General features: G+C 65.6%; 394 protein-coding genes, 7 tRNA genes, 6 rRNA genes, 5 pseudogenes and 4 riboswitches (2 of these 416 running past the window's edge). Of the genes and pseudogenes, 163 read left to right on the top strand and 249 right to left on the bottom strand.

Annotated elements, in window-relative coordinates:
• Window positions 1-1179 carry the 3' portion of an alkaline phosphatase D family protein gene (locus tag ACP3TD_RS06335; protein ID WP_426766195.1) on the top strand. Its footprint begins 411 nt before the window's first position, so 1179 of the gene's 1590 nt are visible here — the last part of the coding sequence; its start codon lies off the left edge, out of view; it ends in the stop codon at window positions 1177-1179.
• A gap of 87 nt (window positions 1180-1266) precedes the next feature.
• On the opposite strand, the gene ACP3TD_RS06330 is transcribed toward ACP3TD_RS06335, so the two are convergent.
• A complete protein-coding gene (locus ACP3TD_RS06330; RefSeq protein ID WP_426766193.1) occupies window positions 1267-2292 on the bottom strand; it encodes a bile acid:sodium symporter family protein in 1026 nt (341 codons plus the stop codon).
• Between the two features lie 135 nt (window positions 2293-2427).
• Here ACP3TD_RS06330 and ACP3TD_RS06325 point away from each other — a divergent pair, with 135 nt between their 5' ends.
• From ACP3TD_RS06325 to ACP3TD_RS06295, 7 genes are all read left to right on the top strand, one after another.
• Window positions 2428-3099 carry a GntR family transcriptional regulator gene (locus ACP3TD_RS06325; RefSeq protein WP_426766192.1) on the top strand — a complete coding sequence of 224 codons (672 nt, stop codon included), beginning with the start codon at window positions 2428-2430 and terminating at the stop codon, window positions 3097-3099.
• Window positions 3096-4514: an amidase gene (locus ACP3TD_RS06320; RefSeq protein ID WP_426766190.1), complete on the top strand. Its 1419-nt coding sequence runs from the start codon at window positions 3096-3098 to the stop codon at window positions 4512-4514. The genes ACP3TD_RS06325 and ACP3TD_RS06320 overlap by 4 nt, the downstream gene beginning before the upstream one ends.
• Before the next feature lie 170 nt (window positions 4515-4684).
• Window positions 4685-5485 (top strand): transporter substrate-binding domain-containing protein, encoded by an 801-nt coding sequence (locus ACP3TD_RS06315; RefSeq protein ID WP_426766189.1) that lies wholly within the window; start codon window positions 4685-4687, stop codon window positions 5483-5485.
• Between the two features lie 6 nt (window positions 5486-5491).
• Window positions 5492-6193: an amino acid ABC transporter permease gene (locus ACP3TD_RS06310; RefSeq protein ID WP_426766187.1), complete on the top strand. Its 702-nt coding sequence runs from the start codon at window positions 5492-5494 to the stop codon at window positions 6191-6193.
• Window positions 6190-6939, top strand: coding sequence for an amino acid ABC transporter ATP-binding protein (locus tag ACP3TD_RS06305; RefSeq protein WP_175318648.1), 750 nt, complete (start codon window positions 6190-6192; stop codon window positions 6937-6939). The genes ACP3TD_RS06310 and ACP3TD_RS06305 overlap by 4 nt, the downstream gene beginning before the upstream one ends.
• Window positions 6940-7713 (top strand): fumarylacetoacetate hydrolase family protein, encoded by a 774-nt coding sequence (locus ACP3TD_RS06300; protein WP_426766185.1) that lies wholly within the window; start codon window positions 6940-6942, stop codon window positions 7711-7713.
• Window positions 7710-8696 carry a DUF4862 family protein gene (locus ACP3TD_RS06295; RefSeq protein ID WP_426766183.1) on the top strand — a complete coding sequence of 329 codons (987 nt, stop codon included), beginning with the start codon at window positions 7710-7712 and terminating at the stop codon, window positions 8694-8696. The genes ACP3TD_RS06300 and ACP3TD_RS06295 overlap by 4 nt, the downstream gene beginning before the upstream one ends.
• An 81-nt stretch (window positions 8697-8777) precedes the next feature.
• Here ACP3TD_RS06295 and ACP3TD_RS06290 read toward each other — a convergent pair whose 3' ends face one another.
• The gene (locus ACP3TD_RS06290) at window positions 8778-9656 is read right to left on the bottom strand and encodes a hypothetical protein (protein WP_426766182.1); all 879 of its coding nucleotides are present in this window, start codon (window positions 9654-9656) and stop codon (window positions 8778-8780) included.
• Between the two features lie 229 nt (window positions 9657-9885).
• Between ACP3TD_RS06290 and ACP3TD_RS06285 the strand changes: the two genes are divergently transcribed.
• Complete coding sequence (locus tag ACP3TD_RS06285) at window positions 9886-10611, top strand: hemerythrin domain-containing protein (RefSeq protein ID WP_426766180.1); 726 nt, start codon at window positions 9886-9888, stop codon at window positions 10609-10611.
• A 92-nt stretch (window positions 10612-10703) separates the two neighbouring features.
• The gene (locus ACP3TD_RS06280; protein ID WP_426766179.1) at window positions 10704-11507 is read left to right on the top strand and encodes an alpha/beta fold hydrolase; all 804 of its coding nucleotides are present in this window, start codon (window positions 10704-10706) and stop codon (window positions 11505-11507) included.
• 111 nt (window positions 11508-11618) lie between these two features.
• Here the strand turns inward: ACP3TD_RS06280 and ACP3TD_RS06275 are convergent, their stop codons facing one another.
• From ACP3TD_RS06275 to ACP3TD_RS06230, 10 genes are all read right to left on the bottom strand, one after another.
• Complete coding sequence (locus ACP3TD_RS06275; RefSeq protein WP_426766178.1) at window positions 11619-12461, bottom strand: esterase/lipase family protein; 843 nt, start codon at window positions 12459-12461, stop codon at window positions 11619-11621.
• Window positions 12462-12769: 308 nt separating this feature from the next.
• Window positions 12770-13450, bottom strand: a complete 681-nt coding sequence (locus ACP3TD_RS06270) for an SDR family NAD(P)-dependent oxidoreductase (protein WP_426766176.1) — start codon at window positions 13448-13450, stop codon at window positions 12770-12772.
• On the bottom strand, window positions 13447-14691 hold the full coding sequence (locus tag ACP3TD_RS06265; protein ID WP_426766175.1) for a sialidase family protein: 1245 nt from the start codon (window positions 14689-14691) through the stop codon (window positions 13447-13449). The genes ACP3TD_RS06270 and ACP3TD_RS06265 overlap by 4 nt, the downstream gene beginning before the upstream one ends.
• Before the next feature lie 4 nt (window positions 14692-14695).
• On the bottom strand, window positions 14696-15472 hold the full coding sequence (locus ACP3TD_RS06260; RefSeq protein ID WP_426766173.1) for an HpcH/HpaI aldolase family protein: 777 nt from the start codon (window positions 15470-15472) through the stop codon (window positions 14696-14698).
• Window positions 15473-15525: 53 nt separating this feature from the next.
• A complete protein-coding gene (locus tag ACP3TD_RS06255; protein ID WP_426766171.1) occupies window positions 15526-16515 on the bottom strand; it encodes an aldo/keto reductase in 990 nt (329 codons plus the stop codon).
• A gap of 44 nt (window positions 16516-16559) precedes the next feature.
• Complete coding sequence (locus tag ACP3TD_RS06250; protein WP_426766169.1) at window positions 16560-17387, bottom strand: ATP-binding cassette domain-containing protein; 828 nt, start codon at window positions 17385-17387, stop codon at window positions 16560-16562.
• A complete protein-coding gene (locus tag ACP3TD_RS06245) occupies window positions 17380-18321 on the bottom strand; it encodes an ABC transporter ATP-binding protein (protein WP_426766167.1) in 942 nt (313 codons plus the stop codon). Before ACP3TD_RS06245 ends, ACP3TD_RS06250 begins: the two co-directional genes overlap by 8 nt.
• 1 nt (window position 18322) lies before the next feature.
• Entirely contained in the window at window positions 18323-19273 is a 951-nt protein-coding gene (locus tag ACP3TD_RS06240) for an ABC transporter permease (protein WP_426766165.1), read from the bottom strand.
• Window positions 19270-20205: an ABC transporter permease gene (locus ACP3TD_RS06235; protein ID WP_426766163.1), complete on the bottom strand. Its 936-nt coding sequence runs from the start codon at window positions 20203-20205 to the stop codon at window positions 19270-19272. The genes ACP3TD_RS06240 and ACP3TD_RS06235 overlap by 4 nt, the downstream gene beginning before the upstream one ends.
• Window positions 20206-20208: 3 nt before the next feature.
• Window positions 20209-21783 (bottom strand): ABC transporter substrate-binding protein, encoded by a 1575-nt coding sequence (locus ACP3TD_RS06230; protein ID WP_426766162.1) that lies wholly within the window; start codon window positions 21781-21783, stop codon window positions 20209-20211.
• A gap of 191 nt (window positions 21784-21974) precedes the next feature.
• On the opposite strand from ACP3TD_RS06230, the gene pdxA reads away from it, so the two are divergent.
• From pdxA to ACP3TD_RS06210, 4 genes and pseudogenes are all read left to right on the top strand, one after another.
• A complete protein-coding gene (pdxA, locus tag ACP3TD_RS06225) occupies window positions 21975-24344 on the top strand; it encodes a 4-hydroxythreonine-4-phosphate dehydrogenase PdxA (protein ID WP_426766161.1) in 2370 nt (789 codons plus the stop codon).
• 76 nt (window positions 24345-24420) lie between these two features.
• Window positions 24421-25194 carry a DeoR/GlpR family DNA-binding transcription regulator gene (locus tag ACP3TD_RS06220; RefSeq protein WP_426766160.1) on the top strand — a complete coding sequence of 258 codons (774 nt, stop codon included), beginning with the start codon at window positions 24421-24423 and terminating at the stop codon, window positions 25192-25194.
• A 45-nt stretch (window positions 25195-25239) separates the two neighbouring features.
• A pseudogene (locus ACP3TD_RS06215) lies at window positions 25240-25416 on the top strand (YciI-like protein); the annotation flags it as partial.
• A 353-nt stretch (window positions 25417-25769) separates the two neighbouring features.
• Window positions 25770-26144, top strand: coding sequence for a hypothetical protein (locus tag ACP3TD_RS06210; protein ID WP_426766159.1), 375 nt, complete (start codon window positions 25770-25772; stop codon window positions 26142-26144).
• 87 nt (window positions 26145-26231) lie between these two features.
• On the opposite strand, the gene ACP3TD_RS06205 is transcribed toward ACP3TD_RS06210, so the two are convergent.
• The 4 genes from ACP3TD_RS06205 to ACP3TD_RS06190 form a co-directional block, all read right to left on the bottom strand.
• A complete protein-coding gene (locus tag ACP3TD_RS06205) occupies window positions 26232-26711 on the bottom strand; it encodes a nucleoside deaminase (protein WP_426766158.1) in 480 nt (159 codons plus the stop codon).
• An 83-nt stretch (window positions 26712-26794) separates the two neighbouring features.
• Window positions 26795-27295 (bottom strand): SRPBCC family protein, encoded by a 501-nt coding sequence (locus ACP3TD_RS06200; protein ID WP_426766156.1) that lies wholly within the window; start codon window positions 27293-27295, stop codon window positions 26795-26797.
• A gap of 20 nt (window positions 27296-27315) precedes the next feature.
• Window positions 27316-28053: a hypothetical protein gene (locus tag ACP3TD_RS06195; RefSeq protein ID WP_426766154.1), complete on the bottom strand. Its 738-nt coding sequence runs from the start codon at window positions 28051-28053 to the stop codon at window positions 27316-27318.
• 184 nt (window positions 28054-28237) lie between these two features.
• Window positions 28238-29077 carry a class I SAM-dependent methyltransferase gene (locus ACP3TD_RS06190; protein ID WP_426766152.1) on the bottom strand — a complete coding sequence of 280 codons (840 nt, stop codon included), beginning with the start codon at window positions 29075-29077 and terminating at the stop codon, window positions 28238-28240.
• A gap of 333 nt (window positions 29078-29410) precedes the next feature.
• Here ACP3TD_RS06190 and ACP3TD_RS06185 point away from each other — a divergent pair, with 333 nt between their 5' ends.
• Complete coding sequence (locus tag ACP3TD_RS06185) at window positions 29411-29998, top strand: GntR family transcriptional regulator (protein WP_426767322.1); 588 nt, start codon at window positions 29411-29413, stop codon at window positions 29996-29998.
• A 667-nt stretch (window positions 29999-30665) separates the two neighbouring features.
• Window positions 30666-31919 (top strand): AAA family ATPase, encoded by a 1254-nt coding sequence (locus ACP3TD_RS06180; RefSeq protein WP_426766150.1) that lies wholly within the window; start codon window positions 30666-30668, stop codon window positions 31917-31919.
• 75 nt (window positions 31920-31994) lie between these two features.
• Here ACP3TD_RS06180 and ACP3TD_RS06175 read toward each other — a convergent pair whose 3' ends face one another.
• From ACP3TD_RS06175 to ACP3TD_RS06160, 4 genes and pseudogenes are all read right to left on the bottom strand, one after another.
• Window positions 31995-32990 carry a nucleoside hydrolase gene (locus tag ACP3TD_RS06175; RefSeq protein ID WP_426766149.1) on the bottom strand — a complete coding sequence of 332 codons (996 nt, stop codon included), beginning with the start codon at window positions 32988-32990 and terminating at the stop codon, window positions 31995-31997.
• A 26-nt stretch (window positions 32991-33016) separates the two neighbouring features.
• A pseudogene (locus tag ACP3TD_RS06170) lies at window positions 33017-33670 on the bottom strand (MFS transporter); the annotation flags it as partial.
• Between the two features lie 90 nt (window positions 33671-33760).
• A complete protein-coding gene (locus ACP3TD_RS06165; RefSeq protein ID WP_426766147.1) occupies window positions 33761-35233 on the bottom strand; it encodes a hypothetical protein in 1473 nt (490 codons plus the stop codon).
• Window positions 35234-37393, bottom strand: a complete 2160-nt coding sequence (locus ACP3TD_RS06160; protein ID WP_426766145.1) for an ATP-binding protein — start codon at window positions 37391-37393, stop codon at window positions 35234-35236.
• Between the two features lie 561 nt (window positions 37394-37954).
• On the opposite strand from ACP3TD_RS06160, the gene ACP3TD_RS06155 reads away from it, so the two are divergent.
• On the top strand, window positions 37955-39433 hold the full coding sequence (locus ACP3TD_RS06155; protein ID WP_426766144.1) for a DNA cytosine methyltransferase: 1479 nt from the start codon (window positions 37955-37957) through the stop codon (window positions 39431-39433).
• Here ACP3TD_RS06155 and ACP3TD_RS06150 read toward each other — a convergent pair.
• The 7 genes from ACP3TD_RS06150 to hisC form a co-directional block, all read right to left on the bottom strand.
• A complete protein-coding gene (locus ACP3TD_RS06150; RefSeq protein WP_426766142.1) occupies window positions 39423-40142 on the bottom strand; it encodes a hypothetical protein in 720 nt (239 codons plus the stop codon). The two genes, ACP3TD_RS06155 and ACP3TD_RS06150, sit on opposite strands and share 11 nt — an antisense overlap.
• Window positions 40143-40192: 50 nt before the next feature.
• Window positions 40193-41080 (bottom strand): hypothetical protein, encoded by an 888-nt coding sequence (locus ACP3TD_RS06145; protein WP_426766141.1) that lies wholly within the window; start codon window positions 41078-41080, stop codon window positions 40193-40195.
• Window positions 41077-42840 (bottom strand): hypothetical protein, encoded by a 1764-nt coding sequence (locus ACP3TD_RS06140; protein WP_426766140.1) that lies wholly within the window; start codon window positions 42838-42840, stop codon window positions 41077-41079. The genes ACP3TD_RS06145 and ACP3TD_RS06140 overlap by 4 nt, the downstream gene beginning before the upstream one ends.
• Before the next feature lie 74 nt (window positions 42841-42914).
• Window positions 42915-43910 carry a PD-(D/E)XK motif protein gene (locus tag ACP3TD_RS06135; protein ID WP_426766138.1) on the bottom strand — a complete coding sequence of 332 codons (996 nt, stop codon included), beginning with the start codon at window positions 43908-43910 and terminating at the stop codon, window positions 42915-42917.
• On the bottom strand, window positions 43907-46675 hold the full coding sequence (locus ACP3TD_RS06130; RefSeq protein ID WP_426766137.1) for a Z1 domain-containing protein: 2769 nt from the start codon (window positions 46673-46675) through the stop codon (window positions 43907-43909). Before ACP3TD_RS06130 ends, ACP3TD_RS06135 begins: the two co-directional genes overlap by 4 nt.
• Window positions 46676-47006: 331 nt before the next feature.
• Window positions 47007-48419 (bottom strand): amino acid permease, encoded by a 1413-nt coding sequence (locus tag ACP3TD_RS06125; RefSeq protein WP_426766135.1) that lies wholly within the window; start codon window positions 48417-48419, stop codon window positions 47007-47009.
• Between the two features lie 45 nt (window positions 48420-48464).
• Window positions 48465-49568: a histidinol-phosphate transaminase gene (hisC, locus tag ACP3TD_RS06120; RefSeq protein ID WP_426766134.1), complete on the bottom strand. Its 1104-nt coding sequence runs from the start codon at window positions 49566-49568 to the stop codon at window positions 48465-48467.
• Window positions 49569-49661: 93 nt separating this feature from the next.
• Between hisC and ACP3TD_RS06115 the strand changes: the two genes are divergently transcribed.
• From ACP3TD_RS06115 to ACP3TD_RS06105, 3 genes and pseudogenes are all read left to right on the top strand, one after another.
• Window positions 49662-50165 (top strand): Lrp/AsnC family transcriptional regulator, encoded by a 504-nt coding sequence (locus ACP3TD_RS06115; protein ID WP_426766132.1) that lies wholly within the window; start codon window positions 49662-49664, stop codon window positions 50163-50165.
• Between the two features lie 120 nt (window positions 50166-50285).
• Window positions 50286-51940: pseudogene (locus ACP3TD_RS06110) on the top strand (thiamine pyrophosphate-binding protein).
• Window positions 51941-51982: 42 nt separating this feature from the next.
• On the top strand, window positions 51983-52165 hold the full coding sequence (locus ACP3TD_RS06105) for a hypothetical protein (RefSeq protein ID WP_426766131.1): 183 nt from the start codon (window positions 51983-51985) through the stop codon (window positions 52163-52165).
• Between the two features lie 81 nt (window positions 52166-52246).
• On the opposite strand, the gene ACP3TD_RS06100 is transcribed toward ACP3TD_RS06105, so the two are convergent.
• The 3 genes from ACP3TD_RS06100 to ACP3TD_RS06090 all read right to left on the bottom strand — a co-directional run bounded on the left by ACP3TD_RS06100 (window position 52247) and on the right by ACP3TD_RS06090 (window position 53452).
• On the bottom strand, window positions 52247-52648 hold the full coding sequence (locus ACP3TD_RS06100; protein WP_426766130.1) for a hypothetical protein: 402 nt from the start codon (window positions 52646-52648) through the stop codon (window positions 52247-52249).
• The gene (locus ACP3TD_RS06095; protein WP_426766128.1) at window positions 52645-52989 is read right to left on the bottom strand and encodes a hypothetical protein; all 345 of its coding nucleotides are present in this window, start codon (window positions 52987-52989) and stop codon (window positions 52645-52647) included. The genes ACP3TD_RS06100 and ACP3TD_RS06095 overlap by 4 nt, the downstream gene beginning before the upstream one ends.
• A gap of 106 nt (window positions 52990-53095) precedes the next feature.
• Window positions 53096-53452: a hypothetical protein gene (locus ACP3TD_RS06090; RefSeq protein WP_426766127.1), complete on the bottom strand. Its 357-nt coding sequence runs from the start codon at window positions 53450-53452 to the stop codon at window positions 53096-53098.
• A gap of 889 nt (window positions 53453-54341) precedes the next feature.
• Between ACP3TD_RS06090 and ACP3TD_RS06085 the strand changes: the two genes are divergently transcribed.
• A complete protein-coding gene (locus ACP3TD_RS06085) occupies window positions 54342-54944 on the top strand; it encodes a hypothetical protein (RefSeq protein ID WP_426766125.1) in 603 nt (200 codons plus the stop codon).
• Between the two features lie 130 nt (window positions 54945-55074).
• Here ACP3TD_RS06085 and ACP3TD_RS06080 read toward each other — a convergent pair whose 3' ends face one another.
• A complete protein-coding gene (locus tag ACP3TD_RS06080) occupies window positions 55075-55218 on the bottom strand; it encodes a hypothetical protein (protein ID WP_426766124.1) in 144 nt (47 codons plus the stop codon).
• Between the two features lie 272 nt (window positions 55219-55490).
• On the opposite strand from ACP3TD_RS06080, the gene ACP3TD_RS06075 reads away from it, so the two are divergent.
• The gene (locus ACP3TD_RS06075; RefSeq protein WP_426766122.1) at window positions 55491-57077 is read left to right on the top strand and encodes a PHP domain-containing protein; all 1587 of its coding nucleotides are present in this window, start codon (window positions 55491-55493) and stop codon (window positions 57075-57077) included.
• Window positions 57078-57201: 124 nt separating this feature from the next.
• Window positions 57202-58008 (top strand): alpha/beta fold hydrolase, encoded by an 807-nt coding sequence (locus ACP3TD_RS06070; protein ID WP_426766121.1) that lies wholly within the window; start codon window positions 57202-57204, stop codon window positions 58006-58008.
• Window positions 58009-58093: 85 nt separating this feature from the next.
• On the opposite strand, the gene ACP3TD_RS06065 is transcribed toward ACP3TD_RS06070, so the two are convergent.
• The 4 genes and pseudogenes from ACP3TD_RS06065 to ACP3TD_RS06050 all read right to left on the bottom strand — a co-directional run bounded on the left by ACP3TD_RS06065 (window position 58094) and on the right by ACP3TD_RS06050 (window position 59584).
• The gene (locus ACP3TD_RS06065) at window positions 58094-58573 is read right to left on the bottom strand and encodes a DUF664 domain-containing protein (RefSeq protein WP_426766119.1); all 480 of its coding nucleotides are present in this window, start codon (window positions 58571-58573) and stop codon (window positions 58094-58096) included.
• Window positions 58570-58749, bottom strand: a pseudogene (locus tag ACP3TD_RS06060) (VOC family protein); the annotation flags it as partial. The pseudogene ACP3TD_RS06060 and the gene ACP3TD_RS06065, both read right to left, overlap by 4 nt.
• Window positions 58746-59234, bottom strand: a complete 489-nt coding sequence (locus ACP3TD_RS06055) for an SRPBCC family protein (RefSeq protein WP_426766118.1) — start codon at window positions 59232-59234, stop codon at window positions 58746-58748. The pseudogene ACP3TD_RS06060 and the gene ACP3TD_RS06055, both read right to left, overlap by 4 nt.
• Complete coding sequence (locus ACP3TD_RS06050; RefSeq protein ID WP_426766116.1) at window positions 59234-59584, bottom strand: ArsR/SmtB family transcription factor; 351 nt, start codon at window positions 59582-59584, stop codon at window positions 59234-59236. Before ACP3TD_RS06050 ends, ACP3TD_RS06055 begins: the two co-directional genes overlap by 1 nt.
• 136 nt (window positions 59585-59720) lie before the next feature.
• Here ACP3TD_RS06050 and ACP3TD_RS06045 point away from each other — a divergent pair, with 136 nt between their 5' ends.
• Window positions 59721-60650, top strand: a complete 930-nt coding sequence (locus ACP3TD_RS06045) for an NADP-dependent oxidoreductase (RefSeq protein ID WP_426766114.1) — start codon at window positions 59721-59723, stop codon at window positions 60648-60650.
• Window positions 60651-60713: 63 nt separating this feature from the next.
• Window positions 60714-62408 carry a SulP family inorganic anion transporter gene (locus ACP3TD_RS06040; RefSeq protein WP_426766112.1) on the top strand — a complete coding sequence of 565 codons (1695 nt, stop codon included), beginning with the start codon at window positions 60714-60716 and terminating at the stop codon, window positions 62406-62408.
• 41 nt (window positions 62409-62449) lie between these two features.
• Here ACP3TD_RS06040 and ACP3TD_RS06035 read toward each other — a convergent pair whose 3' ends face one another.
• Window positions 62450-63958, bottom strand: coding sequence for an MFS transporter (locus tag ACP3TD_RS06035; RefSeq protein WP_426766111.1), 1509 nt, complete (start codon window positions 63956-63958; stop codon window positions 62450-62452).
• Between the two features lie 321 nt (window positions 63959-64279).
• On the opposite strand from ACP3TD_RS06035, the gene ACP3TD_RS06030 reads away from it, so the two are divergent.
• Window positions 64280-65056, top strand: coding sequence for a DUF2306 domain-containing protein (locus ACP3TD_RS06030; protein WP_426766109.1), 777 nt, complete (start codon window positions 64280-64282; stop codon window positions 65054-65056).
• 7 nt (window positions 65057-65063) lie between these two features.
• Complete coding sequence (locus ACP3TD_RS06025) at window positions 65064-65531, top strand: hypothetical protein (RefSeq protein ID WP_426766107.1); 468 nt, start codon at window positions 65064-65066, stop codon at window positions 65529-65531.
• A gap of 113 nt (window positions 65532-65644) precedes the next feature.
• Here the strand turns inward: ACP3TD_RS06025 and ACP3TD_RS06020 are convergent, their stop codons facing one another.
• A complete protein-coding gene (locus tag ACP3TD_RS06020; protein ID WP_426766105.1) occupies window positions 65645-67282 on the bottom strand; it encodes a serine hydrolase in 1638 nt (545 codons plus the stop codon).
• Window positions 67283-67411: 129 nt separating this feature from the next.
• A complete protein-coding gene (locus ACP3TD_RS06015; RefSeq protein WP_426766103.1) occupies window positions 67412-68350 on the bottom strand; it encodes a ketopantoate reductase family protein in 939 nt (312 codons plus the stop codon).
• Window positions 68351-68465: 115 nt separating this feature from the next.
• Between ACP3TD_RS06015 and ACP3TD_RS06010 the strand changes: the two genes are divergently transcribed.
• On the top strand, window positions 68466-69695 hold the full coding sequence (locus ACP3TD_RS06010; protein ID WP_426766101.1) for an amidohydrolase family protein: 1230 nt from the start codon (window positions 68466-68468) through the stop codon (window positions 69693-69695).
• Here the strand turns inward: ACP3TD_RS06010 and ACP3TD_RS06005 are convergent.
• Together ACP3TD_RS06005 and ACP3TD_RS06000 are read right to left on the bottom strand one after the other, a co-directional pair.
• Window positions 69692-70537 carry a hypothetical protein gene (locus ACP3TD_RS06005; RefSeq protein ID WP_426766099.1) on the bottom strand — a complete coding sequence of 282 codons (846 nt, stop codon included), beginning with the start codon at window positions 70535-70537 and terminating at the stop codon, window positions 69692-69694. The two genes, ACP3TD_RS06010 and ACP3TD_RS06005, sit on opposite strands and share 4 nt — an antisense overlap.
• A 169-nt stretch (window positions 70538-70706) precedes the next feature.
• Window positions 70707-70973 carry a hypothetical protein gene (locus ACP3TD_RS06000; RefSeq protein ID WP_426766097.1) on the bottom strand — a complete coding sequence of 89 codons (267 nt, stop codon included), beginning with the start codon at window positions 70971-70973 and terminating at the stop codon, window positions 70707-70709.
• Window positions 70974-71068: 95 nt separating this feature from the next.
• Here ACP3TD_RS06000 and ACP3TD_RS05995 point away from each other — a divergent pair, with 95 nt between their 5' ends.
• Window positions 71069-71290 carry a hypothetical protein gene (locus ACP3TD_RS05995; RefSeq protein WP_426766095.1) on the top strand — a complete coding sequence of 74 codons (222 nt, stop codon included), beginning with the start codon at window positions 71069-71071 and terminating at the stop codon, window positions 71288-71290.
• 159 nt (window positions 71291-71449) lie between these two features.
• Here the strand turns inward: ACP3TD_RS05995 and rrf (ACP3TD_RS05990) are convergent.
• From rrf (ACP3TD_RS05990) to ACP3TD_RS05970, 5 genes are all read right to left on the bottom strand, one after another.
• Window positions 71450-71566 (bottom strand): 5S ribosomal RNA (gene rrf / locus ACP3TD_RS05990).
• 161 nt (window positions 71567-71727) lie between these two features.
• A 23S ribosomal RNA gene (locus ACP3TD_RS05985) occupies window positions 71728-74854 on the bottom strand.
• Between the two features lie 487 nt (window positions 74855-75341).
• Window positions 75342-76862, bottom strand: a 16S ribosomal RNA gene (locus ACP3TD_RS05980).
• Together the 16S, 23S and 5S rRNA genes form the textbook arrangement of a ribosomal RNA operon.
• Window positions 76863-77415: 553 nt before the next feature.
• Window positions 77416-78498, bottom strand: a complete 1083-nt coding sequence (locus tag ACP3TD_RS05975; RefSeq protein ID WP_426766094.1) for a TerC family protein — start codon at window positions 78496-78498, stop codon at window positions 77416-77418.
• A 220-nt stretch (window positions 78499-78718) separates the two neighbouring features.
• The gene (locus ACP3TD_RS05970) at window positions 78719-79588 is read right to left on the bottom strand and encodes a DUF1295 domain-containing protein (RefSeq protein ID WP_426766092.1); all 870 of its coding nucleotides are present in this window, start codon (window positions 79586-79588) and stop codon (window positions 78719-78721) included.
• A gap of 138 nt (window positions 79589-79726) precedes the next feature.
• Between ACP3TD_RS05970 and ACP3TD_RS05965 the strand changes: the two genes are divergently transcribed.
• The 4 genes from ACP3TD_RS05965 to ACP3TD_RS05950 all read left to right on the top strand — a co-directional run bounded on the left by ACP3TD_RS05965 (window position 79727) and on the right by ACP3TD_RS05950 (window position 83319).
• Complete coding sequence (locus ACP3TD_RS05965; RefSeq protein ID WP_426766090.1) at window positions 79727-80188, top strand: MarR family winged helix-turn-helix transcriptional regulator; 462 nt, start codon at window positions 79727-79729, stop codon at window positions 80186-80188.
• Window positions 80185-82053 (top strand): AMP-dependent synthetase/ligase, encoded by a 1869-nt coding sequence (locus ACP3TD_RS05960; protein WP_426766089.1) that lies wholly within the window; start codon window positions 80185-80187, stop codon window positions 82051-82053. Before ACP3TD_RS05965 ends, ACP3TD_RS05960 begins: the two co-directional genes overlap by 4 nt.
• Complete coding sequence (locus ACP3TD_RS05955) at window positions 82050-82478, top strand: DUF2177 family protein (RefSeq protein ID WP_426766087.1); 429 nt, start codon at window positions 82050-82052, stop codon at window positions 82476-82478. Before ACP3TD_RS05960 ends, ACP3TD_RS05955 begins: the two co-directional genes overlap by 4 nt.
• A gap of 106 nt (window positions 82479-82584) precedes the next feature.
• Window positions 82585-83319, top strand: coding sequence for a YoaK family protein (locus ACP3TD_RS05950; protein WP_426766085.1), 735 nt, complete (start codon window positions 82585-82587; stop codon window positions 83317-83319).
• Window positions 83320-83371: 52 nt separating this feature from the next.
• On the opposite strand, the gene ACP3TD_RS05945 is transcribed toward ACP3TD_RS05950, so the two are convergent.
• From ACP3TD_RS05945 to ACP3TD_RS05935, 3 genes are all read right to left on the bottom strand, one after another.
• Window positions 83372-83530 (bottom strand): MFS transporter small subunit, encoded by a 159-nt coding sequence (locus ACP3TD_RS05945; RefSeq protein ID WP_426766084.1) that lies wholly within the window; start codon window positions 83528-83530, stop codon window positions 83372-83374.
• Window position 83531: 1 nt separating this feature from the next.
• A complete protein-coding gene (locus ACP3TD_RS05940) occupies window positions 83532-84926 on the bottom strand; it encodes an OFA family MFS transporter (protein ID WP_426766083.1) in 1395 nt (464 codons plus the stop codon).
• A 151-nt stretch (window positions 84927-85077) separates the two neighbouring features.
• Window positions 85078-85668: a GNAT family N-acetyltransferase gene (locus ACP3TD_RS05935; protein WP_426766081.1), complete on the bottom strand. Its 591-nt coding sequence runs from the start codon at window positions 85666-85668 to the stop codon at window positions 85078-85080.
• Between the two features lie 77 nt (window positions 85669-85745).
• Here ACP3TD_RS05935 and ACP3TD_RS05930 point away from each other — a divergent pair, with 77 nt between their 5' ends.
• The 3 genes from ACP3TD_RS05930 (at window position 85746) to ACP3TD_RS05920 (ending at window position 89229) form a co-directional block, all read left to right on the top strand.
• The gene (locus ACP3TD_RS05930) at window positions 85746-87422 is read left to right on the top strand and encodes an FAD-binding dehydrogenase (protein WP_426766080.1); all 1677 of its coding nucleotides are present in this window, start codon (window positions 85746-85748) and stop codon (window positions 87420-87422) included.
• Between the two features lie 141 nt (window positions 87423-87563).
• Window positions 87564-88463, top strand: a complete 900-nt coding sequence (locus tag ACP3TD_RS05925) for a universal stress protein (protein WP_426766079.1) — start codon at window positions 87564-87566, stop codon at window positions 88461-88463.
• Window positions 88464-88587: 124 nt separating this feature from the next.
• The gene (locus ACP3TD_RS05920) at window positions 88588-89229 is read left to right on the top strand and encodes a hypothetical protein (protein ID WP_426766078.1); all 642 of its coding nucleotides are present in this window, start codon (window positions 88588-88590) and stop codon (window positions 89227-89229) included.
• A gap of 25 nt (window positions 89230-89254) precedes the next feature.
• Here the strand turns inward: ACP3TD_RS05920 and ACP3TD_RS05915 are convergent, their stop codons facing one another.
• From ACP3TD_RS05915 to ACP3TD_RS05905, 3 genes are all read right to left on the bottom strand, one after another.
• On the bottom strand, window positions 89255-89509 hold the full coding sequence (locus ACP3TD_RS05915; protein WP_426766076.1) for a hypothetical protein: 255 nt from the start codon (window positions 89507-89509) through the stop codon (window positions 89255-89257).
• Between the two features lie 266 nt (window positions 89510-89775).
• Entirely contained in the window at window positions 89776-90522 is a 747-nt protein-coding gene (locus ACP3TD_RS05910; RefSeq protein ID WP_426766075.1) for an excalibur calcium-binding domain-containing protein, read from the bottom strand.
• 67 nt (window positions 90523-90589) lie between these two features.
• On the bottom strand, window positions 90590-91861 hold the full coding sequence (locus tag ACP3TD_RS05905) for a GmrSD restriction endonuclease domain-containing protein (RefSeq protein ID WP_426766073.1): 1272 nt from the start codon (window positions 91859-91861) through the stop codon (window positions 90590-90592).
• A 386-nt stretch (window positions 91862-92247) separates the two neighbouring features.
• On the opposite strand from ACP3TD_RS05905, the gene ACP3TD_RS05900 reads away from it, so the two are divergent.
• The 3 genes from ACP3TD_RS05900 (at window position 92248) to ACP3TD_RS05890 (ending at window position 93601) form a co-directional block, all read left to right on the top strand.
• Complete coding sequence (locus tag ACP3TD_RS05900) at window positions 92248-92640, top strand: VOC family protein (RefSeq protein ID WP_426766071.1); 393 nt, start codon at window positions 92248-92250, stop codon at window positions 92638-92640.
• 95 nt (window positions 92641-92735) lie between these two features.
• Window positions 92736-93374 (top strand): hypothetical protein, encoded by a 639-nt coding sequence (locus ACP3TD_RS05895; RefSeq protein WP_426766070.1) that lies wholly within the window; start codon window positions 92736-92738, stop codon window positions 93372-93374.
• Window positions 93374-93601 (top strand): helix-turn-helix domain-containing protein, encoded by a 228-nt coding sequence (locus tag ACP3TD_RS05890; protein ID WP_426766069.1) that lies wholly within the window; start codon window positions 93374-93376, stop codon window positions 93599-93601. Before ACP3TD_RS05895 ends, ACP3TD_RS05890 begins: the two co-directional genes overlap by 1 nt.
• On the opposite strand, the gene ACP3TD_RS05885 is transcribed toward ACP3TD_RS05890, so the two are convergent.
• Genes ACP3TD_RS05885 through ACP3TD_RS05865 form a run of 5 tightly spaced genes read right to left on the bottom strand, consistent with a single transcriptional unit; the run spans window position 93598 to window position 98059 of the window.
• Window positions 93598-94104: an N-acetyltransferase family protein gene (locus tag ACP3TD_RS05885; protein WP_426766068.1), complete on the bottom strand. Its 507-nt coding sequence runs from the start codon at window positions 94102-94104 to the stop codon at window positions 93598-93600. The genes ACP3TD_RS05890 and ACP3TD_RS05885 overlap by 4 nt on opposite strands.
• Window positions 94105-94135: 31 nt before the next feature.
• Window positions 94136-95161 (bottom strand): LacI family DNA-binding transcriptional regulator, encoded by a 1026-nt coding sequence (locus ACP3TD_RS05880; protein WP_426766066.1) that lies wholly within the window; start codon window positions 95159-95161, stop codon window positions 94136-94138.
• 35 nt (window positions 95162-95196) lie between these two features.
• The gene (locus ACP3TD_RS05875) at window positions 95197-95928 is read right to left on the bottom strand and encodes a cupin domain-containing protein (protein ID WP_426766065.1); all 732 of its coding nucleotides are present in this window, start codon (window positions 95926-95928) and stop codon (window positions 95197-95199) included.
• Window positions 95929-95930: 2 nt separating this feature from the next.
• Complete coding sequence (locus ACP3TD_RS05870) at window positions 95931-96896, bottom strand: PmoA family protein (RefSeq protein ID WP_426766064.1); 966 nt, start codon at window positions 96894-96896, stop codon at window positions 95931-95933.
• Between the two features lie 29 nt (window positions 96897-96925).
• On the bottom strand, window positions 96926-98059 hold the full coding sequence (locus ACP3TD_RS05865) for a Gfo/Idh/MocA family protein (RefSeq protein ID WP_426766062.1): 1134 nt from the start codon (window positions 98057-98059) through the stop codon (window positions 96926-96928).
• Between the two features lie 264 nt (window positions 98060-98323).
• On the opposite strand from ACP3TD_RS05865, the gene ACP3TD_RS05860 reads away from it, so the two are divergent.
• The gene (locus ACP3TD_RS05860; RefSeq protein ID WP_426766060.1) at window positions 98324-100702 is read left to right on the top strand and encodes a beta-glucosidase; all 2379 of its coding nucleotides are present in this window, start codon (window positions 98324-98326) and stop codon (window positions 100700-100702) included.
• A 51-nt stretch (window positions 100703-100753) separates the two neighbouring features.
• Here ACP3TD_RS05860 and ACP3TD_RS05855 read toward each other — a convergent pair whose 3' ends face one another.
• From ACP3TD_RS05855 to ACP3TD_RS05825, 7 genes are all read right to left on the bottom strand, one after another.
• Window positions 100754-101476 carry a DUF624 domain-containing protein gene (locus tag ACP3TD_RS05855; RefSeq protein ID WP_426766058.1) on the bottom strand — a complete coding sequence of 241 codons (723 nt, stop codon included), beginning with the start codon at window positions 101474-101476 and terminating at the stop codon, window positions 100754-100756.
• A gap of 49 nt (window positions 101477-101525) precedes the next feature.
• The gene (locus ACP3TD_RS05850; RefSeq protein ID WP_426766057.1) at window positions 101526-103160 is read right to left on the bottom strand and encodes an extracellular solute-binding protein; all 1635 of its coding nucleotides are present in this window, start codon (window positions 103158-103160) and stop codon (window positions 101526-101528) included.
• Between the two features lie 6 nt (window positions 103161-103166).
• Window positions 103167-104096 (bottom strand): carbohydrate ABC transporter permease, encoded by a 930-nt coding sequence (locus ACP3TD_RS05845; protein ID WP_314216177.1) that lies wholly within the window; start codon window positions 104094-104096, stop codon window positions 103167-103169.
• A 26-nt stretch (window positions 104097-104122) separates the two neighbouring features.
• Window positions 104123-105103 carry an ABC transporter permease gene (locus ACP3TD_RS05840; RefSeq protein ID WP_426766056.1) on the bottom strand — a complete coding sequence of 327 codons (981 nt, stop codon included), beginning with the start codon at window positions 105101-105103 and terminating at the stop codon, window positions 104123-104125.
• 9 nt (window positions 105104-105112) lie between these two features.
• Window positions 105113-107185, bottom strand: a complete 2073-nt coding sequence (locus ACP3TD_RS05835; RefSeq protein WP_426766054.1) for a beta-galactosidase — start codon at window positions 107183-107185, stop codon at window positions 105113-105115.
• Window positions 107186-107544: 359 nt separating this feature from the next.
• On the bottom strand, window positions 107545-108123 hold the full coding sequence (locus ACP3TD_RS05830) for an SOUL family heme-binding protein (RefSeq protein ID WP_426766053.1): 579 nt from the start codon (window positions 108121-108123) through the stop codon (window positions 107545-107547).
• A gap of 68 nt (window positions 108124-108191) precedes the next feature.
• A complete protein-coding gene (locus ACP3TD_RS05825; RefSeq protein WP_426766051.1) occupies window positions 108192-108710 on the bottom strand; it encodes a DUF3592 domain-containing protein in 519 nt (172 codons plus the stop codon).
• A gap of 153 nt (window positions 108711-108863) precedes the next feature.
• Between ACP3TD_RS05825 and ACP3TD_RS05820 the strand changes: the two genes are divergently transcribed.
• The 3 genes from ACP3TD_RS05820 to ACP3TD_RS05810 are packed head-to-tail and all read left to right on the top strand — an operon-like array spanning window position 108864 to window position 111116.
• Window positions 108864-109322, top strand: a complete 459-nt coding sequence (locus ACP3TD_RS05820; RefSeq protein WP_426766049.1) for a MarR family winged helix-turn-helix transcriptional regulator — start codon at window positions 108864-108866, stop codon at window positions 109320-109322.
• Window positions 109319-110578, top strand: a complete 1260-nt coding sequence (locus tag ACP3TD_RS05815) for an MFS transporter (RefSeq protein WP_426766048.1) — start codon at window positions 109319-109321, stop codon at window positions 110576-110578. The genes ACP3TD_RS05820 and ACP3TD_RS05815 overlap by 4 nt, the downstream gene beginning before the upstream one ends.
• A gap of 40 nt (window positions 110579-110618) precedes the next feature.
• Complete coding sequence (locus ACP3TD_RS05810) at window positions 110619-111116, top strand: DinB family protein (protein WP_426766047.1); 498 nt, start codon at window positions 110619-110621, stop codon at window positions 111114-111116.
• 131 nt (window positions 111117-111247) lie between these two features.
• Here the strand turns inward: ACP3TD_RS05810 and ACP3TD_RS05805 are convergent, their stop codons facing one another.
• The 5 genes from ACP3TD_RS05805 to ACP3TD_RS05785 form a co-directional block, all read right to left on the bottom strand.
• Entirely contained in the window at window positions 111248-111634 is a 387-nt protein-coding gene (locus tag ACP3TD_RS05805; protein ID WP_045732023.1) for a VOC family protein, read from the bottom strand.
• Between the two features lie 315 nt (window positions 111635-111949).
• Window positions 111950-112273, bottom strand: a complete 324-nt coding sequence (locus tag ACP3TD_RS05800) for a hypothetical protein (RefSeq protein WP_426766045.1) — start codon at window positions 112271-112273, stop codon at window positions 111950-111952.
• Window positions 112274-112369: 96 nt separating this feature from the next.
• Window positions 112370-112714: an iron chaperone gene (locus ACP3TD_RS05795; RefSeq protein ID WP_426766043.1), complete on the bottom strand. Its 345-nt coding sequence runs from the start codon at window positions 112712-112714 to the stop codon at window positions 112370-112372.
• Window positions 112715-112724: 10 nt separating this feature from the next.
• Entirely contained in the window at window positions 112725-113195 is a 471-nt protein-coding gene (locus ACP3TD_RS05790) for an SRPBCC family protein (protein WP_426766041.1), read from the bottom strand.
• An 83-nt stretch (window positions 113196-113278) separates the two neighbouring features.
• Window positions 113279-114211 carry a 2-hydroxyacid dehydrogenase gene (locus tag ACP3TD_RS05785; RefSeq protein ID WP_426766039.1) on the bottom strand — a complete coding sequence of 311 codons (933 nt, stop codon included), beginning with the start codon at window positions 114209-114211 and terminating at the stop codon, window positions 113279-113281.
• A 285-nt stretch (window positions 114212-114496) separates the two neighbouring features.
• Between ACP3TD_RS05785 and ACP3TD_RS05780 the strand changes: the two genes are divergently transcribed.
• Complete coding sequence (locus ACP3TD_RS05780) at window positions 114497-115759, top strand: MFS transporter (RefSeq protein WP_426766038.1); 1263 nt, start codon at window positions 114497-114499, stop codon at window positions 115757-115759.
• 24 nt (window positions 115760-115783) lie between these two features.
• Here the strand turns inward: ACP3TD_RS05780 and ACP3TD_RS05775 are convergent, their stop codons facing one another.
• Together ACP3TD_RS05775 and ACP3TD_RS05770 are read right to left on the bottom strand one after the other, a co-directional pair.
• Window positions 115784-116119 (bottom strand): cupin domain-containing protein, encoded by a 336-nt coding sequence (locus ACP3TD_RS05775; RefSeq protein ID WP_426766036.1) that lies wholly within the window; start codon window positions 116117-116119, stop codon window positions 115784-115786.
• A 9-nt stretch (window positions 116120-116128) separates the two neighbouring features.
• Window positions 116129-117172 (bottom strand): helix-turn-helix transcriptional regulator, encoded by a 1044-nt coding sequence (locus ACP3TD_RS05770; RefSeq protein ID WP_426766034.1) that lies wholly within the window; start codon window positions 117170-117172, stop codon window positions 116129-116131.
• Between the two features lie 87 nt (window positions 117173-117259).
• On the opposite strand from ACP3TD_RS05770, the gene ACP3TD_RS05765 reads away from it, so the two are divergent.
• The 4 genes from ACP3TD_RS05765 (at window position 117260) to ACP3TD_RS05750 (ending at window position 121411) form a co-directional block, all read left to right on the top strand.
• Window positions 117260-117667, top strand: a complete 408-nt coding sequence (locus tag ACP3TD_RS05765; protein WP_426766033.1) for a DUF1304 family protein — start codon at window positions 117260-117262, stop codon at window positions 117665-117667.
• Between the two features lie 202 nt (window positions 117668-117869).
• Window positions 117870-118622 (top strand): ArsR/SmtB family transcription factor, encoded by a 753-nt coding sequence (locus ACP3TD_RS05760; RefSeq protein ID WP_426766032.1) that lies wholly within the window; start codon window positions 117870-117872, stop codon window positions 118620-118622.
• 158 nt (window positions 118623-118780) lie between these two features.
• Entirely contained in the window at window positions 118781-119725 is a 945-nt protein-coding gene (locus ACP3TD_RS05755; protein ID WP_426766030.1) for an SAM-dependent methyltransferase, read from the top strand.
• Window positions 119726-119776: 51 nt separating this feature from the next.
• Window positions 119777-121411, top strand: a complete 1635-nt coding sequence (locus ACP3TD_RS05750; RefSeq protein WP_426766028.1) for an alpha-amylase family glycosyl hydrolase — start codon at window positions 119777-119779, stop codon at window positions 121409-121411.
• 57 nt (window positions 121412-121468) lie between these two features.
• On the opposite strand, the gene ACP3TD_RS05745 is transcribed toward ACP3TD_RS05750, so the two are convergent.
• The 4 genes from ACP3TD_RS05745 to fdhA form a co-directional block, all read right to left on the bottom strand.
• A complete protein-coding gene (locus tag ACP3TD_RS05745; protein ID WP_426766026.1) occupies window positions 121469-122218 on the bottom strand; it encodes a dienelactone hydrolase family protein in 750 nt (249 codons plus the stop codon).
• 9 nt (window positions 122219-122227) lie between these two features.
• Window positions 122228-123589 carry an MFS transporter gene (locus ACP3TD_RS05740; protein WP_426766024.1) on the bottom strand — a complete coding sequence of 454 codons (1362 nt, stop codon included), beginning with the start codon at window positions 123587-123589 and terminating at the stop codon, window positions 122228-122230.
• Between the two features lie 166 nt (window positions 123590-123755).
• Window positions 123756-124109 carry a GNAT family N-acetyltransferase gene (locus tag ACP3TD_RS05735; protein WP_426766022.1) on the bottom strand — a complete coding sequence of 118 codons (354 nt, stop codon included), beginning with the start codon at window positions 124107-124109 and terminating at the stop codon, window positions 123756-123758.
• Between the two features lie 124 nt (window positions 124110-124233).
• Window positions 124234-125445, bottom strand: coding sequence for a formaldehyde dehydrogenase, glutathione-independent (fdhA, locus tag ACP3TD_RS05730; protein ID WP_426766020.1), 1212 nt, complete (start codon window positions 125443-125445; stop codon window positions 124234-124236).
• 356 nt (window positions 125446-125801) lie between these two features.
• Between fdhA and ACP3TD_RS05725 the strand changes: the two genes are divergently transcribed.
• Window positions 125802-126776: an aldo/keto reductase gene (locus ACP3TD_RS05725; RefSeq protein WP_426766018.1), complete on the top strand. Its 975-nt coding sequence runs from the start codon at window positions 125802-125804 to the stop codon at window positions 126774-126776.
• A gap of 13 nt (window positions 126777-126789) precedes the next feature.
• The gene (locus ACP3TD_RS05720; protein ID WP_426766016.1) at window positions 126790-127119 is read left to right on the top strand and encodes a DUF6457 domain-containing protein; all 330 of its coding nucleotides are present in this window, start codon (window positions 126790-126792) and stop codon (window positions 127117-127119) included.
• Between the two features lie 103 nt (window positions 127120-127222).
• Here the strand turns inward: ACP3TD_RS05720 and ACP3TD_RS05715 are convergent, their stop codons facing one another.
• Window positions 127223-129550: an FdhF/YdeP family oxidoreductase gene (locus ACP3TD_RS05715; protein ID WP_426766015.1), complete on the bottom strand. Its 2328-nt coding sequence runs from the start codon at window positions 129548-129550 to the stop codon at window positions 127223-127225.
• A gap of 188 nt (window positions 129551-129738) precedes the next feature.
• Between ACP3TD_RS05715 and ACP3TD_RS05710 the strand changes: the two genes are divergently transcribed.
• The gene (locus ACP3TD_RS05710; RefSeq protein ID WP_426766013.1) at window positions 129739-131454 is read left to right on the top strand and encodes a RecQ family ATP-dependent DNA helicase; all 1716 of its coding nucleotides are present in this window, start codon (window positions 129739-129741) and stop codon (window positions 131452-131454) included.
• Between the two features lie 37 nt (window positions 131455-131491).
• The gene (locus tag ACP3TD_RS05705) at window positions 131492-132691 is read left to right on the top strand and encodes a TerC family protein (protein WP_426766012.1); all 1200 of its coding nucleotides are present in this window, start codon (window positions 131492-131494) and stop codon (window positions 132689-132691) included.
• Window positions 132692-132769: 78 nt separating this feature from the next.
• On the opposite strand, the gene eda is transcribed toward ACP3TD_RS05705, so the two are convergent.
• From eda to ACP3TD_RS05675, 6 genes are all read right to left on the bottom strand, one after another.
• Window positions 132770-133396 carry a bifunctional 4-hydroxy-2-oxoglutarate aldolase/2-dehydro-3-deoxy-phosphogluconate aldolase gene (gene eda / locus ACP3TD_RS05700; RefSeq protein WP_426766010.1) on the bottom strand — a complete coding sequence of 209 codons (627 nt, stop codon included), beginning with the start codon at window positions 133394-133396 and terminating at the stop codon, window positions 132770-132772.
• A complete protein-coding gene (locus tag ACP3TD_RS05695) occupies window positions 133389-134810 on the bottom strand; it encodes a mannitol dehydrogenase family protein (RefSeq protein WP_426766008.1) in 1422 nt (473 codons plus the stop codon). The genes eda and ACP3TD_RS05695 overlap by 8 nt, the downstream gene beginning before the upstream one ends.
• Window positions 134811-134863: 53 nt before the next feature.
• Entirely contained in the window at window positions 134864-135790 is a 927-nt protein-coding gene (locus ACP3TD_RS05690) for a PfkB family carbohydrate kinase (protein WP_426767139.1), read from the bottom strand.
• Between the two features lie 32 nt (window positions 135791-135822).
• Complete coding sequence (gene manD / locus ACP3TD_RS05685) at window positions 135823-137034, bottom strand: D-mannonate dehydratase ManD (protein ID WP_426766006.1); 1212 nt, start codon at window positions 137032-137034, stop codon at window positions 135823-135825.
• A 101-nt stretch (window positions 137035-137135) separates the two neighbouring features.
• The gene (locus ACP3TD_RS05680; protein ID WP_426766004.1) at window positions 137136-138164 is read right to left on the bottom strand and encodes an L-idonate 5-dehydrogenase; all 1029 of its coding nucleotides are present in this window, start codon (window positions 138162-138164) and stop codon (window positions 137136-137138) included.
• Window positions 138161-139567, bottom strand: a complete 1407-nt coding sequence (locus ACP3TD_RS05675; RefSeq protein WP_426766002.1) for an MFS transporter — start codon at window positions 139565-139567, stop codon at window positions 138161-138163. The genes ACP3TD_RS05680 and ACP3TD_RS05675 overlap by 4 nt, the downstream gene beginning before the upstream one ends.
• Window positions 139568-139750: 183 nt before the next feature.
• Between ACP3TD_RS05675 and ACP3TD_RS05670 the strand changes: the two genes are divergently transcribed.
• Both ACP3TD_RS05670 and ACP3TD_RS05665 read left to right on the top strand, forming a co-directional pair.
• Window positions 139751-140476 carry a GntR family transcriptional regulator gene (locus tag ACP3TD_RS05670; protein ID WP_426766000.1) on the top strand — a complete coding sequence of 242 codons (726 nt, stop codon included), beginning with the start codon at window positions 139751-139753 and terminating at the stop codon, window positions 140474-140476.
• Window positions 140477-140573: 97 nt separating this feature from the next.
• Window positions 140574-144218 carry a TM0106 family RecB-like putative nuclease gene (locus tag ACP3TD_RS05665; protein WP_426765999.1) on the top strand — a complete coding sequence of 1215 codons (3645 nt, stop codon included), beginning with the start codon at window positions 140574-140576 and terminating at the stop codon, window positions 144216-144218.
• Here ACP3TD_RS05665 and ACP3TD_RS05660 read toward each other — a convergent pair.
• The 3 genes from ACP3TD_RS05660 to ACP3TD_RS05650 form a co-directional block, all read right to left on the bottom strand.
• Window positions 144196-144510 (bottom strand): acylphosphatase, encoded by a 315-nt coding sequence (locus tag ACP3TD_RS05660; RefSeq protein WP_426765997.1) that lies wholly within the window; start codon window positions 144508-144510, stop codon window positions 144196-144198. The two genes, ACP3TD_RS05665 and ACP3TD_RS05660, sit on opposite strands and share 23 nt — an antisense overlap.
• A gap of 103 nt (window positions 144511-144613) precedes the next feature.
• On the bottom strand, window positions 144614-145543 hold the full coding sequence (locus ACP3TD_RS05655; RefSeq protein WP_426765995.1) for a glycosidase: 930 nt from the start codon (window positions 145541-145543) through the stop codon (window positions 144614-144616).
• Window positions 145544-145801: 258 nt separating this feature from the next.
• Window positions 145802-146863: an adenosine deaminase gene (locus ACP3TD_RS05650; RefSeq protein WP_426765993.1), complete on the bottom strand. Its 1062-nt coding sequence runs from the start codon at window positions 146861-146863 to the stop codon at window positions 145802-145804.
• A 332-nt stretch (window positions 146864-147195) separates the two neighbouring features.
• On the opposite strand from ACP3TD_RS05650, the gene ACP3TD_RS05645 reads away from it, so the two are divergent.
• Window positions 147196-147840 carry a transglycosylase family protein gene (locus ACP3TD_RS05645; protein WP_426765991.1) on the top strand — a complete coding sequence of 215 codons (645 nt, stop codon included), beginning with the start codon at window positions 147196-147198 and terminating at the stop codon, window positions 147838-147840.
• Window positions 147841-147973: 133 nt separating this feature from the next.
• On the opposite strand, the gene ACP3TD_RS05640 is transcribed toward ACP3TD_RS05645, so the two are convergent.
• Complete coding sequence (locus ACP3TD_RS05640; RefSeq protein ID WP_426765989.1) at window positions 147974-148555, bottom strand: hypothetical protein; 582 nt, start codon at window positions 148553-148555, stop codon at window positions 147974-147976.
• A 157-nt stretch (window positions 148556-148712) separates the two neighbouring features.
• Here ACP3TD_RS05640 and ACP3TD_RS05635 point away from each other — a divergent pair, with 157 nt between their 5' ends.
• From ACP3TD_RS05635 to ACP3TD_RS05625, 3 genes are all read left to right on the top strand, one after another.
• Complete coding sequence (locus ACP3TD_RS05635; RefSeq protein ID WP_426765987.1) at window positions 148713-149633, top strand: MSMEG_6728 family protein; 921 nt, start codon at window positions 148713-148715, stop codon at window positions 149631-149633.
• 3 nt (window positions 149634-149636) lie between these two features.
• Window positions 149637-150497, top strand: a complete 861-nt coding sequence (locus ACP3TD_RS05630) for an SDR family oxidoreductase (protein WP_426765985.1) — start codon at window positions 149637-149639, stop codon at window positions 150495-150497.
• A 78-nt stretch (window positions 150498-150575) separates the two neighbouring features.
• Window positions 150576-151421, top strand: coding sequence for a YqjF family protein (locus tag ACP3TD_RS05625; RefSeq protein WP_426765983.1), 846 nt, complete (start codon window positions 150576-150578; stop codon window positions 151419-151421).
• A gap of 4 nt (window positions 151422-151425) precedes the next feature.
• On the opposite strand, the gene ACP3TD_RS05620 is transcribed toward ACP3TD_RS05625, so the two are convergent.
• Together ACP3TD_RS05620 and ACP3TD_RS05615 are read right to left on the bottom strand one after the other, a co-directional pair.
• The gene (locus ACP3TD_RS05620; protein WP_426765982.1) at window positions 151426-151776 is read right to left on the bottom strand and encodes a hypothetical protein; all 351 of its coding nucleotides are present in this window, start codon (window positions 151774-151776) and stop codon (window positions 151426-151428) included.
• Between the two features lie 100 nt (window positions 151777-151876).
• The gene (locus ACP3TD_RS05615; protein WP_426765980.1) at window positions 151877-154366 is read right to left on the bottom strand and encodes a Tex family protein; all 2490 of its coding nucleotides are present in this window, start codon (window positions 154364-154366) and stop codon (window positions 151877-151879) included.
• A 166-nt stretch (window positions 154367-154532) separates the two neighbouring features.
• On the opposite strand from ACP3TD_RS05615, the gene ACP3TD_RS05610 reads away from it, so the two are divergent.
• Entirely contained in the window at window positions 154533-154850 is a 318-nt protein-coding gene (locus tag ACP3TD_RS05610; RefSeq protein ID WP_091718579.1) for a hypothetical protein, read from the top strand.
• A 238-nt stretch (window positions 154851-155088) separates the two neighbouring features.
• Here ACP3TD_RS05610 and ACP3TD_RS05605 read toward each other — a convergent pair whose 3' ends face one another.
• The 4 genes from ACP3TD_RS05605 to ACP3TD_RS05590 form a co-directional block, all read right to left on the bottom strand.
• Window positions 155089-156168 (bottom strand): alkene reductase, encoded by a 1080-nt coding sequence (locus ACP3TD_RS05605; protein WP_426765978.1) that lies wholly within the window; start codon window positions 156166-156168, stop codon window positions 155089-155091.
• Between the two features lie 143 nt (window positions 156169-156311).
• Window positions 156312-156914, bottom strand: coding sequence for a hypothetical protein (locus ACP3TD_RS05600; RefSeq protein WP_426765977.1), 603 nt, complete (start codon window positions 156912-156914; stop codon window positions 156312-156314).
• Between the two features lie 320 nt (window positions 156915-157234).
• On the bottom strand, window positions 157235-157705 hold the full coding sequence (locus tag ACP3TD_RS05595) for a DUF6318 family protein (protein ID WP_426765975.1): 471 nt from the start codon (window positions 157703-157705) through the stop codon (window positions 157235-157237).
• A 407-nt stretch (window positions 157706-158112) separates the two neighbouring features.
• Window positions 158113-159840, bottom strand: coding sequence for a purine-cytosine permease family protein (locus ACP3TD_RS05590; protein ID WP_426765973.1), 1728 nt, complete (start codon window positions 159838-159840; stop codon window positions 158113-158115).
• Window positions 159841-160055: 215 nt separating this feature from the next.
• On the opposite strand from ACP3TD_RS05590, the gene bioB reads away from it, so the two are divergent.
• The 4 genes from bioB to ACP3TD_RS05570 are packed head-to-tail and all read left to right on the top strand — an operon-like array spanning window position 160056 to window position 162320.
• Entirely contained in the window at window positions 160056-161069 is a 1014-nt protein-coding gene (bioB, locus tag ACP3TD_RS05585) for a biotin synthase BioB (protein WP_426765971.1), read from the top strand.
• Window positions 161066-161377: a hypothetical protein gene (locus ACP3TD_RS05580; protein WP_426765969.1), complete on the top strand. Its 312-nt coding sequence runs from the start codon at window positions 161066-161068 to the stop codon at window positions 161375-161377. The genes bioB and ACP3TD_RS05580 overlap by 4 nt, the downstream gene beginning before the upstream one ends.
• A gap of 54 nt (window positions 161378-161431) precedes the next feature.
• Window positions 161432-161866, top strand: coding sequence for a pyridoxamine 5'-phosphate oxidase family protein (locus ACP3TD_RS05575; protein WP_426765967.1), 435 nt, complete (start codon window positions 161432-161434; stop codon window positions 161864-161866).
• Window positions 161867-161885: 19 nt separating this feature from the next.
• Window positions 161886-162320, top strand: a complete 435-nt coding sequence (locus ACP3TD_RS05570) for a very short patch repair endonuclease (protein WP_426765965.1) — start codon at window positions 161886-161888, stop codon at window positions 162318-162320.
• Between the two features lie 118 nt (window positions 162321-162438).
• On the opposite strand, the gene ACP3TD_RS05565 is transcribed toward ACP3TD_RS05570, so the two are convergent.
• Window positions 162439-163653, bottom strand: coding sequence for a glycosyl hydrolase (locus ACP3TD_RS05565; RefSeq protein ID WP_426765963.1), 1215 nt, complete (start codon window positions 163651-163653; stop codon window positions 162439-162441).
• Window positions 163654-163887: 234 nt separating this feature from the next.
• Between ACP3TD_RS05565 and ACP3TD_RS05560 the strand changes: the two genes are divergently transcribed.
• A complete protein-coding gene (locus tag ACP3TD_RS05560; RefSeq protein ID WP_426765961.1) occupies window positions 163888-164298 on the top strand; it encodes an Hpt domain-containing protein in 411 nt (136 codons plus the stop codon).
• Here ACP3TD_RS05560 and ACP3TD_RS05555 read toward each other — a convergent pair.
• Complete coding sequence (locus tag ACP3TD_RS05555; RefSeq protein WP_426765959.1) at window positions 164271-165035, bottom strand: response regulator transcription factor; 765 nt, start codon at window positions 165033-165035, stop codon at window positions 164271-164273. The two genes, ACP3TD_RS05560 and ACP3TD_RS05555, sit on opposite strands and share 28 nt — an antisense overlap.
• A gap of 94 nt (window positions 165036-165129) precedes the next feature.
• Here ACP3TD_RS05555 and ACP3TD_RS05550 point away from each other — a divergent pair, with 94 nt between their 5' ends.
• Window positions 165130-166785, top strand: a complete 1656-nt coding sequence (locus tag ACP3TD_RS05550; protein WP_426765957.1) for a sensor histidine kinase — start codon at window positions 165130-165132, stop codon at window positions 166783-166785.
• Here the strand turns inward: ACP3TD_RS05550 and ACP3TD_RS05545 are convergent.
• From ACP3TD_RS05545 to speB, 10 genes are all read right to left on the bottom strand, one after another.
• Window positions 166782-168068: a 5-methylcytosine restriction system specificity protein McrC gene (locus ACP3TD_RS05545; protein WP_426765955.1), complete on the bottom strand. Its 1287-nt coding sequence runs from the start codon at window positions 168066-168068 to the stop codon at window positions 166782-166784. The genes ACP3TD_RS05550 and ACP3TD_RS05545 overlap by 4 nt on opposite strands.
• Complete coding sequence (locus ACP3TD_RS05540) at window positions 168055-170286, bottom strand: McrB family protein (protein WP_426765953.1); 2232 nt, start codon at window positions 170284-170286, stop codon at window positions 168055-168057. The genes ACP3TD_RS05545 and ACP3TD_RS05540 overlap by 14 nt, the downstream gene beginning before the upstream one ends.
• A 109-nt stretch (window positions 170287-170395) precedes the next feature.
• Window positions 170396-170653 (bottom strand): hypothetical protein, encoded by a 258-nt coding sequence (locus ACP3TD_RS05535; RefSeq protein ID WP_426765951.1) that lies wholly within the window; start codon window positions 170651-170653, stop codon window positions 170396-170398.
• Window positions 170654-170717: 64 nt separating this feature from the next.
• Window positions 170718-171134 carry an acyl-CoA thioesterase gene (locus ACP3TD_RS05530; protein WP_377202939.1) on the bottom strand — a complete coding sequence of 139 codons (417 nt, stop codon included), beginning with the start codon at window positions 171132-171134 and terminating at the stop codon, window positions 170718-170720.
• Between the two features lie 47 nt (window positions 171135-171181).
• Complete coding sequence (locus ACP3TD_RS05525; RefSeq protein ID WP_426765950.1) at window positions 171182-173260, bottom strand: ABC transporter ATP-binding protein; 2079 nt, start codon at window positions 173258-173260, stop codon at window positions 171182-171184.
• Entirely contained in the window at window positions 173257-174990 is a 1734-nt protein-coding gene (locus ACP3TD_RS05520) for an ABC transporter ATP-binding protein (protein ID WP_426765948.1), read from the bottom strand. Before ACP3TD_RS05520 ends, ACP3TD_RS05525 begins: the two co-directional genes overlap by 4 nt.
• A 184-nt stretch (window positions 174991-175174) precedes the next feature.
• On the bottom strand, window positions 175175-177388 hold the full coding sequence (locus tag ACP3TD_RS05515; RefSeq protein WP_426765947.1) for an MDR family MFS transporter: 2214 nt from the start codon (window positions 177386-177388) through the stop codon (window positions 175175-175177).
• Window positions 177381-177878, bottom strand: a complete 498-nt coding sequence (locus tag ACP3TD_RS05510; protein ID WP_056084004.1) for a MarR family winged helix-turn-helix transcriptional regulator — start codon at window positions 177876-177878, stop codon at window positions 177381-177383. Before ACP3TD_RS05510 ends, ACP3TD_RS05515 begins: the two co-directional genes overlap by 8 nt.
• A 162-nt stretch (window positions 177879-178040) precedes the next feature.
• On the bottom strand, window positions 178041-179741 hold the full coding sequence (locus ACP3TD_RS05505) for a thiamine pyrophosphate-binding protein (RefSeq protein WP_426765945.1): 1701 nt from the start codon (window positions 179739-179741) through the stop codon (window positions 178041-178043).
• Between the two features lie 6 nt (window positions 179742-179747).
• Window positions 179748-180812 (bottom strand): agmatinase, encoded by a 1065-nt coding sequence (gene speB, locus ACP3TD_RS05500; RefSeq protein ID WP_426765943.1) that lies wholly within the window; start codon window positions 180810-180812, stop codon window positions 179748-179750.
• 288 nt (window positions 180813-181100) lie between these two features.
• On the opposite strand from speB, the gene ACP3TD_RS05495 reads away from it, so the two are divergent.
• Entirely contained in the window at window positions 181101-181931 is an 831-nt protein-coding gene (locus ACP3TD_RS05495) for a DUF559 domain-containing protein (RefSeq protein ID WP_426765942.1), read from the top strand.
• 130 nt (window positions 181932-182061) lie between these two features.
• On the opposite strand, the gene ACP3TD_RS05490 is transcribed toward ACP3TD_RS05495, so the two are convergent.
• On the bottom strand, window positions 182062-182637 hold the full coding sequence (locus ACP3TD_RS05490) for a helix-turn-helix domain-containing protein (protein ID WP_426765940.1): 576 nt from the start codon (window positions 182635-182637) through the stop codon (window positions 182062-182064).
• A gap of 261 nt (window positions 182638-182898) precedes the next feature.
• On the opposite strand from ACP3TD_RS05490, the gene ACP3TD_RS05485 reads away from it, so the two are divergent.
• The gene (locus ACP3TD_RS05485) at window positions 182899-184425 is read left to right on the top strand and encodes a sodium:solute symporter (protein ID WP_426765938.1); all 1527 of its coding nucleotides are present in this window, start codon (window positions 182899-182901) and stop codon (window positions 184423-184425) included.
• 128 nt (window positions 184426-184553) lie between these two features.
• Here ACP3TD_RS05485 and ACP3TD_RS05480 read toward each other — a convergent pair whose 3' ends face one another.
• Window positions 184554-184778, bottom strand: coding sequence for a hypothetical protein (locus ACP3TD_RS05480; protein ID WP_426765937.1), 225 nt, complete (start codon window positions 184776-184778; stop codon window positions 184554-184556).
• 278 nt (window positions 184779-185056) lie between these two features.
• On the opposite strand from ACP3TD_RS05480, the gene ACP3TD_RS05475 reads away from it, so the two are divergent.
• Window positions 185057-186232, top strand: coding sequence for a VIT1/CCC1 transporter family protein (locus tag ACP3TD_RS05475; RefSeq protein ID WP_426765936.1), 1176 nt, complete (start codon window positions 185057-185059; stop codon window positions 186230-186232).
• Between the two features lie 97 nt (window positions 186233-186329).
• The gene (locus tag ACP3TD_RS05470; RefSeq protein WP_426765935.1) at window positions 186330-187202 is read left to right on the top strand and encodes a matrixin family metalloprotease; all 873 of its coding nucleotides are present in this window, start codon (window positions 186330-186332) and stop codon (window positions 187200-187202) included.
• 42 nt (window positions 187203-187244) lie between these two features.
• Here ACP3TD_RS05470 and ACP3TD_RS05465 read toward each other — a convergent pair whose 3' ends face one another.
• Together ACP3TD_RS05465 and ACP3TD_RS05460 are read right to left on the bottom strand one after the other, a co-directional pair.
• Window positions 187245-188378 (bottom strand): LOG family protein, encoded by a 1134-nt coding sequence (locus tag ACP3TD_RS05465; protein ID WP_426765934.1) that lies wholly within the window; start codon window positions 188376-188378, stop codon window positions 187245-187247.
• Window positions 188379-188539: 161 nt separating this feature from the next.
• The gene (locus ACP3TD_RS05460; protein ID WP_426765933.1) at window positions 188540-189958 is read right to left on the bottom strand and encodes a sugar porter family MFS transporter; all 1419 of its coding nucleotides are present in this window, start codon (window positions 189956-189958) and stop codon (window positions 188540-188542) included.
• A gap of 280 nt (window positions 189959-190238) precedes the next feature.
• On the opposite strand from ACP3TD_RS05460, the gene ACP3TD_RS05455 reads away from it, so the two are divergent.
• The 5 genes from ACP3TD_RS05455 (at window position 190239) to arsA (ending at window position 195526) form a co-directional block, all read left to right on the top strand.
• Window positions 190239-190979: a GntR family transcriptional regulator gene (locus ACP3TD_RS05455; RefSeq protein WP_091718525.1), complete on the top strand. Its 741-nt coding sequence runs from the start codon at window positions 190239-190241 to the stop codon at window positions 190977-190979.
• Between the two features lie 19 nt (window positions 190980-190998).
• Complete coding sequence (gene iolB / locus ACP3TD_RS05450; RefSeq protein ID WP_426765931.1) at window positions 190999-191892, top strand: 5-deoxy-glucuronate isomerase; 894 nt, start codon at window positions 190999-191001, stop codon at window positions 191890-191892.
• A gap of 37 nt (window positions 191893-191929) precedes the next feature.
• Entirely contained in the window at window positions 191930-192946 is a 1017-nt protein-coding gene (locus tag ACP3TD_RS05445; protein WP_426765929.1) for a LacI family DNA-binding transcriptional regulator, read from the top strand.
• Window positions 192947-193358: 412 nt separating this feature from the next.
• Window positions 193359-193766, top strand: coding sequence for an arsenite efflux transporter metallochaperone ArsD (gene arsD, locus ACP3TD_RS05440; RefSeq protein ID WP_426765928.1), 408 nt, complete (start codon window positions 193359-193361; stop codon window positions 193764-193766).
• The gene (gene arsA / locus ACP3TD_RS05435; protein WP_426765926.1) at window positions 193763-195526 is read left to right on the top strand and encodes an arsenical pump-driving ATPase; all 1764 of its coding nucleotides are present in this window, start codon (window positions 193763-193765) and stop codon (window positions 195524-195526) included. Before arsD ends, arsA begins: the two co-directional genes overlap by 4 nt.
• A gap of 49 nt (window positions 195527-195575) precedes the next feature.
• Here the strand turns inward: arsA and ACP3TD_RS05430 are convergent, their stop codons facing one another.
• The 3 genes from ACP3TD_RS05430 to ACP3TD_RS05420 are packed head-to-tail and all read right to left on the bottom strand — an operon-like array spanning window position 195576 to window position 196731.
• Window positions 195576-195809, bottom strand: a complete 234-nt coding sequence (locus ACP3TD_RS05430; RefSeq protein WP_426765925.1) for a hypothetical protein — start codon at window positions 195807-195809, stop codon at window positions 195576-195578.
• A 50-nt stretch (window positions 195810-195859) separates the two neighbouring features.
• Window positions 195860-196345, bottom strand: a complete 486-nt coding sequence (locus tag ACP3TD_RS05425) for an N-acetyltransferase family protein (RefSeq protein WP_426765923.1) — start codon at window positions 196343-196345, stop codon at window positions 195860-195862.
• Window positions 196346-196380: 35 nt separating this feature from the next.
• A complete protein-coding gene (locus ACP3TD_RS05420; RefSeq protein ID WP_426765922.1) occupies window positions 196381-196731 on the bottom strand; it encodes an ArsR/SmtB family transcription factor in 351 nt (116 codons plus the stop codon).
• Between the two features lie 96 nt (window positions 196732-196827).
• On the opposite strand from ACP3TD_RS05420, the gene arsB reads away from it, so the two are divergent.
• The 6 genes from arsB to ACP3TD_RS05390 all read left to right on the top strand — a co-directional run bounded on the left by arsB (window position 196828) and on the right by ACP3TD_RS05390 (window position 201998).
• Window positions 196828-197925, top strand: coding sequence for an ACR3 family arsenite efflux transporter (gene arsB, locus ACP3TD_RS05415; RefSeq protein WP_426765920.1), 1098 nt, complete (start codon window positions 196828-196830; stop codon window positions 197923-197925).
• Window positions 197926-197951: 26 nt separating this feature from the next.
• A complete protein-coding gene (locus ACP3TD_RS05410; RefSeq protein ID WP_426765919.1) occupies window positions 197952-198374 on the top strand; it encodes an arsenate reductase ArsC in 423 nt (140 codons plus the stop codon).
• Between the two features lie 19 nt (window positions 198375-198393).
• The gene (gene trxB, locus ACP3TD_RS05405) at window positions 198394-199371 is read left to right on the top strand and encodes a thioredoxin-disulfide reductase (RefSeq protein ID WP_426765917.1); all 978 of its coding nucleotides are present in this window, start codon (window positions 198394-198396) and stop codon (window positions 199369-199371) included.
• A gap of 100 nt (window positions 199372-199471) precedes the next feature.
• The gene (locus tag ACP3TD_RS05400; RefSeq protein WP_426765915.1) at window positions 199472-200857 is read left to right on the top strand and encodes an FAD-dependent oxidoreductase; all 1386 of its coding nucleotides are present in this window, start codon (window positions 199472-199474) and stop codon (window positions 200855-200857) included.
• Window positions 200858-200901: 44 nt separating this feature from the next.
• Entirely contained in the window at window positions 200902-201579 is a 678-nt protein-coding gene (locus tag ACP3TD_RS05395) for an arsenate reductase ArsC (RefSeq protein ID WP_426765913.1), read from the top strand.
• On the top strand, window positions 201576-201998 hold the full coding sequence (locus tag ACP3TD_RS05390; RefSeq protein ID WP_426765911.1) for a low molecular weight phosphatase family protein: 423 nt from the start codon (window positions 201576-201578) through the stop codon (window positions 201996-201998). Before ACP3TD_RS05395 ends, ACP3TD_RS05390 begins: the two co-directional genes overlap by 4 nt.
• Here ACP3TD_RS05390 and ACP3TD_RS05385 read toward each other — a convergent pair.
• Together ACP3TD_RS05385 and ACP3TD_RS05380 are read right to left on the bottom strand one after the other, a co-directional pair.
• A pseudogene (locus ACP3TD_RS05385) lies at window positions 201985-202398 on the bottom strand (hypothetical protein); the annotation flags it as partial. The gene ACP3TD_RS05390 and the pseudogene ACP3TD_RS05385 overlap by 14 nt on opposite strands.
• Window positions 202399-202580: 182 nt before the next feature.
• Window positions 202581-203804: an MFS transporter gene (locus ACP3TD_RS05380; RefSeq protein ID WP_426765910.1), complete on the bottom strand. Its 1224-nt coding sequence runs from the start codon at window positions 203802-203804 to the stop codon at window positions 202581-202583.
• Between the two features lie 163 nt (window positions 203805-203967).
• On the opposite strand from ACP3TD_RS05380, the gene ACP3TD_RS05375 reads away from it, so the two are divergent.
• Entirely contained in the window at window positions 203968-204417 is a 450-nt protein-coding gene (locus tag ACP3TD_RS05375; RefSeq protein ID WP_426765909.1) for a MarR family winged helix-turn-helix transcriptional regulator, read from the top strand.
• 93 nt (window positions 204418-204510) lie between these two features.
• On the opposite strand, the gene ACP3TD_RS05370 is transcribed toward ACP3TD_RS05375, so the two are convergent.
• The 9 genes from ACP3TD_RS05370 to ACP3TD_RS05330 all read right to left on the bottom strand — a co-directional run bounded on the left by ACP3TD_RS05370 (window position 204511) and on the right by ACP3TD_RS05330 (window position 214958).
• Window positions 204511-205941 carry a sugar porter family MFS transporter gene (locus ACP3TD_RS05370; RefSeq protein WP_426765907.1) on the bottom strand — a complete coding sequence of 477 codons (1431 nt, stop codon included), beginning with the start codon at window positions 205939-205941 and terminating at the stop codon, window positions 204511-204513.
• Window positions 205938-206813, bottom strand: a complete 876-nt coding sequence (locus ACP3TD_RS05365; RefSeq protein WP_426765906.1) for a sugar phosphate isomerase/epimerase family protein — start codon at window positions 206811-206813, stop codon at window positions 205938-205940. Before ACP3TD_RS05365 ends, ACP3TD_RS05370 begins: the two co-directional genes overlap by 4 nt.
• 72 nt (window positions 206814-206885) lie before the next feature.
• A complete protein-coding gene (locus ACP3TD_RS05360; RefSeq protein ID WP_426765905.1) occupies window positions 206886-207899 on the bottom strand; it encodes a Gfo/Idh/MocA family protein in 1014 nt (337 codons plus the stop codon).
• Between the two features lie 45 nt (window positions 207900-207944).
• The gene (locus tag ACP3TD_RS05355; RefSeq protein WP_426765903.1) at window positions 207945-208856 is read right to left on the bottom strand and encodes a sugar phosphate isomerase/epimerase family protein; all 912 of its coding nucleotides are present in this window, start codon (window positions 208854-208856) and stop codon (window positions 207945-207947) included.
• A 23-nt stretch (window positions 208857-208879) separates the two neighbouring features.
• Window positions 208880-210394, bottom strand: a complete 1515-nt coding sequence (locus ACP3TD_RS05350) for a CoA-acylating methylmalonate-semialdehyde dehydrogenase (protein ID WP_426765902.1) — start codon at window positions 210392-210394, stop codon at window positions 208880-208882.
• Window positions 210395-210437: 43 nt separating this feature from the next.
• Entirely contained in the window at window positions 210438-212408 is a 1971-nt protein-coding gene (gene iolD, locus ACP3TD_RS05345; RefSeq protein ID WP_426765901.1) for a 3D-(3,5/4)-trihydroxycyclohexane-1,2-dione acylhydrolase (decyclizing), read from the bottom strand.
• A 6-nt stretch (window positions 212409-212414) separates the two neighbouring features.
• The gene (locus tag ACP3TD_RS05340; protein ID WP_426765899.1) at window positions 212415-213350 is read right to left on the bottom strand and encodes a Cgl0159 family (beta/alpha)8-fold protein; all 936 of its coding nucleotides are present in this window, start codon (window positions 213348-213350) and stop codon (window positions 212415-212417) included.
• The gene (iolC, locus tag ACP3TD_RS05335) at window positions 213347-214363 is read right to left on the bottom strand and encodes a 5-dehydro-2-deoxygluconokinase (protein ID WP_426765897.1); all 1017 of its coding nucleotides are present in this window, start codon (window positions 214361-214363) and stop codon (window positions 213347-213349) included. The genes ACP3TD_RS05340 and iolC overlap by 4 nt, the downstream gene beginning before the upstream one ends.
• A 190-nt stretch (window positions 214364-214553) precedes the next feature.
• Window positions 214554-214958, bottom strand: a complete 405-nt coding sequence (locus ACP3TD_RS05330) for a tautomerase family protein (RefSeq protein ID WP_426765895.1) — start codon at window positions 214956-214958, stop codon at window positions 214554-214556.
• Between the two features lie 169 nt (window positions 214959-215127).
• Here ACP3TD_RS05330 and ACP3TD_RS05325 point away from each other — a divergent pair, with 169 nt between their 5' ends.
• Both ACP3TD_RS05325 and ACP3TD_RS05320 read left to right on the top strand, forming a co-directional pair.
• Complete coding sequence (locus tag ACP3TD_RS05325) at window positions 215128-215484, top strand: ArsR/SmtB family transcription factor (protein ID WP_377202902.1); 357 nt, start codon at window positions 215128-215130, stop codon at window positions 215482-215484.
• The gene (locus tag ACP3TD_RS05320) at window positions 215484-215966 is read left to right on the top strand and encodes an SRPBCC family protein (RefSeq protein WP_426765894.1); all 483 of its coding nucleotides are present in this window, start codon (window positions 215484-215486) and stop codon (window positions 215964-215966) included. Before ACP3TD_RS05325 ends, ACP3TD_RS05320 begins: the two co-directional genes overlap by 1 nt.
• Before the next feature lie 144 nt (window positions 215967-216110).
• On the opposite strand, the gene sucD is transcribed toward ACP3TD_RS05320, so the two are convergent.
• The 5 genes from sucD to ACP3TD_RS05295 all read right to left on the bottom strand — a co-directional run bounded on the left by sucD (window position 216111) and on the right by ACP3TD_RS05295 (window position 222682).
• On the bottom strand, window positions 216111-217013 hold the full coding sequence (gene sucD, locus ACP3TD_RS05315; RefSeq protein WP_056083823.1) for a succinate--CoA ligase subunit alpha: 903 nt from the start codon (window positions 217011-217013) through the stop codon (window positions 216111-216113).
• Between the two features lie 11 nt (window positions 217014-217024).
• Complete coding sequence (gene sucC, locus ACP3TD_RS05310; RefSeq protein WP_015936150.1) at window positions 217025-218194, bottom strand: ADP-forming succinate--CoA ligase subunit beta; 1170 nt, start codon at window positions 218192-218194, stop codon at window positions 217025-217027.
• A gap of 223 nt (window positions 218195-218417) precedes the next feature.
• Complete coding sequence (locus ACP3TD_RS05305; RefSeq protein ID WP_426765892.1) at window positions 218418-219140, bottom strand: hypothetical protein; 723 nt, start codon at window positions 219138-219140, stop codon at window positions 218418-218420.
• A 112-nt stretch (window positions 219141-219252) separates the two neighbouring features.
• The gene (gene pcrA / locus ACP3TD_RS05300) at window positions 219253-221766 is read right to left on the bottom strand and encodes a DNA helicase PcrA (RefSeq protein ID WP_426767138.1); all 2514 of its coding nucleotides are present in this window, start codon (window positions 221764-221766) and stop codon (window positions 219253-219255) included.
• An 85-nt stretch (window positions 221767-221851) separates the two neighbouring features.
• A complete protein-coding gene (locus ACP3TD_RS05295; RefSeq protein WP_426765890.1) occupies window positions 221852-222682 on the bottom strand; it encodes an inositol monophosphatase family protein in 831 nt (276 codons plus the stop codon).
• A gap of 32 nt (window positions 222683-222714) precedes the next feature.
• Here ACP3TD_RS05295 and ACP3TD_RS05290 point away from each other — a divergent pair, with 32 nt between their 5' ends.
• Complete coding sequence (locus ACP3TD_RS05290; protein ID WP_426765889.1) at window positions 222715-223350, top strand: hypothetical protein; 636 nt, start codon at window positions 222715-222717, stop codon at window positions 223348-223350.
• A gap of 9 nt (window positions 223351-223359) precedes the next feature.
• Here the strand turns inward: ACP3TD_RS05290 and ACP3TD_RS05285 are convergent, their stop codons facing one another.
• Window positions 223360-224118 (bottom strand): DUF998 domain-containing protein, encoded by a 759-nt coding sequence (locus ACP3TD_RS05285; RefSeq protein WP_426765887.1) that lies wholly within the window; start codon window positions 224116-224118, stop codon window positions 223360-223362.
• Window positions 224119-224201: 83 nt separating this feature from the next.
• Here ACP3TD_RS05285 and ACP3TD_RS05280 point away from each other — a divergent pair.
• The 3 genes from ACP3TD_RS05280 (at window position 224202) to ACP3TD_RS05270 (ending at window position 225246) form a co-directional block, all read left to right on the top strand.
• Window positions 224202-224274 (top strand) — tRNA-Arg (locus tag ACP3TD_RS05280).
• 1 nt (window position 224275) lies between these two features.
• Entirely contained in the window at window positions 224276-224770 is a 495-nt protein-coding gene (locus ACP3TD_RS05275) for a DUF6314 family protein (RefSeq protein WP_426765885.1), read from the top strand.
• Window positions 224767-225246 (top strand): NUDIX hydrolase, encoded by a 480-nt coding sequence (locus ACP3TD_RS05270; protein ID WP_426765884.1) that lies wholly within the window; start codon window positions 224767-224769, stop codon window positions 225244-225246. Before ACP3TD_RS05275 ends, ACP3TD_RS05270 begins: the two co-directional genes overlap by 4 nt.
• A 25-nt stretch (window positions 225247-225271) precedes the next feature.
• On the opposite strand, the gene ACP3TD_RS05265 is transcribed toward ACP3TD_RS05270, so the two are convergent.
• Both ACP3TD_RS05265 and ACP3TD_RS05260 read right to left on the bottom strand, forming a co-directional pair.
• Window positions 225272-227185 carry an ABC transporter ATP-binding protein gene (locus tag ACP3TD_RS05265; RefSeq protein ID WP_426765882.1) on the bottom strand — a complete coding sequence of 638 codons (1914 nt, stop codon included), beginning with the start codon at window positions 227183-227185 and terminating at the stop codon, window positions 225272-225274.
• 2 nt (window positions 227186-227187) lie between these two features.
• The gene (locus tag ACP3TD_RS05260) at window positions 227188-228849 is read right to left on the bottom strand and encodes an ABC-F family ATP-binding cassette domain-containing protein (protein WP_426765881.1); all 1662 of its coding nucleotides are present in this window, start codon (window positions 228847-228849) and stop codon (window positions 227188-227190) included.
• Between the two features lie 251 nt (window positions 228850-229100).
• On the opposite strand from ACP3TD_RS05260, the gene ACP3TD_RS05255 reads away from it, so the two are divergent.
• Together ACP3TD_RS05255 and ACP3TD_RS05250 are read left to right on the top strand one after the other, a co-directional pair.
• Entirely contained in the window at window positions 229101-229838 is a 738-nt protein-coding gene (locus ACP3TD_RS05255; RefSeq protein ID WP_426765880.1) for a hypothetical protein, read from the top strand.
• Window positions 229835-230572, top strand: coding sequence for a hypothetical protein (locus ACP3TD_RS05250; protein WP_426765878.1), 738 nt, complete (start codon window positions 229835-229837; stop codon window positions 230570-230572). The genes ACP3TD_RS05255 and ACP3TD_RS05250 overlap by 4 nt, the downstream gene beginning before the upstream one ends.
• Before the next feature lie 276 nt (window positions 230573-230848).
• On the opposite strand, the gene ACP3TD_RS05245 is transcribed toward ACP3TD_RS05250, so the two are convergent.
• From ACP3TD_RS05245 to ACP3TD_RS05200, 10 genes are all read right to left on the bottom strand, one after another.
• Window positions 230849-233878, bottom strand: a complete 3030-nt coding sequence (locus ACP3TD_RS05245; RefSeq protein WP_426765876.1) for an alpha-mannosidase — start codon at window positions 233876-233878, stop codon at window positions 230849-230851.
• A 123-nt stretch (window positions 233879-234001) separates the two neighbouring features.
• Window positions 234002-234880, bottom strand: a complete 879-nt coding sequence (fdhD, locus tag ACP3TD_RS05240) for a formate dehydrogenase accessory sulfurtransferase FdhD (RefSeq protein WP_426765875.1) — start codon at window positions 234878-234880, stop codon at window positions 234002-234004.
• A gap of 66 nt (window positions 234881-234946) precedes the next feature.
• Window positions 234947-236437 carry a molybdopterin molybdotransferase MoeA gene (locus ACP3TD_RS05235; protein ID WP_426765874.1) on the bottom strand — a complete coding sequence of 497 codons (1491 nt, stop codon included), beginning with the start codon at window positions 236435-236437 and terminating at the stop codon, window positions 234947-234949.
• On the bottom strand, window positions 236434-236727 hold the full coding sequence (locus tag ACP3TD_RS05230) for a DUF6457 domain-containing protein (RefSeq protein ID WP_426765872.1): 294 nt from the start codon (window positions 236725-236727) through the stop codon (window positions 236434-236436). The genes ACP3TD_RS05235 and ACP3TD_RS05230 overlap by 4 nt, the downstream gene beginning before the upstream one ends.
• Window positions 236728-236742: 15 nt before the next feature.
• A complete protein-coding gene (gene mobA, locus ACP3TD_RS05225; RefSeq protein ID WP_426765871.1) occupies window positions 236743-237402 on the bottom strand; it encodes a molybdenum cofactor guanylyltransferase in 660 nt (219 codons plus the stop codon).
• A 47-nt stretch (window positions 237403-237449) separates the two neighbouring features.
• Window positions 237450-237950 (bottom strand): HNH endonuclease, encoded by a 501-nt coding sequence (locus ACP3TD_RS05220; RefSeq protein ID WP_426765870.1) that lies wholly within the window; start codon window positions 237948-237950, stop codon window positions 237450-237452.
• A 245-nt stretch (window positions 237951-238195) separates the two neighbouring features.
• Window positions 238196-238975, bottom strand: a complete 780-nt coding sequence (locus tag ACP3TD_RS05215) for an NlpC/P60 family protein (protein ID WP_426765869.1) — start codon at window positions 238973-238975, stop codon at window positions 238196-238198.
• A gap of 156 nt (window positions 238976-239131) precedes the next feature.
• Complete coding sequence (locus ACP3TD_RS05210) at window positions 239132-239818, bottom strand: C40 family peptidase (protein WP_426765868.1); 687 nt, start codon at window positions 239816-239818, stop codon at window positions 239132-239134.
• Between the two features lie 70 nt (window positions 239819-239888).
• A riboswitch (cyclic di-AMP (ydaO/yuaA leader) is annotated at window positions 239889-240070 on the bottom strand.
• A 128-nt stretch (window positions 240071-240198) separates the two neighbouring features.
• Window positions 240199-241029, bottom strand: a complete 831-nt coding sequence (locus ACP3TD_RS05205; RefSeq protein ID WP_426767136.1) for a M23 family metallopeptidase — start codon at window positions 241027-241029, stop codon at window positions 240199-240201.
• 10 nt (window positions 241030-241039) lie between these two features.
• A riboswitch (cyclic di-AMP (ydaO/yuaA leader) is annotated at window positions 241040-241258 on the bottom strand.
• Window positions 241259-241399: 141 nt separating this feature from the next.
• Window positions 241400-242095: a metal-dependent transcriptional regulator gene (locus tag ACP3TD_RS05200; RefSeq protein WP_426765867.1), complete on the bottom strand. Its 696-nt coding sequence runs from the start codon at window positions 242093-242095 to the stop codon at window positions 241400-241402.
• Window positions 242096-242400: 305 nt separating this feature from the next.
• Between ACP3TD_RS05200 and serC the strand changes: the two genes are divergently transcribed.
• A complete protein-coding gene (gene serC / locus ACP3TD_RS05195; RefSeq protein WP_426765865.1) occupies window positions 242401-243531 on the top strand; it encodes a phosphoserine transaminase in 1131 nt (376 codons plus the stop codon).
• 115 nt (window positions 243532-243646) lie between these two features.
• Here the strand turns inward: serC and ACP3TD_RS05190 are convergent, their stop codons facing one another.
• Window positions 243647-244285, bottom strand: a complete 639-nt coding sequence (locus ACP3TD_RS05190; RefSeq protein WP_426765864.1) for a DUF3027 domain-containing protein — start codon at window positions 244283-244285, stop codon at window positions 243647-243649.
• 6 nt (window positions 244286-244291) lie between these two features.
• Entirely contained in the window at window positions 244292-244675 is a 384-nt protein-coding gene (locus ACP3TD_RS05185) for a cold-shock protein (RefSeq protein ID WP_426765863.1), read from the bottom strand.
• Between the two features lie 208 nt (window positions 244676-244883).
• Between ACP3TD_RS05185 and ACP3TD_RS05180 the strand changes: the two genes are divergently transcribed.
• From ACP3TD_RS05180 to ACP3TD_RS05170, 3 genes are read left to right on the top strand one after another with little or no spacing between them, the layout of a single operon-like run.
• Window positions 244884-245117, top strand: a complete 234-nt coding sequence (locus ACP3TD_RS05180; protein ID WP_426765861.1) for a hypothetical protein — start codon at window positions 244884-244886, stop codon at window positions 245115-245117.
• Between the two features lie 10 nt (window positions 245118-245127).
• Complete coding sequence (locus tag ACP3TD_RS05175; protein WP_426765859.1) at window positions 245128-247608, top strand: helicase-associated domain-containing protein; 2481 nt, start codon at window positions 245128-245130, stop codon at window positions 247606-247608.
• 13 nt (window positions 247609-247621) lie between these two features.
• Window positions 247622-249268: a DNA repair helicase XPB gene (locus ACP3TD_RS05170; protein ID WP_426765858.1), complete on the top strand. Its 1647-nt coding sequence runs from the start codon at window positions 247622-247624 to the stop codon at window positions 249266-249268.
• Between the two features lie 18 nt (window positions 249269-249286).
• Here ACP3TD_RS05170 and ACP3TD_RS05165 read toward each other — a convergent pair whose 3' ends face one another.
• Window positions 249287-250159: an FHA domain-containing protein gene (locus tag ACP3TD_RS05165; protein WP_426765856.1), complete on the bottom strand. Its 873-nt coding sequence runs from the start codon at window positions 250157-250159 to the stop codon at window positions 249287-249289.
• A gap of 4 nt (window positions 250160-250163) precedes the next feature.
• Complete coding sequence (locus ACP3TD_RS05160; RefSeq protein ID WP_426765854.1) at window positions 250164-250421, bottom strand: hypothetical protein; 258 nt, start codon at window positions 250419-250421, stop codon at window positions 250164-250166.
• 237 nt (window positions 250422-250658) lie between these two features.
• Here ACP3TD_RS05160 and ACP3TD_RS05155 point away from each other — a divergent pair, with 237 nt between their 5' ends.
• A complete protein-coding gene (locus ACP3TD_RS05155; RefSeq protein WP_426765852.1) occupies window positions 250659-251159 on the top strand; it encodes a DUF427 domain-containing protein in 501 nt (166 codons plus the stop codon).
• A gap of 22 nt (window positions 251160-251181) precedes the next feature.
• Here the strand turns inward: ACP3TD_RS05155 and ACP3TD_RS05150 are convergent, their stop codons facing one another.
• Both ACP3TD_RS05150 and ACP3TD_RS05145 read right to left on the bottom strand, forming a co-directional pair.
• Window positions 251182-252351, bottom strand: coding sequence for a phosphotransferase (locus ACP3TD_RS05150; protein ID WP_426765851.1), 1170 nt, complete (start codon window positions 252349-252351; stop codon window positions 251182-251184).
• A gap of 3 nt (window positions 252352-252354) precedes the next feature.
• The gene (locus ACP3TD_RS05145; protein WP_426765849.1) at window positions 252355-253095 is read right to left on the bottom strand and encodes a polysaccharide deacetylase family protein; all 741 of its coding nucleotides are present in this window, start codon (window positions 253093-253095) and stop codon (window positions 252355-252357) included.
• Window positions 253096-253422: 327 nt separating this feature from the next.
• Between ACP3TD_RS05145 and ACP3TD_RS05140 the strand changes: the two genes are divergently transcribed.
• The 3 genes from ACP3TD_RS05140 to ACP3TD_RS05130 all read left to right on the top strand — a co-directional run bounded on the left by ACP3TD_RS05140 (window position 253423) and on the right by ACP3TD_RS05130 (window position 256009).
• The gene (locus ACP3TD_RS05140; RefSeq protein WP_426765848.1) at window positions 253423-254133 is read left to right on the top strand and encodes a response regulator transcription factor; all 711 of its coding nucleotides are present in this window, start codon (window positions 253423-253425) and stop codon (window positions 254131-254133) included.
• Window positions 254134-254135: 2 nt separating this feature from the next.
• Complete coding sequence (locus ACP3TD_RS05135) at window positions 254136-255611, top strand: sensor histidine kinase (RefSeq protein ID WP_426765847.1); 1476 nt, start codon at window positions 254136-254138, stop codon at window positions 255609-255611.
• A 110-nt stretch (window positions 255612-255721) separates the two neighbouring features.
• The gene (locus ACP3TD_RS05130; RefSeq protein WP_426765846.1) at window positions 255722-256009 is read left to right on the top strand and encodes a WXG100 family type VII secretion target; all 288 of its coding nucleotides are present in this window, start codon (window positions 255722-255724) and stop codon (window positions 256007-256009) included.
• A gap of 5 nt (window positions 256010-256014) precedes the next feature.
• Here ACP3TD_RS05130 and ACP3TD_RS05125 read toward each other — a convergent pair whose 3' ends face one another.
• A complete protein-coding gene (locus tag ACP3TD_RS05125; RefSeq protein WP_426765845.1) occupies window positions 256015-257103 on the bottom strand; it encodes an RNase H family protein in 1089 nt (362 codons plus the stop codon).
• 255 nt (window positions 257104-257358) lie between these two features.
• Here ACP3TD_RS05125 and ACP3TD_RS05120 point away from each other — a divergent pair, with 255 nt between their 5' ends.
• The gene (locus ACP3TD_RS05120) at window positions 257359-258669 is read left to right on the top strand and encodes an ABC transporter substrate-binding protein (protein ID WP_426765844.1); all 1311 of its coding nucleotides are present in this window, start codon (window positions 257359-257361) and stop codon (window positions 258667-258669) included.
• A gap of 90 nt (window positions 258670-258759) precedes the next feature.
• On the opposite strand, the gene groL is transcribed toward ACP3TD_RS05120, so the two are convergent.
• The 5 genes from groL to ACP3TD_RS05095 form a co-directional block, all read right to left on the bottom strand.
• On the bottom strand, window positions 258760-260394 hold the full coding sequence (groL, locus tag ACP3TD_RS05115; RefSeq protein WP_426765843.1) for a chaperonin GroEL: 1635 nt from the start codon (window positions 260392-260394) through the stop codon (window positions 258760-258762).
• Window positions 260395-260683: 289 nt separating this feature from the next.
• Entirely contained in the window at window positions 260684-261919 is a 1236-nt protein-coding gene (locus tag ACP3TD_RS05110) for an ABC transporter substrate-binding protein (RefSeq protein WP_426765842.1), read from the bottom strand.
• A gap of 35 nt (window positions 261920-261954) precedes the next feature.
• On the bottom strand, window positions 261955-262161 hold the full coding sequence (locus ACP3TD_RS05105; RefSeq protein ID WP_015936110.1) for a cold-shock protein: 207 nt from the start codon (window positions 262159-262161) through the stop codon (window positions 261955-261957).
• A 186-nt stretch (window positions 262162-262347) separates the two neighbouring features.
• Window positions 262348-262992 carry a LytR C-terminal domain-containing protein gene (locus ACP3TD_RS05100; protein WP_426765841.1) on the bottom strand — a complete coding sequence of 215 codons (645 nt, stop codon included), beginning with the start codon at window positions 262990-262992 and terminating at the stop codon, window positions 262348-262350.
• Window positions 262993-263037: 45 nt separating this feature from the next.
• Complete coding sequence (locus ACP3TD_RS05095) at window positions 263038-263391, bottom strand: DUF3263 domain-containing protein (protein ID WP_426765840.1); 354 nt, start codon at window positions 263389-263391, stop codon at window positions 263038-263040.
• Window positions 263392-263523: 132 nt separating this feature from the next.
• On the opposite strand from ACP3TD_RS05095, the gene ACP3TD_RS05090 reads away from it, so the two are divergent.
• Together ACP3TD_RS05090 and ACP3TD_RS05085 are read left to right on the top strand one after the other, a co-directional pair.
• Window positions 263524-264294, top strand: coding sequence for a uracil-DNA glycosylase (locus ACP3TD_RS05090; protein WP_426765839.1), 771 nt, complete (start codon window positions 263524-263526; stop codon window positions 264292-264294).
• 14 nt (window positions 264295-264308) lie between these two features.
• Window positions 264309-265148 (top strand): siderophore-interacting protein, encoded by an 840-nt coding sequence (locus tag ACP3TD_RS05085; protein ID WP_426765838.1) that lies wholly within the window; start codon window positions 264309-264311, stop codon window positions 265146-265148.
• A gap of 81 nt (window positions 265149-265229) precedes the next feature.
• Here the strand turns inward: ACP3TD_RS05085 and ACP3TD_RS05080 are convergent, their stop codons facing one another.
• From ACP3TD_RS05080 to ACP3TD_RS05070, 3 genes are all read right to left on the bottom strand, one after another.
• On the bottom strand, window positions 265230-266765 hold the full coding sequence (locus ACP3TD_RS05080) for a threonine/serine ThrE exporter family protein (RefSeq protein ID WP_426765837.1): 1536 nt from the start codon (window positions 266763-266765) through the stop codon (window positions 265230-265232).
• Window positions 266766-266817: 52 nt separating this feature from the next.
• Window positions 266818-268131, bottom strand: a complete 1314-nt coding sequence (locus ACP3TD_RS05075) for a peptidoglycan bridge formation glycyltransferase FemA/FemB family protein (protein WP_426765836.1) — start codon at window positions 268129-268131, stop codon at window positions 266818-266820.
• A 108-nt stretch (window positions 268132-268239) separates the two neighbouring features.
• A complete protein-coding gene (locus tag ACP3TD_RS05070; RefSeq protein ID WP_426765835.1) occupies window positions 268240-269313 on the bottom strand; it encodes a lipid II:glycine glycyltransferase FemX in 1074 nt (357 codons plus the stop codon).
• A 217-nt stretch (window positions 269314-269530) separates the two neighbouring features.
• Here ACP3TD_RS05070 and ACP3TD_RS05065 point away from each other — a divergent pair, with 217 nt between their 5' ends.
• Entirely contained in the window at window positions 269531-270076 is a 546-nt protein-coding gene (locus ACP3TD_RS05065) for a TspO/MBR family protein (protein WP_426765834.1), read from the top strand.
• Between the two features lie 51 nt (window positions 270077-270127).
• Here ACP3TD_RS05065 and ACP3TD_RS05060 read toward each other — a convergent pair whose 3' ends face one another.
• The 4 genes from ACP3TD_RS05060 to ACP3TD_RS05045 form a co-directional block, all read right to left on the bottom strand.
• On the bottom strand, window positions 270128-271585 hold the full coding sequence (locus ACP3TD_RS05060; protein ID WP_426765833.1) for an L-serine ammonia-lyase: 1458 nt from the start codon (window positions 271583-271585) through the stop codon (window positions 270128-270130).
• A 6-nt stretch (window positions 271586-271591) separates the two neighbouring features.
• Window positions 271592-272752: a glycine cleavage system aminomethyltransferase GcvT gene (gcvT, locus tag ACP3TD_RS05055; RefSeq protein ID WP_426765832.1), complete on the bottom strand. Its 1161-nt coding sequence runs from the start codon at window positions 272750-272752 to the stop codon at window positions 271592-271594.
• An 11-nt stretch (window positions 272753-272763) separates the two neighbouring features.
• Window positions 272764-275610 (bottom strand): aminomethyl-transferring glycine dehydrogenase, encoded by a 2847-nt coding sequence (gene gcvP / locus ACP3TD_RS05050; RefSeq protein ID WP_426765831.1) that lies wholly within the window; start codon window positions 275608-275610, stop codon window positions 272764-272766.
• Between the two features lie 188 nt (window positions 275611-275798).
• Window positions 275799-275895, bottom strand: a riboswitch (glycine riboswitch).
• Between the two features lie 96 nt (window positions 275896-275991).
• Entirely contained in the window at window positions 275992-276528 is a 537-nt protein-coding gene (locus tag ACP3TD_RS05045) for a TetR/AcrR family transcriptional regulator (RefSeq protein ID WP_426765830.1), read from the bottom strand.
• Window positions 276529-276613: 85 nt separating this feature from the next.
• Here ACP3TD_RS05045 and ACP3TD_RS05040 point away from each other — a divergent pair, with 85 nt between their 5' ends.
• Window positions 276614-278173: an MFS transporter gene (locus tag ACP3TD_RS05040; protein WP_426765829.1), complete on the top strand. Its 1560-nt coding sequence runs from the start codon at window positions 276614-276616 to the stop codon at window positions 278171-278173.
• A 111-nt stretch (window positions 278174-278284) separates the two neighbouring features.
• On the opposite strand, the gene ACP3TD_RS05035 is transcribed toward ACP3TD_RS05040, so the two are convergent.
• On the bottom strand, window positions 278285-278764 hold the full coding sequence (locus ACP3TD_RS05035; RefSeq protein WP_015936097.1) for a Dps family protein: 480 nt from the start codon (window positions 278762-278764) through the stop codon (window positions 278285-278287).
• Window positions 278765-278986: 222 nt separating this feature from the next.
• Between ACP3TD_RS05035 and ACP3TD_RS05030 the strand changes: the two genes are divergently transcribed.
• Complete coding sequence (locus tag ACP3TD_RS05030) at window positions 278987-280540, top strand: APC family permease (RefSeq protein WP_426765828.1); 1554 nt, start codon at window positions 278987-278989, stop codon at window positions 280538-280540.
• Between the two features lie 82 nt (window positions 280541-280622).
• Here the strand turns inward: ACP3TD_RS05030 and ACP3TD_RS05025 are convergent, their stop codons facing one another.
• The 6 genes from ACP3TD_RS05025 to ACP3TD_RS05000 form a co-directional block, all read right to left on the bottom strand.
• Window positions 280623-281174, bottom strand: a complete 552-nt coding sequence (locus tag ACP3TD_RS05025; RefSeq protein ID WP_426765827.1) for an AMIN-like domain-containing (lipo)protein — start codon at window positions 281172-281174, stop codon at window positions 280623-280625.
• A gap of 273 nt (window positions 281175-281447) precedes the next feature.
• Window positions 281448-281750 carry a DUF4193 domain-containing protein gene (locus tag ACP3TD_RS05020; protein WP_056078542.1) on the bottom strand — a complete coding sequence of 101 codons (303 nt, stop codon included), beginning with the start codon at window positions 281748-281750 and terminating at the stop codon, window positions 281448-281450.
• Window positions 281751-281842: 92 nt separating this feature from the next.
• Complete coding sequence (locus ACP3TD_RS05015) at window positions 281843-282046, bottom strand: hypothetical protein (protein ID WP_426765826.1); 204 nt, start codon at window positions 282044-282046, stop codon at window positions 281843-281845.
• Window positions 282047-282137: 91 nt separating this feature from the next.
• Window positions 282138-283166, bottom strand: a complete 1029-nt coding sequence (locus tag ACP3TD_RS05010) for a LacI family DNA-binding transcriptional regulator (protein ID WP_426765825.1) — start codon at window positions 283164-283166, stop codon at window positions 282138-282140.
• A 39-nt stretch (window positions 283167-283205) separates the two neighbouring features.
• Window positions 283206-284726, bottom strand: coding sequence for an L-arabinose isomerase (gene araA / locus ACP3TD_RS05005; protein ID WP_426765824.1), 1521 nt, complete (start codon window positions 284724-284726; stop codon window positions 283206-283208).
• Between the two features lie 34 nt (window positions 284727-284760).
• A complete protein-coding gene (locus ACP3TD_RS05000; protein ID WP_426765823.1) occupies window positions 284761-285477 on the bottom strand; it encodes an L-ribulose-5-phosphate 4-epimerase in 717 nt (238 codons plus the stop codon).
• A gap of 405 nt (window positions 285478-285882) precedes the next feature.
• Between ACP3TD_RS05000 and chvE the strand changes: the two genes are divergently transcribed.
• The 3 genes from chvE to mmsB all read left to right on the top strand — a co-directional run bounded on the left by chvE (window position 285883) and on the right by mmsB (window position 289937).
• On the top strand, window positions 285883-287013 hold the full coding sequence (gene chvE / locus ACP3TD_RS04995) for a multiple monosaccharide ABC transporter substrate-binding protein (RefSeq protein WP_172829911.1): 1131 nt from the start codon (window positions 285883-285885) through the stop codon (window positions 287011-287013).
• A 109-nt stretch (window positions 287014-287122) separates the two neighbouring features.
• Window positions 287123-288652: a multiple monosaccharide ABC transporter ATP-binding protein gene (mmsA, locus tag ACP3TD_RS04990; protein WP_426765822.1), complete on the top strand. Its 1530-nt coding sequence runs from the start codon at window positions 287123-287125 to the stop codon at window positions 288650-288652.
• 4 nt (window positions 288653-288656) lie between these two features.
• Window positions 288657-289937 carry a multiple monosaccharide ABC transporter permease gene (gene mmsB / locus ACP3TD_RS04985; protein WP_426765821.1) on the top strand — a complete coding sequence of 427 codons (1281 nt, stop codon included), beginning with the start codon at window positions 288657-288659 and terminating at the stop codon, window positions 289935-289937.
• Between the two features lie 85 nt (window positions 289938-290022).
• Here mmsB and ACP3TD_RS04980 read toward each other — a convergent pair whose 3' ends face one another.
• The 5 genes from ACP3TD_RS04980 to ACP3TD_RS04960 form a co-directional block, all read right to left on the bottom strand.
• Window positions 290023-291288 (bottom strand): MFS transporter, encoded by a 1266-nt coding sequence (locus tag ACP3TD_RS04980; RefSeq protein WP_426765820.1) that lies wholly within the window; start codon window positions 291286-291288, stop codon window positions 290023-290025.
• A gap of 11 nt (window positions 291289-291299) precedes the next feature.
• Complete coding sequence (locus ACP3TD_RS04975; protein ID WP_426765819.1) at window positions 291300-293468, bottom strand: elongation factor G-like protein EF-G2; 2169 nt, start codon at window positions 293466-293468, stop codon at window positions 291300-291302.
• Window positions 293469-293606: 138 nt separating this feature from the next.
• Window positions 293607-294029 (bottom strand): ChaB family protein, encoded by a 423-nt coding sequence (locus tag ACP3TD_RS04970; protein ID WP_426765818.1) that lies wholly within the window; start codon window positions 294027-294029, stop codon window positions 293607-293609.
• Between the two features lie 114 nt (window positions 294030-294143).
• Window positions 294144-294220: transfer RNA gene (locus tag ACP3TD_RS04965), tRNA-Thr, on the bottom strand.
• 188 nt (window positions 294221-294408) lie between these two features.
• Window positions 294409-295284, bottom strand: coding sequence for a DsbA family protein (locus tag ACP3TD_RS04960; protein WP_426765817.1), 876 nt, complete (start codon window positions 295282-295284; stop codon window positions 294409-294411).
• A gap of 180 nt (window positions 295285-295464) precedes the next feature.
• On the opposite strand from ACP3TD_RS04960, the gene ACP3TD_RS04955 reads away from it, so the two are divergent.
• The 4 genes from ACP3TD_RS04955 (at window position 295465) to ACP3TD_RS04940 (ending at window position 300669) form a co-directional block, all read left to right on the top strand.
• The gene (locus tag ACP3TD_RS04955) at window positions 295465-296967 is read left to right on the top strand and encodes an alpha,alpha-trehalose-phosphate synthase (UDP-forming) (protein ID WP_426765816.1); all 1503 of its coding nucleotides are present in this window, start codon (window positions 295465-295467) and stop codon (window positions 296965-296967) included.
• Window positions 296957-297787: a trehalose-phosphatase gene (gene otsB, locus ACP3TD_RS04950; RefSeq protein ID WP_426765815.1), complete on the top strand. Its 831-nt coding sequence runs from the start codon at window positions 296957-296959 to the stop codon at window positions 297785-297787. Before ACP3TD_RS04955 ends, otsB begins: the two co-directional genes overlap by 11 nt.
• Before the next feature lie 219 nt (window positions 297788-298006).
• Window positions 298007-299089, top strand: coding sequence for an ABC transporter ATP-binding protein (locus ACP3TD_RS04945; RefSeq protein WP_056078576.1), 1083 nt, complete (start codon window positions 298007-298009; stop codon window positions 299087-299089).
• Window positions 299090-299250: 161 nt separating this feature from the next.
• Window positions 299251-300669 carry a DUF4032 domain-containing protein gene (locus tag ACP3TD_RS04940; RefSeq protein WP_426765814.1) on the top strand — a complete coding sequence of 473 codons (1419 nt, stop codon included), beginning with the start codon at window positions 299251-299253 and terminating at the stop codon, window positions 300667-300669.
• A gap of 3 nt (window positions 300670-300672) precedes the next feature.
• On the opposite strand, the gene ACP3TD_RS04935 is transcribed toward ACP3TD_RS04940, so the two are convergent.
• From ACP3TD_RS04935 to ACP3TD_RS04900, 8 genes are all read right to left on the bottom strand, one after another.
• Window positions 300673-302043, bottom strand: a complete 1371-nt coding sequence (locus ACP3TD_RS04935; protein ID WP_426765813.1) for an FAD-binding oxidoreductase — start codon at window positions 302041-302043, stop codon at window positions 300673-300675.
• A gap of 62 nt (window positions 302044-302105) precedes the next feature.
• Entirely contained in the window at window positions 302106-302597 is a 492-nt protein-coding gene (locus ACP3TD_RS04930) for a hypothetical protein (protein ID WP_426765812.1), read from the bottom strand.
• A gap of 289 nt (window positions 302598-302886) precedes the next feature.
• Window positions 302887-303003, bottom strand: a 5S ribosomal RNA gene (rrf, locus tag ACP3TD_RS04925).
• Window positions 303004-303160: 157 nt separating this feature from the next.
• A 23S ribosomal RNA gene (locus ACP3TD_RS04920) occupies window positions 303161-306286 on the bottom strand.
• 502 nt (window positions 306287-306788) lie between these two features.
• Window positions 306789-308309 (bottom strand): 16S ribosomal RNA (locus ACP3TD_RS04915).
• Between the two features lie 491 nt (window positions 308310-308800).
• The gene (locus ACP3TD_RS04910) at window positions 308801-312520 is read right to left on the bottom strand and encodes a 1,4-alpha-glucan branching enzyme (RefSeq protein ID WP_426765811.1); all 3720 of its coding nucleotides are present in this window, start codon (window positions 312518-312520) and stop codon (window positions 308801-308803) included.
• 1 nt (window position 312521) lies between these two features.
• Window positions 312522-314318 carry a maltose alpha-D-glucosyltransferase gene (treS, locus tag ACP3TD_RS04905; RefSeq protein WP_426765810.1) on the bottom strand — a complete coding sequence of 599 codons (1797 nt, stop codon included), beginning with the start codon at window positions 314316-314318 and terminating at the stop codon, window positions 312522-312524.
• The gene (locus ACP3TD_RS04900; RefSeq protein WP_426767134.1) at window positions 314315-316357 is read right to left on the bottom strand and encodes an alpha-1,4-glucan--maltose-1-phosphate maltosyltransferase; all 2043 of its coding nucleotides are present in this window, start codon (window positions 316355-316357) and stop codon (window positions 314315-314317) included. The genes treS and ACP3TD_RS04900 overlap by 4 nt, the downstream gene beginning before the upstream one ends.
• Before the next feature lie 193 nt (window positions 316358-316550).
• On the opposite strand from ACP3TD_RS04900, the gene glgP reads away from it, so the two are divergent.
• Complete coding sequence (gene glgP, locus ACP3TD_RS04895) at window positions 316551-319169, top strand: alpha-glucan family phosphorylase (protein WP_426765809.1); 2619 nt, start codon at window positions 316551-316553, stop codon at window positions 319167-319169.
• A 74-nt stretch (window positions 319170-319243) separates the two neighbouring features.
• Here glgP and ACP3TD_RS04890 read toward each other — a convergent pair whose 3' ends face one another.
• From ACP3TD_RS04890 to ACP3TD_RS04855, 8 genes are all read right to left on the bottom strand, one after another.
• A complete protein-coding gene (locus ACP3TD_RS04890; RefSeq protein WP_426765808.1) occupies window positions 319244-319600 on the bottom strand; it encodes a barstar family protein in 357 nt (118 codons plus the stop codon).
• A gap of 7 nt (window positions 319601-319607) precedes the next feature.
• Window positions 319608-320093 (bottom strand): ribonuclease domain-containing protein, encoded by a 486-nt coding sequence (locus tag ACP3TD_RS04885; protein ID WP_426765807.1) that lies wholly within the window; start codon window positions 320091-320093, stop codon window positions 319608-319610.
• Between the two features lie 16 nt (window positions 320094-320109).
• Window positions 320110-322221 carry a glycogen debranching protein GlgX gene (glgX, locus tag ACP3TD_RS04880; protein WP_426765806.1) on the bottom strand — a complete coding sequence of 704 codons (2112 nt, stop codon included), beginning with the start codon at window positions 322219-322221 and terminating at the stop codon, window positions 320110-320112.
• Window positions 322222-322355: 134 nt separating this feature from the next.
• On the bottom strand, window positions 322356-323345 hold the full coding sequence (rlmB, locus tag ACP3TD_RS04875) for a 23S rRNA (guanosine(2251)-2'-O)-methyltransferase RlmB (protein ID WP_426765805.1): 990 nt from the start codon (window positions 323343-323345) through the stop codon (window positions 322356-322358).
• 91 nt (window positions 323346-323436) lie between these two features.
• A complete protein-coding gene (gene cysS / locus ACP3TD_RS04870) occupies window positions 323437-324903 on the bottom strand; it encodes a cysteine--tRNA ligase (RefSeq protein ID WP_426765804.1) in 1467 nt (488 codons plus the stop codon).
• Between the two features lie 23 nt (window positions 324904-324926).
• On the bottom strand, window positions 324927-325427 hold the full coding sequence (gene ispF / locus ACP3TD_RS04865) for a 2-C-methyl-D-erythritol 2,4-cyclodiphosphate synthase (RefSeq protein ID WP_426765803.1): 501 nt from the start codon (window positions 325425-325427) through the stop codon (window positions 324927-324929).
• 11 nt (window positions 325428-325438) lie between these two features.
• Entirely contained in the window at window positions 325439-326221 is a 783-nt protein-coding gene (gene ispD / locus ACP3TD_RS04860; RefSeq protein ID WP_426765802.1) for a 2-C-methyl-D-erythritol 4-phosphate cytidylyltransferase, read from the bottom strand.
• Between the two features lie 120 nt (window positions 326222-326341).
• On the bottom strand, window positions 326342-326824 hold the full coding sequence (locus ACP3TD_RS04855; protein ID WP_011690592.1) for a CarD family transcriptional regulator: 483 nt from the start codon (window positions 326822-326824) through the stop codon (window positions 326342-326344).
• A 272-nt stretch (window positions 326825-327096) separates the two neighbouring features.
• Here ACP3TD_RS04855 and ACP3TD_RS04850 point away from each other — a divergent pair, with 272 nt between their 5' ends.
• The gene (locus ACP3TD_RS04850; RefSeq protein WP_426767133.1) at window positions 327097-327639 is read left to right on the top strand and encodes a hypothetical protein; all 543 of its coding nucleotides are present in this window, start codon (window positions 327097-327099) and stop codon (window positions 327637-327639) included.
• 119 nt (window positions 327640-327758) lie between these two features.
• On the opposite strand, the gene ACP3TD_RS04845 is transcribed toward ACP3TD_RS04850, so the two are convergent.
• Together ACP3TD_RS04845 and ACP3TD_RS04840 are read right to left on the bottom strand one after the other, a co-directional pair.
• On the bottom strand, window positions 327759-328439 hold the full coding sequence (locus tag ACP3TD_RS04845) for a response regulator transcription factor (protein WP_056076541.1): 681 nt from the start codon (window positions 328437-328439) through the stop codon (window positions 327759-327761).
• Entirely contained in the window at window positions 328436-329695 is a 1260-nt protein-coding gene (locus ACP3TD_RS04840; RefSeq protein ID WP_426767131.1) for a sensor histidine kinase, read from the bottom strand. Before ACP3TD_RS04840 ends, ACP3TD_RS04845 begins: the two co-directional genes overlap by 4 nt.
• A gap of 206 nt (window positions 329696-329901) precedes the next feature.
• Between ACP3TD_RS04840 and phoU the strand changes: the two genes are divergently transcribed.
• On the top strand, window positions 329902-330564 hold the full coding sequence (phoU, locus tag ACP3TD_RS04835) for a phosphate signaling complex protein PhoU (protein ID WP_091723840.1): 663 nt from the start codon (window positions 329902-329904) through the stop codon (window positions 330562-330564).
• 180 nt (window positions 330565-330744) lie between these two features.
• Here the strand turns inward: phoU and ACP3TD_RS04830 are convergent, their stop codons facing one another.
• Window positions 330745-331491, bottom strand: coding sequence for a phosphoglyceromutase (locus ACP3TD_RS04830; protein WP_091718321.1), 747 nt, complete (start codon window positions 331489-331491; stop codon window positions 330745-330747).
• 128 nt (window positions 331492-331619) lie between these two features.
• On the opposite strand from ACP3TD_RS04830, the gene ACP3TD_RS04825 reads away from it, so the two are divergent.
• Window positions 331620-332465, top strand: a complete 846-nt coding sequence (locus tag ACP3TD_RS04825; protein ID WP_426765801.1) for a class I SAM-dependent methyltransferase — start codon at window positions 331620-331622, stop codon at window positions 332463-332465.
• Window positions 332466-332546: 81 nt separating this feature from the next.
• Here ACP3TD_RS04825 and ACP3TD_RS04820 read toward each other — a convergent pair whose 3' ends face one another.
• Window positions 332547-332897, bottom strand: a complete 351-nt coding sequence (locus ACP3TD_RS04820; RefSeq protein ID WP_045729886.1) for a DUF2516 family protein — start codon at window positions 332895-332897, stop codon at window positions 332547-332549.
• Window positions 332898-332906: 9 nt separating this feature from the next.
• Window positions 332907-334097 (bottom strand): trans-sulfuration enzyme family protein, encoded by a 1191-nt coding sequence (locus tag ACP3TD_RS04815; RefSeq protein ID WP_426765800.1) that lies wholly within the window; start codon window positions 334095-334097, stop codon window positions 332907-332909.
• A 126-nt stretch (window positions 334098-334223) separates the two neighbouring features.
• Here ACP3TD_RS04815 and tmk point away from each other — a divergent pair, with 126 nt between their 5' ends.
• The 4 genes from tmk (at window position 334224) to ACP3TD_RS04795 (ending at window position 337823) form a co-directional block, all read left to right on the top strand.
• The gene (tmk, locus tag ACP3TD_RS04810) at window positions 334224-334922 is read left to right on the top strand and encodes a dTMP kinase (RefSeq protein ID WP_426765799.1); all 699 of its coding nucleotides are present in this window, start codon (window positions 334224-334226) and stop codon (window positions 334920-334922) included.
• Window positions 334919-336082, top strand: a complete 1164-nt coding sequence (locus tag ACP3TD_RS04805) for a DNA polymerase III subunit delta' (RefSeq protein WP_426765798.1) — start codon at window positions 334919-334921, stop codon at window positions 336080-336082. Before tmk ends, ACP3TD_RS04805 begins: the two co-directional genes overlap by 4 nt.
• Window positions 336079-337644, top strand: a complete 1566-nt coding sequence (locus ACP3TD_RS04800) for an alpha/beta hydrolase (RefSeq protein WP_426765797.1) — start codon at window positions 336079-336081, stop codon at window positions 337642-337644. Before ACP3TD_RS04805 ends, ACP3TD_RS04800 begins: the two co-directional genes overlap by 4 nt.
• A gap of 106 nt (window positions 337645-337750) precedes the next feature.
• Window positions 337751-337823, top strand: a tRNA-Thr gene (locus ACP3TD_RS04795).
• Window positions 337824-337961: 138 nt separating this feature from the next.
• Here the strand turns inward: ACP3TD_RS04795 and ACP3TD_RS04790 are convergent.
• Window positions 337962-338468, bottom strand: a complete 507-nt coding sequence (locus ACP3TD_RS04790; RefSeq protein WP_426765796.1) for a hypothetical protein — start codon at window positions 338466-338468, stop codon at window positions 337962-337964.
• A gap of 486 nt (window positions 338469-338954) precedes the next feature.
• A complete protein-coding gene (locus ACP3TD_RS04785) occupies window positions 338955-340196 on the bottom strand; it encodes an NAD(P)/FAD-dependent oxidoreductase (RefSeq protein WP_426765795.1) in 1242 nt (413 codons plus the stop codon).
• Window positions 340197-340323: 127 nt separating this feature from the next.
• On the opposite strand from ACP3TD_RS04785, the gene ACP3TD_RS04780 reads away from it, so the two are divergent.
• Window positions 340324-341334: a hypothetical protein gene (locus ACP3TD_RS04780; RefSeq protein ID WP_426765794.1), complete on the top strand. Its 1011-nt coding sequence runs from the start codon at window positions 340324-340326 to the stop codon at window positions 341332-341334.
• A gap of 96 nt (window positions 341335-341430) precedes the next feature.
• Here ACP3TD_RS04780 and ACP3TD_RS04775 read toward each other — a convergent pair whose 3' ends face one another.
• A complete protein-coding gene (locus ACP3TD_RS04775; protein ID WP_426765793.1) occupies window positions 341431-341796 on the bottom strand; it encodes a hypothetical protein in 366 nt (121 codons plus the stop codon).
• 135 nt (window positions 341797-341931) lie between these two features.
• Here ACP3TD_RS04775 and ACP3TD_RS04770 point away from each other — a divergent pair, with 135 nt between their 5' ends.
• On the top strand, window positions 341932-342114 hold the full coding sequence (locus ACP3TD_RS04770; protein WP_426765792.1) for a hypothetical protein: 183 nt from the start codon (window positions 341932-341934) through the stop codon (window positions 342112-342114).
• A gap of 155 nt (window positions 342115-342269) precedes the next feature.
• On the opposite strand, the gene ACP3TD_RS04765 is transcribed toward ACP3TD_RS04770, so the two are convergent.
• The 9 genes from ACP3TD_RS04765 to ACP3TD_RS04725 form a co-directional block, all read right to left on the bottom strand.
• Window positions 342270-343115: an aldo/keto reductase gene (locus ACP3TD_RS04765; RefSeq protein ID WP_426765791.1), complete on the bottom strand. Its 846-nt coding sequence runs from the start codon at window positions 343113-343115 to the stop codon at window positions 342270-342272.
• 105 nt (window positions 343116-343220) lie between these two features.
• Window positions 343221-343670, bottom strand: coding sequence for a hypothetical protein (locus ACP3TD_RS04760; RefSeq protein WP_426765790.1), 450 nt, complete (start codon window positions 343668-343670; stop codon window positions 343221-343223).
• Window positions 343671-343677: 7 nt separating this feature from the next.
• Entirely contained in the window at window positions 343678-344325 is a 648-nt protein-coding gene (locus tag ACP3TD_RS04755) for a bacterial proteasome activator family protein (RefSeq protein WP_426765789.1), read from the bottom strand.
• Between the two features lie 79 nt (window positions 344326-344404).
• Window positions 344405-344608: a YbdD/YjiX family protein gene (locus tag ACP3TD_RS04750; protein WP_377201862.1), complete on the bottom strand. Its 204-nt coding sequence runs from the start codon at window positions 344606-344608 to the stop codon at window positions 344405-344407.
• Complete coding sequence (locus ACP3TD_RS04745; RefSeq protein WP_426765788.1) at window positions 344608-346905, bottom strand: carbon starvation CstA family protein; 2298 nt, start codon at window positions 346903-346905, stop codon at window positions 344608-344610. Before ACP3TD_RS04745 ends, ACP3TD_RS04750 begins: the two co-directional genes overlap by 1 nt.
• Before the next feature lie 245 nt (window positions 346906-347150).
• Window positions 347151-350024, bottom strand: coding sequence for a hypothetical protein (locus ACP3TD_RS04740; protein WP_426765787.1), 2874 nt, complete (start codon window positions 350022-350024; stop codon window positions 347151-347153).
• A complete protein-coding gene (locus ACP3TD_RS04735; RefSeq protein WP_426765786.1) occupies window positions 350024-350761 on the bottom strand; it encodes an ABC transporter ATP-binding protein in 738 nt (245 codons plus the stop codon). The genes ACP3TD_RS04740 and ACP3TD_RS04735 overlap by 1 nt, the downstream gene beginning before the upstream one ends.
• A complete protein-coding gene (locus tag ACP3TD_RS04730) occupies window positions 350758-351366 on the bottom strand; it encodes a PadR family transcriptional regulator (RefSeq protein ID WP_426765785.1) in 609 nt (202 codons plus the stop codon). Before ACP3TD_RS04730 ends, ACP3TD_RS04735 begins: the two co-directional genes overlap by 4 nt.
• 122 nt (window positions 351367-351488) lie before the next feature.
• Complete coding sequence (locus ACP3TD_RS04725) at window positions 351489-352472, bottom strand: NAD(P)H-quinone oxidoreductase (protein WP_426765784.1); 984 nt, start codon at window positions 352470-352472, stop codon at window positions 351489-351491.
• Between the two features lie 108 nt (window positions 352473-352580).
• On the opposite strand from ACP3TD_RS04725, the gene ACP3TD_RS04720 reads away from it, so the two are divergent.
• The 3 genes from ACP3TD_RS04720 to ACP3TD_RS04710 all read left to right on the top strand — a co-directional run bounded on the left by ACP3TD_RS04720 (window position 352581) and on the right by ACP3TD_RS04710 (window position 358572).
• A tRNA-Ser gene (locus ACP3TD_RS04720) sits at window positions 352581-352668 on the top strand.
• Window positions 352669-352875: 207 nt separating this feature from the next.
• On the top strand, window positions 352876-353664 hold the full coding sequence (locus ACP3TD_RS04715; protein ID WP_426765783.1) for a VOC family protein: 789 nt from the start codon (window positions 352876-352878) through the stop codon (window positions 353662-353664).
• 363 nt (window positions 353665-354027) lie between these two features.
• Entirely contained in the window at window positions 354028-358572 is a 4545-nt protein-coding gene (locus ACP3TD_RS04710) for an ExeM/NucH family extracellular endonuclease (protein ID WP_426765782.1), read from the top strand.
• A 212-nt stretch (window positions 358573-358784) separates the two neighbouring features.
• On the opposite strand, the gene ACP3TD_RS04705 is transcribed toward ACP3TD_RS04710, so the two are convergent.
• Window positions 358785-360740, bottom strand: a complete 1956-nt coding sequence (locus ACP3TD_RS04705; protein ID WP_426765781.1) for an FAD/NAD(P)-binding protein — start codon at window positions 360738-360740, stop codon at window positions 358785-358787.
• An 87-nt stretch (window positions 360741-360827) separates the two neighbouring features.
• Here ACP3TD_RS04705 and ACP3TD_RS04700 point away from each other — a divergent pair, with 87 nt between their 5' ends.
• The 4 genes from ACP3TD_RS04700 (at window position 360828) to ACP3TD_RS04685 (ending at window position 365541) form a co-directional block, all read left to right on the top strand.
• Entirely contained in the window at window positions 360828-363140 is a 2313-nt protein-coding gene (locus tag ACP3TD_RS04700) for a prolyl oligopeptidase family serine peptidase (RefSeq protein ID WP_426765780.1), read from the top strand.
• An 80-nt stretch (window positions 363141-363220) separates the two neighbouring features.
• The gene (locus tag ACP3TD_RS04695; protein ID WP_426765779.1) at window positions 363221-363754 is read left to right on the top strand and encodes a GNAT family N-acetyltransferase; all 534 of its coding nucleotides are present in this window, start codon (window positions 363221-363223) and stop codon (window positions 363752-363754) included.
• A 100-nt stretch (window positions 363755-363854) separates the two neighbouring features.
• Window positions 363855-363942 (top strand) — tRNA-Ser (locus ACP3TD_RS04690).
• Between the two features lie 117 nt (window positions 363943-364059).
• Complete coding sequence (locus ACP3TD_RS04685) at window positions 364060-365541, top strand: MFS transporter (RefSeq protein ID WP_426765778.1); 1482 nt, start codon at window positions 364060-364062, stop codon at window positions 365539-365541.
• Here the strand turns inward: ACP3TD_RS04685 and ACP3TD_RS04680 are convergent.
• Complete coding sequence (locus ACP3TD_RS04680) at window positions 365465-367702, bottom strand: RecQ family ATP-dependent DNA helicase (RefSeq protein WP_426765777.1); 2238 nt, start codon at window positions 367700-367702, stop codon at window positions 365465-365467. The two genes, ACP3TD_RS04685 and ACP3TD_RS04680, sit on opposite strands and share 77 nt — an antisense overlap.
• A gap of 141 nt (window positions 367703-367843) precedes the next feature.
• Here ACP3TD_RS04680 and ACP3TD_RS04675 point away from each other — a divergent pair, with 141 nt between their 5' ends.
• The 4 genes from ACP3TD_RS04675 to ACP3TD_RS04660 all read left to right on the top strand — a co-directional run bounded on the left by ACP3TD_RS04675 (window position 367844) and on the right by ACP3TD_RS04660 (window position 371564).
• The gene (locus tag ACP3TD_RS04675) at window positions 367844-369262 is read left to right on the top strand and encodes a phosphomannomutase/phosphoglucomutase (protein WP_426765776.1); all 1419 of its coding nucleotides are present in this window, start codon (window positions 367844-367846) and stop codon (window positions 369260-369262) included.
• Between the two features lie 3 nt (window positions 369263-369265).
• Window positions 369266-369754: a hypothetical protein gene (locus ACP3TD_RS04670; RefSeq protein ID WP_426765775.1), complete on the top strand. Its 489-nt coding sequence runs from the start codon at window positions 369266-369268 to the stop codon at window positions 369752-369754.
• A gap of 15 nt (window positions 369755-369769) precedes the next feature.
• A complete protein-coding gene (locus ACP3TD_RS04665) occupies window positions 369770-370255 on the top strand; it encodes an RrF2 family transcriptional regulator (protein WP_426765774.1) in 486 nt (161 codons plus the stop codon).
• A gap of 148 nt (window positions 370256-370403) precedes the next feature.
• Window positions 370404-371564 carry a globin domain-containing protein gene (locus tag ACP3TD_RS04660; RefSeq protein WP_426765773.1) on the top strand — a complete coding sequence of 387 codons (1161 nt, stop codon included), beginning with the start codon at window positions 370404-370406 and terminating at the stop codon, window positions 371562-371564.
• A gap of 105 nt (window positions 371565-371669) precedes the next feature.
• Here ACP3TD_RS04660 and ACP3TD_RS04655 read toward each other — a convergent pair whose 3' ends face one another.
• Entirely contained in the window at window positions 371670-373505 is a 1836-nt protein-coding gene (locus ACP3TD_RS04655; protein WP_426765772.1) for a phosphoenolpyruvate carboxykinase (GTP), read from the bottom strand.
• 276 nt (window positions 373506-373781) lie between these two features.
• On the opposite strand from ACP3TD_RS04655, the gene ACP3TD_RS04650 reads away from it, so the two are divergent.
• The 6 genes from ACP3TD_RS04650 (at window position 373782) to ACP3TD_RS04625 (ending at window position 380013) form a co-directional block, all read left to right on the top strand.
• A tRNA-Arg gene (locus tag ACP3TD_RS04650) sits at window positions 373782-373855 on the top strand.
• A 274-nt stretch (window positions 373856-374129) separates the two neighbouring features.
• Window positions 374130-375584 (top strand): dihydrolipoyl dehydrogenase family protein, encoded by a 1455-nt coding sequence (locus tag ACP3TD_RS04645; protein ID WP_426765771.1) that lies wholly within the window; start codon window positions 374130-374132, stop codon window positions 375582-375584.
• Window positions 375585-375654: 70 nt separating this feature from the next.
• Entirely contained in the window at window positions 375655-376491 is an 837-nt protein-coding gene (locus ACP3TD_RS04640; RefSeq protein WP_426765770.1) for an ABC transporter ATP-binding protein, read from the top strand.
• Entirely contained in the window at window positions 376488-378524 is a 2037-nt protein-coding gene (locus ACP3TD_RS04635) for a YhgE/Pip family protein (RefSeq protein WP_426765769.1), read from the top strand. The genes ACP3TD_RS04640 and ACP3TD_RS04635 overlap by 4 nt, the downstream gene beginning before the upstream one ends.
• A gap of 89 nt (window positions 378525-378613) precedes the next feature.
• The gene (locus ACP3TD_RS04630) at window positions 378614-379348 is read left to right on the top strand and encodes a TetR/AcrR family transcriptional regulator (protein ID WP_426767130.1); all 735 of its coding nucleotides are present in this window, start codon (window positions 378614-378616) and stop codon (window positions 379346-379348) included.
• 17 nt (window positions 379349-379365) lie between these two features.
• Window positions 379366-380013, top strand: a complete 648-nt coding sequence (locus tag ACP3TD_RS04625) for a hypothetical protein (protein ID WP_426765768.1) — start codon at window positions 379366-379368, stop codon at window positions 380011-380013.
• On the opposite strand, the gene ACP3TD_RS04620 is transcribed toward ACP3TD_RS04625, so the two are convergent.
• Window positions 379914-380888 carry an EamA family transporter gene (locus ACP3TD_RS04620; RefSeq protein ID WP_426765767.1) on the bottom strand — a complete coding sequence of 325 codons (975 nt, stop codon included), beginning with the start codon at window positions 380886-380888 and terminating at the stop codon, window positions 379914-379916. The two genes, ACP3TD_RS04625 and ACP3TD_RS04620, sit on opposite strands and share 100 nt — an antisense overlap.
• A 72-nt stretch (window positions 380889-380960) precedes the next feature.
• Between ACP3TD_RS04620 and ACP3TD_RS04615 the strand changes: the two genes are divergently transcribed.
• The gene (locus tag ACP3TD_RS04615; protein WP_426765766.1) at window positions 380961-381875 is read left to right on the top strand and encodes a LysR family transcriptional regulator; all 915 of its coding nucleotides are present in this window, start codon (window positions 380961-380963) and stop codon (window positions 381873-381875) included.
• Here the strand turns inward: ACP3TD_RS04615 and ACP3TD_RS04610 are convergent.
• A complete protein-coding gene (locus ACP3TD_RS04610) occupies window positions 381853-382380 on the bottom strand; it encodes a SixA phosphatase family protein (protein ID WP_426765765.1) in 528 nt (175 codons plus the stop codon). The genes ACP3TD_RS04615 and ACP3TD_RS04610 overlap by 23 nt on opposite strands.
• Window positions 382381-382627: 247 nt before the next feature.
• Entirely contained in the window at window positions 382628-383494 is an 867-nt protein-coding gene (locus ACP3TD_RS04605; protein WP_426765764.1) for a winged helix-turn-helix domain-containing protein, read from the bottom strand.
• 1276 nt (window positions 383495-384770) lie between these two features.
• Between ACP3TD_RS04605 and ACP3TD_RS04600 the strand changes: the two genes are divergently transcribed.
• The 3 genes from ACP3TD_RS04600 to ACP3TD_RS04590 all read left to right on the top strand — a co-directional run bounded on the left by ACP3TD_RS04600 (window position 384771) and on the right by ACP3TD_RS04590 (window position 388030).
• Window positions 384771-385511 carry a response regulator transcription factor gene (locus tag ACP3TD_RS04600; protein ID WP_056076624.1) on the top strand — a complete coding sequence of 247 codons (741 nt, stop codon included), beginning with the start codon at window positions 384771-384773 and terminating at the stop codon, window positions 385509-385511.
• Between the two features lie 6 nt (window positions 385512-385517).
• Window positions 385518-387011 (top strand): HAMP domain-containing sensor histidine kinase, encoded by a 1494-nt coding sequence (locus tag ACP3TD_RS04595; RefSeq protein ID WP_426765763.1) that lies wholly within the window; start codon window positions 385518-385520, stop codon window positions 387009-387011.
• A 133-nt stretch (window positions 387012-387144) separates the two neighbouring features.
• Window positions 387145-387301, top strand: a riboswitch (cyclic di-AMP (ydaO/yuaA leader).
• 3 nt (window positions 387302-387304) lie between these two features.
• The gene (locus ACP3TD_RS04590) at window positions 387305-388030 is read left to right on the top strand and encodes a hypothetical protein (protein WP_426765762.1); all 726 of its coding nucleotides are present in this window, start codon (window positions 387305-387307) and stop codon (window positions 388028-388030) included.
• A gap of 173 nt (window positions 388031-388203) precedes the next feature.
• Here the strand turns inward: ACP3TD_RS04590 and ACP3TD_RS04585 are convergent, their stop codons facing one another.
• From ACP3TD_RS04585 to ACP3TD_RS04575, 3 genes are all read right to left on the bottom strand, one after another.
• Window positions 388204-388572 carry a glyoxalase superfamily protein gene (locus ACP3TD_RS04585; RefSeq protein WP_377201835.1) on the bottom strand — a complete coding sequence of 123 codons (369 nt, stop codon included), beginning with the start codon at window positions 388570-388572 and terminating at the stop codon, window positions 388204-388206.
• Between the two features lie 58 nt (window positions 388573-388630).
• Window positions 388631-389266 carry a uracil phosphoribosyltransferase gene (gene upp, locus ACP3TD_RS04580; protein ID WP_056076631.1) on the bottom strand — a complete coding sequence of 212 codons (636 nt, stop codon included), beginning with the start codon at window positions 389264-389266 and terminating at the stop codon, window positions 388631-388633.
• Between the two features lie 100 nt (window positions 389267-389366).
• On the bottom strand, window positions 389367-390191 hold the full coding sequence (locus tag ACP3TD_RS04575; RefSeq protein ID WP_426765761.1) for a phosphatase PAP2 family protein: 825 nt from the start codon (window positions 390189-390191) through the stop codon (window positions 389367-389369).
• Window positions 390192-390249: 58 nt separating this feature from the next.
• Between ACP3TD_RS04575 and ACP3TD_RS04570 the strand changes: the two genes are divergently transcribed.
• Window positions 390250-390756, top strand: a complete 507-nt coding sequence (locus ACP3TD_RS04570; protein WP_426765760.1) for a nucleoside deaminase — start codon at window positions 390250-390252, stop codon at window positions 390754-390756.
• 58 nt (window positions 390757-390814) lie between these two features.
• Here the strand turns inward: ACP3TD_RS04570 and ACP3TD_RS04565 are convergent, their stop codons facing one another.
• The 4 genes from ACP3TD_RS04565 to ACP3TD_RS04550 form a co-directional block, all read right to left on the bottom strand.
• The gene (locus tag ACP3TD_RS04565) at window positions 390815-391897 is read right to left on the bottom strand and encodes a glycosyltransferase family 4 protein (protein ID WP_426765759.1); all 1083 of its coding nucleotides are present in this window, start codon (window positions 391895-391897) and stop codon (window positions 390815-390817) included.
• A gap of 3 nt (window positions 391898-391900) precedes the next feature.
• Complete coding sequence (locus ACP3TD_RS04560) at window positions 391901-392296, bottom strand: 6-pyruvoyl trahydropterin synthase family protein (RefSeq protein WP_426765758.1); 396 nt, start codon at window positions 392294-392296, stop codon at window positions 391901-391903.
• 82 nt (window positions 392297-392378) lie between these two features.
• Complete coding sequence (locus ACP3TD_RS04555; RefSeq protein ID WP_426765757.1) at window positions 392379-393401, bottom strand: zinc-dependent alcohol dehydrogenase; 1023 nt, start codon at window positions 393399-393401, stop codon at window positions 392379-392381.
• Between the two features lie 192 nt (window positions 393402-393593).
• On the bottom strand, window positions 393594-395315 hold the full coding sequence (locus tag ACP3TD_RS04550) for a DUF222 domain-containing protein (protein ID WP_426765756.1): 1722 nt from the start codon (window positions 395313-395315) through the stop codon (window positions 393594-393596).
• Window positions 395316-395477: 162 nt separating this feature from the next.
• Between ACP3TD_RS04550 and ACP3TD_RS04545 the strand changes: the two genes are divergently transcribed.
• Together ACP3TD_RS04545 and ACP3TD_RS04540 are read left to right on the top strand one after the other, a co-directional pair.
• Window positions 395478-395567, top strand: a tRNA-Ser gene (locus tag ACP3TD_RS04545).
• A 1126-nt stretch (window positions 395568-396693) separates the two neighbouring features.
• A complete protein-coding gene (locus ACP3TD_RS04540) occupies window positions 396694-397080 on the top strand; it encodes an STAS/SEC14 domain-containing protein (RefSeq protein WP_426765755.1) in 387 nt (128 codons plus the stop codon).
• 658 nt (window positions 397081-397738) lie between these two features.
• Here ACP3TD_RS04540 and ACP3TD_RS04535 read toward each other — a convergent pair.
• The 3 genes from ACP3TD_RS04535 to ACP3TD_RS04525 are packed head-to-tail and all read right to left on the bottom strand — an operon-like array spanning window position 397739 to window position 401248.
• Entirely contained in the window at window positions 397739-398953 is a 1215-nt protein-coding gene (locus ACP3TD_RS04535; protein ID WP_426765754.1) for an ABC transporter permease, read from the bottom strand.
• Window positions 398940-399602, bottom strand: a complete 663-nt coding sequence (locus tag ACP3TD_RS04530; RefSeq protein WP_426765753.1) for an ABC transporter ATP-binding protein — start codon at window positions 399600-399602, stop codon at window positions 398940-398942. The genes ACP3TD_RS04535 and ACP3TD_RS04530 overlap by 14 nt, the downstream gene beginning before the upstream one ends.
• Window positions 399599-401248: a hypothetical protein gene (locus ACP3TD_RS04525; protein WP_426765752.1), complete on the bottom strand. Its 1650-nt coding sequence runs from the start codon at window positions 401246-401248 to the stop codon at window positions 399599-399601. Before ACP3TD_RS04525 ends, ACP3TD_RS04530 begins: the two co-directional genes overlap by 4 nt.
• A gap of 255 nt (window positions 401249-401503) precedes the next feature.
• On the opposite strand from ACP3TD_RS04525, the gene ACP3TD_RS04520 reads away from it, so the two are divergent.
• On the top strand, window positions 401504-401764 hold the full coding sequence (locus ACP3TD_RS04520; protein WP_426765751.1) for a hypothetical protein: 261 nt from the start codon (window positions 401504-401506) through the stop codon (window positions 401762-401764).
• A 415-nt stretch (window positions 401765-402179) separates the two neighbouring features.
• Window positions 402180-403091: a ScbA/BarX family gamma-butyrolactone biosynthesis protein gene (locus ACP3TD_RS04515; protein WP_426765750.1), complete on the top strand. Its 912-nt coding sequence runs from the start codon at window positions 402180-402182 to the stop codon at window positions 403089-403091.
• Window positions 403092-403120: 29 nt separating this feature from the next.
• Here the strand turns inward: ACP3TD_RS04515 and ACP3TD_RS04510 are convergent, their stop codons facing one another.
• The gene (locus ACP3TD_RS04510; RefSeq protein ID WP_426765749.1) at window positions 403121-403705 is read right to left on the bottom strand and encodes a ScbR family autoregulator-binding transcription factor; all 585 of its coding nucleotides are present in this window, start codon (window positions 403703-403705) and stop codon (window positions 403121-403123) included.
• Between the two features lie 32 nt (window positions 403706-403737).
• Here ACP3TD_RS04510 and ACP3TD_RS04505 point away from each other — a divergent pair, with 32 nt between their 5' ends.
• Window positions 403738-404640, top strand: coding sequence for an NAD-dependent epimerase/dehydratase family protein (locus ACP3TD_RS04505; RefSeq protein ID WP_426765748.1), 903 nt, complete (start codon window positions 403738-403740; stop codon window positions 404638-404640).
• A 380-nt stretch (window positions 404641-405020) separates the two neighbouring features.
• Here ACP3TD_RS04505 and ACP3TD_RS04500 read toward each other — a convergent pair whose 3' ends face one another.
• From ACP3TD_RS04500 to ACP3TD_RS04430, 15 genes are all read right to left on the bottom strand, one after another.
• Entirely contained in the window at window positions 405021-405425 is a 405-nt protein-coding gene (locus ACP3TD_RS04500; protein ID WP_426765747.1) for a hypothetical protein, read from the bottom strand.
• A 162-nt stretch (window positions 405426-405587) separates the two neighbouring features.
• Window positions 405588-407867, bottom strand: coding sequence for a gluconokinase, GntK/IdnK-type (locus ACP3TD_RS04495; protein WP_426765746.1), 2280 nt, complete (start codon window positions 407865-407867; stop codon window positions 405588-405590).
• 10 nt (window positions 407868-407877) lie between these two features.
• Entirely contained in the window at window positions 407878-409107 is a 1230-nt protein-coding gene (gene manD / locus ACP3TD_RS04490) for a D-mannonate dehydratase ManD (protein WP_056076642.1), read from the bottom strand.
• 109 nt (window positions 409108-409216) lie between these two features.
• Window positions 409217-410626 (bottom strand): glucuronide transporter, encoded by a 1410-nt coding sequence (uidB, locus tag ACP3TD_RS04485; protein ID WP_426765745.1) that lies wholly within the window; start codon window positions 410624-410626, stop codon window positions 409217-409219.
• Window positions 410627-410893: 267 nt separating this feature from the next.
• Window positions 410894-412354: a mannitol dehydrogenase family protein gene (locus ACP3TD_RS04480; protein WP_426765744.1), complete on the bottom strand. Its 1461-nt coding sequence runs from the start codon at window positions 412352-412354 to the stop codon at window positions 410894-410896.
• Window positions 412351-413775, bottom strand: a complete 1425-nt coding sequence (uxaC, locus tag ACP3TD_RS04475; protein ID WP_426765743.1) for a glucuronate isomerase — start codon at window positions 413773-413775, stop codon at window positions 412351-412353. The genes ACP3TD_RS04480 and uxaC overlap by 4 nt, the downstream gene beginning before the upstream one ends.
• A 73-nt stretch (window positions 413776-413848) precedes the next feature.
• Window positions 413849-414919 (bottom strand): LacI family DNA-binding transcriptional regulator, encoded by a 1071-nt coding sequence (locus ACP3TD_RS04470; RefSeq protein ID WP_426765742.1) that lies wholly within the window; start codon window positions 414917-414919, stop codon window positions 413849-413851.
• A gap of 83 nt (window positions 414920-415002) precedes the next feature.
• The gene (locus tag ACP3TD_RS04465) at window positions 415003-416169 is read right to left on the bottom strand and encodes a Gfo/Idh/MocA family protein (RefSeq protein ID WP_426765741.1); all 1167 of its coding nucleotides are present in this window, start codon (window positions 416167-416169) and stop codon (window positions 415003-415005) included.
• A 32-nt stretch (window positions 416170-416201) separates the two neighbouring features.
• The gene (locus ACP3TD_RS04460) at window positions 416202-417062 is read right to left on the bottom strand and encodes a sugar phosphate isomerase/epimerase family protein (protein WP_426765740.1); all 861 of its coding nucleotides are present in this window, start codon (window positions 417060-417062) and stop codon (window positions 416202-416204) included.
• Between the two features lie 48 nt (window positions 417063-417110).
• Window positions 417111-417992, bottom strand: a complete 882-nt coding sequence (locus ACP3TD_RS04455) for an ATP-binding cassette domain-containing protein (protein ID WP_426765739.1) — start codon at window positions 417990-417992, stop codon at window positions 417111-417113.
• Window positions 417989-419827, bottom strand: a complete 1839-nt coding sequence (locus ACP3TD_RS04450; protein ID WP_426765738.1) for a dipeptide/oligopeptide/nickel ABC transporter permease/ATP-binding protein — start codon at window positions 419825-419827, stop codon at window positions 417989-417991. Before ACP3TD_RS04450 ends, ACP3TD_RS04455 begins: the two co-directional genes overlap by 4 nt.
• Window positions 419824-420765, bottom strand: a complete 942-nt coding sequence (locus tag ACP3TD_RS04445; protein WP_091718164.1) for an ABC transporter permease — start codon at window positions 420763-420765, stop codon at window positions 419824-419826. The genes ACP3TD_RS04450 and ACP3TD_RS04445 overlap by 4 nt, the downstream gene beginning before the upstream one ends.
• Window positions 420766-420850: 85 nt before the next feature.
• Window positions 420851-422383 carry an ABC transporter substrate-binding protein gene (locus ACP3TD_RS04440; protein WP_426765737.1) on the bottom strand — a complete coding sequence of 511 codons (1533 nt, stop codon included), beginning with the start codon at window positions 422381-422383 and terminating at the stop codon, window positions 420851-420853.
• 145 nt (window positions 422384-422528) lie between these two features.
• Window positions 422529-423539, bottom strand: a complete 1011-nt coding sequence (locus ACP3TD_RS04435) for a Gfo/Idh/MocA family protein (RefSeq protein WP_426765736.1) — start codon at window positions 423537-423539, stop codon at window positions 422529-422531.
• Complete coding sequence (locus ACP3TD_RS04430) at window positions 423536-424426, bottom strand: sugar phosphate isomerase/epimerase family protein (RefSeq protein ID WP_426765735.1); 891 nt, start codon at window positions 424424-424426, stop codon at window positions 423536-423538. The genes ACP3TD_RS04435 and ACP3TD_RS04430 overlap by 4 nt, the downstream gene beginning before the upstream one ends.
• A 157-nt stretch (window positions 424427-424583) precedes the next feature.
• Between ACP3TD_RS04430 and ACP3TD_RS04425 the strand changes: the two genes are divergently transcribed.
• The gene (locus tag ACP3TD_RS04425; protein ID WP_426765734.1) at window positions 424584-425603 is read left to right on the top strand and encodes a LacI family DNA-binding transcriptional regulator; all 1020 of its coding nucleotides are present in this window, start codon (window positions 424584-424586) and stop codon (window positions 425601-425603) included.
• A 141-nt stretch (window positions 425604-425744) separates the two neighbouring features.
• Here ACP3TD_RS04425 and ACP3TD_RS04420 read toward each other — a convergent pair whose 3' ends face one another.
• Together ACP3TD_RS04420 and ACP3TD_RS04415 are read right to left on the bottom strand one after the other, a co-directional pair.
• A complete protein-coding gene (locus tag ACP3TD_RS04420; protein WP_426765733.1) occupies window positions 425745-426626 on the bottom strand; it encodes a phosphotransferase in 882 nt (293 codons plus the stop codon).
• 512 nt (window positions 426627-427138) lie between these two features.
• Complete coding sequence (locus tag ACP3TD_RS04415; protein ID WP_426765732.1) at window positions 427139-427918, bottom strand: SDR family NAD(P)-dependent oxidoreductase; 780 nt, start codon at window positions 427916-427918, stop codon at window positions 427139-427141.
• 89 nt (window positions 427919-428007) lie between these two features.
• Between ACP3TD_RS04415 and ACP3TD_RS04410 the strand changes: the two genes are divergently transcribed.
• The gene (locus tag ACP3TD_RS04410) at window positions 428008-428601 is read left to right on the top strand and encodes a TetR family transcriptional regulator (RefSeq protein ID WP_426765731.1); all 594 of its coding nucleotides are present in this window, start codon (window positions 428008-428010) and stop codon (window positions 428599-428601) included.
• Window positions 428602-428714: 113 nt separating this feature from the next.
• On the opposite strand, the gene ACP3TD_RS04405 is transcribed toward ACP3TD_RS04410, so the two are convergent.
• Together ACP3TD_RS04405 and ACP3TD_RS04400 are read right to left on the bottom strand one after the other, a co-directional pair.
• Window positions 428715-429047: a GYD domain-containing protein gene (locus tag ACP3TD_RS04405; protein ID WP_426765730.1), complete on the bottom strand. Its 333-nt coding sequence runs from the start codon at window positions 429045-429047 to the stop codon at window positions 428715-428717.
• 79 nt (window positions 429048-429126) lie between these two features.
• Window positions 429127-429474, bottom strand: coding sequence for a hypothetical protein (locus ACP3TD_RS04400; RefSeq protein ID WP_091718143.1), 348 nt, complete (start codon window positions 429472-429474; stop codon window positions 429127-429129).
• 180 nt (window positions 429475-429654) lie between these two features.
• On the opposite strand from ACP3TD_RS04400, the gene ACP3TD_RS04395 reads away from it, so the two are divergent.
• The 4 genes from ACP3TD_RS04395 to ACP3TD_RS04380 all read left to right on the top strand — a co-directional run bounded on the left by ACP3TD_RS04395 (window position 429655) and on the right by ACP3TD_RS04380 (window position 433062).
• Window positions 429655-430722: an NAD(P)H-dependent flavin oxidoreductase gene (locus tag ACP3TD_RS04395; RefSeq protein WP_426765729.1), complete on the top strand. Its 1068-nt coding sequence runs from the start codon at window positions 429655-429657 to the stop codon at window positions 430720-430722.
• A 152-nt stretch (window positions 430723-430874) separates the two neighbouring features.
• The gene (locus tag ACP3TD_RS04390; protein WP_426765728.1) at window positions 430875-431501 is read left to right on the top strand and encodes a hypothetical protein; all 627 of its coding nucleotides are present in this window, start codon (window positions 430875-430877) and stop codon (window positions 431499-431501) included.
• A gap of 81 nt (window positions 431502-431582) precedes the next feature.
• Window positions 431583-432320 (top strand): YcnI family protein, encoded by a 738-nt coding sequence (locus tag ACP3TD_RS04385; RefSeq protein ID WP_426765727.1) that lies wholly within the window; start codon window positions 431583-431585, stop codon window positions 432318-432320.
• A 100-nt stretch (window positions 432321-432420) separates the two neighbouring features.
• Window positions 432421-433062: a DUF4232 domain-containing protein gene (locus tag ACP3TD_RS04380; protein WP_426765726.1), complete on the top strand. Its 642-nt coding sequence runs from the start codon at window positions 432421-432423 to the stop codon at window positions 433060-433062.
• Between the two features lie 74 nt (window positions 433063-433136).
• Here the strand turns inward: ACP3TD_RS04380 and ACP3TD_RS04375 are convergent, their stop codons facing one another.
• A complete protein-coding gene (locus tag ACP3TD_RS04375; protein ID WP_426765725.1) occupies window positions 433137-433601 on the bottom strand; it encodes a DUF4383 domain-containing protein in 465 nt (154 codons plus the stop codon).
• A 375-nt stretch (window positions 433602-433976) separates the two neighbouring features.
• On the opposite strand from ACP3TD_RS04375, the gene ACP3TD_RS04370 reads away from it, so the two are divergent.
• Window positions 433977-439118 carry an Lhr family ATP-dependent helicase gene (locus ACP3TD_RS04370; protein ID WP_426765724.1) on the top strand — a complete coding sequence of 1714 codons (5142 nt, stop codon included), beginning with the start codon at window positions 433977-433979 and terminating at the stop codon, window positions 439116-439118.
• Window positions 439111-439941: an Fpg/Nei family DNA glycosylase gene (locus tag ACP3TD_RS04365; protein WP_426765723.1), complete on the top strand. Its 831-nt coding sequence runs from the start codon at window positions 439111-439113 to the stop codon at window positions 439939-439941. Before ACP3TD_RS04370 ends, ACP3TD_RS04365 begins: the two co-directional genes overlap by 8 nt.
• On the opposite strand, the gene ACP3TD_RS04360 is transcribed toward ACP3TD_RS04365, so the two are convergent.
• The gene (locus ACP3TD_RS04360) at window positions 439905-440594 is read right to left on the bottom strand and encodes a YczE/YyaS/YitT family protein (RefSeq protein WP_426765722.1); all 690 of its coding nucleotides are present in this window, start codon (window positions 440592-440594) and stop codon (window positions 439905-439907) included. The two genes, ACP3TD_RS04365 and ACP3TD_RS04360, sit on opposite strands and share 37 nt — an antisense overlap.
• A gap of 60 nt (window positions 440595-440654) precedes the next feature.
• Between ACP3TD_RS04360 and ACP3TD_RS04355 the strand changes: the two genes are divergently transcribed.
• Window positions 440655-442136 (top strand): PLP-dependent aminotransferase family protein, encoded by a 1482-nt coding sequence (locus ACP3TD_RS04355; protein WP_426765721.1) that lies wholly within the window; start codon window positions 440655-440657, stop codon window positions 442134-442136.
• A 64-nt stretch (window positions 442137-442200) separates the two neighbouring features.
• Here the strand turns inward: ACP3TD_RS04355 and ACP3TD_RS04350 are convergent, their stop codons facing one another.
• Together ACP3TD_RS04350 and ACP3TD_RS04345 are read right to left on the bottom strand one after the other, a co-directional pair.
• Window positions 442201-442893: an SRPBCC family protein gene (locus ACP3TD_RS04350; protein ID WP_426765720.1), complete on the bottom strand. Its 693-nt coding sequence runs from the start codon at window positions 442891-442893 to the stop codon at window positions 442201-442203.
• A complete protein-coding gene (locus tag ACP3TD_RS04345) occupies window positions 442886-443518 on the bottom strand; it encodes an ArsR/SmtB family transcription factor (protein ID WP_426765719.1) in 633 nt (210 codons plus the stop codon). The genes ACP3TD_RS04350 and ACP3TD_RS04345 overlap by 8 nt, the downstream gene beginning before the upstream one ends.
• Window positions 443519-443618: 100 nt before the next feature.
• On the opposite strand from ACP3TD_RS04345, the gene ACP3TD_RS04340 reads away from it, so the two are divergent.
• A complete protein-coding gene (locus tag ACP3TD_RS04340; protein WP_426767128.1) occupies window positions 443619-444638 on the top strand; it encodes an RluA family pseudouridine synthase in 1020 nt (339 codons plus the stop codon).
• A gap of 40 nt (window positions 444639-444678) precedes the next feature.
• Window positions 444679-445296, top strand: a complete 618-nt coding sequence (locus ACP3TD_RS04335; protein ID WP_426765718.1) for a DedA family protein — start codon at window positions 444679-444681, stop codon at window positions 445294-445296.
• A 44-nt stretch (window positions 445297-445340) separates the two neighbouring features.
• On the opposite strand, the gene ACP3TD_RS04330 is transcribed toward ACP3TD_RS04335, so the two are convergent.
• From ACP3TD_RS04330 to ACP3TD_RS04320, 3 genes are all read right to left on the bottom strand, one after another.
• Complete coding sequence (locus tag ACP3TD_RS04330) at window positions 445341-445646, bottom strand: hypothetical protein (RefSeq protein WP_426765717.1); 306 nt, start codon at window positions 445644-445646, stop codon at window positions 445341-445343.
• A gap of 88 nt (window positions 445647-445734) precedes the next feature.
• Entirely contained in the window at window positions 445735-448548 is a 2814-nt protein-coding gene (gene ppc, locus ACP3TD_RS04325) for a phosphoenolpyruvate carboxylase (RefSeq protein WP_426765716.1), read from the bottom strand.
• 123 nt (window positions 448549-448671) lie between these two features.
• A complete protein-coding gene (locus ACP3TD_RS04320) occupies window positions 448672-449358 on the bottom strand; it encodes an NADPH-dependent F420 reductase (RefSeq protein ID WP_426765715.1) in 687 nt (228 codons plus the stop codon).
• A 148-nt stretch (window positions 449359-449506) separates the two neighbouring features.
• Here ACP3TD_RS04320 and ACP3TD_RS04315 point away from each other — a divergent pair, with 148 nt between their 5' ends.
• The gene (locus ACP3TD_RS04315; RefSeq protein WP_426765714.1) at window positions 449507-450385 is read left to right on the top strand and encodes a DUF1684 domain-containing protein; all 879 of its coding nucleotides are present in this window, start codon (window positions 449507-449509) and stop codon (window positions 450383-450385) included.
• A gap of 56 nt (window positions 450386-450441) precedes the next feature.
• On the opposite strand, the gene ACP3TD_RS04310 is transcribed toward ACP3TD_RS04315, so the two are convergent.
• Together ACP3TD_RS04310 and ACP3TD_RS04305 are read right to left on the bottom strand one after the other, a co-directional pair.
• Window positions 450442-451674, bottom strand: a complete 1233-nt coding sequence (locus ACP3TD_RS04310; protein ID WP_426765713.1) for an acyl-CoA dehydrogenase family protein — start codon at window positions 451672-451674, stop codon at window positions 450442-450444.
• Window positions 451671-452474: an SDR family NAD(P)-dependent oxidoreductase gene (locus tag ACP3TD_RS04305; RefSeq protein WP_426765712.1), complete on the bottom strand. Its 804-nt coding sequence runs from the start codon at window positions 452472-452474 to the stop codon at window positions 451671-451673. The genes ACP3TD_RS04310 and ACP3TD_RS04305 overlap by 4 nt, the downstream gene beginning before the upstream one ends.
• A gap of 151 nt (window positions 452475-452625) precedes the next feature.
• Here ACP3TD_RS04305 and ACP3TD_RS04300 point away from each other — a divergent pair, with 151 nt between their 5' ends.
• From ACP3TD_RS04300 to ACP3TD_RS04285, 4 genes are all read left to right on the top strand, one after another.
• Complete coding sequence (locus ACP3TD_RS04300) at window positions 452626-453843, top strand: glycoside hydrolase family 76 protein (RefSeq protein ID WP_426765711.1); 1218 nt, start codon at window positions 452626-452628, stop codon at window positions 453841-453843.
• A gap of 170 nt (window positions 453844-454013) precedes the next feature.
• Complete coding sequence (locus ACP3TD_RS04295; protein ID WP_091718108.1) at window positions 454014-455072, top strand: iron ABC transporter substrate-binding protein; 1059 nt, start codon at window positions 454014-454016, stop codon at window positions 455070-455072.
• A 4-nt stretch (window positions 455073-455076) separates the two neighbouring features.
• Window positions 455077-456669, top strand: a complete 1593-nt coding sequence (locus ACP3TD_RS04290; protein WP_426765710.1) for an ABC transporter permease — start codon at window positions 455077-455079, stop codon at window positions 456667-456669.
• Entirely contained in the window at window positions 456666-457862 is a 1197-nt protein-coding gene (locus tag ACP3TD_RS04285) for an ABC transporter ATP-binding protein (protein ID WP_426765709.1), read from the top strand. Before ACP3TD_RS04290 ends, ACP3TD_RS04285 begins: the two co-directional genes overlap by 4 nt.
• Here the strand turns inward: ACP3TD_RS04285 and ACP3TD_RS04280 are convergent.
• Window positions 457859-457948 carry the 3' portion of a glycoside hydrolase family 32 protein gene (locus ACP3TD_RS04280; RefSeq protein WP_426765708.1) on the bottom strand. Its footprint extends 1905 nt past the window's final position, so only the last 90 of its 1995 coding nucleotides appear in the window; its start codon lies off the right edge, out of view; it ends in the stop codon at window positions 457859-457861. The genes ACP3TD_RS04285 and ACP3TD_RS04280 overlap by 4 nt on opposite strands.

Genomic DNA, 457948 nt, shown 5'->3' with positions numbered 1-457948 from the left:
GGCCGCACGCTCACCAGCCCCTCCCTGCACGAGACGCCCGCCGCGCTGGCCATGGCGTTCGCCAGCTGCGCGCAGTACGAGCACGGCTACTTCACTGCCTACCGGCGGCTCGCCGAGGACCACCCGGACCTGGTGCTGCACCTGGGCGACTACCTCTACGAGTACAAAAAAGGCAGCTACGTGATCGGCGGCGGCAACCCGCGCGACCATGAAGGTCCGGAGACGGTCGCGCTGGAAACGTACCGGCAGCGCCACGCGCAGTACAAGGCCGACGCCGACCTGCAGGCCGCGCACGCCATCGCACCGTGGGCGGTGGTCTGGGATGACCACGAAGTGGACAACAACTGGGCGGACGACGTCCCGGAGAACAGCGACGCCGGCCAGCTCAACGACACCACCGAGCACTTCCGCCAGCGCCGGGCGGCCGCGTTCCAGGCGTACTACGAGAACATGCCGCTGCGCCCGTCGTCGCTGCCTGCCGGGCCGGACATGAAGATCTACCGGCGGATCCAGTGGGGCCAGCTGGCCAACTTCCACATGATGGACACGCGGCAGTACCGTGACGACCAGCTGGCCGGGGACGGCTGGAAAAAGAACGTGGCCGAGCGGCTCGCGGAGGACCGGACCATTACCGGCGCGGAGCAGGAGAAGTGGCTGCTGGACGGGTTCCGGAACTCCACCCAGCGCTGGGACGTCCTGGGCCAGCAGGTCTTCTTCGCCGAGCGGGACCGCGCCCAGGCCCTGGACGTGGACGATGTCTCGATGGACGGCTGGGACGGCTATGTTTCATCCCGGCGCCGCATCACCAAGGGCTGGGTGGACGCGAAGGTCCGCAACGCCGTCGTCCTCACCGGCGATGTGCACCGCAACTGGGCCAACGACGTCAAGGTGGACTACAAGGACCCTGCCTCCCCCGTGGTCGGCTCGGAGCTGGTGTGCACGTCCATCACCTCCACCGGCGACGGTACCGGCTCCACCACCGATCCCGTCATGGCCTGGAACCCGCACCTGAAGTTCTACAACGACAACCGCGGCTACGTGAACACCCGCATCACCAAGGACTCGATGACCGCGGACTTCCGGGTCCTGGACCACGTCACGACGCCGGGCGCACCGGTTTCGACGAAGGCCTCCTTCGAGATCCGCGACGGTGTCCCGGGGCTTCAGGCGCGCGGCTGACCTTCCGTGCGGCGCGTTTGCGTGGCAGGTGAGCCTCCCGGCGGCCGCTACCCCCGATTTTGTGGGGGTGCCGGCGCTCACCGTTGGTTACGCAAACGCTCCGAGCGGGGCCTTGGCAAGGGCCTGTTTGGCCCGTCTGTCCAACCGGCGGGCGATGGCCGCGCACACGATCAACTGCATGGCGTGGTACATGATGACCGGCAGGATCACCACACCGGCAAGTGGCCCCTGGAACAGGATGGCCGAGAGCGGCAGCCCACTGGCAAGGCTCTTCTGCGAACCGCAGAAGAGGACTGCGGTGGCATCAGCACGTTCGAAGCCCAGCCTGCGTGCCGTCAAGGATGTCGCGGAGAGCACCAGTGCCAACAGCGCTGCACAGATCCCCGCCGTCACAGCCAGCTGGGCAGGCGGAATCTGCTGCCACAGACCGCCGGCCACCGCCGCCCCGAAGGCTCCATACACCACCAGGAGGATGGCGCTGCGGTCTACCACCTTCAGCGTTTTCGCCCTGCGGACGGTCCACCGCGCCAACGGTTTATGAAGCAGCTGCCCCGCCACGAACGGCGCAATGATCTGCAGCGCTATCTTGAACACCGCGTCCGCATGCAGTCCGCCGAAGGAACCCAAAACCAAGGCAGCCAGAAGGGGTGTGGCCACCACCCCCAGGAGGTTGGAGATTGAGGCCGCGCACACGGCCAACGCAGTATTTCCCCCGGCGATCCCGGTGAAGGTGGTGGCGGTCTGCACCGCTGTGGGCAGCATAGTCAGAAACAGCAGCCCTGCAACGAGTTCGCGCGAAAGAAACCATGAGGACCCGGCCGCCACGCCGAGTCCAAGCAGCGGGAAGGCGGCAAAGGAAAACGCGACAATGACGAGGTGCGGCCGCCAGGCCTTCGCTCCCTGGAGCGCAGCCGACGGCGGTAGCCTCAACCCGCTGATGAAGAACTGCAGCCCCACGGCGATTCCCGCAGCGGTGGAGAGCACCGGGCCCACCCAGCCGCGGGGCGGCCACAGCGCGGCTGCTGCAAGGGTGGCCAGAAGCAGCAGCACGAAGTGATCAACCCATCCGAACCGTCGGCGCACCGAACCGGAACGTGCCCGTATTTTTCCCATCGAACAGTCATCCTTACGTCGGCAGCAAGGATAAGAATACTGTAGACAGTTTGACGAAATGACCCCCTGTGTAAACCCTGGGTAAACTCAGCCCGGGACGGCCAGGCGGAAAAATGTAGACAGTAGTCTTGAAGCATGATCCAGCAAGAAAGCCTCGTTGCACTGGCCGCCAGGGAGATCCGAAAGCTGATTGTCAGTGGCGAACTGGTGCCCGGCGACAAGCTGAACGAGCCTCCCCTCGCAGAAAAGCTGGGCATCTCCCGCCCTCCGCTGCGTGAAGCCTTGCGGACCCTTGAGAGCGAGGGCCTTTTAGAGCAGTCCCCGAGGCGCGGTTACCGCGTGGTGTCAATGACGGACACCGACATTGACGAGATCTACTCGCTTCGGCGCGCACTGGAGATGTTCGCCCTGGACCGCCTGCTGGCCCGGAAGGACCCTGCCGCATACTCTTCGCTCGACCCGATCATGAAGGCCATGCGGGCTGCAGCAAGGCGCGGGGACAGGCCCGCGGTGGTCCAGGCCAACATCGACTTCCATACCGCACTGGTTGATGCCGCAGGCCACCGCAGGCTCAGCGACACCTACCGCTCCCTCATGGTGCAGATGCAGGTTTCCATGGCGGCCAATGTGCTGAACGAGGAACGGTCCAAGGGCGACCTGACCAAGGGGTGCGACAGGCACGCCGAGCTGCTGGAGTGCCTCCGCTCGGGGGACGCAGACCGGATCCGGCGCGAATTCGAGGAGCACGGCGAGCGCGACTACCTCGCCCGGCAGGGCTCGGCGGCCAAGAAGGCGGCAGGGGAATGAGCGGCTCACTGCTTGCGCAACTGAACTCCGGATTCCCGGACGCGACGGCCATCGCCGAGGCCGTCCGCACCGGCAGGACATCCGCCGCCGCCGTCCTTGCCGAAGCCCGTGCCCGTGCGGGCTCCGGGCAGGGCAAGGAGCTCAACGCCTTCATCAGCGAGGACTGGGACCATGCCGAACGGGCCGCTGCAGCCCTTGATGCCCGCCGGGCCGCGGGCGGGACGCTGGGCGCGCTTGCCGGGATCCCGTTCAGCGTCAAGGACGTGATTGCGGTGGCAGGGCTTCCCGTCACGGCCGCCAGCAAAGCATTTGCCACCACCAAGGCAAACACCACCGCCCCCGCGGTGCAGCGGCTCCTGGACGCCGACGCCATCCTGGTGGGCAAGACCAACTGCCCCGAATTCGCCTTCGGCATGACCTGCGAGAGCCCGCTGCTGGGCAGGACGGGCAATCCGCGCTATCCGGACGCCACCCCCGGCGGATCCAGCGGCGGGGAGGCCGCCTCGGTCGCGGCAGGCATCTCCGCCCTGGGTGTAGGAACAGACTTCGGCGGGTCACTGAGGTGGCCCGCGCAGTGCGTGGGCATCGCCGCCCTCCGGCCCGGAATCGGCGCACTCCCCGGCGAGGGGCAGGTACCGGGACTTGACGGCAACTTCGGGGACGACGGCGTGCTCCCGGCCGTGAGCCCCGGCATGCAGGGATCCTTCCAGACGGTGGGCCCGCTGGCCCGTTCCGTCCGCGACCTCCGGGCGGCGTACGCCGTGATGGCCGGTGCGCCCACGGAGCCACTGCCGACGCCGCGGGAGCCCATCCGGGTTGCGTGGAGCGATGGCCGGGTGTTCGGCCCGGTCCGCGCTGAGGTCTCCGAGGTCATGGCGCGGCTGGCCGCAGCCGTCTCCGCGGCGGGCCATCTGGCCACGGAGCAGCCGGATCTTTTTGCCGACTGCCTGCCCACCTACAACCGGCTGCGCGAACTGGACCCCATGGTGGACCACGCCGCCGCGGTTGCCGGCAGGGAGGATGCCATTACCGGTGCCAACCTGCAGACCATCAGAAATTCGCTGGCAGCGCCGCCCGGGGAGACCGCCCGGGCACGCCTGGCTGCGGACGCGGCCCGCGCCGGCGCCATCAGGCAGCTCGAGTCCGTTGACATCGCCTTGCTTCCCGTCGCCGGCGGCCCCGCCGCCCGGGTGGACGGCACGCTGGATGTCGACGGCGAGCAGCTGCAGGGATGGGAAATCATGGGCCCATGCCGGGCGGTGACGCTCACGGGTTGCCCAGTGGTGTCGCTTCCAGTGGGGCTTTCCGCCGAGGGCCTTCCCTTGTCGGTGCAGGTGGTGGCCCCTCCGGGCGGGGAACTGGCTGCCCTCGCGTTTGCCGAGCTCCTGGAGCAATTGGCGGCAGACCCCGGCTGAAACCGATGCCGCAAGGGCCCGCCCCGAGGGCCCGCTTCGTCAAACTGTCTACAGAATTCATAATTAACGTTCCGGAAACGAAGCAGGCGGTTCCCGGACACACGGAACCCATAGCGTCATCCGTGTCAGCACATCACTGACGAATGGATCACCGAAAGTGGGAAGCCCGCATGTTTTCACGCACCAGCAAAGCCGCCGTAGTAGCCGCCCTGGCAGCGCTAACCCTCGCTGCCAGTGGCTGCGCAGCAACCAGCAACGCATCCGCTGAGTCCGCGCCAAAGGAAAAGTTCACCATCGCCACGAGCGGCACCTTCCGGCCCATCACCTTCTCCGAAGCCGGCAAGCTCACCGGCTTCGACATTGAAGTGGGCACCCTGATTGCGGAGAAGCTCGGCATGGAACCGGAATTTGTGGAAGGCCAGCTGACCGGGCTGCTCCCGGGCCTGAACAGCGGCAAGTTCGACGCCGTCATGTCCGGCTTGACCATGACGGATGCGCGAAAGCAGTCCATCACTTTCTCCACGCCTTACCTGGCGGACGGCGCCGTGGCGGTGGTGAAGAAGGACAACACGAAGGTGGAACAGCTCAGTAAGCTGGACGGCCTGGTGGTGGGAGCCATCGGCGGTTCCGGAACGGAAACGGACGTCAAGGGCATCGGTGGGTTCACCGAGCTGAAGGCCTACCCCGGCGCCCCCGAAGGTTTCGCAGACGTAGCCGCCGGCAGGATCGAAGTCTTCGCAACCGGCAGGATCGCCGCAGAGAACTTCATGAAAAACTCCCCGCTGGCATCGGAACTGAAAATTGTGGGCGACGTCTACGGCACCAAGCCCGCCGGCGTCGGACTCCCGAAGGACGACACCGAAATGAAACCCAAGGTGGACAAGATCATCGAGGAGCTCAAGGCCGACGGCACCCTCGAAAAACTGAACCAGAAATGGTTCGGATTCACGGTCGAGATCCCCTCCGCCTGATCCAACATGAACACCTATGAGCCCGGCTCTGTAGCAGCCGAATACTTCCCGATCTTCCTGGCCGGGGCGTTGACCACGCTGGGAATCGTTGCCGCAGCGATCGTCTGCGCCACCGTCCTTGGCTACGTCATCGCCACCCTGAGGCTCTCCCGGATCCGCGCCCTGCGGATCTTTGCAGCCGCCTACGTATGGTTCTTCCGCGGCCTGCCGCTCATGCTCTCCCTGTTCTTCTTCTACTACACGAAGCCGTTCGGGCTGACCATGGACGCCTTCACGGCGGGACTGATCGCCATGAGCCTCAACTCGGCGTCGTTCTTTTCCGAGATCATCAGGGCCGGGCTCAAATCGGTGAACGCGGGCCACCTGGAGGCGGCCGACTCCGTGGGCATGAACCCGCTGCAGAAATTCGTCCGGGTCACGGCGCCGGAAGGCATCCGGCTCATGACGCCGCCCTACATCAACAACTGCATCATCATGCTGAAGGAGTCGGCACAGATCTCCGTGATCACCGTGCCGGACCTGATGCTGCAGGGCCAGAAAGCATACAACTCCACCTACAACGTCATGGAAACCCTGGGCGTCGTGGCGGCCATGTACCTGGTCATGACCAGCCTGCTGATGGTCCTGCAACTCGTCATCGAAAAGAAAATGGGCCGCAAGATGGGCACCACCAAGCAACTCCGTGAGGCTGTAGGGAGCATGGCATGATCGGCATCACCGGATTGACCAAGAGCTACAACTCGCGCCAGGTCCTGAAAGACGTGGACCTGCGGATCCTGCCCGGCGAGGTGGTGGCCATCATCGGCCCCAGCGGAGCAGGGAAAAGCACCCTGCTGCGGTGCATCAACATGCTGGAGGTTCCTGACGCCGGCCGGATCCACGTGGACGGCCGCCAGGTGTTCTATACACCCAACGGGCGGGGCAAGCTGGGCGTGCTGGACCAGTTCCGGCTGACCTGGCTCCGGCGGGAGATCGCCATGGTGTTCCAGCAGTTCAACCTCTGGCCGCACCGCACCGTCCTGGACAACCTGCTGGAGGGCCCGGTGATCGCCAAAGGGCAGAAACGGGCCGACGCCGTTCCGCGGGCCATGGAGAAACTGCGGTCCGTGGGCCTGGAGGACAAGGCGGACGCCTATCCGGCGGACCTGTCCGGCGGGCAGCAGCAGCGGGTTGCCATCTGCCGGGCGCTGATGATGGACCCCAAGGCCATCCTGTTCGATGAGCCCACATCCGCCCTGGACCCGGAGCTGGTGAATGAGGTGCTGGACATTATGGCGAAACTGGCCAGGACCGGCATGACCATGGTGATCGTCACGCATGAGATGAAGTTCGCCCGCGAGGTCGCCGACCGCGTGATCTTCATGGAGCACGGAGGCATTGTGGCGGAAGGGCCGCCCGACGAAGTGTTCCAGCACCCCCGCCTGCGCGTGTACGCCTCACACCTGAGCCACTGAATGGCCCGGCACCCCATGGTCCGGGCCGAGCCGGGTCCGGACCTGCGTCCGTCCCTGGCCTGTGCCCTGTTGCCGGGTGTCCGGATACCCGGGCAGCTGATCGGCATTGGCGAAAATTACTGGCCAGCGCCTGGTCCGGAAGTCCCCTCCTCCCCCGGGCCCGCCGGAGGCACAGCCCCGGACCGGCGGGCACCGGGACGCATCCCCCTGGTCTTCGGCAAGTTCGCGGGCAGCTTGGCCGCGGACGGTGCCCCGATCATCCTCGACCCGGCACTGGCCGGGCAAGTGGTCTGCGAAGGCGAGCTCGCCGTCGTCATCGGCAGCCTTCTCAAGGACGCGGGAAGCGCCGGGGAGGCACTGCGGGCGGTGGCGGGTGTGACGGTAGCCAATGACGTGTCGGCCCGGGACCTCCAGGCCGCGGATGTCCAGTCCACGCGGGGGAAAAGCCTGGACACGTTCTGCCCCCTCGGCCCTGACCTGGTGACGCTGGACGAGATTCCGGACCTGCAGTCACTCCGCATCAGGACCACGGTGAACGGAGAACCGGTCCAGGACTCGTCCACGGCAAGCATGGTCTTCAGCGTGGCGGAACTCCTCATGTTCTGTTCGCGCTTCATGACCCTTTACCCCGGCGATGTGATCCTTACCGGCACCCCGTGGGCGGCCGACGAGTCCGTCCTGGAGCTCAGCCCGGGTGACACCGTCTCGGTGGAAATTGTGGGCGTGGGAACACTGTCGAACCCCGTGGTGTCCGCAGCGGCGGCCCTGGTGTGAGCGGCAGTCCGGGCCTGATCCTGAGCAGCTACGCGGCGGCGCCCGCCCTGGACGGATGGAACCCGGAGGCTGAGGCGGCATTCCTGCACGCGGCAGCCAGGCTGCCCGGCGTTTCCGGGCTTGAGATTCCGTTCTACCCGACGGGCCGGTTGCATAAGTACGACGGCGACTGGTTCCTTGAGCAGGTACGGCACCTTCCCGACCACCTGACATTTGTGGTGACCACCATTCCGGACACGATGTCCCGGCTGGACGGCTCATCCGATTTCGGGCTGGCGTCCCCGACCGCGGCCGGGAGGCAGGCCGCCGTGGCGCGGGGCGCCGCGGCCGCAGGGGCCGTGCGTTCGCTCAACGCCGTACTGGGCCGCCGGGCGGTCGTTGCGGTGCACCTGTTCAGCGCACCGCGCACTGTTCCCCACGGTGTGCCTGCCGGCGGCGCGGGCACGGGCCCGCTGGCCGCCTCGCTGGAGCAGCTCGCGACGTTCGGCTGGGACGGTGCACGGACCGTGCTGGAGCATTGTGACGCGGCAAAACCTGGCCAGACTCCGGTTAAGGGCTTCCTGAACCTGGAAGAGGACATGGAGGCGGTCAACACCTCAGGAACCGGAACGGGATTGGCGGTCAACTGGGGCCGCTCAGCCATTGAAGGCCGCGACGGACGTACCGCCGGCCGCCACATCCGGGCGTGCCTGGACTCGGAGCTGCTGGCCGGGGTTGTCCTGTCCGGATGCGCCCCGGTGTCCACCCGCTTCGGCGAGGCATGGGATGACTGCCACCTGCCGCCTGCACCCGTGGAGCCGGCGTCGTTGTTGACTCCTGCGGCGATCCGATCGGTGAGCGCCGCGCTGGAGCCCGCGCCCGGCGGCCCGAAGAGTGAGGTTTACCGCGGGCTGAAGGTGTCCGCGCCGCAGGGTTCGTCAGTGGCCCGGCGGGTAGGGCTGCTGGCTGGTTCGATCGAAATCGCCCGGGCCGCCGGTTTCTGACAACCCGAGATGGTGCCAGCACAGATTACCGTCCGGCCCCGTACCCCTGCGCTCCCGGCGTTGCCGGGCCGCGGGGTGCGCCTACCTGCAGGAGTAGTCGTAGTCGAGGCCGCCCGACACGTATTGGGTCACGGTGACGGAACTTCCTGAGGTCAGGCCGGGCAGCGAGCAGTTCGATTTCGCTCCCCGCAGGGTCTTTGCACCTGCCAGCCAGCTGGGCAGTCCGGCCAGGGGGCTGGCGGCCGGCACCGTTCCGGCGATGGTTCCCCACTGGCTGCCGGTGGAGTAGATCCCCACTCCGGCGGCCTTGCCTGCGGAATCCGTTCTGCCGGCGGTGATGCCTTTAAAGTAGGTGGCCATCCCTTCAAGGGTGGCGCGGTTCAGGGCCGTGGCGTTTGAGGTGCCGGTTTGCCAGCTGTTGCCGGTCTCCACGTCCAGCCACCAGAAGTAGTTGCCCGGGTTCGTGATGCCCCGGATCGTGGCGTCGTCATAGGCCTTGGCGTAGCCGTACATATAGGAGCAGGGCAGGTCCACCGGACCTTCTGCCTGGTCCTTGGCATCGCACGTTCCGTAGGGGTTGCTGACACTGATGTTTGCGTAAGTATTGGAAGCTGGCCACCAGGAGCCCTCGTGCCCCGGGTTGGCGGTGTTGACGTACAAAGCGACCTTGGGCTGGGGAGTTCCCCCGGTTGCTTTGCCCGCCCAGTCGAGTTGGTCAGCGAGGCAAGGATTGATGTTGTTGGCCAGCCCTCCGGTCACGCCCACGATCGCGAAGGCCGGGGCAGCCGGAAGGGTTTTGCCGCATTGCGGCCAGGACACATCATTGCCCACCGGGTCAGTACTTCCTGCTGGCGGAGGTGCCGCCACCGCCGCCGTTCCCGTGGCAAACAGCCCCAATAGGGCCAGGAAGACGCCTGTCACCTTCATCCCGTAACGAGCCATGCTGAACGCCTCCGTCATGTCGGTTTCTCTTTAGGGGCTATCTTGCGCCCGCGCAGGCGGGCTGGGTAGGGGAAGCAGCCCCTCACTTAGGCAACGCGTACGACGGCGGCGCCTCCCGCCGTCGTACGCGTCGCCTTGGTGCCGCCCCGGACGGCCGGCGGCAGCGGGAGCATTGTGCGGAGTGTGGTGCGGGGATACGATGCTCGCGGGGAGAGGCCTGGTCTCGCGACGAGTAAGGGGCCATCCCGTGACCGACTTCTTCACCATGCAGCCCGGGGAGACCGCCGCTCCCCTGCCGCCCGGGCCCGTCCTGTGTACCGGGACCGCTGCCATGCGGCGCATCCACCGATTCTTCCTCTGGGCATACGGCGAGGCGCCCGGCCTGGTCCGCTCCGTGACGGCGGGCGATACCGGGCGGGCCGCGTACGTCGGGGAGGTGCTGGGGAACTTCGACATGGTCCTCCACGTGCACCACGAGGGCGAGGACCTGCTGATGTACCCGCCGCTGGAGGAGCGCGCCCCCGGCTGTGTCCTGCATGTCGCGCAGATGCTGGAGCACCACCGGCAGGTGACGCAGCGGCTGGAACGGATTGGGCCGGTGCGGCTGCGCTGGATGGGGACGGCGGACGTTTCAGACGCGTCAGAACTCGCCGCGCTGTACGAGGACCTGAAGGCCGTGCTGGATGTGCACCTGCGCCGCGAAGTCACGGAGGTCATGCCGGTGGTGGACCGGGTGATGAGCCAGAAGGAAGCCGCGGCGGTGGGGCAGCACGGGATCGACAGGTTCGATAAGAAATTCATGGTCTCCTACCTCGGCATGGTGCTGGCCACGAACCCTCCGGCGGACCGGGTTGAGCTGTTCAAGGAGATCCCGGCGCCGGTCCGGCTGGCGTACAAGCTGGTGGGCCGCCGGATGTACCGGAAGCAGTACGCCACGCTGTTCCCGGGGCGGCCCGTTCCGGAGACACTGTAGGCGCCCAGATGGACCGGCGCGGGGCCGCAGGGGTTGACGTTCCGGCTGGATAGCCCCATTGCGCGGGTCCGGTGCGGGCGTACAGTTCTTGCATGGAACCGATTCGGGTCATCCTGTTGCCCGGCGCAGTGCTCCCCGCGGGCCTGGCCTATGCCCGCCTGATCGAAGCGCTGGGGCCGGACGTGAGTGCCGTCGCCAAGGAACTTGAGCTGTACCGGGAAAATCAGCCACCGGCCGGATGGACCTTGGACACGGAGGTGGACGGTGTCCTGCGTGAGGCGGATGCCCGGGGCTGGCAGGCGTTCCACCTGGTGGGCTATTCGGGTGGCGGTGCGGTGGCCCTGGCGTTCGCCGCTCAGCATCCGGAGCGGCTGCAGAGCCTTGCCGTGCTGGAGCCCGCGTGGGCGGGAAGCTGGGACTGGAGCCACGCCTACACGGAACACCGCCGCCGGTACGACGAACTCGAGGCGCTTCCGCAGGACGCGTTCATGGCCGGATTCATGCGGCTCGAGGTGAGGGACGACGTCGTCCTGCCGCCTAAGGAGGCCGGTCCCCCGCCGCCGTGGATGGCCAAGCGGCCCGCCGGGATCCGTGCTTTCCTGCGCACCTTCAGGGACTATGACCTGGACCGCTCCCGGCTCGCCGCGTTCAGCAAACCCGTGTACTACGCCGTGGGCGGCCTGAGCCATCCCGATGACCAGGGCGATGTTGCTGCCCGGCTGGCCAGGGTCTTCTTCCCCGACTTCCACTTGGAGGTGTTTCCCCGGCGCCATCACTTCGACCCGCCGCACCGGATCGAGCCGGAGCGGCTGGCGGAGTCCCTGCACCGGCACTGGGCCTTGGCGGAGGGGCGTCCTGCGGGGCATCACGAGGCCGTGCCGTCCCGGGCTTCCTGAGAACCGCAGCCACCGCACTGTCCGCCTCCCTAAATGGTGCGGGAGAACGACGGCGGGTGTCCGGCACACAGCCGGCCACCCGCCGTCGTCCGTTCCGGCCTGCGGCTCCTGCTAGAGGCAGACCGGCTGGAAGGCGGGGTCCGCGGGACCCGAGGCGCGGCCCAGGGCGTTGCCCACCCACTGATGCACCACGGGATCATTGGGCGTCTGGTCGTGCTCGAAGACGTCGGCCGGGCACTTGTCCTGGATGGTGAGGTTGGTGACCTGGCCGGGGCTGCCGTTCAGGTACTGGCTGTTGTAGGGGATGACCACCTCGTCGTACTTCGTGGAGATCACGGTGTAGGACGGTCCGGCCACGGTGTCGCCGATGGAGTTGAGCTGCTGCATGAACGCGGACCCGGTCTGCTGGTCCGCGCAGGCGGCACACCCGGCAAGGGTGTAGTCAGGCGTGGGCACCATGTCCGGCGGAGGGATGATCAGGCCCTTGGTGCCGTGGTTTGACGGGGCGATGCCCACCAGGTGGTGGACGTACTTGGCGCCGCCCAGGAAGCCAATGTAGTAGCGGGGCATCATGCCGCCCTGGCTGTGGCCCACCAGGTCCACCTTTTTGGCGCCGGTGGCGGCCCGGACGGAATCCACAAACGGGGCAAGCTGCTTGGCAGACTCTGCCACGGGGGCGGTGGCGTACACGCCATTGGTGGCGCCGTAGTTGAGGGCGAACACGCAGTACCCCTGGCTCTTGAGGTACGGCGACATGGTGGACCAGTTCTTCGCCATGCTTTCGAACGTTCCCGGCACCAGGATGACCGGGTAGGGGTGCTCCGCGGACGGTTTGCAGGACCAGTCATTGGCACCTGGCGGAGAAACATCGACGGCCTGGGCGGGGACCGTCATCAGGGACGTGGCAAGGAGGGCGGTGGCCGCAACGGACAGGGCCCGGGATAGGAAGGACATGGAAACCTCTTTGTTCGTCTGTCTTCGGGTAGCCCGGCGCCTGGTGTTGGGGGTCATCAGGCGCCGGGTCGGTTTCCATGCTGGCAGCGGCGCCGCCTCGTCGCACCGGAACTGCACGAACGTGCGGCCCGAACGGGATTCGGCCGCGGTCCGCCAGGATCGGCTGGTGGCGGACCACACAGGACGTTGTTACTGGTGAGTAGTTACTTTCCGTGCCACCGATGCGTGGACGCCCGCTCAAAGGCTCTGCACAAACGTGCAGCCACCCCACCCCCGGGGACCGGACGCTGCAGTCGAGTGAGCGGGCCTTAGAGGGAGGCGCCGCCGCAGATCACGTAGTTCTGGCCGGTGATGGACTTGCCGTGCGGGCCCAGGAGGAACGCGGCCAGGGCGGCGACGTCGTCCGGGTCCACCAGGGCGCCGAGCGCGGGCAGCTTCACCGGTGTGGCGGCGCGGCCGGGGTCGTTCAGCATCGGGGTGTCGGTGGGTCCCGGGGACAGCACGTTCACCGTGATGCCCCGCGGCGCCAGCTCCTGCGCCCACGTCCGGCCCAGCCCCATCAGGGCAGCTTTGGTGGCGGCGTAGTGGCTCTTGCCCGGCATCCCCGTTGAGGTGCGGCTGCCCAGCAGGACGATCCGGCCGCCGTCGGGCATGGACGGCACCAGCGCGTTGGCCAGCACCGACGCCGCCGCCACGTGGACGGTGAACATCCCCGCCAACGCTGCCGGGTCAAGGGAGCCCATGTGGGCGGTCCGCTGGAACCCTGCGGCGTGCACCAGGGCATCGGCCGGTTCCAGCGAAGAGACCAGCGCAGCCAGAGACTCCGGTTGCGCAAGGTCCGCCTGCAGCCATTCAAACTTCCCGTCCAGGGACGTCTCGGTGCGGCTCAGCCCGGTGACCTTCCACCCGTCTGCCAGCAGCCGCCTGGTGATGGCCTGCCCGATGCCCGAGCTGGTGCCGGTGACCACTGCATGCTTGGCGGCGGTCATTCGTCCCCGCCCGGCGTGGTGTTTCCTTCGTAGGCCCACTGCGGGTCAACCCGGACGAACTTGATGGCCTGCCGGAAATACGTGTACGCAATGTTCAGTGCGCCGTCCGGGCCCTGGTGGATGGACGGGTAGGAGTATTCGCGGTTGAGCCCGTCGCGGGAGTTGTTGGACAGGCAGTACCCGTCCCCCACGTCCAGGTTCCGGCGGATGGGCCAGGAGCGGCCGGAGTCCTCGGAGATGGCCAGGGTCATCGGCGAGCGCGGTGTGCCCCAGAAGGCGCGCTTCACGCCGTCGTCCTCGGAAAATGCGGAGGCGTCCGGCTCGGCCACCTGCCCCTGTTCCTCTGCCAGGCCGTCGTCGTCGATTTCGTCGTAGAGGGACAGGCGCCGCTCGGTGCCCTCCCCGGACCGTGCGTGGTTGTAGACTAGGGCCAGCCGGCCGTCCGTCAAAGCGACAAACTGGATGGACGAGTTGTTGTTGGGCAGCTCGGTGGGGACCGGTTCGCTCCATGTGGAGCCGTCGTCGGTGGAGCGGGATTCGTAGATCGAGTCGGCCCAGCGGCTGCGGAACAGGGCCAGCAGGGAGCCGTCGGCCACGGGCTGGATGTTCATGTGGACGCAGCCCAGGCTGCCGGGGAGGACGGTTTCGGTCCAGGTGGCGCCGGCGTCGTCGGAGATCATCACGGCGCTGTCGTCGCTGTTGCCCACCCACTTTTCGCCCGGCGTGGTGATGCAGCGGAAGATCGGGATGATCAGGCGGCCGGACGGGAGCACCACGGGCAGTTGGCGGACGAACACGCCGCCTGTTTCGTTAGCTGCAAACAACGTCTCCACGTGGCCCCAGGTGCGGCCGCTGTCCAGGGAAATACGGCGCCGGACCTCGGCGGTGTCCTGGTTGCCCGCCTTCTGCGCGGTGTACAGCAGCCAGAGGGCACCGTCGGTGTTGGTGAACAGGATGGGGTTCTGCTCCGAGCGCGCCGAATCGTCGGAGAGCTGCTCGGGCGTGGACCACTGGCTGCTGCCCGGTTCCAGGGCGGAGAACCAGATGGAAATGTCCGGGACGCCTTCCTGGGTGCCGCCGAACCAGACGCAGCCCAGCCGGCCGTCCGGGAGGGTGAGCAGGTTGGCCGCGTGGCTCTGCACGGTGGGAGCGGGCAGGTAGGCGAAGTCGGCGCCGTCGGCCGTTTTTACAACGCCGTCCGGGGTGATGGTGCTGTACCCGTCGGTAGTGGTGTTCGTCATGGGATCAGTCCTTCGAAAGAGCGGCGTCGAGGTGGGACTTGGCGATCTGTTCCAGGTGCGTCAGGTCCGAGGCGATGGTGGTGAAGGTGTAGCCCTGGGCCAGGCGCCGCGCAGCTACGGTGCCTGCGGGCGTGTGGATGCCGGCGGCGATGCCTGCGGAGGCGGCGGCCTCGGCGATGGTCTCCAGGGCGGCGTTGAATTCGGTCTCGACGGCGGGATCCCCGGGGAACGCCCCGCCCACGGCGATCGCCAGGTCGGAGGGGCCCACGTAGATGCCGTCCAAGCCTGGGGTGGCGCAGATTTCCTTGACGTTGGCCAGGCCCTCGGGGGTTTCGATCATGGCGAAGACCAGGGTGGTGGCGTTGGCCTCGGCCGGGACGGGGCCAACCCGCAGCGCTGAGCGCATGGGGCCGTAGGAGCGGCCCCCCATGGGCGGGTACTTCGCGGACGCCACGGCCGCGGCGGCGTCCCCGGCGTTGTTGATGAGCGGAACGATGACCCCTACGGCGCCGGCGTCCAGTGCCTTGCCGATGGCGGTGAAGTCGTTGGCCTCCACGCGGACCATCCCAGCGGCGGTATGCCCGGCGTCGATGGCCATCAGCCCGTTGAGTACGCCGGAGTAGCCCAGCAGGCCGTGCTGCGCGTCCAGGGCAACGTAGTCGTAGCCCAGGCGGCCGATGCGTTCAGTGGCCACGGGTGCGTCCAGCACCGCCCAGTAGCCCACCGCCTGCTCACGGGCACGGATCTTGCGGGCGAATTCGAGGGCCAGTTCGGAGGTCATCAGAGTCCTTCAGTCAGTTCGGTTCAGCAAAGGTTCGGTTCGGGAAGAAAGGATCAGCGGTTGTAGGCCGGCATCGGGCCGCGCAGCGAGGTTCCCACGGCGTCGCAGGCTTCCACCACGTCGGCCGGCAGCGGTCCGTTGCCCACGGCTGCGATGTTGGCGCGCAGCTGCTCCACCTTGGATCCGCCCAGCAGCAGGGACCCGACGCCGTCACGGTAGGCCAGCCAGCGCAGCGAGAGTTCCGCCAGGGTCACGTCAGCGTCGGCAGCGATGCGGGACAGCTCGCCGATCGCGTCGAACAGCTGCTTGTCCCAGTACCGCTGCGTGTACATGGCGGCGAGCTTGGAATCGCCGTAGCGGCCTTCGGTGGGCTTGGCCTCGAAGCTGTGTTTGCCGGTGAGCAGGCCGCCGCCCAGCGGGTTGTAGACCATGGTGTGCACGTTGTGGGTGGACGCGAACTCGAGGTATTCCTCCTCCAGCCGGCGGGCCACAAGGTTGTAGAGCTGCTGCGCGACGACGGGCTGCGGTGCCCCTGCTTCACGCGCCGTGTGGATTACGTCGGCGATCTGCCAGGCGGCGAAGTTGGACACACCCAGCGCGCCGATCTTTCCCTCGGACACCAGCTCGGCAACGGTCGAAAGCGTCGAGGCCAGCGGCGTGGCCCGGTCCGGCTGGTGCAGGTAGAACAGGTCGATGCTGTCCACGTTCAGGCGGCGCAGGCTGCCTTCCACGCTGGCGCGGAGCCCTTCCGGTGAAAGCGGCGAATGGGAGCCGTGGTCCGCGTGCGGCATGCCCGCCTTGGAAGCCAGGATGACGCCGTCGCGCTTTCCCTTCAGGAGGCGCGCGAGCATCTCCTCGGTGACTCCGCCGACGTAGGCGTTGGCGGTGTCGATGGTGGTGATGCCGGCGTCGAGCGCCTCGGACACCATGCGGCCGGCGGTGGCTTCGTCAACGGTGTCGCCGAACGTCATGGTTCCCAGGACCAGCCGGGAGATGGGTAGTTTCAGGCCGTCCACCTGGGCGCCTTCGGGCTGCGTGCTCATGCGTTGATTCCTCGTGGTTGCGGATGCGGGAAGAGTTAGGAGAGTTACTGGTTGGACAGGGCCAGGGAGCGGACAATGTGCCTGGGCTTCAGGCCCGTCATGGTGGAGGGGTCCAGGGCCGCGCGGCGGAGCTTGCGGGTGTAGTCCTCCTTGGGGGCGGTCAGGACGGACGCGGTGCTGCCGTGTTCCACGAGCTTGCCGCGCTGCATGACCATGACGCTATCGCTGATCTCCTGCACCACGCCAAGGTTGTGCGAGATGAACACGTAGGTGATGCCGGTTTCGTCCTGGATGGATTTGAGCAGCCGCAGCACCTGCGCCTGCACGGAGACGTCCAGGGCGCTGGTGGCTTCGTCGCACACCAGCAGTTCGGGCTTGGACGCGAGCGCCCGGGCGATGCCGATGCGCTGGCGCTGGCCGCCGGAGAACTCGCCGGGGTGTTTGTCCAGGGACCGGACGGGCAGGCCCACCTGGTCGATCAGCTTGGCGGCGGCCTTGTGCCGTTCGGCCTTGGAGCGGATGCCCTGCAGCTTCAGCGGCTCGGCCACGATTTCCTGGGCGGTCATGTGCGGGTCCAGCGAGCCGTACGGGTCCTGGAACACCATCTGGAACTTGGAGCGCATGGGCCGCAGCTTCGCTTCGCTCATGGCTGCGATGTCCGTGCCGTCCAGGTTGATGCTGCCGCTGGTGGGGGTCACCAGCCGCATGAGTGCCTTGGCGATGGTGGACTTGCCGCAGCCGGATTCACCCACTACGGCGATCGTCTTGCCTTTGTCCACGGAGAACGAGACGTTGTCCACGGCCCGGAACGTGCCGCCGGGGACGTGGTAGTCCACCACCAGGTTGTCGACGGCGAGGAACGGCTTAGTCATTGCGTGCTCCGGTCTGGGTGAGGGCGGGGTCGTTGGTGGCGGCACGGCGGCCGGTGGCGGCGGGCGTTTCGTCCCACTCCCCCAGCACGGGAACGGCGGCCAGCAGGGTCTGCGTGTATTCGGTGGCGGGGTGGTCCACGATCTGCTGGACCTCGCCGGATTCGACGAACGAGCCGTCCTTCATCACGTGGATGCGGTCCGAGATCAGCCGGGCCACGCCGAGGTCGTGCGTGATCATCAGGATGCCGATGCCGCGCTGTTCCTGCAGTTCCAGCAGCAGGTCCAGGATGCCGGCCTGCACGGTGACGTCCAGGGCCGAGGTGGGCTCGTCCGCCACCAGCAGCTGCGGCTCGGAGGCCAGCGCGATGGCGATGAGCACGCGCTGCAGCATGCCGCCGGAGAGCTGGTGCGGGTACTTCTTGAGCTGCTTTTCCGGGGTGGGGATGTGCACCTGTTCCAGCAGCCGGACCGCGCGCGCCCGGAGGGCGGCCTTGTCCTTGGCGGACGCGGCGCCGGCGATGCTGATGGCTTCGAACAGCTGGCTGCCGATCGAGTGGACCGGGCTGAGCGCCGTCATGGGGTCCTGCGGGATGAGCGCCAGGGTCTTGCCGCGCACCTTGTTGATGGCCTTGGGGTCTGCGGAGATGTCGACGCCGTCAATCAGCACGGTGCCGGACAGAACCGCCAGGTCCTCGGGCAGCAGGCGGAGGATGCCCATCGCCGTCGTGGACTTGCCGGAGCCGGACTCGCCGATGATGGTGACCGTTTCGCCGCGGTGGATGCTGAAGCTGACGGAGTCCACGGCGCGGATGATGGCGGTGTCCGTGATCAGTTCCACCTGGAAGTCGCGGACTTCAAGCAGGGGCTGTTCTGTGAACTCCGGCTGCTCGGCGGCCGGGGCCTTCACGGCCGGGGTCTCGGATGAGGCGGTCATGTCAGGCACCCTTCTTCTTGCGGCGGGGACGGTCGCGGAGGCCGTCACCCAGCAGGTTGACGCCCACCACCATGAGCACGATCACCAAGCCGGGCAGGGTGACCATCCACCAGGAGGTGGTGATGTAGTCCTGGCCGTCGGAAATGATGCGGCCCCAGGTGGCGAAGGGCCGCTGCGGGCCGGCGCCCAGGAAGGACAGCGCGGATTCGAGCAGCACGGCCTGGGCCAGCAGGAGCAGCACCACCAGGGTTGCCTGCTTGATGACGTTGGGGATGATGTGCTGGATGAGGATCTGGATGCGGTGCAGGCCCAGGATCCTTGCGGCGGAGACGTACGGCTTTTCGCGTTCCACCAGCACCATGGAGCGGGTGAGGCGGGCAACTTCGGGCCATTGGGCGATGGCGATCACGAACGTGATCACGGGGATGGACGGGCCGAAGAGGGCCACCACCAGGAGCAGCATCATGAGCAGCGGCAGGGACATCTGGGCTTCGAGGATGCGCGAAATGATGGTGTCCACCCAGCCGCCGAAGTAGCCGGCGGCGGAGCCGAGGATCACGCCGATGGCGCCGGAGACCAGAACCGCCAGCACGCCGATGGTCAGCGAGACCTGGCCGCCGTGCAGGACGCGGGAGAGCAGATCGCGGCCCAGCTGGTCGGTGCCGAACAGGTGCCCGTCCGTCAGCGGCGGCAGGCGCCGGGCGGCGAGGTCCTGGAAGTTGGCGTCCGGCAGCGGGAGCACGTTGGCCAGGATGATGGGGATGATCACCAGCAGGGTGCAGATGGTGCCCACCACCAGTTTCCACTGGGCGGATTTACGACGGCGGGTGGCGCCTGCCTTGGCGATGTCCGCCTTGGTGACGGCGCTGGGGCTGGGCTGCTTGGCTTGCGGCGAAGCGGAACCGGAGGGCTGCGACGAACCTCCGGCGGGAGTTGCCGTATCGATGCTCATGCTGTGGCCGCCTTTCCAAGACGAACGCGGGGATCAAGGAGCGGGTAGGCGAGGTCGATAAGCAGCTGGACGCCCACCGCCAGGAGCGCGGTGATGAGGACCGTGGCCTGGATGAGGGGGTAGTCGCGGGTTTCGAGGGCCCGGACAATCAGGGAGCCCACGCCGGGCCAGGCGAACACGACCTCGACGACCACCACGCCGTTGAGCATCGCGGCGAACCGGGTGCCCAGTGCGGTGAAGACGGGGATGGCGGAGTTGCCCATGGCGTAGCGCCAGGTGAGCAGGGAGCTGCGGACGCCGCGGGACCGGGCCACCGTGAGGTACGGGGCGGCGAAGTTGGCGGTCATCTCGCGGCGGACCATGCGGGAGATCAGCGCGATCTGCAGGATGGCGATGGTGACGGTGGGCAGCACCAGCCCGCCCCAGGTGGCGAAGCCGGAGGCCGGGAAGATGGGGACCAGCACGGCGAAGCCGGTGAGGAGCATGATGCCGGTCCAGAAGTCCGGCATGGACTGCCCGGCGATGGTGAGCACGTTGACGCCGAACTCGCGTCCGGTGTCCGGGCGGCGGGACATCCACACGCCCAGCGGGATGGCCACGACGGCGGTCAGCAGGATTGCCGCGGTGGCCAGGGTCAGGGTGTACGGCATGCGTTCGAAGACCACCTGCATGGCGGGCGCCTGGAACGAGTAGGACTGGCCCAGGTTGCCGGTGATGAGCTGCTGGATGAAGATCCAGTACTGCTCCAGCAGCGGCTTGTTCAAACCGAACTGTTCACGGACGGCGTCCAGCTGTTCGGTGGTGGCCAGCGGTCCGGCGTAGGAGACGGCGGGATCACCCGGGGCCATGCGGATCAGGATGAACACGGTGGACACCGTGAGGAACACGGTCAGCAGGCCCTGTCCCAGGCGTTTGAGGATGTAGTTCGTCATGGCTTAGGCCTCCAGCCGTGCGTCGACGAGCGGGTAGGAGTTGGTGGGTGCCAGGTTGATGCCGGACACCCGGTCCCGGTGGGCCAGGACGGACTTGGGCACGAACGCCCAGGCGCAGGGCCAGGTGTCCCAGATGGCCTGCTGCGCGTCGGCCAGCAGTTCCTGCCGGCGGGTGGCGTCCACCTCGGAGGAGGCTGCCTGGATCTTGGCCTGGACCTCGGGGATCACGTAACCCTGGTAGGTGTCGCGGGTCTTTTCCTTTTCGGGGGTGCCGGCGTACATGCCCTGCATCATGGTGATGGCCAGGCCGGTGGGGCTGGAGAAGCCGTTGCCCAGCAGGTCCCAGTCGCCCTGCTTGCCCTGGCGCCAGGCCAGGATGTTGCCGCCGGGTTCGAACTGCTGGAGTTCGGTCTTCACGCCGATGTTGCCGAACATTTCCACCAGGGCCTCCATCACGGAGGTGTCCGAGGCGAACTCGCCGGTTTCCCAGATGATCTTGAGGGTGAGGTCCTTGACGCCGAGCTCGGCGAGACGGGCCTTGGCCTTCTCCGGATCGTAGGTGTAGGTGCCGGTCTTGTGGTAGCCGGTGAGGCTGGCGGGGGTGACGCCCTCGGCGGCGCTGACGGAGTCCACCAGCACGTCCTTGACCAGGGATTCGCCGTCGATGGCCCAGCTGAGGGCTTCGCGGACGCGGACGTCGGCCAGGGGGTGGCCGGCGGGCTTGCGGAAGTTGTAGAAGATCTGGTTCAGGCGGAGGCTGGACGCTTCGGCGAGCTGCACGCCGGGGAGGCCGGCCAGTTGTTCGCGGGAGTCCGGGGTGATGGAATCGATGATGTCCACCTCACCGCTGCGCAGGGCGATGACGCGGCTGGATTCCTCGGGGAGGAACCGGACTTCCACGTTCTCGATCTCCGGCGCCGGGCCCCAGTAGTTTTCGTTGCGTTCCAGGCTGTAGGTACCGGCGCCGCGGTTGAACTTGGTGACCTTGTAAGGGCCGGTGCCCACGCCTTCCTGCAGTTCCTCCGGCTTGTTCTGCGCGGCCGGGGTAATCAGGATCATGCTCATGAGCGAGTCCAGGATGGGGACCGGGTTCTTGGACACCATCTTGAAGGTGCGGTCATCCACGGGGACCACTTCGGGGAATTCGGGGAAGAAGCCTGCCACGAAGGATCCCTGAACCTGCTTGTACATCTTCAGGGCGGTTGCCACGTCCTCGATCTGCACGGGGCTGCCGTCCGAGTAGCGGATGCCTTCGCGGAGGGTGACGGTCCATTCGGTGGGGCCAGTCATTTCGAAGCGTTCGGCCAGGACCAGCACGGGCTTGGTTTCGGGGCCGATGGCGGTGAGGCCTTGGCGGACCGAGCGCTGCACGGTGACGGCGGCATCGAACTGGTTGAGCTTGTTGTCCAGGCTGACCAGGGACCGGTTGAGGGCCAGGGTCAGGGTGCTGGGCCCCGGGAGGCCGGTGGGGCCTGCGCAGCCGGCCAGGCTGCCAGTACCCAGCAGAAACCCTGCGGCCGCGCCGAACTGCAGCAGGCGGCGGCGGGAAATCTCACTTCCTTGAGGAAGAACGGTCATCGTTGACCTCTCGGTAGGTTGGGGGCTCGGCGGGCACCGGGGTGGCGGCGCCGAATGTTGTGTCCATCACTTTGCCACTCCTGCGCGGTTTGCGCAACCCGTCTAGCGTGATTCGCGCAACCGTGTCATGATGAATGGAGCTTGCACCACTTGTCAGGGGTGCAGCCCACTACCGATTCGAGAGGAGCACCGTGGCTTCCGTATTTGTGCAGGCTGACGACTTCTCCGGAGCCGCCGAGGTTGGCTACTGCTTTGTGGAGCAAGGCCTGTCCGCGCAGGTTTCCCTGGGCACGGGCACCACTTCCGGAACACCCGACGGCGGCGCTTCCGCAGGTGCGCCGGTCACCGACGTTGTGGTCATCGACACGCACTCCCGCGCCATGTCCGCCACCGACGCGGCAGCACTGGTGAAGGACGCCTTCTCCGCACCCGCCGCATCCGGTGCGCAGGTGATGTTCAAGAAGATGGACTCCTTGTGGCGCGGCAACATCAGCGCCGAGACCGCCGCATTGGCAGGCCTCGGCTATCACGTTGTGGTTGCGGGGGCACTCCCCCAGCTGCAGCGCACAGTGCGCGCCGGCCGCCCCGTGGCTGCCGGTTCTCCCCTGGCGGAGACGGACCTGTGGCAGGCGGAGGTTTCGGCCCCGCCGGTGGACATTCCGTCGCTGCTCCGCCCGGAAGAACCGGCATCGGTGCAGTCCCTGGACCTTGAAGCGGTGCGGTCAAGCAGCGTGCCGTCCCGCCTGGCCGGGCTGCTGGACGGCCGGCCCGCGCTGGTGGTGGCTGACGGAGAGACCGTGCAGGACCTGGAGCATGTGGTGGATGCCCTGCTGGAGCTGGGCTTCCAGTCCGGCGGGCGCCGCATCGTGCTGGTGGGAACCGGCGGAGCAGCCGATGTCCTCGCACAACGGCTGGCCACCCAAACTGCGCGGAATGCGCAATGCGTGGAAGCGGCGGACGCAACCACCGCGATCCCGCAGGACGCTGACCGGCCGGTGCTCGCCGTCGTCGGCTCCGCCTCCAACACGGCGCAGGACCAGCTGGCCCAGCTCGAAGCCGAAGGCTTCCGGGTGGTCCGGCTGCACCCGCTGTATGCAGGTGCCAAAGACGCCTACGCTCCCCAACTGGCCCAGGTTTCAGCAGATTTGAGGGCAGGCCACCGCGTAGCCATCACACTGGCCGCCGCAAAAGTGGACCCGTCTGGCTCTGCCCGCATCGTGCAGGCCCTGTCCGCGTTCGCGGCCCAGGCGGCGAAGGCGACCCCGGCGGACCTGATCCTTACCGGCGGTGAGACGGCCCGGGAAGTCCTGGACGCCCTCGGCCGCTCCAGCCTGGTGCCGCTCGCGGCGGTGCAGCACGGGGCCGTGCTGAGCCGCGCCGATGACGGGACGCTGGTGGGCACCAAGCCCGGCAGCTTCGGCGATGACCTGGCCCTCCTGCAGCTGTATGACGAAATCCGGGAGCGCCGCGACCACAGCGCCGGGACTCCCGCCAATACCCTTCCCCGCAAGACTTCCGAAGAATCTGGAGCAACAATGACTGACTCAGCAACCAAGAACCAGCTTCCCTACGTGGCAGTGACCATGGGCGACGGCGCCGGCGTGGGCCCCGAGGTGGTGGTGGCCGCCGCACTGGATCCGCAGAGCAACGCCGAATGCCGTCCCGTCATCATTGGTGACGCGCTGCGGCTGCGCCAGGCCGCGGAGGTGCTGGGCATCGAGGCGGACATCCAGGTGATCACGGACGTGGAGGACGCCGTGTTCACGCCGGGCCGGGTGAACGTGATCGACCTGAACCTGCTGCCGGAGGATCTGGCCTGGGGCCAGCTCTCCCCCGTGGCCGGGCACGCCGCGTACGAGTACATCCGGGTGGCCAGCGAGCTGGCGATGGCCGGGAAGGTGCAGGCCATCTGCACCGCGCCGCTGAACAAGGAGGCGCTGCACGCCGCCGGGCACATCTTCCCCGGGCACACCGAGCTGCTGGCGCACCTAACGGGCACGGAGGAAGTGTCCATGATGCTCTCCACGCCCAAGATCCGGGTGATCCACGTGACCACGCACATCGGGCTGATGGATGCCGTCCGCAAGATCAACCCGGACCTGGTGGAGCGCACCATCCGCCGCGGCTATGAGGCGCTGGTGCGGGCGGGCATCCCCAACCCGAAGATCGGTGTGTGCGCCATCAACCCGCACGCAGGCGAGAACGGCCTGTTCGGCCAGGGTGAGGAAGCGGAGAAGATCGAGCCGGGCGTGAAGGCGGCGCAGGCAGCAGGCATCAACGCGGTGGGCCCGCTGCCGGCGGACACGCTGTTCTTCCTGGCCGGACGGGGCGATTACGACCTGGTGGTGGCCATGTACCACGACCAGGGGCACGGGCCGGTGAAGGTGCTGGGCATCGAGGCTGGCGTGAACATCACGGTGGGCCTGCCGGTGATCCGCACGTCCGTGGACCACGGCACCGCGTTCGACATTGCCGGCAAGGCGATTGCCGATTCCCGGTCCATGGTGGAGGCGCTGCACCAGGCGGCGGAGATGGCCACCCGGCCGTCCGTGGCCGTGTAGCTTCCCGGTTTGTTGGGGGGCCGGAACTAGCATGGGAAGCACTGCCACCGCCATGCCCACGGGAAGGAGACCGGGAATGCTCAGCGCAAACGCGCGGCGCGAGGAGATCTACCACCTTGCCGTGACCACCGGCCTGGCCTCCGTGGAGGAACTCTCCGCCCGGTTCGAGGTGACGGCGTCCACCATCCGCCGGGACCTGGCTTTGCTGAATTCGCAGGGGAAGCTTGCCCGCACCTACGGCGGGGCGATGGCGCTGGGCGCGCACCCGGAGGCGTCGCTGCGGCAGCGCACGGGCGAGGCGTTCGAGCAGAAGCACGCGATCGCACGGTGGGCGGCGGCCGTGATCCAACCAGGTGAGAACATCCTGCTCGACGCCGGGTCCACAGCGGGTGCCCTGGCGCACGAGCTGCGCGGGTTTGGTCCGTTGTCCGTGACCACGCCGGGCATCAACACGCTGCAGGAGCTGGCCGAATCCGAGGGCATCGCGGTGGACTGCCTGGGCGGCCGGCTCCGGGGAGTCTCGCAGAGTTTCGTGGGGCCGCTGGCCGAGGCCGCGCTGGAGCGGATGAGCTTTGACCGGGTGTTCCTCGGCGCGGACGCCGTCACCGCCGAGGACGGCATCTGCGAGGCCGACCATGCCCAGACCCGGCTCAAGGAGCTCATGGCCCGGCGGGGGCGCGCTGTTTATGTTTTGGCGGACTCGTCCAAGCTGGGGCTGCGGCCGTTTCACGCGTGGGCACGGCTGGCTTTGCCTTGGACTTTGGTGACGGACGACGGCGCCGACCCTGGGCAGGTGCAGAAGTTCCGGGACGCGGGGGTACAGGTTGAGGTGGCCGCGGTTTCCGGTTAGGTGCAGGTGGGTAGGCTGTTTCCACACGATCGAACCCCCTAGCGAATTGGACGCCTCCCATTCACCGGGCTGCTGATCTTCACGGGTGAGAACGCGCTGGAGGCCGCCAGAGCCTTTGCCACCGCAGATCCGTATGTTGCCGGCGGCGTGGTGACGTCCTGGACCGCCCGCCCGTGGACCACGGTGGTGGGACACGACGCGGCCACGCCCGTGCGGCCGTAGGCACCGCCAGAGATTTAGATCGCTCGACTTTCGGAGAGCGAACTACCATTCGGGATGTGTACCCGCGTAGCCCCCAATTTCTAAAGGTGCGTATCAATTACTCGTGAAGGCATCGAGAACACTTGCATAAACTCCAATTCCTGCAGTCAGGGACTTGTCCCGTTTTTGGGGAATTTATTCAAGAGCTACAACGGAGTACTTCAATGAAGAATTGGCTCACTCGCATCGCTATGCCCATCACGGTCGCGGCTACTTTCGCTGGCTTGGCCGCTCCCGCAGTGGCCGCACCAAATCCGCCCACGTCAGCGGATCAGACCCTTCAATTCGGGGCGGGTCAGCTATGCGCTTTCCCGGTGAGAATCGACATCACGGGCAAGACGAAGGTCATCGGCGACTTGCTCGCGGACCATATAACCACCTCACCCGGTTTCAAGGTGACAACCACAAACCTCGACTCTGGCAAGACGGTGAAGTACACGGCGACGGGCAGTTCGCGTTACACCGTCGCCACCGATGACAAGGGCATCAAGTACTTCGAGGTGGTATCCACCGGGCAGAACCTCCTCTTTTCCGAGAAACTTGGAGGCCTTTTCTTCGTCCGCGGCAACGTGAACTACGCCGTAACTCTCGCGGCGCCCGATAAACAGACCGAAGTCAGGCCCTTTGTGCCCTCCATAGACCGCCTCAATGACGTAAATGCTGTGAACATCTGCGATCCGCTGACCTGATTAGGGACTCTTGAGTAACGCCCCCGACGCAAAGCGAACACTTGCAGGGGGCGTTTCTCGTTTAATCGTGGTTACCGATGCTCCGGACTACTCGGCGATGTCCTCGGCCCACAGCTCAGGCTTGTCCGCCTGGAACGCGGCCATCATGTCCACGCAGCGCTGGTCATCCAGCACCACCAACTCAACTCCGCGTGACCGCAGGAGGTCCAGTTCGCCGTCGAACGTCCGGGCCTCCCCCACCACCACGCGGGGGATCTTGAACTGGATGATGGTCCCGGTACACATGGCACACGGCGCCAGGGTGGTAAACAGCGTGGTGTCCCGGTAGCTCTTCTGCCGGCCCGCGGCGCGGAGCGCGGACATCTCCCCGTGCGCGATCGGGTCCGAATTCTGAACCCGTTCGTTGTGTCCGCGGGCGAAGACCACTCCGTCGCGGGCGATCGAAGCCCCGATGGGGATACCGCCTTCGGCCAGGCTTTTTTGGGCAGCTTCTAATGCGGCTTCGAAGGCGGCAAGGTCGGCGCTGTCCAGTTCCGGCGCAAGGGAATGTGCCTGCTCGTGAGTCATGGCGTCATTCTTGCATGGACTGGGCCGCCTACTACGGGGATCCGCACCACCCGGGGAAGGACGGACGACGGCGGGTCCCCCGTTTAGGCGCGCACGTCCCCGTTCCAGTCTGCGGACTCGGCGATCCGCTTGATCGCTGCGAGCGTTTTCGGGATACCGTCGAGGGCCTGCTGGGTGCGTTCGGCGATCTGGGCGTCGGCCTCATCGCCGTATTTTTCCCCGAACATGGCGATACCCTCGGGCAGGAATTCCCAGGTCTCCGTCAGCGTCGTCGTCCCGCTGTCTACCGGCGTCAGGGTGAAGCCCCAGCGGACGTATTTGCCGCCCACCACCCAGGCGAACTCGCGGCCGCGCTCGGCAGCCACCACCTGCGACCGGGTCTCCCACGTCCGCCCCGGGATCTCGTTGCGGCCGGTGAACCAGGCGCCGGCCTGACCCGCGCTGGCCTCGTCGTCCCACCAGCACGACGTACAGACCGGGCTCCATTCGCCGGTGCGGGTGACGTCGGAGACCAGGTCGTAGAGCGTCTCGGCTGAGACCTGGACCGTGACGGATTCCTGGTGTTGGCGGGTGTTTGTCTTCATCGATCCATCCTCTATTGACGTCATTTCTTCTGCCGCCGGCTGCCGCCGTGCCAGTCTTCCTGCTGACCCACCGTATCGGCATCGACGCCGAAGGCAGCAAGCTGCGGCTGCTCGCGCAGGCTCCGCTTGAGTTCGGCAAAACCGGGGAAGCGTGCGAGACCCACCACGTGATCCCACAGCTCGGCGGCCGAGTCGTCGTCCGGCAGGCGGCTGATCACCGGACCGAAGAAGGCCACCCCGGCCGGTGGCTCGAAGTGGATAATGGGCGTGCCCACGTCCTTCCCCGTCAAGGCCAGCGCCTCATCCGTCTCCTGGCGGATCCCGCGGTCCCAGGACTCGTCGTCCAGAGCGTCCGCCAGGGCCAGGGGCAAGCCTGCCTCTGCGAGGATTGGCTCCACGAACTCACGTGTTCCGCGCCGCTCACGGATTTCGCCCTCGGTGCGCTGTTCGGCCGGGTCCGGGGCGGTGTCGAAGATGTGGGAGCCGAAGGCCTCATACAGCCGGGCCATCGACTCGCGGCCGTGCTCCGCACGGGCCCGGGCCGCCACCCGCAGAAGCCGGAGACCGGCCGTGTGCCCAGCCTCGTACTCCGGCGGGAATTGTGCGTCGTAGTCCACGTTCGAGTTGATCAGACGCAATGAGATGAACCGCCAGTCCACCGTGTAGTCGCGCTGCGCCTGCACCTGCCGCACCCATTTGCTCGTCATCCAGGCGAAGGGGCAGACGGGGTCAAAGTAGAAGTTGATGTCGGCATCCATCCGACAACCCTTGCACCCGGTCATGACGTACGTCTATTCGACGGGACGGCGGCAGGTGGCGCCCGCACCCCCGGCGAAGGATCAGCGCCCGGAGGAACGACGACGGCGTCACGACCTGCCGCCGTCGCCCTCCTTCAGTTTGAGGAACGCCAGGCGAGACGTCGCCCGTGCCTCGGCCGGACCGTTATTCCCCAGTCTTCGAGAGCGTGAAGATGCCGTAGCGCATGGCGTCGGTGCGGTAAGCCAGGATCAGGCGGGGAATGCTGAGAATGGCGCCGCGATTGCGTGTGCCAAGGGCAAGGCGCCGTGTCCCGGGATCAACGAGCAGGGCCTTCAGCAGCCGGCCAGCGCAGATCATCCACGTCCGGGCAACGCGCGTGCTGACATCCTCATAGCCGGTGACCGTGAAGCCGGCCGCCGTCGCCATCTCCTCGTACTCCTCGCGGGTACCCATGGAGGGCAGTCGGCCTTCGCGACAGATCGGTTCGAGCAGGTAGCGGACCTTCCAGCGGCTGGCATCGGTCTCGGCAAGCCACGCACAAATAACGAAGCCGCCGCCGGGCACCAGCACCCGGTGCGCTTCGGCGAAGAATTTGGGCTTGTCGACCATGTGTTCGCTCGACTCAATCGCCCACGCAGCCTCGGCCGAGGCACCTGGCAGGCCGTTGGTGAGCCAGTCGCGGACCTGGATGTCCACGTCCGGTAAGGAGTGCGCGGCGGCGTAGTGGGCCTGCTCGGCGGAAAGGGTGAAGCCCGTGACGCGGACCCCGCGTTTCACCGCGAGCCGCCGTGCGGTGGAGCCGTAGCCGCAGCCTATGTCCACGCACTCCTGGCCGGGCATGAGACCCAGCCGGTCGCCGACGGTGTCGACCAGCGCCTCGACCGCTTCGCTGGGAGTCTCCCGACCCGTGGTCCACAGCCCGTGGTGGACATGGTCTCCCCACACACTGCGATAGATGGGGTCGAGGTCGTCATAGTGGTCCGCCACCGCCACGGCGTCCTGCGAGATATCGGGCACGATCACGCCATGACACTACAACGGCGCTCCGGCGCGTTGGAAGGGTCGCGCCAGTCCCCACCACACTTGTCCGACAAACTGGTGCAACGTGTTGTTTTAAGCTGGAATCCCCGAACCAATCCACCAAAAGAGCGAGGCAAAACGTGCACCAGGACGCCGCCCGGTTGCTGTCCCAGCCGGTGGCCGCCCAGCCCGGCTCGCCGCTGCGCGTGGCCGTGTACTCGCGCATCGCCGAGGCCATCCGCAACGGCCTCCTCACGCCCGGCTCCATGGTCCACACCGAAACCGAACTCGGCGCCGACATGAAAGTCAGCCGCACCGTGGTCCGCGAAGCCCCTCATGCTCCTGGAGGAGGACGGGCTGATCAGGGCGCGGCGCGGCGTCGGACGCTTCGTCTCGGACACGCTCCCCCGCGTCGGCATGGAACGCATCCGCCCGTTCGAAGAGGTCCTCGCCGGCCCCGGCCAGACGCTCGAGGTGAAGCGAACCCAGGCGCTCCGCCAGGCCGCCTCGGAGTTCGTCGCCCCCGGCATCGGCGTCGACCCCGGAAGCGAATGCTGGCTCTGGGAATCCGTCCTCATCCGGGGCGGCGAGGCCATCGCCCACCTGCAGGAAAACGTCACCGCCCAGCCGGTCAGCTTCGGCAGGGGTGCCGCCGCGCCCCTGGAGATAAAGGACGACGGCGGCAGCACCTTGCTTGCCGTGCTCAACAACCAGCTGGGCCGGTTGGCCGGCCCGGGTGAGTGCCAGATCAGCCTCAGCCAGGTGGGCCCCAGCCGCGCGAAGCTGCTGTCCCTGCGTCCGACGGACCCGGTCCTCGTGCTCACCCAATACGTCCGGCACGGCAACCGGCCCTTCTACCTGGCCAAGTGCCTCATCGCCGCCCGTCTAGGCCACCTCTCGGTGATGCAGCAGTTCCAGTCCTGAGGATGTGGGGGCCGTCGCCGGAAAGACCGAGGGGGATTGCCCTGCTCCTCCTTGTTTCCTGGGCGCGGTTCGTCAGGTAGCGCGCCGCAAGAGGCCCGGTTCGCGTGTTAGTCTCCGCAGGTATTTGAGGGTAACCTCCCGGAGCGATCTCCAAGTGCACAAGGTGTGGCGCCACATTGACGAAGGTGAAGCCCTCGGCGGCCACCTGGCAGACATGCATAACTACTGGCATTACGGTCGGCTGCAATATGCCGGCACAATTGTGCCGCCTTTGGGTGGAAGCGCGTGCAGCATTGAACTCTCCGGTCACGCCCGGATCATTCGGGTATCGGTCGCCCACCGCTAGGCACCGATCGGACGGGCCCAAGCCCTGCTCAAGGAGCTCATGGCGTGGCACGGGCGGGGACTCCCCGGCCAGGCAGATTTATAAAAGCTCGGGCTGCGGCCGTTCGAAGCGTGCGGGCAGCTGGCACTTCCCAGGACCTTGGTAACGGATGACGGCGTGGATCCCCGGGAGGTGCAGGAGTTCCGGGATGCGGAAAGGCCGTGAGGTGGCTGTACTTTCGAGCAGTACGTTCACCTGGCAACTTGGTATAAATATTCGAGTAGACCCACCGTTGGCGCAGCAATTGGTCGTTCACATACCGCCAGATATAGAGTCTTGTTCATGACGGAACTTCGAGAGCCAGGTGACGTATTTACGCCCCGCACAATCGTCTCCAAAGAGATGTTCGAAGCGCGGGTAGAACTAGACCTGAGGGGCCTTCGTCCTGTTCAAAAACAGACCGAACTCGCCCTTAAGGAAAAAGGGTGCCAAGTTCTGATCTATGGCGACACCGGCGTTGGCAAAAGTTCTCTCCTTACTTATGCAGCCGAAAGCGTTGGCCGGCGTGTCGTGGTCGTAGAGTGTAACGACAGCATGGATTACGAGGCAATCTTGGACTATGCTCTCCGTAAAATTGTCAAAGTCCGAGAATTAAGCCGCACTTTTGAGGCTAAGGCTGAAGTGAACGGGGAAGTCGAAGCATCTGTACCGTATCTTACGAGCCTTAAGGGCGGCATCAAATTGGAGGGCGGGGGCGAACGCGAGTTCGAAGTCGTTCAGTTGCCCCCGTTAGAAGTCCTGCTGGAAGCTATGGAAGGGGCCGGTTACACAGTTCTGGTGTTGGACAACTTTCAAAACGTCCCTGAGGCAGCCCGCCCCAAGCTCGCTCAGGCGATGGAAGCGTTATCTGACAAGGCACGAGCAGCCAACTCAGGACAAGACATCAAAATTGTGGCAATCGGCATAGCTAAGGATGCCAAGACGCTCCTCGTTCCCTCGGTGTCGTTTGGCCGGCGGACAGCAGAGATTGGCGTACCGCGAATGCCTGATAATGAAATAAGAAAAATTTTGATAGGTGGTTTCCGGCTACTTGGTCTTCAAATCACTGAGGAATCCCTGGAAAACTTAGTTTTCTACAGCGATGGCTTCCCCTACTTTGCTCACATGCTTGGTTTGGAAATAGCGCAAGCTGCTCGGGAACAAGAAAATTTATTCATCGATGCCTCCATGGTCCAGCCTGCTTTGAAGTTATGCGCCAATTCTGTCAGCGCGTCATATACGTCCAGGATGAGCGACGCTTGTGAGGTCGGGGGCAAAGTTCAGCCTCGGCGGCGACTGCTGAACATATTGTCCCGCTCAAGTTCGCGCGAATGGCATTATCCGGACGTGGAGGCCCTATGGAAGAAAGAATACGGTGACAACGGTAAAGCCCACACCTTCTTGAATGTGGCACTGTCCAACTTAGTGAAGTCGGAGTACGGCGGAATTTTGGAGCGTACAGGGACGGCCAGGCGCTACGTCTACCGGTTTGCTGACCCGCATCTCCGCCCGTTCCTGCGTATTGCCTTTGACGCTGAAAGCGCTAAGGCAATTTAATAATTACCATAAGGCGCGCTAGAGCAACCGTAACAGCGGGTCTGCCTGACGGCTTCCCGCCGACAACCACCGGGCTCAGCGGACCCACGCTGGCTCGAACTCTGCAGGCTCAACCACTGGCGACAGCAGCGTCTCCATCAGATGCGGGGCGAAGTCGTCCTCGAGTGAGCGCACCACGCGGCACCGCGCGCCTCCCACCGGCGGGTAGCCCGCGTACAGCCCGCGCATGTCACACGCCGTCTGCCCGCGGCCGGGTCCGTCGGAGGTGTCGACGGCGGCACGCACCACGGGTGCCAGGGCAGTCTTCACTGCCCCTACGGCGAGCGCGGCGGCCAGCGGATCGTGCATCGTGGAGCAAGGCCGGCCATAGATGCCCTCGTAAAACCGGAAGTAGTAGCCCAGGGTCTCCCCCAGCGCCCGCGGCACCGGCGCAGACGAGGCCAACAATGACTGCCGGTGGGTTTCCTCCAGCACCGACGCCATGGTCACGTCCAGCGGCACCAGGGTCACGTCCCAGTCGGCGGCCAGCACCAGGGCGGCGGCCTCGGGATCGTGCCAGATGTTAGCCGCGGCCACGGGGGTGATGTTCCCCGGCGCCAGCGCGGCCCCGCCCATCACGGTCACGGACTCCACCAGCGACGGCAACAACGGCTCCAGCCGCAACGCCTGGGCCAGGTTGGTCAGCGGCCCGATCGCCGCCACCCGCAGCTCCCCCGGGTACAGACGCGCCAGCCGCACCAGCATCTCCGCCGCGGACTCGGCGGCCAGCGAAGCTCCGGAAGCAGGCAGCTCAACCTCGCCCACACCGTTGGACCCGTGCACCCAGGGCGCCCCGCCGTGAAACGACCCGGCAAGGGGATCGTGCGCGCCCAGCGCCACCGGAACATCGGCGGCGCCGGCAAGGTCCAGCAGGTCCAGGGTGTTGCGGGCACCGACGGCGGCACTGACGTTCCCGCTGACGGTCCCGATCCCGACCACGGAGGCAAGGGGCGAGGCGAGCAGGTAGGCCAGGGCGAGGGCGTCGTCGATCCCGGTGTCGCAGTCCAGGTAGATCGGGTGGCAGGTGGTCATGGTGTCTCCTTGCAGGGGATGAGGGGTTAGAGGGTCTCGCCCTTTGGGGCGGCGACGAAGAGGCTGACGAGAAACGCGGCGGCGGTGATGCCCACCGAGATCCAGAGGGCGGTGGCGTAGCCGGCGGCCGTGGCCTGGGCGGCGAAGGGCGCCACGAGGACGACGCCGAGGCTCGCCCCGATACCGAAGGACGCACCGTTGATGCCGGGCAGCGCGGCCGGGGCCTCCTTGGGTGAAAGCAGAACCGAGAGCCCGTTGATGGCGGTGAGGAACAGGCCGTTGTAGAAGACGCCCAAGCAAGCAACAGCAATCAACACCGCCACAGGCGAAGTGGAGAACAGGGCAGCAATCACGGCGCACACCAGGCTCATTCCGGTCCCAAACCGCAGGATCCGGACCCAGCCGCGCCGGTCGGCCAACCACCCCGCCAAAGGTGCGGCGAACACGCCAATGAGCGCGGCCGGGGTGAGGAACAGCAGAGCCGAAAGGGAGGCACTAAGGCCGAAGCCGCCGTCGTGATCCTGGCTGAGCAGCACCACGGTGAAGTTGATGATCGCGAAGATGCCAGCGAGGGTGAGGACTGTGGTGACGATGACCGGCCACACCTGGCGGGAGCGCAGGTGGCGCACGGCGATGAGCCCATGGCGGCCGCGCTTCTCGATGAGCCAGAACGCGGTGAAGTCCTACCGCCAAGGACTTGTCCCTTTTTGGGGGATCTATTCGGAAGCTACAACGGAGTACTCCAAAGCTCAGCTTCCGTTCTGAAGGAGTTAGTCCTCGCCTAGAAACTGCGTGATTCCTGGACGGGAAGCGTGATGAGACATCGCGGATATAAGCTCCATCAGGAGCTGCTCACGAATGCTCGCAATGACACTGAACGAAGTCGTCTGATCTGCTCCCCTGGTTCTTGAGAAACGCGGCTCCACGAAGAGGTATCCTCGTCCCCAATCTCCAATATCTAGTAGGGGAGACATCCAGGCCGTGGACCGAGGTTTGAGCTCGGGTCGCTTCTTGGGATTGTCTTTGCGGACAGGGATGAACGCGGCCAGAACGTAGGGAATCGGTCCATCCGCTTTTTGCGCAAAATCGCATGCAGCTCCAGTTCGGATCTGGCACAGGTGGACCCGGCGCTGCTCCGACCCGTCCGACTCGACGAGTAGGTCGCCGACCTCCTCGCTTGGCGATTCTACGACTTTCTCCGCTGGGGGTTCAGCGTCCGCCTCCCGCGCCGGGTGCACAGCCGCCACCTCCGCCGGCATATCCGTACTGTTGTCGGCCCACTTAGTATCCACACCAAGTATTACAACGGAATCCACATAGTCCTGTGCGTCGGTCATTCCGAAGTCGCACCAAGGAAACTTCTCTTCTAAAGTGCAGATAGCACCCCAAGAAGTTGGCGACATGACACCATTCGAAGAAAACCTCAGATGCAAACTCGAGTTGAGTCGTGCAGCTCTTTCGCGCGACAAATTCGGCAACTTTTCGGGCGCATTTTCGAATGCTCGGGGCCATACGGTCGGAGGACCTTCCGCCGAAGCGGAGAACTGGATCTGATCTTGAAGTAGGGGAAGCAACGCCATGTGTATGGCAGCTTCCGGATCGGCTTCGGCGTGAGCCTGCCCGGCCACATCGATAGCTATTCGCTTCAAGACGGACGGCAAATCGACCAACTTTCCATTACCGTCAATGGCTGCCGATACTACGTTCTGCAGAACGCCGTTAGTTGCCGCCAATACATCAGACTCCCACTGTAGCAACGCCGCCATAGAAGGAACGGAACTGATGTCAGCCCGGATCTTGCTACCTAAATCCGTTGAGTTCAAAGGAGTACCGGTGGAGGAATCTATGAAGTCGCTCTTCGACAGGGGGAGCAGCCTGATCGGCCGGGTGTGCGGCGACTTTCCGAAAAGGTTGGTTTCAAGATAGGCCTCCAGTTCCTCAGCACGTTCAGGCGCGTCTGTCCAGAGCACGAGCATGTAGGGCCCGCCCTGAGGATTTATTACCTGCCCAAGTATTCTCTGTATCTCGGCAAAGTGCCTTCGAAAGTCGCCCACTGTGCGGTCTTGGAGTTGAAGATCCATGAAAATCACCCGAGCACCCAAAAAAACGTGTGCCGGGACGTCTGCTTCTACAGACCAAACTACTACCGCGCATGACGATCCAAGCTCTTGAACGCAAGCCGCAATTGCATGAGCATGCAGAGCATTGTCATCAATAACGACAAATCTCGCAGGAGTAAACACCTAAACATTCCTAAAAGTAAGAGCCAATGCGGCGCCATCATATTCGGCGGGTATTAATCCATCTTCATCTGAAAGGAGTCGCAGATTCCCTCCGAGGGTTTGCATAATCAAATTCGCATAATACAAACCAACACCTATGCCATCGGGGCGTCGCGTAAAGAAAGGTTCAATGGCATCAGAAAGCTCATCAGAAAATCCGGGGCCATTGTCAGCAATAATTAAAGATGGCCCCTCCGGGAATGCGTTTGCATCAACGCGCATAAAAATTCGCTTTTGCGCAATCCCGTCTGAATCAGACCACCTAGACGATAGCCAGTAGATGCTATTATCAATGATATTTGTCACAGCCCCAAGAATAAGCCCTAGCGGCAGCTCCGTCAGAAACGAAGATGAAGCGCCTTCCGGGCTTTCGAGCTTGATCTCAACATCGTGGTTAGAAAGCCGGACGCTGTTGAGATCAAGAGCTCGTCTTGCGACTGCACGTATGTCGTGCTTGGAGGTGGCCCCTTTTCTAATGAGATCGCCAAAGCTATCGAGAACGCCTACAAGCTCACGGGCATGGTGAACGACTCGGTCAGAATTGTCGCCTTTGGCTACCATCTTCTCGAGGAGCCTGACACCATGGTCAATCTCATGGTGCACGATGACCAGGGACATGCCGGAGACACCAGCTCTGAGCATGATTTCGCGCATCTCGTCGTATGCACGCTGGGCCTTTTGAACCAGCGGGTCCATCTCATCACTGAGGCCGTTTTTTCGAGCGAGGGCGCTTATCTGCTTGAGGGGCCTAGTTATGCCGGCTCCTAAGGAGGATCGATCCTTCGACAACAGTTTGCGGAGTTCTCGCTTATCGATATTCCGCTCAGCTTCGAAGTGTGCCAGCGCACCCAAAATGAGTGCCTTGAAGCGGGTGAGGGTTACATTTTCCACGAACCCTTCACGATTGGTCTTCTCTTTCAGACCGGTGCTGGTCTCCAAATCCAGATTAATCGATCCAACAACTATGTTGTTGCTAATTCGCTTTGTTGGAGAGTTGACTCGACGCAAATCCAAGCCTAACCAATCATCTCCTTGTTCACCATAGTTATACACTCGAATATCGTCACGATAAACGCGAATTCCACCACTTTCATCAAGAAATGCCTGCAAAGACTGACTATATCCCACCTTTGAAAGAACATCTCGATCGCGGTCAAATACGTAAAGCTCTCCTCGGATATCGCCAATGCCGTCGCTTAGAGATATCGTACTTCTAAGCGCCTTTGGCTTGGGCTTGCCATCTATACGCTCTAACTTGTCTTGCTCAGCTAAATCATCGGGATTAAGGAGAAGGCCGACCATCGAATCACCTGCAATGCGGGGCTCTAGCTTTATACCAGGAACTCCCCTAAAGTGATACTTCCAACTAAATACATTGTTAACGATGCTAAATTCGAATTTCCAAGGGGCATTAGAAACTAAGGCTTGCGTGTCCGGAAGGTCATCAAGCCATTCGTTGTGATCAGGTATTTCTATCTCAGCAGAAAAGTCGGCGGTCTTATCCTCGAATGGCGAGGAAATCGATGTGATCTGTCTAGCAAGTCGACGCACCTCACCGCGCGTCCATACTGGGCCTCGTAAATCAGACACAGTTACCCTTGTCCCGTGTCTTTCACCGATGAAAACTTCGGGAGACCTGGTGTCGATCTGAATCCTGACCTCATCGAGAAACTCAGCATTGGCAACCTCGGCCCAATCGATATCCATGACATATTCGGGTGCGCCTTCTTCACGCGTAATTAGCTCCACCCTATTGCCAAGCTTATGGACCGCAAATCGTCCTACGCCTTTTTCGCCCAGAGGGAGCCGCCCCTTTGTCGTTCGTTTACTATGCTCCCGCATTGACGCCTTGTGATCGTGGCCCGGAACAAGCCAAATGTCTTTAAGGGTCGCCAAAGACATTCCCGTTCCGTCGTCCTGAACGCAGATCTCAGCCCTCATAGCGTCGTCCACATTCTGCATAGAGACGGTCACAACAGCAGCGTCGGCATCATATGCGTTCTTTACTAGTTCGAAGAGCGCTAGACGCGGGCTACCGATGAGCTGGTCGCCAAGGAGTTGAAGCAGCCGTGCTCGCGGACGGAACGGTTCGCCCACAGGTGGCACAATCTCTTCGACCATTCGGCAATCCTTAGCTTGGCTTTTATCTTTCGGTGACACTTGATGAGTGGGGGTATGGAAGGCCACATTCGCACCTTAGACGACCATACATTCTCTGCAGCACCATTCTCTGCAGCAGCATTGGCGGAGACGACTCATGATTCACTTCGTCCAGCCCAGTCCCTTGGTGGCGCATGACACTAGTGCCGGTGGTGGTGGTCTCTCGAATTACGACCACCTCCCGAGAAGGGGGTTGCTCTACCACGCCTCATTCCCCGCATCGAGTTTGCGAGGCGGCTACGAGCCGCGGATGCTCGCCAAACTAGTGGTCGAATTCCGATGCGGCTCGGCGTGCACGTTTGATCTACGTGGCTCGCGCGAGCACCATGCAAACGTGCAACTGCTACAGCGTGACTGCGCGGCTTCCCTCCACGTGAGTCACGTAGAATGTCAGTCCGCGGAAGTAGGTTATTTCTACGCATCATGTCGTGCCGTTAGAACTCTCACCGGCTCTACCCGCGGTCGCGATGGATGCCGACGACCTGGTAACTTTGAGAGTCAGCAGCACCAGAGGAGACGCACTTGATACCCGTAGTCGATGTATTTGCCGGACCAGGCGGCCTGAACGAGGGTTTCTCCTCTGTACTCGATAGTGAGGGCCGTGCAGTCTTTCGAACGGTGGCGTCCATCGAGATGGAAAAGTCAGCCGTCCAGACGCTTAGATTCAGAAGCGCCGTGCGGGCATTGCGCCGCGGTGGGGCTGCATCCAACGATGCTCTGCGGGATTTTCTCGCTGGTGACCTTTCGGTTGAATCTCTGCATGCCGATTCAGACTTTCAGGTGGCGTACAAAGAAGCCGTGGAAGAAGTACACGAGTTCGTCCTGTCGGAAGAGAGCAGGGCTGAGTCTGACGCCATCATTCGAAAGGCACTGGGCGCCGACGCGGATAGGTGGGTCCTCATCGGCGGACCGCCTTGCCAAGCCTACTCGTTGGCCGGCCGGTCAAGACGGACAAACGACTCGTCATTTCAGGACGACCACAAGCACTTCTTATACCGCGAATACCTCCACATCATCAGAACGCACCGGCCCACGGTCTTCGTGATGGAAAACGTCAAGGGGCTGCTGTCTTCGGTCAATAGAGGCCAAAACATGTTCGATTTGATACGGACAGATCTGCAGCAGCCCTCCGACGGAGTTCAATACGATTTGTTCTCCATGGTTGTGGACCATGAGGGTGACGCTCTTGACGCTGGTGATTTCCTCATACGGTCTGAAGACTACGGCGTGCCTCAGAAGCGCCACCGCCTGATAATCGTGGGCGTGAGTAGGGACAGTGGGCTCGAGCGACCCTTAGTCCTCAAACCATCTGGCTTAGTTACGGTGGCAAATGCTATTGGCAACCTCCCGGCACTGCGCTCTAGAATTTCACGCTTCAAAGCTGACGACACTGAAGCTTGGTATGACGTTCGTCGTACCGTCAAGAAGTACGTTCCAAGCGCACAGATTGATGGCCGTGGCATGAATTCACTGCCCTACGCTTCGAGGGACCGGCCGAAGACTCTCGATGGTCTGATGACCGAAAGTGCTCGGCGCTATCACGAATTCATCCGATCCGAAGCGTCCGCCGGCCTCCCCACGTGGAACCACGAAGCCAGGGGCCACATGATCCCGGATCTCCTCCGTTATGGAGCCCTCAGCGCTCTGGCCAAACAGCGCTTGAACAGCCCGAAAGTGCGAGAACTTCCTCGCAGTCTTTGGCCACTTCATGCGAACATCGAAGCTGACATCGTCCCTTTTGAAGATAGGTTCCGGGTGCAGGTGGCCGGTTCGCCGTCATCCACGGTGGTCTCCCACATCGCAAAGGATGGGCACTACTTCATCCATCCCGACGCCGCACAAATGCGCAGTCTCACCGTCCGGGAAGCCGCGCGCTTGCAGACTTTTCCAGACGACTACATTTTCTTAGGAAACCGGACGCAGCAGTTCACACAAGTGGGTAATGCGGTCCCACCGCTCTTGGCCAGCCAAATTGGGCAGCGAATAGCGGCTATATTTTAGTCTCCGCAGCCTTCATAGCTTGTTCACTTTCAAGGAAGACGTCCTCGACCAGATCAGCTATCTGCTCTTCCGTCATGAGAAAGGCGCTGACGACTACAAGTCGACGCGTGAACCGCTTCATGGCGTCGCGCAGGAGCATCATTCGCCTACCAGTCGAAAATGTTGAAAGATGTCTGTTCGCTATGGCCCGCGCCAATGGCGCATATCCACAGATGAGAGGACGTTCTGTTAGCTGAACCGATTCATCTTCCTTAAGACGCACCGCAATGTCGGGGCCGAGTAGAAACGCTCTCCACCAAAGTCGCCCAAAAATTGTGCGCGTCATGGCAAAGAGCCTGGCTTCCGTAACTTCCCAACGAGCGCCATCGCCAGACCGGTGACCGTATCGCCAAATGGCAACGTCCGGCAAAAGCCGGATGTTGATGAAGTTCCACACATCCACACTCGCGGCATCAGCCGGTAAAATGTTCATCCGCTCGTAAAGGATCCTAGAGACGGCCTGGTCGAATTCAGTTTTCTGCCTGGCCTGATCCATGTATGGGAAACCGTGTAGCCGTGCTTCTGCAATTACCGCGGCGCGCAGTTCCGCTAGATCCCGGTCAGTGCATCGTGCTGTAGCTACAGGATAGAACTCGGCCCCCGCAGTGGTAATTGAGGATGTCAGGTGACCAATTTCCTCAAAGGATTGGACCCGCAGATCGTTCCACATGGCAGCTGCCTGAGCCACCGGGAGCCTCGGAAAGCATACTGGCGTTGCGTTCAACTTCCACTCCCGTTTACGACGCCCTGAAGATCAGCTTCAACTCTGCCGGGATCGTCGCTGTACTTGCTTCGAACTTCCTTCAGGGACGATCCCACCAGTTTTACGACACCCAGCAGCAATGCTCCGAGCGACCCTTCAGGATAATCGCGCGACTCGTCCAAGTCCGCGTGACTTAGGGCCTCACGCAGTAGTTGGCGAATAAAGTCCATTTTCAAGACCTGCATCCACAAGTCTCCCGCCTCAGAGTCGACGTGATCGATAAGCGGCTGTAGCTGAGGGTTATCGGTGTTGAGCCACATCCACAGCGAGGCTCCTGCCGGATCATGAAGGTCCTGAGACAACACTCGTAGCCACCAGAGCGAGGATTTCGGGTTCGTGATGCCGTGATCTGTGAAGGAGACAGGAAGGATGGGCAACTGGCCGCCGTCGCCCTCAAGGACAATCTTGGAGGTCGCGCGGTAAACGGTGTGACCGACCTGGGATGGAGCGAAGTCGCTGGGCGGGTTTTTCGATGGCGAGAGGACACCCATTTCGAGTTCGAGTGTGAGAGCACCACTCAGAGTAGAAGCAGGTACGGTTATGGCGACCTCTTGGGCCCCGCTCGTGACCGGGAGGGGAACGCTGGTCGTGATTACGGGGGACGAAGTCGAGCGAGCGATTAGGACCCACGCGAGCACAAGGTCGTCCGGAACCTGCAATGCTTGCCGCAGCTCCGCGAGATTCAACGTCATGTTGCAGGAGACATCAAGATCAGAAAAGTAGTTCCAGTCCGGGAGGATGCCTCCCGTCAGGTTGGCAATCTGTCCGTTGACCGAATACTTCCATTCCGGCGGTTCGATGGCCCCTTCCTCAACGACGAGATGGCCTAGACTGATCCTTCTCATTCCTTAACCAATTCCAAGGCCACAGTCGAGGACACGGCCGTATTTTTCGGCTGGGCGAATATGGCCAGGTAATCGTGTTCGGACGGAACATTGACCTTGATCGACTGCGTGCGCACGATCTCATCGTCCACCTGCCATCCAACGAATTGGGGTCCATCTTCTCCGAGAGGAGCGTCCACTTCGATGGCACCAGTTAGTGTCACCACGTGGCCGCGAACGCTGAGCTCAAAGGACTCGCCCACCTTCCCGCCAGTAACGGCGTAAGGGAATCCAACATGGGGCGATCCATCCATGATCATGAGGCGGGGTGGCGCCGCCAGCTTCGCAGACGCACGGCGCCCTCCTGCCTTAGCCGGTCCACCTCCACCCGGCACCTTTTCAGGTTGCGAGTTCGCCCCATGCCCACTAATGCCGCCGATCAGGCCTCCCAGCGCCGTGGCGATCCGTGTCGCGCCAGCCGCTTGCTGAGCTACCGTAGCGGGACCTGACGAACCGTGCATCCGCTTGAAGGTTCCTTCGATCCTGCTCAGCGCGATGCGAACGAAATTAAAGCTCCCACGAGTTATCGCATCTTTAACGATCCAGTCGTCGTGCGTAACAGGCTCGGAAGACGCGAAGTCCTCATCAACGCCCTCGTCGGCCAAAAAGACCGAGTAGACGGAGTAGTCGTCGGCCGGAGCAGTGACATCCATGTACTTGACGATTATCCTGGGGGCCCGCATGAGAGCCACAGAGTTCTCCAAGCTTCGATCGTCGGAAAAGTGGTTGATCGCCTGTCGCATTGCCAAGATTCCGAGACGACGAATGGGCCTCTGAGACATTATTGTTTCGAGTTTTGTCTGAGAAGTGATAGGGGTCTTCTGCGTCGCCGCGAATCGCTCGCTGTCCACGTAGGCCTGTGCAAAGTGCCTAACGAGCGGTTCCTTCAGGGGGTCGATGTTCGGCAACTCCACGCCGTCCAAGCCGAAGACAAAACGAACGTTCGGCCCGTCGCCAGTGTCCACGGCATGTGGCCAAGCCCATTTAACGGCAGCCGCTCGGATGGCCAAAATTCGATCCGACAAAAGGACGTCTCCTCCTTCGCCTTGGAAATGCTGTGGGGCCAGCACCATGATGCTTGTGCCGGTCTGATCGCTGTTGGGCACCGGCATGCCTACCGATTGGGCTATCAACCGAGCCGTATCCCCCGTCACGGGATCTACAATTCCGTCAGAAGAAATCGCTCCCCACCAATTTCGACCTGTGAACTTGAAACCCTCATGGACGTAGCCCCCATCGCCACCGGAGACGCCAATCAAGCGGTTCTCGATAGTTTGCCCAACGACCGCCTGCGAGTAGACCAGGCATACGCCCACGCTGCTGGCCTGATACAGCACACCTTTGCCATAGCCGTAGGTGCCGCCTCTAAGACCTTTGCCATCATCGCGACCGAAGTTGCGAACAAAATCGGCGAAATCCGCGCGTTCGCCCTCCGCCGGTTCGATGTTGGCGCGGACGGGGCCTCCCAGGCCCGTCGTTCCGTAGTCGGAGATTGTTAGTACGCGCAGACGTCCGCTGCTCGCCTTCTGAGGGATTTGCCGAGAGGCGCCGTGGGGCGGAAGCTCGCAGAACAAGTCGTGAATAAGAACCCCGGTCTGCTCTTCAGAGAGCAGGGTGTCTGCGACGTGAAACTCGATGTGGCTGCTTTGCCGTGCATCCCAGCTGTTCTGCAGTGATTCCCTCAGCAGCACGCTCCAAAGGTCCAGGCTTGTCTTGCCCATGGCCTTCTGAATGGACTTGGCATCTCCGCTACCCGTTGGCTCCCACGGGTGTCGGAACAGTCGGAACGTCCCGTTCACAGAGACATAGCCTCCTTCAGTTCTTCCAGTGGAATGTCGACAGCAGCTAACGGACCCAGATCGACGGAGTACTGGAGCGCGGCGATCCCATCGAGCATTCCGGGCATGGGCATGGTTTCGCGCGTTATGCGAGGAAAATCGCTGCCTACAGCCAAGGTTTTGCTGGAAAGGGCTAGGAAACGATGCGCAGCGTAGTGACCGGAATCCGCTTCGAAATAGCCGACTTTCTCCAGCAGCCTCAGCATGTCTAAGCGATCTATACCGGAATCGTATAGGCGTTCAAGAATAGTTGAGATGGAATCGCCTTGAGGCGTGCGCTCGATCTGATAGGCGGCAACGTATAGCGGCTGACCGTCCGTGGCCTCGAGTTGGCGTGCCCCGTGGAAGCCAACAATCATGTTGTTGTTGCTCATGGTGGTCTTCACCTCGAAGGAAGCGTTTTCGAACTCAAAGTCGTGCCTGTTTCCCTGGGGGCCAGTCCACGATCGCAGCGCCCAAGAACCATGATGAAATGCAAGCTGTTCCAAGAAAAGCAGCTCTCCATATAGCCCGGAAAGTTGCGATTGACCTAGAAGGCGCGGCTTGTCATCCCGTAGCAGCTCCTTCCAACGGTCGACCGTTTGCCTCGTGAGCAGATCCGCCTTGCCGGGGTCCGCCGCCACTGCGTCCATAATGTCGTCGGCCAGCAGGCTGAACTGTGATCGAACCCGTTCCGCAAGGCACTGCAGTGCCAAGAAGGCTTGCTGCTTGCCTGCGACAGTGATGGTCCGGTACCCGAAAGTGACGAGTTTGTTTTGCCAGTCGATGCTGTTTTCCGGTTGGGAGGCAACGGGGACAAGCAGGGTCGGATGTCCGCTGCCATCAATGGCATGAACGACCGGCCCATGTTCTGTCAGAACGTCCGTGTTCCTGACGGTCAGCTTGTGCGGAGCAGGCATTTGACCCTGAAGGAATGAAAAAATGGAATTGGAGGATTCCTTAGCGTCCATCATTTTGCGGCAGCCTCTTCTTGTATCGCGTGCTTTTCGTCGAGGTCGTCAGCCGCAGCGAGTTCAGCCTCCACATCTTCAACTTCGTCAGGGTCTACCCGCGCACTGTAGTAATCGACAGTGTCGGACAGGTCACGCGCTTCGGGGAACATCAGTGATATGCCAATCAAGTGATTCGCCGCTTTCAGCGGGACACGTTCGGACTTCGGTTTCGTGGGATCGCTATGGTTCGCGACACTTATCACCTCCGAGCGGGTCTCTTCGGTGATGTCCGAGTCTTTGTTTATGGCATAGATAGCCAAGAGGCCGACCTTGTCCAGTCCCCGCTTCCTCCTGAGGTCTCGCAAATGGGAGTCACGGACTTGAGCTTCACTTGACAGTCCGTGGGAGTCGACGATGGATTTTTTGGTGTATTCAAGATCAGCGAATCGATCCCAACGTGACGAGATGGCTTTGAGATTCGCCACGCCACTCTTACTGCTGGCGACCATTTTGCGGCGCTGCAAAAGCTTCAACGGCTCATCAAGGCCCAGACTAAGGTCGGATACAGGCGCATTCTGGCGCTCAACGAATACAACATTCCAAGAGTCCAAGGCTCCCTTATCCGCTTGGGTGCGAATATATTCGCGGACTGTATCGGTCTGAATAGTCCGCGCATCTTCGTGAACCTTGTAATCGGTCAAGAAGTCGAGAATCAGGTCATTCGATATGCCAGAAAACCCGCGCATACTCTTACTCGGCAACTCATCTTCTGTGTGCCCTGAGGCACGGGCTGCTGCAACGAGCGCGGCGGTAGCCTCTATGTTGGTATCGAGCCACTGCTTGTCTTCATCGTTGAAGAGGATGGTCTGGACCTTCGTGCCCGAGTAGCTCACGTTAACTTTGATCGCACTGCGCATCTTTGCCGCTGCGGTAATCGTCATTTGCGGATGGGACCTAATCCGCACAGGCAGCTGAGATGGCTTCATTCCTTCTTTGGCGTAAGTATCAATTTCTTCTCGAATCTCGGCCTCGACCGTTGCGAGCGCGACGAACCATTCGCGAAGCTCGGTTGTCATCCAGACGCGAACCAGGTCCTCATAGCCCTTTCGGTAACCGAACCATCGGCCCATCTGGAGCAAAGTGTCATAAGCGGATGCGGCTCGAACAAAGTAGCTGGAAATCAACCCTTCGAGAGTCAGACCCCGCGAGAGCGTATTACCCCCCACCACAATTACAGTCTCAGCCTGGTCTTTGGTGTATTTCAATCGCTCGCCAGACAAGTAATTGTCCATGAGCACCCGTGTGGAATCGAGTGTCTTGGGGAGTTCAGCCATGACCTCAGCTACGGAAACCGGCGCGTTATTAAATGCGTTGGCGCCTATACGCTGCGTCTCCGAAACCCACATTTCCGCCAGCTCCCTTAGGACCGCGGGGTCCTGCGAGGCAACGCTCTTACGCAAGGCTAACAGCTCCGCCTCGACAGCGGTCTTCGTGGCTTGGTGGGCGACAGCCCGCATTGAGGTGTGCACAAGCATCGAGGAGTGACGAATCTCATTCGAACGGAGCCTGCGCGCCGCAGTGGCGAGGGCAAACCAGAGGACTGCCCGCCGGAGAGAGGGTGGTACCGACGCAGTCCATTGTTCAAGTTTGTCCTTGTTCGTCGGCGGTTTGACGATGGCGGCATCTTCTATAGGGACTTCACGAACTACGTCGAGACCATCATCCGGGTCTACTCCTTCTTCGGCTTCCAGCGTCCCGAAGATTCGCTCAGGACCAAAGTAGGCATCGGACCGCGGCAACGTGACTACGAAATTTCGGGGGTAGAGACCCGATTCGTCGACTGGATCAATCAACAGGTTGGCAAACGGGGTAGCGGTGTAGGCGATGTAGGCGGATTTTGGGTGGGACAGCAGCTCCTGAATGAGCTTATTAATTGTCGATTGGCGACTGCCCCCGACGTCGATTGAGGCCTGATCTGCTTCATCATCGATGATAAGAATCGGGCAGTTGGCCAGGGTCGTTGCGGATGCCTTTTTGATCCAAGCGTTTAGCCGCCGCAGCCTGGCCGGATTTTTCTTGACGATGGCGAGAAGTCTCAGATCGTCTTGGCTGAACAGCGCCTCGGACGGCGTAATTTCGGAGAAATCTTGCTCCTGAGTAGTCAGAAGGTGCACTCTTGTCTGGCACGGGTCAACGAGATAGTCGTACAGCCGTTCTTGCGTCTGTTGCCGGAGGTTGTCTGTGATTCCGGATAGAACAATGATCAGTCGGTAACCCACGTCAGCGGCCTTAGCGATGACGGACATGAAGTTGGTCGTCTTACCACTTTGCACATATCCCAGCACGAGACCACGCGTATCGATGGTCTCCTCACCCGGCCGGTCCCCTAGGTCGATTACGCGGGATGAAGACCTGTCCACGTCATCGAAAGCCTCTGGCAGCTCAGACTTCAATCGATTACGAAGTGGTGGCCAAAAGAAGTCACCCTCCTTCGGTCCCCCGTACCATCCGCCCTCACCCCCGCTGTGCAGGACGTCGGTGCCATCTACGTCATCCCATTCTTGGATGATTTTGCGTCGTCGTTCGTATTCCGCCCGGCCTGCATTCAACAACGAATCCTCGACTTTAAAGAAGCCATTGGAGAGGGCTAGGACGGCCGCTGCTATGCTCTTGCCGCCTCGGACCAATCCTTCCAAATGGTCTGCCACTTCCCGCACGGCTATTTGGTGCTCGTTCAGCTCTCCATCTAGAGCTCCAACATTTGTGGCAGCCACCATCTCGGCCATCCCCCTTGGAATTCTCAAGCCGCCCCACGACGGTCTAGTAAGTAATCCGATATTACATAGCCGGCAGACCCATCCGGGCCACGCCTTCCGGGTCCTTCGTGCTCGAAAAATAATCACAGCTCGGGCACCATCCGTGTGGGAGCACGATGGTGCGGGGCACAGTACTACATGATTTCAAGGTCTCCTCGACGAGGTTGGTGACGCGTCCAACCTTAAGAACAAGTATGCGACGTTGTCCCGCCGGCGAAATGATGGTGAAGCTGGCGGTGTCGGCAAAGTATTGCGGAAGGGCGTTTCACCGAACCCGCCATGCGGGTCCGCAGCACGTGACTTAGTCGATCAGCACCGGCTCCTTGGCGCGTTCCGAGGATTCCTCAACTGGCGCAACCTTCCGGTTCCGCTGGTTCAGCCAGCAACCCACTGTCAGCAGCGCCACGAGCCCGAAGGTGCTCAGGAGCTGCGGGCGGGAATCCTCGCCGATGAAGCCCACCGTGAAGATCGCCGCGAGGATCACCAGACCGAGCGAAGTCAGCCACGGGAACCCGGGCATCCGCAGCGGAAGCTCCGTTCCCTCGCGGTCGGCGCGGAGGCGCAGCGCGAGCTGGGCCAGGAGCGCGGACGTCCACACCAGCAGGCACGTCGAGCCCACGATGTTGAGCAGGACGGGGAGCACCTTCTCGGGGAAGGCCAGCTCCAGCACCACCGTGACCACGCCGAAGGCAACACTGGCCAGGACGGCGACCACCGGAACCCGGGCCTTGGACACGCAAGCGAGCCACCGCGGCGCCTCACGGCGCTCCGCAAGGGAGAACGCCATCCGGGATGCACCGTAAAGGTTGGCGTTGAGCGCCGACAGCAGCGCCGCGACGGCCACCAGGGTGATGGCAGTGGCTGCGCCCGGCATGCCGGCAGCGTCCAGCACCGCAGCGAACGGGCTTTTCAGCCCGGCCGAACCCACCGGAATCACGGCCGCGATCACGAAGATGGCACCGATGTAGAACACAAGGATGCGCCACAAAACCGTCCGGACGGCCTTCTTCACGCTGCGGGCCGGCTCTGCCGTTTCGGCCGCCGCCACGGATACGATCTCGGTGCCGCCGAATGCGAACGCCACCACAAACAGCGCCGTCGCAATGCCGGCGAAGCCGCTCGGTGCAAAACCGGCACCGGTGAAGTTGGCCAGGCCCGGCGACTGCACACCCGGCACCAATCCGAAGAGCAGCGCAAAGCCCACCACCAGGAACCCGACGATCGCGGCCACCTTGAGCAGGGCGAACCAGAATTCGAACTCGCCGAAGTTCTTCACGCTGGTGAGGTTCACGGCGGTGAGCACCACGATGAACACGAAAGCCATCAGCCACACCGGCAGTGCCGGGAAGATGGTGGCCAGCAGGCCTGCTGCACCAAGTGCCTCAGCCGCGATGACCACCACCAGCTGGATCCACCAGAGCCAGCCCACGGTGGCGCCGGCCACGGGACCGTAGGCCTTGGCGGTGTAGACGGAGAAGGCACCGCTGTCCGGGTTGGCGGCGGCCATCTCGCCGAGCGCCCACATCACCAGGATGATGAGCGTGCCGGCCACGAGGTAGGAGATCAGCACCGCCGGGCCGGCGGCCTGGATGCCGGCGCCGGAGCCGATGAACAGGCCCGCGCCGATCGCGCTGCCCAGGCCCATCATGGTCAGCTGCCGCGGTTTAAGGGCCGTGCCGAGGGCACGGGCAGACGTCGTTGTCTGGTGTTCCATAAAGGATTCCTCTTACTTGCTAGGTGGAACGGAAGGAGAAAAGGATCAGGAAATTGCCAAGGCCGCGTGGGCTGCGAGGAGCCGGAGCACACGGTCGTTGGACACGGGGTCCGCCACGGTGATCCGCACGCCGTTGCCCTGGTACGCGCGGACCATGATGCCGCCGGCGTCGAACGCATCCACGAGCAAGGCCAGAAGCGGGGCGTCGGCGCGGATCCACAGGAAGTTCCCCTGACTTGGCTGTAGCCTCCAGCCCTGGGCCTCGAGCTCCGCGGCCATCCGGGCACGCTCCTGCTTCACCAGGGAAACCCGCGCTGCCATCTCCTCCCCCGCGTCCAGCGACGCAATGGCCGCCTTCTGCGCCAGCGCGCTCACGGCGAACGGCAGGGCGGTGCGCCGCAAGCCTTTGGCGATTGCCGCCGTCGTAATGGCGTACCCGACGCGCAGGCCGGCGAGCCCGTAGGCCTTGGAGAAGGTGCGCAGGACGCAGACGTTCGGGTACCGGCGGTAGAGCGCCAGGGAGTCGGGGCCGCTGCCGGCGTCGGCGTATTCCACGTAGGCCTCGTCGATCACCACCAGGATGTCGGGGCGGACGGACTGCAGGAAGGCCTCGAGGCGGTCGTGGCTGATGGGCACGCCGGTGGGGTTGTTGGGGGTGCAGAGCAGGATCACTTTGGTGCGATCGGTGACGGCGGCGGCCATGGCGTCGAGGTCGTGGCCTTCGGCGTCGTCCAGCGGGATGCGGACCGGCCGGGCGCCGGCGAGCTCCACCAGGATGGGGTACGCCTCGAAGGAGCGCCACGCGAACACCACTTCATCCCCGGCGTCGCACAGTCCGGTGATGATCTGCTGCAGGACGCCCACGCTGCCGGGCCCCACCGCCACCTCCTCCACTGTGACGCCCAGGTGCCCGGCGATCCGTTCGCGGAGTTCGACGGCGGCCATGTCCGGGTAGCGGTTCATCCTGCGGGCCGCTTCGGCCACCGCGGCGGTGGCTGCGGGCAGGGGCTCGTAGTGGCTTTCGTTGCTGGCGAGGGCGGCGATGTCCGCGCCGAGGCTGCGCCGGCCGGGGACGTAGGCCGGAAGGCCGGTCACCGCGGCGCGCAGGGCGGGCGGCGCTGGTGGGGCCAGGAGTTGTTCAGAGCTCATGGAGACCGATCATGGAAGTGACCCGGACCACAATGCAAGATACTCTTTTGTGCTTGGGACTTCTGCTCAACTTCTAGCACTCCTGGTGAAAATATGACCATCGCAACCTCCCGCACCCTTGATTCGCTCGACGGCAGGATCATCCTTGCCCTGGACAAGGACCCCGAAGCCAGCGCCCTGGCACTCTCCCGGACACTCGGCGTCGCCCGCAACACCGTCCACGCCCGGCTGGCGCGGCTGGAGCGCAGCGGCGCGCTCCGCTCCTTCAGCCGCAGGCTGGACCCGGCCGCGCTCGGCTATGAGCTGATGGCCTTCCTCTCGCTGTCCATCAGCCAGACCCGGACTGGATCGGTGGAGGACGGGCTCGCCGCGATCCCGGAGGTCATCGAGGTGCACGCCACCACCGGCGACGCGGACCTTATGGCCAAAGTGGTGGCCCGCGGCACTGCCGACCTGTACCGCATCACCAGCGAGATCCTGGAGATCGACGGGATCGAGCGGACCAGCACGGCCATCTCCATCCTGGAACTCATGCCGCCCCGGTACGACGGGCTCATCAGCCGGCTGTCGAAGGAGGAGTCCGCCGCTTCCAGCTAGCTCGGGGTGATGCGCGCCACATGTGGGCGTTTTGGCAGTTCTTCTCCTCCCCCGCTGCCAAAAGTCCCAGCTGCGCTTCAGTGTGTTGCCGATCTCTATAGTGGCGCGCAGGATTTCTGCATGACTTCACTTACCGTCTCCGGCCGTGTGGCACAGGTTCTCAGCAGCTATGTCAGCGACGTCTTCGGCGTCATGGGCAACGGCAACGTCTACTTCCTGGATGCCGCGGAGCAGCAGGGCCTGCGCTTCACGCCTGTACGGCACGAGGGCGCCGCCATCGCCGCGGCCGACGCCTACTACCGCACCTCGGGACGGCTCGCCGCCGGCACCACCACCTACGGCCCCGGCTACACCAACGCGCTCACCGCCCTGGCCGAGGCGGTCCAGGCGCAGATCCCCGTCGTACTGGTCACCGGGGACGCGCCCACCAGCGGCGCCCGCCCCTGGGACGTGGACCAGGCGGCAATCGCCGGCGGCCTCGGCGCGGCCACCTTCACCATCACCCGCGATGCCCCGGGCGCCGTCACCCGGCAGGCGGTGGAGTACGCACTCACTCGACGCACCGCCGTCGTGCTGGCCATCCCCTACGACCTCGCCGCACTTGAGGCGGAGGACGAGGACCTTCCGGAGCCCTTGGCTTTGGAGGTGACGGACGACGGCGGCACGGACCTTGGGCAGGTGGCCCGCCTTTTGGCCGGGGCGCGGCGGCCTCTGATCCTAGCCGGCCGGGGTGCCTCGCCGGCGCAGGCCCGGAACTCCGCGAACTTGCCGACCGGCTCGGCGCACTGACCGCCGGAACCGCACTGGCGCTCAACCTCCTCAACGGCGAGGGGTACCTGGGCGTGGCCGGCGGTTTCGGCACCGACACCGCGGCCGGGCTCATGGGCGAGGCAGACGTGGTCCTCGTGGCCGGGGCGAGCCTGAGCCCGTTCACCATGCGGTTCGGGCACCTGCTCGGCCCGGATGCCACGGTTATCCAGATCGACACCGCGGTGGAGCCGACGAATCCGCGGGTTGATGTGTTCGTTCAGGCGGATGTGAAGGTTGCTGCTTCGGACCTGCTGTTTTTGGTTGCAGGAAGGGCTGCGGCTGTTGCTTGGCGCGAGGAAGCTTCCATGCGCCTGGTTGCGGGGCCAGGGCATGACGCCGGATCCGAGGAAACCATCGACGGCCGGCTGGACCCGCGCGCCCTCGCCTCCGCGCTGGACGCCGTGCTGCCTGAGCGGCGAACGGTAGTCCAGGACGGTGGTCACTTCATTGGGTGGGCGCCCATGTACTGGAGCATTCCGCGGCCGCAGGACCTGGTGATGGTGGGGACGGCGTTCCAGTCGATCGGGCTGGGCCTGGCCAGTGCCGTGGGGGCGGCCCGAGCCGTGGAGGACGGTCGAACGCTGGTGCTGGCCTCCGGCGACGGCGGTTTCCTGATGGGCCTGTCCGACCTCGAATCGCTCATCGGCGCCGCCCGCAGTGCCATTGTGGTGATCTACAACGACGCCGCCTACGGTGCCGAGATCCACCAGTACGGCTCGCAGGGCCTGACAGAGAAGCCCATGCTGATCCCCGAGGTGGACTTCAGCGGTGTGGCGCGGGCGCTAGGTGCCGAGTCAGCTGTTATCCGATCGCTGGATGACCTGTCCGCGCTGCAAGATTGGATCGACGCAGGCGCCCAGGGAACCTTCGTCGCGGACTGCCGGATTACGTCCAGCGTCCGGGCGCCATGGTTGACCGAATGGATGAACGCATCCCAGGCCGCGAAGGCGGCGCTGACGGGTTAGATCAAGCGCAGATTTTCCGCTCCCCGGTTTACAGTCAGAGCCATGACTACTTACGAACCCGCCGAGCTAGCCCGAGAACTTGGCTACACGGACGAACAACGGCCAGGAAAGGTGGTGCGTGATTACCTCCGCCAAAAGTACCCGGATCATAGGAAATATGAACGCTGGGTGCTCGACGAGAGCCAGGCTGACGACGTGCGCGCTAACGTCCCCAGAAAGCGTTAGTTCTCCGAGATTTTGGCTGCCTGCCCTGAAGACCCGTTGGGCTCACTCTTGGGTTCCACAGGTGTCAGGGCTTCTTTCGTGTCAGGCGTGCCAAGCAACAGCGTTTCTTACAAATGCGGCCAGGCGCTGGATGGAAGCATCCCCGGAAGGATGTCCTGAATAGAACGTTGCGGTGGATTCGCGGATAACATCGTCGAGTTCCGGCCACGATATCCAACAGACGACGTCCGGTAGCCGGGCCATAAGCAAGGACGCGGAAGGCAGTTTCTCATTGCTCACTCGGTCCAGGACCGGGGCCAAGAACCGGCCCACGGCCTCGGGGATGTCGAGCAGCCCGTTCCCCTTTACCCGGACAGGGGGCGCGACGCCCAAGAGCAGGAGCAACGGAATTGCCGGACCAGTCATGGACATCAGTGTGATGTACTCGCGCGCCAGTTGTTCAGGCTGAAAGCTTCCATACCGGATGCGCTTGGCTTCAATCAACGTGTACGTGCTCGGCGTCTCAAAACTGCGTCGGGCTGGACTACCAGCCGCGTTTTGCGATTGTCAGAACCGATGATGAAATCACCGGGAAGAAATTGCATCTGCAGGTCCTCTACTTCGTTAGCGAGTCGCTGCCTGGCCGCATCGGCGCCGTGAGCTGCCCTGATCACGGCCCCGAGAAAATGATTACGTGGCAGAAAATCGAGACCTACAAGAACTTCTGCGGTCAGGACGTTCTCGCGCCCCTGCCCACCGTTACGGTAATACTTGGCCTTCTCCCACGAATTTTCTTCCAGAAGCTTCCCCACGATGGAAGAGGTGGCCGTGGATGGCTCTGCCAATTAAATCTCCTTGGGGACCTCGAAAATCCCTGATAAGTCTCTAACGGAGAAAGGCTCCGCTAGTTGATGTCACTGCGACGGTCGACGCGCGGCGACTACTTTGGAACTACTTCACAGCCCAGTACACCCTGGCCTTGCTGTTCATCGAAAAACTCTTTTGAACGAAGATTTTTCCGCCCTCAATTGCGCCAACAGGCACGTCCATGCAGACCTGATATGTCGCCTGTCCGCCTTTTTCAAGTGTCGGTACCTTCATGGCTCCGTTATCGAGCGAAGCCCCGCATGAACTCGCGTCGTATTGCCTGGCATCCGTTCCAACGAAGGTCGGGGAAAGATCCACCCAAGGAGTTCCTTCATCGGCACCTCCATAAGTCACCGCAAGGTCAACCAGTACATATCGGCCGGCTGGAACATCGTTGAACATGTTATTCGCCACGACTTCATTGGTTGCGTCTAGATTCACCGCCACCACCTGGACTTGGTACTCCGTCCCGACTACCGCCGCGCCCCCAAGGGGCAGTGGCTTTTCCGCCGATCCATCGAGTGCCGCAGGCGGCTCTTGGCTGTGAACTGGAGTGGGGACTGGCGACACGGATGGAGGCGCAGATTCGGCAGTTGCAGCCGGCACATTAGCACTCGAATTTGCCTTCGGCTGGGATGAGTAAGCAGTTAAGAACAAAATGCTCCCAAGTACAGCGACCGTCCCGATGACAATGGCCGCGACGGTCGTACCTTGTGTTTGGGCTGCTGCCCTTCGTGCGGCTAAAAGGTCGATTACCGCCAGGACAACAGCGCTGATTCCTAGAAGGAGACTAAGCACGTTCAGAATGGGAACCCAACACGTCACGACCGCGATCGATGCTAGGACCAAGGCGGTAGTGGTTAGTGTCGTAGCGGGAGATCTCGGCAGGGAATCAGGAACGTCGATCCAGAATTGGTGCTCTCGAGGAGCGGGACCCCATGCGGGGTCTGGGTGCCAACCGTTGGGTGGTTGCCATCCGGCTGGCGGCCGCGGCCAATTTCTTGGCGAATTATAGACTTTCACTTCTCCCCCGGTTCGAGCCAGCAACGGGCTTCGTCCCGCTGCACGTCGGGATTCTATCCCGCTGAGGGTTCTAAGATGAGGGATTCAGCGCGGTTTTTAATCAGGATTAGATCAATTTTGTACAGTTTCAGCTACAGCGTTTGGCTAAGAAGTCACAAATGAGCAAAATTCACAAAGGGAGCAGACAAGCGCCTAAAACTTTCCTACACTGAGATCGCCGTTGCTTGGGGGAAACGAGCCTGACTTGTCACTCCGCCTTTCTTGGTTGCCAACGGCACTATTGGGCACCGCATAAAAAAGGACAGTCATGAGTGAACCGTATTCCCCTCCCCTCCCCCAGGCACCCGCGGAGCCGGGGACGCAGCCACTGAAAAGTAACGGATTTGGAACCACAGCGTTGGTTCTCGGCATCGTGGCTGTTGTCTTCGCGATTATTCCCATTGTGGGCTTCGTAGCATTCATTCTCGGGCCCCTTGCGCTGATCTTCGGCGTTATCGGGATGACACGAAAATTCACTAAGAAGGGGACCTCTATCACGGGTCTGATCCTGGGCGTAGTGTCGATCATCGTCGCAATTGTTGTTACGGCTATGGTTGCGGCTGCCGCCAACAGCGTCGACCAAGCGCTGAACAAGGAGCACAAGATCGAGTACGTCGTCACAACTTCAGGTCCGGCCAAAGTCACTTACTGGAATGGTGACGGATCTTCCAACGAGGACATCGCCGCCGACTGGAAAAAGGAGGTGACGGCGAAGGGGCTCAGCTTCAGCACCCTGAGCGTGACCGGTGACTTCAGCGCCAGCACTTCCGTGACCTGCGAAATCCTTGTCGACGGTGCAAGTGTTTCCAAGAATAGTGGCTCCGGGACGGCTGCCATGGCCTCGTGCTCGGGAAGCTCCAGCTCAAAGTAGTAACGGATACGACAAAAGGACGCCGGGGCGAATTGCCTTGGCGTTCTTTTGTTTATCCATGCGCAGGAGGCAGCACCGTCATCGACACCATGAGGAGGCTGTGCCGTCGTCGTTGTCCGCTGCGAGCGCATCAGGATGCCCGGCGGAACTCCCCCGGCCGGACCTGCAGATGGAACGGCAGCGGCAGCTGGATGGGGTTGTCGCCGATCGGCTGGTCGAGCAGCTCATTGATGGAGCTCTGCCCTTCCAGTTCGCCGTTCCGTTTGCTGCCCATGCAGTCGACGGTAACGGCCACGGGGCCGGTCCATCACGCAGGACACGCGCGCAGGGCAAGCGGCGCATGGAGCCTGGGTGCCGCTGTCGGACACTGCCGTGGCTGTATGGCCGACCGGACGCAACGGCCCGTTCACCGCCCGGACAGGTGACAACACCCAGAAGTTCATGTCCCCTGTATCGACTGAGGAAGACCGTCCGAGGGAAGCGGTTTCCGCGTCTCCAGGGCGACGACCCGCTCTCTTCTCCACCAAACAAAGCAGTAAGGCTCTCATGACAAACGGTATGTCCCGCCGCGGAATTTTGAAGACCGGTTCGGTCCTAGGACTCGGCGCTTCGGTTGCGGCGGTCACTCCCGCCCAGGCCCTTGCCCAGACTTCCCAGCGGACCAAGAAGGGACAGTACTTCTGGCTGAACGGGGACCACCACGTCCACACCCTCTTCAGCAACGACGGGAAATACCGCGTCCAGGATCACGTCCGGCAGGCCATCCGCTACGGCGTGGACTGGCTTGTCCTCACCGACCACGGCAACGTGTCCCACTCCCAGCTCAGCACCGAGCAGATCGTGCCCCTCATCGACGAGGTCCGCCAAGAGTTCGGCGATTCGATCCTGATCTACCACGGACTGGAGTGGAACATCCCCGGGGCGGAGCATGCCACGGTCTTCGTGGCCCCGGGCCGAGACGACGTCGCGGTCCTCAAGGAAGTCGAAGCGCGTTGGGACGCCCGGGTGAAGGGCACCCGCGACGGAACTGCCGCCAACGAGGCCCTTGCCCTGGACGGGATCCGCTTCATGGGTGAGGCGCGCGCCAAGAAGCGGGTTGAGGACATCCTCATGATTCCCAACCACCCATCACGGCAGGGCATCGACTCACCGCACGAAATCCGGGCCTGGATCCAGGCAGCACCCGATGTGGTGATCGGCATGGAGGGCGCGCCCGGGCACCAGGCCGGCGGACTGCCGGCGCCGCACGTCGGCAGCCGCGCACGGGGACTTTACGACGGCGGCCCGGGCACCTTCTCCTTCAAGGGGTACCCCACGGAGTCCTACCGCACGTGGGGTGGCTTCGACTGGATGACGGCCACCGTCGGCGGCGTGTGGGATAGCCTGCTCGCCGAAGGAAGGCTGTTCTCCGTCACCGCCACCTCGGACAGCCACAACGTGTACCTGGACACCACCACCCGCGGCCCGGGCAGCGACTTCGACGCCAAGGGCCGCACCGAGGACCCTGTTTACAGCGGAACCGTGGACCTCACGGAGAACGACTTCTGGCCCGGCTACTACAGCCGCACCCACGTGGGAGCGGAAAAGGTCAGCCACGCCTCCATCATGCAGGGACTGCGTGAAGGGCGCGTGTGGGTGGACCACGGATGCCTGATCGACGCGATCGATGTGAGTGTTGCGGACCAGGCCAAGTCGGTCACCCTGGGTGGGAAGCTGGCAACGAAACGCGGCCGGAAGATCACGCTTACGGTGTCTGTCACCCCGGCGTCCATGCCGAACTTCGCAGGGTTCGTTCCTGAGCTGGCCCGGGTGGATGTCATCCTTGGCAAGGTGACAGGTCCCGTCACCGACGCTGACACCACGACCGCACCTGACACGCGCGTCATCACCCAAATGCCCATCAAGGACCTGACGCTCCGGAACGGCGCCTACACCTGGACACAGGAACTCGAAACCCCCTTCGACAACTTCTACGTCCGCCTCCGCGGAACGGACGGAAAGAAGTCCCAACCCGGCTTCCTCGGCGCAGACATCGACCCCGCGGGGCCGGCCATGGATGAGATCGGAAATGCCGATCCGTGGGAAGACCTGTGGTTCTACACCAACCCCATCTTCGTGGAGGTCAATAGCTAGTCCTCGCTCCTGGCAGACGCCCCAAAATCCAGCCAGCACTGGGGTCCGCGGGTGACCCCGGTGCTGGCCAAACAACCCTGAGTTGCCCGTCCCGTGGGCCCGAACTGAGGCGTAGCCTGAACCCATGGACGCCGACACCCGGCACCTCCGGCTCCGCACCGGCATCACCGTGCCGTGCCTCGTCCAGGACCACGGCAAGGACGACGACGGCGCCGCTCCCCTGCTGCTGCTCCATGCCTGGGGCGAATCCCGCCGGAGCTTCGACCGCCTGATCCCGCTTCTGGCCGCCCGCCGGATCGTCGCGCCGGACCTCCGCGGCCAGGGCGACGCAGACAAGCCGCTGAGCGGCTACTCCCTGGCGGAGCAGGCCGAGGACGCCGCCGCCATACTGGACGCACTCGGCATGCCCCGCGCCGCCGTCGTCGGCTCCTCCAGCGGCGGGTACGTGGCCCAACAGCTTGCCGTCAACAACCCCGAAAAGGTAGCCGCCCTGGTGCTGGTGGGGTCACCCCTGACCCTGCAGGGACGGCCTGCCGTTGCCAACGACATTGACGCCCTGACGGACCCTCTCGACGAGGCGTGGGTGCGGGACTCGCTCACCTGGTTTCCCCTGGTCCACGACGTCCCGGCCTGGTACATCGAGGACCGCGTCCGCGACGGCCTCAGCATGCCCGCGCACGCTTGGAAAACCATTTTCAACGCACTCTGCGAAGCCACCCCGCCCACCGAATCCGGGACCATCCACGCGCCCACGCTCATCCTCTGGGGCGGGCAGGACAACCTGTTGCCACGCAAGGACCAGGAGACGTTGGCCGCCAGGATCCCGGGCGCGGTGCTCAGGATCTACTCCGACGCAGCGCACCTGGTGCTGTGGGAATGTCCGGACCACGTCGCGGAGGACATCACCGCCTTCCTACGCACCCTCGGCTGAGCCGGGCACGTTGCCAGGCTCCGCCGTCGTACGTCTACCCTCTGCTGGCCCCCGGACCGGGTTACATTGGCGCTGAGGGCGGCTGCTAACTCACGACAAGATTCTGATGCCCATCGATGAGCTCCCGGACGATGTCCAGGTGGCCGGCGTGGACGGACGTCTCAGCGAGCACGCGGAACAGGACCTCACGCCCAGTGGACATCTGTGGTGCGTCGAACACGCTGGCTGGGGGCCACCATCGGGGCGGGGCATCAAGATCGACCGCCGCAAGGACCTCGTCACTTCGAGCGATTTCGCGCTGGTAGATGGCGACGGCCTCGGCACCGGTCATCGGTTCGGACGCCCACCCGTCGTGCAGTTCTGCAATGGCTCGGTCATCACCGCCGAGAACGGCCGATATCCAGAACATCTCGTCGTCGAAGGCCAGGTGGTTGAGCAGTTGCGTCATCGTCCAGCCGGACGGGGCTATAGCCCGGCGCATCTGGTGGTCCTCGAGGCCGTCGACTGTACGGAGGACATGCCTGCGCTCACTTCCCAGCTGGGCAAGCAATGGGGCGTCGCTCATGCCGCGTGCTCATATCCGATAAGCCAATGGAGCCCATGGCGGTCAACCACTTGGCCATCGGACCCGGCCCACGGCTTTGGCGAAAGTGGATCAATCACCGACCCGTCAATGGAAAGTCTGTCGAACCATTCATGGAGGACCGCCGGTTCGGCGGTTCCCAGCAGCGAGCGCATCACAGGGCGGTGCTGTCTTTGACCCGGTCGATGGTGGCAGCCCAGCCCTCCCGGGCACCGCCCAGCATGAGCTTTTGTACCTCTTCGAAGTCCAGATCCTCAGAGAACCGGACGGTGAGCACGAGTTCCGTATCCTTGCCCAGGTCGTTCAGCTGCACCGTGACGACAGGGGCAGTCAGTTCGTTCCCGCCGCCGAGTTCGGGCCATCCTCCCACTGCTCCCCAGCGGAAGACGAGCCGTTCGTCCGGAACGATCTCCAGGTAGATTCCCCCGGTGGGGTAGCTCAGTTCCTCGTTGACGACCATCTGCTGCTTCCACGTTCCGCCAACCCGGAGATCCACTTCGATGGGCTCGGCCGGTGTGGGCATGTCAGGGTTATGGAACCATCCAAGGTGCTGGGGGTCGGTCCAGGCGGTGAACACCGCCTGCCGCGATGCAGCCAGAATCCGGGTCAGGGTGAAGCTTCGATCTGTTGGGGAGTGGGGCATCATCTGTCCTCCAGTTCAGTGAGCTTATTGGGCCGAGCGGGATCCATGGCGAGCTGAGCCTCAAGGCGGTCCAGCCGTGGGCCCAGAAAATCGCGGTAGGGGCGCATCCACTCCTCCACCTGCTGCAGCGGAGCAGTTTCAAGCCTGCAGTTCCTCCATTGCGCCGACCGGTACTTGGTGATCAGCCCTGCCTGCTCGAGCACTTTCAGGTGGCGTGACACGGAGGGCACACTGATGGCGTGCGGAGCAGCCAGTTCCGTCACCGTCGCCTCACCCTGCTGCAGTTGCGCCAACAGTGCACGGCGGGTGGGATCCGCCAGCGCAAGGAAAATCGCACTCAGGTGGTCCATTTGCGCCCTAGCCTAATTACGCAGGAGTGCAAATACAAGGCATTCGGATGTATCTGGCCCGCATCGGACCGACCGTCCGGGCCACTTTTCGCCCGAGTCAGGAATACCAATGCACGGCCGCGCGGTTGCCCCAAGCATGAAGGCAATCACTTACAGCTCATACGGAAACCCGGACGTCCTCGAATACGGCGACCAGCCGATGCCGAAGGTGGGGCCGGGCATGGTCCTGGTCAAGGTCAAGGCAGCAGCGGTGAACCCGGTGGACTGGAAGATCATGTCCGGCGGCCTGGACGCCGTCATGGACCTGCAGTTCCCTGCGATCCCCGGCTGGGACGTCGCCGGCGTGGTGGAATCGGTGGGCATCGATGCCCGGCAGTTCCAGCCCGGCGACGAAGTCATCGCCTACGGCCGCAAGGACTACGTCCACGGCGGCAGCTTCGCCGAATACATCGCCCTGCCGGAACGGCTCCTGGCCCGCAAACCCGCCACCCTGGGCTGGAACGAGTCCGCGGGCCTGCCGCTGGCCGGCCTCACCGCCTACCAGGTCCTCAACCGGCTGGGCCTGAAGAACGGCGAAACCGTCCTGATCCACGGCGGCTCCGGGGGTGTCGGGTCGCTGGGCATCCAGATCGCCGTGGCGCTGGGCGCCAACATCATTGCCACCGCCTCTGAGAAGAACCACGACTTCCTCCGCTCGTTGGGCGCCGAACCCGTTGTCTATGGAGATGGGCTCGCGGACCGCGTCCGCGCGCTGCGCCCTGACGGTGTGGACGTCGTAGCCGACTTCGTGGGCGGAAACCTCGAGTCCACCCTGGCCGTCCTGGCCGACGGAGGCCGGCACGCCTCCATCGCTGACAGTGAAGTGGAACAGCACGGCGGGGACTGGATGTGGGTCAATCCGGTGGGTGCTGACCTGCAGAAACTCGCCGACCTGGTGGACAGCCGGAAGTTCCGGGTGGAGGTGGCCGAGGTCTTCCCGCTGGAGAAGGCCGCCGATGCCTTCCGCTCCAACATGGGGGGCCACACCCGCGGCAAGATTGTCGTTGCGGTGGACCAGGAGTCCTAAGCAGGGAATCGCTTCGCCCGCGGACGGATGGCAAGCACCGCCCGGATGGGCCATGATCGGAGCATGAGCCGCTCCGGAGAACCCCAGTCCTGGTGGATCCCGCCGGCCCTGCGCGGCTATAAACCCGGGTGGCTGCGGCACGATGTGGTGGCAGGGGCCGCGCTCTTCGCGGTGCTGGTCCCTGCCGGCATGGCCTACGCGCAGGCCGCCGGGCTCCCGCCCGTGACCGGACTTCACGCCACGGTGGTGCCCCTGATCGCCTACGCGATCGTGGGACCCTCCCGGGTGCTGGTGCTGGGCCCGGACTCGGCGCTCGCCCCGATGATCGTCGCCGCCCTGATTCCCCTGGCCGCGGCGGACGAACAGCGGTCCGTCGCCCTCGCGGGCCTCCTTGCCGTGCTGATCGGCGCCATCATGCTCATCGGGTCGGCTTTGCGGCTGGGCATCGTCACGGGGCTGCTGTCCAAGCCCATCCGGCTGGGCTACCTCAACGGCATTGCCCTGCTGGTGGTCGCCTCCCAGCTGCCCATCCTCCTGGGCATCCCCGTGGACGGCGACACCCCCTGGGACAAGCTCCTGGCCGCGGTCCCGAAGGTGCTCGATAGCGAAACCAACATCACGGCGCTGCTGCTGGGGCTCGCCTCGCTGGCACTTATCCTGGTGCCGCGGTGGCTGAAATGGAAGGTCCCCGGCGTGCTGATCGCCGTCGTCGTATCCTGCCTTGCCGTGGGCCTGCTGGGACTCCGCGACACTGTCAAGGTCACCGGCGCCCTGCCGCAGGGACTCCCGGCCCCTGCCCTTGGGGGCATCGGCTGGGCCGACGTCCTGGCACTGCTTCCCGCCGCCGCCGGCATCGCCCTGATCGTCTTCGTGGACACCGGAACCCTGTCCCAATCTTTGGCTGCGGCCCGGAACGGCAAGGTCTCCGGCAACCACGAGATGGCGGCACTCGGCGCGGCCAACGCAGCCAGCGGCCTCTTCGGCGGCTTCCCCATCTCCGCCAGCACCTCCCGCACCCCGGTGGCGGTGGATTCCGGATCGAAATCCCAGCTGACAGGTGTGGTGGGCGCCCTCCTGGTCCTGGCCTTCATGCTCGCCGCGCCCGGCGTCACCGAGTTCCTGCCTGCCGCCACGCTGGCCGCCATTGTCATCGCCGCGGCCGCCGGAATCGCCGACCCCGCCGGGGTGCGCCGGCTGGTCAGCATGAGCCGCAGCGAATCGCTGGTGATGCTCGCGGCCTTCCTCGGCGTCACCATCCTGGGCGTGCTGCCAGGCATCGTGGTGGCCGTCGGGCTGGCTATCCTGGACTTCCTGCGACGGGCGTGGGACCCCTACCGTGCCGAACTGGTGGATGTCCCCGGCGTGCCCGGCTACCACGACGTCACCCGCCACCCCGAGGGTGAGCGCATCCCCGGCCTGCTGATCCTGCGCTTCGACGCCCCGCTCTTTTTCGGCAACGGAGCGCTGCTGGGATCCTTCGTGCGCGACGAACTGGACGACGCCCCGCCCGGCACCGAACGCGTAGTGCTGGCGGCCGAGCCCGTGACCGGCATCGACACCACTGCCCTTGACGAGCTGGTGGAACTCGACGAATGGCTGGAACGGCACGGCGTGGACCTGGTGTTCGCGGAAATGAAGGGCCCGGTCAAGGACAGGCTGCTGCGTTACGGGGTGGGCGCCCGCTTCTCCCCCGCGCACTTCTATCCCACAACGAGCGAGGCCGTGCGGGCTTACCAGCGGGAGAAGCGCCAGGCGTAGCCGGGCACCCAACCCAGGTGCCGCCGTCGTACGTCCCTTCCTTACATCACCGTCGGCTTGTCCGGCCGGTTGTGCGACGCCCGGGCGGCCACGAAGCTCTCCTCGAACGGCAGCGATTCCAGGTCCAGGAGCGGGTTGTCGTCCTGCGTCTCCACCAGCTCGCGGGCGGCTTCCTGCGAGTCCACGCTCGGCATGGATCCGGGCAGATGCCGGCCGGCGGACTCGGGCAGGAAGTAGATGGCCACCGCGGCGATAAGGGCCACTCCCATGAGGTAGTAGGCGATGGTCATGTCGTTGCCGGTCAGTTCGATCAGGGCCGCGATGATGAACGGAGCCGTCCCGCCGAAAATGGCCACGGCGAAGTTGTACGCGATGCCCATGGCGGAGTAGCGGTGCTCGGTGGGGAACAGCGCCGGCAGCGCGGAGGCGAGGTTCGGCACCGAGAACGCCACCGGGAACGCGATCAGTGCCAGGCCCAGGAACGTCATGGGAACACTGCCCGCCGCGATGGCCACGAATGCGGGAATCGCGAACACCACCGTACTGAGCGCTCCGATCCACAGGACCTTGCGGCGGCCGATCCGGTCCGAGAGCTTCCCCGTGAAGGGGATGCACAGCGCCATGGCCACCAGCACCGGGATGGTCAGCAGCGTGCCGTCCACCTCGCTGTAGCCCTTGTTGCTGGTCAGGTAGGTTGGCATGTACGAGGTGAGCGCGTAGGCCACCGTGTTGGCGGCCGCCGCCAGGATCATGGCCAGCAGGATGGGCCGCCAGTGCGCCTTCAGGATCCCCAGCGGGCCAACGGGACGCAGGTCCTCCCCCGTTTCCGGATGCGTGGCCGCTACCGCTTCGGCTTCCAAGGTGGCTTTGAACGCGGCCGACTCCTCGATCTTCATCCGGAAGTACACGGCCACAACGCCCAGCGGACCGGCCACCAGGAACGGCAGCCGCCAGCCCCACGCCTCCATCTGCTCCTGCCCCAGCACCAACTGCAGCATGGACACCACCAGCCCGCCCACGGCGAAGCCCAGGTAGCTGCCCATGTCCAGGAAGCTGACATAGAAGCCGCGGCGCCGGTCCGGCGCGTGCTCGCACACGAACGTGGTGGCGCCCGAGTACTCGCCGCCGGTGGAGAAACCCTGCACCAGCTTGGTGACCACCAGCAGCACCGCCGCCCAGATGCCCAGCACCGAGTACCCGGGCAGCAGGCCGACGGCGAACGTGGCGGCTGCCATGATCATCAGCGTCATGGCCAGGACCTTCTGCCGGCCAATCTTGTCCCCCAGCCAGCCGAAGAAGATGCCGCCCAGGGGCCGGGCGATGAACGTGGCCGCGAACGTGCCGAGCAGGAACAGGTTCTGCACCGCCTTGTCCGCCTCGGGCAGGAACACCGGGCCCATGGTGGTGATCAGGTAGCCGAACACGCCGACGTCATACCATTCCATGGTGTTGCCCACAATGGTGCCGCCCAGCGCTTTCCTGAGCGTGTGCCGGTTGACCACGTTGACGTCGCTGATCTTCAACCGCCGCTGCACGTTGTGCTCTGTCATCGCCCGCTCACCGCCGCATCGCTCGTCAGCTGGGCACGCGCCGGGCGTTCGTCCGGCTCACCTGTCCCCCAGCGGCCCAACTCTTCCGATCATCCCGCCGCAGCGGTGGTGCCGCAAGACGCAAAGGCAGGCGGCGCCGTCGTTCACGGACGACGGCGCCGCACCGGCCCGGGTGCGTCAGCCGCCAGCTGACCTGGTGCGCGGCAGGATGGCGTCGTGGTGGCTGCACCGGAAACGGCGTCCCCTATCGCGGATCGGCAGCCTGTGCAGTACCTTGGGCATACACCGTGCGAACACGCGCAGCTGGGCCACTCTGTTCCGGTGTCCGACGCCTTGCAGCCCGCCGCCAACCCGGTGAACGCCACAGGCACAGCCCAGCCACGCCAGGGAAGCCGCCCCATGAACCTCGCATCCATTTCCCGCACCCGGCATCGCCCCCAGACCCGGTGGCTTGTCCCCGCCGCGCTCATTCTCCTCAGCATGGTGCCCATCATCGCCGGGTCCCTCCGGCTGACCGAACTGACGGGCGGCCACATCACGGCGGACAACGCCCGGTTCTTCGATTCTCCGGTCCCTGTCCTGATCCATATCCCCACCGTCACCGTGTACCTGGTGCTGGGCGCGTTCCAGTTCGTTCCGCCGCTTCGCCGGGGCAAGGCCGGCAGGGCGAGCTGGCACAAGATCGCCGGACGTATCCTGGTCCCCACCGGGCTGCTGGCTGCCCTGTCCGGGTTGTGGATGGCCGTGTTCTACGACCTGCCGCCGCTGGACGGGCCCCTGTTGCTGGTCCTCCGGCTGGTCTTCGGCTCCGCCATGGTGGCGTTCATCGTCCTGGGGTTCATCGCCGTGCGCCGCAGGAACTACGTCCGCCACTCGGAATGGATGTCCCGTGCATACGCCGTCGGCATCGCCCAGGGAACCATCGTGGTTGTCACCATCCCCTGGATCGCCCTGGTAGGGCCGGTGACCGAACTGTCGCGTGCCCTCCTCATCGGCGCGTCGTGGGTCCTCAGCCTGGCAGTGGCGGAGTACTTCATCCACCGTCGAGCGCAGCCTATGGCTGCTCAGGCACTCATGCCGCCGCTAAAAGGCGCATAGTTAGAGGATGACAGGTCCATATACCCGAGGTGACTCCTACAGCAGCGAGGCTTCCCGGAAACAGATCAGGCGCGCGCTCGAGCACTACGGTGCAACGGACATCGTTTTCGGCCAGCGGGGAAGCCTGGGGGCCGTTGCGTTCAAGGGTGACGGCCGGCAATACCGGATCGTCATGCACTTACTGCTGTCTGAAGGCGCGTTCGCGGTCCGGAGTGACATCGCGGACGGCCAGCTCCGTGACGCGAAGGCCAAGGTCCTGGAACAGACCAACCGCAAATCCTGGCAGGCCCTTGCTTCGGCGATCGACGCCAAACTCGGAGCAGCGGCGGCGGGCATCGCCACCCTCGAATCGGAGTTCCTGGCCCATGTGGTCCTTCCCGGAAACAACACCGTGTATGAGGAAATGGAGCCCGTGATCGACTCTGCGTACCGGTCCGGCCAGCGTCCGCTTTTCGGCTCCCCGTCCCTGCCATAGGATCTGCCCCTGTCGGTGGCCGCCCGGCCAATGCCCGCTGCCGGTCCGGCGCCCGCGCCCACCGGGCACCGCGGGGCGGATGGCTGCGGAAGCCGGCAGGCCGCCGTCGTGAATTACCGCCCGCGCCGGGTGAAGGTCCCCAGCCCGGTCCTGTTGTAGAAGTCCAGCGTGACCTGTTGCGCCGGGCCGCGGCCCGGTCCTGCGAAGATCGCACCGGCCAAGCCGTTGCCGTTCTCGCCGATGCTCTCGAAGCTGAAAGTGTCGCCGTCGAAGTGGGTGAGGGCGAACGTGGTCTGCCGGTTCTCCGGCCCCATCCGCATGGCGAGCCCTCCGTCCGCCTCGAAGACCACCATCGGGCCATAGTAGGAATTGCCATACGTGCCCGTGTACCGGCGGTTCGGCCCGGCCTGAGCCGGGTTGGGCGGGACCTTCGTGTAATCGACGTCGGGCTTGTCCGCCTCGTCCTGCTGTTTGAAAATGCCGGCGATAAACGTCAGCCAGTCCACGGTGGGCGCCCCGTTCTGGGCCGTGTCCATGAAGTCCGCATTGACCGCCTCCGGGATCCCCTGCGGGCGGCCGTTGGTCAGGGCCACAATCGCCAGCTGCTCACCGGGCAGCATGGACACCGCGGTTCCGGCACCGAGGTTGAAGGCCCCGGAGTGCCCCAGCTGGACCCGGCCCTCATCGTCGTAGGACACGTTCCAGCCCAGGCCGTAGAAGCGCGACCTGGCCGCAGGTGCCGACGCCGGCCCGGAGACGGAGTGCGGCACGTGGGTGGTCTGCAGCGCGGCCGCGTCAATCACTGGGGCGCCGCCGTAGGTGCCGTTGCCCAGCTGCAGCCGGAGCCACTGGGCCAGGTCCCGCACTGTCGAGCTGGCGCCACCGGCCGGGGCTTCGGCGTCGGTATCGCGGCGGTACTTCGCCGCCCACTGCCTGTCCCCCACCGGCACATGCAGCACCGCCCGGTCGGAGGCCTTCTCGTAATCGGCGAGGCGGTAGCTGGACGAGGACATGCGCAGCCTGCTGAACAGGATCCTGTCCGCCAGCTCCTCCCACGCGGTGCCCATGGCGTCGGCCGCCGCCTGCCCGGCCTCGGTGAAGCCGAAATTGCTGTAGTGGTAGCTGGACCGGAACGCGTCCAGGGGCTCCTGGTGGAGGTGGGACAGGATGTACTCCCGGTCGAAGCCGAGGTCCTCCAGCAGGTCACCCGCGCCGGTTTGGAGCCCGCTGCGGTGTGACAGCAGGTCGGCGAAGGTGGCGTTCCGGGTGACGTAACCGTCGTTGAGGGCGAAGTCCTCATTGTACTTGATCACTGGGTCCGTCCAGGCGAACGCCCGCTGGCCCACCGCGCCAGCGATCACGGTGGACGCCAGCGGCTTGGACACGGACGCCACCTGGAACACAGTGTCCGGAGTGACCTTTCCCGGCGTGCCCACCTCCTTCACGCCGAAGCCCTTGGCGTACAGCACCTCATCCCGGTACACCACGGCAACGGCCATCCCCGGCAGGCCCGTCTGTGCCATAGCGCCCTCAACGAACCCGTCCAGCCGCGCCACGGCCCGGTCCACCTTGGCACGGTCCAGCAGCGGCGGAACCTGCCCGGGCGGGGCGGGGAGCAGACCCGCGGGAACCGACGCGGGACGCTGCGGCGGAGTTGCGCTGCCAGCGGTCAGGAACGGCACACCGGCCGCGCCAATCCCGGCGGTCTTCAGCAGCGTGCGGCGGGTGGGGAAAACGGAACCACTGGTCATGACGAATCCTTGATCCTCAGGTGGGCACTTTCGTGAGGCCCCAGCCTTCCCGCGCCTTAATAGTGGACCCCGCCCCCTGCCTGTGCAATGGGGATCCGGTGCTATCCCCGCGGGAACTGTCCGGCGCCGCTATGGTTGCGCCGGCGAAGCCCCCGCTGTAGCCCGTGCGCTGGCCTGCCGGTGGGTGCGCAGCTGAAGCAGCGTGGCGTCCAGCAGAGGGGTGGGCACGCCGAGGATCCTTGCCCGTGCGGCCAGGCCGCCGAGGATGTGTTCGGCCTCAGCCGGTTCACCGTGCTGGAGGTCCCGGTACAGGGACGACGTGAACTCAGAGCCCGGAGCAGTGAGCAGTTCCAGCGATTGGGCGTGGCTGGCCTCGCCCACGGGATGTCCTGCCCTGCTGGCCACGTCTTCGGTTTCGGCGATGGCCTGGAGGATGTGGCCTTCGCCTCCGGCGGCAAGGATGTCCCCGATGTTTCCGCGGAAGAGGCAGGTGATGATTCCGGCCGCCGCGATGAACACCCACTTCTCCCACAGCCGGGTGCGGATGTCCGGGTCCACGGACAGCGTGACTCCGTCCACGGTAAGGGCGTCCACCACCGCCGGATCCAGCCGCCCGCCGTCGAGCGCGCCAATGGTCATGGTGCACAGCGGCGTCATCTGGTACACGGCTCCGTCCGGGCCCACCGTGGCGACGATCTTCACCAGGCCGCCGACGACGTGTCCCGGGTAGGCGCGCTCGAGCTCATCAATGTGGTCCATGCCGTTGAGCAGGGGAAGGATGGCGGTTCCCGGGCCGATGGCGGGCGCCATCGTGGCGAGTGCGCCGGGCAGCGCCGGGGCCTTCAGCGCCACGATGACCAGATCGTATGGCTCCCCCGGCTCCAGCGCCGTCACGGCCCGCAACCGGTAGGTTCTTGCACCGTCCGGCGCGTGGAACACCAGTCCGGACGCCTCCAACTGCCTCGCACGCCCGGCACGGACCAGAAACGTCACGTCCCGGCCCGCTTCGATGAGCCGGGCGCCGAACGCGCCGCCCGTGGCTCCGGCTCCGACGATCAGTATTCTCATGTTCCAGTCCTCCAGAGGATCAAGTGCACACCGGCAGGACATACCGCATCGTGCCCTGGCCTACTGTTCGATAGATTACCCAAAGCCCCAAACCGCCAATGACAGGACCGCACCCATGACCCTCGTCCTCCGCAACGTCCGCCCCTGGGGCGGAACCGCCTCCGACGTGACGCTCGACGGCGGGGCGATCACCGCCGTCGTACCCGCTGCCCAGGACGGGGCTGCTTCGGTGGATGGGGGCACTGCCCCGGGCGCCGGCGCCGTGGACGGGCGCGGCCGGATCCTGCTGCCGTCCTTCTCCGACGTGCACGTCCACCTCGATTCCACCAGGCTGGGGCTGCCGTTCCGCCCGCACACCGGCTCGCCCGGCGTCTGGAACATGATGCTCAACGACCGGAACAACTGGCGGGATGCGGAGGCCTCCATCACCGTGCGGGCCACGCACACGCTCGGCGCGATGATCGAACGCGGCACCACACGGGTGCGCAGTTACGCCCAGGTGGACGCCGACGCCGGCCTGGAGCGTTTCGAAGCCGTCCTCGCCGCGCGTGAAACGCACCGGAGCCGGGCGGACGTTGCGGTGATCGCGTTTCCGCAGGCGGGGCTGCTGCGGGAAGCGGGCAGCGCCGAGGTGCTCGAAGAAGCGCTGAAGCTCGGAGCCGACGTGGTGGGCGGAATCGACCCCTGCGCCCTGGACCGTGACCCGGTGAAGCACCTGGACATCGTGTTCGGCCTCGCGGATAAATACCGCAAGCCGGTGGACATCCACCTGCACGAGCCCGGCCAGCTGGGGCTGTTCAGCATGGAACTGATCCTGGAACGCACGCGGGCGCTGGGCATGCAGGGGCTGGTGACCATCTCGCATGCGTTTGCCCTCTCGGATCTGCCCGACGGCCAGCTTGACGCGCTGCTCGCCGAAATGGGTGAGCTGGATGTTTCCGTGGCCACCGTGGCGCCGGCCACGCCGCTGCCACTGGAAAAGCTCACCGCCGCCGGCATTCGGGTGGGCCTGGGCGAGGACGGCCAGCGGGACTACTGGTCCCCCTACGGCAACGCGGACATGCTGGACCGCACCTGGCAGCTGGCGTTCACCAACAGGTTCCGGGCGGACCAGCTGATCGAGCACTGCGTGGCCGTGGCGACCATGGGCGGCGCCAGCGTGATCGATCCTGGGGCGCCGCGGCTTTCGTCGGTGGCGGACCGGCCCGGGCTGGCGGTGGGCGACCCCGCCGAGCTTGTCCTGGTGGAAGGCGACAGCGTGGCGGCGGCCGTGATGGATAAGCTTCCCGGCCGTACGGTGATCCACCGCGGCGGGGTGGTGGCGGACGGGCTACAGCTGGTCTAAGGCTGCCCGGCGGGCACCAAGCGGTAGGCGTACCTGCCGTCTATGCCCTCAAGCGGGCTCATGCTGAGGTCCGCTCCCTGACTGGGCAGCAGCAGGGGCATCCTGACGGCCTGACCGTCGCAGGGGACACGGACCGGTGCGATTAGTTCCGCCCCTGCCGCTGTGGAAACGGACAGCTCGGCAAAGTTCGGTCCGGCGCAGAGGAAGTCCAGGTGGTACTGGCCCGGGTCCGCCATCAATGTCATGCCGGTGCGCGTGTTTCCCTTGCTGGCTCCGCGCAGCTCCCCGGGCAGCCGAGGCTGCAACTGCTCCCCCGACCACTCAGAAAAGTCCTCGAGTTCCGACGCCCTCGGATCCTGGTTGCGCTGGACAGTGACGCCCGTCGCCGCGGGCTTGCCCTCCGGTGGCACCGCGGTGATGGTGAGGGGTCCGCCATCGTGCCTGAAGAATCTGTCCAGGGTGTCTTTGCACTCGAAGTACGCCCCTTCCGGCACGCCGTCCTCGCGGGTGACGGTGAGCTTCGACCCATAGACGCCGGCGCAGGCGCCGGTGATGGTGTAGTCCCCGGGCGCCAGGGCAAGGACCAGCTTCCCGGCGGGCTCCGCGTCCGATGGCATCCCGGCGTCAGTGGGGGCAGCCTTGAGCTTCCTGCCGACTTCTTCCACGTTCTGTTCGAAGGATGCCGGTGGTGGGGTCTCGGGCTGGTTGGAGGCAGGCGGGGACGCAGCAGCGGCAGGCTCCTCCGGTCCCGTGTATTCGCAGCCGGCCAGTACCACCGCCCCAATGGCTGCTAGAAACAGTAACCCGGTGCGCCGGGCCGGCATCCCCCCAGAAGCTGACATGGTCCGAGTCTAGGCCCTCCGCCAACGCGAACGGCGGCACCCAGGCCGGGTGCCGCCGATGTACGCTTCCTGCGGAGGTCTACCCGTGTCCAGCAGCACCCGGACATCGCAGGTCTTCGAGGAAGTCCCCGGACCCCGGTGGTTTGCCCGGGGCTGCGGACAGGAGGGGCTACTCCCCCATCCCGGGATGCACCCGGACGAAGTCGACTCTGTTTCCGGAGTTCGTCCGAGCCGCCGGCTTCCTGTCGAAACCGCGCGCGTCGAGGCCGTTCTTGGCGCGGAACTCGGCCACCGCGGCATCGTATGCTGCGTTGAGGGCCTTGCCGGAATATATGCCTGAGGTGCCGTCGTTGAAGGCGATGGCGATCCGGACACTGGCAGGGTAGTGGCGGTTCATCCGGACGAAGCCTTCTGCGTCCTGCTGGAGAGTAATCAAGGGAACTTCTTTCGTTGTGCGAACAGCCTCCAGTCTGACGCACCACAAGGCAAAGTACGCCCGACCGCACCGGACGTGACGGTACGCTGGGCGGCATGAACACCCTAGACACACCGGCGCAGATCGGCGACCTGCCACCCTTGGGCCGGCCAGCGAACAGCGCACTGCTGCAGGCCGGCATCACGACGCTGGCCCAAGTCGCTGAGCAATCTTCCAAGGACCTGCTGGCCATGCACGGCGTGGGCCCCAAAGCCATTCGCCTGCTCGATGCTGCCCTTGCTGAGCGCGGGCTCCGCTTCACCAGCGGTTCCCCGTAACCAGGCGCGACCCCCTGAGTCGTGACCCTCCCCCCCCACGTGACGCGCGCTCACTTTTGGCGGTTGCCGGCAGGGGTGGGTGGGTGCCGGCAGGTGGTGGGTGGGTGTTAAATGTGGGAGGCCCCAACCGTTGCTGGTTGGGGCCTCGACCAATGTTATGTCCGGCGGTGTCCTACTCTCCCACACCCTCCCGGGTGCAGTACCATCGGCGCTGTGGGTCTTAGCTTCCGGGTTCGGAATGGGACCGGGCGTTTCCCCCACGCTATGACCGCCGTAACCCTTTGACCCGTCACCAACCCCCGGTGTGGGGGGTGGTGTGGGAAATCCAGTGTGGTTACAACATTGTGGTGTTGTTATTTAGTTGTGGGTTCCGGCCAACAGGGGTTGTTGGTTGGGAACCACATAGTGGACGCAAGCAGAGTTTTGTATGTATCTGTGTGGTGTAAGTTGTTGGCCTATTAGTACCGGTCAGCTTCACGAGTCGTTAGTCCTCGCTTCCACATCCGGCCTATCAACCCAGTGGTCTGGCTGGGGGCCTCTCACACCCGAGGGTGTATGGAAATCTCATCTCGAAGCGAGCTTCCCGCTTAGATGCTTTCAGCGGTTATCCCATCCGAACGTAGCTAATCAGCGGTGCACTTGGCAGTACAACTGACACACCAGAGGTTCGTCCGTCCCGGTCCTCTCGTACTAAGGACAGCCCTTCTCAAATTTCCTGCGCGCGCAGCGGATAGGGACCGAACTGTCTCACGACGTTCTAAACCCAGCTCGCGTACCGCTTTAATGGGCGAACAGCCCAACCCTTGGGACCTACTCCAGCCCCAGGATGCGACGAGCCGACATCGAGGTGCCAAACCATGCCGTCGATATGGACTCTTGGGCAAGATCAGCCTGTTATCCCCGAGGTACCTTTTATCCGTTGAGCGACGGCCATTCCACAATGTACCGCCGGATCACTAGTCCCGACTTTCGTCCCTGCTCGAGATGTCTCTCTCACAGTCAAGCTCCCTTGTGCACTTACACTCGACACCTGATTGCCAACCAGGCTGAGGGAACCTTTGGGCGCCTCCGTTACTTTTTAGGAGGCAACCGCCCCAGTTAAACTACCCATCAGGCACTGTCCCTGACCCGGATTACGGGCCGAAGTTAGATGTCCAAAGTGACCAGAGTGGTATTTCAACGATGACTCCACCCGAACTGGCGTCCGGGCTTCAACGTCTCCCACCTATCCTACACAAGCCACTCCGAACACCAATACCAAACTATAGTAAAGGTCTCGGGGTCTTTCCGTCCTGCTGCGCGTAACGAGCATCTTTACTCGTACTGCAATTTCGCCGAGTTTATGGTTGAGACAGCGGGGAAGTCGTTACTCCATTCGTGCAGGTCGGAACTTACCCGACAAGGAATTTCGCTACCTTAGGATGGTTATAGTTACCACCGCCGTTTACTGGGGCTTAAATTCTCAGCTTCGCCGTGAGGCTAACCGGTCCTCTTAACCTTCCAGCACCGGGCAGGAGTCAGTCCGTATACATCGTCTTGCGACTTCGCACGGACCTGTGTTTTTAGTAAACAGTCGCTTCCCCCTGGTCTCTGCGGCCCCGATCCCCTCCGGACAGCAAGTGTCCATCAAGGTTGGGGCCCCCCTTCTCCCGAAGTTACGGGGGCATTTTGCCGAGTTCCTTAACCATAATTCTCTCGATCGCCTTAGTATTCTCTACCTGATCACCTGTGTCGGTTTGGGGTACGGGCGGCTAAAACCTCGCGTCGATGCTTTTCTCGGCAGCATAGGATCACCAAATCCCCCCAAACGGGGGTCCCATCAGATCTCAGGCATCATGAGTGGCGGATTTGCCTACCACTCGCCCTACATCCTTAGACCGGGACAACCATCGCCCGGCTCGGCTACCTTCCTGCGTCACACCTGTTAATACGCTTGCCTCCCAGGATCAGGTCCTGCGCTCCACCAAAACCCTTCCGTCCAAAGGACGGTCGGGCAGGTCTCGGGCAGTTAGTATCCCCTGTTCAACATGGGCGGTTTTTCGCCGGTACGGGAATATCAACCCGTTGTCCATCGACTACGCCTGTCGGCCTCGCCTTAGGTCCCGACTTACCCAGGGCAGATTAGCTTGACCCTGGAACCCTTGATCATTCGGCGGACGGGTTTCTCACCCGTCTTTCGCTACTCATGCCTGCATTCTCACTCGTGTAGGCTCCACCGCTGGTTTCCACCGCGACTTCACTGCCCACACGACGCTCCCCTACCCATCCAAACGCCTGAACCACAAGGGCTTAGCTAATATTTGAATGCCACAACTTCGGCGGTGTACTTGAGCCCCGCTACATTGTCGGCGCGGAATCACTTGACCAGTGAGCTATTACGCACTCTTTTAAGGATGGCTGCTTCTAAGCCAACCTCCTGGTTGTCTTCGCAACTCCACATCCTTTCCCACTTAGCACACGCTTAGGGGCCTTAGTTGGTGGTCTGGGCTGTTTCCCTCTCGACTATGAAGCTTATCCCCCACAGTCTCACTGCTACGCTCTCACTTACCGGCATTCGGAGTTTGGCTGACGTCAGTAACCTTGTAGGGCCCATTAGCCATCCAGTAGCTCTACCTCCGGTAAGAAACACGCAACGCTGCACCTAAATGCATTTCGGGGAGAACCAGCTATCACGAAGTTTGATTGGCCTTTCACCCCTACCCACAGCTCATCCCCTCCATTTTCAACTGAAGTGGGTTCGGTCCTCCACGACGTCTTACCGTCGCTTCAACCTGGCCATGGGTAGATCACTTCGCTTCGGGTCTAGATCACGCCACTCAAACGCCCTATTCAGACTCGCTTTCGCTACGGCTGCCCCACACGGGTTAACCTCGCGACGTAACACTAACTCGCAGGCTCATTCTTCAAAAGGCACGCCGTCACAACTACAAGGCTGCTCCGACGGATTGTAAGCACACGGTTTCAGGTACTGTTTCACTCCCCTCCCGGGGTACTTTTCACCTTTCCCTCACGGTACTGGTCCGCTATCGGTCATTAGGGAGTATTTAGGCTTATCAGGTGGTCCTGACAGATTCGCACGGGATTTCTCGGGCCCCGTACTACTTGGGATACATCAACAAGGCGGTGCAACGCATTACAGTTACGGGACTAACACCCTCTCTGGCCGGCCTTTCAAGACCGTTCACCTATACGCACACCCACACCCCGTCAGCCCGGCAGAACTGACACGTAATGTCCCACAACCCCGACCATGCAACGCCCGCCGGCTATCACACATGGAACGGTTTAGCCTGATCCGCGTTCGCTCGCCACTACTAACGGAATCACTATTGTTTTCTCTTCCTGCGGGTACTGAGATGTTTCACTTCCCCGCGTTCCCTCCACGCACCCTATGTGTTCAGATGCGGGTCACCGAGTCACTCGCGCGCTCAGCGGGGTTTCCCCATTCGGACACCCTGGGATCACAGTCCGGTTATCGACTCCCCCAGGCTTATCGCAGATTCCTACGTCCTTCTTCGGCTCCTAATGCCAAGGCATCCACCGTGTGCTCTTAAAAACTTGACCACAAAGATCAAAAACTACTTCACGAGAGAACCACAGAAACCGTCCCGCACACCCAAAGGCGCACGAACCAGATCCAGGTTCATATTCTTGGAAATTGCTTCTTATACAAGATGCTCGCGTCCACTATGTAGTTCTCAAACAACAACCCCACACCACACACCCCACACACAACAGTGCATGCTCGGTGCAGCAGGGAAACCAGAAACAAAGCACCGACAAGAACCCCACAAGGGCCCTCCCCGGTCCTGTTGCCTCAGGACCCAACAGTGTGCCAAACACTAAACCACCCACTCCCCCGCCCCACCGTTCCAAGACCACCCAAAGGCAGATCCGTACTGAACAGGACAAAGAAACACGCGGCCGCTATTTGTTGATATTCCACCCTTGAGCACCCGCCACGAAACATTCGTCCGTGCAACGGGCATTACTCCTGACAACCACCACCACCGGACATACATCCAGGACAGCAACTGTAGGTGCTCCTTAGAAAGGAGGTGATCCAGCCGCACCTTCCGGTACGGCTACCTTGTTACGACTTAGTCCCAATCGCCAGTCCCACCTTCGACGGCTCCCCCCCAAAAGGGTTAGGCCACCGGCTTCGGGTGTTACCAACTTTCGTGACTTGACGGGCGGTGTGTACAAGGCCCGGGAACGTATTCACCGCAGCGTTGCTGATCTGCGATTACTAGCGACTCCGACTTCATGGGGTCGAGTTGCAGACCCCAATCCGAACTGAGACCGGCTTTTTGGGATTAGCTCCACCTCACAGTATCGCAACCCTTTGTACCGGCCATTGTAGCATGCGTGAAGCCCAAGACATAAGGGGCATGATGATTTGACGTCGTCCCCACCTTCCTCCGAGTTGACCCCGGCAGTCTCCTATGAGTCCCCACCATCACGTGCTGGCAACATAGAACGAGGGTTGCGCTCGTTGCGGGACTTAACCCAACATCTCACGACACGAGCTGACGACAACCATGCACCACCTGTAAACCGACCACAAGTGGGGCACCTGTTTCCAGGCGTTTCCGGTTCATGTCAAGCCTTGGTAAGGTTCTTCGCGTTGCATCGAATTAATCCGCATGCTCCGCCGCTTGTGCGGGCCCCCGTCAATTCCTTTGAGTTTTAGCCTTGCGGCCGTACTCCCCAGGCGGGGCACTTAATGCGTTAGCTACGGCGCGGAAAACGTGGAATGTCCCCCACACCTAGTGCCCAACGTTTACGGCATGGACTACCAGGGTATCTAATCCTGTTCGCTCCCCATGCTTTCGCTCCTCAGCGTCAGTTAATGCCCAGAGACCTGCCTTCGCCATCGGTGTTCCTCCTGATATCTGCGCATTTCACCGCTACACCAGGAATTCCAGTCTCCCCTACATCACTCTAGTCTGCCCGTACCCACCGCAGATCCGGAGTTGAGCCCCGGACTTTCACGGCAGACGCGACAAACCGCCTACGAGCTCTTTACGCCCAATAATTCCGGATAACGCTTGCGCCCTACGTATTACCGCGGCTGCTGGCACGTAGTTAGCCGGCGCTTCTTCTGCAGGTACCGTCACTTACGCTTCTTCCCTACTGAAAGAGGTTTACAACCCGAAGGCCGTCATCCCTCACGCGGCGTCGCTGCATCAGGCTTTCGCCCATTGTGCAATATTCCCCACTGCTGCCTCCCGTAGGAGTCTGGGCCGTGTCTCAGTCCCAGTGTGGCCGGTCACCCTCTCAGGCCGGCTACCCGTCGTCGCCTTGGTAGGCCATTACCCCACCAACAAGCTGATAGGCCGCGAGTCCATCCAAAACCGCAAAAGCTTTCCACCAACCACCATGCGATGATCAGTCATATCCGGTATTAGACCCAGTTTCCCAGGCTTATCCCAGAGTCAAGGGCAGGTTACTCACGTGTTACTCACCCGTTCGCCACTAATCCACCAGCAAGCTGGCATCATCGTTCGACTTGCATGTGTTAAGCACGCCGCCAGCGTTCATCCTGAGCCAGGATCAAACTCTCCGTTGAAAACAAACAGACACAACCAAGAACCACGGAAATAACGCGGAACCAGGCTGCACAAAATTTGAAACCAGCTGTAAAAACCATGCCATCCACGGGGTGGACAACACAGCCAAAACAACCAATCAATAAAACAATTGGTATCAACAAACTTGGCACACTATTGAGTTCTCAAACAACAGACACACCCGGCACCACCCAAACCACAAAGGTCCAAGATCGCTCCGGAGCAACTTTCCAAACTTACCCGATCACTCTCCACTCCGCAAATCCGCTTACCAGCGAAACGAAGCGCACAATGATCAGCCCCACCCGCCAGGAACACACCAAAGTGCGAACCATTTTTCAGGCCGTTCAGAAGGGGGTCGGTCGCTTTCTTTCCGCATCAGCGGCGGCGACTCAGAAAACAATACACGCCCACCAACCCCACCGCAAATCACACCCCCAAGACGGCCAATGACCCCCAAAACCCCCGCAACCACGGGGATCCTGAGGGCCATCGGCACTCCCCGACCGCTCTAACGGCTGGAACTGCCTGGTATGCAGTGAGTCACAGCGGTTACTTCTGCGCGCGGGCAGTCGGGCTCATGTCGTCGTCGGAAGAAGAACCGGTCTCCCGGCCGTCCCCGGAAGCAGCGGCAACCGTGCCGCCTTCCACCGTGTGGCGGTCGTTCTTGTCGCCGTCGCCCCGGGTCTTCATCAGGCTGGCTACCGTGGCTACCGCAATGGTGGCGCCGATGAACAGCAGCGAGAACCAGATGGGAATCTCGGGGACCCACAGGAGCGGCTGGCCGCCGTTGATGAAGGACAACTCGTTGACGTGCAGTGCGTGGAAGACCAGCTTCACGCCGATGAAGGCGAGGATGACCGCCAGGCCCTGCGCCAGGTACACCAGGCGTTCCAGCAGTCCGCCGATCAGGAAGAACAGCTGGCGGAGGCCCATCAGGGCGAATGCGTTGGCGGTGAAGACGATGTACGCCTCGTTGGTCAGCCCGTAGATGGCGGGGATGGAGTCAACAGCGAAGATCAGGTCCACGAATCCGATGGCGATGATGGTCAGCATCATGGGGGTGAAGAAGCGGCTGCCGTCTTTCTTCACGGTGAGCTTGTCACCGTGGTATTCGTCGGTGACGGGCAGGACGCGGCGGACCAGTTGCATGAACTTGCCGTCGGCAGGGTTGGACTCGTGGCTGCCGAACGCCTGCTTGTACGCCAGGAACAGCAGCAGCGCGCCGAAGATGTAGAAGATCCAGGAGAAGTTCTCAATCAGGCCCGCGCCGATGGCGATGAAGCCGCCTCGAAGGATCAGCGCGATGACGATGCCGATCATCAGCACCTTCTGCTGGTACTTCTTCGGGACCGCGAACCCGCTCATCACTATGAGGAACACGAACAGGTTGTCGATCGAGAGGGCCTTCTCGGTGAGGTAGCCGGCGAAGTACTCCCCGCCGAAGTTCCAGCCGGAGACCATGCCGATCCCGACGCCGAACAGCAGGGCCAGTCCGATGTAGAAAGCGGACCAGCGCGCCGATTCACCGATGGACGGTTCGTGGGGTTTGCGCACATGCGCGAAGAATTCGTAAACGAAGAACAGGATTGTCACGGCAAGGGTGATGATCCAGATGAGCGGTGTTACTTGCATTTGGGTACTCCAAGGGGGTTGGCGCTGACAGATACGCCAAGGTCTCCTCCGCCCGGTTGAACCGGAGCCGATGGCCCGGAATGCTTCGCTGCATCCGTATTGACGGGCCTATCACAGACGGGAGTACTCCCCTTGATGGGTTAAATGGTAACCCATCAAGGGCGGCGGCGGCACCCGTCCTGAGTGCCGCCGTCGCCGGCAATGGAGGGAAAAGAACGTCCTACTTCAGTTTGGGCACCAGCACCGGGGTGCTCTTCTTGTATTCCTCGTAGTCAGCCTGGCCGCCCCACTTTTTGTCCGCTTTCTGCTCCAGGGGCGGCACGCCGCTGCCCTTGGTGAGCAGCAGGGTGACGAACACCGGCGAGACAAGAGCTGCCCACTGCCAACCCTGGAGCACGGGCAGGGCGATAATGGCGACGCCCACCCAGAGTGTGATCTCGCCGAAGTAGTTGGGGTGGCGGGACTTGGACCACAGCCCCGTGCTGATGAAACGTCCCTTGTTGGCGGGATCGTCCTTGAACCGGTTCTTTTGGACGTCTGCGGCGGTCTCGATGGATATACCCGCGAGCCACACCAGGAGGCCCACCCAGAAGAACCAGTCCAGGCCTACCTTTTTGTCAGACGTGATGGCCACCCACGCGAGCGCCGCGGTAAGCACCACCCACAAGCCCTGGATGGTCCAGGTGTTCAGGAAGCGGAAGAAGTCGGGCTTGAGCTCGTCGAAGCGGTCGTCCTTGCCGTGCTTGCTGATCCGCAGGAAGAGGAAGCTGCCAAGCCGTGCGGCCCACAGCACCACCATGGCTGCCAGCAGCATGCCGCGGGCATCAACGCCGGGGGAAGCCAGCACCAGGAACACCGTGATGGAGATGTAGGTCAGTGCGCCGGTGAGGTCGTAGAACTTTTCTGTTTGGGCCTTGTAGGACGGGATGAACACCACCCACTGGATCACGAAAGCAGCGGCGACGCCCAGCGCGAACACCGGAAACCCGCCAATCCTCGACCCGCCCTGGCTGCCGGCAAGGGCGATGAGCACCGCTACCACCACGGCAATGATTGTGCTGATGAGGGCCTTGCGGCTCTTTTGGTTCACGGACGGATTCCTTTCCCTTGGTCCGCCGCGCGCTGCTGCACGGCCGGTCCCCAACACTCCTGCTAGTCTCTCTTGTATTCAAATAAATTTGATCACTAGGCAGCAATAAATACTATAAGCGCACGCAGAGGAGGAGTCGTGAAACCACCGCCGTATCACCCTGCGGCCTTGGCCCTCCAGGCGCTGTTCGACCTCGCTACCCAGACCGAGCGGGAGGTGGCCCGCCGGCTGGAACTGAACCTCACCGATTACCGCGCCCTCTCAGCGCTCAGCCATTCCGGGCCGGTCACCGTGGGCAAGCTTGCCGAAACCCTGGGGGCCACGGCTGCCACCACCACGGCCATCGTCAGCCGGCTGGAAGCGCACGGCTACGCCGAACGGCTCCGGTCGGACGAGGACCGTCGCCACGTGCATGTCAGCGCCACCCCCACCGCCACCAAGGACGTCATGGACCTCATGCGGCCTCTGATGGCGTCCACCAACCAGCACATTGAGGCCCTGCCCCGTATCCGACAGGACGCCGTCAGCGACTTCCTCAGTGTCGCGATGCACCTCATGCAGGACCATCTGCACTCCCTTTCCGAGAAAGAAACCCCATGAAAGAGTCCACCTCGCCGCCGCTGGCCGACCTGTCCGAACATCGGAACGCCACTGACCTGCTGATGCACCGCTTCCGTACCTCCCCGGACCACGTCGCCTTCGAGGTCCGCGCCAGCGGCGCTCCTGTAAGCGACTCCTGGCAGCAGGTGACCACCGGGCAGTTCGTCAAGGAAGTCCGGGCGCTGGCCAAGGGGCTGATCGCCGCCGGACTGCGGCCCGGCGACTCGATGGCCATCATGTCCCCCACCCGCTACGAGTGGGCGGTGGCGGACATGGCAGCCTGGTTCGCCGCCGCCGTCGTGGTCCCCATCTACGAAACCTCCGCCCAGCCTCAAGTGACCGCCGTCTTGGAGGACGCCGCCGTCCGTCTGGCCATCGCCGGCACCGCCGCACACGCCGCCCTGCTGGACCACGGCTTCGCCGAAAGCGGCTCGGCACACTTGGGCGTTTGGACCATGGACGCCAGTCCTGACGCCGATCTGGCAGCCCTGGTCCGGCTCGGCACCGATGTCCCGGACAGCGACGTGGAACAGCGCCGCCTGCTGCCGGACCTGGACTCGGTGGCCACCATCGTCTACACCTCCGGCACCACCGCGGCCCCCAAAGGCGCCCTGATCACGCACCGCAACTTCGTGGGACAGATCCTCAACGTCGGTGCCGCCTACACCAGCGTGGTCCGCGAGGGCGGCAACACCATCATCTTCCTTCCCATGGCGCACGTCCTGGCCCGCGGCCTGCAGCTGATCTGCCTGGCCAACGGAATGCGCATCGCGCACCTGGCCGACCCCCGCGACGTGGTGCCTGCCCTCGGCGCACTCAGGCCCACTTTCCTGGTGGTGGTCCCTCGCGTCCTGCAGAAGATCCAGGCCTCCGCCGCGGCCGCCGCGGCGCAGAAGCACCTCGGCAGGGTGTGGGCCATGGCACAGCGCACCGCCGTGCAGTGGGGCAGGTTCGCGGAAGCGCACGACGCCGATGCCGCCGTCCGCGCCCCGCTGGGCCTGCGGGCGCGGCGGGCTGTGTTCGACCGGCTCTTCTACGCCCGGCTCCGGGCGCTGGTGGGTGGCCGGCTGGACTGCCTGCTTTCCGGCGCCGGCGCACTGGATGCCGAGCTGTCCCTGTTCTTCCGCGGCCTGGGCCTGCCCGTGATCGAAGGCTACGGCCTGACCGAGACCACAGCCCCGCTCACCGGCAACCTGCCCGGCGCAATCCGCTCCGGGTCCGTGGGTGTGCCGATGCCCGGCACCACGCTGCGCATCTCCGGCGAGGGTGAAGTGCTGGCCCGCGGCGTCGGGGTCTTCGCCGGGTACCGCAGCGAGGCGGACAACGAAGGGGCGTTCGTGGACGGATTCTTCCGGACCGGCGACCTGGGCGAGCTGGACAGCCAGGGCCGCCTCACACTCAATGGCAGGATCAAAGATGTGATTGTCACCGCCGGCGGCAAGACCGTGACCCCGTCCATCTGGGAAGGGTACGTGGAAGGCGATCCCCTGGTGGCCCACGCGGTCATGGTCGGCGAAGGCAAGCCGTACCTGGGCGGACTGGTGCTCCTGGACCCTGAGTCCTTGGCGGCCTGGGCAGAGCGCGAAGGCATCGCGGACCTCGCCGGGCTTCAAATCCCCGACGACGGCGGCGCCGTCCAGATTGAGGACGCCCGACTGCTCAGCGTGGTGGGAAAGGTTGTCAGCGCTGCGAACTCCCGCCTAGCCCGGTCAGAACAGGTGCGGAAGTTCGTGCTGCTGCTCGCGGACCTGAACGAATCCCACGGCATGGTCACCCCCACCATGAAACTCAAACGAACCGTCTTCACCGAACGCGCCCGCCACTTCGTGGAACACCTGTACACCGACGCAAGGAGCCAAGCATGAGCCACCGCACCAAGAACTGGCTGACCGCCTACGTCGTCAGCGCCCTGATTTTCGCCGTGCTGGACGTGGCGTGGATCCTGCTGGTGGCCAATCCGCTGTACCAGAGCCAGATCGGCGACATCCTGGCGCCCAAGGCCAACCTGCCGGGCGCGGTGCTGTTCTATGTCATCTTCGTGGCCGGGATGGTCCACTATGGGGTCCGGCCCAACAGCCCTGACGCAACCGTCCGGGAGCGGGTCACCGGTGCCGCGCTTTTCGGGTTTTTCACCTACGCCACCTGGGCCCTCACCGGGCTCGCCGTCCTCAAGGACTTCACGGCACTGGTGGCCGTGACGGACATCCTCTGGGGTGCCGCGGCCTGCAGCCTCGTCACCTGGCTCACCTCGGTGACATTACGACGACGGCTGGCGGAGCGGGCTGCCTGACCCCGCCTTCGCTTCCGCGCACCTTCGCGGGGCGCGCGACGCCGTCGTCCGTCACCGGCGCATACTGGAAACCTCCCCCGTTTCCGGACCAGCGAAAGGCGACCGCATGCCCGCACGCTTCTTCCCCGCCGAGCCGTCCCGGCTGCACCTGGTGCTCATGCTGATGCTGACGTTTTCCACGGGGGTGATTGATGCGGTGGGCTATCTGGGCCTGGACCGCGTCTTCACTGCCAATATGACCGGCAACGTGGTGATCCTGGGCATGGCGCTGATGGGCGGCGACAACCTGCCCGTACTGGGACCGGTGGTGGCGCTGGCCGGCTTCATGGGGGGTGCGTTGATTTCCGGCCGTACCCTGCGCCTCACCAAATCCGGCTGGTCGCACCGCACCAGCGCACTGCTGGTGGGCGTGGGAACCGTGATGGCCGCCGTGGCCGTGGCCCTGCTCAGCGGTGTGACCCCGCGGAACAACGAGCCTCTGACGGTCGCGATCACCGGCGTCCTGGCGGTGGCGATGGGGGTACAGGCCGCCACCGCACGTCACCTCAACGTCAAGGACGTGTCCACAGTGGTGGTCACCTCCACCATCACCGGACTGGCCGCCGATTCACGGCTGGGCGCCGGCACGCATCCGTTCTGGGGCCGGCGGCTCGCCGCGGTGGGCCTCATCATGGCCGGCGCGGCATTGGGCACCGGGCTCCTGCAGATTCACATGGGCTTCGGCGTGCTGATGACCGCGCTGCTCACGCTGTTCGTGGCGCTGGTGGGCCGGTCCTCCCTGACCCGCCGGAATGCCGCAGCGTCGGCACCGGACCCGGGGGCCGGCGTCGTCAGCGGTTGAGCACGCGTCCGCTGCGTGACAAAGGCGCGGGCCGCCGTCGGACGCGGAAGGCTCAGCTGAACAGGGCCGCAACCCGCGTAAGGGTTTCGTAGACGCCGTAAGCCAACGGCACCCCCACCAGGGCCCAGCCCAAAGCGAGCTTCCCGGTGGCGGTGTTGACTGCCGCGGTAGTGTCCGGCGTCGAGGGATTGTTGTTGGGGACGTTGCTCATCTCAGGCCTCCATGGCGGGTACGTGCGGGCGGTCCAGGTCCGGGCGGGGTTCGTGGAATCGTGCGCTGACGGGCTTGACCAGCAGGTTCGCCACAAATCCGACCACCAGCAGCCCCACCATGGTGAGCAGCGCAGGCTGGTAGGACGCCGCGGTCAGCTGGCCGGGCTTGCCCTGGGCGTCCAGGAAGGCGTTGACGATCAGCGGGCCTGCGACGCCGGCGGCGGACCAGGCGGTCAGCAGCCGGCCGTGGATGGCGCCCACCTGGAAGGTGCCGAAGAGGTCGCGCAGGTAGGCGGGGACGGTGGCGAAACCGCCGCCGTAGAACGAGATGATGAGGAACGCCAGCGCCACGTACAGGATGGTGGTGCTGGATCCGGCCAGCGCCAGCACCGTGTACAGCACGGCCCCGACGCCCAGGTACAGCATGTAGATGCGCTTGCGGCCGGTGACATCCGAGGTGGCACTCCAGGCGAACCGGCCCGTCATGTTGCCGATGGACAGCAGCCCCACGAACCCGGCGGCGACGGCGGCACTCACCGCGGAGGCGCCGTCGGACGTCCTGAAGAAGTCCTGGATCATGGGTGCCGCCTGCTCCAGGATGCCGATGCCCGCGGTGACGTTGCAGAACAGGGCCACCCACACGAGCCAGAACTGCGGGGTCTTCACGGCGTTCTTGGCGGAGACGTTCTCGGTGGTCACCAGTTTGGCGGCCTTGACCTTGGCGGGGTCGAACCCGGCGGGCCGCCAGCCGTCGGCGGGGACTTTGATGGTGAAGGCGCCGAACAGCATGTACACGAGATAGACGACGGCGAGGGTCAGGAAGAGCTTGCCCACGGCATCGCCGCTGGCCACCCAGCCCTGCGCGCCGGAGTTGGGATCGTACGCCCTGAGCAATGCCGTGGACACCGGGCTGGCGATGAGGGCCCCGCCGCCGAAGCCCATGATGGCCATGCCGGTGGCCAGACCGGGCCGGTCCGGGAACCACTTGATCAGCGTGGACACCGGCGAGATGTAGCCGATGCCCAGCCCGATGCCGCCCACCACGCCGTAGCCCAGGTAGACGAGCCACAGCTGATGCGTGAAGATGCCCAGCGAGCCGATCAGGAACCCGCCCACCCAGAACATGGACGAGGTGAACATCGCCTTCCGCGGGCCGTTCCGGTCCACCCAGGTGCCCATGATCGCGGCGGACAGTCCCAGCATCACGATGGCGATGGAGAAGATCAGGCCGATCTCGGTGAGGCTGGCGCCGAAATGCTTGACAAGCGCCGTCTTGTACACGCTGGTGGCGTACGCCTGGCCGATGCAGAGGTGGACGGCGAGCGCCGCCGGCGGTACCAGCCAGCGGTTGAAACCCGCCGGCGCGATGGTTCTTTCACGGTCCAGGAAGCCCATGGCTGATTCCCCTGCTCGATAGACGTCAGTGTCCGGCAGTCCAGAGGCTCATGGCCCTACCCTCGGACCTTTGGGCACCTCAACACGCCTCCGGCCATCCTGCGCCAAATGATCAGTAAACGTAGGATTCCTGCGGTGAGTGGTGGGAGATTCACGGTGAGCGGCGCTCCCCTGGCCTGGCAGCAGCAGGCGCCGAGGGTGCGTCTTCCCAGGCGCGGCGGGCCAGATCGATCCAGTACCGCCGGAAGTGCCCGCCGTCGTTATCCGGCCGGACGTCCTCCAAAAGGCCCCCGCACCGTTCGATGGTCCGGGCCGAGGCGGCGTTGCCGTCGTCGCAGGTCAGGAGGACGCGGTCCGGTTCACCCCGATCAGCCAAGCGGGCGCAGACCTGGCGCAGTGCCCAAGTGGCAACACCCTGGCCGCGGTCCGCCGGCCGGACGCCGTAACCAATGTGCCCACCCGAGTTCAGCAGCGCCGGCGTGAGGTAGTGGCGGAAAGCGATGGACCCCACATACCGGGAACCCTTGGTGATCCACCAGTAGGTGCACGGAACAATGCCGCCCGTCCCGTCCGCCTGTTCGGCGTTCGCCAGCTTGTGCACCCAGGCCTCGAAACCCGCCAGGCTGCTGACGTCATCGCCCGCGAACAGCCCGGCACCGTCCTGATGGGTTCCGGCCCATTCGCGGTGCGTCTCCAGGAAGGAGCGGTAGAAGGAAACATCGGGGGCTACCAGTTCAAACATGTCCATGACCCTATCCCGCCGCTGCTGTAGGTTGATGCTGGACTCTCACTTACCTCTCAACCAGGGCGGATATTCGGATGGACGCTGACGTCATCATCATCGGCAGCGGGCTGGCAGGGCTGGTGGCGGCCAACGAACTGGTGCGGGCCGGCAAGCGGGTGGCGATCGTGGACCAGGAGAACGCGGCGAACCTGGGCGGCCAGGCGTTCTGGTCACTCGGCGGCCTGTCCCTGGTGGACACCCCCATGCAGCGCCGCCTGGGCGTCCGGGACTCCTTCGACCTGGCCTGGCAGGACTGGCAGGGCTCGGCGCAGTGGGACCGGCTGGCGGGACCGCTCGCTGAGGACGAGTGGGCGCAGCAGTGGGGCCGCACCTACGTGGAGTTCGCCGCGGGCGAGAAGCGTTCCTGGCTGCACCGGCAGGGCATCCGCTTCACGCCGCTGGTGGGCTGGGCCGAGCGCGGCGACGGACAGGCGGGCGGGCACGGCAACTCGGTGCCGCGCTTCCATGTCCCATGGGGCACCGGTACCGGCGTCTCAGAACCTTTCGCGGACAAGGCACGGGCGGCTGCGTTTGCAGGGAGCGTCCGGTTCCATTTCCGGCACCGGGTGGACGGTTTAACGTACGACGGCGGCGCGGTCACCGGGGTGCGTGGCTCGGTCCTGGCACCTGATTCTTCGCCGCGGGGCGTTTCCTCCAACCGGGACGTCGTGGGCGAATTCGAACTGCGGGCCCAGGCGGTGGTGATCGCGAGCGGCGGCATTGGCGGCAACCACAGCCTGGTGCGGCGCTGGTGGCCGGAACGGCTGGGGACGCCGCCGGAAAAGATGGTGACCGGTGTGCCGGAACACGTCGACGGGCGGATGCTGGACATCGCCGAGGGAACCGGGGTGCGGCTGGTGAACCGCGACCGCATGTGGCACTACACCGAGGGCATTCAGAACTGGAACCCCATCTGGCCGGACCATGCCATCCGGATCCTGCCCGGGCCGTCGTCGCTCTGGTTCGATGCGTTAGGGCGCCGACTGCCCGCACCCGGGCTGCCCGGCTACGACACGCTTGGCACCCTTCGTTTGTTGCGGACCACCCCGGACATCCAGCAGCACAGCCATTCCTGGTTCATCCTCAACCAGCGGATCATCGAGAAGGAGTTCGCCCTCTCGGGATCCGAACAGAACCCCGACATCACAGGCCGCGACGTCAAGCTCCTGCTCCGCAGCCGCCTGGGAAAGGGTGCGCCGGGTCCCATCGAGGCCTTCAAGCAACACGGCGCCGACTTCGTCGTCGCGGACAACCTGGCGGACCTGGTCCGCGGCATGAACGGGCTCACTGCCGAGGCCTTGCTGGACCGCGAGCACCTTCGGCGGCAGATCGAAGAACGCGACGCCGAAGTACGCAATCACTACTCCAAGGACTCGCAGGTGGCGGGCATCCGCAACAGCCGCCGCTTCCTGGGCGACCGGCTCTTCCGCACCGTCAAGCCGCACCGGATCCTCGATCCTGCCGCAGGGCCGCTCATCGCGGTGCGCCTGCACGTGGTCACCCGTAAGAGCCTCGGCGGGATCCAGACCAACCTTGCCGGCCAGGCCCTCGGGCAGGACGGCTCCCCCGTTCCGGGCCTCTACGCCGCAGGGGAAGCGGCCGGGTTCGGCGGCGGCGGCGCCCACGGCTACAACGCCTTGGAGGGGACCTTCCTGGGCGGCTGCCTCTTCACCGGCCTGACTGTAGGACGCTCGCTGGCCCGGTCGCTATAGATTCTGTCTCCGCAGTTGCTGTGGCGCTCCAGGGGACATTGGCACTGTGCCCAAGCGCGCCCTGCCCTAGGATCGGCATAAGGCAAACGACCCCGGCACTCCACGACGACGTGGCGGCCGGTACCTGGAAATGGGGGCATTGTGGAATCCAAAGCCATCGTGGTGGGCTATGACGGATCGGAACCGGCCGCACGGGCGGTGCGGTGGGCAGCAAAACAGGCGTCACTGCGCAACGTCCAGCTACACCTGGTGCACTGCACGCTCTGGCCCCTGCTGACGAAGAACCTTGGCCCGGTCCCCGGCATTGCGGACAGCGGTTTGCAGCGGGCGGCGGAAATCACGCTCGAAGAAGGCGTTGGGCACGCAAAGCAGGCCTCCCCCGGCGTCGACGTCCGTACCAGCCTGGTCTCCGGCAGCCCTGCCGTGCATCTTCCCAAAATCGCGGCGGACCAGGAACTGCTGGTGGTGGGAAGCCGCGGGCTCGGAGGGTTCATGGGACTGCTGGTCGGTTCCGTGAGCCTGGAGCTGGCAGCTACGGCATCGTGTCCCGTTGCCGTGATCCGGGAAGGCGGCGACCCTGACGGCCCCGTGCTGGTGGCCGTTGATGACTCGGGTTCGCCGGCCGCACTCGAGGATGCCTGCACCGCAGCCACTGCTGCGGGAACCCGGCTCATCGTCACCCACGTCCGGACAGTGCCTGCCGGCTACCGACTGGTCCGCGACCCCGTGGACCCCGGCGCCGCAGCGGAGGCTCTCCTGGATGCCGCTGTGGCAAAGGCCCGGGGACTTGCTCCGGGACTCACCGTCGAAAAGCAACTCCTTACCGACCCTTCGGTACCCCGCGCCGTCCTGCACGCTGCCGAGGGAGCCCGCCTGACCGTCGTCGGGACCAAAGGGCATGGGGTGATTAAGGGCAGCATCGGTTCCGCCGCGCATGCCATCCTCCACCACGCCAAAGGCCCGGTGCTCGTCTCCCGGCGCCGGCCCGCGGAGGTCATCGGATCCGGTGAAGGTAGCCATGCGCGCCATCATTCCGTGTGACGCACCGCACATCAAGGCCGGTCCGCGGAGCTAGACTGGCCGGATCAGGACGGATTGGGGGATCCACAGTGGCGTGCCGCTGTTCCGCTGGTCAGTCGCAGCCAGTGGATTCCCAAGGAGCACAGTGACTTTCTTTCAGGACTTTCCCGTTCCTCCCCGGCCGGCCCAGCCGAGGGCAACGCGCTACATTCCGCCGCCGTGGGCTGGCGCACCCGCCCACGAGCTGCCGGTGGCCGTGAACCTGGGCCGGTTCCTGCACTTGAAGCCAACTGTGGCGCTGACGCTCAAAAGCGCCGACGTCTATTCCACAGGGTGCCTGTTCAACGTTGGCTGGCTCTTCCGCCGCGGCGAGCAGGACGAGGACGCCTGGTCCGACCTGCACCACGCCTTCTTCCAGCCCGGGATGGGCCACCGCCACGCCAGCACCCAAAACAACAACCTCATGTTCGGAGTGGAATTCCCGGACGGCTCGAGGGCGAGTACCGCGCACCAGCCCATTCCGGGATTCATGGAACCCGCTGTGGAACCGGAGCCTCCTGTCCTCGCCCTCCGCGGCGGAGGCGGCAGCGGTGGTGACGACGAACTCTCCGGTTCAGGCACGCTGTGGCTGTGGCCGCTGCCTCCGGCTGGCGACCTCCGGCTGGTGGCGCAGTGGACCCAGTTCGATCTGGCCGAAACATCCGTGATGCTCGACGGCGGGGCGTTACGGGATGCGGCCGCCGGAGTCCAGCACTTCTTTCCGGAGGAGGACACACCGGAGCGCTGAGGCGCCGGTGCGACGTGGCACCTGCTCAGGCGCCGTCGTCGTACGCGTCCGTGTCTTTCGGCTCGGGGGAAACGATGCTGCCGTAGCCCTGCAGGAACATCCGGCGCCCCTGCCCCTCGTCCGTCCAGACCCAGACGATCGCGTAGTCGGAGGTGACGGCGTCCACGGTGCCCGTGCCGGTGGTGGTCCCTTCGGCAAAGTGGACCCGCTCCCCTACTGAAAGTCGGGGGTGTCGAACTTTCTTCCGCCGCGGCTGCGGCGGAGCCGCCGGCGCTACCATCGCAGCGCTTCGGGGCGGGCGGTGTCCTGGTCCTGGTGCATCAGCTTCCTCGGCTCGCGGGCGGGTCGGTCAGCTCATTACAACCCTGCCCGCTGCTCCCAGGTCACGCGATGCCGCGTGGTGAAGCCAGACTAGCGCGCCGGGCTGCGTGCGGCACCGGTTCGCAGCACGGAACCGAATGTGACTGGGCAAAGCGAATCTCCGCACGTTGCCGGTTGCACCGCCCGCGTGTGGGCAATGCAACCAGCAACGGCGGCTACGTAGGGCTACTTTTCGCAGCCGATACCGTCTCCGTCGCGGTCAAGGTGGCGTCCGTAGCCCGGCGACCCCGCGCGGACGGGCGCGGCACCGGCGGCTTTGGCAGCAGCACAGTTGGCGTAGTAGGCGGCGGCCGGTGCGGGCGCAACCGGCGCTGGTGCAACAGGCGCTGGTACTTGCTGCGCCTGCTGGGCTGCCGCATCCCGGGCTGCCTGGTCTGCAGCAGCCTTGTCACGCGCAGCCTGATCAGCCGCGGCCTGCGCAGCAGCTGCCTGATCGGCGGCGGCTTTGTCAGCAGCAGCCTTCGCGGCCGCGGCAGCTTCGGCAGCAGCCTTATCTGCGGCTGCCTTCTCCGTAGCAGCCTTTTCCTCCGCGATCTTCTCGAGGGACTTCACCCCGAGACGGACCGTGGATCCCTTTGCCGCTTTGGCGCCGCTGGCCGGGTCCTGGGTCAGCACCTGCCAGTTCTTCTCCACCAAAATCTTCTTGCCGTCGACGCCGTCCACGGCCTCGACCTTGAACCCGAGGTCCTCCAGCTGCTTCTTGGCCTTGTCCAGAGTCATACCCACCACGCCGGGAACGGCGACGGCGGCTTCGGCCGTTGCGCTCGCGGCAGGAGTGGCAGCAGAGGCCGGCTCCACTGCCGCCTGCTTGCCGCCGCAGCCTGTGAGCAAGAGCCCTGCCAGCACGGCCATGGCCAGCGATTTCTTCAGCTGTCCCGCGTTTGGGCGGGCAGCAGAGTACAGATTGTTCATGATTCCCCCTAGGAATGCGATGTGTTGGTGATGCGGATGAAGTCAGAAGCCGGGAAACGAAGAGCGACTATTCGCAGGCGATGCCATCAGAGTCGCGGTCCAAAGCTGAGCGGTATCCGGCCTGCCCGGCATACAGCGGTGCAGCTCCGGCAGCCCGTGCGGCAGCACAGTTCGGGTAGTAGGCAGCAGCCGGGGCGGGTGCAACGGGCGCGGGTGCTGCAGGAGCAGGAGCCACCGGGGCCGGGACGGGTGCGGGAGCCGGCGCAGCAGGAGCGGGTGCAACGGGAGCAGGCTGCACGGCAGCAGGTGCTGGCGCGGCCGGCGCAGGTTCAGCCACAACAGGTGCCACCTGGTCGGTCGGTGCCAGCTGCCCGGTGCAGTCCGCCAGGATCCGGGCCATCGCGTCATGCTCTGCCTGGGTCACCCACAGCGAGTAGGTAGCCTTCACGGAAATCTGCCGGGCAACGTATTCGCACCGGAAACCCTTGTTCGGCGGGAGCCAGGTGGCGGCGTCCCCGTCGCCCTTCCTGATATTCGTGGGACCGTCCGTCGCCTGCAGGTTCAGTGGATCGTTGGCGAACGCCGTGCGCTGTTCGGTGCTCAGCTGCTGGGCGCCTTTCTGCCAGGCATCGCTGAGCGCCACCACGTGGTCGATCTGCACGGCAGTGCTGGTGGCTGAGCCGCGGACAAAGTTGATGTTCGAGCCCGTGTAAGGATCGGCCAGCGTCCCGGACTTCACCTTGCACGGGACGCTGTTGACGTAGAGGACGCCGGTCAGGTCCCGCTTGAGGATGTCGTTCCGGGTATCGCAGCCGTTGCGGTCCACATCCGCCCAAGCCTGTCCGAACAGTGCGCGGTCGTATCCGGTTTTCGGCGCCCGGCCCTTGATGGGCAGCGTGGCCAGCAGGTCCAATGCTTTGGTGGCGTAGGCCGGCTGGGCGTTCGGCGCCGCGGCCGTAACCCCGGAGGCCAGGGCGTAAGCCGTGTCCGGGTCGAGGGGTTCGCCGCTGGCCTGCGCCGTAGCCGACGGAGTGGGGACGGACGACGGCGACACTGCCGCCGACGGTGCGGCGGGAGCCGTCGAGGGAGCTTCTTTCGCCGTTCCCGCCGCGGCGGCCGCCTCAAGGTCTGCGGAGGTGGAACGCGGCAAGGCAATACCGCCGGCCACCAGGAGGGCGAATGCCGTGCCCAGCGCGACGGCACCGGCCTTGCGTCGTGCAGGCAGCCACGCCCAGGAGCGCCGGCCGGTGACCAGGACGTAAAGGCCTGTCAGTGCCACAGAAATGGCCAGGAAGATCAGCGCACCGCCCACGCCGCCGCTTAAAGCGCCAAGCAGCATAAACAATGCGGTAATAGCGCCAACGATGAATGTTGATGCGCGCGGTTTCTGCGGCGGCTTCGGTGCCGGCGCAGACGGAAATGACCCCAGAAGGGTCGGATACTCGGACATTTTCCCCCATTTGTGAGGGCCCAAATAAATTGCGGCCCCGCACTTGCCGGGCCTCCTGCTAAGCCCGACAAACTCATCGTCGCTGAGCCTATTCCCAGGGCGGAACGATATTCAGACTTCCAGCCAATGCTCGGGCAACATTGCGCCAGCCTTGATTCGATCTTGAGGAAAGTCCGTCGCACTCGAATGGGCAGCCTTAACATTTGCAAATTACCGGGCCTCGCCATCCGGAAATTCCCGCAGGAAGGCACTGCCACAAAGGTAGAGTGGCGCGCATGGAAATGCGCCTTGAAGTTGTCCAGGTGCCCGTGTCCGACGTCGACCGGGCTAAAGAGTTCTACACCGAAAAGCTGGGCTTTGTGCTGGACCACGATGTGGAGCACATCCCGGGGATGCGGGTGGTGCAGCTGACTCCCCCGGGCTCGCCCACGTCAGTAGTCATCGGCACAGGAATGACCGCGATGGCGCCGGGCAGCCTGGAAGGACTGCAACTGGTCGCGCCGGACCTCCCCGCCCTTCGCGCCGAGCTGGTGGACCGCGGCGCGGACATCAGCGAGGTCCAGGACATGGGCGGCGTGCTGTTTGCCCACTTCGCCGATCCGGACGGCAACCGCTGGGTCCTCCAGGGGGCGACTCCGCCCGCCGTCAGGGACGCGCACACAGCGTAGGCACTAACGGCCGCGGAAGCTTGACCGAAGGCTGGCCGAGCCGCTAAGTTATCGAATATCGTTAATAACGATATTCGATAACTTATGGGGGAAACATGAAGCTGGCCAAGCGCACCGGACGTCCGTCGGAGAACAGGAAGCGCGAGGTGGTGTCCAGGACGGATGCCCTGGTGCTGATGGTCGGCTCGGCCGTGATCGCCGCCGGCTCAAGCGTCATGTCCGTCGTCGGCATCGCGGACATCTTTTCCGGACCCGTCACGCTGACGCTGCCCGTTGATCCAACCCAGAAAGTGGCTGGCCTGGAGCTCGGCGCCGAGGCCCGCTTTTCCGCCGTCGACGCCACCATCCCGGCCCTCCCCGGCGCCGAGGCCCGGCAGCTGGCGTGGGCAGCCGCACTGACCCAGGTTGGCGTCCTTGCCGTACTGACCCTGCTGTTCCTGCTGGCGTTCCGGTTGCGGGGCGATACGCTGTTCACCAGGGGCTCGGTGTGGATCATTGGCGCCTGCGGAGCGGCCCTGGCACTGGCCGGCACGGCAGGCCAGGTGCTGGACCAACTGGCCCGGACACGGCTGGCCGATGCCATCGGGCTGAATGCAGACAGCGCCCCCGGCAGCGTCATCTTCGAAGGCACCATCAGCCTGCTGCCTGTCGTGGCCGGAATCGCGCTGATCCTCATCGCCGGCGTCTTCCAGTTCGGCGGCCGGCTCCAGAAAGACACCGAGGGCCTGGTCTGATGCCCGCGGAGGAAACCACCGGCATCCACTGCAGGCTCGATGAATTGCTGGAGCAGCGCGGCATGACGCTGACCGAGCTCAGCAAACGGGTGGGCGTCAGCCTGGTGAACCTCTCGGTCCTGAAGAATGACCGCGCCAAGGCCATCAGGTTTTCCACCCTCGCCGCAGTCTGCACCGCGCTGGACTGCGGCGTGGGAGACCTGCTGGTGACAGAGCCTGCCGGCTAGGAATCCACTCGCCGGTCCCGGACCATCCGCAGCTCCGGCACGCCCTCCCACTCGGGCGGAAGGTGGCCGCGTCCGCCGTCGAACGTGAAACCCTGGTGGCGGTAGAAAGCCTGCGCCTTCGTGTTGTCCTCAAGCACCCACAGGTATGCCGGAGCGTCACCGAGGGCGGCAGCCAGCAACGCTGTTCCCAACCCTGTCCCCTGTGCCTTGGCCAGGACGAATATGGAGTAGAGCTCCAGGGGAAACGGCGCGTGCTCGTGGCGCGAGGGCCCGGCATCGGCCAGGCCGACAATCTCACCGTTGGCATCCTCGGCAACGATCCGTGGGTGCGGAACGTCAAGATACGGCCGACGGCGGGCCACGCGTTCCGGCACGGACCGTCGCCGTTCCGCGAAGAAACCGGGCGACAGCAGGTGCCCGTAGCTTTCCTCGTGCGCGGCCGTATGCATCAGCACGACATTCTCGGCGTCATCCGGGGTGGCCTGGCGAAGCACATAGTCCATGGCCCCAGCCTAGCCACTGCCGGAGCCGGGGTCAGCGCTTCGCGGGCGCCGCCGTTGACCCGCGGACCACCAGCTCCGTACCCAGCTCGATGCGTTGGGGCAGCTCCTCGTCGCCGTCCAGGTGCCGCAGCAAAGCCCGCATGGCGGTCTCGGCCATCTGCACCACCGGTTGGCGGACTGTGGTCAGGCCCGGCTCAATCCACTCGGCCGCCGGAATGTCGTCGAACCCGATGATGGACAGGTCCTCCGGGATCCGCAGCCCGGCGGCACGCGCAGCCCTGTAGGCGCCCATGGCCTGGTCGTCATTTCCGGTGAATATCGCAGTCGGCCTGTCCGGCAGTTCCAGGAGTTTGCGGGTGGCCGCCTCGCCGGACTCGATGGAGAAGTCCCCCGGGACCATCAGCGCAGGATTCACTGCTATGCCCCCGCGGCGCAACGCGGAAATGTAGCCATCCTCGCGAGCGCTGCTGCATTGCAGGTCCTCGCGTCCGCCAATCATGGCGATCCTCCGGTGCCCGAGTTTCAGCAGGTGGTCAGTCGCCGAAAATGCGCCGTCCCAGTTCGCCGCACCCACGGTCATCAGGTCCGGGCCCGGCTGGCCGACGGGATCGATCAGCACCACCGGAATTCCCAGGGACTTGATGCGTTGGATCTGCTTGGCATCCAGTTGGTACACGGCCATCAGCAGCCCGTCGGATTTCCGCTCCGCCAGGTTTGCCAGCCACGGCCGTATGCGGGAACCGTCCATGCTGAGGCTGCTCACCACAGTGCCGTACCCGGCGTCCTGTGCCACCCGCTCCACGCCTTCGATGATTTCCAGCGCCCATTCGGACCCCAGGCCGGGGAAGACCAGGTCCACCAGCCCGGCCTTCTGGCGGCGTTTGGCAGGCCGGCGGGCGTAGTCACGCCGGGCGATGATCTCTTCCACCCGGGCGCGGGTCTCGGCAGCCACGTGGGCGTGCCCGTTCAGCACCTTGGACACGGTGGGAACGGAGACCCCGGCCTCCCGGGCAATTTCGCTGATTGTTGCACGCCCGGTGTCCTGCTTGCTCACCACAGAAGCCAACCTTTCACCCGGGGATTAGGCCGGTGTCAGTTATCGGAAAGTTCCCACGCCTGGATCCGGCCGCACATGCCAAAGATCCTGTGGTTTTCCCGTTTTCCCATGGTAGTGCGGGCTTTGCTCAGATAGAAACTTTCGGCCGTATCCAGAGATCGTAGTTGCTGACGGGTGGTTTCGGCCTGCTGAACCGCTCCGCCGGCCAGCACCCGCCCCCACGTCCCGTTCATTGACCCGGCCAGCCGGGCGGCCGCGGCATGGAAATCCCCCAAGGCACGTGGTCCGCTTCTCAGGACGGCCTCCTTGAGCTCAAGGTATCCTTCCAACGCGAGATCACGACGGCGGCGCGCAGCGTTCTCCGCTGCGGCGAGTCCGGCGTCCGCATCGCCATGGTCCAGAACGGCCGCCCGGCGGTACACCGCGGCGTCCACCAGATGCTCCGGCGGGAAGGTCATGACGGCGTCGCCGCGCTCCGGAAGGCCGGCATTCTGCATCACCACCAGGACCTTGAGGTCGCCCGAATCGTTGATGGCCCGGTGAACTGTGCCGGGTGTAAACCACAGCACCGTGCCGGGAACCAGCGGGGTCGATGTGAAGCCGTTCGAATCCAGCGTCTCAAGCCGGCCGGCGCCCTCCTGCACCACGTAGGCCTCGGTGGAGGCCGTGTGGAGGTGCGGTGAGCCCCCGGCGGCGCCGTCCGCACCGGGCCAGTCGTAGATGCTGATCTCGGACAGTCCGGTGGCCCCGGGAAAGCTGGAGCCCACCCTTACACCCAGCTGGTGAGCGCTGCCTGGGCGGCATCGCCCAGAGCCTCGGCGCGGGCCTGGTCCACACCGCCGTCGGCGATCACGACGGCGTAGCGGTACGTCAGCTGCGCACCCTCCCCCAGCGGCACTTCTTCGCTGAAGAAGGGTGCGGACCCCAAACACGCGAACATGGAGGATCGGGCAAACCACTTGCCGGGGGCGCCGGGATTTCCTGTGCCCTCCACAAACATGATGGTGGAGGAACGGCAGCTGACATCGTGCTTGCCCGTGAAAGCGATCCATGGCGAACGGGTGCCCATGAATTCGTCGGTGCCCGTGCCCTCCGGGCTGCGGAACTCGCCACCGGTGAACGAGCGGGGCCCCCGCCAGAACAGGCCGCCGTAGCCGGCGTTGTGGCGGCCCTCCGTGGTGGGGCTGCCGATCAGGATCTCTTCGCCTGAGATGTTGCCCATCGTTGTTTCGAAAAGGATGGCATACGCGCCCTCCAGGTCCGCGACGGTCCGGACGGGGCCGGCCAGCAGCTGGATGCTGAAGCGGCGGTACTCCTCGATAACCGGCTGTCCCGCCTGGGACGTCCAGGTGAGGGCTTCAGATGCACTGATCCCCTCTCTGGTGTCACTGATGGCAGTGAACGCCTGGTGCGTCATGGCGCCGTTGTTTTCAAGGTTGGCGTACTCCGTGGCGCGTGTGTAAGTGGCGCCGCCCCAGAAGTTGTGCGGGCCTACGTTGGGCAGCGCCCACGAGAGTCCTTTATGCCAGACGTGATCCCACGGCCTGGCAATGGTCACCTCGTCGCCGCCCAGGGTGATGAGCGGATGAAAGAAGGGACGCGGACTTTCGTACTGGTCGTCGGTGGGCCGGTACGTGTAGGTGGCAATGGCCCGGCCATCCACGGTGAAGGTGAGGGCGGCTCCGTTGTCCTGGTACTCCAACTGGCCGACGGAAGTGGTTGCGGGAATGGTCATGCTGGTGGCTCCTTGGATGGGGGTGAATGTCAGGTGCGGATGCTGCCCGCGGCGGACGTGTTGAGTGCCAGGGCTCCGAGGACGCTGGTGCCTAGCCCTTCTCCGTCCATGCCGCCGTAAAACGGGTGCCCCTCAACAATCTGGCCGCGACGGACTGCCCCGCCGGTGAATGCCGAGGCGTAGATCGCGGCAGCGAGCTCCAGCGTTCGCCGCGCCGAGCCGGCCCCGGCTGGGAGCAGCCGCCCGTCGTCGAGCGCGTCATACATGGCCAGGAACTGAGCTGAGTGTCCGCTGCCGCGCTCCAGAAACTGGCTGCGCCAGGCGGAGGCCACCCGGTCTTCATGCCCGGGGGCCCCGGTAATGGTCCAGTTGTCCGTGCTGTAGCCGTAGAGGTGGCTGAGTTCCACGGTGGCAAACTCGCAGTCGATCCTGATGTCAGAGGTTTCCCGGGGCGAGAGAAGCGAGTTGACGATGGTGGCCACAGCGCCGTTCCGGAAGCGGACCAGCGCCGCGGAAACGTCCTCCGTGGACGTCGCCCGGGCCTGGCGGCCGGCAATGGCGGTGACTTCTTCCCATTCGCCGAGCAGGTGCAGGAGGAGATCGAACTGGTGGATTCCGTGGCCCATGGTGGGCCCGCCGCCTTCAGCGTCCCACGTTCCGCGCCAGGGAAGGTCCCAGTAGCTGTCCGGACGGTACCAGAGGGTGTCGCACCGGGCCACGAGCGGACGGCCGAACTCGTTACCCCCAACCAGTTGGCGGGCAGCGGCCGCGGCATCACCGAAGCGGTGCTGGAAGACGCAGGAGAACTCAGCACCGCCGTTCGCCTGTGCCGTTTCCAGCCGGTCGAAGTCAGCCAAACTGAGGGCCGGGGGCTTCTCGGACAGAACGTGGACGCCCGCCTGCAGGCATTCAAGCGCCTGCCGTATATGGAACACGGGCGGGGTACAGAGATGGACGATGTCCGGTTTGGCGTCCGCCAGCAACTCGGCGAGCGTGAGGTAGGCGCCGGGAATGCCGTATTGCTGCGCAAAGGCGCTGAGGCGGTCCTGGTCCACGTCACAGGCCGCCACAAGTTCAGCCCGCCCTCCGGTTCTGGCCAGATTGTCCGCGTGCACCGCAGCAATTCCGCCGGTCCCCACGATGGCCACTCTGTATGTCCGCATATTCTCTCCGTCGTTGCAGGGTCCGCGTGGTGCCTGGTGTCCTGGGTTGTCGACCCGTGCCAGTCCCTGATGGGCAAGCCAACCTCGGCTGGAAACTTTCGCTGTCCATACGGAAGTTTCCAGCGGCAGATCGCAGCAACTTTCCGGGTCAACGCTTCAACCGTAGGAATATTTCCTTTAAACAGTCAAGGCCTTTGCTCTAGAAACTAACAGGAAATTCCTGATACTTTCTAAGTGACCAGTTCACGATCCTAGGAGAAGCCCGTGACCAGCGGTGCCGCCGAGAAGCAAGCCACTCCCAACAGCACCTCCGGCATTGAGCCGCGTGACCCCGGCGAAGACTTCTCCATCGAGGAATTGGTCCGCGACATGACGCTTGAGGAGAAGCTGGCCCAGCTGGTGGGCGTGTGGGTGAATGCCTCCACGGACGGTGACTCCGTGGCGCCGCTGCAGAACCAGATGGCTGGCGACGCGAGGACTTGGGAGGACGTCATTTCCTCCGGGTTGGGACAGATCACCCGTATGTACGGCACAGTCCCGCTGGAACCGCTCGAGGGCGCGCGCCGGCTGGCCGCGGCCCAGGAACAGATCATGGCCGCCTCCCGGTTCGGCATCCCTGCGCAGGTACACGAGGAGTGCCTGGCCGGGCTCGCCGCATGGAAGGCCACGGCATTTCCCGTGCCGCTGGCCTGGGGAGCCACCTTCAATCCCCCACTGGTCCACCGCATGGCCGGCCTGATCGGTGCGCAGATGCGCGAACTGGGAATTCACCAGGGCCTGGCGCCGGTGCTCGACGTGGTGCGCGACCTTCGGTGGGGCCGGGTGGAAGAGACCATCGGCGAGGACCCGTACCTCGTGGGCACTGTGGCCAGCGCCTATGTTTCAGGCCTGGAAGGCACCGGAATCGTGGCTACGCTCAAACACTTCGTGGGCTACTCCGCTTCCCGGGCCGGACGGAACCACGCACCGGTTTCCATGGGTCCGCGTGAGCTGGCGGACGTCATGCTGCCACCGTTCGAGATGGCCATTAAGCACGGCCAAGCCCGCTCTGTGATGCACGCGTATACCGATACCGACGGCGTTCCCGCCGCCGCCAACCACGCACTCCTCACCGCGCTGCTTCGCGGCGAATGGGGATTCAACGGAACGGTGGTAGCGGACTATTTCGGGATCGCATTCCTCCACGCCACTCACGGTATCGCCGCCGATTCCGGCGAGGCAGCCGCGCTGGCCCTGGCTGCCGGAGTGGACGTGGAACTGCCCACGGTGAACTGCTACGGCAGGCCCCTGCTCGAACGTGTCCGCTCCGGCGAGGTTCCCGAATCGTTGGTGGACACCGCCCTCCGCAGGGTCCTGCTGCAGAAGCAGGAGGCCGGGCTCCTCGCGAAAGGCTTCCGCCCTGCTCCCCCGGCACTTGAAGCCGGATCCATCGATCTGGACCCGGCAGGTAACCGGGCGCTGGCCCGTGAGATCGCGGCACAGTCGCTGGTGCTGCTCGCGAACAAGACACACGGCAACAGCCCTTGCCTGCCACTGCCGGCCGCTGCCTTGGCATCCCTCGGTGTGGTGGGTCCGCTGGCGGAAGACCCGTTCGCGATGCTGGGCTGCTACTCATTTGACGCCCACGTGGGCGCATCCCATCCTGAGGTGCCCATGGGTATCCGGGTACCCACTGTGGCCGGAGCCGCCAGCGAGCGCTTCGGTGATGTCCTTTCCGCTGCCACCGGGACCTGCGAGGCCATCACTGAAGACCAGATTGCCGAAGCCTGCCGCATTGCCGCTTCGGTGGATACCTGCGTCATTGCTGTGGGCGACAACGCTGGCCTCTTTGGACGCGGCACCTCCGGAGAAGGCAATGATGCCGCAGACCTTCAGCTCCCAGGCGACCAGCACCGCATGTTGGACCGGGTACTCACGGCTGCAAGGGCCGCCGGGACGCGTGCCGTCGTCGTGGTCCTCAGCGGCCGGCCGTACGCACTGGGCGACTTCGCGGACCGCGCCGGAGCCATCGTCCAAGGCTTCTTCCCGGGCGAGGAGGGTGCAGAAGCACTTTGGGACGTTTTGGCTGGTTCGGTGAACCCGTCGGGCAAGCTGCCGGTATCCGTACCGGCCACCTCCGGAGGCCAACCGGGAACCTACCTGCGCAGCCGGCTTGCCGGCCCCTCCGGCGTCAGTGCGCTGGACCCCTCGCCGCTGTTCGGGTTTGGCCACGGCCTGTCCTATACGTCGTTCGGCTTCTCGGACCATGCCGCCGGCACTCCCACGATGCCGACCACGGGTGAAGTCAGCATCGGCTGCCTCGTGACCAACAACGGGGACGTGGACGGCGCCGAGGTGGTGCAGCTGTACCTGGAAGACCCTGTGGGTGAGGTGGTCCGTCCGGTCCGGGAACTGATCGGCTACGCGCGGGTGGAACTCGCGGCCGGTGCCTCCGCCCGGGTGGAATTCACTGTGCACGCCGACCGGACGTCATTCACAGGCATGGACCTGCAGCGCGTAGTCACACCCGGTCTGGTAAAGCTGCACGTGGCTACCTCCAGCACGCACGATGTCCACACACACGAAGTAATACTGCACGGCGAGCGCCGCGGGGCAGGCTTTGCCCGGGAAATGCTGACACCCGTCACGGTCACGCCGCAGTAGGGGGTGCCGCACCCGGCTCCCGGTGTCCTGGGGAAGGACTGCTTTGAACAGTTACGGCGTACCGGGCTCTTCCGGGGGCGCAGCAGTGAACTTCTCCTCCACCAGGCGCAGCAACGGGCGGGAGTTCAGGCAAACCAGGAACAGCGCGGTTCCGGCCATGACCGGCAGCAGCAGCGCGGTGGTCATCAGCAGCAGGGTGGCGGAAACGAACAGGATGCCCGCGTTGCCCAGGACCACGCGCTTCTGGGCCCCAAAGCTGTACAGGGACAGCCGGTACAGGTCCTGCGTGCGGAAGGAGAACCGGGCCTGAAGCAGCAGCGCATTCGTTGATGCCGTGGCCACCAGGAGCGCCATCACCAGCAGCGCCAACCGGAATGCGGGTCCTGCAGGATTGTCAGTCCCCAGCCCGGCAGGCACTCCCGCCAGGTTGGTGGTGATCACTGCCAGGGCGAGCAGATAGGGCAGCCATACCTTGATGGCCTGCACAAAGTTCAGCCGGTAGCTCTGCTGGAAGTCCCGGAAGACGCCGTGCCCATGTCCGGCCAGCAACCGGTTGAATGCATAGGCGCACGCCACCAGCGCCGGCCCCCAAGGAACCAGTGCTGCGAGGACCAGCCAACCTCCTGCGGCACCGGCCACAGGCTGGGCCGCCAGTGCCGGCAGCAAAAAAGCATTGGCCAGGACCAGCAGGCCAGAGCCCATCATCACACCGGCAACGGTGCCGGCCACCCTGAACAGCGGGCCGGCACCGTACTCCGTCTTCTTCTGAACCACTTACTGCCTTTCGGTCACCGCAGAAGGCCTGCCGCCGCCGTCGTACGCGTTATTTTTTCTCCGCGTAGGCCTTGTAAGCCTTGTTGGCCAACTCTACGTATTTGCCCATTCCCTTGGCGTCCAGTTCCTTGACGTAGGCGTCGAACTCGGCAAGGCTCCGCTGCCCGGTGATGAACTTCAGCGTGTTCTGCTTGACATGGTCCTTCAACGGGGTGAGCACCAGAGTGGCCTGCTCCCGGTCGGTGTCACTGAAGGGGACGGGCGGCGAGACAGCCTTGGCCTTCTTGCTCTTCATGGCCTCCTGGAAGGCCAGTTCCTCGTCGTTGAAGGTGGACTGCAGGAGGTCCGTGGTGCCGCCGTAGGCGAAATTGCCCCCGGAGAACCCGTAGTCCACCCGCAGGTCCTTGGAGCCGGAAGGGTTCAGTCCCTGGAAGTTGATGTCCTTGGCCAGGACGCGCTTGCTTCCTTCCTTGGTGTAGGTGGTTCCCTGCACGCCCCACTTGGAAAACTCCTGGCCGGCATCGCTGTAGAACAGCCAGTCGATGTACTGCATCAGGGCCACGAAACTGTCTTTGTCCTTGACCGACGAGTTCAGCATGATGCCGTTCTCCAGCCGGGACCCGCCGATGACGTCGCCTGCCGGACCGCCGGGAACAGTGATTTTCCGGACGGTGAAGTTTCCCTTGCCCAGGGACTGCTCCATGGACGTTCGGTAGGTGATGATGTTCTGGGAATTGGCGCTGATTACGAATGACTTGCCCGAGGTGAACTTCTGGATCGCCGAGTCGTCGGTCTGGGTGAAGCTCTCGGGGTCCATCAGCCCCTCGGACACCAGGGAGTTGAAGTACGTCACCAGGTCCTTGAACTGGCTGGTGGCGGCGCCGAAGGTGAACTCCTTCTTGTCCTCGTCGAAATTCAGGCCGTCCACGAGTCCCCAGCCTGCCACCGTGTTGAAGGCGTTGCCGGCGATGTTCAGCACACTGTTGCCGTTGAACCGGTCAGAGAAGGGCACGATGTCGGGGTGGGACTTTTTGAGTTTGCGCAGTACTTCGCGGAATTCATCCCAGGTCTTGGGCTCGGCAATGCCTTCCTTTTCCAGCACGTCCGTGCGGAACGCCAGTGTGTAGTCGGGCCACAGCTCTTCGTGGAGGCCCGGCAGCACGTAGTACTTGCCGTCTTGCTGGGTCAGGCCCTCAATTTCGGCCTCGAGCTTCCACTTCTTCACCTTGTCCTGGTAGTGGGGCATGAGGTCCACATAGTCGCTGACAGGCAGGACGGCCCCGGACGAGACGTAGGCGCTCTCCTGCCCGGGATAGGTCTTGGCGATGATTTCCGGGGCACTTCCGGAACTGATGAGCAGGCTTCGCTTTTGTTCGTAGTCGCTGCTGGGCACGATGGTGGGTTGGAGCGTGACGTTGTTGTCGCTGGCCATCTTGGTGAACAGCAGCCAGTCCTTTTTGTAGGGGTATGTGGGCTGGTCGCTGAAGAGGAAGGTGAAGGTCAGCGGCGCCGTCGCCTTGAACGTATCCCCCACCCCGAAGCTGTCCATCGCACCGTTGAGGGCCTTCGTAGTGTCTACCTTGCTCTCCGATTCGGCGTCGCATCCGGCCACCATCAGGCCGAAGGCTGCGAGCGCGGAGAGGCCGAGGAAGTCTCGTCTGCGGATCATGGGCTTTCCTTTCATAACGGTTTATTCCTTGACGGAGCCGAGCATGACGCCCGTGAAGAAGTACTTCTGGACGAACGGGTAGACACAAAGGATGGGTATGACGGTGAGGACGATGGTGACCGACTGGATGTTCGCGGCGATCTGGCCCACGTTTTCGGCGGTGCCGCCGGCGGAGCTTGCCGTGGTGACGCCGGCGATCATGTTCCGGAGGTAGATGGTCACCGGGAAGAGGTCCGGGTTGTCCAGGTAGAGGAAGGCCTGGAACCACGAGTTCCAGTTGGCCACCGCGTAGAACAACACCATGGTGGCCACGATGGCCTTGCTGAGGGGCAGGACTACTTTGAACAGGACGCCGTATTGGGTGAGGCCATCGATGGCGGCTGCTTCCTCCAGTTCCCGCGGCATGTTTTCGAAGAACGACTTCATGATGAGCAGGTTGAAGACGCTGATCGCGTTGGGTAGCACTACAGCCCACAGGGTGTCCCGCATGCCCAGCGATGTGATGAGCACGTAGTTCGGGATCAGCCCGCCGTTGAAGAACATGGTGAACACCGCGATGCCGATGAACAGGCCGCGTCCTTTCAGGTCTTTTTTGGCGATGGCGTAGGCGAAGCTGGTGGTGAGCACCATGGAGATGGCGGTGGCGACAACGGTGTAGAGGACGGTGTTGCCGTAGTTCCGCCAGAACGTCGAGTCCGCAAGGATCAGTTTGTAGGTCTCGGTGTTGAATCCCCGGGGTACGAGGTTGACTTGGCCGGCGTTAATGAACCCTTCGCTGGAGAAGCTTTGGGCGATGATGTTCAGGAACGGGTAGAGGGTGAAGAACACCACCAACAACAGGAACACCAGGTTGGCGGCCCGGAACACGCGCATGGCCGATGAGATCCTCATGTCTTTGACCAGGACCCCGGATTCTTTGGCGGGCCGGGCCTTCGTAGCGGCTTTCTGCATCACAGTCCCTTTCGTCCTTGCCCCGGTCACCACAGGCTCGTTCCTGCGAGCCGTTTGGAGAGGGCGTTCGCGGAGAGGATCAGCGTGAGGCCGATGACGGATTCGAACATGCCGATGGCGGCGGCGTAGCTGAAGTTGGACGACTCCAGGCCAACCCGGTACAGGTACGTAGAGATCACGTCCGAGGTTTCATAGTTCAACGGGTTGTATATCAGCAGGATCTTTTCGAACCCCACGGCCATGAACGTGCCGATATTCAGGATCAGCAGCGTGATGATGGTGGGCCGGATGGCCGGCAGCGTGATGTGCCAGGTCTGCTGCCAGCGGTTGGCGCCGTCGATCCGCGCGGCCTCATACAGTGTCTCGTCCACCCGGGTCAGCGCGGCCAGGTAAAGGATGGCGCCCCACCCCATGGTCTGCCACACCTCGGAGCTGATGTACATCGGCCGGAACCACCCGGCGTCCTGGGTGAAGTTGACCGTGGTGCCGAACACCGTGTTGGCGATCTGGTTCACTGTGCCGGTCATCGAGAAGTTCTGCAGGATCATGCCGGCGATGATCACCACAGACATGAAGTGCGGCAGGTAGGCCACAGTCTGGACGAACTTCTTGAACTTCTGGGAACGCAGCTCATTGAGCATCAGAGCGAAGATGATGGGCATTGGGAAGCAGAACAGGAGGGTCAGCACTCCCAGGATGATGGTGTTCTGGAAAGCCTGCCAGAAGCTGGGATCGTTGATGAAAAGGGTGACGTACTTCAGGCCGACCCACTTCTCGCCAAAGATGCTTCCGCCAGGTTGAAACTGCCGGAAGGCAATCACGTTGCCGGCCATTGGCAGGTAGCGGAACACAGCAAAGTAGGCCAGCGGCAGCAGCACCAGCGTGTACAGCCGCCAGTCCCGTTTGATGGCAAGTTTCCAGCCGCCGGGCTTCTTTCGAGGTTTTCCGGTCCGCTCCGGACCGTCTGAGGTGACCGCCTCGGGCGGTACTTCCAATCGCATGGCCATGGCTGCCTCCTACCTGCCGGTTCCGGCGGCTGTCGCTGCCGAGGTCGCTTCTTCAATGACCAGGACGCCGTTGGCGGCGAGCTCCACGGTTCCGGTGACGTCAGTCCCGGTCAGCAGGTCGGTGCCGCCGGCTCCAACATCTACTCCCGAAGGTGCGTCGTTGTGGTTGAGGACCAGCAGGAAGCTGCTGCCGTTGCCCGTCCGACGGCGGACCTGCACTCCGCGAGGTGCGTTGAGTTCGGGCCGTATCCCCGCAGCATCGCGTTCAGTTGCGAGCAACTGCTCCAGGAAGGTGCCATCCACGCGCGATGAGAGGTAGACGGCAGTGCCCGCACCGAAAGTGTTGCGGGTGACGGCGGGTGCTCCTGCAAGCCGTCCGGACGCGTAGGTGGCCAGGACGTCCGCGCCCGTGGTGTGCAGATGCTCTGTCCAGTAATCCGCAGAGGCTGTGCCGCCGTCGGCCGTGGAAAGTTTGACCTCTTCGCCGTCCCCGGCGAGCGGATGTAGTTCCTCGCTCCAGGCGCCCAGAACGTTGCGGAGAGCTCCGGGGTAGCCGCCGAGCCTGATGGTGTTGTCCTGGTCGACAATTCCGGAGAGGTAGCTGGCCACAAGGCGTCCGCCGCCGGACACAAAATCCTCGATACGCTGCGCGGCCTGGTCCGTCAGCAGGTAGCTGGCGGGAAGGACCACCAGGCTGTAGCCGCTGAGGTCGCTCCCGGCGTGCACGAAGTCCACCGGGATGTTGGCATCAAAGAACGGGCGGTACAGGCGGAGGACTTCCTGCGGGTAGCTCAGGTCCGAGCGCGGAGAGTTGCCCAGTTCCAGCGCCCACCAGCAGTCCCAGTCGAAGACGATGGCCACCTTGGCGGCTGAACGGGTGCCTGCGACACCTGACAGGCCCTTCAACTCACGGCCCAGTTCGCAGACTTCGCGGAAGACGCGGGTGTTAGGTCCCGCGTGGTTGACCATGCCGGAGTGGAAGCGCTCGGTGCCGCCGCTGGCCTGGCGCCATTGGAAGAACAGGATGGAGTCGGCACCCTGGGCAATCGCCTGATACGAGCCCAGACGCATCTTGCCCGGCAGCTTGGAGACGTTGACAGACCATTGACTGACTGCTGCCGTGGCCTGCTCCATCACCAGCCATGGCTGGCCTTTCCGCAGGGAGCGCATCAGGTCGAAGTTGAGGGCTGCGGCGACGTGGGCGTCCTGCTCCCTGGGGTCCGGGTAAATGTCCAGGGCCGCCGCGTCTTCCTCAGCAGCCCAGGCCCAGTAGTCATTGTTCTTGTAGAACCGCATGAAGTTAGTGACGATGGGCAGGCCAGGCGTGAAGCGGCGCAGGATGTCGCGCTGGGTCCTGTAGTGCGCAAGCATGCTGTCCGATGTGAACCGGTGGTAGTCCAGCCGGCGTGACGGGTTGGACCAGGTACGCGGTTGGGCGGGTGCGTTGACCTGTGCCCAGGCGGAGTAGACCTGGCCCCAAACGTCTGTGCTCCACGCACTGTTGAGGGCTTCCAGGCTGCTGTACTTGGCCTGGAGCCATTCCCGGAAGGCCAGGTCGGCATGGGGTCCGTAGGACACTGGACCGTATTCGTTATTGATGTGCCACATGCACAGGGCCGGGTGTCCGGCGTAGCGTTCGCCCATCTTTTCCGCAATGGCCCTGGACTTGGCCTGATAGACGGGGTGCGAGACGTCGAAGTGCTGGCGCGATCCGAATCCAAAGGTGCTGCCATCGGCCAGCACCGGCAGGATGTCCGGGTATTGCGCGATAAGCCAGGCCGGCGGAACCGCGTCCGGGGTGGCCAGGTCCACGCCAATCCCATTGGCATGCAACAGGTCCATAATGTCGTCGAGCCAGCCGAAGTTGTATTCGCCGTCTGCCGTTTCGAGCCTGCCCCAAGAGAACACGGCGAGCGTGACCAGGTTGACTCCGGCGTCTTTCATCAGGCGCACATCCTCGTCCCACACCTCCCGGGGCCACTGTTCGGGGTTGTAGTCCCCGCCGTAGGCGATGCCGCCAAGCCGCTCGCGCAGCCGCCTCAGGCGTTCTTCGGATGTGGTGGTGCTGTCCTCGCGGGTCATCGTTGTCCTTCGGTTTGGCATCGTGGCCGCGGGCTCCCCAGCAGTGCGACCTGCATCACACGAAGAAACTATCGTAAAGTTTCAGCAATAACAACCGTTTTGCTGATAAGACCGCAGACCCTGAGGATGGGCAGGCTGGGCAATGTGCACGCTAACAACGCGCAGGCGAGTACTTGTTTCTTACGGGGCCTTCGGGAACTGCCAAGGGAGCTTCTGCCGGGCTTCCTCATTCTTCAGGAAACTATCGGAGTCTTCTGCCCAACAAGGTGGGACGCAACGGGGCCTCCGAGCCTGCCCCTCATCCCACGCGGCGGCGACGAGCCGAGGCCGTTGCTGGCGGGCCAGCAGGCTGTACCCAGCTACGCCTCGCGCACGTCCTGCACCACTTCGTTACGCCGCAGGAACCACGGCTCAAAAGGCGGATCAAAGCGGGCGAAGCGGGGCGCCCCCAGGGGCGTGAGCCCGGCAAGGCTGAGCGCGGCCTGAAGTCCGTTGTTGCGGCGCACGAAGTTTGCCTCGGAGCCGCTGCCGGAGAATCGCAGTACCGCGGCCAGGGAGCCGGGCACCGCACGTATCTTTACGGTGGGATCGGTGGGGACCGGAGCCGTTTCAGCCGTCAGCCCGGCCGGCAGGACGAAAGCCACCACGAACTCCGCGGATCCGCCGCCCCCGGAGAGCGGGCCGGCCTGGATGACCGGTGCGGTCATCGCGAGCTTTTGGGACTGCCCGGCTTCCTGGACAACGGGCGCCGTCATGGCCAGCTTGGCACCGCCTGTGTTGTTCCCGCTGATGTAGTTGAAGAGGCGGCGGAAGGCCACGTTCCCTGCACGGTGAAATTCCGCGGACACCGCCACCTCAGCGACGACGTAGTCCGGGTAGCGGCGCAGCTCGAAGTGCGGATAGCGGCGGACTGATTCATAAGGCTGCTGCTCGGTCATGGTGGAGCAGAGCCTATGCCGGTCCGGCAGCTCCTGCCAGAGCCGCCCTTGGACCGGGCCAATCACATCTACTCAGGCGACGGGGCATCCTTGCCCCTCTGCGAGCGCCCCTTGAGGTAGGCGCCCACCATCAGCAGGACAAAAATGACACCCAGGCCCGCGAAGATGCACGTCAGGACGGTGCCCACGCCACGCACCCAGACGCCGTCGCTCTCGTAGCCCGGAACGATGGCCCTGCCGGGATCGTGCTCCGCGTAGATGACGGTGGTGGCCTCACCCACTACGGGGTACTGGTCGTGGTCCACGGTGGCCCACGTCGCATGGCTGGCACCGTCGCCGGAGGTGAACTGCACTTTCATCCTGCGCTCCGAGGCCTCGGCGACGTCGTCGAAATGCACAATGGTGCCTGCTGCCTGGACGCCGCTTCGCGCCAGGTCCTCGTCGGCTCCGATCATGAAGCTGCCCAGGCCCATCATGACGGGTCCCAGCAGGAGAACCAGCACAGTCACCGCCAGGTTCAGCTTCCCCTTCCAGGTCAGCCCGGATTTGCGGTTCGTTTCAGTTCTGCGCCCAGTCACGCGCTCCATTGTGCCAAGGTTCACGCCGCGGGCCGGACGTTAGCGGAACCACACCAAAAAAGGTTGCCGCCAGCAACAAGAAGGAGGATGATAGTTAGCAGAACTAATTAGCAGTGCTAAGCAAATGATAAGCCGACCACTCCAGGAGGCGCACCCGCCCATATGGCCCCCACCGAAACCAAGACCAAAGAAACCCCGCAGATCACCCCGGACACCCTCGCCATCGACCTCCGCACCGCCGTGATGCGCACTTCGCGCCGGCTCCGCGTCGAGGCAACCGGTGAAGTCATCACCCCCGGCCAGTACACCGTCCTCGCCGTCCTGCACGGTGACGGCGCCCGGACCCTCCGCGAACTCGCCGACCGCGAGCATGTACAGGCACCGTCCATGACCCGCATAGTCAACGCCCTCACCGACCAGGGCTTCGTCACCAGGACCCAGCATCCCGACGACGGCCGGCAGGTCCGGGTCGACATCACCGACGCCGGCAGGGTCGTCCTCGCGGAGGCAAGGGAACAGCGCACCGCCTGGCTGGCACAGCGGGTGGCGGGCCTGAGCGCGGAAGACCGTGACATCCTCAGCCGCGCCGCACGCATCATGCAGGAAATGAGCGGCAAATGAGCCAGATGTTCCGCGCCCTCGAAAACCGCAACTACCGCATCTGGGCCGCAGGGGCCCTGGTCTCCAACGTGGGCACCTGGATGCAGCGCATCGCCCAGGACTGGCTGGTGCTCACCGTCCTGACCAACCACGACGGCGCTGCCGTCGGCATCACCACCGGCCTGCAGTTCCTTCCAATGCTGCTGCTCGGACCCTACGGCGGAGTCCTGGCGGACCGCTACCGCAAACGCGTCATCCTGCTGTGGACCCAACTGGCCATGGGAATCACCGGTCTGGCCATCGGCCTGCTGGTGGTCACGGGCACAGCCCAGCTCTGGCATGCCTACCTCGCCGCGTTGTGCCTGGGCATTGCCAGCGCCATCGACGCCCCCGCGCGGCAGTCCTTTGTCTCGGAACTGGTGGGCCAGGACAACATCTCCAATGCCGTGGCCCTGAACTCGGCGTCCTTCAACACCGCCCGGCTCACGGGCCCGGCGGTCGCCGGCGTCCTGATCGCCTGGGTAGGCACCGGGCCGGTGTTCCTGCTCAACGCCGCCAGCTACGCGGCAGTGATCTGGTCCCTGTTCTTCATCCGTACCTCCGAGCTTGTGCCTACCCTGCGGGCAGAGCGCAGCAAACACCAGGTGACCGAGGGCATGCGGTACGTGAAGCGCCGGCCGGACCTCGTCCTGATCATGGTCCTGGTGGGGATCCTTGGCGCCTTCGGCATGAATTTCCCCGTCACGAACGCCCTGATGGCCACCACCGAATTCCACGCCGGGCCGGGCGAGTTTGGCCTGCTGGGCTCCATCATGGCCGTCGGCACCCTGGCCGGCGCACTGCTGGCCGCCCGGCGCGCGCGGCCCCGGCTAAGGTTCCTGCTGGGCGGCGCCCTGGGCCTGGGGATCTTCACGCTGGTAGCCAGCGTGGCGCCGTCGTTCTGGCTCTACACCGCCGTGCTGATACCAGTGGGCCTGGCGTCCATCACGTTCCTGAACAGCTGCAACACCAGCATCCAGCTCTCCGTGGAACCGCAGTTCCGCGGCCGGGTGCTGGCCCTCTACCTGGCGATCCTGCAGGGCGGAACGGCCGTGGGCTCGCCGCTGATCGGGTGGGTGGGCAGCGAATTCGGTGCCCGCTGGTCCGTGGCGGTGGGTGGCCTGGTGGTCCTGCTGACCGGGCTGGCCGCCGTGATTGTGGTCAGCCGACGGAGCAAGCTCAGCCTTCGCCGGGCTGTCCGCATTGCGTTCAGCGGCAAGCGCGAAGCCGCAGTCTAACCACCGGGTCCACGGGGCCGGGGCGTGGCATACTGCAGCCATGCCTGCAGTCTCCTCCCTGACGCCCGACGACGTCATCAACCAGCCCGCCCGTGCCCAGTTCGAGGCGTTCCTGGACCAGCACCGCGCCATGTTGGAAGCGTGCCTGGATGGCCTCACGGAGGAGCAGGCCCGCCGGTCCCTGGTGCCGTCCAGGACCACGCTGCTGGGGCTGGTCAAGCACGCGGCATTCGTCGAGAAGGTCTGGTTCGACGAAGCCGTCACGGGGCGGTCCCGCGCCGAGATCGGCATTCCCGCCACCCCGGACGAATCCTTCATCCTCGGCGGGGAAGACAGCATTGCCAGTATCCGGAATGCCTACCGCCAGGCGTGCGAGGCATCCCGGCAGGCGGCATCCGGGATGGACCTTGACGACGTGGTCCGGGGCAACCGCCGCGGTCCGTTGCCGCTGCGCTGGGTGTACCTGCACATGATCCGGGAGATCGCGCAGCACTGCGGCCACGCGGACATCCTGCGGGAACAGATCCTCAACGGCTGACCCGCACGGAGAAGGCTGGCCGAAGAGCGCGCACGACGGCGGCGCCGGCCTTCCGCCTGCACGGCACCCGGGTGGGGGTGCCGTGGGAGGCGCCGGCCGGCGTCGTCCGTTGCTGTGTGGTGAACCGGTGGCTACATCGGCATCGACGAGATGTTGAGGATGTTGCCCTCGCTGTCGAGGAACCAGGCCCCCTGGCCCATGCCTTCCATGGTGGCGATGCCGTTCTCGGTCTTGAGCCCGGGCATGTCGTAGTCCTCGAAGACCACGCCGCGGCCGCGCAGTTCCTCCACTTCCTTCTCTACGTCCGCCACTCCCCAGCCCATCTGGGTGTTCTTCGCCGTGCCGGCGTTGTCCGTCTGGTAGAGCAGGAATCCGGTGCCGTTGCCGCACTGGTAAATGAGGTTATCCCCTTCGATGGTCTGGCTGGGCTCGAGTCCCAGCTTGTCGCGGTAGAACTCCCGTGCCCGGTCGATGTCCTTGGCGGGCAGTACTGCCATGACCTGCGAATCCTTGAGCATGACAAATCTCCTTGGTGCAATCTTGCGATGGCGGTGCTCTCCCCCTGTAACGGTCCGAGAGGTCCCTGCCGGAGATCTGGCGGGCCGCGTGACCGCCCGCTGCGCCGACACCGGGGCTGCCACCTGGGACTCTCCTGCGCCCGGCCATCACAGGTCGCATTGGCGGAGAGGGTCCCCGAAGCCTATGAGGCCATTATGGAACTGCTTTGGCCGGAGCGATATAGGGAAATATTCGGTGCGGCGGGTGCCACGGAACGCGCGACGGCGGGACGCGGCCAGGCGGGCCTTGGAAGGGAACGACGGCGGGCGTCCGCGTTACTTCCGGGCCGCGGCAATGGAGCGTCGCACCGCGGTCCCGGCCACGGCGACCAGCGGCACCAGGCAGGCGAGCAGGGCCAGGGTGTTGGGCCGGAAGACCATCCGGCCGTTGACGGTGGTGTAGACGCCCACGGGCATCACCATGCCCCCGCCGCCACCTCCGGATGCGCCGTCGCCGGGCTCGCTGCCGCCGCCGAAACCGAAGGAAACCAGCGCCACCGGCACGATCTCCTGGCCTCCCACGTTCAAGGGCGTGCCGTAAGCCTTGGTGACTCCCACATTCTTGAACGTGTCCACGAGGGACGCAAAAGTATCAGCCATGGGGCCAGCGTAAACGCCCGGGCAGCCCGGCGGTAAGACCTTCAGCAAGGCAGCGGTGGCAGGACCACTTAGGCGGGCCAGGGCCGCCTCGTCAGCCTAGTTGCGGATCTCAGCCATCCGGCGTCGGACGACCTCTTCCACCACAGCGTCCGGCAGGGGCCGCTCCGCGGTGAAGCGGATGGTGCCCTTGGACAACGAGTAACCGTCCAGGCTGCCGGCCACAGCCTCCACCACCGCCGGCGAGAACGGGAAGATGGACAGATGCCTGGCGGCGGCCACCACCCCCATCAGCGGCTTGCCGTCGAGCTTGAGCGCGGGCATGCCGTAGCTCACGCCTTCGGTGGCCTCCGGCGCCACGGAGCGGGCCACAGCCACGATGTGCCGAAGGCAGCTCCGGCTGGGCTCGGGCAGCTCCGCCAGCGCGTCGTCAATGGTGCCCACGAGGCTGGCCTCAGCTTTTCTTCTTTGCCGCCACGGCAGACGCCAGCGAGGTGAGGCCGCGTTCAAAGTCCGAGCCCACCATCTTGTCCATATTCATGAACAGCGCGAAGATTTTCGCGGCGCCCTTGTTTTCGCCGGTCATCTTCCACGTGACCTCGGTGCCGCCGGGGACGGGAGCGAACGTGAAGGTGGTGGGGTTCAGGGCCTTGAACGGCTTGGTGAACTGGAGGCGGATGCCAATGGTGCTGGACGGCGCCGACTCGACGATCTCCATGGTGCCGCTGCCGGCCTTCCGGTTGCCGCTCCATTCATACCCCGCTCCGGGACCCGACGCGGGGCCGTAGTAGCGGCGGCTCATGCCGGGGTCCACCTTTTCCCACGGGGACCACGCGCCCCACTCGCGGAAGCTGTTGACCAGGGGAAAGATATCTTCCGGGGCGGCAGGGATGACCGCGCTGCGGCGGACCTCATAGGTAGACATGGGCCCAGCATAGGAGTCCGGAAGCAGCCCTGAACAGGCCGCCACGACGCCACTGCGGATAGCCGCAGTGGCGTCACCGCCGCTTAACCCCCGGACGGACCGCCCAGCACCACGTTCACCGGGTCCTTGCACTCGAGGAGAAGGCCGATCTGCTTGCGCACCAGCTTGACCATTCGGGGGAACATCGCCGAGCTTGCACCGCCCACGTGCGGGGTGATGAGCACGCCGGGGGTGGTCCACAGCGGATGGTCTGCCGGCAGCGGTTCCGGGTCCGTGACATCCAGCGCGGCACGGAGCCTGCTTGACGCGGTCTCGGCCAGGAGTGCCTCGGTGTCCGCCACCTGTCCGCGGGCCACGTTCACCAGCAGGGCACCATCCTGCATCGCGGCCAGGAACTTCGCGTCCACCAGCTGGCGGGTGTCCTCACTCAGCGGGACGCTCACCACCACGATCTCGTGGAGCGGCAGCTGGTCATAGAGGGCATCGATGCCGTGGATGGTTCCTGCGGCATCCTGGCGGGCACGGCTGGCCAAGCGTGTCACCTCGGTTTCGAACGGCAGCAGCCGTGCTTCGATGGCTTTGCCCACACCGCCGTAGCCCACCAGCAGTACCCGCCGGTCGGCCAGGCTGGGACGTTGGCCCCGGTCCCAGTAGCCAGTGGCCTGGTGGCGGGCGAACTCCGGGATCCCTCGCTGAGCGGCGATCATCATGCCCAGGGCAAGCTCCGCCGTCGAGGTCTCGTGGACTCCTGCTGCGTTGGCGAAGGCGACGCCGGCGGGCAGCACGTCCGCGACGCCGTCGTACCCGATGGACTGGCTCTGCACCAGGCCCACGTCCGCGCCCTCCAGCGCGGCCAGCGCACCGGTGCTGCCCATGTAGGGCGGCACCAGCAGGTCCAGCCGGCCGTCCGGTGCGTCGCCTGTGAGGTCCCAGAGGACAAACTCGACGCCGTCGGCCGGTTCGAGCGCCTCCAACAGTTCCCGGCTGGGCAGGCTCACCCGCAACCGGGCGCTCATACGGCGCCCACCAGCTCTGCGCGCGCAGCCCGGCGTTCCGTTCCACAACTGCTCATTTTGCTCCTTTGATCACGGTCCGCGGCCCACGTGCGGCCTCTGTCTGCACTGCTATCAAACGTACTGTCTGGCCGCCCGCGATGGGCTGGGGTGACCACCCTTCGGACGCCCCGCCTCAGGCGTCGTCATGTCGATTTCGGGACCCCGGATCCTGTAAATTTAAGGGAGGAATTGTCCGGCCAGCGAGCCGCTTTCCAACCCCACCCCCTTGAATGGATCCGCTCCCCCATGTCCTCCGCGACTTCCGTGCCCAGCCCTGCCCGATTTCCCTACGCCGCCCTCCTGGTCCTGGCGACCATTGCCTTCACCGCCATCACCACAGAACTCCTCCCCTCGGGCCTGCTGCCGCAAATCAGCGCCGGCCTGAACATCACCGAACCCGTCGCCGGGTACCTCGCCGCAGCCTATGCCGCCGTCATCGTGGTCACAGTGGTGCCGGTCGCCCGGCTGCTGGCACGGATCCCCCGGCACACCCTGCTGGTGGGGCTGGTCCTGACGTTCGCGGCCAGCAACGCCTGGGTGGGGCTCTCCCCGGATTTCACCACCGCGATGATCGCCCGGATGGTGGGCGGACTGGCGCACGGCCTGCTGTGGACCACCATGGCGCCGTTCGTGACCCGGGTGGTTCCGGCGAACCAGGTGGGCAAGGCGTTGGCCATCGTCTTCAGCGGCAACAGCCTGGGCCTGGCCATCGGCGCGCCGGTGGGCACGGCCCTGGGCGGGCTGCTCGGCTGGCGGGCGGCATTCCTGGTCCTTGCAGGATTCGGCCTGCTGCTGACCGTCCTGGCGTTTTTCATGCTGCCTCGGGTGCAGCGGATTTCGGATACCGCCCGGCCATCCATCCGGCGCGCCATCGCCGAACCCGGCGTCAAGGCGGTGGCCACTGCCTGGCCGCTGCTGGTCCTGGCCCACTTCGCCCTGTTCACCTACATCGCCCCGTTTATCCGTGAAGCCGCGCTGCCGGAGTACGCCACCAGCCTGGCGCTCACCGTGCTCGGCGCCTCAGGCCTGCTGGGTATTTGGATCGCGGGACTCACCGTGGATTCGCGTCCGCGGCGTTCGCTGATGATCACGACGGCGGCGATCGCCGTCTCGATGGCACTGCTGCCCCTGGCGGTGGGCAACCTTCCGCTGGCCCTGGTCCTGATGACCATCTGGGGAGCCGGCCTGGGAGCCATCGGCATCTACAACCAGTCCGCCATCCTCCGGGCCGGCGGCGAGTACAGTGAGGCGGCCAACGGCCTCACGGTGCTGACCATCCAGCTGGGCATCACCGTTGGCGCCCTGTACGGTTCCGGCGCGCTGGTGGCGGGAGGTCCCATGCTGGTCCCCGTGGCAGCCGCGCTGCCGGTGCTGGCCGCCCTGGTGATCACGATTGCGGGCAAGAAGCATGCCTATCCGCCGGGACCCCGGGAACGGACCTGGTTGGAGCCGCGCCCGATTCGCCCGGTCCACCCGTCAGCGGCCGGCAAAGTCGAGGATCCCGCCTGACCCCCATCGCAGTGGATGGGCGGGTCAATCGCGGTACTTAGCCACCGTGAACAGGAACGCCGAGTCCTCCTCCGCCTCCAGGCTGTGCAGGCCCGGCGGGACGATCAGCAGGTCGCCCGCCTTGCCCTGCCAGGAATCCGCACCGGCCACCAGCCGGACGCAGCCGCGGATCACAAACACCGTGGCGTCGCCGGGGTTCTGGTGTTCGCTGAGCCGTGTCCCGGCTTTCAACGCCATTACCGACTGGCGAAGGATCTTTTCGTGGCCGCCGTAGACGGTGTCCGCGGCGCGGCCGTTGGGAGATGCGAGTGCCGCTTCGAGCTGCTGGCGGGCCAGGGCTTCCACCGAAATCTTCTGCATGCGCCAAGGCTACCCAGTGGCCGTCAACCTGGCGACCAGTTCCCCGCGGCTGTTCACACCCACTTTGTCGAAGATGGACTTCAGGTGATCGTGGACCGTGTGGGGTGAGATAAACAGGTGCCGTGCAATGTCCGCGCCTGCACTGCCGCCCAGCAACTCCAGGCACACTTCCTGCTCCCGCGGCGTGAGCCCGTAAGCGGACAGGAACAGCGCCAGCAGCTCGCGGGTGGTGGCAGGTTCCACGGTCACCACCATTTGTTCGGGGTCATCGCCCGTGATGAGGCGGCTCGCCTGCAGGATCACCCAGCCAGAGTCGAGGTCGCGCATCCTGGTCCTCGCCGTCCCCGTAGGCGAAGCCTTCGCCTGGGCCACCACCGCGTAGAGCACCATGCTGAACTGGCCCGGCGCCGCCTCCTCCAGCGCGTGCAGCCAGGTGGTCGCTGCGGGAGTGGCGGCGCGCAGCTCGCCGCGCTCGCCGGCAAGGACGATCACCGGCCCGTCAGGCTGGTGCCAAAGCCTGTGCTGCGAGCGGGCAGCAATGCGGGTGGCGGCTGCGAGCGCCGCCGTGACTGCCGCAAGGAATTCGACCTCCCGGTCGCTGAAATCCGCAGTCCCCTCCCGAAACAGGCTGCCGACGCCCCAGCATGACTGGTCCACGCGGAACGCCCCCCGCAGTTCTTGGACCAGGCCCAGCGGACGGAGCAGCTCATTGATCCGGATACTGCCTGCCACCTCGCTGCTGGGTGCGTCCGAGATCCGCGCCACCGGGTGCGGCCGGAGCATGAGCTGCGCAAACGTGTTCGGTTCGGTCCCCTGGTATTCGGACTGGGCGAACCTGGCCGCAAACTCGTCGGTGACGGGCCACGGCCGCCAGTTGGTGACGGCGTTCATCACCATCGTTTCGGGGTCGACGCCGGCCCAGCAGGCCTGATCGAACGGCACCGCCTTGCGCACCAGCACCAGGGCAGCTGCGTAGAGGGCGGCCAGGTCCAGCCCGTCAGTGGCCAACGCGGCAATGTCACGCCGGGTACGCTCAGCGCGCTCCTCCCACATACGTCCAGTATCAGGCCCGCCGGTGCAGCACGGAATCCCCCAATCCGGGGATGGCCTGCCTGGTTCCGGCGGCTTTACCCTTCCGGCATGAACATCATGTCCCAGGTTTTCGCGGTGCTGGCGGTGGTCATCTACGTGGGCGTCTTTCCGGTGGAGAGCTTCCTGCTCCGGCGAAGCAGTTGGGCGCAGAAGTTCCTCAGCACCCCGCCGGAGAACGTACCGGCCGTGATGATGTGGGCCATCCCCACCGGCTACAAGAACCTGGTGATTGCCCTGGGTGTGGTGGCCGGGCTGGTGGCTGTGAACATCGGCGAACCCGTGGTGGGCTACACGTTGGTGGTCTATTGCTGCCTGAATATGGTGCTGACGGCGCCCACGATGCTATTGGCCGACCTGCAGGGCCACTACCCCAAGCGCTGGGAAAGCGTCCCGGGCACCCTCGCCGCCACGGTCCCGGCCCTCCTGGCCCTGGTGTTCCTGGCGCTGGGGCTGTGATTTCCAGCCGCGGCCGTGCGTTCCTGCCCAGTTACTACCTCCTGACCCGGCCCCGGCACGCAGCAGCCGCAGCTATTGCGCGGATCGGCCCGCCCGGGCCGGCGTGGGCGGGCAGGTAACTGGGCGGGAATGCACCGGGGTCCGGAATCGAAAATGGCCAAACCCTTGATAGGTGACTATATGGTCACCTATCATCGGTTGTATGGACGACGTGTTCAAAGCACTCTCCGACCCCACCCGCAGGGACCTGCTCGATGAGCTGTTCCGCGAGGACGGCCAGAGCCTCAGTGCGCTTGAGGCGAGGTTCAGCATGACCCGGTTCGGGATTGCCAAGCACCTCCGCATCCTTGAGGACGCAGGCCTGGTGGCCACCCGTCGTCGTGGGCGGGAAAAGCTGCACTTCCTGAACCCCGTTCCCATCCGCCTGGTCCACGACCGCTGGGTCAGCAAATACGCAGAACCATGGGCCGCTGCCCTCAGCGACCTCAAATCCAGATTGGAAAGTCCCATGGAAAAAATCTTCGAGATCTACATCAAAACCACCCCGGAGAAGCTCTGGGAAGCCATTACCGACAGCGACATCCGCAGCAAATACCAGTTCGGCAACACCCTGAAGTCCGACTGGACGCCGGGCAGCCGCTTCGAAATGGGCAACCCCAAGGCCGGCCAGATCCTGGGCGAAGGCGAAAACCTGGAAGTGGATCCGCCGCGCCGGCTGGTGCAGACCATGCGCGCACTGTGGGGCGACGACGTCAAGGCCGAGGGAACCTCCAAGGTCACCTGGGAGATCGAGGCCGTTGGCGATTCATGCCACCTCACCGTCACGCACAGCGGCCTCCGCGAAGGCGCAAACGAGCAACTCTACGGCGGCTGGCCGATGATCCTCTCCGGCCTGAAGACCTGGCTGGAAACCGGCGAGAAGCTCACCACGCCCGGCTCACTGATGTACACCTGAGCAACCGCCTGACGCACGACGGCGGCGCGCGGCGTGGGTGCCCGTTCGGCGGCCCGTCCGGGGCGGCTTTTCCGCTGTGAGATGACAGGCGCGCCCCTGCGCATCCGCTGCGGTGCCTGCGTGCAACGATGGTGCCACCACCGATGAAAGGGCGCACCGTGGCGGACACTGAGGGCACGGACTTCCAGGACCGCGGGCTCCCGCTGACGGCCCTCGCCGTAGCTGCAGGCAGGGCAGTTGAGTCGTCCCGGCCTGACCCGCTGGCGCGGGATCCCTTTGCGGCGGACCTGGTGCTGGCGGCCAGGTCCCACGTGGACGTGCCAACACAGTGGCCCGACAGCCCCGCCGATGCCCCTCCCCTCCAGCAGCCGCTGCTGCTGGCATCCATCTACATCGGCGTGCGCACCCGGTTCATCGACGACTTCCTCCGGGACGGCGCCACGGCGCAGACAGTGATTCTGGGAGCCGGACTCGACACCAGGGCATTCCGCCTGGAGTGGCCGGCCGGATCAAGGATCTTCGAGATCGACAGCGCCAACGTCCTGGACTTCAAGGACAGCGTCCTGGCCGGGCTCGCCGCCACACCGGGCGCGGACCGCACCATCCTCGACGCCGATCTCTCGCAGCCATGGCGCCAGCGGCTCGTGTCCGCCGGATTCGACCCCGGACGGTCCACCACCTGGATCATGGAAGGCCTCCTGCCGTACCTCGACGCCGCGGGGCAACAAGCCGTGCTGGACGAGGTTGGAGCACTTTCGGCCCAGGGTTCGCGCGCCGTCATCGAGCGCGCCGTGCCGCTGCCGAAGACCGACGACCTCGATGCCCAGCTGCAGGAGTTCAGCCTCAAGACAGGGCTGCCCATGAGCGAGCTGCTGGCCCGCGCGGATCCCCCGGACCCGGTGTCCGTCCTGGAAGCCGCCGGCTGGCGCTGCGCACAGCACTCGGTGCAGGACCTGTGCACGGCGTACGGCCGGGTCATCTCGCTGGCCGACGCCCCGGCCCCGCCCAGGTCAGGCAACGCGCCCGACGCCGGTGCTGAGCCGCCGTCGTCCGTCCAGCCCGGCGACCAGTCACGCGGCGGGTTCGTCACCGCCTGGCTGTAGCGGCACCTCCCCTTGTCCCCCAACATTCCGACCACGGAAGGCGGCCCGGCTTTGAGCCTTGCCCACCCCGAAAGCCCGTCAGTGCAGTGGTGGCAGTCCGCCGTCATCTACCAGGTGTACCCGCGGTCCTTCGCTGACGGGAACGGCGACGGCGTGGGTGACCTCCCCGGCCTGCTCCACCGGCTGCCCTACATCGCCGCGCTGGGCGTGGACGGGATCTGGCTGACCCCGTTCCAGCCGTCTCCGCAGGTAGACCAAGGGTACGACGTCAGTGACTACTGCGGCGTGGACCAGCTGTTCGGCACCATGGCGGACTTCGATGCACTGCTGGAACAGGCCCACGCCCTCGGCCTGCGGGTGCTGCTCGACGTGGTCCCCAACCACTGCTCCTCCGAGCACCCCCTCTTCCAGCAGGCCCTCGCCGCCGGGCCGGGAAGCCCGGAGCGGGAAATGTTCCACTTCGTCGAGGGCCGCAGCTCGTCCCCGGATTCGCCCAGCGACCTGCCGCCCAACAACTGGCAGAGCGTCTTTGGCGGCCGGGCCTGGTCCCGGGCCAACCCGGGCTCCGAAACAGACACCGAGTGGTACCTGCACCTGTTCTCGGCCGGCCAGCCGGACTGGAACTGGCGGAACCCAGCGGTGGGCGACTACTTCGAAAGTGTCCTGCGCTTCTGGTTCGACAAGGGCGTGGACGGCCTCCGGATCGACGTAGCGCACGGACTCTTCAAAGCCGATGGCTTGCCGGACTCCCCGTCCGCGCATGCTGTGGTGGACGGGCTGCGCGCCAACCCGCTGGTCTCGGACCAGGAGGATGTGCACGAGGTGTACCGGCGCTGGCGGCGGCTGGCTGAGAAATACCAGCCGCACCGCCTGCTGGTGGGCGAGGTGAACCTCGAGCCTGCCCGCGCAGCCCGGTACACACGCAGCGACGAGATGCACCAGGCGTTCGCCTTCGCGTTCGTGAAGCTGGGCTGGGACCCGGCGGCGTGGGCGGCCGCGGGCAACGAACTGGAGGAAGCCCGTAAGCTGCACGGTGCGGCCCCCACCTGGGCCATTGAAAACCACGACATCGTCCGTTCCGCCACCCGCTTCGGCGGCGGTGAGGTAGGCGGACGCCGGTCCCGCGCCGCGCTGGTGGCGCTGCTCGGCCTGCCTGGTTCGGCCTACCTGTACCAGGGCCAGGAACTGGGGCTCCCCGAGGTGGACGTCCCCGTTGAAGCCCGGGTGGACCCGATGTGGGCGCGCGGCGGGATCACCCGCGACGGCACCCGGGTACCGCTCCCGTGGACCGCGGAGCCGGCACGTGCCCACGGCTTCTCGCTGCCCTCCCGGCTTTCCGGACCTCCCGCCGACCCCTGGCTTCCCGTTCCCGAGGACTGGGGACGCCACGCCATCGAGCTGCAGCAGCAGGACCCGGACTCCATGCTCGCGCTGGCCACCCGGGCGATCGCCGTGCGCCGCCAGTTATGGGAGGACGGCACCTTCACAGCGGACGACGGCGGCACCTGGCACGTGCAGGACGGGAACCTCCTGCTCTGCGAACGCAGCTCCGGCTTCCTTGTGGCCGTCACCATGGGGAGCGGCCCGGTGAAGCTGCCCGCCGGCGTCGTAGTCTTCAGCGCCTTCCCGCAGGCGGAGGCCGGCTGGCTGCAGCCGGACAACGCGGTGTGGCTCCGCCGCAGCTGAGGGCAGCGCAACTGAAGGGGGCAGCTCAAACGGCACAGCTCAAACCGCGGCGAACCCCTACTGATTAAGGCTCTGCTCCAGGAAGGCCAGGGTGCGTTTCCAGGAGTCGGTGGCGGCATCGGCGTCGTACCGGATGGGGGTGCTGTCGTTGAAGAAAGCATGGCCCGTCCCCGGGTACACCACCGCATCGAAGTCCACCCCGGCCCCGAACATCCTGGCCTTCACCAGCGGCAGCTTGTCCACCAAGGCTTTGTCTTCTTCGCCGTAGAAGGCCAGGACGGGGCAATTGATCCGGCTGAGTTCCTCCTCGCTGAAGTCGCACGTGCCGTAGAACGGCACGGCGGCACGCAGGCGCGGCTCCTTGGTGGCGAGGGTGAAGCTGTAGGTTCCGCCGAAGCAGAAGCCTGCCACCGCCACCCGTCCGGCCAGTGCGGGCACGCCCTCGAGGTGGTCGAAGCAGGCCCGGAGGGCGGCCACGGCCTTGTCCGCGAACTCGGGCGAGTTCAGCGGGGAGGTGATCTCGCGGAGCCTCGGCTGGACCTTGCTGCGCTGCTCCGGATCCGGATCGGCGAGGCCGCGGAGGACTTCCGCTGCCACGTCCGGCGTCATCCCGATGTCCGTCAGCAGGTCAGGAGCCAGCACCAGGTAGCCTTCCGCGGCGAACCTGTCCGCCACGTCCTTGATGTGGTCCACCATGCCCCAGATTTCGGAGATCAGCAGCAGCCCGCCTTTCGGGGTGGCGGCCGGTTCGCTGACGTAGGCCTGGACGGAGGTTTCGGCGTTCCCGATGGTCATCATGTGTCCCATCAGGACAGGCTATGCGCTCCGCTGCCGCCAGAACAGGCTCACGCCGAAGGTGGCGGCGCACAGCACCAGCATGGCCACCACCATCCGGGCCCAGCTCTCCTGGTGCACCCCTCCTGAGGCGAAGACGCCGATCATCACCGTGGCGGTAATCGCGCCCACGTACCTGCAGGTCTGGTAGATACCGGCGGCCACACCACGGTCCTGCGGCCGGGTGGAAACGAACATGCCCTGGTTGGTGGCGATGCTCACGGTGCCGTAGGGGACGCCCATCAGCGCTGTCATCACCACCACCAGCGGTATGGCCAGGGTTCCGGTGAGCAGCCACATCAGGGCAGCCGCCACGGTCAGGAGCAGGACGCCTGCCAGCAGCACCCGCCGGACACCGAACCGTCCCATGGCTTTCACGGCCCACGGAGTGGCCACCACTGACATAGCCGCGAGCGGCAGCATCAGCAGGCCCACCACGCCGGGATCGTACCCGCCGGATTCCTGGAGCAGCTGGGGCAGGCCAAAGAAGACGAAGTAGTAGACGCTGCTGAACACGGCGAAGGCCAGGTAGACCAGCAGCAGCGGCCTGTTGCGGCCCAGGAGCCGCAGGTCAAGGAAGGGACGGGCAAACCGCAGTTCCCGCCACGCGAACAGAGCAGCAATGCCGGTTCCGGCCGCCAGCATCCACCAGCGGTAGCCGGGCGCCACATTCAGCGCAGCCATCATCACCAGCAGCAGCGCACCGACGAACGCCAGGATACCGGGGATGTCCGAGTCGCGGAGCAGTTCGGCGAGGCTGCCGCGTTCCCGGGCCTCGTCCCGCGGGGCCGCCTGTTTCACGATCAGCAATGCCGCCAGGGCAAGGGGCACGTTGATCAGGAACAGCGCCTCCCAGCCCACCAGGCTCACCAGCAGTCCGCCGATGACGGGACCCACGGCCGCCGCGGACGTGTTCGCCATCTGCAACCGGCCCAGCGGCCGGGCAGACTCGACTTTTGCCCGGTGTGCGATGGCCCCCACCATCACCACGGCGCTGGGATAGGCGGTGGCCGTACCCAGCGCCATCACGGCCCGGGCCACGCACAGCAGCGCGAAGTTGGGTGCCAGCGGCGCCACCGCGCAGGTGACGGCTACCAGTGCCATGCCCAGCATGAACATCCGGCGCGGGCCGAACCGGTCGGCCAGCCTGCCCATGACCGGCTGCCCCGCGGCGGAGGCGAGGTAGAAGGATGTGACCACCCAGGTGACGGCGGCGACGTCCAGTCCGAAGTCGGCCCGCAGCACCACCAGTGCTACAGCGATCATCGAGGAGTTCAGCGGGTTCAATGCCGTGCCCAGGCTGAGGCCTGCCACGGCCAGGGCAGTCCGGGGGTTGTTGCTCACGGTAACAGTCTGCTGCACCGGGAGGCGCCCGCGCGATTCGCAGCACTCCGGACACGCAAAACCGTCCCCGAGGCGCACGTTCGCCGGCGCACCGGAGATACAGGGTGCGTCAACGAATCGGCGCGTCGAGGACGGCGGCCTGCGTCGAAAACCGGTGCGAGGACCGTCAGCCCCGGGTCCGGGCGGACAGGGCGTTATCCAGGAATTCCAGGTGGGCCGGAGCTACGGCAACGGCACTGGCGGCATACTCCGGGTGCTTGCCGAGGAACTTCTTGACGAACGGGCACACCGGAACGATCCCGATCCCGGATTCGGCTGTCTCATCCAGCGCCACCGTGGCGAGCCTGCCGGCAAGGCCCTGGCCACCGTATTCCTCGTTGATCACCGTGTGGTAGAAAATCCGCTGCGGCGAGGCCCCGCCGTCGTACTCCTTGTACACGGCCTTGCCGATGACGTGGCCGGCCACGAGGATTTCGAAGCGTTCGCGCTCGGGGTTGTGGCGGACGGTGATGTCGCTCAAGGGAAATCTCCTTCATTGCAGTTCAAGACCTGTGAAGCGTAACCCGCAAAAGCCAGGCCTTATTTCCGCACGCGGCGGGAGGCCGGCCCGTAAGCCGGCCTCCCGCCGTTCGGGAAACTCCTTCCTAGCTGAGGTAGCCGTTCGGGTTGAGGACGTACTTGGTGGCGGCGCCGGCGTCGAACTCGGCATAGCCCTTGGGTGCCTCTTCCAGCGGGATGGCCTTGGCGTTGACGTTCTTGGCGATGCTCACCCTGTCGTGCAGGATGGCCATCATCAGCTGCCGGTTGTACTTCATGACCGGACACTGCCCGGTGGTGAAGCTCAGCGATTTGGCCCAGCCGGTACCAAGGCTCAGGCTCAGTGCGCCCTTCTTGGCGGCCTCGTCGATGCCGCCCGGGTCACCGGTGACGTAGAGCCCCGGGATGCCCAGGGCACCGCCGGCAGCGGTGATCTCCATCAGCGAGTTCAGCACAGTGGCCGGCGCTTCCGAGGCGTTATTGCCGTGCCCGCGCGCCTCGAAGCCCACGGCATCCACGCCGCAGTCCACCTCCGGGACACCCAGGATCTGTTCGATCTGCTCAGCCGGGCCGCCCTTGCTCAGGTCCACCGTCTCGCAGCCGAAGCTCTTGGCCTGGGCCAGGCGGTCAGCGTTCATGTCGCCCACAATCACGACGGCGGCGCCCAGCAGGTGCGCGCTGGTTGCCGCTGCGAGGCCAACAGGCCCGGCGCCCGCCACGTACACCGTTGAGCCGACACCCACCCCGGCGGTCACGGCACCGTGGAATCCCGTGGGGAAGATGTCCGAAAGCATGGTCAGGTCCAGCATCTTCTCCAAGGCCTGGTCCCGGTCCGGGAACTTGAGCAGGTTCCAGTCCGCGTAGGGCACCAGGACGTAGTTGGCCTGGCCGCCCACCCAGCCGCCCATGTCCACGTAGCCGTAGGCACTGCCGGGACGGTCCGGGTTCACATTCAGGCAAATGCCGGTTTTCCGCTCCTTGCAGTTCCGGCACCGTCCGCAGGCGATGTTGAACGGCACCGAGCAGATATCACCCACCTTGATGAACTCGACGTCGCGGCCCACCTCCACCACTTCACCGGTGATTTCGTGGCCCAGCACCAGGTCCGGCGGTGCTGTGGTGCGTCCTCGCACCATGTGCTGGTCCGAGCCGCAAATATTGGTGGCCACGGTCTTCAGGATTACTCCGTGGTTGACCGGGCGGCCCACGTTCGCCGGGTTGACGCCCGGTCCGTCCTTGAGTTCGAAGGTGGGATAGTCGATATCGATTACCTCAACCTTGCCCGGTTCCTTGTAGGCAACGGCTTTGTTCCCTGTCATCTGTTCTCCTGTTGTCAGGCCTGCCGGGTACGGCGGCCGTGATGGTTGGATAGGTGATGCACCCCGCAGACGGGGACCCGGCCCGACCGAAATCGTGCGCTCCCCGGCGTGTGGTCCGTCTCCGGAACGTTCGTGCCGGGACATTCCTTTCTTGCTGGAAGCGCCAGTCGCTGCGGGTTCCTGGGTGGGGTCCGCCCAGTCTAGGCAGGCCCGCTCGACTGGTCTAGGGGTAGGGCCACTATGTTTGGGACGGCACACTTCTGGGGACTTGCCAGTGGGGCGTACGCTGCACCCAAGGGCTTTTGCACCGCCGCCATGGTGGGTGCGGAGCACGTTCTACCGCTGAGGAGAACCGAATGAAGACCCGTACCATCGGATCATTAAGCGTCTCTGCCCTGGGCCTTGGCTGCATGGGCATGAGCGAGTTTTACGGCGAGGGCGACGAGCAGGAGTCCGTCGCCACCATCCACGAATTCCTGGACGCCGGCGGCACCCTGTTGGACACCGCGGACATGTATGGTCCCTTCACCAACGAACGCCTGGTGGGCCGGGCCATCGCCGGACGGCGCGATGCCGTGGTGATCGCCACCAAGTTCGGCAACGAACGCCGCGAGGACGGTTCCTGGGTTGGCATCAACGGCCACCCGGACTACGTGCGGCGTGCCTGCGATGCCAGCCTGGAGCGGCTGGGCGTGGACCACATCGACCTCTACTACCAGCACCGGGTGGACAAGACAGTCCCCATCGAAGAGACCGTGGGTGCCATGGCGGAGCTGGTGCAGGCCGGCAAGGTACGCCACCTGGGCCTGTCCGAAGCCTCCGCGGACACCATCCGCAAGGCCCACGCCGTGCACCCGATCACGGCCCTGCAGACCGAGTACTCCCTGTGGGAACGCGAGCCGGAAACCAAGGTGTTCCCCGTCCTTGAGGAGCTGGGAATTGGCTTCGTTCCCTACAGCCCGCTGGGCCGCGGCTTCCTGACGGGACAGATCCGCAGCGAAGAGGATTTCTCAGCGGACGATTTCCGCAGGCACTCCCCGCGGTTCCAGGGCGAAAACTTCACCAAGAACCTTGAACTGGTGGACCGCGTCCGGGAACTCGCCGAAGGCAAGCAGTGCACGCCCGGGCAGCTGGCTCTCGCCTGGCTGCTGGCGCAGGGTGAGCACATCGTACCGATTCCCGGAACGAAGAAACGCGAGCGGCTTCGCGAGAACCTGGGCGCTGTGGACGTCGAGCTCAGCCGGGAGGACCTCGACCTGCTGGACCGGCTGGCACCGGCAGGATCCACGGCGGGCGCCCGTTACCCCAACATGTCCACCATCGATAACTGACGCAAGGAGAACCATGGCAGTCAACGACGACGAGGCTCAGGTCCTGGACCAGTGGAGCCACCGGCTGGCACAGGCACTGCAGATCCTGGACCTCAAGGTAGACCAGGAGCTCCTCCTGGACCTGGCCCGGAAATCCGCGGATTCGGTGATCCACGCCGCCGCGCCGGTCACCACATTCATGGTGGGCTACGCCGCCGGGCTGCGCGCCGGAACCGGCAGCGCGGGCAACAAGGACGCCGCGGCAGCCGCCGTTGAGAAGGCTGCAAGGGTGGCATTCCAGCTGTGCGAGGACGGGCACGACGGCGGCCCGGCCAGCAAAGGCTGGGCCGACACAGCCCAGTAGCCGCAGAACCGGCCCTGGCCCGCATAGTTCGTGCGGCCAGGGCCGTCCGTGCAGCCCGGGGCCGTCCGTGCAGCCCGGGGCCGGTCACGCACCGGACGGCACGCTAGCCCCCGGCTGTGGGTTCCTCTTCCAGCACGGCCGCCGGCTCAAGGCGCACGATGACGGCCTTTGATGCCGGCGTCTGGCTGCCCTCTGCCACGCTGTCCAGCGGCACCAGGACGTTCGCCTCGGGGTAGTAGGCGGCTGCGCAGCCCCTGGCGGACGGGTAGGAGACAATCCGGTAGTTCCGGAGCACCCGCTCCACGTTGTCCGTGTACACGCCGTGGATGTCCACGCGCTGGCCGTCCTCGAAACCCAGCTCGGCAAGGTCCACCGGGTTCACGAACACCACCTCGCGGCCCTTCCTGATCCCCCGGTAGCGGTCGTTGTTGCCGTAGATGGTGGTGTTGAACTGGTCGTGCGAGCGCATGCTCTGCAGGATCAGCGTGCCCTCGGGCCGGTCCACATGTTCGAGTTCGTTGACCGTGAGCATGGCCTTGCCGGTGGGAGTGTGGAAGGTCCTGGAATCGCGCGGGCCGTTGGGCAGGATGAAGCCGCCGTCCTGCCGGATCTTGCGGTTGTAATCCTCGCAGCCGTTGACCACACGGGAGATGTGGTCGCGGATGAGGTCGTAGTTTTTCTCGAACCCTGCCCAGTCGGCGGAGCTCCGGTCCTGCACCACGGCGGCGGCCAGGCGGCAGATGATCGCCACTTCGGACAGCAGCCCCGGGGCCACCGGTTCCACCGTGCCGTGGGAGGCGTGCACCGCGCAGACTGTATCCTCCACCGAGACGAACTGCGGGCCGGTTTCCTGCCGGTCGATCTCCGTCCGGCCCATCGTGGGCAGGATCAGCGCCTCGGTACCGGTGACCGCGTGCGAGTGGTTGAGCTTGGTGGAGATCTGGACCGAAAGCTCGGTGTTTTCCATGGCTTCCTCGGCCACCGCGGTGTCCGAAATGGCTCCCACGAAGTTGCCGCCGAGGCCCACGAAAACTTTAATTCCGCCGTCGCGCATTCCGCGGACGGTCTGGACGGCGTCCAGGCCGTGCTCCCGCGGCGGCTCGAACGCGAACTCCTGGCCCAGCGCGTCAAGGAACGCGGGCGGCATCTGCTCCCAGATGCCCATGGTGCGGTCGCCCTGGACGTTGCTGTGGCCGCGGATGGGGGACGCTCCGGCGCCCGGCTTGCCGATGTTGCCGCGCAGCAGGAGCAGGTTGATGATCTCCTTGATGGTGGCCACGCCCTTTTTCTGCTGCGTGATGCCCATGGCCCAGGTGATGATCACGCGGTCCGCCGCGAGGTAGCGGGCCGCAAGTTCGTCGATCTCCTCGGTGCGCAGGCCGGTGGCCGCAAGGACGGCACCGTCGTCGAGCTGCGCCAGGTGCGCCCGAAGCTCCTCGAGCCCTTCGCAGTGCTCCTCGAGGAAGGCATGGTCCAGGACCTTGCCCGGGGTGGCGGCCTCGGCGTCGAGCACGCGTTTGGAGACTGCCTGCAGCAGCGCCATGTCCCCGCCGATCCGCACCTGCAGGAACTGGTCCGCCAAGTCCGTGCCGCGGCCGATGATGCCCTTCACCTTTTGCGGGTTCTTGTAGCGCATCAGCCCCGCTTCGGGCAGCGGATTGACGGCCACAATCTTGCAGCCGGCCTCCTTGGCCTCCTCCAGCGCGGTGAGCATGCGCGGATGGTTGGTGCCGGGGTTCTGGCCCATGATGATGATCAGGTCGGCTTTTTCGAAGTCGTTGTAGGAGACCGTTGCCTTGCCCACGCCGATGGTTTGGCCCATGCCCCAGCCCGAGGACTCATGGCACATGTTGGAACAGTCGGGAAGGTTGTTGGTGCCGTAAGCCCTGATGAAGAGCTGGTACAGGAACGCGGCTTCGTTGGAGGTGCGGCCGCTGGTGTAGAAGGTCGCCTGGTTGGGATCGGGCAGCGACTTCAGCTTGTCCGCCAGGATGCCGAACGCCTGCTCCCAGCTGACCGGGCGGTAGTGGTCCTCCCCCGCGGGCTTGTACACCGGCTCGGTCAGGCGGCCCTGCATTCCCAGCCAGTACTCGGACCGCTTCCGCAGCTCGCTCACGGGGTGTTTGGCCCAGAAATCGCTGGCGACCACCACCGGGGTTGCTTCCCAGGTGACGGCCTTGGCCCCGTTCTCGCAGAACTCGAACATCTTGCGGTGGCCAGGGTCCGGCCAGGCGCAGCTCATGCAGTCGAACCCGTCCTTCTGGTTCAGCGCCAGCAGCGTCTTCCGGGACCGGTCCACGCCCATGTGCTCCAGCGCCGGCTTCATCGAGTGGTAAACACCCGGAACACCGGCAGCCCAGGCCTTGGGATGCCCGGTGACCTCGAGCTGGGATTCGTCGGGCTCTTCAACCTTGGGGTTCTCGCGCACCACGATGCGTTCTCCTTGCGTCCTCGCCGGGTCCGGGAAACCACCGGCTGCTTCGGCGGTTTCCGCTCTTTCCACAGTTGTTCAGCCATCCGCGGAAGTCAAGGGCACGGCCTGCGGGAGCACCGGGCCGGCGTTAGGGTGGGTTGTACGGCTGAAGCAAGCGGCCTGGCACCTCAATGCGGAGACGTACCATGCCAGAGCACCACGCCCTCGCCGCCCTCGCGGCATCCACCTTTTCCCTCCTGGACCTTCGGGACGGCCAGCTTGCCGGAATGTCCGCGCTGGTTGACGGCCGCGATGTCCTGGCCGTCATGCCCACCGGCTACGGCAAATCCGCCATCTACCAGGTGGCGGCCCAGTACCTGCACAGCGCAACGGGACGTCCCGCCGTCGTTGTATCACCGCTGATCGCCCTGCAGGAGGACCAGCTGGACGGCCTGGCCGCGGACCTCGGCGGGGACGCCGCCGTCGCCATCAACTCATCCCACAGCGACGCCGAGGTGGAAGCCGCTTGGCATTCCGCCGAGTCCGGGACGGCAGCATTCCTTTACCTGGCGCCGGAGCAGCTCGCCAAGGACGCCACGGTGGAGCGCCTGGCCCGCATGGGGGTCTCGCTGTTCGTGGTGGACGAGGCCCACTGCGTCTCCTCCTGGGGACACGACTTCCGGCCCGACTACCTGGGCCTGGGCGCCGTCCGGGAACGGCTGGGCAACCCGCCAGCGGCGGCCCTGACTGCCACCGCTTCTCCCCCGGTGCGGGACGAAATCGTGGAGCGGCTGGGCATGAAGGACCCGCTGGTGCTGGTCCACGGCTTTGACCGCCCCAACATCAGCCTGGACGTGGTCCGCCACCATGAGGACAAGGAGAAGCGCAGCGCCGTCCTCTACCAGGTGGCTGCGCTGGCCCGCGACGGGCAGGGCCTGGTGTACGCCGCAACGCGCAAGGACACCGAAAAGTATGCCGCCAAGCTCGCCGCGGAGGGCCTTCGGGCAGAGGCCTATCACGCCGGTTTGGCCGCCGCGGAACGGGAACGCATCCACGAACTTTTCCTGGCGGACGGGCTGGACGTGGTAGTGGCCACCACCGCTTTCGGCATGGGCATCGACAAACCCACCGTCCGTTTCGTGGTGCATGCCGATATCCCGGAGTCCCTGGACGCGTACTACCAGGAGATCGGACGCGGCGGCCGGGACGGCAAACCTGCCACCGCGGTGCTGCACTACCGTTCCGAGGACCTGGGCCTGCGGAAGTTCTTCAGCACCAGCACCCCCGATCCGGAGAAGCTGCTCAAGGTGCTCAAGGTCCTCAAGGATGCCGGCGCGCCCGTGCCCAGGTCGTCCCTGGCGGAGCTGACCGGGTTCCCGGCCCGGCGGGTCACGGCGTTGGTGAACCAGCTCGAGGAGGTGGGCTCGGTCACCACAGGCAAGCGCGGGATACGCCTCGCCGCCAAAGCCAAGTTGCCCGCATTGGCTGCGGCCGCCGTCGAACGTGCCGAGGCCAGGCAGCGCGTGGAGCAGTCCAGGCTGACCATGATGCGGTCCTACGCCGAAACGGACGGATGCCGGCGACAGTTCCTGCTGAACTACTTCGGCGAGGACCTGCCGGCGCCGTGCAACAACTGCGACGCCTGCGCCGAGGCCGCACGCCGTCCGGACGAATCCGATGGGCCCGGCTCCGGGAACCAGGGCGGCAGGAAGGGAAAGAAGAAGTACGACGGCGGCGGGCCGGGTCCCGCGGCGGCCGACGATCCGTTCCCGCTCCAGTCCGCGGTGGTCCACAAAGAGTGGGGCCAGGGCCTGGTGATGCGGCACGAGGACGACGTAATCACCGTGCTGTTCGAGCACGAGGGCTACAAAACCCTGTCGCGTTCGGCCGTGCTGGAGCATAAACTCCTGAAGCCTGCTTAGTAAGCTTCAGGGACACGTTCCAACGAAAGGCCGCCGCGTGGAAGTTCCTTTTTATGTCTGGACCCTGACCATCGCGGGAATCGTGGGGCTGCTGGCCTTCGACTTCTTCTTCCACGTCCGCAAAGCGCACACCCCCACGCTGAAGGAATCGTCCATCTGGTCGGCGATTTACGTGGGCATTGCACTGCTGTTCGGACTGGGGGTGCTGCTCTTCGGCGGACCCACCATGGGTACCGAGTACTTCGCAGGCTACGTCACGGAGAAGGCCCTGTCCGTGGACAACCTGTTCGTGTTCCTGATCATCATGGCCAGCTTCAAGGTGCCCCGCGCGGACCAGCAGAAGGTGCTGCTGTTCGGCATCGTGTTCTCCCTGATTGCCCGCACGGCCTTCATTTTCCTGGGCGCAGCACTGATCAACAGCTTCGCGTGGGTTTTCTACATCTTCGGGCTGATCCTGCTGATCACGGCAGGTAACCTGCTCAAGCCCGACAACCACGACGACGACTCTGAAAGTTTCGTGGTCCGGCTGGCGAAGAAGTTCCTGCCGGCGTCCGAGCATTACGACGGCGACAAGCTCTTCACCATGGAGAACGGCAAGAAGGTACTGACGCCCATGCTGCTGGTGATGGTGGCGATCGGCGGCACCGACGTCCTGTTCGCCCTGGACTCCATCCCGGCCATCTTCGGCCTGACCCAGAACGTGTTCATCGTCTTCACCGCCACCGCGTTCTCGCTGATGGGCCTGCGGCAGCTGTTCTTCCTGATCGACGGGCTGCTGGACCGCCTGATCTTCCTCTCCTATGGCCTGGCCGTGATCCTTGGCTTCATCGGCGTCAAGCTCATCCTGCATGCCCTGCACGAAAACACGCTGCCATTCATCAACGACGGCGAGCACGTCAACGTGGTGGAGGTCAGCACCGGGTTGTCGCTCAGCGTGATCCTCGGCGTGCTGGTGCTCACCATCCTGGCGTCCATCTTCAGCCCCAAGGGCAAGGCCAAGAACGCTGTTTCCGGAGCGCGGCGGCATGCAACCGAGTACGTGGACCTGAACTACGAAACGGACATGGCTGAGCGGGACAAGATCTTCGCCAAGATGGTCCGCGAGGAGGACCAGATCCGCAAGCTCCCGGAGAAGTACAAGCGCCTGGTCCGGAACGAAACCGAGTTCCTGGCCCTGATCCGCAAGGCCCACGACGAGCATGACAAAGCCCAGGTGCGGGCGGACGCCAACGGCTGACCCCCTACCCCCAACCAGGTAGCAGTTGATGTCGTTTTGAGGGCTCAGAACGGCATCAACTGCTACCTACATTTAGGGTTAGCGGGCGAGGGCTGCTGCTCCGCTTGCCAGGGTGGTGATGCGGGCCCAGTCCTTGGCCGCGACGGCGTCTGCCGGGGTCAGCCAGCTGCCGCCCACGCAGGCCACATTGGGCAGCTTCAGGTAGTCCGGTGCGGTGGCCAGGCTGATGCCGCCGGTGGGGCAGAACTGCACGTGTGGCACGGGCGCGCCGATGGCCGAAAGGTAGGACGGGCCGCCTGCCGGGCCGGCGGGGAAGAATTTCATGGTGTCCAGGCCCTGTTCCAGGACGGCCAGGACCTCACCCACTGTTGCAACCCCGGGCAGCACCGGGACGTCCATCCTTAGCATCGAGGTGAGCAGGCCGGGGGTGACCCCGGGGCTGACCAGGAACCGGGCGCCTGCGGCCACGGCGTCGTCGGCCTGCTGCGGGGTGAGGATGGTGCCGGCACCCACCAGGATCTCCGGCACTTCCCCGGCAATCAGCTTCAGCGAGGTCAGCGCCGACGCGGTCCGCAGGGTGAGCTCGATGATCTTCACGCCGCCGTCCACCAGCGCGCGGGCCAGGGGCACGGCGTCCTGGGGATCGTCGATGGTGACCACCGGGATGACCGGTGAAACGCCGAGGACGCCGGATGCGTCAGCCATGGTTGATCTCATTTCCCAGGCCTTCCAGCCCGTTGTTGGAAGACTTGTTGTTGTCGATGATGCGGTACCAGTGCAGGAGCAGGTCCCGGAATTCTCCGTGCCCGGCCAGTGCGGGCCCGACGACGGGCCGGAACCCGAGCAGGGCCGGCACCACGGTGTCCGCCGTGCGGGATTCGATGGCGGGCAGGGCCGCGTGCAGTTCCTTCGCCAGCGGATCGTTCAGGTCCGTTTCCGGAGTGGCGGCCACGTGGTGCATCCACGCGGCGACGGCGAGCGCGGCCCACTTCGGTTCGCGGCCGGCGTCGAGCGTTCGCCGGACGGTGGTCAGCAGCCGGAGCCCCACCTTCTGCGATCCGTCGCTGCCCACCTTCGCGGTGGTGTGGCCGAGGGCGGGGTTGGCGAACCGGCGGAGCACCTCGTCGCAGTACTGTCCGCCGTCCAGCCCGTGGGGCAGGGTGATGCTCGGCAGGGCTTCCTCCAGCATCATGCGCCGGACGGCGGTGCGGAACGCGTCCACGCCCACGGCGTCGGCGATGGTTTCCTTGCCCGCGGCCAGGCCGAGGTAGGCCAGCATCGAGTGGCTGGCGTTCAGCAGCCGCAGCTTGGCGGATTCCCACGCGGCGACGTCGGTGCTGAAGAGGGCCCCGGCGTCCTCCCAGCGGGGCCGGCCGGCGGCGAAGGTGTCCTCGATGACCCACTGCTTGAACGGCTCGGCCACCACGGCGGCGTCGTCGCGCAGTCCCAGTTCGTGTCCGACGGCGGCGAGGTCACCGTCAGTGGTGGCCGGCACCATGCGGTCCACCATGGTGGAGGGGAAGGCGGTGTTGGCGTCGATCCAGGCCAACAGCGGTCCGCTTTCCGCGGCGGGGAGGGCTTCGGCGAAGTTCCGGACCAGGGTGCCGGTCAGTTCGCCGTTCCCGGGCAGGTTGTCGCAGGACACCACGGTGATGGGTCCGGCGCCGGTGCGGGCCCGCCGCTGCAGCCCCCGCGTGATTTGGCCGACGGCGGTGCGCGGCGGCCTTCCGGCGAGGTCGGCCTGGATTTCGGGGTCGTCCAGGTCCAGGGTGCGGGTCCGGGCGTCGAACCGATAGCCCTTTTCGGTGATGGTGAGGGTCACGATTTTCGTGGCCGCAGCGCCGATCCGGTCCACCACCAGTTCCGGGTTGTCCCGTCCGGAGATGGCTTCAACAATGCTGGAGACGATCCGTGCCGGCGCGGCGCCCTCGCCGCGTTCGGCCACCGTGAAGAGGCCATCCTGGGGTGCGAGCTGCCGTGCCACGGTGTCCGAACGCTGGGTGACCCCCACGATCCCCCACTGCGGATCGGTGGCGGCGAGCATGGCGTCCTCGGTGAAGACGGCGGTGTGGGCACGGGCGAAGGCACCGAGCCCCAGGTGGACGATTCCTGGCTGCAACTGGTCCCGATGCAGGGCAACTTTGTGGCCCGTGCTTGCCAGGGCGGTGAGGCTCAGGCGTTCGATGGTGCTGTTCCTTCCAGGCTGCCGGCGGCATGCGCACGGGTCTGCTCGAACGTGGGAATGAGTCCCGTGCCGCCCTTGCCGCCCACCACGAGGGAGGATGCGGCAGCGCCGTAACGCGCCGCCGTCGGGAAGTCATCGCCCAAAACAAGGCGGGCGGTCAGGGTGCCCACGAACGCGTCGCCGGCGCCGGTCTGGTCCACCACTGCGGGCGCGGGAATGGCCGGAACCCATGCCGAGACGGCGTCGGATTCGAGCTGGACGCCCTTCGCCCCGCAGGTGACGGCCACGTTGCCGGTGCCGAGGGACCGGAGCCTTGCGGCGGCGTGTTCCGCCGAGGAAACCCCCAGCAGCGCACCCGTTTCGCCGGGGTAGGACGGCGTGACCAGGAAGGCCTGCGGCGCCAGTTCGGTGAGTGCCGCCGTCGCGTCTTCCACGGAGGTGAGGCGGGGCCGGTAGTTGGGATCGTAGACGAAGCGCGTCGCGAGCGAGGCGGCTTTCACGACGGCGGCGCGGGACGTCGCGGAAATGGCGCAGGCGATGCCGCCCGCCACCACGGCCCCTGCCGCTGCGAAGACTGCGGGGTCGACATCGTCCGGGCCCAGTGTGGACCCGACGCTGCCGGTGCGGGCGTAGGAGAACTCGCGTTCGCCGTCGGGGTCGCTGTGCACCAGGTAAACGCCCTGCTGGCCCCTGCGGAACGTCAGGAGGTCTGTGGAGATGCCCAGTTCGGCGATCCTGGCGGCGATGGCCTGGCCCAGGTCGTCATCGGTGAGGACTGCCAGCAGGCCCACCGTGGCACCGGCCGAGGCTGCCGCGGCGGCGACGTTGAGGGCGTCGCCGGAGATCCCCAGCTGCGCCGGAACGCCGTGGCCGAACGGCTGGTCGGTGGCGACCTCAACGAGGATCTCCCCCATCACCACCACATCGAAAGCGTTGGAAATGCCGTTCACCAGTCATGCACCGATCCGTCGAGGCGCCGGTTCACCGGCAGGTATTTGGGGTCGAAGGGGAAGCGTGCGGCGGCTTCCTCGTTGAACTCTACGCCGAGGCCGGGGGCGTCCCCGGGGTGCATGTAGCCGTCCGCGAAGGTGTAAGAGGTGCTGAAGACCTCGTTGGCGGGGTCGCGGTGGCCCATGTATTCCTGGACGCCGAAGTTGGGGATGGAAATGTCCACGTGCAGGGCTGCGGCGAAGGACACCGGCGAGAGGTCGCCGGCGCCGTGGGAGCCCGAGCGGACGCCGTAGAGGTCCGCAAGGGAGAAGATGCGGCGCAGGTGCGTGATGCCGCCGGCATGCGAAACGGAGGTGCGGATGTAGTCGATCAGGCGCTCGGTGATCAGTTGCTGGCAGTCCCAGATTGAGTTGAACACCTCCCCCACTGCGATGGGCGTGGTGGTGTGCTGGCGGATCAGGCGGAACGCGGACTGGTCCTCGGCCGGCGTCGGGTCCTCGATCCAGAACGGCCGGTACTCCTCCAGCGAGGCGCCCAGCCTGCCCGCTTCGATGGGGGTCAGGCGGTGGTGGACGTCGTGCAGGACGTGGACGCCGTAGCCGAACTGTTCGCGGACGTGGGCCATCATCTTGGGTGCGAAGTCCAGGTAGGACGTGGTTTCCCAGGTGTCTTCCTGCGGGACGTTGCCGCTGGCGGGTTCGTACAGCTTTCCGTCCACCGGGGCGATGCCGTAGGTCTTGTCCAGCCCCGGCACGGCGGCCTGGGCGCGGATGGCCTTGTAGCCGAGGTCCAGGTGGTGCTGGAAGTCCTTGCTGAGGTCCTCCAGCGTTGACCCGCTGGCGTGGCCGTAAACCATCACGCCCTCACGGGCGGCACCGCCCAGCAGCTCGTACACCGGCATCCCGGCGGCCTTGCCCTTGATGTCCCAGAGCGCGACGTCGATCGCCGCGATGGCCGTCATGGTCACCGGGCCGCGGCGCCAGTAAGCCCCTTTGTAGAAGTACTGCCAGGCGTCCTCGATGCGGCGGGCGTCGCGGCCAATCAGCAGCGGGCAGAGGTGCTCGCTGAGGTAGGAGGCGACCGCCAGTTCGCGGCCGTTGAGGGTCGCATCGCCGATGCCGGTGATGCCGTCCTCGGTTTCAATAACGAGCGTCACGTAGTTCCGTCCGGGCGACGAAACCACAACCCGTGCGTCGGTGATCTTCACTGGGGGTCCTTCAATTCAGGGTGGTTGGTCATTGTAGGTCGCAGTAGATGCCGCTTTGAAGGCTCATAACGACATCTACTGCTACTCAGTTGGGCCAGGGGTCAGGATCCGCTGAGGCGGAGCATGACCTTGCTGCTGTCCGCGGCAGGATCCACGGCGGTCCGCATGGCTTCGGCTGCGTCATCAATGCCGAACTTGTGCGTGATGACCGGGGAGACGTCCAGGCCGTTCGCCATCGCGTGCAGGGCGTCCGTGATCTCGTCAACGAACCGGTAGGAGCCGATCCACGTGATTTCCCGGGTGACCAAGTCCCCCAGGGCAGCGGCGGCGGCCGTTCCGGGCAGGTTGCCCACCTGCACGATGGTGCCGCCGCGGGCGGTGGCGCGGAGGACGCCGCCCAGCACCGCCGGGATTCCGGTGGCCTCGAACACGAGCTCCACATCGGCCGGAAGGGCGTTGCCGGAGACGTTCAGGACGTCGTCGGCCCCCATCGCCTTGGCGATCCGCAGCGAAGCGTCGTTGATGTCCGTGGCGATGATGTGCCTGGCCCCGGCATACTTGGCCGCCGCGATCACGAGCGACCCGATCGGCCCGGCGCCGTTGACCAGGATGTCCCGGCCTTCGAGGTTTCCTGCGCGGCTGACCGCGTGCATGGCAACCGCCAGCGGTTCGGCCAGCGCCCCGCGGAGGGTGTCCACGCCGTCGGGAAGCGGGCGGACCTGGAATGCCTTGGCAACCTTCCGCTCGCTGAAGCCGCCGTCCGTGTGCGGATCGAACGCCGCTGAGCCGAAGTAGCGGATCTGCGGGTAAAGGTTGGTCCGTCCGCTGAGGCGGCCGGGCATGACGCCGTCGCCCACCAGTTCGGCCGGGTGGACCGTGACCGGCTGGCCGATTTCCAGGTTCTCGACGCCGGCGCCAAGCTGGGCGATCCGTCCCGCCACCTCGTGGCCCAGGACCAGCGGTGACTTCAGCGCCGCCGTCCCGGAGGCTCCGTGGCGCCAGTACGAAAGGTCGGATCCGCAGATCCCGCCCCATTCGACGTCGAGCACTACTTCGCCGAGACCGGCCACCGGCTCGGGACGTTCGTCGATGCGGAGGTCGTTGGCACCGTGGACCACCACTGCTTTCATACGGCGTCCTCCAGCCGGACCATGTCACGGCCGCGGACCTCAGGGCCGACTGCTGCGGAAACGAGCGTGATCAGCGAGTAGCCGATGAGCATCGCGGCGAGCGGCCACCAGTGGCCAGTGACGGCGGTGAGCGTGGCGGCGAGGATGGGGCCGATGGCGGTGGCGAGGATGCCGCCGATTTCCTTCGCCAGGGCCAGCTGGGTGAAGCGGGTGCGGGCACCGAAGAACTCGGCCATGGTGACGCTCTCCATCGAGAAGAGGCTCAGGACGCCGAGGTTCAGGCCGGCGATGACGGCAACCATGACCAGCGTGGGGTTGCCGCTGGTGACCATCATCATCATGGGGATGGCGAACAGGGCCGTGAGGGAGCTGAGGACCAGGTACAGGGGGCGGCGTCCGAACCGGTCACCGAGGATGCCGATCACCGGGATGGTGACGAAGCCGAGGATGGAGCCGTACATGATGGCCGTGGTTCCAATGGTCTTGTCCATGAGCAGCACCGTGGCCAGGTAGCCGATGAGGAACGTCTGGATGAGCCCTGAGTTGCCTGCCTGGCCGAAGCGCAGGCCGAGGGCGATCAGGAAGGCCTTGCCCTTCTTCTGGTGCAGGGCGGCTTCGATGGTGCTGGTGCCGGTTGCTGCGGCAGCTGCCGCCTCGCGCTTGGCGTCCTGTCCGGCAATTTCGTCCTTGGAGAGGGCGACGCCGTCCACCACGTCGGCGCGCTGTTCGAAGACCGGGCTTTCCTTGAGGGAGCGCCGGATCCACACTGCGAAGATCATCAGCAGGAAGCTGGCCAGGAACGGAAGCCGCCAGCCCCAGCTCAGCAGCTGCTCCTCGGACAGGACGGCCACCAGGATGGCCCAAAGGGCAGAGGCCGCGAGCGTTCCCGAGTTGGTGCCCAGGCTCACCAGCGAAGAGATCAGGCCACGACGGCGGGCGGGGGCGTATTCGGCCAGCATTACGGTGGCGCCGGCGATTTCGGCGCCGGCCCCGAAGCCCTGGATGAGGCGCAGTGCCACCAGCAGGATGGGTGCCCAGATCCCGATCATGGCGTAGGTGGGCAGCACGCCGATCAGCGTGGTGGAGGCGCCCATCAGGGCGATGGTGATGAACAGGACCTTCTTGCGGCCGATCCTGTCGCCCATGCGGCCGAAGTAGACGGCGCCCACCAGGCGGGCCACGTACCCCACGCCATATGTTGCCATGGCGGCGATAAGCCCGATGACCGGGCTGACGTCCGGGAAGAAGATCTTGTTGAAGACAATGGCCGCGGCCAGGGAGTACAGCTGGAAATCCATGAACTCCATGGCGGTTCCCAGCCACCCGGACACGGCTACCTTGGCCAGGTCCCGGGTGGAGCGGGCCTCTTTCTTGGTGTTGGGGGGCGCAATGCTCTCGGTCATCTGTTGCTCCTTTGCAGGCGATGCGTTCGAAGGGGGTCAAGCAGTTGGGGATGTGGCAGCTAACGGCTGCCGGGCCGGGAACGGAACCGCCGGAAACCAAGACATGCGGGCTGGTCTCCGGCACGATTTCTACTACCATACAAGCACTACCATTCTAGTGTGTCAACAGGCTAAACTTGGGTCATGGCAACGGACAAGAGAAGCTCAGCGCCCCGGCTTTCGGTCAGGGACCAGACGCTGGAAACGCTGCGCCGCCGGATCATCTCGCTGCAGCTGCCCCCTGGCGAGGCCCTGTCCGAGAACGAACTGGCGCAGGAGCTCGGCGTCAGCCGCACCCCCGTCCGCGAGAGCCTGATCCTGCTCCGCGAGGAAGGCCTGGTGCAGGTTTTCCCGCAGATCGGCTCCTTCGTCTCGCTGGTGGACCTCGCCCGGGTATCCGAAGCCCAGTTTGTCCGCGAAGCCATCGAATGCGCGTCCCTGCGCGACCTGATCGTGGACGGGCCCGGGATCGCCGGCCTGCGTGAGATCCTTGCAGCCCAGTCCGCCGCTGATGCCGGCGACGACATCGAGGAATTCTTCCGGCTGGACGAGGACTTCCACCGGGAACTCCTGCGCCTCGCGGGGCATGAATCCGCCTGGACCGCGGTCAACTCCGCCAAAGCGCACCTTGACCGGGCGCGCCGGATGAGCCTGCTGGAGACGCGGCCGGTAGCCACGCTGATTGAGCAGCACACGGCTGTGGTGGATGCCCTCGAAGCCAATGACGTTCCCGACGCCGACAGCTGCCTCCGCCTGCACCTGCGCGGAGTCTTCGAGGACGTGCAGCGGATCCAGGAGGCCACACCTGAACTCTTTTCCGACGGCTCGGCCCGCCGCCCCACCCGCCGGAGCGTTGCCCGCCTCGCCTGAGCGCTGATTGTCGGCCCCTCTTGCTAGGTTTGAAGCAGCTGCAAACCAGGTCCTGGGGAACCGTCCTCAGGCCCGGCTGTCCAAATGGGGAGGCCCCGTGTTTCTGCTCGAAGCCGATGCCAGTGCCGGTCCTGGTGCTGCGCCGGACCTGGTGTTCTCCGCGAGCGACCTCGTGGCGGCCAGCGAATGTGAATACCGCACGCTCCGCGTCCTGGACGAGAAACTCGGCCGGGCCGCCAAGGCCGCATTCCCTCCGGACGAGATGCGGGTCCGCGCCGGCGAGCTGGGCGACCGGCACGAGCAGACCGTCCTGGACAGCCTGGTGGCCAAATACGGAATCTGGGATGCCAGCCGCGGGGCGGGCGTCTACTCGCTGGAACGCGGCAACACCCTCCGCGGGGAACTTCAGGCAAAGCACGCCGAAACCGAGCTCGCGCTGCGCTCCGGGGCCGACGTCGTCTTCCAAGCCACCTTCTTCGATAGCGAGTTCCTCGGATATGCGGACTTCCTGGTCAACGAGGCCGCCGGAACCGGGCTGCCGGGCCGGTACGAGGTCTGGGATACCAAGCTGGCCCGGCACGCTAAAGTGGGCGCCCTGCTGCAGCTGGCGGCCTACGGTGACCAGCTCCTCGGGATGGGGCTGGAGCCGTCGCCCGTCGTCACCCTCGTGCTGGGTACCCGCGTGGGTGATGGCTGGTTGCGCAGCAGCCATTCACTGCCGGACCTGCTCCCCGTTTTCCGCGAACGGCGCCGGCGCTTCCGCCAGCTCACCGCCGAACACCGGGAGGGCGGCCGGGCCGTCCAGTGGCAGCAGCCCGGCATCGTCCACTGCGGCCGTTGCGACTACTGCGCAGAACAGGTCCGCCTGCACCGCGACCTCCTCATGGTCGCCGGAATGTCGGTGGTCCAGCGCAGGAAACTCTACGCGGCCGGCATCACCAGCATCGACGAACTCGCCGCCATGCCCGCTGCTGCGGCGAAGAACTCAGTGGCCCGGCTCCGCGCCCAGGCCAGGATGCAGCTGGGGCTCGATGCTGCCGCCGGGTCCCGGACGTTCACCAAGGACGGCGAGCCACACACTGTCTCCTACAGCGTCCTGCCCGAGCACACCATCGGCACGTTGCCGGCCCCGAGTGCCGGGGACATCTTCTTCGACTTTGAGGGCGATCCGCTCTGGCAGGACCCGGCAACAGGAATCTGGGGCATCGAGTACCTGTTCGGTGTGATCGAGGCGCCCGTCGCCGGCGCTGGGGGCGATCCGGTGTTCCGGCCCTTCTGGGCCCATTCCCGGTCCGGGGAACGGAAAGCCTTCCTGGATTTCCTTGAGTACGTGGAGAACCGCCGCAGGAAGTATCCGGACATGCACGTCTATCACTACGCCGCCTACGAGAAGACGGCGCTGCGGAACCTGTCCCTGGCGCACCAGGCGGGCGAAGACACCGTGGACGATTGGTTGCGGCAAGGCCTCCTGGTGGACCTCTACGCCACGGTGAAGCATTCGCTGCGCATCTCCGAGGCGTCCTACTCCATCAAGAAGCTCGAGCCGCTGTACATGGGCGACAACCTGCGGTCTGGGGACGTCAAGGATGCCGGGGCGTCCGTGGTGGCCTACGCGGCCTACTGCGCCGCCCGCGATGCCGGGCACCAGTCCGAGGCGGACGCCGTCCTTGCCTCCATTTCCGACTACAACCAGTACGACTGCCTGTCCACGCTGCGCCTGCGTGACTGGCTGCTGGACATCCAGCCACCGGCTGATTCCGGACTTCCGGTGGAAGCGCGGGAGGAAACGGGGTCCGGAGCCGGTGAGATTGGCGCTGCCACCACGGGACGGGGGGACGCACAGGACGAATCCCCGGAGGAGGACCGGCTTCACGAGTACCTTGCCGGCCTGCCGGACAACCGCCCCTGGACGGACGATGAACGGGCCATTGCGATGGTGGCGGCGGCCACCGGCTACCACCGCCGTGAACGCAAACAGTTCTGGTGGCAGCACTTTGACCGGATGGAGGCTCCCTTGGAGAGCTGGTCCGATCAGCGCAATGTGTTCGTGGTGGAGTCTGCCGAGGTGTCCTCCGATTGGGCACTGGCGAAGCCGCGGGAGCGGATGCGTACCCGGGTGTTGAAACTACGCGGCATCATGACCGAAGGTTCCGACTTCCGCGCGGATTCCACCTGGTGCCGGCTCTACGATTCCCCGCCGCCGGAGGGCATGGCGGCCCCGGATGCGGCGCCGGGAGCCCGGGCGTTCAGCTTTGGGACGCGTATCAGCGACCTGCAGCCTGCGCCGGATAACCCGGCGTACACCCTCATCACCATCGCCGAACGCGAGTCCGGCAAGGTGCAGGCGTACCCGCATCTCCCGGTAGCCCTGACCGAGGACCAACCGCTGGCGACGGTGAGTATCGAGGCCGCGCTTGCGGAGCTTGCCCGGGCCGTGGGGTCCGCGGCTCCCTCACTTCCCGCGCAGCCGGGCCTGGACATCCTTCGCAAACTGCCGCCGCGGTTCCGCACGCTGCCCGGCCCGGTTGAGGTTCACCACGGGGCCGATGGCGCTGCCGATTATGCAGGCGCCATCGCAGTGTCGCTCCGGGACCTGGACCGTTCCTACCTGGCAGTCCAGGGGCCGCCCGGCACGGGCAAGACCGTCGTTGGCGCGCACGTGATCGGCCAACTCGTCGGCGAAGGCTGGAAGGTGGGCGTGGTGGCCCAATCGCACAACGTGGTGGAGAACCTGCTGTGCCGGGCCATCGAAAAGGGCGGAGTGGACCCCTCGCTGGTGGCGAAGAAACTCTCTGCGCCCCACGAGGTTCCATGGAAAGCTACGGCCGACGGCGATGTGGCACGGCTGCTGGAGTCTGCCGGCGGCTGCCTGGTGGGAGGAACGGCATGGACCATGACCGGCAAGGAAGTCCCGACCGGTTCCCTGGACCTGCTGGTGATCGATGAGGCCGGACAGTTCTCCCTGGCCAACACGCTGGCCGTTTCCCGGGCAGCGAAGCGGCTCCTCCTCCTGGGGGATCCCCAGCAGCTCCCCCAGGTGACGCAGGGTGCCCATCCGGAGCCGGTGGATGAATCCGCCCTCGGCTGGCTGGCCGCCGGCCACGCCACCCTGCCTGCACGGTTGGGATATTTCCTGGCTGACAGCTGGCGGATGCATCCGGCCCTGTGTGCTGCGGTGTCAAGGCTCAGTTACGAAAGTAAGCTCCAGTCCGCGCCGGCCGCGTCCCTGCGTGAGCTGGAAACCGTGCCGCCCGGCGTGGAGACCGTATTCGTGCAGCACACCGGAAATTCGACGAGCTCGGCAGAGGAAGCGGCGGAGGTGGTACAGCAGGCACACCGCCACCTGGGCCTGAAATGGACGCCGGGGCCGGAAACCGCGGCCCGGCCGCTGGAGCAGCAGGACCTGCTGGTGGTGGCCGCATACAACGCCCAGGTCCACCTGATCCGCAAGGAACTGGCCGGCGCCGGCCTGCCGGACGTCCGCGTGGGAACGGTGGATAAGTTTCAGGGCCAGGAGGCACCGGTGGTGCTGGTATCGATGGCCTGCTCTGCGGTGGCGGAGGCTCCGCGGGGTGCCGAATTCCTCCTGAACCGGAACCGGATCAACGTGGCCGTGTCACGTGGACAGTGGCGGGCGGTCATCATCCGCGCCCCCGAGCTCACGAACTACATGCCGCACAAGCCGGCTGCCTTGGAGGAACTGGGCGCCTTCATCGGGCTCAGCGTGCCCGGAAGTCCCTGAAGGATCCCTGGGCGTCGGACATGGAGTGGTCCACCCGTTCCACCCGGCCGGGAGCGCGGTCCGAGTTCAGCCAGTCCAGGAGCTTCCCCACCTGGTCCCCGGTGCCTTCGGCAACCAGGGCTACCGAACCGTCGTCGAGGTTCTTCACCTCTCCGGTCAGGCCCAGATCCTCGGCGGCGCCCATGGTCCGGTACCGGAAGCCGACACCCTGCACCACGCCGAACACACGGGCGCTCAAGCGAACCTGGTGAGCCGGCGGCCCGTCGGCGGTTGGTTCTGCGTGGCGTGCCATAGGTAGGCCTCCCCGGCAGCCGCCCTCCCACCTGGGTAGCAGTTGATGTCGTCATATGGGCTCAAAACGACATCTGCTGCTACCCAGTTGGGGGCAATGCCGCTTAGTTGATGGTGATGTCGCGCGTGGAGTGGTTGTAACGGATGGTCACGGTGCCGCCGGGGTGGTGCAGTTCGTGGTTGGGGCCATCGAACGTCCCGAATGCGCCGTAGTTCTCGGTCCACGAGCGGTTGAGCGCGATCTTGAAGGTGTAGTGGCCGGCCGGCAGTTCGGCGCTCTTCTTCCACAGCTGGTCCAGGAAGTCGAACTCCATCTGGGCTTCGTCGTACTGCGGCGCCCAGTTTTCGGGGGCACCCAGGATGGTGTTGAAGTCGCCGGCGACAGCCACGGCCTCGGGCTGCGGGTGCGTCTCCTCGTCCGGACCCTCGAACGGCTCGGCCGCGGCAGGTGCTGCGGCTTCGGCCTTCGCCGGAGCCTTCTTGCGCACGGCCTTCACCACGGGCTCGACGGCGTCTTCGATCGCCTTGGCTGCCTTGCCCACAACGGAGGCAGCCTTCTTGGCCGGCGCCTTCTTCGCGGGAGCCTTCTTTGCCGTTTTGGCGTCATCCTTTGCCGGCACCTCAAGGGTGGCGGCAGCGGCGGACACCGGACGGACGAACCCGGCGGGTGCTGCCGGAACCGGGGTGTCGGCCGGAACGGGAGTGCCGGCGTCGAGCGCGGAAGCGAAGGAGACAGCATCCGGGTAGGCGACAGTGGCACGCATGCCGTCTTCGGTGATGGTCCAGCCCGAGCGGCCCTTGACCAGCCAGCCGGCCTTGACCAGCTTGGCGGTGGCCGAGGTGAGGGTCTTGTGTCCGCGGGGGATCCCGCCGCTGAGCAACTCGGCTTCGTGCTCGTTGAACGGCACTCGTGCCGTGGACTCCGCCAGGACCTGGCCAGCATTCAGCGCATCACCGGACCACACGCCTTCGGTCAGGACATCCAGAACGGTCTTGAGTCGAAGGAAGGTGTTTTCTGCGGTGGACTTGGCCATGATTCCCCTAGTGTGTGAGCGATCCGATGAGAGCATCTTGCCAAGTGCCCGTTAAATCGCGCGACTTAAATTGGTTAACTCTGCGTGTCGTGACCGACTATGAAGCGCAAGTCACAACAACTGAGGCGACGGTCTCGGGTAAGGCCGGCTGCTCGACCATTTCCTGCGTCGGCGCGGGATTCCTCCCGCACGTCCCTGACCCGCCTGCGGGACCAAGTTTAGCCGGAGATTGGGCGGCCGGGACGCGCAAGGCCCGGGTCAGTGCGCCAGTTCCCCGCTGTTCAGTTCCTCCAGCAGCTCGGCCTTGCGTTCTTCGGACGCAAACGACGAGTGGATGGAGTTGGCCGCCAGCCTGGCTTTGTCGAATTCAGAGAGCTCGAACACGACCTCCAGCTGGGCAAAGTTGTCGTCCACGTAGCCGCCGAAATAGGCGGGGTCATCAGAGTTCACGGACACGTTAAGTCCGGCGGCCAGCATGGCCGGCAGCGGGTGGTCGGCCAAGGTATCCACGGTGCGGAGCCGGACGTTGGACAGGGGGCAGACTGTGAGCGGGATCCGCTCGTCCACCAGGCGCTCCACCAGGTCGGTATCGTCCATGCAGCGGATGCCGTGGTCTATGCGTTCCACACCCAGGACGTCCAGGGCTTCCACAACGTACGACGCCGGTCCCTCTTCGCCTGCGTGGGCCGTCAGCCGCAGGCCTGCTTCGCGGGCTTTGGCGTAGAGGCGCTCAAATTTGGCGGGAGGGTTGCCCACCTCCGCAGAATCCAGGCCGATGGCACCGATCGGTGCGTCCATGGCAAGCAGGGCGTCCAGGACTTCGAGGGCCGACTCTTCGGGGAGGTCGCGCAGGAAGGCGACGATCAGGATGGTGGACATCCCAAAGTCCTCCATCGAGGTGGCCAGCACGGATGCTACGCCGTTGACGCAGGTTTCCAGTGAGATGCCGCGGGACAGGTGGGCCTGCGGGTCCAGCATGATCTCGGCATGCCGGACACCGGCGGCCGCCGCACGTTCAAGGTAGGCGTGGGTCATGGCCGCGAAGTCCTCTTCGGTCTGCAGCACGGCCATGTTGGCGTAGTACAGGTCCAGGAATGACTGGAGGTCGGTGAATTCGTACCGCTGGCGCAGCTCGTCAAGATCTGCGTACGGGAGGGTGATGCCGTTGCGTTCCGCGAGGGCAAAGATCAGTTCAGGCTGCAGGGTGCCTTCGATGTGCAGGTGCAGTTCAGCTACCGGCAGGAGCCGGGCCGGGACAGCAGCATTGGATTCTGACACTTCGGTTTCGGGCGCAACGGGCTCACCCTCAAAGTTTTCCATCCGGTCAGGATAATCCCCCATGAGGATTCCCGCCTGCCCGGGCCCCGGAGCCGTGCACCCGGGTGGAGGGCGCCGCAGCCGTCGGTCGCCCTTGCAACTGTCCTTGTCTGGGCTGCGAAGCTCGGCACCTATCTCGATTTGATAACGCCAAGGCTATGTTTTAGCGTGAAATGCATGCCCGTCCGGCGGGCGCATGAATGCCAGGTGCTGCCTTCACCAGAACTGCCCAGCGGCAGCCACCGACGTTGACCTCTATTTGTCAGGGGCGGGCAGTAGCGCGACGATCTTCGGGGACGGAGCCAGCGCTGGTGGCCTTCAGGAGCATCACCACCATGAATAAATCCTCTTTCCGTACTGTCGCGCGCCGTGGAGCCACAGTGGCGGCTATTTCCGTAGCGGGCATCGCCCTGTCCACCGGCGCTGCCAACGCGGCCGCCCCCACGTCAACGTGGGACTCGCTGGCGCAGTGTGAGAGCGGCGGCAACTGGTCCACCAACACGGGCAACGGCTTCTCCGGCGGCCTCCAGTTCACATCCAGCACCTGGCAGGCCTACGGCGGCTCCGGTTCTCCGGCAGACGCCAGCCGCGAACAGCAGATCGCCGTGGCCGAGCGCGTCCAGGCCTCCCAGGGCTGGGGCGCATGGCCGTCATGCTCGTCCCAGCTCGGCCTGAACGGCGGCGGGGGCGCCCCGGCACCCGTGCAGCAGGCTCCGGTCCAGGCGGCCCCCGTCCAGGCCGCTGCCGTCGAAGCCGCACCCGTGGAAGCTGCGCCTGCCGCGCAGGCACCAGCCCGGCACGCTACCTCCGTAGCCCTCAGCGGCGAGACCTACACCCTCGAAGCCGGCGACACCTTGAGCATCGTCGCCGATAAGCTTGGCATTGCAGGCGGTTGGCAGCACCTTGCCGACGCCAACCTGGACACCATCTCGGACCCCAACCTGGTGTTCGAAGGACAGGTGCTCCAGCTCCCCGCATAGCGGGCCCCAAAACCGGTCGGCGATAGACAAATTCCGTTGACCATAGAACGACGCCGGCACGCCCCACAAGGGATGTGCCGGCGTCGTTCTCTTTTATCTTGTGCCTTGGATGCCAAGTCCAGGTGCTGCAGCTTTAGCTGGCGGGAATCTCCCGGACGATGCGCACCTTCCAGGCCGAGTCGTCAGAGGTGTCCAGCAGGGCCACGGTGCCGTGGGCCAGGTTCAGTGCCACCCGCTTGACGGCGAGCAGCTCCAGGTAGAGGTGTTCGTTCATGCGTGCCGGAGTATCGATCATGTACTTCACGGCGTCGCGCACCTTGCGGTAGTTGGCGCTGCGTTCCCGGTGCAGGTGGAGTTCCAGTGCGGAGCGCTGCTTCAGGCGCGGCTCGTGGCGGTTCAACAGCGTCACTGCCGTGTGCACCGCGAGGACGAGGGCCAGTGAGACGGCGTAGATCCACCATCCGCTGGAGAGCAGGAACAGCGGGAGGTTGCCGATGGCCACAAGGGCGATCACCACACGAAGGGCCGCGATGCGGCGCATGGTCCTGGCGACGGTAGCCATGCCGGCGCGGAAACCGTGCTGTTCGTGACGGGCAGCGGCGGGGTCGATGGTGAACTCATCGAGGACCAGGATGCCATTGGCTTCGGGACCGAGCATCAGTCCGTAGCGGGGCTGCACGGGGCGGGAGGCGGGGTTTTCAGCTGAAAATGTCATGAGGTAGCTTCCAAAATGCGGGATGGGTTGGGGGTGATCCTAGTGGGTCGACCTACCGCCAGTATGTAAGCGTCCACTATTTGGACATCCGGCCTGCCTTCCTGTGGCGTCCGGCACTGCAATTGGCACATCAGCAAGGTGCCGTCAGACTGAATGGATGCAAACCTTCCTCCCGTACCCTGATTTCCGGCAGAGCGCCGCTGCACTGGACACCGCCCGGCTGGGCAAGCAGCGGGTGGAGGCCCTCCAGACACTCCGTGCGCTGGTCCTTCCCGGATACGGATGGCAGACCCACCCCGCGATCCGGATGTGGATGGGCTACGTCCCGGCCCTCACCATGTACGGCCTGGCCATGGTGGACGAGTGGATGGAACGCGGCCACCCGGACAACACGCGCGCCAACATCGCCGAGTTCGCCCCGCAGGCCGCCCACCCGGATTACGCGTCGAAGATCCTGCTGCCGCCGTGGCTTGGCGATCCGGATTTCCACCTCAGCCACCGGTCCAAGCTGGTCCACAAGGATTCCAAGTTCTACAGCCCCCTCTTCTCCGACGCGATTCCGGAGATGGACTACATCTGGCCCGAACCCCGGCATGAGTTCCTGCCGCAGGAGCCTGAGGGCGAGATCCTGTGGATCCTCCGGGACCCGCACGCCGAGGTCGATCCCCAGACGCTGGACACCGTTGCGCTGCCGCCCGTGGGCCGGGGCAACGCTGCCGCGGCGGGCGCACCGGGCTCGGACGACGACTACAGCCCCGTGTACCTCGAGGAGAAGTCCCGGCGGCCCTCCAAGCAGTCGCGGAAGGCCGCACCCAAGCCGCAGGCCAAGAAGCCCACCCGCAAGAGGCTCGCGCAGGAAGAGGCCTTTTCCACCCTGCCGGGAAAGACGCCGGTTGCCGTTCCGTTCGAGAAGGGCGCCAAGTTCGCCGTGGGCCAGGTGACGGGCCGGCCCATCACCTTGGACGACGGCCGGTTCGGCAGGCATTTCACGGTCACCGAGATCATCGACCGCTCCGCGTTCGCCTACCCGGCGCTCCTGCAGGACCCGCGCGTCTTCTTCCCGGTGGAGGCACCGTAACCCATGACGATCCTTTTGGCCGGCTGCGGCGATCTGGGCACGGAGGCCGGGCTTCGGTTCGCCGGCCTGGGCCACCGCGTGGTCGGCTGGCGCCGCTCCCCCTCCAAACTTCCGGCAGCCATCGACGGCGTGGCGGCTGACCTGAGCTCCGCCCAACTGCCTGCGGTCCCGGCGGACACGTCCGTCGTCGTCATTGCAGTGGCCGCCGACGCTCCCAGGGAAGACGCGTACCGCGCCGCCTATGTGGACGGCGTGGCCCACGTGCTGGATGCTTTGGAGCGCGACGGCGTGATCCCCCGCCGGGTGCTTTTTGTCTCGTCCACCGCTGTGTACGGCGACGCCGGCGGCGGCTGGGTGGACGAAGGGACGCCGCCGGAACCGGGCGGTTTCTCCGGCCGGGTTTTGGTGGAGGCTGAGGACCTGCTGCGTTCCAGGCTTGCGGGTTCCGGTACCGCTGCCGTGTCCCTGCGCCTCGGCGGTATCTACGGTCCCGGCCGGACGAGGCTGATCGACCAAGTGCGGAGCGGCTCAGCGGTGATATCGCAGGATATCCGGTACACGAACCGCATCCACCGCGACGACGCCGCGGCCGCCTTGGTGCATCTCGCCACCATGGCGGACGAACCGGCGCCGGTCTACGTGGGAGTGGACGACGACCCTGCCGATATGGGCTCCATCCTCCGCTTCCTGGCCGCAGAACTGGGCCTGCCCGAACCCGAAGTGGGTGACGCAGGCCCCGCGCGCGCCGGCAACAAGCGCTGCTCCAACAAACTTCTTCGCGGGACCGGCTTCACCTTCGCGTTTCCCAGCTTCCGGGAAGGGTACAGGGAAGTCCTGGCCGGGAACGGGGTACGGCACCCCTAAGCCGCCCGGGGTGGAGACGGGGCCAGGAGTTCGGGCCGGCGGTGTCCCCTACTGCTTCGCCCCGTTTAGGCTTCAGCCATGACTGTTCCACCTCCCGGCGGTGGTCCGCATGCGGCGCGGCCCGCGGACTGCCAGTGGCCCCACCCGCCAGGGCTGCCCGCTCCCGTGCTCTCCGACCAGCGCTGGCTGGACGCCGTCTTCCTGCACTGGCGCATCGACGTGTCATTGGCGGCGCGGTTCATGCCGGCGGGAGTCCGGCCGGACGTCTTTGACGGCAGTTCCTGGATGGGCCTGATTGGGTTCCGGATGGAACAAGCCGGGGTGGGGCGCGGGCCCGGCATCCCCTATCTGGGGAGCTTCAACGAGGTCAACGTTCGGCTCTATTCACGTGAACCGGACGGGACGCGCGGCGTGGTGTTCCTGAGCCTGGACGCCAACAGGCTGCCAGTGGTGATGGCCACCCGGGCAGTGGGGATCCCTTACGTCTGGTCAAGGATCCGGCGCTGGCCAGCTTTTCCTGTGGGTGCCGGTGGGCTGCAACTGAGCCCGCCAGGGGCCGGAACCACGGTTTCGGACGGCGGGACCTTCCCGGTGGGTTACTCGGTACGCCGCTTCGGCGGTGCACGGGTCGGCAGCGATTTCGCTGTTGTTCCCAGCCTTGGCGCGGCGGCGGCAGACCCGTTGTCTGTCTTCCTGACGGCACGGTTCGGCATGCACGGCCGCTTCTTCGGCCGGACCGCCTTCATCCCCAATACGCACAGCCCCTGGCCCCTCTTTGACGCCGCTGTCCATACGCTGTCGGACGGGCTGGTTGAGTCTGCGGGGATCCGGGTGGAAGGACCGCCCGAGTCCATTCTCTACTCACCGGGTGTACAGACGAGGTTCGGCAAGCCGCGCCTGCTGGGAAGCCAGCGTCCGGGGTAGACCGCTAGAGCGTACTCCCCTGCGGATCCTCCCCGGGGGTGTCCTGCCAGCCCCGGCCGTCCGTGAAGGTGGCAACGAGCGTGCCAACGCCAGTCCCCAGCGACTGCGAGGGATCAAAGTACAGGGCTGCCTCGGAGGCGCGACTGTGCGAGATCAGTTGTTCAGCCTCGAGTTTCGCTTCGGGGACCGTGGCGCCCACGATGCTGGTGCGGGCTGGCAGTTCCGAGGAGTGGACCACCTCGGCGCCGGTCTGGGCCAGCGGAATGGTGGTGCCGGGATTGATCTCATCATGGGGAAACTCAAACTCGGCGTCGCTGGATGCGGCAGGGATCGTGTACTCCAGGAAATAGGTCATGGACCCACCCTTGCAGAAAGCTGCCCCGCCCGAAAGCCCACCGCTCCACCGCTCCACCGGCCAGTGCCAGGGCAACCCCGGGTCACCGGAGGGGCGCACCCTATTTCCCGAGCCCGGCCCGGCGCAGCGCCTCGGCCATTGCAGTGTTTACGGGTGCAGCCTGCGGAGCAGAACCACGGCCGCCGGAGCCGCCGGCCGCATTCGGGTTTCGACCTCCCCCGTTCTTGCCACCCTGGCCTCCGCCGGCATTCCGTTCGCCTTGCTTCGCGGCACCGGGACCGCCCCTGCGGGAATCCGATGCCTTGGCGCCTCCTGCAGGCGAACCCGTGAGGCGCTGCCCACCGGCGCCCGTACCGCGGGGAGCCTGTCCGCGCGGGCCAGGTTCGTCGTCGAGCCTTAGCGTCAGGGAAATTCTCTTGCGGTCAGGATCCGCTTCCAGCACCTTGACGCGCACCACCTGGCCGGACTTCACCACTTCGCGGGGATCGGACACGAAGCGGTTGGACAGGGCAGATACATGGACCAGGCCGTCCTGGTGCACGCCCACATCCACAAACGCCCCAAAAGCTGCCACGTTGGTGACCGTACCCTCGAGGACCATGCCGGGTTTCAGGTCGGAAATCTTTTCAATGCCTTCGGAGAACGCGGCAGTGGTGAACGCCGGGCGCGGGTCACGGCCCGGCTTGTCGAGTTCGGCAAGGATGTCCGTCACGGTGGGCAGGCCGAAGGTGTCGTCCACAAACTCGCGCGGATCCAGCGACGACGCCGGCGCCGTGCCTGCCGCCACCAGGATCTTCCGGGCCACCGCGTAGGACTCCGGGTGCACGCTCGAGGCGTCCAGCGGTTCCTCTCCCCCGGTGATCCGGAGGAACCCGGCGCACTGCTCAAAGGCCTTGGCACCCAACCGCGGCACTTTCTTGAGGTCCGAACGCTTGCCGAATGGGCCGTTGTCGTTTCTGTAGGCCACGATGTTTTCACTGAGCAGGGGCCCGACGCCGGCCACACGGCTCAGGAGCGCAGGCGAAGCGGTGTTGACGTCCACGCCGACGGCGTTCACGCAGTCCTCCACCACCGCGTCCAGGCTCCGGTCCAGCTTTGATGCCGTGACGTCGTGCTGGTACTGGCCCACGCCGATGGACTTGGGATCGATCTTCACGAGTTCCGCGAGGGGGTCCTGCAAACGCCGGGCAATAGACACGGCGCCACGCAGCGAAACATCCATGCCGGGAAGCTCGGCGGCGGCGAGTGCCGAAGCCGAGTAGACGGACGCTCCAGCTTCGGAAACCACCAACTTCTGCGGCTTCCGATCCACGTCCGGAAGGAGCTTGATCAGCTCGGCGGCGAGCTTGTCCGTCTCCCTGGACGCGGTTCCGTTACCGATGGCTACGAGTTCGACGGCGTGCTGCCGCGCCAGCTTTACCAGCGACGCCAACGCTTCATCCCATTTCCGAGCCGGGGCATGGGGATACACGGTGTCCGTGGCGACGACCTTGCCGGTACCGTCCACCACCGCCACCTTCACGCCGGTGCGCAGCCCCGGGTCCAGGCCGAGTGTGGGGCGGTTGCCCGCAGGCGCAGCCAGGAGGACATCCCGGAGGTTCGCGGCGAACACCCGCACTGCTTCGTCCTCGGCCGCCGCGAACATCCTGCCCCGCAGGTCTGCGGTGAGCCTGGCCAGCACCCGGGATTTCCATGCGACCTGGGCGGTCTGCATCAGCCACGCATCGGCAGGCCGGCCGCGGTGGGCGACCCCGAGATACCTTGCCACTGCGGACTCGTAGCGTGCCCGCGAGGCGGCCAGGGCGTCGTCGTCCGCGGGATCCGCCTCGGCGAGGTCGAGTTCAAGGACGCCGTCTTTCTCCCCCCGCAGCAGGGCGAGCACACGATGGGACGGCATTCCTGCGGGCGCCTGGGTGAAGTCGAAGTAGTCCGCGAAGTTCTGGCCGTCCGCCTCCTTGCCCTTTTTCACGCGTGACACCATTCGGCCCTGCGTCCAGAGCCGCTCGCGGAGCGTGGCCGCGAGATCGGGGTCCTGGGCGACGCGTTCCACGAGGATGGCGCGGGCGCCGGCGAGGGCGCCGGCGGCGTCGCCGATGGCGTGTTCGGGGTTGAGGTACTTGACGGCCTCGCGCTCCGGATCGAGCTCGTGCCGCTTCACGAGCGCGTCGGCGAGCGGCTCGAGCCCTGCTTCGCGCGCTATCTGTGCCTTCGTGCGGCGCTTGGACTTGAAGGGCAGGTAAATATCCTCCAGCCTGGACTTGGTGTCCGCTGCCAGGATGGCCTTCTTCAGTTCCGGTGTCAGCTGGCCCTGGGCCTCGATGGCTTCCAGGACCGCGCGACGGCGGTCGGCAAGTTCCCGGAGGTAGCGCAGCCGCTCTTCCAGGTCGCGAAGCTGGCCGTCATCCAGCGTTCCGGTGGCTTCCTTGCGGTACCGCGCGATAAACGGGACCGTTGACCCGCCGTCAAGCAAGTCGACGGCAGCTTTCACCTGCCAGGGTTTGACGCCAAGCTCCTCGGCAATCTGTGCGTAGATGGCGTCGTCCGGCTGCTGTGCTGCGGGCTTGGAAGGGGCTTGCGGCTGTTGGGTCACCAGAACATCTTGCCTTACCCGCCAGGTGCGCTCCACCGGCGGCAGAAGCCGGCGCGCTTCCTCAGATGGCGCGTTGGAGGGGGCGTTCGCCGGGACGCGCAGCGGGTAAGGGTATTCCGCTCCCGTCCGCGAAGTGCTGTAGTTGATATGCCGTCTTAGGCCATTAATGCTCGAGGAAGAGGCCGCCATGAAAGAACTGCTGATTGTGTTTCAGGAAGGGTTCGAGGAGGCCAACATCACCCTGACGGTCAACGGCAAGCAGGTGTGGCGTGACGTGGATGTATCCACCAATCCCATCCTCGGGATCGCCTCTGAGGTCTCGGTGGAGCTGCCGGCGAAGGGTTCCCAGGTGGGCGTCGAGGTGACCAACCGCGGACTGAAGGCGATTACAAAGGTGAGCGGAAAGCCTAAGAGCGTGCTTGTCTCCATCCAGGAAGACAGGCTCGTAATGAAGGAAGGAACGGGCCGCGAGGCCTTCCTGTAGCCCCGGAACCTGCCCTTGTTTCGCTGCCGAAGGAGGCCTGGTAAAAATCAAATCGTTGGAGTAGCATCTGATCACCGCCGGCTTCCAACGGGGTCCGGCGGGCCAAAAATCCGTGTAGGCCGGGGGGTCGTCGGATGGCTTCCGGTTTTTCGCGGCCGGGACAGCACACCGTGCAGCAGCAGATGAGGGCGGCACCCAATCATGGGTGCCGCCCTCATCGCATGTTGTCGTATGGCTGCTACGAGTTGCTGTCCTGGTAAACGGGGTAGTCCGTGTAGCCCTCTGCGCCTGTGCTGTAGAACGTGCTGGCGTCCGGTTCGTTGAGCGGCAGGCTTTCCTTCCAGCGCCGGGCGAGGTCCGGGTTGGCGATGGCGGGCCGGCCCACCACCACTGCGTCTGCATGGCCGTCAGCCACGAGGCTCACTGCCTCTTCCCTAGTGGTCACCACGCCGAAGCCGGTGTTCACCAGGAAGGGTCCGCCGAAGCGGGTGCGGAGGTCCTGCACCAGCTGGCCGGTGGGCTCGTGGTGGAGGACGCTGAGGTAGGCGAGGTTGAGCGGGGCGATGCTGTCCACGAGCACTTCATAGGTGGCGCGGACGTCTGCCGCGTCCGTCTCGGCGATGCCCTGGACGTTGTGCTCGGGCGAGATGCGGATGCCCACACGGTTGGCACCGACTGCTGCCACAACGGCGTTTACTGTTTCGATGACGAAGCGGGCACGGTTTTCGGGTGAACCGCCGTAGCTGTCAGTCCGGATGTTGGAGTTCGGGGCCAGGAACTCGTGCAGGAGGTAGCCGTTGGCGGAGTGCAGCTCGACGCCGTCGAATCCGGCCTCAATGGCGTTGAGGGAGGCGTTGACGAATTCCTGGATGACCATGGGAAGTTCGTCAGTGTCCAGGGCACGCGGCACCGGGTACGGCTGCTTGCCGGCCGGCGTGTGGACAGTTCCTTCCACGGCAACGGCGCTGGGCGCTACGATTTCCGCCCCGCCCGTGATGTCCTGGTGCGAAACGCGTCCGCCGTGCATGATCTGGGCGAACATGCGGCCGCCCTCTGCGTGAACGGCGTCCGTGACCTTCTTCCAGCCTGCAACCTGCTCCGGGGTGAAGATTCCGGGCTGACCGGCGTACGAGCGTGCACCAGCACTCGGGTGGGTTCCTTCGCTGACGATCAGGCCGAGCGAGGCGCGCTGGCGGTAATGCTCGACGACGAGCGGCCCCGGGACGCCTGCCTCGCCGGAGCGGACGCGCGTCAGCGGCGCCATGACCAGACGGTTGGGGAGCTCAAGTTCGCCGAGGGTGAGGGGGGAAAACAGCATGCGCGTTCCTTTCGGGGGCTGAAGGCTTACTCTTTCTGCCAACTACGAAGCGCATGCAACTATTCCGGATGCGAGGCGAATCACAGAACTGCTGCCCTGCCGCTGCGGAATGGGACAAATTCGGCAGCGCTTGGACTGTGCTGTCAGCGGGCCGAACCGGGGCAGCCTTGGCCTTGTGGGTTGGTGTTGCAGTCGTCTGCGTAGTTCCGGGTGAGGGACCGCCAGACGCTGATGGTCTGTGGTGGGGCGCTGAACTGCCCTTGGCCGGGAATCGGCAGGGCGGGGCCGTTATTGACGGAGTACGTTCCCTGGAACGACGTGGTCAGCACTACCTGGAAATCACCGGTAGCGCCGTACGCGTGGCTGGTCCGGGTCTTTTCACCCCACCGGTCCTGCGGCAGCGGGCCGCCCATCGAGGATTGCGGTCCGAAAACAGTGCCGTCGCCGTAGTTCCACGTGTATTGCACCGGGGTGGCGACCACATGGACTTGCTGGCCGAACATCGTGATGTCGAACTGCTGCTCCACGGACTCCGCATAGAAGTTGGTTTCAGCTCCGCGAAGTGTGTGGGGACTCGGCTGTGCTGTGACAGATCCAGCGCTCACTGGCAGGTTTTGGAACTCCCGCTGGATGTCCGCCGCGATGCGGGGCAGCAGGTCCTCAGGCCTGGCGTCGTAAAGGCAGGTGGGGCCGGAGTGCGACGCCCACACAGCACCGGGAACGCCGCGGGGACGGGAGAGCCACATGACAGGAATCCCTTCTTCACCGTCAGGGCCGTTCTTGCATTCCAGCTGGCGGGCCAGGCACGGGGTGTCGAAGTCTCCCCCACCGAGGTGGCATTGGAGCTCGTATTTGTATTCGTAGGGGTCCGAAATGACAGTCCCTGGATTAGCGGCGCCTATGTCTCCAGAAACCGGGTCTTTCTCCCACGCACCCACGTCGACACCCGCATTACCGAAGCCTGAGTCAACGCCTGTTTCCGCGATGGCTGGGGAATTCGAGTTGAATGCCAAAGCTAGTACCAGCAGAGCAATAGTTGCGACCCTCGCCCGAAGTCCCGTGAACATTAGCGAAGTGGGTGCAGTCCGTTAACACGCCAACCTGAGTCCACAAAGTCCACCAACAGTACATTGCCTGTATTCGACGGCTTGGTGGCTTCACGGAATTCAGCACCGCCAGGTTGGTAGTAGGTGATGGTGTCCTGCAGAACTTGAATAACTACTTGGTAGTTCCCGTCCGACGCCTTTTCGAAAGTTGTGCTTGCTGCAGGTACGGCGAGCTTCCCTCCGGCAAGCCAACGTCCGTCCTGGTAGTTGGTTGTCAAGGATTTGATGATGTTGTTGCAGTACTGGCAATCTGGCGATGTCATCGCTTGCACTGTTGAGACATCTCCGGTCTGATACGCGAAATTGAGGTGCTGAAACCAGTACTGGGTAAAAGCCTCTGCGCCCTCCTTCGTCTCCGTCTTCGCCACCTCCGGCAGCACTGGGACGGGGACGTTTTGGGCGGGGCCCGACGCATCGGCGGGCTTGTACACGGCGCTGTGAGTGGGAGTCGGCGTAGGCGTAACGCTGGGAGACGCCGACTGGGAAGCCGTGGGCGAGCCTGTTCCCGGATCCGCCGGCGCTCCGCCGGAGCAGCCAGCCATCAGAAGCGCTCCGGCAACCACAAGAACAGCCGCACCGGACCGAGGGCCAAAGGACGTACGAACGTTGCGCGAGGTCATGGGCCGCTATTCCCCCAGTAGTTTCAAGACGGCTTGCTCCGGACAGTGATTCAAGGGTAGCCCAGGTCACATCTCGGCGATAAGAGTTATCCACAGGCATCCGCCTCCGGTTCTACCACCCCGCCAGGCCGCGCGGAAGGCGCACGGAAAAGCCGGTGCCCCCAGGCACCGGCTTCCCCCAACTGCTGACAGCCCCAAACCACTGGGCTCCAGGACGGCTACTTCTGCGCCGGAAGCACCAACTCCCCTGTCTTGTCCGTGGACAAGGCGAGCGAGGAAACGTACTGCGGGCCGCCGTCGGGCGCGTCCTGTGCCGAGCGCACCATGTCCGGGCGCTCGAACTCCAGACCGGTCACGTGGCAGGTGAGTTTCGCGTCGCTGGGGTTGCCGTCGGCGTCGAACATGGGCAGGTCAATGCCGTCGTCGGTCCGGCGGAGGTAGTACCGGCCGCGGGTCAGGACCGCGAGCGCAGGCGGCAACACCAGCGCCAGGCCGACAGCGAAGATCGGCGAGTACGGCTGGATGCCGGACCCAAAAGCACCGAAGAACACAGCGATGGAAACGCCCGCGGACACCAGCATCGACACAAACCCCACCGGGTTCACGGCGTACAGCATGCCCCGGCGGAACTCGGGCACCTTCGGGGAGATCTTGAGCAGGTACTTGTTGATGGCGATATCGGAGGCAACCGTGACCACCCAGGCCATGGCGCAGTTGGCGTAGAAGCCGAGGATGGTGTTGAGGAAGTCGAACATGTTGGCTTCCATCAGGACCAGGGCGATCAGCAGGTTGACCACCACGAACACCATCCGGCCCGGGTAGGTCTTGGTGATGCGGGTAAAGCTGTTGGTCCACGCCAGCGATCCGGAGTACGCGTTGGTGACGTTGATTTTGATCTGCGAAATCACCACCAGCACCACGGCCAGGGTCATCGCCAGCCATGCCGGCATCATCTCCTGGTACACGCCCAGGAACTGGTGCACAGGCTCGTTGGCGGTGGCCGAGGCGGCGGGGTCGAGCGTGGCGATGAGGTAGATGGCGATGAAGAGGCCCACGATCTGCTTGATGGCGCCGAAGATCACCCATCCCGGCCCGGCCAGGATGACGGCCCGCCACCAGGCCGCGCGGTTGGCGTCAGTGCGCGGCGGCATGAACCGGAGGTAGTCGATCTGCTCGGCGATCTGCGCCATCAGGGACAGGCACACGCCGGCCGCGAGCATCACGGAGGCCAGGTTCGGGCCGCCGTCGCCGGATTCACCGGTATACGCAAAGAAGCTGTCGATGCTCTCCGGATGCGAAATGAGCAGGTACCCCACGGGAACAACCATCAGGAGCAGCCACAGCGGGGTGGTCCACACCTGCAGCTTGGCCAGGGTGTTCATCCCGTAAATGACCAGCGGGATGATGATCACGGTGGACGCCGCGTACCCCAGCCACTGCGGAATCCCCAGGCCCAGCTCCAGCCCCTGGGCCATGATGGAGCCCTCCAGCGCGAAGAAGATGAACGTGAACGTGGCAAAGATGACGTTGGTGACCACGGATCCGTAGTAACCGAAGCCGGAGCCGCGGGTGATCAGGTCCAGGTCGATGTTGTAGCGGGCCGCGTAGTAGGCCAGCGGGAAGCCGGTGGCGAAGATGATCACCGCGGCCACCAGGATGCCGAAGATCGCATTCACCGTGCCATAGGAAATCCCGATGTTCGCGCCGATCGAGAAGTCCGCCAGGTAGGCGATGCCGCCCAACGCGCTGGTGGCCACCACGCCTGCGCTCCATTTGCGGTACGAGCGCGGGGCGAACCGAAGCGTATAGTCCTCCAGGCTCTCCTTGGTGGCGTTCAGCGCTGCAGCGTTTCCCGCGGTCGGAGTCGCCGTGGATCCGCCGACGACGGCGGTGCCGGGCGGTGCGGCAGGCTCCAGCAGTTGCGTGGATTCTGAGTCGTGGCTCATGGGCGTGCGTCGCTTTCGTTCGGAGTTCGAGGTCTGCGAGAGACGCTATCCAGCCGAAAAGACAGTCCCATCACGTTCCTGTTTCCGGGGTGTAAAGCCTTGACTGCTCCAGTCAACAATGGACGGGCAGGCTACTTGTTGCCACCCCACAAAAACGGCCGGCACCCCTGGAACTAGCGTCGGAAGGGTACGTTCCGCGAGACAAAGGACAACCTATGACTGCCACCGTCCACAACTGGCCCATTCTCGAGACAGCCCGCGCCCAGGTCCTGGAGCGGGGCACCGGCCTCACCGAAGACCAGCTGGTGGAGGTCCTCACCCTCCCGGACGAAGCACTGCCCCAAGCTTTGGAGCTGGCGCACCAGGTCCGGCTTCGGCATTGCGGCGAGGACGTGGAGGTTGAAGGCATCGTCTCCATCAAGACCGGCGGCTGCCCGGAAGACTGCCACTTCTGCAGCCAGTCCGGGCTCTTTGACAGCCCCGTCCGCGGCGTCTGGCTGGACATCCCGGAGCTGGTCAAGGCCGCCAAGGAAACTGCGGCCACCGGTGCTACGGAGTTTTGCATTGTGGCCGCCGTGCGCGGCCCGGACATCAAGCTCATGAACCAGGTGAAGTTCGCCATCGACCGGATCAACGGGGAAGTGGACATCAACATTGCGTGTTCCTTGGGCATGCTCACCAAACGGCAGGTGGACCAGCTCGCCGGCTGGGGCGTCCACCGCTACAACCACAACCTCGAAACCGCCCGCAGCTTCTTTCCGCAGGTGGTCACCACGCACACGTATGAGGAACGGCTTGAGACCTGCACCATGGTGAAGGCCGCAGGCATGGAACTGTGCTGCGGCGCGCTCCTGGGAATGGGCGAGTCACTGCACCAGCGGGCGGAACTCGCCGCCCAGCTTGCTGCACTGGACCCGCACGAGGTGCCGCTGAACTTCCTCAACCCCCGGCCCGGCACGCCGCTCGAAAACCAAGACATCATGGACGGCAAGGATGCGCTACGGGCCATCGCCGCCTTCCGCCTCGCCATGCCCCGAACGGTCCTGCGCTACGCCGGCGGACGCGAGCTCACGCTTGGCGATCTGGGCACCCGCGAAGGGCTCCTTGGCGGTATCAACGCCGTCATCGTGGGCAACTACCTCACCACCCTGGGCCGCCCCGCCACCGCCGACCTCAACCTCCTGGTGGACCTCAACATGCCCATCAGGGAACTGCAGAAGACCCTGTGAGCCCGATCCCGGCCGGTGCCTCCCCCGATGCTGCCGCCCTGTACTGCGGTCACTGCGGCGAGCCCCGCGAAGAGAACGTCCGCTACGCTCGCCGCGGCGACGGTGACCACCGTAGAAAGGACATGGACGACGGCGGGACCGCGCCGGCGTCGTCCGCCCACCTGCGTTGCGCGTCGAGGCTGCACCTGGAACCGCCGCGGTTCTGCGGCCAGTGCGCGCGCCGCCTGAAGGTCCAGGTCACACCGCTGGGCTGGTGGGCCGCCTGCTCACGGCATGGCGTCATTACCTGTCCTGACACCACACCGTGAAAAAGCGGCCACCACCCCCTAGCGCTTTTCTACAACCAGTAGAAGAATGGCTGCATGATGTTTGAACACGCAGATGGGCAACCCATTCTCGAACTCACCGACGAGCAATCCTGGGAACTCCTGGAGGGAACCAAGCACGGCAGGCTGGTGGTTTCCGTTGCGGGCGAACCGGACATTTTCCCGGTCAACTACGTCACGGCGGACCGAAAGATCTACCTGAGGACCGCCCCGGGCAACAAGCTGGCACAGCTGACCATCAACTCCAAGGTGCTCTTCGAAACAGACGGCATCCTCTCGGACCAGGCGTGGTCCGTGGTCCTCCGCGGCAGTGCGCGCGTGCTGAGCAACTCGGCGGAGCTGGAAACCGTGGAGGCTCTGGGGCTGAAGACCTGGGTTCCCACGCTCAAGGACTTCTACGTGGAGATCGAGCCCAGCTCCGTCAGCGGGCGGCACTTCAACTTCGGAGAGCAGCCCGAACGGGAAATCTAGGCGCTCCTAGGCTGGAAGCATGGCGGACAGACTCACTCCCGAGCAACGCAGCTGGAACATGTCCCGCATCCGGGGCAAGAACACCAAGCCCGAGCTCCTGGTGCGCCGGCTCCTACACGCCAAAGGCTACCGTTACCGGCTCCATGGCGCCGCAGGCGGGGGCAAGCTGCCAGGCAACCCGGACCTCGTGTTTGCCGGCCGCCACAAAGTCATCTTCGTCAACGGCTGCTTCTGGCACTTCCACGACTGCCGCGTCGGCCAGCACGCTCCCAAAGCCAACGCGGGCTTCTGGGCCGATAAGCGCACCCGCACCAGGGAACGCGACGCCGCGCAGCGCCGCAAACTCGAGGACGCCGGCTGGGAGGTCCTCACGCTCTGGGAATGCGAACTCAAAGACAGCGCCGCGCTCGAATCACAGCTGGTGCGGTTCCTTGAAACCCAGCAGCGGACTTGAGTTAATCTTTATGCTTTGGGCGCGGCCTTCTTGAGACCTGCCCGGGAGGATGGGAAAGTGCCCCGGCCGGGAGCACATCCCCGCCACATGCCGGAGCTGCCTCATCCCCACTTTCCCGCTAAGTCCTCCGGGCCGCCAGGGCGGACTTGAAAGCGGCCGCAGAGGCATCGCTGCTGTTGATGCGCCAGTCGGTTTCCTTCTGGAGGTGGAACCAGACGAAGCCCATCACGTCCGGTTGCGCGGAAAGGTAGGACACCAGCGCCGTATTCCAGGAGGCCTTGGAACCGCCCAGCTCGCTGGACGCCACCTCGGCAATCAGGATGGGTTTGCCCGCCGCGAGCCCGCGCAACTGGGCAATGCCTGGGCCAAAAAGGTCCTGCGGCGCCACCCAGCTGCTCCACGACTGGGAGGTGCCCCAGTTGTAGCCGTCCAGGGCAACAATGTCCACGTAGCCCGCACCAGGATAGAGCCCGGCAAGGTCAGTGGAACCCCAATAGGGAACGTTTGGAGACCATACCCACTGGACGTTGCCTGCACCGGTGGACGCCACGACGTCATGGACGTGGCGCCAGGCCGCAACATAGTCCCCGGCCTGGTTCCCGTTCACGCCCTCCGCCCACGGGTACCAGTTGCCGTTCATTTCATGGGCGAAGCGCAGCATCACGGGTTTGCCCCAGGACGTGAACGCCTTGCCCCACTCAAGGATCCTGGCGTCGAAGTCGCCAGCAGCTATCCGGTCCAAGGCATAGGCCGGCTGATCCACTCCGCCGCCCCAGGCCCACGGCTCCCACGTGACCAATGGCGTGGCGCCCCGTGCCTGGACGGCGTCCAGCTCGGCCAGCGGCGGCGCCTGGAGGAAGTCCTTGTAGGAAAGCACCATGGTGGGGTTCTCCCCCGCGAGGGTTGCCACGTCATCGAGTTCCGCCGTAGCGAGGGGTCCCCCTGCGGTGGCAGCGCCGAACCGGAGGAGTGCGTTGCTGGCCGGTGGTGGCTGCGGGGCGGCAGCCTGAACGGCGAAGAGGGCGGACGCCTTCACGGACGAGGTCTTGGCAGTCACGGTGACGTTGCCGGTGGACCCGGACGGAATGGTCACCCCCGTACTGAAGGCGCCAGTGGAACTGGTCTTGAAAGCGAACGTGGCCGACCCGATGATCACCGTTCCGGTGGTGGCGGCCTTAAACCCGGTCCCGGCCACCGTCACGGCGGACCCCGCCGGCCCGGACGCCGGACTCAACGCAATTTGTGCTGCCGGAGCGGCGGCTGCCGCGGCCGGTTGAACAGCCGCAAGAACCAGGCCGGCTCCCACGAACGCAGCAATGACTAACCTCTTCAACGATTTTGCCAACACAACCCATCCCCAGCTGACGGGCGGCCACGGCCGCAAGGTTTCAGTGCGGAAAGCACTGGCTCAAGTATTGGGTGCGGAAGCCGCAGTGTCATCAAGAAACCCACAATTCTTCCTCGAAAGGGTGCCGCCCCCGGGCGCCGGTCCTAACCTGAAACTGCACGCCCGCCCCACTCCGATGATGCGCTGCCGGACTGAAAAACGTCGGCTGAAAGGAACTCCGTGAGCCCCTCGGATGACGCCCCCCTGCCGCTGGTGGACCAGTCAGTGCTGGACCGTCTCCGGGACGAACTCGAAGAAGACGGGGGCTACAGCAAGGTGTTCGTGGGGAACTTCATCGAGTGCCTGCCCCAGCGGCTCAGCAAGCTGCGGCTGGCCCTGACCACCGGAGACCTGGAGGGCTCCGTGGACGCTGTCCTGAGCCTGAAGACCTCCAGCCAGATGGTGGGTGCGGAACGGCTGGCGGGACTGGCAACGAATCTGGAAAGCGAAATCCGCACCGGGGCACGCGCGGCGGACGCCGCCGTCGTACTTCCCCACCTGGCCGCCGCTTTCCTGCGGAACATCACCCAATGCAGCCGCCAGACCACGCACCGCCTGCAGGCTCAGTGCGCGATGGGCGCCAGCCTGTAACCTACGCCGCGGACGGTCTGCAGCCAGCGCGGCTGCTGCGGCGAGTCGCCCAGCTTCTTCCGCAGGTTGCCCATGTGGACCTCCACGGACCGTTCGTCCGCCTCGCTGATGTAGCTCCCGACGTCGTAGTCTTCGTCCCGCAGCCGGCGCACCAGGTCCGACTTGGTCCGGACAGTCCGCCCGGCTTCCAGCAGCGCGTGCAGGAGTTCGAATTCCGTGCGGGTCAGGTTCATTTCCGTGCCGTCCACCAGCACGGTCCGGGAGGCGTAGCTGAGCTCGAGCCCGTTGTGGCTGTAGTTGCCCCGTTCCGGGTGGCTACCGGACTCTGCCGGGATCTCGGCGGGGGCGTCCGCGGGTTCGGAGGCGGAACGCGGGCGCCGCATCATGGCCGCCACCCGGGCACGGAGTTCGCGCGGCCGGAAAGGCTTGGTGAGGTAGTCGTCGGCGCCGGACTCAAGCCCTATAAGGGTGTCCAGCTCCTCCGTGCGGGCCGTGAGCATCACGATATAGGCATCGGAAAATTCGCGGATCTGCCGGGAAACCTCGAATCCGTCGATGTCCGGCAAGCCCAAATCCAGGGTGATGACATCAGGGCTGATGGTTTTGGCCACCAGGACACCTTCTGCGCCACTGCTGGCTACTGTTACATCAAATCCGGCTTGGGTCAGCACCGTGCGAACCAGTTCCCGGATGTCGTGGTCATCCTCGATGACAAGTCCCACACGTGCATCACTCATAGCGCCCCCTCAGCAGCCAACGTCAGAAGTATAGCTGGCTGCGGATATCCTGCTGGTATGGTCTCGCACGCGCCCGCCCGAATGTCCCAGGTCAATGGCTAACCCGGTGGCATGGTCGTCGGGAGGGTTGCGCTTTTTCCGGCGCCAGTTCCACGAGTACAGCCTGCGGGACCGCGTGGCCATGAGCCAGATGCCGCTGTTCATCACCACGCTGCTGACCATGTTCCTGGTGTGGGCCTTCTTCCCCGGAACAATGGGCAATCCGCTCTTCGCTGCGTTCGTCATCTCGCAGCTCGTGCTGATGGGTCTCTGCTACGTCATCCCGTGGGAGCGTCTTCCCTTCACGAGTTTCCTGATCATTCCCTTGCTGGATTTTGTCTCCATCGCGGTGGGCCGGGAGGGCGGGCAGGACAGCCTCACCGGCATCAGCCTGCTGGCTGTCTTCCCGGTGATCTGGCTGTGCGCCTCCGGGTACTATCCCAAGGCTGCCCTGTGGCTGTCGTTCCTGGCACCGCTGGCCATCATCTGGGTTCCGCTGCTCCTGAAAGGGAGCGTCACGGCCCAGGACCTCACCCGGTCCCTGCTGCTGCCGGTCATGATGCTCGGCATCGGGATTTCGGTCAGCGTCCTCACGCTCAGCATGATGCGCCAGCAACGCGAGCTGGAGGAGAAGGATGCCCAGCTCCAGGCCAACCTCCGCACCAGCCAGCGGCAGGAGTCCCTGCTGAACACCGTCCTGGATACCGTGCACCTTGGTGTTCTGGCAGTCGACGCGGACGGTCACGATGTCCTGATGAACAGGAAGCAGAGGGCCAACCACCTGCTGGCCAGCCCCAAGGACAACCCGGACCCCAACGAGTCCCAGTTGCTGGTGTTCGGTCCGGACAGGAAGACCCTCATCCCGGTCCAGGACCGCCCCGTCCGCCGCGCCGTGCTGGGCGAAACTTTCACTGACTACCTCGTCTGGCTGGGCGACGGCAGGGACCAGCGCGCGTTCGTTACCACCGCCCGGGCCATGAAGGACGGCGACGGGAAGTTCACCGGCTCGGTCATTGCGTTCAGTGACGTCACGGACCTGGTGAACGCGCTGGCTGCGAAGGACGACTTCGTCTCCAGCGTCTCCCATGAGTTCCGCACACCGCTGACGTCCATCCTCGGGTACGTGGAAATCCTGCTGGCTGACGAACCGGAGGAATCACAGCAGGAGATGCTCGAAATCATCCGCCGGAACTCCGAGCGGCTTTTGACCCTGGTGTCGGACCTGCTCTCCAGCCGCAACGGGCAGCTCATCGTCACCCCGCATACCGTGGACGTGGCAGAGCTGGTGCGGACCAGCGTGTCCTCCGCAATGCCGAGGGCTACGGCATCGGGCGTTGAGCTGGCGGCCGAGACCCCGGATCAGCTTGAGGCCCACGTGGACGGTGCCAGGATTTCCCAGGTCCTGGACAACCTGGTGTCCAACGCCATCAAATACTCCCCGGACGGCGGCCACGTCCTGGTCAGCCTGGCCAGGGAAGACGGGCACCTCGAATGCCGCGTCACGGACACCGGCATGGGGATGACCCCCGAGGACGCCTCCGAGGTTTTCGCCAAGTTCTTCCGCACCAGCAACGTCCGCCGGACAGCCATCCCGGGCGTGGGGCTGGGGCTGCCCATCAGCAAGGCCATCGTCGAAGCCCACGGCGGGACCATCAGCGTGGACAGCACCCTGGGCGAGGGCACCACCTTCATGTTCCGGGTGCCGGTCTAAGGCTCGCCGGCACGCGCCTGCCGGACCACTTCGCCCCACGACTGCCGGGCCAGGTCCTGCACGGCGGCCAGGATCTCCGCGGGCGGGAGGGAGAGGTCCAACGGGAACTCCACAATGTCGATGTCCGTGTTCAGGATCCGGCGAAGCTTGATGTCACCGGAACCGGCGTAAACCAGCCACGCTGTTGGCACCGCCAACGCTGTGCAGTGGGCCAGCATCTGGAAGTGGTCGGCGGTGAGGGAAGCACCGGAGTCTGTGGCGGCCTTGTACTTGGCGTTGTAGGCCACCACGGGACGGCCACCGAGCATGTGCACGGCGTCCGGCTGCACGGTGAGGCGGTCGGAGTCCCGTACGGCTTCGCTCAGGAGCGCGTTGTACCGGAGCCGCAGTTCCCCGGGGTACGCGGCCATCGCCTCCCGCAGGGCGGTGCCCACGAAGTCCTCGAAGACCCTGGCCATGTCCACCACGAACGCGGCCGTCTGCTCCCGTCCCGGCCCCGCCTCTGCTGACGCGTTGCGGAGGATGAGCTCGGCCAGCCGCAGCACCGGGTGGTACCGGAGGTTCATCCTGCTGGGCTTCCACGGCGGCAGCGGCGCGCCCGACGGGAGCCGGGTGACGCCGTCGAGCTTTCCCTTGAGCAGCCGCAGCCGGCTGAGCACCTCGGGCCGGACCCGCGGCACCTGTCCCATGCGTTCCAAAGCTGCCCGCAGGATCCGGTTCTCGGCAATGTCCTCGGTGAATTCGTCGTAGGAGACCTCAAGCGGGACCAACATGCCCGGCCGGCGGGAAATCTGGTCCGAGATGCGGATCCGTCCCTTGACCGTGCGGAGGGATTCGTCCACGGTGAGGTAGCCCTGCAGGACGCCGCGTCCCAGCGCCCGTTCGGCCAGCTGCGCCAGGGACTCAGCCAGCGCACTCCACAGCTCCCGCTCCTCGAAGGCAGCCACCGAGTCCGACCGGAAGCCCTGCTCCCCCGCGTAGCTCAGGAGGAAAAGCAACCGGCCAAGGCCCAGCCGGTCCTTGGGCCTGACGTCCAGCTGGACTGAGGGAGTGCGCACCGAACCCACCTTGCCCACCGGTTCGATCCGGTACAGCCCCATCCCCATGGGCGAGGCCTTGGCCAATCCGCTCGAATTCAGGAACGAAGCGCTGGCAGGATCCAGCCGCTCCACGATCCCGCGGGACAGCTCGTCCAGCACCAGGTGCCGCGCGGCGCCTCCGGGACCGCGCGCGTTCGCGTTCCTCTCCGGGGTGAAGGCCCTGGCGGGGTCAGCGGAGCGCAAGGCGTCCCAACAGTTGCTCCAGCCCGAACCGTTCTTCCAGCTGCGCGCGGGTCAGCTGGCCGTGGTAGTGCTCCTCCAGCAGCGGCATGAGTTCGTACTTCCAGATCCGCCGCAGCCCGGCCGGTGTCTGCGCCGCGGGCTTCATGAAGTAGGACGGGCCGATCATCAGGTCCCGGTCCCATTCGTCGATGGCACCGTTGAGGGCGTCCAACAGCAGCGCCGGCGAAGTATCCAGACCGCGGGCCTCCAGGAAACGGAGCAGCGAGCCCTTGACCGGCTCGGTTTGCGGATGCAGCTCGATGAACGAGAAGCGCCGGCGGATAGCGGCATCCATCATGGCGATGGACCGGTCCGCGGTGTTCATGGTGCCGATGATGTACAGGTTGTCCGGCAGCGTGAACGGCTCGTTGGGGCTGTACTGCAGGTAGATCCGGTCGTCGCGGTATTCGAGCAGGAAGTACAGCTCGCCGAACACCTTGGCCAGGTTGGCGCGGTTCATTTCATCGATGATCAGAAAGTACGGCTTCTTCTCGTTGCCGGGCTTGGCGGCTTCCTCGGCGAGGCGGCGCAACGGGCCGGCAACAAGCTTGAAGGAGACCTGGCCTTCGTCCGTCTTGTCCGGCCGGTACCCCTCGAAGAAGTCCTCGTAGGCGTAGGAGGGGTGGAACTGGACCAGCTTGACGCGTTCGTCAGTGGTGTCGTCCGCCAACTCCGCTGCCAGGTGCTTGGCCAGGTAGGTCTTGCCGGTGCCGGGCGGGCCGTACAGGACCAGCTGGCGGTTCTCCTCCAGCAGGTCCGCGATTTCCTGCAGGGGCTCGAGGTCCATGTGCAGGGACTCCGCAAACTCCGGCGTCAGCGGCCGGAAGCCCTCCTGGACAGGTTCCACGACGGCGGCGGCTTCCGTTTCGCCGTCGGGCTCGGTCTCGGCTTCGGCCGGCAGGAGAGCCTGGAGCGCCTGCACCACGCGGGTTGCGTCCACCACGATGCCGGGGGTTGCCAGCTGCCGCTGGACGTGGCGGGGCAGGCTGGTGGTGGCGTGGCCTTCGTCGAACCAGCGCACCTTCCGCCGCAGCCGCCGGTTGTCATCGTTGTACTCGGGTTCGCCCAGCACGCCGCCCAGCCGGACCGTGCCGGCGTGCTGGTACAGGACCAGGTCGCCGGGCTTCATGACCGTGAGGAAGGCGAAGACGGCGGTCTTGGTGTCCTCGCGCTCCACGTAGCCAAGGTGCTTGTAGTCTTCGTCCACGGCGTGCTGGACCAGCCCGGCGGTGACGCCGGGCTCAAGCAGGCGGAGGTGTTCGACGTCGAGAGTCACCTTTTCCTCGCCCTGCCAGGCGGTGAGCAGCTCGGCGTTGTCGTGGTGGGTCCGGAGCAGCCATGCGCGGCGGCCGGGGTCGCCCACCTTGCGCCACTGGCTCACCAGCTGGCGGGCGTACCAGTCGATGCGCTGGCCGGCCTGCTCATCGAGGTGCAGGCGGATGCGGTGGATGTCCGCGGTGATGTCGTCTTCGGAATCCCCTTTGGCGCCACCCACCAGTGAGGCGAAGGCGTCCCGGATTTCCTGCCGCTCCACGTCCGCCACCACGGGTTCGAAGTAGCTGGGCCACGCCAGGAACTCGATGCTGCGGCGGATGGCAGGCTGGTCCCCCGGGGTGCCGGCTGCCAGGGCGTGGAACTTCAGCGGGTCCAGCAGCGCGGCGGTGATGGTGGTGGGCGGTTGCTGGTCCACATGCTGCACGAACCGGCACAGCCACCGGAGGTGGTCCCAGATGGTCCAGTTGAACTCGGCCGTGCGGTCCCGGATCACACCGTGGTCCGTCATGCCCCGGTAGAGCTCTTCAGGCAGTTCCAGAGGCGGCTCGAGCCAGGAGGCGGCCTCAGCCACGCGGGCCCGCTTGACCTTGAGCGACTTCACTTCATGCGCCAGCGGCAGGGACTGCAGGAACAAGAGCTCCGCAGCCAGCTGCTTGGCTTCGCGGGAGGCGCCGTCGAGGTTCTGCCGGAGGTTGGTCATCATGGGCGCTTTGGGATCCGGCGTGCCCCGTTCCAGGCGGTCCAGCAGTTCCGCGGCGGCCTCGGAGGTCCAGGTCAGGGTCCGCCCGTCCAGGGCCGATGGTTTGCCCTGCAGCCCCGGGCCCAGGACAAACCATGCTGCGTCCTCGATCTCCTTGGAGATGCCGAGGGCGCGGGTCATGGCAGCAATGGTGGCGGGGGTCATGGATTCAAATTTACAGGGTCTAACTGGACGCCTGCTCAAAGCCGCTTGGCCGCCGGGTGGGGAGCCGTCCGGTTTCCGCCGGACGGCTCCTGGCCGTTAGCCCGGAAACCTACGTGCGCGGAGCGGACCGCTTCCGCCCGAAGATGAAGTACCCCATGGGTCCGACGAAGTTGATGAAGGATGCCGCACGCCAGGCGCCCTTAGGTCCATTGATCAGTGCCGCCGGCCGCTTCGAGATGTCCCGCTGCGCCGCAACCAGCAGCGAGAGCTGGACGATGGCCACGATGATGGTGCCGGCCTTGGAGGTCGGCGACATCTCCTTCCAGGTCTTCTTCTTCCTGGCGACGCGGGTCTTGTTCTTGCCCATCTGGTTTCCTTTCGCTGTGGTGTGGTTCCAGTCCAGTGTGCCCTGTGGTGTCCTGTCCAGGGGCTTAGTGCCTGTACGGCGCCAGGCGTTCCTTCTGTTCCGGCGTGAGCCGCTGCACCCTGCCAGTGGCCTCGTCCACGAAAGCAAGGTGGCTGCTCGCCCGGACGCAGTCCTCCCCTGTGACGGGATCCTGGACCAGGTAATGGATGTCGAAGCTGGCGCCCTTCACGGCACCGATCCACACCTGCACCATGGCCGGGACGTTGCGGTATTCGAGGGTCCTGACGTAGCGGATCTTGTGGTCCACCACCAGCGCCATGATGCCGTCCGGGACATCGTTGAACAGCGAAACCTGTGGCTCAACACCGGGCAGGCCCGCTCCCCGGGGCGGACCGAAGGCACCGATCCTGGCTTCCTCGAGCATGCGGACGATCTGCACGTTGTTGATGTGTCCGTAAGCGTCCATGTCGCCCCAGCGCATGGGAACGGGGACCTCGATCCGCTGCCCGCCGTTCCCGTCGTGCGCGCTCAGCTGTGCACCGCCGTCGAATCATCCACCGGCACGTCACCGGCGTCGGCCCCGGCGAACTGGGACATGTACAGGCGGTGGTAGGCGCCTTCGGCCGCCAGCAGGACCTTGTGGTTGCCCTGCTCCACGATCTTGCCGTTCTCCATGACCAGGATGGTGTCGGCGTCGCGGATGGTGGAGAGCCGGTGCGCAATCACGAAGCTGGTGCGGTCCGACCGGAGCGCGGCCATGGCCTTCTGCACCAGTAGCTCAGTGCGGGTATCCACCGAGCTGGTTGCTTCGTCGAGGATCAGCAGTGACGGGTTGGCTACGAATGCCCGGGCAATGGTGATCAGTTGCTTTTCACCGGCACTGACGTTGTTGCCTTCCTCGTCGATCACCGTGTTGTAGCCCTCGGGCAGGGCGCGGACGAAGCGGTCCACGAAGGTGGCCTTGGCGGCTGCCATGACCTGCTCTTCGGTGGCGTCGAGGTTGCCGTAACGGATGTTGTCGTAAATGGACCCGCCGAACAGCCACGCGTCCTGCAGCACCATGCCAACCTTGGAGCGGAGTTCGGACCGGCTGAGGTGCGTCACGTCCACGCCGTCCAGGGTGATGGAACCGGAGTTGAGCTCGTAGAAGCGCATTACCAGGTTCACCAGGGTGGTCTTTCCGGCGCCGGTGGGCCCCACGATGGCCACGGTGTTCCCCGGCTCCGCTGTGAAGGACAAGTTCTCGATGAGCTGCCGGTCCTCGGTGTAGCTGAAGGTGACGTCCCGGAATTCCACGTGGCCGTCGGTCCTGGCCGGCAGGTGCTCCGTAGCGGTCTCCGGGTTCTGCTCATCGGCATCGAGGAACTCGAACACCCGCTCCGCTGAGGCAACACCTGACTGGAGCATGTTGGCCATGCCCGCCATCTGGCCCAGCGGCTGGGTGAATTCGCGGGAGTACTGGATGAAGGCAGTGGCGTCACCGAGCGACATGGAGCCGGAGGCGACGCGCAGGCCGCCCACCACGGCGATGCCCACGTAGCTGAGGTATGACACAAACTGCATCACCGGGAAGATAATGCCGGAGACGAACTGTGCGCCGAAGCTGGCCTTGTACAGGGCTTCGTTGCGTTCGTCGAACCGCTCGAGCATGTCCGCCTCACGGCCGAAGACCCGGACGAGGTCGTGGCCCGAGAAGGATTCCTCGATCTGCCCGTTCAGCGTGCCGGTGTTCTTCCACTGCGCCGCGAAGAGCTTCTGGCTCCGCACGCCGATGAGGCCCGCTGCGACGCCCGAGAGCGGCAGGGCCACCAGCGCGATGAGGGCCAGCTGCCAGGAGACGATGAACATCATGATCACGATGCCCACCACTGTCAGCAGCGAGTTGATCAGCTGCGCGAAGGCCTGCTGGAGCGCCTGCTGGATGTTGTCGACGTCGTTGGTCACCCTGGACAGCACGTCACCGCGCTGGCGGGTGTCGAAATAGTTCAGTGGGAGGCGGTTGAGCTTCTTTTCGGTATCGTCCCGGAGCTTGCGGATCACCTTCATGACGATGCGGTTCAGGACGTAGCCCTGCAGCCACAGGAAGATGTTGGACACAAAGTACATCAGCAGGACCACGGCGATGAGCATGGTCAGCTTGTTGAAGTCGATGCCGGCGCCGGGCACCAGTTCCATCCGGGAGACCATGTCCGCGAAGTTGTCCTGGCCCTGTTGGCGCAGGCCCTCCACGAACTGGTCCTTACTCACGCCGGCCGGCAGTTGCTTGCCCACCACCCCGCCGAAAATAACGTCCATGGCCTGGCCGAGGATCTTGGGCGCGATGACGTTCAGCACCACGGCCACCACCACCATGGCCACCACCACGCAGATGCCCAGGGTTTCGGGCTTCAGCAGGCCCATCAGCCGCTTGGCCGACGGCCAGAAGTGCTGGGCCTTCTTGGCGGGCATGCCGCCGAACATGTCGCCATCGGCTTCGGAGGGCGTGAACTCCTCCTCGTAGAAGTCGTCGTCCTCCACCACTGCGGTTTCGGCGGAGCTGCCGGTGCCCTGTACGGGTGCCCCGGCGTCTTGCTCCGTCTTCGCGGGGTCTTTCTTGCGGGGGCTCATGCCATTTCCTCCACGCTCAGCTGCGATTCAACAATTTCCTGGTACGTGGGCGAGGTTTCCAGGAGTTCCTCGTGCGTTCCGCGGTCCACGATCCGGCCGTTGTCCAGCACCAGGATCTGGTCCGCCTCAGTGATGGTGGAAACGCGCTGGGCCACGATGATGACCGTCGCGTCGGCAGTTGTGTCCTTGAGCGCCGCACGGAGGCGGGCATCGGTGGCAACGTCCAGCGCCGAGAACGAGTCGTCGAACAGGTAGACCCGGGGTTTGGTCACCAGGGCCCTGGCGATGCAGAGCCGCTGGCGCTGCCCGCCGGAAACGTTCGTGCCGCCCTGGGAGATCCGGGATTCGAGCGCTTTGGACTTTTCCCGCACGAACGATTCTCCCTGCGCCACCCGCAGCGCTTCCCAGAGTTCCTGGTCCGTGGCATCGGTCTTGCCGAAGCGCAGGTTGTGCTCGATGGTGCCGGAGAAAAGGTAGGGCCGCTGGGGCACCAGGGCCACGCGGTTGGTGATCTCGGCGTGGTCAAGGCTGGTAACGGGAACACCGTCCAGGAGGACTTCGCCTTCCGCGGCGTCGTAGAGCCGCGGCAGCAGCGAGAGCAGGCTGGTCTTGCCCGCACCGGTGGAACCGATGATGGCGATGGTCTGGCCAGGCCGGGCGGTGAAGCTGATGTTGCTCAACACCGGGGACTCGGCGCCCGGGTAGGCGAAGGTGACGTTGCGGTATTCCACTACGCCGCTGAGCTCCGAGGGGGCTACCGGGCGTTCGGGATCGTGGATGGAGGGTTCGACGTCGAGTACCTCGCCGATGCGGTCCGCACAGACAGAGGCGCGCGGGATCATCATGGCCATGAACGTGCCCATCATGACGGCCACCAGGATCTGGAGCAGGTACTGGAGGAACGCTGTCAGGGCGCCCACCTGCATGTCGCCCGAGTCGACCCGCTGGCCGCCGAACCACAGCACCGCGGCCGTGGACAGGTGCAGGATCATGCTGATGGCGGGGAACATGAGGACGAACAGGGCACCGATCTTCAGCGAAACATCGGTGAGCTCCTTGTTGGCTTCGCCGAAACGGCCGGTCTCATACGGTTCCCGGACGAAAGCCCGGACCACCCGGATGCCGATGATCTGTTCGCGGAGCACCGCGTTGATGCGGTCGATCTTCTTCTGCATCGACCTGAACAGCGGCATGAGCCGGACCACCAGGTACCCCACCACTACGGTCAGCAGCGGCACGGAAACCCAGACCAGCCAGGACAGGTTGATGTCCTCACGCAGCGCCATGATGATGCCGCCGATGCACATGATGGGCGTAGCCACCATGAAGTTCAGGCCCATCAGCACCAGCATCTGCACCTGCTGCACATCGTTGGTGCCGCGCGTGATCAGCGTGGGGGCGCCGAAAGCGTTGACGTCCTTGGCGGAGAAGCTGGTGACCTTCCGGAACACGGCCCGGCGCAGGTCGCGGCCCAGGGCCATGGCCGTCTTTGAACCGAAGTAGACGCCGGCGATGGCGGCAGCCACCTGGGCAAAGGCCACCAGCAGCATCACGGCACCGGTGCGCCAGATGAAGTCGGTGTCTCCCCTGGTGACGCCTTCATCGATGATCCGGGCGTTCAGGCTGGGCAGGTAAAGGGCCGCAATGGTGGATGCGAGCTGGAAGATGATGACGGCGGCGATGTAGGGAAAATACGGTTTGGAATAGCGCCGTATGAGCGTAAGGAGCATGGTTTCAACTCTAGTGTTGCCCACTGACATTGGAGTCCCAACTAATCCACCTTTTCGATCCGCTTAAGGCTGCCGGCACCAGCGGCGGTCCCCTGCGAAAAAGGGCCGCCGCCCGTGCCCGGATTGCGGTCCGGATGCGGGCGGCGGCCCTTTTGTTCACGCGCGGCTGACCACGCGCAGCGCCTTACTGGTCCCGAGGGGTCCCGGCAGGTGCTGCGGACGACGGGTTGGCGGCGCTGTGCTTGCCGCGTCCGGCCAGGTACAGGGCGGCAGCTGCCTGCAGCTTGCGTTCCTTGAGCAGCTTGCGCTGCACCCTGCGGAGTTCAGCGGCCGTCGCTTCCTGCTGGGCGGCGAGGTCCCGCTGGGACCGCAGCTGCTCCTGGATGTCCAGTACCAGTCCGCCCAGTTCGGCCTGCTGCCGGGCCAGCAGGTGCTGGGTGTCCTGCAGCTTCCGGAGGGTGTCGGCGGCACTGGCGACGGCGTCCGCCGCCTTTTCGACAGATCCGGCGGACCGGAGGTCCAACCCTTCGCCGCCGAACGTCCGGGCAAAAGCCTCCTCGAAGTCCTCCGTAGCTACGGACCGGGACGCGGCTGCGGCCGCGGCCCTGCCGCCGTCGTACGTCTTTGCCGGCGCGGCGCCTGCCCCCGGACCTGCGTGGATTCCCACGGGCCGGGCAGCGGAAGCGGTGCTGTGTCCGCCGTCCGCGTCACGGGGAGCATCGGAGGAAACAATGGGCAGCTGCCCGGTCATGGCGGTCATCCCCGCCTCGCCGGCGGCGTTGGCCTGGAGCGAGGCTTCAGGGCTGATGTCCACGGTCTTGCGCAGCGGCACCTCCTTGATGAAAATGACGGCGATCAGTGCAACCACGGCAACGACGGCGGAGATCATGAAGATCCCGGCAGTGGCGTCACCGTAAGCGGCACGCATAACCTCGGCGATCGGCGCGGGCAGGTCTTTGAGGTCCAGCGTGGCGCCGCTGTTGCCGGTGGACTCGATGCCGAGCTTCGCCAGGCCGTCAGTGGCCAGGTCCTTGACGTGGTTGGCCATGACGGCCCCCAGCACGGAGACGCCGATGGCGCCGCCGACGGAGCGGAAGAAGGCAACGGAAGCACTGGCGGAGCCGATGTCCTGGGCGCGGACGGTGTTCTGGACGGCGAGGACCAGGTTCTGCATGAGCATGCCAAGGCCGATGCCGAAGATGCCCGTATAGATGCCGGTCAGCCAGAGTTCGGTGGTGTGGTCCATGGTTCCGGCCATCGCCAGGCCGCCGATCAGCAGGACGGTACCGCCGACCAGGAAGCCCTTCCACTTGCCGTAGCGGCTGATCAGCTGGCCCGAAACAACCGAACCGACGAGGTTGCCGGCGATCATGGGGAGGGTCAAGAGGCCAGCCTCGGTGGGGGTGGCGCCGCGGGCCACCTGGTAGTACTGGCCGAGGAAGGTTGAAGAACCGAACATGGCCACGCCAACAGCAACGGAGGCCACGATGGCCAAAGCGGTGGTGCGGTCGGAGATGATCTTGAGCGGGATGATCGGTGCGGACACCTTGGACTCCACCAGCACCAGCAGTGCCAGCAGCAGGACGCCGCCGCCCACCATCAGTGCCGACTGCCAGGACCACCAGTCGTAGTAGTCGGCCTTGCCGGCGAAGGACACCCAGATGAGGAGCAGGCTGACGCCGGAGGTCAGCAGGATGGCACCAAGCCAGTCGATCTTGGCGGGCCGCTTGACGTGCGGGATCTTCAGCGTGATTTGGAGCAGGATCAGTGCAACCACGGCCAGCGGCACGCAGACGAAGAAGGTCCAGCGCCAGCCCAGCGAGCTGTCCACGATGAAGCCGCCCAGCAGCGGGCCGCCGGCGGTACCGACGGCCATGACGGCGCCCATGTAGCCGGAGTACTTGCCGCGTTCGCGGGGCGGGATGATGGAGCCGATGATCGCCTGGGCCAGTGCGGTGAGGCCACCCATAGCGATGCCCTGGATCACGCGGGCGGTGAGTAGGAACGGGATGTTTTCCGAGAACCCTGCCATGACCGAACCTGCCACGAAGATCACGATGCTCAGCTGGACCAGGACCTTCTTGTCGAAGAGGTCTGCGAGCTTGCCCCAGATGGGAGTGGTGGCCGCGTTGGCCAGCAGTGCCGCCGTGATGACCCAGGCGAAGTCCGTCTGGGTGCCCTTGAGCTCGGACATGATGGTGGGCAGCGCGTTGGCCACAATGGTGCTGCTGAGGATGGCGGTGAAGAAGGCAGCGAGGAGGCCGGTGAGGGCCTCCATGATCTGCCGGTGGTTCATGGGTGCGCCGGGTTCGTGGCGCTTGGACTGCCGTGATTCCTGTTTGGCAGAGCGTTCGCGGTGGCGCTCCTCCAGGTCCGCGGCGGCGGTGACGTTAGCCATTGAGGGACTCCTGCATGGTCTGGTGTTCGGTGGTGGTTCCGGCCGCCCTTGCCCGGATGGAATTCTTCAGTGAGGCTGTCAGTTTGTTGAGCATCGCGGCTGTTGCGATGGCATCTTCTTCGTTCCAGTCGGAGAGGTAGCCCTGCAGGGTCTCGGCCCGGTGCCGGATGAGCTCTGCGAGTTTTTCCTTGCCCCGCGGTGAGAGGGCCAGCAGCTGGGCCCTGCCATCGTCCGGATCCGGAGTCCTGACCACCAGGCCCGCGTCGGCAAGCTCTGCGATATGCCGGCTGAGCACCGGGGGGCTGACGCCGAGGCGTTCTGCCAGGTGCGCCGCGCGGGTTTCCCCTTCGCCGATGAACTTGAGCACGCCCTGGAGGGCTATGCCGGTGTCCTGGCCTTTGACGTTGATCATGGTGACGCAGCGCAGTGCGCGCTGGAGGTCAAAGATATGGCCGACGAGATCGGCGGCGGTGGCCGGTGCGACAGACATGACCCTCCCTAAAGAATTAGTTGCTGCAAGCAACTGTATCAGGAAAAGGTTGCTTAGGGAAACGAATTGTCCCGCCGCCGTCGGCTGCCGTCCTTAAACGGCAAACGCCCCCGCACCGCTGCCAAGGCAGTTGTGCGGGAGCGTCGCTGCGACGATGCGCTGCTAGTCGCCCAGGTGCGTGGGTCCGAACATTTTCAGGAGCGTTTCAACCACGACGACGTTGGGGCCGTCGGCAGCGAAACTTGCCTTAAGCGCGTCCCCCACATTCTCCGGGGCTACCTTGACGGCGGGCACGCCGAACGCTTCAGCGAGCTTGACGAAGTCCGGGCGTGCCAGCTCGGTGGCGGTGGCTTTGCCGAAGGCGCCCACCATGTATTCGCGCAGGATGCCGTAGCCGCCGTCGTCCACGATCAGCCAGGTGACCGGGACGTTGTGCTGCTTGGCCGTGGCCAGCTCCGAAATGGAGTACATGGACGAACCGTCACCGGAAACGGCCAGCACCCTGGCAGAACCAGCGGTCTTCCCCACCGTTTCCAGTCCGACGGCAGCTCCGATGGCAGCCGGGAAGCCGAAGCCCAGGCCGCCGGCGCCCTGGGCCGAGTGGAACTGCCCCTCGCGGGAGTCCCAGCAGGACCAGCCCCAGTAGGAGGCGATGGTCATGTCCCAAAAGGTCTGCATGTCCGCGGGGACGGCCTCGCGGATGTCGGCCATGAACGCCAGTTCCTTGGCGAGGTCCTGGGACTCCAGTCTGGCCCTCACCTTGGCCAGCGCTGCCTTCACCAGCTCTTCTGGTGTGGAGCCGTGCCAGTCAGCCGCAACTTCGGCAGGTGCCAGTGCTTCGTCCAGGGCTGCGAGCGCCTGCCCGGCGTCGGCCCGGATGCCCAGGCCAGGCCGGTTCGATTCCAGGACGCGGGGTTCGGCGTCGATCTGGATAATCCGTCCGCGGGGTTCGAACGTGAAGTAGTTCGAAGTGACTTCCCCCAGGGACGAGCCGATGACCACCAGGACATCCGCGTCCTCAAGGACGTCGGTCATGTACCGGTCTTCGATCCATGACTGCAGCGACAGTTCGTGGGTCCAGGGGAACGCGCCATTGCCGCCGGGGGTGCAGATGACGGGCGCACGGAGTTTCTCCGCAATGGACAGCAGAGACTTCTCCGCCTTCCCGCGGCGGGTGCCGCCGCCGGCGATGATCGCCGGACGCCTGGCCTGCTGCAGCCATTTCACGGCTTCGCGGACCAATTCGACGCGCGGCGGGTTATCCGCAGCCTCGGCCAGTGCGTCTTCCACCGGCGGGACCATGATGGGATCCAGCAGGACGTTCTGCGGGATCTCGATCCACACGGGGCCCTGGGGCGAGGAAATCGCCTCCGTCCAGGCGTCCTGGATGGCGGACGGGATGCCCGAGGCGTGCTGGATCAGCCGCTGGCTCTTGGTGACGTTCGCGGCCGAGGCCTTCTGGTCATCGAGCTGGTGGAGCATGCCCTTGCGGCGGGCACCCAGCCCCTCCAGCGGGATCTGGCTGGCCACCACCACCATGGGCACGCCGGTGGCGTAAGCCTCCTGCAGCCCGGCCAGTGAGGTCAGAGCTCCGGGGCCGGTGGACAGGAAAAGGACGCCCACTTCACCGGTGGCACGGGAGTACCCGTCGGCGGCGAAGGCGGAGTTGTTCTCCACCCGGGAGGAGACAAACTGCAGGTTTCCGCGGCCCATCGCGTCAAAGAGGCCCAGAGCGTGCTGGCCGGGAATGCCGAAGACGGTCCTGGCGCCAAGGGCCTCAAGGGTCTCGACGACGAGGTCCCCGCCATTGCGGGCGCCCGTGCCTGCAGTAGGTGCCGCCGCGCCCGGATCGAAATCAATCATGACCGCCTACTCCTTGCCCGCCGCAGCGAACCCTGCCGGCCGGCGGACTTCCTGCCCGAGGGCCTGGCCTGCGTAACCGGTGGCTGCGCCGAAGCGGTCGCCGGGCACGGCGTTGTCCGCCATCAGCGTCACCAGTTCGTAGGCCACGTGGCTTCCGGCGACGCCGGTGATTTCCGCATGGTCGTAGGCCGGGGCCACTTCCACGACGTCGGCGCCCACCAGGTTCATGCCGCGGAAGCCCCTGATGATCTCGAGGAGTTCGCGGCTGGTGATGCCGCCCGCTTCGGGGGTTCCCGTGCCGGGTGCGTGCGCCGGGTCGAGGACGTCGATGTCCACCGATATGTAGAGGGGGCGGTTGCCGATCCGGTCGCGGACCTTGGCCACGGTTTCCAGGACGCCCTGGTAGTAGACATCCGCAGAGGTGACAATGCCGAACCCGAAGCGGTGGTCGTCGTCGAGGTCCTTTTTCCCGTAGAGCGGGCCGCGGGTACCGATGTGGCTGATGGCCTCGGTGTCGAGGATGCCTTCTTCGACAGCGCGGCGGAACGGGGTGCCGTGGGTGTACTCCGCGCCAAAGTAGGTGTCCCAGGTGTCCAGGTGTGCGTCGAAGTGCAGCATGGCGATCGGACCGCCGGCGCGTTCGGCAGCGGCGCGAAGCAGGGGCAGCGCGATGGTGTGGTCGCCGCCGAGCGTCACCAGCCTGCTGCCTCCGGCGGTGAGGTCCAGGGCGTTCTGCTGGATGGTTTCGATGGCCTCGTTGATGTTGAACGGGTTCACGGCCATGTCGCCCGCGTCGGCCACCTGGACGTTCTCGAAGGGGCTGACGTCCCAGGCCGGGTTGTACGGGCGCAGCAGCCGGCTGGCCTCGCGGACGTGGTTGGCCCCGAACCTGGCACCCGGCCGGTAGGAGACTCCTGAGTCGAAGGGCACGCCCACCAGCGTGACGTCAGCCTTGGCCACCTGGTCCAGCCGCGGAAGGCGCGCGAACGTGGCCGCTCCGGCGTAACGCGGAATCCGGGACGAGTCGATGGGTCCAAGGTTGCCGTTGGCTTCGATGCGCAGCTCTTCCATGCGGGTTTCTCCTTTGAAGAGTGAGGGGCTGATGTGACTGCCATCATACACCTCGGTTTTCCAATGCGCATCAAGTGTTTACCTTCAGCGCGGGCAGCTCTGTGCACTCCTGCCCACTTACCGCGGCTGTCTCTACGCATCGATGACGGAGATCCGCGCCAGTCCGGCACCGGACGGCCAGCGGACCTCAGGAAACCGGGACGGAATGCACAGGCACCCGAGCCCCAGTTGCCCACATACGCCAGCAACCAGGTTCCGCGCACTCTCGCCACACCTTCCAATGGCCACATGGACATCCTCGAATACCTTCGACAGTGGGGCGGCTTGGCCCGTTCCGGCCAACTCCGGGACGCGGGGTTCCCGCGCCGGGACCTCCACCGGCTAACGGAACTGGGCGCCAACCAACCCCGGCGCGGGATTTTTGTCCTGCCGGAATGCGACAAAGGACTCCTCGCCGCAGTCCTGAATAACGGCTGGCTGAGCTGCGCCAGCGCGGCTGGCCACTACGGACTCTGGCTCCGTTCACCTCCCGAGCAGCCCCACCTGGCCTGCAACCACGGTCACGGCAACGGTTTCATCCGGCACCGCACAGTAAGGTTTCCGGGACATCCGTCGCTGCCGGTGGCCGCCGTGGAAGATGTGGCGCTTCACGCGTTGGGCTGCCTGCCGCCACCGGCATCCACCGCCATGGCCACCTCGGCGATCAGGCTCCATGGCGTCCCGCGCGAACTGCTGGCATCCCGGCTGCGGGCCGACCGCTCCGGCCGCGCTCGCAGAATCCTCAGCCAACTCGACCTCCGCGCAGAATCCATCGTGGAAGTCGATGCCCAGCACCTGCTCCGGACACACGGAATCGCCTACGATGCACAGGTCTTCCTGCCGGGGATAGGCCGCGTGGATTTCCTGCTGGGCCGATTCCTGATCGTGGAGATTGACGGCTTCGCCTTCCACTCGAAACGGGAGGACATGCTCCGAGACAGGACCCGCAACAACCTGTCCGCCGTCCGCGGGTATACCGTCCTCCGCTACATGCCGGAGCATATATGGTTCGACCCGGGCAGGGTGATCTCGGAAATCACCACAGTCCTGGCGGCAGGGCCGCGCCAACCGGGCTGGTGATCGTGCACTCCACCCCCGTTACTCCGACGCGGATGCGCTGCAGCCTGCGGAATCAGGGGAAACAGGCGGGCCCGTGACAGGGACGAGCAGAAGTAACCGGGCAGGAAGGCCCGCGTACGGGTGGCGGGTTTTAGCGGCTGGCGGCGGGCACCAGCACCCAGAGCACTTCCACCGGCTTGTCGGTGGGGTTGATCCAGGTGTGTGGTTCACGGCCGGGGAAGGTGACGGTATCCCCCGCACTGAGGTCGTATTCCTCATTGGTAAGGATTAGCCGGATGCTGCCCTTGGTGACGTGCAGGACGTCGACGTCGCAGTCCACGGCGTAGAGTTCGGACTCGCCACGGCCGTGCGGCTCGATGACGGCCTGGATGATCTGGATGCGCCGCTCCGAGCGGGCCGTCAGCAGGCGTTCCACAATCCCCTGGCCGCCCAGGGAGATCCGCGGGCCTTCATTGCGCTTGGTCAGATGGGTTTCCGGTGCCACGAAAAGGTCGCCGATGGAAATGGAAAGGACCTGGCAAAGCGTCACCAGCGAAGCGACGGACGGCGAGGTGAGGTCACGCTCCACCCTGCTGAGGAAGCCCTTGGTCAGCCCGGTGGCGTCCGCTACCTGCTCGATGGTGAGCCGTTGGGACTGCCGCGCCGCGCGAATCCGGGAGCCGATGGCAACCGGAACATTGCTGGGCTCAATTGGCAGTGCCTTCATTCACGAACCTTTCATAGCCGGCAGTCCGGCCCCGCTCTGCAGCAATACTAATGGCCACCACCATGTGTGACGCCTCCATGGCGCGCGGGCCCAATCCATTAACTTCCCCTTGACTGTTACTGCGGTCACAGCCTAATCTTTGGAAACACCTGTTGCCTATGAGGCAATTATCGGGAGCTTCCTCCCCTTTTCCATCTTCCGCAGTTCAGTCCGGATCCCCGCCGGGCACATCAGCTGCCAATCAGCTCCAAGGAACCCAACATGGATGCAAGTGTCATCAACATCGCCATCGTGGTGGTGTACCTCCTAGCAATGCTGGCGTTCGGCTGGTGGGGCAAGTCCCGCACCCGCAACAACAGCGACTTCCTGGTGGCCGGCCGCCGCCTGGGACCCTTCCTCTACACGGGCACTATGGCCGCCGTCGTCCTCGGTGGCGCCTCCACCGTGGGCGGCGTCGGCCTGGGCTACAAGTTCGGCATCTCCGGCATGTGGCTGGTGGTCGCCATCGGCGCCGGCGTCCTGCTCCTCAGCCTCGCCTTCGCCGGGACCATCCAGAAGCTGAAGATCTACACCGTCTCCCAGATGCTGTCACTGCGCTATGGCAGCCAGGCCACCCGCACCTCCGGCATCATCATGCTCGCTTACACGCTGATGCTGTGCGCCACATCCACCGGTGCTTACGCCACCATCTTCGTGGTGCTGTTCGGTTGGGACCGGGCCCTGGCCATCGCTGTCGGCGGCGCCATCGTGCTGGTGTACTCCACCATCGGCGGCATGTGGTCCATCACCCTGGCCGACCAGGTCCAGTTCGTGATCAAGACGGTGGGCATCTTCTTCCTCATGCTGCCCTTCACGCTCAACGCCGCGGGCGGCCTGGACGGCATCCGCAGCCGCGTGGAAGCCAGCTTCTTCCAGATCGACGGCATCGGTGTCGAAACCATCATCACCTACTTCGTTGTCTACACCCTGGGCCTGCTGATCGGCCAGGACATCTGGCAGCGCGTGTTCACCGCCAAGACGCCGAAGGTAGCCCGCTGGGGCGGCGCCACCGCCGGCATCTACTGCATCCTTTACGGCGCTGCCGGCGCCCTTATCGGCCTCGGTGCACGCGTGGCCCTGCCCAGCATCGACGTCGCCACCGAAGGCAAGGACGTTGTCTACGCCGAGGTGGCCCAGAACCTGCTGCCCATCGGCATCGGCGGCCTGGTCCTCGCCGCAGCCGTAGCGGCCATGATGTCCACCGCGTCCGGCGCCCTCATTGCTGCCGCCACCGTGGCCCGTGCCGATGTGCTGCCATTCGTTGCCGGCTGGTTCGGCAAGACCGTCAATACGGAGGATTCGGACAACCCCGAGCACGACGTTAAGGCCAACCGCCTGTGGGTCCTGGGGCTGGGCATCGTGGCCATCCTGATCGCCATCGTCACCAAGGACGTGGTGGCTGCGCTCACCATCGCCTACGACATCCTGGTGGGTGGCCTCCTCGTGGCCATCCTGGGCGGGCTCGTCTGGAAGCGCGGCACCGGCATTGCCGCGGCAGCCTCCATGGCCGTGGGTTCCGTGGTGACGCTTGGCACCATGATCATCCTGGAGGTCAACGCCGACGAGCCGCTGGCAGGCGTCTTCGCCAACGAACCGATCTACTACGGCCTGATCAGCTCCGCGGTGGTGTACATCGCTGCCTCCCTGCTCACCCGTCCCACCGAGCCGCACGTCATGCGCAACTGGCAGCGGCGTGTGGCAGGCCAGGACTCGCAGGAAGAATCCGCAGAGCGGATTGCCGCCAACTGACCAGCCCCGCAGAAACCGGAGGGTTTCCTGCACACAGTAGGTCCAGGCAACGCACAACGGCGGCGCCTCCTTTCGCGGACAGCGGGAGGAGGCGCCGCCGTCGTCCGTCTTACGCCCCTTGGCGCGGCTTATCCCTCTTCACGGACCTCGTCCGGATCGAGCGGGACCACACGGTCCTCGGCGTCGACCACCACCGGGGCTGCATGGACCACCGGCTCCTCCTGGTCCAGGAACTCGTCCTCGGTGTCCCAATCTTCGCCGGCGACCGGTGTGTCTTCGGCGTAGTCATACGCGGGGTCCGCCTCCACGGCGTCCAGGTGCGGCATGTCCGGGTGCTGTCCGGTGGTGCCCATGATTCAACCTCCGTGTGTTCGCCTGACGTGCTCTTGTGAGTGGCGGCCTGGCCGCGCCGCACTTTCATCTCAACACCGCGGCCGCGCAGGGTCAAGAGTCCAACGGCGGGCTGTGGACAGCGCGCGGAGAGCCTCACGGGCAACGCCGGGAGGGTCGCTGGATTAAGGCATACCGAAACCCGGAAGCGAGGAATGCCAGCCGAAAAACCGCGGAAATTCGCAGTAGGCTGGCTCTGCAACGGGGCCGAATATCATGCCCCACCAGCCCAGGAGTCTTCGTGTCGCAGCACGCCCAGTCCACGCCAAACCATTCCACCCCGCACCATTCCAGCCCGGAGTCCGCTCCGCGTACCGGCGCAGCGGGACACCATCCCACACCGTCGTCCGCGGACCTCAAGCGGTGGCGCCAGTACCTTGCCGACGAACGGGCCGAGGCCGCCGTCTACCGGGACCTGGCCCAGAACCGTGAGGGCGAGGAACGCGAGATCCTCCTTGCCCTCGCTGAAGCCGAGGGCCGCCACGAAGCCCACTGGCTGGGACTGCTCGGCGACCAGGCCGGGAAACCGCGCCCCGCCTCGGCCCGCAGCCGGATGCTCGGATTCCTGGCCCGCCACTTCGGCTCGGTTTTCGTGCTCGCGCTGGCGCAGCGGGCCGAAGGGCGCTCGCCTTACGCCAAGGACCCCAACGCCACCGAAGCCATGGCCGCGGACGAACAAATCCATGAGGAAGTGGTCCGCGGGCTGGCCACCCGGGGCCGCAACCGCCTGGCCGGCACCTTCCGAGCCGCGGTCTTCGGCGCCAACGACGGTTTGGTCAGCAACCTGTCGCTCGTGATGGGCATGGCGGCGTCCGGCGTCGCCAGCAGCGTGGTGCTGCTCAGCGGCATCGCGGGCCTCCTGGCCGGTGCCATGTCCATGGGCGCCGGTGAGTTCATCTCCGTCAGGTCCCAGCGGGAACTTCTGGCTGCCACCCGCCCCACGCAGGTAACGCTGGCCGCGGCCCCCAAGCTGGATCTGGAACACAACGAGCTCCTGCTGGTGTATCTGGCCCGGGGCATGTCCCACGAAGCAGCTGAACACCGGGTGGCCGAACGAATGGGCCTGCTCTCCTGCGACTGCGATCCCAGTCTGTCCCTCCAGCCCGAGCTGCCGGAGGAGGAGGACCAGCACGAGGCTGTGGGCACCGCCTGGGGAGCCGCGTTGTCCAGCTTCTGCTTCTTCGCGTCCGGCGCCATCATCCCCATCCTGCCGTTCCTGTTCGGCCTGACCGGGGTCTCCGCCCTGGTGGTGGCCGGCGCCCTGGTAGGCGTGGCGCTGCTGGCAACCGGCGGCATCGTCGGCCTGCTGTCCGGAACGTCGCCCCTGACCCGGGGCCTGCGCCAGCTGGGCATCGGCCTTGGCGCTGCCGCCGTCACCTACCTGCTGGGGCTCGTCTTCGGCACCGTTGTCGGCTAGCAGCGGCCCCTGCCGTGAAAGCCCTTTAGTGGAGGAATTCCCACCCCGGCATGCCGGGAGCCGCCCCCAACGCAAGCACGGTCCGGGTTACCGGGCCGTGCTTGTCGTCGCCCTCGGCACCGCTGCCGTGCTGGGCGGTGCACTGGCCCTGGGCGATCCGCGGATCAGCCAGCTGTTGTCCCAAGGTCAGGGACCCGGCCAGGTCCCCGGGCACTCACAGGAACAACCCGACGCAGGCCGCGGGGACCCCCTCCCCGGGCTCGCCGGCGAACCGTCCGCCACCAGCACCGACGCGCCCCCTCCGGGGTTCGAGGAGGAATCCGCTCCGCTTGCCGAACCGGAGGTTCCGGCAGCGGGCAGCGACTCCTATCGCTTCCTGGCGGTCAACGGTGACGGCACCCCGGTGGGCTACTCGCCGTGCCGCCCCCTCCACTACGTGGTGAATGACCAGCTGGCTCCTGCCGGTTCGGAACGGCTCGTCCCGGATGCCATCAGCACCATTTCGGCCGCCACCGGCATCACCTTCGTCTATGACGGCACCACCGGCGAACAGCCCTCGCCGCAGCGCGCCGCGTACCAGCCGGCAGCCTATGGCGAGCGCTGGGCGCCGCTGCTGATCGCCTGGACCACGCCGGAGGCCTCTCCTGAACTTGCGGGCAAGGTAATCGGCACGGGCGGAAGCACGCACTTCAGTTTCGACGGCGGTCCCAAGACGTTTGTCACCGGCAGCCTGGACCTGGATGCCCCGCAGATCACCGATGAGCTGCGCCAGCCGGACGGAAGGCAGTACGCCGCGGCGGTCATCCTGCACGAGCTCGGGCACGTGATGGGATTGGACCATGTGGCGGACCCCGCCCAGCTGATGTATCCGGAAATCGGCGGTTCGGTTGGCGCCTCCGGGAGCCTCGCAGACGGGGACCGCAACGGCCTGTATGAGCTGAGCAAGGCGCAGTGCCGGAAAGACCTTTAGGCCTGCACGTGCCGTGACCCGCCCGGGGCTTCACAGTGCCCGTCAGCCCTGCAACACCGCCACGGCCTGGTCCACGGTGTCCACCAGGAAGATCCGGTCCTCCATGGCGCGGCCCGCGGCGAGCTGCCGGAGTAGCGGCCAGGCGGGGTAGTCGCGGGTCCAGTACTGCTTGCCCACCAGGACCATGGGCGTCACCTTTTCCCGTGCGCCGTAGTAGTTCTCGCAGGCGTCCTGGAAGATTTCCTGGACGGTCCCCGCGGCGCCCGGGAGGAAGATGATGCCGCCCCGGCAGACGTCCAGCAGCACGGCCTCGCGGATGGAGTTGGCGAAGTACTTGGCGATGTGGGTGGCGAAGTAGTTGGGCGGCTCGTGCCCGTAGAACCAGGTGGGAATGCCCAGCGAGGGTGTCCCGCCGGGGTAGCGTTCGACGACGGCTGCCGCGGCGCGTGCCCACGCAGACACGGAAGGGCGGAAGCCGGGGACGGCAGCCAGGAGGTCGAGCGCTGCCTGCAGCCCGCCGTCGTCGTACCCGCCAAGGTAGGCGCCCAGGTTGGCCGCTTCCATGGCGCCCGGCCCGCCACCGGTGGCGACTGCATGTCCGCCGCTGACCAGGAGCCGTCCCAGCCGCGCGGCCTCCGCGTAGTCCTCACTCCCCCGTTTCGCCGCGTGCCCTCCCATGACGCCCACCATGCGTTTCCCGGACCAGGGGCCGGCCCGGAGCACCTCGTCCAGCGCATCGCCGATGGCATGGTCGTGCAGGGAAGATGCCAAGGTGGCTTCCACTCGGTGTTCCCGGCCCGGCTGGATGCTCCAGTGGTAGATCCGCGCATCCGGCAGTTCCTCGTAGGGAGCGCCGGCCAGCCCTTTGTACAGTTCGGCGGGCGAGTACAGGGCTGAGCGGTACGGATCGAAGGGGACCCCCTGCAGCCGCGGAAAGATCAGGGCTCCCCGGCCGCGCAGCCTGCTTTCCATCCCGTCGTCAAACGTGCAGCCCAGGAACAGGGCGCCTTCCACGTCCAGGCCGTTGAGCGCCGCCGACCTGCCGCGCAGGTCCAGGGACTGCGCATGCCATCCGTGGGCACGGACCGCCCCCGCGGCGACCAGCCGGTCGAAACTCTCCAGGTCCTCGACTTCGAGGCTGCGGGGCGTTGGCCCCAGCTTTCCGGAATGGCTCATGGCTGCCGTCGTCGTCCGCCGCTGGTCATGGGTTCAGCCTAGGCCAGCGGACGCGAAGGCGGGGCCGGACCCCGCCCGCCCGGCTGGTACCGGAAGGGCTGGGGCCGACCCCGCGATGTTTGGCAGGCGGATAGCAGGATGCAGCTGTCTTCGCCGGAGTGCTAGGCGGAAACCTTCGCCGGCACGGCCCCGTCACGGAAGTGTGCCTCAAGGTCCTCAAGCGAGTGGCCCTTCGTTTCCGGGACGAACTTCGCCACGAAGGCCAGCGACGCGACGTTGACCAGGACGAACAGTCCGAAGGTTCCGGTGGAGCCGAGGGCATTGACCACGATGGGGAACAGGAAGGAGATGGCGGCGTTGACGGTCCACAGGGCGAAGACCGCGATTCCCATCGCAAAGCCGCGGATGGCCAGCGGGAACATCTCCGAGAGCAGGAGCCAGACGCAGGTACCGATGAAGCACTGGACGAAAGCCACGAACAGCATCATGGCGGCCAGGATGGTGTAGCTGGCAAGGTCGGACTGCGGCAGGAGGAAGACGATGGCCAGCAACGCCTGCGAACCCACCACGCCGGAGAAGCCGATGACCAGCATTTTGCGGCGGCCCACGAAGCCCAGCAGCCAGATGCCCAGGATGGTCATCAGTACCGAAGTGACGCCGACGCCGATGGTGGCCACAAGCGAGGCACTGACGCCAAGCCCGCTCTTTTCGAGGATGGTGGGTGCGTAGTAGTTGACGGTGTTGATGCCCGTTGCCTGTTGGACGGTGGCCAGGCCGATGCCGATCCACAGCAGCCGGCGCATCCAGGGGTTGTTCTTCAGGTCGCGCCAGGCGTGGCCACGTTCTTCCTTGGCGGTGCGGGCGGTCCGGGCGATTTCCTCGAATTCGGCAGCGGCCTGTTCCGGGGTGCGGCTCATGGCCAGGACGCGGCGGCTGTCTTCGAGCCGTCCGCGGATGGCGTACCAGCGCGGCGATTCGGGGAGCATGAGCATTCCGGCAAGGAGCGCCAAGGCGGGGAGCGAGGCGATGCCCAGCATGGTGCGCCACACTTCGGTGTCGTGGATCAGGGCGTCCAGCAGGGCGTTGATGGCGAAGGCCAGCATCTGGCCGGTCACGATCATGAGTTCATTGATGGTGACCATCCGCCCGCGAAGGTGGGCAGGCGCCATTTCGGCGAGGTACAGCGGACAGGTGACGGCAGCTGCACCAACGCCCAGGCCAAGGACGATGCGGGCACCGACCATGAACGTGACGTTGGGTGCGATGGCACAGCCGATAGCGCCAACCAGGAACAACAGCGCGCAGACCAGCAGCGAGCCGCGGCGGCCCAGTTTGTCCGCCATCCGGCCACCGGCCAGGGCTCCAACGGCGGCACCGGGGAAGAGCAGGGCGCTGACAACTGTGGCTTCTTCGACGGCGGTCATGTTCAGGGAGTCGTTCATGTACAGCAGGGCGCCGGAAATCACGCCGGTGTCGTAGCCGAACAGCAGTCCGCCGAGGGTGGAGATGACGGTCAGGCGGGCCAGATAGCCCCGGCGGGTGGACCCGGCGGCATTGGGTGAAGGTTTCTGCAACAGCATTGTTGCCTCTCAGATTCTCTAAGGACCGGACGGTCTGGAATGTGATGCGTGCCACTAGATTAGAGCGCTCTAATAGCCGGGGTCAAGAGAAAGTCTTAATGTCAGAACAATTTAATTGCGAGGGCGTGGGGCAACTGGCGCGCATCCAGCCTTGACCCAACAACCCCGCCTGCTACGATCGAACCAGAAAGTATGTCCTATCAAGAGAACATATGGCGGCAAGGCGGCTGCGCCCCATCCGGGCGGAACCGGACGCTGCGACCGAGAACAGGAATACACCGTGGCGAACAACCTGGGCCTCAGCATCGACCGCTCCTCCCCCGTGCCGCTCTACCACCAAGTGGTCCAGGGCATCGAGGCAGCCATCCACAGCGGCGTGCTGGAACCGGGCAGCCGGCTGGATAACGAGATCGACCTCGCGGCGCAGCTGAACCTCTCGCGGCCCACCATGCGCAAGGCCATGGACGAGCTGGTGCGCTCCGGGTTGCTGGTGCGCAAGCGCGGCGTCGGAACCCAGGTGGTTTCCAGCCAGGTCCGCCGCCCCCTGGAACTCTCCAGCCTCTATGACGACCTCACCAACAACGGCAAGAAGCCCACCACCGAGGTGCTCAGCTTCTCCCACATTGAGGCCGACGACGCCACCCTGGCCATCCTCCAACTGCCGGCCGGATCCAAGGTGTACCACTTCACCCGGTTGCGGAAAGTGGGCGGGAAGCCGCTGGCCCTGATGGAGAACTGGGTGCGCGACGACATCGCTTCCATGGACGAAGCGATGCTGTCAGCCGAAGGCCTCTACTCGATCCTCCGCCGCGGCGGCGTCAACTTCCGGCTGGCCACCCAGCGGATCGGGGCCGTGACGGCCAACGAGTACCAGGCTTCCATGCTGGATGCAGCCGAAGGTTCGGCGCTGGTCACCATGGAGCGCACCGCGGTAGACGACACCGGCCGTCACATCGAGACCGGGCACCACGTCTACCGCGCCGATTCCTACAGCTTCGAAATGACTCTCGTACAACGCTAAACCGCAAGGAACACACACCATGACCAACTGGGTCTACCCCCTGGGCACCGCCGCCGACGGCTCCTGGGACGTTTCGATCGGAACGTCCGATTCAACCCTCTCCGTGGACGGATGGGCCCACACCGGCCTGAAGGTGGCCACCCTGGCCGCGGGCGCCGCCGTCGAACTTCCCGCCGCGGACGAAGAACGCATCGTGGTACCCCTCAACGGGTCCTTCACCGTGACCGTTGAGGGGACGGCCTATCCGCTGGCAGGCCGCGCGTCCGTGTTCGCTGGCCCCAGCGACGTGCTCTATACCGGCACCGGGCGCGCCGTCACCATCAGCTCGGCCGACGGCGGCCGGGTCGCCGTCGCGACGGCACCCGCCAAGGCCTCGTACCCCACCCGGCTCGTCCCGGCCGCGGAGACGCCGGTGGAACTGCGCGGGGCGGGCAACTGCTCCCGTCAGGTCCACAACTTCGGCACACCGGCCGCGCTCGAAGCGGACCGGTTCATCGTCTGCGAAGTCCTTACCCCCGCCGGAAACTGGTCCTCCTACCCGCCCCACAAGCACGACGAGGAAAAGGACGGCGAAACCCATCTCGAGGAGATCTACTACTTCGAAACGCAGGTGGCCGACGGATCCGGAGCGCCGTCCGACGCCGATGCCATCGGCTACCAGCGCGTCTACGCCTCGGATGAGCGGCCCATCGACGTCTCCGCCGAGGTCCGCACCGGCGACGTCGTCCTGGTCCCTTACGGCTGGCACGGCCCGGCCATGGCAGCCCCCGGTTATGACCTGTATTACCTCAACGTTATGGCGGGCCCCGGGCCCGTCCGGGAATGGCTGATCAGCGACGACCCGCACCACGGCTGGATACGCCAGACCTGGGACACTCAAAACATCGACCCGCGGCTGCCCTTCGGAGCCTAAGGCCGGGCCGGGCCGCCTGCTGGCATAGTGGAGTCTTGTGAAACAGACTTCCCCTTCGCCGCGGTCCGTAACCATGGAGGATGTGGCGCGCGAGGCCGGAGTCAGCCGGGCGCTGGTGTCCCTGGTGATGCGCGATTCTCCCAAGGTCTCTCCCGCTAAGCGGACGGCGGTGCTGGAAAGCGCCGCCGCCCTGGGCTACTCCCCCAACCGGCTGGCCAGCCGGCTGGCGAGCCACCGGACCAACGCCGTCGGAGTCCTCTTCCTCGACCTGCACAACTCCGTCTTCGCCGACATCTATGACGGCCTCAGCGCAGGGCTGGCGGGAAGCGGCAACCAGGTGATGGTCGCCGTCGGCTCCGCTGACCCGGGCGCCGAGATCGAAGCGGTGCGCAACTTCGTGGACTTGCGCGTGGACGGGGTGATCCTGGCTGGCTACACCGGCACCTCCGGGGACCTTGCGGCCGCCCTGCGCGGGACTCCCGGCGTGGTCATCACCCGGGAGATGGAGGTGGACGGCGTCGATTCCGTTTTGACGGACGACTTCCGTTCCGGCGTACTCGCCGTGGAGCACCTCTACGGACTCGGGCACCGGCGGATTGCGCATGTGGACATCTCCGACTGGCTCCCCTATACCGCCCGCCGCGAGGGTTACCTGCACGCCATGGAGGAGCACGGCCTCAAACCCCAGCTGGTGCACAGCGACATGACCGAACGGGGCGGGCGGGCCGTGATGGAACAGTTCCTGGACTCCGGGGCTGAGCCGCCCACGGCAGTCTTTGCGCACAACGACCTCACCGCCATTGGCATCATGGAAGCCCTGGCCTCCCGGGGACTGTCCGTCCCGGGCGACGTGGCGATCGTTGGTTGCGACAACATTGAGTTTGCCGCCTCACCGCTGATTGGCCTGACGTCCATCGACCAGCACGCCAGGGAGCTGGGCAAGGTGGCGGCGCAGGCCATGCTGGACCGTATCGCCGGGACCGGCCGGCCGGCGGCAACCCGCAAGCTGGAACCGGCCCTGATGGTCCGCCGCTCCTCCGACCCCGCAGCCTGATCCCCTGGCTCCCCCGGTTGTTTTTGCCTGCTGGCGAAGCAGCGCGTAGCTGTGCCCGACGGAACCGGGGCAACCCGAAGGGCAAGCAGAGGATGGGTTGCAGGAGGAGATCAGCGAAGCGAGGTCCGTGCAGTAGACCTGGCGTCAGTTCAGAACCCGTCTGCACGGATGTCAGAAGTCACCTGCACTCGCCGACCGTCACACGCTATGCACTGAGGGCGCGCCCCTCTGCGTGCTTGCCATCGGCGTCGTTGGCCATGCCACCTCTTTACCCTTCCATACATCGACGACTATCGATATGCTTAGAGAGGTCGCAGTCATGCTGGTCGCGTTCCCGGAAGGGCGGACTGGATGGGTGAGGCCCTGTGCTTCGGTGTCGAGTCGAATCACCATGAAAGCCAAGGAGAACCGCATGCCTGCTATCCGAATTTACGAATCCGCTCTCTGCTGCGACACCGGCGTGTGCGGCCCCGACGTGGACCAGTCCCTGGTGGACGTGACCGCCAACGTGCGTCATCTCCAGGGCCTCGGCGCCGATATTGCGCGCCACAACCTCGCCAGCGAACCGACCGCCTTCGCGGAGGATGAGACGGTCCGCGGGTTCATGCACCTGGTCGTTTCCAAGGGGCTGCCGCTCACTATCGTCGACGGCGTTACGGTCGCCACCGGCACCTACCCGAGCAGGGGCCAGTTGCTGACTTTCGCCGGGCTCGGCGAACCTGCAGAGGAGCAGCAGCCGCGCCCGGAGCTGGGCCTCACCGAGAAGAAGTCCGGCGGCTGCTGCGGCGGCTCGACGGGGTGCTGCCAGGTCCCGGCGTGAAGTTTCTTGAGAACACGCCCCGGTTCCTGTTTTTCACCGGCAAGGGCGGCGTGGGCAAGACGTCGGTGGCGTGCGCGACAGCGCTCACCCTTGCCAGAGCCGGCAAGAAAGTGCTGCTGGTCAGCACCGATCCCGCCTCCAACGTGGGGCAGGTCTTCGGTATCACCATCGGCAACACCGTGACTCCCATCCCGGAGGTGCCGGGGCTCTCTGCACTGGAAATTGACCCGGAGCAAGCAGCCGAGGCCTACCGTGAGCGGATCATTTCCCCCGTCCGCGGACTCCTTCCCGAGACGGAGCTGGCCGGGATCGCCGAGAGCCTGTCGGGTTCCTGCACTACGGAGATTGCCTCGTTCGACGAGTTCACCAACCTGCTCGCCGATGACAGCTCCTACGGGGAGTATGAGCACATCATCTTCGATACCGCCCCGACAGGCCACACGATCCGACTCCTGCAGCTCCCCGGTTCCTGGACCGACTTTCTGGAAACGGGCAAGGGGAATCCGTCCTGCCTGGGCCCCCTCTCAGGGCTCGAGAAGCATAAACAGGTGTATGCCAAGGCAGTCCAGGCACTTACGGACCCGGCCCGGACCCGCCTCGTGCTGGTCAGCCGGGCCCAGACCTCCTCCCTGAGCGAGATCGAGCGGACGTACCTCGAGCTCAACCAGATCGGAATCAGCGGCGGCTACGTGGTTATCAACGGCGTCCTGCCGCCGGCCGCCGGGGAGGAGGAGCTCGCGCAGGCCCTGCGCGCCCGTGAGGCCTCGGTCATCGCCGCCATTCCCGAGGCGGTCGCCGGCCTTCCCCGCGATGTGCTGGATCTGAAGCAAGGCAACATGGTCGGCGTTCGGGCACTTGAGTCCTTGTTCGCGACCAGCTCCGGTGCCGGTTTCACCGATGACGCAGCTCTGGTCCCCGGAGTTGAAGATGCCCCGCTGGCTGCACTCGTGGACGAAATCGAACTCGACGGCCACGGCCTCGTGATGTGCATGGGCAAGGGCGGCGTGGGAAAAACCACCGTCGCTGCCGCCATCGCGGTCGCCCTGGCAAAACGGGGTCATGCCGTCCACCTCACCACAACCGACCCGGCAGCGCACCTGACCGAAACCCTCCATGGTTCCATCCCGGGCCTGACGGTCTCACGCATCGATCCGGAGGCGGCCATCGAGGAATATCGAAGCCATGTGATGGAGACCAAGGGCAGGAACCTGGACGACGACGGGCGCGCGGCCCTCGCCGAGGACCTGTTATCCCCGTGCACCGATGAGGTCGCGGTGTTCCGGCAATTCTCCAAGGTCGTTCAGGAATCCCGCCGGCATTTCGTGGTGATTGACACCGCACCGACGGGCCACACCCTGCTGCTGCTGGACGCCACGGGTTCCTACCACCGCGAGATCGCACGCCAGGTCGGCGCCACCATGGGGTTCGTGACGCCGCTCATGCGGCTCCAGGACCCGGCCCAGACGAAGGTCGTTCTCGTCACCCTGGCCGAAACCACGCCCCTGCTGGAAGCCCAGGAGCTGCAGGATGACCTGGAGCGGGCCGGAATCCACCCGTGGGCGTGGGTGATTAACAACTCGATCGCCGCCGCACACCCACAGACGTCGTTCCTGCGGGCCCGCGCCGCGAGCGAAACTGAACAGATCACGAAGGTCCACACCCTGACGGACCGGGTCGGTCTCATTCCCATGCTGGCCGAAGAACCCGTCGGCGAAGAGAAGTTGTCGGCACTGACAGCCCTCAGCTCCCATCCCGCCTGACCGGAATCCCGCCCCGCCCCGCGTGAGGCGGGGGCTGGAGCCCGTCCTGCTAGCGGCCCGGGTCCCGGGCCAGCAGCACTTCGACGTCGCGGACAGCGGCTTCCAGCCTGGCAATCGTGTCGCGCTGGATCGCCCGCAGGTACTCAGCATCCGACTCACCGTCCTGAACCCAGTCGTCGTCGCCGGGTGAATCCATGGTTTGGCGGGTGTTGGCGATTGCCGTCCTGATGTTTTCCAGTGCCGCCCGTAGCCGGTCCTCGGTGGTGGGAGCCTCGGTGTCCATCGTGTTCTTACTGGTTGGGGTCCTGCGCCGGTGGGCACCCGCGCGAAGAACTAGGGGAACTGTGTGCGCCGTTCGATCAGAACCGTATCCCGCCATTGGCCCGCGGCAGGGCCGTGAGACATCAGGGCAATTTTTTCCCGTCGCCCTACCGCCCTGAAGCCGTGGGCGAGGTGCAGCGTCATGCTTGCCTCGTTTTCGGGGAAGATGCTCGCCTGGAGGGTCCAAATGCCGTCGATCTCCGTCGATGCAATCAAGGACCGAAGAAGGAGTGCGCCTATTCCACGGCCGCGGGCCGCATCGGAAATGTAGATGGAGTGTTCCACCACGCCCGAGTACACCGGTCGGGCGGAAACGGCCGAAACGGCCGCCCAGCCGAGAATCCCTCGGGACGGCGCCTGCGCCACCAGGCGGTGGGCTGCGAGCCGCGACGCGTCGAATCGGCGCCAGTCCGGCGCCTCGACCTCGAAGGTTGCGTGTCCGGTCGCGATTCCCTCGCTGTAGATCCTGCGGACCTCCGGCCAATCCGATGCCCGCATCGCCCGCACAGTGACCCCAGGCGCCGGCTCGGAGATCACAGGGACGCCAGGAGGCCGGCCGTCCGCTCCATGGCCCCGGGCACCAGGGAGTAATACGCCCAAGTGCCGCGCTTCTCACGGTGCAGCAGCCCGGCATCCACCAGGATTTTCAGGTGGTGCGACACGGTCGGCTGACTCAGGTCCAGCGGCTCGGTGAGGTCACAGACGCAGGCCTCCCCGGCCCCGGCGCCTTTGACAATCGAGAGCAGGCGCAGTCGGTTGGGATCGGACAGGGCCTTGAATATCAGGGCCTTCTGCTGGGCTTCCTCTGCACTCAGACCAGACGTGTCCGACGGTGCACAGCAGGCCTCGTCGAGGCCCGGCTCAATAGTTTGCAGAGAATTCATGTGTCTATTATGCACACAGATTGACATTCATCGATATTGTTGTGAATACTCTATATCGATAGCCATCAATTTAGCGCAGCACCGCACAGGAGTCCCGTGAACACCCAGACTGACCCGTCGCCCACTCGTGAAGGGGAGGCCGCCGTCGTCGGCAGGCTTTCCACCCTGGACAGGTTCCTGCCGGTATGGATCATCGCCGCCATGGCCTTGGGCCTGCTGCTGGGCAGCTTTATCCCAGGGCTGAACACCGCGCTCGAGGCCGTCAAGATCGGTGAAGTGTCGCTGCCTATCGCCGTGGGCCTGCTGGTGATGATGTACCCGGTCCTGGCAAAGGTCCGCTACGACCAGGCGCACCGCGTCATCGGCGACCGCAAACTCATGATCACCTCGCTGGTCCTCAACTGGGTGCTGGCCCCGGCGTTCATGTTCGCCCTGGCCTGGATCTTCATGCCGGATCTCCCGGAGTACCGCACGGGACTGATCATTGTGGGCCTGGCCCGGTGCATCGCCATGGTGATGATCTGGAACGACCTCGCCTGCGGCGACCGGGAAGCCGCCGCCGTGCTGGTGGCCATCAACTCCGTCTTCCAGGTCATCGCGTTTGGAGCCCTAGGCTGGTTCTACCTGCAGCTGCTGCCGTCCTGGCTGGGCCTGCCCACTACCAGCGCGGACTTCTCCTTCTGGGCCATCACCGCATCCGTGCTGGTGTTCCTGGGTATCCCGCTGCTGGCCGGCTTCCTCACCCGGACCATCGGTGAAAAAGCCAAGGGCCGCGACTGGTACGAAGGAACGTTCCTGCCGAAGCTGGGCCCGTGGGCGCTGTACGGTCTGCTTTTCACCATCACCCTGCTCTTCGCCCTGCAGGGCGGCACCATCACATCCCGCCCGCTGGACGTGGTCCGGATCGCCCTGCCGCTGCTGGTCTACTTCCTCGTGGTCTTCGGCGCCGGCATGGCCATCGGCAAGTGGCTCGGCCTCGGCTACGCCAAGACCACCACGCTCGCTTTCACAGCCGCGGGAAACAACTTCGAGCTCGCCATCGCCGTGGCGATCGGCACCTTCGGCGTCACCTCGGGGCAGGCCCTCGCCGGCGTCGTCGGACCCTTGATCGAAGTTCCCGTCCTTGTTGCACTGGTGTACGTGGCCCTCTGGGCCCGCAAACGCTACTTCACCCCGACCCCGCATTCCGCCTAACCCCCAAGAAACTTCAGGAGAAACCCATGAGCACCGAAACCACCAAGAAGCCCTCCGTCCTGTTCGTCTGCGTCCACAACGCCGGCCGCTCCCAGATGGCCGCCGCCTTCCTCACTACCCTCTCCAACGGCGCCATCGAGGTCCGCTCCGCCGGGTCCGCCCCCGCGGACAAGGTCAACCCGGCAGCCGTCGAGGCCATGGCCGAACTCGGCATCGACATGTCCGCCGAGATCCCCAAGGTCCTCACCACCGAAGCCGTCAAGGAATCCGACGTCGTCATCACCATGGGCTGCGGCGATACCTGCCCCATCTTCCCCGGCAAGCGCTACGAGGACTGGGAACTCGAAGACCCAGCCGGCCAGGGCGTCGACGCCGTCCGCCCGATCCGCGACGATATCAAGACCCGCATCGAGGGCCTCATCGCCTCCCTCACCCCCGCCGCCAAGTAACCAGAACCAGGAGCCTCTCGTGAGCACCCAACAGCTGATCATCATCGGCTCCGGCCCCGCCGGCTACACCGCCGCGATCTACGCCGCCCGCGCCGGCTTGGCACCGCTCGTCATCGCCGGCGCGGTCACCGCGGGAGGTGCGCTGATGAACACCACCGAGGTGGAGAACTTCCCCGGCTTCCCCGGCGGCATCCAGGGCCCGGAACTGATGGACGGGCTCCAGCAGCAGGCCGAGAAATTCGGCGCGCAGGTGGTGTTCGACGACGTCACCGAAGTCACGCTCACCGGCCACCTCAAACGTGTGGTCACCGGCGCCGGCGAGACGCACGAGGCGCCCGCCGTCATCCTCGCCACCGGCTCCGCGTACAAGGAGCTCGGACTGGCCGAGGAGAACAAGTTCAGCGGTCACGGGCTTTCATGGTGCGCCACCTGCGACGGGTTCTTCTTCCGCGACCAGGACATCATCGTCGTCGGCGGCGGCGACTCGGCCATGGAGGAGGCGACGTTCCTCACCCGCTTCGGCAAGACCGTGACCGTCGTCGTGCGCAAGAACGAGCTGCGTGCGTCCCGGATCATGGCCCAGCGAGCCAAGGACAACCCCAAGATCCGCTTCGCCTGGAACTCCGCCATCACCAAGATCCACGGCGAGTCCAAGGTCACCGGCGTCACCCTGACCGACACCATCACCGGTGAAACCCGCGAACAGGCCGCCTCCGGCATCTTCGTAGCGATCGGACATGTCCCGCGGACCGAACTGCTGCACGGCCAGGTGGACCTCGACGCCGAGGGCTACATCAAGGTGGACTCCCCCACCACCGTCACCAACCTCTCGGGCGTCTTCGCCTGCGGTGACGCCGTGGACCACCGCTACCGCCAGGCCATCACCGCCGCCGGTACCGGCTGCTCCGCCGCCCTCGATGCCGAACGCTACCTCGCGGCGTTGGACGACGCGGACAGCATCGCCACCGCCCTGGTCGAGGAACCCACCCACGCCTGACCCCCACAGATGAAACAGGGCTCCACCGCCTGCCGGTCCCACGAGGACCGGCGGGCCCCCAGAAAAACCGACCACCCCACCGGATGAAACAGAGGAAACCATGGCTGTAACCACCAACCTTCCCGTAGCTGTCATCGGAGCCGGCCCAGTCGGCCTCGCCGCGGCAGCCCACCTGCTCGAGCGCGGCCTGGAGCCGCTGATCCTCGAGGCCGGCCCGACGGCGGGCGCCGCCATCGAGCAGTGGCGCCATATCCGGCTGTTCTCCCCGTGGCAGTACAACACCGACGCCGCCGCGGCACGCCTGCTCGCCGCGACCGGCTGGGAAGCGCCTGAGCCGTCCGCGCTGCCCACCGGCGGCGACCTGATCGACCGGTACCTCACCCCGCTCGCATCGCTTCCCGAGATCGCGTCCCGCCTGCACACCGGTGCCCGCGTCATCGCCGTAACCCGCCTCGGGATGGACAAGACCCACAGCCGGAACCGCGACGCCACCCCGTTCGTGGTCCGGGTCGAACACGCCGACGGCGTAACCCGCGACTACCAGGCCGCCGCCGTCATCGACGCCTCCGGGACCTGGTCCACCCGCAACCCGCTCGGCACCTCCGGCCTGCCCGCGGTTGGCGAAGCCGCCGCGGCTGCACACATCTCCTCGCCCCTACCGGACGTCCTGGGACGCGACCGGGCAGCCTTCGCCGGCCGCACCGCCGTCGTCATCGGCGCCGGCCATTCCGCAGCCAACACCCTGATCAACCTCTCCGAACTCGCCGCCCGGGTCCCCGGAACCAGAATCGTCTGGGCAATCCGCGGCGCCTCCGCGGCCAAGGTCTACGGCGGCGGCGACGCCGACGGCCTCGCCGCGCGCGGCCAGCTCGGCAGCAGGCTCCGCGCCCTGGTCGAGAGCGGCGCCGTAGAACTGCACACCGGCTTCGGCATCGCCGGACTCGCCGCCGCCGACGGCGCCGTCACGCTGACCTCCACCGACGGCCGCACCCTCGGCGCCGACGTCGTGGTCCCGGCCACCGGGTTCCGCCCGAACCTGGACATGCTCCGGGAACTCCGGCTGGAACTCGACCCCGGCGTGGAAGCACCCCGCGAGCTCGGCCCGCTGATCGACCCCGAGTTCCACTCCTGCGGCACCGTCGAACCGCACGGCGCGAAGATGCTGGCCCACCCGGAGCAGGACTTCTACATCGTCGGAATGAAGTCCTACGGCCGGGCCCCCACCTTCCTGCTGGCCACCGGCTACGAACAGGTCCGCTCCGTCGCCGCAGCCCTCGCCGGAGACCGCGAAGCAGCCGACACCGTCCAGCTCGAACTCCCCGAAACCGGCGTCTGCTCCTCCGACATCGGCACCAGCTGCGACGTCCCCGCCGCCGTACCTGCAGGCTTCGTTGCCGAAACCTCCGGCGGCTGCTGCGGAACGCAAGAACCCGTCCTTGTCGGATTCCCCACCGGACTGGCCCACGGCCGCTCCGGCGAAAACTGAGCAGGCCGCGCCCTTTCGTCACCAAACCACACTGGAGTGCTGACATGACTGACCCCCCTGACCATGGCCTGGGCCTGCAGGACAACACCGAGGTCCTGCACCGGATCACAGCGCGGCTGGCAGACCGGTTTGCCGGTGTGTTCGCCGCGGAGACAGTCGAACGCTACGTCTTCGAGTCCTACACGGCCCTGGCCCGGACCGCGAAGATTACCGCCTACCTGCCGTCCACCACGGAGCACTTCGCCAGTGACCGGCTCAATGCCCTGGCCAGATCCAAGGGCGCCGTCACCTCCGAGGTCCCCGAAGTCCTGTTCGTCTGCGTGCAGAACGCTGGCCGGTCCCAGATCGCCGCAGCACTGCTGAATGTCGAGGCCAAGGGCCGGATCCGGGTCCGGTCCGCCGGCTCCCAGCCCGCGGCCGAACTGGACCCAGCCGTCGTCGCGGCGATGTCCGAAATGGGGCTGGACCTGACCCGGGACTACCCCAAGCCCCTCACCGATGACGTCGTTCGTGCCTCCGATGTGGTGATCACGATGGGCTGCGGTGACTCCTGTCCGATCTACCCGGGCAAACGCTATGAGGACTGGGACCTGGCAGACCCGGCGGGGCTGCCCGTTGCGGCCGTGCGGATCATCCGCGACGAGATCCACGACCGGGTCAAGGCACTGGCCGCATCGCTGCTCACCACGCCCCACGCAGACAAGGAAGAATCAAACCCATGACCGAGACCACGAAAACGCCCGGCGTCCTGTTCGTCTGCAGCAAGAACGGTGGAAAGTCCCAGCTGGCCGCCGGACTGATGAACCAGCACGCGAACGGGACCGTCACCGTCTACTCCGCCGGGACCAAACCCGGTACATCGCTGAACCCCCAGGCCGTGGAGTCCCTGGCCGAACTCGGCATCGACATCACCGGCGAACACCCCAAGCCCGTGACCACTGAGGTACTGGACGCGGTCGACATCGTCATCGTCCTGGGCAACGAGGCAAAAGTCGATGTCCCCGCGGGCACCCGGCTCGAGGTCTGGGATACGGACGAGCCCTCCGAGCGCGGCATCGAAGGCATGGAGCGCATGCGCCTTGTCCGGGACGACATCAAGACCCGGGTCCGGAAGCTTTACGCGGAGCTCACCGGGAACTAGGCCATGCCCGCCCGCTGATGATCGGCGGATCCCTCGTCGGACCGCTGGCCCTGGCCATGGTGGGGCTGGCGCCGAACCTGCCCGTGTTCTTTGCGGCGTGGCTGGTCGCTAAGCTCAGGACAGCTGCTCCCGTGGCGGCGGCGTCCATCGGATCTGATTTACCGATTGCCCGGCGGCCTCGGGCGTTCATTCGTGGAGCTTCGGCCACGTCATAACCGGCGTCGCCTACTGCCCTGGCCAGACGTGCACCATAAGAACCGATACCCTCAACGGCCCAAAGGCTGGCCGTATCCCCGCCTGTCCGTCGGCCTACCCAGGCAAGCGCGCGAGAAATCCCGGTCGAGGTGGTCGGGAACTGCTCGCACGCGACCTGTCGCTTGGTGCTGGCCTCGATGATGGCGCAGGTGTGGGTGCCACCCTCCTTCCTTTCGAATGGGCATGACTGGTCGCATCATGACCGGCGCAACACTGCCCGCTAGTCCCAGACCAGCCACGTCAAGACTCACAGACGTTTTTGTCCACGTGGTTTTATCCAGTTGGGCAGGCTTCCGGACGCCAGTCCTGCGTACCTGGACAACGGTTTTAGACGCGGACCGCGCCTGCAGCCTCCGCCGACGCCCCGCCCGGGGCTTCGGCCGGCGCATCGATGCGGGTTTTGCTCCGCTTGGCAGCCGCCGCAGCAAAGGCCATGACGGCCACGCCCGCCAGGGTGATGACAGCCCCGGCCCAAATGGGGGACGTGTAGCCGAAGCCGGCCGTGATGGTGACGCCGCCAAGCCAGGCGCCCAGGGCGTTCCCCACATTGAAGGCGCCGATGTTGGCGCCCGAGGCCAGGGTAGGCGCACCCGGGGCGTACTTCATGACCCGCATCTGCAGCCCCGGCACGGTGGCGAAGCCGAAACCTCCCATCAGCACCAGGGAGACCACGGTCAGCACGGGGTTGGCTGCCACCAGGGCGAACGCCACCAGGACCACAGCCAGGAAGGCGAGCACCACCAGCAGGGTGCGGTCCACGTTCCGGTCGGCAGCCTTGCCACCAAGGGTGTTGCCGGCGAACAGCCCGACGCCGAACACAATCAGGAGCCAAGGGACGGTTGAGGCAGCGAATCCCGACACTTCTGTGAGGGTGTAGGCGATGTAGGTGAACGCGCCGAACATGCCGCCGAACCCCAAGACAGTGACCACGATGGACAGCCACACCTGGCCGGAGCGGAACGCGCCAAGCTCTGAACGCAGGCTTCCCCCGGATTCTGCTGCGGCGGCCTGCCGGGGCACCAGCGCCAGGATGCCGGCGAGCGCCGCCATACCGATCACGGTGATGGCCCAGAAGGTGGCCCGCCATCCGGCGGCCTGGCCCAGCAGGGTGCCAAAGGGGACTCCCAGCACATTGGCGGCAGTAAGCCCGGTGAACATCAGGGCGATGGCACCGGCCTTCCTGCTCGGCGGAACCATGCCGGCAGCCACCACTGCCCCGATGCCGAAGAAGGCGCCGTGCGAGAGCGCGGCGATGACCCGGCCCAGCATCATGGGCCAGTAGTCAGCAGCCGTTGCGGACAGCAGGTTCCCGGCGATGAACAGGACCAGCAGGCCGGCCAGGACCGGCTTGCGCTCCAGTTTGGTCACGGCCGCCGTCAACCCCAGGGCGCCCACCACTACGGCGAGCGCGTAACCCGAGATAAACCATCCCGCGGACGCCTCGCTCACCCCGAAGTCGGCGGCAACGTCAGGCAGGAGCCCCGCGATAACGAATTCGGTGAGTCCAATGCCAAACCCTCCAAGGGCGAGGGCAATCAGGCCAACAGGCATGGTGATGCTCCTTTGAGCTGTTCTGGTTGTTCTGAGGGGGAATGGCGCCTAAAATAATTGCAGGCGCGGTATTTATTGTTGCACATGCAAATATACCGCGCAAGCAACTATTTAGGTGTTGCCGGCAGCGGTCCTCCGCAGCCGCGCACCGGAAGGAGTATCCATGGGCATCAAGGACGACGCCGTCGAGGTCCGTGCGCAGGGCTGGCGCACCCTGGCGGCCCTGCACGGCCTGATCGAGGGCGAGCTGGAACGGTCCCTTCAAGCGGAGTCCCAACTGTCCGTGGTGGAGTACACCGTCCTGGACGCATTGAACCGGCAGGACGGCTGGCATATGCGCATGCAGCAGCTGGCCCGGGCCACGGCCCTTAGCCCCAGTGCCACCACCCGTTTGGTGAGCCGGCTCGAGGACCGGGGCCTGCTGACCAGGATCCTCTGCGACGACGACCGGAGGGGCATCTACACCGAGCTCACCCCCATCGGCAGCACGCTGCTGGCCGAAGCCCGCCCGGTCCACGACGCCACCCTGGAACGTGCCCTTGAACATGCGCAGGCGCTGCCGGAACTTGCACCCCTGGTGGGTGCGCTTCCCACGCTTCACGTTCCGGCGTAGTCACGGCCCAACGTTCCAGCACCAACAGAAGATGCCCCTCCGGGAATCACCGGAGGGGCATCACCTGTTGTGGCGCAACGATAAGCGGCCGGGCTAGTTCGGTTTGCCGGCGGCGGCCCCGGGCTTCTGCCCGGCAACGTTCTTGAAGTAATGCTCCAGGTCCTCGAGGCTCTTGTCCTTGGTCTCCGGAACGTACTTCGCGGCGAACGCGATGGCGCCCACACCCAGCACGGCGAAAACAAAGAACGTGTTGGACAGCCCGATGGCCGCCATGAGCTGGGGGAACCCAAAGCCCACCAGGAAGTTGATGATCCAGAGCACGAAAGCGGACGCCCCCATGCCCAGGCCCCGGATCTTCAACGGGAAGATCTCGGACAGCATCAGCCAGGTGACCGGTGAAATGGCGCCCTGCTGGAAGGCCAGGAACGTCACGGTGAGCGCAAGGATAGCGAAACCCCGCACGGAGCCTTCCGGCAGGATCAGTGAGAAGAGCCCGATCAGCAGCAGCGCCGTCGTCGTACCGACCTGTCCGGTGATGAGCATCCTGCGGCGCCCCACTTTGCCTAGTAACCAAATGCCGACAAACGTGGCCAGCACCGAGATGACGCCGTTGGCGATGTTGGCGGTCAGGGCCGCTTCGCGGCCGAAGCCGGATTCCGACAGAATCTGGGTGCCGTAGTACATGATGGAGTTCACGCCGGTGATCTGCTGGATCACTGCCAACCCGAGGCCCACAAAGAAGATCCGGCGGAGCCACGGGATGCCCAGGTCCTTCCAAGTGCCCATCTTGGACTTGTAGTCCTCCACGGCCATGGCCTTGACTTCCTCGAACTCCTTTCTGGCCTCCTCCTGGGACCGGATCCGCTGCAGCACGCTGAGCGTTTCGCCGAAGCTGCCCATGGAAGCGAGCCAGCGGGGGCTCTCGGGCATGAAGTTCATCCCGATCCACAGCGCGATGGCAGGAAGGGTGGCGATCACCAGCATCCAGCGCCAGATGCCGCCGGCCTCGCCGAAGGTGTTGCCGAGGTAGGCGTTGAAGATAAAGGCCAGTAGCTGGCCGGTGACGATCATCAGCTCGTTCTGCGTCACGATCCGCCCGCGCCGGTCGCTCGGTGACACTTCCGCAAGGTAAACCGGGACGGTCACCGAGGCGCCGCCCACGGCCAGGCCCAGGATGAACCTCGCGGCGATCATCACTTCGGTGGTCGGGGAGAACGTGCAGGCGAGCGTGCCGGCCAGGAAGATGACGGCCAGGACCATGATCATCTTGCGGCGGCCGTTGCGGTCGGCCAGCCGGCCGCCGAACAGTGCACCAAAGGCCGCACCGAACAGCAGCGAGGATGTCACCAGGCCCTCGGTGAGCGGCGTCAGGCCGAGGTCCTCCTGCATGTACGGCAGCGCGCCGTTGATCACGCCCGTGTCATAACCGAACAGCAGGCCGCCGAACGTAGAGATGATGGTGACTGTCCGGAGCGCCTTCTTGTGGTTCCCGGGCTTGGTTTCCGTATGCGCAGGCACACTCATACGCTGACCTTCTGGACGTACTGCTGGATGGTGTCCAGCTGGTACCGGGACACCTCGTCAGCGTTGTCGTCCTCGGCGAAGACGCTCGAGACCATCACGGTATCCTCGCGGTCGAGGAAGCCGATTTCCTTCAGCCCCCCGAAGAACTCGTCCCAGTTCACGTCTCCGTCGCCGACCTTCAGGTGCTGGTGGACGCGGACCGGGTTGCCCGGAGGGTTGGTGATGTAGCGCAGGCCGTGCGAGGCATGGTGGTCCATGGTATCGGCCACGTGGACCAGCCGCAGCTTGTCCCCCGCCGCGCGCATGATCTCCAGCGGCTGGTTCTTCATGTGGAAGCTGTGCGAGGCCACGTAGACCATGCCCACGTTCTTCGAGTTCACGCCCCGGATCACGCGGATGGCCGCCAGGCCCTCTTCCACGAAGTCGTCGGGGTGGGGGTCGATCAACAGGTCGATGCCCTCACGCTCGATGATGGGCAGCAGTTCCTCCATTGAACGGTAGAACGCACGCTCGGATTCCTCGGCCTTTTCGGGGCGGCCGCTGAACTCGGTGTTCATAGTGCTGACGCCCAGGTCCACGGTGATTTGGATGGCACGCTTCCAATAGCGGACGGCTGCCTCGCGGGCATCCTCGTCCGGACCGGACCACCGAAGCACCGGCAGAACCGATGCGATCTCAATTCCGGCGTCGCGGCAGGCCTTCTTCAGCTGGCCAACCAGGTCGTCGTCGGCCTTCGGGTGGTTGAAAAACGGGATGAAGTCCGCGTGCGGGGTCATCTGCATGTACTTGTAGCCAAGGTCCGCCACCACCTTGGGAAACTCCAGCAGGCTGTGCGAGTGGTGGAACGGGGTGGGGTCAAGTGCGATTTTCACGAAAAACACTCCATTGTGGATCAGTCAGGGGAACGGAAAAGGGACGGAATGCTTCCGTCCCCTTCTCCTGTCCTAGTTGTAGAGGTCGGGCTTGGCAGCCAGTTTGACGGCGACCTTTTCGCCGTTCTTCTGTGCTTCGACGCCGGCTTCGCAGCAGGCTGCGGTGGCGTACCCGTCCCAGGCGGTCGGACCGCCGATTTCGCCCTTGAGTGCAGCGTCAACCCACGACTGGATTTCGACGTCGTACGCCGCGCCAAAGCGCTCTTCGAAGCCGGGCGTGACGTTGCCGCCCCAGCGGCCGGCGCTGCGGGTGTAGGGCCCCTTGTCGCCGCCGATGCTGACGATGCCGTCTTCGAAAGCGGCCTGCGTGGCAACCTCGTAGCCGAACTTGGCGTTGACGTAGATCTCGACGTCGGCCAGGACACCGGACTCGGTCTCCAGCAGGACGTGCTGCGGGTCGTGCTGGCCGGCCGGAGCGTTCTTGGTGGCCTTGCCCAAACGGACCTGGATGCTGGTGATTTCCTCGCCGGTGAAGTATCGGATGGCGTCGAACTCGTGGACCACGGAGTCGTTGATCAGCATCTCGTTGGTGAACCCCGCCGGGGTGGTGGGGTTGCGGTGCTGGTGGTGCAGCATCAGCAGTTCGCCCAGTTCGTGGTCGCGGATGATCTTGCCCAGCGAAGCGTACTCGGCGTCAAAGCGGCGCATGAAACCTACCTGGATCCGCTTGTGGCCCAGTGCCACCTCGGCCTCGACGATCTTCCAGGAGGATTCGGCGTCGGGCGTGAGCGGCTTTTCGCAAAGGATCGGGATGTCCTTGGCAATCGCCTTGAGCAGGATGTCCTCGTGGAGGAAGCCGGGGGTGGCGATCAGGACGGCGTTGACGTCGCCGTTGTTCAGGGCTTCCTCGGCGTCGGCGAGGGCTACAGCGCCCGGGATGCCTTCGATGGCGGCCTGGGCACGTGCGAGGTCGACGTCGACGACGGCGGCAACTTCAGCTCCGTGAATACGCTTGTTGAGGCGCTGGATGTGGTCGGCGCCCATGCGGCCTGCGCCGATGACGGCGACGCGAAGGATTTCAGTCATTGTTCTGTCCTTTGGGATCTGGAGGGAGTGGGCTGTGCTGGTCCGTCAGTTGACGGCGGTGCGGGAACCGCAGGACAGCAGGTAGTTGCGGGTGCGCTTGGCGATCGGCATAGGCACGTCGAAGGCCACCGGGTACATGTCCTGCTCCACAATGCCGAAGATGGGCCGGTCCAGCGCTTCCACGGCTTCGATGACCGCACGGAGGTCCGGCAGGCCGTTGGGCGGTTCGGTCATGACGCCGGCCAGGTTAGCAGCTGCCCACGTCATGTTTTCCTCGTTGACCTTCTTGAGGATGTCCGGGTTGATCTGCTTCAGGTGCAGGTAGCCGATCCGGTCCGGGTAGTTCTTGATCAGGTCCAGGCTGGAGGCACCACAGTATTCGGCGTGCCCGGTGTCCAGGCAGAGGTTCAGGTACTGCGGGTCAGTGGCGCCGAGCAGTGTTTCGATGTCTTGCTGGGCACCCACGTGGGAGTCAGCGTGGGAGTGGAACTGCTGCTGCAGGCCAAAGTCCTCGAGCAGGGTCTTGCCCAGGCGGTTGTGTCCGGTAAACAGGTCGCTCCAGGCCTTCTCGCTCAGGGTGCCGCTTTCCACCGCTTCACCGGTGACGTCGTCCCGCCACATGGCCGGGATGACCACGATGTGCTCACCGCCCATTGCCGCGGTGAGTTCGGCGACCTTGCGTGCCGGCTCCCAGGCGGTTTCCCATTGGTCCAGGCCGCGATGGAAGGCGGTGAACACGGTGCCGGCGGAGATCTTGAGGTCACGGGCCTTGAGCTCTTCCGCCAGACGGGTCGGATCCGCGGGAAGGTAGCCATACGGGCCCAGTTCGATCCACTTGTAGCCGGACTCCACCACTTCGTCCAGGAAGCGTTCCCACGGGGTCTGCTTGGGGTCGTCCGGGAACCAGACTCCCCAGGAGTCCGGTGCCGTGCCGATGATCAGCTTGTTCTCAGTCATGACAGCGTTGTCTCTCTCTGGTGTCAGTTGGAGGGGAAGTTGTAGGAGGCGCCGGAGGCGTGGTGGGTTTCGGGCCAGCGGGAGGTGATGACCTTGCCGCGGGTGTAGAACGATACGCCTTCGGGGCCGTAGATGTGCTTGTCGCCGAAGAGGGAAGCCTTCCAGCCGCCGAAGGAGTGGTAGGCCACCGGGACGGGCAGGGGCACGTTGATGCCGATCATGCCGACCGTGACGGAACGCTGGAACTTGCGGGCGGCGGCGCCGGAGGAGGTGAAGATGGCGGTGCCGTTGCCGTAGGGGTTGGCGTTGATGAGGGCGATTCCGTCTTCGAGGGTGTCGACGCGGACCACGACGAGGACGGGTCCGAAGATTTCCTCCTGGTAGGCGGTCATTTCGGTCTTGACGTGGTCAAGGACGGTGGGGCCCACCCAGAAGCCGTCTTCGTGACCGGGGACCACGAGGTCGCGGCCGTCAACCACCATTGCGGCGCCGGCATTCTCGGCTTCGGTGACGATCCGAAGGATGCGTTCCTTGGAGACGGGGGTGATGACCGGGCCCATTTCGGCGTCGGGTTCGGTGCCGTTGTTGACCTTGACGGCTTCGGCGCGTTCCTGGACCTTGGCGACGAGGGCGTCGGCGGCCTCCCCGACGGCAACGGCGACGGAGATGGCCATGCAGCGTTCGCCGGCGGAGCCGAACGCTGCTGCGGCCAGGTGGTCGGCGGCGTTGTCGAGGTCGGCGTCGGGAAGGATGATGGCGTGGTTCTTCGCCCCGCCCAGGGCCTGGACGCGCTTGCCGTGCTTGGTGGCGGTCTCGTGGACATACTGTGCGATCGGGGTCGAACCAACAAAGCTGATGCCGTCCACGTCCGGGTGGGTCAGGAGCCCGTCCACGGTTTCCTTGTCACCATGCAGGACCTGGAACACGCCGTCAGGCAGGCCGGCCTGCTTCCAGAGCTTGGCGAGCAGCAGGGAGGCGGAGGGATCGCGTTCGGAGGGCTTGAGGATGAACGCGTTGCCGGTGGCGATGGCCATCGGCGCCATCCAGAGCGGCACCATGACAGGGAAGTTGAACGGCGTGATGCCGGCGACCACGCCGAGGGGTTCGCGGAAGGAGAAGACGTCGATCCCGGTGGAGACCTGGTCGGAGTAGTCGCCCTTGAGGAGGGTGGGGACGCCGCAGGCGTATTCGATGACTTCGAGGCCGCGGCCGATTTCGCCCTTGGCGTCGGAGAGGACCTTGCCGTGCTCGGCGGTGACCAGTTGGGCGAGTTCGTCCACGTGGGCGGCGACGAGTTCACGGAACTTGAACAGAACAGCGGTGCGCTTGGCCAGGGAAATGTCGCCCCAGGTATCGGCAGCGGCGCGGGCGGCCGCGACGGTGGCGTCCAGGTCGGCGCGGTTGGCCAGGCGCAGCTCGGCAGAGACCTGGCCGGTGGCCGGGTTGTAAACCGGGGTGGTGCGGTCACCAACACCTGCGGTTTCGGCGCCGTTGATGAAGTGGTTGATGACGGTGGTTTCGGTGGTTGTGGCAGTCATGGGACTCTTCCTTGAGTGGTTCGAAGGGGATGGAGGTACAGGGTCAGCCGAGTAGTTTGCGCTGGCGGGACTTGTGGTCGGCGTAGGTCTGGAAGGCCTGCTTGGTGGAATCCAGTTCGGACACCTGGGAGACGGGGACATCCCACCAGGATTCCGACGACGGCGCGTCCAGCAGGGGGTCGGATTCAACGTGGATCAGGATGGGCCCGGTTCCTTCCGGGGCAGCCTTCGCGTCGCGCACAGCCTGTTCGAGTTCGGCGATGACCTTCTCGCCCGGTTCGATCCGGATGACCTTCACACCAAGGGACTCCGCATTGAGGGCCAGGTCCACGGGCAGGGTCTCCCCCGCGTCGAAGCTGTGCTGCTCTTCGTTCAGTGCCCGGTACTGGGTGCCGAAGCGCTGCGAGCCCAGCATCTCGGAGAGCGAGCCGATGGACGCATAGCCGTGGTTCTGGATCAGCACCACGATCAGTTTGATGCGCTCCGCGACGGCGGTGACCAGCTCGGTGTGCATCATCAGGTAGGAACCGTCGCCCACCATCACGACGACGTCCCGCACCTCCGCGCCTGGCTCGCCTGCCGCCGTCGTACTTTTCGCTTCGGCGAGGGCTGCTCGCTTGACGCCGAGGCCGCCGGGGATCTCGTAGCCCATGCAGGAGTAGGCGTATTCGACGTGGTAGCCGAACGGGTCGCGGACGCGCCACATCTTGTGCAGGTCACCGGGCAGGGACCCGGCGGCGCAAATCACGACGTCCCGGGCGTCCATGGCCCGCGAGGTGGCCCCGATAATCTCGTTCTGGGCCGGCAGCGGGGTGTAGCGGGTGTCGAATGCCTCGTCCACCGTGGCATCCCAGCGCTTCTTCTCGGAGGCAATCTGCTGTTCGAGGTCGGCGCCGATCCGGTAGCCGCCCAGGGCAGCGTTGAGCTTGACCAGTGCCTTGCGGGCATCGGCGACGATCGGCAGCGTAGTGCCGTGCTTGTACGCGTCGATCGGGGCAACGTTGATGTTCACGAAGCGCACGTCCGGGTTTTGGAAAGCGGTCCGGGAAGCGGTGGTGAAGTCCTCGTAGCGGGTGCCGATGCCGATGATCAGGTCCGCCTCGGCAGCAATGGCGTTCGCCGCCGTGGTGCCGGTGGAACCGATCGCGCCGAGGGACTGCTGGTGGTCCCAGGGCAGGACGCCGACGCCGGCCTGCGTGTTGCCCACCGGAATGCCGGTCAGTTCGGCGAACTTCGCCAGTTCGTCGTTGGCGTAGGCGTACAGGACACCGCCGCCGGCAATGATCAGCGGACGCTTCGCGGAGCGGATCGCTGCGACGGCGCGGGCGATGTCGTCATCGTCGGCATCGGGGCGGCGGATCCGCCACTCGCGCTCAGCCAGGAACTCCTCGGGGACGTCGAAGGCCTCGGCCTGGACATCCTGCGGCAGCGAAATAGTCACAGCACCGGTCTCGGCCGGGTCGGTGAGGACGCGCAGGCCGTGGTGGAAGGCGGAGAACAGCTGCTCCGGCCGGTTCACGCGGTCGAAGAACTTGGACAGCGGCCGGAACGCATCATTAACCGTGATGTCGTAGGCGTAGGGCTGCTCCAGCTGCTGCAGTACGGGGTCCGCGGCCCGGGTGGCAAACGTGTCACTGGGCAGCAGCAGCACGGGCAGGCGGTTGGTGGTGGCCAACGCGGCACCGGTCAGCAGGTTCGAGGAACCGGGGCCGATGGAGGTGCTGACCGCGTAGGTCTGGCGGCGGCGGGTGTGCCGGGCGTAGCCGACGGCCTGGTGGACCTGGGCCTGTTCGTTGCGGCCCTGGTAATACGGCATGATGGCGGGGTCCAGCTGCTGGTACTGCTTCAGCGCCTGGCCTACACCGGCCACGTTGCCGTGCCCGAAGATCCCGAAGGTCCCGGGGATGAGCCGCTCGCGGTAGTCCACCCCGTTGATGGAGTCGACGGTGTACTGCTTGGAAAGGTATTCGACGACGGCCTGGGCCACCGTCATCCTGCGCGTAGTTGTGCCCATGGCGGTTTACTCCGGAATTTCTGAGGTGTGGTGCAGGAGCGAGGCTGCGCTGGCGACGGCGCCGGCAACGTCCCCGTCCTCGGGGTAGAGCAGCGTCCGGCCTACGGTGAGGCCCTGGACGCCGGGCAGGGACAGGGCAGCTCCCCAGGTGGCGAAGACTTCGTCCTGGGACCCTTCCGGATCCCCGCCCAAGAGGACGGTGGGCATGGTTGTGGCAGCCATGACGCGTTCCATTTCCGCTACGACCGGGAGTTTCATCCACGTGTAGGCGCTGGTGGAACCGAGGCCTTCTGCGATGCCGATGGACTTGATCACCGCGTTGGTGGACAGGTCATTGCGTACCCTGCCGTTTTCACGGACGGACAGGAAAGGCTCCACCATGGCGATCAGCTTCCGCTCCGCCAGTGAATCGATGGCTTTGGCGGTGGCCTCGAGGGTGGCGACGGTATCCGGGTCGCCCAAGCAGATGCGGGTCAGCATCTTGCCGCCGTCGGCACCGAGCGCTTCAAGGGCGGCCGCGGTGTGGCCGGTGAACCGGTCATCGAACTCATTGACCAGACCGGCCAGGCCGCCGCGGTTCATCGACCCGAAGACCAGCTTGCCGTCGAGGGCGCCCAGCAGGAGCAAGTCATCCATGATGTCCGGGGAGGCCAGGATTCCGTCCACGGCCGGGTTGGCCAGGGCGATCTGCAGGCGGTCCAGCAGCTGGCGGCGGTCTGCCATGGCCACAGGATCCGATCCGACGGCCAGTGCACCCCGGGCGGGGTGGTCTGCGGCGACGATGAAGTTCTGCCGGCCGGCCTTCAGGCCCGGGTGGCGGCGGCGTGACTTGGCCGCACGGGCCACGGCTTCAGGGTCTTCCAGCCGGATGGTGCTCAGGTGCTCGTACCGGCGGGGATCATCGTCCACGGCCCGGCCAGTGCTAACGGGGGTGAGGGTCACAGTGCTGCTCCTTCGGGAATGGAGGCGTCGGAAACGGCACCCGGCACGGTGCGGCCGCGTTCGGCCAGCAGGGAGGTGACTTCCTCCGGCGTCGGCATGGCATCAGCGCAGGAGAGGCGGGATGCGACAATGGCGCCGGCGGCGTTGGCGTAGTCCAGCACCTGTTCGAGCGGCCAGCCCGAGAGCAGGCCGTGGCAGAAGGCACCGCCGAACGAATCCCCGGCGCCGAGTCCATTCAGGGTTTCCACCGGGACTGGTGCGGAGACGACGCGCTCGGTGCGGGTCTTGGCCATGACGCCCTCGGCGCCCAGCTTGACGACGGCGATCTCCACGCCGGCGGCGAGCAGGCGGTCCGCCTGCTCGTCGGGGGTTCCCTCCCCCACTGCGACGGCGCATTCCTTGTCGTTGCCGATGGCGACGGTAACGTGCGGCAGAATCTTGGCGACCTCGGCCCGGGCTTCCTCCTCGGAGGCCCAGAACATCGGCCGGTAATCCAGGTCCAGGATGGTGAACTGGCCCTCAGCGAGCCCGGTACGCGGGCGGGCCTCGTGTGCGGCGATGTGGGCACTGCGGCTGGGCTCCTGGCAGAGGCCCGTGACAGTGGACCAAAAGATCCCTGCCTCGCGGATCGCGTCCAGGTCCAGCTCTTCGGCTTTGATCTGCAGGTCCGGCGCCGTGGGGAAGCGCCCGTAGAAGTAGAGCGGGAACTCGTCCGTGGCGGGCTTGATGGCGCAGAAGGTGACAGCGGTGGGCCACTCCCGAACCGGCGTCACGAAGGTGTCATCGACGTTGAACTTGTGCAGCTCGCGGTGCAGGTAGGTGCCGAACGCGTCATCCCCGGTGCGGGTGATGACGCCGGCCCGGCGGCCGTGCCGGGCGGCGGCAACGGCAACGTTCGAGGGCGAACCGCCCAGGTACTTGCCGAAGGAGTTAACGTCCTCCAGGCCAACCCCGATGTCGTTCGGGTAAATATCAACGCTGATGCGCCCGATCGTAAGAAGCTCATGGGTCACGGTGATCGTGGACCTTTCTGGTGTGGAACGTGGCACCTTCGGAAGGCTGGTGGTCCGGGCCGTAAAGGCCGTGGTGTGGGCCACAGGCACTACTTTGCCCTAGATCGAATGTCCTGTCAAAGGTTTGTACTGACATACTTACAACGTGCATTTATCCGTGTCCCCGCCTTCAACGCGGGGGGCCGGCGGGCTACTTTTTGGGGACGGCCAGTTCGCCGGTGACATACTGGGCACGGCCGTAGCCGAAGGACCAGTCGCCGGCCGTATTTTCCACGTATCCGATGAAGACATCCTCGCCGGCAACGCCCACTTCAGAGAGCTTCCCTGCAACGGCAGCAAACAGCTGCTGCTTGGCTTCCTGGGAGCGGCCGGCCTGGGTGAAGATCTGGATCATGACCACTCCACCCGTACGCTCGAACCCAAGCCCGGCGTCCTGGGCCACAAGCTGGCCCTTGGAGTGCTCGGTGAGGATGTGGAAGTAGTCGCGCTCCGGGATGCCATACTCGGCGAGAATGGCGTCGTGGATTCCGCGGCTCAGGCGCTGCAGCTCATCCGGGGTGCGGCCTTCATTGACATCAATGCGAACCAATGGCATTCGAGTTCTCCTTCAAAAAGTTTGTACTGACATACTAACAAACTCCGGAATTCGAAAACAAGACCCCACCCCTTGCATCCGGCGATTCGCAGGCCTATCTTTAAACAACCAAGAGGTTGATCAACAAGAAGGTTGAATACCCATCCACCCAGTTGAGCAAGGACTCCCGATGATTTCCGACAGCACGGCCCTGGACTCGGCCTTCCTGGCCCTGGCCGACCCCGTGCGGCGGAGCATCATCGCCCGGCTGAGCCGCGGCCCGGCCACGGTGAACGAACTGGCGGAACCATTCGAGATCTCCAAGCAGGCGGTCTCAAAGCACATCCAGGTACTCGAGCAGGCGCAATTGGTCACCCGTACACGGGACGCCCAGCGCAGGCCAGTCCACCTGAACCCTGCACGGCTTGAGGCGCTCACGGCCTGGATCGACCAGTACCGGCTCGTCCGCGAAGGGCAGTTCCGCAGCCTCGATGCCGTACTTCAATCCAGCGCCGGGCAACGCGGCGCCAAGGCAAAGGAACAATGATGAGCAACTCCCTGAAGCTTTCCGTCCCCGAAGGCCTGCCCTTCATCGACTACGAGCGCGAGTTCGACTTTCCCGTAGCGGATGTCTTCCGCGCCCACAAGGAACCGGACCTGATCATCCAATGGCTGGGCCCGCGCGGCATGAAGATGGAAATGGACCACTACGATTTCCGCAGCGGCGGCACCTACCGTTACATCCATACCGGGCCGGAGGGGGTCCCCTACGAGTTCCGCGGGATCTTCCACACGGTCCGCGAAAATGAGTTCGCGCTGCAGACCTTCGAGTTCGGCGGCTACCCGGACGTGGTCAGCCTGGAGTTCATGACCTTCGAGGACCTCGGCGGCGGCCGGTGCAGGCTACGCGGCCACTCCGTCTACCCCAGCCTGGAAGCACGGGACGGCATGGCGCAGTCCGGCATGGAAGGCGGCATGACCGAAGGCTATGAGCGGCTGGACGAGCTGCTGAGCGGCGCCAAGGTCTGACGGGCACCGACAAACGGGCGCGACGGCGGGCCCGCACCTTTGGGCCGCCAACGTTGCCACCCGTCGTCGTACTTAAACAAAAAGCGGCGCCGCCTGCCGTCCCGGAGGACAGCAGGCGGCGCCGCTCTTGCGTGTTGGTGCAGCCTAGAGGGTTGCGAAGACCTCGCGCAGCAGCTTGGCGGTCTCGGACGGCGTCTTGCCGACCTTCACGCCTGCAGCTTCGAGGGCTTCCTTCTTGGCCTGTGCGGTGCCCGCGGAGCCGGAGACGATGGCGCCTGCGTGGCCCATGGTCTTGCCTTCGGGGGCGGTAAAGCCTGCAACATAGCCGACAACCGGCTTGGTGACGTTGGCCTTGATGAAGTCGGCTGCGCGCTCTTCGGCGTCACCGCCGATTTCGCCAATCATCACGATGGCCTTGGTCTCGGGGTCGGCTTCGAACGCGGCCAGGGCGTCGATGTGGGTGGTGCCGATGACGGGGTCGCCGCCGATGCCGATGGCGGTGGAGAAGCCAAGGTCACGCAGTTCGTACATCATCTGGTAGGTCAGGGTGCCTGACTTGGAGACGAGGCCGATGGGGCCCTTACCGGTGATGTTGGCGGGGGTGATGCCCACCAGTGCTTCGCCGGGGGTGATGATGCCGGGGCAGTTCGGTCCGATGATGCGGGTAACCTGGTTGCCGTCCGCGTCAACCGTGGCCTGGGCCAGGGCCCAGAATTCGGCGGAGTCCTGGACCGGCACGCCTTCGGTGATGACGACGACCAGGCCGATGCCCGCTTCGATGGCTTCAACGACGGCAGCCTTGGTGAATGCCGGCGGCACGAAGACGATCGAGACGTCAGCGCCGGTCTCCGCAATGGCTTCCTTGACGGTGCCGAAGACGGTGATTTCCTTCTCGCCGTGCAGCACCGTGGTGCCGGCCTTGCGGGCGTTGACGCCACCGACGATGTTGGTGCCGGCCTTGAGCATCAGGGCGGTGTGCTTGGTGCCTTCGCCGCCGGTGATGCCCTGGACGATGACCTTGGAGTCCTTGTTGAGGTAGATAGACATGGTGCGTCCCTTTACTTAGCTGCGTTGGCGAGCTCGGCGGCCTTGTCGGCGCCCTCGTCCATGGTGGCGGCCAGGGTAACCAGCGGGTGGTTGGCCTCGTTGAGGATGCGGCGGCCTTCCTCGACGTTGTTGCCGTCGAGGCGGACTACCAGCGGCTTGTTGGCAGTGTGGCCCAGTTCGGCCAGCGCACCCACGATGCCCTTGGCGACGGCGTCGCAGGCGGTGATGCCGCCGAAGACGTTGACGAACACGGACTTGACCTGCTCGTCGCCCAGGATGACGTCCAGGCCTGCGGCCATGACCTCGGCCGAGGCTCCGCCGCCGATGTCCAGGAAGTTGGCAGGCTTGACGTTGCCGTGGTTTTCACCGGCGTAGGCAACGACGTCCAAGGTGGACATGACCAGGCCTGCACCGTTACCGATGATGCCCACTTCGCCGTCGAGCTTGACGTAGTTGAGGTCCTGCGCCTTTGCCTTGGCCTCGAGGGGATCAGCGGCGTCCTTGTCCTCCAGCTGCGCGTGCTTGGCGTGGCGGAACTCGGCGTTCTCGTCCAGGGAGACCTTGCCGTCCAGGGCGACGATGTCACCGGCGCCGGTCTTGACCAGCGGGTTGACCTCCACCAGGGTGGCGTCTTCCTTCTTGAAGACGTCCCAGAGCTTGAGGATGACGTCGGCGACCTTGCCGCGCAGTTCCTCAGCGAAGCCTGCGGCTGCGACGATTTCGTCAGCCTTGGCCTGGTCGATGCCGACAGCGGGGTCGATGGCGATCTTCGCCAGGGCCTCGGGACGTTCGACGGCGAGCTGTTCGATTTCCATGCCGCCTTCAACCGAGCACATGGCCAGGTAGTTGCGGTTGGCCCGGTCCAGCAGGACGGAGAAGTAGTATTCCTCGGCAATGTCCGCACCCTGGGCGATCATCACCTTGTTGACGGTGTGGCCCTTGATGTCCATGCCCAGGATGTTGGTGGAGTGCTCAAGTGCTTCGTCTGCGGACTTTGCAACCTTGACGCCGCCGGCCTTGCCTCGGCCGCCAACTTTGACCTGTGCCTTGACGACGGTAACGCCGCCAATCTTTTCGGCAGCTGCTTTTGCTTCTTCAGGGGTGTACGCCACGATGCCGGCCAGCACGGGTACACCGTGCGCCTCGAACATATCGCGCGCCTGGTATTCAAACAGGTCCACGGTTTAGTGTCCTTCTACGTCGAAGTAGTTTCTATACAGCCGGACACCATCGAAAGACGATGACCGGGCTGCGGAATGCACGCACGGGCGGCCTGTTGGAAACGAGCCACGCGGCGTTGTTGCTCCATGGGGAACTCTAGTCCTTTGGAAGGACGGAGCCGTCCCAGAGTACCGCTTATGTGAGTAACGACACTATTCTATGGAGCGTAGAAAAACCGCGGAATTACGGGGTTTTTGGGGCATCTGCGGGCGCCGTGGCTGTGCCGGGCGCGGGGGCGGAAATCAGTTCATACTTCTGCGGGGAGACAAAGAAACCCACCCCGGCCGATACGTTTCCGCATGCCACGCCACCGTTGTAGGCCGAGCAGCGAAGGCCATTGCGTTCCAGGTTCTGCCCGTTCGCCAAGGCGCGTATCTGGAGCAGTGGCCCGGCCTTGCTGCCGCCCGGCCCGTAAGTGGCTTCCGTCTGTGTGACGCCGGAACGGCATTCCCCGTAGCGGGCAGCGTCCGGCGTCAGCAGTGCCACGCCGCCCAGGTAGCCGAGGTTGGTTCCCGCGCAGTCGTCCTTGACGTCTTCGCGGGCCGGCTCGGCGTAGGTAGCGAGCTCGCAGTGGGCCACGGGGACGGTTGCGAGTTTGTTGTTGGCGGTGTCGCTGAAGCTGTTCTCTTCGTAGGGAAGGTTGACGTGTTCCCCCCGCGCCGAGGTGAGCGAGCAGACGATGTTCCGGTCTTCAGTGGCAAAGGACAGGACGTCCTCCCCGCCACCGGAAAAGTCCTCGGGGTTGGCCAGCGGGGCCTGTTCGAGCTGTGCCATGGGTGCCAGCGGCGCCGGCGGGACGTAGTCGGGGTCCTCAGTGGTGACGCTGCACGCACTAACGGTGAACAGGAGGGTCACAAGAGGCAGGGCGGCGAGCATCCCCAAAGCAGTCCGTCGCATGGGCTCCATTATGCTCCATGGCGGAATCAGGCGGACGACGGCGGGAGCACACCTTCCACGACATCGGCGGCGGCCGGGCTGCTAATCCGGCCGCCTGCGCCGGCGGCGGACACGGTCCGGGCTACTGGACCTCGACCTTGGTCAGCGGGGCGTAGCGCAGCAGCAGGCGTTTCTCGCCGACGTCGAACTTCACCTTCGCCACGGTCTTGTCACCGGCGCCCTCAAGCGCCAGGACGGTTCCATTGCCGAAGCTCGTGTGGTTCACTTTGTCTCCCACGTTGACGGCAATGATTTCCTTCTGCGGCTGGACCCTGTTCCGGGCGATGGCCGCGGGAACGTCGGCGTTGAATCCTGCCGAAGGATCGGCGGCGGCGCCGCGGGAAGTGCCCGCACCCCAGAACGAGCCGCTGTACCGGCCGGAACTGATCGATCCCCCGCCCCAGGCAGCCTGCCGGCTGGTTCCCTCGCGCTTCCACTCCAGCAGTTCCGCAGGGATTTCCTCGAGGAACTGGCTGGCCGGGTTGTACTGGCTCTGGCCCCACATGTTGCGGACTTCGGAGCGCGTGACATAGAGGCGTTTCCGGGCCCGGGTCAGTCCCACATAGGCCAGCCGGCGTTCTTCGGCCAGTTCCTTCGGATCCGTGGCGGACCGCTGGTGCGGGAACAGGCCGTGCTCCATGCCAGTCAAGAACACCACGGGGAATTCAAGGCCCTTGGCGGTGTGCAGGGTCATGAGGGTCACCACGCCCAGCCGCTTGGCTTCCGCGACGGCGGCGTCGATGTCGGCGCCGGGGGCATCGGGGATCTGGTCGGCATCAGCCACCAGCGACACCTGCTCCAGGAAGGCTCCCAACGATCCTTCAGGGTTCTCCTGTTCGTACTCGCGGACCACGGCCACGAGTTCGGCGAGGTTTTCCACCCTGGACTCGTCCTGGGGGTCGGTGCTGGAACGCAGGCCGGCGAGGTAGCCGGTCTGTTCCAGGACTGCTTCGAGGGCAGCGGCAGCACCGGAGCCGGCCGCTACCTCGGCGAGATCGTCCAGGAGCTTCACGAAGCCGAGGACGGCGTTGACGGAGCGGGTGGCCATGGCGGGCGCCTGCTCGGCGCGGCGGGCAGCGGCCATGAAGGAAATCCGCTCACGGCTGGCGAGCGCGGCGACTGCCCCTTCGGCGCGGTCGCCGATGCCGCGCTTTGGTTCGTTGAGCACCCGCCGGAGGTTGACGTCGTCGTCCGGGTTGACCAGGACGCGCAGGTAGGCGAGGGCGTCCTTGATTTCCTTGCGCTCGTAGAAGCGGGTGCCGCCCACCACCTTGTACGGCAACCCGACGCGCACCAGGACATCCTCAATGGAGCGGGACTGGGCATTGGTGCGGTAGAAAATGGCAACGTCACCGGGGCGGAGGTTGTCCTCGTCCTGGAGCCGGTCGATTTCCTTGGCGATGAACTGGGCTTCGTCGTGTTCGTTTTCGCCCACGTAGCCGATGATCTTATGGCCTTCGCCCTCGGCCGTCCACAGCCGCTTTTCGGGGCGGTTGGGGTTGCGGGAGATCACCGAGTTGGCGGCGCTGAGGATGTTTTGCGTGGAGCGGTAGTTCTGCTCAAGCTTGATGGTGCGCGCCTCGGGGTAGTCCTTCTCGAACTCCACGATGTTGCGGATGTCCGCCCCGCGGAAGGCATAAATGGACTGGTCCGAGTCGCCGACTACTGTCAGTTCCGATGCACCGGGGCCCTCCCCCACGATTTCGCGGACCAGTGCGTACTGGGCGTGGTTGGTGTCCTGGTATTCGTCCACCAGGACGTGGCGGAACCGCCGCCGGTAGGACTCTGCGAGCGCCGGGAAGGCCCGGAACATGTAAACGGTCTCAGCGATAAGGTCGTCAAAGTCCATGGCGTTGGCCTGGCGCAGCCGCTGGGTGTACCCCTTGTAAACCTCGGCGACGGCCTGTTCGAACGGATCGTTGTAGTTGGCGTCCGAGGCGTAGGAATCGGCGTCGATGAGCTCGTTCTTCAGCGCGGAGATCTTGTGCTGGATGGCTTTGGGCGCAAACTTCTTGGGGTCCAGGTCCAGGGCTTTGGACACCTGGGTGACCAGGCGCAGCGAGTCCGCAGCATCGTAGATGGAGAAGTTGGATTTCAGGCCCACGTTGGCGGCCTCCTGGCGGAGGATGCGGACGCAGGAGGAGTGGAACGTGGAGATCCACATAATCTTGGCGCGGCCGCCCACCAGCGCTTCGATGCGTTCCCGCATTTCCGCGGCGGCCTTGTTTGTGAAGGTGATCGCCAGGATTTCGCCGTGGTGGGCGCGCCCGGTGGCGATGAGGTAGGCGATCCGGTTACTGAGCACACGGGTCTTGCCCGAACCCGCGCCGGCAACGATCAGCAGTGCCGTTCCGGCGTGCTTGACCGCTTCCTCCTGCTGGGGGTTCAGGCCCTCCGTCAGCTTGGCGGGATCCAGGCGCCTGCCGTGGTGCTGCCCGGACTGGTGCTGCTCCGCGTGCTCCCCTGCGGCATGGCCGCCGGACGCCGAACCTCCCGGCCCGGCCGCAGTGGCCACGCCGTCAGAACGGGTCCTGGCAAGGGTGGCAGATGCGGGGGCGGCCTTGAACGGTCCGTCAGAGTACGGGTCAAACAACATATCCATGGTGCCTACAAGTCTAGGCGGTGGGACCGACACCCAATCCCGGCCTGTGGATGACGTGCCCCGGAGAGCCGGGAACGGCTTAGGCCACCGAGCCTGATTCGAGCGCGGCACGCAACTCGCGCACCGCCGTCGTGCCTCCGGCCATGAACCACTCCAGTCCGTTGACCTGCACGGTGTCCACGGCGCCGCCGGCGGCGCGGACAATCGCCTTGCCGGGCAGCCAGTCCCATTCGGGGCAGCTGTGCTGGAACCAGCAGCCGAGCTGCCCGTCGGCCACCCTGCCCAGGTCGCAGGAGCCTGATCCGAGCATGCGCAGCGCCGCGGCGGAGGTCGCCGCTGCGTGCCAGGGCATGGCGCAGAGCGGGTCCATGAGCCAGGTGGGGTGGATGTAGGTGGCGGCGCCCAGTTGGGCGGCCGGGGTGGCGTTGCGTTCCCCGTGGTTGTCGCTGTAGACGGTGATGGTGTCGCCGTTCAGCGTGGCCTGCCGGCTGGTGCCGCCCAGCCACAACTTGTCCTCCTCAGGCTGGAAAATGGCCCCCAGCTGGACGTCATGCTCATCCTTGAGCGCAATGGCCGAGCACCAGTATGTGGAGCCGTGCAGGAAGTTGTAGGTGCCGTCCACGGGGTCGATGACCCAGGTGCGGCCGCTGGTCCCCTGCACGGAGGCGCCTTCTTCGCCCAGGATTCCGTCCCGGGGCCGGCACCGCTGCAGCTGCTCCAGCACGTAGGCCTCGGCGGCGTGGTCCGCGGCCGTCACGACGTCGGAAACGGAAGTCTTCTGCTGGGACTCCAGTCCTGCCATCCGCATGAGGAGCGCCAGTTGCCCGGCTTCGCGGACCAGTGCCGCCGCCAGTTGGTAGTCGTCCAGTGCAGGGTCAAGTACAGCTGCGCTGTGTCGGCCAATGGTCATGGCTTCAGTCTATGGGGCGGAATAATGGAGCCATGGCCAAAACCCCTGCCCAGCGGATCAAGAAGCACGGTGCAAAGGCTGCCGTGCCGCAGCACCATCTTCCGCCGGTGGTGAACCCCACTACCGCGCGCACTCCAGAGAAAGCCCAGAACAACAGCAACCTCATCCTGATAGCGGGCGTGGTGGCCAGCCTGTTCCTGTTCTGGTACCTGCACCTGCTGACCATGGACCAGCTCACCCAGCTCTCTGTCGGCAAACCCATGCCGGACTCCCTGGTGGGCGGCTTCGATCCTGCCTACATCGAGGATCTGCGCGGCGCCATGAATGATGACGCGCGCGGCCAGCTCAACTACGTCCACAAGACCGCGGGCATCCTGTTTCCGCTGATCTTCGGGTTTACGTGGCTGCTGCTCATCGGCACCAACGTGGCAAAGAAGTCCCTGCGCTGGGTGCTGTGGGCCCTGCCGATGCTGTTCGTCGTGGTACGGCTTTGGGCCAACGTCGCGATTGACGCGCTGATGGGACCGGATGCTCCCGACGCCGGCCAGGTGGCCCTCGCGTCCGGCCTCACGGTGGCCGGCTGGGTCCTGCTGGTCCTCAGCCTTTTGGCGGGCGCGGCCGCAGTCGTTATCGGGACGCGGAAGCGGAAGGGCGCGACGTCCGCCTGAGCCCATCCGTTACGGAGCAACCGATGAGGCCCGCACGTTTTTCCGGTGCCTGTGCACCCGCCGTGCAATGACGATGCCCGCCGTTGCCATGCCCACCGTGACCGGATAGCCCATGAGCCGTTCCAGCGTCCCGGGCTCCGGAACGTCCATGCCGGTCAGGCCGCCGGTTGCCAGCGCTGCCAGCGAGACGGCCCCGCAGGCCAGGAGGAACCAGGCCGTGCGGGCCTGCCGCAGCCAGAGGAAGCCCAGCACCAGCAGCGCCGCGGCGCCGGTGAGGAAGTAGGTAACGGCACCGACGAAGTGCCAGCCGGAGCCGGCGTCCTCAGGGACGAGCCCCACCACCACGGTTCCCACCCCTGCCGCTCCCGTCAGCACCCGCACCGCGGCGGCCGCGAACCATGGCCGGCGCCGGCCCGGTTCAACCCGGGCACCGGGACGTGCGGCGACGCACAGAAGCCCGGACGTCAGCAGCACCGCGCCCAGCAGCATGCCCAGCCCCTGCACCACGAACGAGGCGTTCATCAGCCAGTTCAGCGGCGAACACACCTGGCGGCCGTCATAGATACCGCAGTTCAGCGCGCCAAGGTCGCTGATGTAGCCGGTGCGCAGGTCATAGGGGCGCGGACCGGCCCAAGCCATGACCACGGCGGCCTCCGCCGCAAAGTACTGGAGAACGCTCAGGACGGACCACGCGCCGATGTACTGCCGGGTGGACGCTGTGTCCGGTATGAAGGTGGCAGCGGGAGCGGCCGACGGGGCAGGACTCATGCCTTGAGCGTAGTACGGCTCCGTACCTTGTATGCTGGTATGCGTGTCCGTCCGGACCGGCGCCGCCGATCCCCAGGATGCCTGCCCTCGTAGCTCAGTGGATAGAGCACGGCTCTCCTAAAGCCGGTGTCGTTGGTTCGATTCCAATCGAGGGCACTTGAATTTCGAGTCCCCGGCGTTTGACCTTCGCGCCTACCTGCTCGGCCCCGCCGGTGCACCGGACGGGACAGCGGATCCTGGACGCCCCGGCCGCTGGAATGTCGAACGGGTTCTGCTGGACCGGTTGGCCGGCACCCGCGGAACCTTTTCCGGCGTCGTAATCTTCACGCCAGCGCCCGACGCCGGCCTGCACCTTCGCGAGGAAGGCACCATGCACTGGCCTACCTTCACCGGCCCCGCCACCCGCGACTACCTGCTCAGGCCCAGCGGCCGGCCGGACGCCCTGGACGTCTTCTTCCCGGACGGGCGGCCATTCCACCGAATGAGCTTCGCCCCGGAGGCCAACCTGGACAACCACTGGTGCGATCCCGATACCTACCGCGTGGCTTACACGTTCGAGGGCCCGCACCGGTTCAGCTACAGCTGGGACGTGGCCGGGCCGCACAAGGACCTGCTCCTGACCTCGCACCTGACCCGGAATGGGGACTCATGAAGCACCGGATCGTGGTGTCCGCCGTCTGCGTTTTTGACGATGCCGGCCGCCTCCTCACCGTCCGCAAACGCGGCACCACCATGTTCATGCACCCTGGCGGCAAACCCGAGCCCGGCGAAACGGCCGTGCAGGCGGCGGCCCGCGAACTGGAGGAGGAAGTGGGCATCGTCATCGAGCCACGCCAGCTCCGGCTGATGGGGGTATGGATTGCCGATGCCGCCAACGAACCCGACACGGATATCGAGGCCACGGTGTTCATGGCGCACGGGACGTGGCAGGCCCATCCTTCGGCCGAGATCGCGGAGATCCGCTGGCTGGACCTTGCTGGCCGGGACGGAGCCGTTTCGGAAGCCGCTGGTTCGGAAGCTTCCGGTCCCGGTGCCGGCGCTCCGCTTCCCGGCGACCTCGCACCGCTGCTGACGGACCACATCCTGCCCGCGCTGGCCGCGCCCGACGCCAACCGGCCGGGCCCCTGACGCCCCACGGGCCCGGGATGGGCTGCTAGGCCTCGGGGACGGCTTCTGCGGCGACGGCGGTGGCCTCGGCGAACTGTGTCCGGTAGAGCTCCGCATAGCGGCCTTCGGCGGCCAGGAGCTCGGTATGCGTCCCGCGTTCCACGATGTGGCCGCCCTCCACCACCAGGATGGCGTCGGCCGCGCGGACGGTGGACAGCCGGTGCGCAATGACGACGGCGGTACGCCCCTCAAGGGCGGCGCCAAGGGCCGCCTGCACCGCGGCTTCGTTCGTGGAGTCCAGGGCCGCCGTCGCCTCGTCCAGGATGACCACCCGGGGCTGGGCGATCAGGAGCCGGGCGATGGTCAGCCGCTGGCGTTCACCACCGGAAAGCCTGTAGCCGCGCTCCCCCACCACGGTTTCGAGTCCGTCCGGCAGCGACCTGATCATCGTCTCCAGGCGTGCCTGCCGAAGGACGTCCCACATGTCATCATCCGTGGCGTCCGGGCGCGCAAGCCGAAGGTTGGAGGCGATGGTTTCGTGGAACAGGTGGCCGTCCTGGGTGACCATTCCCAGCGTGTCGCGGAGGGAATCGAACGTGGCGTCCCGGATGTCCATCCCGGTCCCCGGCGTGTTGCCACCCAGCCGCACCACGCCCGAGTCGACGTCGTACAGCCGCGACAGCAGCTGTGCGATGGTGGACTTGCCGGCGCCGGAAGAACCCACCAGCGCCACCGTCTGGCCCGGCTCCACCCGGAAGCTGACACCGTGCAGCACTTCCTCGCCGCCGCGGGTGTCCAGGGTGGAGACTTCTTCGAGCGAGGCCAGGGAGACTTTGTCCGCCGACGGGTAGGCGAACCGGACGTCGTCGAACTCAACGGACACCGGCCCGGCCGGAATCGGGCGGGCGTCCGGCTTCTGCTGGATAAGCGGCTTCAGGTCCAGGATTTCGAACACCCGTTCAAAGCTGACCAGTGCGCTCATGACTTCCACCCGGGCGTTGGACAGCGCCGTGAGCGGGGCGTAAAGCCGGGTCAGGAGCAGCGCCAGGACCACCACGTCACCGGGGGCCAACTGGCCGCCCAGTGCGAGCCAGCCGCCCAAGCCGTAGACCAGCGCCAAGGCGAGCGCTGAGACCAGCGTCAGGGCCGTGACGAAGGTGAACTGCAGCATCGCCATGCGGACGCCGATGTCACGGACCCTGCCTGCGCGGGCAGCGAACTCGCGGGATTCCTCGTCCGGGCGGCCGAACAGCTTGACCAGGGTGGCACCCGGCGCGGAGAACCGCTCCGTCATCTGGGTGCCCATGGCGGCGTTGTGTGCAGCGGCTTCGCGGCGCAGGTCTGCCAGCTTGGAGCCCATGCGCCGGGCCGGGATAAGGAAGATCGGCAGCAGCACCATGGCGAGCACGGTCACCAGCCACGACGTATTGAGCATGACGGCCAGCGTCAGGACCAGGGCAACGGAGTTGCTCACCACGCCGGAGAGGGTGCCGGCGAAGGCGGACTGCGCCCCGATGACGTCATTGTTGAGCCGGCTGACCAGCGCTCCCGTCCGGGTACGCGTGAAGAAGGCGATGGGCATGCGCTGCACGTGGTCGAACACCCGGGTGCGCAGGTCCACGATGACGCCTTCGCCGATGATCGACGACAACCAGCGGGTCAGCAGCCCCACGCCAGCCTCCCCCACAGCCACGATGGCGATCAGCATGGCAAGCCAGATCACGGTTTCGGTGGCTGCCTTGGCAATGATGGCGTCAACCACCTGGCCGGCGAGCACCGGGGTGGCCACGGCCAGGAAGGCCGCCGCAATGGAAGAGAGCACGAAGGCGATGAGCTTGCCCTTGTGCGGGGCGGCGAAGGCCAGCACCCGCTTCAGGGTCTCCTTGGAGAACGGCTTGGAGCCGCTCTTTGCGGTGCTGATGTTGTACAGCGAGCTCCAGGCCACGCGGTCCATGCTCATGGTTATTTCTCCTGGCTTGCAGTGTGGTGGAGTTGCCGGACCGTGCCGTCTTCGAGGTGCCACCGGTAGTCGAGCCGGACGTTTTCCAGCAGCCGCCGGTCGTGGGTGACCAGCAGCAGGGCTCCGTCGTAACTATCAAGGGCCTCTTCCAGCTGCTCAATGGCCGGCAGGTCGAGGTGATTGGTCGGTTCGTCCAACACCAGCAGGTTCACGCCGCGCGCCTGGAGCAGTGCCAGGGAAGCCCGGGTCCGCTCCCCCGGGGACAGGGAATCCACGGTCCGCGAGGTGTGGTCCGCCTTCAGGCCGAACTTTGCCAGGAGCGTCCGGACGTCTGCGCTGTTCCAGTCCGCCAGGACCGCTTCGACCGCGTCGCCCAGCGGCGAGCCGCCGTCCAGCAGCCCGCGGGCCTGGTCAATCTCACCGATGGCCACCGTGGCACCCATGGAGGCGTCGCCGTCGTCAGGTGCCTGCGTTCCCAGCAGGAGGCGCAGGAGGGTGGACTTCCCGGCGCCGTTGGGCCCGGTGATCCCGATTCGCTCGCCGCCGTTGAGCTGGAGGCTGACCGGTCCCAGCGTGAAGCTGCCCTGGCGTGCCACGGCGTTGCGCAGGGTGGCCACGACGGCGCTGGAGCGGGGAGCCTGGCCAATGCTGAACTGGAGCTGCCACTCCTTCCGGGGCTCCTCCACCACGTCCAGCCTGGCGATGCGGGACTCCATCTGGCGGACCTTCTGGGCTTGCTTTTCGGAGGACTCAGTGCTGGCCGCGCGCCGGATCTTGTCGTTGTCCGGGCTCTTCTTCATGGCGTTCCGCACGCCCTGGGAGCTCCACTCACGCTGGGTCCGGGCACGGGACACCAGGTCCGCCTTCGTAGCGGCGAATTCGTCGTATTTCTCGCGGGCGTGCCGGCGTGCCACCGCGCGCTCTTCGAGGAAAGCGTCGTACCCGCCGTCGTAGACGGCTACGGCGTTCTGGGCCAGGTCCAATTCCACAATGGTGGTGACGCAGCGGGCCAGGAACTCGCGGTCATGGCTGACCAGCACCACGCCGCCGCGCAGGCTGGTGACGAAGTCTTCCAGTTTGGCCAGCCCGGCAAGGTCGAGGTCATTGGTGGGCTCGTCCAGCAGCACAACGTCGAACCGGCTCAGCAGCAGCGCGGCCAGGGCAACCCTGGCGGCCTGGCCTCCGGACAGCCCGGTCATCAGGGCATCGGCGCCCGTTGCCAGGCCAAGGTCGGAGAGGACAGGCGGGATGCGTTCGTCCAGGTCGGCGGCGCCCGATGCCATCCACCGGTCGAAGGCGCGGGCGTAGGCGTCGTCCGCGCCGGGAGCTCCGACGCCCAGGGCTTCTGCGGCGGATTCCATTTCGGCGGTGGCCTGTGTGCAGCCGGTGCGGCGGCCGATGTAAGCCGCCACGGTTTCGCCGGACACGCGCTCGTGTTCCTGCGGCAACCACCCCACAAAGGCATCGGCTGGGGCCAGGCTGACGGAACCGCCCTGGGGCTGGTCGACGCCGGCGAGGAGGCGCAGCAGCGTGGATTTCCCCGCACCGTTGGCGCCGACTACGCCCACCACGTCTCCCGGGGCCACCGTGAAGGAAAGATTTTCGAAAAGCGTGCGGTGGCCATGGCCGCCGGAGAGGTCTTTGGCAACAAGGGTTGCAGTCATTGGTGCGTCCTTTCGCCCGGGTGCATGCGCAGCCGGTCCCATACCGGAACGGGCCCGGCGATGCCGTACGGACAGTCGCGGGAAAGGCGCTCCGGGCCGCGGGCATGAAAGAACCCGCTGGTCCGGACTTGGGGGGTGTACGGACCAACGGGCTCGACCATCAAGCATAGTCGAAACACCTCCCGGGGTAAAATCGGCGGTCCCGCGGCACGGTAAAATCGACTCACCATCCGTCCTGCAGAGAGCACTTCATGACCCTTCCCGCCAAGGCGTTCCAGCGCTGGCTGCAAGGCATCGCCCCTGATGCCAGCACGGCAGACGTCTGCCGGGTCTCCGGGATCAAGCGGACCACGCTCGCCCAGCAACTGGTGCGCGGCAAGGTTTCCGTCTCCACGGTGGTGAGCATCAGCCGTGCGTACAACGTGAACCCCGTGGCCGCCCTTGCGGGGTTTGACAGCTATCGCGTCCTTGCGGGGCCGCCGCAGCCGCCCACCCGGTGTGAGCTGGTCAGCCAGATTTCGACGGCGGACCTGCTGCGCGCGGCGCTGGCACGTCCGGCCATGGACCCTTTGGGCCGCCAGGGCGCTGCGCCGGCTGCCCTGAGCCCGGTCCCGCATGCTTCCTCGGTGAAGAACTGGGTGGATGCGATCGACGACGGCGAGGTCCGGCACCGGGTGTCAGCCGCCACCGGGATCGCACCGCAGAATTACTCCGCCCAGCTAACGGCCAACAGGCTGTCGCCGGAACTGGCGGTGGCCACCTCGATGGCGGCCGGGGTGGGCCCGGCAAACGGGCTGGTAGCCACCGGCCTGATCACTGAAGAGGAAGCCGGGTGGGCGCCAGGAGCGCGCCAGGAGGCGCTGGACAGCATGTCCGACGGCGACCTCACCGCCCTGGTGGGCGACAGGATGCAGGCATTGGGCAAGGTTTTGCGCCGCCAGGAGCAGGACCAGGCACAGACGGAAAAAATATGGGAGAACCTGGGATGATCACGATCCTTCAATGGACCACTTTGGCGATCTGCTCGATGATTGCCATCGCCCGCATCCCCAGCGCCCTGCGCGGCAGGAACAGGTCACTGTTCTATATTTTCGCCCTGATGACACTCGCCATCCTGCTCAGCATCGAGGCTCCCTACGTTGCCATCGACCAGGCGCTGGGTGGCATCAACCTGACCAACCTGTTGCTGCGGTTCGTCATCTTCGGCGCCATCTACTTCGTGGGGGTCCGCATCACCAAGGGCTTCGGGGCCACGAATGCATACCGGCTGATCACGGGCCGGACAGGCATGCTGGCGCTGGCTGCCCTCTCGGCACTGGTGGTGGTGGTGTTCCTCCTGATGGACACGGCCGGATCCTCGGCGGGGCTGGTGACAGTTTCCGGCAAGGACCCCCGCAACGGCGTGTTGGTGGAGTACTACGGGGCCGCCGGACGGGCCTACCCCGCCTTCGTTTCACTGGTCCTGTTTCCGGCGATGGTCCGCGCTGCGCGGAGCCGCCTGCCCCTGCTGGTCCGCGTTGCCGCCGGACTCCTGGCGGTGGGTGGCCTGTCCATCGCGTTGACACTGTTCTTCCCGGTGGTGCCCCCGGAGCTGGGGTCGCTGCGGTTCATCGTCAACTACACGGCCGTACTGTGCTTCGTTATTGGCCTGGCACTGATCTGGGCCGCACGGATACGGCAGGACAAGCGGGCCGGCAGCGGAACGTCATTTACCGAAAAGTAATCAAACCGCCTTTCACATAATCATTAGAATGTGAAACAATCATGAATGTGTGAAGGTGAGGCACGGTGCGTTTTTGAACGGGGATAAATTCTTGGAAGACGCCCTGCTTCGGGGGCCTTCACACGCATTGGGGGGATGAGTGGTGGCGGCCGTTGGGGACCGCCCCCACTCAGCCTATTTAACGCTTCTTAGCAGTGCGGGCGCGTCTCCGTCACGGTTTTCCGTTCAGGGTCTGGGGGCCGGGCGGCCCCCAGACCCTGAACGATGAGCGCCGCACTACCGCACGAAGCGCAGGGTCACCAGCTGGAACGGACGAAGCTTCAGTTCCACGCCACCCGCACCCGCGGACACCCCGGGAGCCTCGGTGGGCCGCTCCAACAGGTCGGTCACCACAACGTCACGCACGGGGAAATTCGCCTTAATGCGCCCAGCGGTGCGCTGCCCCAGCGATTCATACAGGCGGACCACGACGTCGCCCGAGCCGTCTTCGGCAAGCTTGACCGCTTCAACAACCAGTCCCGGTGTGCCCACCGAGACCAGTGGCTCAACCGGCGCGGCCCCCTTGACCAACCGGGGCGCAAGGTTGGTCCTGTACCCCTCCTCCACCGCGGCGCCAATATCTGCACCGGGCCGGACGGTAACGGTCAGCTCGTGCCGGCCGCGGTCGGCCGTAGGGTCCGGGAACTTCGGCGCCCGCAACAGCGAGAGGCGCACCGTGGTGGTGGTGCCGCCGTCGGCCTCCCTGATGTTCCTGGCGACGTCGTGGCCGTAGGTGGACGAGTTGGAAACTGCGACACCGTAGCCCGGCTCCCCCACGTGGATCCAGCGGTGCGCGCAGATCTCAAACTTCGCAGCTTCCCAGGACGTGTTCGTGTGGGTAGGCCGGAAGACATGCCCAAACTGGGTTTCCGACGCCGACCGGTCGGCGCGCACATCAAGGGCAAACCCGAGTTTGAGCAGTTTTTCCTGTTCCTGCCAGTCCACAGATGTGGTGATGGCCAGGGACGGGCTGCCAGGAGCGAGGGTGATGCGCTGGGTGACAGGCGAGGTTCCGGCCAGGCGTTCCACCACAACAGTGGCGCCATCGGGGCCCTCCTCCAGCCGGACCGATTCCGCGCCGGTCAGGGCAGTGACGTTGCGCCGGTAGAACTCATCAATGTCCCAGGCGTCCCACTCGTTGGGGGTGTCCCGGTGGAGTTCCAGCAGGTTGCCGCGCTGTCCCGGCGCTATGGCTTCGCGGCCGGAGGCGTAGTCCTGCAGGGATGACAGCAGGCCGTCCGCGTCCAGGACCGCCCGGATGACGCCGTTGTCCAGGACGTATCCGCCATCCTGGCCGCTGGTCCGGACCGGTCCACCCTGGGTCGCCGGTTCAGCGGCGGCCAGCGCCGGAACTCCGTTCCGGGCATGCGGGGCGGCGTTGAGCAGGAATGTCCGTTCCCCTGCCCCCAGCGCTGCCGCGGCGGCCTGGCTGATGATGGCTTCCAGGGCAGCCTTGATGGCCTGGTAGTTGCGCTCGGCATCCTGGTGTACCCAGGCAATGGAGCTGCCCGGAAGGATGTCATGGAACTGCTGCAGCAGGACCAGCTGCCACAGCCGCTTCAACTCAGCTGCCGGGTACTCGAAGGCGGCGTCGGTGCGGACGGCGGCAGTGGCACACCACAGCTCGGCTTCCCGGAGCAGGTGTTCGCTGCGCCGGTTGCCCTTCTTTGTACGCGCCTGGCTGGTGTAGGTGCCGCGGTGCAGCTCGAGGTACATCTCCCCCACCCACACGGGCAAGGCCGCATATTCCTCTTCCGCCTGCCGGAAGAAACTCTCAGCGGATCCGATCCGAACCTTGGGTGAGCCTTCCAGGTCTGCGGTGCGGGCCGCGGCACTGAGCATTTCCCGGGTAGGTCCGCCGCCGCCGTCGCCATAGCCGAACGGCACCAGGGACACGGTGCCCCGGCCGTGATCCCTGTAGTTGCGTTCCGCGTGCGCGAGCTCGCGGCCGCTGAGCTCGGCGTTGTAGGTGTCCACCGGCGGGAAGTGCGTAAACAGCCGGGTACCGTCGATGCCTTCCCAGTTGAAGGTGTGGTGCGGCATCCGGTTGGTCTGGTTCCAGGAGATCTTCTGCGTCAGGAACCAGCGGCTTCCCGCGGACTTCACGATCTGCGGCAGTGCGGCGGAATAGCCGAATGAGTCCGGCAGCCAGGCCTCCCTGCAGTCAACGCCAAATTCGGACAGGAAGAAGGATTTTCCCTCAATGAACTGCCGCGCCATCGCTTCGCCGCCGGGCATGTTGGTGTCAGACTCCACCCACATGCCGCCCACCGGAACGAACTGCCCGGCGCGGACCTTCTCCCGGATCCTGCTGAACAGTTCCGGATAGGACTCCTTGATCCAGGAGAGCTGCTGGGCGGAGGAACACGAAAAGACGAAGTCCGGGTTCTCGTCCATCAGGGCCACCACGTTGGAGAAGGTCCTGGCGCACTTCCGGACGGTTTCGCGTACCGGCCACAGCCAGGCCGAGTCGATGTGCGCGTGGCCGGTGGCCACCAGCTGGTGCGCAGAAGCGTAGGCGGGCTGTGCCAGCACCCCGGCCAGCGCCTCCCGGCCGGCCGCCGCAGTCCCGGCAACATCGTCCGGGTCCATGACGTCCATCATCCGTTCCAGGGCCCGGAGGATTTCGTGCCGCCGCGGGAGTTCCAGGGGCAGCTGTTCCATCAGCCCCGACAGCGTCCAGACGTCCTGCTGCAGTTCCCAGACGGTCTGGTTGAGCTCGGCGATGGCGATGGTTCCCAGCCGGTAGTGCGGGGCTGATCCGGCTGTGGATTTGTCACCGTAGGGAGTTGCCGCGAAGGTCCAGTCCTGTGCGAGGTCCGGGTTGGCCGCTGCCTCCACGTAGAAGTCCACCGCCATGCCGGTGCCCAGGAGCTTCAGCGGGATGTACCGGTTACGGGGAGAGACGGCCTTGATGATGGTGCCGTCCGGCCGCCAGGCAATTCCCTCGCACTGGAAGCCGGGGGTCTGGACGGTGAATCCGAGGTCCACCACCACTTCGACCGTGGTGTCCGGGCCGGTGCCCCACGACTCGGGTACGTCGCCCTGCAGCCGGAGCCACCTGGTGCTCCACGGTTTGCCCCATGCCGTGCCATGCTCGAGGGGCTGGAACTGCTGCCGCATCGCTTCGAGGGCGGGTACCGGCTCATCCGGTACGTCCCAGCTGCTCAGGGTCAGGGGCACGGTCCGGCTGTAGACAGCAGGGTCGATGCGCTCACGTACAAACCTGGTGAGACGGACTTCCGTGATCCGGCGGTCGTCATGCAATGTGGGCCCTCTTTAGCGCTTGAAAAAATTGGATCATCGTGTCCATTCGATGGACAAATCTACCCGCTGGTAGCCAGCAAACCAACCCCCTTGCGGGAGCATCCGAGGGGGGGTGGTGGAGCGTCAGGCGGGCGCGGAGGCAATTGCCGGGCTGCTGATCCTGGCTGCCCCCGCGTAAACATTAAGGCTGGTTCCCCGGCTGAAACCGGCAAGCGTCAGGCCGCTGGCCTCGGCGAGTTCCACGGCCAGGCTGGACGGCGCGCTGACGGCAGCCAACACGGGGATACCCGCCTGGGCCGCCTTCTGGACCAGCTCGAATGATGCCCGGCCGGACACCTGGAGGACGGTGCCGCGCAGTGGCAGGAGCCCTTCGCGCAGGGCCCAGCCCACCACCTTGTCCACCGCGTTGTGCCGTCCCACGTCCTCGCGGAGGCACAGCAGCTGCACACCGCCGTCGTCCTCAATCCGGAAAAGCCCTGCAGCGTGCACCCCGCCGGTATCGTCGAAGAGTCGCTGCGATTTCCGGAGCAGTGCGGGCAGAGATGCCAGTACGTGCGCGTCGAGCGTGAGGGGGTCCGCCGCGGGGCTGTGGTGCGACGACTTCCGCACGGCTTCAATGGAGTCCGTCCCGCAGATGCCGCAGGAGCTGGACGTATAAACGTTCCGTCCCGTTTCCGGCAGTGGGACATCAGGACGCAGCTGGGCCTCCACCACGTTGAACGTATGGACACCGTTCTCGTCCTCGCCGGCGCAGAAGCGCAGGGATACCAACTGGTCCGGGGTCCAGATCACGCCCTCGGATACCAGGAAGCCGGCTACCAGGTCGAAGTCGTCGCCCGGGGTCCGCATGGTGACCGAATAGGAGAGGCTGCCCAGCCGGATTTCCAGCGGTTCCTCCACTGCCAGGACATCCTCGCGGTAGCGGACGGGAAACTCCAGCGCCTTCGGCGAGCCGTCCAGGACATACTTATGCACCTTGCGGCGCTGCGTCACGCGTCCCATGGACCGTCCTGCCTGTTCATGTCTCCATCATCGCACTGCAGGGCGCCTGCCCGGCCAAGCTCCGGCTCAGCCGAGAAGGGCGCTCCAGTCCACTGGCCCCGCAGGGCCGGACTTCGCCGCCGTCCGGGACGTCCTGCTGCTCCGCGGTTTGGCCTTGGCGGGATCCGCAGGCGCTGGAATGGGCGGGCCCCACGGCAGCGCGAAAGCCGGCACCTGCTCCCCCAGCTGCACGCCGTGCGGCGGAACCACCATGACGCCGTCGGCCGTCGCAAGCCCGCGCATCATGCCCGGGCCGGTGTGCTGAGCCGGCGACGCCATCCCGTACAACAGCCGGAACGGCATGAGGCGCGTGCGGCCCGGATCCGGGTCTATGAGCGTTCCGGAGGCCACTTCCTGCACCTCCGGCAGCGTTCCGTGACCCAGGGCAGCCAACAGGGGCGCGCCCACTGTAAAGAGCGCCATCATGGCGGCGAGCGGATTGCCGGGCAGGCCCAGGACGAACCGGCCGTCGGGGAGTTCGGCCAGCACCACCGGGTGCCCGGGCCGCATGGCCACGCCATCAACCACCAGCCGGCCGCCCAGTTCGGCAACGGCGCGGCGGAGATGATCCGTGCCGGAACGGCCCGTCCCCCCGGTAGTGATGACGACGTCGGCCGGGAGCCCGGGTGCGCCGGGACCCTCCGGCACCACGTCCTCCAGGGCCGCGAGCCACTCCCCATAGGAGTCGCCGATGCGCTGCTGGCCGCCCGGGATGCCACCGAGCATGCCAACGACGGCCGGCAGCTGATGACCAAACGTGTCCCGGACCTTCCCCGGGGCAGGCAGGCCGTGCACCACCACCTCGGACCCTGTCAGCAGCAGGCGCACGAGGGGTTTGCCCTGTACCTCCAGCTCGTCATATCCGGCCAGTGCAGCAAGCGCCAGGTGCGCCGGATTCAGGGTCGCCCCCGCCGGAACAAGGATGTCCCCTTCCTGTGCTTCCTCGCCTGCTTTGCGCACGTGCTGGCCGTTGCGCGGTTCGCCGGGGCGGGCGGTTCCACCCGTGGCGAGGACGGGGAGCCCGTCCTCGTCCTCGGCGAGGACGGCACTTTCGCTGCGCAGGATCCCCTTGCCGCCGGGCGGGATGAGTCCGCCGGTAACAATGGGGCTCGCCTGGTGCGGCGCCAGCCGGGCTCCGGGTTCCACAGGGATCCACGGCCCGGACCCGTTGACTGCCCAGCCGTCCATGGCCGAGGAAGCATAGTGCGGCATGTCCTGAAGCGCAATGATGTCCTGCTCCAACCTGCGGGCCTGGGCTTGGTCCAGCGGCACCGGTCCAGGCGGGATGGGCGTTGCGGCGTCAAAGGCGGCCTGGCGTGCTTCCGCCCAGGTGTGGGCCAGGTGATGGTGGCCCTGGCTCTGGCCCTCTTCCTGTTCCTGGCCGGTTCCGGCCTGACCTTCGTCGTTCTGTCCCTGCGGTTGTTCCTGCAGTTGTCCTTGCGGGTGTCCGTTGCCGTGGTCGTGGCTGTGTTCATGCCCTGCGGGCGATGCTGCGTCCTGCCCGGGTGATTCTGTCATTCGCCGGGGGCCCCGGCGGCTTCAGTGTCATAGTCGGCCGCCAGTGTGCGGGCGACGGCGAGGGCCTTTTCCATGGCCACGGCATCCGTCGAACTGCCGGAGTTCGAGGCCAGGCCCGCGGCGAATCCGGCGATGAAGGTGGTCAGCGGGGCGGCGGGACGGACCACGGAATGCGCCGCCACGCCGGCAAGGGAAAGGATGGCATCGATGTCCACCTGAACTTCCTCAAGCTCGTAGGCCTGGAGCAGCGACCTGCACCATTCCTCCAGTGTTTCGTCCTGGCTCTTCACCACGTGCCTCCAAAGTTAGCTGCGGCCGCGCCCGGCCCCGTCCTCCACGTCCGGGCTGCCGGCGGCAATCCCCAGTGCGGCGGCATCGTCCCACGTGTCCACATCTGCCGTGTAAGCGGCCGGAACGGCGACAAGCTGCACGTCCAGACTAGCAAGGAGTGAGCGGACTGATCCGTTGACCAACCGGCCGTTCGTGGCCATTTCCAGGGCGGACTTTTTTAGCATCCCTGTGCTATAAAGTCCGGCCAGCGGCTGCATCCTCCCGGCGCCGTGTTCATCCTCAGTACAGGCCATATAAGACCCCGATCTCTTCCCAGTGGACAACTCATCCAGAAGGGCACGCACAGCCCCGGAGACCAATGGCATGTCACAGGCCAGGACGAGGGTGTGCGGAGCGCCGGCCCCGGCCCGGCCCAGGACGTCCAGGCCGGTGGCAATAGCCGCTGCGGGCCCGGCGAACTCCGGCTCTTCACGGCACGTGAGCACTCCGGGGGGCAACGGACCGGGATCCGGGCCGACAATCACGGTGGCCCGGGCTCCTTCAACGGCTGCAATGGACCGGTTCAGGAGCGTGGTTCCGCGAAACAGCAGTCCCTGTTTCGGGACTCCTCCCAGCCGTGAGGATCGGCCTCCCGCCAAAATGATGGCATCAAAGGCCGGCACGTCGTTTTGCATGGTTCAAGCGTAGCCAGTGCCGGCGCACGTCTGACAGTCAGCGCATATCAGGCGGCCCGCTCCGGCAGGAGGAACGGATCCCACGCCGGCGTGGGCTTTTCCAATTCCCTAATCTGCCAGATGGTGCCATGCGGCGGCGCCGGCTCGAACCGCAGCTTCCAGCCCATTTCAGCGGGCGTGTGATCGCCTTTGACGTTGTTGCAGCGCAGGCAGGCAGCCACCAGGTTCTCCCAGGAGTCCGCCCCTCCGCGTGACTTGGGGTGAACATGGTCGATCGTGTGCGCTGCTTTTCCGCAGTATGCACACTTATGCCCATCCCGTCTCAGGACGCCGCGGCGGCTGACGGCAGTGGCATGGTTGTATCTGGGGCGGATGTAGCGGTTGAGGAGAATCACGGAAGGGCGGCCCAGGATTTCCTGCGGACCCACCACGGGATCATCGCCCTCGGCTACCACGCTTGCTTTGCCCGTGAGCACAAGCACCAGCGCCCGGCGGAAAGTAATGACCGCCAGCGGTTCATATCCAGCATTCAGAACGAGAGTGCGCATGCACGTACCTCTTCACGGCCGCACCCGTCAGGGGCACGAGGGCCGGCTGCCCTCGGCATGTCCGGGCTATGGATCGACACCACAAGAGTAAACAAAGAAATGCAGGATCAGCTAATCACGGCACGCAGCATCGTCAGGGAAGGGCGTCCGGAGCGTACCGCCTGTGAACGGCAAAGGACCCCTGCCGGTGGGCAGGGGTCCTTCATTCCGACGGGCGGCCGTACAGGCCGGCCCTGTCGGGAGGATCAGTTGACGCGGATGAAAACCGGTCCGGAACCGACGTTGGCGCTGAACACCACGGTCTGGTTGCCGTTGTAGCCGCCGTGCACTGCCTGGCCATTGCCGGCGTAAACAGCGATGTGGGCCATGCCGGCGCCGCCGTCGGCGTAGTAGATCAGGTCGCCGGGCTGGGCCTCGGCAGCGCTCACGGTGCGGCCCAGGGAGAGGTAGCCGGCGGGCCAGTCGTGGAAGTTGATGCCCACGGCAGCCAGCGAGTTGGTGACGAGCATCGTGCAGTCCTGGTTGACGCCGAGCTGGGCGTACGCTGCGGACAGGATTGCTGCGCCCTTGCCGCTGGCAGATGCCTGGGGAGCAGATGCGGGCTGCGCCGTGACGGTAGCGGTGACCTTCGGCGCTGCAGCGGTCTGGGTTGCGGCCGTCTGGGCGGCCGGAGCCGGAGCGGCTTCCTGGACCTCAACCTCGGGCTCTGCTTCAACCACCGGAGCCGGGCTGGTGCTGACGGCCGGCTTCTCGAAGGAGATGTTGATGGTGGAAGCCGCAGAAATCGGAGCTTCCACAGCTGTTCCAACTTCAAAAGCGGATGCAGGAGCGGAGTCGCGCTGGACGTTGGTGTCAGCTGCGTTTGCGGCGATGCCGCTGGTCAGGACCAGGCCCGAGGCTGCGGCGATAACCGCTGCCTGGCGCCCAACGCCGCCGGCGTTGCCGCCAACAGCCTTGGCGATAATGGCGATTGAGTTGGTCTTGGTGACTTCGGCGCGATGCCGTGCGGTAGCACGAGTCGTCATCAGTTCTCTCTTTCGTTGTCCCCGGGCCTGTAGGCAACACGGGGGTTTTGGACGCGCCGGCATCTTGGGGGTACGTCGGCGCGTCCCGAACGGGGATGTGTGATTTAGCGAAAACGGGGGCAAAGAAAAAGTTTCTGGGGCCTGGGGCCCCAGAAACTAGTTCATGGTGTAAAACGAGGAGGTTCCGGTGGCGGCAACCGCGTGAAGAAGGGTGCCCTGGGACGGGTTGAGCGCGCTGATCATCATGCCGTTGCCGACGTAGATGCCAACGTGTGCGCCGCCGTTCTGCATGACGAGGTCGCCAGGCTGGGGGGTGGAGGTGGGCTTCATGGCGTTCCAGGCATTGACGCGAGGGATGCTGATGCCGGCCTGGGCGTAGACCCACTGGGTGAATCCGGAGCAGTCCCAGCCGTTGGGGCTGGTGCCGCCCCACACGTACGGGTGCCCAATGCCGGTGTACGCGATAGCCGCGATGCCCGAGGTGGCAGCGGAGGAAACAGTCTCCGCGAGCTTCTCGGAGGCAGCTTCGGTTGAGCCAGCGGCTGCGGTGACGGCGTTGCCGGCATCCCGTGCTGCTGAAGCAGTGGACTGGGTGCGTACCGGCTCCGGCTTCGGAGCGGCGGTGGTCTTGATGACCGGGCGCTCGAAGGAAACAGTGGCGGTAGGTGCCGCGGTGACGGCGAGGGCAGTCTGGGCCGAACCCGACTCGGTGGATGCCGAGACGCCCGCGGTGGTGTCCGCGACGGCCGGCAGGCCCATACCCAGAACGAGGCCGGAAGCGGCTGCAACTACTGCAGCCTGGCGACCCACCGTCCCGGCATTGGCACTAACAGCCTTGGACACGGCGCCCAAAGGGTTGGTACGAACCGTTTGCGCACGGTGGCGCGCAGCATTATGGCGTGAAGACACGAAGGTAGCCTCTCCCAATGCCTGCGAGGTGAGCTGTCGGATTCGGATGGGAGTCACCCGGCCACACGGCTTCCAAGGAAGCTTTCGTGACTTAACCCCAAGGCCTTCGAAACAAGAAGGCCAAAATTGGTTCCCCCGCCCCTGCCAGACGATGAAATGCGAACGGACCTTGAGCGGTGGCAGAGTTAGGCAATCCACTCAAGAGCGTCAACTTCGGAAAAGTTGACGCGAGTTAGACGGTACAGCAGTTTTGATTGAATGTCACATTCAGGTCACGGCGGGTCACGGCCATTCGAGAGTCCACCATCATTTGGCTAGAGCCAACCGGTGGGGTCGACAACCTCGCCGTTGACCTGGACTTCAAAGTGGAGGTGGCAGCCCGTGGAGGCGCCGGTGGTCCCGCTAAGGGCTATGACGTCGCCCCGGGAGACGGTTTGGCCCTCCTTCACGTTGAACGACGACAGGTGGTTGTAGGTGGTCTCCAGGCCGTTGCCGTGGTCCACCACCACCCTGTTGCCGCCGCCGTACTGGTGCCAGCCCACAAAGGTCACGGTTCCGGTGGCGGCAGCCATCACGGAGGTACCGCACTGGGCAACATAGTCCTGCCCGCGGTGGAAGTCGCCGGTGCCGCCGGTGATGGGGCTGACGCGGTAGCCGAACGGCGATGCCGTGGTCATGGTGGCCAGCGGGGCCCCCAGGGTACCGGCGGATGCAGCCCGGGAGACCGATCCTGCGGACTGGGCGCTGAGCAGCTGCTTGAGCTTGCCGTCAGGGTCCGCCTGGGTGACGACGGCGGAGCGGCTGAAGTCGATCTGGGCGCCTGCTTCCGCGGAAATTGCGGGCTGCGGCGTCACCGATGAGGCGGCAACGGCACCGGTTCCGCTGGCGTCAGTTGCCATGACGGGACTGGTGACAGGGACGGTAACGGTAAGCACCAGGCCGGTGGCGGCAAGCGCGATGCCGGCCTTCTGGCCGATGCCGCTGGCCGAGGCGAATTCCGTTATCTGGCGGAATGGACCCCGACGGCGGCGCGCGTCACGGTGGAGATCGCGGGGGCGCGGGGTCTCGGCAGCTTGGACGGCCCCGACAGCACGCGGCGTAGCAGCGGGGCCCGCCGCGCGGCGGCGGCCCCGGGGGGTCTGCATGGTCAAGAAGGTTTCCTCTCTGGATAGCCTGCGAAGTTAGCTGTCGGATTCGGGTCAGAGAGTTCACAGACCCGGTCCGCCGTAAGCAAGCTGCGGCACAGAGAAATCCCCGGAAGGTTCCTTCACTGGAAGAGGCTTGCTGCTGACGGACTTCACCCCAAGGCAGTCCCCCGCTGCCAGTTGTGGTTCCCCCGCCTCTGCCAGTTATGACTTGGTGCTCCTGATCCGCTGGCAGAGCTCGGCTCCAGATCAGGTAACGCTTAAGTATCAACGCTTTCGTTCAACTATAGGGGCTTAAGTCCCTTAGTAACAATTCCGTTATTTTTGCGTGATCCAGCTCCCACGGGGTAAAAGCAGGGCTTTTACGGTGTCAGTTGACGGCTACGAATACGTGGGCAGCCACTTCGGGAGGCAGTTCCAGAGCGCCTTCAATGCCCGGAACACGGACCGAAATGTAGTCCCCCACACGCTCCAGCGATACCGCCGCTCCGGGGCGGATGCCGCCTTCGTCGAGCTGGGACAGGAGCTCGGGCTCCACCTGGATGGGTTCGGCCAACCGGCTGATGGTCACGGCAGAGGCGGGGCCGTACGTCTTCATGGCCTCAAGAAGGCTGATCGCGCCGTCGGCCAAGGACAGCTCCGGGTTGCCACCCAGTGCGGCCAGTCCGGGAATCGGGTTTCCGTAGGGCGATTCGGTGGGGTGGTTGAGCAGTTCGTAGATCCGGCGCTCAACGCGCTCACTCATCACATGCTCCCAGCGGCACGCTTCGTCGTGGACGTAGGCCCAGTCCAGGCCGATGACGTCAGCCAGGAGCCGTTCCGCAAGGCGGTGCTTGCGCATGACCTCCGTGGCACGTTTGCGGCCCACCTCGGTGAGCTCCAGGTGGCGGTCGCCGGACACCACCACCAGGCCGTCACGCTCCATCCGGCCGATGGTCTGGGACACGGTGGGGCCAGAGTGGCGCAACCGCTCGGCAATACGGGCCCTCAGGGCAACGATGTTCTCTTCCTCCAGCTCCAGGATGGTCCGAAGGTACATCTCCGTAGTGTCGATCAGATCCGTCATCCAGCTCAGCTCCTCGAGCGCAATACCCTGCGTTGTTCCGCGTTGTCCCGCGTTGTCCAGCACAATCCGCCGCCATGCGGCGCGACATAGTCCGGAGGCAAGCTTAGCCTATTTTGACTTTGTCCTAATAGTTGCAGGCTCCAGGTTCCCGTGTCTCAATGTTTGGACTTTGGCGGCTCCGGCTCCCGCGCCTACGCCTGTTCAGGCAGAATGGGAAAGGCCTGTATTGCAGTCACTGCCGACTGTCGGGCGGCGTTATCCGCCCGACCGGCCAAAGCCACCTCCCCGCCGACATTGGAGCACCCGTGAGCGAAACCAGCATCACTATTCCCGCCGACCTCCTGCCCCGGGACGGACGGTTCGGAGCCGGGCCATCCAAGGTCAGGCAGGAACAGATCGATGCGCTCTCTGCGGCGTCGAAAACCATTCTGGGCACGTCCCACCGGCAGGCCCCCGTCAAGAACCTCGTGGGCTCGGTCCGCGAGGGCCTCAGCCAGTTCTTCCGCGCGCCCGAGGGCTACGAGGTTGTCCTCGGCGTCGGCGGTTCCACCGCGTTCTGGGATATTGCATCCTTCGGCCTCGTGGAGAAGAAGGCCCAGCACCTGTCCTTTGGTGAGTTCGGGTCGAAGTTCGCCGCCGCCACCAACAAGGCACCCTTCCTGGATGCGTCCTCCATCATCACGTCGGACCCGGGCACCCGCCCGGCAGCCTTGGCCGAGGCCGGCGTCGACGCGTACGCCTGGCCGCAGAACGAAACCTCCACCGGCGTCGCCGCTCCGGTAAAGCGCGTAGCGGATGCCGATGAGGGCGCACTGGTCCTGGTAGATGCGACCTCCGCCGCCGGCGGCCTGGACGTCGATGTGGCCGAGAGCGACGTCTACTACTTCGCCCCGCAGAAGAACTTCGCCTCCGACGGCGGCCTGTGGCTTGGCCTGTTCTCCCCCGCCGCCCTCGAACGCGCAGCTCGGATCAAAGCCAGCGACCGCTGGATCCCGGATTTCCTGGACCTCCAGACCGCCATCGACAACTCGAAGCTGAACCAGACCTACAACACCCCGTCGCTGTCCACGCTGGTAACGCTGGACGCGCAGGTGCAGTGGCTGAACTCCAACGGCGGCCTGGACTTCGCAGCTGGACGCACCGCCGACTCCGCCGGCCGCATCTACACCTGGGCCGAGGCATCTGACTACGCGACTCCGTTCGTCACCAACCCGGACGAACGCTCGAACGTCATTGCCACCATCGACTTCGACGACTCTGTTGATGCCGCCGCGGTAGCCAAGGTCCTGCGCGCCAACGGCATCGTGGACACGGAGCCTTACCGCAAGCTGGGCCGCAACCAGCTCCGTATCGCCACCTTCGTCGCCATCGACCCCGAGGACGTTTCGGCCCTGCTGGCCAGCATCGACTTTGTGGTGGGCGAGCTGCGCAAGTAGCTCCCACCGTCGGCAAGGCCCCGGCGACAGAACATGCGACGGCGCCGCCCGGGTTTACCCCGGACGGCGCCGTTTGCTGTTGGTTGGGTCAACACGACCACTGAAAGGGGGCTGGCTAGCCCTCCCCTTCGACTGGCTGGCCAGCGTCCGAAGACCCGGCCTGCTGGGCAGGCTCTGCCATTTCAGTCTCCGGTTCGGCTTCCGGTCCTCCGGCAGCAGCAGCGGCGGGTTCCCCGGCAGCCTGGGCGTCGGGAACCGCGCGCTCCCGCTCGTGATCCTCTTCCCGGGCGTCCTCCGGCCGCACCCGCTCAGCCCACGGCACCCATTCCGGGGCCAGGATCGAATCCTCGGAGGGCAACAGGCCCAGTTCGTTGACCGTCACCAGCTTGGAGCGGGAGTTGCGGGTGATGACTGCGTACCACTGCCAGCCCGAGTAGCCAGGCAGCCTGGATTCGAACAGGTGCGTCACCAGGCGGTCGCCTTCGCTTTTGGCGGCCAGGTGTTGACCGATGTCCGACGCCGAGGTGATTCCCTCAAGGGCAGTCCTGGCAACGTCGACGGCAGCGGCCAGGAATGCGTCCGGCTTCCCTGTCCGCCATACCGGCACGCCGGCCTTGCGTTGGGGAGCCGCCTTCACGGCCGCGGCAGCGCGGGAGACGGCGGTGCGCTCCGAGGCAGCTGCCTGGGGCACAACTGCTGCCTCCTGTTCCAAGGCCTGCATTCCTGCGTCGGGCTGTTCAGCTTCCGGATTCATTGCTGCCTAAACGTCCAGCTCGTCGGCAACCTTACGCAGGGCGGCGGCAATGGTCTTGCCCTTGTTACCGTCCGGGTACTTGCCGTTGGACAGGGTGCCCGAGAGATTGTCGAGGACACTCACCAGATCCTGGACCAGGGGCGCAAGGTCGCGGGCGCTGGGCCGCTTGGCTTTGGCGATGGAGGGAGTCTTGTCGAGGACGCGCAGGCCCAGGGCCTGGGCACCCTTGCGGCCGTCGGCCACGCCGAACTCCACGCGGGTGCCGGCCTTGAGTTCCGTTACGCCCTCGGGCAGCGACGATTTGGGCAGGAAGACCTCCTGGCCGTCCTCGCCCGCGAGGAACCCGAAGCCTTTGTCCTTGTCATACCACTTGACCTTGCCGGTAGGCATTGAATCAACCTTCTTCGTTCTGCTGTTGTGAGACACGGCCGGCCGCCACCGCATCCGCACCGGTTGTGCGGGTTTAAGGTATGGCAGCTGCGTACCGTGTTGGTCTTTATCCTTCAAGGTTATCCTGCCCCGCGCCCGAATCGCGCTTCATGCCGCCCTGGACGCCGGGGTTCACGCGCGCTGCCGGAGGGGCGGTAGCGTTACGTCCATGACACCCTCGCGCTACCGGCGGCCCATCATGATTGCCGCCGCCGTCATTGCCGTGCTCTCGCTGGCCGCCGTGGCGGCGGTCATGGCCCTTGCCTTTGCCGGGTCAGTGGCTCCCGCGTGGATTACCTACACGGCGCTGTACGGCTTGCCCGCGGCATTCGTCCTGATGCTTTTCCTGGTGCTCGACGGCGTTGCAGGGCGGCGCCGGGCAGGAAAACCTGACCAGCGGTAACGTTGGACTGATGTCCCTCATTCGCGCGCTCAGCAAGGACCTGGCGGCCCGCAGCGACGACTCGCTGCGGGAGCTGTTCGACGCGCGGCCGGACCTGCTCTCCCCCACCGTGCCGGACTTCCCTGCACTGGCGGCGCGGGCCAGCTCGCGAGTCAGCGTCCAGCGTGCCCTGGAGCGGCTCAACAGGCCACAGATGCAGGTCCTTGAAACCCTCCATCTGTGCACCAACACCGATACCGGGCACAGCGCCAGCGCACCCGCGCTGCACAAGATGATTGCAGGCTCCTCGGTGCCCGTCCTGGAACGGATCCTGGACCGCCTGCAGGAACTTGCCCTGGTGCACCGGGCCGATCCACCACACGGAACCCCTGCCGGCAACCGCCAGCGCTTCTACCTCCCCGTGGGCTGCCTCAAGGACGTAGTGGGCATCTATCCCGCGGGGCTGGGCCGCAGCTACACGGAACTTGTCCGGCTCCAGCCGGCGTTCGCCCAACGGGCGGTTCAGCTTGTGTCCGAGCTGCACCGGAGCGGCGTCGAAATCCAGGATGCCACCACCCCTATGGAGGCGGCGCTGGCCCTGCAGCACTGGACGTCCTCGCCGGAAGCCGTGCAGGATATCCTTGCCCACGCCCCGGAGCGGACGACGGCGCTGCTCGCCAGGTTCCGGAACTGGGCCATGGGTGCCGTCCCCCAGGCGCAACGCAAGGCGTCCGTCACCACCGAGGGCGCCGACGTCGGGCCCATCGACTGGCTGCTGGCCCGGGGGCTGCTGGTTCCGCTGGACGCTGCCCACGTGGAACTGCCCCACAGCGTAGGGCTGTCCCTGCGGGGCGGCGCCATCATCAACGACTTCACCCTGACGCCGCCGGTGCCGGAGCTCGGCACCACCACCGCGGCCCTCCGGCGGAATGCTGCCCTGAGTGCCATTTCGGACACCCTGCGGCTGGTGGGCGAGCTGCTGCACGCCGTCCAGCGCCAGCCTTTGGCCACGCTGCGCAGCGGTGGCGTCGGGGTCCGTGAGACGCGGCGGCTCGGTGAGCTGCTGCGTATCAGCCAGCCGCAGGTGGGACTGCTGCTGGAGCTCTGCGGCCTTGCCGGACTGATCCGCCTGGACGTCGATTCGTCGTCCTGGGTGCTGCCACCGCAGCTTGAGTGGCTGACGCTGCCCCGGCAGGAGCAATGGCAGTGGCTGGTCAATGCCTGGCTGTCCAGCGAACGCGTACCGTCGCTGGTGGGCCAGCCGGTCAACGGAACCTCCGGGGTTCCGGCCGCGCACCGGTCGGCTGCCGGCGGGGCCATCGTCCCGTTATCTGCGGAAGCGCAGCGGCCCGACGCCCCCGTCATCCGCAAACGCATCCTGGAGATACTGCTCGAGCTGACCACCGAGGCGGCGTCCGGTGACGGCGAGGCGCCGGTACTGGACGCGGCGGCGGTCCTCCAGCGCGCCGAGTGGGCGCAGCCCCGGATGGCGCGGCGTTTCAGCTCCCTGATCCGCGGCGTCCTCGCCGAGGCCGAGCTGCTCGGCCTGGTGGGCTCCGGGGCCCTGACCCAGCTGGGAGCCGCCTTCGCCGGTGACAACCCGGACGAGGCGATGACACTACTGGGCCAGCACCTGCCGGCCGCCCTGAACCATGTGCTGCTGCAGGCCGACCTGACGGCAGTGGCACCTGGTTACCTGGCACCCGACCTGGCTGAAAAGCTCCTGGCCATGGCCGACGCCGAAGGCCAGGGACCAGCCACGATCTACCGATTCTCCGAGGCCTCCGTCCGGCGCGCACTGGACACCGGGTATGACGCCGGCCGGTTGCTGGAGTTCCTGCGCGACCACTCTGCCACCGCGCTGCCGCAGCCGCTGGAATACCTCATCCAGGACACCGCCACCCGCCACGGGCAGCTTCGGGTGGGGACCTCCGCCAGTTTCATCCAGAGCGATGACGAGGACGCGCTGCAGGAACTCCTCTCCGGGCCACGGGCAGCAGCGCTCGGCCTGGTCCGGCTCGCTCCCACCGTCCTGGCGTCCTCCCTGTCGCCGCGCGAAACAGTGCAGATCCTGCGCGGCCTCGGCCTCTCGCCGTCGGTGGATGGCGTGGAGGACTCCGCAGTCCGGCTCCGGCGCGGACCTGTCGCGCAGGAAAGCCCGCGGCCTGTGTACACAGCGCCCCGCCTTGCACCCTCCGCCGACGATGTGGACGCCCAGCTTGCGGTGCTGCGCCAGGAGGACGGCTCTCCTGGCCGCCACGGTGCGGCCGGCCATGAGGCGGAAGCGGCAACCCAGCTGGGGCTGGAGGCGCTGCAGCGCGCCATCCGGCTCAAGCAACGGATCAGCATGAACGTGGTGGACAGCCTGGGGAATGCCACCCTGGAAACCGTTGTTCCGCTTTCAGTAAGCGGCGGACGCGTCCGTGTCTTCGACCCCGCCAAGGACACGGAGCGGGTCCTGTCCATCCACCGGATCATCGATATCGAGGCTGCAGAGGAACTGCACCAGTAAAGGACTGTCCTGCGTGAACGACGGACCCCTGATTGTCCAGAGTGACAAAACCATCCTGCTCGAAGTGGACCACGAGCTCGCCACCGAGGCCCGGCATGCCATCGCGCCGTTCGCGGAGCTGGAGCGGGCACCCGAGCACATGCACAGCTACCGGCTCACGCCGCTGGGGCTGTGGAATGCCCGTGCGGCCGGGCTGGACGCCGAAAGGGTCCTGGACACGCTGCTGAAGTATTCACGCTTTCCCGTACCGCATTCGCTCCTGATCGATATCGAGGAGACGATGTCGAGGTACGGGCGGCTGCGCCTGGAGAAGGATCCCCAGCACGGGCTGGTGATGCGCACCGACGACTACCCGGTGCTGGAGGAAGTCATCCGGGCCAAAAAGATCCAGCCGCTCCTTGGGCCGCGGATCGACGGCGAGACAGTGGTGGTCCACGCATCTCAGCGGGGCCAACTGAAGCAGCTCCTGCTGAAGATTGGCTGGCCGGCTGAGGACCTTGCCGGGTACGTGGACGGCACCCCACACCTCATCGCACTGAACGAGGATGGCTGGCAGCTGCGCCCCTACCAGCGGCTGGCCAGCGAAAACTTCTGGTCCGGCGGCAGCGGCGTGGTGGTGCTCCCCTGCGGTGCCGGTAAGACGCTGGTGGGCGCCGCGGCCATGGCCACCGGATCCACCACCACGCTGATCCTGGTGACCAACACGGTGGCCGCGCGGCAGTGGAAGGACGAACTGCTGAAGCGCACGTCCCTGACTGAGGATGAAATCGGCGAATACTCCGGCGCGCTGAAGGAAGTGCGCCCCGTGACCATTGCCACCTACCAGGTCCTGACCACCAAACGCGGTGGCCTGTACCCCCACCTGGAACTGGTGGATGGCCACGACTGGGGCCTGATCATCTATGACGAGGTGCACCTTTTGCCGGCTCCGATCTTCCGGATGACCGCGGACCTTCAGGCGCGCCGCCGCCTGGGCCTGACGGCCACCCTGGTCCGTGAGGACGGGCGTGAGGGCGAGGTCTTCAGCCTGATCGGGCCGAAACGGTACGACGCACCCTGGAAGGACATCGAGTCCCAGGGCTACATCGCCCCGGCGGACTGTGTTGAGGTGCGGGTGGACCTGCCGAAGGACGAACGGGTTGCCTACGCCATGGCCGACGACGCGGACAAATACCGGCTGTGTTCGACCTCCGAGTCCAAGTCCCTGGTGGTGGAACAGCTGGTGGCACGGCACGCCGGCGAGCAGCTGCTGGTGATTGGCCAGTACATCGACCAGCTCGACGACCTCGGCGAGCGCCTGCAGGCACCCGTCATCAAGGGGGACACTTCGGTCAAGGTGCGGCAGCGGCTCTTTGATGCTTTCCGTGCCGGGGAGATCCAGGCGCTCGTGGTATCCAAGGTGGCCAACTTTTCCATCGACCTGCCGGAGGCATCGGTGGCCATCCAGGTGTCCGGTTCGTTCGGGTCCCGCCAGGAGGAGGCACAGCGGCTCGGCAGGCTGCTGCGGCCAAAGAAGGACGGGCGGGCGGCCCGCTTCTATTCTCTGGTGGCCCGCGACACGCTGGACCAGGAGTTCGCCGCCAAGCGGCAGCGGTTCCTGGCCGAGCAGGGGTATGCCTACCGGATCATGGACGCCAAGGACGTCGTCGCCGGGGAGTAGCCAGTAGCGTGCACTCCGCTACGTGACCCCTTCGTTGCTGTCCCGCTCCATGGTTCCGGTCCGAGGGTCCAATTGCGGGCGTTCATAGGCAAATTCGCCGCCGCTGCGGCCCCCGTAGGGGCGGCCGTGGTCAGCGAACTCTTCCCGGAAAAACGCCAGGCACCACTGCCCCATCTGGATCCGCGCTCCAGTCCGGAGTACAGACGGTCCGGACCGGGCCACACTGCCGCTGACGGGCCCGCGCGGCACCAGGATGTACTCGTCCTGGTCGTCGTGCATGATCTCAGCGTGCAGAGCCTCAAGGCCATCCAACAAGAGGCTGGATCCCGGGCTGCTGCCAATGGTCGTAACATCGTCCGTCAGGTCCATTTCCCGCGGAATCTGGCCGGTCCAGCTGTCTGCGTCCTGGACGAATATCAGCCGCGGGCGGCCCCCGCCCCGTGCGTAGTGGGTGGTGGTGATGCGCCGCACCACTTTCCGCTGCACGGTGGGGAAAAGGGGCATGGGGGTGACGGGCGGAAGCAATGCCACGCTTCCCTTGGGGCGCCGCCTGCCTTGCCGGATCATCGGCAGCAGGGACCCCAGTTTGCCCAGCTTGATGTGGGGCGAACGGGTGACCAGCCGCTGCGAGGCGGGACTGTCCACCTTGCCCAGGCTGACGACAGGTCCATCCGGTCCGGCCACGGTGACACTCAACCCCTTACGGGCAAGGAATTCGGCCAGCGGCTTGATCGCCTCCACCGAAGGCAGTCCGCCGCCCCCCAACGGTTCCAGTCCAGCCAGCGACACTGTGACCTCTGACCCGGCGGCCTGGGCCCGTCCCGTGGTGACCGCTCCGGCCTCGTCGGTGAAGGTAAAGTCCAGATCGATGTCCAGACGGTTCTCCGGCATGACGTCAGCCGCGGTTCGCGTCCGACCCGGATGTGTCCCGGTCGCTGGTGGTCACCCGCAGGGAGCCATTGAGCTTCCAGGTGGCGCGTGGCGCGTCGGGACCGATGTCACGCGGAACTTCCACGGTCATATCGATGAACTGGTAGTTGATCGCGGCGCCCTTGCCGGTGAGATAAGACCACATCTCCTCGGCGAGATCGGCCCAATCCCTGATAGTGCGTTCGCCTGCAGTTGTGTTTTCGGTGGCGCTCAGGTCGGTCATGTTGATCTATCCCCTTCGATGGCCAGGAACTAATGGGTACTACCGGTGGAAGGGGCCACCGGCAGCACGGGAAGCAGCACGCGGTGGTCCGTTGAACAGTTGGTGCCGGCATGATGCCCGGCAAGCATCACTGTATTCCCGCTTCGGTGGCCGGGGGAAGACGCGTGAAGCCGAACGTTCCATCCGCGTTTTGGGTTCCCGGGTGCGTATCCGGGCTTCCCGACGCACACTGGACACATGAGTCAACGCATCGTGCCGGCCGTACCCGGCCCCGGGCAGGAGTCCGTGTGGGACTATCCGCGCCCGCCAAGGGTAGAACCAAGCTCAGAACAGATCCGGATTTACTTTGGCGGGGAACTGATTGCCGAGACCACGGCATCGCTGAGAGTCCTTGAAACCAGCCATCCGCCGGTCTACTACCTACCCCACGCCGCCTTCCTCCCTGGAGCATTGGAGCCCGCCCCGGGAACCAGCTGGTGCGAGTTCAAGGGCCAGGCCGAGTACTTCACCGTTCGCGGCGGCGGCCGGTCCGCAGAGCGGGCCGCCTGGTCCTACCCTCAGCCCCTCCCCGGCTACGCGGAGCTGGCAGGCCGGGTGGCTGTCTATGCGGGGCCGATGGACCGCTGCGAGGTGAACGGCGAAGTTGCCCGCCCCCAGGCCGGGGGCTTTTACGGCGGCTGGGTCACCGACAACGTGGTGGGGCCGTTCAAGGGCGAGCCCGGCACGCTGGGATGGTGAGTCCGGCTGTCCTGGCACACGCCTACATGCCCAGCGCGTCCAGCCGTCCCAGGATGAAGCGGACCATGTCCAGCCGCCCGGCCACCACGTCCTCCAGCCCGGGGCGTGGCGCCGCCAGCTGGTCCAACGGCAGTGCGGACAGTCCGGTGAACACGGCCATGGCGGCGGCGTGGCCGCGGGCAACGGATGAGGCATCGGGTTCGGTTCCGGCCTCAGCCATCCCATTGCAGTAGGCGTCCACGCACAGCGGCGCCAACCGGACAAGGTCGCTGCCCGGCATGTCGCCGTCGTTGACCCGTCCGGCCAGGAGCTGCGCCAGGTCGAAACCGGTCGGGCCCCTGCCGAAGTTTCCCCAGTCGATGAGGATGAACGCTTCGTCCCCACCGTTGGATGCGCCGGCCAGCAGGTTCTGTGGGCTGGCGTCGCCGTGCATGGGGAACTGGGGCAGGGCCACGAGCACGTTCACCAGGTTTCGGGCCCTCCCTGCCAGGCTACGCAGCCCGCTGATGACCGCAGGGTCCGCAGCGCCGGCCACCACCGGGTGCCGCCACACATCGTCGTCCATGATCGCCGGGATCAGCAGCTGTGTTCCGACGCCTTCGAGGAAGAACTCCAGGCGCCGCGATGTCGTGGCGTCCGGCACTGCCGTGACGCACGCATCCACGTCCGGGCTGCCCGCGAGGCCGCCAAGGACAAAGGCCGCCTCCGCAAACTGCTCATCGCTCCACCCCTGGGCACCGTCGTCGTCCACGTCCTCCATCCAGATGAGGATCCGCTGCGCATCCAGCCCGGTGATCCGGAATGCCTCGGGCATCCGGGCGTTGAAGGGCAATGCTGTGCTGACCCCGGCGGCGTACGCCTGCGCTTCAGTGCGCCACGGGTAGCGCTCCGCCAACTGCCCGCGGAACTCCGGGGGCACAACCTGGATGCCGGGCCACAAAAGTGGCGACTGGGTGAGCTTGGCAATGACGCTGAAGGGTACAGCTTCCGCTGCGTTGCCTGGTCCGGCCTGCTGTGCCGTTCCCTGGATCCGCCAGAGCCCGCCCGTGGTCATGTTGGCCCCGGGCGGGATGATGCTCTGTGCCTGGGCCCGGGTGACCACCATGCCGCGCCGGCCCAGGGCAGCGTCCACCACTGCCGGCAGGTCCTGGCGCAGCAGGCTGGGGACGGGCAGCTCCGGCGCGTCAACCACCGGCTAGGAGCCGGCCGGGGGAACCACGACGGCGGGTGAGCCCTCGTTGAGCGGGTTGGCGGTGGCGGAGGCAGCCACTACCCCGAATTCGTAGCCCTGGGCACGCAGCGCGTCGATGGTGGTTGCGAGGTATGTCCATTGTGAAGCCGGGCACGCCAGGACGTCTTCGGCATCATGGAGCAGAATGATCGCCCCGGGCGCCGCCTCATCCATGACGAACTTCTGGACTCCGGCAGCCCCCGGGCACTCAAAGTCACCGGGCTGGCCGATGTGCCAACGCCAGAGGATCCCGCCGCTCATGCCGATGGTCCGCAGGTAATTCGCTGCGTACGGGGTGCTGTTGCCGAATGGGAACCGCATGAGGCGGGGGGTCTCACCTGTGACGGCCCGGATGGCCGCATTAGTGCTGTCTATCTGCTGCTTTTGGTCTGCCTGGCTGATTTCGAGGAAATTGGCGTGGTTCCACGAGTGGTTGCCGATGACGTGCCCCTCGGCCTTGATCCGGCGAACGAGGTCAGGGTACAGCTGTGCGTTGGCCCCCTGCAGGAAGAACGTTGCCTTCACGTTCTTCGCCTTCAGGACGTCCAGGACGTAAGCCGTGCGCTGTGGCGACGGCCCGTCGTCGAACGTCAGTCCAACCAAGGGTTCGTCGGCTGCTTGCGCGGCCTGCGTGGGGCCGCCCGCCAGCAGGGCGATGACAAGGGCTCCTGCGCCCAGGGCCATGGTGGCAAATCTACTCTTCATCGTGCTGATCCTCCCTTGCCCAAGGCTGCCCGCAACCTTCCTGGATGAGCACCATACGGCGGCGTTTAAGGCACTGTAAACAGCCCCCGGCGACACGTGGGGAACGCCCGCGCGGACGGGTAGGATGCAGCGGGGACGGGCCGCAAAAGAGGGGGAAGCCGACGGCTGGGAGGGGGCACTCCACCCTTGTGGGCACGTGCGGCAGGTGGGAGCATTCCTGCCACTTTCGGGCACGGGAGGATTCCGCCTGGGGCCGTGCCGAAGATACGCAACGTTCTTCCATGGAACATCCAGACAACTCCCAGAGACTGGGAGCATGATGGGAACATGAACAAGAACGGCCCCGAAGCGAAGCTCCTCGTTGTTGACGATGAACCCAACATCCGTGAGCTGCTGTCCACATCACTGCGGTTCGCCGGCTTCGAAGTGGTGTCCGCGGCCAACGGCCGCGACGCCCTGGCAGCCGCCGACGCCCACGCGCCGGACCTGGCTGTCCTCGACGTCATGCTTCCGGACATGGACGGCTTCACAGTCACCCGGCGGCTGCGTGCCTCGGGCAAGCACTTCCCGGTCTTGTTCCTCACCGCCAAGGACGACACCGAAGACAAAGTCACCGGGCTCACCGTGGGCGGGGATGACTACGTCACCAAGCCGTTCAGCCTCGACGAGGTGGTGGCGCGCATCCGCGCCGTGCTCCGCCGCACGCAGCCGCTCCTCGACGACGACGCCGTCATCCGGGTGGGCGACCTGGAACTCGACGACGACGCCCACGAAGTGCGCCGCGGCGGCACCGTCATTGAACTCTCCCCCACCGAGTTCAAGCTGCTCCGCTACCTGCTGCTGAACCCCAACCGTGTGCTGTCCAAGTCGCAGATCCTGGATCACGTCTGGGAGTACGACTTCAACGGCGACGCCTCCATCGTGGAGTCCTACATTTCCTACCTGCGCCGCAAGGTGGACATCGATCCCGAGGCCCCTGCCCTGATCCAGACCAAACGCGGCGTGGGCTACGTGCTCCGGACGGCCGAAAAGCGCTGACCTTGCTGAAACGGTGGAAGTCCTCATCCCTGAGGACACAGCTGGTGGCCATGATCATGGCTCTGCTCATTGTCGCCCTGACGGTGACCGGGGCCGGGACGCTGGCGCTGCTGCACAGCTACCTCCAGGGCCAGGTGGATGACAAGCTCAACGCCGCCGTGGGGCTTGCAGTCAAGCAGCAGTCATTCTCGCAGCTTCAGGCCACCAGCCCCGAGGTCCCCACCGATTACTCCCTGATTCTCTTCAGGCCGGGCCAGGAGTCCCTCAGGCTCGGCGGCGACCCGGACAACCATCCTGCCGTCAGTTTCATCAGCCCGGAGCAAGCACAGGCCCGCGACCGAGTGCCCTTCCAGGTTGGCGGCACGGACGGCGAAAACTGGCGGGTTGTGGCCGTGCCCGTCCTGTCCAACAACCAGCCGGCGGTAGTGCTCATCGGCCTTCCCCTTGAGGGCGTGGATGACGTCCTCAAGCACGCAACCCTGGTGGTCACCGGCGTCGGCCTGCTGACGCTCCTGCTCGCCTCACTGATTGCGAGCTGGACTGTTTCGCGTTCCTTCCGGCCACTGGCAAGGGTGGAAAAGACCGCCGCCGCGATCGCTGCCGGAGACTTGTCCCGCCGCGTGGACGTCGAAAACCCTGCCACCGAGCTGGGCCGGCTCAGCAGCTCACTGAACGCGATGCTGGCGCATATCGAGACGGCTTTCGCGGCCCGCACTGCGTCCGAGGCACGGATGAGGCGCTTCGCCGCGGATGCGTCGCACGAACTGAGGACCCCGCTGGTGACCATCCGCGGCTTCTCCGAGCTGTACCGCCACGGAGCCCTGACCACGGACGAGGACGTTGCCACCGCCATGGGTCGGATCGAAAGCGAAGCCAAGCGCATGGGGTCCATGGTGGAGGACCTCCTCCTCCTGGCCCGCCTGGACGAGCAGCGGCCGTTGCAGCAAAAACCCGTGGATCTCCAGCTCCTGGCACATGATGCCGTAGTGGACACCCAGGCCAGCGGCCGCTCCCGGGTGATCACGCTGGCCGGGCTCGACGACGGACCGGCCAAGCCTGCACCGGCACTCGGCGATGAGGCCAAAATCCGGCAGGTGCTGGGAAACCTTGTGGGCAACGCCCTGCGCTACACCCCCGACGGCAGCCCCATTGAGCTGGCTGTCGGCGTGCGGACGGTGGACGGGCAGCTGCGCTCCGTGGTGGAGGTACGGGACCACGGCCCGGGCATCTCCGAGGAAGACGCGTCAAAGGTCTTTGAGCGTTTCTACCGCGCGGACACCTCGCGGACACGGGACACGGGCGGCAGCGGCCTGGGCCTGGCCATCGTTGCCGCGATTGTTGGTTCACATGGCGGTTCGGTCCGCGTGCAGGAGACTGAGGGCGGGGGCGCCACCATGGTGGTCAGCCTGCCGTACCGGGACGAGGCCGCGGCGGACAGCGAGGCCGAGGTCAGCGATGGCAAGGTTATCCACATATAGCTCTGTGGCCGTGGCCCACCCCACTGGCCGTCCCTAGGCTCGTTTCAGCGGCCCGGACCAGCCGGGCCAGGGCAACCTGCGTTGCCCCGCCGCGAGCGAAAGGCACAGCCATGAGCATCATCTCCGTCGATACCGAACTGCTGCAACTGAAGTCGGCCAGCGTCCAGGCCACCGTGGACAGGATCAGCACCGACGTCCAGTCCATGAAGCGCGGCCTCGATGAGCTCCAGGGGTCCTGGCGGGGCTCCGCGGCCTCAAACTTCCAGGCCTTGATCACCGAGTGGACCATCACGCAGGGCAGGGTGGAGGCCTCGCTGGCCTCCATCAATGCAGCGCTGGCCTCCGCGGCGGCCACCTACGCCCAGGCGGAGCAGGGAAACACGCAGCGCTTCAGCTAAGCCCTTTATGCCTCCGGCGTGCCCTGGTGGAACCGCAGCCGCCAGCGGCCGCCGTCGAGGACCCACAGTGAGCTTCTCAGGGTGGTGCCGGAGCGGGCGAAGCTTCGGTAGGTCAGCAGGACAGCGCTGGTGCCGATGCGGTCGGTCCCGAGGATCTCGATGTCGGTCCGCTCCCCCGGGTCCTCCTCAAGGGCCATCATCATGGCATCCCGGGTCCAGACCCGGCCCGAGCTGCCGATCTCCATGAAGTCGGGGTGCAGCAGCACGGCCGTGCGGCCCATGTCGCCGCGGACAAGGGGGCCCAGGAGCTCACGCTCGAGTTCCTCCACCTGCGCCTCAGCCGATGGCTCTGCCGCGGCTGGTTCTGTGTCGAAGGCTTCGCCGCCCAGCTCACTGAAAAGGTCCGGTTCGCTGAAAAGCTTCGGGTCGCCGAACAGTCCCGGGTCAGTGAACAGGTCCGGCTCGGCCTTCGCGGCAGGCCGGGCGGCAGCTGGGGACGCCGCCGAAACCTGCGATGCTGAATGCTGCGATGCTGCACGCTGATCGGACGCCTGCTCTGCGGCAACCCGTGCGGCGGCAGTCTGCGCGCCGGCCTGCGCTGTTGCGCTGCCTCCGGCGTCGTGCTGGTGGCCCGGGAATCCCGGTCCGGACCGGGCAGCAACCCCTTGCTGGTAAGCCGTGGCTGCCGCCCTGGCCCGCTCGTCGGCTGCCTCGTTGAGGTCATGGCCGGCATGGCCTTTCACCCACTCGAAGGTGTATTTGCGCCCCGCAAGCTCACGGTCGAGTTCCTTGAGGAGTTCAACGTTGAGGACCGGCTTGCCGTCTGCCTTGCGCCAGCCCTTCCGTTTCCAGCCGGGCATCCACTTGGTGATCGAATTGATGACGTACTGACTGTCGCACAGGATGTGGAGGTCCTCCTGCCGGACGTGCGCGGTTGCGCGCAGCAGGTCCAGCACTGCCATCAGTTCGCCCTGGTTGTTGGTTCCGTGGGGCCACCCGCCCGCCCGCCAGCACTCATCATTCACGTACCAGGCCCATCCGGCAGGGCCGGGATTTCCCAAGGCCGAACCGTCAGCCGCTGCAGTAATCGTCACCGGTCCATCCTGCCAGACCGGCCCGACAATGCCTGAACGCGGCCAGGAACAGGCGGGACCGTGTGGAAGCGGAAAGCCCAAGAAGATGAAAAACAAATTCGGGAAAACGTTTACCCAAAACTATTGACTGCCCGTAACCAACGAGGACACAATCACTGTATCGAATGAGAAAACGCTTTCTCATTCGGGCGGAACGGCACGGATGCCGGCGCAACGCCCGGGGAAAGCGCGCAAAGATTTCAGGAAGGCAGATCGATGACGATTCCAACCCTAAGCCGCCGGAGGTTCCAGCTGGGAGCTGCAGCTTTGGCAATGACATTGCTGGCAACAGGCTGCGGCGCCTCGGGCAGTTCAGGCAGCGGCGACCCGGTCACATTGCGGTTTGCCTGGTGGGGCAACGAGTACCTCAACGCCCAGACGGAGAAGGTCATTGACGCCTTCGAAGCCAGCCACCCCAACATCAAGATCGAGTCCGAGCCCGGCGAATGGGGCGGCTATTGGGACAAGCTGGCCACCAAGACCGCTGCCAATGATGCCCCGGACGTTATCCAGATGGACCAGAAGTACATCGCGGAGTACGGCGGGCGGGGCGCGCTCCTTGACCTGTCGAAGCAGGAGGGAGTCGATACCTCGAAGCTGGACAAGGAGGCCCTTGCCTCCGGACAGTATGACGGCGCCCAGTATGGCCTGAGCACCGGACAGAACGCCTACGTCATCATGGCGAACACCAAGGTCTTCGAGGCTGCCAATATCCCGGTCCCGGATGATACGAAGTGGACCTGGGACGACTTCCTGGACATTGCAGCCAAGATCAGCTCCTCCGGCGACGGGAAGACGTACGGCGCCGCCTATGGCAGCAATGAGGCGGACCTCATCATCTGGCTGCGCCAGCACGGCCAGAACCTCTACTCGCAGGACGGAAAACTGGACTTCGACGCCGCTACCGCAGCTTCGTTCTGGGAGCGGCTGAAAGAGCAGCGGGACTCAAAGGCGAGCCCGCCGGCCACGGTCGCCACTGAAGACTCCGGCGCTGGCCTTGAAGAAAGCCTCTTCGGCACCAACCGTGTGGGCATGGCCTGGTGGTGGACCAACCAGCTCGGCTCCCTTGAGTCCACCACGGGAAGCCCCATCAAGATGCTGCGTGCACCCAGCCAGGACGGCGCTTCAGCCAAGAACGGCATGTACTACAAGCCCACCATGTTCTGGTCCGCGTCGTCCCGCTCCAAGCATCCCAAGGAAGCGGCCGTCTTCATCGACTACCTCACCAACAGCCCTGAAGCGGGTGCCATCCTGATGACGGACCGCGGCGTCCCCACCAACGCTGACATCGTGGAAAGCATCACGCCCAGCCTGAAGCCGGCAGACACCACCGTGGTGTCCTTCCTCAAAGACATTGCGCCGGACATCAAGGACGCACCCCCTGTTCCCCCGGTGGGTGCGGGCAGCGTGCAGAACGTGATCAAGCGCTACACCGACGAAGTGCTGTACGACCGGCTGACTCCGCAGGCAGCCGCCGACGCCTTCAAGAAGGAAGTCGAAGGGATGCTCACCAGCGCGAAGAAGTAGTTCCGGCAGCACAGGAAACGCCAAATGCGGCCCCCTCCGAAGAGGGGGCCGCATTTGGCGTTCAGCGGGACAGGTCCCGGCCGGAAGGGCTTAGAAGCCGCCCATTCCGCCCATGCCACCCATGTCGTCGCCGCCGGCCGGAGCAGCATTCTTCTCCGGCTTGTCGGCAACAACTGCCTCGGTGGTGAGGAACAGGCCGGCAATGGAAGCCGCGTTCTGCAGAGCAGAGCGGGTTACCTTGACCGGGTCATTGACGCCGGCTGCCAGCAGGTCGACGTACTCGCCGGTTGCTGCGTTCAAGCCGTGGCCGGCGGGCAGGCCGCGGACCTTGTCAACCACAACGCCGGGCTCGAGGCCGGCGTTGAAGGCGATCTGCTTCAGCGGGGCGTCGATGGCAACGCGGACGATGTTGGCGCCGGTTGCTTCGTCGCCGGAGAGCTGCAGGTTGGCGAAAGCCTTGGCACCGGCCTGGATGAGGGCCACGCCGCCACCGGCGACGATACCCTCTTCAACGGCAGCCTTGGCGTTGCGCACAGCGTCTTCGATGCGGTGCTTGCGCTCCTTGAGCTCAACCTCCGTGGCGGCACCGGCCTTGATGACTGCAACGCCGCCGGCCAGCTTGGCCAGGCGCTCCTGCAGCTTCTCGCGGTCGTAGTCGGAGTCGGAGTTCTCGATCTCGGCGCGGATCTGGGAAACGCGGCCGGCGATCTGGTCGGCGTCGCCGGCACCCTCGACGATGGTGGTCTCGTCCTTGGTGACGACAACCTTGCGTGCCTGGCCCAGGAGTTCCAGGCCGGCAGTCTCCAGCTTCAGGCCGACTTCCTCGGAGATGACCTGGCCGCCGGTGAGGACAGCGATGTCGGCGAGCTGGGCCTTGCGGCGGTCACCGAAGCCGGGAGCCTTGACGGCAACGGACTTGAAGGTCCCGCGGATCTTGTTGACGATCAGCGTGGCCAGGGCCTCGCCCTCGATGTCCTCAGCGATGATCAGCAGCGGCTTGTTGGACTGCATGACCTTTTCCAGGACAGCAACCAGTTCCTTGACGTTGGAGATCTTGGAGTTGACGATCAGGATGTACGGATCCTCGAGGACCGTTTCCTGGCGCTCTGCGTCGGTGACGAAGTAGGCGGAGATGTAACCCTTGTCGAAGCGCATGCCTTCGGTGAGTTCCAGCTCCAGGCCGAAGGTGTTGGATTCCTCGACGGTGATGACGCCTTCCTTGCCGACCTTGTCCAGGGCTTCGGCAATGAGGGCACCAATTTCATCGTCACCGGCAGAGATGGAGGCCGTGGCGGCGATCTCTTCCTTGGTTTCGATTTCCTTGGCGGAGTTCAGCAGTTCGGCGGTGACGGCGTCAACGGCCTTTTCGATGCCGCGCTTGAGTGACAGCGGGTCGGCGCCGGCTGCAACGTTGCGCAGGCCTTCCTTGACGAGGGCCTGGGCCAGCACGGTAGCCGTGGTGGTGCCGTCGCCTGCGACGTCGTCAGTCTTCTTGGCAACTTCCTTGACCAGCTCGGCGCCGATCTTCTCGTAGGGATCGTCCAGCTCGATCTCCTTGGCGATGGAAACACCATCGTTGGTGATCGTGGGGGCGCCCCACTTCTTTTCGAGGACGACGTTGCGTCCACGCGGGCCGAGGGTGACCTTAACGGCGTCGGCGAGGATGTTCAGACCCCGCTCAAGGCCGCGGCGTGCCTCTTCATCAAATGCAATGATCTTGGCCATAACGGCAATAGTCCTTTCGGGACAGTCGTTAAGAATGAACCTCAGCTGCAGTGCCCGCGACGGACGGTTCCTGAACGGCGGCCTCTGTATGCCTCCGCGTGGGAACCTCACTCCAGTAAGGTGTTTCTTCGCTCCTCGGCCGCTGCCGGGCGCCGCCGGCTGAACCGGGCGTTGCCTTTAGCAGTCGGTACGTCAGAGTGCTAACTCAATAATTAGCACTCCCCCGGTGAGAGTGCAAGCGAGAGAGACCCCCGGGTACGCGTTTAGGGCCCGTATTCGCCGAGGGCGATCAGCTGCCCCTGCGGCCGGCGGTTTCGTGTCCGGTGGCCGTCGGAATGTTGTCGCTGCCATAGGTGAACACCGTGAAGGTGGCGGAGGTGATGTCCCCGTTGGTGTCGAACGCGATGGGACCTGACTCGCCGTCGTAATTGATGCCGCCCCCTGAGGCGAGGCCGGGCAGGCAGTCCTTGTAGGTGGTGCAGGCCGCCGCTGCCGTGGCTTGGGATTCCGTGGCGGTCCCGCCGGAGACGGCCAGAAGGTTGGCAGCAATGGAGGGGCCGGCGTCATCCTGTGCACGCGCCGCCGCCAGGGCGGCAAGAGTCACCGCATCGAACGTTTCCGCGGCATACGAGACATCCTTCAGTCCCTCGTCCACACCCAACAGGCGGGCCTGGAAGGCGGCGCTGGGAAGCTGACCGGACACAACGGCCCTGGCGCCGTCCAGCGCCTTGGTACCAAGCTTCGATCCGTAGCGCGCGAATGCTCCATCGCTCAGCAGCAGGCTGGCCCCGGAGACCCCCGCGTTGTTGAGCTCAGCCAGTGCACCCTGCGACCCTTCGCGGGCAACCACGACGACGGCATCCGGCTTCGCGGCCCCGGCTTTCCGGGCGGCATCCCCGGCCTCGCCGCCGGCGAACCCGGCGTTGTCCAGGACCTGCAGCCCGGCCCCTGCGGCGGCGTCGGCGACTGCGGCAGCAACTTCCTTGCCGTAGGCACCCTCCTGGTGGAGGATGGCGATGGTCTTGGCGCCCCCGTCTTTGGCGAGCTTGGCCAGGACGGGTCCCTGCGCAACGTCCGCCGCCGTGGTCCGGAAGTAGTAGCCGCCCGACTCGGCGCTGCTAAGGCCTGCGGCGGTGTTGGCGGGCGATATCAGTGGGGTCCGCGCCCGGGACAGGACATCGATGGCCTCGGTGGCGTGGCTTGAATCGGTGGGACCGATCACCACGTCCGCCTTGTCGGAGACCAGCGCGTGCGCCTGCGCGGCGGTGTCCCCGCCGGCCTGGACGGGAAGGAGCTCCACGGGCCTGCCCTTGTGGCCACCGGCGGCATTGATTTCCCGGACGGCGAGCTGGGCCGCAGCGAGCTGGGAGGTATTGAGGAAGCTGCTGTCCCCGGCGTTGTCCAGGATCAGCCCCACACGGAGGACACCGTCACCGGATGCTTCAACGGTGTCCACGCGGGCATTGCCGGTGACTCCGGAGCAGGCGCTGAGGGCCAGGACGGCAGCAAGTGATGCGCCAAACACCGGTCGACGGCGGGCCGCTGGGAGGGAAGGCTGCATCATTCGGCGGGCCGGACGCTTTCGGCTTGCGGGCCTTTTTCGCCCTCCCCGACTTCAAGTTCCACCCGCTGGCCCTCATCAAGCGCGCGGTAGCCTTCACCCTGGATGGCCGACCAGTGCACGAAGATATCGTCCCCGGAGCCGTCCACGGTGATGAAGCCGTAGCCCTTTTCGGCGTTGAACCATTTGACGGTTCCCAGTGCCATGATGACCCACTCTTTCCGTTGAGACCGGAGGACCCCTGCTGCGATGCCGCGGCGTTGACGTGCGTTGCAGGGACCGGGCAGAGGCCTGGATTTCACTCTAGCCACAGGCTGCCCTGTCCTGCAGGCGGGCCGGCAGCGGCGGCGGTAAACGTTATTCAGGCGTGACCGCCGGCACTTTGTCCGGGATTAGCGGTAGCCCGGACCCAGGACGACCACCAACGGCACCTGGAACTCGGTGCTTGCCACTACGGTGGGCACGCCCAGCAGGTTGGCCAGCTCGCGCGCATTGGCTGCCTGGTCCGCTCCGGAGTAGTACACCGTGGAGCCCTGCTGCGGGGCGCCGGCCCAGTTGCCCACCTGACCCAGCGTCCAGCCTGCCGCTTTCACCGTTCCGCCCACCCGGCTGGCGAGTCCGGATGTTCCGGCGGCGTTGTAAACGGCTACCGGCTGGGTCTTGTCCAGTTCCGGCCCGGCAGACTCTGTGGCGCTGGGCCCGGGTTCCGGCTCAGTGGTGCTTTCGGCGCTGGGATCCGTGGAGGGCTGGGCCGTTGCCGACGGTTCGGACGCCTTGTCCGCAGCAGCGGAAGGCGTGGCGCCTGAGTCAGCCAGCGGCGCCTCGGACACGACAGCCGAGGCCTGGCTTTCGGTACCGCCAAGGCCCATCTTGGGAAGGATCAGGAAGGACACCAGGCCGATGGCCAAGGCAGCAATGCCAACGGCAAGGATGGGCCACAGCCGCACGCGGGACGGTGCGGTGGCCGTCCGGTGGACACCTTGTCGCGACGCCGTCTCCGGGACCTTGTCGAATTCATCGCGGGCGTATTTGGTCATGGTGGGATGGATCCTTGCTGGTGGCTGCTGAAAAGGCGGGGCGTCCTAGGCGTCGGATCCCAGGCGCCGCGCGGTGCGTGCACGGTGGCGCGACGTACGTAGTCTACGCAATCGCTTAACCAGCATGGGATCGTGGGCCAGCGCATCTTCCCTGTCGATCAGGGCATTCAACACCTGGTAGTAGTGCGTTGCGGAGAGGTCGAAGAGTTCCCTGACGGCCTGTTCCTTGGCCCCGGCGTACTTCCACCACTGCCGCTCCAGGGCAAGGATCTGCTGTTCCCGCTCGGTCAGCGGAGAATCCTTGAGGGTGAAGTCCGCCAACAGTGAGTTGGCCTCGCCGTCTCCCCCGCCGCCCTCCGGCAGGTAACCGGTCAGATGTTCCCGGGCCGGTTCAGCCACGGCGCACTCCTTCACTGGTTACGGAAAATGTCTCACCCCCATGCTACGGACGAATAACAGCCTTGTCATTTGGCATCCCGCTCCGGCCACCGGCCCCGTTCCGCACTTCCGGCGCCCTGCAAGAATGGGACGGTGGCTGAATCAGATGCGTTGTTCGAACTGGAACCTGAGCCCCTTCCCGGAGGCGGCTTCGCTGACCTTGCGCGGCAGCCACTGGAGCAGCTTGTTGCCCCGGACTGGGCGGCCGCCCTTGCCGGCGTGGAAGCCGAACTCCGGCAGGTGCTCGCGTTCCTGGGCACGGAGGAAGCCGCCGGGCACCACGTCCTCCCGGCGCCGTCGAACGTCCTGCGCGCCTTCCGCCAACCCTTGGCGGACGTCAAAGTACTGATCGTCGGGCAGGACCCCTACCCCACGCCGGGACACGCCGTCGGCCTCTCCTTCGCCGTGGACGGGCAGGTGCGGCCCGTCCCCCGCAGCCTTGCCAACATCTACCGGGAACTGGAGTTCGATCTTGGCCTGCCGCCGCGGATCCATGGAGACCTCTCCGCCTGGGCGGGCCAGGGCGTGCTGCTCCTGAACCGGGTTATGAGTGTCCGCGCCGGGGCGGCCGGATCGCACCGGGGCAAGGGCTGGGAGAAGATTACGACGGCGGCCGTCAAGGCCCTCGCTGCCCGTACGTCCGCAGACGGGTCACCCCTGCCGCTGGTTGCGGTGCTGTGGGGCAAGGACGCCGAATCTGTGCGCCCGCTGCTGGGAGGCCGGCCGGCCGTGTCCAGCGCGCATCCCAGCCCGCTGTCGGCATCGAGGGGTTTCTTCGGTTCCCGGCCCTTCAGCCGGGTGAACCGGCTGCTGCAGGAGCAGGGGGCCGAGGCCGTAACCTGGGAACTCCCGCCTTTGCCCTAGCTTAGGCTTGCCTTATGAGCACTGTTCCCGCCGCTGCCGGCGCCCCGAAAAAGAGCCGCCCCCAGGTCACCCTCTCGGTGCTCAGGAGGGAGTCGCTGTCCCCCCATATGGTGCGGATTGTGGCCGGTGGTGACGGCTTCGCGGATTTCGTGAACAACGGCTTTGCTGACCGGTACATCAAGATCATCTTTCCGCAGCCCGGAGTGGAGTACCCCGCCTCCTTTGACCTGGCCACCATCCGCGAGACCATGCCGCGCGAGCAGTGGCCCACCACCCGCACCTACACCATCCGCCGGGTCGATCCTGGGGCGCGCGAGCTTTCCATCGACTTCGTGGTCCACGGGGATGAGGGGCTGGCCGGGCCGTGGGCGGCTGCTGCGGAACCCGGCGACACCCTGACGTTCACCGGCCCCGGGGGCGCGTACAACCCCAACCCGGACGCCGACTGGTACCTGTTCGCCGGTGATGAGGCCGCATTGCCGGCCATCGCAGCGAGCCTGGAAGCCCTGCCTGAGGACGCCACGGGGCTGGCGTTTCTTGAAGTGGATACCGAAGCCGACATCCAGCCCCTTTCCGCCCCGGCCGGAGTACGGGTCCAGTGGCTGGCCCGCAACGGGGAACCGGCCGGTGCCAGCCGTTTGCTCGTGGACGCCGTGGCCGGCGCGGAATGGCCTGCCGGGACGGTGGACGTCTTTGCCCATGGAGAGCGCGGCTACATGAAGGCGCTGCGGGATGTCTTCTTCGCCCAGCGTGGACTTGAGCGCAGCCAGGTATCGCTGTCCGGCTACTGGGCCCAGGGCCGGGTCGAGGATGTCTTCCAGGCGGAAAAGAAGCTCCCCGTGGGAAAGATTTAGCGGCACATCCAGGAGCGAACCGAAATACAAAAGCGCGCCCCGGGCAGGAGCCCGTGGCGCGCTTTCTGGTCTGTCCGGAGCCTAACGGCGCCGGGCGCGCCGGCGTTCGTTGCTGGCCAGGCTGCGGGTGAACGGGCGGGCCAGGGTGTCGCCCAGGACGATGCCGCCCGCAGTGCCCAGGACGATGGCCCCGGCGCTGAGCATCCCGCCGGCACCGAGCAGGATTTCCGACTCCTCGATGGTGAGCACGTACATTGACCGGAAGATCGTCAGGCCCGGCAGCAGGATCAGCGCTGCGGGAACTGCCACCACCAGCTGCGGGGCTCCCATGCGCAGAGCCAGCACCCGGGCCAGCAGGCCGATCACCACGGCCGCCAGGGCGGGTGCGAACCGGTCACCGATGCCCAGCAGGCCGCCGCCCAGCAGCACCAGGTAGCCGATGACTCCCACGGCCGCGGTGGGCAGCAGCAGCTGCCAGCTGGTCTGCTCGGTAATGCCGATGGCCATGACGGCCACCGCCACGAAGATGATGAGTACCCACAGGTCGTAGGCGGGCGGGAACGTTTCGGTGACGTCGATCCGCTGCGCCCCGGTCAGCTCACCCACTACGAAGGCGACGGCGATGCCCGCCACGATGGCGCCGAACGTCAGGAGCGTTGAAAGGAACCTGCCGGCCGCCGTGACGGGGAAGCCGTTAATGGCATCCTGCACCGAGGACACCAGGCGGCCCGTGGGCAGCAGCAGGAGGATGCCGCCCACCACCACGATGGCCGGTGAGGTGGTGAGGCCGAACTGCCAGAGCAGCAGCGCCAGCTGGGTGACCACGAAGGAACAGCTCGCCGTGATGAAGAAGTCAGGGACGCGCCAGCGTCCCAGCTGGCGAGCCAGGAGGCTGATGCCGATGTTGGCTGCGAAGGCGATGGCGGACGATACCGGGCCGCCGCCAAGCACGCCGACGAACACGGCCGCGAAGACACCGAAGGCCGAGGTAACCATCCAGCGCGGAAACGGCTTGGGGCTGGTGATGATTTCGTTGAGCCGCCTGATGGCCTCGTCGCGGCCCACTCCCCCGGCCACGATGTCTGTGACCAGCTGGTGCACCCTGGCCAGGCCGGCGTAGTTGTTGGTCCAGGACCGGACCACGCGCAGCAGTGCGATGGGCGGCTGGTCCTTGGGGGCGTAGTTGATGCCGACGGACTGGTTGGTGATGTCCACCTCGACGTACTTCAGACCCAGCGCGGCCGTGACGGCGATAATGCTGGTCTCCACTTCGAGGGCGCCGGCGCCGTAGCGGAACATGGTTTCAGCGAGGTGGAGGACAAAGTCCAGGGTCTTGCGGGCGGACGCATCCACGCCGCTGACCTGGATGGTGGGATTGGCGTACGGGCTGCCGGTCAGCCTGTCTACGATGCTCATCGGCGCGGTGGGAGGGTTCTCGCCCTGGACGAGGCGGCGCAGCATCTTCTTCGCCGCAGCGTTCTGGCGGACCTGGGCGGCCGTCAGCGGTTCGGTTTTGGGCAGGGCTTCGGTGCGGGGCAGCGCCCGGGCCGGCCCCGTGGGCGGGCGGTCCTTGGCGCCGGTTGGTTGAGCTTTGGGATGATCGCGCCGGTCGGCCATGATCTCCTCCTCCCTGGTGCGCTGGTGTGGTGCGCTGGTGCGGATAGGTGGGTCAGGCGCGCTTAATCGGAAGCCTGCCCAGCAGGGTGCGGGCAGCGCCTGCGGCGGACCTGGCCAGCCTGTTGGCGTGGAAGGCGGCGGGACGGACGGGCATCACAAAGTCGCCCACAAGTTGGACCACTTCACCGCCGAAGCCCTTCTTGAATTCGTAGCCGCCGTGGCCTTCTTGGTCCTGTCCGGAGATGCCGAAGGTTCCGTAGAAGTTGTACCTCGGGTAGCCCTTCTCAAGGGCGTGCAGCATCATGCCCCAGTACAGCGAGGTGGCGCCGTTGAAGTAGATGTAGTCCTGCACGGTGCCGCCGATGACGCACACCACTTCGTCGCCGTAGCAGACGAAGTGGATGGCGGCCACGGTGGCCACACCCACCGAGTCCGGGAAGCGTTCGATGTCCTTGAGGCTGCGCTCGTAGCTGTCCACCAAATCCTGGACCACTTTGAGCCGGTTTGCCTTCTTCTTGCTGCCCGTCTCCTCGACCTCGCGCCGAAGTTCGGCGGCCGTGGCCGATTCGGCGTCGAGCCGCTCGGTGATGGACTTGCGGTAGGCCGGGATGTCGATCTTGGCCATCATGAGCTTGGTGAACTCCGGCGAGGTGGTGCGGAGCAGGTTCTCGTAGTACTCCCGTTCCCGGTAGACGAAGCCCTTCTCGTCCCCGGCCCGGCTCAGCGCGCCGTAAAAGTCGTCCAGGGTTTCCAGCGTGGCCTGCTCCAGGAACACACCGTTCTTTTCGGCCTTGCGGATTGCTTTTCGGGTGCGGTAGCTGGTGCCCATGATCAGCTCTTCCGGGTCCGCGATGCCCTGGAGGTTCTTGACGAACATCCAGTTGACGTTCACGAAGTTCATCTCCAGGCCTTGGTGCCGGAATCCCAGGCCGCCGAGCCGCGCCACCAGCGGCCGGTTGTCGGTGGTTTCCGGGTGCTCGGCCCCGTCCTCGTCGCGGGCAATGTACTTCAGGTTCGGTGAGATCCGCAGTTCGGCAGCCTTGCGCTCGGCCGCGCGCTTGCGGAGAAGTACGACGACGTCACGCACCAAGGCAGGGTCCGTGTAGTCCATCAGGGGTCCCTTGGCGCATTCGCACACGGTGTACCCGAGCCGGGTGGTGGTGAAGTTCAGTTTCCCCGCGGCCACCATTTCTCCGTTGCGGCGGATACCGAACAGTTCCACCTGCTGTCCGCGGGCGCGCTGGAAGCGGCTGAAATCGGCCGACTGCAGGAAGCTGTTTTGCGGATGCTTGACGGCGAAGGCCTCAAACTCGTCGTCGCTGAGGACCGTGTATTCGTGGGCGGTGGTGGTGGAAACCTGGTTCAAGGGATTACCTTCTCTGGAACTTGTCGCGGGCCTGCCTGGCAGGTGCTGGGGCGGGAGCGTCGTCTTCCGTGCCGTGGGGTTACCGGGCAGCGGACCGGCGGGGCGTGGTCAGTAGAACTGCTGGCCGGTGCGCGCCGTTTCAATGCGGCGGAACACCCGCTCACCGCCCTTGACCCACAACCGGTGCCGAAGGGGTGAAAGAACGTAATCGTGGCACCCCACAAAGTCCGTGACGGTCTTGGTGAAGCTGGTCTTGAACATCCCCATGCCGTACAGGTTATGGCTCTTGTCCTTGATCCGGGATGCGGGTGGCGTGCCGCAGAAGTCGTATTCGGTGCAGCCCAGTTCCTGCATCCTCCGGATGGCGGACCACTGGACCAGGTGGGAGTCGCCGTACTGTTTGCGGTTTTGGGTGGAGCCGCCGTCCTTGTACGTTGCCTTGGCGCCGTAGTTGATAACGAACGCGCCGACGCTGGGCTTTCCGTCTTCGTAGGTGAAGAAGAAGTTGCCCTGGCCACGGTTGCAGAATTCGTCCCAGAACTGCGCGTAGTACCCGTAACTGCGCAAGGGCATGGATCCCTTGGCCTTTACGGTGTCGGCCATGAGGTCGTAGAGGGCACGGTAGGTTTCCGGCCCTGGTTCCCGGCGCACTACCTCGCAGCCTTCCCGTTCGGCACGCCGGACGGCGTTGCGGGCGCGGGAGGAGATGGCCTTGAGGACTTCCTCGTCAGTGCCCGAGATGTCCAGCAGCGCCGTGGAGTCGTTGGACTGGATGTTGGGGGCCTTGGCCAGGCCGGCCGCAGCCAGTGTGGCGCGGGCGGCATCGGAATCCACGATGTCCGGCTCGATCTTGATGGTAAACACGTTGAGCTTCCGCTCCCGCACCAGGGCGGCGCAGGACTCCAGCGCCGCTTTGAGGTGGCCGGCGTCGGCGAGGTCCGGGCCCTTGATGAGGTACCAGAGCCGTCCCAGCAGCGGGACGGCCTTCTCGAGGACCAGGTTGTAGCTGGCGGTCCTGCCGCCATCCAGCACCAGGAAGCGGACCTTCCAGCCGCTGCCGTTCTTCACGGACGCGTAGGCCGCCGACTGCAGCATGTTGCCGCCGTTGGGGTTGGCCGTGACGTGCTTGTCCCAGTTTTCAATTTCCTCGGCTGTTGCAAAACGTGCGGTGAATTCTGGCAAGGGGGCCGTGTCCAATCGGGGTTGATGCTCGGTGCTGTTCTCGGTGCTGCTGTTGCCGTTCCTGCGCGGACATGCAGCCTCAAGTCTAAAGCCTGTGGCGGCACGGGCCGTGCCCCGGGGACCGGCCCGGGGCTTTGGAAGACGGCCGTCCGGCAGGCCCGGGACGCCTCCGCGAGCCTGCCTTGACTCGCGCACCGCCATTCGCAAGGGTGGTGGGATGGAGCCAGACACGGGACAGTCCACCTTGCCGCCGGAGCGAAAGTCCCGTCCGTACCGGCCGGCGGTCCAGGTGGCCGCACTGGCGGGTTTCCTGGTGGCGTCATTCCTGGTGGCGGGCCTTGGCGGACTCGCTTCCACCAGCAACGTCGACGGCTGGTACGCCACGGCCGAGAAGGCGCCCTGGACGCCGCCGAACTTTGTCTTCGGCCCCGTGTGGACCCTGTTGTACACGGCCATGGCCGTGGCCGCGTGGCTGGTGTGGCGCAAACGCACCGGGCGCACGCGTCCGGCCATGATTGCCTACGCCGTCCAACTGGTCCTGAACCTCGCCTGGACCCCGATGTTTTTCGGGCTCTACCCCACGCTGGGAACGCCGGCGCTGTGGCTGGCCCTGGTGATCATCCTGGCGCTGATCGTCGCCGTCGTCGTCACCATCCTGTACTTCGGCCCCATCAGCCGCACAGCGGGGTTGCTGCTGCTGCCCTACGTGGCGTGGCTGGTGTACGCCTCAACGCTGAACGTGTGGGCGGCCATCAACAATTAGCGTCCGCCGAACCGCAGCGGGCCCGGGCCATGACGGACCGGGTGCTGGTTGTCAGCATTCGACGACGTTGACGGCGAGGCCGCCCATGGCGGTTTCCTTGTATTTGGAGGACATGTCCTTGCCGGTTTCGCGCATGGTGATGATGACTTCGTCGAGGGAGACCCGGTGGGTGCCGTCGCCCCAGAGCGCCATTTTCGCCGCGTTGATGGCCTTCGCCGCGGCGATCGCGTTCCGCTCGATACAGGGAACCTGCACCAGCCCGCCGATCGGATCACACGTCAGGCCCAGGTTGTGTTCCATCGCGATTTCCGCGGCGTTCTCCACCTGCGCCGGGGTGCCGCCCATCACCTCAGCAAGGCCCGCCGCCGCCATCGACGACGCCGACCCCACCTCGCCCTGGCAGCCCACCTCGGCACCGGAAATGGACGCCTGTTCCTTGTAGAGCACCCCCACGGCACCGGCGGCGAGCAGGAACCTGGCCACCACGCCGTCGCGGTCCTCCTGCGTTGCCTGGTCCATGCCCGGGGCGAAATGCAGCGCGTAGTACAGGACCGCGGGAATGATCCCGGCCGCCCCGTTCGTGGGGGCGGTGACCACCCTCCCGCCGGAAGCGTTCTCCTCGTTCACCGCCAGGGCCACCAGGTTCACCCACTCCTGCCAGTACCGGGGATCATGGAAATCCTGGTCCGTAAAGTCCAGATCCTGGCTGTCCACGCCCGGGCGGGCGCATTCCTTCTTCAGCCGGTCGAACCAGTCCGGGGCGCGGCGGCGGACCTTCAACCCGCCCGGCAACACCCCGTCACGCTTGAGCGAGGTCGCCACGCACGCCTCCATCACAGACCAGATATGCAGCAGCCCCGCCCGGATCTCCTCCTCGGTCCGGGAGGACTTCTCGTTGACCAGCATCACGTCGCTGATCCCCAACCCGGTATCCGCGCAATGGTTCAGGAGCTCCGCGGCGGTCCGGAACGGCAGCGGCAGCTCCTTCTTGGACTCATCGAGTTCCTGCTGCGCGGCGTCCTCCTCACCCTCACGGACAATGAACCCGCCGCCCACGGAGAAGAACGTGGCCCGGTGGAGCTCCTCACCGGTATCGTCCGAAACGGTGAACGTCATCCCGTTCGTGTGCCGCGGCAACACCGTCAACGGCCGCAACACCATGTCCTGCACCCCATACGGCAGCTTCACGCCATCCCCGCCGCCGGCCCCGGCCAGGTGCAGCGTCCCGGTCTCGGCGATCGCGGCCAACCGCTCCTCCACCTCAACCGGCAGGATCCTTTCGGGGTGGAACCCCTCCAAACCCAGCAGGACCGCCGTCATCGTCCCGTGCCCATGCCCCGTCGCAGCCAACGACCCATACAGATCCACCCGCAACGAAGCCACCCGGGACAACACCCCGGCACCCAGCAACTCCTCCGCAAACACCGCAGCAGCCCGCATCGGCCCCACAGTATGAGAGCTCGACGGCCCAATACCGATCGAAAACAGATCAAAAACACCAACAGCCATGACGTCCTACTTGGTGCGCTTGTAGAACGGCAGCTCGACCACTTCGAACGGTTCGGCCTTGCCGCGCAGGTCGACGTCGAGGGCTGTTCCGGGGGCGGCGTGTTCGACGTCGACGTAGGCCATCGCGATGGGATAGCCGAGGGTGGGTGAGGGCTGGCCGGAGGTGACTTCGCCAACGGCGGCGCCGTCCTTAAGGACGGGGTAGTGCGCGCGGCCGGCGCGGCGGCCGCGGCCTTTGAGTCCCACGAGGCGGCGGCCGGAGGTGCTGCCGGCGCCGGCGTCCTTCAGGGAGGCCAGCGCGGCCTTGCCAACGAAGTCGCCTTCCTTGGAGAGCGCGACGACGGCGCCCAGGCCGGCCGCGAACGGGTCACCCTGCAGCGACAGTTCGTTGCCGTACAGCGGCATTCCCGCTTCGAGGCGGAGGGAGTCGCGGGAGGCGAGGCCGGCGGGGATGAGTTCCCCGTCGTCGGCAATAGCGATCAACGTCTGCCACAGAGCCGGGGCGTCATCGTTGGCCACGAAGATCTCGAACCCGTCCTCACCGGTATACCCGGTGCGCGCGAGCAGGAGTTCCTTGCCGGTCCCGCCCACCAGGAACGGAACCTCCACGGCGGCGTAGTACTTCAGCTCCGTCACCAGGGAGTGCTGTGCGGCCGGGACCAGGCGAAGCAAGAGGTCCTGGGTTTTGGGGCCCTGCACTGCGATCAGCGATGTCCAGGCCGAGGCGTCCTCCACCAGCACGTCGAACCCGGCGGCCCGTTCCTGCAGGGCTGCCGCCACCACTGCGGCGTTGCCCGCGTTCGGCACCACCAGGAAAACGTCCATCTCGCCTTGCGCCGAACCTTCTACGGACGGACGGCGGTACGTAATGAGGTCGTCGATGATGCCGCCGTCTTCATTGCAGATCAGCGAGTACTTGGCCTTGCCCACGGCCATGGCGGAGATCTTGCCCACCAGAGCGTAGTCCAGGAAGGCGCCGGCCTGCGGACCGGTGACCCAGATTTCGCCCATGTGGGAGAGGTCGAAGAGGCCCGCGGCCTTGCGGACAGCGTGGTGCTCGGCAAGTTCGGAGCTGTACTTGAGCGGCATCTGCCAGCCACCGAAGTCGGTGAAGGAGGCGCCGAGCTTCTTGTGCTCTTCGTACAGCGCGGTGTATTTCTCGGTCACGGTGCTGGTCCTTAGTTCTCGAACTCGGACAGCGGCGGGCAGGAGCAGATGAGGTTCCGGTCACCGGCTGCGCCGTCGATCCGGCCCACCGGCGGGAAGTACTTGTCCTGCTTGAGGTGGGTAGGGAACGCGGCCTGCTCCCGCGGGTAGGCGCGGTCCCAGTCGGAGGACACGACGGCGGCCGCGGTGTGGGGTGCGTGGCGCAGCGGTGAGTCGGCAACGGCAAAGTCTCCGTTGGCCACCTGGTCGATTTCCTTGCGGATAGCGATCATTGCCTCGATGAACCGGTCGATCTCGGCCAGGTCCTCGGACTCGGTGGGCTCCACCATCAAGGTTCCCGCCACCGGGAAGGACAAGGTAGGGGCGTGGAAGCCGAAGTCGATGAGGCGCTTGGCCACGTCCTCCGCGGTCACGCCGGTCTTGGCGGTCAGGTCGCGCAGGTCCAGGATGCATTCGTGCGCCACCAGGCCGCCTTCCCCGGTGTAGAGGACCGGGTAGAACTCGTTCAGCCGGGAAGCGACATAATTGGCGGCCAGCAGCGCGGACTTGGTGGCCTCGGTCAGGCCCGCACCGCCCATGAGCTTCACGTACGCCCAGGAGATCGGCAGCACGCCGGCGGAACCGAAACGGGAGGCCGAGATCGCGACTCCGTGTCCGGCCTCGTGCGCGGCCTTGTTGGCATCACCGGGCATGAACGGTGCCAGGTGGGCCTTGGCTGCCACGGGTCCGACGCCGGGACCGCCGCCGCCGTGCGGGATGCAGAAGGTCTTGTGCAGGTTCAGGTGGGAGACGTCGCCGCCGAACTTGCCCGGCTGCGCCAGGCCCACCAGGGCGTTGAGGTTCGCTCCGTCGATGTAGACCTGGCCGCCCGCGGCGTGGATGGCGTCGCACACTTCGCGGACGTCGCCGTCGTAGACGCCGTGGGTGGACGGGTAGGTGATCATGATGCAGGACAGGACGTCTTTGTGCGTTTCGATCTTCGCTGTCAGGTCGGCGTGGTCGATGGTGCCGTCCGGCGCGGTGGCCACGACGACCACCTTCATGCCGGCCAGGACGGCGGAGGCGGCGTTGGTGCCGTGCGCGGAAGCGGGGATCAGGCAGACGTTGCGCTGCTGGTCGCCGCGGGAGTGGTGGTAGCCCCGGATCGCCAGCAGCCCGGCGAGTTCGCCCTGGGAGCCGGCGTTGGGCTGGATGGACACCTGGTCGTAGCCGGTGATTTCCGCCAGGTCGGCTTCCAGGCCGCTGATCAGTTCACGCCAGCCTTCGGTCTGGGAATCCGGGGCGAAGGGGTGGATGGAGGCGAACTCGGGCCAGGAGATGGCTTCCATCTCGGCGGTGGCGTTCAGCTTCATGGTGCACGAGCCCAGCGGGATCATGGTGCGGTCCAGCGCCAGGTCCCGGTCGGACAGCTTCCGGATGTAGCGCAGCAGCTGGGTCTCGGACCGGTGCGTATTGAACACCGGGTGCTGCAGGTAGTCAGAAGAACGCTCGACGGCGGCCTCCAGCGCAAAGCCTTCACCCTTATCTGCTGTGGCGCCAAAGATGCCGGCAACCTCGGCGACGATGGCCGCCGTCGTGGTTTCATCCAAGGAGATGCCCACGGTGTCAGCGTCAACGCTGCGCAGGTTGATCCCGCGCTCCTCCGCGTCGGCAACAATCGGCGCGGCGCGGCCCGGGACGCGGACGGTGATGGTGTCGAAGAAGCTCTTGTGCAGCACCTCGACGCCGGCAGCGGCCAGCGAGGCGGCCAGGGTGCGGGCGTGGCCGTGGGTTGTTTCCGCGATCGCCTTCAGCCCGTCGGGACCGTGGTAGACGGCGTACATGGAGGAGACGATGGCCAGCAGGGCCTGCGCCGTGCAGATGTTGGACGTGGCCTTCTCGCGCCGGATGTGCTGCTCGCGGGTCTGCAGCGCCAGGCGGTAGGCGGGAACACCGGCGTCGTCCTTGGACACACCCACCAAGCGCCCTGGCAGTGAACGTTCCAGGCCTTTGCGGACGGCCATGTAGGCCGCGTGCGGGCCGCCGAAGAACAGCGGCACACCGAAACGCTGGGTGGAGCCGACGGCGATGTCCGCGCCCTGCTCCCCCGGAGGAGTGATCAGCGTCAGCGCCAGCAGGTCAGCGGCAACAGTGACCAGCGCACCGCGCTCCTTGGCCTCGGCGATGGCACCTGCCTGGTTGAAGACGCGGCCCGAGGCGCCGGGCTGCTGGAGCACGATGCCGTTGATGTCACCGTCAGGCAGGCCCTTGGAGAGGTCGGCAACCTCCACCTCGAAGCCGAGCGCTTCGGCACGGCCCTTGACGATGGCGATGGTCTGCGGCAGCACGTCGATGTCCAGCACCGTCTTGCCGTCTGCGGCAGGCTTGGCCTTGTTGGCGCGGCGCATCAGCAGGACTGCCTCGGCCACGGCCGTCGCTTCGTCCAGCAGGGACGCGTTGGCAATTGGCAGGCCCACCAGGTCCTGGACCATGGTCTGGAAGTTCAGCAGCGCCTCCAGCCGGCCCTGCGAGATCTCTGGCTGGTACGGCGTGTAGGCGGTGTACCAGGCCGGCGCCTCAAGGATGTTGCGCCGGATCACGGCGGGGGTGATGGTGTCGTAGTACCCCTGGCCGATCAGCTGCACCGCGGTTTTATTCTTTCCCGCCAACCGGCGCAGCTCGGTCAGGACCTCAACCTCGCTGAGGGCGTCCTGCAGCTTCAATTCCGTTTCCTGGCGGATGACCTGGGGAACGGCGGTATCGACCAGGGAGTCAACGCTGTCGTAGCCCACAGCCTTGAGCATGGTGTCGACGTGGTCCTGGCGCCGGGCGCCGATATGGCGGTCGACGAAAGTGGTGGAGGCTGAACTAACCGTCACGGGGGAACTCCAGATACTCAGGCGGCGCAGGGTACGCCACAGCGATTCGGGTCCCTCCCCGCTCTGTATTGGACCTGAGAGTTTCCGCGGCCCCTGCATGGACAGGACCCGCTTGCACCGTCGGTGAGCACAACGGTCCGGCACCCGATCACGGGGTGCCTGGACGGCCTGCTGCTTTCCAGAGGTGCCTCGCCGCGGCGGTACAGGTGCCTGCGAGATTCCTGGGGAGGATTTGCTCCTACGGCGCCTGCCGACGTTGTGGCAGGACTCTCCCGCCGCAGATCAAAGGCTATTCAGTTGGATGTGTACGCGGGGCCGTCCGGTGACAACTCCCACGACGCTTAATTCTCCTACGCCACGGCCCCCGGGGCAAATGTCCTGCTACCGCCGGAGCCGCTCCAGTGCTGCCAGCAATTCGTCAACGTCCGCGGCTGCGCCGCCTTCGGGAACCGGGCCGACCGAGAGCATGGCGTTGAAGTAAAGGCCGTCCCCCATGTACAGCACGGCCTTGGCCAGGGCCGGCCCTACATCGGCGGCGATTTCGTCGAGCCACCGCCGCTGGATCGCAGCGAAACGGCGGCGGGTCTCTTCATGCGCCACCTCCGCCAGCCTGGTGGCGGCGACGATGGCCCGGTCCAAGGGAGTGTCTCCCCACACCGAGGACCGGATGAAGTAGGCTGCCGCGCCTTCCGGTGCGGCGGCCATGGCATCGGCATCTTCTCCGGCGAGCGCGTCCAGCTGGTCCAGGAGCGCCTGGATCAGGGCTTCCTTGTTTGGAAAGTGGTAGAGGAGCCCACCCTTGGAGACGCCGGCCTTCCGGGCTACGGCGTCCAGGGTGGCGGCGCGCTCCCCCACCTCAATCAACAGGGTGGCAAAGGCGTCAAGGACAGCTTCGCGGGCGACTGGCTTTCGGGGCATGCCATCCATCATGCCCTTCCGGGGTGCCGGAGGCTCAACTCAACCCCGTTTCCAAACTGTACCGTCTGGACGGTATAGTTAATCCATGACCACCTCGACGCACCGCGCTGTACCCCAGCTCCAGGGACCTGCTGCCCCACGGGCACCGTGGCGCGACTGGCTGGCCCTTGCGCTGCTGATGTTCCCCGTACTGCTGGTGGCCGTGGACAACACGGCACTGACCTTCGCCCTGCCCGCGATCGCCCAGTCCCTGAACCCTTCCGGGGTACAGCTGCTCTGGATCGTGGACGCCTACCCCCTGGTCCTGGCGGGGCTGCTGGTGTGCATGGGCAGCCTTGGCGACAGGATCGGCCGGCGGCGGCTGCTCATCACGGGCAGCCTGGGCTTTGCGGCGCTCTCGGCCGCCACTGCGTTCGCGCCAACGGCGGAATGGCTGATCGCGGGACGCGCCGCCCTGGGCTTCTTCGGCGCCATGCTGATGCCCTCAACCCTCTCTCTCATCCGCAACATCTTTGCGGAGCCCAACCGTCGCCGGCTGGCGGTGGCCATCTGGGCCGCCGGGTTCTCAGGCGGGGCCGCCCTGGGTCCGATCTTCGGCGGCTGGCTGGTGGAGCACTACTGGTGGGGCGCAGTCTTCCTGGTCGCCGTCCCGCTCATGGTGCCGCTGATCGCCCTGGGTCCGGTGCTGATTCCGGAATCGAAGAATCCGGAACCGGGGAAGGTGGATATTCCCAGCATCGCGCTGTCCCTGCTGGTGATGGTGCCGCTGGTATACGGCATCAAGGAAGTTGCCACGGAAGGATTGTCCGGCACCGGCCTTGGCGCCATGGCCTTCGGCCTGGCCATGGCAGTGGTATTTGTCCGGCGGCAGCTCCGGCTGCCGCACCCCCTGCTGGACATGTCGCTCTTCCGCAACCGGGTGTTCAGTATGGCCATCACCGCCAACGTCCTGGCCCTGTTCTCCTTCAACGGCTTCATCCTCTTCCTGGCCCAGCACCTGCAGCTGCTTGAAGGAATGACGCCGTCTGCCGCGGGCGTCGCCATGATCCCGGCCCTCATTGCCACGGTGGCGGCAGGACTGGTGGTGGTGCCCCTGGTCCGGAAGGTGCGCCCCGGCTTCGTGGTGGGCGCGGGCCTGGCGTTCAGCGCCGCGGGATACAGCTTGGTGACATTCGGGAACCACGACGGCGGGCCCACACTGCTGCTCGCAGCGTTGCTGATCCTGGCGCTGGGCGTGGGGACGGCTGAGACCATCTCCAACGACCTCATCCTCGGTGCGGCGCCGGCGCACAAGTCAGGTGCCGCGGCCGCTATCTCGGAGACCGGGTACGAGGTGGGTGCGCTGCTGGGGACGGCCGTACTGGGCTCCATCCTCACGGCCTCCTACCAGCACAACCTGCACCTCCCGGCAGCTGTGGACAGCACCGCCACGGAAGCGGCCCGCCACAGCGCCGGCGAAACACTGGCAGGCGCCATGGACCTCGCGGCCGCGCTTCCGGCCCCGCTGGCCGATGCCGTCCGCCAGTCCGCGGCTGCCGCCTTCGATTCCGGCGTGCATGTGACGGCGGCGATTGGCCTCGTCCTGATGGCAACCGCGGCGGTCTCCGCCGCCGTCGTACTTCGCAAGGTGCCCAAGGCCGCATAGCAGCACCCGGCCCACGCGGCACCGCATGGGCCTTAATGGCAAAGGCGCCCGGCGCCGGAGTTCAACCTCCGGCACCGGGCGCCTCTTCCGTGCTGCGGTGGCAGCCCACTCCTACTTTTCGTCAGGGGCGGTGACGCTGGCGGTCGGCTTGAGCGTCTCGGCGTTCACCATCCAGGCGAACTGCTCCAGCTTGGCAATGAATTCGTGCAGCAGGTCTGCGCTGGTGGGATCTTCCTCATCCACCTCGTCATGGACCTTGCGCATGGTGCCCACTGCAGCCTCCATGGCGGCAACGATCCGCTCGATGGCGTCCTTGGTGCTGATCAGGCCCTCAGGAAACTCCGCCAGGGCAGTTGATTTGGACACGGTGGAGCTGCGGCCATCAGGCAGCGCGTGGAGGGCACGCATGCGTTCGGCGGTGTCATCGGCGAACTGGCGGGCGGCGTCAACGATCTCATCCAGCTGCAGGTGGAGGTCCCGGAAGTTGGTTCCCACAATGTTCCAGTGCGCCTGCTTGCCCTGGATATGCAGCTCGATCAGGTCGGCGAGTACGGCCTGCAGGTTGTTGGTCAGGGTCGGTGAAGCTTTCATGGGAGTCCTCCTCGATTGGTCCAGTAACTTCGAAACTATCAGCGCCCGGGCCACCCGGCATGGGCCAGGGCGGATATTTCTCAGTGAGCTTACTAAGCCTGCCGCACAGTCATAAACGAACGTAATTCATATTTCCTCTTGCGCGACGGCGGTCACACCTCCATACTAAATGAACGCCATTCATATAGTGACCCCGGTCATAAGCTTCCAGAAAGCGGTGCCATGACAGAAGCACTCCGCACCAGCCCCACCACCGCGCGGGGCCAGCAATTGCCCGGCAGCGGCGACATTACCGCCAAAGGACTGAAGGGCGGGCAGCTGGGGCTCCTCGCCGTCGTCGTCCTGGGAATTTCCACGATCGCCCCCGCCTACACCCTGACCAGCGCACTGGGACCCACCGTCAATGAAGCCGGACTCCAGCTGCCCGTGATTTTCCTGATCGGTTTCATCCCCATGATCCTGGTCTCGCTGGCCTACCGGGAACTCAATGCCGATTCACCGGACAGCGGCACCACTTTCACCTGGGTCAGCAAAGCGTTCGGCCCCTGGGTCGGCTGGATGGGCGGATGGGGGCTCCTGGCAGCCAACATCATCGTGCTGTCCAACCTCGCCGGCGTGGCCGTCGACTTCTTCTACCTCTTCCTGTCCCAGCTCACCGGCTCACCGGAACTCGCGGACCTGGCGGACAACAAGGCCCTGAACGTCCTGACCTGCCTGGTGTTCGTCGCCCTCGCTGTCTGGGTCAGCTACCGCGGCCTGCACACCACCAAGGTGGTGCAGTACGGCCTGGTGGGATTCCAGCTGCTGGTGCTCGGCCTGTTCGTCGCCATGGCCTTCGCCAACTGGTCCACCTCGGAAACCGCCATCCCCTTCAGCTGGGAATGGTTCGACGTCACCAGGATTGAGACCTTCGGCCAGGTGGCCGCTGGAATTTCACTGTCCATCTTCGTGTACTGGGGCTGGGACGTCTGCCTCACGGTGAACGAGGAAACCGCCAACGGCAAGAAGACGGCTGGCGTGGCCGGCACCCTGACCGCCGTCATTGTCCTCGCCATCTACCTGCTGGTGAGCATCGCCACCATGATGTTCGCCGGCGTCGGCGATACCGGCAACGGGCTGAACAACGCAGAGAACCACGAGAACATCTTCACCGCGCTGGCCTCCCCCATCATGGGCCCGTTCGCCATCCTGATGTCCCTGGCAGTGCTTTCCAGCTCGGCCGCGTCCCTGCAGTCCACCTTCATGTCCCCGTCCCGCAGCCTCCTGGCGATGGCCCACTACGGGGCCCTGCCTGAACCCTTCAGCCGGGTCAGCCGGAAGTTCGCGACGCCGGGCTTCGCCACCATCGCTGCCGGCGTCATGTCCGCGGGGTTCTACGCCGTGATGCATGTGGTCAGCGAGAACGTCCTCAATGACACCATCCTGGCCCTGGGCCTGATGATCTGCTTCTACTACGGCCTGACGGCCCTCGCTTGCGCCTGGTACTTCCGGCACAGCGTCTTCACCAGCGTCCGCCATTTCGTGTTGCGGCTGCTCTGCCCGGTGCTGGGCGGCGTGGGCCTGTTCGTCGTGTTTTTCCAGACCGCCGTGGACAGCCTGGCCCCCGAGTTCGGCAGCGGCTCCGAAATCTTCGGTGTGGGACTGGTGTTCATCCTCGGCGTCGGCATCCTGGCGCTCGGCGCGGTGTTCATGCTGATCATGGCCCGGGTACGCCCAGGTTTCTTCCGTGGCGAAACGCTGCGGAAAGACACCCCGGCCCTGGTGGTCCCGGAGTAAGGGCTCCTGCACAGAACAGAAAAGGTGCCGTTCCCGCCAACGCGGGGACAGCACCTTTTCTATTTTTTGACGACGGCGGCTGTCACCAGAAGTGCGCCACATCCACCACCAGCCGGGAGCCTGAGCCCGGCCCGTCCAGCGTGAAGACACGGAACGGAAGACGGGCGCGGACGCCCAATCCGAGCGTGCTCTGGCCCTCAAAGCTTCCTGCCCAGACCACCTGGCGGAAGGTCTGGTAACCGGAGACGTTGGCGAGCTCTAGCTGGTTGGCGGGCTTGTACGTAGCTTCGCCGTTCCCGTCATAGGCCGGTGCCCGGACAACCACCTGCAGGCGGGCGCCGCCCCGGACGTCGACCGGTTTGCCGGAACCGTCCTGTGTGATTTGCCCAACGTAGCGGACGGAGTAGCCGGGAGCCGGGCCGCTGCCCAGGTCAACCACCAGCCGGTCGAAGCAATAGTGCTGTCCGGTGCGGACATTGGTGACGGGCGCGCCGCTCATGGAGCCGTCCGCCTTCATCAGCGAGCCCCAGGTGAGCCCGCAATACGAGGAGGTTGCCGAGGCGGGCCCCGGAACCAGCAATCCCAGTCCAACGGCCACAAGGATGGCCGTGAACCAGATGGAGAGTTTTTTCATTGTGGTGCCACCCAAGGAAGGAGCGATTGGATAGCTCCAGATTAGGACTGCAGCAACGATGAAACGAGGCCTGTGGCCGCTTCGGGGCGGAACCGTTAACCTGCCGCCCGCCGCATTAAGGCCGCATAAAACAGGGGCCGTTTCGGCGGCCCCCTTAACCCGTTCGGCACCATTCCTGCACCTGCGCGTTACCGCCTATAACGGTTGCCCGCGGGGTACAAAAAAGCGCCGGTCACCCCCGTGGGGCAGCCGGCGCTGAAACCTGGTGGAAGATCAGCCTTCGCAGTCGCGGCAGTACTTGAGGCCGTTCTTTTCGAGGGCCACCTGGGACCGGTGGCGGACCAGGAAGCACGAGGAGCACGTGAATTCGTCGGACTGCTCCGGGACCACAACAACTGTCAGTTCCTCGTTGGAAAGGTCGGCGCCGGGCAGGTCGATGCCTTCAGCGGTGTCGTTCTCTTCGAGATCGATGACGGCGGTCTGCGCGTTGCCGCCGCGGGACGCCTGGAGGGCCTCAAGCGAGTCGGCAGGAGACTCTTCTTCCTGCTTGCGCGGAGCATCGTAATCGGTAGCCATAGCGTGTTCACTTTCGTTGCTGCACAGCGCCATTTCAGGCACCTCAGTGCAGCAGTTTAGGGCATGACCCCGTCACAGGCGCAATAGTGTGTTCAACCGGCCGGTGAGCCGGCGCCGGCAGCTGATTCATCGTGCCGTGCGCGGGCGTGGTCGGCGCCCACTGCCACACCGCTCAGGGCAGGAAGCCAGCCCCAGCGGGATGCCTCGGAGATGGCGTCAGCGGCCTGTTCCGGGGAGGTGAAGGCGAAGACGGCGGTAACCCATTGGCGGAACCTGCCGGGAATGCTCTCTGTCATTCCTGAAACATAGGTGTCGGATGTTGTGGGCGCGTTTCCCCGGCGTCTCTGCCTGGTTAAATCCGGAACTGCCCTGGGCCTGGGGCTTGCCTCAGCCGGGCGGCGCCGTACTGCTGCGCAGGACAAGTTCCGGTTCCACCACCAGCGTCCGGGGACCCGGCGTACCGCCGAGCTCCGCGAGCATCATGTCCATGCACCGGCGGCCAAGTTCTTCAAAGTCTTGCCGGATTACCGTCAGGGGCGGACAAAAGTAGCCGGCCTCAGGCTGGTCGTCGAAGCCCACCACGGATACGTCCTGCGGTACCCTGATGCCTGCTTCGTTCAGCGCCCGCAGGACCCCGAGGGCCATCTGGTCATTGCCCACAAAGAGGGCCGTGGCACGGGGGTTGGCCGCCAGTTGCCGGCCAATTCCGTAGCCGCTGCCCGCGCTCCAGTCGCCCTCCACAATCAGGTCCACGGCGAGTCCCGCGGCTTCCAGGGCGGCCCGCCAGCCGTCGGCGCGGGCCACGGCGTCAATCCAGTCCTGCGGCCCCGCGATGTGTCCGATCCGGGTGTGCCCCTGCCGGATGAGGTGTTCCACCGCCAGTTCCGCCCCGCGGCGCTGGTCCACCTTGACCCCGCCCACGGTGTCATTTCCGTTGGACCCAACGGCCACCACCGGCACTCCGATGGGCAGTTCTGCCAGTGCGGCCAGCGTCTCCAGGTGCGGAACAATCACCACGATTCCCTCAACGGACTGGTCCAGGAAGTGCCGGACGGCGTCCAGGATAGCGTCCCGGCTGACCTCCCGCAGGGCAGCCACACTGACGAAATATCCTGCGTCCCGTGCAGCGCGCTCCACCCCCAACATGGTGTTGGCGGGGCCGTACTGCGAGAGTTCACTGCCCAGCACACCGATGGTTTGTGAACGACGGGTGACCAGGCTCCGGGCGGCGGTGTTGCGGCGGTAGCCGAGTGTCGCAATCGCGGCTTCCACCCTTCCCCGGGTCCGCGGGCTGACGCTCGGATGGTTGTTGACCACCCGTGACACGGTCTGGTGCGAGACCCCGGCCAGTTCCGCCACGTCCTCGAGCCTGGGCAACCGGCGTGGCCTGCTGTCCGTCACTGGGTACGTGTCCATGGCAGCCAGCGGGGCCGGCACCTGAGCCGTGCCACCGGATCAGATCCCGCCGGCCAGTTTGTAGTAAGCGGCGTTCCAGTTCAGGTCCTTCTTGAACTGGCGGATGGTGGTGTTTTCGTCGATGGTGAGCAGTTCGGTCTTGGCGATCTCGGCGAAGTCCTCGAACACGTCCATGCCCACCTGCGTGGACAGGACCGTGTGGTGTGCGGCGCCGGCGGTGAGCCAGGCGGCGGCGGAGGTGGCAAAGTCGGGCTTGGGTTGCCACAGTGCGCGGGCCACGGGGAGGTTGGGCAGTGGCTGGTCGAGCGGGACGACGTCAACGGCGTTGGCCACCAGGCGGAAGCGGTCCCGCATATCGGACAGGGCGACGACGACACCCGGGGAGGCGTCGGCGTCGAAGACCAGCCGTACGGGGTCTTCCTTGCCGCCGATGCCCAGCGGGTGGACTTCCAGCCGCGGCTTGGTCGCCGTGAGCGAGGGGCAGACCTCGAGCATGTGGGCGCCCAGGATTTTCTCGGAGCCGCGTTCCAGGTGGTAGGTGTAGTCCTCCATCAGGGACGCGCCACCGGGCAGGCCCGCGCCCATCACCTTCGCGGCGCGGACCAGGATGGCGGTTTTCCAGTCGCCTTCGGCGCCGAAGCCATAGCCGGCAGCCATCAGCCGCTGCACGGCCAGGCCCGGGAGCTGGCGCAGCGCGCCAAGGTCCTCGAAGGAGGTGGTGAACGCGGCCGACCCGTTGGCTTCGAGGAAGCTGTGCAGGCCCAGTTCGATCCGGGCGCCGTACCGCAGCGAGTCGTGCCGGGCCGCGCCCGCGCGGAGCTCCGGCACCACGTCGTAAAGGTCCTCATACTCGGCCACCAGGGCGTCGACGTCGGACTCCGGAGCGCCGTGCACGGCGTCCGCGAGTTCGTTGACGGACCAGGTGTTGACCGCGACGCCGAAACGCAGCTCCGCTTCCGTCTTGTCGCCTTCGGTGACGGCAACGTTGCGCATGTTGTCGCCGAAGCGGGTCAGCTTCAGGGTCCGGACGGCGGCCCAGCCCGCGGCGGCGCGCTGCCACGAACCCACCTGCCGCGCCACCTCGGGGTTGGAGACGTGCCCCACGACGGTCTTCCGGGCGATGCCCAGCCGGGACTGGATGTAGCCGAATTCGCGGTCGCCGTGTGCGGCCTGGTTCAGGTTCATGAAATCAAAGTCGATATCCGCCCACGGCAGGTCGCGGTTGGCCTGCGTGTGCAGGTGCAACAGGGGTTTGCGCAGCAGGTCCAGGCCCTGGATCCACATCTTGGCCGGGCTGAACGTGTGCATCCAGGCGGTGACGCCGATGACGGAATCATCCGAGTTGGCTTCAAGGGCGGTGCGGCGGATGGCGTCCGAGTCGGTCAGGACCGGCTTCCAGACGATCTTTACCGGGACGGTGGAACTGGCGTTGAGCTGGTTGGCGATCTCCTGCGACTGGGCGGCAACCTGCTTGAGGACTTCCTCCCCGTACAGGTGCTGGCTGCCGGTGAGGAACCAGACCTCGTAGCCGTCAAGGGAAGTGTTTGCTGCGGTACTCATGGGTTCTCCTGGAAGTTCTTGGTGGCCACAGGCGTTACTGGCCGTAGACGTTCTGGTAGCGGGCGTAAAGGGAGTCGATGTGGCCCTGGTCGATGGGCAGGGGGTCACCGAGCTGCCGGGCGATGTGCACCGTGCGGGCCACTTCCTCGCACATCACAGCAGCCTTCACCGCGGACTTGGCGTCCTTGCCGATAGTGAACGGGCCGTGGTTCTGCATGAGGACTGCCGGGGAATGGGAGTTCTTCAGCGTCTCCACGATGCCGTGGCCGATCGAGTCGTCACCGATCAGGGCGAAAGGTCCCACCGGGATGGATCCGCCGAATTCGTCACCCATCATGGTCAACACGCAGGGAATGGCCTCACCCCGCGCAGCCCAGGCGGTGGCGTAAGTGGAGTGCGTGTGCACCACGCCGCCCACTTCAGGCATGTGCCGGTATACGTAGGCGTGCGCTGCCGTGTCCGACGAGGGCGACAACGGCGGATTGCCCCAATCGACGGTGCCTCCGGCGCCGACATTGGTGCCCCGCACGGGAGTGCCATGCAGGTCGGTGACGATCATCTGCTCCGGGGTCAGGTCCTGGTAGGCGACGCCGGAGGGTTTGATGACCATAAGGTCCGTTCCGGGCACGCGGGCCGAGACGTTGCCGGCGGTCCACACCACCAGTTCATAACGTGTCAGTTCGGCATGGAGCGCGCACACTTCCTGCCGGACCCGGGCAATGGTCTCCAGGATTTCTGCTGCGGCGCTCACGCGGGCACCTCCATGGGAGCCTCGGACACAGCGGCCGACGGCGTGGTACCCGGGGTTGTGCGCCGGATGCCGGTGAGCGTCCCGTCATCACGGTGGCCGGGCCCGGGCCCGGAGCTGGAAGGGAACAACGAATCTGGCATGTGGTGCCTCCGTCCGGGAGGCAGGGCCTCATTACCGGGGTCTGTAGGGGGTCGGGTAGTGCTAAGTGTTGCAGCAAGTGTGAACGCTAACAAGAGAGAAGTCAACGAAGCCGAAAGGTTTTCGAAATTCCCTCATTGATGTCTTGTTAGCGTTCACAAATGGGTTTATATTGAACCGACACATCAACAATGTGGCCAGGACCGGCAGCACGGGTGCTGCCTGATCCAACAACACTTCGTGGCAGTGCTGCCGCGGAAGGAGATAATGGTGAGAATCAAAAAACTGATGGGCGCGGTGGCCCTTGTCCTCGCCCTGACGGTGGGTGCCACCGGTTGCGGCTCCCGCGGCGGAACCAGCGAATCCAGCGGTGCTGCCGCCAACCCCAGTGATTCACTGGTCGGCATCTCGATGCCTACGCAGACCTCCGAACGCTGGATTGCAGATGGCGCCAACGTCGAAAAGTCCCTGAAGGACCTCGGCTACAAGACGGACCTCCAGTTTGCCAATGACGACATCCCCACCCAGGTGTCGCAGATCGAAAACATGCTGACCAAGGGCGCCAAGGCCCTGATCGTTGCCGCCATTGACGGCACTACCCTGACCGACGTCCTGGCTAAGGCCAAGGAGCAGAACGTTAAGGTCATCGCGTACGACCGCCTTATCAACGGCACGCCCAACGTGGACTACTACACCACGTTCGACAACTACACCGTCGGTGTCCAGCAGGCCACCTCGCTGCTGACCGGCCTGGGCCTTGTCGACGCCAGCGGCAAGAAGGTGGACGGCAAGGGCCCCTTCAACATCGAGCTTTTCGCGGGCAGCCCCGACGACAACAACGCCAACTTCTTCTGGACCGGCGCCATGGACACCCTCAAGCCGTACCTGGATGCCGGCACCCTGAAGGTCCCCAGCGGACAGACCAAGTTTGAGCAGGCAGCGATCCTCCGCTGGCAGGCACCCGTGGCCCAGAAGCGCATGGAGGACATCATCACCTCCGCGTACAGCTCCGGTACCAAGCTGAACGGCGTTTTGTCCCCGTATGACGGCCTGTCCATCGGCATCATCTCGGCCCTTACCAGCACCGGCGGTTACGCCAAGGGAAGCCTGCCCGTAGTCACCGGCCAGGACGCCGAAAAGGGTTCCGTTAAGTCCATCGTTGCCGGCGAGCAGTACTCCACGATCTTCAAGGACACGCGGCAGCTCGGCGCCCAGGCCGTCAAGATGGTTGACGCCGTCCTGAAGGGCCAGGAGCCGGAAACCAACGACACCAAGACCTACGACAACAAGGTCAAGGTGGTCCCTGCATTCCTGCTGAAGTCCGTCATCATCACCAAGGACAACTACAAGAAAGAACTGATCGACTCGGGTTACTACAAGGACTCCGACGTCAAGTAGTCAGCGTCCGGAGGCTGTGGCCGGACCCGGGGTCCGGCCACAGCTTCCTCCCGCAGCCTTCTGCAGCAGCAGGACGGCCAACATTTCGACCAGTCAGTGGGAATTGACGATGAACACACCCATTCTTCAAATGCGAGGAATCACCAAGACGTTCCCGGGCGTGAAAGCGCTGCAGGACGTCACCCTGGACGTGAACCGTGGCGAGGTCCACGCCATCTGCGGTGAAAACGGAGCCGGGAAGTCAACGCTCATGAAAGTGTTGTCCGGCGTCTATCCTCACAACACATTCGACGGGGAGATCCTCTTCGAAAACGAACCCTGCAACTTCTCCAGCATCTCGGACAGCGAGAAGCGCGGAATTGTCATCATCCACCAGGAACTGGCCTTGAGCCCGTTTTTGTCCATAGCCGAGAACATCTACCTGGGCAACGAGCAGGCCACCAACGGCTGGGTGGATTGGCGCAAGACCAACCTCGAGGCAGCAAGGCTGCTGGCCCGTGTGGGCCTGGACGAAAATCCCGTCACCCCCGTGCAGCACATCAGCGTTGGCAAGCAGCAACTGGTTGAAATCGCCAAGGCCCTTTCCAAGGAAGTGAAGCTGCTGATCCTTGACGAGCCCACCGCCGCTCTTAACGACGAGGACTCCGGCCATCTGCTGGACTTGATCCTCCACCTGAAGGGCCAAGGCGTCACCAGCATCATCATCAGCCACAAACTCAACGAGATCCGGAAAGTGGCTGACGCCGTCACCATCATCCGGGACGGTAAGACCATCGAAACCCTGCGGCTTGATGAAGGCCAGATCACCCAGGAGCGGATTATCCGCGGCATGGTGGGCCGTGACCTGGAGAGCCTGTACCCGGAACGCGAGCCCAACATCGGCGACGAGGTCCTGAGGATCGAGGACTGGTCCGTTCGCCACCCGCAGGATCACAGCCGCATGGTGGTCCGCAACGCAAACCTGCACGTCAGGAAGGGTGAAGTAGTAGGGCTGGCGGGCCTCATGGGCGCCGGCCGCACCGAACTTGCCATGAGCGTCTTCGGCCGGACCTATGGAACCACCGTCTCCGGCAAGGTCTACAAATACGGCGAGGAAATCAACACCTCCACGGTGTCTGACGCCATCCGGCACGGCATCGCGTACGCCACCGAGGACCGGAAGCACTACGGACTGAACCTCATCGAGGACATCAAGCGGAACATCTCCCTGGCTGCACTGCGCAAGCTCGCCAAGCGCGGCTTCGTGGACAAGAACCAGGAGACCGTGGTGGCCAACGGCTACCGCAAGAGCATGAACATCAAGGCTCCCTCCGTGGCCGCCATCACCGGCAAGCTGTCCGGTGGAAACCAGCAGAAAGTAGTGCTGAGCAAATGGATGTTCTCCGACCCCGATGTGCTCATCCTCGATGAACCTACCCGCGGGATCGACGTCGGCGCCAAGTACGAGATCTACACGATCATTGCCAAACTCGCGGCCGAAGGAAAAGCAGTCATTGTGATTTCCTCAGAACTTCCCGAACTGCTGGGCATCTGCGACCGCATCTATACCCTCGCAGCCGGCCATATCACCGGCGAAGTTGCCATTGCAGAAGCGACCCAGGAAACCCTGATGCACTACATGACCAAAGAGAAGGAATAGCGAAATGTCCGCCCTACGAGAATCGCTCGGATTCCTCACAAGCCGCCTCCGCCAGGTTGGCATTTTCGTTGCCCTGATCCTGATCGTCCTGCTCTTCCAGGGGCTCACCGGCGGGATCCTTCTGCAACCCCAGAACGTCACCAACCTGGTGGTCCAGAACAGCTACATCCTCATCCTTGCCATCGGCATGGTGATGGTGATCATCGCCGGACACATCGACCTTTCCGTCGGCTCGGTGGCCGGGTTCATCGGTGCCGTCGCAGGCGTCATGATCGTGCACTGGGGCTGGCCATGGTGGGCCGCCATCCCCGCCTGCCTCCTGGTTGGCGCCCTGGTGGGCGCCTGGCAGGGCTACTGGATCGCCTACGTGGGGATTCCGGCCTTCATCGTCACGCTGGCGGGCATGCTGATCTTCCGGGGGCTGACCCTCATCACCCTGAGGAACCAGCAGATCACCCCCTTCCCCGCGGAGCTGCGGGCCCTCGGCGGAGGCTTCCTTCCGGACATCTCCGGAGGTACCTCCGTGCTCGAATGGCTCACGGTCATCCTGGGTGTCGGTGCCACTGTTGCCCTGCTGATCCAGGCTTTCAAAGAGCGCAGGATCCGCCGGAAGTTCGATCTCGAGAGCGAACCCCTGGTCTGGTTCATCATCAAGACCGCGTTTACTGCGGTGCTCATGCTCATCATCACCTTCCTGCTGGCGTCCTACCGGGGCACGCCGATCGTCCTGGTGGTCCTGGCCGCACTGGTGATCGCCTACACCGCCCTCATGAACAACAGCGTCTTCGGGCGGCACACCTACGCCATCGGCGGGAACCTCCACGCGGCTGAGCTCTCCGGCATCAAGACCAAGGCCGTCACGTTCCGCCTCTTCGTGAACATGGGTGTTCTTGCCGCACTGGCCGGCCTCGTCTTCACTGCCCGCCTCAACTCGGCACAGCCGGCCGGCGGAACAGGCTTCGAACTCGACTCCATCGCCGCGGCATTCATTGGCGGCGCGGCTGTCACCGGCGGTATCGGAACCGTGGCCGGGGCAATGATCGGTGGCCTGATCATGGGCGTCCTGAACAACGGCATGTCCATTCTGGGCCTTGGCACCGACTACCAGCAGCTCATCAAGGGCCTGGTGCTCCTTGTCGCTGTCGGGTTCGACATCTTCAACAAGAACCGCAGCGGTGGCGGCGGCGGCATTGGAAAGCGCTTCAAACTGAAGACCAGTCCGCCGCCCACAGAGGGAAAGCCGGCGCCGGTTTCAAATGAAACCGTGAAGGCAGGCCTCCAATAGCACTCGCTGCAACCTGTACGAAACGAAGGCCCCCGTTGATCTGGACCATGTCCAGGCAACGGGGGCCTTGCCGTGCGGCACCGGCTCACCCCGTCAATTCCTCAGGGGCGGCCAGGTCCGTTGCAGTGTCCGCCGGCGAGCGCTGGCGCCGGCTCATCAGGATGAAGGGTGCGGCCAGCAGCTGCACGGCCCCGCTCACGGCGAGGGAGGCCGGGTAGCCGTAAAGGTCCGCGGCCCGTCCCAGCAAGGGCTGTACCACCACTCCACCGCTGGAACCCATGAGGGAGTCGAAGCTGAGCACCGTTGCCCGCTGCTTGGAGGGGATCATGTCATTCAGGTACGCCTGGCGGACCGGGATACCAGCCGAACCCACCATCCCCCACAGCATGAGCAGCACCAGGGCCAGCCAGAACGTGGTAGTGAACAGGAGCGCTACGAGGATCAGTGCGCTGGCCACGTTGCTGACGATCAGCACCGTGGTGCGCCGGTGGACCAGTTTCCTGACCCGCGGCGCCATCCATCCGCCCACCACGTCGGCCCCGGCCACAATGGCGGCGGCAAGCCCAGCCACGGCGTAGGCGCGGGGATCCCCGAAGAGCTGCAGGAGGTAGGGCTGCAGGGCGTAGAACACGTAGATGCCCACTCCCTGCGTGAACGGGGCGGCCAGCATGATGTACCGGACGGGCGGGTGGCGAAGCCCGCCGTCCACGGAGGCCTTGAGGACGGCGCGGGTGGCGGCGAGCGGGTGGGCCGACCGCTCAGGGGTGAATCCGACGTCGTGCATGAGCAGGAAGGCCACAGCGAACATGGCCAGCAGCACTGCTACCCGCAGCAGGAAGGGAACGCCCAGGTTGGTGGCCTGCGCGATGACGCCGCCGGCAACGGAACCCGCCAGCATCGCGATCCCGGACACCATCTGGCCCCGGCCCAGCACGGTCTCGAGGGTGCCGTCGTAGCCGGAGTACTGCAGGGCATCCACCAGCCAGGCTTCCACTGCGCCGGAGAAGAAGGTGAATCCCAGGCCGAGCAGCACAGAGACTGCGGCCCACCACCAGAACGGCGCGGAGTACTGCCACAGCAGGTAGTAGAGGAACGTGGAGCCGGCGAGGGTCACGGTTCCCAGGAGGAACGAAGCGCGGCGGCCCCAGCTGTCCGCCACCACCCCGGTGGGGACCTCGAACAGCACCATGCCTGCGGTGAAGAAAGCGTTGGCGGCGAAGGCTTCCAGGTTGCTCAGGCCGGCGTCGAGCAGGAACAGCGTGTTGATCCCCCAGATGAAGGACGCCGCAAGGGTGTTCCCGAGCGTCAGCACCAGGTAGACGTTCTGGATCTTGCGGGCGGCCGGATTCATCAGGGCCCGGTTCAGGTGGGGCTGAAGCCGGGCGGCACGGGGTCGTGGCGCAGGTAGCTGCGGCTGAAACGGCCCGTGCCGGCCGTAAGGGCGCGGAGTTCGACGGCGTAGCGCAGCAGTTCCTGGTCCGGCACCTCGGCGCTGATGTCAGTGAGTCCCCCGCCCGACGACGTGGTGCCGGTCAGCCGGCCCCGGCGGCCGGAGAGATCGCTCATGACGGGTCCCACGTGCTCGTCCGCCACGGTGATGCTGACGGCTGAGACCGGTTCAAGGAGCTGGATCCGGCCTGCCGCGGCAGCCTCCCGCAGGGCCAGGGCGCCGGCAGCCTGGAAGGCGGCGTCGGACGAATCGACGCTGTGGGCCTTGCCGCCCACCAGCCGCACGCGTACGTCCACCACGGGGAACCCGGCTGATACACCTTTCTCCATCTGCGTCCGGATCCCCTTCTCAACGGAAGGGATGAACGTCCCCGGGATGACCCCGCCCACCGTCTTGTCCACGAATTCGAAGCCGGCGCCCCGGTCAAGCGGCTCCACTTCGATGTCGCACACGGCGTACTGCCCGTGCCCCCCGGATTGTTTGACGTGGCGTCCGTGCCCGGTGGCCGGACCCGCGAAAGTTTCCCGCAGCGGTGTCACCACGTCCACGGCATGCAGCTTCACGCCCTGTTCACGGAGCCTGTCCATCACGACCTCGGCATGCGCCTCCCCCATGCACCACAGGACCAGCTGGTGCGTTTCAGCGTTGCGTTCCACCCGCATGGTGGGGTCACCGGCGGCGATTTTCCCCAGGCTCCGGGCCAGGGCATCCTCGTCGCTGCGGGAATCAGCTTCCACGGCCACGGGAAGGAGCGGTTCGGGCATCTCCCAGGTGGCGAGCATGAGTGGATCGTCCCGGGATGAAATAGTGTCACCGGTTTCAGCGCTCCCCAACTTGGCCAGGGCGCACAGGTCCCCCGCCACGCAATAGGGCACGGGCCGCAGGGTGGCTCCCAGTGGCGAGTACAGGTGGGTAACGCGTTCGTCGGTGTCGTGGTCCTGGTGCCCCCGGTCCGCCAGGCCGTGACCGCCAACGTGCACCGGCGAGTCCTCGCGCAGCGTTCCGGAGAACACGCGGACCAGGCAGATCCGGCCCAGGAAGGGATCGTTGGAGGTTCGCACCACTTCGGCGGCCAACGGCCCCGACGGGTCGCAGCCCAGGGACCTGCCGTGGCGGCCCTCCAGGTCTGTCGCCTCCGGAACGCCCGCCTCACTGGGCGGTGGAAACGCACGCACCAGCATGTCCAGCAGTTCCAACGTTCCCAGGCCGGTGACTGCGGAGGTGGGGATGACCGGATGGAACGAACCGCGGGCGACGGCGGTCTCCAGGTCTTCGACCAGCACTCCGGTATCGATGTCCTCGCCCGACAGGTAGCGCTCCATCAGGGTTTCGTCTTCGCTTTCGGCAATGATGCCCTCGATGAGCTCTCCGTGGGCCTCGGCCGCAGCCGCCGTGTCGTCGGCCGGTGCGTCCCGGGTGGAAGGGCTTTCCCCTTGGGTGTAGTCAGTGACCGTCCCGGACAGCAGTCCCAGCAGGCGGGTGCGTTCGCCGCCGGAACCGACCGGGACGTAGAGCGGGAGGACGCCGTCGCCGAACGCCTTCCGGCACTCCGCGAGGACGCCATCGTAATCCGCCCTCGGGTGGTCCAGCCGGGTGATCACCACTGCGCGCGGGAGCCTCCGGTGCGCGCACTCCGCCCACAGTGCGGTGGTGGTGGCATCTATTCCGTCGACGGCTGAAACAACAAAAAGGGCGGCGTCCGCTGCGCGGAGGCCTGCCCGCATTTCCCCGATGAAGTCGGGGTAGCCGGGTGTGTCCAGCAGGTTGACCTTGGTTTCGTCCAGCAGGAGGGGCACCAGGGAGAGGGTGACGGACCGTTGCTGATGGACCGCAGCGGGATCGGAGTCGCCAACAGTGGTCCCCTCGGCTATGGAGCCTTTGCGGGTGATCATGCCGTTGGCAGCAAGAAGTGCTTCAATCAGCAGGGTCTTGCCGGCCCCGGAGTGCCCGATCAGCGCGATGTTCCGGATGCTGGCCGGTTCCAGCGCCGCAATCCGCGCGGCAGAATCGGTTCGGCGTGGTTCGGTCCCATTCCGGCCACCTGCAGCCCTGGCCGTGTCCTTGGCACTCTTCACCGACATGGGAACCTCCTGGCATCTTTGCCGTGCAACCCGTCCTAGCGTGTCCTCAAATTCGACACCCTGGAAAGCATTAGGGCAAGAGCCGGGACGGCGCTGCCGCCAGGGGCTCCATCCGCCTTCCCTCCCCTGCCGGAGGGACTAGGACCTGGCCTTTCGCGTGGCGGCCTCGCTGGCTTTCTGCACTGCCTGGACAAGCTGCTTCTTGTCCATCCTGGATCGGCCCTTGACGTCCAATTTCCGGGCCAGTTCGTAGAGATGTTCCTTCGAGGCGTTGGCATCCACGCCTCCCGCCGTGGGCGTGGAGGATCCGGTGCCCTTCTCTTCCGCCCGTTTGTCCGACGGCCCCTTCTTGTCCTTGGCTTCCCAGTGGTCGCCCACCTTCTCGTAGCTGTGCTTCAGGGAAGAGTAGGCCGTCCGCGCTGCCCGGCGTTCGTCGTCATAGGACTCGATGGCGGAGTCATACGTCTTGGCGAAAGTATCCTGGGCCTTTTGGTCGGAACGCTGCAGGGTCGAGGGAAGTTCGTCCTTGCGGGCATGGTGGTTCTTGCCGGTCTTGGGCATGGCAGCCATCCTCCATTCATCAGCAGGCTGATCATTCGGATGACTCCAGCTTAACCCTGGAATGGCGGGGCGGGGCAAGACGAAAAGCCGGGGAACCGACGTCCCGGGCATGAGTGGAGCCCCCTGTCGGATTCGAACCGACGACCCCCGCTTTACAAGAGCGGTGCTCTGGCCAACTGAGCTAAGGAGGCGTGCCCTTGCGGGCGGCGCCTGACGGCGCCAGATAAGCGTAGCCCAAGTGCTGCCGGTGGTAAAAACGGCAGCCTCGCAGGTTAGGACCCTTGGCACGCGGCCGGAGACGAAGCCAACCGCCGGCCCTTAATGCAGTCGGCCCGCTCCCGGGAACTCCGGAAGCGGGCCGACGGGACGCTAAGGAGTCTTAGCCCTTCGCTGCAATGGCCGTCTGGATCTCGGCGTTGAGGTCGGAGCTGCCGTCCCACTGCTTGCCGTCCACGAAGATGGTGGGCGTACCGGTGATACCGATGTTGGATGCGAGCTGTGTCGAGTACTTGACGTATGGGCGGAACGTTTTGTCATCAACGCAGCTGTTGATGTCTGCACCGACGTCGCTGGCCAATGATTTGAGCTTGTCATCGGAGAGGCCGGCGCTGCCTTCAGCAGGCTGGTTGGCGAAGAGGGTGTCGACATACTCGGCGTACTTCTCCGGCGCCTTGTCTGCTACACACGCTGCGGCGTTGGCAGCGCGGGATGAATAGTTGGTGCTGGACTGGCGGTCAAGGAAGCCCAGCGGCCGGTATTCCAGGCTGATCTTTCCTTCGTTGCGCAGGCCGGTCAGGGCCTCGTTGTAGGTGCTCTCGAACCGCTTGCAGACCGGGCAGATGAAGTCGATGTACGCCACAACCTTCACGGGCTGGCCGGCCTCGGCTTCGGCGCCCGGGGCAACGACGGGGTTCGGCTGTGTGTCCGGCTTGGCCGGCACCTTGGCCATGTCCACCGTTGCGGAGTCCGTTGATTTCACGCCGGTGTTGGCAACCAGCGTTACGCCGCCGTTGGCGTTGCCGTTCGCGGGGACAGGCCCCTGGTCCGCAATGGGAGTGTTCTGCTTGATGCTGGTGGTGACCACCAGTCCCACGACCACCAGGATGGCGACCACAGCCGCCACAATGCCCCAGCCGATCAGAAGCTTGTTGCGCTTGTCCTTCTTCAGCTGGGCCTCACGGATCTGGCGCGCTTTTTCCCGCGCCTCCGCGGTTCGCTCAGCTTTCGACTTACGTACTTCGTTTCCGGGGCTCATGTGTTCCTTGGGTCGGTCGACGTGGAGGGACCACTTCGTGGCACTTCCACCATTTTAGGGGAGAAACCTGAGAGCTTGCCTCTTCAACTATCCGCCCGGGTTGACCAACGGACGAATAGCACGGATGATTCCGCACGGCTAGGGTGGCTTAGAGGCACAAGCAAACCCCAGGGGGCCGCAATGCAAACACCCGTCCAGGAAAAACCTGCCACAGCAGAGCCGTCAGGAAAGGCCGCATCCGGCCACGGCCAGGCCACGAAGTACGACTTCATGGTGGTCTCCAACAGGCTGCCCGTCGACCGCGTCGCCCCCGGCGACAGCGGTGACGACGGGTCCGGCTGGCGCCGCTCCCCGGGCGGCCTGGTGACCGCGCTGGCGCCGATGATGACCAAGACTGACGGCGCCTGGGTGGGCTGGCACGGCGCTCCCGACGAGACGGTGAAGCCGTTCAGCCACGGCGGCATGGACCTGGTTCCGGTCCAGCTCAGCACCGACGACGTCGAGCTGTACTACGAGGGCTTCTCGAACGCGACGCTGTGGCCGCTGTACCACGACGTCATCGCGCCGCCCGAGTTCCACCGCACCTGGTGGGATTCCTACCGCAAGGTCAATCAAAGGTTCGCGGACGCCGTCGTCCACCATGCGGACCAGGGCGCCACCGTCTGGGTCCAGGACTACCAGCTGCAGCTTGTCCCGCGCATGCTCCGCCAGGCACGGCCGGACCTCCGCATCGGGTTCTTCAACCACATCCCGTTTCCTCCGCCGGAGATCTTCGCCCAGCTGCCGTGGCGGCACGCCATCATCGACGGACTGCTCGGTGCGGACCTGGTGGGCTTCCAGCGCGTCAGCGACGCCGGCAACTTCATGCGCTCGGCCCGGCGCTTCCTTGGCGCCAGCGTCAAGCAGCAGCAGGTGCACGTCAAGGGCCACGACGGCCAGATCACCCATATCGCCCGTGCACAGGCGTTTCCCATCTCCATCGACGTCAAGCAGATCAGTGAACTTGCCGCCAGGCCGGACATCATCGAGCGGGCACGGCAGATCCGCCAGGACCTGGGCAACCCGAAAACCATCCTCCTGGGCGTGGACCGGCTGGACTACACCAAGGGCATCCGGCACCGGCTGAAGGCCTTCGAGGAACTCCTGGCGGACGGCCGGCTGTCCGTGGGAGACGCGACCCTGATCCAGGTGGCCTCCCCCAGCCGGGAACGGGTTGAGCAGTACCGCCTGCTCCGCGAGGAAGTGGAAGGCACCGTGGGCCACATCAACGGCACCTACGACACCATCCAGAACACCGCCGTCCGCTACCTGCACCACAGCTACCCGGTGGAGGAAATGGTGGCCCTGTACCTTGCGGCCGACGTCATGCTGGTCACCGCCCTCAGGGACGGCATGAACCTGGTGGCCAAGGAATACGTCACCGCCCGCAACAACAACGACGGCGCCCTGGTCCTCAGCGAATTCGCCGGCGCGGCGGACCAGCTCAAGCAGGCCCTGCTGATCAACCCGCACGACATCGCCGGCCTGAAAAACATCATCATGAACGCCGTCGAGATGACTCCGCGCGAAGCCGGGCGCCGCATGCGGGCCATGCGCAAACAGATCCTGGAACACGATGTGGACCTATGGTCGGCCGACTTCCTGCGGGCCCTGAACGAAAAGGTGGTCCGCGATGACTCCTGAACCAGGTACTGCTGCGCCGCTCGCCCTGACACCCGAACTGCGGGAAGCCGTCCGGAGCATCGCCGCAACTGACCAGCTGCTGGTGGCCATGGACTTCGACGGCACCATGGCACCGATCGTGCCACACGCGGACGATGCACGGCCGCTCCCGCGCGCGGCCGCAGCCTTTGCCGGGCTGGCGGCGCTTCCGCGTACGACGACGGCACTCATCTCGGGGCGCGCCCTCGCCTCGCTGCGCGGCGTGGCCTCGCCGCCGGCCGAGTCGCTGCTCATCGGCAGCCACGGCGCGGAAGCCTGGCTGGGCCCGGAGTCCGCAGGACTCGAACTGGACGAGGACCAGCGGACGCTGCTGGCCGAGGTCCGGGGCATCCTCGCCGGTATCGCCGGGGAAGCCCCCGGAACAATGCTCGAGGACAAGCCGGCAGGCGTGGTGCTGCACACGCGGCAGGCTGCGGACGACGTCGCCGAGGACGCCGTCGCTGCCGCGCGCTCACTGCTGGAGGACCGCAAGGGCGTGTTCCTGAAGAACGGCAAGCGGGTTCTGGAAACTTCCGTGGTGCACGCCTCCAAGGGCGAAGCAGTCGCGTTCCTTCGCCAGGCCGCAGGAGCTACCGCCATACTGTTCGCGGGGGACGACACCACGGACGAAGACGCCTTCGCCCGGCTTGGGCCGGGGGATGTGGGGGTCAAGGTGGGCCTGGACTTCACCCAGGCGCAGTACCGGGTGGAGGCTCCGACCCACGTGGCGGAGCTGCTTGAGGCGCTGCTTGCGGCGCGGAGCTCGGCCGTGGGCGAAGGGAAAGGAACGCCTGCCAGTTAATTGGCTGGCAATACCGTCCGTGTGACGTTCGTAACATTTGCGATAAAAAGCGAAGGTTCTGCCATACTCTTTCTGTGATGTGGCGCACAAGAACCGTGCGGCGTCACTCGATGCACTCCGGCACTGCCGGGAGGCATCATGCAACACAAAACTGAACAAACATGAACCATTCACAACGGATCGTCCGGCACGTACCTGCCGGTGAAGGGATTGATAACTGTGGCTACAGTTACTTTTGATAACGCTACGCGTCTGTACCCGGGCACAGATAAGCCCGCCGTCGATAAGCTCAACATCGACATCGCCGATGGCGAATTCCTGGTCCTCGTTGGACCCTCCGGTTGCGGCAAGTCCACCTCCCTGCGCATGCTCGCAGGCCTCGAGGACGTCAATGCAGGCCGCATCCTGATCGGTGACCGCGACGTCACCGATGTCCCCCCGAAGGACCGCGACATCGCAATGGTCTTCCAGAACTACGCCCTGTACCCGCACATGACTGTGGCGGACAACATGGGCTTCGCACTGAAGATCGCCGGCATCTCCAAGGAAGAGCGTGCAGAGCGTGTCCGCGAAGCCGCCAAGCTCCTTGACCTCGAGCAGTACCTGGACCGCAAGCCGAAGGCACTCTCCGGCGGCCAGCGCCAGCGTGTTGCAATGGGCCGCGCCATCGTGCGTAACCCGCAGGTCTTCCTCATGGATGAGCCCCTGTCCAACCTTGACGCCAAGCTCCGTGTCCAGACCCGCACGCAGATCGCCTCCCTGACCCGCCGCCTGGGCGTCACCACGGTTTACGTGACCCACGACCAGGTCGAGGCCATGACCATGGGTGACCGCGTTGCAGTCCTCAAGGACGGCCTGCTGCAGCAGGTGGACACCCCGCGCAACCTGTACGACCGCCCGAAGAACGTCTTCGTTGCCGGCTTCATCGGCTCCCCCGCCATGAACCTGCTGGAACTTCCCGTGGTCGACGGCGGTGTGCAGTTCGGTGGCACCGTCTACCCCGTGCCGCGCGACGTCCTCGAAGAAGCACACGGCTCCACGGTCACCGTCGGAAGCCGCCCCGAGGACCTGGAGAACGCTCCCCACGGTGAGGGCCTTAAGGTCGAGGTTGATGTCGTCGAAGAGCTCGGCGCCGACGCCTACGTCTACGGCCACACCACCCTCGACGGCAAGGACCACGACATCGTGGCACGCGTCGACGGTCGCCGTCCCCCGATGAAGGGCGAGTCCATCTACGTCCGCCCGCAGTCGGGCCACGTGCACCTGTTCGACACCAAGACCGGCCTGCGCCTGGGCGACTAGTCCCCACTGGCCCCCTAACCTGCGTGGGCCCATCCACCGGCGCCCTAACCGCAATAACGACGGCGGCCCGCACCCATTCGCAATGGTGCGGGCCGCCGTCGGCCGTTAACCGTCCCGCGAAGAATTAGCCGGGTACGCCCATGTACGGAAGAATTGAGTCCATGACCGAGGAACACAGCGCGCAGTGGCACGACGAACCCACCGACTACGGGCAGATCGGAAAACTGCCGCGGTTCACCGCCGCCAGCGCCGACGACAACAAGACCGCCTCGGTCGCAAGCTCGCTGAACATTACCGCGGCGGCCGCCGATCCCGAGCTGCTGGACCTGCCATGGCACATCGCACTGGAGGACTGGCCGGCAGAGAACCTCGCCGCCCTCCCCCGGGGCATTTCCCGCCACATTGTGCGCTTTGCGCACCTGGGTGGATCGGTGATTGCCATCAAGGAAACCTCCGAGCATGTTGCACGCCACGAGTACCACATGCTGCGGAAGCTGGCCCGGCTGGATGTGCCCTGCGTTGAGCCCGTTGCGGTCATCACCGGCCGGACCACCCTGGACGGCCGTCCGCTCAACCCTGTGCTGGTTACCCGGCACCTGAAGTTTTCGATGCCGTACCGCGCACTGTTCTCGCAGATGCTGCGTAAGGACACGCTGACGCGCCTCATTGATGCCCAGGCCCTGCTGCTGGTCAGACTGCACCTCATTGGCTTCTACTGGGGTGACGTTTCGCTCTCCAATACTCTGTTCCGGCGCGACGCGGGAGCCTTTGCCGCGTACTTGGTCGACGCGGAGACGGGCGAGCTGTACCCGGACCTGTCCCTCGGCCAGCGGGAATACGATCTCGAAATTGCCCGGGTCAATATCGCCGGCGAACTGATGGACCTGCTGGACGGCGGCCTGATCGAGGAAAAGGTGGACCCCGTAGCCACCAGCGAACTGATCATGGACAGCTACCGGCGGCTGTGGGCGGAGCTGACCGAAAAGGAATCCTTCGAACTCGGCGAACGCTGGCGGGTTGGCGCGCGCATCCGCAGGCTCAACGAACTCGGCTTCGACGTCGAAGAGTATGCCATCAAAACTACGCAGAACGGTTCCACCATCCAGCTGCAGCCCAAGGTGGTGGACGCGGGGCACCATCAGCGCAGGCTCCTGCGGCTGACCGGCCTGGACGCCCAGGAGAACCAGGCCCGCCGCCTCCTGAACGACATGGATTCGTTCCGGGCGGACAACAACCCGGAGATGGATGAGGAGTACAGCGCACACCTTTGGGTGAGCCAGATCTTCGAACCGATCGTCCGGTCCATCCCCCGCGACCTGTCCGGAAAGCTGGAGCCGGCAGAGGCGGTGCATGAAGTACTGGAGCACCGCTGGTACATGTCAGAGAAGCAGGAACGCCACATCCCCCTGGCCGAAGCCGTCCAGTCGTACATCGACTCGATCCTCCGGCACCGCCGTGACGAGGCAGCCATCATGCTGAACCCGGACACCGAGCTCCTGAAGATCCTTGAGGTGGAAACCGAAGAATCCCGTTACGGCAGCGACGAGTCCGCTGACGAGTACCCGGATTCGGACGACTAGCCCCTAGATCGCCTTCCCGGGGTTCAGGATCCCGGCCGGGTCGAACAGGTCCTTGATCCGCCGCTGAATCTCCCGGACAGGTTCCGGCTGTTCCTGGCCGAGCCACCGCAGCTTGTACTGGCCCACCCCGTGCTCGCCAGTGATGGTCCCGCCCATGGACAGTGCCGCGGTGATGGAGTCATCCAAGGCGCGCTGGAGCCGCTCCATGGCGGCAGGGTCAACGCCCGCACCCTGTCGATCGATCCAAAAGGTGGGGTGGAGGTTGCCGTCCCCGGCGTGGGCCACCACTTTCAGCTTGACCTGGTGTTCCGCTGCCATGGATTCCAGCGCAGCGACGTAATCGACCAAGCGCGAGCGGGGGACGGCCACGTCCTCGCCCACCCGGTACTCATCATCAACTTCGGCGCCCCGACTGTGCCGGCGCAGCTCTACCAGCCGCTCCGCTTCGGCGCTGGCTTCCGTGGTGACGGTGGCTCCGCCTGCACGGAGCACCCCGCGCACCACCTCCGCTTCCGCGGCGGCACCGAAGCCGTCGGTCTGCACCAGGAGGAGCGAGCGTCCCCTGGCAGTAAGGTCTGAGCCGTGCAGCTCGTCCAGCTGCGCCAGCGTCCCGCCATCGAGCAGTTCCATGATGGCCGGCTGGACCCGGGCCCTGCCCACCGCCAGGACGCCCGCAGCGGCTGCGTGGAAGCCGGAGTAGAAGGCAGCGATGGTGTGAACGTCGCGGGGAAGGTATTTCAACCTTACGGTGATGCCTACAACGACGCCCAGGGTGCCTTCGGAACCGACGAACAGCCCGGTGAGGTCGTAGCCGGCCACTCCCTTGAAGGTCTGATGGCCCGTGTGGATCAGGGACCCGTCAGCGAGCACCACGTCCAGGGCGAGGACCGAGTCCCTGGTGACACCGTACTTGGCGCAGCGCAGGCCACCCGCGTTGGTGGCGACGTTGCCGCCTATGGTTGAGCTGCGGAAGCTGGCCGGGTCCGGGGCGTACATCAGTCCGTGCGGGGCGACGGCGTCATTCAGGTCTGCGTTCACCACCCCGGGTTCCACGGTTGCCGTCTCATCGTCGGGATTGATGGACAGGATGCGGTTCATGCGTTCCAGGGAGAGGACAACGCTGTTCCGCGTGGCATGGGCGCCACCGGAGACTCCGGTCCCCGCACCACGAGGCACCACGGTAATCCCGGCAGCCGCGCAGGCTCGTATCACGGACCGCACGTCGGCCACAGACTCGGGGAACACCACGGCCAGCGGCAGTTGGAAGTCTGTAACCGGTGCCTGGTCCACTGCGTACCGGTGGAGATCCGCGTCCGCCGTGACAACCTGCCCGGCTTTGACGCTCTCCGTCAATGCATCCAGTACGTTCACCATCAAGCCTCCAGCCGCTGTCGCCCCCATGTTTTCTCCAGTCTAGGGGCGCTGCAGAACTCCGGTTACCGGGCTCCCATGAACCGGGCAAAGCGCGCGAGGATGCCGGGCCAGTCGGCGGCGTACTGCGCACGGGTGGCGGCAGGATCCTCGGAGCCCTCCCACCCCTCGTGGAGAACGCGCACCTCGGTGCCCGCATCTACCGGCTGGAACACCACGCGAAGTTCCGTGGACCAGAGGGCCGTTGTACCAGGGTGCCATGTGGCGTGGAAGGAGAACGGGGGCTGCCAGTCGTCCAGGGTCCCCCAGATGCTCGTCCGGCCGTCATCTGCCGTTTCAAGGATCAGGTTCTCTTCGAACTCCACATAGGAGCCGGCCCCATAGATACCGTGCTCCTCAAGCGGCCACCACAGGTGGGTGTGGTCGGTAAAGCCGGCGAACGTATGGGCCACCCCACCAGGAACCACAACGGAACTGACCACTGCATCCAGTGCCTCAGAAGCGGTTTCCCCGCTGATCCCGGACGGTTCCTGGCTGTGGCTGAAGAGGCTGCTCATGCTGATCAACTTTACGCTGAACAGCAGCCCGCTCCCCACCGCCCTGTTGTCCCGGTCGTTCCCCTGTTCTATCCCTCCCCCACGTGACGCGCGCTCACTTGTGGCGGTTGCCCGGGTCCTTGTTGCGTTGTCAGGTGGGTTTCTGACAGCGGGTGGTGGGTGTCTGGTTCTGAGCCGGCAGGGGTGGGCACGGGTCCGGGTGGGTGCCGGCAGGTGGAGGTGGTGGGTGGGTGGGTGTTAAATGTGGGAGGCCCCAACCGTTGCTGGTTGGGGCCTCGACCAATGTTATGTCCGGCGGTGTCCTACTCTCCCACACCCTCCCGGGTGCAGTACCATCGGCGCTGTGGGTCTTAGCTTCCGGGTTCGGAATGGGACCGGGCGTTTCCCCCACGCTATGACCGCCGTAACCCTTTGACCCGTCACCAACCCTGTGTGGGGGTGGTGTGGGAAGTCTGGTGTGGTTACAACATTGTGGTGTTGTTATTTAGTTGTGGGTTCCGGCCAACGGGGTTGTTGGTTGGGAACCACATAGTGGACGCAAGCAGAGTTTTGTATGTATCTGTGTGGTGTAAGTTGTTGGCCTATTAGTACCGGTCAGCTTCACGAGTCGTTAGTCCTCGCTTCCACATCCGGCCTATCAACCCAGTGGTCTGGCTGGGGGCCTCTCACACATAAAGTGTATGGAAATCTCATCTCGAAGCGAGCTTCCCGCTTAGATGCTTTCAGCGGTTATCCCATCCGAACGTAGCTAATCAGCGGTGCACTTGGCAGTACAACTGACACACCAGAGGTTCGTCCGTCCCGGTCCTCTCGTACTAAGGACAGCCCTTCTCAAATTTCCTGCGCGCGCAGCGGATAGGGACCGAACTGTCTCACGACGTTCTAAACCCAGCTCGCGTACCGCTTTAATGGGCGAACAGCCCAACCCTTGGGACCTACTCCAGCCCCAGGATGCGACGAGCCGACATCGAGGTGCCAAACCATGCCGTCGATATGGACTCTTGGGCAAGATCAGCCTGTTATCCCCGAGGTACCTTTTATCCGTTGAGCGACGGCCATTCCACAATGTACCGCCGGATCACTAGTCCCGACTTTCGTCCCTGCTCGAGATGTCTCTCTCACAGTCAAGCTCCCTTGTGCACTTACACTCGACACCTGATTGCCAACCAGGCTGAGGGAACCTTTGGGCGCCTCCGTTACTTTTTAGGAGGCAACCGCCCCAGTTAAACTACCCATCAGGCACTGTCCCTGACCCGGATTACGGGCCGAAGTTAGATGTCCAAAGTGACCAGAGTGGTATTTCAACGATGACTCCACCCGAACTGGCGTCCGGGCTTCAACGTCTCCCACCTATCCTACACAAGCCACTCCGAACACCAATACCAAACTATAGTAAAGGTCTCGGGGTCTTTCCGTCCTGCTGCGCGTAACGAGCATCTTTACTCGTACTGCAATTTCGCCGAGTTTATGGTTGAGACAGCGGGGAAGTCGTTACTCCATTCGTGCAGGTCGGAACTTACCCGACAAGGAATTTCGCTACCTTAGGATGGTTATAGTTACCACCGCCGTTTACTGGGGCTTAAATTCTCAGCTTCGCCGTGAGGCTAACCGGTCCTCTTAACCTTCCAGCACCGGGCAGGAGTCAGTCCGTATACATCGTCTTGCGACTTCGCACGGACCTGTGTTTTTAGTAAACAGTCGCTTCCCCCTGGTCTCTGCGGCCCCGATCCCCTCCGGACAGCAAGTGTCCATCAAGGTTGGGGCCCCCCTTCTCCCGAAGTTACGGGGGCATTTTGCCGAGTTCCTTAACCATAATTCTCTCGATCGCCTTAGTATTCTCTACCTGATCACCTGTGTCGGTTTGGGGTACGGGCGGCTAAAACCTCGCGTCGATGCTTTTCTCGGCAGCATAGGATCACCAAATCCCCCCAAACGGGGGTCCCATCAGATCTCAGGCATCATGAGTGGCGGATTTGCCTACCACTCGCCCTACATCCTTAGACCGGGACAACCATCGCCCGGCTCGGCTACCTTCCTGCGTCACACCTGTTAATACGCTTGCCTCCCAGGATCAGGTCCTGCGCTCCACCAAAACCCTTCCGTCCAAAGGACGGTCGGGCAGGTCTCGGGCAGTTAGTATCCCCTGTTCAACATGGGCGGTTTTTCGCCGGTACGGGAATATCAACCCGTTGTCCATCGACTACGCCTGTCGGCCTCGCCTTAGGTCCCGACTTACCCAGGGCAGATTAGCTTGACCCTGGAACCCTTGATCATTCGGCGGACGGGTTTCTCACCCGTCTTTCGCTACTCATGCCTGCATTCTCACTCGTGTAGGCTCCACCGCTGGTTTCCACCGCGACTTCACTGCCCACACGACGCTCCCCTACCCATCCAAACGCCTGAACCACAAGGGCTTAGCTAATATTTGAATGCCACAACTTCGGCGGTGTACTTGAGCCCCGCTACATTGTCGGCGCGGAATCACTTGACCAGTGAGCTATTACGCACTCTTTTAAGGATGGCTGCTTCTAAGCCAACCTCCTGGTTGTCTTCGCAACTCCACATCCTTTCCCACTTAGCACACGCTTAGGGGCCTTAGTTGGTGGTCTGGGCTGTTTCCCTCTCGACTATGAAGCTTATCCCCCACAGTCTCACTGCTACGCTCTCACTTACCGGCATTCGGAGTTTGGCTGACGTCAGTAACCTTGTAGGGCCCATTAGCCATCCAGTAGCTCTACCTCCGGTAAGAAACACGCAACGCTGCACCTAAATGCATTTCGGGGAGAACCAGCTATCACGAAGTTTGATTGGCCTTTCACCCCTACCCACAGCTCATCCCCTCCATTTTCAACTGAAGTGGGTTCGGTCCTCCACGACGTCTTACCGTCGCTTCAACCTGGCCATGGGTAGATCACTTCGCTTCGGGTCTAGATCACGCCACTCAAACGCCCTATTCAGACTCGCTTTCGCTACGGCTGCCCCACACGGGTTAACCTCGCGACGTAACACTAACTCGCAGGCTCATTCTTCAAAAGGCACGCCGTCACAACTACAAGGCTGCTCCGACGGATTGTAAGCACACGGTTTCAGGTACTGTTTCACTCCCCTCCCGGGGTACTTTTCACCTTTCCCTCACGGTACTGGTCCGCTATCGGTCATTAGGGAGTATTTAGGCTTATCAGGTGGTCCTGACAGATTCGCACGGGATTTCTCGGGCCCCGTACTACTTGGGATACATCAACAAGGCGGTGCAACGCATTACAGTTACGGGACTAACACCCTCTCTGGCCGGCCTTTCAAGACCGTTCACCTATACGCACACCCACACCCCGTCAGCCCGGCAGAACTGACACGTAATGTCCCACAACCCCGACCATGCAACGCCCGCCGGCTATCACACATGGAACGGTTTAGCCTGATCCGCGTTCGCTCGCCACTACTAACGGAATCACTATTGTTTTCTCTTCCTGCGGGTACTGAGATGTTTCACTTCCCCGCGTTCCCTCCACGCACCCTATGTGTTCAGATGCGGGTCACCGAGTCACTCGCGCGCTCAGCGGGGTTTCCCCATTCGGACACCCTGGGATCACAGTCCGGTTATCGACTCCCCCAGGCTTATCGCAGATTCCTACGTCCTTCTTCGGCTCCTAATGCCAAGGCATCCACCGTGTGCTCTTAAAAACTTGACCACAAAGATCAAAAACTACTTCACGAGAGAACCACAGAAACCGTCCCGCACACCCAAAGGCGCACGAACCAGATCCAGGTTCATATTCTTGGAAATTGCTTCTTATACAAGATGCTCGCGTCCACTATGTAGTTCTCAAACAACAACCCCACACCACACACCCCACACACAACCCCCAAAGGGATCACCATGCATGATCGATGCAGCAGGGAAACCAGAAACAAAGTACCGACAAGAACCCCACAAGGGCCCTCCCCGGTCCTGTTGCCTCAGGACCCAACAGTGTGCCAAACACTAAACCACCCACTCCCCCGCCCCACCGTTCCAAGACCACCCAAAGGCAGATCCGTACTGAACAGGACAAAGAAACACGCGGCCGCTATTTGTTGATATTCCACCCTTGAGCACCCGCCACGAAACATTCGTCCGTGCAACGGGCATTACTCCTGACAACCACCACCACCGGACATACATCCAGGACAGCAACCGTAGGTGCTCCTTAGAAAGGAGGTGATCCAGCCGCACCTTCCGGTACGGCTACCTTGTTACGACTTAGTCCCAATCGCCAGTCCCACCTTCGACGGCTCCCCCCCAAAAGGGTTAGGCCACCGGCTTCGGGTGTTACCAACTTTCGTGACTTGACGGGCGGTGTGTACAAGGCCCGGGAACGTATTCACCGCAGCGTTGCTGATCTGCGATTACTAGCGACTCCGACTTCATGGGGTCGAGTTGCAGACCCCAATCCGAACTGAGACCGGCTTTTTGGGATTAGCTCCACCTCACAGTATCGCAACCCTTTGTACCGGCCATTGTAGCATGCGTGAAGCCCAAGACATAAGGGGCATGATGATTTGACGTCGTCCCCACCTTCCTCCGAGTTGACCCCGGCAGTCTCCTATGAGTCCCCACCATCACGTGCTGGCAACATAGAACGAGGGTTGCGCTCGTTGCGGGACTTAACCCAACATCTCACGACACGAGCTGACGACAACCATGCACCACCTGTAAACCGACCACAAGTGGGGCACCTGTTTCCAGGCGTTTCCGGTTCATGTCAAGCCTTGGTAAGGTTCTTCGCGTTGCATCGAATTAATCCGCATGCTCCGCCGCTTGTGCGGGCCCCCGTCAATTCCTTTGAGTTTTAGCCTTGCGGCCGTACTCCCCAGGCGGGGCACTTAATGCGTTAGCTACGGCGCGGAAAACGTGGAATGTCCCCCACACCTAGTGCCCAACGTTTACGGCATGGACTACCAGGGTATCTAATCCTGTTCGCTCCCCATGCTTTCGCTCCTCAGCGTCAGTTAATGCCCAGAGACCTGCCTTCGCCATCGGTGTTCCTCCTGATATCTGCGCATTTCACCGCTACACCAGGAATTCCAGTCTCCCCTACATCACTCTAGTCTGCCCGTACCCACCGCAGATCCGGAGTTGAGCCCCGGACTTTCACGGCAGACGCGACAAACCGCCTACGAGCTCTTTACGCCCAATAATTCCGGATAACGCTTGCGCCCTACGTATTACCGCGGCTGCTGGCACGTAGTTAGCCGGCGCTTCTTCTGCAGGTACCGTCACTTACGCTTCTTCCCTACTGAAAGAGGTTTACAACCCGAAGGCCGTCATCCCTCACGCGGCGTCGCTGCATCAGGCTTTCGCCCATTGTGCAATATTCCCCACTGCTGCCTCCCGTAGGAGTCTGGGCCGTGTCTCAGTCCCAGTGTGGCCGGTCACCCTCTCAGGCCGGCTACCCGTCGTCGCCTTGGTAGGCCATTACCCCACCAACAAGCTGATAGGCCGCGAGTCCATCCAAAACCGCAAAAGCTTTCCACCAACCACCATGCGATGATCAGTCATATCCGGTATTAGACCCAGTTTCCCAGGCTTATCCCAGAGTCAAGGGCAGGTTACTCACGTGTTACTCACCCGTTCGCCACTAATCCACCAGCAAGCTGGCATCATCGTTCGACTTGCATGTGTTAAGCACGCCGCCAGCGTTCATCCTGAGCCAGGATCAAACTCTCCGTTGAAAACAAACAGACACAACCAAGAACCACGGAAATAACGCGGAACCAGGCTGCACAAAATTTGAAACCAGCTGCAAAAACCATGCCATCCACGGGGTGGACAACACAGCCAAAACAACCAATCAATAAAACAATTGGTATCAACAAACTTGGCACACTATTGAGTTCTCAAACAACAGACACACCCGGCACCACCCAAACCCACAAAGGTCCAAGATCGCTCCGGAGCAACTTTCCAAACTTACCCGGCTGCTTCTTACTTGTCAAACCGGCGATTCCCGACCTTCATCGCCGTGAGGCTTGGTGGTCGGTTTTCCGTCTGACTCCGTGGAGCAGCGCGGAAATAAACTCTACCACCCCTTTGCCGGGAAGGCCAACCCGGCCTCAGTCGGTCTCCCTTCACGCAGCCTGCATACGACAAGAGGCCCGGAATCTCGGGGATTCCGGGCCTCTGTCCTCTGCCTAAAGAGCAGCGGGCTGCTCGGCGGAAACTCCTACGGAGCGGCCGGCGCTCCCGGAGTAAAGAAGGATGCCCCCAGCGGAGGAAGGGTGACGGTCAGCGTTGCCGGCTGCCCGTCCTGTCCTTCATCCGTGGCCTTCAGTTCTCCGGTATTCAGGACACCGGAGCCTCCGTATGTGGTGTGGTCCGTGTTGAGCACTTCGCTCCAGGCACCTGCTTGGGGAACACCCAAGGTGTAGCCGGCGTGCGGCGCTCCGGAGAAGTTGATGGCGCAAACCACCGGGTTGCCGTCCGCATCACGGCGGATGAAAGAGAGAACGTTCCTGTCAGCGTCCCCACCGTTGATCCACTGGAACCCGGCCGGTTCGTTGTCGCGGGCATACAGGGATGGGGTGGACGTGTAGAGCTCGTTCAGGTCCTTGGTCAGCAATTGGATCCCCTTGTGGGCGGGGATCTCGGCGAGCCACCAGTCCAGCCCGTGCTGCTCCGACCACTCAGCTTCCTGGCCAAACTCGGTGCCCATAAAGATGAGCTGCTTACCGGGGTGTGCCCACTGGTAGGCGAGGAAAGCGCGGAGGTTCGCCAGCTGCTGCCAACGGTCCCCCGGCATCTTGCGAAGCATCGATCCTTTGCCGTGCACAACTTCATCGTGGCTGATGGGCAGCAGGAAGTTTTCCGTGAAGGCGTAAACCAGCGAGAACGTCAGGCCGCCGTGGTGCCATTTGCGGTTGACCGGGTCCTCGGAGGCGTACTTCAGGGAGTCGTGCATCCAGCCCATGTTCCATTTCAGGCCGAATCCCAGCCCGCCGTGGCTGGTGGGTGCGGTCACGCCGGGGAACGCCGTGGACTCCTCGGCGATCATGACAGCACCGGGGTGGGTCTTGTAGACCGTGGCATTAACTTCCTGGAGGAAGGAGATCGCTTCGAGGTTTTCCCGGCCGCCGAACCGGTTGGGCCGCCACTGCCCCTCCTCACGGGAGTAGTCCAGGTACAGCATGGATGCCACGGCATCCACCCGCAGGCCGTCGATGTGGAACTCGTCCAGCCAGTACAGTGCGTTCGCCACCAGGAAGTTGCGCACCTCGGTCCGGCCGAAGTCGAAGATCAGCGTTCCCCAGTCGGGGTGTTCGCCCAAGGTTGGGTCGGCGTGCTCGTACAGGGGCTGGCCGTCGAACTGCGCCAGCGCCCATGAATCCTTGGGGAAGTGGGCAGGGACCCAGTCCAGCAGGACACCGATGCCGGCTTGGTGCAGGGTGTCCACCAGGTAGCGGAACTCGTCGGGGTGGCCGAAGCGGGATGTCGGGGCAAAGTAGGAGGTGACCTGGTAGCCCCAGGAACCGCCGAAGGGGTGCTCGGCAACCGGCATGAATTCCACGTGCGTGAAGCCCAGCCACTTGACGTAGTCCACGAGTTCTTTGGCCAGTTCGCGGTATCCAAGCCCCAGGCGCCAGGAGCCGAGGTGGACCTCGTAGACGCTCATGGCCGAGTTGTGCGGGTCGCGCTCGGCGCGGGCCTGCATCCATTCGTCGTCCTTGAAGGCGTAGGACGGTTCCACCACGCGGGAGGCCGTGAGCGGCGGGACCTCGGTTCCGAAAGCCATCGGGTCCGCTTTTTCCACCCAGTAGCCAGCCTTGGTGCGGATCTCGAACTTGTAGCACGCCCCTGCTACAACCCCGGGGATGAAGAGTTCCCACACGCCGGAAGAGCCCAGTGAGCGGAGCGAATGTTCGCGTCCGTCCCAGCCGTTGAAGTCGCCCTTTACGCGGACGGCCTGGGCATTGGGGGCCCACACGGCGAAGGAAACACCGTCTACATCCCCCAGCGAGGACTTGTAATGCTGGACGTGTGCGCCCAGGACCTGCCAGAGCTTTTCGTGGCGGCCTTCCCCGATGAGGTGGAGGTCCACCTCCCCCACTGTGGGCAGGTACCGGTAGGGCTCGTCCACGGTGACGGGGTCGGCCCCGGGGTACGTGACGGACAGGCGGTAGTCCGGCACGTGCCCGTGCTCGCTCGGTTCAAGTACAGCCACCCAGGCCCCATGGGCCTCGTGCTGCATCGGCACTTCCCCTGCAGCGGTGATGACGCTGACGGCTTCCGCCAGGTGCTTGACCGTGCGGACGGTGACGTGACCGTAGTCATCCAGGTGCGCCCCCAGTACGGAGTGCGGCGCGTGGTGTTCACCGTTGGCAATCTTGCCCAGGGTGCCGTCGTCCACCGGGAGCGGAGCCCCCGGCCGTCCTGTTCGTGCTGTGCCTGTCATTTCGTTACCTTCCGATGCTGCGCCGGCGGTGTCGCCGGCGCCGTTACCGCCCAGGAGCCGTCTGGAGGCGCTTAATGGAATCGCCAGCCAATCGGGCCTGTTACGCATTTCATAAACAACTTCGTACAGCGCCTTGTCCAGCCACAATGCCACAAACAGCGGTGAGGTCCGGTCCACGGTGCCGGGGGTGACACTCGCGTAGCCTCCGAGGAACGCGTCGGCGCAGTCGTCAACCCAGGACGCTGGTACGTGGGCGCCTTCCTGCTCGCGCTGGGCGGCTCCGGCCGCGTAGTCGAAGGAGCGCAGCATGCCGGCGACGTCCCGCAAGGGCACATCGGGGCCGTTCCGCTCGTCGATGGGTCGCAGTGGTTCACCCTCGAAATCGAGGATGGCCCAGCGGGGCTCCGCTTCAGTGGCAGTGAGCGCGTCCGTTCTGCCTGCCGCGGGCACCTGCAGGATCTGGCCCAGGTGCAGGTCACCGTGGATCCGCTGCAGCGGACCCGCGCTGGCGCCGTCGAGCCCGTCAAGAAGGGCACCCAGCGCTTCGTCATAAGGGCCGACGGCGGGACCGGCCTCGGCCCAGGCCGTGCGGATACGCCGGGCTACTCCTGCCGCGATGTCCTGGCCGGACCCGGCAGCTTCTGAGTGGCCGAGCGTTTCGGCGAGCCGGCGGTGGACGGTGGCGGTGGCGGCGCCGAGTGCGCGTGCCTCGGCGGTGAAGTCCCTGCCAGCCCGTGCTGCATCCACGGCGAGCCGCCAGGCGTCGAGTCCGCCGGCAAGGAATTCGTGCGCCACAGCAAGCTCGCCCTGCACCGGGCGGGCGCCCGTCGCGGTCCCGCCTGCCTTGGCGTTGTTCTCCAGCCATTCTCCCCGGACCCAGCCCAGTGTGGCGGGGACCTCCGAGGTGCCGGCGGCGGTGAGGGCCGCGCCCACTTCAACTTCGGGGTTGGTTCCGGCGGACAGTGTCCGGAAGAACTTCACGATGGCCGCGGACTCGCCGTCGTCAACAATCACCGAGGTGTTGGACTGCTCGCCCGAGAGCACCTTGACCACTCCGTGGGCGGTGGGCAGCCGGTAATTTCCGGATCCTCTGAAGCCCGTGGCCACCCCGGTGCGTGCCGTGGCTTCGTGCCGGATGAGGTCAAGCCAGCCGCCGATGAAGTCGGGGTCGTGGAGGGCGTCGTAAACCCAGGTCCTCGACGGGTCTGTTCCGGCGGCCTGTCCCACCAGCGCACGTTCCATGCCGGCCGCAGGTGCCGACCGGAAGCTCAACGGAACCTGCACCACCAAGGTGCGGCCGCCGCCGTCGGACGGGCCGGTGGTGATCTTCAGCAGGAACACCGCGAGCCCCGCATGCCCCGAAGGGTCCTCGATTCCCAGGCTGCCTGCCTGCGACATCTCGAAGTCGGGGCTGTTGACGGGGAACCATCGCTGCTTCGGAAGCCATTCCTTGAGGAGCGTGGCCAGGGCGGGAGTAAGTGTTGGCTGGTTCATATCAATTCTCTATCGACAGGATGGGCAGTGCCTGTGTATAGGGCGACGACGGATTGGACGTCGCGGACCGCAGCCGGAGCCAGAAGAAATCGTGGCTGCCGAGGGTCAGCGTCAGTGTCCCGTCGTCGTTGATCCCCGGGAAGACCTGGCCGCCGAAGACATCACGCAGTCCCCGGCCGGCGTACTCGGGCACCCGCAGCGTGGCGGCAACGGGATGCTGCGAGAGGTTGAAGGCGCAGAGGACCGTTTCGCCGTTCACTCCTGCAGAATTACCCTCCGGCAGTTCCCGGAGGTAGGCCAGGACGGCGTCGTGATCGGCTACGACGTGTTTGAAGGCGCCGAGGCCAAAAGCCGGGTGGTTCCGGCGGACGCTGAGGATCTGGCGGGTCCAGCGAAGCAGCGATCCGGAGTGTGCGGACTCGGCCTCCACGTTGGCCATGCTGTAGTTGTAGACCAGCGACTGGATGGGCGGCAGGTAGAGCTTTCCCGGGTCCGCGTGCGAGAAGCCCGCGTTGCGGTCGGGGTTCCACTGCATCGGTGTGCGGACGGCGTCACGGTCCTCGAGCCAGATGTTGTCGCCCATGCCGATCTCGTCCCCGTAGTACAGGAACGGGCTGCCCGGCAGGGACAGCAGCAGGGCGTTTATCAGCTCAATCTCAGCCCGCGAGTTGTCCAGCAAGGGGGCCAGCCGGCGGCGGATACCGATGTTGGCGCGCATGCGCGGGTCCGGCGCGTACCAGCCGAGCATCGCAGCGCGTTCGTCAGCTGTGACCATTTCGAGCGTCAGTTCATCATGGTTGCGCAGGAAGGTGCCCCACTGGGCTCCTTCCGGGATGTCCGGAGTGTCGCGCATGGTCTCAATGATGGGCGCGGCCTTCTGGTCCCGGAGCGCATAGTAGAGCCGCGGCATGATGGGGAAGTGGAACGCCATGTGGCACTCCGGCTCCTCCTCCGTCCCGAAATACTCCACTACCTCGTTAGGCGGCTGGTTGGCCTCGGCGATGATGACGCGGCCGGGGTAGCTTTCGTCCACCATGGCGCGCAGCTTGCGCAGGAAATCATGGGTAGCCGGAAGGTTCTCGCAGTTGGTCCCTTCCTCTTCGAACAGGTAAGGGATGGCGTCCGCGCGGAACCCGTCAATGCCCTGGTCCAACCAGAACCGCACTACGTCAAAGAGCGCTTCAATGACCTTGGGATTTTCGAAGTTCAGGTCAGGCTGATGGCTGAAGAACCGGTGCCAAAAGAACTGCCGGCGGATGGGATCGAACGTCCAGTTCGATTCCTCGGTGTCGACGAAGATGATGCGGGCGTCCTGGTACTTTTCGTCGGTGTCGCTCCACACGTAGAAATCGCCGTACGGGCCGTCGGGGTCCTTGCGGGATTCCTGGAACCACGGGTGCTGGTCCGAGGTGTGGTTCAGCGGCAGGTCGATGATCACCCGCACTCCCCTGGCATGCGCCTCTGCCACCAGCCGCTTGAAGTCGCTGATGGTGCCGAACTCGTCCAGGACGGAGTTGTAGTCCGAAATGTCGTAGCCGCCGTCCCGCAGGGGTGATTGGAAGAACGGCGGCAGCCACAGGCAATCCACACCCAGCCATTGAAGATAGTCGAGCCTGTCAATGAGGCCGGAGAAATCCCCGGAACCGTCACCGTTGGCATCCGCAAAGGCCCGTACCAGCACCTCATAGAAAACGGCTTTCCGGTACCACAGCGGATCATGCTGGAGGCCCGGAGCATTCAGCTCAAACGTGCTTTTGGGCGTGAAGTGCTGGCCGGAACTTTGCGGATTGAAACTCACCGAGGCATTCTCCTGACGCTCAGGATGTGTGCCGGCTCCACGTGCGGGTCAAGGCGGACGTAGTTGAACTCGCCCCACTCCCAGCTTTCGCCGGAGATGAGGTCGTCAACGAAGAAGCCGCCGCCCGGGGTGATGTCCTGCGGGTCCAGTTCCAGGGCCGCCAGGTCCAGGGCTACACTGCATTCCTTGGTGACGTGCGGGTCCACGTTGACCACCACAATGAGCGTGTCCTTGGAACCGTCCGCCAGCGTCTTGTGCTTGGAGTAGACCACTGTGGAGTCGTCGGTGCTCTGGTGGACCGTGAGGTTCTGCAGGTCCTGGAGCGCCGGATGGTCACGGCGAAGGTGGTTCAGCCGCGTGATGAACGGTGCCAGGGTCCTGCCGGACTCGGCGGCAGCGTCCCAGTCGCGGGCCTTGTATTCGAACTTCTCGTTATCGATGTACTCCTCCGCCCCGGGACGGGCCACATGTTCGTACAGTTCGTAGCCGGCGTACACGCCCCACAACGGGCTGGCCGTCGACGCGAGGACAGCCTTGATTTTGAAGGCCGCCGGGCCGCCGTACTGGAGGTACTCGGTGAGGATGTCCGGGGTGTTGACGAAGAAATTGGGCCGGAAGTACGCCGGGGACTCGTGGCTGACCTCGTGGAAGTACTCCTCGATTTCCTTCTTGGTGTTTCGCCACGTGAAGTACGTGTAGGACTGTTGGAAGCCGGCCCTGCCCAGTGCGTGCATCATCGCGGGGCGGGTGAAGGCTTCAGCCAGGAACACCACGCCGGGAACCGTTTTGTTAACTTCGGCAATGAGCCATTCCCAGAACCACACGGGTTTGGTGTGTGGGTTATCGACGCGGAAAATCTTTACCCCGTGACTGACCCACAACAACACAATCCGCAGAATTTCGTTGGAAAGCCCCTCGGGGTCATTATCGAAATTGAGCGGGTAAATGTCCTGGTACTTCTTGGGCGGATTTTCGGCGTAGGCAATGCTGCCGTCAACACGGGTGGTGAACCATTCGGGGTGCGCTGCCACCCAGGGGTGGTCCGGCGCCGCCTGCAGCGCCAGGTCCAGCGCCACTTCCAGGCCCAGCTCATTGGCCCGGGCCACGAAGGCGTCAAAGTCCTCGAAGGAGCCGAGGTCCGGATGGATGGCGTCGTGTCCGCCCTCGGCGGCGCCGATGGCCCACGGGGAGCCGGGATCGTGCGGGCCGGCCACAAGGGTGTTGTTGGGGCCCTTCCGGTGCTGCACGCCGATCGGGTGGATGGGCGGCATGTAGATGACGTCGAAGCCCATGCCGGCTACGGCGTCGAGCCGGCGGGCGGCGGTGCGGAAGTTGCCGGACGTCCAGGCGCCGGTGTTGTGGTCCTTGACGGCGCCCTCGGACCGCGGGAAGAACTCGTACCAGGAGCCGCGGCCGGCGCGGTCGCGCTCCACCAGGAGGGGGTGCTTTTCGGAAACGGTGACCAGTTCCCGGATGGGCTGGTGCGCCACAACCCCGGCAACATCGTGGCCGAACCCGGCGCCGAGGCGTTCCTCGGTGCTGAGGGACTGATCAGCCAGTTTGTTGGCGGCGTCGCGCAGGACGCCCCTGTCCCATTCGCTCCGGAAGTCCTCTGCGGACGCTTCCCGCAGCAGTGCGGCACCTTCGGCGAGCATGAGCTCGACGTCGATGCCCGCGGCAATCTTCACCTCAGCGTTGTGGTGCCACGTGCCGTAGCGGTCATGCCACGCCTCAATGACGAATGACCAGTTGCCCGGTTCCGACGGCGTGAGGATGCCTTCCCAGCGGTCGGTTCCCATGCCCCGTTCCCCGCGTGGGGCCGCCAGCCGAACGCGCTGGCGCTCGGCACCGGACGGATCCAGCAGCACGGCGCTGACGCCAAGCTGGTCATGGCCTTCACGGAACGAGGTGGCACCCACGACGATTCCTTCGCCGGGCAGCGCCTTGGCGGGAAACTTCCCGCCTTCGACGACTGGCTGAACGGCAGTGATCGGAAAACGTCCGAACCGGAGTCCGTCGGTGATCTGGCCCTTGGGCATTTTCTTTGATGCGGCACTGGTTACTGAGTTAGTCGTCACAGGCTCGACGTTAGCGAGAAATGGCGAAGATTGCTAAGCCTGCGCACTGTATTTTGTTGCGCCGCGCTTCATGTGCTTCGCGTCCCCTGTCATTTACGCAAAAGAAACCTAAAGCTGGTTACAGCCGCGGGGGTTGTCCGTTAGTGTGACGCAGGTGAAGGCAATCCGCAGGTTTACGGTCCGTACAGTCCTCCCAGAACCCATCCGGCCCCTGGCCCGGCTGGCCAGCAATTTGCGCTGGTCCTGGCACCGCCCCACCCGCGAACTTTTCGCGGGCCTTAACCCCGCGCTGTGGCAGGAAAGTGGACAGGACCCGGTGGGCTTCCTGGGCATGGTCAGCCGCGAGGAGTTCCAGCAGCTGGCTGCCAACCAGGCAGTGGTGGAGAAGGTGCGGGCGGCCGAGGCGGACCTTATCCGCTATCTTGAAGAGCCCCGGTGGTACCAGGGACTCGGACCGGACGCTCCTGCCTCCATCGCCTATTTTTCGCCTGAATTCGGCATCACCGAAGTCCTCCCGCAGTACTCCGGCGGCCTCGGCATCCTGGCCGGCGACCACCTGAAGGCGGCCTCAGACCTTGGAGTTCCGCTGATCGGCGTGGGCCTGCTGTACCAGGCAGGCTACTTCAAGCAGTCCCTCTCCCGGGATGCGTGGCAGCAGGAAACCTACCCCGTGCTGGATCCTGACGGTCTGCCCCTCACACTGCTCCGCGAGCCCTCCCCGGACGGCAACGGCAAGCCCGTCCAGGTCTCCCTGCCGCTCCCCAACGGCCGGCGCCTGCTGGCACACATCTGGCGCGCCGACGTCGGACGCGTCCCCCTCCTGCTCCTCGACTCCAACGTCCCGGGCAACGACGACGCCGCCCGCAGCGTCACCGACCGGCTCTACGGCGGCGGTGGTGACCACCGGCTCCAGCAGGAACTGCTGCTGGGCATGGGCGGCGTGAAGGCGCTGCGGGCGTTCCAGAAGCTGACCGGCACGGCGGCTCCGGAAGTGTTCCACACCAACGAAGGCCACGCGGGCTTCCTGGGCATCGAACGTATCCAGGAGCTCATGTCCGGTGAGCAGGCACTGACGTTCGATGAAGCCCTCACGGCGGGGCGTGCTTCCACCGTCTTTACCACCCACACCCCGGTGCCCGCGGGCATCGACAGGTTCGAGATTGCCCAGATCAGCCACTTCTTCCAGGCCGGACTGGCGCCCGACGTGCCGGTGGACCGGATCCTCGAGTTGGGCCGCGAGAACTACGCGGACGGCAACCCGTCCGTCTTCAACATGGCTGTGATGGGCCTGCGCCTGGCACAGCGGGCCAACGGTGTGGCCAAGCTCCACGGCGAGGTGTCCCGCGGAATGTTCTCGGCACTGTGGCCCGGCTTCGACCACTCCGAGGTGCCCATCACCTCGGTAACCAACGGCGTGCACGTGCCCACCTGGGTGGACAGCCGGATCTCCCAGCTGGCCCGGGACCAGTTCGGCAGCGAAGCGGAGGCCAACGGCCGCTGGGACCTGGCCTACAACGTCAGCGACGCCGACGTCTGGGCGCTCCGGCGTGAGCTGCGTTCGGCCCTGGTGGACGACGTCCGCCGTCGCCTGCGTGCCGCATGGAAGAAGCGTGGCGCCGCCGATGCCGAACTGGGCTGGACCGAACACGTCCTGGACCCGGACGTACTCACCATCGGCTTTGCCCGCCGCGTTCCCACGTACAAGCGCCTGACGCTGATGCTGCGCGAACCGGAGCGGCTGAAGGCGCTGCTGCTGCACAAGGACCACCCCATCCAGCTGGTCATTGCCGGCAAGTCCCACCCGGCCGATGACGCCGGCAAGAAGATGATTCAGGACCTGGTCCGGTTCACCGACGATCCCGAGGTCCGCCACAGGATCGCATTCCTGCCGAACTACGACATCGCCATGGCGCGGACCCTGTTCCCCGGCTGCGACGTCTGGCTGAACAACCCGCTCCGGCCCCTGGAGGCCTGCGGCACGTCAGGCATGAAGGCCGCCCTGAACGGCTCGCTGAACCTGTCCGTCCTGGACGGCTGGTGGGACGAGATGTACGACGGCGAGAACGGCTGGGCCATTCCGACTGCCAACAACGGCGCATCCCCCGAAGAGCGCGACGACATCGAGGCAGCAGCCCTGTACGAGCTGCTCGAAAGCCAGGTGGCGCCGAGGTTCTACGGCAGCACGGTGTCGGCGGCCGCCGGGGCTGCGGGACCGTCGACGTCGGCGGCCGAGCGGGTGCCTACGCACTGGGTGTCCATGATCAAGCACACCCTGTCCCACCTGGGCCCGGCGGTTTCGGCTGAGCGCATGCTCCGCGACTACGTCAACATCCTCTACCGCCCCGCGGCCGAGGCAGGCCGCAGCGCCAGTGCCACGGGCTACTCCCAGGCCCGGTCGCTGGCATCGTGGACCGCGAAGGTGCGCTCGGCCTGGCCGCAGGTGCATGTGGAGCATGTGGACTCGGTGGGCGTCTCCGAGGATCCGCAGATCGGCGATACCCTCCAGGTCAACGCGTACGTGGCCCTCAGCGGCCTGACCCCCGAGGACGTCTGCGTGGAGGTGGCTTACGGCAGGGCCGAGGAAAGCGACACCCTGACGGACATCACCATCATGGAACTGCAGGTGAAGGAGGACCTGGGCAATGGCCGCCACCTCTTCAGCGGATCCCTGGTGATCGACAGGTCAGGGCCGTTCGGCTACACCGTCCGCGTCCTGCCCCGGCATGAAGGACTCGCCTCGAAGGCCGAACTGGGGCTGATCGTGAACGCCTAGTATTCAGGCCATCCAGGCCGGCCGAGAATCAAACAGGAGGGGAAGCCCATGGGCTTTCCCTCCTGTTTTGATGCTCAGAGGAGAACGGCGGTGACCGCCAGGTCCTTTCCGGCGTACCGCTCGGCGTCCTGCAGGATTTCGCAGAGGATGCCGAACGACCTGTCAGAGCGGAACGGTGCCGCCACCTGCCAGAGGACAGTGACGGGCGGGTTGCCGTTGCCCGCAATGCTGTCCGCGAAGTCATGCAGCGAATCGTTCAGCGCGTCGAGGTTAAGCCCGTAGTGCTCGGGGAAGCTCAGGACCTCGCCAAAAGTTTCCAGGACCGCGCGTTTGCTGTCCGCCGGAGGGATGACCAGGCTGCGGCGGCCGGCGTCCGCCACCTGTTCCTGCAGTTCCTCGAGAGTCCAGGTGTCGCCGGAGTAGATCTTCATGGTGCTGCTAACTGCCTTCCGTAATGAACGAGAACGATTCGTAGTGGTCGCCGGTGTAGTACTTTTCGCCGTCCGCACCGGCAACGATCCTGCGGGCGCCGCGGTCTGACTCGCCTGGCGTGGGCACCGTGTACTCGCGGTAGTAACCGCGGTCCCGGCGGGGCAGGATCCCTTCGAAGTTGCCGAAGGCCTGGTCATCCTGGCTGTAGCGGTAAGGGCCGCCTGCTCGGATCAGTGCCAGGACCCGGCGCCCTTCGGCCGGAAGCTGGGATTCCCTGATGGCCGGCAGGGCGGAGGGGTTCTTTCGGGCAGGCGCCGGCGCCGGCCGGGACTGTGCCGGGGACGCGGACGCTGATGCCGCCGCCGCGCCGGTGGTGGGCGCCGTCGTCGTGCCCTCCGTCAACTGGCCCAGGACGCCCTGGCCGCCGAAGACAAGCACTGCCACCACCACGAGGGCGGCAAGCAGCAGAGGCAGGATCTTGCGGTTGCGCATGGTCGGATATCCCGGGCTAGGCGTTGCGGTAAATGCTGATGGAGTTGGCCTCCACCAGGTCCTTTTCACCCGAAGCCACCAGGCCCCCCTGCCGCAGTTCGTGCAGCGGGGAGGTGGTGAGCCGCAGTTCGAACATGCGGGGGCCCGTGCCTTCCGCAGCCAGCGGAGGAAGGGTGATGGTGACGTCCGAGCCGGTTCCGTTCACCACTACCAGGCCAGCCAGCTCACCGTCGTCGGACCCCAGGAGCAACTGCATCACTCGGTGCTGCGGATCGTTCCAGCGTTCCATGGACATCGGTTGGCCGTTGTGGTCGTACCAGTACAGGTAGGACTGCTCGTCCCGGACCGGGAAGTGGTGCGGCTGCGCCGCCAGGAACTCCTTGCGGAGCCGGATGTACCGCTTGGTGCTGCGGAGCATCTCATGCGATTCCGGGGTACGCGTCCAGTCCACCCAGGTCAGTGCGTTGTCCTGGCAGTAGGCGTTGTTGTTCCCTTGCTGGGTGCGTGCCAGTTCGTCGCCGGCGGTAATCATGGGAATGCCGAGGGAGATCATCAGCGACGCCATCATGTTCCGGCGGGACTGGGCGCGCCTGGCAAGGATCTCGCCGTCCTCGGTGGGCCCCTCCACACCGTGGTTATAGCTTCGGTTGTCGCCGTGCCCGTCGCGGTTCTGTTCGCCGTTGGCCTCGTTGTGTTTCCTGTCGTAGGACACAAGGTCGTTCAGAGTGAAGCCGTCGTGGGCGGTCACGTAGTTCACTGACGCGAGGCGGGACCGGCCCGAGCCTTCGAACAGGGCAGCGGAACCCGACAGCGCGTCGGCCAGTTTTGCCACCGAGCCGCCCTGTCCACCGGACTCCAGTGCTGCCCGGTCGGCGAGCCAGAAGGACCGGACGGAATCCCGGAAGTGGTCGTTCCAGTCAACCCAGCCCATGGGGAAGCGGCCCGTCTGCCACCCGCCATAGCCAACGTCCCACGGTTCGGCGATGAGCTTGGTGTCGGACAGGACAGGGTCAGCGGCGACGGCCACCAGGAAGGGGTGCCGGGGATCGAATTCGTTGTCGCCGTTCCGGCACAGGGTCACGGCCAGGTCGAAGCGGAACCCATCAATGTGGAATTCGTCCACCCAGTACCGCAGCGAGTCGAGGACCAGCTGGATAACCCGGGGCTCGGCAAAGTTGAGGCTGTTTCCGCACCCGGTGGTGTCCAGGTACTTCCCGTGGCCGTCCGTTCGGTAGTAGCGGTCCTCCCCCAGCCCGCGGAAGCTGATGGTCTGCCCGTCCGCGCCGCCCTCCGCGGTGTGGTTGTAGACAACATCCAGGATGACTTCCAGTCCTGCCTCATGGAAGGCCTTGACCATGGCCTTGAACTCGTTCTGGACTGCCTGCGGACCGGCATCCTGGGCCGCGCCCGTAGCATAGCCGGGGTGCAGGGCGAAGAAGGCCGCAGTGTTGTAGCCCCAGTAATTCGTCAGGCCCAGATCCTGCAGGTGCGGTTCGTCCAGGTGGAAATGGACCGGCAGTAGCTGCACAGACGTGACGCCAAGTCCTTTGAGGTGCTCAAGGACTGCCGGGTGCGCCATCCCCGCGTAGGTCCCGCGGAGTTCTTCGGGGACATCGGGGTGGAGCATGGTCTGTCCGCGGACATGTGCCTCGTAGATGATGGTGTTCCGCCACGGCAGCCGCAGCCGGCTGTCCTGTCCCCAGTCAAAGTCGCCGGCCGTGCGTGCGCTGGTGAGGAGGCCGTCGCGCAGATCCACGGCCCGGCCATACGGATCGAGCAGCGGGCGGCTGCCGTCCTCGTCCAGCCCGTCGGCCGGTACCGCCACAGGCAGCGACTGCTCGCCGGAGGCAGGGCGGAAGCCATAGCGGGAACCCGGAGGCAGGTCCTCGACGATGCCGTGGTGGACGCCGTGGGTAACGTTCGGCAGCGGCTGGACGCGCCATTCACCGCCCGGGGGCTGGTACACGATTTCCAGGCTGGGCACACCGGGGGCATAGCAGGCAACGTTCGCCCGGCCCGTGTCCCCCGGGCCCGAGCCGTCTGAATCGGCGCGCGGGACGCTGACACCGAGGGGAACCGCCGTGGAGGCGTCCATGGTGGAGGCTGTGTCGAAGAGCGGCATGACCATTAGCTAAATAGTAGCCGCCGGTGGCCACTGGCCTGCGCCACCGTCACATGACGCCCGGGGCCGGGGTCCCCGGGCCGGCCCCGGGACGGAAGGACCCCGCCGGAAGGACCCCGTCCGGCAGGACCCCGGACTGACTATTTGGTTGCGCGCTGGCGGGAGACCTCGTACAGCGTGATGCCCACCGCCATGGACGCGTTGAGCGATTCCATGGCCGAGTCGATGGGGATGGAGACGATCTGGTCGCAGTTTTCGCGGACCAGCCGGCTTAGGCCCTTGCCTTCGGAACCCACCACGATGCACACCGGTTCGGTGGCAAGGCTCAGGTCCGGCAGCGACACGTCTCCGTCGCCGTCCAGGCCCAGGACAAAGATGCCCATGTTCTTGAACTGCTTGAGGGCGCTGTTGAGGTTTGACGCCCGGGCCACCGGCACGCGGACCGCGGCGCCGGCGCTCGTCTTCCACGCCGAGGCGGTGACGCCAACTGAGCGGCGCTCCGGAACAATCACGCCGTGGCCGCTGAAAGCAGAGACGGAGCGGATGATGGCGCCGAGGTTGCGGGGATCGGTAATGCCGTCCAGTGCCACGAACAGGGGCGCGTTGCTGACATGCCCCTTCTTCCACTTCTCCACGGTTTCCTCGGCGAGCTCATAGGCGTCGGCGTAATCGTAGGGCGGGATCTGCAGGACGAGGCCCTGGTGGACGGCGTCGTCGGTCATCCGGTCCAGTTCAGGCTTGCCGGTTTCCAGCAGCGGAATGCCGCGTTCGGCCGCCAGCTTGAGGGACTCCTTGACGCGGTCATCCATTTCGATCCGGATGGCGACGTGCAGCGCCTTCGCAGGAATGCCGGCGCGGAGGGCTTCCACCACCGAGTTGCGCCCGGTAACGACTTCCTCGGTGGCGCGGCCCTTGGGGCCGGACTTCCCGGCGCCGGCGCTGCGGGCACCCGGGTTGCGCTTGGCGGCCGAGCGCTCAGCGAGCTGCTTGGACTTATGTGCCTTGTGGTAGGGACGGTCCTCCGCCTTGGGCGTGGGGCCCTTGCCTTCCAGGGCCTTGCGGCCATGGCCACCGGTCCCGATGGTTGGGCCCTTCTTCGCTTTAACCGATCGGCGACCATTGTTGGCCATGATGTTCCACCCTTGATTGTGTTGACTGAGTCCGGCTACCAGTCTACTGACCGAAGAAAAATCGGGTTCCCGGGCTTTTAGGTCCCGGCGCTCAATCCCGTTTCAGGCTCCACGTGGCACCGTCCGGACCGTCCTCCACCACCACGCCGGCCTCATTGAGCGCGTCTCGGATGGCATCGGACGCTGCCCAGTCCTTCCCCGCGCGGGCTGTGGCACGGGCAGCAAGCTGCGCCTCCACCAGGACAGCCAGTGCTTCGGCTTCGCGGGTGTTGGCCTTTTCCGAGCCGGCGACGGCATTGAGCCCCAGCACGTCGGTCATGATGACGACGGCGTACATCGCCTTCCGGGCGGAGTCGTCGTCGCTGTCGGCGAGGGCAGTGTTTCCTGCCCGCACCGTCTCATGCAGTGCCGCCAGGGCGCGGGGGACGTTCAGGTCGTCGTCCATCGCGGCGCAAAAGGCCTCAACGCTGCCCGTTGAGGGGCCGTACTCCCCTGCCACGAAGCCGAAATCGCTGCCGAAGCGCGCCACGGCCTTCGCCAGGAACCCATCGATGCGTTCGACGGCGGCGGCGGCCTCCTGCAGGGATGTGGGGCGGTAGTCCAGGATCGACCGGTAGTGGGCCTGGCCGAGGTAGTACCGCACCACGCGGGGCGAGGCGAGTTTCAGCATTTCGCCGGGGCTGATGGTGTTTCCTATGGACTTGGACATTTTTTCACCCTCGTAGGTGACCATGCCGTTGTGCATCCAGAAGTTGGCGAACCCGTGGCCGGCGGCCTGCGACTGCGCCATCTCGTTTTCGTGGTGCGGGAACCGCAGGTCCAGGCCGCCGCCGTGGATGTCGAATTCGGTGCCAAGGTACTTGGTCACCATCGCCGAGCATTCCAGGTGCCAGCCGGGGCGGCCGGCACCCCAGGGCGACGCCCAGCTGGCGGTGGCAGGTTCGCCCTCCTTGGAACCCTTCCACAGCGCGAAGTCGCGGGGGTCCCGCTTACCCCGGGGGTCGGCGTCGGCTGCCGCCTGCATGTCATCAATGTTCTGCCGCGTCAGGGCACCGTATTTGCTCCAGGAACGCACGTCGAAGTACACATCGCCGGAATCATCGAGCGCCGGGTAGGCGTGGCCGCGGTCGATCAATTGCTGGATCAGGGCGTGCATTTCCGGGATGTGGCCAGTGGCCCTGGGTTCATAGGTGGGGCGGGAGACCCCCAGGGCGTCGTAGGCCTTGAGGAATTCCTGCTCGTAGCGGTAGGCCAGCGCCCACCATTCCTCGCCCGGAACCTCGCCCGGTTCGGGCTGGAAACCGGAGGCGAAGGATGCCTCTGACTTGGCGAGGATTTTGTCGTCGATGTCCGTGACGTTGCGGACCACCGTGACCCGCAGCCCGCGATGGGTCAGCCAGCGGGTCAACTGGTCGAACGCGATGGCGGAACGGATGTGGCCCACGTGGGGCATCCCCTGCACGGTGGCCCCGCAGTAGTAGAGGCTGGCCCTTCCGGCTACGAGGGGGACGAAGTTCCGGACTTCGGCGGAGGCAGTGTCATAGAAGCGCAGGGTCACCGCTCCAGATTAGCCGATGCAGATTATCCGGTTGATCCGGAACTGCGCGGGTACACCAAGGCGGTGGCCACAGCGGAGATCCCTTCGCCGCGGCCCGTGAATCCGAGGCCGTCGCTGGTGGTGGCAGTGACGCTGACCGGGGCGCCGGCAGCGTCAGAGAGGACCTGCTGCGATTCCTCGCGGCGGGGACCGAACTTGGGACGGTTCGCCACGAACTGGACCGCGATGTTGCCGATCTCAAAGCCTGCCGCCCGGACGATCCGCGCAGCCTCAGCGAGCAGGGTTACCCCCGATGCGCCAGCGAACTCAGGCCGGTCGGTGCCGAAATGGGTTCCGAGGTCACCGACGCCGGCGGCTGAGAACAGCGCATCGGCGGCGGCGTGGGCTACCGGGTCGCCGTCCGAGTGTCCGGCAAGGCCGCGCTCGCCCGGCCAGAGGAGGCCGCCCACCCAGAGTTGGCGCGCTTCCCCCTCCGCGGCGAAAGCGTGGACGTCCAGCCCAATGCCCGTGCGGGGAATGATCATGCCCTCCCCGCTCATCCCTCCACCCACCGGGCTCCGAGGGGACCTTCCAGGAGCCCTTCGGCGAAGATGAGGTCCAAGGGCGTGGTGATCTTCAGTGACTGGGTGGAACCACGCACCACGTAGACGTCGGTACCGGCCATCTCGACGAGCATCGCATCATCAGTGACTGCGGCGGCTTCCGCCGGTTCCAGCGCCTGCGCTCCTTGGTGGGCGCGGCGCAGGGTTTCCGCGCGGAAGCCCTGCGGCGTTTGTACGGCGCGGAGGTTTTCGCGTGCCGCGGTCCCGGCCACCATTTCGGGCGCGACGGCGTGGTCCCCGGCGGGCGTGGGCGTCACGGTCTTGACGGTGTCCACCACGGGTACGGCAGGGATGACAGCCTCGGCCCCGGCCGCGAGTGCGTCGACGACGCGGTGGAAGACCCCTTCCGGGGTGAGCGCCCTGGCGGCATCGTGCACCAGGACAGCGTCGATTCCGTCCATCAGGGCACCGATGCCCTGCCGGACCGAGTCCGCGCGGGTGGGGCCGCCGTCGACGACGGTCAGGAGCGGCCCGCCGTCGGCCAGTTCTTCCCGGAAGGCGTCGCAGAGGGCGCGCAGTCCGTCGTCGCCTTCCGGCAGGACCACGCAGACCTGGGTGGACACGCCGGATGCGACGATGCCCCGAAGGGCATGCATCAGGATGGTTTCGCCGCCCAGGGGCACGGCTGCTTTGGGCATGCCGTAGCCGAGCCGCTGGCCCGAACCTGCAGCCACCAGGATCACCGCGGTGACCGGGCGGGTTGGTGTTTCGCTCATGCGGACTAGCCTACGTCCCGCGTGCCTGATGCGTCCTGACGCAGTCACCGGGGACTCCCGGGGGTGTTTTTGGGCAAAAAGAAACCCCGGCCGCACTTCCGTGCTGCCGGGGCTCAATTCTTAGGAAGCCAGGACCTCGTCGAGAACGCTTGCTGCCTTCTCCTCGTCGGTCTTTTCGGCCAGCGCCAGTTCTGAGATCAGAATCTGCCGTGCCTTGGCCAGCATTCGCTTTTCGCCTGCGGAAAGGCCCCGGTCGTGATCCCGGCGCCAAAGATCGCGGACGACCTCTGCCACCTTGATGACGTCACCGGAAGCAAGCTTCTCCAGATTTGCCTTGTACCTGCGCGACCAGTTGGTGGGCTCTTCGGTGAACTCGGCACGGAGCACATCGAACACGTGCTCCAGGCCTTCCTTGCCCACTACGTCCCGGACCCCAACAAGGTCAACGTTTTCTGCTGGAACTTCAATGGTCAGATCACCCTGAGCCACCTTGAGCTTGAGATACATTTTCTCTTCGCCCTTGATGGTGCGCATCTTGATTTCTTCAATCTTCGCAGCACCGTGGTGAGGGTAAACTACTGTCTCGCCGACCTCAAATACCATGTGGACATTTCCCCTTTCCCGGAGACAAGTTTATCACGATTCAGGCATATGACCGGCCGCGGAAAGAGCCCCCAACCGCAGAAATACGCGGAAAATCGGCCCAATCGACCCCCTCCACCCCCTTGACGAACGCAGATAATAGTGCATCGCGCAGGCGCTGCCAAGGATGATGTGACGCTCTCGAATCCGCGTTTGAGGCCCTTTGCGGATAGGCTGTGGGCTGAATAATGTTTCAAGACTCTCAAGGAGTGCGTGACGTGCGTTTCACTGCGATGAACCGGGCCCGGCGGGGCAAGCTGGCACTGACGGCCGCCGTTGTAGGCATGGGCCTGCTGACCACGGGCTGCGGCTACATCACGCCCCAGCAGACAAACCATCAGTACTCCGCTTCGGACGGCATCCGTGCCGACCTTGGCCCGCTGAAGCTCCGGAACATCCTCATCGTCTCCGCGGGTGAGGACCAGCCGGGCCGCGTCATCGGCGCTGTGTACAACTCCTCGTCCAAGGACGTGAAGCTGACCATGAAGGGCGCCGAGGGATCGCAGACCGAAGTTGCCGTAAAGGCGAACTCGTCCACGCTGCTCAACGACACCACTGACGAAGCCATCCTCAGCACCACCGGCGGCAAGGCCGGTTCGCTGGTTGATGTCCAGGTCAGCGAAGACGGCACCAACGTGAAGAGCACCGTGCGCGTGCCCGTCCTGGACACCACCCTGCCCGAGTACAAGGAATACCTGCCGTCTGGCAGCACGCCGTCGCCGAGCACCTCGGCCACGCCTTCTCCCTCCGCTTCGGAGGGCGCCGCAAGCCACTAGCACGCGGCTGGAGCACTGCAGCAGAACAGCAAAAAGGGAGGGACCGTCCGGTCCCTCCCTTTTTGCTGCCCACCCTTGTCCAGGACTACCAGCGATGCGCATCGAAATGCGGCCAGGACTTACGGCTCGAACTTGTAGCCCAGGCCGCGTACGGTCACCAGGAACCGGGGCGCAGAGGGGTCGGGTTCGATCTTCCCGCGCAGCCGCTTGACGTGGACGTCCAGGGTCTTGGTGTCCCCCACGTAGTCGGAACCCCAGACCCGGTCGATCAGCTGGCCACGGGTCAGCACCCGGCCGGAGTTGCGCAGCAGCATCTCCAGGAGCTCGAACTCCTTCAGCGGAAGCAGCACCTGCTCGCCGTCCACGCTCACCACATGGCGTTCAATGTCCATCCGGACCGGTCCGGCCTGGACGGTGGAGGAAATCAGTTCCTCGGGCTCACCCTGGCGACGCAGCACCGCGCGGACGCGGGCAACCAGTTCGCGTGAGGAATACGGCTTGGTCACGTAATCATCCGCGCCGAGCTCCAGGCCCACCACCTTGTCGATCTCGGAGTCCTTGGCGGTCAGCATGATCACCGGGACGGTTGACCGCTGCCGGAGCTGCCTGCAGACCTCGGTGCCGGACAGGCCGGGAAGCTGGAGGTCCAGCAGCACCAGGTCTGCGCCGTTGCGGTCAAACTCGGTGATGGCATCGAGGCCGTTGTCCACGACCTCCACCTCAAACCCTTCCTTGCCCAGCAAATAGGACAAAGGATCGCTGAACGACTCCTCGTCCTCCACAATCAGAATCCTGCTCAAGCGCTAGCTCCTCGTTCTTTAGCGCCGGCGGCGCGGGGTAGTGGGGTGACGGCGGGCTGTTCGGCCGCCTGTCCTGCCGGCCCCGTTGCCGGGACAGCTGCGGACGGAAGGTCGGTGTCGCCGTCGGGGCCTGCCTCAGGCCCTTCCATCTCAGGAAGCCGGAGCGTGAAGGTGGAACCCTGGCCCGGCTGGGACCACAGCGTCACCTCGCCGCCGTGGTTGGAGGCGACGTGCTTGACGATGCTCAGGCCGAGGCCCGTGCCGCCGGTATGGCGGGACCGGGCGGCATCCACGCGGTAGAACCGTTCAAAGACCCGTTCCTGGTCCTCGGCGCTGAGGCCCTCGCCCTGGTCCGTCACCGAAATGGAAACCAGGCCTTCCTTGGAACGGACGCCGATGCCCACGCGGGTATTTGGCGGTGAGTACCGGATGGCGTTATCGATGAGGTTGCGCAGGGCGGTGACCAGGAGGTCCTGGTCACCGAAGACCTTCTCCTCGGTGCGGCCACCCACCACGATGGTGATGTTCTTGCTTTCGGCCGGCAACTGGGACCGGTCCACAGCCTCGGCGATCACGGCGTTGACGTCAACAGGACCGCCCTGCTGGACCACGCTGGCGCCCTGCAGGCGGGAGAGTTCGATGATGTCCTGCACCAGCGCGGCCAGGCGGCCGGACTCCTTATGCATGCGTTTGGCGAAGCGGCGGACTGCCAGTTCGTCATCGGCCGAGGATTCCAGCGCTTCGGCGAGCAGGGAGATGGCGCCCACGGGCGTCTTCAGTTCATGGGAAACGTTGGCCACGAAGTCGTTGCGGATTTCCTCAGTCCTGGTGATCTCCGTGCGGTCATCGGCCAGGAGAAGGATATATTCCTCACCCAGCATGGCTGCCCGGACCTGGACGATGATGGTTCCCTGCCCCAGCGGGCCGCGGGGCAGCTCAAGCTTCTTTTCGAGGATCACGCCGTCGCGCCGGACCCCCGCCGTCATGTCCAGCAGTTCCCTGTGGACCACCGTGTGGCCGCGGACCAGGCCGTAGGCGTAGGCGGCTGGACTTGCCCGGACCACACCGTCCACGGCGTCCACCACCACAAAAGCGCGTCCGACGACGGCCAGCACCTCGGCGGCACCGTCCGGCAGTCCCGGCTCGTCCCCGTCCATGTCCAGCAGCTGACGCTGCTTTTCGCTGACCCGGTACGCGAGCACACCGAACGTGCCCAGCGCCAGGCCGACGAGGCCCGCGATCAGGCCGATGAACATTGGATCCACAGGTCCACCTTATGCTCTTGCCGATGGCCTGACGGCGCGTCCGGGCCCCCTGCGCCCACGGTTCAACTAACGTTCACCTGCAAGGGATCAACCGTTCACCGGATGCTGGCAGAGTATCCAGTTGGACTGCCGAATGGCGACACGATTCCTGCTGCCCTCGTGCGGGCGTGCGGGAGTTCCAAGGAAAGGACGCCGACGTGCGTAAGGTTTTTCAGGAAGAACTCACCCAGGTCGGTGACCAGCTGGTGGAGATCTCCCGGCTGGTCAGCGAAGCGATAGACAAGGCCACCACATCATTCGAGGTGGCGGACGTCGACCTCGCCCAGGACGTCATTGCCGCCGATGCGCGGATCGACTTCCTGCAGAACAGCCTCGACGAGCGGGCCATCGACATCCTCGCCCTCCAGGGCCCGGTGGCCAGCGACCTGCGCATGATCGTGGGATCACTGCGGATGAGCGCCTCCCTCGAGCGGATGGGTGACCTCGCCCGGCACATCGCGCAGTTGGCGCGCCTCCGTTTCCCCTCCACCGTGATCCCGGCTTCGATGACCGGAACGTTCAAGCAGATGGCGGAGCTGGACCAGGTCATCGCAGACAAGCTGGCCGTCCTCCTGGAGACCCGTGACCTGGAGGTGGCCCGGGACATCATGAAGGCCAACACCGCCATCAACGACCTGCACCTCAGCGTGTTCAAGGCCATCGCCGCACCTGAGTGGGCCGAGTCGCCGGCCACCACGGTGGACGTGGCACTGGCCAGCCGCTACTTCGAGCGTTTCGCCGACCACGGTGTTTCCGTTGCCCAGAAGGTCAGCTACCTGGTGACCGGCGCCTGGCAGCCGAACGCCACCGAACACATCTGAGCCCCGGCTCCCCCACGTACATACGACGGCGGGCTGGTCACCTAAGGTGACCAGCCCGCCGTCGTCGTTTCACCTTTGACGCAGCGCGTTCTTCGGCCGGAGTGCGTCTAAGGGTGGGCCCACTTCGTCAGGGAGACGTTGGGGCGAACGACCGAGCACGCGGCGAAGAACCGCGAAGTCTTATTTCTTGCCCTGGTTGGCTACGGCCAGGATGGCCTGCTCGGCGGCCTCGGGGTCGAGGTAGGTGCCGCCCGGCTTGACCGGCTGGAAGTCGTCATCCAGCTCGTAGACCAGCGGGATGCCGGTGGGGATGTTGAGGCCGGCGATGGCTTCGTCGCTGATGCCGTCAAGATGCTTGACCAGCGCGCGCAGGGAGTTGCCGTGGGCCGTGACCAGGACGGTCTTGCCCGCCTTCAGGTCAGCCTTGATGTCGGATTCCCAGTACGGCAGGATCCGGACCAGGACGTCCTTCAGGCACTCGGTGCGCGGCAGGGCGTCGCCAAGGTCCGCATAGCGCGGATCGTGTGCCTGGCTGAATTCGCTGTTGTCATCCAGGGGCGGCGGCGGGGTGTCGTAGGAGCGGCGCCATTCCATGAACTGCTCTTCACCGTATTCGGCCAGCGTCTGGGCCTTGTCCTTGCCCTGCAGCGCACCGTAGTGGCGTTCGTTCAGTCGCCAGTCGCGCTTGACCGGGATCCAGCCGCGGTCGGCCTTGTCCAGGGCGATGTTGGCGGTGTTGATGGCCCGCTTCAGCAGGGACGTGTACAGAACGTCGGGGAGGATGTTGTTCTCCACGAGCAGCTCGCCGCCGCGTGCTGCTTCCCCGCGGCCCTGGTCGTTCAGGTCAACGTCCACCCAGCCGGTGAACAGGTTCTTGGCGTTCCATTCGCTGTGGCCGTGGCGCAGCAGAATCAGCTTGTAAGTCATGATTTTCATCCTAGCCGAGCCGTGTTGCCGCCCGCCCAGCGTTACAGGGGCCGGGGATGGAGATCGTCACAAGGCAGCCCGTACTCCAGCTTGCACCTAAGCCTCGGCGGCGGCGATACAGTGGGGCGGTGGTGCAAAAGGCTGAACGGGTGAGTGGCCCCGGGATCACCGGCGGGAAGTTGTCCGGCCGGCAGGGCCGGCCGGTAGGGAACGTCACCCGCGGTACCACCAACCCCAACCGGATGCGGCGGGTTGACCGCTGGCTGGCCGGTCCCCAGGCCTGGCGGCTCCGCCGGGCCACTGACCCCTTGGTGGTGGACCTGGGCTATGGCGCGACGCCGGCCACCGCCGTCGAACTTTTTGAGCGGCTCGCCGCGGTCCGTCCGGACGTCCGGGTCTGCGGGATCGAAATCGAACCGGAACGGGTGCGCGCCGCCCTCCCCCTGCAGCGGCCCGGCCTGAGCTTCCATGTGGGCGGTTTTGAGCTTCCCGTCCCCGGACGCCCCGTCCTGGTCCGGGCCTTCAATGTGCTGCGGCAGTATGAGGAGACCGATGTTGCAGGAATCTGGCGCCTGGTTCAGGGCAGGCTGGCCCCCGGCGGGCTCTTCATTGACGGCACCTGCGACGAGATCGGACGCCGGGTGACGTGGGTGGCCCTGGACGCGGAGCGCCCGCTGTCGCTGAGCATGTCGGTCCGGTTCGGCAGTTTTGACCTGCCCTCCGACGTTGCCGAACGCCTCCCCAAAGCCCTGATCCACCGGAATGTTCCCGGCGAACCGATCCATGCGCTGATGCAGGCGATGGACAAGGCGTGGCTGGAGTGCGCCCCGCTGGCGTCCTTTGGTAACCGGCAGCGCTGGCAGGGTATGTGCAGGTCGTTACGCGACACCGGCTGGCCGGTCCAGGACGGGCCGGGCCGGTGGCGGCTGGGCGAACTGACGGTGGACTGGGAAGCAGTGGCACCGCTGCCGTAAGCCTCATTTGCGAGGCGGCGGACGGCGGGTTCCCTCGGGCCGCACCAGGGTTCCCTGCCTAACAGCCCGGGTGGGCCGGGGTTACCAAGGGCCGTAGGGCCCCATGTTGCGGCTGCCGCCCCGGCCTGCGTCCTTGACTGCAGGGCGGACGTCGGCCAGATAGACCGATGCGGCAACCACGGCGGCGAGGCCGAACAGTCCGAGGGTGCCGAAGATGCCGCCGCTTGCGAAGAGCGAGATGACACCCACCAGCGCGGCGCCGCCGGTCAGGGCGAGCCAAAAGCCCTTGGTCCGCTTGCCGGTCGCCTCAAAGGCGTTGGCTTTGTGGCGCGCGCAGTCTGCCAAGGCCCACAACTCCAGCCCCAGGGCAACGAGGGCAAGGATAAAGAACACTGCCTGTTCCACAGGCCGAATAATCAGTTCACCGTCCACAAGCCCAGCCTAGCCGCCCAACGTGTCCAACGCCTGCTCCAGGTCGGTCCAGAGGTCTTCCACGTTCTCAATGCCGATGCTGAGGCGGACCAGGTTTTCAGGCACGCTGGCCGGCTCCGCGGTGTGCCGCCGCCTGCGTTCGATCAGGGATTCCACGCCGCCCAGCGATGTGGCCGGCAGCCACAGGTTGACTGCCTCAACGGCCTTGTCGGCCGCCGCTGCGCCGTCCAGTCCGCCGGCGGGCGCCACCTGGATGCAGATGATGGAGCCAAAGCCCTTCATCTGTGCCGTGGCCCGTTCGTGCCCGGGATCGTCCGGGAGGCCCGGGAAGCGGATCGATTCGACCCTGGGGTGGGCGCTCAGCCGTTCAGCGAGGACCCTGGCGGACTCCTGGGACTTTTCTATGCGCAGCGCCAGCGTGCGCAGGCCGCGCAGCGCAAGCCAGGCCTCGAAGGGCCCGGCGATCGCTCCGTGGATGGTCCGGTGGTGCAGGAGGGCGGAGCGGATGTCCGCGTTGGAGGTCACCAGGGCGCCCAGGACCACGTCCGAGTGGCCTGCCAGGTACTTGGTCACCGAGTGGAGTACGACGTCGGAGCCCAGGGCGAGCGGCTGCTGCACCAGCGGCGTCGAGAAGGTATTGTCCGCGACCACGATGGCGCCCGACGCGTGCGCGGCTTCTGTCAGCGCAGGAATGTCGGCAATTCCCAGCATGGGGTTGGTGGGGCTTTCCAGCCACAGCATGGCGGCGGCCCTGGCGTCCGGACCGCCCGGGGCGAGGGCCGCTTCGACGGCTCCGGTATCGGCGATGTCCACGGTCCGCAGCTCGATGAACCCCTTCTGGGCCAGTTCCGCGGCCATGACAAGGGTTCCGGAGTAGCTGTGGTTGGGCATCACCAACACTCCGCCGGAGGGGATCAGCGACAACGCGGAGCTGACGGCAGCAAGCCCGGACGCGTAGAGCAGCCCGGGCAGTTCAGCTCCCTCAAGCTGGCCGAGGGCCTCCTCGAACGGGTCCCAGGTGGGGTTGGAATATCTGCCGTAACCACGGTCTCCTGGGCCGAGCGGACCTGTGCCGTAGTACGTGGAGGACAGGACCAGGGGCGGGTTCACCGGCTGGTCCCGTTCCCGCGGCGGGCGGCCCGCGGCCACCACTACGGTTTCGGCGGACAGGCCGGCGGCCTGCTGTTCGGAAAGACTCATGGGGACAGCGTACTGTTCGTCCGCGGACCGCCGGAAAGCCCGCGCGAAGCGTGAGACGGCGTGAAACTGTCCACAAAGCCCATGGCCGGGACACTGATTGTCCCAGCCGATCGGTAGGCTTGAACAGTGAACAAACAGAGTGCCGGACTTTTCATCGCGTTCGAAGGCGGCGACGGCGCCGGCAAGTCCACCCAGGCTGCAAGGCTCGCCGAAGCACTCGAAAGCCGCGGCCTTACAGTCCTCCGGACCCGTGAACCCGGCGGCACTCCCATCGGCGAAAAGCTCCGGTCCCTGGTCCTGGACCACGGCCATGGCCACATCGACGCCCACACGGAAGCACTGATCTTCGCGGCATCAAGGGCCGCCCACGCCGCTCAGGTGATCCGCCCGGCGCTGGAGCGCGGCGACGTTGTGCTGACCGACCGGTATATCGACTCCTCCGTCGCGTACCAGGGAGCCGGCAGGGACCTCGGCGTGGACGCAGTCCGCTCCCTGAACGAATGGGCCACTTCCGGCCTTCAGCCCCACCTCACCATCCTGCTCGATGTGGAACCGGAAGTCGGCAGGACCCGGCGCACAGCGGGGGACGCAACGGAAGACCGCATGGAATCCGAAGCTGACGAGTTCCATGCCCGTATCCGGGACGCCTTCCTTGACCTGGCTGCGGCCCGGCCGGCGTCCTACCTGGTGCTGCCTGCCCGGCTTCCCGTCAACGACATTGCCGCTACGATCCTCAATCGCGTGGTCGGCCTGCTGGAAGCACCAGGCCACGAACCAGCAGGTGCCGCATCCGCTGCCGGCGCGCGCGGCGACGGCACCCCATGACCGTCTGGGATGACCTCCAGGGCCAGCCCGCCGTCGTCGACCAATTGCGCCAGGCTTCCAGCGGCGACGGCCTGACGCACGCGTGGCTGTTCACTGGCCCGCCGGGATCGGGGCGCTCCAACGCCGCCAAAGCCTTCGCGGCCGCCCTGAACTGCGACCAGGAAGACGTGAACCTGCGCGGCTGCGGGCGGTGCCACGCCTGCCTGACCATCCTGGGCGAAACGCATTCGGACGTGACGTTTGTCCGGACGGAAAAGGTCACCATCACCATCGACGAGGCCCGCGACCTGGTGGCCACCGCCGGCAACAGGCCATCCGCCGGACGCTGGCGCATCATCGTGGTTGAGGATGCAGACCGGATGGCCGAGCGAACCACCAACGTCCTGCTCAAGGCCATCGAGGAACCGACGCCGCGGACGGTCTGGATGCTGTGCGCCCCCTCGCCGGCCGACGTCCTGGTCACCATCCGGTCCCGCTGCCGCAGCGTGGCGCTGCGACTGCCGCCCGCGGCCGACGTCGCAGAACTCCTGGTGAAGCGCGACGGCGTCGATCCTGCGGTGGCCGAGCGGGCGGCCCGGGCAGCCCAAAGCCATGTGGGGATCGCCCGCCGGCTGGCGCGGGACCCTGCTGCGCGCGAACGCCGGCTCGAAACTGTCAGGTTTCCGCTGGGCCTGCGGGGTGTCACCGCGGCGGTCATGATGGCGGACAAGCTCGTAAAGATTGCCACCGCCGAGGCAAACAGTTCCAACGAAGAACGCGACGCCGCCGAGAAAGCGGCCTTGCTCGCCACCCTCGGCGCACCTGAATCCGGCACCCTTCCGCCTGCCATGCGGGCGCAGGTCAAGCAGCTGGAGGACGACCAGAAGCGGCGGGCCAAGCGTTCCATTACCGATTCCCTGGACCGCACCCTCACTGACCTGATGTCCTTCTACAGGGACGTCCTGATCATCCAGATGGGGAATGCTGTTGAGCTGGTAAACGTTGAGCTCAGGGGTGAACTGGAGGAATTCGCCTCCCGTTCCACTCCGGAAGTCACGCTCGCCCGGATGGACGCCATCAACAAAGCCCGCGAACGCATCACCACCACGAACGTTGCCCCGCTGTTGGCCATTGAGTCCATGGCAGCCAGCCTGATCCAGCCTTCCAAGGAGACCCGATGACTGCCCGCCCCCTGCCCGTACGCCGACAACCCCTGGTGTTGGCGGCCCGTGCCGCCGGGGCCATGGTCCTTGCCCTGGTGCTGGCGTCCTGCAGCCTCATCAACGGGGGCGACCGCCAGCAGGAAACCGCCACCGCCAAGGCAGATCCCTCCATCGTGGCGTCCGCGCCCGCGGGGCTCGAGAAGTTCTACTCGCAGGAAATCGTGTGGGAGCCATGCGAGGGCCAGTTCCAGTGCGCCAAGGTCACAGTGCCCATGGACTATGCGGCTCCCGACGGCCAAACCATCCAGCTTGCCGCGCTGCGGGCTTCAAGCACTGGCAAGAAGACCGGAAGCCTGCTGGTCAACCCGGGCGGGCCCGGCGCATCCGGGTATGACTTCGTGAAGGACGCGGCAGCCACCCACTTTTCCCAGCCCGTCCGTGACGCCTACGACCTCGTCGGCTTCGACCCCCGCGGCGTTAAGCGGTCCGCTCCGGTGACCTGCATGACGGACGCGGAACGTGATGCGGCAAGGGCCAAGATCTACGACCTTGAGACCGACGCCGGCCTCGCGGCGGCCCGGGCCGACAACAAGGCCATCGCCGAACAGTGCGCTCAGCAGACCGGCCCGTCAATGGCCCACATCGATACCCAGAGCGCAGCCAGGGACCTGGACGTCCTCAGGGCCGTGGTCAACGACACGAAGCTGAACTACCTGGGCTACTCCTACGGGACGTTCCTCGGTTCGACCTATGCGCAGCTGTTCCCGAAGAACGTGGGCCGCATGGTGCTCGATGGTGCGCTGGATCCCTCCATCAGCAATGAGGAACTGACCAGCGGCCAGGCCGTTGCCTTCGAAAAGGCGGTCCGTACCTACGTGGCCAGCTGCCAGCAGCAGAAGGAGTGCCCCCTCACCGGCGGAGTTGACGGCGGCGTCCAGCAGATCCGCGACCTGATCAACGCCGTGGAGCAGCAGCCCCGCACCGCCAAGGACGGCCGGGTGGTCAACGCCAACATGTTCGTCAGCGGCCTCATCACGCCGCTGTACAACGATCAGAGCTGGCCCGCCCTGACCCAGGCCCTGGACGCGGCGATGACCGGAGACGTGAGCCTGATGCTTCGGCTGTCCGACCTCGGTGCAGACCGTTCCACCAACGGAAGCTACACCTCGAATTCGACGTTCGCCTTCAACGCCATCAACTGCCTGGACTACCCCATGGACTCCGATCCTGCGTCCATGCGGGCAGAGCAGCAGCGGCTGATGCAGCAGTCCCCCACCCTGGGTTACTTCTTCGCCTACGGCGGCATCAACTGCGCCGACTGGCCGTACAAGAACGTGCGCACGCCTGAACCCGTCCAGTACACGGGTGAGTCGCCGATCGTGGTCATCGGCACCACCGGTGATCCCGCCACCCCTGTGGAATGGGCGTCGTCGCTGCGGAAACAGCTTGGCAACTCCTCGCTGCTGACGTGGAAAGGCGAGGGCCACACGGCCTACGGCCGGGCCAACAGCTGCCTCGAGGACAAGGTGGACAGCTACCTGGTCAGTGGACAGGTTCCGGCCGACAACACGGTGTGCTGAAGGCCTCACCCGCGGCAGCGCCCGCCATTTTGACCCGGGCGCGGAGACTCCATTACAGTTGACTCTTGCATGAAGCGCCCGGATTCTTCCGGGGATTTCGTGCGGTGCTTCCTTAGCTCAGTCGGTAGAGCGTTTCACTCGTAATGAAAAGGTCATCAGTTCGATTCTGATAGGAAGCTCGGGATAAACCCCCTATTGCCCCTCGTTGGAGGGCTTTGGGGGGTTTTTCGCTGGTTAAGCCCATCTTCGGAACGCTGACGATGGCTTTCTTCCCCGCAAAGTCAGCTGCCCCGACCCGGTTGATGCTCCGACGCCCTTCAGCCCTCAAGGGCCTCGGCGAGCCGGTCCAGGGACTCAGGGACCGCCGCTATCTCCACTTTGCCGTGACCTGTCAGGACGGTCATTGCGTACACCCCAAAGGATCCAATGTATTTACGGTCCTTTCCGCGGACCTTCCACCGCTGCGGAAGCACTGTTTCCACAGTGAGTGTGATGGCGCGCCCTGACGCTTCGAGGCTGTCATAGACCGCTGGCTGAAACTGAAGCGATCCGGCAGCGGGCGTCACAATGCCCTGGTTCCAAATACCACTGAGGGAACCGGGGCGGGACTCCGGATAGCGGATATAGGCCCTGAGCTGGCCATGTTCTTTGAGGCGTGCGTTGGTTTTCCGCAGGTTGCGTATTTGGAACAGCGCCAGAAGCCAGTAGACCAGTGTGTTCATGAAGGCACGGACGGCGGCATCGGCCAAATCCCCCGGTTTAACAACCAGCCACATGGCACCGACGATAAAGAAGAAGACGACGTAGCCGGCCGCAAGAGCCAAATACGGATGCTGCCGAACCCAGTTCTTCATTGCGCCGTCACGCGGCCACCCGGGGCAGCCTGGACGCACCGCAATTCAGGCCTGGACCGGACTGCGTGCTGAGTCGATATCCGCAGCACCGCGACCTGCTTCCGTGAGTCCCCCAACATCATGCGGCCCAGCCTATCCTCCGGCCGGGCCGGCGCCCGGGGGCAGGACACGTAGCGGGGTTCGCGAAAACACGTACCGGTTACTCAGGCGCCGCGGCTGCTGAGGCCATAGCGTGGTGAGCGGAGCCGGCGGCGATGGTGCTTGATGGAGACCAGCACCTCCCCCAGCCGTCGCCGGCCCGCACCATCTTTCGAAGCCGTCCGCATCGAAGATGCCCGGCAGCTTTGCGGAAATTAATCGAAGTTCGATAAGGAATACATCGACAAGGGCATCGACGAACTGGCCAATGCGCCGGTGGAGGGGCTGAAGGGCCTTGCAGAGGACGGCTCTGCGCACCTAGTCCGGCCGCCCCACCACAACCTGGGAAGGACTGTGCGTCACGTAACCCACTGCCCAGGAGAAGAGGGCACGGACTTTCTGTTGGACGCCGGGCAGCAACGCAAGGTGGACGCCCAGCCAGGACAGGAACGCCAGCGGCCCCTGCAGCTGGATGCGCTGGGGGCCCAACTCTGCCACCGCGGCGCCCCGGCCCACCATGGCCATGTACCCCTTGTCTAGGTAACGGAAGGGCTGCCGCGTACCTCCGGTCAGGTCAGCCTGGATGTTTTTTGCGGCCCATTTTCCTGACTGCTGTGCCACGGACCCCAATTGCGGGAGCCGGGCCCCCGCGGCGTCGGTGATGTTGGCAGAGTCTCCCAGGACATAGACGCCCTCCACTCCCGGAGCGGTCAGGTCCGGACGGACGTCGATACGCCCGCCCTTCCCCTGCGTGAGCCCTGATTCGGCGATGATCTTGCCTGTCTGGAGGCCGCCGGCCCAGACAACGATGGGCGCCGGCAGCACAGTACCGTCCGCCAGCGTCACGCCGTCGGGGCGGACCTCGGTAACGCTCTGGCCCATGTGCAGCTGGACGCCCAGCTTCACCAGCCTGTCCCTTGTGTAGGCCTGCGATTTCTTCGAGAACGCCATCAGTACGTTGGGCACCATGTCCACTAGGTGGACATGGCAGCGGGCGGCAAGCTCGGAGGAGAAGTACTTCGGCACGATGTATTTGACGTTTTCGGCGAGGGCGCCGGCCGTCTCCACCCCTGTAGGGCCGCCGCCCACCACCACGACGTCGGCACCCCCGCCGGCTCCCCGGTCCGCCTCGTCGAGGACTTCCGTCAGGGCCGCGCTGAGCCGCGTGGCGTCGGCCACGGAGTAGAGCGGGTAGGCGTGCTTGTCGGCGCCCGGGGTGTTGAAGAAGTTCGGGACAGCGCCCGTGGCGAGGACGAGGATCTGTGCCTGGAACTGCGTGCCGTCGGCAGTGGTGACGGTGCGGGCGGCAGCGTCCACCGAGGTGACTTCTGCCGTGAGGACCCGAACGCCCTTGATGTTGCGGAAAACCGCACGGAGTGGGCGGGCCACTGCGGAGACACCGATTTGCGATGATGCCACCTGGTACAGCAGGGGCTGGAACTGGTGGTAATTGTTTGCATCAATCAGCAGCACCCGGATGCCCTTGCGGCCGAGTTCCTGGGCTGCGGCCTTCCCGGCGAAACCGCCGCCAACCACGATGACCTGATATGTATCGTCCATTCGAGCAACATACCGTGCACGGCGCCGGAGCAACAGGGCTCACCGGCCCCGCCGGCAGTCCGGTCCGCGGCAGCCACCCGCCCGGCACTCCATACCTGTCCGAGCCCGCCCGCCTATGATGGCGGACATGGATGAAGAGGCCCTGGCCGGGATCGCGAACGGGCTGTACGCCTGTCCCCTGGACGACTTCGTAGCGGCCCGGACGGCAGCGGCCAAGGAAGCCGCCGGCCAGGATAAGGGCTTGGGCGCGGCCGTCCGTGGACTGGCCAAACCGTCTGTGGGCGCCTGGGCTGTGAACATGCTCGTCCTGCACCGGCCGGATGTCCTCGACGAACTCACAGACCTCGGCTCGCGCATGCGGGCAGCGCAGGCATCCCTTGATGCCCCCGCCCTTCGCGACCTGGGGCGTGAGCGGCGCACCCTGCTGGCCTCCGCCGTCGACGCCGCCCGCGCTGTTGTCCGCGATCAAGGGCGGCAACTCAGCGACACGATTGCCGGAGATGTCGAGGAAACCCTGCGTGCCCTGACCGGCGATGAAGGAGCCGCAGCCGCCGTCCGCAGCGGCAGGCTCGTGAAGACCCTGTCCGCTGACGGGGTCAGCGCCGCAGACCTGGACGGGACGGTGGCCGTACCCGGCGCCCTCCCCATAACACCGGCTGCCACTCCCCCGGTCCTTGCATCGGTGCCCACGTCAGGGAAGACGGATGCCGACAAGTCACGGCCAGGGAAGAAGCAGCGAACGACGCCGGAGGCCGGGTCCCCGCCCCGGCCCACCAAACCGCGCCTTGAGGCAGTCCGTCAAACGCCGCGGCAGGCGTCACCGCCGCTGTTGGAACGGGCCAGGGCGGCGCTGGAGGCGGCCGAAGAAGAAGCGTCCGAAGCTGCCGGCCATGCCGTGGACCTTCAGGCGGAGGCGGAGCAGACGGCCGGGCAGATTGCCGGGCTGCAGGAGGAAACGGCGGACTTGCGTTCCCGCCTGAAAACGGCCGAGGCCGAGCTGGACCAGTCGAAGAAGCGCCTTGCTGCCATCTCCGCGGAGGCCAAACAGGCAGCGCGGGCGGCGGATAAGGCAGCCAGGGCAGCCGTACTGGCCCAGGAACGGGTCCTGCGGTTGGATCGCCGCGAGGCCGGAACCTGACTCCGAAAGGCCCCAACCCGCTGGGCAGCCAGCCGGCTCAATATGTCCCTATGAGCAGCAGTCCCTATGAGCAGCAGTCCCGTGGGGACTGTCCCCTCACGCGGCTACAGCGGCGAGGGACCGCCGGATACCGACGATCCTGATGGCCACGCCCACCAGGACCAGGCCGATGCCGAAGCCCATCAGCATCCAAATGGGCATGGCAGCGGCGTCGATGCTCCGGTAGCACTCGGCCGCCAGGCCCGTGGTGTGCAATTGGGCATCCGACAGTTCGGCTGCCCCGCTGTGCGGGATCATCGGGCTGCCGCACAACGGCGCCACGGACTTCAGTCCCAGCACCACACTGAGAATCTGCAGGGCGAACCCCACCGCCACCGTCAACATCCAGCCGCGCCGCCGTGCCAGTTCACGATTAATGTGCCTGGTGGCGTTGTCCCGGTCCGGGGAATCGCTAACCTCCATGGTGAAAGCCTAGCCGGAGTTGCGGGGCCGGGCGGCGCCGCCACAACGCCCGTGATGTGCGCCGGGACCACTGTCACAGGGCAACACGCGGGGCTGATTCCGTGGAATGTCAGACCCCGGTTGCACACTGGATTTATGGAAAACACCGTTCAGGAATTTCACGTCACGTACTTCGACGCCGACTGCGGCCGTGCACGCTCTGAGTCCTTCGACACCATGGTGGAGGCGCAGCGTTTCGCCGACCGGCAGTGCTCCAGTGAGGACGGCTGGGCAGTGATCGATGCTGCCAGCGTCGAGCCTGTCCGCGTTGCCGCCTGACCCCACAGGTTTAGGCCGGGCCGGCTATTCGCCACGAGTAGGCCCGTGCAACAGAAGAACCCGCACCGCCTGGGCTGGCCAGGTGGTGCGGGTTCGACATCCCTGTTGAGCAGGACCGCCAGCTAAGGCGGGGGGCTCACTCCGGACAGGTTGGCTTACGCGAAGTCGGAGACTGCCGGGTCGGGGCCGATCCTGCCTTCGCCGCTGGCGGTCCGGTCGAGGGCGTTGATGGCCTCCACGTCCTCGACGTCCAGCGTGACGTCGAGTGCCGCAAAGTTCTCCCGGATCCGGGATTCGGTGACCGACTTCGGGATCACCACGTTGCCAATGGCGAGGTGCCAGGCGATGACAACCTGTGCCGGCGTGGCCTGGTGCTTGGCGGCGATGGCGGCAACGGCTGCGTCTTCCAGGAGCTCGCCGCCCTGGCCCAGAGGTGACCAGGCCTGGGTCAGGATGCCCTTGGAAGCACCAAATTCGCGCAGCTCACGCTGGCTGAAGTACGGGTGGAGCTCGATCTGGTGGATGGCCGGGACCACACCGGTTTCGTCGATGAGCCGCTGCAGCCCGTCAACGGTGAAGTTGGAGACGCCGATGGACTTGACCCGGCCGCGCTTCTGAAGCTCGATCAGCGCCTTCCAGGTGTCGACGTACTTGTCCTGCTTGGGCTGCATCCAGTGGATCAGGTACAGGTCGAGGGTTTCCAGGCCGAGGCGGTCCATGGACTCCTCGAAGGCAGCCAGCGTGGACTCATAGCCCTGATCGGCATTCCACAGCTTGGTGGTGATGAAGATCTGCTCGGGGGTCAGGCCGGAGCTGGCGATCGCGCGCCCCACGCCTGCTTCGTTGCCGTAGATCTTAGCGGTGTCGATGTGGCGGAAGCCAGCTTCGAATGCCTGCCGAACCACCTTCTCAGCCACGCCGTCTTCGACCTGCCACACGCCGTAGCCGAGCTGGGGGATCGTGTTTCCGTCGTTGAAAGTGAGTGTAGGTGAAAGAGTCATGACTTCATCCTGCCAAACGGCGGGCCTCGAAATGACGTGATTCCCGCTCTGTCAGCCAGGCGCTTAACGCGGAAAGTCACCCCCGGCAGCGGGAATAAATTGCGGCTAGGAGGTTTCCCCGGCAAGGTGCCGCTCGGCGTCGGCAACCTGTTCAAAGACGGCTTCCGCGCGCCGGCGCACGGATGCGGCGCCCACCGGGACTGGCCCGACCGCGAGCCGCAGCATGGCGGCAGCCTCGGCTGTGGTGGCCAGCGAGTTGCCGGCTTTGGACAGGGCGCGGTGCACGCCGGACAGTGCGACGGGAATGTCCAGGCCGTCACTGGGCCAGCGGCGCTGGGCTTCAACGCAGACGGCCCGGACACGGTCAAGCAGGGCAGCGAGTTCGTTGGCGATCTCCACCAGCTCGCCGTACAGCTGGTCGTCCTCCACGCCCTCGAGCACCTGGTGGAAGCGGTCCAGTCCCCGGTGGAAGCGGTCGTGCGCGCGGCGCCACAACCCCTTGCCCAGCTCCGCGTCGTCCTTGCGCCCCTGCCTGGCGGCGCTGAAAAAACCCAACCGGAACCTACAGGTACTGTCCGGGACCGTGGTCCGGATCATCGCGCTTGCCTGTGTTGGCCGGCGCACCCGGCCGGGCCGCACCCGCGGGAGCCCGCTCCGGTTCACCGTTTTCCCCAATCACCACACCCGGGGCAATCACGGTTCCGGGGGGCAGCTGGCGCAGCTGCATCTGTGCCGCGGCGTGCTCCCGGGCAGCGTGCTGGGCCGCGATGGCTGTCTGGATTCCATGGAACAGCCCTTCAAGCCAGCCCACCAGCTGTGCCTGGGCAATCCGGAGCTCGGCGTCAGAAGGGGTGTTTTCATCGGAGAAGGGGAGGCTGATGCGGTCCAGTTCCTCCACGAGCTCGGGCGCCAGGCCGTCCTCGAGCTCTTTGATGGACCGCGCGTGGATCTCGGCCAGCCGTTCCCGGGCGGCGTCGTCCAGCGGGGCGGACTTCACTTCTTCCAGGAGCTGGCGGATCATGGTGCCGATCCGCATCACCTTGGCCGGCTCGTCCACCAGGTCCTGCAGGTTGCTGCCCTTGGGCTTGCGGCCATCCCGCGAACCGGCCGGCGCTCCGGCTTCCGCCGGCACTGCGGGTTCGTTGTCGTCAAGGGTGGTTCCTTCGACGGGGAGGTCCTCAGCTGACGGGGTGTCTTTCGGATCGCTCATGCGTTCATACTCTCATGAGCGGTTCCGTTGGAACTTCACCCCATGAACCCGCCCGACGCGGCGTCCGCTAAGGGCTAAATCAGCAGCAGCGGCCCTGCGGGTTGGCGTCCTGCCGGTCGGTCCTGTCGCGCCAGAACTCCCGCTCCGTCAGCGGCGGTCCGCTGTGCCCCGAAGCCCGGTGGTGTTCCAGGTACTTGGCGTACGCATCCGCGCCGAGCACCCCGCTGAGGTACCGTGCGAAACCACGGAACCCGGTGGACAGAACTGCCAGTGGGGCGCTCATCAGTGGTGGCCTGCCCGTTCGAACCGCAGGTTGGCCGGGACCTTCTCCCACTCAGCCAGCAATTCGCGCTCGGCAGCCGTGGGGATGAGACCGGCAGGTGCGAAGACGCGGGACGGCAAGGCCGGGTCCTCGTTGTCCCGCTCCGTGCCAGTACCCCGGTTCCGGAAGGCCTTCACGGTGGCGAGCACCGCCGTCGCGATCACAATGATGCTCAGCACCACGAAGATCACGGACAGCCAGCCCTGGATGGCGGTGTTGCGGACCACGGCTTCCATGGCGGCAACGGTCTTGGCGGTGCCGAATTCCGTCTTGCCGTCCGCCAGGGCCTTGCTGAATGCGGCGTTGTTGGCGAAGTACCCCACAGCGGGTGTGGGCGAGAAGATCTTCTGGTAGCTGGCCGTGATGGTGACCACCGCCGCGAAAGCCAGCGGCAGTGCGACGATCCACAGGTACTTGAAGGTGCCGCGCTTGGCCACGATGGCCAGGCAGACGGAGAGTGCAATAGCGGCCAGCAGCTGGTTGGCGATGCCGAACAGCGGGAACAGGGTGTTGATGCCGCCCAGCGGATCGGTGACGCCCATCAGCAGGACCGCACCCCATGCACCCACCATGATGGCCGTGCAAAGCCAGGCACCCGGACGCCAGGAGGCTTCCTTGAACTTGGGGACGAAGTTGCCGATCGAGTCCTGCAGCATGAACCGGGCCACGCGGGTGCCGGCGTCCACAGCGGTAAGGATGAACAGGGCTTCGAACATGATGGCGAAGTGGTACCAGAAAGACATCATGGCCGTACCGCCGATGAACTGCTGCATGATGTGGGCCAGGCCGACGGCCAGGGTGGGGGCACCGCCGGTGCGGGAGACGATGCTGTGCTCGCCCACGTTCCGCGCTGTCTCAGCGAGCAGCTCGGGGGTGATGTTGACGCCGGCCAGGCCCAAACTGTTGACCCAGGTGGCGGCCGTTTCCACGCTTCCGCCGGTCAGTGCGGCCGGAGCGTTCATGGCAAAGTAGAGGCCGCGGTCGATCGAGATGGCAGCCACCAGCGCCATGATGGCGACGAAGGACTCCATGAGCATGCCGCCGTAACCGATGAACCGGGTCTGCCGCTCCTTCTCAATCAGCTTGGGAGTGGTACCGGAGGAAATCAGGGCATGGAATCCGGACAACGCACCGCAGGCGATGGTGACGAACAGGAACGGGAACAGCGCGCCCGGGAACACGGGGCCGTTCTCCCGGCTGGCGAATTCGCTGAAGGCCGGGACGTTGATCTCCGGCCGGACCACGACAATGGCCAGCGCGAGCATGACGATCACGCCGATCTTCATGAACGTGGACAGGTAGTCACGGGGTGCCAGCAGCAGCCACACGGGAAGGATGGCGGCGATGAAGCCGTAGACGATGAGGCCCCACGCGATGGTCACCTTGTCCAGGGTGAAGACGTCCACGCCCCAGGCGGTTCCGGCAACCATTCCGCCGCCGATGATGGCGGCCATGAGCAGGACGAACCCGATGATGGAAACTTCCATGACCTTGCCCGGCCGAAGGTAGCGCAGGTAGACGCCCATGAAGAGCGCGATGGGGATGGTCATGCCGACGGAGAAGACGCCCCAAGGGCTTTCGCCCAGGGCATTGACGACGACGAGCGCCAGGATCGCGACAATGATCACCATGATCAGCAGGGTGGCAACCAGGGCGGCGGTACCGCCGATGACGCCAAGTTCCTCGCGGGCCATCTGACCCAGCGAACGCCCGCCGCGGCGCATGGAGAAGAACATCACCAGGTAGTCCTGCACGGCCCCGGCCAGGACCACGCCGACGATGATCCAGATGGTGCCGGGCAGGTAGCCCATCTGCGCCGCGATGACCGGGCCCACGAGGGGGCCCGCACCAGCGATGGCTGCGAAATGGTGGCCGAACAGGACGTTCCGGTCCGTCCGGACGTAGTCCTTGCCGTCGGCCTTGTACTCGGCGGGGGTTGCCCGCCGGTCATCGGGCTTGGTGATGAAGCGTTCGATGACCTTGGAGTAGAACCGGTACCCGATCAGGTAGGTGCACACCGAGGCGAAGACGAACCAGATGGCATTGACGGTTTCGCCCCGGACGATGGCGAGCATGAACCATGCCACGCCGCCCAGCAGGGAGATCGCCGCCCAGAGCGCGATCTTTCCCGGGGTCCATTTGCTGTCTTCGGATTCGCGGACGGCCTCGTCCACCGCCGTGGGTGGGAGCGCCGGGTCGGTAGCCACCGCGCCCTCCCGCCCCGATGAACCGGACCTGTTCTCTGGCGCTGTGGCCATGTCTCCTCCTCGAGATTCGTGCGGATCTGCTCTGAGGCACCCTACCGAACCCGGGGGTGCGGGCGGCGACGGTTCTGCCGGGTGCCCGGGGTTATGCGGCAGGCGGCAGGCAATCGGCGACGAACGACGGCGGACGGGCGGCCTGTGAATTCCACGTTAGGCTTCCTTGGCCCCGGCTAAAAGAGGCGCGCCGCGGGAATCGCTTGCGGCCACGCCCCGCGCAGCACACTCTCCGGGGAACAGGATCAGCTGCCGTGCGCCCTTCGGGTCATCGGCAGCGCAGACCTGGTGAAGGCCCAGGCCAGGGCTGATCCGGTCAGCGGGATGGCCACCACCATGGCCGCGAGGGGAAGCCAGGGTACCTCCAGCGATGAACGCATCTCCGTGGAAGCGACGATAAGCACCGCGGGAACCGTCCCGGCCACGGCCCCGAGCACAGCGCCAAGGCCTGAGGTAAAGAGCGCCTGGGACGCCGCCAGGGCCTTCCTCAGCCGCGGCGCCGCCCCCACACCTGCCAGCGTGGCATGGTCCGTCCGGGCATCGGCAAGGGCAAGCCCGGTGGTGATCCCGGCTGCGCTGAACGTGATCAGGGCGCTGATGGCCACGATCAGCCAGCCCATCCATGCCTGGTCTTTGGGGATCCCCGGTTCCACCCAGAATCCCAGGCCGGACTGGCCAACAGCACCCGCCACCGCACCGGTCACCGCGTCCACCTCGGCCGCCGAAGGGGACCGGCTGAGCTGGATGGCCAACCCGGCAGTTTTCGGCGCAAGGCCCAGGCGCCCGGCCGTGGCCGGCGAGACAATGCCGTAGTACGGCACGGCCACCGCAGGTTCCAGGATGACGGCATCCAGGACGGTGCTGGTGACAGCTTCGTGGACGATGGACCCGTCCGGCGACCCGCGCTGGGTGCGCACGTCCAGGCCCTGCAGCTCGGCTTTTCCGTCGCGGACAAAGGCGGGGTTGGTTACCACCATGGCCCCGGCGTCCAGCGCGGCGATGATGACCGCCCCGGCGTCGCGCCCGAACATGGCACGGATATCGTCGGCGCCGCCCACCAGGATGGACCGGTCCGATCCCTGGTCCGAGGCCATGGAGCCGCGGCACCGCCAGTCGTCCGGGTCCACGACGCGCCGTTGGGGCGTGACCGGACATTCCTGGCCTCGTGGCCGGGCCAGGGCGTAGAGGAGACAGTTGGACGTTTCAGTCGCCACGGGCGCGCCGGGATCCGCGCCGTCCCCAAAGCCACAGTTTTCCACCGGCGCTGGGGTAGTGACTGTCCTGGTCCAGGAGACGCTGTCCAGGGCGCCTGAGACGGCTGCCGAGAGCCGCTGCGGGTCGACGGTCACAGCTGGCGCGGCAGTGCCGTCCGCCAGCGGTGGCTGCGCGAGGCTGAGCGGCAAGTACGCCTGGTTCTCCAGTGCGCTCCAGGAATGCGACAGGCGCTGCCCTGCCAGCTGGCTGGATGACAGCACCAGAGCCGCACTTGCCAGGGTGGCGGCGGCAAGAACTGCCGCCACCGCAGGGACGGTCCGGCTCCGGTTCCTGGCGGAGTCCCGCGCCGCCATCCGCAGGGGCAGGGGCATGGCCCGGGTGCGGGATGTCAGGGCTGCGGTCAGCCATCCGGTCAGGAGCACCAGGGCCACCACCGCCAGGACCGCTCCCCCGGCCAGCATCGCGGAAACTGCGGCGGCCTGTTGTGCCCGCTGGTCGGGATCCTTGGCCGAGCTGCCCAGGGCCCAGCCTGCGGCAAGCAGCCCGGCGGCCGCCAGCAGCACAGCCGCCCCGGCGATCGTGCTCCGCCGTCCGCTTGCTGCCGGTGCCCGTCCGGATTTGAGCGCACCCAGGAGTGCCTGCCGGGCAACGAGGTTGGCTGGCGCCAGGGCGGCAAGGATGCAGGCTGCCAAGCCCATCAGCATGGCGAGGGAGGTCAGCAGCGGGTCCGGGTGGACTCCCGCCAGGCGGGCGGAACCGGTGGAACGGACCCACCAGACCACCCCGGCCGCAGCTGCCACGCCGGCAGCGGCGCCGGCCGTGACGGCCAGGGTCCCGAGCCAGAGGCCGCTCGCGGTGACCACTGCACGGATGGTGGGTGCTTCGGCTCCGGACGCCGCAAGAAGGGCGAGTTCACGCACCTGGTGCTTGGCCCCGACGGCGAACGCTGCCCCGGCCAAGAGCCCGACTTCCAGCAGGGCAAGGGCACCCACCACAGCGAAGGTGGCGTACGTGGCTACGGTTTCCGAGGGGACTCCGGCCGCCTTGGCCCCCGGCACTGTCACTTCGCCCGGCGGCGGCGGATCCAGCACCACGCTGCGGGACAGCACACCCACGCCCTTGCTGTTGGCCTCCCTGACCTGCTGCCAGGTCACCGGTTCCGGGCCTGTCACATAGTAGGAGACAGCCTGCGCGGCAGCGGGCCCCGGGACAAATCCTGCGGGCAACTGCCCGGACTGCAGGTACAGCGTGCTGTTGTTATCCGAGGCGTCCGCGTCGCGGATGGTGCCCACGGGGACGAAGGTCCCCGCCGACGTCCTAAATTCCTCGCCAAGTTCCACGTTGAACCGCTCGAGCAGCCCGCGTGAGGCAAGAACCTCTGCACCGTTTGCCGGTGCCCGGCCGTCCAGGAGGGTGAATTTTCCCTCGAAAGCCTCGTGGAGCGCGTCCACCTGCACGCCGTTCAGCGTGACCATCGCCTCCCCCACGGAAGTGGTCAGCTGCAGTTGCCGCAGCGGCAGCACCGCGTAGCCGGACGGGAGCAGCTTTTTCGGGTCTGTGGGAACGAACCCAGGGTCCAGCTCTCCGGTGCTGGAGCGCACGTAGGCGTCATTCATCGGATCCTGGATGGAGTCCCCATTGGGCGTCGGCAAAGCGACGAAGCGTGCCTGGGTGTTGCCCAGTTCGTACCGCACAATTTCCTGCGGTGTCCGCTGCGAACTCTGGTACAGGGTGCCTGCCGCAGTCATCCCGGCCACCGGCAGCATGATCAGCAGGACGATCAGGAAGGACCGGCCCCGGTGCCGGGCAATATCCCGCCGGGCCATCCGGACCGCGATGCGGAAGCTGCTGCGGCCAGCTCCAGGCGCCGCTGCCAGCTCCAGCGGCCGGTGCCGGTGGGGCATCAGAGGCCGGCCTGGGTCAGGAGGAACGTGGGATCGTGCATGGCCGCCGCCTGGTCCACAATCCGGCCGTCGCGCAGGAACACCACCCGGTCCGCCCAGGCTGCGTGCCGCGCTTCATGAGTGACCAGCATGACGGCGGAACCGGCGTCCGCGCGGGAGCGGAGGACCTCCATGACGCCATGGCCGGTGGTGGAGTCCAGCGCACCGGTGGGTTCGTCCGCCAGGATCAGCCGCCGCTGGCCCACGATGGCCCGCGCAATGGCGACGCGCTGCTGCTGGCCGCCGGACATCTGGTCCATGAAGCGGTCCGCGAGTTCCGGGATGCCCACCTGGCGGAGGGCGTCCAGTGCCTGCCGGCCCGCTTTCCTGGCTGCTGTCCCGTCCAGTTCCAGCGGAAGCGCCACGTTCTCGGCCGCGGTCAGTGTGGGAACCAGGTTGAAGTCCTGGAACACGTAGCCCACCGCACGCCGGCGCAGCCTGGCAAGGTCGTTGAGGCCGAGTCCGGCAAGCGGCGTCGACTCCACGAAGACACCGCCCGACGTCGGCCGGTCCAGTCCGCCGGCCAGCGCCAGCAGGGAGGATTTTCCCGAGCCGGAGGGGCCCATGACGGCGACGAACTCGCCCGCTGCGATGGTGAGGTCCACGTCCCTCAACGCGGCGACCGCCGTCGCGCCTTCCCCGAACGTCCTGCTCACCCTGGCCAGTTCAAGGACCTGCTGCGGCCCGCGGACGCTCACCGCCGGTTGTCCGCGTTGAGCGGGGCGGCGTCTTCCGTGACCCCGTTGGACGTTTTGCGCGCGGAACCCTGGCCGGCCGATTGTGCCTGCTGGACCATCCTGGCTTCGCAGAGATCCAGCCAGCGGACCTCGGCCTCGGTCTGGAAGATCAGGGAATCGAGCACCAGCAGCCAGGCGGTGTCTGCGGTGCGCTGGTTGGCGGCGGTGTCCCGGCGGGCCTTGGTGTAGTCCTGCAGTGCCCGGATGGATGCCACCCGCTGGGCCTGGATGATGGCCTGGACATCCACGCCGGGAAGGGTGACGGCGAGCGCCAGCTTGATGGCGAGTTCATTCCTGGGCGGGTTGTTCCGCTCCACGGGGGCGGCGAACCAGCCCTGTACTTCCGCGGCGCCCTCGGCGGTGATGCTGTAGACCACGTGGCCGCCGCCGTCGTCGCCTTCCCTGGCCACCAGGCCGTCGCGCTCCAGCCGGTCCAGGGTGGTGTAGACCTGCCCGATGTTCAGGGGCCAGGTGGCTCCCGTGCGGTTTTCGAACTCGACCCGCAGCTGGTAGCCGTAGCGCGGCTGGTCCTGCAGCAGGGCGAGGAGGCTGTGGCGTATGGACATGGTGCTCCCCCGGGCTTAGTCACTAACCGGTATGCACAGGCCCCCAAGACCTGTGCATACCGCGTATAGCTGAGCCTAGCCCGTGGATGCCGATCAAGCAATACTCAGTATCTATCCGGCGGTCACATCACCAGCAGGACCTTGCCTACATGGTCGCCGCTGTCGAAGTATTCGTGCGCTGCGCTGACCTGGTCAAGCGGGAACGTCTTGGCGACCAGGGGCTGGATCCTGCCGTCCGCCACCATCGGCCAGACGTGGTCCCTGACCTCGTTCAGGATGGCGCCTTTTTCGGCTACCGGCCTGGGGCGAAGAGCGGTGGCCACCACCGCGGCCCGCTTCCTAAGCAGTTCGCCAAGGTCCAGTTCACCCTTGGTGCCGCCCTGCAGGCCAATGACCACCAGGCGCCCGTATTCGGCGAGCGCCTCGACGTTTTGCTTCAGGTACTTGGCGCCCACCACATCGAGGATCACGTCGGCACCCTTGCCGCCGTTCTGCCGGCGGAGGCTTTCCGGGAAGTCCTCCTCCGCGTAGTTGATGGCGATGTCCGCACCCAGGAAGGCCTTGGCTGTGCTGACCTTCTCATCGGTGCCGGCCGTGGTGGCCACCTTCGCGCCGTAGGCTTTGGCCAGCTGAATGGCCATGGTGCCGATCCCGCCGGTGGCGCCATGGATGAGGACGGTTTCCCCGGCCTGCAGCTGGGCCGTCATGACCAGGTTCGAGTAGACCGTGGCAGCCACCTCCGGAAGAGATGCCGCCGTGACCAGGTCAACGCCGTCGGGCAGCCGCAGGACCTGCTCCGCGGGGACGGCAACCTGCTGCGCGTAGCCGCCGCCGGCGAGCAGCGCCACCACTTTGTCGCCCAGGGAGAACGGCTTCCTCACACCCGTACCAAACCCTGCGATGCGGCCGGAAACTTCCAACCCGGGGATCTCCGATGCGCCGGGCGGCGGCGGGTAGAACCCGCGGCGCTGCTGCACGTCAGCACGGTTCAGGCCGGCGGCCACGACGTCGATCAGCACCTCGCCGGGACCGGGCACCGGGGCCTCGACCTCGCGTACCTCGAGTACTTCCGGTCCTCCCGGTTCCGAAATGTAGACGGCTTTCATGGACCACTCCCTGTTCCTGACTCAATACCGGTCCAACCAGTGTGCACCGGGTATGCACTGCGGGCCTGTTTTGTTGCAGGCAAGTGCCTATGAAACACTACTCGTTGAGGAAGGTTGTCCGAGCGGCCGAAGGAGCTGGTCTTGAAAACCAGTGTGCGGTAACCCCGTACCAAGAGTTCGAATCTCTTACCTTCCGCGATCAGGACCCCCGCCCGCCGGCAAAACCGGCAGGCGGGGGTCCTTCGTTTAAGTCCGGACTTCGTTCCGTTGACCGGACCGGGGTGCGTTGGCGGCCTCCTGCGCGCAGGCCTCTTGAACGCTGTCAGTGCATGCACATAGGGTCAGGGTGACCGGCTTCCCCCACTTCCACACACCTTTCCGCACACTGCGACTGGAGACCGTTATGCCAAGCCCCATATCCACCCCCGGCGCCCCTTGCTGGATTGACCTCGTGACCTCCGATGTTGCCGCCGCCCGCTCGTTCTATGGAGAGCTCTTCGGATGGGAATTCGAAACGGGCGACCAGGAGAAGTACGGCGGCTATACCACCGCCAGGAAGAACGGTAAGACAGTTGCCGGGATCATGCAGAAGGATGCAAGCATGGCGGCCATGCCCGACATCTGGTCCACCTACCTGCGGACCGAGGACGCCGCGGCCACCGCCGAAGCCGTCGGCAGCCACGGCGGCCAGGTCTACATGCCTCCCATGGATGTTCCGGAGCAGGGCTTCATGGCAATCTTCGGGGATGCGTCCGGCGCCTCCATCGGCGTCTGGCAGCCCCGGGAGATGAAGGGCTACGAGGTGGTGGCCGAGCCCGGTTCCGCCGCCTGGCATGAATTGCACGCCAAGGACTACGACGCCGCCGTGCGGTTCTACCAGGAGGTCTTCGGCTGGGACACCGAAGTCATGAGTGACTCGCCGGAATTCCGCTACACCACCCTGGGATCGGGCATGTCCGCCCAGGCCGGGATCCTGGACGCTTCCGGATACCTCCCGGCCGAGGTGCCCTCGCACTGGCAGGTCTACTTCGCCGTGGCGGACACGGACGCCAGCATCGCCCAGGCCACCGCCATGGGCGCCACCGTCCTGGACGGCCCGGAGGACAGCGACTTCGGCCGGGTAGCCCGGCTCGCCGACCCCACCGGCGCCACCTTCAAAATCATCGCCAGCCAGGCACCGCAGGGCGGCTAGGCACCGGTTCCGGCGGCGCCGGACGGGAACAACACCCATAACACCAGACTGATACCGGCCGGGGCTTCTTGCTACCGGCCGGTATTGTTTGTGATGGCCGGCACATCCAGGTATCAGGTACCGGCCACCGCAATGGCATCACCCGCACGGGGCCACGGTCGCTCCGGAAGGGTGGACGGGCCGCTCCGCTGGGGAACGATCCGCCGAATGCACGCACTGGCCACTTTGCGTTCATTCAGTGCTGTTGGGATATGCCGGACAACCATTGACCAGGAGCAGGGTCCGGCCCCAGTCCGATCGGTACAACCCGGACATACTCCAATGGGTCCCCCACCGGGGACAATCTCATGAAAGTAAGAGCGGATGCATCAAACACCTTGGAAATTAGCGCTGGGCACAGCGTTGTCGGCGGGGCTCATCGCAGCCCCGTTGACGGCCCTGCCTGCGGTAGCGGACAGCACGGCCGCGGAGGTCTCAGCCGCGGCAGGCACATCGCCCGTTGTCATCAACGAGGCCTACCTGAGCGGCGGCAGCAGCGGCGCCGCCTATAAGAACAAGTTCGTGGAGCTTTACAACACCTCGGATGCCCCGGTGTCACTGGACGGCTGGTCGGTCCAGTACCGCGCCGCCGGCGGGACGGGCGCGCCTACCGGAGTTTCGGCACTGTCCGGTTCCATTCCGGCCAAGGGGTATTACCTGGTCCAGGGCGGGAGTAACGGTGCCAACGGCGCGGACCTCCCCAAGCCCGACCTGGTAGCCGGGGGACTGAACCCGAGCGGCTCTTCGGGGACCATCGTGCTCGCCAAGCAGCCCTCCGCCGTCGTACTTCCCACCGGCTCCGCGGTGGAATCCGCCGGCGTGGCCGACCTCCTGGGCTACGGCACCTCCAACACCTTTGAGACCCAGGCTGCTGCGGCACCTGCCGGAAACACCGATGTGAAGAGCCTCAACCGCACCGGCGGGACGGACAGCAACAACAACGCAGCCGATTTCAGCCTGAGCGCGACCATCACCCCGGTATCCTCCGGCGGAACCGCGCCGGACCCTGATCCGACGCCCACCCCCTCGCCTGATCCTGTGGCGAAGACCATCGCCGAGATCCAGGGCACCGGCACCGCCAGCCCGCTGGCCGGCACCGCCGTGACCACCCGGGGCAAGGTCACCGCAGCATTCCCCACCGGCGGCCTCAACGGCTACTACATCCAGACCCCCGGCACCGGCGGCGACCTCGCGGGCACCAACCACGCGGCCTCCGACGGCATCTTCGTCTACTCGCCCGCCACCGTTGGATCGGTCAAGGCCGGAGACTATGTCCAGGTGACCGGTACCGTGGCCGAGTACTACGGAATGACCCAGGTCAACGTCACCGCGGCAGCCGGGCTCACCCAGCTCACGGAGGCGGCGCCCGAGGTCAAGCCCACCATCTTCACCCTGCCCGCCACGGAGGCCTTCCGCGAGTCGCTCGAAGGCATGCTCCTGGCGCCCGAAGGGCCCCTGACGGTGACGGACAATTACAGCCTGAACCAATACGGCGAGATCGGGCTGGCCGGGGGTACCACTCCGCTGGTGCAGCCCACCGCCGTCGCGCCGTACGGCTCGGCCGGATACAGCGCCGCTGTTGCTGACAACGCCGCCCGCGGCATCAAGCTCGACGACGGCGCCAGCACCAACTTCCTCAAGGACGCCGCCACGAAGGCCGAGGTACTGCCGTACCTCACCACCACGGACCCGGTCCGCGTCGGCTCCCCCGCCACGTTCACCACCAACGTGGTACTCGGGTATGCCAACGATTCCTGGAAGCTGCAGCCGCTGACCCACCTGACCGAAGCCAACAAGGCAACGGTCCAGCCGGCCAGCTTCGGAGCCACCCGCACCGAAGCACCCGCAGCCGTGGGCGGCAACGTCAAGATCGCCTCGTTCAACGTGCTGAACTACTTCCCCACCACCGGGGACACCCTCTCCGGTTGCACCTATTACGGGGACCGCGCCGGCAACCCGATCACCGTCCGCGGCGGCTGCGACGCGCGCGGTGCCGCCAACGCCGAGAACTTCCAGCGGCAACAGGACAAGATCGTCGCCGCCATCACGAAGACCGGCGCCGATGTGGTCACGCTCATGGAGATCGAAAACTCGGCGCAGTTCGGCAAGGACCGGGATGACGCCCTCGCCAAGCTGGTGGAGTCGCTGAACATCCCCACGCCCGGCATCTGGGACTACGTCCGCTCACCCGCGAACGCACCCCCGCTGGCCGACGAGGACATGATCCGCACCGCATTCATCTACAAGAAGGCCGTTGCAGAACCGGTGGGTGAGTCCGTCATCCACAACGACACCACCGCCTTCGCCAGCGCCCGCAAGCCGCTGGCCCAGGTGTTCAAGCCCGTGGGCGGCGGCGCAGGCACCGAATTCATCGCTATCGCCAACCACTTCAAGTCCAAGGGTTCCGCCGCAACACCGGACGACACGGACAAGGGCCAGGGCAACTCCAACCTCGCCCGTACCGCCCAGGCCAAGTCCCTGCTGGACTTCGCCACCTCGCTGCAGCAGTCGAAGGGCACCGACAAGGTCTTCCTGATCGGTGACTTCAACTCCTACGGCAAGGAAGACCCCATCAACGTCCTGACGGCCGCCGGCTACGTCAACCAGGACGACAAGGCAAAGAACGCCGACGGTTCCGCCAAGCACTCGTACCTCTTCGGCGGCCTGGTGGGGTCCCTGGACCACATCCTGGCCTCCCCTGCGGCCAACGGCGTGGTGACCGGTGCGGACATCTGGAACATCAACTCAGTTGAATCAGTGGCCCTGGAATACAGCCGCTACAACAACAACGTCACCAACTACTACGCACCGGACCAGTTCCGCGCCAGCGACCACGACCCCGTCGTGGTCGGCCTGGACCTGAAGTCCGCACCCGCCAGCGTTGACCTGAACTTCCTGGGCATCAACGATTTCCACGGCCGGATCGACACCAACACCGTGCAGTTCGCCGGAACCATCGAGAAGCTGCGTGCAGCTGCCGCCCCCGGGGCAACAGCGTTCCTCTCCGCCGGCGACAACATCGGCGCGTCCCTGTTTGCCTCCGCCGTGGCCAAGGACCAGCCCACCATCGATGTGCTTAACGCCCTTGACCTGAAGGCCTCGGCAGTGGGCAACCACGAGTTCGACGGCGGCTGGCCGGACCTGCGCGACCGCGTTATCGCGGACGGCAGCAACGCCAAGTTCCCGTACCTCGGAGCGAACGTGTACCGGAAGGGCACCACGGAGCCCGTCCTGCCGGAGTACACGGTGCTGGACATGAATGGCATCAAGGTGGCCGTCATCGGCACCGTCACCCAGGAGGTCCCCTCCCTGGTGACACCCGCAGGTATCGCCGACCTCGAGTTCGGTGACCCGGTGGAGGCCATCAACCGGGCCGCGGCGAAGATCAAGGCAGGCAACCTCGCCGACGTCATCATCGTGGAAAACCACGACGGCGCCGGGTCCGGTGTGGTGGAAGGGTCCACGCTGGAGCAGGAAGTGGCAGCCGGCGGCCCGTTCGCCAAGCTGGTCACCGAAACCTCCGCGGACGTTGACGCCATCTTCACCGGCCACACGCACAAGGAATATGCCTGGGACGCCCCCGTCCCCGGCGTGCAGGGCAAGACCCGCCCCATCGTGCAGACCGGCAACTACGGCGAGAACGTGGGCCAGATCCAGCTGACGGTGGATACCGCCACCAAGGATGTCACCGGGTACAAGGCCGGTAACGTCAAACGCACCACTGACCCCGCGGCGGACCTGATCGCGGCCTACCCGCGCGTTGCAGCGGTGGACGGCATCGTGCAGAAGGCCCTGGCAGCCGCAGCCGAGGTGGGCAACCAGCCCGTCGGCTCGGTCACGAAGGACATCACCACCGCCTTCAGCACCGACGCCACCGGCACCGCGAAGCGCGACGACCGCGGCAGCGAGTCCACCCTGGGCAACCTGGTGGCCGACTCGCTGCTCGATTCGCTGAAGCCGGCCGAACTGGGCGGGGCCGAGATCGGCGTCGTGAACCCCGGCGGCCTCCGCAACGAGCTGTACTACGCTCCGGACGGAACCATCACCTACGCCGAAGCGAACGCCGTGCTGCCGTTCGTGAACAACCTCTGGACCACCTCCCTGACCGGAGCGCAGTTCAAGACCCTGCTGGAGCAGCAATGGCAGACCAACGCGGACGGCACGGTCCCCAGCCGCGCCTACCTGCAGCTGGGCCTGTCCAAGAACGTGAACTACACCTACGACGCCGACCGCGCCGCCGGTGACAGGATCACGTCAGTCCGGGTCAACGGTGAAGTGCTGGATCCTGCCAAGTCCTACCGGGTGGGCACGTTCAGCTTCCTGGCAACCGGCGGAGACAACTTCCGGGTCTTCACCCAGGGAGCCAATACACGGGACTCCGGACTCGTGGACCGGGACGCGTGGATCGGCTACCTGCAGAAGAGCAGCCCGGTGTCCCCGGACTTTGCCCGGCGTTCCGTGGCAGTCACCAACACCACCGCGGCCACGGTCAAGCCCGGCGAAACGGTCAACCTGGGGCTCTCCAAGCTGGACCTGACCTCGCTGGGCAGCCCGGTGAACACCGCACTGGCCGCCGTTTTCACCGATTCGGCCGGCAAGGCCACCCAGGTGGGAACCGTGCCGGTATCGGCAGGGTCTGCCACCGTCAGCCTTTCGGTTCCGGCAGGTGCTGCCGCCGGCACGGCAACGCTGGTGCTCACCGCGGCGGAGTCCGGAACGAAGGTGACGGTAGCGGTTCAGGTGGCAGCCACCACGCCGCTGCCGCCCGCGTGCACGGCACCCACCAAGCCGGCCAAGTGGTACGACGTCCTGGGCTGGATCCGCTACGGCATTGCCTGGCTCCAGTACCAGCAGTGCCTGCGCGGCTGATGCTGCGCCGGTAAGTCATAGAACGCAAAAAGGGTGTCCCTCCCGGCCACGTGGCCGGGAGGGACACCCTTTTTCATTGCGCGGAAATCCTGGACAGATAACGGTGACTTTCGCGCCGGTCAGCCCGCGGTCCGTGCCCAGGACCCCAGGGCACGACGGTTTCCGAGTACGTGGAATCCGGGCCGAATATTTCCCGGACGGAAGTCGCGCTGTTACGCGTTGCCCAGAATGGCCTGCGCGATTTCGTCGGCGTCCCGGAGGGTGCGCTGGCCACTGCGGTAGGCCGGGGTGCCCGGCTGGTGCGCCTCGGCGGCGATGGCGGTTCCCCACTGGGCGGACGAAAGCTGCAGGCCCAGCACGTACATCCCCTCGGTGACCGACCCGTTGGCGGCGAGGGGCCGGTACGGGTGCGGTTCGACGTCCAGGCCGGTGGACTGCACCGGAGCCCCCTCGGCGGTCATCATGTGCCTGGACCGGACCAGCCCGTCCTTGAGCAGCTGCTGCAGGAGCGGGGAGTCGTTGGCCGAGACCCGGTTGCCGGGCGCGAGGGCCTCCACCATGGTCCGGGCGGCGGCGGGCGGGCCCTCAACCCAGGGTGAGGCTGCGGTGAAGGTTCCGGCCTTGCGGTCAACGCCGAATTTCGGATCCGGACCCACAAAGCTGACGACGCCGGCCCTCGCCAGCGCTGCCAGCTGCTCCGAGCGCAGCGCAGGCGGCCCGCTGGCCAGCCCTTCCACGAACGACTCGAACCAGCCACGCAGGCCGGCGACCCAGGATTCGTCGGTGATACCGCCGTCGGCCACTGCCGTTTTGAGGACGGCGCGGCCGTGGTGCAGGGCACCGATGGCCATCTTCACGGGGTCATCCTCGCCGAGCGCGGAGCGGCGGGCGTCGTCGAGGAGGAACTCGACGACGGCGGCGTCCTGCTCGGCGCGCGACGCGAAAGTACGTCCCGCCAAAGGCGCGGCGAGCCCCGGAAGGTCCAGCCGGTGCCGCGGTCCCACGTGAATGGCCAGCACACTGTCCACGGCGTCCTCCCAGTTGGCGGCGCTGTGCGCGTGCGGGTGCAGGGCTTCCTCAAGGGCGGCCAGGAACGCTGCACTGTCCGGGACGGCGCCGGGCTGCGCGCGCACCAGCGTTGAGTAGTAGGCCCAAAGGGTGTCGCGGTGCAAGAGGGGCCAGAGGTCGTGGTCGAACCCCGGACGGATACCGGCAGCCTCGAACCGGTCCAGCGCCGCTTCCGTGAGGTAGCGGAGGGTGACCGAGGAAGCGTAATAGCCTTCCAGCGCCGCTTTGGCCCGGTAGGGGGCCCCCCGCCGGGAGGCGGCGATGATGAACGGTTCCTGGCCGGAGGGCTCATACTCCAGCCGCCCGGCCGGCCCGCCGGCAGTGAATTTGCCGCCGCGGCCCTCGGTCAGTTGGACCATCGTGTCGAAGAAGTTCAACCCCATGCCGCGTACCAGGACCGGTTCGCCGGCCGGAATTACTGCCCAGTCCACGTCCGCCGGAACGGCCGGCGGCAGGTACCTCAGGCCCAGCTGCCCCGCGGAGGCCAGCAGCTCGCGCTGTTCGGGGTTGAGCCTGGACGGGATGTGCCCGAGGGCCAGCACCACAGAATCCGCGCGGATCGCCGCCCCGGTGGCCAGGCCGACGTCGAACGTTCCGTCTCCCACCGGGTGCACCGACAGGGCGGACGTCTCGTGGAATTCGATGGTGACGCCGTCGGGCGCCCCGGCGAGCAGGTCCGCCAGCGTGGAGCGCAGGTACCGGCCGTAGATCGCACGGCTGGGGAAGTCATTGGACCCGAGCACTGCGAGTTCGGCGCGTTCATCCGCGGTGAGGGACGGGAGCGGATCCTGCTGTTGCCGTTCGCGCCAGCGGTCGAAGGTGGTCCCGGCGACGGCGGCAGGCAAGTCGGGATCCTCGGGAATCAGTGTGGGGTAGAAGGACTGGGTGTTCATCAGGAACAGCCGTGACTGCCCCGGCTGCCAGACGTGCCCCGGCCCCGCGGGGTAGGGGTCGATGACGTCGATGTGGAGCCGGACGGCGGAGCCGCCTCCCCGGTGTTCGGCCCGGTGGCTGGCGTGGGCGAGCAGGCGCTCCAGGACGCTGGTGCCCCTGGGGCCGGCACCGATGATGGCGGTCCGGGTGCTCTGCGTATTTTCCACGCCTTCCAGAGTACGGGCTTGCGTTGAAGAGGGAGGGCTGGCCGCTTGACTTGCCACCCCCGAGCGGATGTTGTTTGGATGGGGCGCATGACCACCACTGCAGCTGATTCAGCGTCCGGCCACGGCAACACCCCCACGGACGGCAGGCCTGCGGGCACCGGCCCCAACGGGCACGGCGGCCTGGGCGGCCCTGGCGGCCTCGCGCCGGAGCCAACCGACGAAAATGTGTGGCTCGAGGAGATCTACGGCGAAGAGCAGCTCGCCTGGGTCAAGGAGCAGAACTCACGCACGGAGGACCTCCTGGAGGACGCCGACTACGCCGGGCTCGAGGGCAGCATCCTGGAGGTGCTGGACTCCACCGACCGGATCGCCATGGTAGGCAAGCGCGGCGACTGGTACTACAACTTCTGGAAGGACCGGGACAACCCCAAGGGCCTGTGGCGCCGCACCACTTGGGAAAGCTACTGCACGGATTCCCCCGAGTGGGACGTCCTGCTGGACGTGGACGCCCTGGCCGCCGCCGAGGGCGAGGAGTGGGTGTTCCACGGCGCCACGTTCCTCCGGCCCGCCGCGGGTGAGCCTTACCGGCACGCTCTGCTGGCGCTCTCCCCCGACGGCGGCGACGCGAACCGGTACCGGGAGTTCGACGTCGAATCCCGCACGTTTATTGACCCGGCGGCGGGCGGTTTTGACCTGCCGACGGCGAAGGGCAACGTGTCCTGGCTGGACGCGGACACCCTCCTGGTCTCCTCCACGGCTGACGGGCTGCCGAGGACGGCGTCCTCCTACGCCCGGACCGGCGTCACCCTGAAACGCGGTGAAACCCTGGCCGGCGCACCCCGGCTGTTCGAGGTTCCCGAACAGCACATGATGGCCGTGGTGGCGCACGACTCCACCCCCGGTTTCGAGCGCACCTTCGCCGTGGACTACATCGACTTCTTCAACCGGACCAACCTGGTGCTGCGCGACGGTTCATGGGTGGCCATCGACGTTCCCACCGACGTCAACGTCAGCGCACACCGCGAATGGCTGCTGTTCCGCCCGCAGCGGGACTGGGCGCTGGATGGCACCACCTATCCGGCCGGCTCTTTGCTCGCCGCCAATTTCGAGGACTACCTGGCCGGAGCACGCGACCTCGTGGTGCTGTTCACGCCGGACGCCCACACATCCCTGCAGTCGTGGAGCTGGACGCGGAACTTCCTGCTCCTCAACCTGCTGAGGGACGTGTCCTCGGAAATCCGGGTGCTGGACCCGTCCCGCCCGGCGGACGCCGCAGACGGTTCCTTCGGGGACGGGTCCGCCTGGGCCTCCACGCTCCTGGATGCCTGCCCGCCGCTGCATGACGTCAACGCCTATGCCGTGGACGATGAGGATGAAGCAGCGGCCGACGGCGGTGCGGGCGACGACTTCTGGCTGATCGCCACCGGATTCACCACGCCCAGCACTCTGATGCGCGGCACGCTGGAACGCGGCCGCGACGATGCCGGGACGCCGGGCGTGGTGAGCCGACACACGGAGGTGAAGTCCTCGCCGTCGTTCTTCTCCGACGCCGAGTACGAGGTCCAGCAGCACTTCGCGGTCTCCGACGACGGCACCCGGGTCCCGTACTTCCAGGTCTCCTCCCACAACCTGCCCCTCGACGGCCAGAACCCCACCCAGCTCTCCGGCTACGGCGGCTTCGAGGTCTCCCGGACGCCCGCCTACAGCGGAACGGTGGGGCGGGCCTGGCTGGAGCGGCGGACCACCGGGCTGCCGGTCGACGGCGGGGAGGCGCCGCACTCGCGCGGCGGCGTCTATGTGGTGGCGAACATCCGCGGCGGAGGCGAATACGGGCCTGCATGGCACCGCGCCGCCCTGCAGGAAAACCGGCACAAAGCCTACGAGGACTTCGCCGCGGTGGCACGGGACCTGATCTCCCGCGGCGTCACTTCCCGCGAGCGCCTGGGCTGCGTGGGCGGCTCGAACGGCGGGCTGCTGGTGGGCAACATGCTGACCCGCTACCCCCACCTGTTCCGGGCCGTCTCCTGTGGCGTGCCGCTGCTGGACATGCGCCGGTACACCAAACTGTCCGCCGGGCACTCCTGGATCGCCGAATACGGGGACCCGGACGTGGCGGAGCAGTGGGAGTACATCCGGACCTTCTCCCCGTATCACCTGCTCAAGGACGGCGTCGAATACCCGGAAACGTTCATCTGGACGGCCACCTCGGACGACCGCGTGGGCCCGGTGCAAGCACGGAAGATGGCTGCCCGCATGCTCGCCATGGGCATACCCAACGTCTGGTTCCACGAAGCACTGGAGGGCGGCCACGCGGGAGCGTCGGACAACCGGCAGGCGGCAGCTTTGCAGGCCCGCAGCCAGCACTTCCTGTGGAAGGCGCTGGCGGGCGGAACGTCGTGACAGCGGTACCCGCGCCGGATGTGTCTGGGTCTGGTGCGTCTGGGCCTGGCGCGTCTGGGCCAGGAGTGCCTGGGCCTGCGGTGCCTCGGCCTGCGGCCTCGGTCCGCAGGGCTGTTGCCCCGGATGTGGAGCGGCTGGCGGACGTGCACATCCGTTGCTGGCAGGAAACCTACCGCGGGATGCTGTCCGACGCGTTCCTGGCGGCGGCCGACCGGGAGGGCCGGCTGGCGCTGTGGCGGCACCTGCTGGACCGACCGGACCCGGCCGAAGCGTGGGTTGCGTGCGACGGCGACACGGTAGTGGGCTTCGCCGGTATCCGTTCAGTTCCCCCACCGGAGTCCCCGGAAGGACACCCGCCGCCGGGGTCCGGTCCCTTGGAACTGTGGGGGCTGTACCTGTTGGCATCCCACCAAGGGCTTGGCCTTGGCGGGCAGCTGCTCGGCGCCGCCCTGGGCACCCAGGCTGCGAGCCTTTGGGTGGCCGCTGGCAACAGCCGGGCCATCGGCTTCTACCGGCGGTTCGGCTTCGAACCGGACGGCGTGGAGGACACTTTGTCGGACTGGGAGGACCTGCCCGAGATCAGGATGGTGCGCCCGGTCCAGCCCGCTGCCTAGGCTGACCGGCCCCGGCCAGCCTTCCGCCGTCGCGGGGCCGCAGCCGTTTTGCACTGCATGGCCGGATCTGCGTATCCTTGGTGGGCTAGGAATAGCAATTGGAGACGTGCCAGAGCGGCCGAATGGGCTTCACTGCTAATGAAGTGTGGGGCACAACTCCACCGGGGGTTCAAATCCCCCCGTCTCCGCGTTCGGCCCCGGTCCCTGGACCGGGGCCTTTTGCGTACCCGGAGATTGTTTCCTGAGGCAGTCCGGGGATCGGACGCACTCTGCTGGCGCAGGCTGCCTGATGGCAGGATAAGCGGATGGCAGTAAGAGATCGGGCCCACGCGCAGGGGGACGCCGCGCAGGTATGGAGCCCGCGGCTGGCCCTCCTGGTGGCAGCAACCTTCTTCATGGAGTTCCTCGACGGAACCATCCTCACCACTGCCATACCCAATATCTCAGCCGATTTCAGTGTTCCCGCGGCAGACGTCAACATCACCATGACGGCCTACCTGCTCACCGTCGCCGTCGGCATTCCCATCAGCGGCTGGCTGGCCGAACGCTTTGGGGCGCGAAGGATCTTCTGCCTGGCCGTTGCCATCTTCACCGTTGCTTCACTGGCCTGTGCCCTTAGCCAGGACCTCACCTCACTGACGCTGAGCCGCATCGCCCAGGGGGCCGGGGGCGCGATGATGGTTCCGGTGGGAACGCTGGTGGTGCTGCGCGGCACGCCTAAATCGGAGCTTTTGCGGGCCACGGCGTTCCTCGTCTGGCCCGGCCTGCTGGCGCCGGTCCTCGCACCCCTGGCGGGCGGTGTACTCACCACGTACCTGTCCTGGCACTGGATCTTCCTGATCAACCTCCCGCTGGGTCTGGCTGCCTTCCTTGCGGCCCTGCGCCTGGTCCCATCGTCTGCTGGAGACAAAGGGCGGCGGCTGGACTGGCCCGGGCTGTTCCTCACCACACTGGGCGTCGGTGCCCTGGTGGTTGGCCTTGAGCTGGCCAGCTCACACCCTGACGGCCCCTGGGCGGGTATCAGTGCGGCGGCAGGTGCAGCCTCCCTGCTCGCGGCCGTGTTCTGGATGCGCCGGGCCAGCAACCCCCTGTTCAACCTGGATGTGTTCCGGACCCGTACCTTCCGCGCGATGGCCACCGGCGGATTCGTTTACCGGCTGACCATCAGCTCGGTTCCCTTCCTGCTGCCCCTGATGTTCCAGGCCGGTTTCGGCTGGACCCCCATCCACGCGGGCATCATGGTGGCCGCCGTCTTCATCGGCAACATCGGTATCAAACCGGCCACCACTCCCCTGATCCGCCGCTTCGGGTTCAAGGCCATGCTGGTGTTCGCATCCCTCGCGTCAGCAGCCACTTTTGCAGTGTGCGCACTGCTGACCCCGGAGACTCCGCAGGTTCTGACGTTTGCCCTGCTGGTCTGCAGCGGGGCGTTCCGCTCCATCGGGTTCTCGTCCTACGCGTCGGTGCAATACGCCGATATCGTCCCCGCGCAGTTGACGTCGGCCAACACCGTTTCGGCAACGCTGGTCCAGCTCGCCACGGGTGCCGGGATCGCAGTGGCTGCCTTGCTGATCCGCATCTTCGACGGACTTGGCCCGTTTCCCCAGGACGATGCCGGCCCCTACCGCGGAGCCTTCCTGGCCATGGCAGTCCTGATGCTGGCCAGCACCGTGGACAGTGTCCTGCTCCCACGGCATGCGGGAGCAGCGGTCAGCCGGCCTGCGCCAGAACCAGCGGAAGCACAGCACCGGCCCCGGCCTGCCGAAGGGCACGCCCCGCGACAGTAAGGGTCCACCGGCTGTCCGCCAGGTCATCGATCAGCATCACGCTCTGTCCCTGGATGGAACCCAACGCAGCTTCGAGCTCGGGGCCAACCACCACCCGGTCCCAGACCCCCGCCAGCCGGTACGCGCTGTTGCCGCCGCGGCTTCCTGTGGGGCCGCCGTGGGCCAACTGCAGGGCACCGAGGTAGGGGATGCGGCCAATGTCCGAAATCCCACGGGCGAGGGATTCCACCAGCTGCGGTTTGCTGCGCGACGGGATGCTCACGATCGCGGCCGGCCGGCCACCACCGCTCCAGCCCGCCGTCCGGGAGTCACTTGTTCCCCACTCCCGCAGGACCTGAACGCAGGCCTGCAGCATGGCAGGGTCCACCGGACGGTCTTCCGCGCCGGCGGCGAAGATCGTCCGCAGGGCACCGCCCCAGCCAAGGTCGGTCAGCCTGGCCAGGACGCGGCCCTCTGACAGCGCCTCCGGCGGTTTGATCTTTCCCTTGACCGGAACGCCCAGCCGGTCCATCCCGCTGGGCCACTGCAGCCGCGGCTCAAGGACACCGCCTGCCCTGCTGAGCGTCTGCCCGGCCGCGTTCGTGGCATCAGCTGCGACGTCCGCTGGGAACCACTGCCCGGCACAGTTGTCGCACCGGCCGCAGGCATGGGCGGTCTCATCATCAAGGACTGACGTGATGTATTCCATCCGGCACCCGGCAGTGTCCTGGTAGATGATCATGGAGTCCTGTTCATCCACGCGGGCCTCGGCAATTCGCTGGTACCGCTCCGCGTCGTAGACCCACGGCCGCCCCGTGGACCGCCAGCCGCCGCCTACGCGTTCCACGGCTCCATCCACCGAGAGGACCTTGAGCAGCAACTCCAACGGGGTTCGGCGCAGGTCCACCCGTGCTTCCAGCGCCACCGTGGACACAGCACTCCCCGCCTCGGCGAGCGCAGTCAGGACAGCGGCAGCTTTCTCTTCCGACGGCATGGATGCGGTGGCGAAGTACTGCCAGATGTCGCGGTCCTCGGAGCCCGGCAACAGCAGGACGTCGGCGTTGGCGGCTCCACGGCCTGCACGGCCCACTTGCTGGTAGTAGGCAACCGGCGACGACGGCGCCCCGAGGTGGACCACGAACCCGAGGTCCGGTTTGTCGAAGCCCATGCCCAGTGCGGACGTGGCCACCAGGGCCTTGACCTGGTTGTCCTTGAGCAGCTGCTCGGCGCGTTCCCTGTCTGCGGGGTCGGTGCGGCCGGTGTAGGACAGCACTTCGTGGCCCGCCTCCGCCAGCAGCCGGGCGGTGTCCTCGGCGGCGGAAACGGTCAGGGTGTAGATGATGCCGCTGCCGGGCAGGTCCGCCAGATGGGTCAGCAGCCACCCGAGGCGCTGGCGGGCGTCGGGGAGCGTCAGGACGCCGAGCCGCAGCGAATCGCGGCCGAGGGCGCCGCGGATGGTCAGGACGCCGGCGCCGAGTTGCTCTTCGATGTCGTGGACCACGCGGGAGTTGGCGGTGGCCGTGGTGGCCAGCACCGGCACCGAATCCGGTAACTGCTCGATGAGGTCCGCGATTCGGCGGTAATCGGGACGGAAGTCGTGGCCCCAGTCCGAGATGCAATGGGCTTCATCGATGACCAGCAGTCCGGTGCGCCTGATCAGTTCCGGCAGCTGGTTTTCCCGGAAGGAGGGGTTGGTCAAACGTTCCGGCGAGACCAGGAGAACGTCCACCTGGTCCGCCGCAAGCTGTTCACGGACGGTGTCCCACTCCAGCTGGTTCGCCGAGTTAATGGCCACGGCCCGGACACCCGCCCTGGCGGCAGCCGCCACCTGGTCACGCATCAGGGCCAGCAACGGCGACACGATCAGGGTGGGCCCCGCCCCGCGGCGGCGCAGCAGGAGCGACGCCACGAAGTAGACAGCCGATTTGCCCCACCCGGTGCGCTGGACCACCAAAGTCCGCCGGCCGCCGTCGACCAGTGCCTCAATGGCCTCGTACTGGCCGTCGTGGAAATCTGCCCCGGGGTTTCCCACCAGCTCACGCAGCACCGCCAGCGCCTGGCTGTGGGTGCCGGTACCGGAACCGCCCGGAGGGGACGGCTGCGCAAAGGAAGCGGCAGCCCCAAAATCAGCGTCAGAATCAGTATCGGTTTGGGAAAGGGTGGCGTTCCGGTTATCGACCATTGATTCAGTATCCCAGCCGCCCCTGACAACCGGCTTCCGCCCAACGGTTATGTGGAAAGGCCCACAGATCCTTTCCGTCACAATCGCCAGCCCCGTCCCACCCTCCACAGGCACCGCACGGGTCCACGTAAGATAAAGCCCGTGACTAGCGAACAGACAACGACTTTTGACCTTTCGGCATCCTTCAAGGCCTACGACGTCCGCGGCATTGTGGGCGAATCGATCACCGCCGAAATCGTCGAAGCCGTGGGGGCCGCGTTCGTGGACGTCCTGAAGCTCGAAGGCCAGACCATCCTGGTGGGCGGCGACATGCGCCCCTCTTCCCCCGAGTTCAGCAAAGCCTTCGCCGACGGTGCTGCCACCCGCGGCGCCAACGTGGAGCTGCTGGACCTGATCTCAACCGACGAGCTCTATTTTGCCTGCGGACTCCTCAACCGGGCCGGGGCTACGTTCACCGCCAGCCACAACCCCGCCGGCTACAACGGCATCAAGATGTCCAAGGCCGGCGCTGTCCCCATCTCCTCCGAAACCGGACTGAAGGACATCCAGTCCCTGGCCGAGCACTACCTCAGCACGGGGACCATCCCGGCTGCCGGCCAGCGCGGCCAGATTGGTGTGCGTGACGTCCTGAAGGAGTACTCCGAGTACCTGCGCAAGCTGGTGGACCTCTCGGGATCCCGCCGCCTGAAGGTGGTCGTGGATGCCGGAAACGGCATGGCCGGGCTAACGACGCCCGCCGTCCTGGGTGACGCCCTGCTGCCCAAGCTTCCGTTCGACATCATTCCGCTGTACTTCGAACTGGACGGTTCCTTCCCGAACCACCCCGCCAACCCGCTGGAGCCGGAAAACCTCCGGGACCTGCAGGCCGCCGTCATCGAGCACGGCGCGGACATCGGGCTGGCCTTCGACGGCGACGCCGACCGCTGCTTCGTGGTGGACGAAAAAGGCGAGCCCGTTTCGCCGTCGGCCGTTACCGGCATGGTGGCCCGGCGCGAAATTGCCCGCGCGAAGGCCCAGGGCGAAGCCACCCCCACGATCATCCACAATCTCCTCACCTCCCGCGCCGTGGCCGAGTTGGTGGAGCACGACGGCGGCCGGGCCGTCCGTACGCGGGTGGGCCACTCCTTCATCAAGGCGGTCATGGCCGAGGAAGGCGCGGTGTTCGGCGGCGAGCACTCGGCACACTTCTACTTCCGCGACTTCTGGAACGCCGACACCGGCATGCTGGCTGCAATGCACGTTCTGGCCGCACTGGGTGAGCAGGACGGCCCGCTCTCCGAGCTGGGCCGCGAGTACGAGCCCTACGTCAGCTCCGGGGAGATCAACTCCGAGGTGGACGACAAGCCGGCTGCGGTGGAGCGCGTGCGTGCAGACTTCGCCGGCGAGGACATCACTATCGACACCCTGGACGGCAGCACGTTCACGGCCAACGACGGCAGCTACTGGTTCAACCTGCGCCCGTCCAACACCGAACCTTTCCTGCGGCTCAACGCCGAAGCAACCGACCAGGCAACAATGGAACGGGTCCGGGACCGGGTCCTGGCACTCGTGCGGGCCTAGGCCATGGCTGACCATACTGGGCCCGCAGCGGCGGGACAGGAAAGCTGGCGCGACTCTGTTCCCGAAGCCACGGCGGCGGACCTTGAAAATCTCCTAGGAACCGGCGTCAGCGCTGCCCAGGAGCAGCTTCAGCGCGCCGGCGGCTTCCTCCCGTTCGCCCTCACGGTGCAGAACGACGGCGAGGTGCGGCTGGTGGCCGTCTCCCCGGCAGACGCCGGGGAAGGCAGCGGCGCGGAGTTCGATGCTGATGCCATGATCGGCGACCTGAACGCGCTGTTGCGGCAGAACCGGGATGATTACCGCGCCGCCGCACTGGTGTGCGACATCCTTTTGGTGGAGGAAGACTCCGACGCCATCCATGTTGCCGCAGAGCACCGGGACGGCTCAGTTTTCGCCGCTGTGCTTCCCTACGCAGCCAATGCCGAAACCCAAAGCTGGGAGTTCGGCGAACTGGAAGCCGACACCAATGAACCCACAATCTGGGTGGACTAGACCAGGCGCCGGGCCATGAAGATCAACGCATTCGCCGACGTCAGCCTGCGGGCACTGATGGTCCTGGCGGCTGCCCCCGGGAACCAGCTTTTGACCACGCAGAACATTGCCGACTCCGTGGGGACGCCCTACAACCACGTCAGCAAGGCGATGGCCAGGCTCCGCACCATGGGGCTGATCGACGTGGAGCGGGGACGCACCGGCGGTTCCCGGCTGAGCAACGCCGGCAGGACGGCCACCGTGGGCCAGATCCTGCGCGAACTCGATACCCGCACGGATCCGGCCGACTGCATGTCCGCCACGGGCAATTGCCCGCTGATCAATGAGTGCAAGCTGCGCGCAGCCCTGGCCCGTGCCCGCGAGGCGTTCTACCGCGAGCTTGACCCGGTAGTTATTGCCGATCTTCCGGGGTCCCGCCAAATGGCTCCCGTGTTCGAGATGATCGGCCTCCGCCCCGGGCTCCCGGAGCCCCTCCGTCCGGGCGTGCAGCCGGGACAGTAGCCGGGCACCTCCATAACCGGGAGCGTCCTCCAGGTTTGATTTCCAACTTCTACGAGGTGTAGAACTGAGGCATAAATACTTGCATTTCAAATGCAAGCATTTTGCTAAGGCCGGACGAAGGCCCCGGTCACAAACACAGGAGTCCGCAATGCTCTCGGATAAATCCCGCCCCGTCATCGAAGCCACACTTCCGCTGGTGGGGTCACGGATCGGCGACATTACGCCCAAGTTCTATGCCCGCCTGTTCGCCGCCCACCCGGAACTCCTCGACGGCCTCTTCAGCCGCTCCAACCAGCGCAACGGCAGCCAGCAGCAGGCCCTGGCCGGAAGCATCGCCGCTTTCGCCACCCACCTGGTCAACAACCCGGGCACCCTGCCGGAAACAGTTCTCTCCCGCATCGCCCACCGCCACGCCTCCCTCGGCATCACCGAACCGCAGTACAAGGTGGTCTACGAGCACCTGTTCGCCGCCATCGCGGAGGACCTTGCCGAGGTGATCACCCCGGCGATCGCCGAGGCCTGGACCGAGGTTTACTGGCTCATGGCAGACGCGCTCATCAAACTGGAAAAAGGCCTGTACGCGGCCCAGGCCAACGGTAAAATGTGGTCACCGTGGCGCGTGGCCGCCAAGACGCCGGCCGGCGCAGGTTCCATGACGTTCACCCTGCAACCCGCCGACGACACCCCCGTCACCGAAGCACTTCCCGGCCAGTACGTCAGCGTCAAGGTCCAGCTTCCGGACGGCCTGCGCCAGGTGCGCCAGTACTCCCTGTCAGGCGAAGCTGGCACCAGCCGCAGCTTCACCACCAAAAAGGACGACGGCGGTGAGGTTTCCCCCGTCCTGCACAACAATGTCCAGGTGGGCGACATCCTCGAAATTTCGAACCCGTACGGCGAAATCACGCTCAAGGAAGGCGACGGCCCGGTGGTACTGGCCTCCGCCGGCATCGGCTGCACTCCCACGGCCTCCATCCTGCGCTCGCTCGCCGAAACCGGCTCCGACCGGCAGGTCCTGGTGCTGCACGCAGAAAGCACACTGGACAGCTGGGCCCTCCGCAGCCAGATGACGGACGACGTCGAGCGCCTGGACGGTGCCGAGCTGCAGCTGTGGCTGGAGCAGCCGGTGGATGGCGCGAAGGAAGGATTCATGTCCCTCCGCGAGGTGGATCTTCCCGCCGATGCGTCCCTGTACCTGTGCGGTCCGCTGCCGTTCATGAAGAACATCCGCAGCGAGGCCATCAACGCCGGCATCCCGGCAACCCGGATCCACTACGAGGTCTTCGGCCCGGACATCTGGCAGGCCAGCTGACGCGCTGAGTGGCCGACGCCAAGCCCTGTTATTACGACGGCGGCCCCGCACCTTTTCCGAAAAGGTGCGGGGCCGCCGTCGTTACGTCTGGTTGAACCCAACCGGCTAGCTGTGGTCCGCCATCCGGTCCTTCAGGGAATCGAGCTCGGAGCGCAGGGCATCCGGCAGCGAGTCGCCGAACTTGGCGTACCACTCCTCGATGGAGGCGAGCTCGACGTCCCACTCTTTGCGGTCGACGCGGACGGCGTCTTCAACGTGGGCGTGGGTCAGGTCCAGGCCGGTGACGTCCAGTGCGTGCCCGGCGGGGACGTATCCGATGGGGGTCTCGACGGCGTCCGCCTTGCCCTCGATCCGCTCGATGGCCCATTTGAGGACGCGGGCGTTGTCGCCGAAGCCGGGCCAGGCGAAGCCACCGTCAGCTGTGCGGCGGAACCAGTTCACCAGGAAAATGTGCGGCAGCCGTTCCGGGTTGGCCTTGCCGGAGACGCTGATCCAGTGCTTCAGGTAGTCGCCGGCGTCGTAACCGATGAACGGCAGCATGGCCATGGGATCGCGGCGGAGCACGCCAACCTGTCCGGCGGCCGCGGCGGTGGTCTCGGAGGACAGGGTTGAACCCATGAAGATGCCGTTGGACCAGCTGCGGGCCTCGGTCACCAGGGGGATGGTGGTCTTGCGGCGGCCGCCGAACAGGATGGCCGAAAGTTCCACACCCTCCGGGCTGTAGTACTCCTCGGCCAGCATGTCGATCTGAGCGATCGGTGTGCAGAAACGGGAGTTCGGGTGCGCGGCGGGCTTGTCCGAGTCCGGAGTCCAGGAGTTGCCCTGCCAGTCGGTCAGGTGGGCCGGAACCTCGTCCGTCATTCCCTCCCACCAGACGCCGCCGTCGTCGGTCAGGGCGACGTTGGTGAAGATGCTGTTGCCCTTGGCGATGGCGCGCATGGCGTTGGGGTTGGTGCCCCAGCCGGTGCCGGGCGCGACGCCGAAGAGGCCGGCCTCAGGGTTGGTGGCGCGGAGTTCGCCTTCCTTGCCGATCCGCATCCAGGTGATGTCGTCGCCGAGCGTCTCCACTTCCCACCCTTCGATGGTGGGATCGAGCAGTGCGAGGTTGGTCTTGCCGCAGGCGGAGGGGAAGGCGGCGGAAACGTAGTAGTTCTTCTTTTCCGGCGAGGTCAGCTTGAGGATGAGCATGTGCTCGGCCAGCCAGCCTTCGTCGCGGGCCATGACCGAGGCGATGCGCAGGGCGTAGCACTTCTTGCCGAGCAGCGCGTTGCCGCCGTAGCCGGAGCCAAAGGACCAGATGGAGCGCTCTTCGGGGAAGTGGACGATCCACTTGTCCGGGTTGCACGGCCATGCCACATCGTCCTGCCCGCGCTCGAGGGGTGCGCCCAGGGAGTGCAGGGCCGGAACGAAGAACGCGTTGGTCTCGGTGATCTTGTCCAGAACGGCGGTACCGATATTGGCCATGATGCGCATCGAGGCCACAACGTAGGCGCTGTCCGTGATTTCGACGCCGAACTTGGGGTCCTCCGCGTCAAGATGGCCCATGACGAAGGGGATGACGTACATGGTGCGGCCGCGCATGGAGCCGGCGAACAGGCCGCGCAGCTTCTCCTTCATCTCCGTCGGAGCCATCCAGTTGTTGGTGAAGCCGGCGTCGCGCTTGTTCTCGGAGCAGATGAAGGTCTGCTCCTCGACCCGGGCGACGTCGGCCGGATCGGAGAAGGCTGCGAAGGAGTTGGGGAACAGGTCCTGGTTGAGCCTGGTTAGCGTGCCGGCGGCAACGAGTTCATCGGTGAGGCGCGTGTTCTCCTCTTCGGACCCGTCAACCCAGTAGATGCGGTCCGGCTGCGTCAGCTCAGCAACTTCTTCGACCCATGCCAGCAGTCCGGCATGTGTGGTGGGTGCTTCGTCAAGCAGCGGCTTCTGTGCCAGATCGCCCATTGCGGTTCCCTTCCTCGGGTTCATCGGTGTGTCCTAAATGCTATGGTCCGGACCAGTGCCGGTTTTCGGCAGTTTGCTTGCTACAACTTTGCTCAAAAGGCGGATTCCGCGGGATTTCAAGGAATATTTGTGGAAAAGTCTACGATTAAGTGAGGAAGGTCACCTAGACCGGTCTAGTAGTGCAGATAACAGGGCTCTCGATTTGGCACTCCGTCGAGACTCGCGTAAAGTAATTCGAGTTCCAAGGAGAGCGGTTCTTCTCCGGGAACACGAGATGCGCCCATAGCTCAGCTGGATAGAGCGTCTGTCTACGGAACAGAAGGTCAGGGGTTCGAATCCCTTTGGGCGCACAGATGAGGTCCGCACCGGTTCGCCGGTGCGGACCTCTTGCTTTAAGTCCCGGATTTATGGACTACCCACGCCCGCGACGACGCCGCCAATCCCGGCCTTATTCGCGAGTCAGAACCTTCAAAGCCCAGATATGCGAAGAAGGCCAGGATCCACGAAGACTGCTCGGGGGCTGGCCGCGACCTTGCAGACCAGCAACTTTCGCCACACCATTCCGCTGTGCAGCCACCAGCCAACCTGCAAGCCCTGTCCGGCCGCCCGGCGTAGGCTGTCCCCATGATTCCTGAGCCTGCTGGGCGCGAGTATGACGTAGTAATAATCGGTGCCGGAGCTGCCGGCGAAAACGTGGCGGACCGCGTGGTCAAGGGCGGGCTCACCGCCGTACTCGTTGAGGCCGAACTGGTGGGCGGCGAATGCTCGTACTGGGCCTGCATGCCATCCAAGGCCCTGCTCCGGCCGGGCACCGCACTGCACGGGGCGCAGACGACGCCCGGCGCCAAGGAGGCCGTCACCCGGACCCTGGATGCCAAAGCCGTCCTGTCCCGCAGGAACTACTTCACGTCCAACTGGCAGGATGACGGACAAGTGGAATGGGTCAAGGACTCCGGCATCGAGCTGATCCGCGGCCACGCCTTCCTCACCGGGCCCAGGACTGTTGAGGTGGCAGGGCTGGACGGAACAGACCACCGGCTCAAGGCCAGGCACGCCGTGGTCCTGGCCACCGGATCGGTGCCCACCCAACCGCCCATTGACGGACTGGCGGACGTTCAGGTCTGGAGTAATCGGGAAGCCACCTCGGCCAGCGAGGTGCCGGCCCGGCTGGCGGTGCTGGGCGGCGGCGTGGCAGGAACTGAACTGGCCCAAGCCTTTGCCCGGTTGGGCTCGGCGGTAACGCTCATTGCGCGCAGCGGCCTGTTGGGAAGCTTCCCGGAAGAAGCCGCCGGGCTTGTTGCCGCCGGCCTGCGGGCTGACGGCGTGGACCTTCGCCTCCACACGGCCACGCAGCGGATCGGAACGGACGACGACGGGGCGTTCAGAATCGAGCTCGGCGACGGTTCCAGCATCACGGCGGATAAGGTCCTGGTCTCCACGGGCCGGCACCCAGCCCTTGAGGGACTTGGCCTGGAAAGCGTCGGTTTCGGCGCGGACGCGGACGGGCGGCTGCTCCTTGAAACGGACAACACCGGGCTGGTCCAGGCCGCGCAGGGTGACGGGGGCTGGCTGTATGCGGTGGGCGACGCCGCGGGCAAGAACCTCTATACGCACCAGGGCAAATACGAGGCCCGCGCCACCGGGGACGCCATTGCAGCCCGCGCCAGGGGAGAACTGGACGGACGTCCGGCCGACTGGAGCCGCTTCGCCCAGACCGCCAACGATCACGCCGTACCCGGGGTGGTCTTCACCGATCCGGAACTCGCAACGGTGGGCCGCAGTCTCCAGCGGGCCCGCAAAGACGGCTACAACGTCTCATCAGTGGAGCTCCCCATCCAGGTTGCGGGGTCCTCCCTGCACTCCGAGAACTACGGGGGCTGGGCGCAGCTGGTCATCGACGAGGACCGGAAAGTTCTCTTGGGCGCCACTTTCGCCGGGCCGGACGTGGCCGAGCTCCTGCATGCGGCGACCATCGCCGTCGTGGGTGAAGTTCCGCTCCACCGGCTGTGGCATGCGGTCCCCGCCTACCCCACCATCAGCGAGGTGTGGCTGCGCCTGCTGGAGAAGTATGGGCTGTAGGGCCCATTATTTGAACTGACCGGTCAGTTTGGTTAGTCTTGGAGCAGACACTTTCTGTGAAAGGCCCCTCTTGCTCTCAGCACGCCAGCTTTCCGTCAAAGGCCGCCGCGATCCCCTGCTCCCTCCCACCACGGTTGCCGTGGAGCGGGGACAGCTCCTGCTGGTGGCCGGTGACCGCCAGGACCAGCGCACGGCCCTTGCCCTTGCCCTTAGCGGGCGGATGAAATCCACGGGCGGCTCTGTCGCCTGGGACGGGCAGCAGCGCACCCGGCAGCTGCGGCTGGCCAGTGCCCTGGTGGACTCCCCCGGCGTGAACGAGCCGGAGGAACACCTGAGCGTGCGCGACCTCGTGACGGAGGACCTTGCCCTGGTGCCGCGCCGCTACCGCGGTGCGCTGCTCAGCGGCCCGTGGCTCAAAGTGAACCGCTTCGAGGACATCGCGGGCCTCTGGACCGAACAGCTGGACCCCGCCCGGCGGCTGGAGCTTCTGACCGCCCTGGCGCTGGCCAACCCGCACACCGACCTGCTCGTGGTGGACTCTCCGGACAGGCACAGCGCGGACAACGCCGCCTGGCTGCCCCGCCTGCAGGCATTGGCGTCCGACGCCGGAAGGCCGCTCGCGGTCATCGCCACCGTGCGCGCCCTCCCGCCGTCGTGGGACGGCCCGTCCGCCGTCGTGGGCAACGATGCCGTGGCAAACGTGCCCGTGACGGAAACTGGCGAGCCGATCGATGGCGGGCAGACCGCCCGGCACGAAGCTGCGTCCCGTGACGACGCGATGCCGAAGCATCCGGACGAAGACGAAGCCCTCAACGTGGGTACCCACGGCCATGAAAGCCGGGCCACCCCTGCACACACCGGGCAGCATGTCCGGACCGATGAACTCGAAACCGAGGTTGCCAAGTGACAGTCATCCGGCTGGCCCGCTCCGAACTCAAGCGCATGACCGGCGGGCTGTTGCCCAAGCTGACCATCCTGGCGCTGACCATGGTCCCCCTCCTGTACGGGGCCGTCTACCTGTACGCCAACTGGAACCCCTACGGCCACCTGAACAACCTCGATGCCGCCCTGGTGGTGGAGGATACGGGGGCCGGCAGCAGCGACGGTACCCGCCTGGAGGCCGGGTCGAAGGTGGCGGACAGCCTGGTGGAGGGCAATGTCTTCCACTGGATCCCGGTGGAGAGCTCCGCGGCAGCGGATGAGGGCGTCAGCAGCGGCCAGTATGCCTTTGCCCTGAAGATCCCCAAGGACTTCTCCGCCAACCTGGCGTCCCCTGGCAGCTTCGATTCCGCGAGCCAAGCGATGCTCAACGTCACCACCAACGATGCGAACAACTACCTCCTCAGCACCATCGTGGACAAGCTGACCACTGCGGTTCACACCACGGTGGCCACCGTGGTGGGTGAGGAAACCGCGAACCAGCTGCTCACCGGCTTTGGAACCATCCACACGCAAATGGTGAAAGCGGCCGACGGCGCGGGGCAGCTGGCGGACGGCGTCGCCTCCCTCCGCGACGGCACCGTGACGCTGCATCAGGGAACCACGGATCTGAGCAACGGAGCCTCCCAGCTCCAGGCGGGGCAGCTGAAGCTCCGGGACGGGGCCAACCAGCTCACCGACGGCGCCGGCCAGCTGAGCAGCGGGCTGTCGGTGTTGAAGGATAAGACCGGGTCGCTCCCCACCGACTCGCAGACGCTTGCGTCCGGCGCGGCGCAGGTGGCCGCCGGGAATGCCCAGCTCAACACCAAGGTCCAGGACGTGGCAACGCAGCTGGAGGCGGCGGACCGGGGGCTGCGGGCACGGGTAGTGGAGTCGAACAGCAGGCTGGTGGCCTCGGGCACCCTGACGCAGGAGCAGGCCAACGCCATCCTTGCAGACTTCGATGCCGCGGCGACGTCCAGCCCGGTGGCCGCCGCCAAGGCGAAGCTGCAGTCGGACGCGGCCCAGATCCAGCAGCTCGCCGACGGCTCTGAGGCCGTGAGTGTGGGCGCCGCGCAGCTGGCCGCCGCGACGCCCGCCCTGAAGGATGCCATCCGGCAGGCCTCCAGCGGCGCCGATCAGCTCCATACCGGTGCCGCCACGCTGGCCACGGGCGAGCAGGCAGCGCTGGACGGTACCTCCAGCCTGGCCGCGGGGGCCCAGAAGCTCGATTCCGGCGCTGCCCAGCTGGCCGACGGTGCCGGCACGGCAGCGGACGGTTCACGCACGCTGGCCGACGAGATCGGCAAGGGTGCGGGGCAGGTTCCCAACCCCGACGACGCCCAGAAGGACAACCTGTCCAGGGTCATGGCGGATCCGGTTGCGGTCAGCAACGTTTCGCAGGCCAAGGCCAACTCCTACGGCGCCGGGCTGGCACCGTTCTTCCTCACGCTGGCCCTGTGGATCGGCATTTTCATGCTGGTGCAGGCGATGCGCCCCATCACCCAGCGGGCGCTGGCCTCCAACGCCCCGTCCTGGAAGATCGCCCTGGGCGGCTGGCTCCCCTTCCTGGCTGTATCCGTTGTGCAGGCGTCCCTGCTGACCCTGGTGGTGAACGTCGCCCTGGGCCTGAACCCCGCTCATCCGGTGATGATGTGGCTGTTCATGCTGGCCGCGGCCATGGCGTTCAGCGCCCTGATCCAGGGGATCGTTGCGCTGCTGGGCTCCCCCGGCAAGCTGGTGGTGCTCATCCTGCTGGTGCTCCAGCTCGTGTCCTCGGGAGGCACCTTCCCCTGGCAAACCACGCCACAGCCCCTGCATGTGGTGCACGAGATCCTTCCCATGGGATACGTGGTGACCGGAATGAGGCACCTGATCTACGGGGCGGACCTGTCCATGATCCTGCCCACCGTGGCCGGGCTGCTGGGCTACACCCTGCTGGGTACCGTGATGTCCACGCTGGCAGTGCGCAAGAACAAGTACTGGACCCTGAAGACGCTCAAGCCGGAGATTGCCGTATGAGCAAGGACCCGGAGGATACGGTCGCTGCCTCGGCAGCCGGGGCAGCGACAGACGGGGCAGCAGCAGCTGCCGTCCTGGAAACGGCGGAAATGGGCACCCACCCCTTGGACGTTGCGAAGGCACGGCGGCCGGCCAGGACCACGGCCACCCGGCAGAAGCTGTTCGACGCCTCCATGGCACTGATCGGCGAGCGCGGGGCCGCAAACGTGACGGTGGACGAAATCGCCGCGGCCGCAGGGGTTTCGAAAGGTACCGTCTACTACAACTTCGGCAGCAAGTCTGAACTGATCGCCCAGCTGCTGAGGCATGGTGTGGACATCCTGAAGGCCAGGCTGCTGGGAGCCGCCGACGCCGGGAACCCACGTTCCGGACGCCCGCGCAAGGCCAATAAGGCCGGCGGTGCCGAAGCCGGGAGTTCCACTGGTTCGGACGGGGATCCCTCCGTTTGGGCCGGGGATCCCCTGGTGGCCATGGAGGCGATGATCGGGCAGGCCATGGATTTCATGGCCGAGTACCCGTCCTTCGCCCGGTTGTGGGTGAGCGAGAACTGGCGCATCCCCAGCGAGTGGCAGGGCACCTTCGCGGTGCTTCGCGGAGAGCTGCTGGAGGTGGTGGGGCAGGCCGTGGACAACGTGGCGAAGGCCTACCCGGTGGACGAGTCCGTACCCCGCGGGAGCCTTGAAACGGCCATCTTCGGCGCCTGCTTCGTGGTGGGCCTGGACCGGCAGACCTACAACCCCGAACGCACCCGTGACCAAAGCGTTGCAGCAATCATGGCCATCATGCGCGGCTACGTCCTGAAGGATGCGCACCCTCGGGGATGATGGAGCACATGCGTCACATGGGCAACAGTGGAAAGTTTGCGGTCATTTGCGGCATCGTCGCGGCCGGGCTGCTGGTCCTGACCGGAATGACGCTCGCTGAGCCGGTGTTCCTGGCGTTCCTCGGCGTCCTGGCGCTGGCCTATGTGGCCGCCGTCGCGGAGCTGCTGGTCCGGCGGCGGCACCTGGCCCTCCTGGCAACGGGTGCGGGTACCAGCATCACCATCGCGTGCTCGCTCGCATTCCTGAGCACCTGGGAGCTGGCGTTCGACGGCGAGTCATCCTTCATCGGCACCCCGCTGCCCACGAACGATCCGGACAACTACTTCATGGTGGCCGCTGCCGCCGCTGCGGGGACCCTCGCGGTCCTCTTCCTGGGCGCCGCGTGGCCGTCCCGCCGTCGTGCTGGCACAGGGCGCAAGCCTGCGACGGCGCGACGCAGGCCGGTGGCTGCCGGACGGCCCACCGGCCGGGGATCTGCACCGAACCCCGTGCAGCGTCCGGGCGTGCAGAGGCCCGGCGCGCAGGGTTCGGGCGTGCAGAGGTCAGGACCGCAGCGCTCGGCGGCTCAGCGCGCCCCGGGGACCCGGCCGCCGGCCAGGTTGCCGTCCACGCCCGCCCGCCGCCCGTCGCCGAAATCCGGCAACGGCTCAATCACTGGCCGCTGAGGCGGCCCGCTTCTGAACGTCACCACCGCCGTCGCCACGCCCGCAAGGAGCAGCAGGCCGCCCGCAATTTCCGTTGGCGTGGGAATTTCTGCGAGGACCAGCCAGGCCGTGCCCATGCCCACCACCGGGACCAGCAGGGTGAAGGGAACAACGGCCGACGACGGGTGGCTGGCCAGCAGCCGGTTCCAGATTCCGTAGCCCACCAGGGAGGCGAACACGGCAGTGTACAGCGCGCTCAGCATTGTGGGCGCCTGCAGGTGCGCTAGCGTCCCCAGCACCGCGCCGGGGCCGTCCACCACCAGCGACAAGGCGAACAGGGGCAGCGGCACTACAGCGCCGGACCACACCACCAGGCCCAGCCCCGAGGCCGCCCGCGCCTTCCGGGCAATGACGTTCCCGGCGGCCCAGGACAGTGCGGCTGCGAGGACGATGAGGAAGGGCAGCAGGGGTGCCACGGCACTGCGGCCCACGGCGACGACGGCCAGCCCCGCCACGCCGAGCACCACCCCGGCAAGCTGGCGGGGTCCGGGCCGTTCACCGAGGAGGACGGCGGCCAGCAGGACCGTCAGGAGCACCTGCGCCTGCAGGACCAAAGAAGCGAGCCCTGCCGGCATTCCCAGCGCCATGGCCAGGTACAGGAGCCCAAACTGCCCGGCACTCATGAAGAGGCCGACGCCGATGATCGCCTTCCAGCTGACATCCGGTTTGCGGACGAAGAAGATCCACGGGACCACCACCAGGACGAAGCGCATCGCCACGAACAGGAGCGGCGGGACGTCCCCTCCCCCGGGGTGCAGCCCGATGTCGATGGCCACGAAATTCAGGCCCCACAGAATGGCTACCAGGACGGCGAGGAGGGAGTTGCGGAGGTTCACCCCCTCAGAGTGGCAGAACAGCCAATGAAGCACCAGCGTTTATTTGCGCGGGTGATCGTGTACTTTTGCTTCATGATTGATATCGGGTCGCTCCGGGCCTTGGCCGCGATTGAACAGTACCGGTCCGTCATTGCCGCCTCCGAAGCCATGGGGTTCAGCCCCTCGGCCGTCTCCCAGCAGGTCAAGAAGCTGGAGAAGGAAGCAGGCTTCGCCGTGCTGGAACGCCGGGGACGGGGCGTGCTGCTCACTGAACGTGGCGTAGCGCTGGCGGCCTATGGGCGACGCATCCTGGCCGAACTCGAAGAACTCCAGTCGACCCTGCTGACCGATCCGGCCAAACCCAGCGGGCAGCTGCGGGTGGTGGCATTTTCCACGGCATGCCGCGGGCTGGCAGGTCCGCTGCTGGGCAGGCTGGCCAAGGCCGAAAGCGACCTGGACGTCAGCGTCCTGGCCGAGGACCCCCGCGAGGCAGTGGCCCGCGTGGCTAACGGCGAGGCGGACCTGGGCCTGGTGCACAACTGGAATTCTGTGCCTCTGGTGATTCCCGAGCATCTGTCTCTGGAGTGGCTGTGCGAGGACATCGCCGACGTCCTGGTGCACAGCAGCCATCCGCTGGCAGGGCACTCCGGCGTCACACCGGCGGACCTGGTGGACGAGCAGTGGATCAGCACCCCGCATGGGGCCATCTGCAACGAAGCCCTGCTGAGGATCTTCGCCGATCTTGGGCGGGTTCCCGACATCAAGGTTTACGACCCCGATTTCGCCACCCACATCGCCCTCGTGGAGCAGGCCGCGGTGGTGGCCCTGGTTCCGCGGCTGGGCCGTCCCGCGTTGCCAGAAGACGTAATTGCCGTGCCCGTCACGGACCCCGTCCAGGCGCGGCAGGTGGGCATTGTCCACCGAAGGACCATGACGGCCAGCCCCGGCATCCGCTACGTGTCAGAACTGCTGCGCGAGATCGCTGCTAATGGGCCCGGGGAACCTTGAACCTGGTGATGCGGGCGTCCTGCCCGTCCAGCTCGGCCCACGACTTTTCGGTTTCCAGGACCGTCAGGGCGCTGGTGGGATACCGGGTGGCGGCGTCCATATAGGCGTCGTGGTCGGAGTCCCGGGAAGCCAGGTGCATCGCCAAATCCTGGACGCCCGGCAGGTGCGAGATCAGCATCAGCGTGGTCACGGTGTCCGGAACGTGGTTGACCACGGCAAGCATGCGCAGGGCCGAGGCGGCATACAGCCCGTCCTCGAGCTTGGGCGTAGGGGCTTTGTCCCCCAGCTCCGAGCACACCCAGGTGCAGGTCTGGCGGGTACGCAGGGCACTCGAGCACAGGATGAAGTCAGGGACGATGTTGTGCTTGAGCAGCCACTTCCCAGCCAGCGGCGCCTCCCGGTGGCCGCGCTCCTCGAGGGGCCGCTCCTGGTCGGCAACCCCGCCGGGCCAGTCGGCCTTGGAGTGCCGCATGATCACAAGCCGGCGAAGATGGTGCTCACTCATGGGCCAAGCCTATCGCCAGCAACTGCAAGCAAAGGCAGGAGGGGCAGCCGAAGAAGCGTCACGCCAAGCACGCTTTAAGGGGCAGGCAAGAAGGGAATCAGCGGAATACCGGGAGCCAGCAGAACAAAGAGCGGCGAAAACGTGCCCCCGTGATGCGAGTCCCACCAGCCGCGGAGGCCAATGATTGGGGACTCAGGACGCGCCAAACGGCTTTCTGCGTAGTGCCGCCTTAGGGCGGAGGCTGAGCCTAGATCGAGTATTCCGGAGCGGCCCAGACGACGACCTCGGGGTGCTCGTAGAAACGGTAGCCCTGTCCGCGGACCGTGCGGACGGTGTTGGCCAGGCGGCCGAGCTTGGAGCGCAGGCGGCGGATGTGGACGTCGATGGTGCGCTCGTTGGGGACCTCTTCGGCATTGCGCCACAGGCCCTCGAGCAGTTCGTCGCGGCCGACGGTGCGGGTGCCGTTTTCCACCAGGTAGTTCAGGAGTTCGAACTCCTTGAAGGTCAGGTTGAGGGATTCCCCGTCGAGGTGGACTTCGCGGCGGGCGAGGTCGATCAGGACGCCGGAGGGGCGGGGCTCCTGCGGCTGCTGGGGCCGGGGTGCCTCGGTGCGCTGCCGGGCGTTGACGGTGGGGTCGCCGAAGGTGGAACGGACGACGTCGAGCGCGGAACCGGGGGTGCCGGCGGGGGCAACGGCCACGGCGGCGTAGCTTTCGGCGCCGGTCACCAGGGACTGGGCGTAGGCGCGGATTTCCTGGGCAAGCTTGGCAATGGAGGTGCCGGCAGCTGCAGCGGTTTCCTCATCAATACCCATGTAGAGAACAAACCCGCGGGCCACGTTCTCATTCGGAACCGGCCGGACGGCGTTGGACCCGGCCACCACAGGGGTGGGGGCGGTGATGGGGGCCGCGGTCTCCGTGGGCTGCACAGCGCGGAGCTGGCCGTAGGAGTTGGGGTTGTAGCCCTGCGGTGCGTAGCCCTGAGCCGGGAAGCTGTTTCCGGGCGTCGGAGCAAGCGAGGGGCGGGGGCCGAAACCGGGGCGGAGGCCCGACGGCTGGCCTGCCTTGGCGGCGTTACGGACGGAGATGTGGACGTATCCGGATGCAACTGACATGGAATGCTTACCTCAATGTGAATGGCCGCCATAGCGGCACTCGAATGCTGGGTTTCCCGCACTGCGAATGGGGAGGGGCGCCCGACGCTGGGCTGGGGGCGAATGCCTAAGAACTTCGAAGGGTGTAGAAGGTCAGGCGTGCATTCGACAACAGCGCATGTCGGCAGCAGCTGATGTGCTGGGCCAATATTCTGCGGCTGCAGGTGCTGTTGAGTTCTTGTTCACATTGGAAGTGTGCAGCGTAACAATGGCAACTTGCAAGTAACAATGGGCAGAATCGTCCGCATCGTGAGACGAATCGGCGAAATGTGCGACAGATCACGATTCTGGGAAGGTCAAATAATAACGTTCGTTATCCGAAAATGATCCTCCGAATCACCCTTTCCCCGAACTAACTTCGATGGATGCGCAATTTATCGAATCAGTCTGAATTTCAATCGCTTGACATAGAATCCACCCACCGGAGGGTCCTCACTGTCCAATTCCTTGCTGGCTGCTAGCGCTCTTTTCAGGTCCGGACTACCTGAACGAAGCCACCACCGCGGCGTCTCAAATGGCGCCGGCCGGTCAGGTGATGGTTGTCCCCGCACCCGGAGCTGCTGCCGTACCGGACGCCGTCGCAAGCAGTATGGTCTGGGCCGTGTAGCTGTCCGAGGACATGAGCGCGGTAACGCGGACGCTCCGCCGTTCATGCCGCCAGTGCCGTCCGGGGCAGTCATTCCGGACTGGCCACCGGGTGCGAACCGCCCGCCGGGCCCGCCTGCCCGATGGTCCCGCCCGCACCGCCACCATCCTTGGTAGCCGTCGTACTCCCCCCATCCAGCGGGCTGGCCGCTCCAGGGAACGGCCCAATCCCGGGACGGTTGGCTCTCCGTGATGCGGGGAGGTTCCCAACCGGAAGGTGCCTGCGGGCTGTCGGGATTGCCGGCAAAGACTTCCCACTGGCTTTGCGGGCGCCCCTGTCCCTCGGCAGCGGCGCCGGCCTGATGCGGCTGTCAGCCCTGGGCCGGTTCGTCCGGGACGGCACGGCTGTTCTGCTGGTCCATTGATTGCTCCTCGGGAACGGAACCTGGCGGTCGCCGCTGCTGCTGTTCCATCAGCGTCAGCCGCCTTCCTGGGCCCGGGCTGCGCGGCGGGCAGTGCTGACTGTGACATTCGGACTATGGCGCCGACCCTGCCATACCCGCTGCAACGCCCAGCTGGCTAGGCTGGGATTCACAGCTGGGGCACAGGAAGCCCAAAGCCCGCCTATATCGAAGGATCGGAGAGTTGTCCCATGGCCACCTCGCACTCCATGACCAACAACCTCCCCAAGCTCTCCCACCCGGACGGCTCCCCCATCCGCGCCCTGGTGGTGGACGACGAACCCAGCCTTTCCGAACTGATGAGCATGGGCCTGCGGATGGCGGGGTGGTCCGTGGCAGTGGCAGCGGACGGGCCCGAGGCAGTGAAGCTGGCCAAGGACTTCCGCCCCGACGTACTGGTGCTGGACGTGATGCTTCCAGGGTTCGACGGTGTAGAGCTGCTGGGCAGGATCCGCGCCTTCGCGCCGGAGGTGCCAGCACTCTTCCTGACCGCTAAAGACGCAGTCCAGGACCGCATCGTCGGCCTGGCCGCCGGCGGTGACGACTATGTCACCAAACCGTTCAGCATGGAGGAAGTCATCCTCCGCCTGCACCGGCTGGTCCAGCGCTCAGGCGTCGCAGCCATGGACACTGCCGAACTGGTGGTTGGCGACCTGGTGCTCAACGTCGACACCCGGGAAGTCACCCGCGCCGGGGATGACGTGCAGCTGACGGCCACCCAGTTTGAGCTGCTCCGCTACCTCATGGAAAACCCCAAGCGGGTCATCAGCAAGGCGCAGATCCTTGACCGGGTGTGGGACTACGACTTCGGCGGCCAGGCCAATATCGTCGAGCTTTATATCTCTTACCTGCGTAAGAAGATCGACGCCGTCCATCCGCCCATGATCCACACCGTCCGCGGGGCCGGTTACGTCATCAAGCCGGCGGAGTAGCTCGCCATGGCCTCTACAGAAGCTCCCTACACCCGGAGTTGGCTCAGGCCGGCAACCTGGCACCTGCGTACCCGCCTGATCGCCCTGGCCATGGCCCTGCTCATCGCCATCTGCGGTGCCGTTGGCATCGTGAGCTACGCATCGATGGACGCCTTCCTGACCCGGCAGCTTGACGACCAGCTCAGCCAGGCCGCCAACCTTGCCGACAACCCTGGCCGCCCGCCCTTTGGCGGCTTCAACGGACGGGACCCCCTGGACGCCCGGGGCCAAAGAATCGGCACCGTCAACGCGAGCATCCGCAGCGGCCAGGTGAGTTCAGGCGGCTTCCTCGCCTCGGACACCACCCGCCAGCCCCTGTCCACGGAGGACAAGGAAACGCTCCTTGCGCTCGATGCCAACTCCCGGCCCGTGGACCGTTCCATGTCCAGCGGTGATTATCGGCTGATCGCGGTCCAGACAAGCTCCGGTGACACCCTGGTCACGGGGCTCCCCCTGGCCGCCAAGGAAAGTACCCTCAGGTCCTTCGTGTGGACCTTCGTGTTCGTCTCGCTGGGCGGACTGCTGCTGGTCGGACTGGTGGGAACGGTGCTGATCCGCCGCACCATGAAACCCCTGGAACAGCTCTCGGAGGTTGCCACCCGGGTGTCTGAACTGCCCCTGGACGCCGGCGAGGTGGCGCTCGCCGTCCGCGTGCCGCCGTCGAACTCCAACCCGGGCACCGAAGTGGGAAGTGTGGGGCATGCATTGAACCTCATGCTGGACAACGTGGCCAGCGCCTTGGAAGCCCGGCAGAAGAGCGAAACGAAGGTGCGCCAGTTCGTGGCTGACGCCTCGCATGAGCTCCGTACCCCACTGACCGCCATCCGCGGCTACACCGAGCTGATGCGGATGACGGAGGACTTCACTCCCGACGGCCAGAAATCGCTGGCCCGGGTCCAGAGCCAGTCCGAGCGGATGACGGCACTGGTGGAGGACCTGCTGCTCCTGGCGCGGCTGGATGAGGGCCAGCCGCTCAAGCTGGCCGAGGTGGACCTGACGCAGCTGGTGGTGGAAAGCGTCAGCGACGAAAAGGTCATGGCCCCCAGCCACACCTGGCGGCTCGATCTTCCCGCGGAGCCGGTGCTGGTCAACGGGGACGGCGCGCAGCTGCGGCAGGTACTGATGAACCTGCTGTCCAACGCCCGGAAACACACCCCTGCCGGAACCACCGTGGTGGCCGGCGTCGGCACGGCTCCGGATGGCGCGGCCATCGTGACGGTCACGGACGACGGCGGAGGCATCCCGGCGGACTTCGTGGACCAGGTCTTTTCACGCTTCGCCCGCGCAGACGCGGCCCGCAAGGGCAGCGGCGACCAGGCCGGCGCGGCCGTTGCCGAGGGCACCAGCGGGCTGGGCCTGTCCATCGTCCAGTCCATCGTGGAAGCCCACGGCGGCCGGGTAACGGTCACATCACGGCCCGGGATGACGGAGTTCGCGCTGCGCCTGCCGACCGTAGCCTGAATTTGCCAAGGCGACGCGCCGTCGTCGTGACGTCTGTTACCTAAATGTGACTTAAGCGCCGCTCTCCTGTACCGTCGATATGGTGCGGTTCCCGTTCGGGCCGCATATCCGGATGACGCCAAGCTCTGCCACTTCCCGGATTTCGCTTGAACTAAGGCAGAGGCGGGGGACCCACGTCCCGGGCAACGCAGTACTGCCCTTGGGGTTAAGCCAGCACGTGTATTTGCCGTGCGGCCGGATGCCCTCATCCGAACCCGACAGCTAACTCCGCAGGTGTGAGAGGCGAATCAAATATGTCTAAATTCACGGTAAAACCGCGCCCAAAATCGGCTCCGAGCCACAGCGCGCAGCCTGAAACCCGCAAGAAGTCTTCCTTCGGCAAGCGCGCCGCGGTCCTCGCAGTGTCCGCAGCGATGCTGGTGGGCGTGGGCGCCGCAGGCCAGGCCACCGACGCCATGTCCCGTGTGGCTGCCGCCGGCTCCGAGTCCCCCGCGGCCGCCGATTCCCAGATGAGCATCGAGAAGAGTGAAATCCGCTCGAACCCGGCTGCGTCGGCGCCCGCCGAGCTCAAGGTGCAGCCTCAGGAGGCGGCACCGGCGCCCGCACCCGCGGCAGAACCTGCCCCGGCCGCAGCGCCCGCACCGGAACCGGCACCTGCTCCCGCACCGGAGCCTGCTCCCGCTCCCGAGCCTGCTCCCGTCGTTGCCGTCAACGATCCTGCGGGCGCACAGGCATACGCGTCCGGCCAGCTGGCCAGCTACGGGTGGGCACAGGACCAGATGCAGTGCCTGGTCACCCTGTGGACCAAGGAATCCGACTGGACCACCACCGCCACCAACGCCAGCAGCGGCGCCTACGGCATCGTCCAGTCCCTGCCCGCCGAGAAGATGGCGAGCGCCGGCCCCGACTACCTGACCAACTACCGCACCCAGATCAACTGGGGCCTGAACTACATCAAGGAGCGTTACCAGTCGCCGTGTGGCGCCCTGAACTTCCACTTGGGCAACAACTGGTACTAAAAGCCCTCACTGGCTGAGGCCCTTCCGACCGGCCGCCGCCGAACCTTCCCGGTTCAGCGGCGGCCGTCGTCGTCTCCACAGCCATGCGTGCGAGGCAGCAGTTCTTCCGTGCGTTAGGCAGCAGGCTTTGGGATGGCTTCCGGCCATCGAGCGGATTGGGCCGGGACGTGCCGTTACCGTCCCGGGATGTACTGGACGGCCCAGCGGTTGCCGTCGGGGTCTGCGAAGTACACGAAATGACCCCAGTCCTGGACGTCCACATCGCTGACATCCACGCCGTTGTTCTTCAGGTGGTCGTGGGCGGCCTGGATGTCGCTGACCACCAGCTGGAGGTTGGAGCCTGTACCCGGAGGAGCGTCCGTGAGGCCTTCACCGATACAGATGGAACATGCTGAACCGGGCGGGGTCAGCTGAACGAAGCGGATGGACTCCGATGGGCGTTCGTCGAAGTCGGCGTTGAAACCAACCTTGTTAACGTAGAAATCCTTGGCGCGGTCCACATCGGACACGGGGACAAACACGAGTTCAAGTTTCCAGTCCATTGCCACAGGCTACGGCCGGACCCCATATTGCGGAAGGCTTTCCGCCCGGTCAATGCGGTTAGCCGGCGATGCCGTACAGGCGATCACCCGCGTCCCCAAGGCCCGGAACGATGTAGGACTTTTCGTTCAGCTTCTCGTCAATCGATGCAAGGACGATGTGCACGTTTGCTTCGCCCAGTTCCTCCTCCAGCTTGGCCAGGCCCTCCGGAGCCGCCAGCAGGCAGATGCACGTGACATCCGATGCCCCGCGCTTGAACAGGAACTTGATGGCCTCGCGCAGGGTTCCGCCCGTGGCAAGCATGGGGTCCAGGACGAAGACCTGCCGGCCGGTAAGGTCCTCGGGCAGCCGCTCTGCGTAGGTGATGATGTCCAGGGTTTCCTCGTCGCGGGCCATGCCCAGGAAACCCACTTCTGCAGTAGGGACCAGCTTGGTCATACCCTCCAGCATGCCGAGGCCGGCGCGCAGGATGGGGACCACCAACGGCGTGGGCTTGGTGAAGGCCGTGCCCACAGTGGTGCTGACCGGCGTCTCGATAGTGACGGGTTCGGTGCGGACCTCGCGCGTGGCCTCGTACGCCAGCAGGGTCACCAGCTCTTCGGTCAGCTGCCGGAACACGGGCGAAGGGGTGTTCTTATCCCGGAGAACAGTGAGCTTATGGGCGACCAGCGGGTGGTCCACAACGAGAGTGCGCATTGCTCAAAACTATCATCCGGCGCTGTCCCTGCCGGAGTCCCTGGTTCCGGGCTACTGGTGCCTGACCCGCACGCCCGGGTGCGTCCCGCCGTCGGTGAACCTACCCTCGGAGGTGCGTCCCGCCGTCGTGGTCCGTTCCGCGGCCGTGCGTGCCGCCGTCGTGGTGCATGGCGTCCGCTACGACATCGCGCACCACAGGACGCTCAAACGTGGGCGCCGGCCCGGCATGTTGCTTCCGTCGGATCAGGTGGAACATCCGGTGGGCCAGGATGACGAACCCGACCCAGGCCAGGCCCAGCGTCCAGCCGGCGATGACATCTGTCAACCAGTGGTGGCCCAGGAAAACCCTGCTCAGGCCCATGGAAATAATGAAGACAGTACCCGCGGTGATGGCTGTGATGCGGACGCTGAGGACCTGGAACTGCAGGCAAATGATGTACACCAGCACGCCGATCACCACTGTGGTGTTGAGGGTGTGCCCACTGGGAAACGACGGCGAGTCTTCGTATGGCGGAACAGCTTCGGAGTGGTCCGGCCGGGTCCGGCCCACCAGCCGCTTACCAAAGGTGGTGGCCGCGGTGGAAACCGCAGCTGCACCGCCCACCAGGAGGAGCGGGCGCCACGACCTGCTGAGGAAGGTCAGCCACGCGGTGAGGAGCGTGGCGAGGATGGGCATGCCGATGCCGCCGCCAATGTTGGTGAATCCCGTGACGAAGGCATCAAGTCCGGGATTCCGCAGTGACTGGGCGTAGTCCAGGGCGGGGATATCAAGGCTCGCCAGGCCTTCGTCATCCACCACGTCCGAATACACTTCGGCGCCCAAGAGCGCCATGGCGACGATCAGGGTTCCGCCCACGGCCATGGTCAGCCACAAGGCGGCATACGGTTTGATCCAACGGTCCACGCGGTCCCGAACGGTACTCACGGCGCCTCCCCGGCATTCAGTACGCAGGCTTACTATCCCCCGAAACTATCATTGAGCCATGGTCTCCGCATCGAACAGTTACGACGAGTGGATGGGTCTCGCCCTGGCGGAGGCCCGCGCGGCGCTCGCTACCGGCGATGTTCCCATTGGCGCCGTGGTGCTGGGGCCCGACGGCGAGGTGCTGGGTTCGGGGCGGAACCAGCGGGAGGAGCTCGGGGACCCCACCGCCCATGCCGAGGTAGTGGCCATCCGTACGGCTGCTGAGCGGCTGCGGGAACTGGCACGGCTCGGCGGCGGCCCGGACGACGGGTGGCGGCTGTCCGACTGCACGCTGGTGGTCACATTGGAACCCTGCGCCATGTGCGCCGGGGCCATTGTCCTTGCCCGGATCCCCCGGGTGGTTTTCGGCGCCTGGGACGAGAAGGCTGGCGCTGCTGGGTCAGTGTTCGACATCCTCCGCGAGCGGCGGCTCAACCACTGGGTGGAGGTCTACCCCGGCATCCGGGAAGACGAGAGCTCCGTGCTGCTGCGGGACTTCTTTGCGGATCACCGGACACGGTTGTAGCCGCCACCACTTCGGCTGGTGACTGGAGCCTTCTTTGGCCTTGAAACCTGTTCGTTCTCTACCCGGCGCCGGTCAGCGCACGCACGACGTTCCCGGCCGTCTTCTCCCAGCCGGGCAGGAGGCCGCGCGCTTCCAGGGCCCGGCTGCGCCAGTCCTGCTGCAATGCGCGGTTCTCAAGCCACTGCCGAAGGGTCCAGCCGAGATCGGCTGCGTCGGCTTCGCCCCCGCGTGGCAGCGCAAGCGCCGCCCCCGGAAGGCGCGTGCCGCCGTCGGCATCCTTCAGTGAGGCAAGGTCCAGCGCTTCGACCGCACCGGTCCCCTGCCGGACCACTACAGGAACACCGCGGGCGAGCGACTCGGTGACCACCATGCCAAAGGCTTCTTCGCGCGAGACAAGAAGGCTCAGGTCTGCGCGGTTCCATTCCGCCTCAAGCGCATCCCCCGCCAACTCCCCCGTTAGCTGCACCCTTCCTGCCAGGCCGCAGCGGGCGATGGCTTCCTCCACCTGCCGGGCGTAGGCCGGGTCTGCTTGCTCCGATCCGACCAGCGACACCGTCCACTCCAAATTCTGGATCCCGGCGAGGGCTGCCACGGTGAGGAGTTGGTCCTTGTTGGGCAGCAGTGCCGCCACGGCGAGGAGGTGCGGAGGGCGCGAGCCTGTGGCGGGCGGAGCCGGATCGGCTCCCGGAAGGGCGACCCGGGCGTTGGGAAGGCCGCGCGCCTTGAGGATTCCGGCTGCGCTACTGCTGGTGCAGATAACACCCGACGCCGCACGAAGTGCCCTTGCTTCCTTCAGCAACGCTTCCGGGCCGGAAGTTTCCGGGACGGGCATATGCACCAGGACGAAGGTTTGCCGGCCCGCCTTGGCCGCGGATTCGAGCGCGTCCGGGGCGCCCACTGCGACTAGCCCGTCCACCAGCACCAAGGCTGGCTGCTGTTCCGGCTGCGGTTCCCACGCACCGAGGGTGCTGCCCAGCTGGCGTCGTTCCTTGGCAGAAGCGTGTGGCCAGTTCCCTTCGACCGGGAGTACCCGCACCTCCCAGCCCAGGCTCGTCATTCCCTCTGCCAGGCGGGCGTTGTAAACGTTGCCGCCGGAGCTGTGGCGAATGTTGGCGGGGACCAGCAGCCGCACAACGCGCATGGGTCAGGCTTTGAGGTCCAGCGAGAACGTTGCCCAGGCGTCCGGATTCTCGCGAAGAGTGACGTCGATCCCGTCAAGGTGGCGGCCGTCGTCGTCATCGCTGATCTTCGCCGCCACAGCCTGGGCAATGTACTGGGCGAGGGCCTCGGTGGTGCTGAGCTTGCCCTCGAAGTCGGGGTGTTCGTCCAGGTTCCTGTAATTCAACCCGTCGAGAACTTCCTCGATGACGGTTCCGGCGGCGCCGATATCAAGGACGATCGCGTTGTCATTCAGGGCACGACGGCGGAACGCCACCTCCGCGACGAACGTTGCGCCGTGCAGGCCCTGGGCAGGTCCGAACGCCTCACGCGGCAGGCTGTGGGCGATCATGAAGTGGCGGCGGACGGTCAGGCTGAACATGGATTACCTCTGGCTCTAATTAGTGGCTCGGTCTGGTGTGGTGAATCGGTGGGCCGGTGTTGTGTAGCCACGCGTCGGCTTTTCAGGCCGGGTCCTCAGCCTGGCGGGCGGCGTCCTGCGGGTACTCGATGACGTGGCAGAGGGCTTGGAGACTTCCATCGGATAGGCCCTGGACCACCTCGGGGAGGTCCTCGAAGGCTGACTGTCCGGTGAGGAAGGCGTCGAAGACGGGGTCGGTGAGCAGTGAGACGGCCAGGTCAAGGCGGTCAGCGTTGGTCCGGCGGTGCCGGCGGGAGCGGGCCACCATGCCCACTTGGCTTGCCCTGATGGAAAGCCTCCGGGCGTGGAAGTCCTCCCCCAGGGGCACGGTCACCTTGCGGTCCGCGTACCAGGACATCTCGATGACGTCACCGTCGTCGCCCACAAGCTGCAGGCTGCGTTCGAGGCCTTCCTGGGAGGCGGAGCAGTGGATCACGATGTCGCAGTCGTCCAGGGCGTCCTCGGGGCTCGTGAACTCGACGCCGATGGTGTCTGCCAGCTTCTTCCGTCCCGGATCCACGTCAACGAGTTGAAGACGCTGAAGAGGGAAGGTGCGCAGCAGCGTGGCCACCATCCCGCCCACCAGGCCGGCCCCGACGACGGCGACGCGGTCCCCCAGCTTCGGTTCGGCCTCCCACAGGGCATTGATGGCCGTTTCCACCGTTCCTGTGAGCACGGCACGCTGTGACGGAACGCCGTCCGGGATTCTTGTGAGGGCGGGCACCGGGACGACGTACCGGTCCTGGTGCGGGCTGAGGCAGAAAACGCGCTGTCCCTTCCACTCGTCCGGGCCTTCCTCCACGACGCCGACCGACAGGTAGCCGAACTTCACCGGCCCGGGAAAGTCGCCTTCCTGGTGCGGGGCGCGCATCCCATCAGCAACCCTGGGTGGCACCGCGCCGCGGTGGACCACCATCTCGGTGCCCCTGCTGATACCGGAGTACAGTGCGCGGACCACGGCCTCCCCCGGTTTTGGAGCCGGCAAGTCCTCGGACCGGAGTTCGCCCTGTTCTTTGGCTGTGGTCCAGTAGGCGGTGGCACGCTGCGGCGATTCTGAATTAGTCATCTTGCTGTCGAATCTATCGGGACGGGCGTTCGGGAGGAAGGTCCGACGGCGGGTGTCGCCATTTCAGCAAGTCCACGTCAGCGGGGTGGAAGCAACCTGGTGAATGCGACGTGGCTAGTTTCATTGGCTGGGTTCCTCGTAGGCACGGGAGCGTGAGCAGCAGTAGTTTCCTCGCACCTTCAGCCCTGCCGGTCAGGTGAGGGAGAGCTCGTGTAGCCAGTGTTCCTGTTGCGGATCAGCGGGCAGCTCGAGGGGTGCCGCGTAGAAGGCCTCCCAGAGCGGATCATCCGGAGAAAGATCGTCGGGGACGACACGGTCCTCGCAAGCGAATTCGGCGTCCAGTAATTCGTCATCAGGTGGGTCGGCCAGGAGGTAGTCGGGGCAGACCGCAATGCCGGCAAGGATCCGTTGTTCCAGGGAGCCAATCACCTGCTGCACTTCAGACAGTCCGGGTGGCCAGTGTGGTGGTTGGGGGTCGGGGTGTTGGGCTGGGTAGTGGCGGCCTGTGGGTGAGGTCCAGCCGGGTGGTTCGGTTTCGGTAGCCACAGTGGGGGTCCAGCCGCTGTGGTGTTTGAGGCGGTGATGTTTCGGGCAGAGCTGAGCCAGGTTACTGACTCCCGTAGTGCCGTGCTGTTGCCAGGCGGTGAGGTGGTCGGTGTCGTTGTCCATGCTGGGGTTGGTGCAGCCGGGGAAGGTGCAGTGTCCGTCGCGCATCCTGATCCAGCGTTTCATCGCCTCCGACAACCGGTAACTGGTCCGGCCAATCTCCAACGGTGCACCGTCTCGCGGATCGACGAGGACCCGGTAAAACGAGGTGGCCCCGTCAGCGACGAGTTTGCGGGCCATCGCTGCCGGGATGGGGCCGTACCCGTCCAGGTCTGCTGGTTCGTCGGTGCGTCCCAGCAGGGTGAACAGTGGGACGGTGACCAGGACGATGGCTTTCGGGGCGGGGATTGTGCTGAGGTCAACGGCGTAGGGGCCGGTGCCAGTCCTGGTGCCAGTGCTGGTGCCGGCCTCACCGGCCCAGGTAACCCCGTGGGTACCGGTTACGTCGCCGGGTTCTTGGCCATCGACGGATCGGCCTGTGGCAGCGGTTCCGGTGTGGGCGCCGAGCAGGAGCGCGGCCGCGACGTCCGGCCGCAGCTGGGTGAGGGTGCGGGTCTCTCCCGGCCCTTGGAGGCCGCGGGCGGTCGCTGTGGTCTTGTTCCAGATGGCACAGGCGGTGTCCCCGGGCAGGACCAGGGTAATCGAAGCCATCCCGTCGGCGGCGGGGCGGTACTCCATCCGCCGCTCCGCCACACACCTGACGTGCCGTTCCTGAACTGAAACGGGGTAGGTGCGTTCGCGCCAGGTCCTGACCTTCCTGCGGAACAGGTGCGCCACGAGGTCACCGGGCGCGGACCCCCGGGCCGGGTTGGGGGCGTCCGGGTCGAAGAAATGCGCCACCAACGCCTCAGCACCCTCGGGGGCGAGGCAGCCGGTTTCGTCGGCCACGATCACCGCGTGCCGCCACGACACCGAGCCCGCCGCCAGCGCGGCCGCGACCGGTGGCATCGCGCAGACTTTTCGGGACTGGCTGATGAATGCTGCCGCGGCGCCCGGGCTGAGCGTCAGGACTCCGGTGATCTCCGCCGTCGTGGACATCTCCACGAACGCCCGCTCCGAGTCTGTGGCGTCCGGCGGTGTCATCGCCTCCTGGAACTCGGCGAACTCCGCGGCGTCGCGGGCTTTACCCGCAGCGACTTGGGCTGCCAACTGCTTCCAGAACGTTAGCCGCTGCAGCCGAAGCTCAGACTTCCGCTCCAACACATCAACCGCTTCACAGGCCACGCCGTCAGGGTCAGCCCGGTCCAGGTCCGCGTCTTTCAGGAACAGCGCGTCAAGGCTGGCGACGGAGGCCCGAAGACTCTCCATCACTTCTGCCTCAACCGCCGTATCTGCCATATGCACATCATCGCGCGAGGGTCTGACATTCACAGTGAACCCGTTGGACCATCGAGTACGTCCCTCCTCCAAACGCGTGCCGAAGGCGTCGTTTTGGGGATGTGCCTCTCGCTCCGGTACCCTATTGAGGTTGGTGACGTGTCCGAGCGGCCGAAGGTGCAACACTCGAAATGTTGTTTGGTGTAAAAGCCAACGTGGGTTCAAATCCCACCGTCACCGCCAAGGAGGTTTTACGAATCCTCCAAGCCAGTGATTACGAATTCCCTCGGAGCGTCAGCTCCGGGGGAATTTGTCTTTGAGGAGCACGCCGGCAGGACCGTTTTAGGTTTTGGTCTTCGTTTGACGCGTGTAGCACTACCCGCCTGGGTGCGGGTGCGGCGCGCAGCAACCGTTTCTTTGCACGCTTATGACCTCGACGTCTTCGGACGCCGAGGTCATGTGGGCGGTGTTGTTAGCTGGCTTCCCGGTCGTCGATAGTCCGGGTCCGGCGTTGCCGTGTTTGTTTCGGCTCTGGACCGAAGTCCCATGCTTCCCCACCCCAGAGGTTCTGGGTGCGACGCCTGAAACTCCAGTCTCGAACGATCCGGAAGTTGAGGGAGGAAAGCGTCACCGCGAGCAGCAAAGCAGTGCGTGCGCGGGAAAAGACTTTGGTGTAGCCGCGGCGCCAGCTGAGTTTGTTCGTCCGAACGTCTGCATTGTATGACTCGACGGCGTTTCGGGACGCATATAGCTTGCACCAGGCCGTGGTTCCGAACAGGGGCCACTGGGATTCGCGTGCATACTCGTCCGGCGTGAGCGTTACGGTACCTGCGCATCCGCAGGGTTCGCCTGGGATGCAGTCCCAATCCTCCATTTTCGAGACTTGGGCCGTGCTCGCCAATGATGGGACCGTCGATCTAATCGAGATTCCGCCGCCAAAGATCCGTTTAAGCTGCTCGGACACCTCCATGAGTCACCAGCTGACCTAGTGCGATTGGGAGCGTGCACCATCCACCTGCTATCTGCCGCGCCTAGGGACTCTGAAGGAGCTGGAAACGTGCTCGACGTTGTCCTACCTCCGCTTGGCGAACTGTGCCTTGGAGTTGTCTCTCGCTTCTTCCCTTTTGCCAGGTTGCATTGACCGATGAGTTCGCGGAGGGGCCGGGGGCAGGGAATATCACAATCAAAGAGAAACAGCTCAACAAAGTCATCCCCGGGTGGCGGCACGGCAGGCAGCGGCGGGCGCCAACAGCTGAATGAGCAAAATTCCCTTGACCAGCGCAAACACCACGAAACTGTGTAAGAGCATCCAGTAATATGCTCATGTCGGTACGCGATCTGGAACCGCGAAGCCCAGTTGGGGGACTGTATGGAGAGCACCAAAGTCGAGTGCGACAAGCACACCGTGGTCCTGCGCGAGGACGGCGTCGTTCACCTGATCTGGAGTCCGCACGTCCGCATTGAGACCACTGACGCCCGAGCGGCCATGGCCGCCGTACTTGATCTCGCAGTCGGCAACGAATACCCCTTGCTGGTCGATATGACCCTGACAGCGTCACTGAGCCGTGAGGCCCAGTCAGTGTTTAATCAGCGCTGTGCCACGCGCATTGCACTGCTTGGCACCAGCCCGGTCGACCGTATCCTCGCCAACTGGGTACTCAGCGCGCAAGAACAGCCATGCCCGAAACGCTTCTTCAACTCTGCTGATGAGGCCACGAAGTGGCTGCTGCTGCCAGACGCTACTGTCGGTTCTTGACTCGGAGTATTCATTTCACTTTCATCTCCCGCTGCTGAGTTCCCGTCATGGATGAACTCACAACAGAGCCAGCCCCCGCCGGCGGTGACGACCTCGTCGCCGCACTGGATGTGATCGAGGTTTTGTGGGACCTGATGTGGTTGTTTCCGCGCTGCACGGTGTGAAGACAGTCCTGCTGCCCTACGCGCATTTCGCCGTCCTGATGCGCCCCGACAAGCGCCTCGCAGCCACCGCGTGATGATGGACGGGGAGAAACTGATCGACCTGACCCTGGCCGGCATCCCGTGGCGGTTGGATCCGCGCATCCCAGGCTCATCTTCTGGATTACCCGAGCCGGGCGTCATCGACGAGGCTCCCCCACCGGGGCAATTCCGTACAGAGGCCACTGGGACTCGCGTGCGTGACGGGCGGTTCTGCTGTGTGCCTGTTAGGCACAAACTGCTGCGTCCATACACTGAACAGTGGGCAGTGCTCTAAGGTCAGCGAACCAGTGTCAGCTTGGGCCGTTCGTCCATGAGCCCCAGCACTTGGCGAACCCCTTCAGGAGCCCACCTGAGCTCATTCGTAAGATCGGCCACCGAAAACCCAATTTTGTCCGCAACTTTCACGGCCTCAGTCAGCAGCACGGAGACTGCGGCATGTCTCCAGCAGTCTGCTCTCAGAGGTCTCTAAGGGAGGAATCAGCGTCCAGTCGGGCGAGCCGAGCGATATGACCCATTGCGCCCAAGCATAGAAATGCTGGCACGCATACAAGTGCACCCACGACAAGAAGCCAATTCGGCGCTGCCCAAGGGGTCACCGGCAAGAGTTCGAGTTGGAGGCTACTGAATACGGTCGTCCCGAAAATCGACAAAAGCGAACCCAATAGCGCTCCGCCAGCCCCAATCGCAAGTCCCACTAGACCCAGTTCAGTTATGTAGGCCCCGCCGATAGTCTTCCCAGACCACCCGACAGCTTTCAGTAGACCCACCTCCCGGGCTCGTTGCTTGATCCAGCTTCCACCCACTGAGATCCCAACGCCCAGGCAGAATATGACAAGGACGCCTCCGATGACCCAACTGGCAAGGGCAAGAAGTGCGAAGAGCCCGGTAAGTGACCTGATTTGCCCTGCCACACTGTTGACTGAGTAGCCCAATTCGCGGACCGCGTTTTGCACGCTGACAACTTCTTCAGCTGTATCAACGCGAACAAATGCCCGCGGATAAGTGAGTTCTTCCCCAGCCATCCGGGAAGCTGAGAGCGTGGACTTAAGAACGCTATCGGAGACATAGGCGGCCTGCGTCCCGTCGGTTCCCGGCGATGAGTTGTCGTAGATGCCAACTACCCGCAGTGCGATTGCGGCCGGCTCCCCGTTCCCGGGGCCGATAACTTTCGTGTAGACGAAGTTGATTTCCTTGCCGAGCAGTTGGGCGAATTTTTGTCCCTGCCCGGTGTCCGGGAGCAACACTTCGCCGTCCTTTGGACCGGTCTCGGGGACTTCGCCTTCAAGTACTTTTGGCGTTACGCCGCTAATGAAAGGTGTTGCGGTAAATGCTCCCGGGTTATTGCTGGTCGGCCAGGTGGCCGGATCTTGGAGTGCCAGGTCGAACTGGGCCCACCCTGAAGATCCTGCGACATGCGGGATCTCCTCGAACTGACTCAGTGACTCATCTGTGATGTCCTTCGCACTGCCGGGACCAACAGAGCTCACTTCGACATAGTTGAGAGCAGAGTTGGTAGTGATGTTGTTCGAGTATGAGGATATTCCTGCCCCTACCACGCTGTCCGCAAAGACGAAGGTGGCTATGCCGAGGACCATCAAAACAGCGAGCGGACGCAGTTTGGATAGGGTCAGCCGTACGGACTTTTTGATAAAAACTTCATGCTTGTTCAATTAGCACCTCGCTCATTGGGAGTTCACGATGAGCGACTTGCTCAAAAATCTGGTCATGCGACGCGACCAAAACACCGCAGCCGTTTGCAGCACTAGTTCGCAAAGCTTTGAGGACGAGTTCGGTGTTCGTTGGATCAAGCCCTGAAGTCGGTTCATCCGCGAGGAGCACGGAAGGCCTGTTGAAAACAGCACGGCAGAATGCAACGCGTTGTTGCTGGCCGCCGGACAGCTTCTTCGCCTTTCTATCAGCCACTGCCGTAAGTCCGAACCGGTCCAATTCCTGCAGGAGCTGGTCCCTCGAAGGTCGCCCGCGGGACGCCAAAAGAACATTTTCCAGCGCTGTGAGCTCGGGCAGCAGGTTGCTGCTTTGAAAGACCATTCCAATCCGGCTGGCCCTTGTCCGAGCGGCGACTTTCGGAGCTGCACGGGAAAAATCACGCCCGTCAACCCAGACACTCCCTGCATCTGGGGTGGACAGAAGCCCGGCAATGTTTAGGACTGTTGACTTTCCTGAGCCTGAGTCGCCGCGGAGCCAAACGATCTCTCCAGCGTCAACCCGCAGGCTGACTCCGGAGAGCACAGTGTGGCGGCCACGGTGGTCGTCTCTGAAAGACTTGCTGACGTTTTCCAGCTTGAGAACGGTGCTCACTTCGTTGCTCCTAGGTCGTAGGCGCCCGGCACGGCAATCAGGGCCGCTGAAAGGGACAGGCTGCACTGCGTGGCTTCGTCCGTTTGAAGCCGGTAGAGCGACGAGAACTCTTTGCAGCCTTTCAGCGCCTGAAGCTTTTGTGTTGCGCTGTCAAAGTCGTTTGAGTCCAGCCCTGAAAGGCTGGCGCTGGTCATCGCTGTCAGGGCTCTAAAGTAGTTCAGTCCGGTTCCCCTGTTGGCTATGAGCTCTGGGAGTTTGGACTGGACAGCGGGAAACATAGAACGTATTTCAGCGCTGTTTTTGAAGTACATCGAATTCGAAAGCGCGATCAGAGCCTTGGAAAGTGAGGATTCGTTGTCGGCCTGGGCGTCGAACGATTTGAGGCTGCTAAGCGGCGTACTTGGATCGGCTTGAACCAGTACGTCGATGAGTTCGACGTACTGGTTAAGGTTGTCGGCAGTCACGGTGGCGGGAATATTGGCTTGCGCTTGGCCAACGACGGCAGCGTAGTCATGCCAGGCTTCTGAGCCAGACCGTTTGAGTGCCACGAGGGCCTTCAGCCGGGTCAGGGTGTCAGTCTCGGCTGTTCGAAGGACGCGTTCCAACTCCTGCTTCGTCCGGTCATTAGCGATGTCCGGGAAACTCGTGTCGAGGAGGCGTGAAGCGAGGTAGGTTGCATGCACCGAGCCGTTTTCCAGAGCGGCTGCGCGTACGAGACCGTTCTCCTTGTCGATTCTCACAGCCACGCGGTTTCGAACCAGTTCATGCGCGTCTTCCTGAGCTCCGAGGAGTTGCAGAGACCGCAGCATCGAGTCGATCAGAGCGTCGTCGTTGACCAAGCCCTGATCTATGAGTTGCACAATGTGTGCTTTCGCGTCGTTCGGAACGACGAGGTCCTTTTTCAGCGTGGACTTCGTTTCGAGGGCTGCCTGGAAGTCCAACGTGGATTCGTAGTCGTGGGGCAGGCTTTTGATGTCAACCTGCCGGAGGGCGCGTTCCAAATCTGCCGGTTTTGCCCGTTGCAGAGCCGAGTAGGAGTCGTAAAGGCGCCATAGGAGGTACGGTTTGTCTGAAATGCTTGTAACACTGATGTCATCGAGCCGGGTCCCGACCGCGCCGGCTGCTGCGTTGCGATCCGTCCTGGACCAATCGTGCATCCTACTGACGTCAATCCAGAACCAGAGCGCGGATATTTCCGCTCCAACCTCTGTCTGCTTTGGCGGTACGGCGACCCGCGCCAGCTTCGCCTCAATCTCCGGTGCCATGTCTCCGCCGGATGCTGTGAGCAGTTTAAGAGCTGACCACAGTGTCAGCAGATCGGTTGTGTCCTGCTCCATAACTGTCGTGCCGACGGCTGTGACGGCTACTTGTGACGATGGAAGATATGACCCAAGGTTTTCCGAGAACAGGGCAGTCGTGTAGAGGTCGCCCCGTTCTTGGTCTCCTCCTTCCGGCATGCGGAACAAGCCGTTGGCCCCGCGGAGTTTCTCTACGTCTTCTTTGATAGTGGAGATCTCGTTGTTGGGCTGGTTTTGACCGGCACTGCAGCCAGCGAAAGCAAGCAGGGCCGCAGTCAGCAATGACAGGCGTCCAACGATTCGTGTGCGGTGATGGGGCCGTTGACTTCCACCCATACTGTTTTTCACTGCTGCAGTGCCGATCTCTAGTGCTAAACGCGGGCGGAAGCGGTGCGGAGGTTGCCGTAGTAGTACCCGGTGGCTGAAACGTCAGCACCCAGGTAGAAGGATCCCCATCCCATGCAAACAGTTCCACTGAGGTAGGAGCCGGTAGCTCCGTTGCTGTTTGTCCACTGCAGAGTGTTCGGGTTGCTGGTTCCCGACTGCGAGATATTAACTCCCTTGATGCTGATGGACCCGACTCCGTACTGGTAGAACGAAGTGGTGTTCCTGATCCAGTTCGGCGACACATTCATGACGGCTGAAGAGGAAAAGCTTCCACAGCCTCCTTCTGCCACCGATTGGATCCACATGTTCGCCGTGATTGGCTGCCCGTTGTCGAAATACGCCGTTCCGGAGCCGCTCGTGGCCTGCGCCCCTGAAGCTGCTCCGAGCGCCAGCAATGACGTCAGCGCAATTGCCGCGGCACCCTTCCGCACTTTCGTAACCATGTTCATGTTGATCCCCCAATTTTCTTGTTTCTGAGTTACGTAGCTGCAGGATTCGAAGTGCCAGAGCTGCTATGCCTGTTCCGCGCCAGACATGGTCGCCCTGATCCGGCGATCACTTCGATGAATTACTCACCCGACCGGGCCAGATACTGCACTCGGGGCCTATCCGATTGCCTCTTGTCAGTACCAGTCGCTCGCCTGTGCGCATCGACCCCAATCTCGTTCGGGAACGCACAGAGCTCAGGTAATTCCCCTCATTGCGCGCAAGTTCATCGCGAAGGAACAGGCGCTGCCGGGTCGCAAGGGCTCGGATACCCTGCTGCTCGGCTCTTCGAGGTTACGTCGGTAAGCCTCAGCAAAACAAGCTGGATGACCGGTTTTATTTTCTGTCGATTAGAAGTGGGTTCTAGTAGGCTCGACTCCGCTTGTCAGGACACGGGGAGATCCAGATGTGGAGTAGTCAGTTATCGGGGTTCAGTGCGACGGTTCCGCGGGAACTTGTTCATCGTCGTTCAGTGAGCGAGGTGTTTCTCACGGGATTCGAAAGTGTTGGGCCGGATGCTTTTCAGGTCAGCGTCCAATGGCCGCGGTGGCATGTGTTCTATCGCGTGGCTGATGGGACCGTAGACTCGGCGCTGCTCGTGGAGACGATGCGCCAGGCGACGATACTGGCGGCTCACGCAGGATATGGCGTTCCTCTCGAACATCGGTTCTTGATGCCAACCCTGTCCTTCGATGTGCCCGTCGGCCAGCAGCACCACGACTTATCGGTTTGCCCGGAGCTTATACTCCAACTCGGTGTGAACAGGATCAGCCCTTCCGGGAGTCGCGCGAATGCGTTCGAAGCGCGGGGCGACTTAGTCTTGTCCGGTCAAACTCTGGCTAAGGCGACGGCGGGCGCGCGCACACTTGATCCGGCGACTTATGGACGGGTTCGGGGACCTGTCAGTCAGGCTATGCCGAGACCACGTGCAGCAGTCAGCGGTTCTGCTGTTGGAGTCGTAAACAACCGGAACGTGGTGCTCGGGGAATCCCGTTCGCCCGGTTCTTGGCCCATCCTCATTGACCAGACTCATCCGATCCTGTTTGATCACCCCCTGGATCATGTCCCGGGGGTTCTTCTCATTGAAGCTGCCCGCCAGGCTACTCGCATAGCGTCAGGATCGGCGGACTCTGATATCACGAGCTTCTCCGGCCGATTCGACAAGATCGTTGAGTTCGGCGACGATCCTCACGTGCAGGTGCGCCTACTTACCCGAGGTGCCGGTGCCATCGTCACCGCTTTACTATCGATCGAGGCCGCTGGAGATCGCAAAGCAGAATTCGAACTCGCAATGGCCCCAGGTCCACGCCGCCGGTGAGGTTCTTGGCGCGATATGGCCTTCCTCGTTCATCGTCGGATGCCCTCTTCGAGGAACTCCCACATGATGTCGATCTCATCCAAAAGCGTTTTGCGCCCGGAGAGAACTTCGGACACCAACTGGACACCTGTAAAGGAAGCGACGATATGCCGGGCAAGGGCAGCCGCATCAATGGATTCCCGGATACTTCCCTCAGTTTGTGCTGCGCGAACAAGCGACTCCATCGTTGTGAGCCAGTCGACATAGGGCTCCTTCACGGCGTAGCCGAAGGAGGACGCCTCGAAGGTCAGTCTTATCCCGGCTCGAATGATGGGTTCGCCCTGGAGTTGCTCACCGAAGCTTCGACATAGGAGCTTCATCGACGTCAACGCAGGGTGCTGCGCCTCAAGGATCGTAACGCTACGATTCAGGGACATGTCATGCTGCGCCTGAATGACAGCCTTAGCAAGCTCTTCCTTCGATTTGAAGTGGAAGTACAGGGATCCCTTAGTAACCCCCGCACGTTCAGCAACATCGGCTAAAGAAGCGCTTGCGTACCCCTGGGTCTCGAAGATGGATGCTGCACCTTCGATGATCGCGCCGCGGGTCGCCTTCGCTCTGTCCTGTAACGCCAATCCTTATCCACCTTCCAATTGAGGAGGCATACGTGCCCACCCCACATCAAGTATCCCCTCTCACAACTGCACATAAAGTTGTTCTACTGATAGGCACGAACGGTTTCATCGGAAACCATGTCCTGCAAGCTCTCCAAGAACACACAGGACTGCTCGTGAGGACCATGGTTCGCAATCAGATCTCCGATTTGCCAGCTGAGCGGCAGTCCATAGGAGATCTGGGCGACACAGAATCGATTCATAGGGCCCTCGACGGAGTAGACATCGTCATTAACGCCGCATCGTATGTCGGTTCTGACCGGGCCAGGGCACGAATGACGAACGCCACTGGCGTGCAGAACCTTGTCAACGTTTGGAGCTCAGCCAAGGCTAGTCACCTGATCCATGTCAGTACCACCGCAGTCTATGGATCCGGTCCCCATCGGGGAGCATCCCCCGCCGACCTCAGCTATGCGCCCGAGTCCTTCGCCAGTGGTACACGCGCCGTCGGAGACGCTTCTGTTCTAGCGGCCGGCGGCACGGTGCTCCGACCAAGCTTGGTATACGGCGTCGGAGACAGGTGGGTCGTTCCCGGCTTGGCCCGGATGTTCACTGCTCTGGGTGCAAACATCGACGAAGGCGGTGCGCTGCTGTCAGCCATTGACGCCTCACAATTAGGACGCCTTGTCGCGGCACTCGTTTCGTCCGACCCCCCACAGGGGGCATTTCATGCATCAGCTCCAAAACCAATCACCCTGAACGAGCTACTTCAACTGGTACGTGCCGCCGGACACCCGCTGCAGACAGAACGCAGCGTGAGCCTGGATGTCGCACTGGAACGGCTGGTGCCGCTCAAGTTCACGGAACATCAGATCAGAATGATTGGACAAGACCACTGGTATGACTCAGCAGAAGTTTGGGGGCTACCGGACGCGCAGACGATAACGGCAGTGTGAAAAGCCGCCAGGTTTAAGCGCGTGGTCCCTTCAGACGCATCAGGCCTTCCCACCACGGTGTGCCAATTCTTGCAGTTAGCCTGTGCCGATTGGCCAGACGATAAGGTAAGTTTCCTTGTGCCGTGCGGGATGTGGAGGATTCGTAATACCCCCGCCAACGAAAACCCCCGGGAAACCGGGGGTTTTCTGCATTCCTAGACATTTCAGGGTCCATTGTGGTGCATATTTCGAAGAATCAGTCCCACATCGAGGTGCTTTGACGCCCGCCACAAACAGGGCCGCTGGTTCCGGGCTGGCGTCCCCGCGCCTCGTCCAGGGCAACCCTCTGTTGCGCGGCAAGAAAGAAAATCGGGCGTTTGTCTTAACCATCGGTGAGCCAGCTAGCTGACGGCACCACCGGCAACGAGGATCGCTTCTGCCATGGTCCACTGAGCGAGGATGCAGACACCGGCAGCGAATACAGCGATGACATAGACCCGGACGCGTCCGGCCTTGGTCCTGGGCTCTTTCTCGGGACGCCTCACGGCCCTCCAGAAACCAAGAATCGGCACAAGGACCGGCAGCATGGCAATTTGCATGGGAATACCGGTACCAGCCCGGTTATACCTACCGTCGTACGGCATCCGAGTATCCCAGGGAACATTCGCGAAGACATAAAATGCCATTCCAACACACGCCAAACATGCACCCGCAAAAATGAAACTCAAAATTCTGGCGTCTTTCCAACTGTAGCGAAGCTGCTCCGCGCTGAAGCCCTTCCCGTCAAAGCCATCGTCAGGTCCCATAACTGTCGCTCCCCCCACCGACTCCCCCAGTCCCTCGATAAAAAGGATCTTCCCGCACAAGTTTTACACAGCTATTGCCGGCATCTACCTAGGCTGCCCTACGCACAAAAGCGCCGGACGCAGGGGATCTCCCCGCGCCCGGCGCCCTGAGCCCGGCGGCTGTTACAGCCGGGTGTCGAAGGAATCGCAGAACACGTTCCCGTTAAACGTGCCTTGGAATTCGGATTTGCCCTGAATCTTCGCCACGGCAGCCCTGATGGCCTCACGCGAGCCGGCGTGCGCGTGGATGGCGGTCTTCACCATCGGCACGTCAATCAGGTGGTTCGGCTGGTTCAGCGAGACAAACACAGTGGGGACCTCCGTGGCGTACCACGGTATTTCTGCGGCCATCGGGGATGACCACTTGATCCGGATGGCCGCTTCCTGCGCGAAGCCCTTGACGTTGGCGAACACAAATGCGGCGTCGTACCGGTCCGCGTAATCGGCGGTGGCCTCTTCAGCCAGGACGGACATGAAGTTCACACCGGCCTCCCCCGCGGCCTCGCGCTGCTCGGCGGTCCGGAACAGGTCCACCTCGAAGCCCGCCGCAACAAGCTCTTCCTTCACCGTTTCCAGGTACGCCAGCGGATCGGCACGCGTGAAGTCCGCCCCGCCGGAGATGCCGTAGAGCCGGATCCGCGGATGCGTTTCGGGCGTGATGGGCAGGTTCCCGGCGGTGTCCTTGACCAGCGTGACGGTCTTGTCGGCTACCTCGGCCGCGATAGCACGGTGCGCATCAGAACCTATGACCGACAGTGCCGAGGCCGGCGGGACCAGCTCCTCCAAGGACTTGCGGTGCAGCCCCAGCGAGGCCTTCAGCCCAAGGATCCGCCGCAGCGCGTCCTGCAGCCGCTGCTCCGTGATCACACCGGACTTGTAGCCGTCCAGCATGAACTGGAAGTCCTCCGCCGGGTTCCGGAAGAACAGGAACATGTCGCAGCCGGCCGCGATGGTTGCCGGCACCAGGTCCTTGCGCTTCTGCGCCTGGGTGAGGCCCACCATCAGCGAGGCATCGGTGAGGACAAGCCCGTTGAAGCCGAGTTCGCCGCGCAACAGGTCCTGCAGCAGTTCCGGCGCCAGCGTGGCCGGCAGGATGTCGGCGTCGGACAGCCCCGGACGGAAGTGCCGCGACACCTCCGGCGCTCCAATGTGGCCCACCATGATGGACTGCACACCGTGCCCGATCATCTCGCGGTACACGTGCCCGTATGTCCGGTCCCATTCCTCGTAGGAGAACGTGTTGTAGGACGTGACCACGTGCTGGTCGCGCTCGTCCACGCCGTCGCCCGGGAAGTGCTTCATGGCGCAGACTGTGGGAGATTCGCTGATCCCGTCGAAGTACTCCTTCGCCCGCTCCACCACGATCTCCGGGGTGTTGCCGAACGAGCGCGTGGAGATTACCGTGTTCCGCCAGTTGTAGTGGATGTCCACGATCGGCGCGAACGCCCAGTTGCAGCCCAGGGCGGCAGTTTCGACGCCGGCCACCTGGCCCATCTGCCGCGCGATGTTCCTGTCCGGGTGGGAGCCGGCCTGCAGGTGCGTGGAAACAAACGTGCCGTCGTCGCAACTTCCTGCCCCACCCATTTCCGGGTTGGAGGCGACCAGCAGCGGCACGCGGGACTTCGACTGCGCGTACCGGATGTGCTCCTGCACCGCGGCGGACGGCCCCGGACGGTACCGCATGCCGCCCACGTGGTAGTTCTCCAGCACGCCGTCGAGGTACTCGGGCGCGTATCCGTTGTTGTGGTTGATGAACAGCTGCCCGATCTTTTCCTCGAGCGTCATCGAGCTGATGGTTTCTTCCACCCAAGCCACCGCGTCGCCGTCGAGATTGAACGGCGCGGCCGCCAGGTCGACGTCGAACTGCCGCGGCCGGGTGCCTGAAGCACCGGAGGCAGGACGTACGACGGCGGCAATGTTGGCGAGTGCCGACGCCACCACTTCGTCCACTGGCGCGGAGATGTCGACGACGAAGCCCGCTTCGTCCGCTTCGAGCGGTTCCAGCGTGGCGAGCTGGGAGTCCAGCAACGTAGTGGGCATGAAATGCCCGGAACGGCCTTCGAGCCGGCGGGCGAGGACATCCTTGCTGCCGTGCAGGTGCAGGAACACCGTGTCCGGCGCCTGCTCGCGGATGGCGTCGCGGTAGCTGCGGCGCAGTGCGGAGCAGGCCAGGACCAGGCCCCCGTCGCCGGCCTTGGCCAGCTCCGAACCAACCGTGGCCAGCCAGGGCCAGCGGTCGTCGTCGGTGAGCGGGGTTCCCGCGGCCATCTTGGCAACGTTCTCCACAGGGTGCAGCGAGTCGCCATCGAGGAACGGGACGCCCAGCTCACGGGCCACGAGGTCGCCGATGGTGGTCTTTCCGCAACCGGAAACACCCATGACAATGATGCGGTGCTTAGTCATAGCTGCTGCCTCACCAGTCATGCACGGTGCCGTCAACCAGGCGGTTGTACGGCAGGTAGGCCTGCTGGTAGGGGAACGCCGCGGCGGCTTCCTCGTTGAACTCGACGCCGATGCCCGGCTCGTCGCCCGGGTGCAGGTAGCCGTCCTTGAAGGTCATGGACTGGTGGAAGACCTCGTTGGTCTTGTCCGAGTGCTGCATGTACTCCTGGATGCCGTAGTTGTGGATGGCCAGGCCCACGTGCAGCTGGGCGGCGAAGCCCACCGGGGAAATATCGGTGGGGCCGTGGAAGCCGGACTTGATCTGGTACTGGGCGGCGAAGTCCATGACCTTCTTCAGCGGAGAGATACCGCCGAAGTGGGTGGAGGCCGCCCGGACGTAGTCGATCAGCTGTTCCTTGATGATGGTCTGGTAGTCGTACACGGTGTTGAAGATTTCGCCGATGGCCAGCGGCGTGGTGGTGTGCTGGCGGACCAGTCGCAGGGCCTCCTGGTTCTCGGCCGGTGTGCAGTCCTCGAGCCAGAACAGATCGTACGGTTCCAGGGCCTTACCGAGCTTCGCTGCCTGGATGGGCGTCATCCTGTGGTGGCCGTCGTGCAGCAGCGGGATTTCCGGGCCGAACTCGTTCCGCACGGCCTCGAACACGCTGGGCAGGTGACGCAGGTACGCGCGGGTGTCCCAGTCCTCCTCCACGGGGAACGCGCCGCGGCCGGCGGGCTCGTAGTCGTAGCGTTCGCCGGAGGCCTGCGCCTGGGCAGCCACGCCGTACACGGCTTTGATGCCGGGGACGGCGGTCTGGATCCGGATGGACTTGTAACCCAGCTCCAGGTGCTCCCGAACGGAATCGAACAGCGACGGGATGTCCGCGCCCGAGGCGTGGCCGTAGGCACGCAGGCCGTTCCTGGACGCACCACCCAGGAGCTGGTAGACCGGCATGCCGGCCACCTTGCCCTTGATGTCCCACAGCGCCATGTCGACGGCGGCGATGGCCGCCATGGTCACGGGGCCCCGGCGCCAGTAGGAGGACCGGTACAGGAACTGCCAGGTGTCCTCGATCCGGTGCGGGTCCTTGCCGATCAGCAGCTGGGCGACGTGCTCCTTCAGGTAAGCGGCGACGGCGAGTTCACGGCCGTTCAGGGTGGCGTCTCCAATGCCGGTCACACCGTCCTCGGTGGTGATGCGGAGGGTCACGAAGTTACGCGACGGGCTGGTGACGAACACTTCGGCGGCAATGATTTTCACAGCTGGTCCTTTCGAGCGGGGCTGGGCTGGTCTGCGGGCTGGGTCTGGTGGGCCCGGGGTCTGGTTGGGCCGGGTGTGGCGAACTGGTACCGGTGGCGGTGAGGCGGGGCTAGCTGTTGTGCGCTGCGGGCGCCGCGGCGGCGGCGGCTGCAGCCTGCTGGACGGAGCCGGCTTCCGGTGTGCCTTCAGGCTCCGTGCGGCGGGCCTTGATGTCCCGAAGGATGCCTGCATGCATGTCGTCGGTGAGCTTGTAGCGGGACATCACCAGCACGGCCAGGAGGGTGAGGACGGCAGGGATTGCGCCCGCGGCAACTTGGATTCCGAACGCGGCCTCGGCGGTCTGGGCCGCGCCGGATTTGTAGCCGCCCAAGGCCAGGGCGTAGGCCGCGAGGGCGCCGCCCACCGCCTGCCCGGTCTTGCGGGTGAAGGAGAACAGCGCGTAGGTGATGCCCTCGGTGCGGACACCGGTCTTCCATTCGCCGTACTCCACGGTGTCCGCTTCAAGGGCCCACACCACGATGTTGACGGCCATGACGCCCACCAGGCTGACAACGAGGCCGCCGAAGCCGATCCAGGTCTGGCTGGCCGGGGCAAGGAAGATGATGGTGCCGCCAATGATGGTGACAACCGAGGCGTAGATGTAGACATTCTTCTTGCCGATGCTGCGGACCAGCCGCGGCATGATGGCCGCCAGAACGAAGGTGAGGACCAGCTGCACGATGGAGAGGACCGGGTACAGGTCCAGCCGGCCCAGCACGTCGCGCAGGTAGTACAGCTGGACCGAGGTGAGGGCCAGGTAGCCGGTGAGGAACAGGAAGGAGCTCAGGCACAGCATCAGCAGCGGTTTGTTGCTTTTGAGGGTGTCCACGCTCTGCTTGAGGGAAACGTTGGGCACCGAACGGTGGACCCGCTCCTTGGCCGTGAAGACGGTGAAGAAGTACAGCGCGGCACCTATCACCACGAAGGCGAGGGTGATACCGGTGAAAGTTGCCTGCAGGTTGGCGCCGGGCTTGATCAGCGGGGCTACGAAAATGCCCAGGGACGAGCCCACCAGCGCCGCGCCGATCATGCGGGCGGAACCGAGCTTGGCCCGCTCCCCCGGATCCTGCGTCATGGCACCGGCCAACGAGCCGTACGGGATGTTCACCAGGCTGTAGGCCAGGCCCAGGGCGGCGTAGGTGACGTAGGCGTAGAGGAGGGTGCCGGTTTCACCGATCTGCGGCACGGAGAACGTGGCAACGCTGAGCAGGAGCAGCGGGATGGAACCGAACATGATGAACGGACGGAACTTGCCGAACCGCTTGCTGAAGGTCCTGTCCACGATCCGTCCGGCGAAGACGTCCGCGAAGGCATCGAAGATCCTGACGGCCAGCAGCAGCGTTCCTGCGGCTGCGGCCGAAATGCCGGCAACATCCGTGTAGTAGACCAGCAGGAACATGGTGGCAGTGGTGAATGCCAGGTTGTTGGCGGCGTCGCCGGCGCCATAGCCGACGATGCTGAGCCGGTTCAGCTTCTTCACGAGGGGCTCCTTTACCCACTGCCGCGAGGCAGCACATTGAATAAGTCTGGTTGTAAGCCTAGTCACTTGGCAAGCAAATGGCAAGCGGTTGCCATTCGGTTTTTGCCTTCAGAATTTTGCTGCGCGCGGCGGGTTTCCTGATCCACTTCGCATGACGGAAATGATGCGGGCCAGCGCACGCAAAACTGCCCGGACGCGCGTGCGGCCGGGCAGTTCCCTAAGGCAGTTGGGCGCGGCCGTCGGACCGACGGGCAGGCCGAGGGAGACCTATGCCCCTTGGCGGGCGAAGCTTCCTGTGAGTCCGGCCACGAGTTCCACTACGGCGCCATCCTGTGAGAGCGGGACGCTCAGCAGGGCCAGCAGGGCACGCACCCGGTCTGCTCCGGCCAGCGCGCAGGCGGCCGCAATGTCATCGGACAGCGGGTCCTGGACAGTCCTGCCGCCCTCTGTTGCGTCGATGCAGAAAGCAACCCACGCCGCGATCATGGCGGCCGCGCCCGCACCGGACCTCCCGCCGTCGCGCTCTGCCGTCAGGACGGGAACGGCACGCATCCGCAGCTTGGTGCTGCCGTCCATGGCGATCTGGGTGAGGTGGTGCGCAATCCGCGCATTGCGGAACCGCGCGAGGAGCTGCTCCCGGTAGGCCGGAATTTGGAGGTCCGCACCGTGGGCTGCCTCGCCTGTGAGGTTGGCCTCCGCTTCGTTCCAGAAACGTTCGACGGCGGCCAGGCACACCGGGTCTGCCAGGGCTTCGGCAACCGTTGCGTGCCCGCGGAGCTGGCCGGCGTAGGCCAGGAGCGAATGGGCGCCATTGAGCAGCCAGAGCTTGCGGTTCTCGTATGGCTCAATCTCCTCCACGAAGACAGCCCCGGCGTCCTCCCAGCGCGGGCGTCCGGCCGGAAAGTCACCGCTGAGCACCCAGTTGCGGAACGGCTCGGCCACCACAGGCGAGTTATCGCAGTAGCCGCACGCTGCCTTGACGGACTCAACGTCGGCATCCGTGGTCCGCGGCGTGATGCGGTCTACGGAGGTGCTGACGAAGCTGATGTTCTCCGCTATCCAGGCAGCGAGTACCGGATCCCATGCCTCCGCCATGCCCACCACCGCAGTCCTCGCCACGGTGCCGTTGCTGGAGAGGTTGTCGCAGCAGACGACGGCGAGCGGCCCGGCGCCGGCAGCCTTGCGGGCGGCGAGGGCCTGGACCAGTCGGCCCACCGGGGTGGCCGGCCTGCCGTCCGGGCCTGCCGCGAGTTCCTGGAGGTCCGCGGCGACGCCCGGGGCGTTCCGGTCGAGCTGGCCGTCGGCCCCGAGCCCGTAAGCGGCCTCGGTGATGGTCAGCGTGACCACGGCGGTGCCGGCGGCGGCGATCAGCGCGGTGAGTCGGCCGGCGTCGGCTCCGTCCACCGCTTCGACGATGCTGCCAACAACTTCGAAGGTGTCGCCGGCATCCCCGCGCTCAACTACCGTGTACAGGCCATCCTGCCCTGACAGCGCCTCGGCCGCGGCCGGGCGGCGTCCGGTGAACGCTGCAATCCCCCACTCGGCAGCGTCCCCGGCGTGCTGCGTGTACCAGGCCTGGTGCGAGCGGTGGAAGGCGCCAAGCCCCAGATGGACAATCCGGACAGGTGCCTTGGGCACGGGCCGCAGGATCCGGCTGAGCTGAGGGACGGCGGGTGCCGCGTCCTGGACAACTGAAGCTCCGGCGTCGGCGGTATTTGCGATGGTCACAGCTTGAAGACCCTTCGCGGGGAGCCGTCAACGATGTCGACTATGAGCTCGTGGGCGCGCTCTTCCGTGACGCGGTGCTCGGCCACCAGGCGGGCCAGGAAGGAAGCCTCGATCCGGCGCGAGGCGTCATGCCGGGCGGGAATGGAGCAGAAGGCGCGCGTGTCATCGATGAATCCGGACGAGCGGGAGAACCCGGCCGTCTCGGTGACAGCAGAGCGGAAGCGGAGCATGGCGTCCGGGGCATCGAGGAACCACCACGGCGCGCCGAGGAACACCGACGGATAGAACCCGGCCAAGGGCGCCAGTTCCCGGGAGAACACCGTCTCGTCCATGGTGAACAGCACCAGGTGGAAGTCCTTGGCGGTGCCGAAATCCTGCAGCAGCGGCCGGACCGCCTCGGTGTAGTCGATGGCGAAGGGGATGTCGTGGCCGCTGTCCGCGCCGTAAGCATTGAACGTGGGTTCGTGGTGGTTGCGGTACGAGCCAGGGTGGATGGTCATCACCAACCCGTCCTCAACGGACATACGGGCCATCTGGTACATCATGTGCGCTTCAAAGTCCTCGCGGTCCTGCGCCGTGGCCTTGCCGGAGCGGGCAACGTCGAACAGGCGGGACGCTTCGGAATCGCTGAGTTTGAGGGTTCGCGGCGTGCGGACGCCGTGGTCCGCGGAGACGGCGCCGTTGTCCACGAAGTAGCGGCGGCGGTTCTCGAGGGCGGTGATGTAGGCGCCGTAGCCCGTGCCGCCGTCGCCCGCTGCCGCGATGAGGCGTTCCACATTATCCTGCCACTGCGGGTGCGCGATGTTCAGGTACTGGTCCGGCCGGAACGTGGGCAGGACACGGCCGTGGAAGGACGGATCCGCGGCGATGGCCTGATGGCTGGACAGGGTATCCAGCGGGTCATCGGTGGTGGCGAGCACCTCGATGTTGAAGTCCTTGAAGAGCTCGCGGGGCCGGAAGCCCGGCTCCTGGAGGCGGGCGGAGATGGCGTCGTAGCTGGAATCGGGGTCCCCGGCGTCCGGCTCTTCCCGGAGTCCGAACACGCTCTGGAACTGGGTACGCAGCCAGTAGCCGGAGGCAGTGCCCTCGAAGAGCGGCCAGGCCTTGCAGAACTCGCGCCATACAGTGCGGGCATCCGGCACCGCGTTGGGGTCGCCGTGGGCGCCCGTCTGGGGCCGCAACAGGTCCTGGTCAACACCGCTGGCGTGGATCAGGCGCGTGACGTAGTGGTCCGGGCTGACCAGCAGCGCTGCCGGGTCAGGGAAGGCGGTGTTGTGCTCGATGACAGCGGCGTCAACGTGGCCGTGGGGGGAAATGATGGGCAGGTCCTGGACGCGTTCCAGCAGGCCGCGGGCAATGCTCCGCGTTCCGGGGTCAGCGGGCAGGAGCCGGTCGGGGTGGGAAGCAATGGACTGTGACATAGATCAATGATCGTTTTGGCAACAGGCTTCTGTCAACCGGTTGCCAAAAATTGCCATTCAATGGTGGAGGGTGTCAGGCGGGGTGGTCCGCCGCCAGGAGCCGGCCGCTGGAACCGCGCAGCACCAGCTCGGTTTCCACCTGCAGGGCCGGGGACACTTCCTCTGCACCGTGCAACACCTCCAGCAGCAGGGTTGCCGCCTCGGTGCCGCAGGCCGTCATCGGCGACCTGATGGTGGTCAGTGCCGGGGTGGTAAAGTCGGCGCCGAAAATGTCGTCGAAGCCCACAATGCTGATCCGGTCCGGAACCTGCACGCCCGCGGCCTGCAGCTCCTGCATCAGGCCGATGGCGAGGAGATCGTTGTACGTCATCACTGCCGTGGCACCGCTGGCGACGACATCGCGCGCAACCTGCCTGCCGCCGTCGACCGTTGGCTTGTGCGACGGGAGCTGGACGCACTCCAGGTGGGACCACTCGCAGGCAGCCTTGACGCCTTCCCAGCGGCGGGTGGTCATCCAGGACTGCGGCGGCCCGGCAACGTAAGCGACCTTCCGGTGGCCGTTGGCGGCGAGGTTCCGCACAGCCTCGCCAATGCCCTTGTTCACATCCGGCACCACCGAAGGGACACCGTCCACCTGGCGGTTGATGACCACCACGGGCTTCTCCTGGGCGAGTTCGCGGATGCGGGCATCGTCCATACGGGGGCTGGCCAGGATGAGTCCGTCCACCGTGGTCAACATGCGGCGCGCGGCCGTCAGTTCAGTGTCCGCGGATTCGGCGGACTCGGCGAGCATCAGGGTGTAGTCGCGGGCTGTGGCTGTGGACTCGGCACCGCGGATGATGCCGAAGAACGTGGGGTTGGTGATGTCAGCGACGATCAGGGCCAGGGTATTGGTGCGGCCGGTTGGCAGGGCGCGGGCGAAGGGGTTGACCCGGTACTCGAGCTGGGTGGCGGCGTCCTCGATCAGCTTTTGGGTCTTGGCGCTGACGCGGCCAGGTTTGCTGAGCGCACGGGAAACCGTGGAGGGGTTCACGCCGGCCAGCTTGGCAATGTCGTAGATGGTGGCGCTCGATTTGCCGCTGCGGGCCGGTTTCCGGACTTCGGCGGATGAATCGGAAAGGTCCTGCGTCCTGGATTCGCTCACTGCCCCATCCTAACGAGGGAAGGACCGGAAATGGCCAGCGGTTGCCCTGTTGTTGCAGGGTAACCACTGGCCATCAAGGCAGGTCAGCTCCGCTCGGGGAACTGGCCTTCGGCGGCGATTCGCTTGTTCAGCTCGGCCAGGAACACGTCCTCGTCGAAGTCCAACCCCACTTCGGTACCGGTCCAGCTGGAGAGGTGGATGGCGTTGGCCAGCCGGACGCCGTTGATGCCGTCGGAGCCCGGGGCCAGCAGCGGCGTGCCGTCCAGGATGTTGGCGGCGAAGTTTTCCAGGACGCCGGCGTGCTGGCCGCCCCAGACGGATTCGAACTCGATGACCTCGGTGGTGTAATACTCCTCGGGCTTCAGCTGGCCCATGAAGAGCTTGCGGACATCTTCCATGCCCATGCCGTCGCTGAGTTCCCGCTCGGGCTTGTTCAGGCGCGTGACGGTGGCGGTCTTGGAGCCTTCGACCACGATCTTGCCCTGGTCGCCCAGGATCTCGAAGCGGTCGGTGCCGGTGAGGTCGTGCGTGGCGGTGACGAACACGCCGGTGGCGCCGTCGCCGTAGTCCACCACCGCGGTGACCTCGTCCTCGACGGCGATGTCCCGGCGGAAGCCGTAGGCCACCTTGGCGTAGACGGACTTGGGCACGCCGCAGATCCACTGCCACAGGTCCAGCTGGTGCGGGGCCTGGTTGACCAGGACGCCGCCGCCTTCGCCGCCCCAGGTGGCGCGCCAGGCGCTGGAGTTGTAATAGCCCTGCGGACGCCACCAGGTGGTGATGATCCAGTTGGTACGGCGGATGGCGCCGATCTCGCCGTTGTCCACAATTTCCTTGATCTTGCGGTACAGCGGGTTGTTGCGCTGGTTGAACATGATGGCGAAGGAGAGTTCCGGCTTGGACGCCGCGAACTCGTTCAGTTCCTTGACCTGCTTCGTGTAGACGCCGGCGGGCTTTTCCACCAGGGCGTGGATGTTGCGCTGCAGTGCCGCGATGCCCATTTCCGGGTGGAGGTAGTGCGGGACGCAGGTGACGACGGCGTCCACGTCGCCGCTGTCGAGCATGGCGATGTAGTCGTCGTGGAAGGGGACGTCCGGGTAGGTTGACGCGGCGAGTTCCTTCTTGGCTGGATCAGTGTCGCAGATCGCGCCGATTTCAATGTTGGGGACCAGGCCGTCCGCGATGAACTTGGCGTAGGCGCCGCCCTGCTGGCCCAGGCCGATGATGCCGAGGCGTACTTTCTTGCTCATGTGGTTGTACTCCGTTTGTTCGTTCGAAAAAATTAGAAGAGGTCCGCGTGGCCCATGGCGGCCAGGTTGTCGTAGGAGGTCTGGAGGGCGTCCCATACGGTGCGGCCATACAGCTCGTCCTGTTCGACCAGCAGGTACTGGGCACCGGCTTCGACGGCGGCGGGAACGATGGAGGGGAAGTCCAGGTTGCCCTCGCCCACCTCGGCGAACTGGACCACGTTCCTGAATTCGGCCATGAAGCCGGGGAAATCACCCTTCTCCAGCAGCCCGAACGATGATTCCGGCATCTGTCCGATCCGGTAGTCCTTCAGGTGCACCATGGCCGTGCGTCCGGCGTACTTTTCCAGCGTGCGGACCGGGTCAAGGCCGCCGCGCTGCACCCAGTGGACGTCGATTTCCATGCCCATGGCCGGGGAGTTGTCCGCGATGATGTCCAGCATGTACTTGCCGTCAAACTTCGCGAACTCGACGTGGTGGTTGTGGTAGTACAGGCTGATGCCGTGTTCCTGAAGCCGTTCCGCATACCCATTGGCTTGCTTGGCAAAGTCGACCACGGCATCGAGCGATTTCATGGCAGGAAAGGGCAGCATGCCGATCCGCAGCAGCGACGTATCCAGGCGCTTGGCGTCGTCCACAATCTTGTCGAAATTCTCCGCCAGCGACTCCACCGGCACGCCCTTCCGGCCCTCGACATTGACGGACAACGCCGCGATGTCCATGCCGAGTTCGCTGCGGGACCGGTCCAGTTCGGCCACGTTCTCCGGCGTCATGGGGATCTGGGAGATCTCCACCGCGTTGTAGCCGATTGCGCTGACCTTGCGCAGCGTCTCGAACGCTCCGATGTCCGCGAAGCTGTCCTTGAGCATCATGGCTTGTACGCCTATTTTGGCCACGTCATTCCTCCGTTGTTCTTCTGGGTAAGCCTGCAACCGAATCCCCGCTCAGGCGAGGACGGCCGCCTGTTCGTTCTGCTGCCGCTGCTGTTCGAGCAGGCGGTGCCTGTCAGCGCGGCGCTGTTCCTGGCGGTCCGGGTCCGGGACCGGGGACGCGAGCAGCAGCCGCTGGGTGTAGGGGTGCTCTGGGGTCCGGGTGACGACGTCGGCGGGGCCCTGCTCCACGATCCCGCCACGGTACATCACGGCTACGCGGTGGCTGATGTGCCGGACCACGTCCAGGTCATGCGAGACGAAAAGGTAGGAGACGCCGGTATCACGCTGGATCTGCAGGAACAGGTCCAGCACCACCGCCTGGGTGGACAGGTCCAGGGCACTGACCGGTTCGTCACAGACGATCAGCTTGGGTGAGAGGGCGAGTGCGCGGGCGATGGCCACGCGCTGGCGCTGGCCGCCGCTGAACTCGCGGGGAAGGCGGCTGATGGCGTCGGCGGGGAGCCCCACCTGGTCCAGGAGTTCGCGGACCCGCTTCTTGGCCTCCGCCGGTGACTTGCCCTGCACGCTGAGCGGTTCGGCCAGGATGTCGCCGATCTCCAGGGCAGGGTTCAGGGACGTGTAGGGGTCCTGGAATACCACCTGAAGGTCCCGGCTGAGCTTCCGACGCTCCTTGCGGGTGGCCTGGCTGATGTCGTCGCCCTCGAAGATGACCTTCCCGCCGGTGACGGGCGCCAGGCCAAGGACCGCGCGGCCCAGCGTGGTCTTGCCCGAGCCGGACTCCCCCACCAGGCCAAGGGTTTCACCCTGGCCGATGCTGATGTTGATGTCTGACAAGGCACGGAACGACTTGGCGCGGAATCCTTTCCCGGGATACTCCACAGCGAGGTCTTCCACCCGCAGCAAATCCTTGAACGCGGCATCGGTGCTGGTCATTTGACGGCCTCCTTGGCGGACGCGGAGACGAGCATGGTCATGGGTTCCTTGCCTTCGAGCATGGAGGACAGCAGCATCTGCGTGTACGGGTCCTTCGGTTCGCGCAGGATGGTCCGGACGGGACCTTCCTCCACGAGGCGGCCGTTTTGCATGACCACCACGCGGTCGCAGAGGTCCGAGACGACGCCGAAGTTGTGCGTCACCAGGATGACGCCCACGTTGAGGCGGCGCTGCAGGTCACGGATGAGGTCCAGGACGTCCGCCTGGACGGTGACGTCGAGGGCGGTGGTGGGTTCGTCGGCGATGATCAGGTCCGGTTCGCAGCTGATGGCCCCGGCGATCAGCACGCGCTGGGCCATGCCGCCGGAGACTTCGTGCGGGTAGGCCTGGAAGGTCCGGTCCGGGTTGGCGATGCCGACATCGGAGAGCAGCTTCATGGCGCGTTTGGTGGCCTCGGCCTTGGAAATGCCGAGCACGCGCACCATGGGCGTCACCAGCTGGTAGCCGATGGTGAAAGCGGGATCCAGGTTGGACATGGGTTCCTGGGGAATGTAGGAAATCCGTTTGCCGCGCAGTTTGGTGAGCCGCTCCTGGCTGACCTTCTCCTCGCCCGGGGCGACAGTGTAGTTGCCGTCGAACTGGATGGAGCCGGCCACGATCCGGGCGGTGCCCGGGAGAAGCCCCAGGATGGAAAAGGCGGTCTGGGACTTGCCGGAGCCGGATTCGCCTACGATGCCGAGGATTTCGCCGCGGTCCACGTGGAAGGAGACGTCATCCACCACCTTCTTGATGGAACCGTCCGCCTGCGGGTAGCCCACACCGAGGTTGGTGACCTTGACCAGGTGGTGTTCGGTGCCGCTTTCGACGGCGGCCACGGCGCTGCGTGCCTGGCGCACCTTGGCGGGTGCCGGCGTCGTGCGTTCTGCGGCAGGAACCGAAGCGGCGGCCTTGCGCTTCCGCTGCTTGATTTTCTCGCCGTCCTCCAGTGCGTCGCGGACTGCGTTGCCCAGGAGGACCAGGGCGCCGACGGCGAGGCCGATGGCAAGGGCCGGCCAGAGCAGGAGCGTGGGGGTCAGGTAGACGTTCTTGAAACCCTCGCTGAGCATGACGCCCCAGGTTGCAACGGTGGGGTCGCCGAGACCCAGGAATTCGAGGCCGGACTGGACGCTGATGGCCACGCCGCAGACCATGGCGGTCTGGATGATGATGGGGGCGCGGACCACGGAGAAGATGTGGCGGCTGATGATGCTGCGGTCGCTGAGGCCGGCAACACGGGCGGCGTCGACGTACAGCTCGTTGCGCACCGACTGGACGGAGGTCCGGGTGAGCCGGAAATAGCCGGGGCTGAGGAGGATGCCGAAGGCGATCATCGAGATCCAGACGGAGGGACCGAATGCCGCCCGCACGGTCAGCAGGACGATGATGCCGGGCAGGCTCATGAGGATGTTGACGAACCAGCCGGCGATGCCGTCGAATTTACCGCCGTAGTAGCCGGCCACCAGGCCGGCGGGCAAGCCGATGCCGATGGCGACCGCGGCGCAGAGCAGCGCCGAGAGCAGCGTAGTGCGGGCACCGAAGACGAGGCGGCTCCAGACGTCGCGGCCGACGCTGTCAGTGCCCAGCAGGTGGTTGCCGTCCGGGGCGGCAAGGGTGGAGGCGATATCGGCGAAGTTTTCGTCGAACGGCGCCAGGATATCCGCGAGGACAGCCATGGTGACGAGGACCGCAAGGATGGCCAGGGCGATCAGGCCCATGGGGTTGCGGAGGACTTTGTGGATGACGTGGGACCGGACAACGACGCCGGTCTGGCCGGTGAGCTCGACGGGCTGGCTCATGAGACACGCACCTTGGGGTTCAGCCAGCCGTTGATGAGGTCCACCAGCAGATTGACGATGATGACGATGACGACGGTATAGAGGACGACGCCCATGACCAGGGGGATGTCGCCCATGGTGGTGGACAGGACGGCGAGGTTGCCAATGCCGGGAAGGGCGAAGATCTGCTCGATGATCACCACGCCGCCCAGCATGCCGATGAACTGCAGGCTGAGGACTGTGAGCCCGGTGGGCGCGGCGCTGCGGAGGACGTGCTTGAACAGGATTTCGCGTTCCGGGATGCCCCGGCTGCGCAACGTGCGGACGTAGTCCCGCTCGAGCTGCTTGATGACGGCGCTGCGGACCTGCTGGGCGCCGCCGGTGACGCCGTTGATGACCAGCGCGATGGCGGGAAGCGTCAGGGAAGCGGCCCATGCTGAAGCTCCGGCGTCCGGGGCGATGCTGGACGTGGCCGGAAAGAGCTTGAGCTGGATGGCGAACAGCGTGACCAGGATGATGGCCAGGACGAACCCGGGAATGGCGTCGCCGACGATGGCACCAGTCTGGACCACCCTGTCGATCCACCCGCGCTTGACGGCTGCGGCCATGCCCAGCACTGTGGCGAGGACTGCGATGAGCAGGATGGCGGCGATCACCAGCGTAAGGGTGATCGGTAGCCGGGTGGCGATGGCGGTGGCCACGGGTTCGCCGGTGAACCATGAGCGGCCGAAGTCGCCCGTGATGGAGTGTCCGGCCCAGTCCAGGAACCGTACGGGCAGCGGCTGGTCCAGGCCCAGTTCTGTTTCCTTCTGAGCCACCTGCTCCTGGCTTGCGTACTCCCCCAGGATGTTGCGGGCAATGTTGCTGCTGGAGAAATACAGCAGGAAGTAGGTCAGGAAGGAAATCGCACACAGGACGACAAGTCCCGCAGCAATCTTCCGGATGATGAACTGAACCATAATGCGCTCCGTTGGGCGTTGGCCGTTGTGGTGAATAAGTCTTTGGGCGGTGTGGGGCCGGCGGACCGGCCCCACACCGGGTTTGCTACTTCGCCGGAGCGTAGTTGTAGATGGACGGGACAGCCTGCTGCAGCTGCGGTTCCACGGTGATCTTCTTGCTGGTGTAGTACATCTGGTTCAGCCGGAACAGCGGCGCGAACCAGGCGTTCTCGGTGACGTAGGTGTTCACCTTCTTGGCCAGTTCGGAGCTGTTTTCACCGCCCACGTGGACCTCTTCCACCAAAGCGGCGATCTCCGGGTTGGTGGACTTGAACGGGTTGTACAGGGCCGAGGTGGAGATCATCTGGTTGATGGCCACCCACGGCTCGCCCTGGTAGAGCTGGAAGGTGGCGGCGGCGAACTTGCCGGCAGCCATGTCGCCCACGTAGTTGGCCTGCGGGACCGACTCGAGCTGCACCTTGATGCCGATATCGGACAGCTGCTGGGAGTACACGGCGTTCAGTGCCTCAAAGCCTGCCATGGTGGGGATCTTCAGGGTGAAGCCATCGGGGTAGCCTGCTTCCGCCAGGAGCTGCTTGGCCTTGGCAGGATCGTAGGAGTACCTGTTGTCCAGGTCCGCCACGAACGCACCGCTGTCCGGGCCGAAGACCTGGCTGGTGGGGGTGCCCTGGCCCAGGAACTGCTGGTCCAGGATGGTCTTCTTGTCGAACGCGTAGTTGATGGCCTGGCGGACCTTCACGTTGGCCATTTCCGGGTTGATCTTGCCGTCACGGTCGTAAAGCAGGATGCCGTGCCAGTCCACTTCACTCTTGGTGAGCACCAGGCCTGCACCCTCGGCCTGTTTGCCCGTCTTCGGGTCCAGCAGTGCGGCATCGATCTGGCCGGAGACCAAGGCGTTGGTGCGGGCGGTGATGTCCGGGAGGGACTTGATGGTGACCTTTTCGAACTTCTGCAGGTCCTTGTTCCAGTAGTCCGGGTTCTTGGTGTAAACGTACTGCGAGCCCTTGACGCTGCTGGCCGTGTCCAGCTTGTAGGGGCCGCTGCCCACGGGATCGGTCTTGATGCCAGGCGTGCCGATGGCCTTGGGGCTGGCGACAAAGCCGGCGGCCTGGGTGAGGTAGTACTCGAAGGCCGGGTCCGGAGTGCTGAGCGTGATGGCAACCGTGCTGGGGTCAACCACGGCAACCGATGCCATGGAGGCCACCTGGTAGACGTCGCGGCCCTTGGCCTGCTGGAAGTGGTCCAGGTTGGCCTTGACTGCGGCGGCGTCCACAGGCGTTCCGTCCGTGAACTTGGCGTCGGTGCGAAGCTTCAGCGTCAGGACGGTGTTGTCCGCGTTCCAGGACTTCTCCGCGGCCAGCATGGGGCTGATGGTGCCGTCCGCTTCACGGACCAGCAGTGTGTCGTATACGGCCTGGTAGTACGGCATGGTGTGGCCGATGTGCGCGTCTACCGGGTCGAATGACGGCAGGTCTCCGAGTTCGGCGATGGTCAGCGACGTAGTGGCCGCGCCACCGTTCCCGGAGCCGGTGGCGGAACCGCCGCCACCGCAACCGGTCAGCGCGAGTGCTGCGCTGAGGAAAATAGCGGCGCCTGCCGCCTTGGGACCTAACTTCATTGTTGGCTCCTTGGATGAATGGAGTAATGCTCTTGGTGAAAGTATGTGGCGTGCGCCACACCGCTTGTGAAACCCACAGTACGCATCGTTGCCATCATTGGCAACCGGTTGTCAGAAAAGTTGCACTTTTGTTTTCGGCCGTTCGTCAGGAAACGGTTTCAGCCCTCTCCGGGTAGCTCTGGCGGTAGACGTCCTTAATGATGCGCAGCGATTTTTCGGCTTCGGCGGGGCTGATCCAGAACGGTTCTGCATCACCGAGGCGGTCGTAGAAATCGGCAATCAGCAGCTCGTGGGACACACCCCAGTAGTCACGCCCGCCGGAGGCGCTCCTGCGTTCGGGCACCACGTCCACGCGACCATCGGCATACGTCACCGTCAGGTCGCCCCGCAGGTTCAGGACAGCCTTTTCGGTAATGACGTCCAGGGTCACCGGGGCGTTGTAGGGGTTCGCCAGGGTGGCGTAGAAGGCGCTGCGGGCACCGTTGGAATGCTCCGCCACGAATTCCGCAGTGTCTTCCACCTCGATGTCGCCGCCCAGGAAGCGGGTGGATGCGTTGCCGCTGACGGCCGTGATGTCCCCCGCCAGCCATTGCAGCAGGTCCAGGGTGTGGATGGCCTGGTTCATGAGGAGGCCACCGCCGCCGCCTTCCCAGGTTCCGCGCCAAGGCCGGTTGCGGTAGTAGTCCGCCGTGCGCTGCCACATGACTGTGGCGGAGGCACCTACCACAGCCCCAAGGTCACCGGTTGCCAGGAGCTGGTGCATTGCCTGGGACGTGGCGTTGTACCGGTTCTGGAAGCAGACAGCGATTTTTGCGTGGTTCGCTTCGGCTGCTGCCACCAGTCGCCGGCCCTCTGCCAGCGTGTGGGCCAGCGGCTTCTCCACGATGACGTTCACGCCTCTTTCCAGGCAGTCCGCCGCAATGGAGGCATGCTCATTGTGCGGCGTGCAGATGTGCACCACATCAGGCCGGATCTGGTCGATCAGGCTGAGGTGGTCACTGAAGCCCGGGACGCCGAAAGTCTCCACGGCTGCGGCGAGCCGCTGGGGGTCGGGGTCGCATACCCCGGCCAGCACGGCGTCGTCGAGCTTGGCAATGGCCTCGAAGTGGACGGAGGAAACGTCGCCGCACCCGATGACGGCCGCCTTGGCCGTCACGAGAACGAAACCCCGTGCTTATCGGCAAGCGCGGCGAAGGCGCGGGCAGCGATGCCGAACGCCACCGGACCGGAGAAGCCGCCAAGTTCGTGGGCACTGGCGAGGTGCGGCTCAAGGGAGGCGAAACCGCTGAAACCGTCCGCCTTGAGGGCGGCTACCGTTGCGTCCAGTTCGCCGTCGCCGTCGCCGGAGGGGACCACCTCGCCGGTGCTGAACAGCGCGTCCTTGACCTGGAAGTATTCAAGGTAGGGCCGGAGCATGGCGTAGCCCGCGGTGTACGGCTTGACGCCCACCTGCACGAAGTTGGCGTTGTCCCACGCGACGCGGAGCGCCGGGGAGGCAATGGTTTCCATGATGTCCAGGACGCGCTCGGGGGTGTCGCCGTAAATGTCCTTTTCGTTTTCGTGCAGGAGCACGACGCCGGCCGCCTCGGCTTCCGCGGCCAGCGCGGCCATGCGGACCAGGACGTCGTCGCGGATGTCCTCGGCGCGTTGGGCCTCAGCGCGGTAGAAGGAGAAAATCCGGACGTAGCGGGTGTCCAGGCCCTTGGCAACGGAAATGATCTGGCGCAGGCGCTCCACCTCGTGCTCCACAGGCAGGCTGACATCCACCTTGCCGATGGGGCTGGCGACGGCCGAAACCTTCAGTCCCCGCTCGTCCAAAATGCCCTTCAGTTCCCGCACCTGCTCGGCGGTGAGTTCGGAGACGTTAGTCCCCCATGCGCTCCGGACCTCGATGTGGCTGGCGCCCAAGGCCAGCAGCACGGCGGCCTGCACGTGGGGATCGGGGTCGATTTCGTCGCCGAATCCGGACAGGGGCCAGGTTGCAGTTTCGCTCACGGTTTCTCCTTGATGCTGGCATGCGGGGCGCGTCTTTGGCCTGGGCATGCCGTGGTGGGTATCACATCTCCCCTGCAACCTTAGCCGCGTTGCAATCCACTGACAACCGGTTGCCACAATGTGTTATCCGTGACATCCTAGGGCTTTCAGCGCAGTGTCTCCGGTCACAACCGCGCTCACGCCAGTCCGTTCAGAGAGGAACGCCATGGCACTGCCGCCAGTTTCCGTGGGCCGCCCCGCAACCATCCACGACATCGCTGCCGTGTGCGGCGTAGCACCGTCCACGGTATCGCGGGCACTGTCCACGCCGGAGCGGGTCAATATCCGGACCCGCGAGCGAATCCAGGCCGCCGCCGTCGAGCTCAACTACACACCGAACTCGCAGGCCAAGGCCCTGAGCTCGGGAAAGACAGGCGCCGTAGGCGTCCTGGTCCCGGACATCACCAACCCCTTCTACTTCGACCTCATCCGCGGAACGCAGCTCCAGCTCAAAGCCGCCGGGTACACGCAGCTCCTGGTAGACACCGAAGAATCGGACGAGGTGGAGGCCAGCGCCATCCAGCAGCTCCGCAAGAGTGCCGACGGCCTGATTGTGGGTGCTTCCCGCTTGACGGACGAGGCCCTGCTGGCAGCCTCCGCAGCCATGCCGCTGGTGGCCATCAACCGGGATGTGCCCGGCGTTCCCGCGGTCATCATCGACACCCCCGCAGCCACCGGCCAGGCCCTGGACCACCTGATCTCACTGGGCCACACCCGGGTGGCATACATCTCCGGCCCCGTCTCGTCCCAGTCGAACGCCCGCCGGTGGAATGCCCTGTCCGAAGCGGGCAAGGAGCGCGGCATCGACGTGGTCAGGCTGGGCCCGTTCGCCCCGAAGACCCAGTCCGGCGCCGCGGCAGCGGACACGGCAGTCCACAGCGGCGCGACGGCCTGCATCGTGTTCAACGACCTGATCGCCATCGGCATGCTGCAGCGGCTGCGCGAACGGGGCGTCCGGGTACCTGAGGACATGAGCATCGTGGGCTGCGATGACATCTTCGGCGCCGATTTCTGCAACCCGCCCCTGACCACCATGTCCTCCCCCATTGAGCAGGCCGGCCGGGTGGCGGTGACCATGCTGCTGGCACAGCTGGATCCCCTCCGCGGCGGCGGCACGCGCACCCGCTCGGTGATGCCCACACACCTGACGGTGCGCGCCTCCACCGCTTCGGCGCCCGCAAACTGACAACGGCGGCCCTGTTTCGCTGCGCATTTCCGTTGTCGCCGCGGATGTTCGATGGCGCACCCTGTATATTCGGCGCGGAATCGAACGTGCGAGTCGGAATCAGAAGAGCGCGCCGGAATTGGAGCGGGATGATGCTGCCGCTCACCAGTGTTCCAGCGCCTCCCGGAGCATGCGGTGGCCCTGGTGTTCGAAAGCGTCGTCGCCCACGATATGTGCCCACACGGCAGTGCCGATTGCCTCCCGCAGCAGGTCGATACGCCACACGACATGGTATCGGGGATCCGTACCGTAGCCGTCCAGGAAGGCTTGTTCCAGGGCAGGCTGTTGCCGCCATTGCTGCACTGCCAGCCTGCACAGGTCAGTGGCGGCCGGGCGGAAATCAAAACGGCCGAAGTCGATGACCCGGACTTCGCCGGAGTGGATGAGCCAGTTCCTCGGCTGCCAGTCCCCGTGGGTGGGAACCACCGTGACGGGTTCCGGCCGGTATTCCGCCAGGCGCCCCCGGGCTTCCCGCTCGACGGCGGGATCAATCCGGTGCGCACGGTCAAGCCACGCCAGTGACTTCGCTGTGGCCTGGAGTTCATAGCGGCCATCGATGCGGCGCTCCTGGTTATGGAACAGCCTCAGCAGCTCACCGGCCTGGGCGTAGGTGCCTGGTTCCTGCTCCGCGGACGTGCCCTCAACCAGGTGGCCTTCCAGGTACTCCATGACCAGAACGTTGGCGCCGGAATCCGCGTGGAGCAGGCGGCCCGCCCGCCCGCACTCCACCAGCGGGCGGGTATAGGCCCGATGGGCCGCCAGTTCGCGGCCCAGGTGGTGGTTATCCGGTCCCCCGGCCTTGATGATGGACTGCCCATCGGGTCCCTGAACGCGGAGGACCTTCGTGTCCGCGAGCGCCCAGGACAGATCGGCAAGGAGCTCCGGGGAACGCAGCCACGATGCGACGAGGGCGGACTGTTCGGCGCGCAGCAGCCCGCCGTCCCAGCGACCGTCAACTTGCCCTGTCCGCAGCCTTTGCCCCATCCGGGGAGCCTAGCAATCCTTGGCGTTAAGCAGCCGCCGAGGGCACGGGCTCCCGGTTGACCACGGGCATGATTTCGGTTGCAAGGAGCTCGATGGGCCGGGCCAACTCGGCGAAGGGCAGTCCGCCGAGCCCGATCTGTGCCATGTAGCGGCTGGTGACCAGGGCAGTTCGAGCAGCATCCGCGGCTTCTCATCGAAGAGCGCGTCGTAGTCGCGGGCGTGCGACGGCGGCAGCCACCCTCCGCGGAGGGCCAGGGCTACCTGACGAACCGCGTGGTCAAGGAAGCCTGATGCCGGCATGATGTGGCCCACGTGGGCTACAACAGTGGGCCACCGGCCACCGGCCGCGGCGCCACCGGCGTCACCGCGCGGGAGGCCGGTGCCCGCGGTCCAGGCCTGCACCTGAGCCCTTCCCGGAAAGTACCCGAAGAAAAGGGCAAGCGTACGACGGCGGGCCTCCCCGCCGTCGTACGCTTTCTCTTTGGTGCCCGGGAACCAGGGTCCGCGCCGCCTTACAACGCCGACCAGCCGCCGTCGGAGGCGAGGATGGCGCCGTTGACGTTGGTGCCGTCCTCGCTGAGCAGGAACGTGATGGATGCGGCCAGCTGTGCAGCGGTGGCGGGCGCGGGGATGTTGGCCTGCATCAGCGGGCCCAGCCGGCCTGCTGCCAGTTCCGAGCCCCAGTTGGCTTCGATATTGGTGATGGTGGCGCCCGGTGCAACCGCGTTGAAGCGAAGCCCGCGGGGGCCGTACATGACGGCGGAGTTCTTGGTCAGGCCCACCACTGCGTGCTTGGAGGCTGTGTAGGCGGCGCCGGCGGCGGATCCGCGCAGACCCGCCTCGGAGGCGACGTTGACCACCGATCCCGCGCCTGACTCCAGCATCAGCGGAACCACTGCCCGGGTGAGGCGCATCAGCGCGGTGACGTTAATGCGGAACACCCGGTCCCAGAGTTCGTCGTCCACCTCGTGGATGGGGGCGAAGTTGTCCATGATCCCCGCGATGTTAGCCAGTGCGTCCACCCGCCCGCCGGCAGCGGCAATGACGGCGGCCACGGTCTCTTCAGTGGAAATGTCCCCGGCAACCGGGACCAGGTCCAGGCCGGCGTTCTCTGCCACAAGGTCGTCCAGCCGCTGCTTGCTGATGTCTGCGGCAATGACCCGTCCGCCTTCCCTGGCAATCCGCAGTGCGGTGGCCCGGCCGATGCCCGAACCGGCCCCGGTGACGATCACGGTCCTGCCGGAGAAGCGGCCGGGAGTGGCATTTTCCTGCCATGCGGCGTCGTTGCCCATGGTGTTCCTTTCGATTGCGCAGGCTGATGCCGTCAGCTTATGACACAGAGTGTCATTATGGAAGGGTGTCCAGGGTGAATACTGTTGGCATGCCGACGGGAGAGCCAGCAACCAAGTCCACGGGACGCCCTGCCACCATCGATCCCGAGGCCGTGGCACGGGTGGCCATGGAACTCTTCGCCCGGAACGGGTACGAGGAAACCTCCATGGAGGACATTGCCCGGGCTGCCGGCATAGGCCGGAAGAGCCTGTACCGCTACTTCGCCACCAAAGCGGACCTGGTGTGGGGCGGCACCGAACCCGCCATCGAAGCATCAATGCTGGCGCTGGAAGCTGGCCCCTTGCCGTCGGCAGGTGACGATCCGTTGGACGGACTGCGCCGGGCGGTGATTGCCGGCGCCGCCGCCCTGCCCGACCTGGCGGTCACCCGGGCGCGCCTCCGCCTGATCGGTGAGCACCGGGAACTGCTCAACCGAAGCTACGAAGCCCTCGGCTCCCAGCGCGGGCGCACCCTCGCGCACCTCGAGGCGGCCGGGGTTCCTGCCGCTACGGCACGGTATGCGTGCGCGGCCTTTATCGGTGCCACGTTCCAGGCATGGCTCGAGTGGGCCGCCGGTGACGACCCCGATCCGGCCCCGTACCTTCAGGCCGCCACAGGAGTGGTCCTTCTTCCGCAGGCGTAAGGCCGTGAACGGCGAAACAATGATGCCATTGCTGTCCCCGCCGGCACGGAGTCAATAACCACATTCCACCACAGCCGGCGCCCGCGCTCCGGGACCGCGGAACCACGGTGGCGTCAGGTCGGGTTGCCAGGCGGCCGGTAGGAAATCTCCGCGGCCACTTTGAGGGCTTCCAGGGTTTCCTCGACCGTGAGCAGCACTGTGGTTTCGAAGGAGCTCAGCGCACCTCCTCCGCTGATGGCCAGTGCCACCGCGGCCATGGAAACGTTGTCCGGGGCTTCCCACAGGTTGTAGCCGTCATGGGCGCCGAATCCGTACCAAAAACCATGGAGCTTGCCGCCCACGGATTCGATATAGGCCTGGGCGGCTTTCCGCCGGTCTTCCGGATTCCGCGTCAGCCGTGACCACGTCTCCGGGGTGTAACTGAATTTTGAGAGATAAAGGGGCATGGCCCGCTCCAATCGCCCGCTGTTGAACTGTGGCCGGACGGTGGCTCCAGCTGGATAGAGCCACCGTCCGTAAGTACGGCTACAGCTTGTCGGTGCGGTCCTCGCCGCCCCTGTGGCCGCCGCCGCGGAGGTTCTCCTGGACTTTGCCGAAGAGGTCCTTGATGGTGGATTCCGCGTTGCTGATGACATCCACCGGCACATACACGTCATGCGTGGCCGGGAGGTCGTACTCGTCCTTCAGGTGCGTGCCGTTTCCGACGCCCTGCAGTGACAGGTAAACCATGGCTTCCGTCCGCGCGATCCCGGCCAGCTTTCCAAACACCACGGTGAACTCGTTGGGCTGGAAGGTGATGGTCTGGCCGATGTGGCTGCGGCCAAGTTCACCAGCCGGAACAACCTTTTCTGACTGGCTTCCGGTGTAGTCCATGAACTTCTCCTTAGATCGCCTGCACTGATGAAATGCAGTCTATCGCCGGGCAGCGCGGACGTGACCGGCCCTTCCCTGCACGCGAACGCAGCTGGAGCGGGCCGGGACTTGGGAGCGCAGCCCGGCCCTGCAAGACTGGTCGCAACAGCAGCAAACCACCGGATCCGTCAGGAGAATGCCATGCCCCAGCAGAACCACGCCGCTTCGCGCCGCAACAGGCTCACGGACGTACTCGGCATTGACGTGCCGGTGGTGCTTGGCCCCTTCGGCGGCGTGTCTTCCGTGGCGCTCACCGCGGCGGTGTCCGACGGCGGCGGGCTGGGTTCGTACGGCTTGTACGGGTACGACGGCGCCGCGATCCTTCAGACGGCGGCGGAACTTCGTGCCGCCACGGCCAAGCCATTCGCCCTTAATCTGTGGGTGCCCACCGGAACCGAAACGACGGAGCTGCCCCGGACCGAGTTCGACAGCTATGTCCGCGCCCTCCAGCCCTACTTCGAGGAGCTTGGCCTCGAACTGCCGGACATGCCGGCGCGCTTCATGGCCGATTACGCCGAGCAGGTGGAGGCAACCCTGGAGGCTGCCCCCGCCGTCGTCAGTTTCGTCTTTGGCGTCCCCGCGCCGGAAATAGTGGAAGAAGCGCACCGGCGCGGCATCAAAGTGGCCGGCACCGCCACCACCGTGGAGGAGGCCCTGGCCCTTGAGGCGGGTGGCGTGGATGCCGTGGTGGCCAGTGGCATGGAGTCCGGCGGCCACCGTGTGTCCTTCCTGCGCCCCGCCGAGGAATCCCTGGTGGGCACGTTCTCCCTGGTCCCCCAGGTGGCCGATGCCGTCAGCATCCCCGTCATCGCGGCGGGCGGCATCGCTGACCGCCGCGGGTTTGCCGCCGCCCTGGCGCTCGGTGCCGACGGTGTCCAGGTTGGCACGGCCTTCCTGGCCACCAGTGAATCGGCCGCCGCGCCGGCCTACCGGGAGCTGCTGCACAGCCCGGCCGCAGGGAATACGGTCCTGACCCGCGCGCTGAGCGGCCGGCTGGCACGCGGAATCCCCAACCGGGTTACCTCCGAACTGGCGCCGCCGGCCATTGCTCCATTCCCCGTCCAGAACTGGCTGACCGGACGGTTCCGACCGACGGCCGCCGCTGCCGGAAACACGGATCTCATGTCACTGTGGGCGGGGCAGTCTGCTCGGCTCATCCTGCACCAGAGCGCTGCGGATGTCCTGGCTGAGCTGCTGGCCGGGGCCTGACAAGCATCCCCCTCACGGCTGTCCGCGACGGGTTTCCACAGACCGTCAGGCCGGCACCGTAACGTCCCTGGTTCCCCGGTAGAATCGGTCGGGCAGGAACAGCCGCTGTTTCCTGCCGTTGTACGCGCCACCGCACCGGGAGGGGAGAGGCAGTGCCGGCACACCGCACACCGTTCCACCTCGTCCGCGCCTCAGCACTTGCAACTGGCATCCTGACCCTTGCGGCAGGCGCCCACGTGGCCGGCGGCGGGCAGCTGCCCGCTCCGGGCATCCTCCTGGCCATCCTGGCGCTCACGGGTCTCGCCAGCACCGCTGCCACCAGGCTCAAGCTCTCCTTCCCAGCCATGGCCGGGCTGATGGGCGGCGGACAACTGGCGCTGCACCAACTGTTCGCCACGTTCAGTGTGCCCTCACAGCCGTCAGGTACCTTGGCAGCCTATGCGGGCCACCAGCACGGTGTGCCGCCGCTCCCGCCGGAACTGCTGGCCCTGGCCGGGCACGTGGGCCCAACGGACCCTTCGTCAGGTTTCCTTATGCTGGCCGCGCACGCGCTGGCAACCCTTGGATGTGCCCTGCTGCTTTCCAAGGGAGAAGCAGCGCTCTGGGCCCTGGCCGGCTGGCTGCGGCCCCTCGCCGGCCTTCCCGCACCCTTGGCTTTCAACGACGCCGGGCCCGTTCCCGCAGCACTTCCCCCCGCCGCCGCTCCCCTCCGCCCCTGGCGGAACCTGCGGCAGGACAGCCGACGCGGCCCGCCTTCCGCCGTCGTGCTTTCCTACTGACCCGCGCCGCCACTGCACGCCGGCCCGGGCCTTCCCAAAAACATTGCACGCCACTGATGGTGTGCACCAGAAAGGCAACCCATGAACTCCTCTGCACTTCGCCGTACCCTGACCGCAGCCGCAGCCGCAGGCGGCACCGCCGCGCTGATCCTGGCAGGCGCCGGAGCCGCGTCCGCCCATGTGGGCGTGACGCCGGACAAGACCTCAGCCAACTCCTACGCGCTGCTGACGTTCGCCATCCCCCACGGCTGCGAGGAATCCGCCACCACCAAGGTGGCCATCACGCTGCCGGCAGAGCTCAACGACGCCCAGCCCACCGTGAACCCCAACTGGACCGCGGAAAAAGTGACCGAACAGCTCGCCGAGCCGAAGAAGCTCGCCGACGGCAGCTCCATCACCAAGCGGACCAGCCAGATCGTCTACACAGCCAAAACGCCCCTGGCGCACGAACTCCGTGACACGCTGGTCCTGTCCGTCAAGCTTCCCGACGCCGCCGGCACCACGCTGAACTTCCCCACGATGCAGACGTGCGAGGCCGGCCAGACTGACTGGTCGGAAATCGCGAAGGATGGCCAGGACCCGCACTCACTGAAGGCGCCGGCCCCGTCCATCACCATCACCGAGGCCGCTTCGTCGGACGGGCACGGCACCACCGCAGCCGCGGCAACCCACACGGAACAGGCAGCGTCCGTGACGGACAGCGGCGCCGATGCCCGTAGCTGGGCCGGCCTCGGGGCCGGCGTGGCCGGACTGGTTCTCGGCGGCCTCGCACTGCTCCGGAGCGGCGCACGCCGGAAGGCAGCCGACAGCCCCAAGTAGTCCTGGCTTGATGCCCGGATCATCACGATCCGGGCATCAAATTGCCGTGGAACCACGTGGCATCGTTGACGCCGCCCCGGACTGCCGCGAAGGTGGTGGCATGAGGTCTCAGAAAACACTCCAGGGGATAGCCTTGTCGACGGCCGGCGTGGCGGCCGCCCTACTGCTTGCATCGTGCGGTCTCGGCCAGCCGCAGGGCCAAACGACCACCACCCCGGCCGGGCCGGGGACGGGCTCCGCCAGCCCCTCGCAGTCCGCACCCCCGGCTACAACGGCCGCGCCGCCGTCGTCAGCCGCCCCTGCCACCACCACACCGGCAGGGCCCGGACTGTGCAAGGCGGCAGGGCTGTCCGCCGCGACCGACGCGTCCGGCGGCGGCGCCGCGGGGAGCGTCTACATGAAGCTCAACCTCACCAACACCGGCAACGAGCCCTGCATCCTCAAGGGCTTCCCCGGAGTGTCCCTCGCGGCTGACGCGGCAGGCGGCCCCATTGGCGCGGCGGCCACCCGGGACGAATCCGTGCCTGTTACGGACGTCCTGCTGGCGCCCGGCCAAACGGGCTGGGCCCAGCTGCGGTACACGCAAGCGGGCAATTACACTGACTGCTCACCTGTTGACGCGGCCGGCTACCGGATCTACCCACCGGAAGACACAGAGTCCCTTTTCCTGGCCCAGCCCACCACCGCCTGCAGCAACGCAGACATCAAACTGCTGACCATCGGCGCTTTCCAGCCCGCCTGACGCCGGGCCTCCAGGACACCAAAAAGCAGGCGGTCCGGCAGATGCCGGACCGCCTGTTTTGTTCCTGGTGGCGCCTACGCGGTGGTGTGCCCGGTCCGGGCCGTGCCGCGTGAAAGGGCGACGCCCAGGCCGATCATGGCAACTCCGAGGACGAAGTGCAGCCAGTTGTCAGCGGTATTGACCGGAACAAAGTTGGCAGCCGAATCCTGGCCGATCAGGAGACCGTACAGCCACAGCACCAGGTAAATGGCACCGCCGCCGATCAGGTAATTCCTGGACTGCGCGGCGCTGCCCGCCATCGCAATGCCCGCGATACCGAAGAGCAGGTGCACGATGTTGTGCAGGATGGAGACCTGGAAAATGCCCAGGAGCAATGCCTCGGAACCGTGCCCGGCGAAGCCGAGGCTTTCATAGTTGGACGTGATGCCCGGGACGAAGCCCAGAACCCCCACCAGGAGGAAGACGGCGCCAACAGCCAAGGTTGCTTTTTGGATATTGGTCCGGCCTGCGGTGCGACCGGTGGAACTCATGCTGGTCATGATGTGTCCTGCTTTCAGTCGTATTAGTGCACGTCATCGCCGGGATGTTCGTGAACGCCAGACTCAACCCCCGACAAGCTAAGTATACTTATCAAATTAGCTGTGGACAGGCAGCGGCCCATAACGGACGTGTCACAGATTGGCCTGACGGGCCGCTGGGTGAGGCAGGGTGAACTGGCATGGCATCGATCCGGCTGGACCGGAGGGAAGCCGTCCGGCTGCCGAAGGGCCGGCAACCGAGGGCGGGAAAGTACTGAAGCGGGACAAGCAACGCTCTGCAGCACCCCCGCCGTCGGTTCCCGTTCCGGCAGGCGGCAGTGGGGCCGTCCCCGGGGCTCCGGCCGCTCTGTCGGTGGGGTGGGGCATGATGGAGGCATGAACCAGGAAGAGTCCTCCACGGACGGCCGGGGCGCCGTGGCCACAGCGCCAATGGGCCAGTTCACCCGGCCCACCCGGGACTGGTTCATGGGCGCTTTCACCGAACCCACCCCTGCACAGGACGGCGCCTGGAACGCCATTTCGTCGGGCTCGCACGCCCTGGTGGTGGCACCCACCGGATCCGGCAAAACGCTCGCCGCATTCCTGTGGGCACTGGACCGGCTCCTCTCCGCGGCGCCCGCCGCAGACACCGAAGCCCCCGCGCAAGCTGCCGTACCCGCCACCGTGGCCGGCGCCAAAGGAACCAAGGCCCCGGCGAAAGCCCGCCGGCCCCGTGCGCCCAAGCGCAAAACCAAGGTGCTGTACATTTCGCCGCTGAAGGCCCTCGGCGTGGACGTGGAACGGAACTTGCGTTCCCCGCTGATCGGCATCACGCAGACGGCCAAGCGGCTGGGACTGCCCGCCCCGCTGATCACCGTGGGCGTCCGGTCCGGGGACACCACCACGGCGGACCGGCGGGCGCTGCTGAACAACCCGCCGGACATCCTCATCACCACGCCCGAGTCCCTGTTCCTCATGCTCACGTCCCGGGCCAGGGAGACTCTCAGCGAGGTGGACACCATCATCATCGATGAAGTCCACGCCGTTGCCGGTACCAAGCGCGGAGCCCACCTGGCTGTTTCACTGGAACGCCTGGACGCGCTGCTGCCCAAACCCGCACAGCGGATCGGACTTTCCGCCACTGTGGAGCCAAAGGAACTGGTGGCTCAGTTCCTTGCCGGGACCGCTCCCGTCGAAATCGTGGCCCCGCCCTCGAAGAAGAACTGGGACCTTACGGTGTCGGTACCGGTGGAGGACATGTCCGATCTCCAGGGTGCAGCGGGCGCGTTCGACTCTGGCCCGGCCTCCGGGCTGCAGCCGCAGGCGTCCATCTGGCCGCATGTGGAGGAAAAGATCGTTGACCTGGTGCTGGCCAACCAGTCCACCATCGTCTTCGCCAACTCCCGCCGGCTGTCGGAACGGCTGACGGCTCGCCTCAACGAAATCTATGCCGAACGCCAGCTCATGGCCGCCGGCGGCGGCTGGGACGGACCCCTGGAGGAAGGCGCGGAAGTGTTCGCTGCACCGGGCGGTGGCTCCGCGCCGGCGTCGGGTGTTCCTGCCTCTACTGCCACTCCCGCCCACATGATGGCGCAGGCCGGAAGCTCGGCAGGGGCCGATCCGGTACTGGCCCGCGCGCACCACGGCTCGGTGTCCAAGGACCAGCGCGCGCTCATTGAGGACGACCTCAAATCCGGGCGGCTGCGGTGTGTGGTGGCCACGTCCTCACTGGAACTTGGCATCGACATGGGCGCGGTTGACCTGGTGGTGCAGGTGGAGTCGCCGCCCTCGGTGGCCAGCGGCCTGCAGCGTGTGGGGCGTGCCGGGCACCAGGTGGGCGAAATTTCGCAGGGCGTCCTGTTCCCCAAGCACCGGGCGGATCTGGTGCACACGGCCATCACCGTGGAACGCATGCTGGACGGCAAAATCGAACGCCTCAGCATCCCGGCCAACCCCCTGGACATCCTGGCGCAGCAGACGGTGGCCGCCACTGCCCTGGGCAGCATCGACGTCGAGGAATGGTTCGCCACGGTCCGCCGCTCGGCCCCGTTCGCTTCGCTCCCCCGCTCCGCGTTCGAGGCCACCCTGGACCTGCTGGCCGGCCGGTATCCGTCCGATGAATTTGCCGAACTGCGGCCACGGATCATCTGGGACCGCAATGAAGGGACCATCGAAGGCAGGCCCGGCGCCCAGCGGCTCGCCGTGACCTCCGGCGGAACCATCCCGGACCGCGGCCTGTTCGGCGTCTACATCATCGGCACGGAGATGGAAGGCTCGGCTTCCCCGTCTGAGGACGGCAAGCCGGCTCCGGCCCCCAAGGGTGGCCGGCGTGTGGGCGAGCTGGACGAGGAGATGGTGTACGAATCCCGCGTGGGTGACGTCTTCGCGCTCGGTGCCACCAGCTGGAAGATCGAGGACATCACGCACGACCGAGTGCTGGTCTCCCCGGCCTTTGGCCAGCCCGGCAAGCTTCCCTTCTGGAAGGGTGATTCATTGGGCCGGCCGGTGGACCTGGGCCGCGCCCTCGGCGCCTTCGTGCGCGAGCTGTCAGCCTCCGACGCCGGACCGGCCGCCGAACGCTGCCAGGCCAGCGGGCTGGACGCCTTCGCCGCCAACAACCTCATCCAGTACCTCTCCGAACAGAAGCAGGCCACGGAGGTGGTCCCCAGTGACACCACCCTCTTGGTGGAACGGTTCCACGACGAACTCGGCGACTGGCGCGTGATCCTGCACAGCCCCTTCGGCATGCCGGTCCATGCACCGTGGGCCCTGGCCGTGGGTCAGCGGCTCCACCAGCGGTACGGCCTGGACGGCTCTGCCATGGCTGCCGACGACGGCATTGTGCTGCGGGTGCCGATGATGGAGGATGAGCCCCCGGGCGCCGAGCTGTTCCTCTTCGACCCCGAGGAACTGGAGCAGATCGTCACTGCCGAGGTGGGTGGCAGTGCCCTGTTTGCTTCACGGTTCCGCGAGTGTGCGGCCCGTGCCCTCTTGCTGCCGCGGCAGACCCCCGGCAAGCGGCAGCCCCTGTGGCAGCAGCGGCAGCGGTCCGCCCAGCTGCTGGATGTGGCACGGAAATACCCCACGTTCCCCATCGTCCTGGAGACCGTCCGGGAATGCCTCCAGGACGTCTACGACCTGCCGGCGCTGAAGGACATTGCGGCCGCCGTTGAACGCCGCGAACTGCGGGTGGTGCAGACCACCACGCAGCAGCCGTCGCCGTTCGCCAAGTCCCTGCTCTTCGGTTACGTTGCCCAGTTCCTGTATGAGGGCGATTCCCCGCTGGCGGAGCGGCGCGCCGCTGCGCTTGCCTTGGACTCCACCCTCCTGAATGAGCTTTTGGGCCGGGTGGAGCTGCGCGAACTCCTGGATGCCAAGGTCATCGACGCCACCGAACTCGAACTGCAGCGGCTGGTGCCGGACCGCCGGGTGCGGGGACTTGAGGGGGTGGCTGACCTCCTGCGGCTCCTTGGCCCGCTGGACCCGGACGAGGCCGCCGCCCGGCTGGAGCCGGCAGCAGGGGTTGAGCCTGCAACGGCCGGAGAGCCCGCCGGGACCCCTGCAGCCCAGGCCGACGCCGACTTTGCTGACGACCCGGTGCCTGAGCCTTCCGAACCCGCGCCGGTCCATACCGCCTCAGCCACTGTTGAGGAAGCCACCGCCCACCTCGTGGCGCTGCAACGGGCCAACCGCGCCATCAAGGTAAACATCGGCGGCGCCGAACGGTTCGCTGCCGTGGAGGACGCGGCCCGCCTTCGTGATGCCATCGGTGTTCCGTTGCCCATGGGCGTGCCGTTGGCGTTCATCGAGCCTGTGGCGGACCCGCTGGGCGACCTCGTATCCCGCTACGCCCGCACGCACGGGCCCTTCACCGCTGCTGAAGCCGCCGCCCGGCTGGGACTGGGCGTCGCCGTGGTGGTCACCGCCCTTAAACGCCTTGCCGACGACGGCCGCGTGGTGGAAGGCGAATTCAGGCCGCACGCAACACCCGCCGCAGCCGGGCCGGAGTCCGCGCCAACCGACGGGGAGGACGACGGGCTGCCGGACGGGGACGGACGGCAAAGAGAGATCCTGCGCGAAACCGTGCACGCGGCCGTCAGCGAATGGTGTGACGCCGAGGTGCTGCGGAAGCTCCGGCGGCGGTCCCTGGCCGCACTGCGCGCCGAAGTGGAACCCGTGGACGCCGCCGCTTACGGCCGTTTCCTTCCTGCCTGGCAAAACGTCCGGATCCCGGGCGGCGGGCGGGGGCAACCGGCCCTGCGGGGACTGGACGGCATCGTCACCGCAATCGACCAGCTGTCCGGCGTCCCCATCCCGGCATCGGCCTGGGAACCCCTGATCCTGGCCGGCAGGGTTTCCAACTACCAGCCCGCCATGCTGGACGAGCTCATGGCAGCCGGCGAAGTCCTCTGGTCCGGAGCCGGTGCCCTGCCCGGAAATGACGGCTGGATCAGCCTGCACCTGGCCGACTCAGCGGAACTGACGTTGAACCCTGCACCGGACTACGAACCGGGCGATGCCGGCCTCCGGCTCCTCGACCATCTCCGGAACAACGGCGGCGGGTACTTCTTCCGCCAGCTCACGGAGGTGGCAGGGGGCATGGACTCGGTGCTCAGCGACCAGGAAGTGGTGTCCGCCCTCTGGGATCTCGCCTGGGCGGGCCGGATCACCGGTGACACCTTCGCACCCGTCCGGTCGCTGATCGCGGGCGGCCATACGGCACATCGGCAGGTGGCGAAGGCTCCCCGGTCCAGGGCACCACGGCTGAACAGGTTGGGCCGCTCCCACGGCACCGGGCTGATGGGCTCGGCGGGCCTGGCCGGCGGGCGGTACGGTTCCCAGGGTGCAGCCGCCACTCCCCCAATGGCTGCCGGGCGCTGGTCCGCCCTTCCGCAACCGGAACTGGACGCCACCATCCATGCCCGGGCTACGGCAGAACTCCTGCTGGACAGGTATGGGGTGGTGACCCGCGGTTCGGTCATGGCGGAGCAGATCCTGGGCGGCTTCGGCCTGATGTACAAGGTCCTGGCCAGGCTCGAGGAAGCCGGCCGGTGCCGCCGCGGGTACTTCATCGAACACCTCGGCGCAGCGCAGTTCGCAGTCCCCGCCACGGTGGACCGGCTGCGCTCGTACGCGGAGGATAGCCAGATCGCCAAACCTGAACCCGTGGCCCTTGCCCTGGCCGCCACGGATCCCGCGAATCCCTACGGCGCTGCCCTCCCGTGGCCGGCCCTGCGGGACGATGCCGGCACCGGACACCGGCCGGGCCGCAAAGCCGGAGCCCTGGTGGTGCTGGTGGACGGCGCCCTGGTTCTTTACGTGGAGCGGGGTGGCAAGACACTGCTGGCGTTCTCCGACGACCCCGCCGTCCTTGGCGCTGCCGGCGCAGCACTGGTGGGAGTGGTCACCCGCGGAGCCGTGGACAAACTGATCATGGAAAAAGTGAACGGCCAGGGGATCCTGGACACCCCCATTGCCGCTGCCCTCAGCGCTGCCGGCGCCTACTCCACCCCGAAAGGCCTGAGGATCCGTGCCTGAGGGGGATTCGGTCTGGCGGGCCGCCCGGCAACTGCACGAGGCGCTGGCCGGACAGACACTGACCGCCTCGGACTTCCGGGTACCGCGCTTCGCCACGCTGAACCTCACCGGCTGGACTGTGGCCGAGGTTGTCCCGCGGGGCAAGCACCTGCTCATGAGGGTGAAGGGGCCAGGGGACAAGGCCCTTACCATTCACTCCCACTTAAAGATGGAAGGAACGTGGCAGGTCTACCCGCCCGGTGGCAGGTGGCGGAAACCCGGCTTCACCGCGCGGTGCGTGCTGCGCACTGCGGCCGCGGACGCCGTCGGCTTCTCCCTGGGCATCTTGGAAGTGGTGGCGACTGCGAACGAGGACTCCATCGTCGGGTTCCTCGGTCCGGACCTCCTGGGCCCGGACTGGGACCCGGACGAGGCCGAACGCCGGCTCCTGGCACGGCCGGAGGTTCCCATCGGAGTGGCCATCCTCGACCAGAGCAACCTTGCCGGCATCGGGAACATCTACCGCTGCGAGGCCTGTTTCCTCTCCGGCGTACATCCGGCCACACCCGTATCCGGGGTGGCGGACCTGCGCACCCTGATGACGGACGCCAAGCAGCTCCTGGAAGCAAACCTGGGCCCGGGCCGCCGCGTCACCATCCTCAACGCCCGCGGCATGCCGGTGGGCAGGATGGCCGGGAGGCCCGGCTACTGGGTGTACCGCCGGGACCAGCACCCGTGCCTCAAGTGCGGTACGCCGGTGCGGCGCGGACTGCTGGGGAAACTGAACGGTGAAGAGGAACGCGACATCTACTTTTGCCCAAAGTGCCAGCCCGTCCCGGAATAGCTGGTTTCACCGGCGGCTTCCGGGCCGCCATCCGGCTTCCCGTCCGAACGCGCCACCCGGGCCACTTTCGGAGTGCCGGCCGGAACCATGAACCAGGGCAGCAGCAGCTGTACCAGCGGCCCGATCGCCAGCGCATAGAGCACGGTTCCCACGCCAACGGACCCGCCCAGCAGCCAGCCTGCCGCGAGGACTACCACCTCGATAAGGGTGCGGGACAACCGGACGGACCACCCTGTGCGGCGCGCGAGTCCGGTCATCAGGCCGTCACGGGCCCCCGGTCCGAACCTGGCACCGATGTAGCACGCCGAGGCGATGCCGTTCAGGAGAACGGCGCCCGCCAGCATGCCCAGCTGTCCGGCAATGTTGGACAGGGAGGGAATCAGCGCCAGTCCGACGTCGGCGAAGACCCCTACCAGAATGGCGTTGCAGAGGGTGCCGAAGCCGGGCCGCTGGCGCAGCGGAATCCACAGCAGTAGCACCAGGAAACTGACGATGATGACCACGACACCGATGCTCAACCCGGTCCGGTTGGCCACGCCCTGGTGGAACACGTCCCAGGGGTCCAGGCCCAGCCCGGCGCGGATGAAGAGGGCCAGCGAAATGCCGTACATGGCAAGGCCGGTGAAAAGCTGAACGAGTCTGCGGAACATCATTGGTCAACCCTCCCATCGAACTGGCATTGATTTACATAGCCAGTTTGAGATACTGGCTACATGGCTCCCTCCATTGGCGCAGCAGCACTCGGCCGCATGCTCGGCACCTGGCACCACGGCGGCGCCCCCGCCTACAGGGAATTGGCCGACGTACTCCTGCTCCTGATCCTGGACGGCCGCGTACCGCTCGACACAGCGCTCCCCAGCGAGCGCGCCCTGTGCACCGCGCTGGGCGTCAGCCGCACCACTGTTACCGCGGCCTACTCGACGCTGCGTGAGCAGGGGTTCCTCAGCAGCGGACAGGGTAGCCGTGGCAGGACGCGCATCCCGGAGCGGACGGCCTTCGGCCCGGCGCTCTACAGCCCACAAACTTCGGCCACTCCCGCTCTGACGGCGCCCGGCCTGGCCGCGCCCGAAGGGCTGATCGACCTGGCCTATTCAGCGCTGCCGGCCAGCGGCGAGGTGGTGCACCGGGCCTTCGCGGCAGCGATGACGGAACTGCCGGCGCTGCTGCCGGGATTCGGGTACGACGCCGTGGGGCTCCTCCCGCTTCGCCAGGCCATTGCCGACAGGTATGCGGCGGCCGGCGTTCCCACCGGCACCGGGCAGATCATGGTCACATCCGGGGCGCAGCACGCGCTGACCATCATTATCCGCACGCTGGCAGACCGCCAGGACAAGGTCCTGGTGGAACACCCCAGCTACCCCAACGCGCTGGACGCCATCCGTGCCGCCCGCTGCCGCCCCGTGCCGGTCGGTTTCGCGGAGTCCGGATGGGACCTGCCGGCGCTGGAAACAGCGCTGGCGCAGCAGCGTCCCAAGATCGCCTACCTCGTTCCCGACTTCCACAACCCGACGGGCATGATGATGCCCGATGCGCAGCGCCGCCGGCTGGTAGCGGCTGCTGCCGCAGCGGGAACCATACTGATCGCCGACGAGACACTGCGGGAGTTGAACCTCGACGGCGTCCAGTCCACTCCCCTGGCCGGCTTCAGCAGTGCGGTGGTTTCCGTGGGGTCGCTCAGCAAGTCCCACTGGGGCGGCCTGCGTACGGGCTGGATCCGCGCCTCCGAGCCGATGATCCAGCGGTTTACTGCCGCCCGGAGCGTCCTGGACCTGGGCGGGCCGGTCATGGAACAGCTGGCCGCCGCCCACCTGGTGCGGGCCCTGGACGAGCCGCTGCCGGCCCTGCTGGACACCCTCCGTGGCAACCGCGCTGCGCTGCTGGAACTACTGCGGGAGCATCTGCCGGCCTGGCAAACAGCGTCCCCTTCCGGCGGCCTGTCAGTATGGTGCAGGCTGCCCGCCCCCGTCAGTACGGCCCTGACCGTGATCGCCCCGGACCACGGGATCAGGCTGGCCGCCGGGCCGCGGTTTGGGATCGGCGGTGCCTTTGAGCGGTACCTTCGGCTCCCCTTCACTCTCCCGCCCAACAAACTCGAAGCCGCCGTGCTGGCCCTGCGGGCCGCCCAGGACAGGCTCGACGCCGCACCCCAGCTGCGGCGCTCGCTGACCCAGGCCCCCGCCGTCGCCATCGCCTGAAGCCCGCCGACATCGCGGGAATGGTGCCGAATCGCCGTAGCGGCGGAACAACGGCCCAGCCAGGCTAGGCGTAGACCCGCTCCAGGAATCCGCTCCAGGCCTTGGCAGTGGTTTCCGAATCGCCGGCACCGCTGAAATCATGCACGGTCATGCCCACGGGGGCGCCCCACGCGTTGCGGCCGAAGAACCGGTAGAGGGCGTTCTCCGTGCGCAGGCCGAGGAAGTGCCCGTTGGAGAAGTCCACCTCGCCCGCAAGCCGGCCCACGCCGTCGAGCTCTACCTCCACCGGGCTGCCCTGCACGGCCGACTCAACGCCCAGCGCCCGGCGGAGCCGTGCAAAGCCGTCCGGCACCTGGGAGCCGGCGGGCCCTTGGATGTCCGTGAACACCACGGGTTTGCCGTCGAAGTGCTGGAGGTACTGGCCCAGGGTGTGCAGGTAGAACTCGGTGTGGCGGCTGGCGCCGTCGTACTGCTCATCCCAGTTGTCCGCGAAGATCCCGCTGTGGACGTAGTGCAGGCGCGCCCGGCCGCCGTCCAGCGGCTCCAGGACGTGCTCCAGCTGGTTGAACCAGCCGTCCGGACCGTCCATCCGGGAAACGAGGTGGGCGGGGTAATCCTCCACGGTTTTCACGGCGGGCCACTGGTCCGTGGGGAACATCCATCCGGGAGTCCCTGCGGTGACAGCCTCCCAGACCCGCTCCGGCGTACCTGGAAGTTCAGTGTCGTAGACGATTTCGAAGTTGCGGTTGTCAGTCATGGCCTTGCTCCTTGGTTGCGGGCTCGTGCGAGGTTTCGGGGGATAGTTTGAGAACGGGATGCAGAGCCACCACCAGTCGGTGCCGCCGCCCGCGGGAGGAGGCACCGGCGTCGTGGTACTGATCCACCAGCTGTGTGACGGCGACGCCCAGCTCTTCAGCGAAGGCGGCACGCTCCGCGGCTGTGCGGAAGGTGATCTCGCCGTCGATGGCGAAGGTTGCGAGCTTTTGCCGGGCCGTAGCAGCTCCCGCGATCAGCTTCCCCACCTCCTGGACCATCCGGCCCGCGAGCGCCAGAAGCCAGAACGCCGAGAACCTGTCGGCAAAGCGCTGCGGATCAGGCGACACGGAAGCCAGGGCCGTGGGTGAGATCAGGTAGGAAGCCGCCGTGGCCTGGAGGACGCGCTCGGTGACGTTGCCCTTGCGCCGCTCCTCCACCAGTTCCACCAGGCCGTGCCGCTCCAGCGATTTGAGATGGTAGTTCACCTTCTGCCGCGGCAGGCCCACCCGTACCGCCAGCTGCGTGGCGGAGGCGGGCTCCGCCAACTCGCGGAGGATGGTGGAGCGGATGGGGTCCAGAGAGGCTTCGGCTGCCGCGGGGTCCTCGATCACTGCAATGTCCAACATGGGTTAAGTGTGCCAACCGACAACTTTTCCTGTCAAGAACTTTTTTATTGTCGGCAGCACACGCGGCACGCGCAAGGCACGCCGGTAGAATGGACCGGTGATGCAATCCCCCCTTCCCGTACGCGACGGCGTGAACGCCACCCGCCTTCGCCTCCCTGAAGAGGGCCCGTGGGGTACCGCCATGGACTACATGATGCACCGCTGGGGCCACATCGATCCGCAGGGCATCGAGGACAGGTTCGACGCCGGCGAGATCGTGGGCGAGGGCGGTGTGCCCCTGAGCCGGAACACCAGGCTCGAAGACCACACCTTCATCTGGTACTACCGCACGCTTCCCCCGGAAACCCGGATCCCCGTGGACCTCAGCATCCTGCACCAGGACGAACACCTGCTGGTGGTCGACAAGCCACACTTCCTCCCCACCACCCCCGGCGGCACCTACATCCAGGAATCGGCCCTGGTACGGCTGCGGAACCAGCTGGACCTGCCGGACCTCATCCCCATGCACCGGCTGGACCGCATGACCGCCGGCGTCCTGCTGTTCTCCACCAACCCGCAGACGCGCGGCAAGTACCAGGTGCTGTTCGAAAAGCGCCAGGTGCAGAAGGAGTACGAGTGCGTTTCGGCCGCTGACCCCGCGCCGGGACATCCCGCCGTCGACTTCCCCGTGGTGGTCCGCAACCGGATGACCAAGTCCCGCAGCTACCTGCTGGCCGAGGTGGTGGAGGGCGAGCCGAACGCGGAGACGCGGATTGAGCAGCTGGAAATGCTCGACGGCGGCGCCTCCCCGGATGCCGGCGGCAGCAGGGCCGCGGCGCCTGCCAGTCCCGCCCGCCTCGCCCGGTACCGCCTGGAGCCGCACACGGGCAAGACCCACCAATTGCGCGTCCACATGGCCTCACTGGGACTCGGGATCGTCAACGACGCCTTCTACCCCGAGTTGCTGGACAAGGCCCCCGACGACTACGCCAAACCCCTGCAGCTGCTGGCCCGCGGCGTCCGGTTCGTCGATCCGATCTCGGGCAGCCCGGTGGAATACCGCAGCAGCCTCGAGCTCAGCGAAACGGTCCGCCTCCGCTCGCGGACGGTGCCGGAAAACTTCGGGAATCCTGCGGCCTGACCCCGGCAGCCCGGCCGCAAAAGTGAGGTACCTTGTGGCAATGGACTTCGGCAGCTCTGACAGCTGGGGGGAGGCGATCTATTTCTGGATCATCCCCGTGGTCCTTGGCGACGCCATCTTTCCGCCCATCCCGTCCGAAATGGTGGTCATCACCGGTGGTGCGCTGTCCGCTGACGGCAGGGCGAACATCTTCCTGGTGCTTGCCCTCGCCGCGATTGCATCGTGGACAGGCGACATCGTGGTGTTCCAGTTGTTCCGCCGCCGCCTGAGCCATGTGCTGGACCGCTGGAAATGGGGCCGTCGGGTGCATCAGGGCATCCACGTCGCCCTCGCGAAGGCCGGCCGATCCTCCACCTACGGGGCCATCATCGGTGCCAGGTTCATTCCGGGCGGCCGGCTTGCCACCTCCGCCGCCGCCGGCATTGCCAATGTTTCGGTCCGGGGCTTCAGCCTGTGCGCGGGCCTCGGGGCGGTGCTGTGGGCCTGCTGGCTGGTGGGGCTCGGCTACTTCACGGGCTCGGCAACGAAGCTGCCATTCTGGGCGAGTTCCCTCATCGGCGTGGCGCTCGGCCTGGTAGTGGGCGCCGTCGTCGGAATCGTCGTGACCCGCCGCCGCGGCAACCGCTCCCCCGTGGATGAGCCCGGCCCGCTGGGCTGAACCGGGGCTGTACTGGACCCCGGCCGAGACCTACCCCGGCTGGTTCAGACGGGCAGCCACTTGCCCCGGCTGCGCCGCAGCACGCTCAGGGAACCTGTCAGCGCAACGCGTTCGACGGCGTCGCGCATCATGGCTGCCGACTCCACCGCCTGCCGGTTCTCGCCGGTGTATTCGGTGGCCTCCACCAGGAAGCGCAGGTTGAGCAGCGGCACCCCGCCGGCGATCTGAAGCTGGTGCGACTCGACGTGGTGGCGGGTTCCCAGTGCCTCGACGGCGGCGTCCATCACGGATTCGGGGGCGTTGCCCGGCCGGAGCCCGGTGATCTTCAGGCGGGTCTGGAACGAAGGCATGCCTTCAACCTTATCCAAACCCGATGCGCTGTCACTTAGGGTCCCCAAGAAGTGGTTTTGACCCTAAGTGACAGCGCAACTGGGGGGGTTAGCCGGTGTTGCGGAGGCCGGCTGCCACACCGTTGACCGTGATGAGCATGGCCCGCTGGAGGCGTTCGTCGATCTCGCCGTTGCTCATGCCCTCGCCGGCTTCCGCGCGGACACGGCGGAGCAGTTCCACCTGGAGGTAGCTGATGGGGTCCAGGTACTGGTCGCGGACCTCGAGGGAGCGCTTGAGCGTGGGCTGGGCGTCCAGGAGCACGTGCTCGCCGGTGAGGTTCTGCACCTCTGCCACCGTGAGTTCGTATTCTTCACGGATGGCACGGAAGATGTGGTGCAGCTCCTTGGGGACCAGGGTGTCCACGTAGTAGCCGGCGATATCCAGGTCAGTCTTGGCGAGCGTCATCTCCACGTTGGAGATCACGGATCGGAAGAAGTGCCAGTGCCCGATCATCTCCACCAGCTGCTCCGAGTTGCCGGCTTCGCGGGCGGCCTTGAGACCTGACCCGACGCCGAACCAGCCGGGGACGATCTGCCGGGACTGGGTCCAGCCGAACACCCACGGGATGGCGCGCAACCCGCCAAGGCCCGCACCCGAGTCCGGGCGTTTGGACGGGCGGGAGCCGATATTCAGCGACCCGAGCTGCTCCACCGGGGTGGAGGCCATGAAGTACGCCGGCAGGTCCGGATGGTCGATCAGGCTGCGGTACCGCTCGAAGGCGGCGTCGGAGATGGTTTCCATGACGTGCGCGTAGCGTTCGCGCTGGTCGTCGGAGGTCCGGGGGTCGCGGTGCAGGGCCGAGCCTTGGAGCACGGCGGCCAGCGAGAGCTCCAGGTTTTCACGGGCAAGCTCAGGCAGCGAGTACTTGTCAGAGATAACCTCACCCTGCTCGGTGAACTTGATTTCGCCTTCCAGGACGCCGTTGGGCTGGGCGAGGATGGCATCGTAGGTGGGTCCGCCTCCGCGGCCCACGGATCCACCGCGGCCGTGGAACAGGCGCACGCGGACGCCGTGCTTCGCGGCGATGTCACGCAGCTTGCGCTGGGTCTTGTGGATTTCCCACTGGCTGGTCATCACACCGGACTCCTTGTTGGAGTCCGAGTAGCCCAGCATGACTTCCTGGACGTCCCCGCGCAGCCGCACCAGTTCGCGGTAGGAGGGGTCGGAGAGGAGCTGGTCGATGATTTCGGCGGACGCGCGGAGTTCCTCCACGGTTTCCAGCAGCGGCGCGAACCCCAGCTTGGCGTAGGGCTTCTCGCCGAAGAGGTTGACCAGGCCGGCCTCACGGGCGATCACGGCGGCGGCCAGGACGTCGTCCGCGCCGCGGGTCATGGAGATGATGTAGGTCTCGATCACGTCCGGGCCGTACATGCGCAGGGCCCGGCGGATCTCGCGGAAGACGTCGTACGTGCCATCAGCGGCGCCGTCGAGCTTGATCGGGTGGCCGGACAGCGGGCGGCGGGAGGCGAGCTCGGAACCCAGTACCTCGAAGCGTTCCTTGCGGCTCAGTTCGGCGTAGTGCAGCCCGGGGCCGCCGATGCGGTCCATGAGCTGCCCGACGGCGTCGTGGTGGTGGTCAGCATGCTCGCGGATGTCGAGGGTGGCCAGGTGCAGGCCGAAGGACGCGATGGCGCGGCGGACCCTGGCGAGGGCACCGTCGGCAGCCAGCGACGCCGAGTGGTTGCGGAGCGACAGCTCCAGCAGGTCGAGGTCCGCCAGGAGTTCGTCCGTGCTGCTGTAATCGCGGCCGTGCTCGTGGTTCGAGTTCGCTGCGACGCGCTTGCCGGTGTTGATCAGCTTGGCCTTGATGCAGGTCAGCTTCAGCCTGTAGGGCTCCTGGGCGTTCAGTTCCAGGACGCGCTTGTCCAGGCCGGGGAGCTTCTTCAGGTCGGCGTCGATGGAGTCCAGCAGCACCTGGTCCGCGCCGGCGAGCGCCGTGGAGTTGGAGAGGATGGAGATCAGTTCGTCGATCATGCCGATGCTGATGCGGATGGCGTTCTGGTTCTGGATCTGGAGGATCTCGCGGGTGACCGCTGCCGTCACGTTGGGATTGCCGTCGCGGTCACCGCCGATCCAGGAGCCGAACTTCACCGGTGCGTCCTGCGCGGCCAGGGTGACGCCGTGTTCGCCGAGGAGTTCGGACAGCTCGGACAGCATGGCCGGCATGGCGTCGGTGAGGATGCCGCCCAGGTAGTAGATGGCGTTCCGGGCCTCGTCCACCGGCGTGGGCCGGACCTGGCGGAGTTCGTCGGTCTGCCACATCTGGTCGATGATTTCGGCCAGCTGCCGGTCCTGGCGGCGCCGCGCGGTGGTGCCCTCGATGGTGGGCTGGGCCAGGACGTCGGAAAGCTTGCGGATCTTGTCCAGCACCGAGCGGCGGGAGGCCTCGGTGGGGTGGGCCGTGAAGATGGGGCGGACGTCCAGTCCGTTGACCACTTCCTGCAGCACCTCGGGTCCGGCCTGGCCGGCGATCTCGGCTACCGTCTTGGCCAGCCAGCCATCCTTCTCGGCCCGGGTGCGCAGGCCACGGACGCGGTGAACCTGTTCGGCGGCGTTGGCCAGGTGGAAATAGAACGCGAAGGCCCGCACCAGGTCTGTTGCCTGCTCAATCGGCAGGGAGCCCAGGAGTTCGCGGACCTGGGCGACGACGTCGTGCGCGCTCCACGGGCCGGTGGCGTCGGCACCGCCGCGGGCAGCCTCCTTGGATTCCTTGGTGAGGAGGCGGACCTGCTCTACGAGGTCAAGGAGCTCGGGCCCGTGCTGGCGGACCAGGGATTCGCCCAGCAGGGTGGAGACCCGGCGGACGTCCGCCCTGAGTTCGGAGGCAAGATCGGATTCGGGGTGTGCTGCAGTGTGAGCCATGGAAGCAATCTTTCGAGGGTTTCGGACTTGGCTCGTACACTGCGCTGGATACTGTGAGCCACGTTACTAGCAGAAGATGCTACCCCTTTGGCACGGCGAAGGCAGAATGTGTCTCAGACTGTGTCACCCGCCCCGCACCACCTTGAAGTTGAAATCCGGGGTGCCCAGGACCCCGAAGAGGCGCAGCCACAGGGGAAGCACCATCTCCGCCCCGCGGGCGGACGTGATATCGCCAAGGTCGATGACGTCCCGGTGGCCCAGCGCCTGCAGCAGCCCTGTGACGTGGGCCTTTGCCTGGCTGTCGTCGCCTGAGACGAACACGGAATGGTCACCGTCCGCCAACCGTCCCGGGTCAACCATCAGTCCTGCGTTCATGGTGTTGAGGGTCTTGACCACCCTCGCGTCAGGGAAGGACCGCTGGATCCGCTCCCCCAGGCTTTCGGTGTTGACGGGGTTCAGGACGGGCGGCATTCCCTGCGAGAAGTCGAGCGGGTTGGACACGTCCAGCAGGACCTTCCCGGCCAGATTGGCGCCCCCGGCGGCAGCAAGGGCCGCAAGCGATGCGGCACCGTTGGTGGCATTGACCACCATGTCGCCTTCTTCCGCGGCTGCCGCGAACGTCTCCAGCCGGATGCGTTGGTGCGCCGCGTGCCACTCGTTGAATGGCTGCCCGCCCATGGGTCCAGGCTCCGTGCGGCGGGCTGTCTCCGCAGGATCCCTGGTTCCCATCACCACTTCATGCCCCAGGGAGCTGAACGCCGCGGCCAGCGTCCGGCCCACGGTACCGGTTCCAAAGACTGCGATCTTCATGATTTCTCCTGCTCGCCGAATTTTGCCTCTTGCGTCACGAGCGTACCTTCGCTGGCCGGCGCCGCAAGGGGCGGGATCCGCCGCGGACGCCCCGGAATGAACCGGGGCAGGTGCCGGTTGTAGCGGGCAGACGAGATTGGAAGGAATCATGACCACCACCACACCCGCAGGGACAACCGCGCCAGCCGCCAAACTCGAGCGCTGGCAGCGTTTCCGCGCCAACCGGGACAACGCGCTTGCCGCCGGGCACGGCTGGCTCACGCTCACCTCCTTCCAGTGGCTGGAGGACTCCCCTGCCGCCGTCGAGCTCGTTCCCGGTTTGTGGTCCACGCAGGTTAACGGGTCCGCGGAAGGCACGGGCACACGGGAACGCACGACGGCGGTACTCACCGCGGTGCCGTCGGACGGGCTCACGCTCGTGGAGACGGGCGAAACGGTGGGCGGCACCATCACAGCGGTCCTCGCTGATGAGGAATCGCTGATGTGGGTGCAGTTCGGCGGCCCCGCGGGCGACCGGACGGTGGTGGAACTGGCCATGCGCGGAGGGCGGTATGCGATCCGCACCCGGGACGCTGAGTCGCCGGTGTTCACCGAATTCGACGGCGTGCCCACCTATCCCTACACCCCGGAGTGGGAAGTGACGGCCCGCTTTGAGCCGTACCCAGCACCGGTTGATGTCCCGATCAGCACCGCCAACCCTTTGGTGGACGGTGTCCACCGGACCGCAGGCGAGGTGGTGTTCCGGCTTCCCGGCAGTCCCCACGAGTTCCGGCTGCAGGCCGAGGAAGAGAAGCTCGGGGCATTGACGGTCACGTTCCATGACGAGACGAACGGCGACACGACAGATGACTGGCGGAAAGTCTCGCTTCCGCGTCCCCGCCCGGACGGCTCCGTGGTCCTCGACTTCAACCGGGCCATCAACTACCCCAGCGCCTTCACGCCCTACGGCACCTGCCCCATGCCGGTCCGGAACAACAGCCTGGACGTCCGGGTGGAGGCGGGCGAGAAGGCGCCTTACCCGGCGTAGCGTTCCGCCAGGCTCAACCACCTGAACCCGGCCTCGGCACCCGCCCGGGGCCGGGTTCAGGCTATCGCCGAGATCCCGGTAATGGCCCGCCCCACAATGAGGGTATTGATCTCGTAGGACCCTTCATAGGTGTAGATGGCCTCGGCGTCGGCGAAGATCTTGGCCATCCGGTAATCGGTGACGATGCCGTTTCCGCCCAGGATGGAGCGGCCCAGCGCCACGGTTTCGCGCATCCTGGCGCTGGCGTAGGACTTGGCCAGCGCTACCTGGGCCATGTCCGCCGAGCCTTCCTCCTGCAGCCTGGCCAGCTGGACCAGCATCCCCATGCTGGCCACGGCGTTGCCCAGCATGGTCACCAGCTGCTGCTGGATCAGCTGGAAGTGGGCCAGCGGCCGGCCGAACTGCCGGCGCTCCACGGCGTACTGCCGGGCAACGTCGAAGGCCGCCAGCTGCTGCCCCACGGCCTGCCAGGCCACCATGATCCGTGAACTGCGCAGGAGCTCCTTGGTGTCGTCAAAGCTGCTGACCGGCGTGAACCGGTCGGCCTCGGCCACCTTGACGTCATTGAAGACGATGTCCGCGTTCTGCACCGTGCGCAGCGCGATCTTGTTCTCGATCCGGCTGCGGGTGATGCCCGGCAGGGTGGCGTCCACGATGAACCCCCGCACCGGCCCGGACGTGCTGTCCGGCCCGGCCGTTTCGTCGCGAGCCCACACGAGCATGTAGTCGCAGAACGTTCCGTTGCCGATCCACCGCTTGGCGCCGTTGAGCACCCAGGCGTCGCCGCCGTCGTCGTCCTCCCCTGTGGTGGAGGAGATCCGCCGTGCCGTGGTTTCCATGCCGCCGGCAACGTCGGAGCCGTGCAGGGGCTCAGTGAGCGCGAATGCTCCGGTGATGCGGAGGTCCGAGGCGTCGGCGAGGAGCCGTTCCTTCTGGCCTGTGGATCCGAAGGCGTGCAGGGACTGGACGAACAGGTCATGGTGGACCAGGAAGAACGTGGCGATCGAGGTGTCCACCCGGGTCATTTCGGCGATGACCAGCCCGGCGAACAGGTGGCTGTAGCCGCGCTGGGAGGGGGTGCTCAGCTCCAGGGCGGCGAGCTTGGGCAGGATGTGCGCGGGGAACTCGGCATTGTTCCACCAGTCCCCGGCGTACGGGGCAATCTCGGCGGCGAGGAAGTCCCGGAGCTCGGCGAGCTTGTTCCGTTCCGCCTGGCTGAGCAGGGATTCGACGGCGAAGAAGTCTGCATCCGGCAGTCCTGCAGCCGCCGCACGCCCGGCGGCGCTCATTTGGGCCCCATCCGGATGGCGCCGTCAAGGCGGATGGTCTCGCCGTTCAGCATGGCGTTGTCCACGATGTGCAGCACCAGGTTGGCGTACTCGCCGGGCCTGCCCAGCCTGGACGGGTGCGGTACCTGCGCTCCGAGGGAGTCCTGGGCTTCCTGCGGCAGGCCTGCCATCATGGGCGTTTCGAAGATGCCGGGCGCGATGGTGACCACCCGGACCAGCGAGCGCGCCAGTTCGCGGGCGATGGGCAGCGTCATGGCCGCTACCGCACCCTTGGAGGCGGCATAGGCGGGTTGCCCGATCTGCCCTTCGAAGGCGGCCACCGAGGCGGTGTTGATGATGACGCCCCGCTCGGGACCACCCAGCTCGGTGCTGGCCGGCTCCGTGGCCACCATCGCCTCGGCGGCCAGGCGCAGCACATTGAACGTCCCGATGAGGTTCACCTGGACCACCCGGCTGAACGCTTCGAGCGGCAGCACTCCGTCGCGGCCCAAAACCTTGCCGGGGGTGGCGATGCCCGCGCAGTTCACCACGATCCGCAGCGGCCCCAGCCCGGAGGCGGTGGCGACGGCGGCGCGCACCTCAACCTCGCTGGTCACGTCAGCGGGGGCGAAGACTGCGGACTGGCCGGAGGCGTGCGTTTCCACCGATGCGTTCAGTTCCTGTGCCAGCTCCGCGCCGGCCGAGGACGGGAGGTCCACCAGCACCACCGACGCTCCGGCCTGGAACAGCGCCCGGGCCGTGGCAGCCCCCAGGCCCGATGCACCCCCGGTGATCAGTGCTGCACTGCCTCTGACATCCATGCATCCTCCTTGATGTGGCCCCCGAAAGCGCAGGCGGACCGCGACGTATCAGTTAGTCAATGTTAACTGAAATGCCGCCGCACTGCACGCTCCGGACGCCCCGGGTCCGGACAAGCAGTTTCGGGACCGGAAGCATGGCTAGGCTGGGCCCATGACGTCCAGTGATGCCTCCACTCCCGACTGGCAGCAGCGTGCCAACCATGCAGCACAGTCCGTCACCGCGCTGTTCGGCCGCAGGCTGCTGTTCCTGCCGAATACGCACCTGGCGGCGGTGACCTGGCAGGGCGGCCGGCAGGCGCACGGCTGGCGCGGGAAGCTGCGCACCCTCGCCGAAGGCACGGCGCTGCTCAACCCCTGGCACTACTGGTGGCAGGCACACTATGTCGACTGCCTGGTGGACACCGGCCGGCGGGAGCTGGGAAGCGGCGCCACACCGGCGGTGCGGTTCAACGGGGCCGCCAATCCCAGCGCCGGCCGCCTGGCGTCCCGCCTGGTGACGGGCATCCGGCTGCGCAACGCCTTCACAGTGGTCAACAACTACTACGACGATATGGCGTGGCTGGCCCTTGCCACCCACCGCCTCGACAGGCTCGCCGAGGAAACCCGGAGGCCGGGACGAGGCCGCAACGCGCGGGTCCGCCGTTCCCTGACCCTGCAGTTCGATGCCGCCGGAACCGACGACCTGGGCGGCGGCGTGTTCTGGAGCAAGAAGCGGGACTTCAAGAACACCCCGGCCAACGGCCCCGTGGCGCTGTACTACGCCCGCACCGGCGAGACGGCCAAGGCCCAGGCGCTGATCGACTGGCTGGACGCCACGCTGTTCGACGCGGATCAGCACCTGTACCTCGATGGGGCGCGCGCCGGCACGGCAGGGGAGGTGTTGGTGGAGCGCACCGTTTACACCTACAACCAGGGGCCGGCGCTGGGCGCGCTGCTCGAACTGGGCGGAGGCGCCAACCTGGCCAGGGCGGCCTCGGTGGTGGACGGGGTGGAGCGACTGCTGACCGTCGCCGCATCCACACCGGGACACGGCAGCGTGCTCCGCTGCGAAGGAACGGGCGACGGCGGCCTCTTCACCGGCATCCTGTGCCGGTACCTGGCGCTGGCCGCGAGGGACGCCCGGCTCCCCGAAGGGACACGCCGCACCGCCGCCCGCCTGGTCACCGACACGGCAGAGGCGTTCTGGGACGGCCGCCGCACCGTGGAGCCCGGCGAATCAGCCCGGGCGATGCCGGACGCCAGCGTCTTTTCCCCGCACGCCAACACACCCGCCGCGCGCACCTACCCGGCGGGCGCCGCCGTCGAACTTTCCACCCAGCTGCAGGCCTGGATGACGATCGAAGCCGCCGCGCTGCTCACTGCGCCCTAGAATTAAGTCATGCCACACTTCCGTAATTATTGTGATGCTGGTCACCTTAAGCGCTTTCCCTGTGGCTGCTTAGGATTGCCTACCCTACAGTTTTGCGAGGGCCCTTCCCCACGGCCCACATGGACCGGCACCACCGGTCCCCCTGACATTTCCCAGAAAGCAGCTCCTCAATGAAGATCCGCAACCGCGCCCTGGCCGGCATCTCCCTTGCCGCGTCCGCTGTCCTCGGCCTGACTGCCTGTGGCGGCAGCACCACGCCCGCAGCTACGTCCTCCGCATCCGGCAGCGCCGCCGGGGCATCCGGCGAAATCACCGTGTACAACGCCCAGCACGAAAGCCTCACCAAGGAATGGGTTGACGCCTTCACGGCGGAGACCGGCATCAAGGTGACCATGCGCCAGGGGTCGGACACCGAGCTGTCCAACCAGATCATCCAGGAAGGACAGGCCTCCCCCGCCGATGTCTTCCTCACGGAAAACTCCCCCGCCATGACGCAGGTGGAAAACGCCGACCTGTTCGCCGATGTGGACAAGGCCACCCTGGAGCAGGTCCCCACGGAATTCCAGCCCTCCACCGGCAAGTGGACCGGCATCGCCGCACGCTCCACCGTCCTGGTCTACGACAAGACCAAGATCTCCGAGGACCAGCTCCCCAAGTCGATGCTTGACCTGGCCAAGCCGGAATGGAAGGGCAAGTGGGCCGCCTCGCCCACCGGCGCGGACTTCCAGGCCATCGTCTCTGCACTGCTGGAACTCAAGGGCGAAGACGCCACCGAGGAATGGCTGCAGGGCATGAAAGAGAACTTCAAGGCCTACAAGGGCAACAGCACCGCCATGAAGGCCGTCAACGCCGGTGAAGTGGATGCCGCCCTGATCTACCACTACTACTACTACGGCGACCAGGCGAAGACCGGCGAGAACTCCAAGAACGTCACGCCGTACTACTTCAAGAACCAGGACCCGGGCGCGTTCCTGTCCGTCTCCGGCGGCGGCGTGCTGAAGTCCTCCAAGAACGCTGCGGCCGCGCAGGAATTCCTGAAGTTCGTCACCGGAAAGAAGGGCCAGGAGGTCCTGAAGACCGGCACGTCCTTCGAGTACGCCATCGCCTCCGACGTTCCCGCCAACGACAAGCTGGTCCCTATCAAGGACCTGCAGGCCCCCACGGTGGACGCCGCGAAGCTCAACTCCGAGAAGGTCACCGACCTGATGACCAAGGCAGGACTCCTCTAATTCCGTGACCACCGATCTATCGGCTCCCCCTTCGGGCGGGAGCACGACGACGGCGGGCCGGGGCAAGCGCCCCCGCCCGCCTTTCGGCGTTTCCGCAGTGTCCATCGTGGCGGTGCTGATCGCCTTGTTCTCCCTCGTTCCCCTGGGGTATGTGGCCTACATGACGGTGGCAACCGGCTGGGACACCGCCGTCGCGCTGATCTTCCGGCCGCGCGTGTTGGAGCTGCTGCTGAACACGCTGCTGCTGACCATCATCACGGTGCCCCTTTGCCTGCTGCTGGGCGTGGCGGGCGCCTGGCTGGTGGAGCGCACCAGCCTCCGCGGCCACCGGATCTGGGCGGTCCTCCTGGCCGCCCCGCTGGCCATCCCGGCGTTCGTCAACAGCTACGCCTGGGTCTCGGCGGTGCCCTCGATGGGCGGGCTGTGGTCCGGCGTCCTGATCGCCACGCTCTCGTATTTCCCCCTGGTCTACATTCCGGCAGCGGCGTCCCTGAGCCGGCTGGACCCGGCCATCGAACAGTCCGCCGCCGCCCTGGGCCTGGGCAACTGGGCCACATTCTTCCGCGTCGTGCTCCCCCAGCTCCGCATCGCGATGACCGGCGGCGCGCTGCTGGTTTCGCTGCACTTGCTGGCCGAATACGGCGCCTTCGCGATGATCCGGTTCGACACGTTCACCACCGCGATCATGGTGCAGTACCAATCCACCTTCAACGGCGCCGCAGGGAACATGCTGGCCAGCGTCCTGGTGTTCTTCTGCCTGCTCCTGTTGGTGGCCGAAGTCCGGAGCCGCGGCACCGCCCGGTACGCCCGGATCGGGCCGGGCGCCCAGGGCCGGGCGCTGCGGCTGCCCTTGTGCGTGTACCAGCTGCCGTCCCAGCTGTTCCTCCTGGCACTGACGGCACTGGCTTTGGGACTTCCGCTGTTCTTCGTCCTGCGCTGGACCGCTCTCGGCGGGGCCCCGGCCTGGGCTGCCGACGAGTTCCTCCCCGCCCTTCTGGCCACCCTGGGCTACGGCCTTGCCGGCGCGGCGGCCACCATCGTGGTGGCCTTCCCCATGGCTTACCTGGCAGTCCGGCATCCCGGCTGGTTCAGCAAGTCCCTCGAGCTGTCCAACTACATCACCAGCTCGTTGCCGGGCATTGTGGTGGGCCTGGCCTTCGTCACGGTCAGCATCCGGCTGGTTCCGGGCGTGTACCAGACCGCCGGCGTGCTCGTGGCAGCCTACGTGCTGCTGTTCCTGCCGCGTGCCCTGGTCAGCCTCCGCGCCGGCCTGGCCCAGGCGCCCAAGGAACTGGACGAGGCCGCGCAGTCTCTGGGCAAGCCGCCGCTCGCATCGTTCATCCGGGTAACCCTCCGGCTCACCGCGCCAGCGGCCGCCGGCGGCGCAGCCCTGGTGTTCCTGGCCATCGCCAATGAGCTGACGGCCACGCTGCTGCTGTCCCCCAACGGCACCCGCACCCTCGCCACCGAGTTCTGGAGCAAGAGCAGCGAGATCGACTACGCCGGCGCCGCCCCCTATGCGCTGCTGATGATCCTGCTCTCCGCACCGATGACCTACCTCCTCTTCCAACAGTCCAAGAAAGTAGCCGGACAGTGACAGCACCATCCACATCGAGGTTGCCGGAGCCCCGGGTCTCCCCGTCGGTGGCGGCCAGTACCAACCCGCACCTGCAGATCACCGATGTCACCAAGAACTTCGGCCCGCAGGAGGTTCTGAAGGGCGTCAACCTGGCCGTGTCCAAGGGCGGCACCACGGCCATTGTGGGCCCCTCCGGTTCAGGAAAGACCACGCTGCTGCGGCTCATTGCCGGGTTCGAACACCCGCTGGCCGGCAGCATCGCCCTGAACGGCGACACCGTGGCCGGCGACGGCGTCTGGGTCCCCGCCCACAAGCGCCACATCGGCTACGTGGCGCAGGACGGCGCGCTCTTCCCGCACCTTACGGTGGGGCAGAACATCGCTTTTGGACTGGACACCGCCAAACTGTCCGGCGGCCGCCGCGCCGTGGCGGGCCGCGTCAGCGACCTCCTGGAAATGGTGTCGCTGGACCCGGCCATGGCCAAGCGCCGGCCCCACCAGCTCTCCGGCGGCCAGCAGCAGCGCGTCGCACTGGCCCGGGCGCTGGCCCGCGAACCGGAACTCATGCTCCTCGACGAACCGTTCTCCGCGCTCGACGCCGGGCTGCGCGTCGCCACCCGCCGGGCCGTGGCAAAGGTCCTCGCCGAGGCCGGGGTCACCACCATCCTGGTCACGCACGACCAGGCCGAAGCACTGTCCTTCGCGGACCAGGTGGCCGTCATGCGCGGCGGAAAGCTGGCCCAGATCGGCAACCCGTTCGTGGTGTACACCCGCCCCGCGGACCGGGCCACGGCGGAGTTCCTGGGGGACGCCGTCATCCTGGACGCCTGGATGGAAGGTTCGCTGGCCACCTGCTCGCTGGGCGGCATCCCCGTCCGCCGGCCGCCGGCCCAGGGCCCGGTGCAGCTCATGCTCCGGCCGGAGCAGATCCGGATCGCCGAGGACGGCGACATCCGCGGCGTGGTGGTGGACACTGACTACTTCGGCCCGGAAACCACCGTCCGGCTGAAGCTGGCCGTCCCGCCCGAACTGGCCGGGCGCTCCGACCACCGCTATCCCGGCGGCGGGGAAATCATCACCATCCGCCACTGGAACGCCTCCATCGCCCGGCCGGGCATGGAACTTTGCCTCCGCGTCGTGGGCGAAGGCGTGGCGTTTCCCGCCGAGCCGCAGGGCCCGGCAGCAGGCGGCGCTGTCCCCGTAAAGTCCTAGCGGATCGAGGCCAGCGGCGTGACGGTGCCCTTCCGCACGGTCACGTCGCCGCCGTCCGCTGCCAGCCGGACCTCCTTGGCACCGGC

Origin of the sequence: Pseudarthrobacter sp. 1G09 (assembly GCF_050038305.1) — a bacterium.
Lineage (GTDB): Bacteria > Actinomycetota > Actinomycetes > Actinomycetales > Micrococcaceae > Arthrobacter > Arthrobacter equi.
Note: the sequence above shows the minus strand (reverse complement) of the source record. Positions and strands in the feature narration are given on the sequence as shown.

Excerpts from the sequence above, each read along its gene's own strand:
- ACP3TD_RS06330 (WP_426766193.1), bottom strand. The coding sequence starts at position 2,292 with ATGGGAAAAATACGGGCACGTTCCGGTTCGGTGCGCCGACGGTTCGGA.
- ACP3TD_RS06325 (WP_426766192.1), top strand. The coding sequence starts at position 2,428 with ATGATCCAGCAAGAAAGCCTCGTTGCACTGGCCGCCAGGGAGATCCGA.
- ACP3TD_RS06320 (WP_426766190.1), top strand. The coding sequence starts at position 3,096 with ATGAGCGGCTCACTGCTTGCGCAACTGAACTCCGGATTCCCGGACGCG.
- ACP3TD_RS06315 (WP_426766189.1), top strand. The coding sequence starts at position 4,685 with ATGTTTTCACGCACCAGCAAAGCCGCCGTAGTAGCCGCCCTGGCAGCG.
- ACP3TD_RS06310 (WP_426766187.1), top strand. The coding sequence starts at position 5,492 with ATGAACACCTATGAGCCCGGCTCTGTAGCAGCCGAATACTTCCCGATC.
- ACP3TD_RS06305 (WP_175318648.1), top strand. The coding sequence starts at position 6,190 with ATGATCGGCATCACCGGATTGACCAAGAGCTACAACTCGCGCCAGGTC.
- ACP3TD_RS06300 (WP_426766185.1), top strand. The coding sequence starts at position 6,940 with ATGGCCCGGCACCCCATGGTCCGGGCCGAGCCGGGTCCGGACCTGCGT.
- ACP3TD_RS06290 (WP_426766182.1), bottom strand. The coding sequence starts at position 9,656 with ATGACGGAGGCGTTCAGCATGGCTCGTTACGGGATGAAGGTGACAGGC.
- ACP3TD_RS06280 (WP_426766179.1), top strand. The coding sequence starts at position 10,704 with ATGGAACCGATTCGGGTCATCCTGTTGCCCGGCGCAGTGCTCCCCGCG.
- ACP3TD_RS06275 (WP_426766178.1), bottom strand. The coding sequence starts at position 12,461 with ATGTCCTTCCTATCCCGGGCCCTGTCCGTTGCGGCCACCGCCCTCCTT.
- ACP3TD_RS06270 (WP_426766176.1), bottom strand. The coding sequence starts at position 13,450 with ATGACCGCCGCCAAGCATGCAGTGGTCACCGGCACCAGCTCGGGCATC.
- ACP3TD_RS06265 (WP_426766175.1), bottom strand. The coding sequence starts at position 14,691 with ATGACGAACACCACTACCGACGGGTACAGCACCATCACCCCGGACGGC.
- ACP3TD_RS06260 (WP_426766173.1), bottom strand. The coding sequence starts at position 15,472 with ATGACCTCCGAACTGGCCCTCGAATTCGCCCGCAAGATCCGTGCCCGT.
- ACP3TD_RS06255 (WP_426766171.1), bottom strand. The coding sequence starts at position 16,515 with ATGAGCACGCAGCCCGAAGGCGCCCAGGTGGACGGCCTGAAACTACCC.
- ACP3TD_RS06250 (WP_426766169.1), bottom strand. The coding sequence starts at position 17,387 with ATGACTAAGCCGTTCCTCGCCGTCGACAACCTGGTGGTGGACTACCAC.
- ACP3TD_RS06245 (WP_426766167.1), bottom strand. The coding sequence starts at position 18,321 with ATGACCGCCTCATCCGAGACCCCGGCCGTGAAGGCCCCGGCCGCCGAG.
- ACP3TD_RS06240 (WP_426766165.1), bottom strand. The coding sequence starts at position 19,273 with ATGAGCATCGATACGGCAACTCCCGCCGGAGGTTCGTCGCAGCCCTCC.
- ACP3TD_RS06235 (WP_426766163.1), bottom strand. The coding sequence starts at position 20,205 with ATGACGAACTACATCCTCAAACGCCTGGGACAGGGCCTGCTGACCGTG.
- ACP3TD_RS06230 (WP_426766162.1), bottom strand. The coding sequence starts at position 21,783 with ATGACCGTTCTTCCTCAAGGAAGTGAGATTTCCCGCCGCCGCCTGCTG.
- ACP3TD_RS06220 (WP_426766160.1), top strand. The coding sequence starts at position 24,421 with ATGCTCAGCGCAAACGCGCGGCGCGAGGAGATCTACCACCTTGCCGTG.
- ACP3TD_RS06205 (WP_426766158.1), bottom strand. The coding sequence starts at position 26,711 with ATGACTCACGAGCAGGCACATTCCCTTGCGCCGGAACTGGACAGCGCC.
- ACP3TD_RS06200 (WP_426766156.1), bottom strand. The coding sequence starts at position 27,295 with ATGAAGACAAACACCCGCCAACACCAGGAATCCGTCACGGTCCAGGTC.
- ACP3TD_RS06195 (WP_426766154.1), bottom strand. The coding sequence starts at position 28,053 with ATGGATGCCGACATCAACTTCTACTTTGACCCCGTCTGCCCCTTCGCC.
- ACP3TD_RS06185 (WP_426767322.1), top strand. The coding sequence starts at position 29,411 with ATGCTCCTGGAGGAGGACGGGCTGATCAGGGCGCGGCGCGGCGTCGGA.
- ACP3TD_RS06180 (WP_426766150.1), top strand. The coding sequence starts at position 30,666 with ATGACGGAACTTCGAGAGCCAGGTGACGTATTTACGCCCCGCACAATC.
- ACP3TD_RS06175 (WP_426766149.1), bottom strand. The coding sequence starts at position 32,990 with ATGACCACCTGCCACCCGATCTACCTGGACTGCGACACCGGGATCGAC.
- ACP3TD_RS06160 (WP_426766145.1), bottom strand. The coding sequence starts at position 37,393 with ATGGTCGAAGAGATTGTGCCACCTGTGGGCGAACCGTTCCGTCCGCGA.
- ACP3TD_RS06150 (WP_426766142.1), bottom strand. The coding sequence starts at position 40,142 with ATGTGGAACGATCTGCGGGTCCAATCCTTTGAGGAAATTGGTCACCTG.
- ACP3TD_RS06145 (WP_426766141.1), bottom strand. The coding sequence starts at position 41,080 with ATGAGAAGGATCAGTCTAGGCCATCTCGTCGTTGAGGAAGGGGCCATC.
- ACP3TD_RS06140 (WP_426766140.1), bottom strand. The coding sequence starts at position 42,840 with ATGGGCAAGACAAGCCTGGACCTTTGGAGCGTGCTGCTGAGGGAATCA.
- ACP3TD_RS06135 (WP_426766138.1), bottom strand. The coding sequence starts at position 43,910 with ATGATGGACGCTAAGGAATCCTCCAATTCCATTTTTTCATTCCTTCAG.
- ACP3TD_RS06130 (WP_426766137.1), bottom strand. The coding sequence starts at position 46,675 with ATGGCCGAGATGGTGGCTGCCACAAATGTTGGAGCTCTAGATGGAGAG.
- ACP3TD_RS06125 (WP_426766135.1), bottom strand. The coding sequence starts at position 48,419 with ATGGAACACCAGACAACGACGTCTGCCCGTGCCCTCGGCACGGCCCTT.
- hisC (WP_426766134.1), bottom strand. The coding sequence starts at position 49,568 with ATGAGCTCTGAACAACTCCTGGCCCCACCAGCGCCGCCCGCCCTGCGC.
- ACP3TD_RS06115 (WP_426766132.1), top strand. The coding sequence starts at position 49,662 with ATGACCATCGCAACCTCCCGCACCCTTGATTCGCTCGACGGCAGGATC.
- ACP3TD_RS06105 (WP_426766131.1), top strand. The coding sequence starts at position 51,983 with ATGACTACTTACGAACCCGCCGAGCTAGCCCGAGAACTTGGCTACACG.
- ACP3TD_RS06085 (WP_426766125.1), top strand. The coding sequence starts at position 54,342 with ATGAGTGAACCGTATTCCCCTCCCCTCCCCCAGGCACCCGCGGAGCCG.
- ACP3TD_RS06080 (WP_426766124.1), bottom strand. The coding sequence starts at position 55,218 with ATGGGCAGCAAACGGAACGGCGAACTGGAAGGGCAGAGCTCCATCAAT.
- ACP3TD_RS06075 (WP_426766122.1), top strand. The coding sequence starts at position 55,491 with ATGACAAACGGTATGTCCCGCCGCGGAATTTTGAAGACCGGTTCGGTC.
- ACP3TD_RS06070 (WP_426766121.1), top strand. The coding sequence starts at position 57,202 with ATGGACGCCGACACCCGGCACCTCCGGCTCCGCACCGGCATCACCGTG.
- ACP3TD_RS06065 (WP_426766119.1), bottom strand. The coding sequence starts at position 58,573 with ATGAGCGACGCCCCATTGCTTGCCCAGCTGGGAAGTGAGCGCAGGCAT.
- ACP3TD_RS06055 (WP_426766118.1), bottom strand. The coding sequence starts at position 59,234 with ATGCCCCACTCCCCAACAGATCGAAGCTTCACCCTGACCCGGATTCTG.
- ACP3TD_RS06050 (WP_426766116.1), bottom strand. The coding sequence starts at position 59,584 with ATGGACCACCTGAGTGCGATTTTCCTTGCGCTGGCGGATCCCACCCGC.
- ACP3TD_RS06045 (WP_426766114.1), top strand. The coding sequence starts at position 59,721 with ATGAAGGCAATCACTTACAGCTCATACGGAAACCCGGACGTCCTCGAA.
- ACP3TD_RS06040 (WP_426766112.1), top strand. The coding sequence starts at position 60,714 with ATGAGCCGCTCCGGAGAACCCCAGTCCTGGTGGATCCCGCCGGCCCTG.
- ACP3TD_RS06035 (WP_426766111.1), bottom strand. The coding sequence starts at position 63,958 with ATGACAGAGCACAACGTGCAGCGGCGGTTGAAGATCAGCGACGTCAAC.
- ACP3TD_RS06025 (WP_426766107.1), top strand. The coding sequence starts at position 65,064 with ATGACAGGTCCATATACCCGAGGTGACTCCTACAGCAGCGAGGCTTCC.
- ACP3TD_RS06020 (WP_426766105.1), bottom strand. The coding sequence starts at position 67,282 with ATGACCAGTGGTTCCGTTTTCCCCACCCGCCGCACGCTGCTGAAGACC.
- ACP3TD_RS06015 (WP_426766103.1), bottom strand. The coding sequence starts at position 68,350 with ATGAGAATACTGATCGTCGGAGCCGGAGCCACGGGCGGCGCGTTCGGC.
- ACP3TD_RS06010 (WP_426766101.1), top strand. The coding sequence starts at position 68,466 with ATGACCCTCGTCCTCCGCAACGTCCGCCCCTGGGGCGGAACCGCCTCC.
- ACP3TD_RS06005 (WP_426766099.1), bottom strand. The coding sequence starts at position 70,537 with ATGTCAGCTTCTGGGGGGATGCCGGCCCGGCGCACCGGGTTACTGTTT.
- ACP3TD_RS05995 (WP_426766095.1), top strand. The coding sequence starts at position 71,069 with ATGAACACCCTAGACACACCGGCGCAGATCGGCGACCTGCCACCCTTG.
- ACP3TD_RS05975 (WP_426766094.1), bottom strand. The coding sequence starts at position 78,498 with ATGCAAGTAACACCGCTCATCTGGATCATCACCCTTGCCGTGACAATC.
- ACP3TD_RS05960 (WP_426766089.1), top strand. The coding sequence starts at position 80,185 with ATGAAAGAGTCCACCTCGCCGCCGCTGGCCGACCTGTCCGAACATCGG.
- ACP3TD_RS05955 (WP_426766087.1), top strand. The coding sequence starts at position 82,050 with ATGAGCCACCGCACCAAGAACTGGCTGACCGCCTACGTCGTCAGCGCC.
- ACP3TD_RS05950 (WP_426766085.1), top strand. The coding sequence starts at position 82,585 with ATGCCCGCACGCTTCTTCCCCGCCGAGCCGTCCCGGCTGCACCTGGTG.
- ACP3TD_RS05945 (WP_426766084.1), bottom strand. The coding sequence starts at position 83,530 with ATGAGCAACGTCCCCAACAACAATCCCTCGACGCCGGACACTACCGCG.
- ACP3TD_RS05940 (WP_426766083.1), bottom strand. The coding sequence starts at position 84,926 with ATGGGCTTCCTGGACCGTGAAAGAACCATCGCGCCGGCGGGTTTCAAC.
- ACP3TD_RS05935 (WP_426766081.1), bottom strand. The coding sequence starts at position 85,668 with ATGTTTGAACTGGTAGCCCCCGATGTTTCCTTCTACCGCTCCTTCCTG.
- ACP3TD_RS05930 (WP_426766080.1), top strand. The coding sequence starts at position 85,746 with ATGGACGCTGACGTCATCATCATCGGCAGCGGGCTGGCAGGGCTGGTG.
- ACP3TD_RS05915 (WP_426766076.1), bottom strand. The coding sequence starts at position 89,509 with ATGGTAGCGCCGGCGGCTCCGCCGCAGCCGCGGCGGAAGAAAGTTCGA.
- ACP3TD_RS05910 (WP_426766075.1), bottom strand. The coding sequence starts at position 90,522 with ATGAACAATCTGTACTCTGCTGCCCGCCCAAACGCGGGACAGCTGAAG.
- ACP3TD_RS05905 (WP_426766073.1), bottom strand. The coding sequence starts at position 91,861 with ATGCTGCTTGGCGCTTTAAGCGGCGGCGTGGGCGGTGCGCTGATCTTC.
- ACP3TD_RS05900 (WP_426766071.1), top strand. The coding sequence starts at position 92,248 with ATGGAAATGCGCCTTGAAGTTGTCCAGGTGCCCGTGTCCGACGTCGAC.
- ACP3TD_RS05895 (WP_426766070.1), top strand. The coding sequence starts at position 92,736 with ATGAAGCTGGCCAAGCGCACCGGACGTCCGTCGGAGAACAGGAAGCGC.
- ACP3TD_RS05890 (WP_426766069.1), top strand. The coding sequence starts at position 93,374 with ATGCCCGCGGAGGAAACCACCGGCATCCACTGCAGGCTCGATGAATTG.
- ACP3TD_RS05885 (WP_426766068.1), bottom strand. The coding sequence starts at position 94,104 with ATGGACTATGTGCTTCGCCAGGCCACCCCGGATGACGCCGAGAATGTC.
- ACP3TD_RS05870 (WP_426766064.1), bottom strand. The coding sequence starts at position 96,896 with ATGACCATTCCCGCAACCACTTCCGTCGGCCAGTTGGAGTACCAGGAC.
- ACP3TD_RS05865 (WP_426766062.1), bottom strand. The coding sequence starts at position 98,059 with ATGCGGACATACAGAGTGGCCATCGTGGGGACCGGCGGAATTGCTGCG.
- ACP3TD_RS05850 (WP_426766057.1), bottom strand. The coding sequence starts at position 103,160 with ATGAAAGGAAAGCCCATGATCCGCAGACGAGACTTCCTCGGCCTCTCC.
- ACP3TD_RS05845 (WP_314216177.1), bottom strand. The coding sequence starts at position 104,096 with ATGCAGAAAGCCGCTACGAAGGCCCGGCCCGCCAAAGAATCCGGGGTC.
- ACP3TD_RS05840 (WP_426766056.1), bottom strand. The coding sequence starts at position 105,103 with ATGGCCATGCGATTGGAAGTACCGCCCGAGGCGGTCACCTCAGACGGT.
- ACP3TD_RS05835 (WP_426766054.1), bottom strand. The coding sequence starts at position 107,185 with ATGACCCGCGAGGACAGCACCACCACATCCGAAGAACGCCTGAGGCGG.
- ACP3TD_RS05830 (WP_426766053.1), bottom strand. The coding sequence starts at position 108,123 with ATGACCGAGCAGCAGCCTTATGAATCAGTCCGCCGCTATCCGCACTTC.
- ACP3TD_RS05825 (WP_426766051.1), bottom strand. The coding sequence starts at position 108,710 with ATGGAGCGCGTGACTGGGCGCAGAACTGAAACGAACCGCAAATCCGGG.
- ACP3TD_RS05820 (WP_426766049.1), top strand. The coding sequence starts at position 108,864 with ATGGCCCCCACCGAAACCAAGACCAAAGAAACCCCGCAGATCACCCCG.
- ACP3TD_RS05815 (WP_426766048.1), top strand. The coding sequence starts at position 109,319 with ATGAGCCAGATGTTCCGCGCCCTCGAAAACCGCAACTACCGCATCTGG.
- ACP3TD_RS05810 (WP_426766047.1), top strand. The coding sequence starts at position 110,619 with ATGCCTGCAGTCTCCTCCCTGACGCCCGACGACGTCATCAACCAGCCC.
- ACP3TD_RS05805 (WP_045732023.1), bottom strand. The coding sequence starts at position 111,634 with ATGCTCAAGGATTCGCAGGTCATGGCAGTACTGCCCGCCAAGGACATC.
- ACP3TD_RS05800 (WP_426766045.1), bottom strand. The coding sequence starts at position 112,273 with ATGGCTGATACTTTTGCGTCCCTCGTGGACACGTTCAAGAATGTGGGA.
- ACP3TD_RS05790 (WP_426766041.1), bottom strand. The coding sequence starts at position 113,195 with ATGTCTACCTATGAGGTCCGCCGCAGCGCGGTCATCCCTGCCGCCCCG.
- ACP3TD_RS05785 (WP_426766039.1), bottom strand. The coding sequence starts at position 114,211 with ATGAGCGCCCGGTTGCGGGTGAGCCTGCCCAGCCGGGAACTGTTGGAG.
- ACP3TD_RS05780 (WP_426766038.1), top strand. The coding sequence starts at position 114,497 with ATGTCCTCCGCGACTTCCGTGCCCAGCCCTGCCCGATTTCCCTACGCC.
- ACP3TD_RS05775 (WP_426766036.1), bottom strand. The coding sequence starts at position 116,119 with ATGCAGAAGATTTCGGTGGAAGCCCTGGCCCGCCAGCAGCTCGAAGCG.
- ACP3TD_RS05770 (WP_426766034.1), bottom strand. The coding sequence starts at position 117,172 with ATGTGGGAGGAGCGCGCTGAGCGTACCCGGCGTGACATTGCCGCGTTG.
- ACP3TD_RS05765 (WP_426766033.1), top strand. The coding sequence starts at position 117,260 with ATGAACATCATGTCCCAGGTTTTCGCGGTGCTGGCGGTGGTCATCTAC.
- ACP3TD_RS05760 (WP_426766032.1), top strand. The coding sequence starts at position 117,870 with ATGGACGACGTGTTCAAAGCACTCTCCGACCCCACCCGCAGGGACCTG.
- ACP3TD_RS05745 (WP_426766026.1), bottom strand. The coding sequence starts at position 122,218 with ATGGGACACATGATGACCATCGGGAACGCCGAAACCTCCGTCCAGGCC.
- fdhA (WP_426766020.1), bottom strand. The coding sequence starts at position 125,445 with ATGACAGGGAACAAAGCCGTTGCCTACAAGGAACCGGGCAAGGTTGAG.
- ACP3TD_RS05725 (WP_426766018.1), top strand. The coding sequence starts at position 125,802 with ATGAAGACCCGTACCATCGGATCATTAAGCGTCTCTGCCCTGGGCCTT.
- ACP3TD_RS05720 (WP_426766016.1), top strand. The coding sequence starts at position 126,790 with ATGGCAGTCAACGACGACGAGGCTCAGGTCCTGGACCAGTGGAGCCAC.
- ACP3TD_RS05710 (WP_426766013.1), top strand. The coding sequence starts at position 129,739 with ATGCCAGAGCACCACGCCCTCGCCGCCCTCGCGGCATCCACCTTTTCC.
- eda (WP_426766010.1), bottom strand. The coding sequence starts at position 133,396 with ATGGCTGACGCATCCGGCGTCCTCGGCGTTTCACCGGTCATCCCGGTG.
- ACP3TD_RS05690 (WP_426767139.1), bottom strand. The coding sequence starts at position 135,790 with ATGGGGGAGATCCTCGTTGAGGTCGCCACCGACCAGCCGTTCGGCCAC.
- ACP3TD_RS05680 (WP_426766004.1), bottom strand. The coding sequence starts at position 138,164 with ATGAAAGCAGTGGTGGTCCACGGTGCCAACGACCTCCGCATCGACGAA.
- ACP3TD_RS05675 (WP_426766002.1), bottom strand. The coding sequence starts at position 139,567 with ATGACCGAGAGCATTGCGCCCCCCAACACCAAGAAAGAGGCCCGCTCC.
- ACP3TD_RS05670 (WP_426766000.1), top strand. The coding sequence starts at position 139,751 with ATGGCAACGGACAAGAGAAGCTCAGCGCCCCGGCTTTCGGTCAGGGAC.
- ACP3TD_RS05660 (WP_426765997.1), bottom strand. The coding sequence starts at position 144,510 with ATGGCACGCCACGCAGAACCAACCGCCGACGGGCCGCCGGCTCACCAG.
- ACP3TD_RS05655 (WP_426765995.1), bottom strand. The coding sequence starts at position 145,543 with ATGGCCAAGTCCACCGCAGAAAACACCTTCCTTCGACTCAAGACCGTT.
- ACP3TD_RS05650 (WP_426765993.1), bottom strand. The coding sequence starts at position 146,863 with ATGGAAAACTTTGAGGGTGAGCCCGTTGCGCCCGAAACCGAAGTGTCA.
- ACP3TD_RS05645 (WP_426765991.1), top strand. The coding sequence starts at position 147,196 with ATGAATAAATCCTCTTTCCGTACTGTCGCGCGCCGTGGAGCCACAGTG.
- ACP3TD_RS05640 (WP_426765989.1), bottom strand. The coding sequence starts at position 148,555 with ATGACATTTTCAGCTGAAAACCCCGCCTCCCGCCCCGTGCAGCCCCGC.
- ACP3TD_RS05635 (WP_426765987.1), top strand. The coding sequence starts at position 148,713 with ATGCAAACCTTCCTCCCGTACCCTGATTTCCGGCAGAGCGCCGCTGCA.
- ACP3TD_RS05630 (WP_426765985.1), top strand. The coding sequence starts at position 149,637 with ATGACGATCCTTTTGGCCGGCTGCGGCGATCTGGGCACGGAGGCCGGG.
- ACP3TD_RS05625 (WP_426765983.1), top strand. The coding sequence starts at position 150,576 with ATGACTGTTCCACCTCCCGGCGGTGGTCCGCATGCGGCGCGGCCCGCG.
- ACP3TD_RS05620 (WP_426765982.1), bottom strand. The coding sequence starts at position 151,776 with ATGACCTATTTCCTGGAGTACACGATCCCTGCCGCATCCAGCGACGCC.
- ACP3TD_RS05610 (WP_091718579.1), top strand. The coding sequence starts at position 154,533 with ATGCTCGAGGAAGAGGCCGCCATGAAAGAACTGCTGATTGTGTTTCAG.
- ACP3TD_RS05605 (WP_426765978.1), bottom strand. The coding sequence starts at position 156,168 with ATGCTGTTTTCCCCCCTCACCCTCGGCGAACTTGAGCTCCCCAACCGT.
- ACP3TD_RS05600 (WP_426765977.1), bottom strand. The coding sequence starts at position 156,914 with ATGTGGCTCTCCCGTCCCCGCGGCGTTCCCGGTGCTGTGTGGGCGTCG.
- ACP3TD_RS05590 (WP_426765973.1), bottom strand. The coding sequence starts at position 159,840 with ATGAGCCACGACTCAGAATCCACGCAACTGCTGGAGCCTGCCGCACCG.
- bioB (WP_426765971.1), top strand. The coding sequence starts at position 160,056 with ATGACTGCCACCGTCCACAACTGGCCCATTCTCGAGACAGCCCGCGCC.
- ACP3TD_RS05575 (WP_426765967.1), top strand. The coding sequence starts at position 161,432 with ATGATGTTTGAACACGCAGATGGGCAACCCATTCTCGAACTCACCGAC.
- ACP3TD_RS05570 (WP_426765965.1), top strand. The coding sequence starts at position 161,886 with ATGGCGGACAGACTCACTCCCGAGCAACGCAGCTGGAACATGTCCCGC.
- ACP3TD_RS05555 (WP_426765959.1), bottom strand. The coding sequence starts at position 165,035 with ATGAGTGATGCACGTGTGGGACTTGTCATCGAGGATGACCACGACATC.
- ACP3TD_RS05550 (WP_426765957.1), top strand. The coding sequence starts at position 165,130 with ATGGCTAACCCGGTGGCATGGTCGTCGGGAGGGTTGCGCTTTTTCCGG.
- ACP3TD_RS05540 (WP_426765953.1), bottom strand. The coding sequence starts at position 170,286 with ATGACCCCCGCCACCATTGCTGCCATGACCCGCGCCCTCGGCATCTCC.
- ACP3TD_RS05535 (WP_426765951.1), bottom strand. The coding sequence starts at position 170,653 with ATGGGCAAGAACAAGACCCGCGTCGCCAGGAAGAAGAAGACCTGGAAG.
- ACP3TD_RS05530 (WP_377202939.1), bottom strand. The coding sequence starts at position 171,134 with ATGCGCTGGGGCGACATGGACGCTTACGGACACATCAACAACGTGCAG.
- ACP3TD_RS05525 (WP_426765950.1), bottom strand. The coding sequence starts at position 173,260 with ATGAGCCCCCGCAAGAAAGACCCCGCGAAGACGGAGCAAGACGCCGGG.
- ACP3TD_RS05520 (WP_426765948.1), bottom strand. The coding sequence starts at position 174,990 with ATGCTCCTTACGCTCATACGGCGCTATTCCAAACCGTATTTTCCCTAC.
- ACP3TD_RS05515 (WP_426765947.1), bottom strand. The coding sequence starts at position 177,388 with ATGGCTAACGTCACCGCCGCCGCGGACCTGGAGGAGCGCCACCGCGAA.
- ACP3TD_RS05510 (WP_056084004.1), bottom strand. The coding sequence starts at position 177,878 with ATGTCTGTCGCACCGGCCACCGCCGCCGATCTCGTCGGCCATATCTTT.
- ACP3TD_RS05505 (WP_426765945.1), bottom strand. The coding sequence starts at position 179,741 with ATGATTGATTTCGATCCGGGCGCGGCGGCACCTACTGCAGGCACGGGC.
- speB (WP_426765943.1), bottom strand. The coding sequence starts at position 180,812 with ATGGAAGAGCTGCGCATCGAAGCCAACGGCAACCTTGGACCCATCGAC.
- ACP3TD_RS05495 (WP_426765942.1), top strand. The coding sequence starts at position 181,101 with ATGGACATCCTCGAATACCTTCGACAGTGGGGCGGCTTGGCCCGTTCC.
- ACP3TD_RS05490 (WP_426765940.1), bottom strand. The coding sequence starts at position 182,637 with ATGAAGGCACTGCCAATTGAGCCCAGCAATGTTCCGGTTGCCATCGGC.
- ACP3TD_RS05485 (WP_426765938.1), top strand. The coding sequence starts at position 182,899 with ATGGATGCAAGTGTCATCAACATCGCCATCGTGGTGGTGTACCTCCTA.
- ACP3TD_RS05480 (WP_426765937.1), bottom strand. The coding sequence starts at position 184,778 with ATGGGCACCACCGGACAGCACCCGGACATGCCGCACCTGGACGCCGTG.
- ACP3TD_RS05465 (WP_426765934.1), bottom strand. The coding sequence starts at position 188,378 with ATGAGCCATTCCGGAAAGCTGGGGCCAACGCCCCGCAGCCTCGAAGTC.
- ACP3TD_RS05460 (WP_426765933.1), bottom strand. The coding sequence starts at position 189,958 with ATGCTGTTGCAGAAACCTTCACCCAATGCCGCCGGGTCCACCCGCCGG.
- iolB (WP_426765931.1), top strand. The coding sequence starts at position 190,999 with ATGACCAACTGGGTCTACCCCCTGGGCACCGCCGCCGACGGCTCCTGG.
- arsD (WP_426765928.1), top strand. The coding sequence starts at position 193,359 with ATGCCTGCTATCCGAATTTACGAATCCGCTCTCTGCTGCGACACCGGC.
- ACP3TD_RS05430 (WP_426765925.1), bottom strand. The coding sequence starts at position 195,809 with ATGGACACCGAGGCTCCCACCACCGAGGACCGGCTACGGGCGGCACTG.
- ACP3TD_RS05425 (WP_426765923.1), bottom strand. The coding sequence starts at position 196,345 with ATGCGGGCATCGGATTGGCCGGAGGTCCGCAGGATCTACAGCGAGGGA.
- ACP3TD_RS05420 (WP_426765922.1), bottom strand. The coding sequence starts at position 196,731 with ATGAATTCTCTGCAAACTATTGAGCCGGGCCTCGACGAGGCCTGCTGT.
- ACP3TD_RS05410 (WP_426765919.1), top strand. The coding sequence starts at position 197,952 with ATGAGCACCGAAACCACCAAGAAGCCCTCCGTCCTGTTCGTCTGCGTC.
- ACP3TD_RS05400 (WP_426765915.1), top strand. The coding sequence starts at position 199,472 with ATGGCTGTAACCACCAACCTTCCCGTAGCTGTCATCGGAGCCGGCCCA.
- ACP3TD_RS05395 (WP_426765913.1), top strand. The coding sequence starts at position 200,902 with ATGACTGACCCCCCTGACCATGGCCTGGGCCTGCAGGACAACACCGAG.
- ACP3TD_RS05390 (WP_426765911.1), top strand. The coding sequence starts at position 201,576 with ATGACCGAGACCACGAAAACGCCCGGCGTCCTGTTCGTCTGCAGCAAG.
- ACP3TD_RS05380 (WP_426765910.1), bottom strand. The coding sequence starts at position 203,804 with ATGCCTGTTGGCCTGATTGCCCTCGCCCTTGGAGGGTTTGGCATTGGA.
- ACP3TD_RS05375 (WP_426765909.1), top strand. The coding sequence starts at position 203,968 with ATGGGCATCAAGGACGACGCCGTCGAGGTCCGTGCGCAGGGCTGGCGC.
- ACP3TD_RS05370 (WP_426765907.1), bottom strand. The coding sequence starts at position 205,941 with ATGAGTGTGCCTGCGCATACGGAAACCAAGCCCGGGAACCACAAGAAG.
- ACP3TD_RS05360 (WP_426765905.1), bottom strand. The coding sequence starts at position 207,899 with ATGACTGAAATCCTTCGCGTCGCCGTCATCGGCGCAGGCCGCATGGGC.
- ACP3TD_RS05355 (WP_426765903.1), bottom strand. The coding sequence starts at position 208,856 with ATGACTGAGAACAAGCTGATCATCGGCACGGCACCGGACTCCTGGGGA.
- ACP3TD_RS05350 (WP_426765902.1), bottom strand. The coding sequence starts at position 210,394 with ATGACTGCCACAACCACCGAAACCACCGTCATCAACCACTTCATCAAC.
- iolD (WP_426765901.1), bottom strand. The coding sequence starts at position 212,408 with ATGGGCACAACTACGCGCAGGATGACGGTGGCCCAGGCCGTCGTCGAA.
- ACP3TD_RS05330 (WP_426765895.1), bottom strand. The coding sequence starts at position 214,958 with ATGCCATTGGTTCGCATTGATGTCAATGAAGGCCGCACCCCGGATGAG.
- ACP3TD_RS05325 (WP_377202902.1), top strand. The coding sequence starts at position 215,128 with ATGATTTCCGACAGCACGGCCCTGGACTCGGCCTTCCTGGCCCTGGCC.
- ACP3TD_RS05320 (WP_426765894.1), top strand. The coding sequence starts at position 215,484 with ATGAGCAACTCCCTGAAGCTTTCCGTCCCCGAAGGCCTGCCCTTCATC.
- sucD (WP_056083823.1), bottom strand. The coding sequence starts at position 217,013 with ATGTCTATCTACCTCAACAAGGACTCCAAGGTCATCGTCCAGGGCATC.
- ACP3TD_RS05305 (WP_426765892.1), bottom strand. The coding sequence starts at position 219,140 with ATGGAGCCCATGCGACGGACTGCTTTGGGGATGCTCGCCGCCCTGCCT.
- pcrA (WP_426767138.1), bottom strand. The coding sequence starts at position 221,766 with ATGTTGTTTGACCCGTACTCTGACGGACCGTTCAAGGCCGCCCCCGCA.
- ACP3TD_RS05295 (WP_426765890.1), bottom strand. The coding sequence starts at position 222,682 with ATGACCATTGGCCGACACAGCGCAGCTGTACTTGACCCTGCACTGGAC.
- ACP3TD_RS05290 (WP_426765889.1), top strand. The coding sequence starts at position 222,715 with ATGGCCAAAACCCCTGCCCAGCGGATCAAGAAGCACGGTGCAAAGGCT.
- ACP3TD_RS05285 (WP_426765887.1), bottom strand. The coding sequence starts at position 224,118 with ATGAGTCCTGCCCCGTCGGCCGCTCCCGCTGCCACCTTCATACCGGAC.
- ACP3TD_RS05270 (WP_426765884.1), top strand. The coding sequence starts at position 224,767 with ATGAAGCACCGGATCGTGGTGTCCGCCGTCTGCGTTTTTGACGATGCC.
- ACP3TD_RS05265 (WP_426765882.1), bottom strand. The coding sequence starts at position 227,185 with ATGAGCATGGACCGCGTGGCCTGGAGCTCGCTGTACAACATCAGCACC.
- ACP3TD_RS05260 (WP_426765881.1), bottom strand. The coding sequence starts at position 228,849 with ATGACTGCAACCCTTGTTGCCAAAGACCTCTCCGGCGGCCATGGCCAC.
- ACP3TD_RS05255 (WP_426765880.1), top strand. The coding sequence starts at position 229,101 with ATGACCCTTCCCGCCAAGGCGTTCCAGCGCTGGCTGCAAGGCATCGCC.
- ACP3TD_RS05250 (WP_426765878.1), top strand. The coding sequence starts at position 229,835 with ATGATCACGATCCTTCAATGGACCACTTTGGCGATCTGCTCGATGATT.
- fdhD (WP_426765875.1), bottom strand. The coding sequence starts at position 234,880 with ATGGGACGCGTGACGCAGCGCCGCAAGGTGCATAAGTATGTCCTGGAC.
- ACP3TD_RS05235 (WP_426765874.1), bottom strand. The coding sequence starts at position 236,437 with ATGACAGAATCACCCGGGCAGGACGCAGCATCGCCCGCAGGGCATGAA.
- mobA (WP_426765871.1), bottom strand. The coding sequence starts at position 237,402 with ATGCAAAACGACGTGCCGGCCTTTGATGCCATCATTTTGGCGGGAGGC.
- ACP3TD_RS05220 (WP_426765870.1), bottom strand. The coding sequence starts at position 237,950 with ATGCGCACTCTCGTTCTGAATGCTGGATATGAACCGCTGGCGGTCATT.
- ACP3TD_RS05215 (WP_426765869.1), bottom strand. The coding sequence starts at position 238,975 with ATGACGACTCGTGCTACCGCACGGCATCGCGCCGAAGTCACCAAGACC.
- ACP3TD_RS05205 (WP_426767136.1), bottom strand. The coding sequence starts at position 241,029 with ATGCAGACCCCCCGGGGCCGCCGCCGCGCGGCGGGCCCCGCTGCTACG.
- ACP3TD_RS05200 (WP_426765867.1), bottom strand. The coding sequence starts at position 242,095 with ATGACGGATCTGATCGACACTACGGAGATGTACCTTCGGACCATCCTG.
- ACP3TD_RS05190 (WP_426765864.1), bottom strand. The coding sequence starts at position 244,285 with ATGAATCCGGAAGCTGAACAGCCCGACGCAGGAATGCAGGCCTTGGAA.
- ACP3TD_RS05185 (WP_426765863.1), bottom strand. The coding sequence starts at position 244,675 with ATGCCTACCGGCAAGGTCAAGTGGTATGACAAGGACAAAGGCTTCGGG.
- ACP3TD_RS05180 (WP_426765861.1), top strand. The coding sequence starts at position 244,884 with ATGACACCCTCGCGCTACCGGCGGCCCATCATGATTGCCGCCGCCGTC.
- ACP3TD_RS05175 (WP_426765859.1), top strand. The coding sequence starts at position 245,128 with ATGTCCCTCATTCGCGCGCTCAGCAAGGACCTGGCGGCCCGCAGCGAC.
- ACP3TD_RS05165 (WP_426765856.1), bottom strand. The coding sequence starts at position 250,159 with ATGCCGGAGAACCGTCTGGACATCGATCTGGACTTTACCTTCACCGAC.
- ACP3TD_RS05160 (WP_426765854.1), bottom strand. The coding sequence starts at position 250,421 with ATGACCGACCTGAGCGCCACCGAAAACACAACTGCAGGCGAACGCACT.
- ACP3TD_RS05155 (WP_426765852.1), top strand. The coding sequence starts at position 250,659 with ATGAGTCAACGCATCGTGCCGGCCGTACCCGGCCCCGGGCAGGAGTCC.
- ACP3TD_RS05145 (WP_426765849.1), bottom strand. The coding sequence starts at position 253,095 with ATGAAGAGTAGATTTGCCACCATGGCCCTGGGCGCAGGAGCCCTTGTC.
- ACP3TD_RS05140 (WP_426765848.1), top strand. The coding sequence starts at position 253,423 with ATGAACAAGAACGGCCCCGAAGCGAAGCTCCTCGTTGTTGACGATGAA.
- ACP3TD_RS05130 (WP_426765846.1), top strand. The coding sequence starts at position 255,722 with ATGAGCATCATCTCCGTCGATACCGAACTGCTGCAACTGAAGTCGGCC.
- ACP3TD_RS05120 (WP_426765844.1), top strand. The coding sequence starts at position 257,359 with ATGACGATTCCAACCCTAAGCCGCCGGAGGTTCCAGCTGGGAGCTGCA.
- groL (WP_426765843.1), bottom strand. The coding sequence starts at position 260,394 with ATGGCCAAGATCATTGCATTTGATGAAGAGGCACGCCGCGGCCTTGAG.
- ACP3TD_RS05105 (WP_015936110.1), bottom strand. The coding sequence starts at position 262,161 with ATGGCACTGGGAACCGTCAAATGGTTCAACGCCGAAAAGGGCTACGGC.
- ACP3TD_RS05100 (WP_426765841.1), bottom strand. The coding sequence starts at position 262,992 with ATGACCAAATACGCCCGCGATGAATTCGACAAGGTCCCGGAGACGGCG.
- ACP3TD_RS05085 (WP_426765838.1), top strand. The coding sequence starts at position 264,309 with ATGAGCACTGTTCCCGCCGCTGCCGGCGCCCCGAAAAAGAGCCGCCCC.
- ACP3TD_RS05080 (WP_426765837.1), bottom strand. The coding sequence starts at position 266,765 with ATGGCCGACCGGCGCGATCATCCCAAAGCTCAACCAACCGGCGCCAAG.
- ACP3TD_RS05065 (WP_426765834.1), top strand. The coding sequence starts at position 269,531 with ATGGAGCCAGACACGGGACAGTCCACCTTGCCGCCGGAGCGAAAGTCC.
- ACP3TD_RS05060 (WP_426765833.1), bottom strand. The coding sequence starts at position 271,585 with ATGGCTGTTGGTGTTTTTGATCTGTTTTCGATCGGTATTGGGCCGTCG.
- ACP3TD_RS05045 (WP_426765830.1), bottom strand. The coding sequence starts at position 276,528 with ATGCCCCGAAAGCCAGTCGCCCGCGAAGCTGTCCTTGACGCCTTTGCC.
- ACP3TD_RS05040 (WP_426765829.1), top strand. The coding sequence starts at position 276,614 with ATGACCACCTCGACGCACCGCGCTGTACCCCAGCTCCAGGGACCTGCT.
- ACP3TD_RS05035 (WP_015936097.1), bottom strand. The coding sequence starts at position 278,764 with ATGAAAGCTTCACCGACCCTGACCAACAACCTGCAGGCCGTACTCGCC.
- ACP3TD_RS05030 (WP_426765828.1), top strand. The coding sequence starts at position 278,987 with ATGACAGAAGCACTCCGCACCAGCCCCACCACCGCGCGGGGCCAGCAA.
- ACP3TD_RS05025 (WP_426765827.1), bottom strand. The coding sequence starts at position 281,174 with ATGAAAAAACTCTCCATCTGGTTCACGGCCATCCTTGTGGCCGTTGGA.
- ACP3TD_RS05020 (WP_056078542.1), bottom strand. The coding sequence starts at position 281,750 with ATGGCTACCGATTACGATGCTCCGCGCAAGCAGGAAGAAGAGTCTCCT.
- ACP3TD_RS05015 (WP_426765826.1), bottom strand. The coding sequence starts at position 282,046 with ATGACAGAGAGCATTCCCGGCAGGTTCCGCCAATGGGTTACCGCCGTC.
- ACP3TD_RS05010 (WP_426765825.1), bottom strand. The coding sequence starts at position 283,166 with ATGGACACGTACCCAGTGACGGACAGCAGGCCACGCCGGTTGCCCAGG.
- araA (WP_426765824.1), bottom strand. The coding sequence starts at position 284,726 with ATGAGTACCGCAGCAAACACTTCCCTTGACGGCTACGAGGTCTGGTTC.
- chvE (WP_172829911.1), top strand. The coding sequence starts at position 285,883 with ATGGTGAGAATCAAAAAACTGATGGGCGCGGTGGCCCTTGTCCTCGCC.
- mmsA (WP_426765822.1), top strand. The coding sequence starts at position 287,123 with ATGAACACACCCATTCTTCAAATGCGAGGAATCACCAAGACGTTCCCG.
- mmsB (WP_426765821.1), top strand. The coding sequence starts at position 288,657 with ATGTCCGCCCTACGAGAATCGCTCGGATTCCTCACAAGCCGCCTCCGC.
- ACP3TD_RS04980 (WP_426765820.1), bottom strand. The coding sequence starts at position 291,288 with ATGAATCCGGCCGCCCGCAAGATCCAGAACGTCTACCTGGTGCTGACG.
- ACP3TD_RS04975 (WP_426765819.1), bottom strand. The coding sequence starts at position 293,468 with ATGTCGGTGAAGAGTGCCAAGGACACGGCCAGGGCTGCAGGTGGCCGG.
- ACP3TD_RS04970 (WP_426765818.1), bottom strand. The coding sequence starts at position 294,029 with ATGCCCAAGACCGGCAAGAACCACCATGCCCGCAAGGACGAACTTCCC.
- ACP3TD_RS04960 (WP_426765817.1), bottom strand. The coding sequence starts at position 295,284 with ATGAGCCCCGGAAACGAAGTACGTAAGTCGAAAGCTGAGCGAACCGCG.
- ACP3TD_RS04955 (WP_426765816.1), top strand. The coding sequence starts at position 295,465 with ATGCAAACACCCGTCCAGGAAAAACCTGCCACAGCAGAGCCGTCAGGA.
- otsB (WP_426765815.1), top strand. The coding sequence starts at position 296,957 with ATGACTCCTGAACCAGGTACTGCTGCGCCGCTCGCCCTGACACCCGAA.
- ACP3TD_RS04940 (WP_426765814.1), top strand. The coding sequence starts at position 299,251 with ATGACCGAGGAACACAGCGCGCAGTGGCACGACGAACCCACCGACTAC.
- ACP3TD_RS04935 (WP_426765813.1), bottom strand. The coding sequence starts at position 302,043 with ATGGTGAACGTACTGGATGCATTGACGGAGAGCGTCAAAGCCGGGCAG.
- ACP3TD_RS04930 (WP_426765812.1), bottom strand. The coding sequence starts at position 302,597 with ATGAGCAGCCTCTTCAGCCACAGCCAGGAACCGTCCGGGATCAGCGGG.
- ACP3TD_RS04910 (WP_426765811.1), bottom strand. The coding sequence starts at position 312,520 with ATGAACCAGCCAACACTTACTCCCGCCCTGGCCACGCTCCTCAAGGAA.
- ACP3TD_RS04900 (WP_426767134.1), bottom strand. The coding sequence starts at position 316,357 with ATGCCCAAGGGCCAGATCACCGACGGACTCCGGTTCGGACGTTTTCCG.
- ACP3TD_RS04890 (WP_426765808.1), bottom strand. The coding sequence starts at position 319,600 with ATGAAGATCTACTCCGGCGACACCTGGACTCTCGAGGAACTGCAGGAA.
- ACP3TD_RS04885 (WP_426765807.1), bottom strand. The coding sequence starts at position 320,093 with ATGCGCAACCGCAAGATCCTGCCTCTGCTGCTTGCCGCCCTCGTGGTG.
- glgX (WP_426765806.1), bottom strand. The coding sequence starts at position 322,221 with ATGGTCATGCCGCTCTTCGACACAGCCTCCACCATGGACGCCTCCACG.
- rlmB (WP_426765805.1), bottom strand. The coding sequence starts at position 323,345 with ATGGCCAACAATGGTCGCCGATCGGTTAAAGCGAAGAAGGGCCCAACC.
- ispF (WP_426765803.1), bottom strand. The coding sequence starts at position 325,427 with ATGATCATTCCCCGCACGGGCATTGGGCTGGACGTCCACGCTTTCGCC.
- ispD (WP_426765802.1), bottom strand. The coding sequence starts at position 326,221 with ATGAGCGAAACACCAACCCGCCCGGTCACCGCGGTGATCCTGGTGGCT.
- ACP3TD_RS04855 (WP_011690592.1), bottom strand. The coding sequence starts at position 326,824 with ATGGTATTTGAGGTCGGCGAGACAGTAGTTTACCCTCACCACGGTGCT.
- ACP3TD_RS04850 (WP_426767133.1), top strand. The coding sequence starts at position 327,097 with ATGAACCGGGCCCGGCGGGGCAAGCTGGCACTGACGGCCGCCGTTGTA.
- ACP3TD_RS04840 (WP_426767131.1), bottom strand. The coding sequence starts at position 329,695 with ATGTTCATCGGCCTGATCGCGGGCCTCGTCGGCCTGGCGCTGGGCACG.
- ACP3TD_RS04830 (WP_091718321.1), bottom strand. The coding sequence starts at position 331,491 with ATGACTTACAAGCTGATTCTGCTGCGCCACGGCCACAGCGAATGGAAC.
- ACP3TD_RS04815 (WP_426765800.1), bottom strand. The coding sequence starts at position 334,097 with ATGAGTCTTTCCGAACAGCAGGCCGCCGGCCTGTCCGCCGAAACCGTA.
- ACP3TD_RS04805 (WP_426765798.1), top strand. The coding sequence starts at position 334,919 with ATGACCGTCTGGGATGACCTCCAGGGCCAGCCCGCCGTCGTCGACCAA.
- ACP3TD_RS04800 (WP_426765797.1), top strand. The coding sequence starts at position 336,079 with ATGACTGCCCGCCCCCTGCCCGTACGCCGACAACCCCTGGTGTTGGCG.
- ACP3TD_RS04785 (WP_426765795.1), bottom strand. The coding sequence starts at position 340,196 with ATGGACGATACATATCAGGTCATCGTGGTTGGCGGCGGTTTCGCCGGG.
- ACP3TD_RS04780 (WP_426765794.1), top strand. The coding sequence starts at position 340,324 with ATGGATGAAGAGGCCCTGGCCGGGATCGCGAACGGGCTGTACGCCTGT.
- ACP3TD_RS04775 (WP_426765793.1), bottom strand. The coding sequence starts at position 341,796 with ATGGAGGTTAGCGATTCCCCGGACCGGGACAACGCCACCAGGCACATT.
- ACP3TD_RS04770 (WP_426765792.1), top strand. The coding sequence starts at position 341,932 with ATGGAAAACACCGTTCAGGAATTTCACGTCACGTACTTCGACGCCGAC.
- ACP3TD_RS04765 (WP_426765791.1), bottom strand. The coding sequence starts at position 343,115 with ATGACTCTTTCACCTACACTCACTTTCAACGACGGAAACACGATCCCC.
- ACP3TD_RS04755 (WP_426765789.1), bottom strand. The coding sequence starts at position 344,325 with ATGAGCGATCCGAAAGACACCCCGTCAGCTGAGGACCTCCCCGTCGAA.
- ACP3TD_RS04750 (WP_377201862.1), bottom strand. The coding sequence starts at position 344,608 with ATGAGCGCCCCACTGGCAGTTCTGTCCACCGGGTTCCGTGGTTTCGCA.
- ACP3TD_RS04745 (WP_426765788.1), bottom strand. The coding sequence starts at position 346,905 with ATGGCCACAGCGCCAGAGAACAGGTCCGGTTCATCGGGGCGGGAGGGC.
- ACP3TD_RS04740 (WP_426765787.1), bottom strand. The coding sequence starts at position 350,024 with ATGCCCCACCGGCACCGGCCGCTGGAGCTGGCAGCGGCGCCTGGAGCT.
- ACP3TD_RS04730 (WP_426765785.1), bottom strand. The coding sequence starts at position 351,366 with ATGTCCATACGCCACAGCCTCCTCGCCCTGCTGCAGGACCAGCCGCGC.
- ACP3TD_RS04725 (WP_426765784.1), bottom strand. The coding sequence starts at position 352,472 with ATGAAAGCCGTCTACATTTCGGAACCGGGAGGACCGGAAGTACTCGAG.
- ACP3TD_RS04715 (WP_426765783.1), top strand. The coding sequence starts at position 352,876 with ATGCCAAGCCCCATATCCACCCCCGGCGCCCCTTGCTGGATTGACCTC.
- ACP3TD_RS04710 (WP_426765782.1), top strand. The coding sequence starts at position 354,028 with ATGCATCAAACACCTTGGAAATTAGCGCTGGGCACAGCGTTGTCGGCG.
- ACP3TD_RS04700 (WP_426765780.1), top strand. The coding sequence starts at position 360,828 with ATGACCACCACTGCAGCTGATTCAGCGTCCGGCCACGGCAACACCCCC.
- ACP3TD_RS04685 (WP_426765778.1), top strand. The coding sequence starts at position 364,060 with ATGGCAGTAAGAGATCGGGCCCACGCGCAGGGGGACGCCGCGCAGGTA.
- ACP3TD_RS04680 (WP_426765777.1), bottom strand. The coding sequence starts at position 367,702 with ATGGTCGATAACCGGAACGCCACCCTTTCCCAAACCGATACTGATTCT.
- ACP3TD_RS04670 (WP_426765775.1), top strand. The coding sequence starts at position 369,266 with ATGGCTGACCATACTGGGCCCGCAGCGGCGGGACAGGAAAGCTGGCGC.
- ACP3TD_RS04665 (WP_426765774.1), top strand. The coding sequence starts at position 369,770 with ATGAAGATCAACGCATTCGCCGACGTCAGCCTGCGGGCACTGATGGTC.
- ACP3TD_RS04660 (WP_426765773.1), top strand. The coding sequence starts at position 370,404 with ATGCTCTCGGATAAATCCCGCCCCGTCATCGAAGCCACACTTCCGCTG.
- ACP3TD_RS04655 (WP_426765772.1), bottom strand. The coding sequence starts at position 373,505 with ATGGGCGATCTGGCACAGAAGCCGCTGCTTGACGAAGCACCCACCACA.
- ACP3TD_RS04645 (WP_426765771.1), top strand. The coding sequence starts at position 374,130 with ATGATTCCTGAGCCTGCTGGGCGCGAGTATGACGTAGTAATAATCGGT.
- ACP3TD_RS04630 (WP_426767130.1), top strand. The coding sequence starts at position 378,614 with ATGGGCACCCACCCCTTGGACGTTGCGAAGGCACGGCGGCCGGCCAGG.
- ACP3TD_RS04625 (WP_426765768.1), top strand. The coding sequence starts at position 379,366 with ATGGGCAACAGTGGAAAGTTTGCGGTCATTTGCGGCATCGTCGCGGCC.
- ACP3TD_RS04615 (WP_426765766.1), top strand. The coding sequence starts at position 380,961 with ATGATTGATATCGGGTCGCTCCGGGCCTTGGCCGCGATTGAACAGTAC.
- ACP3TD_RS04610 (WP_426765765.1), bottom strand. The coding sequence starts at position 382,380 with ATGAGTGAGCACCATCTTCGCCGGCTTGTGATCATGCGGCACTCCAAG.
- ACP3TD_RS04605 (WP_426765764.1), bottom strand. The coding sequence starts at position 383,494 with ATGTCAGTTGCATCCGGATACGTCCACATCTCCGTCCGTAACGCCGCC.
- ACP3TD_RS04600 (WP_056076624.1), top strand. The coding sequence starts at position 384,771 with ATGGCCACCTCGCACTCCATGACCAACAACCTCCCCAAGCTCTCCCAC.
- ACP3TD_RS04595 (WP_426765763.1), top strand. The coding sequence starts at position 385,518 with ATGGCCTCTACAGAAGCTCCCTACACCCGGAGTTGGCTCAGGCCGGCA.
- ACP3TD_RS04590 (WP_426765762.1), top strand. The coding sequence starts at position 387,305 with ATGTCTAAATTCACGGTAAAACCGCGCCCAAAATCGGCTCCGAGCCAC.
- ACP3TD_RS04585 (WP_377201835.1), bottom strand. The coding sequence starts at position 388,572 with ATGGACTGGAAACTTGAACTCGTGTTTGTCCCCGTGTCCGATGTGGAC.
- upp (WP_056076631.1), bottom strand. The coding sequence starts at position 389,266 with ATGCGCACTCTCGTTGTGGACCACCCGCTGGTCGCCCATAAGCTCACT.
- ACP3TD_RS04570 (WP_426765760.1), top strand. The coding sequence starts at position 390,250 with ATGGTCTCCGCATCGAACAGTTACGACGAGTGGATGGGTCTCGCCCTG.
- ACP3TD_RS04565 (WP_426765759.1), bottom strand. The coding sequence starts at position 391,897 with ATGCGCGTTGTGCGGCTGCTGGTCCCCGCCAACATTCGCCACAGCTCC.
- ACP3TD_RS04560 (WP_426765758.1), bottom strand. The coding sequence starts at position 392,296 with ATGTTCAGCCTGACCGTCCGCCGCCACTTCATGATCGCCCACAGCCTG.
- ACP3TD_RS04555 (WP_426765757.1), bottom strand. The coding sequence starts at position 393,401 with ATGACTAATTCAGAATCGCCGCAGCGTGCCACCGCCTACTGGACCACA.
- ACP3TD_RS04550 (WP_426765756.1), bottom strand. The coding sequence starts at position 395,315 with ATGGAGAGTCTTCGGGCCTCCGTCGCCAGCCTTGACGCGCTGTTCCTG.
- ACP3TD_RS04540 (WP_426765755.1), top strand. The coding sequence starts at position 396,694 with ATGGAGAGCACCAAAGTCGAGTGCGACAAGCACACCGTGGTCCTGCGC.
- ACP3TD_RS04515 (WP_426765750.1), top strand. The coding sequence starts at position 402,180 with ATGTGGAGTAGTCAGTTATCGGGGTTCAGTGCGACGGTTCCGCGGGAA.
- ACP3TD_RS04500 (WP_426765747.1), bottom strand. The coding sequence starts at position 405,425 with ATGGGACCTGACGATGGCTTTGACGGGAAGGGCTTCAGCGCGGAGCAG.
- ACP3TD_RS04495 (WP_426765746.1), bottom strand. The coding sequence starts at position 407,867 with ATGACTAAGCACCGCATCATTGTCATGGGTGTTTCCGGTTGCGGAAAG.
- uxaC (WP_426765743.1), bottom strand. The coding sequence starts at position 413,775 with ATGTCACAGTCCATTGCTTCCCACCCCGACCGGCTCCTGCCCGCTGAC.
- ACP3TD_RS04465 (WP_426765741.1), bottom strand. The coding sequence starts at position 416,169 with ATGAGCAAGAAAGTACGCCTCGGCATCATCGGCCTGGGCCAGCAGGGC.
- ACP3TD_RS04455 (WP_426765739.1), bottom strand. The coding sequence starts at position 417,992 with ATGACCAGCACCGATGCCGCGTTCAAGGATTTGCTGCGGGTGGAAGAC.
- ACP3TD_RS04450 (WP_426765738.1), bottom strand. The coding sequence starts at position 419,827 with ATGAGCCAGCCCGTCGAGCTCACCGGCCAGACCGGCGTCGTTGTCCGG.
- ACP3TD_RS04445 (WP_091718164.1), bottom strand. The coding sequence starts at position 420,765 with ATGGTTCAGTTCATCATCCGGAAGATTGCTGCGGGACTTGTCGTCCTG.
- ACP3TD_RS04440 (WP_426765737.1), bottom strand. The coding sequence starts at position 422,383 with ATGAAGTTAGGTCCCAAGGCGGCAGGCGCCGCTATTTTCCTCAGCGCA.
- ACP3TD_RS04430 (WP_426765735.1), bottom strand. The coding sequence starts at position 424,426 with ATGCCCAGGCCAAAGACGCGCCCCGCATGCCAGCATCAAGGAGAAACC.
- ACP3TD_RS04425 (WP_426765734.1), top strand. The coding sequence starts at position 424,584 with ATGGCACTGCCGCCAGTTTCCGTGGGCCGCCCCGCAACCATCCACGAC.
- ACP3TD_RS04420 (WP_426765733.1), bottom strand. The coding sequence starts at position 426,626 with ATGGGGCAAAGGCTGCGGACAGGGCAAGTTGACGGTCGCTGGGACGGC.
- ACP3TD_RS04415 (WP_426765732.1), bottom strand. The coding sequence starts at position 427,918 with ATGGGCAACGACGCCGCATGGCAGGAAAATGCCACTCCCGGCCGCTTC.
- ACP3TD_RS04410 (WP_426765731.1), top strand. The coding sequence starts at position 428,008 with ATGCCGACGGGAGAGCCAGCAACCAAGTCCACGGGACGCCCTGCCACC.
- ACP3TD_RS04405 (WP_426765730.1), bottom strand. The coding sequence starts at position 429,047 with ATGCCCCTTTATCTCTCAAAATTCAGTTACACCCCGGAGACGTGGTCA.
- ACP3TD_RS04400 (WP_091718143.1), bottom strand. The coding sequence starts at position 429,474 with ATGGACTACACCGGAAGCCAGTCAGAAAAGGTTGTTCCGGCTGGTGAA.
- ACP3TD_RS04395 (WP_426765729.1), top strand. The coding sequence starts at position 429,655 with ATGCCCCAGCAGAACCACGCCGCTTCGCGCCGCAACAGGCTCACGGAC.
- ACP3TD_RS04385 (WP_426765727.1), top strand. The coding sequence starts at position 431,583 with ATGAACTCCTCTGCACTTCGCCGTACCCTGACCGCAGCCGCAGCCGCA.
- ACP3TD_RS04380 (WP_426765726.1), top strand. The coding sequence starts at position 432,421 with ATGAGGTCTCAGAAAACACTCCAGGGGATAGCCTTGTCGACGGCCGGC.
- ACP3TD_RS04375 (WP_426765725.1), bottom strand. The coding sequence starts at position 433,601 with ATGACCAGCATGAGTTCCACCGGTCGCACCGCAGGCCGGACCAATATC.
- ACP3TD_RS04370 (WP_426765724.1), top strand. The coding sequence starts at position 433,977 with ATGAACCAGGAAGAGTCCTCCACGGACGGCCGGGGCGCCGTGGCCACA.
- ACP3TD_RS04360 (WP_426765722.1), bottom strand. The coding sequence starts at position 440,594 with ATGATGTTCCGCAGACTCGTTCAGCTTTTCACCGGCCTTGCCATGTAC.
- ACP3TD_RS04355 (WP_426765721.1), top strand. The coding sequence starts at position 440,655 with ATGGCTCCCTCCATTGGCGCAGCAGCACTCGGCCGCATGCTCGGCACC.
- ACP3TD_RS04350 (WP_426765720.1), bottom strand. The coding sequence starts at position 442,893 with ATGACTGACAACCGCAACTTCGAAATCGTCTACGACACTGAACTTCCA.
- ACP3TD_RS04345 (WP_426765719.1), bottom strand. The coding sequence starts at position 443,518 with ATGTTGGACATTGCAGTGATCGAGGACCCCGCGGCAGCCGAAGCCTCT.
- ACP3TD_RS04340 (WP_426767128.1), top strand. The coding sequence starts at position 443,619 with ATGCAATCCCCCCTTCCCGTACGCGACGGCGTGAACGCCACCCGCCTT.
- ACP3TD_RS04335 (WP_426765718.1), top strand. The coding sequence starts at position 444,679 with ATGGACTTCGGCAGCTCTGACAGCTGGGGGGAGGCGATCTATTTCTGG.
- ACP3TD_RS04330 (WP_426765717.1), bottom strand. The coding sequence starts at position 445,646 with ATGCCTTCGTTCCAGACCCGCCTGAAGATCACCGGGCTCCGGCCGGGC.
- ppc (WP_426765716.1), bottom strand. The coding sequence starts at position 448,548 with ATGGCTCACACTGCAGCACACCCCGAATCCGATCTTGCCTCCGAACTC.
- ACP3TD_RS04320 (WP_426765715.1), bottom strand. The coding sequence starts at position 449,358 with ATGAAGATCGCAGTCTTTGGAACCGGTACCGTGGGCCGGACGCTGGCC.
- ACP3TD_RS04315 (WP_426765714.1), top strand. The coding sequence starts at position 449,507 with ATGACCACCACCACACCCGCAGGGACAACCGCGCCAGCCGCCAAACTC.
- ACP3TD_RS04310 (WP_426765713.1), bottom strand. The coding sequence starts at position 451,674 with ATGAGCGCCGCCGGGCGTGCGGCGGCTGCAGGACTGCCGGATGCAGAC.
- ACP3TD_RS04305 (WP_426765712.1), bottom strand. The coding sequence starts at position 452,474 with ATGGATGTCAGAGGCAGTGCAGCACTGATCACCGGGGGTGCATCGGGC.
- ACP3TD_RS04300 (WP_426765711.1), top strand. The coding sequence starts at position 452,626 with ATGACGTCCAGTGATGCCTCCACTCCCGACTGGCAGCAGCGTGCCAAC.
- ACP3TD_RS04295 (WP_091718108.1), top strand. The coding sequence starts at position 454,014 with ATGAAGATCCGCAACCGCGCCCTGGCCGGCATCTCCCTTGCCGCGTCC.